Source organism: Streptomyces roseirectus (assembly GCF_014489635.1).
In the GTDB taxonomy this organism is placed as follows: domain Bacteria; phylum Actinomycetota; class Actinomycetes; order Streptomycetales; family Streptomycetaceae; genus Streptomyces; species Streptomyces roseirectus.
Window position 1 is genome coordinate 2924921 of record NZ_CP060828.1, and the last position, 461373, is coordinate 3386293.

Below are 461373 nucleotides of genomic sequence, written 5' to 3' on the forward strand. Positions count from 1 at the left end.
GTCAACTAGTGACAGCGTTGGTCACAGGCGTGTGAACAGGGCGGCACCCGGGACGAAGGCATCCCCGGGTGCCGCTCTACGCTTGCGCCCATGTCCGAACGGCCTTTCTCGTACGACGACGTGGGCGCGACCCGCGACCCCCACTTCTGCCCTCCGGGCTTCCACCACCTGCGCGAGCGCACCCGGCTCGGCGAGGGCGAGGCCGTCTTCCGGCGGGCCGCCGAGGCGGTGCTCACCTGGGAGATGCACCGCGCCCTCGGCGTCGGCATCCACGCCTCCGCCGAACGCGCCGCCGTCGACGTCGACGTCACCGTCACGCTCGCCGGGATCATCAAGGCGCCCTGCCGGATCGTGTGGACCGCCGAGGAACCCCGGCGCGCGGGCTGGGCGTACGGCACGCTGGCCGGCCATCCCGAGTGCGGCGAGGAGTCCTTCCTCGTGGAGCGCACCGGGGACGGCACGGTGTGGCTGACCGTGACGGCCTTCAGCCGCGCCGCCAAGTGGTACGCGAAGGCGGGCGGTCCGGCCGTCCGGGGCATGCAGCACGCGTACGCGCGGCGGTGCGGGAAGGTGCTCAAGACGCTGTGCGGACCGGTGTCCGAATAGAGCCCAGCACGGCATGGGGGTTCAGCGCATCAACACCCCGCCCGCTTCGACCAGTTCGTCCGACGGCACCGCGACGAGCCCCAACTCGGCGCCGGACGCGAGGAGCCGGTGCGACGGCAGCACCCGGACCGTGTACCCGAAGGGCCCCGTGCGGTCCAGGGAGAGCGGCCCCTCGTACGACCAACCCCCTTCGCCGTCGGGCCCGTTGACCGGTTTGAGGGGGACGGGTGTCGCGTCGGTGATGCGGTCCTCGGGGTCGACGCGGCCGGACAGCGCCTGGACCTGGACGTCGTCGGGACGCAGGTCGCCGAGGCGGACGCGGACGCGCAGGGCGAGGGTGGAGCCCAGCTCGGGGGTGGCGGAGGTGGTGGAGGTCTCGACGTGGTCGACGGCGACCCGGTGCCAGGACGCGCGCAACCTCCCCTTCCAGTCGGCGAGTTCACGGGCCTCGTCCCGGGTGAGCGCGCGGTGGGCGAGGGCGGCGGGGGTGTAGAGGCGGTCGACGTACTCGCGGACCATCCGGTCGGCGAGGAGCTTCGGGCCGAGTTTCGTGAGCGTGCGGCGGACCATCTCCGTCCAGCGGTCCGGGAGTCCGGCGGGGCCGCGCTCGTAGAAGCGGGGCGCGATGCGCTGTTCGAGGAGGTCGTAGAGGGCCGCCGCCTCGATGTCGTCGCGCCGGTCCTGCTCCATGGCATCACCGTCGGCCGTCGGGATCGCCCAGCCGAAGTCGGGCTCGAACCATTCGTCCCACCAGCCGTCCAGGACCGACAGGTTGAGGCAGCCGTTCAGCGCGGCCTTCATGCCGCTGGTGCCGCACGCCTCCAGTGGGCGCAGCGGGTTGTTGAGCCAGATGTCACAGCCGGGGTAGAGCTTGCGGGCCATCGCCATGCCGTAGTCGGGCAGGAACACGATGCGGTGGCGCACGCGCGGGTCGTCGGCGAACCGCACCAGCTCCTGGACGAGGCGTTTCCCGCCGTCGTCCGCCGGGTGCGCCTTGCCCGCGACGACGATCTGCACCGGGTGCTCGGGGTGCAGCAGGAGTTCCATCAGGCGGTCGCGGTCGCGCAGCATCAGTGTGAGGCGCTTGTAGGAGGGGACGCGGCGGGCGAACCCGATGGTCAGGACGTCGGGGTCCAACACCTTGTCGACCCAGCCGAGTTCGGCGTCGCCGGCGCCGCGCTGGCGCCAGGACGCGCGCAGCCTGGTCCGGACCTCGGTGACCAGTTGGCCGCGCAACTCGCGGCGCAGGGCCCAGAGTTGTTCGTCCGAGGCACCGGCGGCGTCGCCCAGTTCCAGGACCTCCGGCGCCACCCAGGTCGGCGCGTGGACGCCGTTGGTGACGGACGTGATCGGCACCTCGTCCGCGTCGAAGCCCGGCCACAGACCGGCGAACATCTCCCGGCTGACGTTGCCGTGCAGCAGGGACACCCCGTTGGCCCGCCCGGCCAGCCTCAGCCCCATCACGGCCATGTTGAAGAGGTTGGGTTCGCCGCCGGGGTAGGTCTCCATGCCCAGGCTCAGCACGTCCTGCACGTCGATCGCGGGCAACTCGGCGCCGGGGCCGAAGTGGTGGGCGACCAGCTCCCGGTCGAACCGGTCGATGCCGGCCGGGACCGGCGTGTGGGTCGTGAACACCGTGCCCGCCCGGACGGCTTCAAGGCCGGCGGCGAACTCAAGGCCCTCGGCGCGCAGTTCGGCGATGCGTTCCAGGCCGAGGAACCCGGCGTGCCCCTCGTTGGTGTGGAACACCTCCGGCTCGGGGTGCCCGGTGATCCGGCAGTAGGCGCGCACCGCGCGCACCCCGCCGATGCCGAGCAGCATCTCCTGGAGCAGCCGGTGTTCGCTGCCGCCCCCGTAGAGCCGGTCGGTGACGCCGCGTTCGCCGGGGTCGTTCTCCTCGACGTCGGAGTCGAGCAGCAGCAGCGGGACGCGGCCGACCCGCGCGACCCAGACCCTCGCGCGCAGCAGCCGTCCGCCGGGCAGGGCGAGGCTGACGTGCGCCGGGGTGCCGTCGTCCTCCTGGAGCGGGGCGAGCGGGAGTTCGTGCGGGTCGAGGACCGGGTAGTGCTCCTGCTGCCAGCCGTCCCGGGAGAGGGTCTGCCTGAAGTAGCCGTGCCGGTACAGGAGTCCGACCCCGATCAGCGGGACGCCGAGGTCGCTGGCCGCCTTGAGGTGGTCGCCGGCGAGGATGCCGAGGCCGCCGGAGTACTGCGGGAGTGCGGCGGTGATCCCGAACTCGGGTGAGAAGTAGGCGACGGCGGACGGGAGTTCACCGGCCGTCCGCTGTTGCTGGTACCAACGCCCGTCGCTGACATAGGCGTCGAGGTCGCGGGCGGCCTCGTCGAGGCGGCGCACGAACTCTTCGTCGCCGGCGAGTTCGGTGAAGCGTTCGGCGCGCACTCCGCCGAGCAGGCGCACGGGGTCGGCCGTCGCGTCCCAGCGTCCGGGGTCCACCGACCGGAACAGTTCGCGTGTCCCGGGGTGCCACGACCACCTGAGGTTTCTCGCCAGCTCGGTCAACGGACGCAGGGTTTCGGGGAGTACGGGCCGGACGGTGAACCGACGGATCGCCTTCACAATTCCACCTCGTCGCGCGTACGGAGGGGGACACACCGCGATGTGCGTCTCTTCGTCATGCTCTTCCTCGACGGTAATGGCTCCCCGGCGGCACGTCCGAAAAACACCGCGATCGTTCACCGGAACCGCTCCGACCGATATGGCCGATTCCCTCACCGCAGGCCACCTTGTGACTCCTCGCGGCGCACGAGAGGGTGCGGGCAAGGAGGCGCGTCCGGGCGCCGGGCTTGGAGGGGGCGGGAGTTGACGGGACTCAGAGCCTGTGTCACATCCCTGGTCGGATCAGCGCGCGTCGTCTGGTGCGTGCGATCGCAAGGCGCCGGACCGCCCGCGATGGGGGTGCCCCCTGGTCGAGCGAAGTCGAGAGCTTGGGGGAGGAGTCACGTGGGCGGTCCGGCAACGCCGCGAGCGTGCGTGCCAGGCGGCGGGCGCCCGGCCGGGGATGTGACACAGGCTCTGAGGCGGGGCGGGGTCCTCGCGGCGGCGGTGCTGGCGGTGACGGTGGCGACGGCGGTCCCCGCGCACGCCGGGCCGGCCGTGCCGGAGGGCGTCGTCATGGGCGCCGGTGACGCCGGTGCGGTGGACGGGAGTTATCTGGTCCAGCTCAGACCGGGCACCACCGTCGAGGCGGGCCGCGCGATCGCCGCCCGGTACGGCGCGCGCGTGACCCACGCGTACGGCACGGTCCTCGACGGCTTCGCCGTGCACGCCGACGCCCGCGCGGCCCGGCGGCTCGCGGCCGATCCGGGGGTCGCGTCGGTCGTCCAGGACACCCGCGTCAGAGCCGAGGGCTCGACGTCGAGTTGGGGGCTCGACCGCGTCGACCAGCCGTCGCTCCCGCTGGACGGCACCTACCGCGCGCCCGCGTCGCAGGGGGCGGGGGTCACGGTGTACGTGCTCGACACGGGCGTCCGGATCAGCCACCAGGAGTTCGCGGGGCGCGCGCGGCACGGCTGGGACTTCGTCGGGGGCGACGGGGACGCGGGGGACGGCAACGGGCACGGGACGCATGTCGCCGCGACGGTCGCGGGGTCCTCGCTCGGGGTCGCGCGCAGGGCGCGGGTCGTCTCGGTGCGCGTCCTGGACGACTCCGGCGGCGGGACCATCGCGCGGACGATCGCCGGGATCGACTGGGTGACCCGGCACGCGAGGAAGCCCGCCGTCGCCAACCTGAGCCTGGGCGGGCCGGCGAACGCGGCGCTCGACGCGGCCGTCCGCACCTCGATCCGGGCCGGGGTGACGTACACGGTCGCGGCGGGCAACGAGGGGCGGCCGGCCGGGGCGTACTCGCCGGGGCGGGTGCGGGAGGCGGTGACGGTCGGGGCGACCGACCGCGGGGACACGCGGCTCGCCCGGTCGAACCACGGGCCGCCGCTCGACCTGTTCGCGCCGGGCGGTTCGATCGTGTCCGCGTCGCACGCGAGCGACACCGGGCGGGCGGTGTACTCGGGCACGTCGATGGCGGCGCCGTACGCGGCGGGCGCGGCGGCGCTGTATCTGGCGGATCACCCGGAAGCCGCGCCCGCCGAGGTCGCCGGGGAACTCGCGCGGAACGCGGTGAACGGGAAGGTTTCCGGCCGTGGAGCGGGTTCGCCGGACAAACTCCTCCAGGTTCCGGCGCCTTGATGAAGGAGTGACGCGGCCGTCGCCGTTCCCCCGAACGGCGGCACTCCGGGGTATCGAAGTACGCGCGAGTAGTTAGCTGCGCGCCGGATTGCTCACCCGAATAGGGTGGGAAGGCTCCTTCGGTATTACCCCGGTCATCCTCAGGTACCCGACTCGCATCACCCCGCAGGCTCACCTCCCCACACACTTCCGCCCACCCTTCGTTGACGCGGACAGGAGCGGTCATGCCCGCCACACAACGCCCGTCGGCACCCCCGACACCCCGTCCCGCGCCGGAGCGATCCTCCGGCTCCGAAACAGCCCCCCGGTCACCGGGCACACCGCCCCCGGTGACCGGCCGGATACCCGTGCTGGACGTCCGTCCGGTCGTCCAGCGGGGCCGCAGGCCCGCCAAGGCGGTCGCCGGCGAGACCTTCGAGGTCTCGGCGACCGTCTTCCGCGAGGGCCACGACGCCGTGGCCGCCAATGTCGTACTCAAGGACCAGGAGGGCAATCCCGGTCCCTTCACCCCGATGCGGGAACTCGCCCCCGGCACCGACCGGTGGGGCGCCGAGGTCACCCCGGACGCGCCCGGCCTGTGGAGCTACGCCGTCGAGGCGTGGAGCGACCCGGTGTCGACCTGGCGGCACCACGCCCGGATCAAGATCCCGGCCGGGATGGACGTCGACCTGGTCCTTGAGGAGGGGGCGCGCCTGTACGAGCGCGCGCCGGTCTCCTCGGCCGTCCTGGACGCCGCCGTCGTGGCTCTCAGGGACGACACCCTCACCCCCGCCGAACGACTGCGCGCCGCCCTCACCCCCGAGGTCGACGCGGTCCTCGCCGCCCATCCCCTGCGCGAACTGGTCACCTCCTCCGAGGAGTTGCCGCTGCTCGTGGAGCGGGAGCGGGCCCTGTTCGGCTCCTGGTACGAGTTCTTCCCGCGCTCGGAGGGCACGCCCGAGGAACCGCACGGCACGTTCCGCACGGCGGCACGCAGGCTCCCGGCCATCGCCGCGATGGGCTTCGACGTCGTCTACCTGCCCCCGGTCCACCCCATCGGGACGACGTTCCGCAAGGGCCGCAACAACTCCCTCACGCCCACACCGGACGACGTCGGCGTGCCGTGGGCGATCGGTTCCCCGGAGGGCGGCCACGACGCCGTGCACCCGGCGCTGGGCACGCTCGACGACTTCGCGTGGTTCGTGAACAGGGCCGGTGAGCTGGGCCTTGAGGTCGCGCTCGACTTCGCGCTCCAGTGCTCGCCGGACCATCCGTGGGTCCAGAAGCACCCGGAGTGGTTCCACCACCGCCCTGACGGCACGATCGCGTACGCCGAGAACCCGCCGAAGAAGTACCAGGACATCTACCCCATCGCGTTCGACGCGGACATGGACGGCCTGGTCGCGGAGACCCTGCGGATACTGCGGCACTGGATGGGGTACGGCGTGCGGATCTTCCGCGTCGACAACCCCCACACGAAACCGGTGGTGTTCTGGGAGCGGGTGCTCGGCGAGATCGCCCGCACCGACCCGGACGTGATCTTCCTCGCGGAGGCGTTCACCCGGCCCGCGATGATGCGCACGCTCGGCGAGATCGGCTTCCAGCAGTCGTACACCTATTTCACCTGGCGCAACACGAAGGCCGAACTCACCGACTATCTCACCGAGTTGTCGCGGGAGACGGCGGCCTCGATGCGGCCGAACTTCTTCGTCAACACCCCGGACATCCTGCACGAATACCTCCAGCACGGCGGGCGTCCGGCGTTCGAGGCGCGGGCGGTGCTGGCGGCGACGCTCTCGCCGTCGTGGGGCGTCTACAGCGGCTACGAACTGTGCGAGAACACACCGGTGCGGCCGGGCAGCGAGGAGTACCTGGACTCGGAGAAGTACCAACTCAGGCCGCGTGACTGGGAGTCGGCGCCGAGCATCGCGCCGCTGCTCACCCGCCTGAACGAGATCCGGCGGGCGAGCCCGGCCCTGCGGCAGCTGCGGAACCTGCGCTTCCACCACGCCGACCAGGACGCGGTGATCGCCTACTCGAAGACGTCGGGCCCGAACACGGTGGTGACGGTCGTCAACCTCGACCCCCACCACACCCAGGAGGCCACGGTCTCGTTGGACATGCCGGCCCTCGGCCTGGACTGGCACGAGCCGGTGCCGGTGCGCGACGAGCTGACCGGCGAGACCTATCACTGGGGCAGGGCCAACTACGTACGCCTGGAACCGGGTTCCCGGCCGGCGCATGTGCTGACGGTCCTGCGACCGTCCCACCCGCAGAACGGAGGGTCAGCCACCCGATGATCGTCAACGAGCCCGTACAGGACACCTTCGAGGACACCCCCGCGAAGGACCGCGACCCCGAGTGGTTCAAACGCGCCGTGTTCTACGAGGTACTGGTCCGCTCCTTCCAGGACTCCAACGGCGACGGCGTCGGCGACCTGAAGGGGCTGACCTCCAGACTGGACTACCTCCAGTGGCTCGGCGTGGACTGCCTGTGGCTGCCGCCGTTCTTCAAGTCGCCGCTGAAGGACGGCGGTTACGACGTCTCCGACTACACCTCGGTGCTCCCGGAGTTCGGTGACCTCGCCGACTTCGTGGAGTTCGTGGACGCCGCCCACCAGCGCGGGATGCGCGTCATCATCGACGTCGTCATGAACCACACGAGCGACCAGCACCCGTGGTTCCAGGAGTCCCGCAAGGACCCCGAAGGCCCCTACGGCGACTACTACATGTGGGCCGACGACGACAAGCAGTACGGTGACGCGCGGATCATCTTCGTCGACACCGAGGTCTCCAACTGGACCTTCGACCCGGTCCGCAAGCAGTACTTCTTCCACCGGTTCTTCTCCCACCAGCCGGACCTCAACTACGAGAACCCGGCCGTGCAGGACGAGATGATCTCGGCGCTGAAGTTCTGGCTCGACCTCGGCATCGACGGGTTCCGCCTCGACGCCGTGCCGTATCTGTACGCGGCCGAGGGAACGAACTGCGAAAACCTTCCTGCGACCCACGAGTTCCTGAAGCGGGTCCGCAAGGAGATCGACGCGCAGTACCCGGACACCGTGCTGCTCGCCGAGGCCAACCAGTGGCCCGAGGACGTCGTCGACTACTTCGGCGACTACTCCTCCGGCGGCGACGAGTGCCACATGGCGTTCCACTTCCCCGTCATGCCGCGCATCTTCATGGCCGTGCGCCGCGAGTCGCGCTACCCCGTCTCGGAGATCCTGTCCAAGACCCCGGCGATCCCCTCGCACTGCCAGTGGGGCATCTTCCTGCGCAACCACGACGAGTTGACGCTGGAGATGGTCACCGACGAGGAACGCGACTACATGTACGCGGAGTACGCGAAGGACCCGCGGATGCGCGCCAACATCGGTATCCGGCGCAGGCTTTCGCCCCTCCTCGACAACGACCGCAACCAGATCGAGCTGTTCACCGCCCTGTTGCTCTCCCTGCCGGGCTCGCCGATCCTCTACTACGGCGACGAGATCGGCATGGGCGACAACATCTGGCTCGGCGACCGGGACGCCGTCCGGACGCCGATGCAGTGGACACCGGACCGCAACGCCGGTTTCTCGTCCTGCGATCCGGGGCGGCTGTACCTGCCCACGATCATGGATCCCGTCTACGGCTACCAGGTCACCAACGTCGAGGCGTCCATGTCGACGCCGTCGTCGCTGCTGCACTGGACGCGCCGGATGATCGAGATCCGCAAGCAGAACCCGGCGTTCGGGCTCGGCTCGTTCACGGAACTCCCGTCCAGCAACGCGGCGGTGCTCGCGTTCCTACGCGAGTACGAGGACGATCTCGTGCTGTGCGTCCACAACTTCTCGCGGTTCGCGCAGCCCACCGAGTTGGACCTCAGCCGCTTCAACGGACGCCATCCGGTGGAGCTGTTCGGCGGGGTGCGGTTCCCCGCGGTCGGTGAACTGCCCTACCTGCTCACCCTCGCGGGCCACGGCTTCTACTGGTTCCGGCTGCGCCAGAACGCCGGTTAGAGCCTGTGGCCGAGAGGCCCCGGAACTCCGGGCGGGGCGGTTTCCGCCGTCCCGCCCGGGGCACGCATCAGTAACACCCCTACCCCCTGGGCCCGTTCGGTTCCCCGTCCGGTTCTCCGGGGAAAGGACGACGTCATGGCGGACACGGCTCTGCGTCCCGGCCCCGACCTGCTCACGTCGCTGGGCCCCCTCCTACGCGAATGGCTGCCCCGGCAGCGGTGGTTCGCCGGGAAGGGCCTCCCGGTGACCGGTTTCACGCCGGTCTCGGTGACCGAACTCCTGCCCGCGGGCGGCCGGTTGTCCCTCCACCACGTCCTCGCCCGCGCGCAGCAGGGCGACGGGCCCGGCGACTGCTACCAACTCCTCATCGCCGCGCGCGAGACGCTGCCGCCGCACCTCGGGCCCGCCCGGATCGGCGAGGTCGACGGCCGCACCTACTACGACGCCCTCCACGACCCCTGGCCCGCCGAGATCCTGCTCGAAGCGGTCCGCGCCGACGCCCGGGTGGGCGCGCTGCGGTTCTCCCGGGTGCCGGGCGCCCAGATCCGCCCGGGGCTCGTCCCCCGCGTGGTCACCGCCGAGCAGTCCAACTCCTCGGTGATCTACGGAGATACGTTCATCCTCAAGGTCCTGCGGCGCGTCGTCCCCGGCGTCAACCCCGACCTCGAGCTCCCCCTCGCGCTGGCCCGCGAGAACTGCGACCGGGTACCGGGCCCCGTCGGCTGGCTCGGCGCCGAGGTGTCCGGGGAGGGGTGGGTGCTGGGGGTCGTCCAGCAGTACGTGGCGGGGGCCGTGGACGGGTGGGAACTGGCACTCCAAGGGGTGGGGAAGGAGTCGGGGGAGAACGGGGAGTGGGAGAGCGAGGGGTGGGCGGCCGAGGAGTGGGGGTTCGACGAGGGACCAGAGGCCGACGGGTTCGGCGAACCCGGCGCGTTCAGCGAACCCGGTGCGTTCAGCGGACGCCAAGACCCCGCCCACCGCCACGAGTTCAGCCCCCGCCGCCCCCGTCACCCCCGTCCCGTCCCCTTCGTCGAGGACGCCCGCGCCCTCGGGCGGGCCACGGCCGAGGTGCACCGAGCACTTGCCCGTGCCCTCCCGACCGTCACCCTCGGGCACGTCCAACTGGAGCCGCTGGTCGCGGGGATGACCGCGCGGCTGGCGGCGGCCGTGCAGGCGGTGCCGTCGCTGCGGCCGTACGAGGAGGGCCTGCGCACGGCGTTCGCGGCGCTCGGGGAACTCGCCGCCGAGGGCCACACCTGGACCGCCCAGCGCATCCACGGCGACCTGCACCTCGGCCAGTGCCTGCGCACGCCCGCCGGGAAGTGGCTGCTGATCGACTTCGAGGGCGAGCCCGCACGCCCGCTCGCGGAACGCCGGATGCCCCAGCCGGCGGTCCGGGACGTCGCCGGGATGCTCCGGTCGTTCGACTACGCCGCGTACACGGCGGAACCCCCCGCCCCGGACTGGGCGGCGGCCTGCCGGGCGGCCTACTGCTCCGGGTACGCGGAGGCGGGCGGCGCCGACCCGCGCACCGATCCCGTCCTGCTGCGCGCGTACGAGACCGACAAGGCCGTCTACGAGGTGGTGTACGAGGCCCGTAACCGCCCCGACTGGCTCCCGGTCCCCCTCTCGGCGATCCGCAGGCTCGCCGCCCACGATTCCCCGCTCACCCCCAGGAGGCCCCGCCCGTGACGTCCGGCGCGCCGAACCCCGTACCGAACCCGAAGAAGAAGGCGGTCGCGAAGAAGACGGCGACGGCGAAGAAGGCGGCCACGGAGCAGCCCCGCGCGAAGAAGACCGCCGCGAAGAAGAGCACGGCGGAGAAGAGCACGCCGTCGCGGAAGCAGCCCGCCCAGCAGCCCCCCGCCACACCGGCCGCCCCAACCCCAGCCCCGCCCCAACCCCCCTTCGACCCCGCCGCCCCCTCCCCCGACCGCGATCGTCTCCTCACCGGCACCCACCACGACCCCCACTCGGTCCTGGGCCCGCACCCCACCCCCACCGGCGAGACGGCCCTGCGCGCCTTCCGCCCCTTCGCCCGCGCGGTCACGGCCGTCACGGACGACGGCCTGCGCCACCCCCTGAAGGACGACGGCGACGGCTTCTTCTCGGTGCTCCTGCCGAGCGCGACACCGCCACCGGCGACGACCGCGTACCGCCTGACGGTCGAGTACGAGGGGACGACGCACGAGACGCACGACGCGTACCGTTTCCCGCCCACGCTGGGCGAGTTGGACCTGCACCTGATCGGCGAGGGCCGGCACGAGCAGTTGTGGACGGCGCTCGGCGCGCACCCGGTGACCAGGGACGGCGTCACCGGCACCCGCTTCGCGGTGTGGGCCCCGAACGCGCGGGGCGTCCGCGTCGCCGGCACCTTCAACTTCTGGGACGGCACCGGCTTCCCGATGCGCTCACTGGGCTCGACCGGCGTGTGGGAGCTGTTCGTGCCCGGCATCGGCGAGGGCGAGCTGTACAAGTTCGAGATCACCCGCCCCGACGGTTCGAGGACGCTGCGCGCCGACCCGATGGCCCGCCGCACCCAGACCCCGCCGGACACGGCGTCGGTCGTCACGGCGTCCACCTACGCCTGGGGCGACGACGACTGGATGGCGCACCGCGCGGACACCCCCGTCCACGAGGCCCCGTTCTCGGTGTACGAGGTCCATCTCCCGTCCTGGCGACCGGGGTTGACGTACCGTCAACTCGCCGACCAGCTTCCGGGGTACGTGAAGGACCTGGGCTTCACGCACGTCGAGTTCCTGCCCGTCGCCGAGCACCCGTTCGGCGGCTCGTGGGGCTACCAGGTCACCGGCTTCTACGCGCCCACGGCCCGCCTGGGCACCCCGGACGACTTCCGGCACCTGGTGGACGCCCTGCACCGGTCCGGCATCGGCGTCCTCATGGACTGGGTCCCGGCCCATTTCCCGCGCGACGACTGGGCGTTGGCCGAGTTTGACGGGCGTCCGCTGTACGAGCACGAGGACCCGCAGCGCGCGGCGCATCCCGACTGGGGGACGCTGGAGTTCGACTACGGCCGCCGCGAGGTGCGCAACTTCCTGGTGGCGAACGCCGTCTACTGGTGCGAGGAGTTCCACATCGACGGGCTGCGCGTGGACGCGGTCGCCTCGATGCTGTACCTGGACTACTCGCGCGAGCCGGGCCAGTGGTCGCCGAACGCGTACGGCGGCCGGGAGAACCTGGACGCGGTGGCGTTCCTCCAGGAGATGAACGCGACGGTGTACCGGCGGTGTCCGGGGGTCGTGACGGTCGCCGAGGAGTCGACCGCGTGGGACGGCGTGACGCGGGCGACGGACTCCGGGGGCCTGGGTTTCGGCCTGAAGTGGAACATGGGCTGGATGCACGACTCGCTGGGCTACATGGCCCACGACCCGGTCCACCGCTCCTACCACCACGGCGAGATGACGTTCTCGATGGTGTACGCGTACAGCGAGAACTACGTGTTGCCGATCTCGCACGACGAAGTGGTGCACGGCAAGCGGTCGTTGGTGTCGAAGATGCCGGGCGACTGGTGGCAGCAGCGGGCCAACCTGCGCGCCTACCTCGCCTTCATGTGGGCCCACCCCGGCAAGCAACTCCTGTTCATGGGGCAGGAGTTCGCGCAGGGCGCGGAGTGGTCGGAGGCGCACGGCCCGGACTGGTGGCTGCTGGATCCGGCGTACGGCGCGGAGTCGGACCACCGGGGTGTGCGGGACCTGGTCCGCGACCTCAACGCGCTGTACCGGTCGAGTCCGGCGCTGTGGCAGCGCGACACGACCCCGGACGGCTTCGAGTGGATCGTGGGCGACGCGGCCGACGACAACGTCTTCGCCTTCCTGCGCAGGGCCGCCGACGGCACCCCGCTCCTCGCGGTCACCCACCTCTCCCCCGCCGTCCGCCACGACTACCGCCTCGGCGTCCCCGACTCGGTCCCGGCCTGGCAGGAGGTCCTGAACACCGACGCGCCCGGGTACGGCGGCAGCGGCGTCACCCACGCCGACGCGGTGAAGCCGGAGGCGACACCGTGGCACGGCCGCCCGGCGTCCCTGACCCTGACGCTGCCCCCGCTGGGGACGGTGTGGCTGCGCCCGGCGTGACCGAAGGCCGGCGTGACCGAAGCCGGCGCATCTGAGCGAGCGTCAACTCTCCTTCTTCGTCCCGAACATCACCCTCCGCAACACCGCCAGCAGCCCCTTCCCCTCGGTCCCCGCCTCCCGCACCGGCTCCGCCCGCCGCACTGCCACCCCGGGCGCCAGCTCGTACCGCACGGGCAGCACCCGCAGCCCCCGCACGACCGGCCCCGCCCGCCAGGGCAACCGGTCGTCCGGGAGGGTGAGTTCGACCTGCGAGAAGTGGTCGAAGAGCTTGCCCACCGCCGTCGTGACGATCAGCATGCCCAACTCGCGGGCGGCGGTGGGGCATTGGTGGGGACCGGCGCCCCACCCGAGGTGCGCCCGGGTCGAGACGGTCGAGCCGTCCATGTGCGAGGCGCTGAGCGCCAGCAGGTCCTGGTGCGCGGCGGCGGCCGAGGCGCACACCACGTCACCGGCCCGGATCAGGTAGTTCCCGAGCTGTGCGTCGCGCGCCGCGAACCGGAAGCACATGTTGGCGACCGGCGGGTTGGCGAGCGCGGCACGGTTCACGGTCTCGCCCAACTGCCCGGCGGACAGGCTGCGTCGGACGGTCGCGTTGCCCCGGAGCACTTCGAGGAGCGTGTTGAGGACCATGTTGCCGGTGATGTCGTTGAGGTAGACGGCGTGCATGAACAGCTCACGTCCGAGCTGTTCGTCGCTCAACTCCGGGTCGGCGAGCAGGAGATAGGAGGTGAGGTCGTCCCCGGGCCGGGCCCGGCGGTGCGCGGCGAGCCGGGTGAAGGCGCCGAGGGCCCGCGCGGTGGCGACCCCCGCGTCGGGGCCGCCGTCGAGCATCCGCCACAGGTCCATGACGAGTTCGTCGCCGAGGTCGACCGGGCAGCCGAAGAGCTTGGTGGTGACCATGAGCAGCAGTGGCCGGGTGTACTGGGCGCCGAGGTCCGCGTGTCCGGCCTGGCCGGACTCGGCGGCGAGCAACGACACCAGTTCGTCGGCGTACTTGGCGACGGCCGAGCGCAGTTCCCAGCCCTCGGGGCCGCGCGCGTTCTGGAAGGGGCCGAGGGCGGTGTGCAGGACGGTCCGGGCGCGCTGGTGCTCCTCGCCGTCCATGAACATCGTCTGGCGGACCTCGTACCCGGCCAGCAGGGGCCAGTCGTGCGGGAGTTCGCCGTGCGCGCGGGCACGCCAGTAGCGGACGTCGCGGCGCCACTGGTTCTCGTCGCGCAGGACTTCGAGGACGTCCCGGTAGTCGAGGACCAGCCACACCGCACCCCCATGAGCCCGACGGGCGCGACGGAGCCGTGCGCGGCGCGCAGCCGGGTGTAGACGGCGGCCGGGTCGGCGTCGAACCCGGGGGTGAGCAACGGCTCCACGGGCAGGGCGCCGAGGGCGGGATTGTCGGCCGGTGGGGTGGGGTGTGCGGGGTTGTCCATACTGCACACGCTTACCGCACCGGCCGTGCACGCGCGGTGACGCTCACGGGAACTGTTACGCCGGTGTGATCCCACGCGGCGCGAGCGTCCCCGCGAGCGCTTCCGACAGCGCCTTGGTATGGACCACACCGAGCCGCTGGGTGGCCCGCGTGAGCGCCACGTACAGGTCGCTCGTGCCGTACTCGCCGGGTTCGACGACGAGGACGGAGTCGAACTCCAGCCCCTTGGACTGCCGGGGGTCGAGCAGGACGACGCGCTGGGTGAGGTCGGGTTCCGTACCGGCCGTGACCCCGTCGAGGCGCGCGGCGACCGCCCGGTGCAGGGCGCGCGGCGCGATGACCGCCAACCTGCCTTCGTCCGGGGTGAGTTCGGCGACCGCCTTCTCCACCACGGCCGTCAGGTCGTCGGCGAGCCACGACCAGGGCCGGACTCCCGTCGTCCGTACGGACTTCGGGGGTTCGAAGTCGGGCCGTTCGGCGCGGACGACGGCGGCGGCGACGTCCATGATCTCGGCGGGTGTGCGGTAGTTGACGCCGAGGCGGGTGTGTTCCCAGCGGTCCTCGACGTACGGGCCGAGGATGCCCTGCCAGGAGCCGACCCCGGCCGCCTCGGCGGTCTGCGCGGGGTCGCCGACCAGGGTCATCGACCGGGTGGGGCTGCGCCGCATGAGCAACCGCCAGGCCATCGGCGAGAGTTCCTGCGCCTCGTCGACGATGATGTGTCCGAACGCCCAGGTCCGGTCGGCCGCCGCCCGCTCGGCCGCGCTGCGGGCGTCCCCCTCCTCCTGCCGCTCGGCGAACCGCTCGGCGTCGATGATGTCGTGCGCCGACAGCACCTCGGAGTCCTCGTCGTCCTTGTCGTCGAACTCGTAGGTACGCGAGGCGTACGAGACGTCCAACACGCCCTGTGCGTACGCGACTTGCTCGTCGCGTTCCTGTTCGGCCCGTTCCCTGGCCCGGCGTTCGTCCACGCCCAGGATCTCGGCGAGTTCGTCGAGGAGGGGCACGTCGGCGACGGTCCAGGCGCGGGTGACCGGGCGGCGGATCGCGGCGGCGTCCTCGTCGCCGACGTACGCGTCGGGCTCGGCGAGGAAGTCGGCCAGCACCCGGCGGGGGGTGAGGTGCGGCCACAACCGGTCGACGGCGGACCAGACTTCGGGGTTCTCGGCGAGTTCGTCGCGGATCTGGGTGATGTCGCTGGCGTCGAGGAGGCTGCCGCCGTCGTAGGGGTCGGTGCCGACGCGTTCGGCGTACAGCTCGGTCAGGGTGTTGAGGATGTGGCCCTCGAAGTGCTCGCGGGCCACGTTGTGCTGGAGCCGGGCGGCCCGGGTGCGCTCGCGCGCGACCTTCACCAGTCCGTCGTCCAGCATCAGGACCTCGCGGTCGTGCTCGATCGTGAGCACCGGGTCGGGCAGCGCCTGGCGGTCGCGGACGACGGCGGCGAGGACGTCGGCCATGGCGGCGCTCCCCTTCACGGCCGCCGCCTCGGGGGTGTCGGTGGCCGTCGCCCGCACGCCCGGGTACAGCTCGCCGACCGTCGCGAGGAGCACGCCGGTCTCGCCGAGCGCCGGAAGGACCTCCCCGATGTAGCCGAGGAAGGCGGGGTTGGGGCCGACGATGAGGACAGCCCGCTTCGCCAGCAACTCCCGGTGCTCGTACAGGAGATAGGCCGCACGGTGCAGTGCCACGGCCGTCTTGCCGGTACCGGGACCGCCCTCGACGACCAGGACCCCCTTGTGCGGGGCGCGGATGATCTCGTCCTGCTCGGCCTGGATGGTCTGCACGATGTCGTTCATCCGGCCCGTGCGCGCGGAGTTGAGGGCGGCGAGGAGGACGGCGTCGCCGGTCGGGTCCTCGTGGCCGGTGCGCTCGTGGTCGCCGAGGTCCAGGATCTCGTCGTGCAGGGCGGTGACGGTCCGGCCGTCGGTCGTGATGTGCCGCCGTCGGCGCAGGCCCATCGGGGTGTGGCCGGTGGCGAGGTAGAAGGGGCGGGCGACGTCCGCACGCCAGTCGATGAGGACGGGGGTGCGCTCGGCGTCGTCCAGGCGCAGCCCGATGCGGCCGATGTGGTGGACGTCGCCCTTCGCGAGGTCGATCCGGCCGAAGCAGAGCGAGCCGTCCACCGCGTTCAGCGCGGCCAGCAGGCCCGAGCGCTCGGCGACCAGGATGTCCCGCTCCAGGCGTGCCTGCATCGGGGTGTTGCCCTGGGCGAGGGCGGCGGTGACGGAGGTCTCGGTGTCGCCGCGCAGGGCGTCGACGCGTGCGTACAGGTCGTCGATGAATTCCTGCTCCGTGCGCATTTCACCGTCTTGAAAGTCGGTGTTTGACAATTCCACTCCCGGCCGGATATACTGTGCTCATCGAACTTCTCATGCGACCCCTCTGAGGAAGTCGCGAATCAATGAATATACGCGAGAAAAGCCCCCGAGCACAAACGCTCGGGGGCTTTTCTCGTTACCGGTGACACCCGGCGATCCGGGTCGGATCAGTCGTCGGCGTGCTTCGGGGTGGCGGTCAGGTCTGCGCCCTGCGTGGTGGCCTCCGCCGGAGCCGGCTCGATGTCGTCCGCCGGGCCGTTCGGGCAGAACGAGGCCCGCTCGGAGCGGGACACCGGGCGGGTGTGGATGGTGACGGTCGAGTACTCCGTCTGATCCGGTTCCGCGCTCGCGCTCTGCACGCCGGTCAGCTTCACTTTATGACCTTAACCGAGTGGGGGGTAAAAAGGGGTAAAGGAAAACCCGAAATCAGACGGCATTCGATTCCGGCGCCGCGTAATGGAGCGGCTACTTTTCAGTAGCATTTCAGTGGAGGGAGGAAAATTCCCCGGCCACCTCTTCCAGTTCTGCAACAAGGCGCCTCTTCGGGCGCGCCCCCACCATCGCCTTCACCGGCTCGCCGCCCCGGAACACGAGGAACGTCGGCATCGAGCGGACCTGGTACGCGTTCGTCGTCAACGGGTTGCTGTCCACGTCCAGTCGGACGACCTTCAGCCGGTCGCCCGCCTCCGCCGCCAGCGCCTTCAGCACCGGCTTCATCTGGCGGCACGGCGGACACCAGTCGGCCGTGAACTCCACCAGCACCGGCACGTCGGCCCCGATCACCTGTTCCGCGAAATTCACGTCCGTCACATCGGCTACGTCCGTCACCATTGCTTTCCTCCCAGTTCGCATTCCGGTGGTGCCGTCTCCACGGCGAGGGCGTCCCTGGCCCGCTCGGCGCGGTCGAGCTGTCCGGCGACCTTCTGCCGGACCGCCCCCAATTCCTCGATCAGCGCGTCGAGTTCGGCGAGCTTGCGCCGGTACACCGCGAGCGAGGCCGGACACGAGTCCCCTTCGGGGTGGCCCGCCCGCAGGCACTCCACGAACGGCCGCGTCTCCTCCAGCCCGAACCCGAAGTCCCGCAGCGTGCGGATCTGTTCGAGCAGGCGGACGTCGTCCTCGTCGTAGGCGCGGTGACCGTGCGGGTCCCGGCGCGCGGAGAGCAGACCGCGCGCCTCGTAGTACCGGAGTGTCCGTGTCGTGGTGCCCGTGCGGGCGGCCAGCTCACCGATGCGCATGTCCACGAACGTAGGGGTTGACGCGGGCGTCAAGGCAAGAGCGGCGATGGAGGCTCATAGGATCACCGGCATGTCCCTGCGCCCCGCACACGTGAACATCAAGGCCCTCGACGCACCGGCGGTGGGCCGGTTCTGGGCGGAGGCCCTGGGGTGGGAGGCGTACCGCGCCGGCGAAAGCGTGTACGTCGGCCCCGCCGGAGGGCTCGTGTGGCCGGACCCCGTCCTCCTCGGCATCGACGTCGTCCCCGTACCGGACCGCAAGGGGACGGCGAAGAACCGGGTCCACCTCGACCTCGCCACCAACTCCCCCGCGCACCAACGGGAGTTGACCGACCGCCTCCGTCGACTCGGCGCGACGCCCGTCGACGTCGGGCAGGGGGACGACGTCCCGTGGACCGTCCTCGCCGACCCCGAGGACAACGAACTGTGCGTGCTGGAGCCCCGGGAGGTGTACCGGGACGCCGGGCCGGTCGCCGCGGTCGTCGTCGACTGCGCCGATCCGCGCGCCATGGCCCGCTTCTGGGGCGGGGCCCTGGACTGGACCCTCCTCGAACTCACCGACGCCCAGGCGACGTTGCGCTCCCCGGAGGGCACGGGCCCCTTCCTGGAGTTCCTGCGCGTCCCCGGCACGCGGCCCACCCCGGACCGCGTCCACCTCGACCTGCTCCCCGACGACCAGCAGGCGGAGGTCGCCCGCGTGCTCGCCCTGGGCGCCGTCCCCCTCGACACCGGCCAGGGCGACGCCCCCTGGACCTGCCTGACGGACCCGGAGGGCCACGCGTTCTGCGTCCTCGCCCCCTGAAGCCCCCAGCCCTAGACGGCCACCCCCGCCGACTCCCCCACCTCCATCAGCGACGCGCTGCGCCGCTCCTCCTCAAACGCCGGGCGCCCGCCGCGCAGCCCGAACAGCCGCTTGGTGACGGCGATGTAGAGCACGGCGAGGAGGTTGAGGACGAGGGTGGCGATCTTCAACCAGCTGACTCGCTCGGTGAGTTCGTAGATCTCCAGTGGGAGGAACGCGGCGGTGGCGACGACCGTCAGGTACTCGGCCCAGCGTTTGGCGTACCAGAGGCCGGCCGCCTCGACGAGTTCGATCAGCGCGTAGGCGAGGAGGAGGGCGGCGACGAGGACGAGCGTGCTGTGCTGGTACCCGAAGACCTTCTGCACCGAGCCGACGACCGGTGAGTGGTCCAGGTCGTAGTGGAAGTGCCGGAACACGGGCCGGAAGACGTCCAGATACTCGTCGAAGAGCCTGCGCACCGAGTCCTGGCTGTTGCTGAACTTCCACACGGCGACGGCTACGAGGACGATGAACACGCCCCGCACAGCCCGTTCCACCGCCAGGAACCGCAGGACGAACAGGTCCCGCAGCACCTTCCCCCGCGCCACGAGCGGCGCCCCCGCCGCCGGCCCCGCCCCATGCGGCTCCCCCAACGCGAAGTCCCCGCACCGCAGACACCGCCAGGCGTCCCCCAACGCGGTCACCGCACGCAGCCGCTCCGCGAACCGCGTCTCGTCGGGCGCGTAGGTCACATGCCCCTTCCGCGCACACGTCCGCCGATCCCAGTCGATCTTCATACCCGTCCCCCGTGCCTTCGTCCGCTTCAGGAACTTCCGGTTGCGGACGCTAACGGGGTCAGGTGAGAAGAAGACATGAATGCCGGCCGCCATGTATGGCGGGATTCGACGCATGGCGCGACCGAGCCGAACTGCCAATGCACAGCCGGGGCCGGGCAGGGAGTCCGGCGGCGTGCCTCGTGAGGGTTTCGGGTCGGTCGCCGCCGAGGCACTGGGTCTTGCGCCCGGCTCGTCCCGGCGGCGAAGAGCGGTGACCTTGCTGGGGGCAGTGGTGATCGCGTTCACGGCCGTCTTCCGGGACACGCTGGTCGACTACCTCATGATCAGTACCAGCGTGGCCGAGGAGAACGACTCCGACGCGGAAGCTGGTGGCCCGCGAGAACGACCGCTCGGGGGCGTTCGCCTACCTCAAGGAACTGGGCGCCCGCCCACTCGTGCCCACGGCCACGATGGAGTACGCCCCCGAGCGGTACAGGGAACAGATGCGGTCGAGCGGCGGCGGGGACCTCGCCGGTGTGTTCCAGATGAACATCATGAGCACCCGCTCGGCCTCGGTCGTCCTCCACGAGTGGCAGGTCACCGACATCACGTGCCGGAAGAGCACCGTGCGGGCCACGGTCTCGATCCCCCCGCAGGGTGGCGCCGCCTACGAAGGTCTCCAGCTCCACATCCCGCCGCTCGCCGGCGAGCCCGTGCTGGCCGACGACACCGAGGGACAGGGCGAGCCGTACTTCGACACCCGCTACGTCGAGATAGGCGGCGGTCAGCCCTCGGCCGGCTTCCGGGTGCAGGCGATCGGGCGGCCGGGGATGTCCTGCACGTGGGGTGTCAAGGTCAGGTACACCGACGCCTACCAGAAGGAGGGGTGGGTCCAGCTGAAGAACGCCGAGGGCGAACCCCTGCGCCTCCACACCGAGTCCCCGCCTCGGGACACCGCCCAGGACTGGGTCTTCATCGTCGCCCCGTGGAGGCTGTGCGATCGGGCGTCCCCGGACTTCGGACGGGACGAGGCATGCGTCCGCCGGCGGGCCGGGGCATAGCGCGACGCCACGCGCATGCGGAAACCCCGGACCACAGGTGGTCCGGGGTTTCCGTCTTCTCTCTGCCGGATGTCCGGCCCCGGTTCAGGCGGGGCCGGACATCCGGAGTCCGTGGGGACGGGCTCAGTGGGCGGCGCTCACGCCTTCGCCAGCTCCTTCTCGCCGTCCGCGCGCCGCTCGGCCGCCTCATCGTCGTCGTCCTCATAGACCGCGCCGTGGTCGTCCACCAGCGTCTTCTCGTCGAACGGGAACTCGCCCGCGAGGACTCGCTGGACGCGCTCCTTGTCGACCTCCTTGGTCCAGGTGCCGATGAGGAGGGTGGCGACGGCGTTGCCCGCGAAGTTGGTGAGGGCGCGGGCCTCGCTCATGAATCGGTCGATGCCGACGATCAGGCCCATGCCGTCGACCAGCGCCGGCTTGTGGGACTGGAGGCCGCCCGCGAGGGTGGCGAGACCGGCGCCGGTGACGCCCGCGGCGCCCTTGGAGGCGACCAGCAGGAAGAGCAGCAACGGGATCTGCTCGCTGACGGCCATCGGCGTGCCCATGGCGTCGGCGATGAACAGGGACGCCATGGTCATGTAGATCATGGTGCCGTCGAGGTTGAAGGAGTAACCGGTCGGGACGGTGATGCCGACGACAGGCTTGCTGACACCCAGGTGCTCCATCTTCGCGATGAGCCGCGGCAGCGCGGACTCGGAGGAGGAGGTCGACAGGATCAGCAGGAACTCACGGCCCAGGTACTTGAAGAAGGTGAAGATGTTGAGCCCGGTGACGATCTTCAGCATCGCGCCGAGGACGATGAAGACGAAGAGGAAGCAGGTGATGTAGAAGCCGATCATCAGGACGGCGAGGCTCTTCAGCGCGTCGACACCGGCCGAACCGGTGACGGCGGCCATCGCGCCGAACGCGCCGACCGGAGCCGCCCACATGATCATCGCGAGGACGCGGAACACGAGCCGCTGGATGTGCTCGATACCGCGCAGCACCGGCCGTCCGGCCTTGCCCATGGCCTGGAGCGCGAAGCCGCACAGCAGGGCGACGAACAGGGTCTGCAGGACCTCACCCTCGGTGAACGCCGAGACGATCGTGTGCGGGATGATCCCGAGCAGGAACTCCGTGGTGTCCTTGGCCTCGGCCGAGACCTGCGCCTGACCGGACTCCTTGACCGCCTCGGTGATGTGCAGGCCGCTGCCGGGCTCCAGGATGTTGCCGACGACCAGACCGATGGCCAGCGCGACGAACGACATGACGACGAAGTAGCCGAGCGCGATACCGCCGACGGCGCCGACCTTCGCGGCCTTCCTGACGGAGCCGATGCCGAGCACGATCGTGCAGAAGATGATCGGCGAGATCATCATCTTGATCAGGTTGACGAAGCCGGTGCCGATGGGCTTGAGCTCGACGGCGAAGTCGGGGGCGACCAGGCCGACCGTGATACCGAGGGCGACCGCGGCGATCACGGCGATGTAGAGATAGTGGGTGCGGTCCCGCTTCACAGCGGGAGCGGCAGGTGCCGTATCGGGGGTGCTGGCGGCCACGGCTGCCCTCCTTGACGTCTTCGTCGGCATCTCACCGGCGTGCGGCTCACGTCCGGGGGATAAGGGGAATGCGGTGACTATCTCCCGCCCTGTGAGGGCGGTCACCCTTCCGTTCATTTAGTTCACGCCATGGACGGAAGGCAGACTGGCCATATGCACCTCCGTGTCCCCCGTCCCCGCAGCCTCGCCGGCCAGCTCTTCGGCATGCAGGCGGTGCTGATAGCGGTGGTCGTGGCGGGGTACGCGCTGTTCAGCTACATCAGCGACGAGCGCCAGGCCGAGGACGCGGCACGCCGCCAGGCCATGGCCGTCGCCCGTTCGGTGGCCGATTCACCGTCGGTGCGGGAGGCGATCGGGACGAGCGATCCGACGGCCACGCTCCAGCCGTACGCGGTCAAGGTCATGCGGGACACCGAGGTCGACTTCGTCACGATCATGAATCCCCGGGGGATCCGGTGGACGCACCCGGACCGGACGCAGATCGGGCAGCGGTTCCTCGGGCACATCGAGCGGGCGCTGCGGGGGGAGTCGTTCACGGAGAAGTACACGGGGACGCTCGGGGAGTCGGTGCGGGCGGTGACACCGATCTGGGCGAGCGACGCGGCGGAGGCTTCCCGGTCCGACGATCAGATCATCGGACTGGTGAGTGCCGGCATCAAGATCGAGGTGATCAGCCGGCGCGTGCAGGAGCAGGTCACCGCCCTCCTCGGCGTCGCCGGCGGCGCCCTCGCGCTCGGCGGCATCGGCACGTACGTCATCAACGCCCGGCTGCGCCGCCACACCCACGGCATGAACGCCGGCGAGCTGAGCCGGATGCACGACTACCACCAGGCCGCCCTGCACGCCGTGCGCGAGGGGCTGCTCATGCTCGACGGGCAGTACAGGGTGGCGCTGATCAACGACGGGGCGCGGGAACTGCTGGGCGTCGGGCCGTCCGGGATCGTCGGCGACTCGGTGGCCGGCCTCGGTCTGCCCGCCCCGCTGACCGGCGCGCTCCTCGCCTCCGAGCCGCGCGTCGACGAGGTGCATCTGACGGCGGACCGGGTCCTCGTCGTCAACACCTCCCCCGTCTCCGGGGGCGAGCGCCGGGGGACGGTCGTCACGCTCCGGGACGTCACCGAACTCCAGTCCCTCATGGGCGAGTTGAACTCCGAGCGCGGCTTCACGCAGGCGCTGCGCTCGCAGGCCCACGAAGCGGCGAACCGGCTCCACACGGTCGTTTCCCTGATCGAGCTGGGCCGCGCCGAGGAGGCCGTCGAATTCGCCACCGCCGAACTGGAGTTGGCCCAGGCGCTGACCGACCAGGTGGTGGCCGCCGTCAGCGAACCCGTCCTCGCCGCCCTGCTGTTGGGCAAGACGGCCCAGGCGAACGAGCGGGGCGTCGAACTGGAGGTCTCCGCCGCGAGCCGCCTCGACGACGGCGTCCTGCCCGACTCCCTCCCCGCGCGCGACCTCGTCACGATCCTCGGCAACCTCATCGACAACGCGGTCGACGCGGCGCAGGGCAGCGTCGGCGCGCGCGTCTCGGTGACGGCGTACACCACGGACGCCGAGCTGACCCTCTCCGTCTCCGACACCGGCACCGGCGTCGCCCCCTCCGACACGGAACGCGTCTTCGAACGCGGCTTCACCACCAAGCCCGCCGGTCCCGGGGGGCGCGGACTCGGCCTCGCTCTGGTACGACAAGCCGTACACCGACACGACGGGACCCTGTCGGTGTCCGCCGCCGAGGGGGGCGGCGCGGAGTTCGTGGCACGCCTGCCCTTGCGGACGAGCGCGCCGGTTTCTGGAGGCGGAGCATGAACACGGGCACGGGAGCCGGCACGGGCGGGGGGCCGGGGTCCGGATCGGAGTCCGGCTCGGGTGTGGGCCCGAGGGCGGGCGCGGGCGAAGGGCCGGGGGCCGGTTCGGGGCCGGAGGCTGGTTCGCGTGCGGGCGGAGGGCCGGGGACGAGGGTCGGCGCGGGCTCGGGGTCGGGGGTCGGTCTGGGTACGGGCGGAGGGCCGGGAGTCGGTTCGGGGCCGGAGGCTGGTTCGCGTGCGGGCGGAGGGCCGGGGACGAGGGTCGGCGCGGGCTCGGGGTCGGGGGTCGGTCTGGGTACGGGCGGAGGGCCGGGAGTCGGTTCGGGGCCGGAGGCCGGTCCGCGTGCAGGCGGAGGGCCGGGGACGAGGGTCGGCGCGGGCGGGGGGTCCGGGCTGGGTGCGGGCACGGGTTCCAGTGCGGCGGGCGGATCGGGCGGGGGGTCAGGCGTGCGCGTCAACACAGGCACCGGCGCGGGCACGGTCGCCGGTACGGGCACAGGTACTGGCTCCGGTGCCGGACTGGGTGCGGGTGCGGGATCCGGGTCAGGCGGGGGAACAGGCATGCGTACCGGCGCGGGCACCAGCCCTGGCACCGGCGCGGGTACTGGCTCCGGTGCCGGACTGGGTGCGGGTGCGGGATCCGGGTCAGGCGGGGGAACAGGCATGCGTACCGGCGCGGGCACCAGCCCTGGCACCGGCGCGGGTACTGGCTCCGGTGCCGGCCCGGGGACAGGCACGGGCCCCGGTGCGGGAACCGGGTCAGGCGGGGGAACAGGCATGCGTACCAGCGCGGGCACCAGCCCTGGCACCGGCGCGGGTACTGGCTCCAGCGCCGGCCCGGGGACAGGCACGGGCCCCGGTACAGGAACCGGGTCAGGCGGGGGAACAGGCATGCGTACCGGCGCGGGCACCAGCTCTGGCGCGGGCGCGGGTGCTGGCACAGGTACTGGCTCCGGTGCCGGTCCGGGGGTGGGCGCGGGTGCGGGTGCGGGTGCGGGTGCTGCGCCGATCCGGGTTCTCGTCGTCGAGGACGACCCCGTCGCGGCGGACGCGCATGTCCTGTACGTCGGGCGGGTGCCGGGGTTCGTCGCCGTCGGCAAGGCGCACACCGGTGCGGAGGCGCGGCGGCAGTTGGACCGTACGCCGGTGGACCTGCTGCTGCTCGACCTGCATCTGCCCGACGGGCACGGGTTGCAGCTCGCCCGTTCCCTGCGCGCCGCCGGGTACCACGCCGACGTCATCGCGGTGACCTCCGCGCGGGACCTCACGGTCGTCCGCGAAGGGGTGTCGCTGGGGGTCGTCCAGTACGTGCTGAAGCCGTTCACGTTCGCGACCCTGCGGGACCGGCTGGTGCGGTACGCCGAGTTCCGGGGGGCCGCCGGGGAGGCGAGCGGGCAGGACGAGGTGGACCGCGCGCTCGCGGCCCTGCGCGCGCCGAGCCCGGCCGCGCTGCCCAAGGGGCTGAGCGGTCCGACGCTGGAACGGGTGACGGGCGCCCTGCGCGACGCCGCGGAGGGGCTGACCGCCGCCGGGCTCGCCGAGGCGGTGGGCATCTCGCGCATCACCGCCCGGCGGTACCTGGAGCACCTGGTGGAGGCGGGGCGGGCGGAACGTCAACCGCTGTACGGGCAGGTGGGGCGGCCGGAGTTGGTGTACCGGTGGGTGCGGGGAGGCAGGTGAGCCGGGCGTCGACGCGGACGAAGTCACCCTGAACGTAAGGGAGTTCCGCACCCCTCACCGCGCGTACGCCACGATCTGCGCCCCCAGCCCCACGACCGTCAACGCCTCCACCCCCGAGAGCACCACGAGGGCCACCTGGCCGCCCGGGTCCGCCCAGAAGACGGCGAGGGCGGCGAGGGGGACGACGCAGAACGCGAGGAGGTCGACGGCGAGTTGGAGGCGTTTGCGGGAGGTGCGGCGGGCGTCGCCGCGATGGGCCGTCTCCCAGCCGAACGCGGTCAACCCGCCCCCGGGTGAAGCGAGTTCGGCGAGGCGGGGTCCCAACTCCTCGCGGACGTACCGTCCGATCGCGGAGATCTTCTCGTCGTTGACGAGATAGGTCCACCCCAGCACCACGCACACCGGCGGCAGCGCGAGCAGCATCTCCGCACGCTTGGCCTGCGCCGCCGCGGCGATGACGGCGGCGACGACGGTGAGCGTGACGTACAGCAGGTTGTCCCGGAACCCGATCCGCGCCTTCTGCTCGTCCTTGACGCTCTCGTACTCCGCGAGCAGCAACTGCCCCACGGTGACGTCTTGTTCCGGCATTCCCGTCCTGCCCTCTCCCCCCGGCGACTTGGCAGTACCTTAAGGGGGTGTCGCCCGTCGCCGTGATCCTCACCGCCCTGCCCGTCGAGTACGACGCCGTGCGGCCGTACCTCACCGCCCCCGAGGAGATCACCCTCTCCGACGGAACACGCCTGGAACGGGGGCCACTTGAGGGCACGCCCTGGACGGTCGCCCTCGCGGAACTCGGCGAGGGCGCGCTGACGACGGCGATCCTGGCGAAGCAGATCATCAACGAACTCGCCCCCGAGGCCCTGCTGTTCGTGGGCGTCGCGGGCGGCCTCAAGGACGACCTCCAGCTCGGGGACGTCGTCGTCGCCACCAAGGTGTACGCCGTCCAGGGCGGCAAGCTCACCCCCGAGGGCCACCAGGAACGCCCGGAGTCCTGGCACGGTTCCCACCGCCTCGTCCAGGCGGCCCGCTCCGCCCTGCGCGAGCTGCGCCCCGACGTACGCGGCCACCGCAAGCCCATCGCCTGCGGCGACGTCGTCCTCACCGACCCGGACTCCGACTTCGCCGCCCGCCTGAAGCGCTCCTACAACGACGCCCACGCCATCGAGATGGAAGGCTCCGGCGTCGCCCACGCGGCCCACCTCAGCAGGCAGTTGGACGCCCTGGTCATCCGCGGCATCAGCGACTTCGCCGACCCCGGCAAGTCCGCCGCCGACTCCTCCGGCTCCCAGGAACTCGCGGCCGGCCAGGCGGCGAAGGTCGCCATCGCCGTCCTACGCAAACACCAGCCCGCCCCTGAGGAAACCCCCGGCCCCATCTACACCGGCGACCACATCGACTTCAGCGGCGGCACCTTCCACGGCCCGGTCATCGGCAAACAGAGCAGGCCCTAGCCTCCCGCCCCCGGAAACGGCTCCACCCCCACGACCCGCCGCACCCGCACGGGCTCGATGAACAGCATCACCCGCCGCTCCCCCTCCATCAGCCACGGATACCGCTCCACCCCCAGATACTTCTGGGTCAGCCGGTCCATCCCCCGCTCCGCCTCCTCCCCCTCCACGAACCGCACCACCCGCCCCCGGATCTCGACCCGGTCGTAGGGGTTCTGGGGGTCGTGGTGGGAGAGCGAAACCCAGGGATTGCGGCGGAGGTTGCGTTCCTTCACCCGTCCGACGGACGTGTTGACGACCACCTGGTCCCCCTCCAAGTCCGCCCACATCGGCGAGACTTGAGGCGCGCCCTCCGGCCCGACCGTGGCGAGGTGCCAGAAGTTGGGGGCCAGAAGGCGCGCGCGGGCGTGGGCATCGAGGGTGGCGCCGGTTTCGTACAGAGCGTCCATGGACGGAGTCTGCCCGGAAACCGCCCTCAGAAGACCGACTCGGCCTCGTCCATGCGGTCGACGGGCACGCGCTTCAGTTCGGTGACCGCCTCGGCCAGCGGGACCATGACGACGTCCGTGCCGCGCAGTGCGGTCATGCGGCCGAACTCGCCCTGGTGGGCGGCCTCGACGGCGTGCCAGCCGAAGCGGGTGGCGAGGACGCGGTCGTACGCGGTGGGGGTGCCGCCGCGCTGGACGTGGCCGAGGATGACCGGGCGGGCCTCCTTGCCGAGGCGGCGTTCCAGCTCGCGCGCGAGCGCCGTCCCGATGCCCTGGAAGCGCTCGTGGCCGAACTGGTCGATGGCGCCCTTGCCGTAGTCCATGGTGTTGTCGGCGGGGTGCGCGCCCTCGGCGACGCAGATGACGGCGAACTTCTTGCCGCGCGCGAAACGCTCCTCGACCATCTTGACCAGGTCGGCGGGGTCGAAGGGGCGTTCGGGCAGGCAGATGCCGTGCGCGCCGGCGGCCATGCCGGACTCCAGGGCGATCCACCCGGCGTGCCGCCCCATGACCTCGACGACCATGACGCGCTGGTGGGACTCGGCGGTGGTCTTGAGCCGGTCCATCGCCTCGGTGGCGACGCCGACGGCCGTGTCGAAGCCGAAGGTGCGGTCGGTGGAGGAGATGTCGTTGTCGATCGTCTTGGGGACGCCGACGACGGGCAGCCCGGCGTCGCTGAGCATCCGCGCGGCGGTGAGGGTGCCCTCGCCGCCGATCGGGATGAGGGCGTCGATGCCGAACTCGTGGATCATGTCGGAGGCGTTCTCGCACGCCTCGCGCAGCCGGTCGCGCTCCAGGCGGGAGGAGCCGAGGATGGTGCCGCCGAGGGCGAGGATGCCGCTGACGGACTCCAGGTCGAGAGGGCGGTAACGGCCGTCGAGGAGGCCGGAGTAGCCGTCCTCGAAGCCGATGACCTCGTCGCCGTAGTTGTCGATCGCCCGGTGCACGACCGACCGGATCACTGCGTTCAGGCCGGGGCAGTCGCCGCCCGCTGTGAGAACTCCGATGCGCATCGTGCTGTGTCTCCTGCTCGCTGTCGGTGTTTGTGAGCTTTCCTTCGATTCTTTCATGCCTCTGTGAGCCTCCCGCATGCCACCGCGCACCGGGACTGACGGGCGCCTTATCCAGGCCCGGAGGTATTGTCAAGAGGGTTCTGCCAGGTTGACGAAATGGAGACGACGGGTGACGCGCAGCGTGTACGTGACCGGGATCGACCGCGGCGACGGCCGCCAGGTCGTCGAGCTGGGGGTCATGGAGCTGCTGACCCGCCAGGTCGACCGCGTGGGCGTCTTCCGCCCCCTGGTCCACGACGGCCCGGACCGCCTCTTCGAGCTCCTGCGCGCCCGCTACCGCCTGGCCCAGGAACCGTCGTCGGTGTACGGCATGGACTACCACGAGGCGTCGACGCTCCAGGCGGAACGGGGCACGGACGAGCTGGTGTCGACGCTGGTCGACCGCTTCCACCGGGTCGCCCGGGAGTACGACGTCGTCCTGGTCCTCGGCACGGACTACGCGGACACCCAGTTCCCGGACGAGCTGTCGCTCAACGCCCGCCTGGCCAACGAGTTCGGGGCGTCGGTGATCCCAGTGGTCGGGGGCCGCAGGCAGACGGCGGAGTCGGTCCGCGCGGAGACCCACAACGCGTTCCGCGCCTACGACGGCCTGGGGTGCGACGTGCTGGCGATGGTCGTCAACCGGGTCGCCCGCGAGGACCGCGACGAGATAGCCGGCCGCCTCGCGAACCGGCTCCCGGTGCCCTGCTTCGTCGTCCCGGACGAGCCGGCCCTCTCGGCGCCGACGGTCGCGCAGGTGCGGCACGCGCTGGGGGCGCGCGTCCTGCTGGGCGACGACTCGGGGCTCGCCCGGGACGCGCTGGGGTTCGTGTTCGGCGGGGCGATGCTGCCGAACTTCCTGTCGGCGCTGACGCCGGGGTGCCTGGTGGTGACGCCGGGGGACCGCGCGGACCTGGTGGTGGGCGCGCTGGCCGCGCACAGCGCCGGGACCCCGCCGATCGCGGGCGTGCTGCTGACGCTGGACGAGGTGCCGGGCGACAACGTCCTGACGCTGGCCGCGCGCCTCGCGCCGGGGACGCCGGTGCTGTCGGTGCCGGGGACCAGCTTCCCGACCGCCGAGCAGCTGTTCTCCCTGGAGGGCAAGCTGGGCGCGGCGACCCCGCGCAAGGCGGAGACGGCGCTGGGCCTGTTCGAGCGGTACGTCGACACGGCGGACCTGCTGACCCGGGTGAGCGCCCCGAGCAGCGACCGGGTCACGCCGATGATGTTCGAGCACAAGCTCCTGGAGCAGGCCCGCTCGGACCGCCGCCGCGTCGTCCTCCCGGAGGGCACGGAGGAGCGCGTGCTGCACGCGGCGGAGGTCCTGCTGCGCCGCGCGGTGTGCGACCTGACCCTGCTGGGCCCGGTCGACCAGATCCGCAAGAAGGCCGCCGACCTGGGCATCGACCTGGGCGACGCCCAGCTGATCGACCCGGCGACGAGCGAGCTGCGCGACACCTTCGCCGAGACGTACGCGTCCCTGCGCGCCCACAAGGGCGTCACGGTGGAGCTGGCCCACGACGTCGTCTCGGACGTCAACTACTTCGGCACGCTGATGGTGAAGGAGGGCCTGGCCGACGGCATGGTGTCGGGCTCGGTGCACTCCACGGCGGCGACGATCCGCCCGTCCTTCGAGATCATCAAGACCAGGCCGGACTCCTCGATCGTCTCCTCGGTGTTCTTCATGTGCCTCGCGGACAAGGTCCTGGTGTACGGCGACTGCGCGGTCAACCCCGACCCGGACGCCGAGCAGCTGGCGGACATCGCGGTCCAGTCGGCGGCGACGGCGGCGCGGTTCGGTGTGGAGCCGAGGATCGCGATGCTGTCGTACTCGACGGGGACGTCGGGTTCGGGCGCGGACGTCGACAAGGTGCGCGAGGCGACCGAGCTGGTGCGCGCGCGCCGTCCGGACCTGAAGATCGAGGGGCCGATCCAGTACGACGCGGCGGTGGAGCCGTCGGTCGCGGCGACCAAGCTGCCGGGCTCGGAGGTGGCCGGGCAGGCGACGGTGCTGATCTTCCCGGACCTCAACACCGGCAACAACACGTACAAGGCGGTGCAGCGGTCGGCCGGCGCGATCGCGGTGGGCCCGGTCCTGCAGGGTCTGCGCAAGCCGGTGAACGACCTGTCGCGGGGCGCGCTGGTGCAGGACATCGTCAACACCGTCGCCATCACCGCGATCCAGGCGCAGACGCCGGCGCCCGCCGAGCAAGTCCCCGTCCCCTCCGAGAAGAAGGCTCCCGTCCAGTGACCGCGTCCCGTGTCCTCGTCCTCAACTCCGGCTCGTCGTCGGTGAAGTACCAGCTCCTCGACATGGCCGACGGCAGCCGGCTGGCGACGGGCCTCGTCGAGCGGATCGGGGAGGAGACGTCCCGGCTGAAGCACACGGACCTGGTGAGCGGCGCCACCCGCGAGCGCACGGCGCCGATCGCCGACCACGGGGCCGCCCTGAAGTCCGTCGCGGAGGAACTGGCGCTCGACGGCCGGGGCCTGGACTCCCCCGAGCTGGCGGCGATAGGCCACCGCGTGGTGCACGGCGGCCAGACCTTCACCCGCCCCACGGTGATCGACGACGCGGTCCTCGCGGAGATCGAGCGCCTGGTGCCGCTCGCCCCGCTGCACAACCCGGCGAACCTGACGGGCATCCGCACGGCCCAGGCGCTGCGCCCCGACCTCCCCCAGGTCGCCGTCTTCGACACGGCGTTCCACACGACGATGCCGGAGTCGGCGGCGCGCTACGCGATCGACGTCGCGACGGCCGACGAGCACAGCATCCGCCGCTACGGCTTCCACGGCACCTCGCACGCGTACGTGTCCCGGGCGACGGCCGAGCTGCTGGGCCGGGCGCCGGAGGAGGTCAACGTGATCGTGCTGCACCTGGGCAACGGCGCGTCGGCGTCGGCGGTGCGCGCGGGGCGGTGTGTGGACACCTCGATGGGGCTGACGCCTTTGGAGGGGCTGGTGATGGGTACGCGTTCCGGTGACCTGGACCCGGCCGTCATCTTCCATTTGGCGCGGGTTGGCGGGATGTCCACGGACGACGTCGACACTCTCCTCAACAAGCGGAGCGGGCTGATCGGTCTCTGCGGCGACAACGACATGCGGGAGATCCGGCGGCGTATCGACGCGGGGGACGGGGCGGCGGAACTCGCCTTCGAGATCTATGTCCACCGGCTGCGGAAATACGTCGGGGCGTATTACGCGGTGCTCGGAAAGGTCGACGCGGTCGCGTTCACGGCCGGGGTCGGGGAGAACGCGGCGGAGGTGCGGGCGGCGGCGCTGGCCGGCCTGGAGGGGATGGGCCTCGCCGTGGACCCGGCGCTGAACGCCGTGCGGGGCGACGGGGCGCGGCTGATCTCGCCGGCGGGGTCGCGGGTCGCGGTGGCGGTCGTCCCGACGGACGAGGAGCTGGAAATCGCGAGGCAGGCATATGCCCTGGTCGGCAACTGAGCGCTAACCCGCCCATTTGTAGATTCCGCCAGACGGAATATTCCGAAGCGAAACAAACCGATAGGATCGACTCATGCGCCGTTCGAAAATCGTCTGTACTCTCGGCCCCGCGGTCGACTCCCACGACCAGCTGGTGTCGCTGATCGAGGCCGGCATGAACGTGGCCCGTTTCAACTTCAGCCACGGTTCGCACGCCGAGCACCAGGGCCGGTACGACCGGGTCCGGGCCGCCGCCAAGGTGGCCGGCCGGGCGATCGGCGTCCTCGCCGACCTCCAGGGCCCCAAGATCCGCCTGGAGACCTTCGCCGAGGGCCCCGTCGAGCTGGTGCGCGGTGACGAGTTCACCATCACCGCCGAGGACGTCCCGGGCGACAAGACGATCTGCGGCACGACGTACAAGGGCCTCCCGGGTGACGTCGCCCCGGGCGACCAGATCCTCATCAACGACGGCAACGTCGAGCTGCGGGTCCTCTCGGTGGACGGGCCCGCGGTCCGTACGACCGTCGTCGAGGGCGGCGTCATCTCCGACCACAAGGGCATCAACCTGCCGGGCGCGGCGGTGAACGTCCCCGCGCTGTCCGAGAAGGACATCGAGGACCTGCGGTTCGCGCTCCGCATGGGCTGCGACATGGTCGCCCTGTCCTTCGTCCGCGACGCCAAGGACGTGGCCGACGTCCACCGCGTGATGGACGAGGAGGGCCGCCGGGTCCCCGTCATCGCCAAGGTGGAGAAGCCGCAGGCGGTGGAGAACATGGAGGACGTCGTGATGGCGTTCGACGGTGTGATGGTCGCCCGTGGTGACCTCGCCGTCGAGTACCCGCTCGAAAAGGTCCCCATGGTGCAGAAGCGGCTCATCGAGCTGTGCCGCCGCAACGCCAAGCCGGTGATCGTCGCGACCCAGATGATGGAGTCCATGATCACCAACTCCCGCCCGACCCGCGCCGAGGCGTCTGACGTCGCGAACGCGATCCTCGACGGGGCGGACGCGGTGATGCTGTCGGCGGAGTCGAGCGTCGGCGCCTATCCGATCGAGACGGTCAAGACGATGTCGAAGATCGTCTCGGCGGCCGAGCAGGAACTCCTCTCCAAGGGACTTCAGCCCCTCGTCCCCGGCAAGAAGCCCCGCACGCAGGGCGGCTCCGTCGCCCGTGCGGCCTGCGAGATCGCCGACTTCCTCGGCGGGCGCGGCCTCGTCGCCTTCACGCAGTCCGGCGACACGGCCCGCCGTCTCTCCCGCTACCGGGCCCAGCAGCCGATCATCGCCTTCACCACCGACGAGAACACCCGCAACCAGCTCACCCTGAGCTGGGGCGTCGAGTCCCACGTCGTCCCCTTCGTCAACACCACCGACGAAATGGTCGAGATGGTCGACCAGGAGATCGCCAAGATCAACCGCTTCACCCCCGGCGACACGGTCATCATCACCGCCGGCTCCCCGCCCGGCGTCCCCGGCACCACCAACATGCTCCGCGTCCACCACATCGCGGGCGACACGACGGACTGACGTCCGGCACGCACAGCAGTGGGGGCACCCCCGGGTCACCGGGGGTGCCCCCACTGTCACTCAGGGAAGATCCGGCAGGAGCCGTTCCCACATCCGGCACTCGTCCCTACGTGGATGCTCGGCCGGCAAGCCGCCGAGAAAGGTCACCGGACCCAGAAGCCGTCGGATCATCCGGAGCGAAAGAATCTGCTCGCGCTCCAACTCGCGCCAGCGCGGCGCGCGGGAGGCGGCCTCCCGCAGGCTCATCGGCATGGCGGCCAAGGCTCGCTCGACCACTTCCCCCGGATCGTGCAACGGCCGATCCAGCCGCGGGCCCGCCGTACGCACCAGTGAGGCCCTGAGCCACAGATCCCGCAGCAGCCACTCGTTGCGCTGCTCCCCCGTCGCCTGTCGGGCGCCCTCCAGCAACTGTCCCCAGGCGCGCGCGACTTCGGGCCATTCCTCCTCCGGAACCCGCACCGCGTCCTCTTGAAGCCGCGCCGCGAACTGCTGAGCAGCGGCCAGCCACTCGTTCATCTCGCCCCCCGCCCCCTCCGGCTCCAGCGCCGACCAGCGCAGTACCTGGCCCCGCAGATCCAGTCGGTCGAGACCGTGGAACAGCTCACTCATCAGAACAGCACCCCCGCTGCGGCGAAGGCTTCCTTGCCCACATGCTCCGCCCCACCACCGGGCGCCCAGAACGGGTCGCCCTCGACGAAGTAGTGGCCGGTGTGGCTGTCGATACGCAAGCCGAAGTACTGGCCACCGCCGCCCGCGATCTCAGCCTCCCCCGCCGCTCGAACGGGCCCACCGCCACTGAGTACAGGGTGGGAGAGCTCCCGACCGTTGACCGTCTTGGGCATGATGAGCAATTGTCCGTCCTCCAGCACAGCCCATTTCACGGGCTCACCGTCGAAATCGATGTACCTCTCCCAGTCTGCCGATCCCGGCTTCGCAGGACGGACGCCCAGCCGCTCCGCCAGCGAAAGTTCCTCAGAAAGCGTCGCAGGCATCCGGTTCGGGAAGATCCGGCAAGTGTTGTGCACCAGCACCCGCGTATCGCCCACAAAGTAGGTGTGGTCTCCCTCTACTTCGAAGTTGAACACCTGCGTCCGGGCAACGGTCGTCCGCACCGCGCTCACCCGCGTGTCCGCACCGTCCAGGGTGCGCAGTCGGTCTCCGGGACGCAGCGACTGGGCGCTGGTCCACCCCTTCCCCAGCACCCAGAACGGATGCTCGGGCGTTGCTCGAACGGTCTCCTGTCCGATGCCGACCGACACGAGCGAGTCAGCCGTGCGCCGCATCACGCCGGTGACCTTGCGCAGGTGCCGTTTTCCCGTCACCGGGTCCTCGGCCCAGACCCGGTCACCCGGGCCGATCTCCTCGATCGGTCTGGTCCCGTGTTCCGTCGCGATTTTGGTACCGGCCGGGAAACACATGGCGTTCAGGGCCTGTCGGCCGATGCGCTCCAGATTCGCCATGGCCGACGCGCTGAGGCCGGAGCCGCGCAGACCCCAGATGGCCGCGCCGATCCCGCTGCCGGAGCGAATCGCGACCCTCATGGTGAACGCCGCTTGCGCGGCCTTCACCAGCACCCCCGGCAGAACGATGCTCCCCGCCAGCCACAAGCAGCTGCTGAGCTTGCGGTTCCAGCAGCCGACGATGTCGGCGACGGCGCCGGTGGCGATGGCCTTGAGGACGGAGGCGGTGAGTTCGAGACCGTCGACGTGGACGTCGTTCTCACGGAAGGTGACGTCCAGCGGGGAACTCATCAGGTAGTCGCGCTGGATCGCCTTGCCGCACTTGGCCCGCTCCACTCCCGGCAGCGGGCAGGACTCCAGGTAGAAGTCCATCTCGCCGTAGATGTGGAATTCGAGGTCGATCTCGCAGCCGATGCCGGAGCCGGAGTGCGTACCGACACAGTCGCTCTTGGGATCGATGTCGACCCGGGTCTCGTCACTGGGTTTCATGACGACGCCGTCGACCCCGGTACCGCCACCGCCACCGGTGCGCCGCTGCTCCTGCGCGGCCTCGAAGTCCACCTGCTGCGCGCGGACGGCGGCATGGGCGGCCTCGGCGGCAGTCGCGTCCCGCTCCGCCTGATCGGCGACACCCCGTGCGGTGGAGGCGTCCCGCTCGGCCGCGTCGGCGGCGCTCCGGGCACTCGACGCGTCCCGTTCGGCCTCCGTGGCGGACGCATCGGCCTGAAAGGCGTGGTCCCCGGCCGAATCCGCCGCCTGCTGCGCGGCCGCGGCGTCCGCGGTGGCCCGCTCGTGATAGCCGACGGTGGCTGCCTCGGCCTTCTTGGCGGCCTTCGCGGAAGCGTCCGCCGCACCGGCCGAAGCCTGCGCCGAGGTGGCCGACCTGGCCGCGTTCGCGGCGTACTCGGCCGCGCCCGCCGCTGCCTGGGCCGCCGCCTTGGCATCGGCGTCGGCCTTGGCGGCGAGCGCCTTGGCGTCGGCCGCGGCCCTGGCCGCCTGGGCGGCTTTCGCCTGGGCCAGCGCCTGCTGCTGCTCGGCGGCCGTCTTCGCGGCCTGCCCGGTCAGCACGGCGAGCCCCGCCGAGGGATCGGTCTCCGCGTAGGGGGAGCCGAGTTCGACGGCGTCGTTGGCCGGTTTCACGACCTGCGCCGCCGAGTCGCGCGCGGCCGACGCGGCCTGCGCGGTGGCGTACGCGTGACCGGCCGCGCGTACGGCGTCGGCGCCCGCGAGCAGCGCCTCGGAACGGGCCACGACGGCATCGGCCCTGGCCTTCTCGGCCGCCTTCTGCGCGGTCTGCGCCTGTGCCCGCGCGGCGGTCGCGTTCCACTTGGCGGCCTCGGCGGCGTCGATGGCGTCGGCTGCGGCAGCGTGCGCCTTGCCCACGGCGGCCTCAGTGACAGCGACGTCGGCCTTCGCCCCGTCGGCCGCGGACTGAGCCCGCCGGTGCGCGCCCTCGGCCCGGGTCGCGGCGGCCCGCGCCTCGGTGGCGGCCTCGGTGGCGTCGTCCGCCGCACCGCGAGCGGCGGTGGCGGCAGCGGTCGCCTGATCGGCGGCGGTCCGGGCCTTGGTCGCCGCCTGCCGGGCCTCGATGGCGTCGGCGGTGCCGTCGACGGCGGCGAGCAGCGCCTCGGCGGCCTCGGCCTTCGCGGCCAGGGTGTCGCGACGGTTCTCGGCGGTCAGCGCGGCGTCCCGGGCCTGCTTGGCCCTGGTCTCCTGGGTGAGGGCGGCGTTCTTCTTGTCGGCCGCGGTCCGGCCCGCGCTCTGCGCGTCGGCGAGCCTGTCGCCCGCGACGGCACGCTGAGACTGGGCGCGGGCCTCCGCGTCACCCGCCTTCTTCCGCTCGGCGGCCGCCAGATCCTTCTGCGCCTGTGCGTAATCCCGCTCCGCCTCGGCCTTGTGCCGCTTCGCCTTCGCGTCATCGGCGGCGGACTTGGCGGTCTGCTCGGCGGCCTTCGCCCTGTTCTCCGCGGCCTTGGCCTCGGAGGCGCGCTGCGCGGCCGCGGCGGCCTGGGCGGCGGCGCCCTCCGCGGCGGCCTTCGACTGGGCCTGGGCCTCCTCGGCGGCCTTGCGGCGGAACTCGGCCTTGGCGGCGTGGGCCTGGGTGTTGGCGAGGGCGTTGAGGGTCTTGCTGTCGGCGACGGAGGCGCGGGTGGCGTGGTAAGCGGTCTCCGTCGCCTTCGTCGCCGCCTGGGCCGCGGCGGCCGTCGCCTTGGTGACCTGCGCGGCCTGCTGGCCGTGGAGGAGGCCCCGGCCGCGCGGCAGCCCGGCCCGGTCGGCGACGGCGTACGCCTCGTTCTGCGCCTCGGTGACGAGGTCCGCCTGGGTCTTCGCGGACATCGCCGCGCGGGAAGCGACGAAGAGACGACCCGAGGCGCGGCCTCGGGCATCCGCGATCCACGTCTTGACCTTGGTGAACTCGGCCGCCTCCGGATAGGAGGTGGGGTGGTCGGCCGGCTTCTGCCTGGTCCAGTACGCCTGCCAGTCGGTGAGCCGCGCGGCGATGAGCGACTGGGCCAGGGCCTCGCCAAGCGCCTGGGAGGCCACGGCGAGGTCGGCATTCGCCTGCGATTCGGCCCTCAAGATGGTGTCCCGCTGGGTCCTCTGACCCGCCAGTTCGTTCTGCCACTCGGTGGCGGCCACAGCGAGTTCGGTGCTCAGCGCCTTGTACGGGTCCGGCGGGTTGGGGTAGGCGCAGGACGCGAACCGCGCCTTGAGGTTCTCGACGTCGATCCGGAACTCCATCGAATCCGGCTCCGGCGCGCTGGTGGGGAAGCCTCCGTACTGGAGAAAGAGGCGCGCGTCGTCGGCGTAGACGGCATGCATGAACTGCATGTCCTTCCACGCCGAGTTGGCCTCGTGGTCGTTCTCGTCGTAGCGGGCGTGGTGGATCGCGGTCGCCGCGTCGACCGACTCCTTGTTCGCAGTGGGGTGCGGGTCCTCGTAGAAGTCGCTCTCGGACTGCCAGAACCGATCGGCGACCCAACTGCTCAGCTTGATGGCGGAGAAGGGATTGGCGTCGTCCTCCACCCACTGGAAACCGGTGTAGCTGTATCCGTCGGGCGGAGTCTCGACGCGCAGGGATTCCTGCCACACGGGGCGGCGGTTCCACAGCTCGTCCATCTTGGTGTCGGCGGCGGCCTTGTCCTTGTCGAAGGCCGTGGAGAGCGGGGTGTCGGTCCAGTAGTCGTCGTTGGCGGCCGTGTGCAGTTGCTCCACGGTGCCGCCGAGGCCCGCACGGGCAACCCCTTTCATCTCCGGTCCGCCCTTGCGGAGCACTCTGCCGAGCAGGCACTGCTCCTGGCGGATCCGCGCGGCACCCGCGAGATCGAAGGGGGCGGTGGGGACGTCGGCGGCGGTGGCCATGGTCTTCTGGCGTGCGGTGTCGGGAAGTTGACCGCTCGTCACAGCGACAGCAGTGGCGGTCGCCAGGGCGATCGTGGTCGCGAGACGCGACCATCTGCGCGTACGCATCGGTGGGTGTCAGCCGATCTGCCGATGAGAAGGAAGGTGGAGGCGGCTCAGAAGAGCAGGTTGTACGACGTCCAGCCGCTCGCGGCGAGTCGCGCGTACGCGACGAAGGGTGCCGTGGGTTCACCGGTGCCCTTGAAGAGCTGAAGTGCGCCCGCTCTGTTGACGCCGAGGAGGTCCGGTTTGCCGTCGCCGGTGTTGTCGCCGACGGAGACGAGCGCGGAGTAGTCCTTCCACCCCGAGCCGGGAACGGTGATGCGGGCACCGACGACGGCGTCGGCCGTGGCACTGCCGGTACCTGGGTAGATGGAGAGCACGCCGGTGGTGGAGCGGGCGACGAGGTCGGCCTTGCCGTCACCCGTGAAGTCGCCGCGTCCGGTCAGCTCGTCCATGCCGTGCCAGCCGGTGCCGACCCGGATCCGGGGCAGGAACGTGCCGTCGGCCTTGCCCTGGTGGAGCCAGAGCTGGCCGTCCTTGCCCCGGCCCAGCAGGTCGGGGTGGGTGGTGCCGGCCATGTTGCCGACAGACACGATCAGGTCGTAGGCGCCCCAGCCGGAGCCGACGACTCGGGTGTCGGTGCCGCGCTCGGCGGTGTAGTACAGGCGGTCGTCGAGTACGGCGTAGAGGTCGGTGCCGGTGCCGTTCCGCGAGATGCGGGCCTGGGCCATGGCGGTCGCCTCGGCGTAGCCGCCGCCGAGATCGACGCGGGCGGCGAAACCTCCGGTTCCGGTGGGTTCGAAGTCCCACAGGCGACCGTCCCTGTCCCGCGCGAACAGCGGGGACAGTCCGCCTGTCTCTCCGGCGGCCTGCTGGAGCAGTGGTGCGCCGACCGTGCCTTCGGCGGGCCCTGTCCGGGCGGTGGTGGTGAGTGCGATGGTCGCGGTCACGGCAAGAACGGCCATGACTCCGGCCGCCTTGCGTAACGGCCGGTCGAAAAACGTGAACATGACGTGCGAGGCCCCCCTCGTCGCTATGGCGGGGGTTCGCGCGTGCGCTCAGCACAAGGCTGGTCACGCCCCGTGCTCTCCCCGCACCGCAGAGTAGTCATGTCCGCGACAAGAGTGAGCATATGGATGAGACGTGAAGGATGTAAACAGAATTAGGAGAGCGACGTCTCGCCCGGCAGGCGGAACCTCGGGGCGCCGCCCGTAAGGTGAACAGTCCTCTACATAATGATCATGAGCCCGACAAAGAGTGATGGCCCGGTTCCCTCGGGAAAATCGAGGGGAACCGGGCCATCACTTGTGTGCGGCTCCCGGAAGGGTTCAGGGGATCAGGTGATCGACTGGGACATGCCCGGGATGTGCAGGGTGCCGCCGAACTGGCCGGCCTGGACGACCTTGACGTTGCTGAAGTAGATCCAGGGGATGTTCAGGGGCGGCGGGCTCTTGGGGCTGAAGGTGACGGGGATCAGCCCGAGGAGGTTGCCGGAGATGCTCTCGGTGTACATGACCGTCTTGCCGCCGGTGATGGTGGACTTGGAGCCCTTGGCGCCTTTGACGTGGTACGTCTTGCCGGCCTGCTTGTCGATGACCGTCTGGTGCAGGTCGTCGATGTCGGTCCCGTCGGAGATGACGTACTTCAGCACCTCCTTGACGGTCCCGTTGGCCGTCTTGACCTTGACGATGCCCTGGTAGTCGGCGCCCTTGAGGGTGAGCCCGCTCGCGTTCAGGTACCAGGGGTCGTCGGGCAGCCGCATCTTGTTGTCGATGCCGCCCTCCTCATCGGTCGCGGCCTCCGGGCAGTCGTCCACGTCCGTGCTCGCACTGGGCGAGGGGGACGGGGACGCGTCGGCCTCCTTGTCGTCGCCGGAGTCGTCGGAGGAGTCCGAGGACGGGGACGGCGAAGGGGACGGGGACGTCTCGGCCGCGGGGGTGTCGTCCGCCGCCGGAGTCTCCTTCGCGGCGTCCTTCCCGGCCGTCTCCTTCTTCGCGTCCGCCGAGTCCCCGGCGGGCGACGGAGCCGACGGGCTCGGGCTCGCGGACGGCGTCGAGGCGTCCTTGTCCCCGCCGCCCGTGAACACGTCCGTGAGCGTGTCCCCGATGGTCTCCAGCAGCCCCTTGGACTCCTCGGACGGCGACGGCGACGGGCTCGGCGAAGCGCCGGTGCCCCCGCCGGACCCGCCCGACTCCTCGGTCTTGCCGTCGTCGGCGGACGGCGATGGCGACGGTGCCGGCGAGGTGACCTTGCCCCCGGAACCCGAGCCCGTGTCGCCGCCCTTCTCGTCGGAACCTGAATCCGACGAGGAACCGTCCTTGGCACCGGACGCCGCGTCCTTCTTCGCGTCGTCCTTCTTCGCGTCATCCTTGCCGGACTCGGCGGAGTCCTCCGACGCGGACGGCGACGGCGACGCGGACGGCCCCTTCGCCATGGCCTCGACGCACGCCTGGTACTCCTCGGCCGTCATGCTCTTCGCGACCTGCTGCTGCCCCTCGGCACGGGCGAGCGTGGCCGACAGCCCCATCCCCACGAGGACCGTCGGCATCGCGGCCAGGGCTATCGCCTTGCCCGCCGGCACGTGCAGCCGCGCGAGCAACGGCTTCCTGGGGGCCGCGTGACGCGGTCCGGTTCTCTCCCGGGACGCGTCGGCGTCCACCCCGTGGGTGCCCTCGTCAGTCGGCACTGCGCCTCCCGTTCGCCCCGTTGGACGGGCTCGTTCCTGACAGGTCCTTCGGCTCGTCCTCGGCGACCGCCCCCTCCGGCGGCTTGCCCGGCGCCCACGAGACGGCCATCGCGCCACCGAACAGCGCGAACAGGAACCCGACGACGAAGCCGCCGAAGTTCGAGACCGGCAGGGAGACCAGGGCCAGCAGGATCGCGGCGACGCCCGCGAAGGTACGAATGTGCTGCTGGAACCAGAGACTGATCCCCAGGGTGATGAGCAGCACCCCGATGATCAGGGAGCCGGCGCCCGCGGTGGTGGCCATCGCGAATGTCAGATGACCGATCTGCACGTGCGCGTACGGGAAGTACATGATCGGGAAACCGCTGATCATGACGTACAGGCCGGCCCAGAACGGCCTCGTGCCCCGCCATGCCTTGAACCGCGACCTCCCTCGGGCGAAAAGGCCGGGGTCGGCAGAGATGGCGCTCATGGAAAACAGCTCCCTGGTGCGGCTTTGCTGTGGTGAACGTGGTGTCGCGTTTGCGAGGGGAGTGTGAATTCGGCGGGAGAGCGAGACAGGCGGGAGGCCAGATGGCACTCCCGCCCGTCACCTCGTGCCTAGTAGCACTCCTTGCTGCCCGCGGACAGCTTCATCTTCAGGTGGGGCAGCGTGAAGGTGCCGGCGGTGGTCGCCCACGCCGTCTGCTTCACGCCCGTCAGCGTGGCCTTCTTGGCCTGCTGAGCGAAGCCGTACGGGTTGGCCTGTTCCTTGCCACCCTTCATGCCGATGCCCTTGCCACCCTTGTCAGGGTTGCCGGTGTCACCGGCGGCAACACCGATGTCGATGTCCTCGAAGGTCGCGCCGCCCTTCTCGCCCGTGGTCTCCAGGTCGGCGATGTCGATGTACAGGTTGTCGGCAGAGACCTGCTGACTCTTGTCATCGCTGTTGCCGGCCGTGAGCGTCAGGGTGACCGACCCGATGATCGGGATGTTCGGGGTCACGACCGACTGGCACAGGTTCTTGATCGTCGCAGTGTCGAACGACGAGACCGCCACCGGGTGGTTGACCTTCTCACCAGCGAGGGTGTAGCCCGAGTCGAGCGCACCGTACTGGGTGAAACCGTAGCCCTCCAGCTGGTCAGCCGTGACCTTGAACGACTGCCCCGAAACGCTGAACGACGCCGCGAGCGCGCCCTGTGCGAGGGCCACGCCTATGCACGCCGTCGCGGCGACGCTGGGCACCATGACCACAGCGAACCGCTTCCATCTGGTCCCGCCACGCACCTGGGACTCCATCATTTCCTCCTTCTCGGACGTACATCGCCCGCCGTGACTCGCCCCTGGAACGGCGGCCCGAGCCATGCGGGGATGGGAGAAGTGCTACGTCCTCGGGAAGGGGAGCGCCTGTGCTCGGAAGCGCGAACCGCGCCTGAAATCACCGACGATCACCCCCGAGCGACTACCACTGGCCGTGCCTGACACGCATCACGCACAACCTTGTCGGACAGGCTCCGCCCTCGGGCGAAGACCCCCCTGTCCTGAAGAGCCGGCGACACCGCCGTCGGCTCTGCCCGGTGGGGACCCATCAGACCCGTCGCCCGACCGGCTGCCGGGGAACGGGAATGGACCGAGCGTCGCCGATCGTGGTGCATTCTGGCCGCCCGCACAAGGGGGTTCGTTACTGGCTAGTAACGGCCGGATAACCGTCCGACGACCCACAGGTCTCGACCGGCGACTGAGGGCGACATCCCTGCCCAGGACAAATCACTGGACACCGGGACAGAATCCGGCAGACCCACAGCCTCGACTTACTTGAAGTAACAGCGGCCACGTTTACCAAGATTTGGCAAAGCGTGGCCGCAAAAGCGTTCAGGCGGCCGAACTTTCACTCCGGTCCCGTGGCACCGGAAGGTTTAACGACTGGTCAGAACAACGCCCGCGCCAGCGCCCGCCGCGCCGCCGCCACCCGGGGATCGTCCGGCCCGATCACCTCGAACAGGTCGAGCAGCCGGACGCGGACGGCGTCCCGGTCGTCACCCACCGTGCGACGGACCGTCTCGATCAGACGCCCGAACGCGTCCTCGACGTGACCGCCCACCAAGTCCAGGTCGGCGGCGGCGAGTTGCGCCTCGACGTCGGCCGGCTTGTCGGCGGCGTCCCGGCGCACGGCCTGCGGGTCGAGCCCCTGGACACGCTGAAGCAACTCGGCCTGCGCGAGCCCGAGTTTGGCCTCCTCGTTGGCCGGGTCGTCGGCCAGCACGTTCTGGTACGCCCGCACCGCGCCGCCCAGGTCCCCGGCGTCCAGGGCCTCCACGGCGGCGGCGAGCAGCGCGTCGTGCGGGCCCGCCGGCACGGCCTCCTGCGCGGCGGCCTGCCCGGCGCCGGGCTCGGCCTCCGGGTCGACCGCCAGGCCGGTGATGCCGAAGCGCTCCTCGGCGACCTGGACGAGCTGGTCGAGGGTCTGACGGATCTGGGACTCGGGAGCGGCGCCCTGGAAGAGGGGCAGCGCCTGCCCGGCGACGACCGCGAAGACGGCCGGGATGCCCTGGATGCCGAACTGCTGCATCAGCATCTGGTTGGCGTCGACGTCGATCTTGGCGAGCAGGACGCGTCCGCCGTACTCGACCGTCAGCCGCTCCAGGACCGGGCTCAGCTGCTTGCAGGGCTGGCACCACTCCGCCCAGAAGTCGATGACGACGGCCACCTCGGCGGACCGCTGGAGGACCTGGGTCTCGAACCCGGCCTCGTCGACGTCGATCACGAGGTCGGCCGGGGAGATCGCCCCCGTGCCGCCCTGGCGGGCCGCTTCCGCGCGCGCCTGCTCCGCCTTCGCCTTGGCCTCCTGGGCCGCCTTCACCGCGGCGAGGTCGACGACTCCGCTCATGGACATGTTCCGTGGCTGCATGCGTCTATCCTCCCCCGATCCCGCGCGTCCGCGAAAAGCGGTCCGTGAGCCTGTCTGCGAGCCTGTTCGTAAGCCCGTCCGTGCGCCTGTCCGTGGGCCTCGCTGCGGGCCTCGCTGCGGGGCCGCCGGGGTTATCACCCCCGCTGTCCCCCGTCGTCGCCCCGTCCCACCCGTCCTGCTCGCTCCGAAAGCCCGCACGGCCGCCCTCACGGCGCCGGGTCCCCACCCCACGCCCCCGCGTCACGTCCTGAGCGGGTCGTGACGGCCGCGTGCCGAGCTTTCGCTACGACCCGTAGCGTAATGCCTGCCCCGGGTCCCCCGGGAGTCCTTCCCGGTGATCTCCCTCACGACTCCACAATCTTCGCGGCCGTACTCACAGGGCTCCACCGAATATCCGTACGGACGGGGCGGCGCCCCCAGGACCGGCCGCTATGGTCGTCCGATGCAGAGTCGCACCCCCGGCACCTCCGGCACCCCAGCCCCCCGTCCGGGCCGTCCGCGCAGCGCCGCCGCGGACGCCGCGATCCTGGCGGCGACACGGCAGGCGCTGGTGGAGCTGGGCTGGTCGAAACTGAGCATGGGGGACGTCGCGAGCCGGGCGGGCGTCGCCAAGACGACCCTCTACCGCCGCTGGACCGGCAAGAACGAACTCGTCGTGGACGCCGTCGCCGAGCTCTTCGACGAGCTGCGGCTGCCCGACCGGGGCAGCCTCACCGCCGACATCGAGGGCGTCGTCCTCCAGTTCGCCGCGATCCTCGCCCGCCCCGAGGCGCGCAGCGGTCTCATGGCCGTCGTCGCCGAGTCCACCCGCGACGACGCGCTGCGCGAGCGCATCCGGGACTCCATCGTGGACCGGCAGAAACGCCTCGTCCTGGAGGGGCGCTCCCGTGCCCAGTCGCGGGGCGAACTCCCCCCGGAGTCCGACCCCGCCGAGTCCGCCCGCACCGTCGACCTCATCTTCGACGTCGTCGCCGGCGCGGTCGTCCACCGCACGCTCGTCAGCGCGGAACCGGCGGACGAGGTGTGGGTGCGCGACTTCACCCGCCTCCTGTTGGGCGGGCTGCCGGCGGCCGCGACGCCGTGATCCTTCAGGCCCTGGTCGGCACCTTCGCAGTGTCCGTGAGCTGCGACTCCAGCTCGCGAGAGATCTTCCGCTCGACCACGAAGGCCGCCGTCGGGATCGTCCCCGCCAGCAGCACCCAGAGCTGCTTCTTGACCGGCCACTTCGCCTTGGAGCCCAGGTCGAAGGCGAACACCAGGTAGACGATGTAGAGCCAGCCGTGCGCGATCCCGACGACCGACGTGAAGCCGTCGGCGCCGTCCATGTCGAGCAGGTACTTGCCGATCACACCGAGGGTCAGCAGGACCAGCAGGACACCGGTGACGTAGGCCATGACGCGGTAGCGGGTCAGCACAGACTTTTTCATGAGGTCGAGCGTAACCAGCCGGACCGCCCGGCCTCGTCCCGGGTCACTCCTCCTCGAAGTCCCCCGCCGCCACCCGCAGGGGCCTGAGCATCGCGAAGATCTCCGCGCACTCCTCCGCGTCGTAGACGCCGAGGCCGAAGTCCATGGACATGAGGTCGCGGGTGGCGGCCTCGACGACCTCGCGGCCCTTGGCGGTGATGGAGGCGAGGGTGCCGCGTCCGTCGTTGGGGTTGGGACGCTTGGCGACGAGGCCGGATCTGACGAGGCGGTCGACGGTGTTGGTGACCGAGGTCGGGTGGACCATCAGCCGCTCACCGATCTTCGACATGGGCAGCTCGCCGGACTTGGCGAAGTTGAGCAGCACGAGCGCCTCGTACCGGGCGAACGTCAGCCCGTACGGCTTGACGGCCGCGTCGACCTCGGCGAGCAGGATCTGCTGGGCCCGCATGATCGAGGTGATCGCGGCCATGGACGGCACGTTTCCCCAGCGCTGCTTCCAGAGCTCGTCCGCGCGGGCGATGGGGTCGAAGGGGAGACTGAGGGGCTTCGGCACGCCACCAGACCCTACCCGCCGGTCACATCCCCCTCACCCACGTCTCGCCCATCGGGCCACAACCGGCCACCTCGAAGCACTGCCCCGCTTCTCCTGCCGGGGGCACCCGCCGCCGTCACCGCTTCCCCGGCCGGGGGCGCCCACCGCCGTTCTCCCTTCCCTACCCGGGCCCTCACCGCCGTTCCCCCTTCCCCACCCGGGCCCTCACCGCCGTTCCCACTCCCCCGCCCAAGCCCCCACCACCTGCCCCACCTCTCCGGCCGGGCCCCGCCGCCATTCCCACTCCCGGTGGCGCCCCGCCGGGTGGTGTGACCATGCGGGGCCGTCGGTCTCCACCCGGAGCCGAGGCGGCTGCCGCAGGCCCGCCTGCCCAGCCGCAACGCGTACCGCACACGGGCGCCAGCGCGCCGAGCCACCGGCTCCGCGCCGGTACACCACCCAGCGGGACATCACCCCACTTCCCCGCCCGAGGACCGTGTCCCGCGGCGTGGTGGAGGAGCCCGGGGTGCGGCACCCCTGCGGCCGGCGCTGTGATGAATGCCGTCAGGGGTTTCGCGACCGCCGCCGCGCGGTTCGGCACGGTGCGGCGAGCCTCTGCCGAGACACGCTCTCGGGACGAGCCGTGACCTGCGGTGCCCGTCCACACCTGCCCCCTCCACCACGTCGCGGGGGGCCCGCCCGAACCCCCACCACCTGCCCCGCCTCTCCGACCCAGCCCCCACCTCCGGTCCCGCGCCTCTGCCCGGGCCCTCAGCGCCGGTCTCGCTTCCCCGCCCGGGAAAGTGACCCAGCCTCCCCCGTTTCGCCCCGCTTCCTGAGCGATTTCCTGTGCGTTGTTTTCCCGCCGGGCGGCGATTTGGCTTGGTGCGCCGCTTCGTACGGGTTATGCACGAGTCGCCCCGGTTCCCCCCTCCGTCACAGGGAGCGGCATGCCTCGCCCAGTTCACGTCCTCACCGCACTGCTCGCCCTGGCGCTCGGCGCCGCCTGCTCGGCCCCTTCCAGCGAGACAGGGGAGGCGGCGGTCGTGAAACCGCCGAAGGCGGCCGCGCGGGCGGTCTCGTTCTGGGTCGACCCGGACAGCAATGCCGCGCGTCAGATGCAGCTGTGGCAGCGGGAGGGCCGCAACTCGGACGCCGAACTGCTGCGCCGGATCGCGGAGCAGCCCGTGGCGCTGTGGCCGGCGGGTGAGATCGACCCGGGCCCGGCGGTGTCGGCGGCGGCGACGGCCGCGAGCAGGGCGGGCCGGACCGCGCTGTTCGTCGCCTACGACATCCCGCACCGCGACTGTGGCCAGCACTCGGCGGGCGGTGCGGCGGACGGCGCCGCCTACCTCGCCTGGATCGGCCAGTTCGCCTCGGCGATCGGGACGGCGAAGGCGCTGGTGGTCCTGGAGCCGGACGCGGTCGCGCACATCGTGGACGGTTGTACGCCGGGTGAATATCACGGCGAGCGTGAGCAGTTGCTGAGCGCGGCGATCACCCGGCTGAAGCAGCAGCCCGGCACGACGGTGTACCTGGACGCGGGCAACCCGTCCTGGATCCGCGAGCCGTCGAAGCTGGTCGGCCCGCTGAAGCGCTCCGGCATCGACGCGGCCGACGGCTTCGCCCTGAACGTCTCCAACTTCCAGCCGGACGACGCGGTGAAGCGCTACGGCCTCGCCCTGTCGGGCCAGTTGGGCGGCAAGCACTTCGTCGTCGACACCAGCCGCAACGGCAATGGCCCGCTCCCGGGGGTGTGGTGCAACCCTCCGGGGCGGGCCCTGGGCACCCGGCCGACCACCGAAACCGGGGAACCCGCTCTGGATGCCTACCTGTGGATCAAGCGCCCCGGCGAGTCGGACGGCACCTGTGAGGGCGGTCCCGACGCGGGCCGGTGGTGGCCCGCGTACGCGCTGGAGCTGGCGCGCAACTCGAAGTGAGCGGCGCTCATGTGACCTGGATCCACTTCGCCTCCGACGGTGTCCCCGCCGCGTCCGTCGCGAAGAGCATGTACCAGCCGGGCGGCACGAGCGCGGGGTCGTCCGGCACGGTGAACGTGACGGCCCGTCCCTCCTTCGTCAGCTCCAGCGCGATGGAGCGCTGTTCGACGTCGGTGGTGTGGGTGACGGCGCTGGGCCGCATCAGCCGGGCGGCGGCGATCCGCTCGGGGTGGTCGGTGCGGTAGGTGATGCGGCGGTCGTCGGGCAGGAGCCCGGGACCGTCGTCGAGGACCGGCCGGTCGTCGCGGTTCTTGTGCAGCGCGGGCGGGGTGAAGATCTCCATGCGCTGCTCGAAGCGGCCGAGTTTGGTGTTCTGCTGGTCGTCGTAGAGGGGGTCGGAGCCGAAGGTGGCGACGCGTCCGTCGGGCAGCAGCAGCGCCTCGGAGTGGTAGTTGCGGCCGACGACGGGTTCGGCGGCCTCGCGGAAGACATTGCCCTTGGGGTCGTAGAACTGCGCCTTGAGGATGTTGCTGGCGCTGCGGCCCCGGTAGTCGGAGGAGCCGTTGGAGGTGAAGACGGTGTCGTCCGGCATGATCACGGAGTTCAGGTACCGGGTGCCCTGGGGGAGGTCGGGCCCGTCCTTGAAGGAGGGGTTGGCCTCCTTGAGGTCGACGACGGCCGTGCGCGGCGTGGACTTCCTCGACTCGCCCACTCCCCCGCCGCCGAGGATCATCACCTTCTGGTCCTGCGCGGGCGGCAGCAGCACGGACGCCGAGGTCTCGGTGGCGTCCGCGTCCTTGAGGCCGGGCACCTTCTGGAACGTGTTGGTCTTGAGGTCCCAGAGGCCGGGTTCGCGCCCCTGGTCGGCGGGCCCGTACCCGGCGTTGGAGGCGGGGTAGAAGAGTTTGCCGCCCTTGGTGAGGAACAGCGCCGGGTAGGTGGGGAAGTAGCGTTTGGGGCCCGGCGTCCACTTCTTGGTGCGCGGGTCGTAGATCTCGTTGTCGCCGGGGTCGACGACGCCGACGTCGTCGAGTCCGGAGACGGCGAGGACGCGGCCGTCGTCGAGGCCGACGAGGGTCGGGTACCAGCGGGCCTTCGCCATCGGGTCGACGGGGATGTAGCGCTCGGCGAGGGGGTCGAACTCGTAGGCGGCGCGGATGCCCTGGAAGTCCTGCTTGTCGAGGGTGATCTTCTCGCTGAGGCCGTAGGTGTTGTCGGCGTCCTTGCCGGTGAGCCCGACGATCTCGTACTGGGCCTGCTTCTCGGTGGCGGACATGGGTCCGCTCTCGGCGGCCTCGACGAAGACGCGGACCTCGCTGGCGGTGACCTGGGTCTGCCAGGGCTGCATGACGCCGCGCCGGTTGTAGGTGACCTTGAAGCTGCGTTTGGCCTTGGGGACGGTGACGTCGAACTTGCTGACGTACTCGACGCCGGCGGGTGAGCGGAACCGGGTGCCCTTCTTGAGGACCATGGGTTTGTCGGGGTTCTCGTTCTTGACGCGCATGCCGCCTGCGGCCCGTTCGACCTCGCCGTCGAGGAGTTCGTAGCGGGCGGTGCCGCCGGCCACCAGGAGCCGTCCGTCGGGGAGTTGGGCGTGTCCGGAGCAGAAGAAGTCCTCGGGGGTGGGGATCTTCTTGAAGGTGTTGTCCTTCGGGTTCCACAGGACGGTGTCGAAGGAGCCGGCGTCGAATTTCTTCTGTTCGTTGCCGGAGCCGGCGACGATGAGGACCTTCCCGGTGTGCAGCAGCGCGGCGTGGATGGCGTTGGTGCGGTACTGCTCGGGGATGTCGACCTGGTCCCAACTGCCGTACTTCGCCTTGTACTCGGGCTGGGCGATCTTGTAGGCGTGGTACTGCTCGCCGGCGAAGTCCAGCGCGGCGGGGGCGTTGAGGCTCGCGAGGATGGCGATGCCGCCGATGCCGAGGACGGTCTTCTTGGTCTTCTGAGCGCTCTTCTGTGTGCTCTTCTGCTGGAAGGCCACGGCTAGTTGCCTCCTGTCGGGGTGCCGGAGACGGGGGCGAGGGCGGGTTCGACGGCGGCCGGGTGCGGGGCGCTCTTGACGAGCGCGCGCCGCTCGCGCCGTTCCCTGACGAGGGTGCCGAGCCAGACGGCGAGCGGCGCGAGCGAGATCGCCGTGGCGAGGACGGCCCAGGTGCGCATCGCGGCGTGGGTGTGGTCGAGGACGACGGAGGCGGCGAGGGACGCGATGAGGACGGCGGCCCAGAAGACATGGACGCGGAAGGTCATGAGCCGGTCGGCGCTGGCGTCGCCGCCCTTGGGGGTGACGATGAACCGGCTGGGCCGGCGCAGCAGGGCCGCGCCGAACGACTTGAGGTAGATCGGCGCGGACAGCGCGGACATCCCCATGCCGGCCAGCCCTCCGGAGCCCTCGGGCTCGTGCGGGGAGACGTTGTGGCGCCGGTTCCAGAGGTAGAGGCCGATCTGGAGGGCGGCGGCGTCGCTGTAGAGCATGAGCCAGACGGAGGCGGCGACCTGGGTGCCGGAGGCCCCGAACCAGAGGAACAGGACGCAGCTGACGATGCCGAGGAACCAGTTGACGGCCGTCATCGGGTAGTAGACGAGCATCATCGTGTACGAGAACAGCCGTCCGGGAGGCATCGTGAACGGCGCCTTCCAGTACTGCTTGAACAGGGTCTCGTAGGTGCCGCGCGACCATCTGAGCTGCTGGGTGAAGAAGTCCGTCCAGGAGGCGGGCCCCTCGCCGACGGCGAGCACGTCCGGCGTGTACACCGACCGCCACTTCCGCCCGGTCACGGGGTTCTTGCGCCGGTGCAGTTCGAAGCCGGTGGCCATGTCCTCGGTGATCGAGTCGTACAGCCCGCCGATCTGTTTGACGGCGGCGATGCGGACGACGTTGTTGGTGCCGACGAACATGGGGGCGCGGTAGCGGTTGCCGGCGCGCTGGATCAGGGCGTGGAAGAGGAACTGCTGCGACTCGGCGGCCTTGGTCACCGGATTGTGGTAGTTCCCGTACACCTGGGGTCCTACGACGAAGGCGACGTCCGGGTCCCTGAAGTACCCGGTCATCCGCTCCAGGAAGTCGGGGTGGGGCACGTGGTCGGTGTCGACGGAGGCGAAGAGGTCGTAGTCGTCGCCATGCGCGGCGATCCAGGCGTTGTAGTTGCCGTGCTTGGTGCGGGCCTTGTGCGGGCCCTTGGGGCGGTTCCACTCCGGGACGCCGTGCCGGGTGAAGTGCCGGACGCCGAGTTCCGCGCAGAGCGCCTTGGCCTGTTCGTCGTCGCCCTCGTCGAGGAGCCAGACGTCCAGGTGGCCCCGGTGGTGGATGCGGACGGCGCCTTCGAGGGTCGCGCGGACCATCGCGAGGGGTTCCCGGCCGGGGACGTACGTCGTGAGGAACGCGACGCGGGTGCCGCTCTCGGGTACTACGGGTACGGGGTCGCGGGCGACCAGGGTCGCGTGCGCCACGGAGGCGACGTTGACGACCATGAACAGTTCGATCAGGCCGATGGCTATGAGCATCGCGATGTCGAGGCCGACCATCCACTCGTCGCCGCCCTCGCGCTCCACCCAGTGGCTGGGCCACACGAGATACACCAGCAGCAGCCCCGTCAGCACCGGCGCGAGGCTCATCAGCAGGACGGCGCGTATTCGGTGGGGCTCGCGGGAGAGCAGCGATATGTACTGCACCCGGTACGACGCTCCGGCCGGCTCCGTGAGCGGCCCGGCCAATCTTGCGTGGGTGTCGTAGTCGTAGCCCTCAGGCCGCACAACGCCCTCCAGTGAGTGAGGAGTGATACCCACACAAAAATGGACATATCGGACACTGTCGAACGGGGAGCACCCAGGAGGGTGGCGGGTTGACCCGACGGAGGGGTTATGGGGCGAGGGACCGCTTTCCGGCGGGGGACCCTGATGCGCCGCAGGCGCATTCAGGGGCGCGGGGCTGTATCGATTTGCGGCTACCGCCGCGTGGGCGCGACCAGCCACCGACAAGCCGCACCCGCCGACCGGCAGATCCCGGCACCCCGTCAGGCGCCCCTCACCGATACAGGGCCCGCAGCCCGAGAACATCCCCCCGCCCCAACGTCCGCGCCCGCGAGGAACACGCGAACGAGTTCGTGTACATGGTCAGATTCTCGTGCCCAGCCCCCACGTGCCCGAGCCCGAACACGTGCCCGGCCTCATGCGTCCCCACGGCCCGCACGTCATACGCGTCAGCGCACCGCCCCGACCCCGGCGCGTCCGTGAACCGGTGATGCCGCGTGTTGAACCGGACGTCCGCCTCGATGAGGTCGTTCGGCCCCCCGTCCGGCATCGTCACGGCCCACGAACAGGTCACGGCGACGACGTCCCGGGGCAGCTCCCCGGCGTCCCACACACTCACCCCGTCCCGCCCCGCGCAGCGCCCCGCACGGTCGATCCCGGCCTCCCGGTCCGTCACGGACAGGAACCGCGCCCGGGGCCCGCCCCCGGAGGCGATCCCGCAGTCGTTGCGCACCGCCGTGATCGCACTGATCGCCTCCTCGAACACCTTGCGCGCCTCGTCCCGCGACAACCCGCCCGGCATCGCCCCGTCACCGACATGCCAGAGATACGTCCCGTACTCCTTGTGCCCGGCAGTGGAGTACGCGGTGTCGACGCAGGCCGCGCGCGCGGGACTGCCGGCGGCCGGGGCCGCACCCCCACTCAGCCCGTCGGCCTCGGCGACCACCTCTCCGTACGGCGCCGGCCGGCTCGCCACCAGCGATCCCAGCAGCACGACAACCGCCCCCACCCTGCCCAGCAGCCCCAGCACCGCGCGCCTCCCCTGATACCGCCCTTGCGTGAACGCGCAGAGCCTAACGGCGCTCATAGCTATGCCAGTTCACCCGGAACCCGGCGTTGAGCGATCGCTCAAACACGTGTACCGTCACGGACAGAGTCTTTGAGCGATCGCTCAAGTACCGCCTCTACCTGGGGGAATGACCATGGGGCTCTACATAGAGGCGCGGATCCGCGCCGAGTTGGACGAGCTGTGGGCCCGCACACAGGACCCGGCGCGGCATCAGCGCTGGGACCTCCGGTTCACCACAATCGACTACCTCCCGCGCGCGCAGGGCGAGCCGCAGCGCTTCCGGTACGCCACCCGCGTCCTGCCGTTCCTGACCGTCTCCGGCACGGGGACCGCCGTCGGCGAGGCCGAACGCCCGGACGGGACACGGACGTCCGCGCTGCGGTTCGCCTCGCCGCATCCGCTGTCGCTCATCGAGGAGGGCAGCGGGTACTGGCGTTACGTCCCGGAGGAGGACGGCGTCCGGTTCCTCACGGGGTACGACTACCGGCCGCGCTGGGGCGCGTTCGGCAGGGCCGTCGACCGCGCGCTGGTGCGTCCGCTGATGGTGTGGGCGACGGCGTGGTCGTTCGACCGGCTGCGGCTGTGGCTGGAGCGGGGGATCACGCCGGAGCGGGCGCTGTGGAACTGGCTGGCGGAACTCGCCGTCAGGGCCGTCGTGTTGACGGTCGCCTGCGTCGGCATCGGCACGGGGCCCGAACTCGGGGGCCACTCGGCGCCCTTGATGTTCGTGATCCCCCAACTCCTGCTGGTCGCCGCCTGCCTGGCCCTGTTCAAGGCGCCCCTGCCGTGCGTGCCGGCCGCGCGCCGCTGCGTCCGCCGGGCGCCCGCGCGGGCGCGTGCGCCGCGTGTCCTGCGAGCTCTGGAGAGTCCGCGATGAGCTCCATCTTCCGTACGGCGATGGGCGACGACGCCTTCGGCCGGCTCCATCCCGCGCTGCGCCGGCGGTTCTCCGTGGGGCTCGCGAGCGGGGAGGCGTGCGTCGGACGGGGCGTCATGTCCCGTATCTGGCACGGACCTTGCTTCGTGAAGCCGTTCCTCGCGCTGGGCTCCACCCGCAACATCCTCGTGCCCCAAGCCGGGCGCGATGTGCCGTTCGTGATCGAGAACGTCCCCTATCTCGACTCCTACGGGCGGGAGACCGTCAGTTTCGTGCGGACGTTCGACTTTCCCGGGCGGCAGCGGCGGTTCGACGCGCAGATGGTGCTCGGGCCCGGCGGGACCGTCCTCGACTACCTCGGCACGCACCAGCACCTCGCCACCGACCTCACCTTCCACGCCGAGCCCGACGGGTCGTTGCTCGTCCGGTCCGGTGAACACCGGTTCCGCGAGGGGCCGTTGGACGTGCGGGTGCCCGAACTGATCGGCGCGAGCGCCGAGGTGCGGGAGTCGTACTGCGAGTCGTCCGCGCGGTTCCGGATCCAGGTCCGGGTCGTCAACCGGTGGTTCGGGCCGCTCTTCGGGTACGAGGGGGCGTTCCGCGCGGAGTACGCCGACGTACGACACTGCGGGGTACGGGCCGGGCTGCGGCCGGTGAGAGAGGAAGCGCGCGCATGAGTCCTTCGCAGGAGACCCGGACCAAGCTGCTTGAGGGGGCGCTGCGCACCCTCACCGAGCAGGGCATAGCCAAGACCTCGGCCCGCTCGGTCGCCGCCGCCGCCGGCGTCAACCAGGCCCTGGTCTTCTACCACTTCGGCTCCGTGGACGAACTCCTCGCGGCGGCCTGCCGCTACGGCGCCGAGCAGTCCGTCTCCCGCTACCGGGAACGGTTCGATGAGGTGCGCTCGCTCTCCGGACTCCTCGCCCTGGGGCGGGAGATCCACGCCGCCGAGCAGGGCTTCGGCCACGTCGCCCGGCTGGGCCAGCTCCTGGCCGGCGCCCAGACCCACCCCGCCCTCGGCCCCGCCACCGCCGCCGGCCTCGACCTGTGGATCACCGAGATCGAGAAGGTGCTGCGCCGGGTCCTGGGCACCACCCCCTTCGGCGAGTTCACCGACCCCGCCGGCCTCGCCCGCGCCGTCGCCGCCTCCTTCGTGGGCATCGAGCTGTACGAGGGCGTCGACGCCGAGGGGGCCACCTCCGCGCTGGCCGCCCTCGAACAACTGGGGCTGCTGGTGGGGGCGCTGGAGGAACTGGGGCCGATCTCCCAGCGGGCGGTGCGCCAGTACCTGCGGCGCTCGTCGCGACAGGAACGGCCAGAGCGGTGAGTGCGGCTTGAGTACGGCTACTGGGCCAGGTACCGCTCGACCGTCTCCACCTTGGACGTCAGCCCGTCGGTGACGCCAGGGCGGATGTCGGCCTTGAGGACGAGGGAGACGCGAGGGGCGCGCTCCTCGACGGCGGCGACGGCGCGCTTGACGACGTCCATGACCTCGTCCCACTCGCCTTCGATGGACGTGAACATGGCGTCGGTGCGGTGGGGGAGGCCGGACTCGCGGACGACGCGGACGGCGTCGGCGACGTACTCGCCGACCTCCTCGCCCACACCGAGGGGCGTGACGGAGAAGGCGACGATCATGCGCTCACGGCACCTTCCTGGCGGGCGCGGGAGGCGATGACGGCGTCCTCGGCCTCACGGCGCAGCTTGCGCTCGGCGAAGAAGCCGCCGAGGGGCAGGACGGAGAGGACGAAGTAGAGGGCGGCGGTCTTGAGGGACCACTTCGTGCGGTTCCAGGCGTCCGCCCAGAAGACCACGTAGAGGATGAACAGCACGCCGTGGACCATGCCCATGACCGGTACCGCGTTGAAGTCCGTGGTGCGCTTGAGGACGGAGCACACGAGCAGGAGCAGGAACGAGATCGCCTCGGGCGCGGAGACCAGGCGCAGGCGGCGGAGGGCGGAGGCTGTCTTCAGGTCCACGGGGGTCACCTTCACGGAGGGGGTCGTCACGGGTGCTGAGCTGGCGGTTTGCGGCGCACACCTGCCGCGCGCCTTGTGAACGCACGCACAAGCGTTCGTCCATTGTGACAAACGCGTCCCCTAGGGGTCCCTTCAGGGTAGGTATCCACCCGTGGGTGCTGTTCTCTCCACCCCCTGAGCGGATACCTTCGGCGACGTGGCGATGTTCCGACTGCAAGACAGCAAGGTGCTGGCCGTCGACATGACCGGTGACGCCGTGAAGGCCAAGAACGGCTCGATGGTCGCGTACGACGGACAGGTGGCGTTCAAGAAGCTCAGCGGCGGCGGTGAGGGCCTGCGCGGGATGGTGACGCGCCGGCTGACCGGCGAACAGATGACGGTGATGGAGGTGAAGGGGCACGGCACGTGCTGGTTCGCGGACCGCGCCTCGGAGATCAACCTCGTGGCACTCCAGGGCGACAAGCTGTACGTCGAGTCGAGCAACCTGCTCGCGACGGACGCCGGCCTCAGGACCGGGACGACGTTCACCGGTCTGCGCGGCGCCTCGCAGGGCAACGGCCTGTTCACGACGACCGTCGAGGGACACGGCCAGGCGGCCATCATGTCCGACGGCCCCGCGGTCGTCCTGCGGGTCACCCCGCAGTACCCGCTGACCGTCGACCCGGGCGCGTACGTCGCCCACCAGGGGAACCTCCGTCAGTCCTTCCAGGCCGGTGTGACGTTCCGCACGTTCATAGGAGAGGGCGGCGGCGAGGCGTTCCAGATCCGCTTCGAGGGGGACGGCCTGGTCTACATCCAGCCCAGTGAGCGCAACACGATCGCGGGGGACGTGTGAAATGACCTTCCGTGAGATCAACTCCAAGATGGTCGAGGCGACGGTCGCGCCCGGCCAGCGCCTGTTCAGCCAGCGCGGCGCGATGCTCGCCTACAAGGGCGAGGTGTCGTTCACGCCGAACATCCAGGGCGGCCAGGGCGGTGTGATGTCGATGATCGGCCGCAGGATGGCCAATGAGGACACCCCGCTGATGACGGTCGAGGGCAGCGGCACGGTCCTGTTCGGGCACGGCGGCCACCACGTCCAGGTGATCAACCTCGCCGGCGACACCCTGTACGTGGAGGCGGACCGCCTCCTCGCCTTCGAGGGCACGCTCCAGCAGGGGACGATGTTCATGGGCTCGCAGGGCGGCGTCATGGGCATGGTCCGCGGGCAGATCAGCGGCCAGGGCCTGTTCACGACGACGCTGAAGGGGCACGGCGCGGTGGCGGTCATGGCCCACGGCGGCGTCTTCGAGGTCCCCATCACCCCGGGCCACTCGGTCCACGTCGACCCGCAGGCGTACGTCGCCCACCACGGCGACGTCCGCAACAAGCTCTCGACCGCCCTCGGCTGGCGCGACATGGTGGGCCGCGGCTCCGGCGAGGCGTTCCAACTCGAACTGAGCGGCAACGGCGCGGTGTACGTCCAGGCATCGGAGGAGAAGCTGTGAACCACTACGCGGGCGCGGGCCCGGTGGTCTACGACCCGATGACGTTGCCGTCGGACGACAACGTGAACAGCTACACCTTCTGTGTGGAGCTGAAGGGCAGCCAGTGGTTCCTGCAGAAGGGGAAGATGGTCGCCTACTACGGGTCGATCGACTTCAACGGCATCGGGCACGGCAGGCTGGACCGGCTGGTGCGGACGTCGTTCCATTCGCCTCTGCACGCGAGCGACTGGGTGGTGGCGGAGGGCTCGGGCAAGATGCTCCTCGCCGACCGGGCCTTCGACGTCAACTCGTTCGACCTGGAGGACGGCAACCTCACCATTCGCTCCGGCAACCTCCTCGCGTTTCAGCCAAGTTTGGCGCTCAAGCAGTCGATCGTGCCGGGGTTCCTGACGCTGATCGGGACGGGGAAGTTCGTCGCCGCGTCCAACGGTCCGGTGGTGTTCATGGAGCCGCCGATCCGGGTGGACCCGCAGGCGCTGGTCGGCTGGGCGGACTGTCCGTCGCCGTGCCACCACTACGACCACGGCTACATGACGGGCCTGTTGGGCGGTCTACGTGCGATGACGGGCCTGGGCGGCGCCTCGGGCGAGGAGCACCAGTTCGAGTTCGTGGGCGCGGGGACGGTCCTGTTGCAGTCGTCGGAAGCGCTCATGGCCGAGCAGGCGACGGGCGTGGTGCCGGGTGAGCCGGGCGTTCCGGGCGGCGGGGCGCACGGGCACGGGGGGCCGCAGGGGTCGCAGCGCCTTCCCGGCCAGCTCGGCGATCTCCAGCGGCGCTTCGGGCTGTGAGCGGTAGTCTGCGGAGTGTGACGTCGAACGGGTGCGCGCCGTTACACTCTTCTCATTAACATTTCAACTTTTTAGGTAGACTTCTTCTATGGAGACCGAGACGGCCACTCGTTGGCTGACCGAAGCGGAGCAGTGCGCCTGGCGCACCCAGCTGGAGGTCAACCGGCTGCTGATGCACCAGTTGGAGAAGGATCTCCAGCCGTTCGGGCTGACGATGAACGACTACGAGATCCTGGTCAATCTCTCCGAGTCCCCGGACGTCCGCCTGCGGATGAGCGACCTCGCCGCCGCCACTCTCCAGTCCAAGAGCAGACTCTCCCACCAGATCACCCGCATGGAGAACGCGGACCTGGTCCGCCGGGAGAACTGCGAGTCCGACCGGCGCGGCCTGTACGCGGTCCTCACCGACCACGGGCTCGACGTGATGCGCCAGGTCGCCCCGCACCACGTCGCCTCCGTCCGCCGCCACTTCATCGACCTCCTCTCCCCCGAGGCGATGGAACAGCTCAGCAAGGCGCTGGGCCCGGTCTCCACGCACCTCCGCGAGAGCCGGGGCCGCGTCTAGTCTCCGGCCGCCGGAGCCGCAGTTCGAACGCCGCACCGCCCTTCGGCCCCTCGCCGGCCGTGAGGCTCCCGCCGTGCCGGACGGCGATGTCACGGGCGATCGCGAGGCCGAGCCCGGCGCCGCCGTCGTCACGGCCGCGGGCGTCGTCGAGCCGCACGAACCGCTCGAAGATCCGCTCCCGCTCGGCCACCGGCACCCCCGGCCCGTCGTCCGCGACGGTGAGGACGGCCTCGGCGCCGGAGCGGCGGACGGTCACCTCCACCGACGTCCGGGTGTGCCGGGCCGCGTTGTCCAGGAGGTTGGCCAGCACGCGCGCCAACTGGCCCCGGGAACCGGCGACTTCGACGCCGGGCGGCGCTTCGACACGGACGCCCGCCCGGCCCGCCGCCGTCTCGCGGGCCAGCGCCGCGAGGTCGACCGGCGCGGACCGGGGCTTCTCACCGGCGTCCAGGCGGGCCAGTAACAGCAGGTCGGCGGCGAGGTGCTGGAGGCGGACGGTGTCCTCGACGGCGCCGTCCAGGTCAAGCAACTCCGGGTGCGCGGCGGCCACTTCGAGCTGGGTGCGCAACGAGGCGATGGGGCTGCGCAGTTCGTGCGAGGCGTCGGCGACGAACCGCCGCTGGCGCTCGACGGACGCCTCCAGCGCGGCCAGCGTCTCGTTCGTGGTCCGCGCGAGCCGGGCCACCTCGTCCCGGGCGTCCGGCTCCGGGACCCGGCGCGCCAGGTCCTGCGACGCGGTGATCGCCGCCATCTCCCGCCGGATGCCCTCGACGGGGCGCAGCGCACGCCGGGTGACCAGCCAGGTGACCGCCGCGACGACCGCGAGCAGCAGCGGCAGGACGATCAGCAGGACCGTCAACGCCGTGCGGACGGCGGACTGTTCGGCGGAGAGGGAGGCGCCCGCGTGGACGGTGAGCGTGCCCCGGTCGGCGGTGCCGACGGCCAGGCTCGCGAACCGGTAGTCCTCGGTGTCGCCGTCGAGCGTGGCCGTGCCGGTGGAGTAGTCGACGTCGCCGATCTCCCCGGCGTCGACGTCGTCCTCCGGGGCGCCGAACACCGAGGTGACGTACCCGAGTTCGTCGCTGCGCGCGACCGTCGCGCCGTCCGCCGTCTGAACCAGGATCGGGACGTCGTCGTCCAGGTCCAGCTTCGCGTACGCCGTTCCGGCGGCGAGCCTCGTGGCGACCGTGCGGGCCGTGTTCTGCGCCTCGTCGTCGGCCTGGCCGCGCAGGCTGGTCCACAGGGACAGGACGACGACGGCGCCGGCCGCCGCCAGGGCCACGGCGACGACGAGGGTCGCGGCGAGGGTGGTGCGGGCGCGGACGGAACGGGGTCTCATCGGCCGGCCTCCAGACGGTAACCGGCGCCGCGTACCGTCCTGATGAGCGCCGGGTCGAGCTTGCGGCGCAGTGAACTGACGTACACCTCCACGATGTTGGGGTCGCCGTCGTAGGCGAAGTCCCACACGTGCTCCAGGATGTCGGCCTTGGAGACGACCTCGCCGGGGCGCAGCACGAGGTGTTCCAGGACGGCGAACTCCTTCGCGGTCAGGGTGACTTCGGTGTCCCGCAGGTGGACGCGCCGGGCGGCCGTGTCGACCCTCAGGTCCCCGAGGACGTGCACCGGCGAGGGGCCCGCCTGGCCCCTGCGGCGCAGCAGCGCCTTCACGCGGGCGACCAGGACGACATAGCTGAACGGCTTCGTCAGGTAGTCGTCCGCGCCCGTGTCCAGGCCCTCCGCCTCGTCGTACTCGCCGTCCTTCGCGGTCAGCATCAGGATCGGGACGTCGTGGCCCGCCGCGCGCAGCGCCGCGCAGACGCGGTAGCCGTTCATGCCGGGCAGCATGATGTCGAGGATCACCAGGTCGTACGTGCCCTCCGTGGCCCGGTGCAGGCCGTCCCGGCCGTCGTGCACGACGTCCACGGCGTAGCCCTCGGCGGTGAGTCCCTTCGCGAGGGACAGGGCGAGGCGTTTCTCGTCCTCGACGATCAGCAGGCGCATGTCTCCAGGGTGACAAACCGAACCTGAAGATCCCTTCAGGTGACTTCAGCTTGCGTTCAGGGTCTCTCCGCCACTGTGGATCACGTCGCAACGAACCCGTCGCAACGCACCCCAGGAGGAACCCATGAAGCGCAGCATCGCCATCGCCGCCGTCGCCGTGAGCGCGGTCCTCGCGGGCGGCACGGCCCTCGCCTTCGCGGACGACGAGCCCCGCACCGGCGAGGCGAAGCAGGTTCAGATCGCGAACCGGGCGGACGACACGGACCTGGACGACCGTGCGGACGAGCCCAAGGTCACCGCCTCCCACCTCACCGTCGCCCAGGCCATCGACGCGGCCCTCAAGTCCCGCCCCGGCACGGTCCTCTCCGCCGACCTCGACACCGACGACGATGACGGCGACCGGGGCTGGGAGGTCGAGATCCTCGCCTCGGACACCAAGACCTACGAGATCCGCCTCGACCCCGCCACCGGCAAGATCCTCACCACCCACACCGACCCCGACACCCACCGCGCCCCCCACGGCCTCACCGCCCAACAGGCCGCCGAATCCGCCGCCCCCAAGGGCACGGTCGTCTCCGTCGACTTCGACGAGGACCACGGCGGCGTCTGGGAGGTCGAGACCCGCGACACCCAGGGCAAGGAGCACGACTGGGACGTCGACACGAAGACCGGCAAGGTCACGGCGGACCGGGAGGACTGAGGACAGGCCGCGAGGTGGGGGCACTGAACGCCGAGGGGCGGGCCGGCGCCGGAGGCGGGGCGCGCCTCGACTCCGTCGGCCGCGATGCCGGCCGCCCACCCCGACGCCGGGCGTCTCCGCGAAAGGCGTCCACATCCACCACGTCAGCCGATGCCGATGCCGGTACCGCCCAGAGCTGATCGTCCGCCCCCGAGCCCCCGGCGCCTCACCTCACCGCCGCTCCCCCCACACCCCTCCCGCCCCCGTCACCAGCGCCACCAGTCCCGCCACCGCGAAGCACACGCCCAGCGGGGCCCTGGCGAGGAGGAGGCCCGCTCCCGCCGCGCCTGCTGAACTGCCCGCGTTCACGGCCGTGTTGATCCACGCGCCCGCGCGTGTGCGGTTGGCCGGGGTGGCGGTCTCCTCGGCGATCAGGTAGGCCGTGGTGATGACGGGCGTGATGAAGGCGCCCGCGAGGGTCAGCAGGGCGGCGAGGGTGAGGATGCCGGGGGACGCGCCCGCCACGATCAGGAGGAGGCCCAGCGCTGCCGCGAAGCGGGGGAGGCGGGTGCGGGCCGGGGTGCGCCAGTTGACCGCGCCGTTCAGGAGGCCGCCCGCCGCGCTGCCCACCGAGAGCGCTGCCAGGGTCCAGGCCGCCGCGCCGGTGGTGTACCCGTGCTGGTCCGCGAACGCGGTGACCAGGAGGTCGGCCGCGCTGAGGGCCAACCCGGTCGCGGCGGTGACGGCGAGGGGGATGAGCAACACCCGGCGCTGCGCGGACCGTCCGCCCGGCGAGCACGCCCCGGCCCCGGCACCGGAGTCCGCCCCAGCGACAGAGTCCGCCCCGGCAGCACAGCCCGCCCCGGCATCACGCCCCACATCCCCTCCCCCGACCTCGACCTCGACCCCGCCCTCGGCCCCAGCCCCAGCCCCGAACTCCCGCACCCCCGGCGACCGTACGAACCCCCACGTCCCCACCACCATCACCCCGGCACTCACCAGCACCGCAGTCACCGGCGGGGCAACCCCCACCAACACCCCCACCACCACAGGCCCCGTGACGAACAGCAGTTCCTCCGCGACCCCGTCGAGACTGTACGCGCGCTGCAACAGCCGTTTGTCGGGCGCCAGTTCGGACCACACCGCGCGCATGGTGGGCCCAAGTGGCGGCGCACAGGCACCGGTCAGGCCGATCAGACCGCACAGGACCAGCGGGGACGGCCCGGACCGGACGGCCGTCAAGGCGAACGCGCAGAGGAACACCGCGTACGCCAGCGCCATCGGCGGCAACGCGCGGCGCGGCCCGTACCGGTCGACGAGGGTCGCGCGGAAGGGCGTCAGGACGACCATCGTCCCGCCGAAGACCGCCATGACGACACCGGACACCGCGTAGGAGCCGGTCGCGTCGACGGTCGTGAGGAGGACGGCGAGGGGGACGAGCCCGTAGGACAGCCGGGCGAACAGCGCCGAGCCGAACGTGCGGAGGGCGTGGGGGAGTTGCAGCACAGCCCGATAGGACGGCCGCGAAACGGACGTGGACACGCGGAAGTTCCTCACGAGGAGAGGTGGAAGAGGGGTCGTCGAAGCCACGGTCCACAGGGACCGTGGGGACGCCGCTCTACACACAGGGGAGGAACATGAACGCCAACCTAGCAGCGAACACCGGGAGTTGCTGAACACCTACTCCCGAGTGACGCCCGCCACCAGCTCGTCCGCCGCCCGGTACACGTCCAGCTCCCCCGCCACCACCCGCTCCGCCAGCACCCCCACCCGCCGGTCCCCCCGCAGATCCCCGATCCGCTCCCGCAGCGCCGTCACCGCGATCGTCTCGATCTCGTGGGCGGCCCGCTCCCGCCGCCGCTCGGCCAGCACGCCCCGCTCCGCCATCCACCCCCGGTGTTTCTCCAGCGCGGCGACGACCTCGTCGACCCCCTCGCCCCGGGAGGCGACGGTCTTGACGATCGGGGGCCGCCAGTCGCCCGGCGCGCGGGACTCCCCGAGCCCGAGCATGTGGTTCAGCTCGCGCGCGGTCGCGTCGGCGCCGTCGCGGTCGGCCTTGTTGACGACGTAGACGTCACCGATCTCCAGGATCCCGGCCTTGGCGGCCTGGATGCCGTCGCCCATGCCGGGCGCGAGCAGCACGACGGACGTGTCGGCCTGCGCCGCGATCTCCACCTCGGACTGCCCGACCCCGACGGTCTCGACGAGGACGACGTCGCAGCCGGCCGCGTCGAGCACCCGGATCGCCTGCGGCGCGGCCCAGGCGAGCCCGCCGAGGTGCCCGCGCGTCGCCATGGACCGGATGTAGACGCCGGGGTCGGAGGCGTGGTCGGACATCCGGACCCGGTCCCCGAGGAGCGCGCCGCCGGAGAACGGGGACGACGGGTCGACGGCGAGGACACCGACCCGTTTCCCCTCCCGCCGGTACGCGCTGACCAGTGCGGACGTCGACGTCGACTTGCCGACCCCCGGCGATCCGGTGAGCCCGACGACGTACGCGCCCCCGGTCAGCGGGGCGAGCGCCGCCATCACCTCTCTGAGCTGCGGGGACGCCCCCTCGACCAGCGAGATCAGCCGGGCCACGGCACGCGGCCGGCCCTCTCGCGCCTGGGCGATCAGGGAGGGGACGTCCTGCATCACAGCTCCGCTCAGCCGATCCGGTGACCTGATGATCTGACGATCAGATCATCACCTCAGATGAACTCACGCCTTCGGCACGCGCACGATCAGCGCGTCCCCCTGCCCGCCGCCCCCGCACAGCGCCGCCGCCCCGACCCCGCCGCCGCGCCGCTTCAGCTCCAGCGCCAGGTGCAGCACCAGCCGCGCCCCGGACATCCCGATCGGGTGCCCCAGCGCGATCGCCCCGCCGTTGACGTTCACCTTTTCCGGCGACACGCCCAGGTCCTTCATGGACTGCACGGCGACGGCCGCGAACGCCTCGTTGATCTCGATGAGATCGAGGTCGTCCACCCCCAGCCCCTCCTTGCCCAGCGCGTGCCGGATCGCGTTGGACGGCTGCGACTGGAGGCTGTTGTCCGGCCCGGCGACGTTCCCGTGCGCCCCGATCTCCGCGATCCAGTCGAGCCCCAGCTCCCGCGCCTTCGCCTTGCTCATGACGACGACGGCGGCGGCACCGTCGGAGATCTGGGAGGAGGACCCGGCGGTGATCGTGCCGTCCTTGGTGAACGCCGGGCGCAGCCTGGCCAGGGACTCGGTGGTCGTCTCGGCGCGGATGCCCTCGTCCTGGCTGAACAGGACGGGGTCGCCCTTGCGCTGCGGGATCTCGACCGGGGTGATCTCGGCCTCGAACAGCCCGTTCTTCTGGGCGGCGGCGGCCCGCTGGTGGGAGAGCGCGGCGATCTCGTCCTGCTCCTCGCGCTTCAGGCCGAGCCGGGTGTTGTGCTTCTCGGTCGACTCCCCCATCGCGATGTTCTCGAAGGAGTCGGTGAGCCCGTCGAAGGCCATCGCGTCCAGCATCTCGATCGCGCCGTACTTGTGGCCCTCGCGGGACTTGGGCAGCAGGTGGGGCGCGTTGGTCATGGACTCCTGGCCGCCGGCGACGACGACGTCGAACTCACCGGCGCGGATCAGCTGGTCGGCGAGGGCGATCGCGTCGAGCCCGGAGAGACAGACCTTGTTGATCGTCAGGGCCGGGACGTTCATGGGGATGCCGGCCTTGACGGCGGCCTGGCGGGCGGGGATCTGGCCCGCGCCGGCCTGGAGGACCTGGCCCATGATCACGTACTGGACCTGGTCGCCGGAGATCCCGGCCCGGTCGAGCGCGGCCTTGATCGCGAAGCCGCCGAGGTCGGCCCCGGAGAACGACTTGAGGGAGCCGAGGAGGCGTCCCATGGGAGTGCGCGCGCCTGCGACGATCACCGATGTGGTCATGAGCTGCGATCCCCTTACCGGCCCCGCACGGGCCCGAGGAAGTGAACGAGGGTTTACTCACAAAGTACTGAGGAGTAGGTCATGACGTCACCCGGCCGTCGGTGTGATCGCCCGCACGTTGCGCCACCACCCTTTCAGCGCTGCACTGAATCCATGCTGACGCGAATCGACCACATCGGGATCGCCTGTCATGACCTCGACGCGACCGTCGAGTTCTACCGCGCGACCTACGGTTTCGAGGTCTTCCACACCGAGGTCAACGAGGAGCAGGGCGTACGCGAGGCCATGCTCAAGATCAACGATACGTCGGACGGGGGTTCTTCCTACCTCCAGCTCCTCCAGCCGATCCGCGAGGACTCCGCGGTGGGCAAGTGGATGGCCAAGAACGGCGAGGGCGTCCACCACATCGCCTTCGGCACCGCCGACGTCGACGCGGACTCGGAGGCCATCAGGGACAAGGGCGTCCGGGTGCTCTACGAAGAGCCCCGGCGCGGTTCCATGGGGTCACGGATCACCTTTCTGCACCCCAAGGATTGCCACGGTGTCCTCACAGAACTGGTCACATCGGCCCCTGTTGAGTCCGACGAGCACTGACCCACGTACATAAGGGCCGGTAGGGTTGGGGGCGGTTGCCCGCCGCAGGGTGGGGCAACCGCTATGCCGGGGTCCGGGTTTCGGGGGTAGGAGCGGCGGGCGCAGCCCGTGTTCCGCCGACGATCTGACACCATTCCCCGGGGGCCCCGTCCGGCGAATGGACGGGAGCTCGTTGGAAAAGCTTGCGACCAGGGGACGGATGGGACCGCGCAGTGCGGGGCTACGAGAGCCAGGAGCGAGAGCCGGCGGCTGACGTCGACCACCTCACTCGGTTCGAAGCCGAGATGAAACGGCTGAAGACCGAGCGGGAAAAGGCGATCCAGCACGCCGAGGACCTCGGCTACCAGGTCGAGGTGCTGCGCGCCAAGCTGCACGAGGCGCGGCGCACCATCATGACCCGGCCCGCCTTCGACGGCGGCGACCTCAACTACCAGGCCGAGCAACTGCTGCGGAACGCGCAGATGCAGGCCGACCAGTTGCGCCAGGACGCCGAGCGCGAGCTGAGCCAGGCCCGTGCGCAGACCCAGCGCATCCTCCAGGAGCACGCGGAGCAGGCGGCCCGGCTCCAGGCGGAGCTGCACCAGGAGGCGGTCACCCGGCGCCAGCAGCTCGACCAGGAGCTGGCGGAGCGCCGTCAGACCGTCGAGTCGCACGTCAACGAGAACGTCGCGTGGGCCGAGCAGTTGCGGGCCCGCTCCGAGGCGCAGGCGCGCCGGCTCCTCGACGAGTCGCGCGCGGAGGCCGAGCAGGCGCTGGCGACGGCCCGCGCCGAGGCGGAGCGGCTGACCAACGAGGCCCGGCAGCGGCTCACCAGCGACGCGGAGACGGCCCGGACCGAGGCCGAGCAGATCATGCTGCGGGCCCGCGCGGACGCGGAGCGCCTGCTGAACGCGGCGGGCGCGCAGGCCCAGGAGGCCACGGACCACGCGGAGCAGTTGCGCACCTCGACGGCGTCCGAGTCGGACGCGGCGCGCCGGCAGGCGGCCGAGCTGTCGCGGGCGGCCGAGCAGCGGATGACGGAGGCCGAGGAGGCGCTGCGCAAGGCGCAGGCCGAGGCGGAGAAGCTGGTCGCGGAGGCGCAGACGGCCGCCGAGAAGGCGCTGTCCACCGCCGAGTCGGCCAACGAGCAGCGCACGCGCACCGCGAAGGAGCAGGTGGCGCGGCTGGTCAGCGAGGCGACGAAGGAGGCCGAGGCCACCAGGTCGGACGCCGAGCAGATCGTCGCGGACGCCCGTGCCGAGGCCGAGAAGATCGTCGCGGAGGCGGCCGAGAAGGCCCGCACGATCACCGCCGAGGAGAGCGCGACCCAGCTGTCGAAGGCGGCCAAGACCGCCGAGGACGTCCTCAACAAGGCGCAGGAGGACGCCCGTTCCACGCTGAAGGCGGCGTCCGAGGAGGCCGAGCGGGTCCGGGGTGAGGCGGAGGCCGAGGCGGACCGGCTGCGCTCCGAGGCGCACGACATCGCCGAGCAGCTGAAGGGCTCCGCGAAGGACGACACGAAGGAGTACCGCGCCAAGACCGTCGAACTCCAGGAGGAGGCGCGGCGGCTGCGCGGCGAGGCCGAGCAGTTGCGCTCGGACGCGGTCGCCGAGGGCGAGAAGATCCGCGCGGAGGCCCGCAAGGAGGCCGTCCAGCAGATCGAGGAGGCCGCGAAGAGCGCCGAGGAGCTGCTGGCCAAGGCGAAGGCCGACGCGGACGAGCTGCGCCAGAAGGCGACGGCGGACAGCGAGAAGGTCCGCACCGAGGCGATCGAGCGGGCGACGTCGCTGCGCCGGCAGGCCGAGGAGACGCTGGAGCGCACCCGCGCGGAGGCGGAGCGCCAGCGGGACGAGGCGGTCGGGCTCGCCGAGACGATCACCGCGAACGCGGAGGACGCGGCGCGCGAGCTGCGCGAGGACGCCGAGCGCGCCATAGCGGCCCGGCAGTCGGAGGCCGCCGAGGAGCTGGCCCGGCTGCACGCGGAGGCCGAGACGCGGCTCGCGTCGGCCGAGCAGGCGCTGACGCAGGCCCGCGAGGAGGCGGCGCAGTTGCGCCGCGAGACCGCCGAGGAGACGGACCGGCTGCGCGCGGAGTCCGCCGAGCGGATCCGTGCGCTCCAGCAGCAGGCCGCCGACGAGGCGGACCGGCTGCGCACCGAGGCCGCGGCCGACGCGTCCGCGTCCCGCGCCGAGGGCGAGGCCCTGGCGGTGCGGCTGCGGTCGGACGCCGCGGCGGAGGCCGAGCGGCTGAAGACGGAGGCCCAGGAGACCGCGAACCGGGTCCGCGCGGAGGCGCAGGCCGCGGCCGAGCGGCTGGCCGAGGAGGCGTCGGACGCGCTGGCGGCGGCCCAGGAGGAGGCCGTCCGGCGTCGGCGCGAGGCCGAGGAGACGCTGGGCGCGGCGCGCGCGGAGGCCGACCAGGAGCGGGAGCGGGCCCGCGAGCAGAGCGAGGAACTGCTCGCGTCGGCGCGCAAGCGGGTCGAGGACGCGCAGGCCGAGGCCGTCCGGCTGGTCGAGGAGGCGGACCGGCGGGCCTCGGAGATGGTCGCGGCGGCCGAGCAGCACGCGCAGCAGGTGCGGGACTCTGTGGCCGGGCTGCACGAGCAGGCGCAGGAGGAGATCACCGGGCTGCGGTCGGCCGCCGAGCACGCGGCGGAGCGTACGCGCCGGGAGGCCGAGGAGGAGGCGGACCGGGTCCGCGCCGACGCCTACGCCGAGCGGGAGCGCGCGGCGGAGGACGCCGCGCGGGTGCGTCAGCAGTCGCGGGACGAGTCGGAGGCCGCGCAGGCGCTGGCCGAGCGGACGGTCGGCGACGCGATCGCGGAGGCGGAGCGGCTGCGCTCGGAGTCCTCGGCGCACGCCCAGCGGGTGCGTACGGAGGCGTCGGACACGATCGCGCAGGCCGAGCAGGACGCGGCGCGCACGCGGGCGGACGCCCGGGAGGACGCGAACCGGATCCGCTCGGACGCGGCGACGCAGGCCGACACCCTGATCACCGAGGCGCGCAGCGAGGCGGAACGGCTGCAGAGCGAGACCCTGGCGGAGGCCGAGCGCCTTCAGATGGAGACGGCGGCCGAGGTCGACCGGGTGCGCGGCGACGCGCACGCGGACGCGGAGCGGATGCGGGCCGAGGCGTCGGAGACGGTCGGCTCCGCCCAGCAGCACGCGGAGCGGATGCGTGCGGAGTCGGCGCGGCAGCGGGCCGAGGCGGAGGCGGAGGCCGAACGGCTCGTCAGCTCGGCGCGCGAGGAGGCCGACCGGACGCTGGACGAGGTGCGCCGGGAGGCCAACAAGCGGCGCTCCGAGGCGGCCGAGCAGGTCGACACGCTCATCACGGAGACGACGGCCGAGGTCGACAAGCTTTTGTCGGAGGCGCAGGAGCAGGCGCTGAAGACGACGGCGGACGCGGAGGAGCGGGCCGACTCGATGGTCGGCGCGGCCCGCGCGGAGGCCGAGCGGCTGATCGGCGAGGCGACGGTCGAGGGCAACTCCCGGGTGGAGAAGGCCCGGACGGACGCGGACGAGCTGCTGGTCGGCGCGCGCCGGGACGCGACGGCGATAAGGGAGCGCGCGGAGGAGCTGCGCGACCGGATCACGTCCGAGATCGAGGAGTTGCACGAGCGGGCGCGGCGTGAGGCCGCCGAGACGATGAAGGCGACGGGCGACCGCTGCGACGCGCTCATCACGGCGGCCGAGGAGCAGCTGAACAAGGCGCAGGCCAAGGCGAAGGAGCTGGTGTCGGAGGCCAACTCCGAGGCGGGCAAGGTCCGGATCGCCGCGGTCAAGAAGGCGGAGGGGCTGCTCAAGGAGGCCGAGCAGAAGAAGGCCCAGCTGGTGCGCGAGGCCGAGGAGTTGAAGGCCGAGGCGATCCGCGAGGCGATGCGCAGTGTCGAGGAGGGCAAGCGCGAGCTGGAGGTGCTGGTCCGGCGGCGCGAGGACATCCAGGCGGAGATCTCCCGTGTCCAGGACGTCCTCGAAGCGTTGGAGTCTTTCGAGGCCCCGTCGTCCGCGAAGGACGGGGGCGTCAAAGCGGGAGCGGCGGTAGGGTCCCCTCGTTCGGGTGGTAAGTCCACGGAGAGCTGATGAAGTGTGCAGCTTCGGAGAACATCCGGTGGATTTGACCGGTTGATGGCAGGAGGTTGGAGAACTTTGCCCCGCTCTCTGATATTCCGGTCTCCGACCGGCCACTCAAAACGGGTGTCATTCTCCAGATCAAACACGCATCCGCTCGATGACACACCGCCTCGGCCCCTAGGATTCCACCTATCACCTCACCGGTCTCATTCGACAGGAACCCCATGAGCGACACTTCCCCCTACGGCTTCGAGCTTGTGCGGCGTGGGTACGACCGCGCTCAGGTGGACGAACGCATCTCGAAGCTCGTCTCCGACCGTGACAGCGCTCTGGCCCGGATCACCGCCCTCGAGAAGCGCATCGAGGAACTGCACCTCGAGACGCAGAACGCGCAGGCGCAGGTCTCCGACGCCGAGCCGTCGTACGCCGGTCTCGGCGCGCGGGTCGAGAAGATCCTGCGCCTCGCCGAGGAAGAGGCCAAGGATCTGCGCGAGGAGGCCCGCCGGGCGGCCGAGCAGCACCGCGAGCTCGCGGAGTCGGCGGCGCAGCAGGTCCGCAACGACGCCGAGTCGTTCGCCGCGGAGCGCAAGGCCAAGTCCGAGGACGAGGGCGTCCGGATCGTCGAGAAGGCCAAGAGCGACGCCTCCCAGCTGCGCTCCGAGGCCCAGAAGGACGCGCAGTCCAAGCGTGAGGAGGCCGACGCGCTCTTCGAGGAGACCCGTGCGAAGGCCGCGCAGGCCGCCGCCGACTTCGAGACGAACCTCGCGAAGCGGCGTGAGCAGTCGGAGCGTGACCTCGCGGCGCGTCAGCAGAAGGCGGAGAAGCGGCTCGCGGAGATCGAGCACCGCGCCGAGCAGCTGCGTCTCGAGGCCGAGAAGCTGCGCACCGACGCCGAGCGCCGGGCCCGCCAGACCGTCGAGACGGCCCAGCGGCAGTCCGAGGACATCGTCGCGGACGCCAACGCCAAGGCGGACCGCATCCGTTCCGAGTCCGAGCGCGAGCTGGCGGCCCTCACCAACCGCCGCGACTCGATCAACGCCCAGCTCACCAACGTCCGCGAGATGCTGGCCACCCTCACGGGTGCCGCCGTCGCCGCCGCGGGCGCGCCGGTCGTCGACGACGAGCCGATCTCCCGCGGGGTCCCGGCCCAGCAGTCCCGGTAACCCCGGGTTGGCACACCTCACCTGAGAGGCGGTAGGACTCGTGGTCCTACCGCCTCTTCGGCGTGCGCTGGGAGGGCCGACGACCATGAGAACAATGAGCCGTGTCAGCTAACCTGACAGCGTTCGCGCGGCCCGAAGCCCCTGATCTTTGGAGGAAGGCATGACCGCAGAACTCCCCGACTGGATGATGGCGCCTCGGCCGAGCGGCTGGGAGGCGGACGATCTCGACCACCTGCCGCAGGCCCCACGGCACACCGAACTCATCGACGGAGCCTTGATCTTCATGATGTCACCGCAACGTTCCTGGCACGCCAGGGTCATTCGAAGGCTGACTCTCGCTCTGGAGCAAGCCGCTCCCACCGGCTTCAATGCCGATCAAGAGATGACCGTGCGTATCGACAAGAAGAACCGGCCCGAGCCCGACGTCCTCATCTACACCGCGCCCTACGAACCCGATCGCACCTGGTACGCCCCCGAGGACCTTGCCCTGGTTGTCGAGGTCGTCTCGGAGGAGTCAGCAGATCGGGATCGTTTCATGAAGCCGCCGAAGTATTCACACGCTGGAATCCCTCATTTCTGGCGTATCGAGGACGAGGACGGCGGCCTCGTCGTCCACGTCTACGAACTCGACACCGCGACCGGCACCTACGTCCCCACAGGCATCCACCGCGACCGGCTGAAGCTCTCCGTTCCCTTCACCCTGGACATCGACCTCGCGGCCCTCGCGGCCTGAACCGGTCTCCGCGTCAGGACCGTTTGAAGAACTCCACCTCCGCCAGGGCGAGTTGGCGGCCCTGGGTGAGGCCGGCCGGGGAGTTCAGGGTGAGGCGGACCGTTTTCACGTCGCTGAAGGCGGTGACGATGGTATGTGTGCCCGCCTTGTCGGCGAGGGTGATTTTCTTGGTCTTCTTCTCGCCGGAGGACGTGGTGACTTCGAGGTCCATCTCCAGGGCCCGGCCCTGGGTCGCGTACTCCTTCGGGGTGAAGCCGGCGCCGTTGGTGATGATGACGTCCACCAGGCGGAAGGGCGTGCGGAAGGTGTAGGTGACGGACGCGCCGGGGCTGGTGCCCCAGTAGCTGTTGCGGACGCCGTCCGTGGTGTTCGTCGCGGGATGGCGGGCGCTCTCGGTCGTCGCCGTCGTCGTCACCGGAGTGATCGGCACCGGCTTGCCCAGCTTGTCCCTCGTGTCCTCGAACAGGGCCCGGCCCGCGGGCAGCAGGAAGAACCCGGCGGCGCACAGGGCGAGGATCACGGCCAGGATCACCAGCAGCCGCGTCAGCCGCCCCGAACTCGCCCGCACCTTGCGGCGGAACGGCCACACCGTGCGCCACCAGGGCAGCGGCGCCGGGGCCTCCGTCGCGGTCAGCGGAGCGGCACAGCGCCGGCAGAAACGGCGGCCCGGGGGGTTGGGGGTGCCGCAGACCGGGCACGGGGGGCCGGTGATGTCGTCCGGGGGTGGCGTGGGGCGTGCGGTGGGGCGGGGGGTGGCGGCCTTCGCGGGGAGGACGGGCTGGATGGGGGCGGGGGAATCGGGCGCGGGGGCCGTGGGGGTGCGGGGAGCTGGGGACGGGGGGACGGGCGGGGGCGTGCGCGGGGCGGCGGGCCTCGGGGCGGGGGTGGTCGGGGGCGGGGTGCTCGGCGCCGGGGTGGGTTCAGCGGGGGGCGGGGTGGGAGTGGGGGTGCTCGGCGCGGACGGGGGTGGAGGCGGCGTGCGCTTCCAGGGCGGTGTGCGTTTCGAGGCCGGCCTGCCGGTAGCCGGCGTCTCTTCCCGGGCCGGGGCGTCTGAAACCGGCGTCGCCTCCCGGGGCGGCGTGCCGGCGGCCGGCGTCTCCGCCTGGACCGGCGTGCTCGAAGCCGGGGTCGCCCTCGGCGCCGGGGATTCCGGAACCGGCGGGGTCGCCGAGGCCGGCGGGGTCGCCGGAGCTGCCGGTGTCTCCGGGACTGATCGCGTCTCCGGGGCTGCCGGGGTCTCCGGAGCTGACCGCGTCACCGAAGCCGGCCGCGTCTCCGCAGACGCCGGTGTCTCCGCAGGCGTCGGCTCCGGCTCCGGCGTCACCGGATCCGGCCTCGACTCCCTCCCCCCGCCGTCCGACCACCCCAGATACGTCCCACAGTTGCCGCAGAAATCATCCGTCGGCCCATTGGACGCCCCGCAGGCAGGACACGCGCGCACGGCGTCACCTCCCTTCGTCGGTGGGCGGGCCGGGGACGAGTTCGACCCGGCAGGGGGTGTGTGCCGGGCACATGGCCCGGACGATGGAGTGGACGCGGCCGGCGTCGACGTGGGGGTCCCGGTCGGGACGGACGCGGATCAGCGGCCCGGCGTCGGAGGCGGGCGGCAGGTCGGCGCCCGGGGTGGACGACCAGATCGCGGCACCGTCGTCGACGATCTCGACGTGGACACCGAGCGCGAGGCGCAGCGCGTCGGTGAGGCCGCGCCGGGTGCCGCGCCAGCGGTGGAGCTCGACCGCGCGGGCCACCGCCTCGCGGCGGAGTTCGACCGTCCAGCGGGGGTCGGCCGACGCGCCCACCCAGCCCGCGAGCCAGTCCACGAAGTCGCTGGGGGCGACCCGGGGGTCGAGGTAGGAGGGCAGGTTGTCGAGCGTCGCGAAGACCGGCGCGAGGACGGTGTCGAGCCCGGCGGTGAAGCGCTGCGCGAGGTCGTCGTCGGCGTAGAGGGCGGGGAGTTGCCCGCCGATCGGGTAGCGGCTGGGCAGACCGGGGACGGCGGCACGGCTCATGCCGGCACCTCCCCGTGACGGGCGGCGTCAACTCGCTGATGCGTCACCGCACTTCACCGCCGTCCGAGACCACCACCTGGTGCTGGTACGAGAACACCAGCGCCCCCTCCCCCACGTCGATGCGCTCGGTCGGTGTCCCGCGCCGGCCGGTGATGGGGTCGGCCGCGAAGAGGCGGACGTCCTCCACGAGGGCGTTGCCGGTGGCCCGTTGGAGGAGGCCGAAGATCTCGCCGTACTGGACGGGACGCCCGAACGGCCAGCCGGTGCCGTCGGGGCCGCCGGTGAGGGGGTTGAGGTAGCGGAAGAGCGCGGCGAGCGCGGACTCGCGCACGCGGTCCGCGTCGGCGCCCGGCGCGGTGAAGCGCGCGACGACGGTGACGCCCTGGTAGACCGGCGGTTCGACGACCAACCGGGTCCCGATCAGGCGGCGTTCGTCGAGCCGGGCGGTGATGGCCGTCAACACCTGGTCGGACGGGATGAGTTGTTCGAACCGCAGCCGGTCGTCGCCTTCGTCGGCGACGGCGTCGGGGACGACGAGGACGCGCACGGCGCCGGCCTCGACCGGCAGGCACCGCACCCGCCGCACGGAGGGCGCCGCTTCCCGCGCGATGATCTCGTGGTCCTCGGCGGTGACGGCCCGCTCCTGGAGCCGAAGTGCCTGCGGGGCCCGCAACTTGGCGTTGTCGAGGGTTTCGCCGGCGACCCCGCCGAGCGCGGCCTCGCGGTTGACGACCCGGGCGACGTACGGAACGGAGCTGCGCAGCACGGAGATCGCGCCCCGCGCGACGTTGCCCGCGGGGCCGCCGCCCGTCCGGTACCGGGCCACCCTGATCTGCGCCCCCTTGGGCGGCACTGCGCCGCACTGCCGCAGCGTCCCGTCCGGTTCCCTGAGGACCGGCGGGAAGGTGAACTCCCCTGTGGTGGCGTCGACTCGGACATGCCGGTCGGCGGGGCCGGACCGGCCGAAGTGCTCGACGACCTCCCAGCGCTCCCACCCGTCCGCCGACGACACCTCGACCACGGGCGGCTCCCCGTCGAGCAGCACGGGCGGGCGGGCGAGCCGGAACGACTGCCCGGCGACGCCTTCGGATTCCCCGAGCGGCACGTCGAGAACGGTCTCGGCGTGCTCGACGGACATGGTCCCGCCGACGGTGATCACCTCGGCCTCGCGGACGGTCGGCGACTCGGAGTAGAACGGCTGCCCCGGCTCGGGTTCGGTGACCCGGCACCGCAGCCACCCCGCCCGCGTCCCCCCGATGACGGACGCGGTGTGCCCGGCCGGCACGTACAGCACGACCTCACCGGGCCTGTTCAGCCCGCCAGTTGTGTCGGAGCCGGTCTCGCACTCCTGCCAACGCGCCCCGTCCCACGCCTCCCAGACCAGCGGCGGCTGCCGCGGGTCGACACCGATGCCTTCGACGCGGCTGTCCAGATTGACGGCGACGATGCAGCGCGGCACGGCGGTCGGCAGCCCGAAGAGGAGCGCGTCACCGGGTTCCGGCGCCGCCTGGAACGCGGGGACGTCGCCGCCCTCGGCGAGGGTACGGGTCCGGTCGGTCTGCTCACCGCCCCGGGGCGCGGCGACGAGCCGCACCAACTCACTGGGGATGACGCGGAGTTCGTCGACGGTGGCGAAGACGACGGCGTCGTCGCCCTCGCCGCCGGCCGTGCTCACCTCGGTGCCCGGCGGCAGGGTCACCGTGTCGGGCTGCGGGGCGGAGAGCCAGAAGTCGACCTCGGCGCCGGCCGCCGTCGGCGGGAAGAGCTGGATGCCCAACAGGTCGAGGAACGCCGTGTAGTTCTTGTCCGGGACCCGGTTCAGCCGGTACAGCAACTGGTCCACGAGGTAGGCGAACGTCTCGATGAGGGTGACGCCCGGGTCGGAGACGTTGTGGTCCGTCCACTCGGGTGCGCGCTGCTGGACGTACCGCTTCGCCTCGTCGACGAGTTGCTGGAAGCGGCGGTCGTCCAGGTTCGGGGAGGGCAGGGCCATCAGTCCGCGACCATTTCCTCGACCCCGTCCTCGGAGGGGATCGTGTAGAAGGGAAAGACCAGGTTGCGCCGGTCGTTGGTGGAGCGCACGGTGTAGTGCACGTCGATGTAGAGGGTCCCGGCGTCGACGGAGTCGAAGGCGACGACGACCTCGTCGACGGCGATCCTCGGCTCCCACCGCTCCAGCGCCTCGCGCACCTGCTGCGCGACGCGGCCGGCGGTGGCGCCGTCGCCGGGGGCGAAGACGTAGTCGTGGATGCCGCAGCCGAACTCGGGGCGCATGGGGCGTTCGCCGGGCGCGGTGCCGAGGACGAGGCGGATGGCCTCCTCGATCTCCCGCTCCTTCTCGACCATGCCGATGCCACCGGTGGGCCCGACCCGCAGGGGGAAGGCCCAACCCCGGCCTATGAAACGCTCGTTCATCACACGCCCCCGATCAGCACGTTCATCGCCCCCGTCAGGATCGTCGCCCCGCACGCCGTCTTGTCGCGGGCCTTCGCGGCGGGCAGTCCGCCGATCAGGACGGTGCCGGAGGCGAGGCCCGCCGGGTTCGGTATGACCACGTTGGCGGGGCCGAGGGCCAGGTGCGGGGGCATCGCGCAGGTGTGGAGGCTGCCGACGACGGCCGCCGGACGGCCGCCGATGAGGACGGTCACGACGGCGCGCGCGGCGGCGGGCGGGGGCGTGGCGATCACCCCGCCGTGGTCGGTGGGGTCACCGGTGCGGGCTGCGGCCGGCATGGAACTCTCCTTCGTGCGGGGTCAGTTGATCCGGATCAGCTTGGCCTTGAGGACGCCGAGCAGTCCGCCGTCGATGGTGACGCCCGTGGTGCCGTCGACGCTCACGTTCCGGCCGCCGATCTTCACGCCGAGCTGCCCTTGGATGTCCACGTTCCGCCCGGACACGTTCACGTCGCCGCGCCCGGCGTCGAGGGTGATGCCCTCGCGGTCGAGGACGACGGACGTCAGCGCCTGCTTCCCCCGTGCGTAGACGGTGAGTTCGATGCGGCCGCGCCGTTCGTCGAGGAAGACTTCGAGCCGTTCGTCGGCGGTCCGCAGCCGCACGCCGGACGGCCCCGGGGCCCGTGCGTCGAGGAGTTCGACGCGGTGTCCCGAACGGGACACCACGGAACGCCGGTTGACCTTCCCGGTCGTCTTGTCGATGAGCGGGACGTCGTGCTGGGAGGGCTGGTCGACCCCGTTGTAGAGGCCGCCGATGACGTACGGGCTGTCCAGCAGGCCCTGTTCGAAGCCGACGAGCACTTCGTCGTTGACCTCGGGACTGACCACGCCTCCGCCGCCCTTGCCGCCCCACTGCACGGTCCGGACCCAGTCGGTGACGTACGTGTCGTCCAGCCAGGGGAACTTGAGGCGGACGGCACCTCGCTCACCGCCGGCCGGGTCGCGCACGTCGGTGACGACACCGATGGCGAGCCCCGGCATCCGGGGGCCCCGCGAGGGCGCGTTGGCGCCGGTGACCAGGCCGGTGACGGAACGGTCGGGGCTGGCGCTGACCCAGACGCGGGTGCGGTAGCCGCCCTGGGGTTCCAGGACGTGCTGCACGGCGGTGGCCGTGTACTTGCCGGAGAACGCCTTGCCGACGTTGCCGAGCGCGACGGGTTTGCCCGCCCGCAGCAGCGGGTTGCCCTCGGCCAGGATCTCCAACTCGGCGAATCCGGCGCTGACATGGTCGGCGACGGCATCGGCGACGGCGTTCGTCTCGGCGAGCGTGCGGTAGGGGGTGTCGGTGACGGTCAGCTTGGACTTGCCGAACCGGGCGGCGGCCTGCGGCGCGAGGCCCGGGACCACGGTGTCGCTGACGACCGAGGGCTTCGGCGACTTGAGGGGCTTCTTGTTGGCGACGTCCCACCCCCGCACCTCCACCTGGGAAGCGCCGTCGGCGGCCGACAGGGAGGCGTTCAGCGCGATCAGGTTGCGCCCGTACTCCAGGACCAGCGGGCTGCGGACGGCCGAGGTCGAGGGTGCGGGCGCGCCGGACGCCTTCTTCGGCTTGACGAACTGGAGCAACCCCTTGTCATCCACCCGGACTTGGGCCCCGCTCTCGCCGGCCAGGAACTGGAGGAAGTCCCAGTCGGAGACGTTCGCCTGGGAGAGCTGCTTGTAGGTGATCGGCGCGGCCTCGACCTTCCCGACGGCGAGTCCCGCCCCTGCGGCGACCTTCCGGACGATCGCGGAGGCGGTCATGTTCCGGTAGGCGACGACCTTGCGGCCCCGCTGGAGGCGGTGCGCCTTGGAGTAGGCGCGCACGACGGTGAACGACCCCGTGCGGTCCCGGTCGATCTCCAGGGCCGTCACCTCGCCGCTGAACAGCCGCTCGCGGGACTGCCCGGAGGCGGTCACGACGGACACCTTCAGCGGGGTGCCGATGGTGATGCCGGTCGCGGCAAGGAACTCGTGGTCGGGATCGCGGAAGGTGACGACGGCGGCGTCCGGAAGACCCACGTTCTCGTCGACGACACAACTCACCACCTGCGCGGCCCAGCTGGGCGGCAGTTCACCGGGCGCCTCGATGACGGGGTCGGCGGCGAAGGCCCGTCCGCCCCGTTCGCTCACTGATCCCACCGCTCCTCCTCCGCACCCGCGTCCCGCAGCCCCGGCACCACGAGTTCGGTGCCGGGGACGAGCGCCATCGGGTCGTCGATCCCGTTCGCCTCCGCGATGACCCGCCAGGCCGTCGCGTCGCCGTACTCCCGCCACGCCAGCATCGCGAGGCTGTCACCCGCGACGACGGTGTGCGTGCTGCGGGCGGTGCGCGCGCCGGACGTCGGGTTCTGGCCCGCCGGGTCGACGGTCGCCTCCTCGATGGTGAGGGAGCACGTCGCCCGCAGGGGCGTGCCGTCGACGTCGAACAGCGTGTACGTCACCGACAGGCTGGACAGCACCCCGTCGAACGACGTCGTGCGCGCCGTCCCCCACTCGAACCGCACCCACGGGCTCGCGGGTTTCTTGCGGCCCAGGCTCGTCGGGGTCGGTACGCACGCCTTCATCAGCTTCTCCACCGCCTGCTCCACGGACTTGTCGTGGGTGGCGGTGGCGTCCAGGAACACTTCGAGGCTGAGCGTGCGGGGGCCGCTGCCCACGAACTCGGGCAGCGCGGACTGGCCGGCCATCCGTGAAGGGGTTCGCCGCCATTCCGTGGACTTGCTCAGTTGCAGTGTCGAGGGGTTGAACTGGAGGTTGAGGCGCGCGATCGTCCCGCCGGGTTTCGCGCCGACGGACGGTGGCGGTTCCTTCAGGGTCAACTGGGCTCTCACCCGGCTCGATCGGGACGGTGACATGCCGAACCTCCTTTCTTTCTACGGTTGTTGCTGGTCGGTCTCGGTTGTTGCTGGTTGTGTCAGGACGGGCGCAGGCCCTGGTGGGCGATTTCCAGGGTTTCCACCGCCGCCGCCGAGTTGGCCGGGTCGAAGGACGGGCCCTGCCAGCGGACGGGGACGATGCCGAAGACCTGCCAGCTGATGATCGGGCTGAAGTCCGGGCGCAGGGCCACGATCTCGCCGTCCTTCGGTTCCACCCTGCGGAGGGTTTCGTCGAGCCAGCGTGAGATCTTCGCCGTGTCCTCCGTGACCGGCCTGGTCAGGGTGATGTTCGTCCATGTGACCCGGCCCGGCAGTTGCCACGTGAAGTCGTTGTTGCCGCCCTCGGCGTACGTTTCCATCTCCACCTCGGCGCCCATGCCTGAGCAGGTGTGGAACGCGCCCAGGTCGTTGCCGCCGATCGCCAGCCTGAAGTGCACGCTGGTCGCGAAAATGTTGTCCGTCATTCGTCCGTCATCCGTTCCGTGCCGTCGTCCTTGCCGCGCCTCGCTGTCAGCGGCGGCCGTCGTAGGGGCGGCCTGTTCTGTCCCGGCCTCGCCGCAGTTCCGTTCGCAGCAGCCGGGCGACGGGGTCGATCAGGCGGCGGGCGAGGTCGTCCAGGTCGGAGTCCTGGGGGGTGGGGGGCGAGGGCGGGGTGTCGGGCGTTTTGCGGGCGGCCGGGGTTGCCGGGTTCGCCGAGGTCGCCTGGGGCGCCGGGTTCCGTTGAACGGCCGTGTGGTGTGCGGGGGTTCGCGGGGCGGGGGTTCGTTGCACGGGGGGTTGCTGGGGGGTGGTCCGCTGGATCTGGGGGGTGGGTGCCTGGGGCGGTGGGGGTTGATTCAGCGGGGCGGCTTGGGAGTTGGTCACGGGGAGGGGGCGGGCGGGGACTACCCGTGGGGGGTGCGGGTGGTGGGGTGGGGTGGGGCGGACCACGGGGACTCGTTGAACTGTGGGGGTGGGAGCGGGGGTTGAGGCGGGGGTTGGGGTGCTTCGGGGGTGGGGGTGTGCGGGGGTGGCGGGTGTGGGTGCCGGGGGGTTTTGGGCGTGGCGTTGCACGGGGGTGTTGTGCTGGGTGAGCCGTTGCGTGGGCGCCGGGTCGGTGTTCGGTGGGGGTGGTGCGGTGGTTTGGGTGCCGGGCCAGCGGGGTGTCACCACCGGGGGGCGGGCGGAGACGGGGGCGGCGGAGGGGGCCATGCCCTGTGCTGTGTGGGTGTTGAGGGTGAGGGGGCGGGCGGGGAGGAGGGGGAGGGCGCGGTGAGTTGGGTGGGGTGGGGTGGGGGTGGTGCGGGTGGTGCCAGTGGTGGTCAGGGCTCGGGCGATGACCAGGGGGGTGGTGCCGGTGGTGGTTCGAGGGGTGCCCTTGGTTTCTTCGGCCGAGGAGCGGACTACGACGACTGGAGGCTTGTCGGAGTTGGCTGCCTGCGTTCGAACAGGAAAAGCGTGAGCATCAAGGGGTCCCCGGGAGGGCGGAGTTGGTGAGTTCGCCGGGGTTGGGGGAGCTGTGGGTGGTGTCGGTCGCGTCGGTGTCGGGTGGGCCGTCGGTGCGGTTGAGGTTGTTGGGGGCGTGGGTGTTGTCCGGGGGGCCCGGAGTACCGGAGTTGGTGGTGTCGTGGGGGTTGAGGGGCTTGCCTTGGTTCCGGGGGTTGCCGGAGTTGTCGGAGTTGTCGGGGGCGTTGATGCCAGGGGGGTCGGCGGAGTTGTAGGCGTCGCCGGGGCTGCCGGAGTCGTGAGGGGCGCCGGGGGTGAAGGGGGTGTCGGAGTTGTCGGAGCTGCCGGAGTTCTCTGGGCTGCCGGAGTTGCAGAAGTCGCCGGGGCTGAAGGGGCCGCCGGAGTTGCCGAGGTCGATGGGGATGCTGGAGTCGCCGAGGCCGACGGGGCGGTCCGAGTCGCCGAGGTCGATGGGGCTACCCGAGTCGCCGAGGGCGAAGGCATTGCCGGAGTCGCCGATGCCGACGGGGTTGCCAAAGTCGCCGGGGTCGAAGGCGTTGCCGGAGTCGCCGATGCCGACGAGGGTGCCGTAGTCGCCGCCCGCTGTACCTGCGGTCGGCCCGCCTCGCCCGCTCCCGCGCTACCCCCCTCGCTCACCGACCTCCGCAACGGAGCCACCAACGGCCCCTTCTCCCCCGTCACTTGCCCAGACCCGACCTCGCCGCCCCCCTCCACGAGACGCCTCTGCACCGCACCCGCCGTCCCCAGCACCGGCGCACTCGGCCCCGTTCGCCCCTCGCGAGCCCCCGGCACCTGGGCGCTCGCGGGCAGCGCGGCCATCGGTGCGCCCAGTCCACCCCGCGCCCGCGCGCGCGAACTCTCCCGCGACGCGGGCGAGCCCGACGCAGGCGAAGCAGACGCGGACGCCCCAGCCGCAGGTGAGCCAGACGCGACGGAGCCAGACCCAGGGGAGCCACCGGAGACACCGGCCCCCTCCCCCTCCCGATGCACAACAGGCAACGCGGGCCCACCCGAAATCACGCCCCCAGCACCGGACGTCACCCCGTCCGAGGCCAACATCCGCGCAGTGGACGGCAGTTCCGTCATCGGCGCCCCGAGCGGGCTCCCCTCACGACTCCCGGCCACCCGCCGCACAGGAGCACCAGACCCCGGCACCTCACCCGTCCCACCCGCACTCCGCACCACGGCAACTCGCCGCACCGGCACGGCAGTCCGCCGAGCCACAGTCAACTTCCCCCGCACAGAACGCGGCTGGACGACAGGCCGCGCCCCCTCCCCAACACCAACACCAACACCGGCACCGGCACCGGCACCGGCAGCCTCCACCCGCTGAACAGCCGTCCCCGGAACACCCGCCCCTGGAACACCCGCCCCCGCAACAGGAGTCCGCGCCCCAGAAGCCTTCCCCCCGGAACCAGAAGCCGGTCCCCCAGAAGCCTTCGCTCCAGAAGCAGCAGCCCGCCCCTCGAAGCCTCGCTCACCAGAAACCCGTCCCCCGGAACCCCGCTCACCAGAACCTCTCCCGCCAGCAGCCCGCCCCCCGGAGCCTCGCTCACCAGAAACCCGTCCCCCGGAACCCCGCTCACCAGAAGCCTGTCCCTCAGAAGCCCGCTCCCCGGAACCCCGCTCACGAGAACCCCGTCCCCGAGACCCACTCCCCCCAGCCTCCACCACCCGCTGAACCACATCCCCCTCAACCTCCTCCGCACCCCCCTCCCTCCGCACAGCCCGAAGCAGCAACGGCCCCCCGTCCACAGCCCCGGCCCGAGCCACACCAGCACGGGCAACCCCCCGCACCACCCCCGCCGGCGCCGAAGGCAACACCGCATGCCCCAGCCCGGATTCGAAGGACGGGTTCTGCCAGGCGGCCAGCCCGGCGCGGAACGTCAGCCCGTCGCTGACGCCGAGAGGCGCCCGGGACACGGTCAGCGGAGGCGGCGAGGTACGACGCCAGCCGCCGTCCCAGTCAGCGGGAACGGCGGAACCGGCAACGCCGGAGGGAGCAGCGGCGGACGCGTCGCCGTCAGCCCCGGCGGACGACGAACCCTCGTCCGGCCGACCGGCGGAGCCACCGGCCTCGCCCGGGGAGCCGACTCCCCCGCGGAACACCCGCCCCCACCACCCCATCCCTCAACCCCCTTCGTTCACACGGGTGTTGATCCGTGCGATCTCAGCCACCCACTGCCGCCGCTCCTCGTGCGTGAGGTCAAGGATCTCCTCGCGCTGCCAGTGGAAGTGATAGGCGACGTACGCGACCTCCTCCCGCAGCCGGGCGGGCGCGTACGTCACGATTCCCCCAGGCGCCCACCGGAGAGGTCGACCTCGAAGCCGCCTTCGCAGTGCGGACAGGTGACCGCCGCGCGGGTGTGCCCCTCGCTGTTGATGCGGCGGTAGAAGTCCTGGAGGAAGGCGACGTCGGTGGCGTACATCCGCTCGACGACCCCCGCGTGGACGTCGCTGATGCTGCCCAGCCGGGTGATGACCTGGCTGAGCAGCACGACGCTGAGGTACGCGGGGTTCTCCTTGACCCGCAGGTCGATCTGCGGGCGCAGTTCGTCGCGGGCGGTGGCGAGGCGCATGACGCCGTGCCGGTGGACCGTGCCGTTCTCGTCGACGTACCCGCGCGGCAGTTCGAACTCGAACTCGGTGCGCAGGCCGTTGTCCTGGACGGGCGCGGCGGCGGGCGCCGCGGGTGCGGCGGCCCGTTCCTGCGTCGGCTCGGTCGCCTGGAGGATCTCCTCCAGGTTGCCCGCCGTGACCGTGCGTCGCCTCATTCGACGATGATCTCCTCGAACACGATCGTCACCGTCTCCGTGGCCGCGGCCGACTCGCCCGCCTTGAGGGAGGGGCCCTCCCACTTGGAGGCCCAGCCCTGCATGAGCTGGATGCGGCGCACGGTGTTGCCCTCGGTGTCCTTGATCTCGATGGTGAGGTTCTGCCGGGCGGAGTTGACGGCCCCGTTGTTCAGGGTCTCCTTGATCCACTCGGTGAACTCGCTGCTCTGGTCGAGTCCTCGGGTGATCGTGATCTCGCCGGCCTGCCGGGCACCCGGCTGCTTGCGGATGATCTGCTTGCCCTCGGCGCTGACCTGGCGGACCTCGACGACCTCTTCCTCGACGGTCAGCCCGCTGATCTCCTGGATCGACTCCACGAGGTAGCCGCCGAGCTGTACGCCGAAGACGTGGGTGGAAAGCGCGTCCCCTGTTGCCATGACTGTCTTTCAACCTTCCTGTTCAACCCGCGAGTTACTCGTCGACGAGGCTGGTGCTGTCGGAGAACTGGGCCAGCCGGAACACCACGAACTCCGCGGGCTTGACCGGCGAGACGCCGATCTCGCAGACGACCCGGCCCTGGTCGATGGACTCCTGCGGGTTGTTGTCGCGGTCGCACTTCACGTAGAACGCCTCTTCGGCGGTCCGGCCGAACAGGGCGCCCCGGCGCCACTCCTCGGTGAGGAACGCGGTGACGTTGCGCCGGATGCTGGACCACAGGCGGTCGTCGTTCGGCTCGAAGACGACCCACTGGGTGCCCAACAGGATGGACTCTTCGAGGTAGTTGAAGAGGCGGCGGACGTTCAGGTAGCGCCACGCCGGGTCCGAGGAGAGGGTGCGGGCGCCCCAGATCCGGATGCCCCGGCCCGGGAAGGCGCGGACGCAGTTGACGCCGATCGGGTTCAGCAGGTCCTGTTCGCCCTTGCTGAGCCGCAGTTCGAGGTCGACCGCGCCCCGGATCACCTCGTTCGCGGGCGCCTTGTGCACCCCGCGCTCGGCGTCGCTGCGCGCCCACACGCCGGCGACGTGGCCGCTCGGCGGGACGGTCGTGTTGTGCCCGGCCGCCGGGTCGAAGACCCGCACCCAGGGGTAGTACAGGGTCGCGTACCGGGAGTCGTACCCGGCCTCGTCGTTGCGCCAGGCCCGCACCTGCTGGGCGTTCAGTCCGGGCGGGGTGTCCAGGACGGCGACCCGGTCGCCCATCTGCTCACAGTGCGAGATCACCGCGAGCTGCACGGTCCGTACGCCCTCGGCGTCGATGTCCCCGCGCTGGAACGCGCTCATCAGGTCCGGGACGGCGACCATCGTGATCTCGTCGATCGTCTCCAGGCCGCCGAAGCCGGTCCGCGCGCCCGCGTCGCCGACGTACTCCGCCGCGTCGATGCGGACGACCTCGCCGGCGCCGTTCGCCGCGGGCGTGGCCGGGGCGTCCGGGACCGCCAACGTCTGGCTCGCCGGGCGGGTCTGCTGGGCGCCGCGCTGCTCGGTGACCTCGATCAGCTTCGAGGCGCGGGTCTGCGTGACCACGTACCCCTTGACGTTCTTCCGCGACGACGTCTCGTACGTCTCCACGACCTGGTCGCCCCGCTTGACCAGCAGCTTGAACCGGTCCTCCGGCGGGTTCTCCCCGTCGGCGTCCGCGATCTCCACGGAGATTCCGCTGACGCCGGGCCGCGCGGCGACCAGGAACCCGCCGAGTTCGACGGGCTCAACGGCCTTGGGCGGAGCGGACGTCGTCCCGGCGGGCTCGTCCGCGGAGCCGCCGATCCGCACGATGTACGCGGCCCCGCCCCCGTTGGAGAAGTAGCCGTAGACAGCGTGCGCGAGGTACGTCCCCTCGACGAACCCGCCGAACACCCGCGTGTACTGGTCCCAGCTGGTCACCAACGTGGGCGCGTGAAAAGGCCCTTGCCCGGCGAACCCGACAAACGCGGCAACCGCGGTCCCGACCCCCTCGATCGGCCGAGCACCGGACTGCACCTCCTCCACATACACACCTGGTGTGAGGTACGTCGGCATGCTCGCTCCTTCACGTTCCTGACAGGCACCTGTGTCCAGGCCGAGTCTCCGCACCCCCCACTCTTCACACCAGGCCCCATCAGCCACCCCCAGGGGCAACCCCCCCTGCCCACCCGCCCCCCACACTTGCCCTCCCGGTGCCCACCCCACTCCCGAACACCCCTCACCCAAACGACCTGGTGGGAACGGGGACGGGGAGGGAGGGAGAGACGGAAGGGGCGACGCGCACACCCCCAGGCGCTCGGCGGAGAACCGGCCAACCGAAAGCCACGTCGGGGGAGGCGCCACGAAATCCGTGAACCGGGAGGAGTGGCGTCCCGTCAGACGGCGGAACCATGCGGGGCCGCCGCCCTTCGCCCCGAGCCGAAGCGGCGGCCACCGACCAGCCCACCCGCCCGCAGCGTGGTCCGCCCGCAAACACCGGTACCCGACGCGCTGGCCAGCCGACCCACTCGCTCCACGCCGGTACACCCCCGGCGAGACGTGGCCCTCAGCGGGGCAGCCGACGGCTGCGGACACACCGGGTCACATCGGGGTGCCGCCGAGCCGAGGTACCGCCGGCCCGCGTGGCCCGCGTCGGGGTACTTCCGCTCGCAAGCTGCACGCGCCACACCCCGGCGAGCAAGCCGGCCGCCGCCCAGCCCCCGGCCGGGGACGAACGTCCCGCACGATCACGCCACTTGGCAGGACGCCACCCCCCACTCGCCCCGGCGCCGCCCCACTCCGCGCACCCCGGGCAGCACAGCCCCGCCCAACCACCCGGCACGAGCCCTCGCCCGCCGACGCCCGTCCGCCCTCAAGCCAGTTCCCGCGCCCCGGCGGGCAAGCCGGCCGCCGCCTCGACTCCGGCCGGGGACGAACGGTCCGGGCGATCACGCCGCTTGACGGCCACGCCCCTTGGCGGGACACCGCCTCACCCCGCCGCCCCACCGCTATCGCTCACCGCCCAACTCCAGGCACCCCGGGCAGCACAGCCCCGCCCAGCCGCACCGGCACGAGCCCTCGCCCGCCGACGCCTACCCGCCCGCAGGCCAGTTCCCGCGCCCCCGATCCCGCCGCCCCCTCAGGCCCCCAACGCCTCCCCCAAATACGGTCCGAACTCCCCCGCCAGTACCAACCGCCCCAGCTTCCGGTACTCCTGGGCGATCGCGGTGATGAGGAGGGTCATGGTGAGGGGCCCGCCCGACTCCGCCGCGAGGTATGCCGCGGTCACCACGCAGGCCCGGATGGAACCCCCCGCGAGTTCGAAGTGGTCCGCGCAGAAGGGGAGGTCGAGGTCGGCGGCACGCGGAAGGTGGGGGCCGAGGGAGCGGTCCCAGAGGGCGAGGCGGTGGGGCGCGTCGGGGACGGGGAAGTCGGCGATGACGTCGAGGCGTCGGGTGAACGCCTCGTCGAGGTTGGCACGGAGGTTGGTGGTGAGGACGGCGATCCCGTCGAAGGACTCCATCCGCTGGAGGAGGTACGCGGACTCGATGTTGGCGTGCCGGTCGTGCGCGTCCTTCACCTCCGACCGCTTCCCGAAGATCGCGTCGGCCTCGTCGAACAGCAGCACCGCGTTCACGGCGGACGCCTCCGTGAAGATCCGCTCCAGGTTCTTCTCGGTCTCCCCGATGTATTTGTCGACGACGGTCGACAGGTCGACGACGTACAGATCCATCCCCAGATCCGCCGCGACCACCTCCGCCGACATCGTCTTCCCGGTCCCCGACTCCCCCGCGAACAGGGCGATCACGCCCCGCCCCCGCCCGCCCCCGGGCCGCATCCCCCACTCCCCCAGCACCTGTTCCCGGTGCCGCGCCCGCAACGCCAGCTCCCGCAGCCGCCGGTGCGTGGCCGGCGGCAGCACGAGGTCGTCCCACCCCACCCCCGGCTCGATGCGCCGCGCCAGCCGTTCGAGCCCGGCCCCGTTCTGCGCCCGCACGGCGGCCCGCAGATCGTCCACCCCGACGGCCCGCCCCTCCAACGCCGCCGTCCGCACGGCCACTTCGGCCGCCCGCCGCACCTGCCCGGAGTCGAGCCGGTGCGCGGCCACTGCACGCGCAAGGCTCTCGACGTCGGCCGCCCCCGCTCCCCCGGCCTCCTTGAGCGCGTACCGCCACCGCTCGGCCTGCCGCTCCCCCGACAGCACCGGCACCCCCAGCACCACCGGCGCCCGCTCCCCCCACCCCGGATCCCACCCCCCGCTCCCGTGCACCACCACCGGCACCCCCCGCAGCGTCCCCGTCAACTCCCGCAGCACCCGCGCCCGTTCACCGGGCTCCCCCGGCAACGCCTCGACCGGCCCCACCACCACTCCCGCCCCGACGAGCCGAGCCTCCCGGGCAGCCAGCCCCGCGAGCGCCCCGACTTCCGTTCCCCGCCGCCCGATCACTCCCGCGTCCAGCACGACCGGCCGCACCCCACCGCCCCGCAGGGCAGCCACCGCCACCCCCTCCGCGTCCCCGCCCCGACTCCGCAGATACACCAGCCCACCCCGAGCGGCGTCCGCCACCCGCCGCACCAACTCCCCCTCGGCGACGACGTCTTCGGGCACAACTCCCAGCACCCCACCCAGCCGCGCATCAGGCCGCGCGGACCCGAGCAGATGCCCGGCGACCCGGTCCGGCACCACCAACACCCGTGACAGCGGCGGCCGTTCCCCCTCCCCGACCTCGACGAGCCCCCCGTCGACCAGCGGTGCCCCCGGCGCCAGCCGGAACCGCGCCGCCGACGCCCCCGCGAGCCCGCACAGTTCGAGCGCTAGCCCGACGGTCGGCCGGCGCCGCGTCAGATCGTCGTTGAGGTAGCCGTACAGCCGCTCGAACCGCGCGTCCAGATCGGGCGCGACGGCGACCAGCAGCAGGTCGAGATCCAGCGCCGTCAGCCCGAACCGCCCGGCGAGCGCCCCGAGTACGGACCCCTCGCCGGGCCGCCAGGGCGCGTGCGGCGGCACGTCGAGCCCGCCGGTGTCGTCGAGGATCCGCACGACGGCGTCGTCCGTGAGGTACTGGCCCCGGTACGGGTCGTCGGGTTCGGGGTCGACGGCCCGCCGCGCGGCGACGGCGGCCCGCACCCGCTGCTCGACGACCTCCAGCCGCTCCCACAACTCCCGTTCCCCGGCGCCGATTTCGCCACCCGTCACGGCTGCCGTTCCCCTCTCTTGCGCCGAGCCGGCGCCGTCCTACGGTCCCGGGGCCCCGAGAACCCCTCGCTTCCCGGATCGTCCACTTCCCGGTACCGCAGCCGCCGCGAGGCGGAGTCCGAGTCCGAAAAAGAAGCCGGGTCCTCTCCAACTCCCTTGGCCCGTACGACCAGTCCCTCAGTCACCGGCGGCGCGGAAGCCTTCGTCGCCCCCGCCAGCGGTGCCCGGACCCGCAGCCCCAGCGACGCCTTCAGCTCACCGCCGAGCGCCGACCAGACGTCGGATGCGGCGGGCCCGTCCAGCCCCGTCCCGGCCGTGTCCAGCCCTACGGTCAGGCCGAGTTCGGCGAGCGACCCGGTCAACAGCCGTGCGGGCAGCACGTCCGTCGCCACCAGGGTCGTCAACACCTGGGAGAGCAGCCGGTGTTCGTCCTGCGGCCGGTTCGCCCACGCGGTGACCAGGTACGTCAGGTCGAACCAGCGGGGCGGCGACCGCCGGGCGACGAGGTGTCCGTCCTCGTCGTAGACCTCGCCCGCCCCGCTGCCCCGCCGGGTCGCGTCCTCACGGATGTCGTAGAGGAACACGCACACGGTCGGGGCGCTGCGGCGGGCGGCCCAGTCCCGGGTGGGCGCGTCGAACACGACCTCCACGCCGGACGCTTCGAGCCCGGACTCCGCGAGCAACCGCCGTAGTCCTTCGTCGACTTCGTGGATCACCGGCGCGTCACCTCGTCCGGCGGCTGGACCGTTCCGAGGACGACGAGGAAGTCGGTGGTGACCGGCGAGAACCCGGGCCCGCTGGCGGTGATGATCCGGGGTCCGGTCTGGTCCTTGGCGAGGATCAGCAACTGCCCGATGAACGTCCCGTTCGCGAGCGGCACGGTCGGCGCGGCGGCGGCCGTGATCCCCGGCTTCCAGGTGAACTTCACCGGCACCCCCGGCGGGAAGTCCCTGCCCCGCACGGACGTCACGAACCCCGGCTTCCCGATCTCCGGCACCGCCACGATCCGCGGCTGCAGGATCCGCAGCCGCTGCCGCGCGGTGTTGTCCCGCAGGTTCGCATCGGTCCCGGTGGTCGTCAGCGTCCCCGTCACCTGCGCGGTGAGCGCCCGGTTCGGGCTGAGCACGACGCGGACGACGGTGCTGGCGCCCGGCGTCAGATCGGGCAGCGCGCACACCCAGTTCGCGTCGCACCCGGCCGGCGGCCCGTTGTTGGGGATCCCGGCGGGCAGTCCGATCCGCAGCCTGAGCCCGGTGGCGAGGGCGTTGCGCCCGTTGCGCACGGTGTAGGTCACGACGACCCGCCCGCCGACGTACCCGGGGTTGGGCTGGGCGGTGAGCGTCAGTCCGGGTCCGGCCTGAGGCGCGGGCGGCGCGGGCGGCACCGGCGGCGCGCTGGGCGGCGGGGTCGGCCGGGGCGTGGGCCGGGGGGTGGGCGATGTCGGCGGGGTCGGCGTCGGTGTGGGCGACGGCGGCACCTCGCCGACCGGCACCACGGTCCGTCCCGTGTTGTCGGTGGGCCGGGGGTCGAGGACGGTCCCGGTGACCGACCAGTCGATGGGCGCGTCCCCGACGGTGACCCCGGTGACGGTGACGGTCACGGTCACGGTCTCTCCGGGCTGCACGACCCCTACGTCGCACTGGAGCGAGGACGCGGTGCAGCTCCCGCCCGGGAACGTAAGTCCCGTGATCTGTACGCCCGTCGGCGGTGTCACGGTCAGTGTCGTGCCCGGTGAGGCGGCGGGGCCGTTGTTCACGAGGTCGACCCGCACGGTCGTCGACTCCCCGACGGTCACCGTCGGCACGCTGCCCGGTGCCCGCACCGTGAGGTCCACGGACTGCTGGACGCTGGGCTCCTTCTGCCGCCCGTCCAACTGCGCGGTGAGCGGCGTGACGTCACCGGTCGCGATGTCGAACATGCGCAGTTTCTCGGGGCTGTTGGCGTCGACCTTCTCCCGCGAGGAGAACACCAGGCCCTTTCCGTCGGCGGTCCAGGCGGCGTCCCTCGGCTGGTGCGGGCCGCTGAGCGTCGTGTCGGGCAGCCGCGTACGGCAGTTGCCGGCCCCGGCGGGCATCAGCACCCGGCAGGTCCCGCCGTCGAGGGAGGTCAGCAGGATGCCGTTGCGCTCGTCGACGTCGCCGCCGCCGCTCTTGCGGTTGAAGGCGATCGAGAGCCCGTCCGGTGAGAACGCGGGGCTGTCGTCGATGACCTCGCAGCTCCCGGGGCAGATGGCCTCGCTCAGGTCCTTCTGCTCGCCGAGGCTGCCGACCGGCACCGTCCAGATGTGCTTGTTGCCGCCGGCCCCGTCGATCTCCTCGTTGCGGGTGAAGGCGAGGATCTTTCCGTCGGACGACCAGGTCGGCTGGGCGTCCCCGCCGGTCTCCTCCCCTTCCGGGGGCGTGATCTCGCCGGTGATCGTCCCGTCCGTGGCGTTCGCGATGAGGATGCGGCTGGGCTGTCCGACCCCGCCGGGGGAGGTCCGCGTGAACGCGAGGAACCGGCCGTCCGGCGAGAACGTCGGGTCGGTGTCCCAGTCGCCGGGTTGGCGCCCGCCGAGGTTCATGGGCTGCGGCTTGCTGCCGTCCGCCTCGGCCGTCCAGATCCGCTCGACGCGTCCGGCGTCGGTGTTCTCGAAGCGGGTGACGACGATCCGGCGGCCGTCCGGGGTGTAGTTCTGCCGCTCGGTCCAGGGGTCGGCGTTGGGGCCGGGCTGGAAGAGGGGGTCCTTGGTGGGGTCGGTGTTGGTGTCGGCGGCCGGGTCCTCGTTGAGGATGCTCAGCCCGAGGTCGCGGGGGTCGGCGCCGTCCGAGCGGATGTCCTGGAGGGTCACGACGTGCGGGCCGGCCGCCGAGGTGCGCTCGACGATGACGCCGCCGCCGGTCAGGGAGCCGGACCAGGTCGGCGAGCGGACCTCGCGGTCCTCGTTCAGCACCAGGGAGGGCACCTGGCTGGAGTGCGCCTCGGAGGTGAAGACGTGGTCCCAGTCGCCCTCGCACTCGCAGGTGATCTCGGGGCTGAGGAACACCACACCGTCCCCGTCGGGCTTCCAGGCCACGGAGTGCGCCCGCCACTGCGCCGGGCCCCCGGCGAGCAGCGTCTCGTCGCCGCCGCCGTTCGCGTTGACGACCCGCAGCCGGGGCCCGGCGTACGTGTTCGCCGTGTACGCGATCCAGTCCCGGTTCGCGTCGTCGTCCACGGGGTTCCACGCGGGCTCGCCCGCCGTCCCGTTCACCGGCGACGTCACCCGCCTCGCCTCGCCGCCGTTCAGGCCACGGACGTAGATCTGCGCGCCGACGGCGCCCGCGTCGCTGACGTACGCGATGCGCGTGCCGTCCGGGGAGACCGTCGGGGACGTCTCGTTCGCGGGCGTGTCGGTCAGCTGCTTCAGTCCGGTGCCGTCCGTGCGGATGCTCCACAGGTCGCGCTGCGTCGTCCCCGCGTCGAACACGACCCTCTTGCCGTCCGGGGTGAGTCTGGGATGGGCGGCGTCCATGCCGTTGGTGAGACGGCTGACGCTGCCGTCGGCGGCCCGCAGATAGATCTGCGGCGTCTTCTCGTCCCGCAGGCTCGCGAACACCAACTGGTCGTCCAGCGCGAAAGGCTGGGTGTCGTAATGAACAGCCCCCGCCCCGGACAACGGCACACTGGACGTCGTACTGACAACCCGCCCAAGACTCCGATGCCGCGTCCCCGCGAAGGCGATCCGCGTGTCCCCCGCATCCGTGACCCTCACCCGAGGCTCCGCCGTCCCCTCCCCCGACCCCGCCGTCACGGCAAGCAGCGACGCCAACAACAGCAACGCCACCCCCAGCCCACCCAGCCGATACCGCCCCAACCCAGCGGCACGCCCCACAGTCCACCTCACAGTTCGCTACCTCCCCCCACCACCCTCCCTCCCCTCCCCCTCGATCCACCAGTCCCCCCAGACCGTACCCAAGGGAAACCGGGGCTGCGCTTTAGGGCAGCGGAGGGTACCGGGGGACCGAACGGAGGGATCCGGGGGCAGGACGAGCGGTTCCCGGGGCAGGGCCGGCATCTTCGCGGGCCGGGCAAAGTCGACGGAGAGCCGAGCGGACGCATCCGAGAGCCGAGCGAGCGGATCCCGGGGCCGGACAGACGTCTTCGCGAGCCGGGCAGAGTCGACGGAGAGCCGAGCGGACGGATCCGAGAGCCGAGCGAGCGGATCCCGGGGCAGGACAGACGTCTTCGCGAGCCGGGCGGGGTCGACGGGGGTCCGGGCGGGCGGATCCGAAGGGCGGCGCGGAGTCGCCTGAAGGCCGAGCGGACGCATCCGAAGGCCCCACGGGCAAGTCCGGTGAGCCGGTGTGGAGCTGGCCGAGGTCCCGGGCAGGGTCTGCGGAGAGCCGGACAGAGACGACCGAAGACCATGCGCCGTCGAGCGCATCCAAGGGCCGAGGCCGGGCCAAGTGACCGCCAGGGCGGGCGAATCCCGGGGCCGGACGGACGTCTTCGCGGGCCAGGCAGGGTCGACGGAGAGCCGAGCAAGGGCGACCGAAGACCAGGCGCCGTCGAGCGCATCCAAGGGCCGAGCCCGAGCCAAGTGACCGCCAGGGCAGGCGAATCCCGGGGCCGGACGGACGTCTTCGCGGGCCAGGCAGGGTCGACGGAGAGCCGAGCAAGGGCGACCGAAGACCAGGCGCCGTCGAGCGGAGCCAAGAGCCGAGCCCGAGCCAAGTGACCGCCAGGGCAGGCGGGTCTCGGGGCCGGTCGGGGCTGGCATAGGGCCGGGCGGATCCGCAGGCCGGCGCGGAGCCGGTTGAAGGCCGGGCGGGCAAGTCCGAAGGCCGGGGCGGGATCGGCGTAGGGCCGGACGGGCGGATCTCGATGGCGTCCCGCCGAGTGGTGTAGCCGATCAAGCTGGCGGAATCCGCAGGTCGCGGCCCGAATCGCCCTCGCCGGCGGCCCTGTTGAGGGCTCACCGAGCCGGGACCAGTGGTGATCGCACGACGGACCGCAGCGGCACGTACCGGCCGGCTCCCAAGCGGAAGCGACGGACCGTGATCGGCTACACCACGACGGAGGACACGACCCGGATCTCAGGGCCGGGCAGGCGCATCCAAGGGGCCGGCTCGGGGTCAGCGCAGGGTCGCCGGAGAGTCGAGCGGACGCGTCCAGCCGAGCGGCGGTGGCGGTCCCGCCCAGTGGTGCAGCCGCTCGACTGTCGCGGCTTCGCAGCTCGCGGCCGAGTTCCGCCCGTCGGTCCAGGGCCGGACGGCCCCCGCCGCGCCGACCGGCTCACGCGGCGGCGCGGGCTTCGGCCGAGCCGGCGATCGCGGGGCGCTCGGACGAGCCCGGTCCGGAGCGCTCCACACCACCCGGCGAGACGCCACCCGAGCGGGCGCGTCCAAGGGCCGAGGCCGGGCCGGCTAAGGGTCGGCGCGAGGCCAACTGCCGGACGGGCGGGGCGTATCCGCAGGCCGGCGCAGGGGCCGAAGGCCGGGGCCCGGCAAGCTGAGGGCCTGGCGTGCGTGTCCGAGGGCCTGCACGACCCACGACATCGGCTGAGCACCGGACAGGAGTCGCCGGAGGCCGGTGCGAGGTCGCCGGAGGGCCGGGCGGAGGTGGTGGCGCGCCGGGTGGTGTGGCCCTGTGGTGCCGTCGGGCTCCGTCCGGAGTCGGCGTGGCTGCCGCGAGCCCTGCCCGTCCGGCCGCGACGCGTGCCGCTCATGGATGCCGGCGCCCCGATGCGATTCGCTGCTCAGGGCCGAGGGTGGATCCCCCCGGCCCTGAGCGTCGTGTGGGGCCTCAGATCAGGCCGTTGCGTAGGGCGTAGCCCACCGCGTGGGCGCGGTTGCGGAGTTGGAGGCGGGTTGTCACCTCGTGGAGGACGTTTTTGACGGTGCGTTCGGAGTACGAGGTCTTGCGGGCTATCTCGGCGGTGTCCAGGCCCTCCGAGACGAGGCGGAGCATGTCCGCCTCGCGGGTGGTGAGGGTGGAGAGGGAGACCCCCCGGGGATCGAGCGCGGCACGCTGGAGGCTGCCGACGTGGGTGAGGAGTTCGCCGAGGAGGTCACCGGGCAGCACGCCCTCCCCCTTGGCGAGCGCGAGGACGAGGTGGACGAGCCGGTCCTGGTCGGCCTCGGTGCGGCGCAGCACCGCCGTGACCCCGCACTCGACGACACGCTGGAGCGCGCCCGAGCCGAGGGTGCCGACGACGAGGCCGGTCCGGGTGGCGGTGTTGTGGCGCAGCCGCTGGAGCAGCGCGGCGACATCGTCGTCGACGTTGTCCACGACGACCAGGGAGACATGCGCGCGGTCGGCGTCCGCGTCGTCGAGGACCGCCGCCTCGGGCCGTTGGCGCAACTGCTGGACGACGCCGACGCGCAGGACGGGGTCGGCGGCGTAGACGGCCACCGTCACCGGCTCGGGGCGACCTGCCCGCGAGACCGGTTCGTTGGGTGTAGCTGCAGGCATGACAGTGCTGATCTCCTTAGCACCGAGCGAATTGCAGGGACGCGTTCACCGGTTCCGTGGGGGGAAGAGTGCTGCGTGGGGTAAGTGGTGCCGTGCGGCGTACGGGGATCGGCGGGAGACGTCGGCACCTCCCGCCGGCAGGAGCGTCGGCGGTCACTTCGCGGGCACCACGACTGCCCGGACACTGCCCTCGTGCCCCTCGCGGCTCTCGCGTACACGTCTCTAGCGTGCTGGTGTGACCCCTTCCCCAGCCTCTTCCGGTCCCGGCGCGCCGGGCCTCGACATCCCGGTCGTCACGGTGGCTCCCGGCTCCGTCGCCACGACCACCCTGACCGTCCGCAACGACAGCGACATCGTCGAGGCGTACAGCCTGGAGGTCGTCGGGGAGTGCGCGGCCTGGAGCTCCGTGGAGCCGGCCCGGGTCTCCCTGTATCCGGGGACGTCCGAGACGGTGACGATCACCCTGTCGCCGCCGCGTTCCCCGGAGGTCCGGGCGGGTGAACGGCCGTTCGCGGTACGGGTGTTGCCCGCCGAGCACCCCGAGTCGGTGCGGGTGCCCGAGGGCACCGTGCGGATCGAGGCGTTCCACGAGCTGGAGACCGAGCTGGCGCCCAGGCGCCGCCGGGGCTGGCTGCGGGGACGGTACCGGCTGGCCGTGCGCAACCTCGGCAACACGCCCGTGCAGGTGGAGTTCACGCCGGGCCAGCCGGGCGAGGAGCTGGGCTTCGCGTTCACCCAGGAGCGGCCCAAGCTGGAGCCGGGCGAGTCGACCGAGGTCGGCCTGCGGGTCCGCACCGGCAAGCCGGTGTGGTTCGGGACGCCGGTGGTGTGGCCGTTCACCCTCACGACGACGGAGGTCGCGCCGGAGGAGGGTGCGGAGCAGCCCCGTCCCGAGGAGAGCGCGCCCCGGGCGCCGCTGGACGCCGAGTTCGTGCAGATCCCGATCTTCCCCCGGTGGCTGCTGATCCTGCTCGCCATCCTGCTCGCGCTGCTGCTGGCCTGGTTCGCACTGGTCCGTCCCGCGGTGCGCAGCGCGGCCAAGGACGCCGCGAAGGAGGCCGTCCAGCCGCGTCCCGCGCCGTCCGGGGCACAGACGCCGGGCGGTACGGGCACCGGGAGTTCCCCGACGGGCCCCGGTGGCGCCGGGCAGGGCGGGACGACGACCGGACAGGGCAACGAGAGCGGCCAGGGCACCGGCGTCGGTCCCGGGACCGTCGGCGGCAGCGGGGGCGGACAGCAGAGTTCGCAGACCATCGAGGTGAAGGCGGCGGCCGGCCAGCCCGCGCGCGGCGTCTACACCGTCCCGGCGGGCATGGTGTTCGGCGTCACGGACGTCGTCCTCGCGAACTTCCAGGGGGACGAGGGGACGCTGACCTTCTCCTTCGGCGACCGGAAGATCACCACGATCGCGCTGGAGACCTTCCGCAACCAGGACTACCACTGGGTCACCCCCATCCAGATCCCCGCGAACGACACCGTGACGATCGAGGTGACCTGCGCGAAGCCCGGCACACCGGCCAGCGGCCAGCGTGCCTCGGGGTGCTACGAAGTCCTGAATGTCAGTGGTGTGCTCACCCGTACGACGCCGTAACCGGAGCCCCTACCTCCGACCATTCTCGATCGGTCCGGACCAATTCCGTAACCCGGACCCCGTATTTCGTCCGGAAATCAACAATCCCGGTCCGAAAAGTTGCTCCTGACGGCCATGAGGTTCCTGACGACCGCCGAGACGAGAGCCGCCCCGGCAAGGCACCCTCCCCCCACCATCAACACCCCCACCATGAACAACCCACTGGCATCGTCGGACCAGTCCCAGTAAGCGGCCAGGACCATCCCCCCACTGACCCCCACCACCGCTTCCCTCCCCCACCCCCGGACCACCGCCCCCACCACAACCCCCACCAAACAGCCCACCAGCCCCACCACCTGCCACGCCTCATAAGGCCCCGTACTGCTCCCATCCGGATGCACATCCCGCTCCTGATCCCACCCGAGCCACCCGGCCCACAGACCAAGAGCGATCCCACCCAGCACCACATACGCGAGCCCTCGCCGCACCGCACTCCCCGTAACCATGTCCATCCCCCCAGCCTCCACCCCACCCCACCCCCACACCTCCGCTCCCCTACTCACCCCGCACTGAGTACCCCACCACGATCAAGCCGTTTCCCGGACCGATGCGGGGAGGGTGGCGTCCCGCCGAGCGGTGTAGAGCCCTCCGGACCGCGCTCGCCGAGCGCCCCGCGATCGCCGGCTCAGCCGAAGCCCGCGCCGCCGCGTGAGCCGGTCGGCGCAGCGGGGGCCGCCCGGCCCTGGACCGACGGGCGGAACTCGGCCGCGACCTGCGAAGCCGCGACAGTCGAGCGGCTGCACCACTTGGCGGGACGCCACCCAGTCGGGTCGTGTCCTCCGTCGTGGTGTAGCCGATCACGGTCCGTCGCTTCCGCTTGGGAGCCGTCCGGTACGTGCCGCTGCGGTCCGTCGTGCGATCACCACTGGTCCCGGCTCGGTGAGCCCTCAACAGGGCCGCCGGCGAGGGCGATTCGGGCCGCGACCTGCGGATTCCGCCAGCTTGATCGGCTACACCACTCGGCGGGACGCCATCGCGTGCGGTGAGGGCTGAGGCGTGCGACGGGGGCTGAGGCGTGTGGTGCGGGGGGCCGAGGCGTGCAGCGCGGGGGCTGGGGCATGACGGCGCGGAGGCCGAGGCATGCAGCGCAGGGGCCGAGGCGTATGGCGGAGGCTGAGGCATGACGGCGCGGGGCGGCGTCCCGCCGAGTGGTGCAGAGCCGCCCGGACCGCGCGCCCGTCCGAGCACCGCGATCGCCTGCTCGACCGAAGCCTCGCCGCTGCGTGAGCCGGTCAGCGCGGCGAGACCGCCCAGCCCCGGGGCTGACCGGCGGAACTCGGCCGCGTCCTGCGGAGCCGCGACGGCCGAGCGGCACACCACTGGACGGGACGCCACACGGCGCGGAGACGGCGACATGCGGCGGCGGGGAGAAAACGGAGGCATCCAGCGGGACCCGAGGCGCGCCACGAAGGCCGAGACGTCGGCGGAAGCCGAAGCGTGCGGCAGGGGCCGAGGCGCGTGGCAGAGGCCGAGATGCCGACAGGCCCCCCCGCAGGGGCGTTCAGCGGCTCCCGCAGCCGACCGCCGGCCCGCCCCCAACCCCCTTGGCACAAGCGCAACTTGTCGGCCTCGATGCCCCGCAGGTCGCGGCCGAGTGCCACCCGCCGGTCACGTCCCGCTGGGTGGTGCACCGGCGTGAAGCCGACGACTCGACAGGTCGGCCCGCTGGGCCAACGCCGGTGAGCAGCCCACGCCGTGGCCGGGCGGGCCGGCAGGCGTCGCTTCGACTCCGGGCGAAGACCGACGTCCCCGCATCGCCACACCACCCGGCGGGACACCCTCCACCCGTCAGCCCAGAGCCGACCGGCTCACGCGGCAGCACGGGCTTCGGCCGAACCGGCGATCACAGGGCGCCCGGACGGGCCCGGCCCGGATGGCGCTGCACCACCGGGCGGGACGCCACCGAGGCGTGCGGCGAGGGACCGAGGGCCGACGAGGGGTCGAGGGCCGGCGGGCGGCCGAGGCAGCGGGGCGGCCGACGTGTCGACAGGCCCCCACGGCCCCCGCAGAGACGCACAGCAGCCCTCGCAGAGACGCACAGCAATCCCCGCAGAGGCGCGCAACGGCCCCCGTAACCGGCCGCCGCCACGCCCCGCCTCACCCCTCCCCCAACTCCCCTAGAACAAGCGCAGCTTGTCGTCCTCGATGCCCCGCAGCGCGTCGTAGTCGAGGACCTGGCACCCGATGCCGCGATCCGTGGCCAGCACGCGCGCCTGGGGCTTGATCTCCTGGGCCGCGAAGATGCCGCGGACCGGGGCGAGGTGGGGATCGCGGTTGAGGAGTTCCAGGTAGCGGGTCAGTTGCTCGACGCCGTCGATCTCTCCCCGGCGTTTGATCTCGATGGCGACGGTCTGCCCGGAGGCATCGCGGCAGAGGATGTCGACGGGCCCGATGGCGGTCATGTACTCACGCCGGATGAGCGTGTACCCCTCGCCCAGCGTCTCGATCCGGTCGGCGAGGAGTTCCTGGAGGTGCGCTTCCACGCCGTCCTTGATCAGCCCGGGATCGACGCCGAGTTCGTGCGAGGAGTCGTGCAGGACCTCCTCCATCGTGATGATGAGCTTCTCGCCCGCTTTGTTGACGACGGTCCAGACACCTTCGTCGTCCCCGGCTCCCTCTTTCAACGTACACGGCGGAGACATCCAGTTGAGCGGCTTGTACGCCCGGTCGTCCGCGTGGATCGAGACGCTGCCGTCGGCCTTGACCAGGATCAGACGGGGCGCGGAGGGCAGGTGGGCGGTGAGGCGGCCCGCGTAGTCGACGGAGCAGCGGGCGATGACGAGACGCATGGGCAGCAACGCTACTCGACACTCAGGCGCCGGTGTGAATCGCCCGTCACAAGCGGACCGGAACACGGACACCTCCGGTCACGAACCGTCCAGGCACCGATCAGCCGTCGCCCTTTCCTCCCGAATCCCTCGGGATTCCGGTCATTCGCGCCCTGGCTGATTGTCTCCCTGTCTGCGGGGCCCTAAGTGGCCATTCTCCTGGTGCGGCCACCACCGGTTGCCTACGGTAGTGACCGGGAGGTCGTCGTGCGTGTACTCAGTGTTGCGGGAGACCGGCGCGGCGGGCTCCCCTTTCCCTGCCCGGCAACCCCTGCCGCAATCGGGGGTGCGAGAGGAGTACTCATGTCGCTCGACGTCTCACCGGCCCTGTTGGAACAGGCCGAGCGAGGCGAGGTCGACGAAGCCGAATTCGTCGACTGCGTCCGGACCTCCCTGCCTTACGCGTGGGAGATGATCAGCTCCCTGGTGGCTCAACTGAAGGTGGACGGCGGAGAGTTCGCCGACAACCAGACGCCGCCGCCGAACGAACAGGCCCGCGGACAACTGCTCCGCGCGCTCGCCAGTGACGCGATACGCGGTGCGCTGCAACGGCACTTCGGAGTACGGCTGGCCTTCCAGAACTGCCACCGGGTCGCGGTCTTCCCCCTCGACCCCTCGGCAGACGACCGTCTGGCCCGCTTCACCTCCATCCGAGGCCAACTCCTGAACCAGTCCCCCGAACTCCGGGACTGCTGACCCCAACCCCGTTCGCCTGCCGCTCCACTCGCGGGAGCACAACCAAAATCCAGGACCGGCAGGCGACCGGCACACCAACCACGCTCACGGCTGATGCCCCGCAGACCGGCGTACGACACGAAGCCGGCAGACCGCATCGAAACGCCGACACCTCGAACAGCACACATCGCACCTGAACGACCAGCCCGACACCCCCGCACGGCCACGCCCCCAGCGGAACACCACCACGCGCACACCCCCGTCCGGTCGCGGGCAGTCGCCCCACCCCCTATCCGCACCCGACACCCCTCCCCGCCCCAGCTGCGGGCAGTCGTGCCTCCCCCAAGCTCTTCGAGCAGGGGGTACCCCCAGGCGGCACGGGTGGGCGCAGCGGCCCCCCGCCGGCGCGGGCGAGCGAAACACCCCCCACCCCAGCCCTCACCAAGCCGCACCGACCCACACCCCAGCCCCCACCGACACCCCCACCCCCTCACCCCAACCGCCCCACCACCTCCGCCCCCAGCCGCCGGACGTTCTCCTCCGTGGCCGCCAGGTCCCCCGAGCCCTCGACGAGCAGGGCGAAGCGGGTGATGCCGGTGCGTTCGGAGGTGGCGGAGAGGCGGTCCGCGCAGAGCCGGGGCGTGCCCACCGGGTGCAGCCCGCAGAGGAGTTCCGTGTAGGCGACGGGATCCCGCATGGCCCGCTCCCGCCCGTCGACGGTGACATGCGCACCGAGCCCCTGCCGCAACCACCCCGGCATGGACTTCACCAGCGTCTCGACGGCGTCACTGCGCCGGTCGGCGATCTGGCACACCCCGGCGGACACGTGCGCGGCGAGCGCGATCTCCTCCCGCCCCCGACCGGACTCACGGGCGTGCCGCCGCCAGAGGGCCACCATCTCGGCCTTCTCCTCGTCCCCGATGTGCATCCCGAGCAGCATGGGCAACCCCCGCTCCGCGGCGAGCCGCACACTCGCCGGCGAGGTACAGGCGACCACGACCTCGGGCCCCTCCGCGTCGCACAGCGACTCGGCCGGCCGGGGCACGACCGCGACGTCCCGGAACCGGTACCGCTCCCCCGCCGCCCCCACAGCCGGCTCCCGGAGCCACCGCAGCAACAGGTCGAGCGACTCCGGGAACCCCTTCTCGTACGCCTCGATCCCGCCCCCGAACACTTCGAGGTCGACCCAGGGACCGCCCCGCCCGACCCCGAGCGAGAACCGCCCCCCGCTCGTGAGGTGCAGCAGCGCCGCCTGCTCCCCGAGCGCGACGGGATGCACGGTCGGCAGCACACTGACCGCCGTCCCGACCCGGATCCGCCGCGTCCGCCCGAGCAGCAGCGCCGCGAGGGTGACGGCCGACGGGCACGTCCCGTACGGCACGAAGTGGTGCTCGGCCAGCCAGACGGAGTCGAGCCCGGCCTCCTCGGCGACCTCGGCGGAGCGGACCGCCCGGTGCAGCGCCTCACCCTGACCCTGACCCGGGAACTGGGCCGCCAACACGAAACTTCCAACGCGCATGGCACTTTCCTGCTTCCTTGGCTCCGACGCGGAGCTCCCCCACCCGGCATAACCGTCTGACACGTGCCGAGGACACGGCCTGGCGAAGAGATTTGCGGATTGTCTGGAGAACGGCTCGGAGCCGCCGACCGACCCACCCGCCCCGGGGGGACTTGTGGGCATTGGCCGTTCTTCGCCTACCCCGCATCCCGCCGCGTAGGCTGGACGGAAGCCACGCTTCCCGTCCCGCCCCGTGAGGTGTCCCGTGTCCCCGCGCCGCAACCGCCCCAAGGGCACCGACCTGTCCGGCCCCAGCGCCGGGGACGACCGCGCGAGCCGCTACGGCGGCTGGCAGTCGTCCACCGACTGGGCCGGCGAGGAGTGGAGCGTGCGGCACGTCGCGGGGTCCAGCAGCCAGGGCAAGTCGTACCGCTGCCCCGGCTGCGACCAGCTCATCCCGGACGGCGTCCCGCACGTCGTCGCCTGGCCCGAGTACGCCGGCGTCGACGATCGCCGCCACTGGCACAAGTCCTGCTGGAACGCGCGGGACCGCCGCACCCCAGGGGTCCGACGGTCCCGCAACGCGCCCCGCTTCTGACGGCTCACACGTCCCGCTTCTCCAACAACGCGAACGCCATGCCGAACGCCGCGCCCGTGACGAGGACGGCGACCAGGACCGCGTCCCACGCGGAGGGGCCGGCCTCGGTCAGGGTCTCGGCGTAGAACGTGCTCAGCAGGTTGGGGATCGAGTACTCGATCAGGAAGTCACGCAGGCCCGACAGGGCGTCCGTGAACATGAACAGCGCCAGCACCAGCGGCGCCAGCACGAGCCCGATCATGATGGTGATGGCGCCCGCGGAGTGCCGGACGATCGAGCCGACGGCCAGCGACAGCAGGCCGAGCAGCGCGATGAACAGCGACACCCCGAACGTGCCCTTCACCCAGTCGCCGGTCGTCGGCGTCTTCGCCCCGTCCAGCAGCGCGACGTCCGCGAGGGCCACGATCAGCGTCGCCACGAACGTGAACGCGAACGCGACGGCGAAGAACACCAACGCCTTCGCCGCCAGCACCCGCCCCCGCGAGGGGCACGCCACCATCGTCGTCCGGATCATGCCCGTGCCGTACTCGGACGCCGTCGTCAGCACGCCCAGCGTGATCACGCACATGCTCCCGAGCAACAGCCCGAACACCCCGTACGACAACGGATTGTCGCCCTCCAGGTCATAGGGCCCGGCATTGGCCGACACCAACACCGCCGTCAACAACCCCACCCCCATCACCAGCACCACAAACACCCCGAGCGTCCACATCGTCGACCGCACGGACCGGATCTTCGTCCACTCCGACGCCACGGCATGCCCAAAATGCGTACGCACCACCGGAATCGGCGACGTGTATCCACCACTCATCGAACGTCCTCGGAATCGATCTTCTTGTCGGAGACGGGGGCAGCGGCCCCGGCGTCCCCCTCAGCAGCCGCCGCCAACAACAACGTGCTCGGCTCCCCTTCGGCCCGCACACCCGAACCTGGGGAAGCAGCCGAAGCCGGAGACGCACCCGGAGCGGGGGAAGACACCGGAGCCGGAGACGCCACCGGAGCCGGAGACACCGCCGGAGCCGAGGAAGCCACCGGAGCAGCGGGAGCCGCCGGAGCCTTCGTGAGCGTCCGCGTGCCCGCCTCCCCCGGCGCGGAGCCGGCCCCCGAAGCCCCGGCCCCAGCCGGACCGCCCACCCCGGCCTCCGCCTGACCACCCGCCCCGGCAGCCTGAGCCGCGGCCTCGGCAGGAACCACCGGCGCGGGCCCGAACCCACCCCCGGTCACGCCTTCCTGCTCACTCCCCGCCCGAGCCGAAGCCCCGGGCACCGCAGTCGCAGCCGCAGCGGCCCCCGGTGCACCGCCCTCGGGCCGCGCACCCGGCCCCCCGTCCTGCGCCACAGCCCCGAAACCCTGCCCGGCCGCCGATGCCTGCCCGACGGAACCCCCCGACCCCGCCGCACCCTGCCCACTCCGCGCACCCGACACCCCGCCCTGCGCCACCGGCGGCAGCCCGAAGCCCCCGCCGGTCGCCGGAGCCTGCCCCGCAGGGGCTCCCGGACCCGGCGGACTCACCTGCGGCGCCGGTCCGAAGGTGCCCTGCGCTGCCGGGCCGCCCGGGGCCTGCTGGGGTGGCGGCGGGGCGTACCAGCCCGGCTGGCCCTGGCCGGCTACCGGCATCGGGGGGAGGGCGCCCGGGGGGAGGGGCTGTTGGAGGCCGGACTTCTGGTCGGTGGTGGAGCGGTAGTCGACGGCGGCCTGGGTCATCCGCATGTACGCCTCCTCCAGGGACGCCTGGTGGGGCGAGAGTTCCCAGAGGCGGACGTCCGCGCTGTGGGCGAGGTCGCTGATGCGGGGCAGGGGCAGCCCGGTGACGCGGAGGGCGCCGTCGGACTCCGGGAGGACGTGGCCGCCCGCCTCCGTCAGCGCGGACGTCAGTTTCTCGCGGAGCTGCGGCTGCGCGTCCGGCGTCCGGATCCGCGCGAACCCGGCGGAGTTCGCCTCGATGAAGTCACGCACGCTCATGTCCGCGAGGAGCTGCCCGCGCCCGATGACGATGAGGTGATCGGCGGTGAGCGCCATCTCGCTCATGAGGTGGGAGGAGACGAACACCGTCCGCCCCTCGGCGGCCAGCGACTTCATCAAGTTGCGCACCCAGAGGATCCCCTCGGGGTCGAGCCCGTTGACGGGTTCGTCGAAGAGCAGCACCTGGGGGTCACCGAGCAGCGCCGCCGCGATCCCGAGCCGCTGCCCCATGCCGAGCGAGAACCCCTTGGACCGCTTCCCGGCGACGCCTTGGAGCCCGACGACGCCCAGCACCTCGTCCACCCGCCGCGCGGGGATCCCGGAGAGCTGCGCGAGGCACAGGAGGTGATTGCGCGCCGACCGCCCCCCGTGCACGGCCTTCGCGTCGAGCAGCGCCCCCACGTGCCGCGCGGCGTTCGGCAGCTGCCGGTACGGGTGCCCGCTGATCGTGACCGAACCGGCCGTCGGATTGTCGAGCCCGAGGATCATCCGCATCGTCGTCGACTTGCCGGAGCCGTTCGGCCCGAGGAACCCGGTGACGGCGCCCGGACGCACCCGGAAGGACAGATTGTGCACAGCGGTCTTGTCGCCGTAGCGCTTGGTCAGGCCGACTGCCTCGATCATGCTCCGCACCCATCGCAAGGTTCAGGACAGCGGGGCGCACGCCCCCCGTAAGAGTTAGGAGCTTATCGGGGAGCTGACGGTTCCGGCCAAGACCGAGTAAAGCCCCCCGCCCGGCCCGCGCAGCGCTACGCGTCCCGCCGCTTGAGCAGCAGATACCCCCCGAGCAGTGCCACGACCACCCACACCACCATGATCGCGAGCCCGCCCCACGGCCCGTACGGGGTGTCGTCGTCGATCGGCGTCACCACCCGCATGATCTTGCTCCCCGCCTGGTCCGGCAGGTACTGCCCGACCTTCTTCGTCGCGGAGACGTTCCCGAGGATGCCCGAGACGAGGAAGAAGAACGGCATGAGGATGCCGAGGGAGAGCATCGGCGAGCGCAGCATCGTCGCGATGCCCATCGAGAACAGCGTGATCAGCGCCATGTAGAGCCCACCGCCGATGACGGCCCGCAGCACCCCGGGGTCCCCGATGTCCGCGCGCAGCGAGCCGAGCAGCGACTGCCCGAGGAAGAACGCGGCGAAGCTGGTGACCATCCCGACGGCCAGCGCGAGCCCGGCGGCGACGGCGATCTTGCTCAGGTAGAAGGTGCCCCGCTGCGGTACGGCCGCGAGCGAGGTGCGGATCATGCCGGTGCTGTACTCGTTCGACACCACCAGCACCCCGAACACGATCATCGCGAGCTGCCCGAGCGACATCCCGACGAAGCTGATGTTCGTGGGGTCGAAGGAGAGCTTGTCGTCGCGGCTGAGGTCGTCGAACTGGCTCTTCGACAGGGCCGAGAACGTCATGCCGAGCCCGATCGAGACGACGGCCGCGAGCGAGAGCGTCCAGACGGTCGACGCGACGGACCGGATCTTCGTCCACTCCGACTGCACGACCTGCGTGACCTGGGTGACGGCCATCTCAGTCCTTCCTCCAGCCGTCGCCCCACTCCTGCGGCGCGGGCTCGTCCGTGTGCGCGTGGTATTCGACCGACTCGGCGGTCAGCTGCATGAACGCCTCTTCCAGCGACGCCTGCTGCGGGCTCAGTTCGTGCAGCACGAGCTGGTGCTGGGCGGCCAGCTCACCGATCTGCTCGGCCTTGCTGCCGTCGACCTCCAGGACGCCGCTGCCGCTCTCGACGACCGTCACGCCCGCCTGGTGCAGCACGTCGAGCATCCGCTCGCGCTGCGGGGTGCGGATGCGGACGTAGGAGCGGGAGTTGCGGGCGATGAAGTCCGCCATGGAGGTGTCCGCGAGGAGGCGGCCCTGGCCGATGACGACCAGGTGGTCCGCCGTCAGCGCCATCTCGCTCATCAGGTGCGAGGAGACGAACACCGTGCGGCCCTGGGCCGCGAGGGATTTCATCAGGTTGCGGATCCAGTGGATGCCCTCGGGGTCGAGGCCGTTCACCGGCTCGTCGAACATCAGGATGCGGGGGTCGCCGAGCAGCGCCGCCGCGATGCCGAGCCGCTGGCCCATGCCCAGCGAGAACCCCTTCGCCTTCTTCTTCGCGACGGACGTCAGGCCGACGGTGTCCAGAACCTCGTCCACCCTGCGGCGCGGGATGCCGTTGCTCTGCGCGAGGAACAGGAGGTGGTTGAAGGCGCTCCGGCCGCCGTGCGTCGCCTTCGCGTCGAGGAGCGCGCCGATGTACTTGAGGGGTTCCTTGAGCGCGTCGTAATGCTGCCCGTCGATCCGCACGTCCCCCGACGTGGGCCGGTCGAGACCCAGCATCATCCGCATGGTCGTGGACTTCCCGGCCCCGTTGGGCCCCAGAAACCCCGTCACGATCCCCGGCCGGACGGCGAAGGTGAGGTTGTTCACCGCCACCTTCTCCCCGTACCGCTTGGTCAGCCCCTCAAGCTCGATCATGCGCCCCACGCTAGGGGGCCGACCACGCCGTTGCCACCGGAAAAGACGAACGCCCGATAACAGCTGAGCGAAGCCCCCACCGCCCACCGCCCGGCACACCCTGCCCCCGGCCCAGCCCCACGCCCCGACAGCCGCGCGGGGCACACGGCTCACCCAGCCGTCCCGGCGCGGGGACGCGGACCGCCGTAGCAGCTCGGACTGCCATGGCGGCGCGGAATTTCGTGGCAGCGCGACTCGGTACGGCGGCGCAGACCGCCGTGGCGACGCGACTCGGCGCGGCAGCGCAGACCGCCGTGGCAGCGCGACTCGGCGCGGCAGCGCGGAATGCCGTGGCAACGCGACTCGGCGCGGCAGCGCAGACCGCCGTGGCGACGCGACTCGGCGCGGCAGCGCAGACCGCCGTAGCAGCGCGACTCGGCGAGGCAGCGCGCCCCCGGTACGGCTGCCGCGGTACGGCTGCCCGCCCTGGTACGGCCGCGTGCCGCATACGGCTGCGCGGCCCGCGCCCCGGCCCGTGGGCACCGGGCGCGCCGCTGCTCAGATCACCGACGCCGACGCCGAGTCGGCCGCGCTCGGGGACCCCGGCGCGCTGGGCGCGGGGCCGCTCGCCGAGGTCGACGTGGACGGGGTGCCGTCGGGGGTGGTGGGACTGCTGGACGGGGACTCCGACGCCGGGGGCGGGGAGTCGGACGGGGTCGGCGACGGCGACTGGCTCGGCGTGGGCGACGGTGGTGTCGTGCTCGGCGTCGGCTTCGGCGACGTACCCCCCGTGGTCCCGCCCGTCGACCCCGGCGAGCCACCGGTCGTACCGCCGTTCGTCGTGGGCGCCGACTCGGTGGGGGTCGGGTCGTCGGAGGTGCCCATGGTCCCGTCGGGGCCGGGGTCGGTGGGGCTGGGCCTGCTGGTGGGGTCGCCGACACCGCCGGTCCCGGCACCGGAGCCGGCCCCGCCGGCCCCCGAGCCACCGCCGGACGCGCCGGGGTTGCCGTCGTCGAGCCCCCCGTCGTCGAGCCCGGCGCTGGTGGAGGGCGTGACCTGCCGCGACGGGTCGTCCGCCCCCTTGTCAGACGTCGCCCCGAGCCCGACGACCGTCCCGAGCACGGCGACGAGAAGCGCACCCGCGCCGGCCGCGACGAGGTTGCGGCGGGCGATACCGCGCAGGGTGCGCCGGTGCTGGGCGGGCGCCGCCCCCACGGCCCGCTGCTGCTGCGTCGCCGCAGTCCCGGTGAACCCCCGGCCCGAACCGGCCGCGAATCCAGCCGTGGCCCCCGACGCGTACCCGGCACCGGAAGCAGCCGTGGATCCTGACCCGTACCCGGCACCAGAAGCCGCCGTGGCCCCTGCCCCGAACCCGGATGCGGCCGTAGCTCCCGGCACAAAGCCGGTTCCGGCAGCGGGCGTGCCCCCCGCCGGAGTCCCGGCCGGGAACCCCCCGGCGGAACCCACCGGTGAGCCGGCCCCGCTCGCCGCGCCGAACCCCGCCCCCGACATCCCCGTCCCCGACATCCCCGCCCCCGGCAGCCCCGCCCCCGGCGATCCGGCCCCCGGCAACACCACCCCCGGCACATCCCCCGACCGGTCCGCGACCAGCGCCAGCGCGCGGCGCCCCGCGACCGTCCCCCGCTTGTCCGCGAGAGCCCCCCGCAGCCCGATGGACGTCTCCAGCTCGGAGCGGGCCCGGTCGAGCTGCCCGGCGAGGATCGCGTACACGCCGAGTTCGTGGTGGAAGTACGCCTGGTCGGCGACCTCGCCGGACAGCCGCGCGGCCTCGGCGCCGGCGCGCAGGGCGCGTTCCCAGGCGGCGAAGTGCAGCCCGGCGGCGAGCGCGGGGACGGCGGTGCGGGCGAGCTGGACGGCCGTGGACTGCTCGCCCTCGGCGGGCGGCGTGGCGAGCGGCGCGACGACGGTCAGCGCGGCGAGGATCGCGTCGGCCTCGGCGCGGACCCGCTCCGGCGTGACGGAGGGGTGCCCGGTCCACCAGGCGTAGTGCGCGGCGGCGGCCTGCGCGAGGGCGCGCGGCTCGTCGGCGTACCCGGCGGCTTCGAGCTGGCCCTGGATGCCGGCGGCGAGCCGGTAGCGGGGGCCGACGGGGGTGACGAGACCGCAGGTGACGAGTTCACCGAGGGCCGCGTCCGCGTGGGTGTCACCGACCAGCGCGGGCAGATGAGCCTGGTGCGGGACCTCGCCGCCGAGGGCGATGGCGAAGCGCAGGGCGGCGCGGGCGGCGGGGCTGAGCCGGGCGGCGAGCAGCGCGGCGGGGCCTGCGGCCTGGCCGAGGGAGGGGAGCGGTATCTCCTCCTCGGGTTCGGTGTCCTGCGGGCCGGCCGGGCGGGCGTCCTCGAAGACGCCGTACTCGTCGACGGCGTCGGCGGTGGCCCGGACCTGGTCGCGCTGCTGGAGCAGGGCGCCGGCCTGCACGAACCTGAGGGGCAGCCCCTCGGACTCGAACCACAGGTCGCCGGCCCAGTTGGCCTCCTCCTCGGTGAGGACACGGCCGACGGCGCGTTCGATGAGGTCGATGCCGCCCGCCCGGTCGAGCCCGCCGAGCGTGACCTCCTCGACGGCCGAGCCCGCCGACGGCAGCGGCGTCTCGCCGGTCGCGCCGAACAGGAACGCGCACTCGGGGGTCGCCGCGAGCAGCCCGTCCAGCTCGGCGCCGCCGAACTCCAGGTCGTCCACGACGACGACGGCGCCGATCTCACGCACCAGCACGAGGAGTTCGCCGTGCAGCGGGCGGTGCAAGGGGGCGTCGTACACGGCGTGGAACAGCTCGTGCAGCAGCTCGTCCGCGCCGCGCCCGTACCCGCTGAGGCGGACGACGCCGTCGGGGGCGAGGTCCGCGCAGTCCTCGGCGACGAGGTCGAGGAGGCGGGTGCGGCCGGAGCCGGCGGGGCCGGTGAGGCGTACGGAGCGGCCGCGCGCGATGAGCCGGACCAGTTGCTCGCGCTCCTCCTGGCGGCCGAGCAGCGGGGGCGGCGCCGGGACGTGCCCCGCGGGCACCGGGGGTCTGGCGGCGCGGTCCGCCTCGGCGCGGGCCTCGGCGGTGCGGCGGACGGGGGTGTCGGGGCGCTCGGTCGGCGGGCACAGCTCTATCTCGCTGCCGTCGACCGGGTTGACGGTGAGCAGGTGCTCGCCGGCGACGATCTCGACGGTGCGCGCCGGGGTCGGCGCGTGCTGGCCGAAGTCCGGCGCGAGGGGGTCCCTGGTGGGACGCGGGCGCGGCGCGCGGCCGTCCTGTCCGGTGTCCTCGGGCTCCCGGGTGTTCGGGTCCATCGGTCAAGCCCCCCAAAAGCGTCGTGTGGTGGTGTGGCCCTTCCCGGCCTTGTCGCACACTGCGCTGTCGCTTCTGGTCCGGTGCCCGCCAGAGGGCTGAGGGCGGCGGGCAGACGAACCGTAAACCTTCGCACAGTATCTCCGACAGCCCGGGGGTACCGCGCCGCCCGAGACGTCACGGTCCGGTGAGGATTGCGCGGGTGACCTGCCGGTGTCAGAACCCGCTGGTGTCAGGCCCGACGCTGGTGCCGGGCCCCGCCGGTGTCAGACCCTGGGCAGGGACTCGGCCGCGAGGCCGCCCTCGATGGCGAGGATGCGGTGGAGGCGGGTGGCGACCAGCAGGCGTTGCAGTTGCGGGGGGACGCCGCGCAGGACCAGGCGCCGGCCCTCCCGGCCCGCCCTGCGGTGCACGCCCATGATCACGCCGAGTCCGGTGGCGTCCCAGAAGTCCAGTTCGGACAGGTCCAGCACCAGATCGCCGACTCCGTCGTCGACGGCGGCGTGCAGGACCGTACGGGCGTCCGCCGCGCTGTGCACGTCCAGCCGACCCCCGACGACCACCTCGGTGTGGTCGCCCCTGATGTGCATATGCGCTCCCCTGCGTCGGTATCGCATCGTCTGACTGCCCCGGGTGGCCGGAGGTTGCCGTCTGTGAGCGAACCGATACCGAATTCACTCGCAGGGGTGAGGCTGGTGGGACGTGTGCGGTTCGCGTTCCCTGCCGCCACTGACCACCCCGACACGGCGAACCCACCCCGGTCCGCCGACCCTTGGCCCGGACCTTAGCGGGATCGGGGCGCTCTGTGACGGCTTAGTAACGCGCGTCACGTGTGTTCTGGCGGACATCACACAAACAGCCCCCGCCCGGTCACAACTACCCTGGCCCCATGGTCAATCTGACGCGCATCTACACCCGCACCGGCGACCAGGGCACCACCAACCTCGGCGACCTGAGCCGCGTCCCCAAAACCGACCTCCGCATCGCGGCCTACGCCGACGCGAACGAGGCCAACGCGACACTGGGCACCGCGATCGCCCTGGGCGCCCTCCCCGACGACGTGGTGAAGGTCCTCACCCGCGTCCAGAACGACCTCTTCGACGTGGGCGCGGACCTCTCCTGCCCCGTAGTGGAGAACCCCGAATTCCCCCCACTCCGCGTGGAACAGTCCTACATCGACCGCCTGGAACAGGACTGCGACCACTACAACGCCCGCCTCGAAAAACTCCGCTCCTTCATCCTCCCGGGCGGAACCCCCGGCGCCGCCCTCCTCCACCACTCCTGCACCGTCGTCCGCCGAGCCGAACGCTCCACCTGGGCCGCCCTCGAAGCCCACGCCCCCACCATGAACCCCCTCACCGCCACCTACCTCAACCGCCTCTCCGACCTCCTCTTCATCCTGGCCCGCACGGCCAACAAGGAGACCGGCGACGTCCTGTGGGTCCCGGGCGGCGAACGCTGAGCGGAGTCAGGGGCGCCGATAGACATCCCTGCGGTGACCGACCCGGACGACGAGGATGATGAGCTTGCCGTCGTCGATCCGATAGGCGATCCGGTACATCCCGACACGCAGCCGGTAGAGGTCGTCGGCCCCGGACAGCTTCTTCACGTCCGCGTCGTCACGATAAGGGTCGTCCCCCAGGCGACTCAGCGCATGCAAGACGCGCAGTGCGGTCGTCTGGTCCAGAGTTCTCAACTGACGCCGGGCGGCAGCCGTGAACTCGAAGGCGTACTTCACGCGGCGCCTTCCTCTGAGACGTTCGCCGGGGGTCCGAAGATGTCCGCCAGTACGTCCGCCAGCGTGGCGCGCGGAGCGTCGCCTTCTTCCGCGAGCGTCTGAAGGGCCTCACGTGCCAGCAATTCGTCAGCCGCTTCCTCCAGCGCGCTGTACTCCTCTATCGGAACAAGGGCCGCCACAGGCGTGCCGCCCCGCGTGATGACCGTCGGCTCCCCTTCCTCCGCCTGATCAAGCAGCCGCGCAAGGTTGGCTCGAAGCTCGCGTACAGAGATGGAGTCGTCCATGACTCCAGTGTACCCACTTTCGTGTACACCCCGGCTCGACGCACCCCACCGCTTCCCGCACGCCCCCGCGTCGGGCATCACCACTGCGCCTTCTCCTTCGCTCGCTCCTCCACCCCCTCCGGTGCCCGCTTCGGGAACACCGTGTAGGCCGCCGCGATGATCACGTTGATGCCGATGACGAAGAACATGCGGGACTGCCAGCCGCGCAGGGAGCCGGTGTCGCCGGTGTCGCCGACGTACCAGATGGCGGCCTGGAGGAGGCCGGCGGCGACGGAGGCGGCGGTGATCCAGCGGGCGGCGACCTTCCACTCGTGGAGGGCGCGGGCGCGGCCGTACTTGGGGGGCTTCACGGGCGGGGGGCCGCCGAAGTAGCGGTGGGAGACCTTCGCGTCGGCCCACTTGATCGTGGAGTGCCCGAGCCCGACGGTGAAGCCGATGTAGACCGCGGCGACGCCGTGATGCCAGCTCGGCTCGGCCCCGTCGCGCAGATCCATGGCCGTCACCAGGAAGAGCACGACCTCCAGCAGGGGCTCGCACAGCAGGAAGGCCAGCCCGGTGCGCGGCATCTTGAGGGCGTACCGGAAGGTGAGGCCCGCCGCCAGCAGCACCCAGAACGCCACTTCACAGGCGATGATCAGTCCGACGACCATGTCGGCACGCTCCTTTCGAGAGTTCCCGCATCCAGCCTCCCGGCCCGCCCGCCCGCTCACCTCGTCGCCCGAGACGAGATCGGCGTACATCGAAAGATGCAGCCACGGACCCACCCCGGGAATCAGGCGCGGCCCCCGTCCCCCCTGTTGGATGGACCCATGCGCCCCCACCGCGACGACGTCCGCATCGCAGCCGCAGGCATGGCCGGCGGCCTGCTCCTATGGACGGCCGGCCTGTTCGCCCGCCCGGGAGGCGACAACACCATCGTCCTGTGGGACGGCGTCTGGGCCCCCCTCCTCCCGCTCGCGGCGATGTCGTCCTGCGCCCTCCTGCGCCGGAACCACCCGGGAACGGCCGTCCTGACCGGCACGGCGATGCTGATCCTGGACACGGTCACCAGGGGCAGCGTCGTCACGGTCCTGCTCTACACGGACCTGGTCTACGCGTCCGTCCTGTACGGCACCCCCGCCGCCGCCCGCCGCATCCCCCCGCTCACCGCGTACCTGACGCTCCTGGCGACGATCGTCCCGCTCGCCCTGCTGCGCCGCCCCGAAGCCCTCCTGATCGGCTTCGCGATCGGCCTGGTCACCCTGACCCCGGCGACGACCGGAGCCATCGTCCGCAACCACCGCGCGGCGGCGGAGACGGCCCGCCTGCGTGCCGAACAGACCGCGCTGCTGGCCGAGTTCGACCGCACGCAGGCGGTGACGGCCGAACGCGCCCGCATGGCACGGGAGTTGCACGACCTGGTCGCCAACCACCTCTCGGCGATCGCGATCCACTCGACGGCCGCCCTGTCGATCGACGACCCGGACACCTCGAAACAGGCCCTGTCGGTGATCAGGGAGAACAGCGTGGAGGGCCTGTCCGAGATGCGCCGCCTGATCGGCATCCTCCGCAAGGACACCGACGACGTCGAACCGGCCCCCACCCTGGACTCCCTGACGTCCCTGATCGACACCGCGAAGGCGAACGGCCTCGACGTCGCCCTCACCGCGCCCCCGCCCGCGACCCTCCCCGCCCCCATCGGCCTGGCCGCCTACCGCATCGTCCAGGAGTCCCTGACCAACGCCCTGAAGCACGCCGCCCCGGGCCCGGTCACCGTCACCCTGCACCACCGCGACGCCCACCTGGAGGTCACGGTGACCAGCCCCTACGGCGCCCCCGAACCCCCGCGCGCCCCGGGCTCCGGCGCCGGCCTGATCGGCATGCGCGAACGCGCCACCCTGGTCGGCGGCACCTTCGACGCGGGCCCCGCCCACGGCAGTTGGACGGTACGCGCCGTCCTCCCCCTCACCGAAGGAGAATCTCAATGATCGTGTCAAGCCGCCTGCGTGACCGGCGGGGCGGAGGTGAACAGCCTCTTGTCGCGCAGCATTGCCCACAGGACGTCGACCCGGCGCCGAGCGAGGGCGAGCAGGGCCTGGGTGTGCAGCAGGCCCTCGGATCGCTTCTTGAGGCAGTAGTCCCGGGAGGGGCCGGGGCGCATCATCGCGGTCCGGGCCGACATGTAGGAGATGTGCCGCAGGCGGCGGTTGTAGCGTTTGGGCCGGTGGTAGTTGCCGGTGCGGCGTCCCGGAGGACCGGGCGGCCATTCTCCTTGAGCCATCAACAGCAACACCGCATCAGCCACACCCGGTCCTCCCGGACCGCCGACATTCTTAGGGACTCCGCATGATCCGCGTCCTGGTCGCCGAGGACCAGTCGGCCGTCCGCTCGGGCCTCGTCCTGATCCTGCGCAGCGCGCCGGACATCGAGGTCGTGGGCGAGGCCGCGGACGGGGAGCAAGCGGTGGCGCTGGCCCGGGAGTTGAGGCCGGATCTGGTCCTGATGGACGTTCAGATGCCGCGCCTGGACGGCGTGTCGGCGACGCGGAGGGTCGTCGCGGAGGGCCTGGCGGACGTCCTCGTGCTGACGACGTTCGACCTGGACGAGTACGTCTTCGGTGCCCTCAGGGCGGGCGCGTCCGGTTTCCTGCTGAAGAACGCGGAGGCGGGCCAACTCCTGGACGCCGTACGGACGGTGGCCCGGGGTGAGGGGCTGATCGCCCCGGCCGTCACCCGCCGTCTGATCGCCGAGTTCGCCGTCGCCGGCCCCCGCGAGCCCAGGGCCGATCCCGCCGTCCTGGACACCCTCACCCGGCGTGAGCGCGAGGTGCTGGCCTGTGTCGGCGAGGGTCTGTCCAACGCGGCGATCGCGGAGCGGCTGGACATGGCCGAGGCCACGGTGAAGACCCACGTGAGTCGGCTGCTGGCCAAGCTCGAGCTGCGCAGCAGGGTCCAAGCGGCGGTGCTGGCGCAGGAGTTGGGGATCTAGGCTGATCACGGAGGAGCGGATCACGAAGGAGCGGAACGGTATTGGTACAGACCTATTGACGGTTGGTCCAGACCACTCCTACGCTCCCCGCACCGGTCAACCCACCCCCACATCGAGGAGGCGCCCCATGCGCTTCGCACTCGGCAGACACCCCGTCCGCGGGCTGGCGTCCCTGGTCGCGGCGGCGCTGCTTCCCCTGGCCGCTCTCGCGACCCCGGCGTCCGCGTACTCCCCCGCCCCCATCGCCGCGCACCACCGGGCCGAACCCCCGGTGAAACTCGGCTACTTCGCCCAGTGGGGCATCTACGGCCGGGGCTACAACGTCAAGAACCTGGTCACCTCCGGCACCGCCGCGAAGATCACCCACATCAACTACGCCTTCGGCAACGTCACCGGCGGCAAGTGCGCGCTCACCGACGCCTGGGCCGACCACGACAAGGCGTTCACCGCCGAGCAGTCCGTCAGCGGCGTCGCCGACACCTGGGACCAGCCGCTGCGCGGCAACTTCAACCAGCTCCGCCAGCTGAAGGCGAAGTACCCGCACATCAAGGTCCTCTGGTCGTTCGGCGGCTGGACCCTGTCCGGCGGCTTCGGCGAGGCCGCGAAGAACCCGGCCGCGTTCGCCCGCTCCTGCCACGACCTCGTCGAGGACCCGCGCTGGGCCGACGTCTTCGACGGCATCGACATGGACTGGGAGTACCCGAACGCCTGCGGTGACTCCTGCGACGCCTCGGGCCCGGCCGCGTTCAAGAACCTGATGTCCGCGCTGCGCGCCGAGTTCGGCCCCAAGTACCTCGTCACGGCCGCCACCACCGCCGACGCCACCCCCGGCGGCAAGATCGACGCCACCGACTACGCGGGCGCCGCCCCGTACCTCGACTGGTTCAACATCATGACGTACGACTTCTTCGGCGCCTTCACCGCCCAGGGCCCCACGGCCCCCCACTCCCCCCTGTACCCCTACCCCGGCATCCCCCAGCAGGGCTTCACCACGGCCGACGCCATCGCCAAGTACCGCGCGAAGGGCGTCCCCGCGAACAAACTCCTTGTCGGCGTCGGCTTCTACGGCCGGGGCTGGACCGGCGTCACCCAGCCCACCCCCGGCGGCACGGCAACCGGCCCCGCCCCCGGCACCTACGACGCCGGCGTCGAGGACTACAAGGTCCTCAAAACAACCTGCCCGCCCACCGGCCTCGTCGGCGGCACCGCCTACGCCCACTGCGGCACCACCTGGTGGTCCTACGACACCCCCCAGACCATCGCCGGAAAAATGGCCTGGGCCAAGCTCCAGGGCCTGAGGGGCGCCTTCTTCTGGGAGTTCAGCGGCGACACCGCAGGCGGCGAACTGGTCACCGCGATCAGCAACGGCCTCGCGTAACCCCCGCCCCGACGCGGGCCGTTCGGCCCATCCCCCATGGACCGAACGGCCCGTGAGAAGTGCCCGCCACCGGGCAGAAAGTGATTCTCCGCAACGAAGCGGAACGCACCACTCAGGGGGAACCATGAAGCGCCGCACCGGCACCAAGCGCACCGGTCTCAAGCCCTCGGCAACGCAGCTCGCCGCCTTCGGCGCGACCACTTCGGCGGCCCTGCTCGCGGTCCTCGGCCCGGTCACCGTGACGGTGGACCTCTCCGCCCACGCGCCGGCGCAGCGGCACCCGGCCGCGCAGGAGCAGCAGACGCCGGTGAACCCGATCTGCCCGCTGACGATATGACCGCGCGAACCGCCTGAAGCCTCAGGCCACGTTGACGCGCTGACCTGGAGGCGCCGCCTCCAGCCACGCCAGGAACCCGGTCAGCGCGTCCTCGCTCATCGCCAGTTCCAGCCGTGTCCCGCGATGTGTGCAGGCGAGGACGACCGCGTCCGACAGGAGTGCCAGTTCCTCCTCGCCCTCGGGGAGGCGGCGGCCGGAGACCTCGATGGAGGAGCGCTCCAGGACGCGGCGGGGACGGTAGGCGTAGGAGAAGACGCGGTACCACTCGACGGTGTCACCGCTGTAGCGGGCGACGCCGTAGGACCAGCCCTTGCCGCTGGGGTCGGGTTTCTCGGGAACGTCCCAGCGCAGGGAGCAGTCGAACGTGCCCCCCGAACGCTGGATCAGTCTGCGGCGCAGGCCGAAGACGAACAGGCCCAGCACCACGAGGGCCACGACGATTCCGCACACAGTCAGAGCGAGGACCATCGACACCGACCTCCTCGTCTCCTACGTACCGAAATGGGGTTCGGCAATTGGTAACGGAACGGAAAAAACATCCAGATCTGCCACAGCCGCGACCGGCACCGGATCGCTCCGGGCCGGCCGCGGCTGAGTGATAGGCATCACATGGGCGCTGCGATCAATGCGCGGCCGCCGCCCGCAGTCGGACGTCGGCACGCCGCTCGGCGGCGGCGTCACCCTCGGCCTTCGCCTTCTCCAGCTCGCGCTCGACGCGCTGGACGTCGATCTCGTCCGACAGCTCGGCGATCTCGGCCAGCAGCGACAGCTTGTTGTCGGCGAACGAGATGAATCCGCCGTGCACCGCGGCGACGACGGTCCCGCCGTCACTCGTACGGATGGTCACCGGGCCCGACTCCAGCACACCGAGCAGCGGCTGGTGACCGGGCATGACGCCGATGTCGCCGGACGTGGTGCGCGCGACGACGAGAGTCGCGTCGCCCGACCAGACCTCTCGGTCGGCCGCGACCAGCGCGACGTGCAGCTCAGCAGCCAAGGTTGGCTCCTCGGGTCACCACCCGGCGGTCCTGCCGGGTGTTGGTTACAAGTCTAGTGGGCGTACGAAGAGGGGCGGGACACACCCGCCCCTCCTCAGAGCGTCAGGCTCAGGAGACGCCCAGCTCCTTGGCGTTGTTCTTGAGGTCCTCAAGCCCACCGCACATGAAGAACGCCTGCTCGGGGAAGTGGTCGTAGTCGCCGTCGCAGATCGCGTTGAAGGCCGCGATCGACTCGTCCAGCGGAACGTCCGACCCGTCGACGCCGGTGAACTGCTTGGCGGCGTGGGTGTTCTGGGACAGGAAGCGCTCCACGCGACGGGCACGGTGGACGACGAGCTTGTCCTCCTCGCCGAGTTCGTCGATACCGAGGATCGCGATGATGTCCTGGAGGTCCTTGTACTTCTGCAGGATCGTCTTGACGCGCATGGCGGCGTCGTAGTGGTCCTGCTCGATGTAGCGCGGGTCCAGGATCCGGGACGTGGAGTCCAGCGGGTCCACGGCCGGGTAGATGCCCTTCTCGGAGATCGGACGGGAGAGCACCGTCGTCGCGTCGAGGTGGGCGAAGGTGGTGGCCGGGGCCGGGTCGGTCAGGTCGTCCGCGGGGACGTAGATCGCCTGCATCGAGGTGATCGAGTGACCGCGGGTCGAGGTGATGCGCTCCTGGAGGAGACCCATCTCGTCGGCCAGGTTCGGCTGGTAACCCACCGCGGACGGCATACGGCCGAGCAGCGTGGAGACCTCGGAACCGGCCTGCGTGAAGCGGAAGATGTTGTCGATGAAGAACAGCACGTCCTGCTTCTGGACGTCACGGAAGTACTCGGCCATGGTGAGGCCGGCCAGCGCGACGCGCAGACGGGTGCCCGGGGGCTCGTCCATCTGACCGAAGACGAGGGCGGTCTTGTCGAGAACGCCGCTCTCTTCCATCTCCTGGATGAGGTCGTTGCCCTCACGGGTGCGCTCGCCGACGCCCGCGAAGACGGAGACGCCCTCGTGGAGGTTGGCGACACGCATGATCATTTCCTGGATCAGCACGGTCTTGCCGACACCGGCACCACCGAACAGACCGATCTTGCCGCCCTTGACGTACGGGGTGAGGAGGTCGACGACCTTCAGACCCGTCTCGAACATCTCGGTCTTGGACTCGAGCTGGTCGAACGCCGGCGCCTTGCGGTGGATGGACCAGCGCTCGCCGTCGTAGGACTCGTCGACGTTCAGGACCTCGCCGAGGGTGTTGAACACCTTGCCCTTGGTGAAGTCACCGACGGGGACGGAGATGCCCGTGCCCGTGTCGGTCACCGCGGCCTGGCGGACCAGACCGTCGGTGGGCTGCATCGAGATGGTGCGGACCAGGCCGTCACCCAGGTGCTGGGCGACCTCCAGGGTCAGCGTCTTCTTCTCGCCCTCGTTCGCCGGGTCGGAGACCTCGACGTGCAGAGCGTTGTAGATCTCCGGCATCGCGTCGACGGGGAACTCCACGTCGACGACCGGGCCGATGACCCGGGCGACGCGGCCCGTGGCAACGGCCGTCTCAACTGTCGTCGTCATTACCTGTCACTCCCCGCGGTCGCGTCGGCCAGGGCTGCGGTGCCACCGACGATCTCGCTGATTTCCTGGGTGATTTCGGCCTGGCGGGCCGCGTTGGCAAGTCGGGAGAGCGTGGTGATCAGCTCTCCCGCGTTGTCGGTCGCCGACTTCATCGCGCGACGCGTGGCGGCGTGCTTGGAGGCCGCCGACTGGAGCAGCGCGTTGTAGACGCGGCTCTCCACATAGCGCGGCAGCAGGGCGTCGAGGACGTCCTCCGCCGAGGGCTCGAAGTCGTACAGGGGAAGGATCTCGCCCTGCTTGGACTCCTTGGCCGCCACCTCGTCGAGGCTCAGCGGCAGCAGCCGGTCGCCGATGGCGGTCTGCGTCATCATCGAGACGAACTCGGTGAACACGATGTGGAGTTCGTCCACCCCGCCGTCCGCCGTGTCCTTCTCGATCGCCTCGATCAGCGGCGCCGCGACCTGCTTGGCGTCCGCGTACGACGGCTCGTCCGTGAAGCCCGCCCACGAGTCCGCGATCTTCCGCTCGCGGAAGTTGTAGTGCGCGACACCACGCCGGCCGACGATGTACGTGTCGACCTGCTTGCCCTCGGCCTCGAGGCGCGCCGTCAGCTGCTCGGCGGCCTTGATGGCGTTGGAGTTGAAGGCGCCCGCGAGACCGCGGTCGCTCGTCAGGAGCAGGACCGCGGACCGCGTGACCGTCTCGGCCTGCGTGGTCAGCGGGTGCTTGGTGTTCGAGCCGGTGCCGACCGCCGTGACCGCGCGGGTCAGTTCCTGCGCGTACGGCGTGGAGGCCGCCACCTTGCGCTGCGCCTTGACGACGCGCGAGGCGGCGATCATCTCCATCGCCTTGGTGATCTTCTTGGTCGCGGTGACGGATCGGATGCGACGCTTGTAGACCCGGAGCTGGGCTCCCATGAGTCAGGTCCCTTCCTTACGTCACTTGGCGGCGGAGTCTTCGCCGAGCAGCTTGCCGTCCGAGGTCTCGAACTGCTTCTTGAACTCCGCGACCGCGTCGGACATCGCCTGGATGGTGTCGTCCGACATCTTGCCGCCCTCCTTGATGGAGGTCATGAGGCCCTGCTCCTTGCGGTGCAGGTACTCCAGGAGCTCCTTCTCGAAGCGGCGGATGTCGGCGACCGGCACCTCGTCCATACGGCCGGTGGTACCGGTCCAGATGGAGACGACCTGGTCCTCGGTGGCCATCGGCTGGTACTGGGCCTGCTTCAGCAGCTCGACGAGGCGCGAACCACGCTCCAGCTGCGACTTCGACGCGGCGTCCAGGTCGGAACCGAAGGCGGCGAACGCCTCCAGCTCACGGAACTGGGCGAGGTCGACGCGGAGTCGGCCGGAGACCTGGCGGATCGCCTTGTGCTGCGCGGAACCACCGACTCGGGAGACGGAGATACCGACGTTCAGCGCGGGGCGCTGACCGGCGTTGAACAGGTCCGACTCCAGGAAGCACTGGCCGTCGGTGATGGAGATGACGTTGGTCGGGATGAACGCCGAGACGTCGTTGGCCTTGGTCTCGACGATCGGCAGACCGGTCATCGAGCCGGCGCCCAGCTCGTCGGAGAGCTTGGCGCAGCGCTCCAGGAGCCGGGAGTGCAGGTAGAAGACGTCGCCCGGGTACGCCTCGCGGCCCGGCGGGCGGCGCAGCAGGAGGGAGACGGCACGGTAGGCGTCGGCCTGCTTCGACAGGTCGTCGAAGACGATGAGGACGTGCTTGCCCTCGTACATCCACTGCTGGCCGATGGCGGAACCGGTGTACGGCGCGAGGTACTTGAAGCCGGCCGGGTCGGACGCGGGGGCGGCGACGATGGTCGTGTACTCCAGCGCGCCGGCCTCTTCGAGGGCGCCACGCACGGAGGCGATGGTCGAGCCCTTCTGGCCGATGGCGACGTACACGCAGCGGACCTGCTTGTTCGGGTCGCCGGTGCGCCAGTTGTCGCGCTGGTTGATGATCGTGTCGACGGCCAGGGCGGTCTTGCCGGTCTGGCGGTCGCCGATGATCAGCTGGCGCTGGCCGCGGCCGATCGGGGTCATGGTGTCGACGGCCTTGTAGCCGGTCTCCATCGGCTCGTGGACCGACTTACGGGCCATGACGCCGGGAGCCTGGAGCTCCAGGGCGCGGCGGCCGGACGTCTCGATCTCGCCGAGGCCGTCGATCGGGTTGCCGAGGGGGTCGACGACGCGGCCGAGGTAGCCCTCGCCGACCGCGACGGAAAGGACCTCACCGGTGCGCTGCACCGGCTGACCCTCCTCGATGCCGCTGAACTCACCGAGGACGATGGCGCCGATCTCGCGCTCTTCCAGGTTCAGCGCGAGGCCGAGAGTGCCGTCCTCGAACTTCAGCAGTTCGTTGGCCATGGCCGAGGGAAGACCCTCGACCTTCGCGATGCCGTCGCCGGCAAGGGTGACCGTACCGACCTCCTCGCGCGAGGCCGCGTCCGGCTGGTACGACTGGACGAAGTTCTCCAGCGCGTCCCGGATCTCCTCCGGCCGGATCGTGAGCTCCGCCATCTGGGTTCCCTGCTCTCCTTGTTGGGCCCGAAGTTTCACTTTGGGGGGATGTCTAGCACTCCGGACTCCCCCCTGAACGAGGTGAATCCTCTGCACGGCCCAACTCGGGCCGTATCTCTACGTCTTGTGTACTGCTTAGCTCGCCAGGCGGCGGGCGGCGTCCTCGATGCGGTCCGCGATGGAGCCGTTGATGACCTCGTCGCCGACCTGCACCCGGATCCCGCCCAGGACCTCGGGGTCCACGTCGAGGTTGAGGTGCATGGTGTGGCCGTAGAGCTTGCCGAGGGCGGCGCCGAGGCGCTGCTTCTGGACGTCGCTCAGCGGCACCGCCGAGGTGACCGTGGCCACCACCCGGTCGCGGCGGTCGGCGGCGAGCTTGGACAGGGCCTCAAGGCCCGATTCCAGGCTACGTCCACGCGGCGCGGTCACCAGGCGGGTCACCAGCCGTTCGGTGGCCGCGTCCGCACGGCCCGCGAGCAGGCTGCGCAGCAGCTCGCCCTTGGCCGAGGCGGTGGCCTTCCGATCGGTCAGCGCGGCGCGCAGCTCGGTGGAGGAGGAGACGATCCGTCCGAAGCGGAACAGCTCGTCCTCGACGCTGTCGAGCGTGCCGGCCTTCTGGGCGCTGGTGAGGTCGGCGATGTCCGCCAGCTCCTCCAGCGCGTCCACCAGGTCACGGGACCGGGACCAGCGGGCGCGGACGAGTCCGGCCACCAGGTCGGCGGCGGGGCCGCTGATCCGGTCACCGAGGACGCGCGCGGCGAGCTGGGCCTTGGCCTCGCCGGACTGCGCCGGGTCGGTCAGGACCCGACGCAGGCTGACCTCGCGGTCGAGCAGTGCGGTCACGGACGCCAGCTCACCGGCGAGCGCACCGGCGTCGACCGACGTGGCGTCGGTCAGCGCGTCCAGGCGCTCCCGTGCGGCGGCCAGGGCCTCGCGGCTGGCTCCGTTCATCGCGTGGCCTCGGCCTTCTCCTCAAGGTCGTCGAGGAAGCGGTCGATGACGCGGCTCTGCCGGGCGTGGTCCTCGAGGGACTCGCCGACGAGCTTGCCGGCCAGGTCGGTGGCGAGCTTGCCGACGTCCTGGCGCAGCGCGGAGGAGGCGGCCTTGCGGTCGGCCTCGATCTGCGCGTGACCGGCGGCGACGATCTCCTCGCGCTGCCGCTGGCCTTCCGCACGCATCTCGGCGATCAGCGTGGCGCCCTGCTCCTGCGCCTCCTGGCGCAGACGGGCGGCCTCGTGCCGGGCCTCGGCGAGCTGGGCCTTGTACTGCTCCAGGACGCTCTGGGCCTCCTGCTGCATGGCCTGCGCGTCTTCGATACCGCCCTCGATGGCCTCGCGACGCTCTTCCAGAACCTTGTTGATGTTCGGGAGGAGCTTCTTGGCGAGGAAGCCGAAGACGATGACGAAGGCGATGAGGCCGATGACGAGCTCGGGGATCGGCGGGATGAGGGGGTTTTCCGCCTCCTCAGCCGCCAACTGAACCAGGGGGCTCATATCAGTGCCTTTCGTCGAAAGGGGCGGTCCGACGGATCAGGTCAGGAGGCCGGGTAAACGAACGGCATGACCAGACCGATGAGGGCCAGCGCCTCACAGAAGGCGAAGCCGAGGATCTGGTTGGCGCGGATCAGACCGGCAGCTTCGGGCTGACGGGCGAGCGCCTGGGTGCCGTTACCGAAGATGATGCCGACGCCGACGCCGGGGCCGATCGCGGCGAGACCGTAACCGATGGAGCCGAGGTTGCCCTGGATCTTGACTTCGGCGAGGGTCTGGAGAGCGGACATGTCCGGTTCTTCCTTCTCTTTCAATGACCGGTGGGGGTTGGCCACCGGATGCAGGGGGGTTGGTCTGGCGGGCGTGTGCTCAGTGGTGCTCGGCGAGCGCGCCCTGGATGAAGGTGCAGGTCAGCAGGACGAACACGTACGCCTGGACCGCCTGGATGAAGAGCTCGAAGGCCGTCATCACGATGACCATCACGAACGACACGCCGGAGTAGGCGATACCGATGCCGTTGAGCATGTACCAGCTGGCGATCGTGAAGAGGAGCAGCAGCGTGTGGCCGGCGAACATGTTCGCGAAGAGCCGGACCGCGTGCGTGAAGGGGCGGACGATCAAGTTCGAGAGGAGCTCGATGGACATCGACAGCGGCAGGACCGCGCCGAGGGACTTGTCGTAGCCGCTGAAGTTCTTGAAGGCGCCGACGAAGCCGTGCCGCTTGAAGGTCAGCGAGACCCAGAGGACGTAGACGATCCCGGCGAGGATCGCGGGGTACGAGATGATCGCGGTGACCGGGAACTGGGCGACCGGGATGATCGACCACAGGTTCATGATCCAGATGAAGAAGAAGAGGGAGACGATGAGAGGTACGTACTTCTCGCCCTCCTTCTTGCCGATCGTCTCGTAGACGACGCCGCGCCGGATGAAGTCGTAACCGGCCTCGGCAACCATCTGCAGCTTGCCGGGGACGACCTTCGGCTTGGCGAAGGCGGCCCAGAAGAAGCCGACGACGATGATCGAGCCGAGGAGCGCCAGCAGCATCGTCTTGTTGAAGTACAGGTTGCTGTCCGCGTCGCCGAAGAGCGGCTGGAACAGGAACGAGTGCAGGCCCGGAGCGACCGTGTCGAAGCCACACCCGTCGAACAGGTGACAGCTCGTGTCGAAAGCGAGCGTCTGCGTCGGGTCAGCACTCACCGCGGGCTCCTTCGTCGTGGCGCATAGGTACGGCAACCTCGTTGTGTCGGCGCGGCACGGGGCCGCCGTTCGGCACGGGACTGGTGTTACGGATGTGGGGGCGGCTCAGGGGCATCTCGCCTCGCGATGGGACAGGCGTCAGCTCGAATGCCCGCGCCCGCGATGCCGCAGTTGGCACCGGACGATAGCAGGATCTGTCGTGCGTCCTTATCCCGCCCCTACCTCTCACGACGAGTGCCCCGATTTTTCGGGCTCGACGTAGAGGATCTTGGCCTTCATGTGGGCACGCGTCTGAGCCGCGATCCACGCGAGCGTGGCGACGACGAGCGTGATGGCGAAGGCCCGGGGGTTGAACAGGGTGGTGTTCTTGAACACGGCCATGAAGATGAAGAGCAGCAGGATCTGCGCCGCGTAGAGCATCAGTCCCATGGACTGGAAGAGATGCGGAAGCGTTTTGGCCGTGCGCTGGAGCACGTAGAGCCCGATCCCCATGAACAGGGTGACGACGACCGTCGCGACGACCGCACCGATGGCACCCTTGCCGCCCGCGACCACACCGCTCACGACGGCGGCGATCGCGCCGGCGGCGAGTGTGGGTACGGCGGCCTGGGCCAAGATCCGGACGTCGTTGGACGGCATGGCGGCAACTCCGCGTTTCAAGGGGGCAGGGGTGTCGTCATGGACGAGCGTAGTCCCGGTTCGAGGGGGGTGAGACCTCAGACCTTCGGACCGTCGTAGCGCGGTCCTTCGGCTCTGTCCGGGGTTCTCGTGAACCGTATCACAAACTATTTGATGAGGTCTTTACCTCGAAGGTGTGCCAGCTGTCACACATGAGAGTGAACGTGCGCGTCTGAGCGAAAACCGAGGGGGCTTGTCTGGTATTGCACCCTTCGCCCCCTCTAGCTTCCCCAATGAGTTGGCAATGCTCTAGTCAGATTCTTACCTTGAAGCTCCGGCGCCCCGGAACGTTCTCACCTTCGGGGGAACCGCGTACGACCCCCCACAGCGGTCGCCCCGTTGACGCCCGCCCCCGCCCCCACGGGCGTGCGCTCCTCGGTCTCCTGGGGTGCCGCCACCGGCGAGGCCGGCGCCGTCAGGGCCTTGCGGCGGCGGTAGCGCGGCGGGAGGAACGACTGGGCCCACCTCGGGGCGCGCGGGGTGAAGCGGGGCAGCAACAGCAGGACCAGGCCGACCGCGCTGAGCGCCGCGACGCCGAGGACGATCCACATCGACGCCGAGTTGACCGAGTACGCCAGCGCCCCGAACCCGATCAGCGCCGACCAGAAGTACATGATCAGCACCGCCCGGCTGTGCGAGTGGCCGACCTCCAGGAGCCGGTGGTGCAGATGACCCCGGTCCGCCGCGAACGGCGACTGCCCGCGCCAGGTGCGCCGCACGATCGCCAGGATCAGGTCCGCCGCCGGGATCGCGATGATGGTCAGCGGCATCAGCAGCGGGATGTAGACGGGCACCATCTGGTGGACGGCGTCGCGCTCGGAGCCGACGTACAGCTTCATCGCGTCCGGGTCGACCTGCCCCGTGATCGAGATCGCCCCGGCCGCCAGGATCAGCCCGATCAGCATCGACCCCGAGTCGCCCATGAAGATCCGCGCCGGGTGCATGTTGTGCGGCAGGAACCCGAGGCACATCCCCATCAGGATCGCCGAGAACAGCGTCGCCGGGGCGGCGGCCTCGATGCCGTACGAGTACCAGATCCGGTAGGCGTACATGAAGAACGCGGCGGCGGCGATGCACACCATGCCGGCCGCGAGCCCGTCCAGCCCGTCCACGAAGTTGACGGCGTTGATGGTGATGACGACCAGCGCGACCGTCAGCAGGGTCCCCTGCCACTGCGTCAACGCGACGGTTCCCACGAACGGGATCGGCAGCCACAGGATCGTCAGCCCCTGAACGACCATGACGCCCGCGGCGATCATCTGCGCGCCCAGCTTGATCAGCGCGTCGATCTCGAACTTGTCGTCGAGCACCCCGATCAGCCAGATCAGCGCGGCCCCCGACAGCAGCGCCCGGGGCTCGTTCGACTTCTCGAAGACCTCGTTGAGGTTGGTCAGGTGGTCCGCGACCAGCAGCCCCGCGCACAGCCCGAAGAACATCGCGATCCCACCGAGCCGCGGAGTCGGTTCCCGGTGCACGTCACGCGCCCGGATCTCCGGCATCGCCCCGGCCACGATCGCGAACTTCCGCACCGGCCCGGTCAGCAGATACGTCACCGCGGCCGTGATGCAGAGCGTCAGCAGGTATTCACGCACGGGCTTCCCCACAGGTCTCGCTGGCCATCTCAGCCCCACACCCTAGCGACGGGCGCATACGTGTGGAGACATCCGGGTAGCCACGATGGTTGCACGTCCGGCTGTGCGTCTTCCTGTACGGATGCCCCGCACGGCCCGTTCAGTCGGGATACGGCGGACAATCCCGGACCAGCTCCTCGACTTCCTCACGACCTCTCCTCGCCGTCACCTCACCCCTCATCACCCCCGCGAGCAGCACGGCGACCCGTGCCATCGCGGCCTCGTCCATCCCCTGCGTGGTCACCGCGGCCGTCCCGAGCCGCAGCCCGCGCCCGCCGGTGCCGGGCAGCACACAGCAGTCGAGAACCACTCCAACAGCCGCCAGCCGGCCCCGCGCGACCCTCGCGTCGACCCCCGCCGGCGCCGTGTCGACGACGATCAGATGCGTGTCCGTCCCCCCGGTCACCACCCGCAGCCCCTCCGCCGCGAGCCCCGCCGCCAGCACCCGCGCGTTGGCGACCACCTGGTGCGCGTACACCGCGAACCCGGGCGTCGCCGCCTCCCCGAAGGCGACCGCCTTGGCCGCCACGGTGTGCATCTGCGCCCCGCCCTGCGTGAACGGGAAAACAGCCCGGTCGACCCGTTCCGCCAGCTCCTCCCCGCACAGCACCATCCCGCCCCGCGGCCCCCGCAGCACCTTGTGCGTCGTCGCGCACACCACGTCCGCGTACGGCACCGGACTAGGCGCCGCACCCCCCGCCACGAGCCCGATCGGATGCGAGGCATCAGCGATCAAGTACGCCCCCACCTCATCGGCGACCTCCCGAAAGAACCCGTAGTCGAGATGACGCGGATAAGCGATCGACCCACACACGATCGCCTTGGGCCGCCGCGCCCGCGCCAACTCCCGCACAGCGTCGTAATCGACCAACCCACTCTCCGCGTCCACCCCGTACGACACGAACTCGAACCACCGCCCCGAGAAATTCGCCGGCGACCCATGCGTCAGATGCCCCCCGTCCGGCAACCCCAACGCCAACACCGTGTCCCCCGGCCTCAACAACGCCGCATACGCCGCCAACACCGCCGACGACCCCGAATGCGGCTGCACATTCGCATGCCCCGCCCCGAACAACCCCTTGGCCCGCTCCACAGCAACCCGCTCAGCGACATCAACAATCTCGCACCCCCCGTGATGCCGAGCCCCCGGATACCCCTCCGCGTACTTGTTGGCCAGCACCGACCCCAGCGCCGCCAACACCGCGGGCGAACAAAAATTCTCAGCCGCCACCAACTGAAGCCCGGAAGCCTGCCGCCGCCCCTCCCCGGCCAGCACCTCGGCCATCTCAGGGTCCTGTCGCAACAGAACCTCAGCCACCGGCAAGGACAAGGAGGAGACGCGCATAACAGGCTCCGGGCACTCGAAGCGGGCGTATCCCCAATGTAGGCCGCACAGCGGAAACCCACACGGCGGGAAAGCCGCGAACGGCGGGGAGCGGGGGCCGGGGGGTGCGGCGCAGCCCGTCGCTTACCCACACCGAAGGCACCGCGTCGGTCAAAAACCCTGGGGAGACAGGCCCGCGACGGGCTCGCCGCACCCCCCGGCCCCCCGACCCACCCCCTACATCCGCGCAGGCACCCCGGTAAGAGCGGTCACCACAGGATCGAGCGCCTGATGTATCTCGTCCCCGATGGACCGGAAGAACGGCAACGGCGCCCCGTACGGATCATGCACCTCGTCCGCCTCGGCGGTAGGCGCGAGAAGCCACCCCCGAAGCGCAGCGGCAGCCCGCACAAGCGCCCGAGCCCGCATGACGACCCCTTCGTCGAGGGGCGGCAGCGTGGCGGGGTCGATGGCCTTGACGAGCCGCGTGAACTCCTTGAGCGTGAAGGTCCGCAGCCCGGCGGAGTGCCCCATCGAGATGACCTGCGCCCGGTGATCCCGGGTGGCGGTCAGCACGAGGTCCGCCCGGATGACGTGCTCGTCCAGCAGCTCACGCCCGGTGAACCCGGAGAAGTCCGCCCCGAAGTCGGCGAGCACGGCCTCCGCGTTCGCCTCCATCGGCGCCCCTTCGTGCCCCCACGTCCCCGCGCTCTCGACGATCAGCCCGCCCCCGAGCAGCCCGAGCCGCTGCGCGACGAAGTGCCGGGTCAGCCGCTCGGTGATGGGCGAGCGGCACACGTTCCCGGTACTGACGTGCAGGATCCGAAAGCTGTCGCGCGGAAACCCGAACGTCGTCGTGATCTCGGCGGCCGACTCCACGCCGCCTATGCCGGGCATGGGGTGACCCCCCGCCCGGCGCCGACGACGTACCCGGGGCCCGTCAATTCGCCACCTCGAGATCGGGTACGACCTTCCGCAGCTCCTCCGCCGAGATCGCGCCCTCACGCAGCAGCACGGGCACCTCACGCGTGACGTCGACGATGGAGGAGGGCACGTTCCCGGGCGTGGGCCCGCCGTCGAGGTAGACGGAGACGGAGTCGCCGAGCATGCCCTGCGCCTCGTCACAGTTCTCCGGCGCGGGGTGCCCGGTCAGGTTCGCGGAGGACACGGCCATCGGCCCGACCTCGGTGAGCAGCTCGATGGCGACGGGGTGCAGGGGCATCCGGATGGCGACGGTGCCCCGCGTGTCACCGAGGTCCCACTGGAGCGACGGCTGGTGCTTGGCGACCAGCGTCAGCGCGCCCGGCCAGAACGCGTCGACGAGTTCCCAGGCCAGCTCGGAGAAGTCGGTGACGAGCCCGTGCAGGGTGTTGGGCGAGCCGATGAGGACGGGCGTGGGCATGTTGCGGCCCCGCCCCTTCGCGTCGAGGAGATCCGACACGGCCTCCGAGGAGAACGCGTCGGCGCCGATGCCGTACACCGTGTCCGTGGGCAGCACGACCAGCTCACCCCGGCGGACGGCGGACGCGGCCTCACGCAGACCGGTCGTACGGTCGGTCGCGTCGTTGGTGTCGTAGCGCCGTGCCATCTAGCAAGCCTCCAGCTCGAATGCGTCAGAAACAGTCATCACGGCAGGAACAGTCATCACGGCATCGCCCTGCGGGCCGTGGCGAACCTGGGCCGGTTGTTCAGGTCCGGATGATCCGCCGCGTCCGCCCAGCCGCGTTCCTCGGTGAAGATCCACGGCACCTGCCCGCCCTGCGTGTCCGCGTGCTCGACGACGACGACGCCACCGGGCCGCAGCAGCCGGTGCGCGGTGCGTTCCAGGCCCCGGATCAGCGTGAGGCCGTCCTCGCCGGAGAACAGGGCGAGCTCGGGGTCGTAGTCACGGGCCTCGGGGGCGACGTACTCCCACTCGGTGAGCGGGATGTACGGCGGGTTGGTGATGACGAGGTCGACCTGCCCGTCGAGGTCGGGGAACGCGTCGAGCGCGTTGCCCTGCCGCAGGTCCACCCGGGAGCCGGCCATGTTCTTGCGGGTCCACACGAGCGCGTCCTCGGACAGCTCCACGGCGTGCACCTTGGAGCGCGGGACCTCCTGCGCGAGGGCGAGGGCGATCGCGCCGGAGCCGGTGCACAGGTCGACGATGGTCGGCTCGACGACGTCCATCGCGCGCACGGCGTCTATCGCCCACCCGACGACCGACTCGGTCTCGGGGCGGGGCACGAACACCCCGGGCCCGACCTGGAGCTCCAGGTACCGGAAGTAGGCGCGCCCGGTGATGTGCTGCAGCGGCTCCCGCTGCTCGCGCCGGGCGATGGCCTCCCAGTAGCGGGCGTCGAAGTCGGAGTCCTTCACGGAGTGCAGTTCGCCGCGCTTGACCCCGTGCACGAACGCGGCCAGCTCCTCCGCGTCGGTGCGCGGCGAGGGCACGCCGGCGTCGGCCAGCCGCTGGGTGGCCTGGGCCACCTCGGCGAGCAGCAAGTTCACGCGAGTCCTCCGATGTTCGTCAGGGTCTTACGCGGCCGCGAGCTTCGCCGCCGAGTCCGCGTCGACGCACGCCTGGATCACCGCGTCGAGGTCGCCGTCCAGGACCTGGTCCAGGTTGTACGACTTGAAGCCGACGCGGTGGTCGGAGATGCGGTTCTCCGGGAAGTTGTACGTACGGATCTTCTCGGAGCGGTCGACGGTCCGCACCTGGCTGCGCCGGGCGTCCGCGGCCTCCCGCTCCGCCTCTTCCTGAGCCGCCGCGAGGAGCCTGGAGCGCAGGATACGCATCGCCTGCTCCTTGTTCTGCAACTGGCTCTTCTCGTTCTGGCAGGAGGCCACGACGCCGGTCGGGATGTGCGTGATGCGCACGGCGGAGTCGGTGGTGTTGACGGACTGCCCGCCGGGGCCCGAGGAGCGGTAGACGTCGATGCGCAGGTCGTTCGGGTTGATCTCGACGTCGACCTCCTCGGCCTCGGGCGTCACCAGCACGCCGGCCGCGGAGGTGTGGATACGGCCCTGCGACTCGGTGGCCGGCACGCGCTGCACGCGGTGCACACCGCCCTCGTACTTCAGCCGCGCCCACACGCCCTGTCCGGGCTCGGTGGCGCCGTTGCCGCCCTTGGTCTTCACCGCGACCTGGACGTCCTTGTAGCCGCCCAGCTCCGACTCGGTGGCGTCGATGATCTCGGTCTTCCAGCCGACGCGCTCCGCGTACCGCAGGTACATGCGCAGCAGGTCGCCGGCGAACAGCGCGGACTCGTCGCCGCCCGCGCCCGCCTTGATCTCCAGGATGACGTCCTTGTCGTCGGACGGGTCCCGGGGGACGAGCAGCAGGCGCAGCTTCTCGGTCAGCTCCTCGCGCTGCTTCTCCAGCTCCTTGACCTCGGCCGCGAAGTCGGGGTCGTCGGCGGCCAGCTCCTTCGCGGTGCCGATGTCGTCGCCCGTCTGCTTCCAGGAGCGGTACGTCGCGACGATCGGGGTCAGTTCGGCGTAGCGCTTGTTCAGCTTGCGCGCGTTCGCCTGGTCGGCGAAGACCGCCGGGTCGGCGAGCGTCTTCTCCAGATCGGCGTGTTCCGTGACCAGTTCCTCGACGGCCTCGAACATCTCGGTGCTCCTGTGTTTTACGACGGTGAAGTGGGCGGCGACCAAAAACGCCGGTCCCGGCATGTCCCTGGTCGGGGACACGGCCGTGGACCGGCGGAAAGGGGCTCGCTACTTCTTGGAGCCGGCGGCCTTGCCGAAGCGGGCCTCGAAGCGGGCCACGCGGCCACCGGTGTCGAGGATCTTCTGCTTGCCCGTGTAGAACGGGTGGCACTCGGAGCAGACGTCGGCACGGATGGCTCCGGACTCGATCGTGCTGCGAGTCGTGAACGACGCGCCGCAGGTGCAGCTGACCTGCGTCTCGACGTACGCGGGGTGGATGTCGCGCTTCAAGGTGTCTCCTAGAGGTACGGAGGGCACCGGGTCGCTTCCGCGGGATGCGAAGCGTGAACCGGGGCCGACGAACCAGTCTGCCAGGACTGGTGCCATACGCCCAAACCGGGGGTGGGGGTGAACTATTCCCGGTGGGCGACCGCGGGCACGTCGTGGCTTGTCGCGCAGTTCCCCGCGCCCCTGGAAAAGCCGGCCGCTACGAGGGAGTCACCACCCCATTGGCCTCCCCCGTCGCCGTGCCCTCGGTAGCCGTCCTGGGGATCGGCTGGTCGGTCTTGAGGGCTGTCCAGACCTGCTGGGCCTGGGTCTCGGCGATCACCACCCGGTTGGGGTTCGCGGGGTCGTACTGGACGGGCATGGTGACCATCGTCATGTCGGCGGAGCTGATGCCCTTGAGGCCACCCGCGAAGGACATGAGGGAGTTGACGGAGCCGAGGTCGGAGTCGGTCGTCACGGCTTTCGTCGCGGTGTCGGCGAGCCCGTACAGCTTGGTGGGGCTGGTGAAGAGCCCGATGGACTTGACCTGGTTGACGAGGGCCTTGACGAACGCCTGCTGGAGCTGGATCCGCCCGAGATCGGAACCGTCACCGACACCGTGCCGGGTACGGACGAGCCCGAGGGCCTGCTGCCCGTTCAGCGTGTGGGTGCCGGCGGCGAGATCGAGGTGACTGTCCTTGTCGTCGATGGCCTTGGTCGTCGTGATCCGCACGCCCCCCAGCTCGTCGATCAGCTTCTGGAACCCGGAGAAGTCGACTTCGAGGTAGTGGTCCATCCGCAGATTCGTGATCGCCTCGACCGTCTTGACCGCACACGCCGCCCCACCGGTGGTGTACGCGGAGTTGAACATCACCCCGCGCGCGGGATCGTGCACGACCCCGCCCGCGTCCGTGCAGGACGGCCGGTCGACGAGGGTGTCACGGGGTATGGAGACGACGCTCGCCTTCTTGTGCCCCTCGTAGACGTGGACGATCATCGCCGTGTCCGACCGCGCGCTGCCGTCGTCGGCCCCTCCGCCGAGCCGTTTGTTGGCCCCGGACCGCGAGTCCGACCCGAGGACGAGGATGTTCTCGGAGCCGTTGTCGACCTTGGCGGGCCGGTCCGTGCCGAGCGCCTGGTCGATGTCGACGCTCTTGATGTTGCCGTTGAGCTTGACGTACAGGTACCCCGCCCCGGTCCCGCCGAGGACGAGGATCCCGCCCGCCACCCAGGCCGCGACCAGCAGCCCGCGCCGCTTCTTCGGCCTGCGGTGACCCTTCCCCGTGCCCGGTATGCCGGGTGTGCTCTCGGCGGACATGCTTCCCTCGTCTCTGCGTCCCCGGTCTCATCGTCACTCCGCCAGGTCAGACGGGGAAACTCCGGACAGGGTTGCACAAGTCGCCAGAGCCGATCAAAAACACAGAAAAACGGTCACCCCCCGTGAACGAGGGATGACCGTTTCAGGCTGAGCCCGTGACGTCAGTCGCCGTTGCCGGACGTCGGCGTCGTCTTCTGGATCTGCATCAGGAACTCGGCGTTCGACTTCGTCTGCTTCATCTTGTCGAGCAGCAGCTCGATCGCCTGCTGCTGGTCGAGCGCGTGCAGCACCCGGCGCAGCTTCCAGACGATGGCCAGCTCCTCGCTGCCGAGCAGGATCTCCTCCTTGCGGGTACCGGACGCGTCGACGTCGACGGCCGGGAAGATCCGCTTGTCGGCGAGCTTCCGGTCGAGCTTGAGCTCCATGTTGCCGGTGCCCTTGAACTCCTCGAAGATCACCTCGTCCATCCGGGACCCGGTGTCGACGAGCGCCGTCGCGAGGATGGTCAGCGAGCCGCCGTCCTCGATGTTGCGCGCGGCGCCGAAGAAGCGCTTCGGGGGGTAGAGGGCCGTCGAGTCGACACCACCGGACAGGATGCGGCCGGAGGCCGGGGCGGCGAGGTTGTACGCGCGGCCCAGACGGGTGATCGAGTCGAGCAGGACGACGACGTCGTGGCCCAGCTCCACGAGCCGCTTGGCGCGCTCGATGGCGAGCTCGGCGACCGTGGTGTGGTCCTCGGCGGGCCGGTCGAAGGTCGAGGAGATGACCTCGCCCTTCACCGACCGCTGCATGTCGGTGACCTCTTCCGGACGCTCGTCGACGAGGACGACCATCAGGTGGCACTCGGGGTTGTTGTGCGTGATCGCGTTGGCGATGGCCTGCATGATCATGGTCTTGCCGGTCTTCGGCGGGGCCACGATCAGACCGCGCTGGCCCTTGCCGATCGGCGACACGAGGTCGATGATCCGCGTGGTCAGCACACCCGGGTCGGTCTCCAGGCGGAGCCGGTCCTGCGGGTACAGCGGGGTCAGCTTGTTGAACTCCGGGCGGCCGCGGCCGTGTTCGGGCGCCATGCCGTTGGTGGAGTCGAGCCGCACGAGCGCGTTGAACTTCTCGCGCCGCTCGCCTTCCTTGGGCTGGCGGACCGCGCCGGTGACGTGGTCACCCTTGCGCAGGCCGTTCTTGCGGACCTGGGCGAGGGAGACGTACACGTCGTTCGGACCGGGCAGGTAGCCCGAGGTCCGGATGAACGCGTAGTTGTCGAGGATGTCGAGGATGCCCGCGACGGGGATCAGGACGTCGTCGTCGGCGAGCTGCGGCTCGGGGGAGCCCAGTTCGTCACGGCCACGGCGGCCACGGCGGTCCCGGTAGCGGCCACGGCGGCCACGGCGGCCGTCGCCGAACTCGTCGTCCTCGTCACGCGGGCCGTTGTCGCGCTGCTGGCGGTCCTGGCGGCCGCCCTGCTGCTCCTGGCGGTCCTGGCGCTGCTGGCGGCCCTGGCCCTGCTGGTCGTCGCTCTTGCCGCGACGGTCACCGCGCTCGCCGCGCTCACCGCGGTCGCGGTCCCGGCCGCGCTCGCGGCGGCCCTGACGGCGGCCCTCGCCCTCGCCCGCGTCGGCCTGCGGCTGCGCGGTCTGGACGGCCTGCTCGGCCTTGGGCTCGGTCTTCGCCTCGGCGGCGACCGTCTCGACGACGGTGGCGGCGGGGGCGCCGGCCTCGGCGGTGGCGCGGCGGCGGCCACGGCGCTCGACGGGGGCGTCACCGGCCGGCTGGCCGGGGATCTCGATCTGCTGCTGGGCCGTGGCCTGTTCGGCGGCGGCCGGCGCCTCGGCCTTGGGGGCCTCGTCGGCGGTGCGGGCGCGCGAGGTGGCGCGGCGCTTGGGCTTGGTCTCGGCGGCCTCCGCCTGCGGGGCGGCACCGCCCCCGGCCTGCGCCTCCTTGATGACCTCGATCAGCTGGCTCTTGCGCATACGCGCGGTGCCCCTGATGCCGAGGCCGGATGCGACCTGCTGCAGCTCGGCCAGCACCATGCCCTCGAGGCCGGTACCGCGGCGCCGCCGGGAGCCGGCACCGGCGGCAGGCGCGGAGGCGTCCGTGGCGGGCGCGGCAGCGGTCTCCTCGACACGTGCGCCCATCAGATCGGTGGTGTCGCTCACGAAGGGTCCTTCCCTGGAGCGGACGTCGGCCTGTCTGGCTCGGCGACCGGTTGTGCTGTCCGGTTCCTGTCCCTTTGGTGTGGACGGACCCGGGGCGGTAATCCGCCTGTGCGGCGGATGAGATTTCTGGTGATGGCGCTCCCCCGACCACCCGTGGCACCCGGTGTCAGTGTCACGTGGCGGAATCGCACCGGTTCCGGAGCGTGCCCCGTGGGCCACTCAGCGTCGGCGTACAGCGCAGTGCCCAGATGCGTCGTACGGAACGCGGTGCGGCTTGGGGAGCTCCCGGAAGAATGTCTGTCCCGGACGGGGACGTGAAGCACCTCGCCATGGTGGGGTCGGGTGCAGACTTGAGGTTAACACTACCGGATCCAACAAACATTCCCCCTCTCGAAATCCGGCGTCGATTCACGCGCTGCCTTACGCGTGGAGGTCGCCGGCGGGCGCGAGCGGCAGGACGCTCGCCCCCTGAAGGTCCAGGTCCAGCCGGTTGGCGGCCCAGTCCACGCCGGCCGACGCCTCGACCTTGTCGGCCGATTCCGCGTCGGCGAGCGCCATCACGGTGGGTCCGGCGCCGGAGATCACCGCGGGGATCCCGTCGGCGCGCAGCCGTTCCACGAGGGCCGCGCTCTCCGGCATGGCGGGGGCGCGGTACTCCTGGTGCAGCCGGTCCTCGGTGGCGGGCAGCAGCAGCTCGGGGCGCCGGGTCAGGGCCTCGACGAGCAGGGCGGCACGGCCCGCGTTGGCGGCGGCGTCGACGTGCGGGACGGTGCGCGGGAGCAGGCCGCGCGCGGTCTCGGTGAGGACCGGCTTCCCGGGCACGAAAACCACCGGAACGATGGAATCGGCGGGCTTCATCCTGATCGCGCGGGCGGCGCCGCCGTCCATCCAGGAGAGCGTGAAGCCGCCGAGCAGGCAGGCCGCGACGTTGTCGGGGTGGCCCTCGATCTCGGTGGCGAGTTCGAGGAGCGCGGCCGTGTCGAGCCGGGATTCGCCGCCTATGGTGACGGCGCGCGCGGCGACGATGCCGGCGCAGATCGCGGCGGACGAGGAGCCGAGGCCGCGGCCGTGCGGGATGCGGTTGGCGCAGACGATCTCCAGGCCGCGCGGCTGTCCGCCCAGGGCGTCGAAGGCGGTGCGCATCGCCCGTACGAGGAGGTGGCTCTCGTCGCGCGGGAGGGTTTCGCTGCCCTCGCCGGCGATGTCGATGTGCAGCCCGGAGTCGGCGACCCGGACGACGACGTCGTCGTAGAGCCCCAGCGCGAGGCCGAAGGCGTCGAAGCCCGGCCCGAGGTTGGCGCTGGTGGCGGGGACGCGCACCCGGACGGCGGCGGCGCGGAAGGCTGGACCGGCCATCGCTCGATGAACTCCTTGAGCTGCGGAACTGTCGAATGACATTCGATGACTGACGTACGTGAGACCCCCCGGGGCTGCGGCGACGGCGCGGCAGCCCGGCATCTGCGGTGCATATGCAGCAGGCGGGTTCGAGACAGCTTATCGAAGGAAGGTTCTGTGGCGACATAGGGCGCACAGGAGGCGCACGATGCGTGTCGTAAGCCCCCTGTGCACCCCTGATGGGGTTGTCCCTAGGCGAGACCCAGCTTCTCCGCCGCCGCCACCGCGTCGACCGGGACCGTGACCGGCTGCGGTGCTCCGGCGACCGCCCAGTCCGGGTCCTTGAGGCCGTTGCCGGTGACGGTGCAGACGATGCGCTGGCCGGGGTCGACCTTGCCCTGCTCGGCCGCCTTCAGGAGACCTGCGACGGACGCGGCGGAGGCGGGCTCGACGAAGACGCCCTCCTGTGCGGCCAACAGCCGGTAGGCGCGCAGGATCTCACGGTCCGTCACCTCGTCGATGAACCCGCCGGACTCGTCGCGCGCGGCGATCGCGTGGTCCCAGGAGGCCGGGTTGCCGATGCGGATGGCCGTCGCGATGGTCGACGGGTCCTTGACGACCTCGCCGCGCACCAGCGGCGCGGAGCCGGACGCCTGGAAGCCCCACATGCGGGGCGTCCGCGCGGCGATGCCGTCGGCGGCGTACTCCTGGTAGCCCTTCCAGTAGGCGGTGATGTTGCCCGCGTTGCCGACCGGGAGGACGTGGATGTCGGGGGCGTCGCCGAGCATGTCGACGATCTCGAAGGCGGCCGTCTTCTGGCCCTCGATACGCACCGGGTTGACCGAATTGACCAGCGCGACGGGGTAGTTGTCGCTCAGGCCGCGGGCGAGCGTGAGGCAGTCGTCGAAGTTGCCGTCGACCTGGAGGATCTTCGCGCCGTGCACGAGGGCCTGGCCCATCTTGCCGAGCGCGATCTTGCCGCGCGGCACGAGGACGGCGCAGACCATCCCGGCGCGCACGGCGTAGGCGGCGGCGGAGGCGGAGGTGTTGCCGGTGGAGGCGCAGATGACGGCCTGCGCGCCCTCCTCCTTGGCCTTGGAGATGGCCATGGTCATGCCGCGGTCCTTGAAGGACCCGGTCGGGTTCGCGCCCTCGACCTTGAGGTGGACCTCGCAGCCGGTGCGCTCGGAGAGCACCTGCGCGGGAACGAGGGGCGTGCCGCCCTCGCGGAGCGTCACGACCGGCGTGCTGTCGGAGACGGGCAGCCGGTCCCGGTACTCCTCGATGATTCCGCGCCACTGGTGGGTCATTGCTGGTTACTCTCCTTCAACCCGCATGATGCTGGCGACACCGCGGACGGTGTCGAGCTTGCGCAGCGCCTCGACGGTCCCGGAAAGGGCGGCGTCGGACGCGCGATGGGTGACGACGACGAGGGATGCCTCCCCGTCCTTGCCCTGCTGGCGCACGGTATCGATAGAAACCCCGTGCTCGGCGAACACCGTGGCAACCTGGGCGAGAACACCCGGTTTGTCCGCCACGTCGAGGCTGATGTGGTACCGCGTCACGACATCGCCCATCGGCGACACCGGCAGGGCCGCGTACGCCGACTCGCCGGGCCCCGTCGCCCCGCTGAGCCGGTTGCGGCACACGGCGACGAGGTCGCCGAGCACGGCCGAGGCGGTGGGCGCGCCGCCCGCGCCGGGGCCGTAGAACATGAGCTGGCCGGCCGCGTCGGACTCGACGAAGACGGCGTTGTAGGCGCCGCGCACGGAGGCGAGCGGGTGGCTGAGCGGGATCATCGCGGGGTGGACGCGCGCGGTGACCGAACCGCCGTCCGCGGCGCGCTCGCAGATCGCGAGCAGCTTGATCGTGCAGCCCATGTTCTTCGCCGACGCGAAGTCCGCGGCCGTCACCTCGGACATGCCCTCGCGGTAGACGTCGTCGAGGCGCACGCGGGTGTGGAAGGCGATGCCGGCGAGGATCGCGGCCTTGGCGGCGGCGTCGAAGCCCTCGACGTCGGCGGTCGGGTCGGCCTCGGCGTAGCCGAGGGCGGTGGCCTCGTCGAGCGCTTCCTGGTAGCCGGCGCCGGTCGAGTCCATCTTGTCGAGGATGAAGTTCGTCGTGCCGTTGACGATCCCGAGCACGCGGTTGACCTTGTCGCCGGCCAGCGACTCGCGCAGCGGGCGGATCAGGGGGATCGCGCCGGCGACGGCGGCCTCGTAGTAGAGGTCCCGGCCGTGCTCGTGCGCCGCCGCGTGCAGCGCCGCGCCGTCCTGCGCGAGCAGCGCCTTGTTCGCGGAGACGACGGAGGCGCCGTGCTCGAACGCGGTGGTGATCAGCGTGCGGGCGGGCTCGATACCGCCGATGACCTCGACGACGACGTCGATGTCCCCGCGTTTGACCAGCGCGGTCGCGTCGGTGGTGACGAGGCTCGGGTCGATGCCGTCGCGGACCCTGCTCGGGCGGCGGACGGCGACGCCGGCCAGTTCGACCGGGGCGCCGATCCTCGCGGCGAGGTCGTCGGCGTGCGTCGTCATGATGCGCGCCACCTCTGAGCCGACAACCCCACAGCCCAGCAGCGCCACCTTCAGCGGACGCGTACGCATCATCCGACCTCGTTTCCTCATACGGTCTACGGTTTGACCAGTCTCACCCACCGGACCGCGGTTTCTGCCCCGAGGTCCGGATCGTGAGACGTTTATTTCATTTGCGCGGGGGTCGGGTACAGGAAATCCTCCGGTCAGCCGACGTCGAGCCGGAGCAGGTCCTCCTCGGTCTCCCGGCGCACGATCAGCCGCGCCTCGCCGTCGCGCACGGCGACCACCGGGGGCCTCGGGACGTGGTTGTAGTTGCTCGCCATCGACCGGCAGTAGGCGCCCGTCGCGGGGACACCGAGGAGGTCACCCGGTGCCAGGTCGGCCGGCAGGAACGCGTCCCTGACCACGATGTCCCCGCTCTCACAGTGCTTGCCGACCACGCGGCAGAGCATCGGCTCGGCGTCGGAGGTGCGCGAGACGAGGGAAACGCTGTACTCGGCGTCGTACAGCGCGGTGCGGATGTTGTCCGACATGCCGCCGTCGACGGAGACGTAGGTGCGCAGGCCCTCCAGGGGCTTGAGCGTGCCGACCTCGTACAGCGTGAACGCGGTCGGGCCGACGATCGCGCGGCCCGGCTCGACGGAGATGCGCGGGGTGCGCAGCCGGGCGGCCTCGCACTCGCGGGTGACGATCTCGTTCAGCGCCTTCGCGATCTCGTGGGGCTCGCGGGGGTCGTCGTCGCTGGTGTAGGCGATGCCGAGGCCGCCGCCGAGGTCGATCTCGGGGAGTTCGACGCCGTGCTCGTCGCGGATGCTCTTCAGCAGGCCGACGACCCGGCGGGCGGCGACCTCGAAGCCGGACATGTCGAAGATCTGCGAGCCGATGTGGGAGTGGACGCCGATCAGTTCCAGGCTGTCGAGCTGGAGCGCGCGGCGGACGGCCTCGGCGGCCTGGCCGCCGGCCAGCGGGATGCCGAACTTCTGGTCCTCGTGGGCCGTCGCGATGAACTCGTGCGTGTGGGCCTCGACGCCGACCGTGATCCTGATCTGCACCTTCTGGCGCGTGCCGAGTTCGCGCGCGATGTGGGCGACGCGGACGATCTCCTGGAAGGAGTCCAGCACGATCCGGCCGACGCCGGCCTCGATCGCCCTGCGGATCTCCCGCGGGGACTTGTTGTTGCCGTGCAGGGCGATGCGGTCGGCGGGCATGCCGGCGGAGAGGGCGGTGGCCAGCTCACCGCCGGAGCAGACGTCGAGGTTCAGGCCCTCCTCGTGCAGCCAGCGCACGACCGCCCTCGACAGGAACGCCTTGCCGGCGTAGAAGACGTCCGCGTCGGGGCCGAACGCCGTGCGCCAGGCGCGGGCGCGGGCGCGGAAGTCGGTCTCGTCCATGACGTACACCGGGGTGCCGAACTCCTCGGCGATGCGGGTCGCCGGGATGCCGCCGACGGTCAGCGTGCCCGTCTCGTCCCTGGTGACCGTCTCGGACCACACCTTCTTGTCCAGGACGTTCAGGTCGGCGGGCGGGGCGCTGTAGTGGCCCTCCGGCAGGACATCGGCGTGACGGGGCCCGGCGGGGTGTGCGGAACGGCTCATGTCTCTTCGGGGCTTTCTAGAGGTGTTCTGGTGCGTCGATGCCGAGCAGGGTCAGGCCACCGGCCAGCACCGCCCCGGCGGCTTCGGCGAGCGCGAGCCGGGTGCGGTGGGTGGCCTCGGGTTTCTCCTCCCCTGTCGGGAGGGTGTACGGGAGGAGGGGGAGGAGGGTGTCCGCGATCGCCAGGAGGTGGTGGGTGAGGCGGTGGGGGGTGTGGTGGGTGGCGGTGGTGGTGAGGATGCGGGGGTGGTCGGCGAGGAGGGTTTCGAGGGGGTGGGGGGTTGGGGGGGTGGGGGTGCCGGGAGGGCCGGCGGGGTGGGCTTCGGCGCCGGGGGCGCTGGCTGCGAGGGGGGTGGCGAGCGCGGCCTCGGGGGCGCTGGCGGCGAGCGGGGCCCCGGGGATGGAGGTGGCGGGGGCGCCAGGGCGCGGGCCTTCGACGCCGGGGGCCTTGGGGGCGAGGGGGGCGGCGAGCGGGGACCCGAGGGCGGAGGTGGCGAGGGCGCCGGGGGGCGGGCCTTCGACGCCGGGGGCGTGGGTAGCGAGGGGGGCGGCGAGCGGGGCCTCGGGGGCGGGAGTCGCGGGGACGCCGGGGGGCGGGCCTTCGACGCCGGGGGGCCGTGGGTCGGGGTGGGCCGGGGACGACGTGAAGCCCAGGGCCGCCGCGTTGCGGGTCAGGGCTCGGGTGCGGGCGTGGGCGTAGCGGACGCGGAAGAGGGGGTTCGTCTCGCGTTGGGCCAGGTGGTCGGGGGTGAGGCGGGGGTGGTCGTGGAGGGCCGGGTGGAGGAGGGCCCAGCGGGTGGCGTCACGGCCGAGGTCCAGGTGCGGGAGCGGCGCGGGGACCGGGCGGACGTTCACCTCGCCGACTGCTCCGTACTCGTCGATCTCCACGCCGAGGGACGTCCACTCGGGGGCGGGGCGGGACTCGCACGACGTGCGGACCCGGGCACCCTGGGAACGCAGGACGCGGGCGAGGGCGTCCATCACGACGACCGCGCGGAGTTCGTGGGGGGCGTGGAGGTGGACCGTCTCGCCGGTGGGGGCGTCCGCGTGGCCGTACCGGGGGCCCGTCCGCAGGATCTCCGCGACCGGGGAGGTGTCCGCGAGGGTGATGTTCAGGAATCCGGGGGGCGTGACGGCGACGTCCCTGACGCCGGGCGCCTGTGCGAGGTGCGTGCGCAGGATCTCGGCCACGCTCATCGGGGGGCGGCCCGCGGGGCGCGCGAGCTTCAGGGCGATGGGCGTCGCGTAGTCCCCCACGCCGCCCGGCCCCGGCGGCGTCACCACCGCCCTCGCCGGGACCTCCACCCTCAGCTCACCACCGTCGACCGCACGCCGGACGGCGCGCAGGACGGTGCGGGAGAGCTCGGCGGGGGTCACGGGGCAAGCGTAGGGGAGGAGGGGGGTGGGGAGGCGAGTCGGAATACGCGGGGTTCCGGGATGTGGACAGGTGGGGCGGGTGAGAGGGGGGCGGAGCTGGGGAAGTGGGGCGGGTAAGAAGGGGGTCGGAGCTGGGGAGGTGAGGCGGGGGGAAGGGGGCCGGAGCTGGGGGTGAGGCTGCGATGGGGACGCCGGGCGGCCTGTGCTCTGGGCTCACGGGGGGGGGCGAGGTGTGCTCCGGGCTCGCGGAGGCGGGGATGTGCTCGACGCCGGTCGGCCGGTCGGCTGGTGGGCCGGGGCTCGCGGGGTGTGGTCTCCTGAGCGCCGGGCGCGCTGTGCCCTGCTGCTCTTGGCGTTCAGCTTCCGCTCTGGGCCGTGCGTTTCTCGTCCTGTTCCTCTTCCTCGCCGGTGCCGCTCGTGGCGGGCGGGGGCGGGGGGACGTCGTCGCGTTGCCGTCGGCCCTGTCGCACCAGCCTGCGGACGACGTCGACCAGCTCGACGGGCTCGAACGGCTTGGGCACGAACGCGTCGACGCCGGCGTCGAGCCCGGCCTCGACCTCGTACGGGGTGCACGCGCTGACGATCGCCAGCGGCAGCTCCCGCGTCCGCGGATCCGCACGGAGCTGCGCGGCCGTCCGGAAGCCGTCGAGACGGGGCATCACGACGTCGAGGGTGATCGCGTCGGGCCGTACCTCATGCACGACTTCCAGACACTCGGCACCGTCGCACGCGGTCACGACCTCGAAACCCTCAAGTTCGAGATTGACCCTGATCAGCTGCCGGATGACCTTGTTGTCGTCCACAACAAGCACCCGCCCCGACGCGCCTGGCACACCTCGAGAGTAGGTCCGCACCGGCCACCGCGTCCGGCTTTTCCCCACTTCCACCCCCTACGTGCGACCCCCGCCCCTCAAACCCGTTCGGGACCACCCCAACCGAGCTGGTAGTGTTCTACCCGTCGCCGCGAGCAACACCTCGCCGACAAAGCCCCCGTAGCTCAGGGGATAGAGCAACGGCCTCCGGAGCCGTGTGCGCAGGTTCGAATCCTGCCGGGGGCACTCGCCGGTCAGAGACCTGAAGCCAGGGTCTGACCAGGGCGGATGCCGCGAGCAAAGGGCGGGAGTCAGTCTCACTGACTCCCGCCCTTTCTCACTGTCTCTCAGTGTTCGCGACACACCTCCGACACAGTTTTCAGGCTGCGTCGCAGTCCACTTCTCCTACCTCCATGCTTCTCTCGATCTTCTGGTTGTCCTCTTCCTCGCTGTTGTCGACCAGGCCCGCATAGTGGCGGTTGATGACCTCTGGGGAGGTGCCCGCGCGGCGCGCTACTTCGGCGACCGCGACGCCTGCCCTGAGCCACATGGTGATGGCGAACGCACGGCCGTCGTACGGCTTCTTTGCCAGCGGGGTGTGCTGCTTGGGTTCGGGGAAGGCGTACAGCCTCGCCTCCCTCCAGACCCGGTAGTAGGACGTCGAACCCACCAACCCACCGCGCTCGTTGTGGAAGACGCGGCCGTCCTTGGCCGCGCCGAACTCCTTCAGGTGAGCGCGGAGCAGTGCGACCAGAACCGGCGGGATCGGGACCGGGCGGTCCTCTTCGGGGTCGCGCATCTTCAGTCCCCGCCTGTCGTGCCGCTCCCCCGTGTCAGTCCACTTCTTCCCTGAGAGGTCGTTTTCAGCTATTTTGCGTCGCTTCATGCGCCACAGATGGTTACTCACGCCTCTCGTGTATCGGGTTCCTGTACAGGGCGGCGGGAGTAATCGGGGATATCAACTCCCCTTGGAACGAGACGGACTTCCTAGGATGAGACGGGTAATGCGGGCCTCCCTCGGGCCCCGTCGATCGCGCCAACTCCTCAAGGCTCTCAAGGGTCGCTCCGCCACGAGCACTTGTTGGGATGAAACAGGCTTTACTGACGAAAACGACCTCTGAGCAGCCCTTGGATGCGAACTCACTACGCAGACCGCCCCTCCCTTTGGTGGGGAAGAGGCGGTATCGAAGGCGCGGAGGTTCAGGACGGGATCACACGGTCCACGAGGTGCTGGAGCCGGGCATCGAACTTCTCCGGCCAGTCGGGATTGAGCGTCGCGAGTGCGACGAACGCCGTGACCACGACGTCCACGAGTTCCTTCTCGACGTCTCCCCAGTCGTGTGACCGCCCCTTCCTGGGGTTGCCGCCGAGCGCGCCGTGCAGGGCTTCGGAGACCTCTCCGAACTCCTCGCCGATCTTGAGTACGCGCAGGAGACGGCGCTCCGTCTCGTTCTGGTCCTCAGCATTGTCGTCCAGCCACTCCTTGAGTTGGGTGATCTGCTTCGAGGTCTTCGCGTCCATCAGGTCTCTCTCCAGGTCAGGGCATCAGAACAGGGCGAGGGCGGGCTCTTGGCCCTGTGTAGGGTCGGTCACGGGGAGCGGCGCCGCAGGAGCGACGGCAAGGTGCACGGACAGCGCCGAGTGGTCGGTCAGCCGGTCGTCGCCGGTGCGGGGTTCATGGATGTAGAAGCAGCCGTCCAGCACGGTGGCCAGGCCCACCGAGACGTGTGCGTGGTCGTACCGGTAGCCGTCGCCGGTCTTGCCGACCCACGAGTACTCCAGCGCGTCCGGGTGCAGTGCGCGGAACGCGTCCTCGTACCCGGTCTTGCCGAACGATTCGTAGAAGGCGTACTCGAAGGGGGCGAAGAACCGGTAGCGCGGGGAGTGCGACGGCTCCAGGACATTGAAGTCGCCCAACACGATCCGGGCCCCGGCCTGGCCATCGGGGAGCGCCGCGGCGCACTCCGCGAGCCAGCGCTGCTTCCGCTCCTTCTTCGCCGGTGAGGCGTCGCGCGACGGTACGTGGAGGCCGATCACGTCGAGTGGCCCTTCGGTGGTGTCGACGGTGATCGCGACCGCCCGGTGCGGCAGGTAGGCGAGCGTGAACGGAGCCGGGCGGGCGGCGAGGCGGCTGACGATCATCACGCCCCGCGCGGCTCGGGCCGGGGGAAGGTCACCGCGTACCCGGCGGCGGTGAAGCGCTCGGCCAGGAAGACGCAGCCGGCGCTGTCCGCCGTCTCCGTGAGGACCAGGACCTGCTCGGGGCGTGCCGCGAGGTAGGCGAGCTGTCGCTCGGCTCGTTCCCGGCTCGGGTTGTTGAGGTTGAACGTCAGCACGTCCGTGCGGCCGGTCATGCGCTACCCCTTGTCCACAGTTCCTGGATGGCCACCGCGACGGCTCGGGCGATCTCGTCCGGGCTCGCGGCGGACGCGTCGAGCTGGAGGACGCGGACGCCGGCGGCCATCAGGAACCTAGCGGTCTCGCGGTAGGCCGTGCATTCCCGGGCGGCGTTGCCTGGTTCGCGCTCGTAGCGGCTGTGCGCTCCCCTGCTGGTGAGCCGCTTCTCGATCACCTCGGTACGGGCGTTGACGATGACCGCGAGGTCGGGCATGTCGGCATGCCGGTTCAGCTCCCACACCACGTCGCGGTCGACGCCGTCGAGGACCTGGAGCACGAGGGACGAGGCGATGTAGCGGTCGCACACGACCGTCGTGCCCTGGGCGAGGGCCGGGCGGATCACCTCGTCCAGGTGCACGTACCGGTCGGCGGCGATCAGGCACGCCATCGCCATGCCCCGGTAGGTCTCCGTACCTTGGCGGGCGAGCCTGCCGAGCGGCGTGTCGCTGGGCTCCCGCGTCTGGCACACCGCTACACCGGCGGAGCGCAGTTCGGCGGCGACCGCTGTGGTGACGGTCGACTTGCCGACGCCGCCGGGGCCGTCGATCGTGACGAACAGTCCGGTCACGACATCCCCACCACCGGGAGCATGCGGGAGTGCTCGGGCACCACGGGGCACTGCTCGGTGTCGACGGCGCCGATCCGTTCGCCGGACGCGATGACGGCCGCCGGGCAGCCCTTCCCGCACGCGTCCGACATCGTGCAGCTGCCGCAGGTCGGGTTCGCTCCGAGGTCCCACCGGTCGCTGAACCGGCCGTAGGCGTCGAGGCGTTCGGCGATGTCCGGGTGCTCCTAGACGTTGCCGACGAGGAAGTCCGTGTCCGGGTGCGGGGAGACCTTCGTCCGGGCGGCGAATACCAGGTACGGGCAGATCGCGACGCCGCCGTCGGTGAAGACGTAGATGATGGTTCCGGCCTCGCAGCCCGCGAGCGGCTTGTCGTCGTTGGGGAAGCGGATGAGCGTGAGGTCCAGGCCGTCGTCGGCGAACGGCAGCGCCAGGTCGCGGATGTGCCGCATGTGGTCGTCGGGCCGACGGAGCTTCTGGGAGCTGCGCGAGGCGCCGCGGCCCATCGAGCCGAGCGGGTTCATCAGTACGTACGTCGCGCCCTGCTCCTTGGCGAACGCGCAGAGCTGCCCGTACTCCTCGTCCTGGGCGAGGTTGTTCGGCGTGCACAGCAGCCCTTGCAGGATGCCCGCCTTCGCGAACAGCTTCACGTTGTCGACCGTCTCCTGGAAGCCTTCGCGGCGGCCCCGGAACACGCCGTGCGAGTCGGGCGAGAAGCCGTCGAGCGAGACGTTCATGTGGGCACCGAGTCCGGCCAGGCGCTCGATCTGGTGGGGCGTGACCATCGTCGCGTTCGTGCAGACGCCGACGCCCATCCCGACCGACCGGAACTCCTCGACGATCGGGATGAGGTCGGCGTGCATGAACGGCTCGCCGCCGGTCAGCGTCACCCGGTTCACGCGGGCCGCCGCGAGCTGGGGACGAGCTGCGTCCGGATCGCGTCGAGCGGCATGTACGCGCCGCGTTTCGTCGCCGAGACGAAGCAGTGCTTGCACGTCTCGTTGCACGGCTCGCAGATTTGGATCAGGGCCTTGCGGTGAGGGTAGTCGACGGTCGTGCGGAAGTAGCACGATGCCGCCTGTTCACCGGTGATGATCGGTCGTGCGGTCACAAAGACCTCCACGGGTAGACGGGTACGGTTGACCAGTCCTGACGGCACACACAGGGCCGCCAGGACGAGGGTTCGATCAGGAGCGGCGGTCAGCCGCTTTTGACGCCGAGGAACAGGGCTCCGAGCAGGGCGGCGACGGACAGCACGTAGAGGATCTGGTGAGCGCGCTCACTCATCGGGCACGTCCTTCAGGGCGCACTCGGCCCAGACCCGCTTGCCCCAGGGCAGCGGGTCGACGCCCCAGTTCCCGCCGCTCAGCTTCTCCACGCTCTCCAGACCTCGCCCGGACTCCTCGTCCGCGGCGGCGGGCCGGGTCTGAGGGCTCTTCCGTGCCAGGTCCACCACCGCGATGTGGACCCGTTCGCTGCCGAGCCGCGTCACGGTCACCCGGACCGCATCCCGCCGCGCGTGCAGGACGGCGTTCGTCATCAGCTCGCTGACGACGACTTCAACGGCGTCCCGGAGTCCGTCCAGATCCCAGGCGGCCAAGGCCAGACGTACCAAGTGGCGTGCCCTGCGCACGGATTCCGGGATTCTCGGCAGCGTCTGGGCGTAGGAGGGCAGTGTGCCCGTTCCGGTCTCGACCATGACGTGCAAGCCAATCCTTACGAACCGGGTAGGGGTGCCGACGGCCCTCGGCCGGGTCGCCGACGGAGTGAGACAGGAGGTTTCAGGCACCTCAGATCCCCTCCGGACCGGAGAGGACGTCGCGGCCGAGTACCGCCAGGGTGGCGACGAGTTCCGGGGGACACAGCCAGGACGGGCCGTCGCACGGCAACACCCACCAGGGACCGCCTCCGCCAACGGGCCTGGTGGCGTACGGCGCCGGGACCAGCAGGAGCGCGTCCTGCGGGTGCGTCACCACGGCGGGAAGCGGCTCCAGTCGGGCGACTCGCGCCGGGAGCAGGGCGGTGTACGAGCCCTCGTCGCCGAAGCCCTGGGGGCTGTAGAACAGCGGGCCGTGCCGCAACACCTCGCCAAGGGGCCCGGCGCACTCCTGCGGGGTGTGCAGCCCCACAGCCGCGTGAAAGACGCCGGCCGGGATCACCACCGCCGTGAACAGGACTCCAGGCCTCAGCCAGGCAGCCCCGTTCTCCCCCACTCCATCCGCGCCTGCGCCGGTACCGGTGCCGCCGAGAGCAGCCAGCGCCCGGAGTACAGGAACGGGTCGCCGCGCTGCGACCCGACCGGCTCTTCCTCCTGCGCGCCCTCCGAGGCGATGATTCCGGCACCGTCGTCTTGTGTCATCGCGCCACCTCCACAGCGGCGCACGGCACGTCCACCCTGAACTCGCCTTTGAGGAAGGCGAGTTGGGTACGCTCAAGCATGGCGACTCCTCATCAGTCGTCCATGCCTCGGGGGTTGGCGGGCAGTGCCGAGCCCCGGGGCTTTGGCGTATCAGGGTGCTGTTCCCGCGAAAGCCCCGCCTCCCTGCGCGGGGTATACCCATCATGGGTACACCCCGCGGACACCCCGAGCGGACTCGGGCAAGCAGGAAGAGCGCCGGATGGCATACCAGCCACCCACAGCCCTGCCCCGTGATCTCCTCGACGACGAGGACCTGCGACACGCGCTGGACAGCCACGACTTCGGGACCGTTTTCCGGCTCGCACGCGACCGGGCCGGGATCAGTTACTCGAAGATCGCCGCCGAGTGCGACATCAAGCCGGACCGAGTGGGAACACTCGCACGGGGGCAGGGGCGCATCACTACCTTCGAGAAGATCGTGGAGATCGCGGATGCCCTGCGCATCCCCGGGCACCTGCTCGGCCTCGCTCCCCGGTCCTGGGAAGCCAGCGATTCTCCTGCCCGAATCGCCAGCGCAGAGAACGGATCACCGCACATGCGTCGCCGAACCGTCTTCCAGGCCGTCACCAGCACAGGCCTCGCTGTCGCCCTGCCCGCCCTCCACCGCCCCGACCCGCCACGCCGCATCACCGACACCTACGTCGACTCGCTCCGCACACGCACCGCCCGACTGCGACGCCTGGACGAAGTCCTCGGCGGAGGCAACACCTACCGCGTGTACCTCGGCGAGGTCCAGTTCACCAAGGGCCTCCTACGACGCGGCTCCTTCACCGACCGCTCCCGCCGCCGCCTCACCGCGCTCCTCGCAGAGCAGGCCCAGCAGGCAGGATGGGCCGCCTTCGGCTGCGGGCGCACCCAGGACGCCGAATCCCTCTATACAGAGAGCCGCGACTACGCACGCGACGCCCAGGACACCGACCTCTACGGCAACAGCCTGGCGTTCCTCGCCTACAAGACCCTCACGGACGACCGGCGCACCGCCGTCGCGTTCGCCGAAAGCTCCTGCGCCACGATCACCGCCCGGACGCCGTCCTCCGTCCGCGCACTGCCCTACGAACGGCTCGCCTGGGCCTGCGCCGTCGACAACCAGCCCGAAGCCACGGAAAGAGCCCTCGCCGCCGCCCGCGAGGCACTGGCCGGCGCACAGGACGAGAACCGCAACCCAACTGGTCCGCCTGGGTCGACGCCACCGAACTCGACATCATGACCGGCCGCTGCTGGACCGAACTCCACCGCCCCCTGCGCGCCGTACCTGCTCTCACCGACGCGCTCAGCCGGTACTCCGACGACCACGCCCGCGACAAAGCCCTCTACCTCTCCTGGCTCGCCGACGCCTACCTCACCGCCGGCGAGATCGAACAGACCGCCGCGACGACAGGGCGTGCGCTCACCCTCGCCACAGGCGTCGCCTCGATCCGGCCCCGACAACGCATCGCCCCACTGCTCGACCGGCTACGCCCCCACGCCGACCTCGGCGCCGTCCGGGACATACTGGAACACGGAGCCGGTTAGGACGGCTCCACCGAGTCGGCGATCCACTGCTTGCACCTCTCGGCACCCATGACGATCAGCACGGCACACACCTCCGGGTTGTCCCACGGATGATGTTCCAGAAGGTGCGCCTCCAGCTCGGGGTAACGGTCCGCCGTCGTCTTGAGGAGGAGCTGCCACTCCTCACCCGTGCCGTACTCGCCCAAGTGCCAGAACACACTGGTCACAGGCCCGACGACCTGGGCGCCCGCGGCGAGCCGCCGCTGAACTGCCCTCCCCGCAAGGTCGATCGCCTGCTGACGCGTCTCGGTTGCCGTGGACACCTGCACGTAGTCAGTCATGGTCGGGAGCCTATTCTCGGCGTTCAGCCCCAACAAGATCGTTTCTTGTTGGGGCTGAACGCCGAGCCGAGATGCCCCAAGAAGCGCGATCACCTATGCCAGGTGCCACGCGTCTTCGGTAGATGCACCGACATGGCGGCAAGGCGTAAATCCCTACCGGTCACAGCAGGTGTGACATGACCAGCCTTTTCCTGTGGCTCCTGCCATTGGCGCACTCCACGTTGCACGGACAGTGGAACGACCTCGACCAGTGGCCGACCAGAGGCCACAGCACCTACTACGTCGTACGCGACTTCCTCAATTTCAAATCGTGAGACGGTCACGGAGATGATCGTACAGAATCACGATTCAAAAATAGAGACTTGATCGCTTTTCGTATCCACACCCCAAAGAACCAAATCTCCATCAACTTCCCCCACCCAGAGCGAAGCGGAACATCCATCCAGAAAACGCAAATCAACCCTCGTAGCATCACGCCCATCCCCCACCTCCCAAGAACCAGAACCAGTCTTTCTGGAAAATCCATCCAGAGAACATTCAAAATACTGAAGATTTAGCCTTTCGGCAGAAAATGAACCATCCAAGTTAAGTTCGAGACCCCCCTCCCCCCTCCACCGCTTGACAATAGACTCACCCGACACCTTCCTCCCCTTAGGATACCCCCCATGCCCACCATCTACATAGCACCCGGAGACACTAAAAGCAATCACGAAAGCGCTCGCAATGGTGCGAAGTGCACGAGAATTCATCCCCACACCCCCATCTTAAACTTTCCGAGTTTCACACAAATCTCCAATTAAGTGAACTGGTTAAAGAATTTTACGACGGCCACGAAAGGGAATCCCGAATGCTAGATCAGTCCATATCTGCACGGAACTCGAGAGATTCGAGTAAAGATATTCAGAATAAGAGTATCAGCATTTACGCAAGGGTGGGTCGCGGGCCCCCTTCACGGCACTCGCGACCCACCTGCCAGGTCAACCCTTTCAAATCAGAAGGGGATCATGACACGGAACGTAATGTTCATGTTGTGCGAAACGCCCGCATTTCCAGCCGCCACCAGGCCGTCATGATCGAACCTCTGGACGAACCTATCCCTTGAAGTCCCATATCCAGTCGCATAGTGCATGAAGGAGGATATGGTCATGTTGTTATCTATGGTAATTCGAGCCTGCACCCCTGTGCTGTTAGCCCGAATAATTTTATAGTCGGCCGTATAGGAACCAAGAACGCCCGTTGCCGCATTCTCATTCCCTGTCAAAATAGCCCACTGATCGGAGGCGTATTGCCGCACCTTTCCAGTGAAAGACTTACCTCCGATTGAGTACGGTTCAAGAGATCCTTCAAGCTTCCCTTGGCGCCACAGTTGAACTATTTCTTCTCGCTGGGCAGCCGATATGTCAGTCTTCATTACCTGCTCGGCCACACGACTATCTTCCCCGTAAGTGGCACTTCCCTCCAAGAGTCCAGCCGCCCACTTAAATCCGATCACTCGAAGATCGTCACTCCCTCCTCCGAGAATCGCATCACCCGGATTACATTCCAGCAGCACGGGCTGTCCGGCACACTTGCGAGCCTGTAGATAATCAGGATGCGCAACACCCGGCGGAATATAGGGAAGATACATGGGAGCTGGTCCAACGACAGGTCCGGGCGACGTCACACCGCACTGGATTCTCGGAACGCAGCTCGTCCCGCTTGGTGCGTTACTCCCGGAGGAAGTTCTTGAACCACTGCTGGCTGTACCGCCCTGGCCTCCGCCGCCTGTTCCAATCTTTCCCCTTCCGTTGCCCTTGGCGGGGGTTGGTCGGGGCGGGTGGTTCTGCTTGACCTCGTCGATATTGCCGCCGTTGGCAGTGCAGTCGATGTAGTAGGAGCAGTTGTCGATCTTCAGGCCGGTGGGGTCGCTGAAGGTGACGGGGTTGTTGCCTGCGTAGCTGTAGCCGTTGAGGGTCTGGGGGTTGGCCGGGTCGAGGACGGGGTCGACGCTGAGGAACTGGCCGGTGATCGGGTCGTATTGGCGGGCGCCGATGTGGGTCAGGCCCGTCGTCACATCGCGGGTTTTGCCGAGGAAGCCCTTGTCGTTGGGCCAGGGGCCGAAGACGGGAGTGCCGCGGTCAGCGCCGAAGGGGTTGGTGTACCGCTTGGTGAAGGTCTGGGCAGTGTCGGGGTTGAGGACGAGGGACGAGGTGCCGTGGTGGTCGGCGGTGAGGTAGGTGAGTTTGTCGGTGCCGGACTCGTTCGAGCGCAGGGCCGCGGTCACCGAGCCCGCGGAGTAGGTGCGCTGGGCCCAGACGGTGCCGTCGGCGCGGAGGTGGAGTTCCGTGGCGCCGGTGTAGAGGACGCGTTCGCCGTTCTGGGTGGCGCGGATGAGGAGGGTGTTGTCGGCGGAGTAGAGGTAGTCCGTCGAGACGCCGTTCTCGGTGAGCTTGTTGAGCTTGCCCTCGGGGGTCCAGGTCAGGTCCTGGGGCTTGCTCACGCCGGGACGCTTGAGGGTGTTGCCCGCCGCGTCGTACGTGTACGTCTTCTGCGGGGTGGCGCAGTCGGTGCCCGTCGTGGTGCCGGTGAGGGTGTGGGGCTGGGCCGTCTTGGTGTAGCAGTAGGTGGTTTTGGTGTCGCCGGTGCTCTTGTGGACGGTCTCGCTGGTGCGCTGGCCGGCGGTGTTGTAGGTGTAGCTCGACCAGTACGGGGCCGGGCCCGACAGGTTGGCGGCGCTGCGGGTGTCCGCGCAGTTCTGCGAGGTCGGGGTCCATGCCTCGGTGAGGCGCTGGTAGCCGTCGTAGGCGAAGCACTGGGTGTCGGCGGTGCTGGAGCCGCCCAGGAGGGTCGGGTCGCTGATCTTGGTGACGTTGCCGGTCTGGTCGTAGGTGTAGTTGAGGTCCTGCAGCATGTACGGGTGGGTCTGGTCCGTAACGTTGCTGCGGGTCAGGCGACCGGTGCCTTCCTCGTAGACGTTGGTGACGTAGGTGTTCTTCAGGTCGGGGGAGCCGGTGCCCAGGGTGACCTGCTGGGGCTGGGCGGTCGCCGAGTAGGAGACGTCCCGGAGGTAGCCGGTGGCGCCGCCGACGGACTTGACGTTGCCCAGGTCGTCGTAGCCGTAGCCGATGATCTCGGACGGCAGGCCGCCGAGGGCGGGTTCCCGGGTCTGCTGGAGGGTGCCGTCGAGGTTGTAGTACGACTCGAAGGTCAGCTTGGCAGGCTGCTTCGCCGTCACAAACGGGTCCGTGGCCGGGAGTTGGAGATCTGTGCTGGTGGCGCGGCCGAGGGTGTCGTAGGCCGTGACCGTCTGGCTGTACGCGGCGCCCGTCTTGCCGCCGACGTAGCGGGTGGAGGAGGTGGGCTGGCCCTTGAGGAGGGTGTCGTAGGTGTAGCCGGTGAGCTGGTTGGCGTCGGTCCGGGTGCCCTTCCAGGTGCCGGTGACGCGGCCCAGTTCGTCGTAGCCCGTGAGGATCGACGTGTTCGTGGAGTCCGTCGCCTTCGTGGGGCGGTCGAGGACGTCGAACTCGACGCTGGATGTGCCCTTGTCCGGGTCGGATGCCTTGGCCTGGCGGCCGAACAGGTCGTAGGTGTACGTCCAGGTCGTGTTGTCGGGACCAGTGAGTGTCTTCTGCTTGCCGTCGAGTTCGTAGGTCGACTTCGTCGTGGTGAACGCGGCTCCCGGGCCGGATCCGTACGCCGCGTCGGCCGGGCTCGTGCCGGCGTACGTGCGGGTCTCCGTCGTCTGACCGCGTACGTCGGTGATCACACGCTTGGCGGAGCCGCCTTCGAGCGCGGTCGTGGCGACCGAGTCACCGGTGTAGCTCGTCGCGGTGGACCACTTCTGGACGCCGAAGACGTACAGCGTGCTGGTGGTGGCACGGCCCGCGCCGTCGAAGACGGTTCGGGTCTGGACGGGCGACCCGCCGTACTCGACCCGCTTGTAGATGCCGTCGGGTGTGGCGGTGGATTCGAAGGCTTCCGCGTACGACTCGTAGGCGAGGCCGCGTGTGTCGTAGCGCGTGTCCGTCAGCATCCGGCCGCCCTGCGGGGTGGGCGACTGGGTCTGCAGGGGGCGCAGGAGGGCGTCGTAGAGGGCGTAGCTGGTGTTGTAGGTGTCGCCGTCCCGCTTCAGGGTCGACGTGGAGACCCAGGAGGGGGTGCCGGTGTTGAGCTTGTAGTCGAACTTGTAGCTCGGGACCTGGCTGCTGCTGACCCGGTTGGGCAGCCACACCTGGGTAAGGCGGCCGAGAGCGTCGTAAGAGCTCTCCGTCTTCTTCGAGTTGGGGTCGTACACGCGCAGGGTGAGGCCGCGGCGCGGGTCGAGGAAGCTGGTGGTCTTGTACTGCTTCGCGTTGGCCGTGACCGTCCGGGTCAGCGGGCCCGCGTCGGCGGGGGTGTACGTGGTGGTGTTGGCCACGGTGCCGGATGCATCGCTGACGGTGAGGGGGCGGCCCAGGGTGTCGTACGTGGTGGTGGAGAGCTTCTGCCAGCCGGAGGGGGCACGGTCGCCCGTTGCGGCGTAGCCGGTGGCGCGGCCGGTCCAGGTCGGCAGGCCCTTGGTCGGGGTCTGGTCGGCGGACCAGGTGGCCGCGTTCGCCGTGTCGTAGACGGTGGCGACGTCCGACAGGACGTCACCGCGCGCGGGGGCGGTCGGGCTCATGGACGTCGGGAGGCTCAACGCGCTGTCCGCCGTCGCGCAGGTACGGCCGACCGTGCGCGCCCGGGAGACGAGGGACGTGAAGCTCCCGCCGCGTGCGTACCAGGTGCGGGTGCAGGTCTCGTCGCCGTCCTTGGCGGCGTCGCCGGAGTCCTCGGCGGTGACCGGCATGCCGTAGCTGTCGAACGTCGTGGTCGTCTGGCGCTTCCGCCACGTCTGGGGGACCGTCAAGTACGTGTAGGAGTACGCCTTTTCGGTACGGACATAGCGGGCGACGTGGGCCGTCGCGTCGGGGGCGGTCTGGGTGGCGGTCTGCTTCGACCACGGGTCGTTCGCCGATGCGGAGACGGCGGTGTTGCCGTCGTAGGTGACCTGCTGGCGCAGCTGGCCGGCGAACTCGTTCGTGTCGGTGACCGTGGGCACGCCCAGGGCGGGTGCCGGCAGCGGGGCGAGGGAGACGGACTTGGTTGTGCCGTCCTTGTTCTTGTCTCCGTCCATGCCCTGGAAGTAGAGGGAGACGGTGCGGGAGCGGGTGACGTCGGTCGCGCCGGTCCAGGCGGTGACCTGGCGGTAGCCGCGCCAGTCCGACCAGGTCCGCTCGTCCTTCGGGGTGAACGGGTCGTCGCTGTGGTGCCAGGCGGCGCCGCTGTAGGAGTAGGCGTGCTCGACGGCCTCGTTGTTGGCGGCCGGGTCAGAGACCGTGACGGCCAGGACCCGGTACTTGTGGAACCAGTCGATCGAGGCGTTCTCGGCTCCGTTGATGTGCCAGAACTGGGGGTAGCAGGAGCGGGTGTTGGTGTCCGGGGCGGCGTTCAGGACCTCGCTGCGGACGCACTCCTGGCCCGAGAGGGTGACGCGGGTGATCGCGCCGGTCTCCGAGGTGATGGTGGAGATGCGCGGCAGGGACAGCGGCAGGATGTTGTCGGTGGCGTCGACCCGGTTGGGCAGCATTCCGTACGTGAAGCTGATCGGGTTGAGCCCGATGGCGCTGTCGCCTGCCCTACCGGTCCGCTTCAGGGACGTCAGGGTGAGGACCCGGTCGGAGGGGTCGGCCAGGTCGCCGGACTGCAGGTACTTGCCGGTGAAGGCCCAGGAGTCCACGGCGTCGTAGCCGGCCGAGGTGGCGTTGTACGAGAACGTGTTGATGCCGGTGAGGCGCTTGCGGGAGAAGAAGGACGGACCGGCGGAGTTGCACTCGTCGTCGTCCTTCGAGCAGATCGCGTCGAAGGGGACGTCCGGCCACCTGTCGGCGGTGTCCTTGGTCAGGCTGGAGCAGTCCGCGTCCGTGCAGCGCTCGGCGTAGTCGAAGTCGACCTTGGCGTCGGCCTTGTCGGTGAACAGCGCGTCGGCGCGCAGGCCGTACTCGATGCGGTCGAGGTAACCGCCGCGGGTGTAGAGGGAGTTGGCCGTCGTCGACTTGTTCTTCTTGTAGTAGTTCGACTCCTTCGTGTACCAGTACGTGGCCGCGTTGCCGCGCGGGTCCTCGACGTAGTCGAGGTTCCAGCGCCACGCCTGCGTCAGCGCCCGGTCCGCGAAGGCGCTCCCCTGGTCGTAGCCGGGCTCCTTCTCGTCGTCACCGAACACCGCGACCGTGGCGACCGAGTTGGTGCGCTGGGCGCCGGCACCGGACAGCTTGTTGAGGCCGAACTCGTAGGTGGTGCCGTCGCCGGTGACGACGGTCCAGTGCTCGCCGTCGTTGTCGTCGTTGTCCGCGCCAAGGGTGCGCGTCACCTTGGAGGCGTCGTCGTCCTCCAGGCGCCAGACGCTGGTCTTGTCGTCGTCGGAGACCTTGACCAGCCGGCTGGACTTGCCGTTCAGGACCAGGCGGGCGTTGTCGTACTTCCAGCACAGGTCGTGGACGTCGTCGTGGCCGTCTTCGTCGCAGGAGCCGTAGGTGCGCTCGATGTAGGACTCGGTGAGGTTGAAGCCCTCACCGACCGAGGTGCCCTGGTTGTTGGTGGTCGCCGTGCGGCCGTCCACACTCCCCGAGTCGTACGACAGCGACAGCGGAGGCACCGGGCCCGCGGCGGCGGGCGGCAAGGTGAAGCCGTACGACCAGGTGAAGGCCCCCGAGTTGCCGCCGGCCTGCCAGGACGAGGACTCCGACAGCGGGGTGGCCGAGTAGTCGCCGCCGCCCTTGGGCGACTCGCCGGCCCCGGCCGAGGCGGCGGTGACCGCGAGGACGGTGGCGGTGGAACCACTCGCCAGCTGGGTGGACGTCCCACCCGGAGCAGCGGCGAGGCGTACCTTCGCCGAGACCGTCCGGTCGGCGGTGTCGTTGTCGGAGGGGAGCGGAGTCTGGGTGCGGCACTCGGGCTTCAGCGGCGTCGTCAGGACACAGGCCGGCAGCTGCACCATGCGCAGGCGCTGCGACCAGTTGCCGCCGACGGCCGAGGCGAAGTCGCCGTAGTCGACGCTGACCTCGGTGTTCGAGGCGGTGTCGGACTCGGCGGTCAGCACAACGCCGATGATCCCCGCGTCACGGGCGGCCTTCTGGTCGAGGACCGTCACACGGGCCTTGCCGTCGGCCGACGGGGCCAGGGTGACCGGGAGACCGCTCGGCTCGACGGCGGTCTCCTTGCCCCGGGTAAGGGTGAGCGTCGACTCTCCCTCACCCGGCCAGGTGGCCTTGTGACCGGAGCGGGCACGCTCCGCCTGCGCGGCGTTGGCCTTGACGTCCTCCGCGACCTTGCGGCGGGCCTCCTTCGCACCGGGGCCGTCGAAGTCCTTGAACTTGCCCTGCCTGGTCTTGGGCACGTCCGGGCGCCCCAGACCCTGCGGACCGGCCGCCTGCGCGACCTGCGCCACACCCAGGGGCACGACGAGCGCCAGAGCCAGCGACTGCCCGAGCAGCCGGCCGGTGCGGCGTCTCCCCCCACCCCGTCTTCTTGAAGTGCCTATGCCAAAGCTCATAGTTCTTGTCCCCACCCAGTTGTGCTGAAAAGTCGTCAACGTGGTTGTGTCTGCCGCGTCCGCCGGTGGGGGCAGCCTCAGAAGGGCTGTCCCCACCGGCATACGGTCAGTCGCCCACGGTCTCTTCGATCTGTTCGAAGCCGCCCATCGCCCCGGCCCACAGCCTCACCTCGGCGATGTGACCGGGCACGTAGTGCTGCCACGTGCCGCCCGTGAACCCCTTGCCGACCGCGAAGTCGCCGGAGCCGACCTGGGCGGTGAACGCCTTGGCGTCGTCGTTCTGGACAGCGCCGAGGTAGAGGCTGATCGTGCCGTCGGAGGCGTTGTGGACGCCGGTCAGCCGGACCCTGCTGTCCAGGACGGCGCTCTCCGTCGAGTCGACCGTGGTGAACGTCTTGCCGTCCGCGCCGAGGCGGCCGAAGCGCCAGAAGCCGACGGGGACGGTCTTCTCCGCCGCCGCTTCCTCGTTCCACACGGTTTCCTTGCCGGTCAGCTCGTACCAGAAGCCCCAGGACGATCCGTCCGCGGTGCGCTGTCCGAGCACCTGGCCCTTGTAACCGACGCCCTTCGCCAGGAGTGCGTCGCCGTCCAGCGCGACCAGGGTCGTCGCGGTGAACGAACCGGAGTCGTCGACCACCGGACCGGCCGTCGTCGCCGCCGCGTCGGTGCCGTTGAGGACGACGGACTCGCCTTCCAGCTTCGCGCCGCCGCTCAGCGTCAGCGACCTGCCGTAGCCCGACGTCGTGTCCGCGACGGTCGTGCCGCTGCCCCGCTCCGCCGACCAGTCCGCCACCAGCTCGGCCCCGTTGAAGTCCGCGCTGGTCTTCAGCAGCGCCTCGTCCGCGATCTGCTCGTCCGTCAGCGCGGACTGCCAGGTCGCGGCCTCGTCGACGGAACCGGGGAAGTAGTCGGTGTAGGTGTCACGCCACAGCGCCCGGCCGATCTGCAGCGGCCCGCTCGCGGCCCAGGACGGTGCCACCGGATCGCTGCCCTGCAGCTTGCCGTTGACGTACAGCCTGATCTCCTTGACCGACGCGTCGTAGACCATCGCCAGATGGGTCCACGCCCCGGCGACCGCCGGCTGCTTGGCCACCACCGTCTGCTGGCTGATGTTGCCGTTCGCGTCGTCGGTCGGCGACGTACGGACCGTCCACGTGCCCACCGCGCTCTGGTAGGAGAGGTAGAAACCGCTGTAGTAGGCGCCTTCCTGCGCGAGCACGGTCTTGTTGCCGTCAGGCAGACCGTTCAGCCGCGCCCAGGCCGACACCGTGTACGAGGCACGCGTGTCGACGACCGGGGCACTGGTCGCCGCGTGACCCGCGGAACCGTCCAGGGCCAGGCCCTTGTCGGTCACCGGAGCCGTCAGCGCAGTACCCGATGCGTCACGCGTCAGAGTCCCGCGCCGCCCCCGGTCGTCCCGCGCCGCGCCTCCGGCGAGCGTCGCGTTCTGGGCACCGCCGTCCGCGGTGACCGCGTCGACCGCCGCCCCGCTCGCCTCGCCGAAGTTCCAGCGGCCCGTCCGCTGGTCGTCGTTGCTGACCAGGAAGTCGACCTGGTTGGTCGCGCCGATGCGCCCGCTGCCCACGTTGTCCTTGGCCCGCACCTGAAAGGTGAACGTCCCCGAACGCTTCGGCACCAGGCTCACCTTGGCCGTCGAACCGCTCACCGCGGACCACGTGCTCGCCGTGGAGAGCTTGTACTCGTAGGAGACGACGTTCGTGTCCGCCGTGTTCGGCGCCAGCGAGAACGTCACCGCCTGGTCCGGACGGCCGGCGGCCACACAGGAGTTGGGCAGGCACTCGGAGTACGGACTGCCGATCGTGATCCGCGGGGCCTTCGGCGCCGTCGAATCGACCTTGAAGTAGCAGTACGCGGTCGTCTCGGGGCTCATCAGGTAGCTGGCGCCGTTGTTGTAGTACGACCAGCTCCAGGCGTGGTAGCGGTACAGCGTGCCGTCGGTCAGCTTCGACCACTTCAGCGCGACGGCGGCGTTGTCGGCCGCGTAGCCCGTCGAGGGGCGCAGCGAACCGTTGCCCGCCGTGGTGTCCGACCAGGTGCCGTCGGTGTTGCGGTGGTCCAGGTCGAAGTAGATCCGCAGCTGCGCGTCCTTCTCGCCGCCCGGTTTGGTCTGTGCCACGGCCCGCAGCGTCGGTTCGGGGTCGGAGACGACCGCCGGCTTCGTGATGTCCTTCTCGCACGCCGTGCCCGACCCCGTGGCCAGGCCCACGCCGGTCGGCCGGTCCGGGAGTCCCACGAAGTCGACGGCGAGCGTCGCGTCGTTCTTGAACCGCTTCCACGCCGACGGGTCCGACTCGTCGTGCGCCCGGACCTCCAGCGTCAGCCGGGAGAACTTCCCCGCCGCGAAGTCCGCGACCGTGGGCGTCAGGTTCTCCCACGACTGCTTCGGATCGTCGTTGAACTCGATCTGGGCGTTGGGAGAATCCGGATCGCACAGGGAACCGCGCCCGGCGGACACGTTCACGTCCACCATCCAGTCCCGTTCCTTGGGACGCGTCGCCCAGGTGGTGGCGGACGAGATGTTGTCGGTACGAACCAGGTCCACCACGCGCGGGGAGCACTGGAACGCCCACGGCTCGGTGATCCGGAACGTGGCGTCCAGGACCTTCTTGCCCTTCAGGCTGTCCGGCGCGAACTCGAAGTACAGCTTCTGCACATACCCCGGGCCGCAGTAGTACCCGCTCCAGGTACCGCACTTGCCGGCACCCTTGCCCTGGTTGTCGTCGCCGTTGTCCCACCCGTACGACTCGTAGCCGTCGCTGCGCAGGAGCGTGCGCTCCGACTCGCCCCAGGAGACGACCGGGTCGATGAAGACCGGGAACGACGCTTTGTCGGTCCTGGTCAGCATGTCGCCGTCCGGGATGACCGAGAGGGAATCCTCGGTCACCTCGACGTTCATGCGGGCAACGGCATCGCCCTGGGCGGGCTCCAGACTCTTGCTGGAGAGGGCCTTGGCTGCAGGGGCGTCGAGTTCGGTGGCGTCGGCTGACGCCTCGGTCTCGGCGGCTGTCGTCCTCACCAACTGCGTCCGGGTCTCGGTCGTCGAGCCCGCGGAGTCCCACATGCGGGCGGGCGGCGCCTTGAACACGGTCTGGCCGTTGCCGTCCACGGCTATCAGGTTCTCGGCCGGGCCCTCGTGTACGTCCAGTCCCTCGGCCTTGAGCCCGAAGGTGAGCTTCTTCAGCTCCTCGGCCGCCGCGGCTTCGGGCGTCTTGACGACGAACACCGGCTGGAAGCTCTCGGGGGTCGCGGTCACCTTCAGGTCGATACCCGGCAGCACCTCGGCATACAGGGCGCTGGGGCCGTCCAGCGTGGGCGTCGGAAGCGTGCCGGGCCAGCTGAGCTCCAGCGATCTGCCCTGATCCTCGATCCGGGCCAGGGGTGTCGTGTCCCCGCCCGCTGAAAGGTCGATCCGCACCGCCGCCGCTTTGGGTGACAGCGTGCCGTCCGACGCCTTCACCAACGTCGCGTCGGGTGCCTGCCAGCCGCCGCCCGGCTTGGCCACCCGGACCGGGACGATCGACTGTTCCAGCGTGAACGTGTATCCGTCCGGGTTCGCGAAGACCGTCGTCTGCTCGGTGCGTTCACCGGTGACCTCGACACGTCGGCCGGACTCCTGCGCCTTGGCCAGCGCCTCCTGCCCCTCGCTCAGCGGAGCCGGCTCGGAGTCCGTGCCGGACGCGGACGCCTGCGGCACAGGAAACGCCACGACAGTCAGGGCCATGCCAAGGACGACCGCAGCACCCGCCCCCCTTCGCCGCCCACGTCTCAGACGTCCGACCGTACCTCTGTCTCCCCACCCGAACCGCATGAAGCTCCGCCCCCCAGAATCAACAAGATTCACAAAAAGTAAGCACATTCAAACCACACCCTTACTTGCAGTCAAGGAATCTCTACCGTCCGCAAGGGCGGTCGACCGCCACGCCTTGGGAAGCGCGACGCGGCGACACTCCACAAGAGGAGGCGACAGCAAGAGCCACTCGGGCACCCCGGGCGGCCTTGACCTCATCGAACTCGCGTGCGAATCAAGACAGTTCGGAAGGGCGGGACGGGAGGAGAGGCGCCCAAGCCTCAGAAGCTGTGGGTCGCTCCCGGAAAATCCCCCGCCCAGATCCATGGACCGAACCCCGGTCCAGTGATGAAGGTCACGTCAGATGGCGGATCGCTCTCGGGCGGGACGCGACCCCGCCGGGGAAACGATCAAGCCCAGGACACCCGGCCCAGACCGGACCTCCTTGCCGTCAACCCTCGGGCACCGAGTCGACGACACGAACGAGTTCGGCGCGAGACAGCGGACATCCCACAGGGCCAACGTCCACTGCCACGTACTGCCCTCCCAGTAGTGCACGAACGCCCGAGGGTCCGCGGCCCAGGGTGGCGTCCCGCCGAGTGATGTAGCCATGCCAGCCGTGTGGCTCCGCCCAGGGGCGAGACGGCGCCGACCGGCCGGCTCATGCGGCCGCAACGCGTGCTGCTCGCGTGCGTAAGCACCCGATCCGGCGCCGAGGCGAACACGTCGGCCAATTGACCTGCGGAGTCAAGAACCCTGCGCCGCTACACCACTCGGCGGGACACCACCCGGCCCAGCGTGGTTCAAACGGTGGGGTGCCCGAGGGCCGTCTGATGAACACCGCCATGACAGCGCTCCTTCGGGTGCCCCGTCGTCGTACACGACAGCCCCCTCAGCCGACCCGCGCCTTTGGAAGGTGCCCAACCGCAGTCACGACAAGGAAGACAGCACAGGTCACACCCGATGTGCCACACTCAGACCCTTCCCCCGGCTCCTGTCGAGAGCTCGGACCTGCGGCCAAGGGGCAAGCGCCTACCTCTTGAGCCCCACGACCGTCTCAATCGCAAGATCACCACCCCCGACCGCCGGTTCCCCCCGCCCCCATGTTCCGGGTCCCCCGCCGGGGGCACTCGCTGATCGCAGCGGATGCCGTTCTTGAAGAGGCCGGGAGTCACTGACTCCCGGCCTCTTCTTTTGGTTTCCGGGCCGCGGCGGTAGCGGAACGGGAACGGATCGGAAACGGGGGTTCTTAGGGTCGGGGGAATTGCTGGGACGGCGTGAGGGAGGGCGACGTGAGCGGGATCGTGCTGATGTCGGGGAGCGTGCGGGGCGGGTCGTACAACTCGGCGGTCGTCGCGACGGTGCGGCGGATCGTGGCGGAGCGGTTCGGCGGGGTGTGGACTGAGGTCTTGGACGCCGGGGAACTGCCGTTCTACGACGAGGACTTGGACGCCGTGGACGGGTCCGAGGCGGTCGTGCGCATGCGGGAGCGGGTGCGGGCGGCGGACGTCGTGCTGCTCAGTACGCCGTCCTACAACGGGGCCGCTTCCGGGGTGCTCAAGAACGCCGTGGACTGGCTGTCGCGGCCGTACGGTGAGAGTGCACTCGACGACAGGATCACCGTCGTGACCAGCGCATCTCCCGGGCCCCGTGGGGCCGTTGACGCTCAGGCGGGGCTCGTGGAAGTGCTCGGGCACGCGGGGGCGCTGGTCGTCGAGCATCCGCCGGTGGCCGTCGCCCACGCGGAGGAACTGATCACCACGCAGGGGGAGTTCGAGGACCCTCGGGTGCTGGCCGAGTTGGAGAGTCTGGTGCGGGCCGCGCTGGACGCGGCCGGGTGGGGGGCGGCTGGGCAGGACGCGGCCGGGCAGGGCTCGGCAGAGCAAGGCTCGGCCTCGCTCGCCGTCTGACACACGCCGGGGCACCCCCGGAACACCCCGGAACACCCCGGGACGCCCCTCGGCACGCCCCAGCCCCTACACCCCGTACACACCAACACCCCCACGCGCACCGAGAACACCGCCCCACCCCTCCCCCACCGGTCCACCGCCGGGCACGGACGGCCCCCCGTCGTCCGCGCCCGGCTTTGCCGTCGTTGCGGACTTCTCCCGTCCCCTTCCGGAAAGCGTTCGTCGCCATGAGTGAACTGTCCCGGCAGCCCCGGATCCTGCTGGTCGGACCGTCCGTGGAGGTCGTGCGGGCGGCCGGCGCGGCGGGGTTCGGGGTGTGGTCGTTGTGGGATGCGCGCCGCTGTCCGGACGCTCGACTCGCGGTCGTGTCCGAGCGGTTACTGCTCGCGGACTTCGCGGACGAGGCGGGGCTCGCGGACGCGACCGGCGCCGCCGCGGAGGCCGGGTTGTGCGTCAACCCCCCTGGCGCGGTGCGGCTGTTGGCGGACAAGGAGGCGGTGCGGCGGGTCGGTGAGGTCAACGGGCTTGTGGCAACGGGGAGTTCGGGGGCGGTCGGCGGGGCGCGGTTCCGAGTGGACACGTTGAGCGTGCACGGCATGCACCACACCGTGGGGATCACCGTCGAGACGCCGTACGGGGTGTTGTACCCGGCGCCGGTGACCGCGGGGGTCGCGGCGGCGCTGCGGTCCGCCGTCGCCTCGCTGCTGGATCTCGCCGGGTACCAGTACGGGCCGGCGTGCACGTCCGTCGTGCTGACGGCGCGCGGGCCGGTGACGACGGGGTGCCGGACCGTCGTCGCGGAGGAGCCGGTGGCGGGGCTGGTGCGGGTGGCGGCGGGGCGGGACGTGGTGGGGGACGCGTTCGGGGCGCTGGCCGGGCGGGACGTGGTGCCGGTGCGGGCGCGGGGGTTCGCGGTGGCGATCGCGGTCGGGGGGCTACTCGGGGAGCGGGTGCGGGAGTTGCCGTACGTGCGGGAGGTCGTGGGCGGATACGCCGTGGTGGGTGCGGAGTCGGTGGATCTGGTGGTCGAACTCGCGGGGTTTATCAGGGAGTTGGCGGGCAGCGGCGTGTGCTGAGGGCGTCGCCTCCCTGTCGGCGGGAACGCATCGGGATCCGTTCGGGAAGGGTGGGCGGCAGTCTTCGGGGTGTCGCCGGGAGACGGCGGCGGGGACGACTTGGCGGGAGGAGGTACTGCCATGATCCGCAAGCCCGTTCGTCGGGGCGTCAGCGCCCGGAAGTCCGCGTTCTGAGGAACGTCCTCCGTTTCTTCGAGGCAGGGAAGGAGGAACAGCCATGATCCGCAAGCCGGTTCGCCGTGGTGTGAGCGCCCGTAAGGCCGTGTCCGCCTGAGGTCGCACTCCCCCGTCCCTACGAGCTGCGTGAAGGAGGTACTGCCATGATCCGCAAGCCGGTTCGCCGGGGCGTCAGCTCCCGCAAGGCCGTCGCCGCCTAAGGCGAGGCCCCTTCCGCGTGGCGGGCACGGCGCCTTGGCGCGGTGCCCGCCACCGCTGTTCCGGGCCCCCCGGCCTCCTCCCGTACTGCCGAACACCCTTTGAAGGAGCCTGAGATGGAGTTGACCGACCGCGTCGTACGGATCGTGCACGTGCCGGGAGCCGGACTGCTGGCGGCCGATGTGACGGGCCGTCTCCACCTGTTGGACGACGATCTGCGCATCCTGCGCTCCTCCCCCGCGCCGACGGGCAGCGTCGCCGCCGGGCACGCGCCCGTGTACACGGTGACCGCGTCCGGCGACTGGGTGGTGGGCCGCGACAAGCGGGGCACGCTGCTGCGGTGGCGACTTGACACGCTGGAGCTCGTCGACGTGCTCGACGCCGACCGGACCGCCAATCGTGGGGAGTTGCTGGACGGCGAGGAGCCGTCGCCGGTGATGAGCCGGGGCATCACGGTGCACAAGGGCAAGGTCTACATGAACAACGGGTACCGCCAGATGGCCGTGCTCGACCTGGAGACGTTCGCGGTCGACCGGATCGAGCCGAACTTCGCCGGGCATGTGCCGCTGGAGTGGTTCTGCCAGGACCACCCGAGCATCGACGCCGCCTCGGACAAGGCCGGCCGGGTCTTCCTCGGCGACCTGGAGACCCTGGACTTCCCGACGGTCGTGCAGGCGGACGGCGGCAACATCCACCGCATCCTGTACGACCCGCTGCACGACCGGTTCTGGGCGACGCAGGACGACGGCGTCGACGAGAACAACAACATCGCCAACGGCGTCCTCACCCTGGACGCGCGGGGCAACGTCACCGGTCAACTCCTGCTGGCCCGCGACGACGTGGAGTTCCTGGCGTTCTCGCCGGACCACCGGACGGTGTACGTCGGCGGCTTCGACGGCGTCCTGCACCTGCTGGACAACAGCACGCCGGAGCTGAAGGTCGGCTCGACGGTCACCGGGTTCGCGCACCAGCTCACGGACTTCGCGGTGCACGACGACGGTTCGATCTACACGCTGACCCAGGACGGCGACCTGCGCCGGCTCACCGCCGACGGCACGACGACGCTGGCCCGCGCCCCGTTCCGCCGCCAGTGCGTGTGGGACATCCAACCGGCCCTGGAGTCCGAGGAGTTGTACGTCGCGACGGACGACGGTGTCGCCGTCATGGCCGTCCTCGCCGACAACCTGGGCGAGCCCTACCTCGTGACCCGCGACCACCACGTCCACGGCATGGGCTTCACCCGGCGGGTCGTGCCGCTGCCGGGCGGGTACGCCGGCGTCACCCGTGACCAGTGGGTGCTGCGGACAGACCGCGACGGCACGCAGGTGTGGCGTCACCAGGTGCCCGCGCTCGCGCACACCGTGTCGGGCTCGCCGGATCACGCGCGGCTGCTGGCCTGCCACAACGACGGTGTCGACGAACTCGACGCGGCGACCGGCGAGTTGATCGCCCGGATCGACATCGGCCGGGCCTCCGCGTGGGCGGGCTGCTATCTGCCCGGCGGTGAGCGGGTGATCGCCTCCAGCACCGGCCTCGTCACCGTGTACGCGGCCGAAGGCGACGCCGTGCTGCGGGAGTTCGACACCGAGGAGTACCCGAAGCGGATGTGGGCCGAGGACGCCGACCACCTGATCATCACCGGCGAGAACGGCGTGAAGCGCCTGTCGCTGCTGACGGGTGAAGTGACGCACCGCTGGACGGAGTTGCTGGACAACACCGTCGAGAACGGGGCGTTCCTCGGCGACACGGTGTACGCGGTGTCCTACGGTGCCCAACTCTCCGCGTACGAGCGGGAGTCGACGGAGATCACGGCGCTGGTGGAGGATCTGCCGGACTTCGCGAAGGCGCTCGCGGCGGTGCCGTTCGGCGAGCAGGGGCGGCATGTCCTGCTGGCCGGGGGGCGCGGTGGCTGGATCCGGATCTTCCTGACGGCCGCCGAGGACCGCAAGGCTCCTCTGACGCGCGTACGCGATCTGATCGTGCCCCGGCAGAAGACGATGCCGTGAGCGAACCGGAACCACAGGAGGCCAGGCCGTGAGCAAGACCGATGCGGGTGGGGGCGAGGGCGTGGACACGCCGCAGGACGGGCCCGCGCCCTTGAGCGACCCGGACGAGGCCAAGCCGTCGCCCTGGCTGGACCGGCGGTTCCAGATCTTCGCCACCGGGAACGTCGTCAACAACATCGGTGAGGCCGTCTACACCGTCGCCCTCCCGCTGTTCGTGTACGAGCGCACCGGCTCGCTCGCGATCATGTCGCTGCTCGCGGTGCTGACGCCGGCGACGCTGCTGCTGGCGCCGGTGCTCGGCGCGGTCGTGGACCGGTACGGGGCACGGGTGTTGGTGGTGCCGGGGCTGCTGGTGCAGGCCGCGGCGGCGATCGCGCTGAACCTGACGGGGCTCGCCGACGACGCGCCGGTGTGGCCGCTGTTCGTGTTCGGCGCGCTGGTGCAGATCGGCGGGGCCGGGTACCGGATGGGGTGGATGACCGGGGTCGCGCACATGTTCCCGGACAACCCGGTGCGTTCGCGGGCGAGCCTCGGGAGCCTCTACACGGTGACCAACGTGGTGGGGCCGCTGCTGGTCAGCGCCGCGCTGCTGTGGGTCGGGTACACGGGGCTCCTCTGGTTCAACGTGCTGACGTTCTTCGCGCCGATCGTGGTGTGGCTGGTCGGCGTCCACCCGCCGCGGGTGGAGCCCGGCGGGAAGGGTCAAGTCGGGCTGGTCAAGGGGCTGTTGGACGGGGTGCGGGTGATGCGGCGGGCGCCGGTGCTGCTGCACGCCATCCTCGTCTTCGTCCCGATGCTGGTCGTCGGCACGACCGGCACGATGACGCTGTCGCTGTTCCGGCTCCAGCACGACTGGGATCTGTCGCCGCGCGCGGTGGGTCTGGTGCTGGTGGCCGTCCGGATCGCCGGGGTGCTCGGGACGATCGTCGTCTCGGAGCGCAAGACGTTCCCGTTCCGCGCGATCACGCTGGTCGGGACGGTCGGCATGGGCGCGGCGCTGCTGCTGATGGCGTCCGGGTCGGTGCACGTGTTCGTGGCCGCGATGGTCGTGATGTTCGGTTTCCAGGCGGCGCTCAGCGTGGCGAGCGACCTGATGGTGTTCAAGTTCGTCCCGGCGGACGCGCTGGGCCGGGTCGGCGGGATCGTCGACCTGGTGCTGGGGCTGCCGATCCTGGCCGGGCCGCTGGTCGTGCCCGCGCTCGCCGATCTGCTCGGCTCGTCCGCCGTCTTCCTCGCCTTCGGCGCCGTACAGCTCGCCGGCCTGCTGTGGCTGTGGCGGACCTGGCGGCAGTGGGCGCCTTCCCCGCACACCTCGTCCCGAGAGGAGGCCGTCCCGGCATGAGCGACGGCAATGGCGTGAGCGACGGCACGAGTTCCGGTCCTGGCACAGGTGTTCGCGCCCGGGTGCCCGTCACCCTCAACAGGGCGGGCGCGGCGGCCGAGTTGGTCACCTTCCACGGCCTGACGGACCGTCAGGAGCATGTGGCCGTGGTGGTGGCGGCCGAGCAGCAGGCCGTCCCGCTGGTGCGGCTGCACAGCGAGTGCCTGACCGGTGACGTGTTCGGCTCTGAACGCTGCGACTGCGGACCGCAGTTGGAGGAGTCGCTGCGGCTCGTCGCGCGCGACGGCGGGGCCGTGCTGTACCTGCGCCAGGAGGGGCGCGGGATCGGGCTCTACAACAAGCTCGACGCGTACGTCCTCCAGGACGGCGGCAGCGACACCTTCGAGGCGAACCGGCTGCTGGGCCGGGGCGAGGACGAGCGCGACTACACGTCGGCGGCCGAGATGCTGCGCGCGCTGGGCCTGACCCGGATCCGGCTTCTGTCCAACAACCCTGACAAAGCTGAGCAGTTGACGGAGCTGGGCATCGAGGTCGTGGAGCGGGTGCCGACCGGGGTCTTCCTGACCGGGGAGAACGGCCGCTACCTCGACGCGAAGGCGCGGCACGCCGGCCACACCCTGCCCGTACCGAACCCCGACTCCCTGGAGGTGTCTGTCCTGTGATCCGCCACCACGGTCCGATCAGCGGAATCGCGGCCCACGACGGGAGGTTCGTGGCGACCGCCGGCTACGACAACCAGCTCGTGCTGTGGGACGTCTCGACGCGCCGGGCGCTGGCCCGCGCCTTCCACGACCACCTCGCCAACCAGGTCGCGTTCAGCCCCGACGGCCGGCACCTGGTGTCGTCGTCGAGCGACTACACGGCCCGCCTGTGGTCGGTTCCCGACCTGAAGCTCCTCGCGGTCCTCTCCGACCAGGAGGACGACGTCGAGATGTCGGCGTTCCACCCGGTCAAGCCGCTCATCGCGACGGCGTCGCGCGATCACCGGGTGCGCGTGTACGACTTCTCGGGCGCCCTGCTGCACACCTTCACCGGGCACACCGCCGACGTCATCTCGGTCGAATGGGTCGCCGGGAGCGACGAGTTGGTGTCCTCCAGCGACGACGGGACGATCAAGCGCTGGTCGGCGGAGACCGGCGCGCTGGTGTCCGACACGGACCTCGGGGAGGTCGAGACGGACACGCTCGCGGTCACGCCCGGCGGCACGGTCTTCGCGGGCAACGACGAGGGCGAGATCGTCGTCCTCGGCGCGGACGGCACGGCCACGCACCACGCGCACGAGGCCGGTATCAAGCGGCTCGTCCTGGACGCCGCGCACGGCCGTATGGTGAGCCTGAGTTACGACCGCACGATGCGCGTGTGGGACGTCACCGACGGGCTGCGGCCGGTCGCCGCCTCGACGTTCCCGGCGGACGTGTGGCCGCGATCGTGCGCGTTCCTCGACGAAGACACCCTGGTCTTCGCGACGTTCGGGTCCTCGTACGCCATCCACCGCATCGGCAGCGGGAGTTGGGACCTCGACCACGTCGAGCCGACGCACGGCGTGAACGCGGTCGCCGTCCACGAGGGTCACCAACTGACCATAGGTGACGCGGGAATTCTGCGGACGGACGGGGTGGTGACGGCCGAGACCGGCAGCCTCTGCAACTTCCTCACGCCGGCCGGCGGGCGGGTGTTCAGCGGCGGCCAGATGGGGACCGTCTTCGACGCGCTGACCGGCGAGGTGCTGCACCAGCACCGCTCGCCGCTCAACTGCGGCGCGGCGTTCGAGCGGGACGGTGTGCCGCACGTCGTCCTCGGCGCCTACACCGGCGAGGGCCTGGTCTTCTCGGTGGCGGCCGACGGGGCCGTCAAGCACGAGGCGACGCTGCCGCTGCACACGGGCGCGGTGAAGGGGGTCGCGGTCTCCGGCGGGCGGATCTTCTCGGTGTGCGCCGACGCCGCCGCGTCCTGGTTCTCCGTCGACGACTTCACCGAGACCGGGCGAGCCGACGCGGCGCACGACCGGATCGCCAACGGGTGCGCGGGGTTGCCGGGCGGGCGGTTCGCGAGTGTCAGCCGGGATCTGAAACTCCGGCTGTGGGACGGGAGTTCGGCGGTCGCGCACGACACTCCGCACGATCACTCCATCAAGTGCGTGACGGCTTCGGAGGACGGGCGGTATGTCGCAACCGGGTCGTACAACGGGGTGGTCGCGGTGTTCGACGTGGTGGGCGGGGTGTGGTCGGCGGTCCGGCGGCCCACCACCTCGGGGATCTCGTCGCTGACGTTCGACGCCGGGCGGGATGTGTTCCTGGCGGGGGCGTACGACGGACGGGTGTACGAGGTGCCGGGGGCGGAGGCGTGAACTCCCTTTGTGGAGCGGGGAGTTCGCCGTGAGCGCGGTCGTGGTGAATCCGAACGAGGTCGGGGACCGGGCGGCGATGGGGCTTCCGGAGTCCTTCGTGCGGCGCGGTCCCGAGCCGGAGTTCGACGCGGAGTTGCTGGGGGCGTCGCCGCAGGTGCTGGCCTCGGTGGCGTCGTCCGCGCACGAGCCGTTCGGGCGCAGGCTCGCCGCCGGGACCCTGCTCGCGCTCCTCGGTGACCCCCGGATCCGGGTGTTCGAACCGGAGTTGGTGGCGGTGCCGGCGGCGAAGGTGACCATCGGGATCCCGTCGGAGCGGGTCGCCGAGGTGGCCCGGCGGTGGTCGCACGTCGGCGTGCTGGAGGAGTGGATCGCGAAGGAGGCTCCCCAACACGACGTCGACATCGCGGAGTTCAGGATCGGCCGGTACCCGGTGACCAACGCCGAGTACCGGGTGTTCCTGGAGGAGACGCGGGCGACCTGGCTGCCCACCTCGTGGCGATTCGGCGTGTTTCCACGGGAGTTGGCCAACCATCCCGTGTGGGGTGTGCCGGCCGAGGCCGGGGACGCGTACGCCGCCTGGCTGGCGCGGCGCACCGGGCGGCTGTTCCGGCTGCCGACGGAGGCCGAGTGGGAGTACGCGGCGTCCGGCGGGGACGGGCGGGAGTATCCGTGGGGCGAGGGGTTCCGGGCGGAGTGCGCCAACACCGTCGAGGCGGGGCCGCTGACGACCACGCCGGTCGGGATCCACCCGGCGGGGCGCAGTCCGTTCGGGCTGGACGATGTCGCCGGGAACGTCGAGGAGTTCGTCGCGGACGACTACCGGGCGTATCCGGGGGGTGCTCCGGAGCCGGACGACCTGCTGCTGACGCGGGGGTCGTACCGGGTCGCGCGGGGCGGGAGCTTCACGCGGTACGGGGATCTCACGCGGTGTGCGCGGCGGCACGGGTGGTACGACAAGGCCATCTACGCGATCGGGTTCCGGCTGGCGGAGACGCCGTGAGGCCGGGTCACCGAATCTGATTCGGTCCGCATTTGATTCGGTGACCCGGGAAAATGTTTCGGGTCCGAACCTCGCAAAGTATTCGCCTCGTTGAACGCACCAGCCCCGCCCTGCCCCACAATCGCTCGAAACAGCGGTGCGGAACCACGCTGATTCGGTCATCCCCGCTCGCACTCGGAGCGGGGCACGGGGGCTGGGAGAGGGTACGTGGCGTATGGGAAACCAGCAGACGTCCGCTTCAACATCCTTGGTTCGCTCGAAGGCTGGCACGGTGACCGGCGGCTGAAACTCGGCAGTCCCACCCAGGAGCGGGTGCTCGTCACCCTGCTCCTGGAACCCGGCCGGATGATCCCGGTCTCCCGGCTGGTGGCCGCCGCCTGGGACGACGAGCCACCGCAGACGGCGGCTCACCAGGTCCGCAAGGCGGTCGCGGCCCTGCGCACCCGGATCCCGGGCGGCGCGGGCCTGATCGCCACCGACGGCACCGGCTACCGTGCCGTCCTCGCCGACGACCAGCTCGACCTGCACGAGTTCAACCGGCACACCCGGCTGGCCCGCGAGGCGTCGGCGGCCGGGCAACTCCAGGTGGCCGTCGAGGAGTTGCGGGCTGCCGTCGGACTGTGGCGGGGCCCGGTCCTCGCGGGCGCGGGCGGGCCGGTGCTCGCCGCCGCGTCCGCCGCCCTGGAGGAGCGGCACATGGCCGCCGCCGAGCAGTACCACGGGCTGCGCCTCGAACTCGGCGAGGCCGCCGAACTCGTCGGCCCGCTCCGCGAGTTGATCGCCTCGCATCCGCTACGGGAGGCGCTGCGCGGCCAGTTGATGCTGGCCCTGTACCGGTCGGGGCGCCAGGCCGAGGCGTTGGAGGAGTTCACCCGGGTCCGTGAACTGCTCGTCGAGGAGCTGGGGATCGACCCGGGCACCGAACTGACCCGCCTGTACGAGGCGATCCTGCGCGACGGCCCCGAGGTCGCCCCGCGTCCGGCGGCCGTCCACCCGGCGCCGGAGCCCAAACCGGCCGAGCCGCCCCGGACGTTGCCCTATGACCTGCCCGACTTCACCGGCAGGCAGGGCGAGTTGGCGCGGATCGTCGCCGCCGGACGGACGCCGGGCCGGGGAGCGGCGCGGATCGTCGGGGTGGACGGCATGGGCGGCAGCGGCAAGACCGCGCTCGCCGTGCACACCGCGCACCGGCTCGCCGAGGAGTATCCGGACGGCCAACTCTTCGTGGACCTTCGGGGGTTCAGCCCCGGCGAGAAGCCGCAGGAGGCGGGCCCTGTCGTCGACTCGCTGCTGCGCAGCCTGGGTGTGACGGACGACCGGATGCCCGAGGGGCCGGAGCGCAGGCTCGCCCTCTGGCAGCGGCTGTGCGCCGGGCGGCGGCTGCTGCTGGTCCTGGACAACGCCGTGGACGCCGCGCAGATACGGCCGTTGCTGCCGGCGGCGGACTCGTCGGGCGGCTGCCTGGTGCTGCTCACGAGCCGGATCCGGATGCTCGACCTCGACGGCGCGGAGTGGCTGTCCCTCGAACTCCTCTCCCCCGCCGACAGTTTCGCCCTCCTGGAACGCACGCTGGGCGCCGAGCGGGTGGCCGCCGAGCCTCAAGCGGCCCAGCGGCTCGTCCAGTTGTGCGGGGGGCTCCCGCTGGCACTGCGGATCACCGCCGCGCGGCTGCGCAACCGGCCCCGCTGGACCCTCCAGTACCTCGTCGACCGGCTCGCGGACGAGACGCGCCGGCTGTCCGAACTCAGCGCCGGGCAGCGGAGTGTGGAGGCGACGCTGCGGCTGTCGTACCAGGCGATGGAGGAGCCCCGGCGGGCCGCGTTCCGGCTGCTCGCCGAGCATCCCGGGTCCACGCTCGACGTGTACTCCGTCGCCGCGCTGCTCGGCGGCGACGTCCGCACGGCCGAGGACACGCTGGAACACCTCCTCGACAGCCACCTCCTGGACCAGCCGGAGATGGGGCTCTACAGCTTCCACGACCTCGTGCGCACCTACGCGTTGGGGCTGCGCGGCGCCGAGGACGATCCGCTCGGCGCGATGCGCCGGCTCGTGTCGTACTACGTGCGCGCGACGGAGGCGGCCTGCGACGCGCTGTTCCCCGGGCGGACGCGGTATGCGGCCGACTCGGGTCAACAGGCTTGGCCGGTACCGGAGTTCGCGTGTGGGGAGCGGGCGTTGGAGTGGCTGCGGCGGGAGCACGACGCGTTGCGGGCGGTCACCGAGCGGGCGGCCGCGGCGGGGTTGCACCGTGACACCGTCGTCCTCGCCCGGAATCTCATGTTCTACCTCAACCTCCTTGGCCGGCATGAGGAGTTCGGGGCGGGGGCGCGGCTCGCGGTGGCGTCGGCGCGGGCGCTCGGGGATCCGCTGCTGCTGCGGGTCAGCCTCGGGAACCTGGGGATCGCGCACTGGTGGCTCGGGGCGTTCCAGGAGGGGATCGACGCCGCCGAGGAAGCGCTCGCGGTGGACGCCGGGGACCCGTCGACCGAGGCGTTCTGTCTCGACGTCCTCGGGCTGCTGCACGGCGCGTTCGGGAACTTCGAGCGGGCGCGGGCCCATCTGGAGCAGGGGATCGCGCTGCACCGCTCGCTCGGGGCGGCGCGGATGGAGGCGGAGGCGCTGGCCAACCTCAGCTCCGTGCTGACCTGGAGCGGGCGGCACGCGCAGGCCGCCGGGCACGCCGCGCGGGCCGTCGAACTGAACCGGCGGCTCGGGGAGCGGGGCAACGAGATCACCTCGCTGACCTGGCTGGCACTCGCCCATCTCGGGCTCGGTGAGGACGAGCGGGCGCGGGTGTGTCTCGCGCAGGCGCTCGAACTGTGCGACGAGGGGCTGCGGCCGGGGAACGTGGCGCTGGTGCACGCGTACTGGGCGTTGCTGTGCCAGCGGCGGGGACGGGAGCGGGAGGCCGCCGAATTCGCCGAGCAGGCGCTGGAGTTGGTGTCATCGCGGGGAACGTCCGTGCGGCAGGCCGCCGTTGGGAACGTGGTGGGGGTGGTGCGGCGGCTCCAGGGTGATGCTTCGGGGGCGTTGGAGCTGCATCGGCGGGCGCATCAGCTGGCCTCGACGGTGGGGTATCAGATCGAGGCGGCGCGGGCGTTGTGGGGGATGGGGGAGGCGGTGGGGGTGTTGGGGGACGCGGAGGCTGCCGCGGGGTATCGGGGGGCGGCTGAGGTGTTGTTCGAGGGGATGGGGGTGGGGAGTTCGGGGCGGGGGCGTTTGGGGGTGTGGTGAACGCCGGGGCGGTGAGGGGGCGTTCGTGGTGAAGGCGGGCCGCCTTGGTGAGGGGGCCCGCCTTCGTTTCCGTCCGTGTGGGCGTTCAGGACTCCACGTTGCCGGGGCCCCGGTCGTCCGTGTGGGTCGGCTTGGTGCGCTGCGTGGTCGTCCGCATCGGGGTCCCCCTGTGTCGCGATGTCGCTGTGTCGCCGTGTTCCTGTGTCACCGATGGTCGGGGGCGGCGTTCCCCGTCGCTTCCCGGGTCGTTCCCGTTGTGGCGGGGGCGGTCAGAGGGCCGTCCAGGTGAACGCCACCGAGTCGCCCGCGTTCAGCTTGAACTGGCAGCCGCCCACGGGGGTTTGGACGCCGTTGACCGAGATGCTCCAGTAGGCGGTGGTGCTCGCGGGGACGCCCTTGACGGACTCCACGAGGTAGTCGTCGAACGACGGGTACCAAGTGCCGTCCCAGGTGAAGCCGTTGAGCTTCGCGGCGTCGTCCAGGGCGGCCGTGGGGGTGGGGACGGGCGAGGGGTTGGCGCCGGCGTTCGTGCCGTCGCAGGTGTGGGTGCCGCCGGTCGCGGGGGTGACGTCGTGACCCTTCGTCTTCACCTTGCCCTTGAACAGGGTGCCGTCCGGGCCCCGCACGGTCAGCTTGACCTTGACCGGGGCGTTGGTGTCCGTCCGGGCGGCCGACGGCCACTCCGTGTTGGCCTGGGCTGTCACCGGGGCGGCGAAGAGGGCGAGGGTGAGGACGGTCGTGGTGATCGCGGTGCGGCGCATCTGCGGTGCCTTCCTGTACGGAACTCGGATCAACGGCCGTAAGGAGTCTACGGGTTGATGGGGGGCCTACCGTTTCTGGGAGGCGAGTATCAGCTCGGCCGCGCGTGCCTTGAGCGCGGCGTCCGCCTTGGTCGCGTCACCGGCGTCGAAGGGCGGCTGGGGGTCGTACTCGATGCCCAACTGGATGGCGCGCGCGGTGTGTTCGTCGGTGAGGCGGGCGGCGAGGTACAGGGCCATGTCGATGCCGGCCGAGACGCCGGCGGCGGTGATGATGCGGCCCGACTCGACGTACCGCCGGGGCAGGTACGTGACGTCGTAGTGCGTCTCCAGGTACTCCGCCGCCGACCAGTGCGTCGTCGCCTCACGGCCGTCGAGGATGCCCGTCGCCGCGAGGATGACGCTGCCGGTGCAGACGGATGTCGTCCAGCGGGTGCGGCGGTGGATCGCGCGGATCCAGTTCTGGAGGGCGGGGTCGGTCATCGCGCCGATCGTGCCGCGTTCGTCTCCGCCGGGGATCAGGAGGACGTCGAGGTGGTCGACCTCGGTGAACGCGCGGTCCGCGAGGACGGTGGTGGCGAGGGTGTCCGTGCTGATGGGGCGGCGGCGGTCGGCGATCATCGTGACCTCGGCGCCGGGGAGGCGGGACAGGACCTCGGTGGGGCCGGTGGGGTCGAGGAGGCTGAAGCCGTCGTAGAGGTAGACGCCGATGCGGAGGGTGGGGGTGGCGCGGGTGGTAGAGGTGGTGGGGGTCGTACGGGTATGAGGGGTTGTACGGGTACTAGGGGTTGCCTGGGCTCGGCCGACGGTGGTGGCGGTGAGGGCTGCGGCGGCGGTCGCGCCGAAGAGGGTGCGGCGGGCGAAGGTGCTCTGGGCGGGGTGCGCGTTCGTGGCGTGATCGTTTGTCATGGGGCCGGAGTCTGGCGTGGTGGGGCCGGGAGCGGGGCCGGCATGTCCGGGATCCTGCGAAGGGTGTCCCCCGTGACCCCGTAGTGGTCGAGGAACGCCTGCCTCAGGGTCTCCGGCGTGCGGAATCCGCAGCGCAGGGCGATCGCCGCGAGCGGGAGGGAGCTGGTGCGGGCGAGGTGCGCGGCGGCCTCGGCGCGGGCCCGGCGGACCGCTCGCGCGGGGGTCGTGCCGAGGTGCGCGGCGAACAGGCGGGTGAGGTGGCGGGTGCTGACGCCGGCTCGGGCCGCGAGGGCGGGCGGGGTGAGGTCGTCCGCGAGGTGCGCGTTGATGTGGGCGGCGAGGTCGCGCACGAGGCGGTCCTCCGGGGGCGGGGCCGCCAGGAACGTCGATATCTGCGCCTGGTCCGCCGGGCGGTGCAGGTGGGTGACCAGTTCGCGGGCGACCTGGCGGGCGAGGGTGGGGCCGTGGTCGTCCTCGATGAGGGAGAGGGTCAGGTCGAGCGCGCTGGTGACGCCGGCCGAGGTGTAGACGTCGCCGTCGCGGATGTAGAGCGGGCGGGCGTCCACGGCGACCTCCGGGTGTCTGCGGGCCAGCCGCTCGCCCCACGCCCAGTGGGTCGTCGCCCGTCTGCCGTCCAGGAGGCCCGCCGCCGCGAGGACGTAGGCGCCGGTGCAGACCGAGGCGAGGCGGCGGGTGTGCGGGGCGAGCCTGCGTAACTGGGCGAGGAGACGGTCGTCCGCCGCCGCTTCCTCGCAGCCCGCGCCCCCTACGACCATCAGGGTGTCCACGGGGCCGGTGACCGTCGTCAGGTTGTGCGCGGCGGTGAGGAGGATGCCGGCGGAGGTGCGGGTCACGGGTGGGCCGGTGGTGGCGAGTTCGATCGTGTACGGGGGTTCGGCGCCGAAGCGGTTGGCCAGGTCGAGGGCGCCGCTGGGGCAGGCGATGTCGAGGATCTGGGCGTCGTCGTAGGCGATGAGGAGGACTCGGCGGGGGGTTGGGGGCATGGGGGTGGGGTCCTGGGTGGGTGGGGTGAGAGGGGTGGGAACGCTGGGTGGGAGGGCGGGGGTATTACGGGGTGTACGGGGTGGTGGGCCGTAGCTCTGGAGTACTACGGGGTGTACGGGTGCCCCGGCTCACGGGCGGTACGGTGCCGTGCTCGCGCGGACGATCAGGTCGACCGGGATGACCGTCGGGGGCGTCTCGGGGTCGGGGCCCGTTTCGATGCGGTGGAGGAGGGCGTGCAGGGAGCGCGTGCCGATCTCCTGGAAGTCCGTGCGGATCGTGGTGAGCGGCGGGAGGTAGTGCGCGGCCTCGGGGACGTCGTCGTACCCGACGATGCTGACGTCCTCCGGCACCCGGCGGCCCGCCTCGTGCAGGGCGCGCAGCACGCCGAGGGCCATCTGGTCGTTGGACGCGAAGACGGCCGTGACCTCGGGGTTCTCGGCGAGCCGTCGGCCGAGGTCGTACCCGGAGTCCGCGCTCCAGTCGCCGACGAGGGGTTCGGGGACCGGCGCGCCGGCCGCCTTCAGGGTCTGTGCCCAGCTCTCGGCGCGGCGGCTGGCGGAGGTCCAGCCGGTGGGGCCGGCGACGTGGTGGACGGTGGGGTGGCCGAGGGAGAGCAGGTACTCGGTGGCCTTGCGGGCGCCGGTGTGCGCGTCGGCGGTGACCATGGGGGTGCCGTCGCCGAGGTCGTTGTCCATCATGACGAGCGGCAGGTCGAGGTGGGCCTCGGCGAGGGCGGCGGCCATCCACAGCTGGGGGGCGATCGCGATGATGCCGTCCGCGCCCTCGGCCGACAGCCGCTCGACCGCTTCGACGACGGTGTCGGGGTCGGCGGTGTCCAGCGCGATCGAGCTGACGAGGTAACCGGCTTCCTGCGCGGCCGTGTTGACGGCGGTGAGGGTGGAGGCGGGGCCGTAGCGGGCGGCGTCGAAGGAGATGGCGCCGAGCATCCGGGTCCGGCCGCTGGCCAGCGAGCGCGCGCTGCGGCTGGGCCGGTAGCCGAGGGTCCGCATCGCCGCGCGCACCGCTTCGCGGGTCTCCGCCCTGACCGCCGGGTTCTCGTTCAGCACGCGGGACACGGTCTGCTTGCTGACCCCCGCCAGCCGGGCCACGTCCTCCATCACCGGCCGGTTCCCCGCGAAGTTCCGCCGACTACGCCCGGCTCCCTTCGTCCCCGGGTTCCCGGCAGCGCCTCTCGTCATGGTGGGTGCTTCTTCCCTCGGCCGTCCCCCGGCCCCGTCCGTCCCGGGACCCCTGGGCCGCCGGCGCTGGGGTGGCCGACGGATTCACAGGATAGGACGGGGGTGGGTGGCTCTGAGGGGGTACGGGGCGTACGGGTGGGGTGGGGCGGGGGTCGGGGGTGCTACGGGGTGTAGGGGGCGGTCGGGGGAGCTCCGGGGGGCTACGGGTCGTACGGGACGGTGGGGAGTAGTCCCGGGGGACTACGGGTCGTACGGGGCGACGGGCCGTAGCTCTGGAGTACTACGGGGTGTACGGGCCGGCGGGCCCTGGCTCCGAAGTACTACGGGTCGTACGGGGAAGCGGGCCGTGGCTCCGAAGTATTACGGGGCGTACGGGTCGGCGAGCCTCGGCCCTGAAGTACTACGGGTCGTACGGGTCGGCCAAGGGCACCCCGGAGTACTACGGGTCGTAGGAGTCAGGCGCGGCCTCGGCCCTGGCCACCGCGCGCCCCACCTCACCCCGGCCCACAACCTCACCCCCACCCCAACCCGCCCCGCCTCGCCCCCGGACAGGTCAGGGGCGAGGCGGGGGCTGGGTCGGTCGGTCAGCGGAGAGTCCAGACCCTGGACGTGACGATCTCCGCGTCGTGGATCTCGGCCGTCTCCGCGCGCTCGACCGGCAGGGACACCCGGGCGGACGGGTCCGCGGGCAGTATCCGTACCGTCAGCGGCTCGTCCTCGGGGAGCAGGTCGAGGCCGATGTCCCAGGGTCGGCCGGAGTAGAACTGGTCGGCGATCAGCCGCTCCCCCGCGTACGCCCGTGCCACGTCGCCGCGCCAGTGGAGGCGCAGGACGCCGGGCCGGCCGGTGGGCGGGACGTGGACGCGGTGGACGGCGGCCGAGTCGGCGTACGCGTGGTCGCCGGGCGCGCTGGCCCGTCGGAGGACGCCGGTCTCGGGCCGGGGCGCGTCCCCCGCGGGTCGTACGGGTTCGACGACCGGCAGGGGTACGGGTACGGGGTCAGTGGTGCCGGTCAGGGTGTACCGCGTGAGGACCCCGTCCGGCGCCGCCGTGACCCCGTGTCCCTCGGGCGTCCGCTCCGGCGCGGGGAAGACGGCGAGGGAGACGGTCTCGGCGCTGTGCGGGGTGCGCCCGTGCAGCCGCACCTCGTCGCGGTGTGCGTCGAGGACGACGCCCTCGGCGGAGAGGATCAGGCGTTCGGCGCCCCAGGCGTGCCCCTTGTAGGCGGTGCGGGCGGTGGCGGCGTCGAGGACGAGGACGGCGACGCGCTCCTCGTCGGGGTTCTCCGCCTCGATCCAGGCGTCGGTGCCGGGGCGGATGCCGGTGATCAGTACGCCGTTCCCGTCCTCGTGCGCCGGTCCGGCCTCGGCGCCTTCCGGCGCGGCGAGCAGCCCGGCGCCGCCTCCGAGGGCGACCTCGACCGGCACGCCGTCGGTCGCGGCGAGCACGAGGACCGTGCGGCCGCCGTCCTGAACGGTGCACACCGGCTGGGCAGTTGCCCAGTCGATCCGCAGTCCGGCGAACGGCATTCTCAACGGCCAGCAGAAGTAGGCGCCTTGGGGGATGGTGACGGGCCGGCTGGGGAGGGTCAGCCCGTCGACGGTGAACGTCGTGTCGGGGTGGGCGGTCAACTCCTCGTGCGGTTGGTGGTTGTTGACGAACAGGAACCCGGCCTCCCCGTCGGTCCGCACGGCCCACCGGAGTGTGGTCAGGTCGTGCTGTCCCGTCGGCGCCGCGTCCGGCAGGACGGAGTCCATCGGTGCGAGGCGGTCTCCGAAGTCGGCCAACATCAGGTGTTGGAGCCGGAGTTCGTCGTAGGAGTCGCGGTACTGGCCGTACTCGCCGAGCGGTGCCTGGAAGTCGTAGGTGAGGGCGGGGAGGTCGTTGGGGTAGCCGGTGGCGTGGGACTCCTGGAGGCCGGGGCCCGGGTTGGTGCCGCCGTGGAACATGTAGTAGCCCTGCCACACGGATCCGCAGCCGATCTTCGTGAGCCCGAGCGCCCCGACGTCGGCGGCGTCGACGCGCGGCCTGCGGTGGTAGGCGACGGCCATGCCACCGCCCAACTCGCAGGTGGCCCAGGGGAATCGCTCGGCGTAGGCGGCGGAGTCGACGCCGCGCACGGTGGTGGGGCGGAGGTCGGCGCCGATGCCTTCGTCGTCGCGCTGGTGGGTGAAGAAGAAGTGCTTGCGGCAGGTGTCGGGCCAGCCGCCGTCGGCCTCGGTCCAGAAGGTCTCGGGGTAGCCGCCGTAGAGCGGCATGAGTTCGTCGCCGGGAAGCTGAACGCCGCCCCAGGCGGTGGAGGTCCACAACGGGGCGTCCAGGCCCGCCTGTTGGGCCGTCCGCTTGAGAGTGAGCAGGTGGTCCGGCTGGTCGTACAGCTCGTTCTCGATCTGGATCGCGACGATCGGTCCGCCCGACGCCCGGTCGAGTCCGGCGAGTTGGGTGGCGATGGCCTCGAACCAGGGCTGGACGGCGGCGAGATAGGCGGGGTCGTCGGTGCGGGTGGCGTCGGTGCGGGCGAGGACCCAGTCGGGCAGGCCGCCGTTGCGTACCTCGGCGTGGGACCAGGGGCCGATGCGGGGGATGAAGTCGAGGCCGTGGCGGGCGCAGAGTTCGGCGAAGCGGCGCAGGTCGAGGTCGCCGTCGAAGCGGGGCTCGGCCTCGGTCCGCTGGTGGTGGATCCAGATGACGTACGAGGCGACGGCGGTGACTCCCGCCGCCTTCATCTTGAGGAGTTCTTCCTCCCAACTCCCGTTCGGGTAGCGGGAGTAGTGGAACTCGCCGGATACGGGGAACCAGGGCCGCCCGCCCCGTGTGAGCCAGCGGCTGGTGACCTCGACGGGGTCGGGGACGCCGGGGGCGTCACGGAAGGGGAGGTGTCCGGTGCGGGGTGGGGCGGGCGGGGCGGGGAGGCGCAGGTGGTGCTTCAACGGTCACTGGCCTTTCGGGCCCAGGTCGGGGGTGTCGACGAGGCGGGCGTGGTTGCCGGTGGTCGCCTGGAGTTCCAGGACGATCAGGGTGTTGGTGCCGGGGCGCAGGACCGGGGCCGGGACGTAGAGGGTGTGCTGCGGGCCCCGGTTCCAGTACCGGCCGAGCGAGAAGCCGTTGATCCACGCCTGTCCCTTCGTCCAGCCGGGCAGGGAGAGGAAGGTGTCGGCGGGGTCGGTGACCTCGAACGTCCCCCGGTGGAAGGCGGGTTCGGCGCAGGCGGCGCCGTCCGACTCGGCGAACAGGGCGGCGCCGAGGGGTTCTTCCAGCGGGAGGGGGCGGCACTCCCAGCCGGTGACGGGTGTCCCGTCGAAGGTGACCGGGCCGAGCAGGCCCTTGGGTGCGCCGATGCGGGGGCCGTAGTTGACCCGTCCCATGTTCTCGACGAGCACTTCCAACACGGCGCCCCTGCGGAGGACTTGGACGGGCAGGCTGGTCTCCTGCCGTTCGTTCTCCAGGACGCCGACCGGTGCTCCGTCGATATACACCTGGGCCCGGTCCCCGACGCCGCCCGAGAAGTGCAGGACGCCGAGACCGACGTTCGACAGGCTGGTCCGGTAGAGCACGTATCCGGCGCGTGTCCCCAACTCGTCGGCGGTGACGGGGTCTTCGGACCGTACGGTGCGCCCGGACAGTTCGGAGACGTACGGGAGCAGCAGGGCGCGCTCGGTCAACTCGACGTCGGTGGCCGGGAGTTTGGAGGACGGGGCGGGCAACTCGTCCGGGACGGGTGCGTACTTGGCGATGACCTCGCGGAAGGCGTGGTACTTGGGTCCCGGGTCGCCGTTCTCGGTGAGGGGGGCGTCGTAGTCGTACGAGGTGACGGTGGGGGCGTAGGTGTGGTGGTGGTTGGCGCCGTTGGTGAGGCCGAAGTTGGTGCCGCCGTGGAACATGTAGATGTTGACGGAGGCGCCGGCGGCGAGGAGTTTGTCGAGGTCGGCGGCGACGTCGGCGGTGTCGCGGGTGTGGTGCGGGCCGCCCCAGTGGTCGAACCAGCCGATCCAGAACTCGGCGCACATCAGGGGGCCTTCGGGCTGGTGGGCGCGGAGTGTGGCGAGCGCGGTGTCGATCTTTCCGCCGAAGGTGCCGGTGGCGAGGACGCCGGGGATGCCGCCGGCCTCCTGGTGTTCGGGGTTGACCTGGTCGCAGGTGAAGAGGAGTTCTTCGATGCCGCGCGAGCGGAACGCCTCGACGAGGTGCTTGAGGTAGGCGGTGTCGTTGCCGTACGCGCCGTACTCGTTCTCGACCTGCACGGCGATGACCGGGCCGCCGGACGCGGCCATGTGCGGCAGGAGCGGGGGCAGGAGCAGGTCGAGGTAGCGGTCGATGATCGCCGTGAACTTCGGGTCGCTGCTGCGGAGTTGGACGTCCGACTCCGACATGAGCCAGTGCGGGAGGCCGCCGCCGTCCCACTCCGCGCAGATGTAGGGGCCCGGCCGCAGCAGCACCTTCAGGCCCTCGGCCTGCGCCAGCCGCAGGAACCTCGGCAGGTCGAGCAGGCCGTCCAGCACCAGCGTCCCCGGTTCCGGCTGGTGCAGGTTCCAGGGGACGTACGTCTCGACGGTGTTGAGCCCCATCAGCCTCGCCTTGCGCAGGCGGTCCGCCCACAGGTCCGGGTGCACCCGGAAGTAGTGCAGCGCCCCGGAGATGATCCGGAAGGGCTCGCCGTCTAGCTCGAAAGATGTACGGGTAGTGGTCAGGGCGGACATGGGGGTCCTTTCGGAGCTGAGGGGGATGCTTGAGCGAGGGGAACGGCCGTCCACGAGGGCACACCGCCGGCAGCACTCCGCACCGCGACACGATCGGGCACACAGCCTCCAACGACGGCCCACATCGGCGTGGGGACGGGTCTCACAACCTCCGACGCGGCCGATGTTACCGGTAACATCTCTGACGTCAACAGGGTTTATACGGGGGTTTTCGGAAGGGGTGGACGGAGGGGCTGGACGGAGGGGGTCCCGCCTCAGGTCATACCTGGGAGTGACGGCGAAACCGCTGTCGCCGCGCTTGCCCGCAGCCCGGCGGGGGATCCGGCTCCGCCGGTTCGCGCGTCCTGGTACTGCGGGGTTAGGCCGCCGTCGTCAGATGCTCGGGCGGGTGCCGTACAGGCTGAGGCCGGCCGTTCGCAGGTCGCCGCCGAGCTGGGCGGGCAAGGGCACGTCCTCGCCGTACTTGCCATGGGTGACGCTGTTGTACTGGCCCTCCGCCGGTCTGCCGAACAGGGACCATGTGCCCGTGCGGGGGTCGATCTGCAGCAGCAGGGGGACGCCCGCTGCCGCGTACCAGGCGGTCTTCTCGTTGATCCCCTTCAGGCGTTCGTTCGGGGAGATGACCTCTACGGCCAGCTCGACCGCGTCGGCGTCCAGGAGCCAGCCGTCGTCGTCGCGGAACGCGCGAGGGCCGATGGTGAGGTCGAGGGTCGCGTAGTCGTCGGGGTCGCCGGGCATGGGGACGGACACGTTCTCGAACGCCTCGTTCTGGCGCGGGAGTTGAGGGCGGTTGGCGTCGCGCAGGCCGATGACGATCCCGGCGTGCCTGCCGCTCGGGTTCGGGGGGATCACGAGCGTCCCGCCGATGATCTCCACGCTCACACCTGCGAGTTGTTCGATACGCCCCGCCGCCTCCCTCAGGCGTCCACGACGTACGGGAATGAGGGGACTCACAGTGCACCTCTCACTGTCTGGCCGGAGACGTCGCGCGAACGGGCCCCGTTTTACCGTCCGTCGGCCAGTTCCTTCAGCTCGATGACCTCGAAGGAGTGCAACCGGCGGACCATCTGGGAGGCGAGGTACCAGCGCAGGAAGGGGTGGCCGTACGGGAGGGAGCCGAGGTCGACCGGGGCAGGGCGGATTCGGGGGCCGGCGGGTTCGTAGAGGGCGCCGACCACTCCGTGTAGGCGGGGTGCGGGGACGAGGAGGACGGTCGGGTCCTCGCGGAGGTAGGGGCAGAGGGCAGCGGCGGTGCGGGTGTGCCTGCGGCAGACCGGGGGTTGGGCGGTGAGGAGGGTGGTCTCTCCTGGCTTCAGCTCGCCGGGGGCGATCAGGAAGACGAATCCCTTTGGCGTGCGCGCCGGTTGGGCGCACACCTGGCACAACAGGCGTTGCATGCACTCGCGTTGGCGGGCCGGGTGGACGTCGCGCCACTGGGGGTCACCGGTGGGGAGGCCGTCGGGGCCGCGCCGCTGGGGGCAGCGGGCCCAGAGGACGTCCTGGAGGTCTCTGTCGCCGGGGAGTTCGGTGCGGTAGGCGAGCCGGGGACGTCCGTCCGGGCCCCAACTGGCGCGCAGTTCCCTCTGTTTGACGGGCACCTCGCCTTCACGGCAAGTGATGTACGGGACGATCACGACGCCGTCCCCTCGGCGTTCGGGACGCGCAGCCCGCAGCGCACGTCCTTGCCTGTCTCCGTCGGCTCTGCCCGCCACCACTCCGTCAACCCGGCGACCAGTTGCATGCCGCGTCCCGACTGCGCCTCCCAGTCCGGCTCCCGCACGGTCGGGAGGGCGCGGGAGCGGTCGCTGACGGTGATGCGCAACTCGTGTGCGGTGACGCGCAGTACGAGGAGAGCGAGGCCGCCGGCGTACCGGTGGACGTTGGTCAGCAGCTCGGTGACGACTTCGAGGACGTCGTCCAGAACGGCGTCAATCCCCCACGCCCGAACGTGAGTTCCGACGACCCTCCGCACCCAGCGCAGCTCCTCCGGTTCGACTAACAGGGGCAACCGGAACTCGTGGTGCACCTGTTGGGCTTGTTGGGCCATATCGCCTCCAGCTGGGGAGATGGCAGCCAAGGTCGGCCCAGGTCAGGGCAGTTGATGCCGCCGAGTTGGGCCGGGCTGCCGGGGCACCAGAGTGGGGTAGCTCGAAGCCGCTCCGCAACATACTTCGCGGAATAAGTCCCAACGGGTGAAGTCCCATGAGACTCTGGCATATGTCGAGACGAGAGAAAGCCTCCCCACGGCTTACGCCGTACGACAGACTTGGTCCCGATCAAGGAGGGAAAGTGGCAAGTCGGCAAGGTCCAACGCTCAGGCAGCGCAAACTCGGAGCCGATCTCAAGCGACTGCGCGAGGCCGCAGGCATCGGACAGAAGGAAGCCGCCGCCGAACTCGACGCCCAGCAGAGCAAGATGTCCAAGATCGAGACCGGCAGACTCCGTCTCCGCCGACTGGAGCTCCAAGCACTGCTCGACCTGTACGGCGTGAAGGACGAACGGGTTCGCACGGACCTGATCACACTGCTACGGGAGAGCGGGCAGCGGCAGTACTTCCCCGAGTACAACCTCGGTGTGAACCTGCGCGAGATCGTGGAGCTGGAAGCCGAGTGCACACGCATCGAGGCGTTCTCGGCCATGCACCTGACGGGACTGCTCCAGATACCGGAGTACGCGCACGCCATGATCTACGGGTTCGATCCATGGCGCACCCCGGAGAATGTGCAGCACTACGTCGACCTCCGCATGGCCCGGCAGAAGATCTTCAAGCAGGAGAAGCCGCCGCAGGTGGTGTGTGTCCTCGACGAAGGCGCCATCCGCAGGCCGGTAGGCGGTCCCGCCGTCATGAGGAAGCAACTCGGCCACCTCCTTGAGCTGACCAACGAGTCCTACCTCACCATCCAGGTCGTCCCGTTCGAACAGGCGGTCTACGCCGGACTCCACGGAGCCTTCCGGACGATCATCAACGATGACGCCACCACCCTCGACGTCGTGGAAGTCAGCACCAGAGCCAAGGCCCTCTACATGCAGGACGCCGCTGATGTGGAGGTCTACCGGAAGCTCTTTGACGACATTCGAGCATCCGCCCTATCGTCACGACAGACCGCCGACTTGATCAGGCGGGTGATGAAGGACTTCGAGGGAGCTGACGAGAGCCGATGATGCGCAAGGACCTCCCGGCAGGTGGCTGGACGAAGAGCAGCTACAGCGACGGAGCCGACGCCGACTGCGTCGAATACCTCCCCCTCCCCGCCGGCGAGGTCGCCATCCGCGACTCGAAGGCCCCCTCCCACGGGGCCTTCATCTTCCCCGTCCCCGCCTGGCTGACCTTCGTGAACGCCGTCAAGTCGGAGCACGTCCAAGGCATCTGACCGGCAGCGGACAGGAACGAGCATCACCATCGACCCCACTGCCCCCTGGACCGTCGTCGATGTCCTGGATCTGCCCGAAGACCGCACCGCCCGTTACGAGTTGCTGGCGGATTCCCTCATCGTCTCCCCCACGCCCGGCGTCCGCCACCAGCGGGCCTCGTTCCGTCTCCACGTCGCCCTTGACACGGCCGCCCGGGCCGACGGCGCGCCGGTGGAGATCCTGGAGGGTGTCAACGTCGTCCTACCGTCCGGGCTGGTCGTGCCCGACCTGGTCGTAGCCGACGCGGGCGCGACCGCCGACGACCCCGTCACCGTCGACATCGACGCGGTCCAGCTCGTCGTCGAACTCGTCTCCCCCGGCAACCGCACCATGGACCGCAAGATCAAGCCCCTGCTGTACGCGGAGGCCGCGGTCCCGCACTTCTGGCGTCTGGAGTTCGATCCGGCCCCGATGCTCGCGGTCTACGAACTCGAAGGCGGTCGGTACGTAGAGCGAACGACAGCCCTGGCAGGCGCAACGACCCGCCTGGACACCCCGTTCCCCATCGAGATCGACCCCGCCACACTCTCCCGCCAGTAGCTCCGGAGATGATCGGCAGCCAGGGCTGTCGTAGTAGCCGGGGTGGTCAGGCGATACCAAGCTGAAGTGGTGATTCAACAGAAAGGAAGCCGGCGCCCCGCTGGTCCGCCACACCGAAGCCTTTCCGTCAGACACCCTAGAAGACCCACCGAAAGCACCCCGACGAATCCCTTGAGTTTATAAGAGGTTGCCTCATGTGGTGATGGTGCGAGCTGCGGCATGGTGTCTCTTCGTGAGTGCCGATCTGTCGCAGCGGCTGGTTCCTAGCGGTCTGTGGGAACTGGTCGCCCCGTTGCTGCCGTCGTTCAACTCCCGTCCGCAGGGAGGCGGTACCGCTCCCCTGGACGAGCGTGCCGTGTTCACGGCGGTGGTGTACGTGCTGACCAGCGGGTGTGCCTGGAGGCATCTGCCGGAGACGTTCGGGGTATCGCCCGCGACGGCGCACCGCCGGTTCACCGCGTGGACGGAGGCGGGGCTGTGGCGGCGACTGCACCGGGCAGTGCTGGACGAACTCGGCGCCCGGGGTGAGATCGACTGGACCTCGGCGATCGTGGATGCCGCGTCGGTGCGGGCGAAAAGGGGGGTTCGCTGACCGGGCCGAACCCGGTCGACCGCGGGAAGAAGGGCAGCAAGCTGCACGTGCTGTCCGAGGCCCAGGGCCTCCCGCTCGCCGTCGCCGTGTCCGGCGCGAACATGCACGACAGCCTCGCCCTCAAGCCGCTGGTCCGCGGCATCCCCGCCATCCGCTCCCGGCGCGGGCCCTGTCGGCGCCGGCCGGTCAAACTCCGTGCCGACAAGGCGTACTTCTCCACCGACCATCTCTCCTGGCTGCGGGAACGGGGACTGGTCCCGCACATCGCCCGGCCCGGCATCGAGTCCGGCGAACGGCTCGGCCGGCACCGCTGGAAGATCGAGCGGTCCATCGCCTGACTCTTCGGCTACCGACGTCTCACCGTCCGATACGAGCGAAAGGGCTCCCACTTCCTCGCCTTCCTCGGCCTGGCCGCCGCCCTGACCTGCTACAAGAAACTCACGAAGATCACCACGCGAGACAACCTCTAAAGGCGTATCATTCATCACTCACCAGAACTTCGGAAGCCACGTCAAGGGCCTTCTTCAGAGATTCCGGAAAAGCCGAGTCAAGCAACCGAAGATTCTCTACACGATAAGAGCCTCCAGAAAGTGGAGTGACACTCACTTCCCTGGCCTTTTGCTGTAGCCCCACCGATCTAAGCCGCAGCGCCCCATGGCTGAGAATTGGGAAGAAGCGGTTAAATCGACCATCTGCATAGAATGCCTCCACCAGCGAACGCTCATCGTGAAACTCCTCAGCAGTCCGCAACCAATTCCACTGAGCGGGTACCGGGTCTCCCGACTCGCGGATCCTCGCCAGCCGCCCCGGCGTCATAAAATGGAATTTTTCGACAAAGTCACCAATCGAAATACCATCCCGCCAGGCAGCCAATGCTTCGATCAGATCTCCTAGATCATCAGTGGCACCCTCGGCCCACGTGAATCCATCTCCCCGAATAGCCACGTAGAAGGTCCTGCTTTGACTACCGAGCTGAACAGAAGCCCTTCCGCGACTCGAATCCAGTCCAGCCGTGACTAGCCGACCGGGTTCCGATGCGTAGTGACTGTAGAGCCGACCTAGATCGAGATTCTTCTTCTCCGAAGCTAGCTCCATCGCCGCGATAAGACCGCCTGCGGCGAATAGGTCTGGGTAGAGAGCAGAGTCGAGCGCATTCATGCTCGCGAATCCCTTTCGATTCTTTTGCTAGCAACCACAGAACCTTGTCGAATCTGATATGAAGGGTCGAAGTCGACCAAAGCTCGCCCAATCCGGTTCCGCGACATCGACTCTTTCAAGAACCCCCTTCGCGTTCGGACGATAGAAGTGGACAGAAGACCATGATCGTTCGCCATTAGCGACAGCTCTGGCGATCCAGCCCATCTCCATATCAGTGGCGTACGCTCCAGGCTGGAGCCCATCCCTTGCCGAATCGGTGAAGTTTCCCAGCCCTCGGAGATTTACGTGAAGCGTCACCGATGAATCCCGGATCGCATTCTCCACTGGGCCCTGCCACGCGTCGGGGGCGTAGTCACCAAAGTGCTTGAACCCATTGTTGTCCGCCCATGAATAGGTTCCTTCTGCTTTCTGCCCCAATGCCACGTCGCAGTTGTGAACGAGGACCGGCGTAGCCCCCGCCAGCACATAGTACGTATGAACGTCACTGACCGTCAGGTTGTGAACAGCCGACGCCCGTGCCGTCCACCGCTCAACCCTCGCAACCTGGACCAACGTCCCCGCACTGGTCCGCAGCCACTCCCCGCCCCGCAGGTCGGTAGCGTCCACCCACTCCCGCAGCTCGGGAACCCAGAAGGGGTGCCCGTCGGTGGCGGTGACCGAGGCGGTCTTGGTGCCCCTCTTGCCGTCGACGTCGACCGTCACCTTGACGAGGTGCTTGAGCCCCCGCCCCTTGATCTCGGCTGTGACGGTCTGAGCGCGGGTCTCGCCGGACTGTTCGTCGGTGGCGAGGACCTTGTCGCCGGCCTTGACCTTCTCGATCGGCTTGGTGGAGCCGTCGGCCATCAGGACCTTGGTGCCGGGGACGAAGCTGTTGCAGGTGCCACCGCTCTCGGCCTTCCCGGAACCCCCGCCCCCGCTCGACCCGCCGCCGGAGCGTGAGGACCCCCCGGAGTTGCCGCCCGGCTTGGAGCCGCCGCTCTTGCCGGAACCCCCGCCCCCGCCGGCGCTCTTCGCCGTGGAAACCTTGGGCGCGGCCTTCGCCTGGGCCTGCTTCTGAACCGGATTCCCGGTCTTCCGCTTCTGCGCCGCAGCCGCGTCAGCAGTACGTTTCGCCTGTTCCGCAGCCTTCTTCTTCGCCCGCTGAGCAGCCTCCCGTTTCGCCTTCTCGATCGCCGCCTTCTTGGCGTTCAGCGCGGCCGTCTCGGCAGCCTTCGCCGCCTTCAGCACCAGCTCCGCCGCCTTCTTCGCCGCACGGAACGACTCGATCGCCTTGATCGTGCGGTTGACGGCCTTCAGGACCCCCGGGATCTTGTGAGCCTTGAGCCAGGGGATCGCGCCGATGATCAAGCTGCCGCAGGACCACATGTCCCCGCCGAAACAGGCCATCGCGTCGTTGATGCCGACGAAGTCCTTCAGCGTGTCCCAGGCGACCGAAAGGATCACCGACGTCAGCGACTTCCCCATCGTCGCCTGCGCCTGCGCGACCTGTGCCGCCGAGAGGCCCGCCCCCGCCAGCGCAGCCGCCCGCTCAGACGCCGTCAGCGAGATCGCCAACCCCGTCGGATCGGACATCGTCACCGGGTTGTTGTGGGCGTAGGAGTAACCGTTGGACTGCAACACGTCGTTCAGGTCCAGGACCGGGTCCGCCGACAGGAAACGCCCCACCACCGGGTCGTACAACCGCGCCCCCAACGGCTGGAACCCCGACGCGTCGTCCCGAGTCGCCCCCAGGAACCCCTTGTTGGACTGGAAGTCGACACCGACGGTCCCGGTACCCCGCTGGTTCCCGAAGGGATCCTGCTTACGCATCCGCACCGGCATCGCATCGCCGAGCCCGACCTCGACGTACGTACTGCCCTGATGGTCACCGGCGAGCGCGACAAGGTACTCCGTGCCCGCGCCCTGCGCGTACCGCATCACCGCGCCACCCGGAACGGCGTACGTACGCTGGGAGTTGATCAGCGCACCACCAGCGGCGACCGTCACCTCCGTGTCACCCAGGAACAGCGTCGCCTGCTTGCCCTTGAGCGCCAGCAACTGCGAACCGTCGGGCCCGTACACATACCGCGTGTCGTTCTGCGGCGCCCACAACTGCTCGACCTTCGACGCGTCACACGCGGCCAGCACGATCGCCGTGGAGTTCACCGACGACGCGTCCCTCACCGCGAAGCACAACCCCGAGGCGGCGTGCACCAGTTGACCTGCCGCCGTCCGCTTCAGCTGCTGCCCCGCCGCGCCGGACGCGCACTTCTGGAGCTGGACGGCGGAACCCGCCGTACCGGAAGCCGGCTGGGCGCACCAGTCGTCGTAGATGGTCAGCGTGCCCGCGTCGGCGTCCGCCTGCCCGGGAGTGACGGCGAAGCTCCAGCGCTGGGCCGGGGTGCCGTTGCAGGAGTACAGCTGGAGCGGCTGGCCCGGAGCCGTGACGCTGCTCCTGAGGTCGACGCACTTGTCCGCGAGGCCCACGTACGGGGTCCTGCCGCGCGTCCCCTGGCCGGTGATCCGCTCGACCTTGCCGTCGTACGTCCAGGACAGCTCCTGCTTGTCGCCGTTCTGGACGGACGTGATCGACTTCGTCTCGCCGGTCAGCTCGTACAGGCGCGTCGCCTCGGCCGTGACCTCCGGCCCGGACAACGACGTCCGGTACTTCTTCGCGACCGTCGTGAGGGTGTGCGGCTGGCTGCCGTCGGCCTTGCCGTACGCGTACGAGGTGACCGCGTCCAGCTCCGAGGTGCCCGCGAGGTTCTTCTCCGTGAGCTTGGTGCGGTTGCCGACGAGGTCGTACTCGTACTCCTGCCAGTAGCCCGAACTGTCCGCGCCGGCGGCCACGTTGAGGGAGCCGTCGGGCTTCTTGGGGCCGACGCAGGAGTCGTGATCCGCTGCCGTCCACGCCGTCTTCAGCTGGCCCAGCGGGTCGTACGTGAAGCACTGCCGCTCGGCCGCCTTGCCCACGGCGTTCTCGCGGATGGCCGTGACGTTGCCCGAGGGGTCGTAGGCGTACGTCCGGCGGGAGACCAGGGTGCCGCCGACGATCGCCTTGTCGTCCGACTTCTCGCGGTGGACCGACTGCTCGGTCAGCTCGCCGCTGCCCTCGTCGTACAGGGCGCTCGTCCAGACCCGGTAGGGCTGGGCGCCGAGGGTGGAGCGCAGGACCTGGCCGTGGACGTCGTAGACGGTCTCCGCGCCGTACCAGTCCTTGCCGCTGACGGAGAGCGGCTTGCCGTTCTCGTTGTAGCGGACGACCAGCGTCTCGGCGTCGAAGCGGCCCGCCTTGGGGAGGGTGGACTGCTCCAGCGCGCCGGTGTCGGTGTACGTGTAGTCGTACTTGTACGTGGTGTCCAGGCCCCAGGCGTCCTTGAGGGACTGTGGGAGGGTCAGCGTCGTGGCCGTCGGCTGGTAGTCCTTGGTGTAGCCCTCGACCTTCTGCGTGTACGCCTCACCGCCGGTGTACCGGGTCGCCGAGTACGGCATGCCCTTGCCGCCGGGCGCCTTGTCATAGTCGAAGGACGCCAGGAGCGTGCCCTTGTCGTCGTTCAGGCGCTGTTCGGTGGGGCGGGAGAGGACGTCGTAGCCGTTCCAGACGGTGGCCCGCTGGGTGATCGTCTTCAGCGGCCGGTCGAGGTGGTCGTACTCGGTCCGCGTGGTACCCGTGTCGGGGTCGGTCGCCGTGATCCGGCGGCCCCGGTGGTCGTACGTCCAGGTCCAAGCCTGCGTGGATTCCGCCGAGTTGGACGCACTCGACAGGCGGCCGTGGCGGTCATACGTGTACTTCGTGGACGTGAAGCCCTGCGGCGCCTGGGGGTTGAAGGTGTCGAGGCGGGACGTACGGCCCAGCGCGTCGGTGAAGACGCGGTAGGACGAGGTGCCCTGCGGGTTGACGACCTCCGACCAGTCCTCGCCGTACTTGTAGCGGGTGGCCCGCTCCGGCACCGGCTCCGAAGTCGCCTCGCCCGACTTGGACTTCACCTTCAGGACCGGCGTCTCCGCGAGGACGCGGCCGAGGCCGTCGTACGTGTAGCGGGTGATGTTGGGGACGACGGTGTCGGCGAGCGGGGTGAAGAGTTCGCCGGGCTTGGCTTCGAGCGTGAAGTAGGCGTTGTTGGTCTGCCAGATCTCACCGGAGGAGTTGTAGAGCGTGTCGGTGATCAAGTGGCCGCCGCCGTCGGCCTCTTCCTGCGTCTGGCGTTCGCGGCCGAGGCCGTCGTAGAGGGTGACGGACTTCTCGACGCGGTTCTCGTGGCCGCGCGTGTAGGCGGTGACGTACGGCGGCTTGGTCTCCTCGCGCTGCGCGTTGGGCACGGGGATCGTGTAGACGGCCCTGAAGTCGGGGACGGCCGACGCGGACGGGGTGCGGCCGGCGCCCCACGCCTCGACGAGGCGGCCGAGCGCGTCGTACTTCGCCTCGCTGGTATGGCCGTTGGCGTCGGTGGTGCGCAGGGAGGTGCCCCGGCCCGGCTCCAACTCCTGTACCTGGGTGTGCCCCACGGCGTTGGTCTCGGTGACCTTGAAGACCTGGCCGGTGGGCGGCTCGTAGCGGATCGTGCCCGCATTGCCGTCCGGATCCGTCTGCTTGACGACGCGGCCGATCGCGTCGAACTCGGTGCGGCCGTTCGGCTGGAAGCCGGTGCCGTCGCCCTTGAGGGACCAGGTCTGGCTCGCCTCGCCGAGGGTGTCCGCGAGGAGGGCGGCGCCGTAGGACTGGCCGTCGTAGGCGGTGCGGGTGGCGCCGCTGAGGGTGGAGAGGTCGGCGAAGTCCGCCGCGGCACAGGTCGTTGGGGAGATCAGGACCTGTTTGGTGAGGCCGATCAGGTTCTTGCCGGTCTGGTGGACGTACTCCAGCTTGGTGCAGGACTCGTCGTCCGGCTTGCCGGTGTCTCCGAGGGATTCGACGAGGGTGGGCAGACCGTGCGTCGGCTCGTACGTCGTCGTGGACCTGACGACGCGCAGCGTGCGCTTGTCGTCGCCGGTGCCGGAGGAGCGGGTGTAGGCGATCTCCTCGGGCTCGGTGACCCGCCAGGCCCTCAACGGGCTGAGGCCGTCGTCGCGTTGACGGGTGGCGAGGACGGTGGCCTCGGGGACGGTGACGCTGCGCGAGAGCCAGTCGGTGTCCGCGTCGGTGGCCTCGGAGTACGTCAGCTCCTCGGCGATGCGGCCCGCGAACGGCTCGCGGTCCTTGGCTATTTCGGCACCGGTGATGTCCTTCACCGGGACGTCGTCGCCCAAGCCCCGGAAGAAGCGGGTGACGGCCTTGGAGCGCTTGCTGCCGATGGACGGGGCGTCGGTGCCGGTGATGACGGTGGTCTGCTCGAAGCCCGCGAACTGGGAGTACGTGCGCGTGGCCTTCTTCGTGAACTCCGCCTCGGCCAGGCGCCAGCCCGCGTTCTTGTACGCGTAGGCCGTCCGCGTGGCGAACGCGCCGTCCACGTTGGGCAGTTCCTCGATGGTGTCCACGACGTACTTGTGGAACCAGTCGATGTCCTCGACCTCGGGGTCCGGGTGCCAGTAAGTCGGGTAGCAGAGACGGGTGTTGGCCTTCAGCGCGGCCTTGTCGTCCTTGCCGGGCAGGCCGGTGCCGGTCTTGCAGTCGCCCTCGGGCGTCTTGTAGGTGACGACAGTCTCGCCGCCGTACTCGTTGATGACACGGCCGATGCGCAGACGGGAGAAGCCGGGGGCGGCGTCCGTCTTCACGCGGTTCGGCATGTCCTCCTGGTTGTGCTCGAAGCGGACCGCGTTGAGGGTGATGCTCGCGCCGCCCGGTTCGTAGCCGGTGCGCTGTACCGACTCCAGCCACAGGGCCGTGTTCGGGCCGGTCAGGAGGGTCGGGAAGTCGTGGGTGAGCGTGTACTTGTCGACCGGCCGGCGGTCGGTGGAGCCCGCGACGCGCTGGGTCTCGGTGGTGATCGTCGTCAGGCGCTTGCGGGTCCAGAAGGACGGGCCCGCGTTCCAGCACTTCTTGCCGGACGCGCAGCGCAGATCGGCCGGGGTGTCGTACCAGATGCGGTACTTGCCGGGGTCCTTGTCGGTGAAGTCGGCCTCGGAGCAGACGCCGTACTTCGGGAGACAGCGCTCCTCGACGTGGAACAGGACGCGGGAGGTCGCGGGGGTGCGGAAGATGCTCTTCTCGACGTTGCGCTGGCCGTACTCGATGCGGTCGAGCCAGGCGCCGCGGTCGTACTCGACCGGGGCCTTGAAGTTGAAGTTGCGGGCGTAGAAGTTCTGTTCCTTCTTCCACCACAGGGACATGGCGTTGCCGTGGACGTCCTCGACGTAGTCGAGGTTCCAGCGCCAGCCCTGGGTGCAGGCGGAGTTCTTCCACTCGGACTGGTAGCAGTCCTCGCCGTCGTGGTTGCCGTACACCGGGACCGTCAGGACGGAGTCGGTGACCGTGCCGCTCGGGGCGCCCGGCAGCTTGTGCAGGCCGAAGTGGTACTTGGTGCCGTCGCGGGTGGTGACGATCCAGTACTCGCCCTTGTGGGCGCCGTTGCCGGTGGAGTCGTCGCGGATCTGCTGGACGACGGCGCCGTCACCGTTGGCGGTCGTCCACTTGCCCTGGTCCCACACGAGTTCGGTGGTCGTGCCGCCGAGGGAGAGGGTGGCGTTGTTCGAGCCCCAGCACAGGTCGGAGGTGCGGTGGGTCTTGTTGTTCGACCCCGCCTTCTTGGAGTCCTCGCGGCAGGTGGCGTACGAGCGGGTGATGGAGCCGGGGTTGTAGTCCCAGCCGTCGCCGATCCAGGACGCCTGGTTGTTGGTCGCGGAGGTGCGGCCGTCGACCGACTGGGAGGAGTAGCCGAGGCTGACCTTCGGTGTGAGGCCGCCCGCAGACTCCGGGACCTGGACCTGGTAGCCGTAGGTGAAGGCGCCCGAGGAGGAGCCCGCCGACCAGGAGCCGGAGGAGAGCAGCGGGGTCGCGGTGAAGTCGCCGGAGGTGGAGGAGCCGGTGTCGAGGGCGCCGACCACGCGGGAGCCGGCGGCGGCGACGGCGGGGAGGACGGCGGTGGCGGCGGCCGTGCGCACCGAGGCACCGGAGGTGACCGGGGCTCCGGCGTCGTCGGCCAGCAGGGCTGCGACCGGCACGGAACCCGTCAGGATCGTGCGGGTCTTCTCCTGCTTCGCGGCGGTGATCCTGGCCGGGGCGTCGGCCGCCGGGACCTCCTCGACCGAGCTGGACAGCCGCTCGGGCCGCGCCTCGGCCGTGCCCGACATGGTCGTCACGCCGCTCTCGGCCGCGCAGTCGCCCGTGCCCGGGGAGTCCAGCACGCAGTCGGGGAGCAGCAGGAGGCCGAAGCGCTCGGCGGCCTGCGGTCCGTAGAGGTCGGCGAAGGCGGTGGTGTCGACGGCGATGGCGACCTGGGCGGCGGGGTCGGCCGTCGCGGGCGGGGTGACGCGCATGATCAGGCCCGCGGCGCCGGCCTCCTGGGAGGCGGCCGGTGAGGCGAGGTCGACCTTCCAGTCACCGGCGACGGCCGCCGGTGCGGTGCCCTCGGGTACGCCGACCGCGATCGGCAGGTCCTCGACGGGGACGGTGGTGCCGGGCGCGGTGTCCGTCTTGAGCGTCGCGACGCCGCTGTCCTCGGTCCACGGGGTGACGGCCTTCGGCACGTACGGCTCGACGGGGACCTCGGGGGCGGTGGTGAGGTTCTTCTCCGCCTCCTCGTCGCCGTCGAGCGGGGCGGTCTTCGGCAGCTCGGGCAGGTCGATCGTCCGCGTCATGCCGGGCGCCGGTATCGCCCACGCCTGGGAGTTCAGGCTGGTCACGGTGAGTACCGAGGACAGCAGCAGGACGGTCGCCACGCGGCCGTGGCGGCGCCGCAGCCATGTCACAGGACCTTGAGCACGCATACGCGTCGAACCCCACCCAGGCGATGCAGACAACAGAGATGACCAGCACCCTGTGGCATGTCCACCGCAGGGTTCAAGTGTCTTGATCTGGAAGGGAATCGTCCTTTTGAGATGTGCACCACAGGCAAATTCATCACGGAAGGTCATCGATCGGACACAAAACCGTTCCGTAAAGCCATCACCAAGCCTCCATCACGGATTTATAAAACTTTCATTTGTGGACGAGCCGTGAGAACCGTGTGATCGTGTCCGCGCCCATGTCTCCATCCGCCTGGTTCCTACGGGGAGTAGACCGCCGTGCCCGCGCCGCCTCGCTTTCTCAGCCCCTTCGTGCGCACCCGCACCCGGCTGACCCTTGCCCTCGGCCTGGTCCTGGCCGCCGTGATCGCCGCTCTGCTGCCCTGGTGGAGTGGTGACGATGCGTCAACTCCCGTCGCACGCAAGCCGGTCGACGCCCGAAAGGCCGAGGTCGGCCCGCGGGACGAGCCCGCTGCCGTGGCCGAGTCGCGGCGGACCGGCAAGGCGGTGACCGTCGACACCGCGACCACGGGCACCGAGATGACGTGGGCCCTGCCTGACGGGCGGATGCGCACGGAGATCGCGGCGCTGCCCCGGCGCGCGAAGAACGCCGAGGGACGCTGGGCGCCGATCGACAACCGGCTCCACCGGACCGCCGACGGCATACGCCCCGCCAACCCGGTGGTGCCGCTGACGTTCTCCGCCGGGACGCGGCAGGACCGGGCCGACCGTTCCTACGCGCGCGGCATTCTGACGGCAGATCAGGACACGCCCACGGAGAGCGTGTTGGCCCAGACGGTCATCCGTGGCCACGTCATCTCCTACACCTGGCCGGGCGAGTTGCCCGAGCCGGTGCTGAGCGGTCAGCGCGCCCTGTACTCCGAGGCGCTGCCCGGCGTCGACCTCCTGCTGGTCGCCCGCGCGGAAGGCGGGTTCGCCCAGCTCCTCATCGTCAAGACCCGCGAGGCGGCGGCGAATCCGGCGCTGGCGACGCTGTCGTACGGACTGAAGTCGTCCACAGCCGTCTTCCGGTACGACGCGACGGCGCAGCGGGTGCTGATCGCGGACGGCTCCGGCGCGGAGATCGGATCCGTGCCGACGCCGTTCGCGTGGGACTCCAGCGGGCGCGACCCCGAGCTGCCCGAGGACCCGGACGCGCCGGCCGACTCGGTCGCGACCCCGGAGGAGGTGCTGGCCCTGTCCGGGCTGAACGGCATCGAGCCGGGTTCGCGGCAGGCCCCCGCGCCCATGACACTGACCGGGGAGGGCACGGGGACGGCGCGGATCGAGGTGAAGGCCGGTCGGACGGGGCTGCTCAGCGACCCGGAGGCCCGCTTCCCCGTGTTCGTCGACCCGACGATCAATCCGGGCACATCGGGCTGGGCCGTGGCCTACGAGCCGCACCCCAACGCCAGTTTCTGGAACGGCACCAACTACAACGACGGCACGCCCGAGGCGCGGGTGGGCCACGAGAAGGACACCGGCGGCACCGCCCGTTCCTTCTGGCGGATGAACTACAGCAGCGGTCTGAAGGGCGCGACGATCAGCGCCGCGAGCTTCAAGGTCCTCAACAACCACTCCTGGTCGTGCGACAAACGGGAGTTCCAGTTCTGGATGACGGGCGCGATCTCGTCGGGCACGACATGGCGGAAACAGCCGGCCTGGACGACCGAACTCGACCGGAAGTCGTTCGCGCACGGCTGGAAGTCCGGCAACTGCCCCGACGCGTACGAGGAGTTCGACATCAAGGCCGCCGCGCAGAAGGGCGCGGACGCCGGCTGGTCGAGCATCACCCTCGGGATGCGCGCGACCAGCGAGCGCGACACCCAGACCTGGCGCAAGTTCAAGGCGGACACGGCGGTCCTGCGGGTCGACTACAACCGCCCGCCGGCCACCCCGAGCGGCGTGACGAGCGCCCCCGGCGGCACCTGCAACACCGCCACGGCGGGGACGACGATCGGCAAGACCAACGTCATCCTGTCGGCGAAGTCCTCCGACCCGGACGGCAACCTCCGGGGCCTGCGCTTCCGGATGTGGAAGTCGGGCGCCGCCGTCCCTGCGGGCACCCTCGTCACCAGCCTGTCCAGCGGCAAGGCGACGATCACCATCGCCGCCGCCAACCTCGTCGACAAGGGCGTCTACCACTGGGACGTCCGCGCGGAGGACTCCGGCGGGCGGGTGTCCGCGTACTACCCGACCAGCGGGAACCGGTGCACGGTGACCATCGACGGGTCGGCCCCGCCGCCGCCGACGGTCGAGAGCGAGGTGTTCCCCGAGATCACCGACGACGGGCAGACCTGGGCGAAGAAGAAGTTCGGGGAATCCGGGGCCGTCACCTTCACCTCGCCGGGCGCGGCGAGGTTCCGGTACGGCATCGAGGGCCTGTGGTGGAAGACGGTGGACGCGGTCGGCGGCTCGTTCACCGACCAGGCGCTGAACCCCCAGCACACCGGCCCCAACTGGCTGAACGTGTACGCCCTCGACACCGCGGGCAACCAGAGCGTGGTCACGAACTACGGCTTCTACGTGCCACCCCGTGACTCGGGGGACCTGCCCGGTGACGTCAGCGGCGACAAGCTGGCCGACGTCCTCCACGTGAACGGCGACGGCCAGCTCTTCACCTGCGTCGGCCTGCCGGCCGGCGAACTCCAGGGCTGCATGCCCGCCTCGTACACCTCGGACGGGACGCTGCACCCCGCCGGCCACTGGTACGACCCGGCGACGAACCGGGCCGCGCTGATCACCCACCACACGGACGCCTACCCCGGCGACGGCATCACCGACCTGTTCGCCGTCTCCCCCGACGGCACGTTCTGGCTCTACCCCGGCGACGGGTACGGCAGCTTCGGCGTGGACGACCGGATCCGGATCATCCTGCCCGCGGACGCCCCCGCGCCCTCGACCTGGACCCAGATCAAGGCCGTCGGCGACATCACCGGCGACCGGCTGCCCGACCTCTTCCTGCGCTCCGGCACCTCCTTCTGGGTCCTCTCCGGCTACACCGGCGGGAAGTTCCGGACGGCCACGATGATGAACCCCGACTCCTGGGCGCGCCGCGACATCGTCAACGTCGCCGACGTCAACGGCGACAAGACCCCCGACATGCTCTGGCGCAACCTCGACAACGGCTCCATGTCCGTCCGCCACGGCAAGCCCGGCCCCGTCGCCGGCAGCGCCGACCTCGATTCCCTCAAGCTCGGCTCCAGCTCCCTCAGCGGCCAGGACGTCGCCTACGGCACCGGCTGGGCCGAGTCCGCCGTCTCCACCGCCATCGGCATCCCCGACGTCAACGACGACGGCGTCCCCGACATCTGGGCACGCTCCGCCACCGACGGGCAGATACGGCTCTACCTTCCGTCCCGCACCAACACGAACTCCGCGGTCAAGGTGGTGCTGTCGGCGGACTGGAGATCGGTACGCGCGATCGGCTGACGCCGGCCACACACGAACCGGGCCCGGCTGCTTCCTGGGAGGGAGACGCAGCCGGGCCCTTTCCATTTCCGCGAACTCCATTCCAGGGGCGCGTAGTTCATGCACCCGCGCTCGCTCGTCACGGTGATTCCCCGATCACCCGGTAACCCTCTTCCGCCCGGTCGGGTTGTCCTGGACGACCGGGCGGGAAACGCGTCATGCGTGCCGTCGCCGGGATCGCGATGGGAGGCGTGGGTGCGGCGGGTCGGAGTCGGCGGGTTCGTGGCGGGAGTTGTGGGTGGGCTCGCGTTTTTTGGGTTTTTTCCGGGGCTGCCTCATGTCATCGACTGGGGTGCGGTGGTTGTGTCGTTGGGGGTGGGGGCGGTGGTGCGGTGGGGGTGTGTGGTGTGGGGGCGGAAGAAGGTGCGGGGGCGGGTGTAAGGGTCGGTGGTCAGGCTGTTCGTTTGCGGGGGGTTGTTTTCTTTGCCGTGGTCTTTTTCTTCGGGGGTGTCTTCTTCGGCCCCCGGTCGGGGAGTTGGCGGACTTCCGCTTCCTCGCCGCGGGACGCCTTCGCGGCGTTGACGCTTTTCTCCAGGGCGGCCATGAGGTCGAGGACCTTGCCGGAGGGGGACGGGGGTGCGGTGTCGGAGGGGGGCTCGCCGGAGGACTTCGTGGCGATCAACTCCTCCAGGGCTTCCCGGTATTCGTCGTGGAGGTCGGCGAGGTCGACTTCGCCGAGGGTGTCCATGAGGACGTCCGCGAGGTCCAACTCCTCTTTGCGGATGGTGACTTCGGTCTCGGGGGCGACGCCCTCGGGGACGCGGACCTCGTCGGGCCACAGCAGGCCGTGCATGGCGATGGCGTCGCCGACCACGCGGAGCATGCCGAGGCGTTCGCGGCCCCGCAGGGCGTACTTGGCGACGGCGACCCGGTTGCTGCGCTTCAGCGCCTCGCGCAGCAGCGTGTACGGCTTCGCCGCGGGAACGCCGGACGCGGCGAGGTAGTACGCCGTGTCCATCTGGAGGGGGTCGATGCGGTCGGCGGGGACGAACGCGACGATCTCGATCGTGCGCGCGGTGGGGATGGGGAGGTGGGCGAGGTCGTCGTCGGTGATCGGGACGATCGTGCCGTCGGCCTCCTCGTACCCCTTGCCGATCTCGGCCGTCGTCACCTCGCGGTCCTCCAGTTCGCAGACCTTGCGGTAGCGAATGCGGCCGCCGTCCTCGGTGTGGATCTGGCGGAACGAGACGGAATGGCTCTCGGTGGCGTTCACGAGCTTGATCGGGATGCTCACCAGACCGAAGGAGATGGCGCCGTTCCAGATGGATCGCACGGTTGGCATCCTTTCCGCCCGTTACACACCGGTTTGCGTGATGCTTATCGTATGACGCCTCTCACCTCCGTGGACGGCCGGCGGCTCGCGCTCAGCAATCTGGAGAAGGTGCTGTACCCGGCGGACGGGTTCACCAAGGGCGAGGTGCTGCACTACTACGCGACCGTCGCGGACGCTTTGCTGCCGCACCTGCGCGACCGCGCCGTGTCGTTCCTGCGGTACCCGGACGGGGCTGCGGGCCAGGTGTTCTTCACCAAGAACGTGCCGCCGGGGACGCCCGAGTGGGTCGCGACGGCCGAGGTCGCGCGGGCGGAGGGCCCGGCGCGGATGGTGCTCGTGCAGGATCTGGCGAGCCTGATGTGGGCGGCGAACCTCGTCGCCGAGTTCCACACGCATCAGTGGACGGTCGTCCGGCCCGCCCTCGCCGACCGGCTCGTCCTCGACCTCGATCCCGGCCCGCCCGCCGGCGTCGCCGAGTGCTGCCGGGTCGCGCTGTGGCTGCGCGAGCGGCTTGCGGCGGACGGGATCGAGGCGCACGTCAAGACGTCCGGCGCGAAGGGGCTGCACCTCCTCGCCGCCGTCCGCGACGCGTCGCCCGGACGGGTGAGCGCGTACGCCAAGCGGCTCGCCGTCGCGGCGGAGGCGGCGCTGCCCGGTCTCGTCGTCCACCGCATGAACCGGGGCCTGCGGCCCGGCAAGGTCTTCGTCGACTGGAGTCAGAACGCCGCCCGCAAGACGACCGCCGCCCCCTACACCCTCCGCGCCCGTCCCGAGGCGACGGTCTCGACGCCGGTGAGCTGGGAGGAGGTGGCGGGGGCGGCCGAGGGCCAGGGTGATCTCTCGTTCCGGGCGGGGGAGGTCGTGCGGCGGGTCGCGGAGCACGGGGACCTGCTGGCGCCGCTGTTCGAGACGGGGCGAGCGGGGCGGGTTCCCTAGGGGGTGTACGGGGGTGACGTGGACGGGGGGTGAGGGGGCCAGGGTAGGGACCCGTACCCCTCAGGTACCCCGCCCCTCACACCCTCCCCCACGTCCCCCGGTCCCGTGCCATCGCGTGCAGCGCCTCCACGTCCGCCGGTTTCAGCACCCCGCCCTGCCGCCCCAGCTCGGGCACCGCGTCGTCCCCTAGTACCCGCACCTCCCGTAAGGGTGCCGTGACGCGGACGTCCGTGGCGCCGACGACCGCGAGGACCGGGCGTACCTCTGCGGTCAGGGCGTACGTCGCCCGCGCGGCGTCGGCGCGGACCCGGCGCAGCAGGGGCTGGGGGTCCCGGCGCCCCAGGGTGACCTGGGGATCGGCGACGAGGACGCGCTGCCTGCGGGCGTACAGGGTGTGGACAGCGAACAGCCCGCCGGGCCCGATCGCGAGGTGGTGGATGCGGTCGCCGCCGGGGAGGGGGACCGAGTGCAGGGTGTGCCAGCCGGCGCCGTCGAGGGCGTCGAGCGCGTCACCGACCGCCTGCTCGGCGGCGAGCGCCTTGCGGCGGGGGTCGGGGCGCAGCCGGGGGCCGGCCGGCGGGGTGCGGTCGAGGGCGACGAGCAGGGCCTCGCCGGGGCGGTTGGGGGCCAGGTCGTCGTCGGGGTGGAGGGAGAGGAGCGCCAGTTCGGCGGGGGTGGGGACGGGGGGCGGGCCGATCGTCACCGGGCCGGTGAGGAAGGGGGCCAGCGCGGTCATGACGTCGGCTCTGGTGTCGTCGCTCAGCAGGTTGACCCTGGCCGCCTCGCGGTCGTACCAGGCGATGTTCCGTCCGTCGGTCATACAGACGTAGAGCCGTTCCTGGCCGTGGCGCCAGGTCGGTACGACGCGCAGTCCCGTCATGCACCATCACCCCTCGGACCATGGGAACAGGAGGGGTACGCCAGGGGCAAGAAGGCGGTTACCTTTGGCGCGAGTTGGGCAGGCCACTGGCAGATCCCTTGCACACGTCCCGTAGTACTTCCGAGGTAGATCCCGGTGAGCGCGCGTTGGGGAGGCGTCGTTGCGGAGCCGCAGGAAACAGCCCGACGTACCCGCCCCCGACAGTCCGTGGAACGAGGTCGTGCCCGGACTGTGGATGGGCGGCCACGAGTTCCGGGGCCGTTCCGGGCATGTGGAACGGGCCGTCGTACGCGATCAGTTCGACCTGGTGCAGACGTTGCTGAGGCTGCCGGGGTACGGTCCCGACGCCGGTGTCGAGCACCATGTCTGGGACATCCCCGACGGGCCGCTGGACGGGACCCAGCTCGCCGGTGTCATCCGGCTCGCGCGGGCCGCGAGCGACGCGCTCGACGGGGGGCGGCGGGTGCTCGTCCGCTGCTACCACGGCTACAACCGGTCCGGGCTCGTCGTCGCCCACGCGCTGGAGCGGCGGGGGTACGGGGCGGAGGAGGCGATCCGGCTGATCCGGTCCCGGCGGTCGCCGTGGGCGCTGCACAACGAGCTGTTCGTCGAGTACCTGCGGGCGGGGTTGTCGACCGCCCGATTGCTGGAGGAGCTGACGGAATGACGAGGTGAGTAATCGTTTCGCCTCTCGGCAGCCGGGACCTTCGGGAGGGCAGCGGCCCGGAGTGTTGTTCCGGGGACTCCTGGAATCGCCGGGCGGTGGCGTGGCAAGCGTGTACGGGGCTTCGCCGGGTGCAGGGGCTTCGCCGGGCGCCGGGACTTCGCCGGGCGCCGGGGCGCGGAAGGCGTTCGATCCGGCGTCGGCGATCGAGCCGTGCCCGGCTTCGGCGATGTCCCGCGGCACGGTGACCGGGTATGCGCCACCCCCGCCTGCCCCCGCCTGCCCCGCCGCTCGCCCCTCTCACCTCAGCCTCTTGCCCAACCCTTGGTCCACTCCGGTACGCAAAAAGGACTTCCGGCCGAATAAGGTGAACGGCGTCAGTGTTCAGTGCGGCATGCAGGAGTCCCTTGAGTCTCGCCCGGCGTCTTCGTCTCGCGGCTGTCGTCGCCCTGGTGGCGGCGGCCGGCGTGGGGTGCGGTGACGCCGGTGGGCTGCGGGGCGCGGGGCCGACGTCGACCGCGAACAGCCCGGAGCGGCTGTGGCCGCAGATCAAGCCCGCGTCGAGCCCGGCGTGGGATCTGGACGAGGCGGAGACCGAGGTCGTACGCGGGGTCTTCGTACCCGGGGGTGACATACGCAAGGTGGACCCGGTGGCCGTCGTCCGCGCCGAGATCGCCACCGACGCGAGCAGCTACGCGGGCACGCGGGCGCCGTACCGGGACACCAACCGGCTGATGGACACGTGCGGGACGGCCGGGAAGGGCACGTGCCCCGTACTCCAGCCGTACTACCGGGACCTCACGGGGGACGGGCGGCCCGAGCTGACACTCGGGTTCCGGCTGCGCCCCGGCGACCTCACCGCCGTCCGCGTCTACACCGTCGAGTCGGACCGGCTCGTGCAGGTCATGGCCTGGGAGGACGCGGTGAGCGCGGTGGAGCTGGCCGGGCGGTCGGTGATCATCCGTTCGCCCTCGGACCTCGCGGACTACGAGTACCGCCTCCAGTGGACCTGGGACCCGGAGCAGAAGGCGATGCTCCTCACGCACGACGAGATGCTGCGCACCGACGGCAAACGCGAGCCGAGCGGGAAGCACCGCTCGATGTCGCCCGTCCGCCCGTCCACGACCCCGCAGCCGTTGCCGTCCGCGACGGGGACGCCGCCGCCCGTCACCGGGTCCGCGTACGGGATACCCGAGGCGTACGGGATACCTGAGAGGTACGGGATACCTGAGAGGTACGCCGCTGGGGCGGTCCCCGCATGAGCCGCCCCTCGCGCCTCATCCGCAACCCCCGCTGGACCCGCACCCTCGCCTTCAAGGCCGCGGCGTTCATCACGGTGATGTGCTGCGCGCTCGCGACGATGCTCGGCGTCCTCGTGCACGTCCAGGTCACCAACCAGACGGTCGGCCAGTCGAGGGACGTCGCCCTGTCGAAGCTCGCGGAGGCGACGGACGCGTACGAGGCCGGCGACGCGCTCGCGCCGAACGCGAGTGTGGACCCGGACGGCCTGCCCAGGGAGCTGAAGGCGCTGGCGGCGGCGGGCGAGCGGGGCACGATGGTCGCGGACTACCGGGGCCGCCCGCTGATGTGGGCGGCGGGCCCGGCGGCCGGCGGACGGGCGCTGGCCGTCGCCGTCGAGTACGGCCAGCAGGCGCGGACGATCGAGGCGCTGGACAACGCGATCCTGTGGTCGTCGGGCCTCGCGATCGGCGTGACGCTGCTGGTCGGCGCGGTGGCGGTGGCCAGGGTGACCCGGCGGCTCCAGGCGACGGCGCAGGTCGCCCGGCGGATCAGCGCGGGCGACCTGGACGCGCGCGTGGACGACCCGCTGGCCAGGAAGTCGCGCGAGGACGAGGTCGCGGCGGTGGCGGCGGCGCTGGACCGGATGGCGACGTCGCTCCAGGGCAAGCTGCTGAGCGAGCAGCGCTTCACTGCGGACGTCGCGCACGAGCTGCGCACCCCCCTGACGGGTCTGCACGCGGCGGCGGAACTACTGCCCCCGGGGCGTCCGACGGAGCTGGTCCGCGACCGGGTGGCGGCCCTGCGGACGCTCACGGAGGACCTGCTGGAGATCTCCCGCCTGGACACCGGCAAGGAACAACTCGACATCGGTGCCGTGGAGTTGGGCGCGCTGGCGCACCGGGTCGTGGCGGCGTCGGGCGCGGCGGCGGACGTCGTCGTCGTGCGGGACCGGGTCGTCGAGACGGACCGGCGGCGGCTGGAGCGGGTGCTCGGGAACCTGGTGTCGAACGCGCACCGGCACGGTGCGGAGCCGGTGATCGTGACGGTGGACGGGCCAGTGGTGACCGTCCGGGACCACGGTGGGGGATACCCGGAGTACCTGGTGCTGCACGGGCCGCAGCGGTTCCGTACCGAGGGCGGGGCGCGGGGGCACGGGCTGGGGCTGACGATCGCGGTGGGGCAGGCGGAGGTGCTGGGCGCGCGGCTGGCGTTCGGCAACGCGGACGGCGGCGGGGCGGTGGCGACCCTGACGCTGCCGTCGGGGGCGTCTCCGCTTGGCGCAGTCTGACGCGCACCCACCCCGTACGACCCCTAATGTGACGATTGCCCAGCTTCACTCCCTTCCCGGAGGAACCGTCATGCGCTCCACTCTCACCCGTCTCTGCATATCCGGGGCCGGCGCCGCCCTCGCCCTCGCCGCGGCCACCGTGCCCGCCACCGCGAACGACGACTGGGGACACCACCACCATCACCACGACAACCCCCGCCTCTACAAGGGCGTGGTGACGGCGAACGGCGGGCTGGTGCTGCGCAGCGCGCCGAACCGGGGCAGCCAGGTCATCCGGGTGGCTCCCCAGGGTGAGGTCGTGACGATCTTCTGCAAGACCGCGGGCCAGACCGTCCAGGGCAACCCGCTGTGGTACCTGCTGACCGACGGCACCTGGGCCTGGGGAGCCGCGCGGTACATCGACAACATCGGTCCGGCGCCGCGCTGGTGCTAGCGCCGGGCTCACGAGGAGCGACTTTTGGGTAGGTTCCGGACATGACGAGCGCCGGTATCGGGATCGCCGCGACCGTACGGCTCCCCCGGCGCCGTGGCGTCGAACTCGCCCTGCTCGTCGTCGCCGTCCTGCTCTGCGTGTCCGGCTACTGCGCCGTCGGGCTCGCGAGGAACGGCGGTGTCCCGCCCGGTGCCGCCGGTTACGGTGCCGGGCTCGGGGCGCTCGCGCTGTGCGCGCACCTCGCGGTGCGGCTGCGCGCCCCGTACGCCGATCCGCTGCTGCTGCCGATCGGCGTCCTGCTCAACGGCGTCGGCCTGGTCCTCATCCACCGGCTCGACCTGGAGACCCCGGGCGAGCGCGCGGCGCCGGCCCAACTCGTCTGGTCCGCCTTGGGAGTCGGGCTGTTCACGTGCGTGGTCCTGGCGCTGCGCGACCACCGGGTCCTGAAGCGGTACGCGTACGTCAGCGTCGCCGCCGCCCTCGCGCTACTGACGCTGCCGGTGCTGTTCCCGGCCGTCAACGGGGCCCGGATCTGGATCAGGATCGCCGGATTCTCCATCCAGCCGGGGGAGTTCGCGAAGGTGCTGCTGGCGGTGTTCTTCGCGGCCTACCTCGCGGACAACCGCACCGCGCTCGCGTACGCGGGCCGCCGGATCTGGTTCATGCAGCTCCCAACAGGCCGTGTCCTGGGGCCCATTGTCGCCGTCTGGCTGATCAGCGTCGGGGTGCTGGTGCTCGAACGCGACCTGGGTACCTCGCTGTTGTTCTTCGGGCTGTTCGTCGTGATGCTGTACGTCGCCACCGGACGCACCGGGTGGATCGCCGTCGGGCTGCTGCTCGCGATGCTGGGCGCGGTGGCCGTCAGCGCGCTGGAGCCGCACGTGCACAGCCGGGTCGAGGACTGGCTGCACCCGTTCGCGTCGATCGACGCGGGCCTCGGTCCGGGCCAACTCGCCCAGTCCCTCTTCGCGTTCTCGGCCGGCGGCGTCCTCGGCACGGGGCTCGGGCTCGGCCACTCCGTCCTCATCGGCTTCGCCGCGAAGTCCGACTTCATCCTCGCGACGGCCGGCGAGGAACTGGGCCTCGCGGGGCTGTCGGCGCTGTTCATCCTCTACGGCCTGCTGGTGGAGCGGGGTTACCGCGCCGGCCTCGCCCTGCGCGACCCGTTCGGGCGGCTGCTCGCGGTCGGGCTCGCGTCGATCGTCGCGCTCCAGGTGTTCGTCATCTCGGGCGGTGTGACCGGGCTGATTCCGCTGACGGGCATGGCGATGCCGTTCCTCGCGCAGGGCGGCTCCTCGGTGGTGACCAACTGGGCGATCGTCGCGCTGCTGATCCGGCTGAGCCACGCGGCACGGACGGGGGAACGGTGAACAGGCCATCAGGACAAGGGAGTTCGGCGTCCGGCGACCTCCGGATGACCCGGCACATCCGGCACGCCGCCGTCTTCTCCTGCCTCCTGCTGCTCGCCCTCCTCGTCAACGCGGCCCGCGTCCAGGTCGTCCAGTCCCCCGCGTACGACGACAACCCCGCCAACCGCCGTGCGGACATCGCCCGTTACGGGGCGCCGCGCGGCGACATCCTGGTCGACGGCGCCCCGGTCACCGGCTCGCGCGACACCGGGGAGCAGTTGCGCTACGAACGGACGTACCGGGACGGGCCGTTGTACGCGCCGGTGACGGGGTTCTCCTCGCAGCGGTACGGGACGACGCTGCTGGAGCACAGCGAGGACGGCGTCCTGTCCGGCGCCGACCCGGCGCTGTCGGCGTTCCCGCTCATCGACGGGGTGACGCGGGCCCGGCCGCCCGGCGGGCAGGTCGTGACGACCGTCAACCGCCGGGCGCAGCGGGCGGCTTACGAAGGGCTCGGTGGGCGCAAGGGGGCGGTCGCGGCCGTCGAGCCGTCCACGGGGCGGGTGTTGGCGCTGGTGTCGACTCCCTCGTACGACCCGGCCGCGCTGTCGGGGAACGGGGGCGCTGTGCGGCGGGCGTGGGCGCGGCTCAACACGGACCCCGATCAGCCGATGCTCAACAGGGCTGTGCGGCAGACGTATCCGCCGGGGTCGACCTTCAAAGTGGTGACCGCCGCCGCCGCGTTGGACGCCGGGATCGTCAACGACCTTGACGCGCCCACGGATTCGCCCGCGCCGTACACGCTGCCGGGGACGACGACGAGTCTCACCAACGAGGGGTCCGGGTGCGAGGACGCGCCGCTGCGGGCCGCGTTCGAGTGGTCGTGCAACACCGTGTTCGCGAAGCTCGGGGTGCGGGTGGGGGTGCGGAACATGGTGGCGAGCGCGGAGGCGTTCGGGTTCAACGACCCCGGTGTGCGGATCCCGTTCGCGGTGGTGCCGAGCACCTTCGACAAGGCCGTGGACCAGGCGCAGTTGGCGCTGTCCGCCATCGGGCAGTACAACACGCGGGCCACGCCGCTCCAGATGGCCATGGTCGCGGCGGCCGTCGCGAACGGGGGGCAGGTGCGGACGCCGTACCTGGTCGAGCGGACGACGCGGCGGGGCGGCATGACCGTCTCGACCGCCGGGTCCCGACCGGCCCGGCAGGCCATGCACCCCTCAACTGCCCTGCGCCTCAAGGAACTCATGCGGGACGTCGTCCGCGAGGGCACCGGGACCAACGCCGCCATCCCCGGCGCCGTCGTCGGCGGCAAGACCGGCACCGCGCAGCACGGCGTCGGCAACTCCGGTACCCCGTACGCCTGGTTCATCTCCTGGGCGCAGGGCGAACGCGACATCGAACCACGCGTCGCCGTCGCGGTCGTCGTCGAGGACAGCTCCCTCGACCGCGGCGACATCACCGGCGGCGACGTCGCGGCCCCGATCGCGCGCGGCGTGATGGAGGCGGTGCTCACTTCGTGAGACGGGGGGGTGGTCCGGTCGCGGATGCCCGCCTAACGTCCCGTCATGACCTCCTACCAACTCGCCCAGGTGAACATCTCCCGCCTCAAGTTCCCGCTCGACTCACCGGAGTTGAAGGACTTCATCGACGCCCTCGAACCGGTCAACGCGGACGCCGACTCGGCGCGGGGGTTCGTGTGGCGGCTAGGGCGGCACCGGGAGTTGTCGCAGCGGCGCCCTGGGGGTCCCCCCTGCTCGAAGAGCTTGGGGGAGGTGCCGGAGGGGTTGGGGTGCGGGGTGTGAGGGGGCGTGCTCGGGTCGGTCAGATCGGTTGCCGGGTCTCCTCGCGGACCTGGAGGGTCGCCTTGGCCGCGGCCTCCATGTCGACGTCCTCGGGGGACTGGGTCGCCGTCGCCGCCGACACCTCGGCGACCGTCGCGCCGGTGTTGCCGTCGACCCAGGCGCAGACGGGGTAGGTCAGCTTGGTGCCGAGCTGGTTCTGGACGATGACCTCGCAGGTCACGGTGGTGTCGGCGCCGGCGAGGTCGTAGTCCTTGGGAGGGACGGCGACGGTCGCGCTGTCGGCCTCGCCGGCACCCTTCATCATGCTCCGCCGGGAACTCGCGGTGTCCTTGAAACGCCCGTACATCCCGGAGAGGACGAGGGTGCCCTTGGTCTGGTCGCCGTCGACGTCGTACTGGCCGACGACCGCCGTGATGTCGCGCGCGTTCCAGGCGCCGCTCTCGGCCTCGATGCGCTGCCCGAGGGTGTCGGACATGTCCTTGGTGAACCGGTACTTGCCGTCGAGCAGCGTCTTCGGCAGCGTCAGCCGGTACTTGGCCTCGGGGAACCCCTTGTCGGAGCCGGTGACGACGACCAGGGAGACGACGGCCACGGCGAGCAGGGCCAGCACGGATCCGATGATCGCGAGGATCAGGCCGAGTCGCCGCTTGGGCGGGGCCGGCGGCGGGGCCGGCGCACCCCAGGGGGCCTGCCCGTAGGGGGCTTGTCCGTAAGGGGCCTGCCCGTAGGGGGCCTGCGGGGGCTGCCCGTAGGGGGTGCCGTACGCGGGCTGTCCGTACGGCCCCGGCGCGGACGGCCCCGGCGCGGCGGGCGGCGGCTGCCCGTAGGGGTTGTGCTGGGGCGGACCGTAGGGGCCTTGGGGCGGCGGAGGCGTGGACACGCCAGAACCGTACTCCAGCCGGGGGACGCCCCCATACCGGGCGTAGGGGACAGCCCCGTCCGGGCTGAGCGGACAACCCCGTCCGGGCTAGGGGGCGCCCCTGTCATACCTGAGCGCCAACAAGTGCCGTACGAGGGATTGACGCCCTTGCTGACAGGCAGTCTCATAAGTGCCATGACGACCCTCACTGAGACCGACGCCGTCGACGGTCTGCGGGACGCGCTCGGGCTGCTCAAGGACCGGGAGCAGGTGGCCGAGCGGCTGCTCGCCTCCTCCGCGAAGCATTCGTTCGACCCGGACAAGGAACTCGACTGGGACGCGCCCTTCGAGGAGGGCAAGTGGTTCTGGCCGCCGGAGCTGGTGTCGCTGTACGACACCCCGATGTGGCGGCGGATGAGCGAGGAGCAGCGCATCCTGCTCTCCCGGCACGAGGCCGCCGCGCTCGCCTCGCTCGGCATCTGGTTCGAGCTGATCCTCATGCAGCTGCTGGTCCGGCACATCTACGACAAGGCCGCGACCAGCGCGCACGTGCGGTACGCGCTCACCGAGATCGAGGACGAGTGCCGGCACTCGAAGATGTTCGCCCGCCTCATCACGCGCGGCGACACCCCCTACTACCCGGTCAGCCGCGCCCACCACACCCTGGGCCGGGTCTTCAAGACCATCTCGACGACGCCGGGTTCGTTCACGGCGACGCTGCTCGGCGAGGAAGTCCTCGACTGGATGCAGCGCCTCACCTTCCCGGACGAGCGCGTCCAGCCGCTGATCCGGGGCGTGACGCGGATCCACGTGGTCGAGGAGGCCCGCCATGTCCGGTACGCCCGCGAGGAGTTGCGCCGGCAGATGCTCACCGCGCCCCGCTGGTCGCAGGAGTTCACACGGGTGACGTCCGGGGAGTTCGCGCGGGTGTTCTCCGTCGCCTTCATCAACCCCGAGGTCTACACGAACGTCGGGCTCGACCGGCGTGCGGCGATGGAGCAGGTCCGGCTGAGCGGGCACCGCCGGGAGGTCATGCAGAACGGCGCGCGCCGGCTCACCGACTTCCTCGACGACATCGGGGTACTACGGGGCGTAGGGCGCCGGCTGTGGCGCTCCTCCGGGCTGCTGGCCTGAGGGTTTCCCCGTAGTACCGGCTACGCTGCGAGACATGCCGCCCCCCGCAGTGCCCGCCTACCGCCGTCTCAGTGTCGAGGAGCGCCGCAGCCAGCTCCTCGACTCCGCGCTCACCCTGTTCGCGCACCGCGCCCCCGAGGACGTCTCGCTCGACGACGTCGCGGAGGCGGCGGGGGTCTCCCGGCCGCTCGTGTACCGGTACTTCCCGGGCGGGAAGCAGCAACTGTACGAGGCGGCGCTGCGCTCGGCCGCCGAGGAGCTGCGGCACTGCTTCGACGAACCCCACGACGGCCCCCTCCTCACCCGCCTCGGCCGGGCCCTGGACCGCTACCTCGGCTTCGTCGACGAGCACGCCACCGGTTTCAGCGCGCTGCTCCAGGGCGGCAGTGTCGTCGAGACGTCCCGGACGACGGCCATCGTCGACGGGGTCCGGCGGGCCGCCGCCGACCACATCTACAGCCACCTCGGGGTCACCGACCCCGGCCCGCGCCTGCGGATGACGGTCCGGATGTGGATCACGGCCGTCGAGGCGTCGTCGCTGATCTGGCTGGACGAGGAGAAGCAGCCTCCCTCCGGAGAGCTACGGGACTGGCTGGTCGAGCAGTTCGTGGCCGTCCTCACGGTCACCGCGGGCCGCGACCCCCAGACGGCCGCCCTCCTCGCGGCGTTCACCCCTGGTACCTGAGACTGATCCCGTGAAGAGCCAGCAGACCCCCTTCGAGGGCGGCCCCATGGACGGCCGTAGCCTCCCTGTCCTCCTCGGCCCCACCGGGCACCCCCCGAAGACGTACCGCATCCCGGTCCCCGACGCGGCAGGCGGCCCCCCGACGGTCCTGGTCTACCGCCGCGTCCCCCGGGGCCACAGCAAGCGCCTCGGCGTCCCGACGGGCTGGAAGTACACGTACGACCCGGACGGCAGGGGTGGACCGTCGAAGCCGCGCTGGCCCTGGTCGAAGCCGGAGAAGCAGGGCCGCGAGGAGGAGAGCTGAGGAGAGCTGGGGCCACCCCCTAGGGGCCGCTCCTTGGAAGCCGCTCCCTGGAGGCCGACCCCTGAGGGCCGGCCCTGTCAGGGGTCAGGCCGGCCCTGTCAAGGCTCAGCGTTTCAGCGTGAACGTGAAGTCGTCCGAGAGCCGGCCGCTCAGCCGGACCGTCGAGACGATCTTCCCCTCCTCGATCAGCCGCTCGACCTCACCCCGGGTGAGCCCGAACCCCTCGGCGATCAGCCGGACGGGCCGGACCGGGATGCGGGCGGCGAACCGGACCTCGACGTCGGCCGTCTCCTGGCCGAGGTGGTCCGAGCCCCCGGTGTCGAGACGCCAGGCGCCCGCCCAGTCGAGAGCGACGCGGTTGCGCCGCCGGACGACCGGGTCGCACAGCAACTCGGCTGCCAGGCCAGGGTCGTTGGCGTGCGCCCGGTCCAGCAGCTCGGGCGGTACGGAGCGCACGTTCGTCCGCTCCAGGACCGTCAGCTTCGCGGTGTCGCCGCAGCCGTCGCACAGCAGGAGGAGCCAGACGTCGAGGAGTTTGTGGTTGGCGTTGACGCGAAAACGGCCGTCCGCGTGGAAGCGTTCGCCCGCGCAGGCGTGGCATCGGCGAAGGACGGCGGGAAGGCAGGTGGGCATGACCGCCCAGCTGGTGAGCACAGAAGTACACCGGTTCCGTGAGAAATCCGCAGCAAGAAGGAGCGCGGCGCACAGGTGCGACGCGCGACAGATCAGCGCTCGGGGTGTCTCACGCGGTGTACAACGGCCCGCCTTTCAGCAGACGACTCGGTCAGGCGGCACGGTAACGGCGCACGGCAACACCGCTCCACCGATTTTTTGGGCTCCGGTTCAACGACGCGGCCGGTCAGCCGGCCTGCCCCCGCTTCGCCGTGTCCCGGCGCGAGATCGCCTCGGCGACCTCCTCGATCGCGGTCCGCAGCAGGTCGCCGTAGGCGTCCTCGGCCAGTTCGCGGACGTGTGCCCTGGCCGCGTCGATGTGTTCGGCGGCGGCGTCGAAGGAGCCCAGGCGGCGGTGGTCGTCGGCGAGGTTCAGGTGCAGGGACGGCTGGAACGCGGCGAGGCGCAGGCCGGCGTGGTGGTCCTGGAGGCGCCGGTCGGTCAGGTCCGCCGCCGCGTCCAGGGCGCGGATGTCCCAGGTCAGGGCCTGTGCGGGGTCCTCGTACAGGTCGGCCAGGTGGTGGGCGAGGGTGCAGCGGTGCAGGGGGTCGGTGAGCGTCGGCCACAGGGTCAGGAGGGTGCGGCGGGCGGCCTCGGTGTCGCCGGCGCGGCCCTCGGTCACGGCTCGGCCGATGGCCTCCATGGTCGGGTCGGGGGTGGTCACGGGGTGCTCCTCAGGGTCGTACGGGCATGGCGAGGGTGGTGAGGTCGCCCCGGTCGGCCGACCGGATCGTGACGGGCAGGTCTGGTCCCCGCAGGTCGAGCAGCACATCCGGGCCGATCGCGGTGCTGACGGCCGGGTAGAGGGTGGTGACGTCGAAGGTGATTCGCAGGGCCGGGCCCGTCACGTGTGCCGGGAGCGGTACGCCGGACCCGTAGTCCCCGGGCGGGAGGACCCGTAGGACGTGCGGGGTAACTCCCACGTCCCCCACCCCCGGCTCCCCCACGCCCCGCGAACCGACCCCCAGCACCACCCGCTCCCCCGCCTGCTCCCCCAACGCCCCCAGCAGCTCCCCCTTCGCCACCGTCACCCGCGTCACCACCTCCGGCAGCGACGCGAGCATCAGCCTGTGGTCGGGAAACTCCGCCGCCAGCACGGCGCAGTACCGGTCCTCCCGCCCGGCCATCCGCAGCCGCACCCCGTGGGGCCCCGCCTCCACCCGGACGACGGCACTGCGCCGGATCTCCGCGACGACGGCCCGCAGCTCGTCCCCGTCGACCGTGGCCGCCCAGTCCGTGGCCGCCCCCTCGGTGGGGGCCAGGGTCCGGGTGGCGAGCCGGTACCGGTCGGTGGCGGTCAGGATGAACGCCTCCGCCGTCGCCTCGACGCGCACCCCGCCGAGCACCGGCAGCCCAGGCTCCCGCACGGTCGCCGTCAGCACCTGCTCGACGGCGTCGGCCAGCACCGGCCCCTTCAGCACGGCGACCGGCAGACTCGGCACCCCCGCGCTCGGCACCCCCGCGCTCAGTGCCCCCGCGAGCGACGCCTTGACCGAGACGGCCCTGCGCCGCACCTCCGCCGCGTCCCCGAGGACCCGCGCCACGTGCTCGTCGATCAGCCGGACGCCGTCCCCCTCACCCGCGTCGAGCACCGCCGCGACCTCCGTCAGCGGCATCCCCAGCTCCCGCAGCCGGCGCACCGCTCTCGCCCGCTCCACCTGGTCCGCCCCGTAGTACCGGTAGCCGGTGTCAGGGGCTACCTCGGAGGGAGTCAGCACCCCGGAGTCGTCGTAAAAACGCAGGGCACTCGGTGTCAGCCCGGTACGGCGGGCGAACACCCCGATCGGCATCAGTTCACTGTCCGGCACCCCGCCATCGTGACCCTTCGACCGACTCGAAGGTCAACACGGACCCCCTGGCCACCCGCCACGCCGCCCCCACCCCCCCGATGACGCGCACGAGTGACCCCGTTCCGCCGAACCGCGCACGCTCGGCGCGCGCCGTCCCGCCGCACCGCCGATGCTCGGCCTGCGGGACGGACGCGCCGTCCCCGGCGGAGGTGATGAGATGTCAGGACGCGTGCTGCGCCTGGTGTGCACGACGGTGCTGGCGACGCAGGTCGTCCTCACCCCGTCGGCCGCGGTGGGTGTGCCGGAGCCCGCCGAGCGGCCCGTCGCCGAGTTGCTGACGGAGCTTCAGCGGCTGTACCGGGAAGCGGAGTCGGCGACGGAGGCGTACAACGCGACGGAGGTGCGGCTCAAGGCGAGACAGACGGAGCTGAGCCGCCTCGACGGCGAACTCGTGCGCGCCCGCCTCGCGTTGGACGACAGCCGGGACACCGCCGGCCGTCTCGCCCGCCAGCAGTACCAGTCCCGCACGGACATCTCCCCGTACGTCCGCCTCCTGCTCGCCAAGGACCCCCAACACGCCCTGGACGAGGGCCACATCATCGGCCAGCTGGCCCGCGACCGCGCCTCGGCGACCACCCGTCTCGCCCAGGACGAACACCGCCGCGCCGCCCTCTCCCGCGCCGCCCGCACCGCCCTGGACGCCCAACTCGCCCTCACCGCGGCCAAGAAGAAGGCCCGCGACGACGTCCGCAAGCGCCTGGACGACGTCCAGAAGCTCCTCGTCTCCCTCACCCCCGAACAGCTCACCCGCCTGGCCCGGCTGGAACAAACCCAAGTCGACCAGCGGCAAAAGGAGTTCATGTCCGCCACCGGGCTCCCCGAGACCGACACACCCGCTCCCCCCAGGGCCCGGCAGGCGGTGCGCCACGCGCTGGACCAGGTGGGCAAGCCCTACGAGACGGGTTCGGCGGGGCCGGACTCGTACGACAACTCCGGTCTGGCGGCGGGGAGCTGGAGCCGCGCGGGCGCCCGGATCCCGCGCACGGCGAAGGAGCAGTGGACGAGACTGCCGAGGGTCCCCCTGAAGGAACTGCGCCCGGGAGACCTCGTGGTGTACCACCCGGAGGCGACGCACGTCGCGGTGTACGTCGGCAAGGGCAGGGTCGTCCAGGCACCGGGCCCGGGAGGCCGGGTGAGGATCACCCCCATCGCCACGGACCCGGTACTGGGAGCAGTACGTCCGACCTGACCCCCTGCACCCGGCCCAGCCGCCTGCACCCGCTCCGATCCCTCATCCCCCCTCACCCCCTCACTCCCCCGAAGCCGCCCCGATCGCCTCGTCCAACACCTCACGCGACAGGGCGAGTTCAGCGATCAGCCGATCGATCCGCGCCCGCTCGGCGACCAGTTCCTCCACCAGTTTCCCGTCCGCCGCCGCACTGGGCCCCCCGTCCGCGTCCCGCATACAGGGCAGCAGCCGCGCGATGGTGGCACTGTTCAACCCGGCCGCGTACAGCGCCTGCACCCGGATCACCCGGTCCACGGCCCACTCGCCGAACTCCCGGTGCCCGCCCGGCGTCCGCGCGGCGACCAGCAGTCCCTGCTGCTCGTAGTACCGCAACGACCGCTCGCTCACCCCGCTGCGCCGAGCCAACTCCCCGATCCGCACCCGACGTTCACCTCCCCGCGCCAGAACAGGAACCCATGAACCGGCACGCTTGAATCTGACACCAGTGTCAACTTCTACGGTACCGGCATGACGCCGACCACCCCACTCCTCGCCCCCACCCACCTCGGTCAACTCCCCCTCCCTCACCGCCTGGTGATGGCCCCTCTGACCCGCAACAGAGCCCAACCAGACGGCGTCCCCTCGAAGTTGATGGAGACGTACTACACGCAGCGCGCCTCCGCCGGCCTGATCATCGCGGAGGCGACGACCCCGAACACGGTGGGCCAGACGTACCCGAACATCCCCGGCATCCACACCCGCCCCCAGATCGAGGGCTGGCGGCGGATCACGGACGCGGTCCACGCGGCCGGCGGACACATGTTCCTCCAGCTCCAGCACGGCGGAAGGGTGGGCCACCCGGCGAACAGCGGGCACGTCCCCGTGGCCCCGTCCCCGGTCCCCCTCCCGGAGTCGATCCACACCTCCACCGGCCGCCAACCCTCGGTCACCCCACGGGAGTTGACGAAGGCCGGCATCAGGGCGACGGTCGCCGACTTCGCTCAGGCCGCCCGCAACGCGCGACAAGCCGGCTTCGACGGCGTCGAGGTGCACTCCGCCAACGGCCACCTCCTGCACCAGTTCCTCGCCGCGAACACCAACCACCGCACGGACGAGTACGGCGGCCCGGCCGAGCGCCGCGTCCGCTTCACCGTGGAGGTCACGCGCGCGGTCGCCGAGGCGATCGGCCCCGAGCGGGTGGGCCTGCGCGTCTCACCGGGCAACACCGTCAACGGCATCGAGGAGACCGACACCGACACCCTCTACCCGGCCCTGCTCGCGACGCTCGCCGGTGACGGCCTCGCCTATCTGCACCTGGTCACGATGAACCACGACCACCCCCTCTTCCCACGCCTGCGTGCCCTGTGGCCAGGCACCCTCGTCGGGAACCCGGCGCTCGGGCCGGCGCTCCCCGCCGACGGCGGCCGGGCGGCGGCCGAACAACTCCTCGCGCACGGCGCCGACTTGGTGGCCCTCGGCCGCGCGTTCCTCGCCAACCCGGACCTCGTCGCCCGCCTGCGCACGGGCGCCCCGCTCAACGAGGTGCAAGGCGCCCTGATGATGTACACGGGCGGCGAGCGGGGCTACCTCGACTACCCGACGCTGGCTCAGGCCAGCGACGCGAGGTACGCCGCCGTCAGCTCCGGCTCGTAGAAGAAGTCCTCGAAGTCGGCGGGGTTGTCGAAGGCGTTGGCGAACCGGTCGGCGGCCGGCTGCAACTGCCCTGCCGCGCCGAGGAGGTCGACGACGTGCTCCGGCGGCGGCGCGAGCATCGCGTTGGTCCACTTGGTGACGTGCCGGGCGGTGTCCCAGTACCGCTCGAACGTCGCCCGCATCCACTCCTCGTCGAACTCCTTCTCCCCGTGGTCGAGGATCGCGGAGAGGTACGAAGCGGCGCATTTCGAGGCGGAGTTGGAGCCCTGGCCGGTGATGGGGTCGTTCGCGACGACGACGTCGGCGACACCCAGGACCAGCCCGCCGCCGGGCAGGTGTCCGACGGGGTTGCGGACGGTGGGGGCGTAGCGGCCGGCCAACGTGGCGCCCGCGTCGGTGAGTTCGGCGTCCTTGGCCCGGTCGTACTCCCAGGGCAGGAACGTCTTCATCAACTCCAGGGTGAGGTTGAGGTGTTCGGCGGGGTCCTGGACGCCGGTGAAGACGTCGAGGGGGCCGCCGGGCACGCCCTCCCAGAAGAGGATGTCCGCGCGGCCGGAGGTCGTCAGCGTCGGCATGACGAACAACTCCCCCACTCCCGGTACCAGGTTGCAGCGCACGGCCTCGGTGTCCGGGTGCTCGGGGCGCGGGCCCAGGCCGTGGACGTAGGCGACGGCGAGGGCGCGCTGCGGGGTGTCGTACGGGGAGCGCTCGGGGTCGCGGGCGAACATCGACACCAACTCGCCCTTGCCGGCGGCGACGAGGACGAGGTCGTAGGTGCGGGAGAAGTAGTCGAGGTCCCCGACCGCCGCGCCGTGGATGACGAGTTGGCCGCCGCGCTGGGCGAACGTCTCCATCCAGCCCGCCATCTTGAGGCGCTGGTCGACGGACTGGGCGTGGCCGTCGAGGTGGCCGAGCCAGTCGATCAGGCGCTCGCCGGACGGGCCCGCGACGGAGACTCCGAGCCCTTCGATCCTGGGTGCCTGGCTCTCCCAGAAGTTGATCCCGAGGTCGCGTTCGTGCTGGAGGGCCGTGTGGAACATGCACTGCGTGGACATCACGCGGCCCGAACGGATCTCGTCCGCCGTCCGGTTGGACATCAGGGTGACCTCGTAGCCGTGCTTCTGCAGGCCGAGGGCGAGCTGGAGGCCGGACTGGCCGGCCCCCACGACGAGTATCTTCCGCATGCTGAACTCGGGCTCCTATTCGGGTGTTTCGTCGAGCGCGTGGGCCACCAGGGTGAGCAGGGTCTCGATGACCGTGTTCCGGCGGCGGGCGTCCATGACGACGACCGGGACCTTCTGAGGGATCGTCAGAGCCTCGCGGACGTCCTCGGGTTCGTAGCGTTCGGTGCCGTCGAAGTGGTTCACGGCGACGACGTACGGCAGTCCGTAGCTCTCGAAGTAGTCCAGCGCGGGGAAGCAGTCCTTCAGGCGGCGGGTGTCGGCGAGGACGACGGCGCCGATCGCGCCGCGCACCAGGTCGTCCCACATGAACCAGAACCGCTGCTGGCCGGGGGTGCCGAAGAGGTACAGCACCAGGTCGTCGTCCAGCGTGAGGCGGCCGAAGTCCATGGCGACCGTGGTCGTGAGCTTGTCCGGGGTGGCGCTCAGGTCGTCGGTGGCGGCGGACGCCTGGGTCATCAGCGCCTCCGTCTGGAGGGGCGTGATCTCCGAGACGGCGGTGACGAGGGTCGTCTTGCCGACGCCGAAGCCGCCGGCCACCACGATCTTCGTCGCGACGGGGGCGCGGGTGCGGTCCGTCTGCCAGGATTTCAGGTTCTCGTCGGGATCAACTCCCCAGGTTTCCCCGGCGGATATGTGATCAGAGACGACGGAGTCCACTCAGCACCCTTTCCAGCAGAGCGCGGTCGGGACGGCCCGTACCGTGAGCGGTACCGGTGCCGTGCACACGGATCTTTCCCTGGTCGGCGAGGTCGCTGAGCAGGACGCGGACCACACCGAGCGGCATGCGCAGCAGCGCGGCGATCTCGGCCACGGTGCGCATGCGGCGGCACAGTTCGACGATGGCCGCCAACTCCGGGAGGACCCTGGGGTCTTGACGGCTCGTCAACTCCTTGTGTTCCTCGGGTGCTTCGAGGGCGGCGACGAAGGTCTCGACGAGCAGGACGTGGCCGAAGCGGGTGCGTCCGCCGGTCAGGGAGTAGGGGCGGACCCGGGCGGGATGGGGGTACCTCCCTGTTCGAGCGGAGCCGAGAACTTGGGGGAGCCCTGCGCCGCGCACCGGGAGCTGGTTCCTGGTCACCGGACGCTCCCTTCCGCCTCCAGCGACTTCCGTAGTTCCGTGCGGAGTTCGGGCGTCAGGACGTGGCCGACGCGCCCCACGAACAGGGCCATGTGGTACGCGACGATACTCATGTCGCACTCCGCGTTGCCGTGGACGCCGAGCAGGGAGCCGTCGCTGATCGACATCACGCACAGGCTGCCGTCGTCCATCGCGACCATGGTGTTCTTCACGCCGCCGAAGTCCATCAGGCGGGCGGCGCCCAGGGTCAGGCTGCCGATGCCGGACACGATCGTCGCGAGGTCGGCGGCGGAGCCTCTGGGGCCGCCGGGTTTGCGTGAACTCTCCTGTTTCGCCTGGGCGTTGAGGCCGGGATCGGAGGAGAGCAGCAGCAGGCCGTCGGAGGAGACGACGGCCACCGACTGGATGCCGGGCACCTCCTCCACCAGGTTGTTCAACAGCCAGTGCAGGTTACGGGCCTCACTGCTCAGTCCGAAGGTACTGGGCGCGGTCAACTACTTGCCTCCTCGGCTGGGCCCCCCGTGGCTTCCCCGGCAACGCCATGACTGTGACGCCGAACTGCCTCGCGCTGCCTGGGCACTTCACCCTCGGCCGGTCCCCCGCCGGACTCCGTCTCGGCGTCCCGGTATCCGGCCGCGACCCCCCGCCTAAACCCCCCGAGCTTCTTCCGCAGCGCCTCGGCGTCGACACCGCCCACCTTCGGCCGCACGGTCTCCTCCGGAGCCGTCACCTTCGGCGTCCGCTTGGGCAGCCCCTTCGAGGTGACCTGCTCAGCGGGCTCGGACTCGGGCTCGGGCTCCGGTTCGGGGTCGACTTCGCCGCGCGGCGCCGACGGCAGCAGGAGGGCCATGGTCGTCTCGGAGGAGACGGGAGACTCGGCGACGACGGGAGCTTCAGCGACGACGGAAGGTTCGGCCACGGGACGTTCGGCGACGACATCGGACTCGTCCCCGTCGGCCTCCGCGGACGCGGCGTGTTCATCGACGCCCTCGTCAACACCCCCGACGACGTCCTCGACTTCGACAGCACCGGCGTCCTCACCGGCGTCAGCCGGAACCCCGCCCCCCGCCGCACGGATCGCCCGCTCCGCCAGCTCGACCGCGAGATCCCCACCCCGCGAACGCACCCCGATGACATGGGAGTTGACCTCGGCATCGGCCCCCGGCAGAGAAACGGCCTTCGCGGCGACAGCCCCCGGCGAGGAAGCCGTCCCACCCCCCGACGGCGCCGGCGACAGCACCCCCGTCGGCACGACGACGACGGCCGCGGTCCCGGCGGACTTCTTCCGCACCCTCAACCGGACGCGCACGGCGTGCCGCCCGGCGAGCCGGGAGACGACGAAGAGACCGAGCCCTTCCTCGCCCTCGAAGGGCACCTCGGGGTCGGACTCGGCGAGCCGCGCGTTGAGCGCGTCGAGACGGCCGGCCTCGATACCGTCACCCTCGTCCTGGACGGAGAGCATGACGTCGCCGTTCTCCAGGAGCCAGCCGGAGACCTCGACGGGCAGCTCGGCCGGCGAGAAGGACGTCGCGTTCTCCATCAACTCCGCGAGCAGATGCGAGAGATCGTCGGCGGCGAACCCGGCGATGTGGGCGTGCGCCGGGAGGGACGAGATCCGCACCCGGTCGTAGCGCTCGATCTCGGAGACGGCGGCCCGCACGACGTCCACCAGCGGTACCGGGCCGGGGTGTTGCTGCTCGTGCTCGGCCCCGGCGAGGACGAGCAGGTTCTCGCTGTGGCGCCGCATGACGGTGGCGAAGTGGTCGAGCTTGAAGAGCGTGGCCAGCCGCTCGGGGTCCTGCTCGCGCTCCTCCAGCCCCTCGATGACGGCGAGTTGACGCTCGACGAGGGCGAGCGTGCGCAGCGAGAGGTTGACGAAGGTCGATCCGATGGACGCCCGCAGCCGCTCCAACTGCCCGGTGACGGCGTCGAGTTCGGCCCGCAGCTCCTCGCGCGCGTCGGCCATCTTCTGCCGCTGCCCGACGAGGTGTTTGCGGTCGGCCTCCAGGGTCCCGATCCGCTCGTACAGCCCGGCGGCGTGCGCGTGGAGGGCGTTGACGGACCGGACGACCTGCGCGAACTCGTCGTTGCGGCCGGTGAACTTGACGGGTTCCTCGGCGCCGGGGTCGTCCGCGTCGGCGAGCCGTGCGGCGCCCCGGCGGACGGCGGACAGCGGGCGGGTGAGGCTGCGGGCCATGCCGGTGGCGACGCCGACGGCGACCAGCATCAGCGCGCCGAGCAGCGCGACGCGCAGTTCGAGCGAGGTGACGTCGTCGTCGCGGAGGGCGGCCAATTCCTTGGTGCGCCGGTCGAAGAGGGACGCCTCGACGCCGCGCATCAGTTCGATGCGGGCGGACAGGGCGGCGTCCACCTCGTCGGGAGCGGCCGTCAAGTCCCGTTCACTGAGGGAGGGTTGGTCGGTGAGCTGGGCCAAGTACCGCTCGGCGGTGTCCGCTTCGCCCCCGGTGACCGTCGACTCGTACGCGTCGACCATCCGCTCGGGTGCCGTCTCCCGGAAGTCGGCGAGCGCCGAGTCCGAGCGGACGCGGGCCTGTTGGGCGGCGGCGCTGAGGGCGTCGCGCAACTCGACGGAGCCGGAGGTGTCGTAGCCGTCGCCGGCCGGGACGTCGAGCGCGGCGACCAGCAACCCCCGTGCGGCGGCGGCCTGCTGGACGGCGGAGTCGAGTTCGGCGAGGGCGTAGGCACCCTCACCCGCGCGCGGCGGGGTCTGCTGGGCGAGCCGTTCGGCGAGGCGGTGCAGTTCGGTGACGGTCTCGCTGTAGGCGTCGTGGGCCTGGAGCGGGGTGCTCTTCCCGTCGAGCGCGTTCTTGCGGACGGCCGCGATGCCGGCGACGGCGGGCGGGAGGTTGCCGGCGGCGCGCAGGTCGGTGATCTGGCGGTCGACGCGCGCGGTGATCTGGGTGTCCGGGGCGTGTTCCTTGTCGCGTCCGGTGGCGAGGTAGGCGGTGACCTGGTCGCGTTCGTCGGCGAGGGAGTGCGCGAGGACCAGCGCGTCCTGGGTCCGCTCGGCGAGCGTCACCAGGTCCTGGGAGTCCTTGAGTTCGGCGGAGAGCGCGAGCACGGACGGCGTACCGGCCGCGCCGATCGCGGCGGCGACCACGGCGACGGCGATGATCAGCCGGTTGCGCACATGGGTCGGACGGCCCTTGCCGACGGGCGGCTGCGGCTGCACGCCCGAAGCACCTGAAGTGCCCGCCGCACCCGAGGCCCCGGAGGCCGACTGTTCTGTGCGCCGAGGCCGCGTCTTCTGCACCGGTGCTCGCATTCCTGACTCGTGTACCCATGGGACCGGATGACGCTCGGTCAACAACAGCGCACAACCGGTACGGTCCCCGACCCTCCCAGTGCCGGTGGGCGGGAAGCGCTCATCACCTGACCCGCCACCCGAAGGAGTGAACATCGGAGGGGAGTTGGCGGGCAAGTTCCGCCGTCGCGCGCGGGCGCGTCGCGCAGCGGGCCGGTTGGACGCGGGCGCCGGGCTTTGACACCATTCGCCGCCACGCCTTCCCCGAGCACCCGATTCCCACCCAAATCACCCCGCTGACCTGCAAAGAAGCGCCAACGGGACGATCACGGCGAGCCGTTCACCCGCTGTATGCGCGCGCATGTGCAGACTGGCGGGATGCGTACGGAACTTGTGTCCGAGCCGGGCGATCCGGCCCGCCCCAACGAGGACTTCGCCGCGCTCGCCGTTCCCGCAGCCGGACAGGGGGGCGTGCTCGTCGTGCTGGACGGCGTGACGCCGCCACGCGGCCCGACCGGCTGCGTGCACACGGTCCCCTGGTACACCGCGCGGCTCGGCGGAGCGCTGACCGAACTGACCGCTTCTCGCCGGGATGTTCCGCTGGCCGAGGCGCTGTCCCTGGCGATCGACCGAACCGCGACCTCCCATTCACAAACCTGTGACCTTTCTCACCCACGCACACCGCAGGCGACGGTCGCCCTGGCCCGGTGGGACGAGCGGCACGTGGACCATCTCGTCCTCTCCGACGCGGCGCTCCTCCTGGAGTCCCCCGACGGCACGGTCACCCCGGTCCTCGACGACCGCCTCGCCCGCCTGCCCCGCGCACTGCTCGTCTCCGACGAGGTCGCCGACGCGCGCGCCCGCAACAAGGAGGGCGGCTTCTTCACCGCCGCCGCCGACCCGTCCGTGGCCGCCCGCGCGGTGACGGGGCGCGTGGCGCGCGCGGACGTCCACTCCCTGCTCGGGCTGACGGACGGGGCCGGCCGGTGGGTCGAGACGTTCCACGAGGGCGACTGGGCCGACCTGCCCGCGTACGTCCGCAAGGCGGGCCCCGGCGGACTCGTGCGCCGGGTGCGGGAGTTGGAGACGTCCGACGCCGAGGCGCGGATGTTCCTGGGCCGCGCCAAGACGCACGACGACGCGACGGCCGTCTACGTGGAGCCGTAACCCCCGTCCACCGCGCCCTACTTCTCCATCACCTGGTTCAACTCGGCCAGCAGCCGCGCCAGTTCGGCGACCTCCTTGCGGTCCCAGTGGGCGAGCTGGCTGACGTAGATCGCGCGGCGCGCCTCGCGGACCCGGCTCACCCTGCGCCGCCCCTCCTCGGTCAGCTCGACGAGCCAGGCCCGGCCGTCGGCGGGGTCGGGCTCGCGGCCGATCAGCCCCAGCTCCTCCAGCGCCCGCAACTGCCGGGACATCGTCGCCTTGCCGACGCCGATGTACGCGGCGAGTTCGGTGGCCCGGCGCCGCCCGCTCTCCTCCAGCCGCACGAGCAGCCCGTACGCGGCCGGCTCCAGGTCCGGGTGCACCTCGCGGGCCATCTCGCCCTGGTTCGCGCGAGCCCGCCGCAGCAACACGGTCAGCTCCCGCTCCAGCGAGAGGAACTCCCGGTCGGCCCCTCCCACCACGCCGCCGTTCCCGTCGTCACTCACTTCGGTGCTCCCTGTCGTCCACCGGCACATCGCCGCAGTTCGGACAGTATTTCGCAGGTCGGCGTAGGGGGCTTGTCAGAGGACGGCCCCAGTTGTTCCGAGGGGACGGCGACGGCGTGCAGATTCCGCGAAGACCCTCAAGACGGACACGGAGGCCGGGCTTCCTCGAGGGAAACCCGAGCCTCCGCCCATCCGACAGCGCCCTCCCCCAGTGCTTAACGCCTGGGAGGTGCCCCCACCGCCGCCATCGGAACCTCTACCGTCACCGGCGTCAGCGCCAGCTCCAGCACCTGCCGGACGTCCGTGACGGCGTGGACGTCGAGCTTGTCCAGCACCTCCGCCGGGACGTCGTCCAGGTCGGCCTCGTTGCGCTTGGGGATGATGACGGTCCGCACCCCGGCCCGGTGCGCGGCGAGCAGCTTCTGCTTGACGCCGCCGATGGGCAGGACGCGCCCGGTCAGGGACACCTCGCCGGTCATCGCGACGTCCGTGCGGACCAGCCGCCCGGAGAGCAGCGAGGCCAGCGCGGTCGTCATGGTGATGCCGGCGCTCGGGCCGTCCTTGGGGACCGCGCCCGCCGGGAAGTGGATGTGCACGCCCCGGTCCTTGAGGTCACCGACCGGCAGTTCCAGCTCGGCGCCGCGCGAGCGCAGGAAGCTGAGCGCGATCTGCGCGGACTCCTTCATGACGTCGCCGAGCTGCCCGGTCAGGGTGAGCCCCGCCGCGCCCGTCTCCGGGTCGGCCAGGGACGCCTCGACGAACAGGACGTCGCCGCCCGCGCCGGTCACCGCGAGGCCGGTCGCGACGCCCGGGACGGCCGTGCGGCGCTCGGCGGGGTCCTGGGCGGACTCGGGCACGTGGTGCGGGCGCCCGATGAGGCCGCGCAGCTCCTCGTCGGTGACGGTGAACGGCAGTTCCCGCTCGCCCAGTTCGTGCTGGGCGGCGACCTTGCGCAGCAGGCGCGCGATGGACCGCTCCAGGGTGCGTACGCCCGCCTCGCGCGTGTACTCCCCGGCGAGCTTGCGCAGGGCGCTCTCGTCGAGGGTGACCTCGTCCGCGCTCAGGCCCGCGCGCTCCAGTTGGCGCGGGAGCAGGTGGTCGCGGGCGATGACGACCTTCTCGTCCTCGGTGTAGCCGTCGAGGCGGACCAGCTCCATGCGGTCGAGCAGGGCCTCCGGGATGGCCTCCAGGACGTTGGCCGTGGCGAGGAACACCACGTCCGACAGGTCGAGTTCGACCTCCAGGTAGTGGTCGCGGAAGGTGTGGTTCTGCGCCGGGTCGAGGACTTCGAGGAGGGCGGCGGCCGGGTCGCCCCGGAAGTCGGAGCCGACCTTGTCGATCTCGTCGAGCAGGACGACCGGGTTCATCGAGCCGGCCTCCTTGATCGCCCGCACGATCCGGCCGGGCAGCGCGCCGACGTACGTGCGCCGGTGGCCCCTGATCTCGGCCTCGTCGCGGACGCCGCCGAGGGCGACGCGGACGAACTTACGGCCCATCGCGTGCGCGACGCTCTCGCCGAGGCTCGTCTTGCCGACGCCGGGCGGGCCGACGAGGGCGAGGACGGCGCCCCCGCGCCGGCCGCCGATGACACCGAGGCCGCGGTCGCCGCGCCGCTTGCGCACGGCCAGGTACTCGGTGATGCGCTCCTTCACGTCCTCCAGGCCCGCGTGCTCGGCGTCCAGGACGGACTTGGCGCCCTGGATGTCGTAGGCGTCCTCGGTGCGTTCGTTCCACGGGAGTTCGAGGACCGTGTCGAGCCAGGTGCGGATCCAGGAGCCCTCCGGGGACTGGTCGCTGGACCGCTCCAGCTTGTCGACCTCCTTGAGGGCCGCCTCGCGGACCTTCTCGGGCAGGTCGGCGGCCTCCACGCGGGCGCGGTAGTCGTCGGACTCCTCGGCCGAGTCCTTGCCGGTCTCGCCGTTCAGCTCACGCAGCTCCTTGCGGACGGCGTCGAGCTGGCGCCTGAGCAGGAACTCGCGCTGCTGCTTGTCGACGCCCTCCTGGACGTCCTTGGCGATCGTCTCGGCGACGTCCTGCTCGGCGAGGTGGTCGCGGAGCTGGGCGGTGGCCAGCTTCAGGCGGGCGATCGGGTCGGCCGTCTCCAGCAGCTCGATCTTCTGGTCGAGGGTCAGGAACGGGGAGTAGCCGGAGTTGTCGGCCAGCGCGGAGACGTCGTCGATGGCCTGGACGCGGTCGACGACCTGCCAGGCGCCGCGCTTGCGCAGCCACGCGGTGGCCAGCGCCTTGTACTCCTTGACGAGTTCGCCGACGCTGCCCGGCAGCGGGTCGGGCAGCGTCTCGTCGACCCTGTTGCCCTCGACCCACAGCGCGGCGCCCGGTCCGGTGGTCCCGGCGCCGATCTTCACACGCGCCCGCGCACGAATGAGCGCCCCCGGATCCCCGTCCGCGAGCCGCCCGACCTGCTCCACGGTCCCGAGCACACCCGTCCCGGCGTAATTCCCGTCCACCCGCGGCACCAACAGCACCCTCGGCTTGCCCGGTTCACTCCGCGCCGCGGCCTGCGCCGCCTCCACCGCGGCCCGCACATCGGCGTCATTCAGATCCAGCGGAACCACCATGCCCGGCAGAACGACCTCGCCGTCGAGCGGCAGCACGGGCAGAGTGAGCGTTGAGGACGACGAAGCCATGATCTCCCCTTCGGCAGTCAAGTTGAGCTATGCCGACTCAATGCACCTGAGCCCCCAAATGTTCCCCACCCCGTGTTCGCCGTGAGCGATCACCAAGAACACGCAGGCCAGAGCCGTTGTCAGTGCCGGATGCGACGGTGGAGACCAGCGAGACGAGGGGGAGGCGCGGATGGGATCACGGACAACCGACACCTACGACAACAACACGACGACCGATTTCGGTGGCGCCCAGCGGGGAGATTCCGGTGAACCCGCCAACACGGCGGGGAGCGGCGCCCCGCCGGGTGGTGCAGAGCCCTCCGGACCGCACCCGTCCGAGCGCTGCGATCGTCGGCGAGGGCCGCCCGACCCTGGGTCGGCAGGCGGAACTCGGCCGCGACCCGCGGGGCCGCGACGGCCGAGCGGCGCACCACCGGGCGGGACGCCACTGGAGCCGAGGCCGCTACCGCGGCCGGTCGCGTCCCGTTGGGTGGTGCACCGGCGTGGGCCCCGCGACTCCGCGGGTCGGCCCGTTACGCCGTCGCCGGCGACAGCCCAGGCGGACCGAACCTCAGCCGGCCCCGGTGGGCCAACCCGCCCCGTAAACCCCGGCTCAGCGGCGGCGGAACAAGCAGACCAGTGCCGCTCGCTCACCCGTGAGGGTCTTGCTCTCGGTCGCCGACATGTCCGAGAGGGTCCAGCCCTGGCTCTCGATGGCTTCGATCTGTTCGCCGACGCCGGCCATGAGGCCGGTGGAGCGGGAGGAGGTGCCGGCTTCGATGATTTTGAAGACGAGGACTTGGCGGCCTTCGGCGTATGCCTGTGCGGCGACGCGGACCGCCTCGTTGGCCTTGGCGTTGTTGATGAAACCCATGGTTCCCCCTGAGGTGGGCGTGATGGAGGGGACATCATGCTTGACCTGGGGATCACGATCCATCAAGGTAAGGGTTCACAGCCGGTGGAGAGCCTTACGGAGTTGCCGTGAACGACATTGTGGGGGCCTGGGTCGAGGGCTGGACCGTCTCGCGGGGCGCTGCCCCTCCCGTGCGGGAGACCTGGGGGTTCACGATCGACGTGGGGAGGCCCGACCACGTCCACCGGCACGTGTTCGGGGAGGCCGCCGACGAGGCCACCGTGCGGAAGGTCGCGGGCGAGGTGACCGGCAGCGGGGTGTGGCTGAAGGTCTTCCGGGACCCCTCGGTCGTGGAGCCCTGGCTGGGCCCGGGATGGTGGGTGGACCCCGAACCCGGCTGGCTGATGACCACGCCCCTCACCCCGACCGTGCCCACATCCCTCGCCCCGGCGCCGGAAGCCGCCGCCCCGGAGGGGTACACCCTGCGGAGTTGGACCCGCGCGGGCGTCACCCGTGTCCTCGTCGCCGCGCCGGACGGCTCCTTCGCGGCCGGCGGACAGACCGCCGTCACCGGCGAGGAGGCCGTCTTCGACCAGATAGAGACCAGCCCCGCCCACCGCCGCCGGGGACTCGGCACGACCGTCATGCGCGCGCTCCAGTCCGCCGCCGCGACCCAGGGCGCCCGCACCGGCGTCCTCGTGGGAACCCCCGTCGGCCGGGCCCTGTACGAGACGCTGGGCTGGCGGACCACGGCGACCCTGACGAGCGCGAAGAAGACCTGAGGCGCCACCCCTCACCCCAACACCCCGCCGCTCACCCCAACGCCCCGCCCCTCACCCCAACACTCCGCCCTCGACCCGACGCCCCCGCCCGGCAATCCAACCCCGCCGGACGTTGCCTCCCACTTTCCCCATTCCCCCCGAACCGCCGCCCGATCCTGACCACAATGCGCTCATGACCGATGACTGGAAGCGACGTATCGACGAACTGCACGCGGAGCTGGTCCGGCGGGACGACCCCGTGGCGTGGGTGATGGAGGCGGACGCGGTCGAGGCGTCGCGGCGGTACCCCCGGATGGCGCTGAGGGGCCCGGTGTTCGGGGTGGCGATGTCGGACGCCGAGGGCGGCTGGCGGATCCAGACGGCACTGGTGAACGGCATGCCGCAGATGGCCAGGGACGAACTCCACTCGCACCTGTGGTTCACCGCGAAGGACCGCACGGACGACCCCCTGGAGCGCCGCGCGCTGCTGGCCGCCGTCGCCGTCCTGGAGAAGGAGCCCGCGAACGAGGTCGAAGCGCTCGGCGTCCGCTACCGGATCGTGCGGGGCGACGAGTACGCGTGGAGCGGCGAGTACGGCCTGGAACCCCCGAGGCCGACCGACCCGGACCTCGCCGAGCTGGACTGGGACGGCTGGGACCACTCCTCCCCCGACCTCGGCTTCGCACTGGACCCGACCCGCGACGACGGCCCGATGGCGGGCGCGCTGCGGCTGGGCATGCGCGAGTTCACCTACGTCGGCACCCGGTTCGCCGCCGCCGCGCAGGAGGACTCCCGCCGCGCCGTGCGCACGCACCCCGACCTCGTCCGCCTCCCCGTCGGCTTCGCGGTCGTCGAGCGCGACGACAAGGGCTGGCTGTCGTGCAGTTCGCCCCAGGCGACCCCGCACGGGGCGCGGCGCTGGCTCTACCAGTCGATGACCCAGGACTTCCCGCTCCTCCTCGGCGAGAACGAGGCGCTGCGGTCCGACTACCGCGAGGCCGCCGAGGAGTTCCGCGCGGCGGGCCGGGCCGACGAGGCGACCGTCGCCGGCCGGCACTTCCGGATCTGCCGCGTCGAGAGGGTCGTCCGCATGGGCCCGGACGGCCCCGAGCCCCCACGCCCCTCGGACGTCGACCAGTACGGCCCGTCGAAGATGCACCCGACCCTGCTGGAGGACGGCACGGTCGTCCACGACGACTGACCGCACCCCTCAAGAACGCCGCCCCTCAAAAACGCCCGTCAAGCACGCCCCGGCGCCACCTTCTCCATCCCCTCCGCGTCCCACCGCCGCACCCAGTGCCACATCCCCACCCCCACGGCCAACGCGATCAGATGCCCCCAGTTGCTGATCGGATCCGTCATGTTCACGAGGTCCTGGAGGAGCAGCCCCCCGAACACCACCAGCACCGGCCACCGCGCCCACGGCCGCAACAACCCGGCGAGCGCCCCCACACTCGCGGCGACCCCGAAGCTGATCCCGTAGTCGAGCCGGTGCAGCGAACTGTCGGGCAGCCGGTCGAAGAGGACGGCGAACCCGACCGGCACCTCGGTCGCGAGCGTCGCGACGACGTGCCCGACGAGGAAGACGACGACGGTCCGCACGCCCCCGATCCGCCGCTCCAGCGCGGTCAGCACCAGCAGGAAGACGGCGACGAAGGGCGACGCGAGCCCGCCCGCGACCCACAGCGCGCTCGCGACGAGCACCAGCGCCGGCGCCTGAGCCAGATGGGTGACGTCGGTGCTGGACGCCTGAAGCACCTCGTCCACCCAGGAGGGGTCCGCGGTGTCGGCGACGTACGAGGTGACGCCGAGCAGGACGGCGTACCAGAAGGTGAACGGCGTCCCGGTGGGCGTCGGCAGCAGCCGCCACACGCGGGGGATCGGCCGGAAGAGCTCACCGGCCGGCTCGGCGGCCACCTGGACCGGCGTCACCGCGGCAACGGGCGTCCGCTGTCTCGGCATCCCGTCCAGCAGCACCCCGTCCGACAGCGCCCCGTCCGACAGCGCCCCGTCCAGCAGCGCGCCAGGCTCCACCGCTCCACCGGCCTCAGCCGTCTCGGTACGTTCCACCGTGACGTGCTCCTTCCGTTCCGGCCCCACCTTTCGCGCCTCGCACCCGCGCTGTCTGTGATCCAGGCCACGTCTGAGCGGATTCTCAGCAACCTCTCAATCTCACGCACACCCCGAACGCGACCGCGACCGGTGAAATTCCGTCCCCGCCGTGGCCCCGGGGTGCCAGGATGACGAGATGCCCTCCGTGCACGACGCTCCCTACGACACCCCGGAAGTCCTCGACCGCCGCGACGGCCCGTACGGAGAGGTCGTCCTGCGCAGACACGGCCCCCTCCTCCAGATCATCGCGAACGGCTGCTTCCTGATGGACACCTCGGACGGCCGCTCGGAACGCCTGTTGATCGACGCGGCCCGGCAGGCGCTCGACGAGAGCGCCCAGGGCACCCCCCGCCCGGCCCCCGCCCTGCTCATCGGCGGTCTGGGCGTCGGATTCTCGCTCGCACACGCCGCCGCCGACCCGGCCTGGTCGCGGATCACGGTCGTGGAGCGCGAGCGCGCGGTCGTCGACTGGCACACGGACGGCCCGCTGGGCGCCGTGTCGGGGGCGGCGCTGGAGGATCCGCGCGCCGGCGTCGTCGTCACCGATCTCCTCGATTTCCTGCGTGAGACATCGGACACGTTCGACGCGCTGTGTCTGGACATCGACAACGGCCCCGGCTGGACCGTCACCGAGGGCAACGACGGGCTGTACGGGCCGGCCGGACTCGCAAGCTGCGCGCGGGTGTTGAGACCGGGCGGGGTGCTCGCCGTGTGGTCCGCGCAACCCTCGCCCGACTTCGAGGGATCCCTACGGAATGCCGGTTTCCAGCGGGTGCGTACCGAAGAGGTACCGGTTGCCCGAGGCGTTCCGGACGTGGTGCATCTCGCCGTCCGGCCTGGATAGCAAAGCGATGGTGACTCCCCGTACGCTGCTCACCTGGCGCCGATCATTCGAGCGCCGGTCGCAGTCATGCGCAGACATGGGATCACCCCACTGATTCCGGAAAGCACCCCAGGGGCGGGCGATGGACCAGACACACACCTCGCAGAGCGGCACGACGACAGCTACCCCGGGCGCGCAGCGCCGCGTCCTGGTCGTCGAGGACGACCCGACGATCGTCGACGCCATCGCTGCCCGCCTGCGCGCCGAGGGATTCCTCGTGCAAACGGCGGGCGACGGCCCGGCCGCGGTCGACACGGCCGAGGCATGGCAGCCGGACCTGCTGATCCTCGACATCATGCTGCCGGGCTTCGACGGCCTGGAGGTCTGCCGCCGCGTGCAGGCCCAGCGGCCCGTCCCGGTGCTGATGCTCACCGCGCGCGACGACGAGACCGACATGCTGGTCGGGCTCGGCGTGGGCGCCGACGACTACATGACCAAGCCGTTCTCCATGCGGGAGCTGGCGGCGCGCGTGCACGTCCTGCTGCGCCGGGTCGAGCGGGCCGCCATCGCCGCCGCGACCCCGCGCTCGGGCATCCTGCGCCTGGGCGAACTGGAGATCGACCACGCGCAGCGCCGGGTGCGGGTCCGCTCGGAGGACGTGCACCTGACGCCCACCGAGTTCGACCTCCTGGTGTGCCTGGCGAACACGCCGCGCGCGGTCCTCTCCCGCGAGCAGTTGCTCGCCGAGGTCTGGGACTGGGCGGACGCCTCCGGCACCCGTACCGTCGACAGTCACATCAAGGCGCTGCGCCGGAAGATCGGCGCCGAACGCATCCGCACCGTGCACGGTGTCGGGTACGCGCTGGAGACCCCGACGCCATGAGCGCCGGGCCGGACGGCGGGCCGAGAGGGGAGCCCTGGGCGGGTATGCGGCCGTTCTCGATCAAGACCAAGCTCGGGGCCCTGGTCGTCATCTCGGTGCTGATCACGACCGGGCTGTCGATGATCGCCGTGCACACGAAGACCGAGCTGCGGTTCATCATGGTCTTCTCGATGATCGCGACGCTGCTGATCACCCAGTTCGTGGCCCACTCGCTGACCGCCCCGCTGGACGAGATGAACCTGGTCGCCCGGTCCATCTCGCACGGCGACTACACGCGCCGGGTCCGCGAGAACCGGCGCGACGAGCTGGGCGACCTGGCCGAGACGATCAACGTCATGGCCGACGAGCTGGAGGCGCAGGACCAGCACCGCAAGGAGCTGGTCGCGAACGTCTCACACGAGCTGCGCACCCCGATCGCGGGCCTGCGCGCCGTCCTGGAGAACGTCGTGGACGGCATCGCCGAGGCCGACACCGAGACCATGCGGACGGCGCTGAAACAGACCGAGCGCCTGGGCCGGCTGGTGGAGACGCTGCTCGACCTGTCCCGGCTGGACAACGGCGTCGTCCCGCTGCGCAAGCGGCGGTTCGAGGTGTGGCCGTATCTGTCGGGCGTGCTGAAGGAGGCCAACATGGTCGCCTCGGCGCGCGCGGGCATGGCGTCGGGCTCCGGCAGCCACACCCGCTCCGACGTCCATCTGCACCTCGACGTCTCACCGCCCGAGCTGACCGCGCACGCGGACCCCGAACGCATCCACCAGGTCGTCGCCAACCTGATCGACAACGCCGTCAAGCACAGCCCGCCGCACGGCCGGGTCACGCTGAAGGCGCGGCCGGGCGCGTATCCGGACTCGCTGGAGCTTGAGGTGCTTGACGAGGGTCCGGGCATCCCGCGCTCCGAGTGGCACCGCGTCTTCGAGCGCTTCAACCGGGGTTCCGTGCGCCGTCCGCACGGTCCGGGGAGCGACGGCGGGACGGGGCTCGGGCTCGCGATCGCGCGCTGGGCGGTGGATCTGCACGGCGGCCGGATCGGGGTGGCCGAATCGGAGCGCGGATGCCGAATTCTCGTCACCCTTCCGGGGGAGTCTCCGGTCAGCGGTTGACGTAGAGTTCGATCATCGTCGGGCAGTAAAGGTGCCGGACCTGCATCGTCGTGGGCGAAGTGCAGCCGTTTCGGGCGGAACCCCGCTTGTTTCCCGCCAATTCCGGCAGCGAAACACGGCGTCAGATGTGACTTACACGACGATGCGGCGGCCTGGCCTCTCCTTCTCGGTCTTGGAGGCGTAGCCTTTATTCCCGCTGTCCATCACCTTGTGAAGCGGAAGAGGGCGGTTGCCGCCGTGTCGTCACAGTCCCCCAGTAACGGATCGAGCACCTCGACCGAAGCGGACCAAACGGGTACCAATCCCGCGGCCGCGTTCGGACCGAACGAGTGGCTTGTCGACGAGATCTATCAGCAGTACCTCCAGGACCCGAATTCCGTGGACCGGGCCTGGTGGGACTTCTTCGCCGACTACAAGCCGGGGGCTGCCGAGCCGGCCGCTCCGGCTGCGGCGGGTACTGCGGCCGCGGGGGCCGCAGCGACCACCCCCACGGCGCCTGCCACACCCGCTCCCGTTCCCGCGGCTCCCGCGGCCCCGGCGGCGACCCCGGCTCCCCAGCCGGCCGCCGCCGCGCCCGCCCCCGCACCCGCACCCAAGCCGAAGGCCGCTCCCGTGTCGACGCCCGCCCCCTCGAAGGAAGCCCCCGAGGGCCCCGAGCTGGTCACCCTGCGCGGTCCGGCCGCCGCCGTCGCGAAGAACATGAACGCCTCCATCGAGGTCCCCACGGCGACGTCCGTGCGCGCGGTCCCGGTGAAGCTGCTCTTCGACAACCGCATCGTCATCAACAACCACCTCAAGCGCGCCCGGGGCGGGAAGATCTCCTTCACGCACCTCATCGGGTACGCGATGGTGCAGGCCATCAAGGCCATGCCGTCGATGAACTACTCCTTCGCGGAGAAGGACGGCAAGCCGACGCTGGTCAAGCCGGCCCACGTGAACTTCGGTCTCGCGATCGACCTGGTGAAGGCCAACGGCGACCGCCAGCTCGTCGTCGCCGGCATCAAGAAGGCCGAGACGCTCGGCTTCTTCGAGTTCTGGCAGGCGTACGAGGACATCGTCCGCCGCGCCCGCGACGGCAAGCTGACGATGGACGACTTCACCGGCGTCACCGTCTCCCTCACCAACCCCGGCGGGCTCGGCACCGTCCACTCCGTGCCGCGGCTGATGCCCGGTCAGTCGGTCATCATGGGCGTCGGCTCCATGGACTACCCGGCGGAGTTCCAGGGCACCTCGCAGGACACCCTGAACAAGCTCGGCATCTCGAAGGTCATGACGCTCACGTCGACCTACGACCACCGGGTCATCCAGGGCGCCGCCTCCGGCGAGTTCCTGCGGATCGTCGCGAACCTGCTGCTCGGCGAGAACGGCTTCTACGACGACGTCTTCAAGTCGCTGCGGATCCCCTACGAGCCGATCCGCTGGCTCAAGGACATCGACGCCTCGCACGACAATGACGTCACGAAGGCCGCCCGCGTCTTCGAGCTGATCCACTCCTACCGGGTGCGCGGTCACGTGATGGCCGACACCGACCCGCTGGAGTACCAGCAGCGCAAGCACCCCGACCTGGACATCACCGAGCACGGCCTCACCCTGTGGGACCTGGAGCGGGAGTTCGCGGTCGGCGGGTTCGCCGGCAAGTCCCTGATGAAGCTGCGCGACATCCTCGGCGTGCTGCGCGACTCGTACTGCCGCACCACCGGCGTCGAGTTCATGCACATCCAGGACCCGAAGCAGCGCAAGTGGATCCAGGACCGCATCGAGCGCCCGCACTCCAAGCCGGAGCGCGAGGAGCAGCTGCGGATCCTGCGCCGCCTGAACGCGGCGGAAGCCTTCGAGACGTTCCTGCAGACCAAGTACGTCGGCCAGAAGCGGTTCTCGCTGGAGGGCGGCGAGTCCGTCATCCCGCTGCTCGACGCGGTCATCGACTCCGCCGCCGAATCCCGGCTCGACGAGGTCGTCATCGGCATGGCCCACCGCGGCCGGCTCAACGTGCTGGCGAACATCGTCGGCAAGTCGTACGCGCAGATCTTCCGCGAGTTCGAGGGCAACCTCGACCCGAAGTCGATGCACGGCTCCGGCGACGTCAAGTACCACCTGGGCGCGCAGGGCACGTTCACCGGTCTGGACGGCGAGGAGATCACCGTCAGCCTGGTCGCGAACCCCTCGCACCTGGAGGCCGTCGACCCGGTCCTCGAAGGTGTCGCGCGCGCCAAGCAGGACATCATCAACAAGGGCGGCACGGACTTCACCGTCCTGCCCGTCGCGATCCACGGCGACGCGGCCTTCGCGGGCCAGGGCGTGGTCGCCGAGACGCTGAACATGTCGCAGCTGCGCGGCTACCGCACCGGCGGCACGGTCCACGTCGTCATCAACAACCAGGTCGGCTTCACCGCCGCGCCGGAGTCCTCGCGCTCCTCGATGTACGCCACCGACGTGGCCCGCATGATCGAGGCGCCGATCTTCCACGTGAACGGCGACGACCCCGAGGCCGTCGTGCGCGTCGCGCGGCTCGCGTTCGAGTTCCGGCAGGCGTTCAACAAGGACGTCGTCATCGACCTGCTGTGCTACCGCCGCCGCGGCCACAACGAGTCGGACAACCCGGCGTTCACGCAGCCGCTGATGTACGATCTGATCGACAAGAAGCGCTCGGTGCGCAAGCTCTACACCGAGTCGCTGATCGGGCGCGGCGACATCACGCTGGAAGAGGCCGAGCAGGCGCTCCAGGACTACCAGGGGCAGCTGGAGAAGGTCTTCACGGAGGTCCGCGAGGCCACCGCGCAGGGCCCCGCCGGCGCGTCCGCCGACCCGCAGGACGGGTTCCCGGTCGCCACGCCGACCGCGATCTCCACCGAGGCGGTCAAGCGGATCGCCGAGTCGCAGGTCAACATCCCGGACCACATCACGGCCCACCCCCGCCTGCTGCCGCAGCTCCAGCGCCGGGCGGCCATGGTCGAGGACGGGACGATCGACTGGGGCATGGGCGAGACCCTTGCCATCGGGTCGCTGCTGCTCGAAGGCGTGCCGGTGCGGCTCGCCGGGCAGGACTCGCAGCGCGGTACGTTCGGCCAGCGCCACGCGGTCATCATCGACCGTGAGACCGCCGAGGAGTTCACGCCGCTGAACTACCTCTCGGAGGACCAGGCCCGGCTCAACGTCTACAACTCGCTGCTCTCCGAGTACGCGGCCATGGGCTTCGAGTACGGCTACTCGCTGGCCCGCCCGGACGCGCTCGTCATGTGGGAGGCGCAGTTCGGTGACTTCGTCAACGGCGCGCAGACCGTCGTCGACGAGTTCATCTCCTCCGCCGAGCAGAAGTGGGCGCAGACGTCCGGCGTCACGCTGCTGCTGCCGCACGGCTACGAGGGCCAGGGCCCGGACCACTCGTCCGCGCGCCCGGAGCGGTTCCTCCAGATGTGCGCGCAGAACAACATGACGGTCGCCATGCCGACGCTGCCGTCGAACTACTTCCACCTCCTGCGGTGGCAGGTGCACAACCCGCACCACAAGCCGCTGGTCGTCTTCACGCCGAAGTCGATGCTGCGCCTCAAGGCGGCGGCGTCGAAGGCGGAGGAGTTCACGTCCGGGCAGTTCCGTCCGGTCATCGGGGACACCTCGGTCGACCCGAACGCCGTCCGCAAGGTCGTCTTCACCGCCGGCAAGGTCTACTACGACCTCGACGCCGAGCGGCAGAAGCGCGGCATCACGGACACGGCGATCATCCGGATCGAGCGGCTGTACCCGCTGGCGGGTGCCGAGCTCCAGGCGGAGATCGCCAAGTACCCCAACGCCGAGAAGTACCTCTGGGCCCAGGAAGAGCCGGCGAACCAGGGCGCCTGGCCCTTCATCGCCCTCAACCTCATCGACCACCTGGACCTGGCGGTCGGCGCGGACGTCCCGCACGGGGAGCGGCTGCGGCGGATCTCGCGTCCGCACAGCTCGTCGCCTGCCGTCGGCTCGGCGAAGCGCCACCAGGCGGAGCAGGAGCAGCTGGTCCGCGAGGTCTTCGAGGCGTGACGTGACCACCGCGTCCCGGTGACAGCCTGAAAGAGCCCGGCCCCGAGAGAGCGAATCTCTCGGGGCCGGGCTCTTTGACGCGTACGGGGGGGGTGAGAGGCCCGCAGTTACCGGAGCAGGGGCCCAGAATCGCCAGAGCCGGGAGACGACCGACGCCACTTCAGCGGCCGGGACCGCCTGGCAGACGCCCCCGCAGCTCGGATCGCCCCCCGCATCCGAAGCTCTCGCTTCCGCCGGCCTGCCACCCGAGCCCGGGGACACCTGGCTGCCGGGCCGAGGAAACGCCTCGGACCCAAGCCGGGGTGCCTGTCCGGCGGCCCCGATCCCGTCCCGGCGCCGGAGCCGCTGGCTCCCGTGCCGGCGAACAGTCACCCGGGCCCCGCCGGAAAGACCGGCCCCGGGGCAGGCGCGTCGCCTGCACGACCCTCCGGCCCCTGAAGCCGCCGCCCCCGCTGCCCGAGCGGCCCTCAGCGCCGGGCCGGGCCACACCGGGCCGTCCGGGGCCGTGCCGTGCCGGTCCGCCTCAACTCCGAGGCAGCCGGCTTCGGTTCGCCCTCGGACGGCCTCTTCGTCCTCGGGCGGCCTCCTCGCCCTCAGGCGGCCCCTTCGCCCTCTGGCGGGCTCTTAGCCCTCTGGCGGGCTCTTACGTCAGCAAGGGCTCGAAGTCCCAGTACGGGCGGATGCGGGAGCGGGCGGAGATGGTGTGGGGGTGTTGGCGGCCGAGGGTGGATTCGAAGTCGGAGAGGGCTTCTTGTTCGACCTTCTCCGCCTGGCGGCGGTCGCGGAGGTTGCGGAGGTCGGCGGCGTGGGCGATGCGGGTGGAGAGGGTGAGGGGGTGGGTGCGGCCGAGGGATTCGGTGGCGTTGACGACGGTGGCCCGGCTCAGGAGTTCCGCCGACTCCGGGTCACCCGTGAGGTTGCGCAGGGCCGCCGCGTTCAGGGCCGTGCCCACCGTCCAGGGGTGGGTGGGGCCGAGGGCCGCGGTCATGTCGGTGAGGGCCTGCTCCAGGAGGGCGTGCGCGTGCTCGCGTTCGCCCACGTTGCGCAGGATGAGCGCCTGGTTGGCGCGGGCACCGGCGAGGAAGGGGTGGTTGTCGGCGCGGGCGACCTCGTAGCGGGCGACGACGGACTCGCTGAGTTCCCGCGCGAGGTCGATGTCGCCGTGCTCGCGGATGAAGCAGCTCTGGGACGTCGCGAAGACGAGGGTCGTCGGGGAGACCTCGCCGAGGACCCGCTCGCCGCGTTCGAGGATGCTCGCGAACATCGGCCCGGCGGCGTCCCGGTTCCCGGACCGGTACAGGCACATCGCGTAGTTGTGCTCGGCGTACAGGGTCTGCGGGTTGTCGGCGCCCATGACGATCCGGTGCTCGTCGACGTTGCGCGCCTGCACGGACTCCGCCTCGGTGTACCGGCCGAGCAGCCGCAGGTCGAGCGCGTACGCGAACTCTGTCGTCAGCGTCCAGGGATGGCGGGCGCGCAGCAGGTTGCGCCGTGCCTCCCACGTCCTGCGGTCGGTGTCCAGCGCCTCCTCGTACCGGCCGAGCAGCCGCAGCGACACGGCGAGGTTGTTGAGGGCGTTGAGGGTGCGCGAGTCCTGGTCGCCGAGCTGGTCGCGGTAGGCGACGAGCACCCACTGGGACAGTTCCAGCGCCTCCTCGTACCGGGCGAGCCCGCGCAGGTCCCCGCCGAGGCCGTTGGCGGCCCGCAGGTGTTCGAGGTCCTGCGTTCCGCGCTCCTCGCGCAGGTAGTCGGTGGCGTGCCGGTTCAGCCGCTCGCTGCCCGCGTAGTCGCCGTTCGCCCGCAGCAGGTTGCAGTAGTGGTACGTCAGGTCCCAGATCCGCGGATGGGTCTCGCCGAGCAGTTCGCGCCACGCTTCGAGCGCCCGCTGCCCGAGCTTGGTGCCCGCCCGGTACTCCCCGGAGAGGAACATGTAGCGCAGGCAGTTGAGGACGAGCTGCTGCACCTCGGCGCTCGGGGTGTGCAGGACGTCCGCGTACTTGAGGTGCGGCACGATCTCCGCGTACGTCGGCCACAGCCGTGTGTCGGTGGGCCGGCGCGGGTCGGCGGCCGCGAGGGCGCGCCGGACGACGTCGATGAACTCCGTGCGCTCCGGCTCGGGCATGTCCTTGTGGACGATCTGGTGGACCATCCGGTGCAGGTAGAGGGAGTCGCCGGTGGCGGCCTCGTCGAGGCTGGCCTCGTGGGACTCCAGCCGGACGACGGAGTACTGCCGGAGCTGGTTGATCGCCTTGTTCCACAGCAGCGGGTCGTTGACCAGACCGGCGACCTGCTCGGGCAGCTCGTCCCCGGGCAGGTCCCGCAGGAGCCGGACGGGGATGAAGCCGGGCGCGAAGAACGTGCACAGCCGCAGCAGGTCGACGGACTCGGGGACGGTCTCGCGGAGTTTGTTCAGCAGTATCGACCACGCGGTCTGGAAGGCGACGGGGAAGTCCGCGGACACCTTCACCACGTCGGAGTCGATCCCGCCCTCCAGGAGCGCGATGTACTCGCGCACGGAGAGGTCGGAGTCGTTGAGCCAGCCCGCGGTCTGGTCGAGAAGCAGCGGCAGGTCCTCCAGCGCCTCGGCGAGCTGGTCGGCCTCGGTCTCGGTGAGCCGGGGCGCGCGCCGCCGCACGAACGCGACGGACTCGTCCCGCGAGTAGACGGGGATCTCCAGGAGCCGGCTGTTGTGCTCGGACCACTCGGGGTTGCGGGAGGTGATCAGCACGTGTCCGGGGCCGGTCGGCACGAGGTCCCAGATCTGCTCGGGCTCGTCGGCGCCGTCGAGGACCAGCAGCCAGCGCGAGAACGGCTCGCCCCGGCGCAGCGCGTCACGCACCGCGCGCAGCCGCTCGCCGTACTCCTGGCCGGTCTGGAGCCCGAGTTTCGGGGCGAGTTCGGCGAGGAAGCGCCGGTAGGTGACGCGTTTCTCGGCGTTGACCCACCAGACGACGTCGTACTCGGAGCCGAAGCGGTACACGTACTCGGTGGCGAGCTGCGTCTTGCCGACCCCGGACATGCCGTGCAGGCTGACGACGCCCGCGCCGGGCTCGGCGCTCTGCAGGACGTGGTGGATGTCGCTGAGGATCGGCTCGCGGCCGGTGAAGCGGGTGTTGCGGCGCGGCACCCCGCCCCACACCTCGGGCATCGAGGCGGGGAAGCGCGGCCCGCGCCGCCCGTCGACGCCGTTCGCGTGCGGGTCGTAGGGCAGGTCGAGCCGGTCGAAGAGCCGCCGTTCGGCCTCGTCGGCGCCGAGGTTGGTGAGGTTCGCCGGGGACAGCACGCTGACGGCCTGCGGGAGCGGGGCGTTGGTGACGGAGACGGCGGCGAAGCGGGTCGGGTCGGGCGCGACGACCTCGCGCAGCGCGGCGTTCCACTCCTCGTGGCTGCGCGGGCCGAGCTGGAAGTACCACTCGCTGACCAGGATCAGGACGCGGCCCTCGGAGAGCATGAGGTCGCGCAGGAGCCGGGGCAGTGATACCTCGGGCGGGGCGTCCCAGCGGAGGTAGACGACCCGGACGCCGTTACGTTCCAGACGGTCGCCCATCCAGGCGGCCCAGGCCCGGTTGAAGCCCGCGAAGCTGATCGTGACGGTCGGCCGTGCGGTCCCCCTCTCGGCGGACCTGACCGGTGTGCGGGCTCCAGACAAGGCGGCCTCCAACGCGTCGTTCCGGAAAAAATCGTAGGACCTCGGCGCGCCGCCCGTAAGGCCCCGGGAAGGGGGGAGCAGGTGTCGAGGCACGCCGATCTTCGCTCAGGGGCCGGTGCTCACGCGGGCCTTTCCTCAAGCTTGTCCCCTCCCCTCACTCGTTCGGGTGCGCGCCGGCGTGCCGCTGGTTCCACAGGGTGCGTGCGGCGCGCACGTACGCCTGGGCGCGGGCCCGCTGGCCGCGGGGGGCGGGGTGGTCACGCATGCGCTCCCAGGCGCCGGCCATCGCGTCGGCGAACAGCCGTCCCGCGACGGTGAGATCGGGTGAGCCGACGAGGGCGGGGAGGGTGGCGCCGACCATCGCGTGGCAGCGGGCGTGCTCGGTCCAGGCGCGTTCGGCGTGCGCGGGGTCGGCGAGGGCGAGGCGCTGGTGGTAGTCGGCGAGCGCGAGGTGGGAGTAGGCGCCCTGGAGGAGGCCGTCGAAGGGGCGGGGGTCCTGGCGCCAGGGCGCGAAGTACCGTTCCTCGGGGCCTGCTTGATGGAGTGTCAGGAGGGTGGAGAGTGCGGCGAGTTTGGCGTGGTGCAGTTCGTGGACGAGGGTCGAGGCGAACGCGACCGGGTCCGTGGGCCTGCTGGACAGGAGCGCGCCGAACGCCTCGCGGCGGGTCGCGCTGCACCCTCCCTGCCCCGCCGGGACGCCGGGCGGCAGGGCGAGCGGCACGAGGCAGCGCAGCAGGGCCGGCGTCTCGCGCACCCTGCCCTCGCCGCCCGCCCGCAGCGCCGCCGCCGTCCCCGACCACACCTGCGCCCACTGCTTGCGCCCGGCGTCGTCCAGCACCACCGGCTCCCCCAACCCCCCGCCCCTGCGCGGCGACCGCGCCGTCCGGTACGGGTCCAGGTCCTCCAACGGGACGATCGGCGCGCCCGCCACGAGACCGGGCAACGCGTGCGCGGGTAGCCACGCCGGCGACGCGGACCAGGCCCCGACGCCGGGTTCCGGATGGACGACGACGTCCAGCTCGCCATCCGCCGCGAGCACCAACGCGCCCCGGCGGTACCTGACTTCAACACCCCCCTCGGACCTCAAAGCCCCCAGCGAGGGCAGCACGAGCAGCCCGTCGGACGCCGCGAGCCTGAGGGAGAAATCAACGCCGGCCCGCGCGGCCCCGGCGGCGGCCAGCGCCCCGAGATACCCGAGATCACGCCGACTTCCGTTTCCCTGCGGCGAGTTGAGAGCCCGGAGGGTGTGCCAGGCCCAGGATCCGGTGAGGGGGTGGAGGAGGAGGGCACGGGTGGGGGTGAGGGGGGTTGGGGGGTGCGGGGTGTGAAGAGGGCTGGGTTCTTGGGGGACTTGGCGAGGCAGATCGCGTATGTCCCCGGCGTCTGAGGTGACTTGGCCGCGTAGATCGTGCGCGTCCCCGCCGCCCGGGGGGACTTGGCGGGCCGGCTCGCCGACGTCGTCGCGGCGGCCGTGAGTTCGGTGGGCCTGCCCCGGCCATGCGGCCCCCGGCTCCGCCAATCCGGCACCCCGGCCGCCACGCGCCGCGTCCCACTCTCCGGGTCCGCCTGGCGACCGCACGGCCCCGCCCGTCCCTCCGCCGGCCCCGCCCGTCCTGCCCCCGGCCACCCCGCCTCCGGCCCCGGCGCCCGCCCTGTCCGCATCCGTCAGCAGCCCCCACGCCTCCCGTACCGCTGGGTCGTCCCCCGCCGCCTCCAAGACCGCGCGGACGACCGCGAGTTGGCGGGTGTGCTGGTCGTGGGTGAGGGTGCGGAGGGTGGCGGGGTCGGACTCGGTACGGCCGAGGGACGTGATCGCGGGGGCGGGGAGGGTCATGGTGTCCTCCCGGCGGTGGTGGTGAGGCGGTGGGCGGCGTGGCGGATGAGGTGCTGGAGGTCGGCGCAGTAGACGGAGGGGTTGCGGAAGCCGTGGCCGGCGCGGTAGCGGTGCGCGTAGTGGCCGCCGCCGCAGACGCGCAGGAGGGGGCAGGCCCGGCAGGTGGCCGACAGGGCCGCGGCCCCGGCCTGCCGGTCGGCGACCGCGGGGTGGCGCAGGGCGTCGTCGAAGGGGTGCCGGAAGACGTCGAGCCCGGTGCGCGCGGCCCCGTCGTACGCGGACTTGAGCGCGTCGACCTGCTCGATGCTGCCGTCGGTCTCGACGACGACGGCGTCGAAGGGGGCGAGGCCCAGCGACTCGGTGCGGGCACCGTGCCCGAGCAGCAGCGCGAGGCACGCCTCGAAGAGCCGGACGCGGGTCTCGCGCCGCCCGGCGTCCCACCAGCGGTCGAAGACGGCCGCGAGCCAGCCCCCGTACCGGCCGAGGTGGTCCGGCGGTGAGGTCCAGTTGCCGTGCGGGAGGAGCAGGTCGAGGGCGGGCGGCCCGAGGGCGACGAGGGATTCGTACGTGCGGACCGGGTCGAGCGTCGGATCGACGACCGTCAGGATCCCCCCGTACGTCTGCGGGAAGCGCCCGGCGAGGAGCCGGGTGCCGCGGACGGCGGCGGGCCAGGAGGGCCGTCCGGCGTGGTCGACACGGCGCGCGTTGTGCGCGGCGGTGCCGCCGTCGAGGCTGACGCCGACGCGGATCCCGGCGTCGGCGAGGACGGTGAGCCGGGGCGCGGTGAGGAGGGTCGCGTTGGTCTGGACGACGGCGCGCACCGCGCAGCCGTCCGGCACGCGCGCGCGGACGAGGCCGGTGAACCGCGCGAGGGTGTCCACGCCGGCGAGGAGGGGTTCGCCGCCGTGCAGCACCAGGGAGAGTTCGGGGAGTCGATGGCTGCGGGCGTGTTCGGCGATGCGGGACGCGGTGCGGTCCAGGACGGCGTCGGAGGCGCGCGCGGGCCGCTCGCGCCAGGTCGCGTCGGGGCCCGCGTACAGGTAGCAGTACGTGCAGGCGAGGTTGCAGCGGCCGTGCAGTTTGACGATGAACTGCCGGAAGGGGGCCGCGAGTCGCGGCGGGGCAGCCGTGCGTCCGGTCACTCGCCACCCCCCATGCGTGCGCGGCAGCACACCACTTCGTGTTCCCGCGATCCGGCCACGCACACCGCGGGCCGTGCGGATGTGGCCGATTCGCGCGGGCGGATCGACCGAAAGGTTCACGTCACGGCGCGCCGGTGCGGCCGGACGCGGTCACAGCGCGCTGTTGAACACCCACAGCAGTTCGCTGGGCCGCTTCGCGCGGTCCGTGAGGTCGTCCACCAGTTCGCGCAGCACCGGGTGGTCGACGTTCCTCAGCTCCTCCAGGTCGAGGGTGAGCAGATCGGGCAGTTCCTCGCGTGTCTCGTGTGTGACGTCCATGTCCGTCCCTCGGTCACTCCAGCGCGGCCAGCCGTTCGGCCGTCTCCTGCGGTGTCGGCCTGTCCGGGACGACGCTGTCCTCGGGCAGTCGCGCCCACTCGCCCCGCGCCGCGCGGTACGCCTCGCGGGCGGCCCGGGGCCGGGTGGCCGCTTCATAGGACATACCCCGCCAGTGGTGCGCCTGCGCATGGGTCCTGACGGCTTCCTGGCGGCGGCGCCCGGTGGCGGCGGCGTCCTCCGCCTCGCGGGCCGCCCGCGCCGCGTCGCGGAAGGCGTCCACGGCGAGGTCGAGGCGGGCGGGGCGGCGCAGGCTGCGGTACGCCTCGTACTGGACCTGTCCGAGGTCGAGCAGGCAGTGCGCGGCGAGCAGCGGGTCGTCGGCCTCGTCGGCGGCGAGCCCGAGCAGGTGCTCGGCCTCGCGCAGGTCGACGCGGTCGCCGCGCGCGTGGTAGCGCAGCATCAGGGCGCGGCCCAGCAGCAGAAGCCGGCCGGCGAGGCGGTGGCTGCCCGCCGAGGTCTCCATGCGGCAGTCGCGCAGCACGCGGATGGCGCGCGAGAGCGCGTACCGCTCGCCGGTGGCGGCCAGCCGCAGCAGGGTCTCGCCCCATTCGGCGAGGACATCGGCGTACGCGGGCGCGTCGCGGGGCACGCGCCGCGCGGCCCGCTCGAAGTGCCCGGCGGCCCGCTCCAGGTCCCCGGGCTGCCCGGACTCCCCGTACCGCGCGACCGCGACCCGCCCCGCGCGCACGGAGAGCGCGGCGCGCTGCGCCTGTTCGCGGGCGACGCCCAGCGCGTCGTCGATGCGGGTCTGGACGTCGTCCAGGGGGCCGTGCGCGCCGAGCAGCGCGTCGATCAGGTCGAGCAGGACGCGCACCCGCGCGCGGACCTCGTCCGGGGTGTCCGGGTCGGGGGCGGTCTCCAGGGCGGCGGTCAGGGAGTGGGCGGCCTGGTCGGCGTAGCGGCGGGCCTGGTCGGGGTCGGGCGTGGCGCCGGACAGCAGGAGGAGGATCCGGCCGTGCACGAGGGGCAGTTCGGGCGGGCGGGTGCGCCGGTCGGGCCAGACGTCGGCGAACGCCTCCAGCATGCCGACGGAGACCTGGAGGAGGGCGCTGTCGCCGCCGAGGCGCCACTGCTCCTCCAGGGCGCGGACGCGCTCCAGGGTGAGGGCGAGGGCTTCGTTCTCGTCGAGGCCGGGGGCGGCGCAGGCGACGGCGTACTCGCGGTCGGCGCGGCTGAGCAGGCCGAGGGCGCCGGTGAGGTCGCCGCGCCGCCTGCGGTCGCCGGCGGCGGCGTGCAGGACCCGGGCGAGGACGGCGCGTTCGTGCAGGGCGCGCGGGTGGGCGACGGCGCGTTCGGCGGCCGCCTCGGCCTCGCGCAGCAGGTCGTCGCCGCCCTGCACCTCCCACAGGCGCAGCGTGCAGTGCGCGTACTCGGCCCACAGCTCGGGGTCGTTCGCGGCCTGTTCGTCGCGTTCGGCGGCGCCGCGCAGCAACTGCACGGCGTCGATGGCGTCCTGGATCATGCCCTCGCGGCCGAAGCGTCCGATGAGCTGGCGGGCGCGCACCACCACCGGGTGCGTGTGGCGCTCCACGACGGCGGCCGTGGCGCCCAGTTGCTCGTAGTGGGGCGGCAGCGGCATGAACCTTCGCAGGACGCGCGCGGCGACCTCGGCGAACGGCTGGGGCACGGGCGGGGCGGCGCCGTCGTCGCCGCCGCGCGCGTACGGACGTCCGGCGCCGCCGTCGCCGAGCTGGGCGAGCGCGAGGGCCGGGAAGTTGGGGCCGCCCTTGCCGAAGCGCTGCTCGATGTACTCGGAGGTGTGCTTGAGGACGAGCATCGCCTCGTCGCGGCCGAGCCGGGACAGCAGGGCGTCTCGGACGTCCGGCTCCATCTCGTACCACTGGGCGCCGTCGCCGTCGTGGTCCTCGCCGGCCTTGCCGACCAGGCCGCCGACCAGCACTTCCGCGAGGTCGGCGGGGCCGGAGCCGGGGAGCATCGTGCGCTGCACGAGCTGCATCACCGGCAGGCACAGGGGGGCGGCGGCGAGGTAGACGGCCAGGCGTCCGGCCGTCTGCGACGCGCTCGCGCTGAAGCGGCTGACCCGCTCCAGCGCCGTGCGCGTCCGGCCGGCGCGCGCGGGCGGGGCGGGCGGCTGGTCGGCGCGCACCCAGCCGACGGCGCCGGGGACGGGGCCGGCTCCCGCGCCGGACAGCAGCCGCGCCCACGCGCCGAGCGCGACCGGTTCCGGCGGCAGCACCGGCACCGGCAGCGCGCCGGTCTTGCGGACCTCGCCGGAGGTGCGGATGCGCAGGGCGCCGCCGAAGGTCTCCGCGCGGCTCAGCTCGCCGAAGGTGACCGGGAGCCGGGTGCGGGCCCACATGCGCTGCGGCAGCGGCTGGAGCACCGCGACCGGGCCCTGTTTCGACAGGTGGTGCAGGAGCCGGTGGGCCTGTCCGCTGTGCCACAGGGGGCCCGCGCAGTCGCTCACCAGGACCACGATCCGCCGTCCCGTCGGGTCGCTCAGCCGGTCCGCCGAGTGCAGCGGCGCCGCGCGCTCCTCGGGGCTGCGGCTGACCACCGGTTCCCCGTCGGGGCCCTGGTGCAGGAAGCTCACCTGGATGTCGGCGAACGCCCCCAACTGGCCGAAGACCTGCTCCAGTTCGTCGAACATCCGGTGCCACACGCGCATCGACGACGAAGCGTCCAGCACGAGCTGCAGGCGCGCGTCCCGCCGGGTCACCGCCCGGTACACCGGCAGGATCAACCCGCCCGCCTGCGCGCTGAGTTCGGCCGTCCCCGGCTCGTCCAGCCGGGTCCGCAGCGGCGGCGCCGGGCTGCGGTACCCCTGCAACCTCCGCAAGGCCCGCTGAAGTTCCAACGGCGCGGGCAGCACCGGCGCGGCAGGCACCCCGATCGGCAACGCCCCGCCCCGACCACTCCCGGCCTGCGGCAGAGGGTACAAACTCACCTGCCCATCCAGCACAGGCCGCTTGGGCGGCGGCTGAGGCGCCTCGGCGGGCCCGGCCACCTCCTCCCGCGGCGCCTCCGGCCGCACCTCCCCCACCGGCCCCGGAACCTCGCCCCCGGTCTCCTCCACAACCTCCGGCCCGGCCCTACGCGTCCACTGCGCCAGCCACAGGGCGTCGCTCAACTGCCGGTGATCGGGGTCGAGTCCGGCGACACGCAGACGGGAGATCAGCTCGGCGAGGGGGTCGGGGGCGGGGGCTTCGGGGGTGAGGGCAGGCGGGGGCGGTGCTTCGACCGGAACCGGCTGAGGGCCGGACGCGGTCCGGAAGGGCGAGGTCGAGTCCTCGCGGCCGTCGCCGGGGGCGGGTCCGGAGCCGGGCGCGGCGGAGCCGCCGCCGGAGGCAGACCCCGGCGCGGCAGGGCCGGCCGGGGGCGATGCTTCAGCCCGGACCGGCCGGGGGCCGGGGGCGGGCCGGGGGGTGCCAGGGAACGGCGGGGGCGAGGCGTCGCCGGGGGCGGGCGGGGGCGAGTCCTCGCGGCCGTCGCCGGGGGCGGGCCCGGAGCCGGGCGCGGTAGAGCCGCCGCCGGAGGCGGACCCCGGCGCGGCAGGGCCGGGCGGGGGCGATGCTTCAGCCCGGACCGGCCGAGGGCCGGAGGCGGGCCGGGGGGTGCCAGGGAACGGCGGGAGCGAGGCGTCGCCGGGGGCGGGCGGGGGCGAGTCCTCGCGGCCGTCGCCGGGGGCGGGCCCGGAGCCGGGCGCGGCGGAGCCGCCGCCGGAGGCGGACCCCGGCGCGGCAGGGCCGGGCGGGGGCGATGCTTCAGCCCGGACCGGCCGGGGGCCAGAGGCGGGCCGGGGGGTGCCAGGGAAGGGAGGGAGCGAGGCGTCGCCGGGGGCGGGCGGGGTCAGGTGCTCGCGGCTGTCGCCGGGGCCCGGTGTGGCGGAGTTGGGCGGGTGAGGGGTGTCCGGGGTGGGGGCTTCGTCGGGGCCGGGGCGGGGGCGCGCGTCTGGCATCGGCGGGTCACCTCGGGCGGTCGAGGCGTTGGATGAGCAGGTCGGCGAGGCGGTCGCGGCTGGGTGGGGCGGCGGCGTCGGTGAGGTAGATCGCGTTGAGCAGTTGGTCGGCGGCCAGGAGTTCGCTGCGGGAGCGTTCCAGGAAGCGGGTGATCAGGTCGTCGCCCGCGCGCGCCGCCTCGTCGCCGAGGTGGGCGCGGACGAAGGTGGCGAGCCGGTTGTGGTCGGGTCGGCCCAGCTCCAGGTGGATGCAGCGGCGCATCAGCGGGGCCGGGAAGTCCCGCTCGCCGTTGCTGGTCAGCACCACGAACGGGAACGCCCGGCAGCGCACGCGCCCGTCCTTGACGCGGACCTTCACCCCGTCCGCCGTCAGCACCTCGGCCTCCCCGTCGGGCAGCCGGTCGGCGATCCGCTCCAGCTCGGGGATCGCGAACTCGCCTTCCTCCAGGACGTTCAGGAGGTCGTTGGGGAGGTCGATGTCGCTCTTGTCGAGCTCGTCGATGAGCAGCACGCGCGGGGTGTCGGACGGCAGCAGCGCCGTCCCGAGCGGCCCGAGCCGGATGTAGGACCCGATCCCCTCGACGGCCCCCGGCGACCCGGCCGCCGCCCCGAACCCGCCTTGCGCGGCGATCTGCACGTCCTGGAGGCGCGCGATGGCGTCGTAGTGGTACAGCCCGTCCTGGAGGGCGGAACGGCTGACGATGGACCAGCGCAGCACGCCGCCGAGGCCGAGTTCGTAGGCGACCGAGTGCGCGAGCGTGCTCTTGCCCGCGCCGGGGCTGCCGGTGACCAGCAGCGGGCGGCGCAGGTACAGCGCCGCGTTGATCATCTCCAGCTCCTCGGCGCCGGGCCGGTGCAGCTCCGCGAGGTGCCGGTGCGCGCCCAGCCTGCGGTCCTCGGAGCCCTCGCCCGGTGTGTCCCGGCCCGCGAAGTCGCGCCACGGGGGCGGCGCGGGCAGCCGCTCGACGCCGTCGTGCGGTTCGCCGGCGCCCCGGTAGATGAGCCACTCACTGGATTCGGTCATGATCCGGTCCTCGTCACTCGTCCACTCACCGCGCGCGCACGAACGTGCTCACGGTATCGATGCCTGGGGGGCGCTGGTAGGGGGCGCGTCACGGCGCCTCCAGCAAGTCGCCGCTCCCCGGCAGGGGGTGGTGCGGGTCGTCGTACAGCAGCGCCACGCCGTCCGCCCAGAACGTCTCCGCCCGGCCCTCGCGCAGCCCGGCCCTGAGGTCGTGGACGGCCTGCGGGAGCCGGGCGGCGCTGCGCGGGCGGGCGATCTCCTCGACGCTGCCCCGGTGGAACTCGCCGCACACCGACTCCGGCCGGGCCTTCCCGCGCCGCCACAGGGCGACGCCGTACCCGCCGTGCACGATCCGCGCGAGCGCCGCCGCGTCGTCCTCGTACCGCTGGTCGCCGTAGCGGCACAGGACGGGGACGGTGGCGTGCGCGAGGGAGCGCAGCCTTTCCACCGTCGGGACCGGTACCCGCAATCCGTCGGCGCAGTCCAGGAGTTCGGCCCGCGCGCGGTGCGTGTGCAGCCACTTCCAGCGCGCCCTGCGCTCCTCGTCCGCGTCGAACCACTCCTCGTCGGCCGCGTCGTCCGCGAGCTGGTCGCGGTCCGTGACGCGTACGACGACCGGGCGCAGCGCCCCCAGCGGCTCGGTGTCCGTCCCGATCCGCCACGTGTCGACGTCCACGCCCAGCAGCGCGTGCGGCACGGCCACCTGCAGCACCGCGGGCCGTCCCGGCTCGTCGCACCGCCGGAACGCCTCCCCCAGCGGCTCCGCCAGCCGTCCCGCCAGCTCCGCCATCCGCACCCGCTCCTCGCCCGGCAGCGGTTCGGCCCCTCCGCCCGCGTGCAGCACGGACACGGACCAGTCGCAGCGGTCGGGTTCCCAGGGGCGGGGGAGGATTTCCAGGAGGACGGCGGGGGTCGCGGCGTGCTCGCCCTGAACGCCGGGAGTCTTCACGGGACTTGAGAGGTGCGCGCCCGGGGTGTCGGGGTGGCCGCCGTTCCTGCGCGAGGGCTCGGCGACGGTGTCCGGGGCCGGGAAGACCACCGCTTCTCCGAGTCCGCCGAGGACGGTCTCGGCGCTGGTCCCGTTGAGCGCGCGGGGGTCGATACCGGGCACGTCCGGCGCCCGGGGGACCACTCCGACACCGCCTTCACCCGTCGCGGCCCAGGCGTCCGGGTCCGCGGCGGCTCCCGTGCCGCCGAGCGCCCCGACGGCGTCGGGCCCGGTCTCCGGCGCGGTGCCGAACACGGTGCCGGCTCCTTCGCCGGTGACCGTCGGGCCGTTCGTGTCGCGGGGCGGCGGGGGCCAGGGGCCGGGGCTCGGCGGGGTGGGGGCGGCCTTGTCGCGCAGGCGGGCCATGCGGCGTTCGGTGAGGGCCACGCGGTAGCGGGCGGGGAGGGGGTCGGCGGTCTGCCAGACCCAGTGCCAGAGGGCTTCCTCGGCCTCGGGGGTGGTCGCCGAGGTGAAGGGCCGGTCGGCGGCGAGCACGTGCATCACGTAGTCGAGGACGAGTTCGAGCGCGCCGTCGTCGCGGGCGCTCTCGTACAGCGTGCCGAGTCCGTCGCGCCAGCCGCGCGGCGCGGGCAGCGGCGTCGGCCCCTGGAGGCCCGGCAGCGAGTCGAGGATGTCGAGCAGCGCGCGTGTGCTGGCGGGCGGCGGCAGGTCGGCGAGCCGGCCGAGGAGCTTCACGCGCTCGTCGGGGCCGAGCGTGCGGCCGGGGCGCGCGCCGAGGAGGCTCTGCACCTCCGTCCAGGTCTGCGCGCGGGCGGCGGGGCGCCGCTGCCGGTCCCGGTGGTAGCGGTCGTGCGCGTGGAACACCGCCTGGTACAGGTCGTCGTGCTCGGCGGTGATCTCCCCGGCCGGCACCCGCAGCGTCCGCAGTTGCTCGATGCCGGTGGAGGTCCCGCCGGGACGGTGGTCCGAGCGGGCCTTGAGGACGCCGATGACCTCCCCGCGCGCGAGGTCGATCACGGGCCCGCCGGACACCCCGTACGGGAGGTCGTTGTCGCCGAGCCGCATCTGCACGTCGGACGACCAGCCGCCGATCGTGCCCTGGACGGACAGCGTGCCGTCGAGCACCTGGAGGCGGTCCTCGCTGAACGTCCACCCGGCGTACAGCACCCGGCCCTCGCCGAAGTAGGCGGCGGGGCGTTCGGAGACGTACACGCACTCGTGGTCGTCGGCGGGCTCGGTGAGCTGCACGAGCGCGAGGTCCGGGGCGGGCCAGTTCCCCGAGGCGGGCATCCGCCCGGGGCGCTCCGGGACGGTCGCGACGACCCGGCCGCGTACCGTGCGGACGTCGTCGCCGGGCGAGTTCCGATAGACCACCGCGACCTCGCCCCCCTCCCCGCCGCAGGCAACGTGTGCGCAGGTCAGAACCCAGTTGGGAGCGACGAAGAACCCACTCCCGAGGAAGGTGTCGACCTCATCCAGGGCATACCCTCCCCCACCCCGGTGAATGCGCACGGTCGCCGCCACAACGAGCCCACGCAGTGCACGCCGGGCCGCATCCCCCACGTTCGACGCGCCCCCGGCGCGCCCCCCGTTCACATCCACCCCTCACCACCCCCGTCCCCACCGCCCCCATGCCCCGGAGCGCCGCCCCGTGCACCACCCTCCGGGGGTGAGCCCCCGCGCCGCCGGGCATCCTGCACTCCCACGGAGAACAGCCGACCGGGGAGGACGGGCGACGGGCCGCCCGGCGCGGATCCCGGGAGTCCGGAAGGAGCGGGCGCCGGGGCTGTGCCGACGGGTACCGGGAAGACGAGGGCCGGGAAACCGGCGAGCACGGACGCGGGTCCCGCCGCCGAGCGGGCGGCACCCCCACGCGCGAGCCCCTGCCACCCCTCCACCACGGAAAGAACGCGCCCCTGTGCCACCCCCGTTCGCCCCAGCCCCTCCCGTCCCCTGCCCCCACGCCCGCCCCTGGACGAGCCACCCCGCACGCCCCCTGCCCGAGCCACGACCTCCGGCCCGGAAACCCGCCGCACCCCGGCCGCGGCCCCCGCCACCCCGCCCCGGCCCGGTGCCCCTGAGCGCCCTGCGGATCCCGGCGGCACCACCACGAGCCTCCGTCCGGCACGCCTGCCGCCCCGCTCCGAGGCAGTGTTCCCGCCTCCCGAGGCCCGCCCCCGCGCGAGCGCGCGCTCCTCCCGGCCCCCAGTTCCACCGCGCGCGTGCAGAGCGGAAACGCCGCCTCCGCTCGCGGAGCCCCGGCTGGAAGGAGCGGCCGAAGCCGACGGCGAGGGCGTGCCGGCGAATCGCCCCGCAGGCGGGGACGACCCGCCCTCCGGCGAGGGCGACGAGCCGTCACCCGGCGTCGGGGGCGCCCCGCCACCGGGGCCGGCCCCTCGGCCGGGGGGAGCGCCACCGGCAGGCGCATGCCCAACCGGTGAGCCATCGGCGGGCGCATGCCCAGCGGGTAAGGCACCGACAGGCGCGCCCCCAGCCGACGTCCCACCCTCCGGCGGGCTACCCTCCGGCAGGCCACCAACAGGCGCGCCACCGCCCGGTGAACCCCCGGCCGGCGAGCCACCAGCAGGCGCGTCCCCAGCCGACCTACCGCCCTCCGGCGAGCCACCCGCAGGCGCACCACCGCCCGCTGAGCCCCCACCCAGCGAGCCACCAGCAGGCGCGTCCCCCGCAGGCGCGCCCCCGCCCGGCGCACCCCCCTCAGCCTCCGCACCCGCAAGATCCGGCGGCCCCCCATGGCTCCACGTGAGCGTGACGTTGATCGCCGCCTTGGCCTCGCCGTCGGCGAGGAGGCCGACGACCTTGCCGGCCTTGGCGGTGAGCTCGATGCCGAATTCGACGCTGACCTCGTCGGGACGGACCGCGCGCAGCGGCTCCGCGAGGGAGCGGGCGACGCCGGTGACGAGGGCGTGCAGACTCTCGACGCCCGCTTCGATCCGCTCGGTGAACCCCGTGTCGCTGTACGAGAGTTGCCCCGCGGGCGCGCGCAACTCCCCGGTGCCCGAGATACGTGCCCACACGGGCGTGCCGTCCGGCAGGGCGACGCGTGCGACGCGCGTCACGTCCTGTGCCGCCCGTTCGGTCTCCTGACTCATGGCGCTCCCCCCGCTGCCGTGTTCCCCCTGCTCATGCCCGCCCGGCGCCCGGCCCGGCGGCCTATCCTTGCCCTGTGCCCCCACGGCTCCCTCGCGGGCCGCACGTGGGAAACAAGCTCATTCCCACGGTGGCACTTCCCAACCCCGACGAACCACCCACGGAGCACGATCCATGTACTTCACCGACCGCGGCATCGAGGAACTGGAGAAGCGGCGCGGCGAGGAGGAAGTCACCTTCGAGTGGCTCGCCGAACAGCTCCGCACCTTCGTCGACCTCAACCCGGACTTCGAGGTGCCGGTGGAACGTCTCGCGACGTGGCTGGCCCGCCTCGACGACGAGGACGACGAGTAGTCCGCCTCGCCCGGTTCCCCTCGTAACGACCGGCTCCTCCCACCGGTTCCCGCATCTCGCGAAACACCTCAGTCCCGGACTCCGCCCGCGTCGTGGACGAGTCCCAGGGCCCCGTGCCCGAGCAGCAGCCCTCCGGCGAGGGCCCATCCGGCGCTGCGGTGCCGTACGCCCCACAGGGCGAGCGGCAGCCCCACGCCCACCTGGGCGAGCGCGAGGGCACGCGCGCGTGGACTGCCGGTCCAGGGGAGCCAGGGCCCGAGGGGACTGCGCTCGACGGCGTCGATCTCCGCGCGCACGGTCTCCCGCCAGCCGCCCCACTCGACGCGCTGGACGTCGGCCCGGTCGAGGGCGGCACGGCGCAGCCGGTCCGCGCTCTCGCCGGGGACGATGCCGGCGGGCAGCGCGACGCCCGCGCGGGTGAGGACGGCGAGCAGCCCCCGCAGCCGCCCGCGTGCGTCGGCCTCGGGATCGGCCCGGGTCAGCTCCTCCAGGGACTGCGTGTCGAAGACGGGGTCGAGCCCGAGCCGCGAGGCGAACGTCCGCATCGCCTCGTCCTCCCCGGCCGGGGTGCCGTCGGCGAGCCAGTCGTAGCCGACGGGCCGCCGGAACCCCGAGGCGAGCGCGCAGCCGGAGCGGTCGGCGTCCCACCACAGCGCGAGGACGGGCCAGGGCGCGCCGACGGCGAGGGCGGTGGCCCAGCCGGTGAGGACGCGGTCGACCGGTTCGCCCCCGTCCTGCCAGGGCTTCCCCTCGGGCACCAGCACGCTCCACTCGACCCCGGCGCGGGTCAGCAGCATGCGTTCGCGCAGCAGGTGGGCGGCGGGGGCGACGGCGTCGGGGGCGGCCCGGCACAGCAGCAGCGCGCCGGGCTGTTCGGTCGGCGACATGCTCACACGGTAGGACAATTCGTCACCTTTGGGCGGTGTGGGTCACCGGAAAGAGTGTCGTGATGTGTCTTGACTCCTCGGAAGCGCGATATATCGTGAAGAGGAGAAGACGCGATATGGCGTGTCGTCGAAGGAGGAGGTCCAGCGTCATGCCCGAGTGGTCCGTGTCCGAAGCCAGGAAGTTCTCCTTCGACGAGCCGGTGCGCGAGCTGAACGTACGCATCGTCTCCGGAGCGGTGAACGTGGTGGGGACCGACGAAGGTTCCGCCCGCCTGGAGATCTCCGAGATCGACGGCCCGCCCCTGATCGTCACCCATCGGGACGGCGTCCTGACGGTGACCTACGAGGACCTGCCCTGGAAGGGCTTCCTCAAGTGGCTCGACCGCAAGGGCTGGCGGCGCCACGCGGTGGTGACGCTCGCAGTCCCGGCCGACGCCCGCGTCTCGGTCGGCGCGGTGAACGCGTCCGCGATGGTCTCCGGCATCGAGGGCCACGCGAGCGTGCAGGGCGTCTCCGGGGAGACGACGCTGGTGGGGCTCTCGGGCCGGGTCCGCGCGGAGACGGTCTCCGGTGACGTCGAGGCCCAGGCCCTCACGGGCGACCTGCGCTTCACCTCGGTCTCCGGCGACCTCACGGTCGTGGAGGCCGGCTCCTCCGTCAAGGCGGAGTCCGTGAGCGGATCGATGATCGTCGACCTGGACCCGACGGCGGGCCCGACGGACATCGCCCTCAGCAACGTCTCGGGCGAGATCGCCATCCGCCTCCCCCACCCGGCCGACACCGTGGTGGAGGCCAACACCACCAGCGGCACCCTCTCCAACGCCTTCGAGGACCTGCGCGTCAGCGGCCAGTGGGGCACCAAACGCATCACCGGCCGCCTCGGCCCCGGCAACGGCCGCCTCAAGGCCACGACGCTCTCCGGCGCCATCGCCCTCCTGCGCCGCCCCCCGACGCAGGACGACGACACCCCATGGACACCGGCGCCCCCGACCCCCGAGAACACCGACGCCCCCACAGACACCGCAGCCGACCCCGGCGACTCCCCCGACGGCCCGACCCCCAAGAAGGTGCTCTGACATGCCCCCCGTCTTCGCCCACGGCCGCCTGCGCCTCTACCTGCTCAAGCTGCTGGACGAGGCCCCGCGCCACGGCTACGAGGTGATCCGCCTCCTGGAGGAGCGCTTCCAGGGTCTGTACGCCCCCTCGGCGGGCACGGTCTACCCCCGCCTGTCGAAGCTGGAGGCCGAGGGACTGGTCACGCACACCACCGAGGGCGGCCGCAAGGTGTACGCGATCACCGACGCGGGCCGCGCCGAACTCGCCGACCGCAGCGGCGAGTTGGCCGACCTCGAACTGGAGATCCGGGAGTCGGTGGCGGAACTGGCGGCGGAGATCCAGGCCGACGTCAGGGGCGCGGCCGGCGACCTGCGCCGCGAGATGCGCGCGGCGGCGAACCAGGCCCGCGAGGGCACCGGCGCCGACGCGTACGACGCGGCCGGCGCCGACAGCGAGTCGTGGCAGGCCGCGAAGGAGGAGATGCGCCGGGTCAAGCAGGGCTGGAAGGAGCAGGCCCGCCGCGCGAAGGACGAGAGCCGCCGCGCCCGCGAGGAGGCCCAGCGCGCCCGCCGCCTCGCCAAGGAGGCCCAGGAGCACGCCCGCGCCCAGGCCCAGGAGGAGGTGCAGCGCATCGCGCGGCGCGTCCAGGAACAGGTCCAGGACCACTTCTCACGCGGCGACTGGCCGACCGGCGTCCGCGAGGGCCTGACCGAACTGGCCAAGGAGTTCGGCGACTTCGGCAAGGACTTCGGGAAGGAGTTCGGCAAGGACCTGGGCTTCTCCTTCGGCACGACCACCCGCTCCCCCAAGAGCACGGCCCCCGACACCCCCGAGGACTTCCTGACCTACGAACCCTCCTGGTCCCACGAACCCCCCACCGACAACCCCGCCCGCGACCTCGACCGCCTCCTCGACCGCTTCCGCGACGACATCCGCGACGCCGCCCGCGACCACGGCATCACCCCCGACCAACTCCGCGACACCCGCCTCCACCTCTCCACAGCGGCGGCCCACATCGCGGCGATCCTGAAACAGCCGAAGCCATGAGCAGAGGGGGCCCACACCCCGAACGGGCCCCCGCCACGGCCCCGGTGAACCCGGCATCACCCACCCCCAGCCCTCGACAAGGGGGCCGCGCGGATTCGTCGCGGCTTGTCACGCCCGCGCGGCGGAGCCGCAGATCCGCTCCGGCCCCGTACCCCAGCAGGCGGCCGCACCACCTCCCGCCGGCCCTCCACCACACCCTCGCCCGCTCCCGGCCCCCGCAGCCCCCGACACCGACCCCCACCAACCCCGGCCCGCGCACACCTGGGGCCGGGCTCCCCCGCAACCCGGCCCCAACGCGGCGAGCAGCCGCCCCCGATCCCCACCCCTCACCCCGCCCGCAACTCACCCCCGCCGTACAGCACCCGCGTCACCGTCTCGAACGTCACCCCGTGATCCGCCAGGACCTCCGCCGGCACCCCCGGCAGGACGGTCACGGCGAGGAGGATGTGCTCGTCCCCGATGTGCCGTTCGCGGCGGTCGAGGGCGATGCGGAGGGACCGTTCCAGCGCCCCCTTGGCCTCGCGGCTGAAGGAGCGCCGACCGCCCCACCGCTCCCGGTCCTTCACGTCCCCCGACAGCGCCCCCACTCCGTGCGCCTCCTCCACCCGGGAGACGATCTCGGTGACGTCGATGCCGAGCCCGGCGAGGGCGTCGGCTTCGGCGCGGGAGAGACCGGCCCGGCGTCGCGCGGCGGCCAGTTCCTCACGGACGGACTCCCGCCACCGGTCCGCCCCCAGCGCGGCGAGCGCGAAGGCGCCCCGGCTCGCCTCCCGCTCCAGCAGCGCGAGCAGCAGATGCTCGACGCCGACGACGCGCGCGCCACTGCCCTCGCAGTGTGTGACGGCCCCCCGGACCACGTCCCGGGCGTCCTTGGTGAAGCGTTCGAACATCACTGCCTCCCGTACTTCTTGTGCACGGCCTGCCTGCTGACTCCGAGTTCCGTGGCGATCTCCTGCCACGACCACCCCTGCACCCGCGCGCTGCGCACCTGCACCGCCTCCAGCTGTTCGAGGAGCCTGCGCAGGGCGGCGACGGCGCGCAGTCCGACCCTGGGATCACGATCCCCGGCCCGCGCCGCGAGATCCGTAGCTTCGGTCATGCGTGTCAACCTACATTGACACCCTCCCGACGTCAACCAGAGTTGACACAACCGGCCGCGAAAAAGGGCGGGCCCACCGGACCCGCCCTCCCACTCCCGCCCCTCAGCCCCCGCCCCTCAGCCCCGAGTCAGCACGATCTTCCCGAACTGCTCCCCCGACGCCAGCCGCTCGAACCCCTCCCGAGCCCGGTCCAACGGCAACTCCTCGTCGATCACCGGCCGCACCCCCGTCGCCGCACAGAACGCCAGTAGATCCTCCAGCTCGTCCTTCGTCCCCATCGTCGACCCGACGACCCTCAGCTCCAGGAAGAAGATCCGCGTGAGTTCGGCGTGCGAGGGCCGGTCCCCGCTCGTGGCACCCGAGATGACCAGCGTCCCCCCGGGCTTCAGCGACTTCACCGAGTGCGACCAGGTGGCCGCTCCCACCGTCTCGATCACGGCGTCCACCCGCTGCGACAGCCGGGCACCCGGCTCCACCGCCTCCACGGCCCCCAGCTCCACCGCCCGCTTGCGCTTCGCCTCGTCCCGGCTGGTCGCGAACACCCGCAGCCCGGCGGCCTTCCCGAGCACGATCGCCGCGGTGGCGACCCCGCCACCGGCGCCCTGCACGAGCACCGAATCCCCGGGCCGCACACCGGCGTTGGTGAACAGCATCCGGTACGCGGTCAGCCACGCGGTGGGCAGACAGGCGGCCTCCGCGAACGACAGTTCCTTCGGCTTCGGCAGCAGATTCCAGGTGGGCACGGCGACCCGCTCCGCGAACGTCCCCTGATACCGCTCGGTCAGGATCGACCGGGGCTCCCGGGGCCCCACCCCGTGCCCGCTCTGCCCGATGACGGAATGCAGGACCACCTCGTTCCCGTCCTCGTCGACCCCCGCGGCGTCGCACCCGAGAATCATCGGCAGCTTGTCCTCGGTCAGCCCGACCCCCCGCAGGGACCACAGGTCGTGATGGTTCAACGAGGCGGCCCGCACCTCGACCACACTCCACCCCGGCGGCGCCACAGGAGCCGGCCGCTCCCCCAACTCCAGCCCGTCGAGCGGCTGATCACGGTCGATGCGGGCGGCGTAGGCAGCAAACATGAGTCAGACGATAACGGCGCGAGACCAACGCCGCCCAGGGGCCCGGAACAGAACCCTCCACGACAAACCCGCACCCGGCCCTGAACAGAACCCCCCACGACGGACAGCACACCCACCGCGGACAGCACGCCCGCAACGAACAGCACCCACCACAACGAACCCGGCCCGACGCCCACCCCTCAACAAACCCGCACGGGCGGGCGGGAAAGAAATGGCCCCGCCAAAGCGACGGGGCCATCACAACTCACCGGCGAGCAACACCCTCGGCCCGAGCGGCCGCGGCCACCGCCGCGGTCACCGCCGGCGCCACCCGCTCGTCGAACGGCGACGGAATCACATAGTCGGCGGCGAGATCGTCACCCACCACCCCGGCCAGCGCCTCGGCCGCCGCGATCTTCATCCCCTCGGTGATCCGGGAGGCCCGCACCTGCAACGCCCCCGCGAAAATCCCCGGAAACGCCAGCACATTGTTGATCTGGTTGGGGAAATCCGACCGCCCGGTCGCGACGACGGCCGCGTATTTGTGGGCGACCTCGGGATGCACCTCGGGATTCGGATTGGCCATCGCGAACACGAAAGCCCCGGACGCCATGGACGCGACGGCCTCCTCCGGCACGGTCCCCCCGGAGACCCCGATGAAGACGTCGGCCCCGGCGAGCGCGCTCTCGAGCGACCCGGTCAGCCCCGCCTTGTTGGTGAACCCCGCCAACTCGCGCTTGACGTCCGTGAGGTCACCCCGGTCCGCGGAGACGACCCCCTTGCGGTCGGTGACGGCGACGTCCCCGATCCCGGCCTCGACGAGCATCTTGGCGATCGCGACGCCCGCGGCCCCGGCGCCGGAGATGACGGCCCGCAGCTCCGCGAGCCCCCGCCCGCTGAGCCGCGCCGCGTTGCGCAACGCCGCCAGCGTGACGACGGCCGTCCCGTGCTGGTCGTCGTGGAAGACGGGGATGTCGAGCGCGTCCTGCAGCCGCCGCTCGATCTCGAAGCAGCGCGGCGCCGAGATGTCCTCCAGGTTGACGCCCCCGAAGGAGGGCGCGAGCCGCACCACGGTCTCGACGATCTCGTCGACGTCCGTGCAGGCCAGCGCGATCGGCACCGCGTCGACCCCGCCGAACTGCTTGAAGAGGATGGCCTTGCCCTCCATCACGGGGAGGGACGCCTCGGGCCCGATGTCACCGAGCCCGAGGACGGCGGTGCCGTCGGTGACGACGGCGACGACGGACGACTTCCAGGTGTAGTCGTCGACGAGTTCTGGCTGCTCGGCGATGGCGGTGCACACCCGCGCGACGCCGGGCGTGTAGGCCAGGGACAGGTCGTCCTTGTCACGGATCGGAACGGTGGCCTGCACAGCCATTTTCCCGCCCCGGTGCAGCGCGAACACCGGATCGAACGCGTCGTCCGTGCTGTCACTGCGAGGATTGACGATCTCCGCTGCCACTGTGTCGTACCCCTTACTCGTTCATGGTTGAGGGTGGCCGCCCCTGATTGAGGAGCGGGCGGGACCGCGCACCGCCCACGCGGTGACGCCTGCTGATGAGGCGGATGCGCGACGAGCGCGCCGCACACGCGCTCTTGAGCCCCGGATGAGGGGTGTTGAACAACCTTTTTACTCGACGGACCGCGCCGTGCACGAGTCAGATCCGTGCAAGGTCACATCCCCCGATCTGTCGACGCCCTACATCCCGTCCCGGACGTCATATCCCAGTGACATGACTCATGCACCGATATACGGACAAGCTCAAGGGCGACTCTTGACAACCTCGAACAACGACCCCGCGCGAGAAGATCTTCCGGGCGGAACGGGCGATTCCCGCAGATGATCCGGCCGGGACTGCCTCAAGCCCCTCGGACCCGTACTTCTTACCGGGCGCCCGTTATCCGATTTTGACATCGGATCCCGCGTACACGCGCTGGTCCGAATGGCAAGATGCCGTAATCACACAAGGTCGCGACACTCGATGGTGTGTGTAGACGCGACCAGGCTCCGCCGAACCCATCGGCAGCGCCCACCGTCCTGGAGTACGGCCGACGCCGTCGGCCGTGCCCGCACGATCGGCAACTCCATCCATCCGCCGGAGGAACCCACGATGACCGCACGCTCCACCCGCCGTACGACCGCCGCGCGCTCCCGCCTGGCCGCGGTCGGCTCCCTCGCGGTCGCGGGCGCCCTGATCCTCACCGGCTGCGGTGACCAGACCAAGGACAAGGACAAGGACGCCGGCGCGTCCTCGGCCGGCGCCTCCGTCGCGGACGCCCCGCTCGCCGCCAAGCTCCCCGCGGACATCCGCTCCAAGGGCGTCATCAAGGTCGGCTCGGACATCGCGTACCCGCCGGTCGAGTTCAAGGACGCCTCCGGCAAGACCGTCGGCATCGACCCCGACCTCGCGGACGCGCTGGGCAAGCAGCTCGGCGTGAAGTTCGAGTTCGAGAACGGCACGTTCGACACCCTGATCACGGGCCTGCGCTCGAAGCGGTACGACATCGCGATGTCCGCGATGACCGACACGAAGAACCGCCAGAACGGCATCGACTCCGACACCGGCAAGAAGGTCGGCGAGGGCGTCGACTTCGTCGACTACTTCACCGCCGGCGTCTCGATCTACACCCCCAAGGGCAAGGACCAGGGCATCAAGACCTGGGCGGACCTGTGCGGCAAGAAGATCGTCGTCCAGCGCGGCACCGTCTCCGAGGACCTGGCGAAGTCCGAGGCGAAGAAGTGTCCCAAGGGCAAGACGATCGCCATGGAGTCCTTCGACAACGACCAGCTGGCCCAGACCCGCCTGCGCGCGGGCGGCGCGGACGCCGGCTCCTCGGACTTCCCCGTCGCCGCGTACGCCGTGAAGACCTCGGGCGGCGGCAACGACTTCCAGCTCGTCGGCGAGCAGGTCGAGGCGGCCCCGTACGGCATCGCCGTCGCCAAGACGAACACCCAGCTGCGCGACGCCCTCCAGGCGGCGATGGACGCGATCATCAAGAACGGCGAGTACACCAAGGTCCTCACGAAGTGGGGCGTCACGGCCGGCGCCGTCACCCAGGCGGCCGTCAACGGCGGCAAGTGACCCGGCGGAACGGGCACTGAGAGGCAACACCCGTGACTGTTGACATCGACAAGACGGACGGCGGCCCGGCGGACACCCCGCCGGCCGGCCCCGAGGCCATCAAGGCCGTCCCGGTCCGTCACTACGGCCGCTACGTGGCGGCCGTGGTCGCCCTGGGGCTGCTGGGCAGCATCGTCTACGCCTTCTCCCAGGGCAAGATCAACTGGGGCGCGATCCCGGACTACTTCTTCGACGACCGGATCCTCAAGGGCGTCGGGCAGACCCTGCTGCTGACGCTGCTGTCCATGGCGATCGGCATCGTGGGCGGGATCACGCTGGCCGTGATGCGGCTGTCGCGCAACCCGGTGACGTCGTCGATCGCCTGGTTCTACATCTGGTTCTTCCGGGGCACCCCGGTCCTGGTCCAGCTGTTCGTCTGGTTCAACCTGGGTCTGGTCTTCGAGTACATCAACCTCGGGCCGATCTACAAGGACTACTGGTCCGACTTCATGACGCCGTTCCTGACGGCGCTGCTCGGCCTGGGCCTCAACGAGGCCGCCTACATGGCGGAGATCTGCCGCGCGGGCCTCCTCGCGGTCGACGAGGGCCAGACCGAGGCGGCCCACGCGCTCGGCATCAGCCACGGCAAGACGCTGCGCCGGATCGTGATCCCGCAGGCGATGCGCGTGATCGTGCCCCCCACGGGCAACGAGGTCATCAACATGCTGAAGACGACCTCGCTGGTGTCGGCCGTGCAGTTCTACGAACTGTTCCGGTACGCCCAGGACATCGGGCAGACCTCGGGCGCGCCGGTGGAGATGTACTTCCTCGCCGCCGCCTGGTACCTGGTCATGACGTCGGTCCTGAGCGTCGGCCAGTACTACATCGAGCGGTACTACGCGCGTGGCTCCTCCCGCACCCTGCCGCCCACCCCGTGGCAGCGGGTCAGGACCAATCTGGCGCCCGTGTTCAACCGGAAGGGGGTCACGGCATGACCGCCATGGTCAAGTCCGAGGGCGTGCACAAGTCGTACGGCCCCGTCGAGGTCCTGAAGGGCATCGACCTGGAGGTGAAGTCCGGCGAGGTGTTCTGCCTCATCGGCCCCTCCGGCTCCGGCAAGTCGACCTTCCTGCGGTGCATCAACCACCTGGAGAAGATCAACGCCGGGCGGCTGTACGTCGACGGCGAGCTGGTCGGCTACCGCCAGAAGGGCGACAAGCTGTACGAGCTGAAGGACAGCGAGGTCGCGCTGAAGCGGCGGGACATCGGCATGGTGTTCCAGCGCTTCAACCTGTTCCCGCACATGACGGCCGTCGAGAACATCATCGAGGCGCCGGTGCAGGTCAGGGGCGTCGCCAAGTCGGAGGCGCGCGAGCGCGCGATGCAGCTGCTTGAGCGGGTCGGGCTCGCCGACAAGGCCGGCAACTACCCCTCCCAGCTCTCCGGCGGCCAGCAGCAGCGTGTCGCCATCGCCCGCGCGCTGGCGATGGAGCCGAAGCTGATGCTCTTCGACGAGCCCACCTCGGCTCTCGACCCCGAGCTGGTCGGCGACGTCCTCGACGTCATGCGCGACCTCGCGGAGTCCGGCATGACGATGGTCGTCGTCACCCACGAGATGGGCTTCGCCCGGGAGGTCGGCGACAGCCTGGTCTTCATGGACGGCGGCGTGGTGGTCGAGTCGGGCGACCCGCGGGAGGTCCTGACGAACCCGCGGCACGAACGCACGCAGGCGTTCCTGTCGAAGGTCCTGTAAGGGGCGGACGACGGCGAAGGGCGGTACGGGGTCCCCGTGCCGCCCTTCCTCACCCGCCCCCTACTTGAGAGCCAGCAGCAGTGTGTCGGCCGGGGAGCACCACACCGGCCGCACCTCCTCGAACCCGCCCGCCCTGAGCGCGTCCGCGTGCCACCGCACGGACGGCGTGTCCCCCTCCGCGTGCTCCCCGTAGATCTCGAACCGCCGGGCGGTGGGCCCCGCCAGCACCGGGTCGGCGGCGGCGAGCTGCCACCACTCGGCCCAGTCGAGGGCCCCGGCCGCTTTCCCCGCCTCCTGCCGGGCGTGCCGCCGCACCCGCTCGGCGGCGTTGATGCGGGGCGTCGACTCGTCGATCATGTGGTCGGCGTTGAGGAAGACCCCGCCGTCGCGGACGAGCCCGGCGAGCTGCCCGTACAGCGTCTCCAGCGGCCCCTTGCGCAGCCAGTGCAGCGCGGTCGCGGTGAGGACGGCGTCGTAGCCGCCGTGGGGCAGCAGCGCGGGCCAGGCGGGGTCGGTGAGGTCGGCCTCGACGAGGGTGACGCGGTCGTCGCCGTCGAAGGTGCCGTGCGCGATGGCGAGCAGGGCGGGGTCGAGGTCGACGCCGGTGGAGACGGCGTCCGGGAAGCGGTCGAGGAGGCGGGCGGTGATGGAGCCGGTGCCGCAGGCGAGGTCGAGGACGCGGGGAGCGGTCCCGGCGAACGCCTCCACCATGTCGAGCATGACGCGGAAACGTTCCTCGCGGTCCGGCATGTACCACTCCTGCTGCCGGTCCCAGCTCTGCTGCCACCCGGCCCAGTCCGTGATGTCGACGGTACTCATGAACCCTCCCAGCGCGCGTAATACCCTGTAGGGGCACCCGGCCATTACCGACCGAGCCCACGACGACGATAGAACGCCCCCGTAAGGACTACAAGTGGAACTGGCCTATTACTCGGACTACGCCGTGCGCCTCGTCAACACCGAGGAACCGGCGCGCAACAAGGACACGCTGACCTCGGTCGACGCGGTACGCGACCTGTTCGGAGGCAGCCAGGAGGCCGCGCGCCGGGTCACCGACGCGGACGTCACCCGCTTCCGCGCCGTCCGCGCCCGCCTGCGCGCGGTGTTCGACGCGGCGGACGGCGGCGACGAAACCCTCGCGGTGAACCTGCTGAACTCGCTCCTGCTGGAGTTCCCGGTCAGCCCCCAGATCTCGGGCCACGACTTCCGCGACGACGACGGCAACCCGCTGTGGCACATGCACCTCGCGGACCACCCGTCCAACGCCACCGCCGGCTACGCGGCGATCGCGGCGATGGGCCTGGCCTTCCACCTCACCGAGCACGGCGTGGACCGCCTGGGCCTGTGCGAGGCGGCGCCCTGCCGCAACGCCTACCTGGACACCTCGACGAACCGCTCCCGGCGCTACTGCTCCGACCGCTGCGCCACCCGCGCCAACGTCGCCGCCTACCGCGCCCGCAAGCGCCTGGAGGCCGACCGGTCCGACAGCACCGGCCGCACGGCCGTCAGCGCCCAGCGCACGACCGCCAGCGGCGACCGCTGACCCGCCTCGCGCGCCCGGTACCGCAGCAGGACCTTCCCGAGCACGAGTTCGTCCGGGACGGTGCCGTAGTCGGTGGAGTCGCCGCCCGCGAACGCGTTGTCCCCGAGCACCCACCACCCCCCGTCCCGGCGCTCGGCAGCCCGTTTCACGACGAGCAGATCCTGCTGGAAGGGATGGCGCAGGACGACGACGTCCCCGGCCCGCAATCGCGCGCCGTACCGCACGACCAACTGGTCCCCGTGGCGCAGCGTGGGCACCATGGACGGCCCCGTGACCTCGGCCAGCCCGAACGGCGTCACCGCCCTGCCCCTCTCACGGTCCGCCTCCTGCGACAGCTCCGGCATCGCCGGCACCTCCCCTGGATAAGTCCTCCGCGGGTCCAGTGTCACCCCGTACTTTGGTCCTAAGCCCCCGGGGGCGCCCGCGAAAACCCGTCGCTCAGGGAGTAATGTCCCACCTGAGAAGACGATCACGAGGAAGGAACGCTCCATGCTTTCCCGCCTGTTTGCCCCCAAGGTCAAGGTCAGCGCCCACTGCGACCTGCCCTGCGGCGTGTACGACCCGGCCCAGGCCCGCATCGAGGCGGAGTCGGTGAAGGCCGTGCAGGAGAAGATGGCCGCCAACGACGACCCGCACTTCCAGGCCCGCGCCGTTGTCATCAAGGAGCAGCGCGCCGAACTGGCCAAGCACCACGTGTCGGTCCTCTGGAGCGACTACTTCAAGCCCCCGCACTTCGAGAAGTACCCCGAGCTGCACGTCCTGGTCAACGACACCCTCAAGGCCCTCTCCGCCGCCAAGGCGTCCACGGACCCCAAGACCGGCGAAAAGGCCCTCGAACTCATCGCCGAGATCGACCGGATCTTCTGGGAGACGAAGAAGGGCTGAACCAGCCTTCTGCTTTCTCTCCACAGCCCGCACCCGGCCCCTGAGCGGCCGGGTGCGGTCTTCTGTGCGCGACCACAGTGGGGCGCAGATGCGCGGCGTGCTCCGAGACGCAACGGTGCCCGAGTTCGTCAGGCGGTGCGGGCACCGGGCAACCGCGAGGCCCACGTCATGACCTCGGTCAGATGCTCGGGGTGCAGCCCGAGGCGCGGGGCGGGCTGCACGAGGATGGTTCCCGCTCCCTTGGCGGTGCGCGCTGCGGCCCAGTCGTGGTCGAGCCTGGTGAAGTCGTCGTCGATCCAGACGGCGGGGGCGTCGCCCAGCCAGGCGTCGACGTGGTCGCGCTTCCAAAGGTAGCCGTTGGGGTGGCTGGTGGTGATCTGCGGACGTGGCAGGTCGATGTACGGCAGGTCTGGGAGGCCGAGGAGCGGTCCGATCAGGGTGGTCGCGTCCTGGCGCCAACTGGTGCACCAGATGGGGGTGATCAGGCCGGTGCGGATGACGTCCATGAGCATGGGTCCGTGGTCGGAGTTGAGCCAGACGGTGACCGGATTGTCGGCGCTGCGACCGGCGGGGACGACATCGTGGCGGGTGTGGGTGGCCGGGGTCGAGCCGTCCGCGTCGGGGAAGGGTATGAGGACGCCGTCGATGTCGAGGAGCAGGTAGGGCGGGCGCATCGGGTCCTCCAGCGGCCGGATGGATGTCAGAGCTTGCGGGCGCGGATCAGCAGGGTGGTGGGCCAGTGGCCCGTGCGGGGGTCGTTGAACTCCTGGGCAGAGGTGAGCCGGAAGCCGGCCCGGCTGAGGTGCCTTTCCCAGCGGCCGGTGTCGAACTCCCAGCGGGCGAGGGGGAGCCGGGTGCGGTCGGGGAGGGTGACGTGATCGCGGCGGGGCCGGTCGTCGCCGGAGGGGCTGCTGCCGCCGCGCTGTGGGTGGGGGACGGAGAAGGCCAGCACTCGGCCGGGCGTGAGGCGTTGGGCGATGGCCGGGAGCAGAAGCTCGGGGGCGACGAGCCCGACGGCGCCGAAGACGGAGTAGATCGCGTCGAACTGCTCGTCGGAGGCGTGCAGTTGGTGCAGGGCGTGGCCGGTGACGAAGGTGAGGTTGTTCAGCCGTCCGTAGTGGGAGCGAGCACGGCGGACCTGAAGGCCGATCAGGTCGACGCCGGTGACGTGGGCGCCGTGACAGGCGGCGAGGTGGGCGGCGTTGTGGCCGGGGCCGCAGCCTAGTTCCAGGAGTCGCTTGCCGCGCAGGTCGGGGCCGAGGGCGTCGGCGCCGGGACCTTGGCCGGGTCTCGTGGTCCATTCCATCCGTGCAGGTACGGACAAGGGACCGGTGAGTCCGGCGGCGGTGCGCTGAACGGCGTGGGCGTGCCAGGGGGATGCCTGGGCGAGCACGTCAGATGTCCAGGAGGCGGAGGACATCGGTGAGGTGGCGGCGGACGGTCTTGAGGTAGGCGGGGTCGGTGGCCGGGTCGTTGATCCAGCGGACGGCCTGCTCCATGAACCACTCGACGGCCCACATGCGATGCCAGCCCAGGGCCCAGTTCTCGGCGGTGAGTCCGCCGCGTGGGGCGAGGGCATCCGGGGTGCCGCCGGCGGTGACGTACTGCTCCAGGAAGACACGCAGGCGTACGGGGTGCGGGGGCTCGATGGTGCCGTGCCAGCTGGCGAGGTCGAGCAGGCCGGGGCCCGTGAAGGCGCGGGCGAAGTCGAGCAGCCTCCAGCCGCGCTCGCCGATGTGGAGGCTGGTGGGGTGGAACTCGGAGTGCACCCAGCCGAACGGCTCCAGCGTCGCTCCGGCCGAGCGGGCCTCGGCGGCCCGGGCGATCCGGCCGAGGGCGTCCTCGACGTCGTCGGCGTCCTGCCACCGGTCGGCCTTGCGTAGCCGTTCGAAGTGTTCCAGCGCCCGGGCCGGGAGCGCCCGCAGTCGCTCCTGGTCGAGGACGGGCAAGGGCGGAGCCGTACGGGTTCCGTGCAGGACCACGGCCGCGGCGACGCCGTCGAGGTCGTCGGCCTCGCGGACGGACGGTCCGAGGTCCTCCATGAGCATGCCGAGCCAGCCGTCCAGGACGGCGGAGGCGTGGACCTGGGGGACGGGTACACCGAGGGTATGGGCCAGGCGGAGGGCCTGGTCCTCGCTGTCGAAGGGCTTCTTGGCGTACTTGAAGACGGCCGTGGTGCCGTCGGGGAAGGTCACGCGCTCGACGCCGGACATGGACCACACGCGCACCTCCTCCCGTACGGCGGTGGTCTGGCCGGTCGCGGTGAGCAGGTTGTCGAGGAGTTCGGCGCTGGGGTTCGTGGTCACGGGAGGGCTCCGGGGAGATGGTGGCGTCCGGGGCGGGCGAGGGATGCCGGCCCGCCCCGGAGCCTGATCGGGTGGGTTACGCGGCGGGGTTCACGCGGTGGGCGTAGACCTGCTCGATCCAGCCCGCCTTGAACGCGGCGAGGTCGTCGCGGAAGTTCGCCATCGAGGCACCGTAGGGCGCGACCACGCCGCCGGACTGGTCCGGCACGGACTGGCAGCCGTGCACGAGCCGGCCGCCGAGCGCGGCGTGGGCCTTGATGGACTCGATCCGGCGGTGCTCGTTGAACCAGCCGCCGTGGTAGACCTCGTCGAGCATCCCGCCCGTCTCGTCGTCCAGGTCGAAGACGACGGAGGTGGCGGCGGGGAAGAACCAGCACGGGCCGACGTTGGAGATGTGCCCGTCCAGCTCGACCTTGTTGAGCGCCATGAGCGTGGCGGCCTCGCGGAGCATCCGCAGGTGGTCGGCGGTGATCTGCGGCAGGCCGAGGCCGGCCAGATGCTCCTCGCGGAAGAGGTACGCGTACACCTCGTACGCGGTGGCCAGGACACGGGCGGCGTCGGAGGTCGACTCGCTGTGCCGCTTGATGAAGTCGAGAGCGAGCTGTTCGACCGCGCTCTCGGTCGTCTCGTCCGCGTCCAGGAGCTGGGACTTGACCAGCTCCCAGTCGGCGACGAGCCAGGTGTTCGACTCGAAGCGGAAGAAGTACTCGGCCGGGTCGATCGTGATGCGCGGGCCGTCGACCTGGATGCCGGGCAGGCGGCTCCAGCGCGGGTCGAACGCCTCGGGCAGCTCGACCGTGATGGCCTTGGTGTCGATGGTGGTCACCGTGCCTCCGTCTCTGATCGGCCGGGTTCGGGCACAGGAATGCCCGAACCCGGTGTGGGCGTACGGAACTTCGGGGGCCGCTCGGACATCACGGTCGCGCCGTTCCGGGCGGTTGCTGATAAGTGAACCGGTGGTCACGCTCAGTGGGTACGGTGGAAGGCGGTTGAAGCGGTATACGCGGTTTACAGCTCCGGGGTGGAGGCGATCGTGGCGGCGCAGCGAGAACCCAACTCCCGTCTGCGCGACGTCATCGACGCGGCCGGCTGCACCTACGAGGCCCTTGCCCGAGACGTGCGGCGCGCCGCCGCCGAGAACGGCGAGATCCTCCAGACCAACAAGTCGGCCGTCTCGCACTGGGTGAACGGCACCCGCGCCCCGTCGGGCCGGGTGGGCCAGTACCTGGCCGAGGCGCTGTCCCGCCGAGCGGGGCACACGGTCACCCAGGCCGAGATCGGCCTCCAGGTCGGTGATGACGAAGAACCGGCGGAGTCCGACCCCGTCCTCGCGGTCACCGACCTGGGCCGCGCCGACGTCGAGCGCCGCCGCTTCCTCGCCATCGCGGCCTTCACCACCGCCGGCGTCGCCATGCCGCTCGGCTACGACCACGAAGCCACAGCCCGCATGCTCCGCGCCCGCACCGGCAAATCCCTGGTAGGCGCGGAGGACGTGGACGTCGTACGGCAGATCACCGCGGCCTTCAGTGCGGCCGACGAGCGCCTCGGCGGCGGGCACGGCCTGACCACCGTCACCGCGTACCTCGCCGACACAGCCGCCCCCATGCTGCGCGGACGCTTCCCCAGCGAAGCCTTACGTCGGGCCGCCTTCGGTGCCGTCGCCGAACTCGCCTACCTCGCAGGATGGAAGCACCACGACCTCGGTCAGGAAGGCGCCGCCCAGCGCTACTACCAGGTCGGCTACAAGCTCGCCTGCGAAGCCGACCCCCACGGCCACGCCGCCTGGATGATGCGCGCCCTCGCCCACCAGGCCCTCAGCCTCAAACAGCCCCACCACTGCGTCGACCTCGTCGAAGGCGCCCTCCGCACAGGGCTCGGCCACGTCGACGGCCAGACCGAAGCGCTCCTCCACATCACCCACGCCCGCGCCTACGCCGCCACTGATGAGAACCCGTCGGCCGCACGCGCCCTACTCGCCGCCGAAGACGCCCTCCTCCGCGACGACGCTCCCCAGCCCAGCTACTCCCGCGTCAGCGGCCCCGCCGCCGGCACCGTGGCCAGCCACACCGCCCGCACCCTGACCGACCTCGCCGACCACATCGGCACCGAACAACAGCACCGCGATGCTCTGGTGCGCTGGGATCCCGAGAAGTACAAGCGCGTCCACGCCCTCACCCACGCCGACCTCGGCGACAGCCTCGCCGCCCAGGCCCGCGCAGACGAGGCCGTCGCCGCCTGGAGCCAGGCCCTGGTCCTCATGGAGGGCATGACCTCCGACCGCACCCACAAGGCGATCACCTCGATCCGCTCAACCCTCGCGGTCTACCAGCGCCGCCGTGTCCCCGGCGCCGCCGATCTCGCCCGCCGCGCCCGCGAAGCCCTCACCTAACATGCCCGACAACCCACCCGACGAAGGGAACACCGTGATCCAGCAGACCGACGACCAGCCGAAGGCCCTCAAGCCGGCGCTCGAATCGATGACCCTGCTGGTCGCCGCCGTCATCGTCCACGACATGGCCACCAACCGCGTGCTCCTTCTCCAACGCGGCGAGAACGCCAAGTTCGCCCAGGGCATGTGGGACCTCCCCGTCGGCAAGAGCGAACCGGGCGAACCCATCACCGAAACCGCGGTCCGCGAGCTCTACGAGGAGACCGGCCTCACCGTGAAACCCAATTCCCTCAAGGTCGCCCACATCATCCACGGCGCCTGGGGCGTCGAAGCCCCCAACGGATTCCTCACGGTCGTCTTCACCGCCGCCGAATGGACCGGTGAGCCCGAGAACCGTGAGCCACGCAAGCACTCCCAGGTCCGGTGGGTCGACGCCGACGCCATCCCTGAGCCCTTCGTGGATACCACTTCAAGCGCCCTCCACCAGTACCTCGCGGGAGGCCCGGAGATTTCCCTCAACGGCTGGAGGTAAGGGAGAGTCCGTACCCCGTAGGGGCTGAAGGGATCGGTGTTGAATCTCCTCATTCATTTCTATGCAGTCATGTCGGCTCTGACCACTGTCTTGCCCCCCCATCGCAGTTCTGTCCGGTTTCGTTTTTGTCGCCCGCCCCGTCAGAAAGCCAGGACGCGTACTCAACCGAGCTTCCTTCCTGCGGGGCCGGACGCACACACGGGTGCGGGCTCTGATTCACGAAGCCGAAGGCGCGCTGGACGGCCTGGGGATCCAACACCCAGAGCAGTGGGGCGAGGCCGAACTGAAGATCTGGGACCTGGCTGGGCGAGGGCGCCAAATGGTTTCCGTTTCTCTCCTTCTCCTGTGCCTCATCACCATCAGCACCGGCGCGTTGCTCACCATGCTCGTGGAGCACCGGCGGGCCATGGCCATGGAAATGTGGCTGCCGTCGTATGCGTTCCTCCTACTCACAGCGTTCTTCGTCCAACTCGACCTGATAGCCGTCAAACGAGGACGATCCCCTGCCTACGTCCAGTGGGCTGCCGTGAGCACTCTTGTGGCCTGCCAGACCCAGGCAGACGAGAACCAAGCAACCTCCGTGACCACGGCACAGCTCAGTAGGAACGTAGACAGACTCAACGACGCACTCATCACGTACGCCCAGTTCGGTGTCTCCCGCAAGTCAGGACCTCGCGCAGCCTTGCTGACGCAGTGCGTCGCCATGTCCCAGCGACTGGAAAACGCATTCGAGACCAGCCTTCGTGATCGTTCCCAGGTAAGGGTGCTCGCCGAACACATCGTGTACCTGATCGACGCCCTTGGGCGTCAGGAGCCCCTGAACATGGTCCCTGCGGCAGAATCTGCTCCTCCAGAGTCCGTGCCCGTAGGAGGGTCACTCCCGTGGCGTATGGTTCTGGGCCACCTCCTGGCCTTCCTGACCGGAGTCGGGCTAATCGCGGGATTCAAGGCCCTTGGGCTCAGCGCCGAGTACCTACTTCTCCTCGCTCCGCTGATCTACCTCGTAGTGCAGATTCCCTACTTGGCAACAGGCAGAATCCCCACCGCCTTGCGGCACCTTCCACGCCTCGAAGCGCCCATCCCCGAGCCCGCGCCGGACAGTGAGGTCCGCACGTCCGGTTCCGACGCTTCAGCCGATGTTCCACGCCTACTCGTGCCGACGCCTCAGAGGCACAACTGAGCCAGCGGATCGCCTCCCAAGGAAGCCTGCTTCGGATCAACCACCCCTCGAGTTCATAGGCGACCGCCTGACAGCCGCACCGTCCTCCAGGAGCGTTTCCTCCTGATGACCGAGCCCACACCCCGCCTCCGCGAGCTCAGCCTCTACCGCCAGCACTTCGAGCTCGTCGCCGCAGGCACCAGAACCGTCGAGGTGCGGGTCAACTACCCACCTCGCCGGCCTCACCGCCGGCGACCAAGGCGCACCGAGCAGGAGGGCGCAAGGGCTTCTTCGCCAGCCAGCCGTAGTGCCCTCCTTCCGTCTGACGGGCTCTGTCAGTGAAGGCCGGTAACGTCACCCATGCGGCCTCGGCAACAGGAGCGTGCCGGGCACTGGAAGAGGAGCGGCCGTGACAAAGTTCGTTTCTGACGCAAAGCCGTGGAATACGGTGGACGGTCCTTCCCTGGTGCGATCGGCCGCCGCGTTGCAGCTGATTCCCGAGAACATCCCTTGCCTGGTCAGGCTGCAGCGGCTTGCTGCTGTCGGCGCCTGCCTGCCAAGCCGTCCTGAAGCCCCTCGCCTGTCGCCGAGCAGGATACGGTCACTGCTGAAGGATCCGGTGATCGGCAGTGCAGCGGTCCGATCTCAGGAAGATCCATACAACGACCTGTACACAGCAGAAGTGCCATTCCACGGCGGTCCCTACCTAGTCGCCCAGGGGCTGACCGAAAGGTCGGCGTACACACTCGGCCTGATCCTGCGCAGCGCCTTCGGGCCGGAGGGCAAGACGCTTCCCGCCACCTTCCGGCGCGAGGCAAGCCGGCTGGTCCAGGTGGTACTGCGCCTGAGCCACACGGCGCTTCTCCGTGCAGGGCTCGCTCGTGGTGTCATCCCACCTACAGCGACCAGGGAGGAGGTATTCGTACCAGGAGAGCATGCGCTGAGCGCGCTATGCGAAGCCGTCACCTTCGACGCGGCCTCCTTGTCCCGGATCACGTCGCCGCAGACGTTGCAGGTTTTGGACAGCCTGAGTGTCCGACCAGGCACGCACACTTTCACAGCGGAGCTCGGCCCTGACGACGGAATGATTCTCACCCCGCTGCTGACCGTCGGTCCGACCGTGATCATCGCAAATCCAGGTGAACTGTCCGCAACCCTGCGCCATCGTCTCCTCGTTCTCGCCACAGAACATGGCTGCGGCCACCAACTCGTCCAGCTCGTACGCGCATGCGTCCTGAACGAAGCCACCGAAATCCTGATCGACTGCGGGGCAACGCCGCTACCCCCGGCGGCACAATTCGATAATGATCCGCAGATCAGCCGCCGCCAGTTCGCCTTCGCCGATGACAAGCGCCTCGACCTGGCAGTCGTGACCGATGACCTGTCTGACTACGATGCCCAGACCCCCTACGGGCACTGGCATGCTGCCGGAGTCATGCAACAGCTGCATAAACTGCACGAAACACCAGCCCATCCGCTACAGGATGACGCGCATTGCCTGCGGCTCATCATCAACCAAGGCCTGGGGCGCTCTTCGTTCTTCGGCCTTCGCAAATCGTCACGAGTCGGCCCTCGTCTCGCCACCACCGTCGACGACCTCCGCGTTATGGCGGAGCTCGACGGCACGGACCCACTGTTTCTGTGGCGCTTCGCCCAAGCAGACGAGAAGCTGCACGCCGACGCCATGGTCCAGTCCTTCGGTACACTCGACAACTACGGCATGTACCGTGACCACGAGTACAGCTATTACCTGACGGATGGGCGCAGGCCGAACGCCGTTATGGTCAACTCCGACTTCAGCCAGGCGCTGCGAGTCGAGGCCCACCGTCGGTACGACCACCACGTGGTCGCCAGCCCTCACCGCCCTACTCTAATTCCGGTTCTCGCCCTCTACGGAGTGGACACCGCACCGATCTACCGGACACATCCCACTGTCCCGGAAGACGAAATGCTTGTGGAATCCGCTGGCCTTCAGGTCTGGATCGGACCTAGTCAGGACACAGCAGGTGCCCTGGAATCCTTCCAAGAGATGGTCATTGAAGCTGTCGCCTACTGGGTCTGGCAGGTCTCGCTCGCGGCGCCCAACGAGCTAATCGAAATGGCTGATGACCTGGGTCGTGTGCGGATCACGGTGTCCTTCGACGACGCGGACGCCTGGTTGAAGGCTCTGACAGGACATGTCACCCAGCCCAGGAAGGGAACCTCCTGGATCGCGTGGAAAGCGCGTAGCGCAGGACTCATTCACCTTGAGCTGCTGGCCGCAGGCGTAGCTTCCCTCCTGATGGAGGACAACAGCGCCGACCGCGTGATCGTCCAGGCCCTGGCTGAAGCCATGGTTGGCAACGGCAGCGACCTCGTAGTCAGCGACCTTGTCGAACGTCTCGCTCCTGTCGGTCGCAAGAAGATGCTGCACGCACAAGCCCGACCGATGCTGTTGCGCCCAGGGCGGCTGCCTGCCGCCCGACTTGTGCAGCCAGCTGTCTCCGCAGTCGTGTTGGACAAACTGGGTGAATGGCTCACCGCTGAAGGAATCCCGCAGGGGATCGTCTCAGAAGACAAACGCCTTGATGTGCTCAACAAGGCAGTCCAGCACTACTTCCAGAGCATTCAGGACCTAATCGCTAACTTGGCCCCCGAGGGGCTGATGAACCAGCTCATGGCACGACACGAAGCGCTCATCCGCGCAGAGGCTCACAATGATCAGGTCCTGCGGTCCAGACTCGCCTGTTTCGGAAATTCCAGCCAGCCTGCCACGCAGATCGCCAAGGCCAGCAGAAAACGAGTGGCCGCCTCACAGGCAAGCCGTTTCCTCATCGAGTACGCGGCCGCTACCCCACCTTCGGGCGACCAGCCCCTGACCCTGGACACCTACGACACACTCTTGGCGATCGCCGCTGACCTGATCTCTCGAGCCACGCTGTCCGATGCCATCCGGCACGACTTCTCCACCGCACAGCTGTCCCTACTGGAGTCGGGCCGGCTCGGTGTCTCTCGCGGTGATCAGTACGAAACAGGAACCGATGCCTTGGCATTGGACCGAGCCCGCGCAGCCATGACAACAGCTGACCAGATTTCCACCCCTTCGGCGCCCCGCACGGCCGCAGCACCTTCTACGAAGGTTGAAGAAGCCATGGTTGCCGAATTCGGGTTCACCCTGACCGAACTCGCTCACGGCATGGGCGAGATCATCACTTTGGGCGACGAAGCATGCGAGAGCGAACCATTCACCCTCCCTATCACCCGCGTCCAACAGCACCTTAGCTCTGCCCTCGGTTGGGCCGACGACAAAGCACATGACTTCCTCGATCGCCTCAGTCTGCGCCCACGCGCCAAGTTCCTGTCCGTGGGCGCCGACGCGTGGCCCTGGCGCTATAACCGTGAATGGTCCTACACACGACGTCCGCTGGTCCGCTTGACTGGCGTGGACGGCGATGTGCTGACGTGGGCGCCCAGGCACGTTGGGAGCGCGGGCCCCTACTGGATCGACCTCGTGTATTCCGGCAGGCTCAAAGCCACCTCGGCGACGATGAAGAAGCTCATGGGGTCCATCCGGCAGGACCACAACAAGGAGTTTGAGAAGGAATCCGAAAGAGCCCTGGCTGACGCAGGCTGTTCCATCACGGCCCACAGCGTGGGCAAGATCTCAGGGCGGCGCCTCATGTCACCCCAGGGAGACGACCTCGGCGACATCGACGCCCTGGGAATCAACCTCGATCAGAGGATCATCTTCATCGTGGAATCCAAGGACTTCGAGATGGCCCGGAACCCCTCTGAGCTGGCCAACGAAGCTGATGCACTCTTGCGAGGAGGCAAGAGCGCCGTCTTCAAGATCGCAAGACGAGCCCAATGGGTCCGCACCCACCTGGCCCCCACGCTGAACCACTTCATCGACAGCACCGACACGCGAGGTTGGACTGTCGCCCCCGTCGTGGTCACCAGTCGCGACCTGATTTCGTCACGCGTCCTGGCATCGGACGTACCAGTCGTGACCATCCACCAGCTGACAGCATGGGCTGCAGCACAAACTCGGCACGGCAAGAGATCTAAGCGCCGCGCTCGCTAGTGCCCCAGCAGGACTTCGCTTTCTGGCCTCTCAGCGTCCGGCGACAGGAAGCCTCATCCGGAGCGGATCTTCGACTGTCCGAGCAGTCCGCACACAGTCCGCAGGACACCCGATCGAGACCATCGCACCCCATCGCCACTCAACACCAAAAGGCCAGGTCAGCGACCTGCGGCACTCATCGCCGCAGGTCACCGACCCGGCCCATTACTAGGAGACCAAGAAGGCCTGACCCGGTCTTCTGCTTTCTCCGCAGCCCGCACCCGGCCCCTGAGTGGTCGGGGGCGGGCTGTTTCACTTCAACTTCGGGTTCTGCGCGGGGACTTGACGGACTTCGCGTGGAGTCGCCGATCTCACACACCCCCGGCCAGCTCCTCCAGCCGTTCCCCCGTCAGCCGGCAGATGCGCCACTCGTCCAGGAACTCCGCCCCCAGCGACTCGTAGACACCGATCGCGGGCGTGTTCCAGTCGAGCACCCACCACTCGAACCGCTCGTACCCCTCGCGGACGCAGACCGCGGCGAGGGCGGAGAGCAGTTGTTTGCCGTGTCCGGCGCCGCGGGCGGTGGGGCGGACGTAGAGGTCTTCGAGGTGCAGCCCCCGAGTCCCGGTCCAGGTGGAGAACGTCGGGAACCAGAGTGCGTACCCGACGGCCTGCCCGTCCTCCTCGGCGATCAGCGCGTGCGCGGCGGCGGGGGTGCCGAACAGGGCCTCCCGCAACTGCTCCTCGGTGGCCTTGACCTGCTCAAGTGCCTTCTCGTAGGCGGCGAGTTCACGGACCATCGCGAGAATCCCGGCGACGTCCTCCGGACGGGCGTTCCTGATCATGCCCTGATCATCCGCACGCCCCGGCCCCCTGTCCACCGGCGATGAGTGAGGCCGGCGGCGACCGGGAACGCCCGGACGGCCACCGGCCCGTGAACACCGCTCAGTGGAACTGCGGCACGATCAGATAGATCCCGTACACCACCACCGCCGCGCAGGCGAGGAAGCAGACGCCCGCCTGCACACGGCCCACAGCCGTCACCGGCCCGCTGTCGGGGACGTCGTCGTCGCCTCCCCGCGCAAGCCCCAGAACGCCGAGGCTGAAGACGACGACCACGGCGACGGTGACGCCGAGGCTGACCGCGGCGACCTGCCCGAGGGCACTCCAGTCGAGATGCATAGCTCGTTCTCCTGACGGGGTTCAGGCGGCCGTGCCGACACGCGCCGGCGGCTCGGTCCGGAGGGTGACCTCGTGGCCTTCGTTGACGTTGCTCGCGTGAACGGGATTGCGCCGGGAGACGAAGAAGACGCCGCCCGCGACGGCGACGCCGATCAGCGCGACGACCGTCGTCCCGGTGTTCCCCCCGTGCTTGACCGCGTACGCCGCGACGGCCCCGACGAGCGCGGCGGCCGGCAGTGTGACCAGCCACGCCACGACCATCTTGCCCGCGACGCTCCAGCGGACCTCCGCGAGCCGGCGGCCGAGCCCCGCGCCGAGGATGGACCCGGAGGCGACCTGCGTGGTGGACAGCGCGAAGCCGAGGTGCGCGGAGGTGAGGATGACGGTCGTGGAGGCGGTCTCCGCCGCGAAGCCCTGCGGCGACTGGATCTCCGTGAGCCCCTTGCCCATCGTCCGGATGATCCGCCAGCCGCCGAGGTACGTGCCGAGCCCGATCGCGAGCCCGGCGGAGGCGACGACCCACACCGGCGGGCCGGCGTCGTGCCCGAGCGCGCCCGCCGAGATCAGCGTCAGCGTGATCACGCCCATCGTCTTCTGCGCGTCGTTGGTGCCGTGCGCGAGGGAGACCAGCGAGGCGGACGCGATCTGCCCGTACCTGAACCCCTTCTCCACGGGCTTCTTCCGGGCCCGCTCGGTGAGCTTGTACGCGAGGTAGGTCGCCGCGAGCGCCGCGACCCCGGCGACGACCGGCGAGGCCACCGCGGGAATGAGCACCTTCTCGACGACCTTGTCGAAGTGCACCCCGTGCTCCCCGGCCCCTACCCACACGGCGCCGATCAGCCCGCCGAACAGGGCGTGCGAGGAGCTGGACGGCAGCCCGACCAGCCAGGTCATGAGGTTCCAGAGGATGGCCCCGACCAGCCCCGCGAAGATCATCCCCGGGGTGACGAGCGTGTCGTCGACGATCCCCCCGGAGATCGTCTTCGCGACCTCGGTCGAGAGGAACGCCCCGACGACGTTCAGCACCCCGCTGATGAGTACGGCCGTGCGCGGCGCGAGCGCGCCCGTCGCGATGGACGTCGCCATCGCGTTGGCCGTGTCATGAAATCCGTTGGTGAAGTCGAAGGCCAGCGCCGTGACGATGACCACCGCCACCAGGAACGTGATGTGATCCATTCCCCCATGCAAACAAGCGTGGGCCAATCCCGGGCGAACCCCAGGCAAAGGGCGGGCCAGGAGAGTGAACGGAATACCTGGCATGCTGGCAGGCATGGTGAGCGTCGAGGACGTGGTGCGACTGCGGCAGGCCCGGGACCGGATGGACCGCGAGTACGCCGAACCCCTCGACATCGCCGCGCTCGCCGCGACCGCGCTGATGTCGCCGGGCCACTTCCAGCGCAGCTTTCGCGCGGAGTACGGGGAGACGCCGTACGCCTATCTGATGACCCGGCGGGTCGAGCGCGCGAAGGCGCTGCTGCGGCGCGGGGACCTGTCGGTGACCGAGGTCTGCATGGCCGTCGGCTGCACCTCCCTCGGCTCGTTCAGCTCCCGGTTCACCGAACTCGTCGGGGAGACGCCGAGCGCCTACCGGGCGCGGTCGCACGAGGAGAGCGCGGTGATCCCGCCGTGCGTGCTGCGCACGTACACCCGGCCGAAACGCCGCCGCCCTACCTAAGCTGACCGGCATGGACCTCACACTCCACCAGTGCTTCATCGCCGTGGACGACCACGACAAGGCCCTGCACTTCTACGTCGACGTCCTCGGTCTGGAAGTCCGGAACGACGTCAGCTACGAGGACATGCGCTGGGTGACCGTCGGCTCGCCGCTCCAGCCGGGCGTCTCCGTCGTCCTGGAGCCGCCGGACGCGAGCCCCGACGCGTCCCCGGCCGACCGCGAGGCCCTGAACCGGCTGCTGGCCAAGGGCCTGCTGCGCGGGGCGATCTTCGCGACGCCCGACTGCGACGCCCTCGCGGAGCGCGTCCGTGAGGCCGGGTACGACCTTCTCCAGGAACCCACCGACCAGCCGTACGGCGTCCGCGACTGCGCGCTGCGCGACCCCGCCGGCAACCTCATCCGCTTCATGGAGCGCCCCCTGTGACGGACGTCCGCTGGACCTACGCCTTCATCGACCGCCCCTCCCCCGCTTCCGCCCCCTTCTGGGCGACGGTCACGGGCACGACCCTGTCCGAACCCCGGGGCGAGCGGGCCGAGTTCCGGACGCTCCTGCCGTCCGACGGCCACGCCCCCTGCGTGAAGTTCCAGACCGTCGCCGAGGGACCCGGCGGCGCCCACATCGACTTCTCGGTGACGGACGTGCCCGGTTTCGTGGCACGGGCGCTGAAGCTGGGCGCGCGGCTCGTCGCCGACCACACCGACTGGGCCGTCCTCGCCTCCCCCGCGGGCCAGCCCTTCTGCGCGGTGCCCTGGCAGGGCGAGTCGGTCCGCCCGCCCGTCCACGCCGGCGCCCGCCTGGACCAGGTGTGCATAGACCTCCCTCCTTCCGCCTACTCGGCCGACATCTCCTTCTTCACCGCACTGCTCCCCACATGGACCTCAACGCCCAGCCCCCTCCCCGAGTTCCACGTCCTCACCCCACCCCCCGGCCTCCCCACCCGTCTCCTCCTCCAACGCACGACCCAGGAACAACCGACCTCCGCCCACATCGACCTGGCGACAGCCCCGAACCTCCCCGAAGTCCGCGCCCGACACGAGCAGTCGGGCGCCCGCCTGATCGCCGAGTTCCCCCACTGGACCGTCATGAAGGACCCCGACGACGGCCTCTACTGCCTCACAGGCCGCGACGCGGAAACAGGCACCCGCCCGCAGAGCTAGCGGCCCGCGTAAACGGCGTAGGGACACATCGCGCCGGGCGGGCACGAGTACGACGCCGTCGGGGGCGTCGGCAGGGAGGACGGCGCCTCGTACCAGCCGCGCGGCGCGGGCGGCCGGGCGGAGTCCTGCAGCCAGAGGGTCACCCCGCCGCCGACGACGACGAGGGCGGCCCACACCGCGACGACCCACCGCCGCACCCGCGCGCCGCGACCTCCACCATCAGACATGCGCTCACGATATGACAGGCCCCGCACACCGTGGGGATGTGCGGGACCTGGCCTGGATGGGGCGCGAAGCGCCCGTATTCCAGGGGCGCGGGGCTGTGTCGATCTGCGACCACCACCGCGCGGGTGCGAGCAACCACAACGCCGCCGCCCCCGAACACCCGCCGCCCCCAATCTCAGTTGCTCCGCCGAGTGACGAACTCCGCCAGCGCCAGCAGCCCCCCGCCCCTCTCCGGATCCGGCACGGCACGGGCCAGTTCGGCGACGGCGTCCCCCATCCGGTCGGCGGCCTCGGCCTGGGCCCAGTCCCGCCCCCCGGCCCGCTCCACGGCGAGGGCCGTCCGCTCCAACTCCCCCTCGACGTACGGCCCGGAGTACAGCGCCGCGAGTTCATCGGCCGCCGAACCGCCGGAGGTCAACGCGGCGACGACCGGCAACGACTTCTTGCGGGCGGCGAGATCCGCCCCCGCCGGCTTGCCGGTGTGGAGGGGATCTCCCCATATCCCGATGACGTCGTCGATGAGCTGGAACGCGAGCCCGGCCTGCCGCCCGAACAGATCGAGCGCGTCGACCTCGTCGGCGGACCCCCCGGCGTAGAGCCCCCCGATGGCGCAGGCGCACCCGAGCAGCGCCCCGGTCTTGGCCTCGGCCATCCGCAGCACCTCGGCGAGCCCGACCTCGCGGGGTTCCCGCCGCTCCAGCGCGGTGTCGATCTGCTGTCCCTCGCACAGCTCGACGACACAGGAGGCGAGCCGCCCGAGCGCGGGCACGGCGGCGGGGTGGGAGTCCCCGGCGAGCAGCCGGAACGCGAGCGCCTGGAGCGCGTCCCCCGCGAGGATCGCGTCGGGATCCCCGAACACGGCCCAGGCGGTGGCCCGGTGACGCCGGGTGGGGTCGCGGTCCATGACGTCGTCGTGCAGGAGCGTGAAGTTGTGGACGAGTTCGACGGCGGCGGCGGCCCGGACCGCGGCCGTACGCGCCCGCGCGCCCCCCAGCGCGTCCGCCGCGGTCAGCACGAGGGCGGGCCTGATCGCCTTGCCCGCGTGGGCGGTGGTGGCGAGCCCGTCCGCGTCCTGCCACCCGAAGTGGTACCGCGCGACGCGCCGCATCTCGGGCGGGAGCGTGTCGACGGCGGACCGCAGTTCGGGGTCGACGTCGGCCCGCGCCCGTTCGAGGATCGCCGGCGCCTCCTGGCCGTTGTCGATGGCCGCCCCCCAGGCCCAGGTGGTCATGTGCGCACCCGCCCCGGAGGGCGGGCGCGCACGGCACGGCGGACGGTCACCAACGACCGACCTCCACGTTCTCCAGGACGCCGAGGGCGTCCGGGACGAGCACGGCGGCCGAGTAGTAGGCGGTGACGAGGTACTTGATGATGGCCTGCTCGTTGATGCCCATGAACCGCACGGACAGGCTGGGCTCGATCTCGTCGGGCAGCCCGGACTGGCGCAGCCCGATGACGCCCTGGTCCTTCTCGCCGAGACGCATCGCGATGATGGAGCTGGTGCGCGCCTCGGTGACGGGGATCTTGTTGCACGGGTAGATCGGCACCCCGCGCCAGGTGGGGATGCGGTTGCCGTCGATGTCGATGGTCTCGGGGACGAGCCCGCGCTTGTTCAGCTCGCGCCCGAACGCGGCGATGGCGCGCGGGTGGGCGAGGAACAGCTTGGTCCCGCGCCGGCGGCTCAGCAGCTCGTCCATGTCGTCCGGGGACGGCACGCCGTCGTGCGGCTGGATGCGCTGGTCGTACTCGCAGTTGTTGAGGAGGCCGAACTCGCGGTTGTTGACGAGTTCGTGCTCCTGGCGCTCCTTCAGCGCCTCGACCGTGAGCCGCAGCTGCTGCTCGGTCTGGTTCATGGGCTGGTTGTAGAGGTCGGCGACGCGCGAATGGATGCGCAGCACGGTCTGGGCGATGCTGAGTTCGTACTCGCGGGGCTTGGCGTCGTAGTCGACGAACGTGTGCGGGATGTCCGGCTCACCGGAGTGGCCGGCCGCGAGGTCGACGGCCTTCTCGCCGTACTTGTTGGTGTTCTGCGCGGGGATCGCGCGCAGTTCCTGGAGGTGCCCGCGCAGGCTGTCGGCGCGCTCGGTGACCTGCTCGAAGTCCTGCCGGGAGAGGGTGAGGACGGTGCAGGCGGTGGCCGCGCGGGCGGTGTACTCCCAGATCGCGTCGGCGTCGAGGAGGGCCTGGTCGCCGAAGTGGGCGCCGTCGGCGAGGACGCCGAGGACCTGGTCGTCGCCGTAGGGGCCGGTGCCGATCTTCTCGACGCGGCCGTGCGCCAGCATGAACACTTCGTCGTTCTGGCTGCCGAAGGAGGCGATGACCTCGCCGGCGCCGATCTCGCGCTGGCGGGCGCGCGAGGCGAGTTCGGTGAGGACGTCCTCGTCCTCGAAGCCGCGCAGCGCGGGCAGTTCGCCCAGTTCGACGGGGATGACCTCGACGCGGTCGCCGGTCTTGACGAACGTGATGCGGCCGTCACCGACGGCGTAGGTGAGCCGCCGGTTCACCCGGTACGTGCCGCCCTGGACGTCGACCCACGGCAGCGTGCGCAGCAGCCAGCGCGAGCTGATCTCCTGCATCTGCGGCACGGACTTGGTGGTGGTGGCCAGGTTCCGCGCGGCGGCGGTGCCGAGGCTCTGCTGCGGCGTGCCGTCTTCGGTGCGGATCTCTTCGCCTACCGACATGGTGGATTGCCCTCCCGCTCATGCGCTGGTCACAAGGTGCGCCAGGCATTCATCTCGCGGGCAAGCTTTCCGCAGTACGGCCGATAGTGGTATTACCCGAAAGAGGGGGAATGGATCATCGCGAGAGTGGGAAGAGGGACGTTTCCCCGAACGCCGTTCGACAATGGTTCCCGTGCCCCTGCCCTCCCCGCTGCAAGAGACCGAGGACGAACGTTTCACCAAGCATGGCGTCCGACTCCTCCTGAAACGCGACGATCTCATCGACCCGACCCTGATCGGCAACAAGTACCGCAAACTCACCCCCAACCTGCGCGCCGCGGCCGGCCGCCCGATCCTGACCTTCGGCGGCGCCTACTCCAACCACCTGCGCGCCACCGCCTCCGCCGGCCACGCCCTGTCCGTCCCGACGATCGGCGTGGTCCGGGGCGACGAGCTGGCCGCGCGCCCCCTCAACCCCTCCCTCGCCCACTGCGCGGCGCACGGCATGCGCCTGCACTTCACCGACCGCGCGACCTACCGCCGCAAGGCGGACCCGGACACCCTCGCCCGCATCCTCCGCGAGGCACACGCCGAGGACGCGTACGTCGTCCCCGAGGGCGGCAGCAACGCGGCGGCGGTACGCGGCTGCCGGGCACTCGGCGAGGAACTTCCCGAGGACGTCGACGTCGCCGTCCTCGCCTGCGGCACCGGCGGCACCCTCGCGGGCCTGGCGGCGGGCCTGCGCCAGGGTCAACAGGCCCTGGGCATCCCGGTGTTGAAGGGCGACTTCCTGACGGCCGACATCCGCGCCCTGCACCAGGCCGCGTTCGGCGGGCAGTTCGCCAACTGGCGGCTCGACCCCCGTTTCCACTTCGGCGGCTACGCCCGCACCACGCCCGAACTGGAGGCGTTCGCGCGGGACTTCGAGAACCGCCACGGCCTCCCCGTCGAACGTCTCTATGTCGCCAAAATGCTCTACGGACTTGTCGCCCTGACGGCGGAGGGCGCCTTCGCGCGCGGGACGACGGTCGCGGCGGTGATCACCGGAACCCCGTTCCCCGCGTGATCCCGCGCCCGTACAGTGAGGCGGCTGCCCGGAGGGGCAGCGGACGAGACAGGGGGGAACCTGTGGCGGACGAGATCGGCGTGGGCGAAGCCGTCCAGGCGCTGCGCGACGAGCTGCTGGCCGCGGCGGCCGCGGGCGCGGACAGCGGCGTGCGGTTCGAAGTGGGGCCCATCGAGCTGGAGTTCGCGTTCACGCTGACCAAGGAGGTCTCCGCGAAGGTGGGCGTGAGCCGGATCCTGAGCGCGGTGGTCTCGGCGGACGTGAACGGCAAGGCCGCCAAGGAGGACGTGCACCGCGTGAAGTTCGTCCTCACGCCCAGGGACGCCGCCGGGAACCCGCTGCTGATCAGCAACGAACGGCCGCCCGAGGTGGGCCCGCTGGACTCGTCCTTCGGCCGCTGAGCCATGCCGGACCGGCTGCGGGCCGCCCTGGTGGAGGCGGCGGGACAGGGCTCGGGCCTGGTCCTCGCACCCCGCCTGGTCCTCACGGCGGCCCACGTCCTGGGCGACCACGCGCACGCGACGGTCCACACGCCCCGCGGCGCGCCCGTCCGCTGCGAGGTCGTCTGGTCCCGCTTCGACCGGCACTACGACGCCGCGCTGCTGCTCGCGGAGGAGGACGTCCTCCCGGACGTCGAGCCGGTGCGGTGGGGGACGCTGGTCACGTCGGAGCCGGCCGGCGTCACCCTCCTGGGCTTCGCGGCGGGGCCCGGCGACCACGTCGGGTCGCGTCCCTTCCGGGGCGAGCTGGACCCGCTGGACGCCGTGGAGCGCGACCGGTACGTCCTGAGCCTCGCCGGTACCCCGCCGGAGGGCGCCTCCCCCTGGGCGGGTCTGTCCGGCGGCGCCGTCTGGTGCCGGGACCTCCTGGTCGGCGTGGCCGTCGCGGACCTCCCGGGCTGGCGGCACAGCCGCCTGGAGGCGGTCCCGGCGTACGTCCTGCTGGCCGACCCCGGCTTCCGGGACCTCCTGCGCCGGCACACCGGGCAGGACGCCCAGCTGGAACCCGCCGAGTTCGCGGACCGGGCCCAGCCGGCGACGCCCCTGGTCCCGGCCTCCGTCGCCCTGCTGCTGCACCCGCGCGCGGAGACCGTCCGCTTCACGGGCCGCACCGAGCTGCTGGACGCGCTGACGTCCTGGTGCGCGGACGGCGACGGGGTCCGCCTGGCCCTGCTGACGGGCGCGGGCGGCGCCGGGAAGTCGCGGGTGGCGCGCGAGCTGGGCCACCGTCTCGCGGCCCGCCGGCACGCCGTCGTCCACCTGGCGCGCGGGGCCGTCCCGGACGGTCTGTTCGCCGCGACGACCGCGCCCGTGCTCGTGGTCGTCGACTACGCGGAGAGCCGGGTGGAGCAGACCGGCGCGCTCCTGGACGTCCTCGCGCGCCGCAGGCCCGGCGTGGCGCTGCGGGTGCTGCTCATCGCCCGCGCGCGGGGCCGCTGGTGGGACGAGCTGCGCGCGGCGGGACCGGAGGCCGCCGACCTCGCCGAGAACGCGCGCCACTGGTCGATCACCGGCACGGAATCCCTCGGCGTGGACGCGCGCGACGCGTTCCGTACGGCGGTGGAGGACCTGGCGCGCGGTGTGGCCGCCCTGGGGCTGCCGGTGCCGGCCAGGGCCGGGGCGGAGCCCGCCAGGCCGCCCAGGACCGTCCTGGAGATCCACATGGCCGCCCTGGCGAGCCTCCTGGCCCCCTCGGCGGGCACGGCCGCCCAGGACACGCTGCTGCGCCACGAGGCGGCGTACTGGCGGAGCGCGTCCCAGGAGGCGCCGCTGCACCTCCTGGGCGAGGCGGCCCTGCGCAACGCGGTCGTGACGGCCACCCTCGTCGGCCCGGTCCCCCGCGCCCGCGCGCACGCGCTCCTCGCGCGCGTGCCCCGCGTCGGGGACCAGCCGGAGGCCGTGCGCCTGGCGGTCGCCGACTGGCTGCGCGACCTGTACCCGAGGCCTGAGGGCGGCGACGCCCACTGGGGCAGCCTGGAGCCCGACCCGCTGGGCGAGTACCTGGTGGGCACGCGCGTGGCCGACGAGCCGGAGATCTTCCTGCGGCTCGTCGACGCCCTGGACAACGAGGAGATGGTCAACGCCCTGCTGGTCCTCAGCCGCGCCGCCACGCGCGCGCAGGGCCTGCCGGACGTCCTGCGCGCCGCCGTCCGGACCGCTCCGGGCCTGCTGGCGCCCCGGCTGCTCGGTGCCGTGCGCCGCAGCGCCGAACCGGGGCTCCTGGTCGACGCGTTGGAGGTGATCCTGGAGGAAGGGCTGCTGCCGGACCGGCGGTTGAGGGAGCTGGCCGGCCGGATGCCGCTGCTGAGCCAGGCGCTGGTGTCCTGGAGCGTGCGGCTCCAGCAGATGCTGGTGGACCAGAGGGAGGAAGGCTCGCCCCAGTCGCGCGCCGGCTCGCTGCACAACCTCGCCGGGCGCCTGGTGGCCGCCGGGCGCCACGAGGAGGCGCTGGCCACCACGGCGTCGGCGCTGGCCCTCCTGGACGGCGTCCCGGACGCGCCCGCGTGGCTGCGGGGGCTGCTGCTGGGCCAGCGGTCCCGGCTGCTCAACTCGCTCGGCCGCCCCCAGGAGGCCGTCACCGAGGGCGAGCGGGCGCTGCGGGAGCTGTCCGGGTGGCCCCGGGAGGAGGACCCCGATACCGGGACGGAGGCCGTCGCCGCGACGCTCAACAACCTCTCCTACGGCCTCGCCGGCTGCGGCCGGCTCGACGAGGCGCTGGCGCGGGCGCGCGAGTCCGTCGCCCTGCGCCGGGAGCTGTCCGGCCGCCACCCGGAGCTGCTGCCGAGCCTCGCCCGCTCGCTCAGCACGCTGTCGCGCCACCAGCACCGCGCGGGCGACCTCCGCGCGGCCCTGGGGACGGCCGAGGAGTCGCTGTCGGTGCGCCGGACGGCCGCCGACCAGGAGCCGGACGCCTACCTCGTGGAGCTGGCCTCCACGCTGGACCACCTGGTGCAGATCCTGGCCGGCCTGGACGACGTGCCCGCCCTGCTGGAGGCCGCGCGGGAGGCCCGGTCCGTCCGGCGCACGCTCGCGCGCGTACGCCCGGAGGCGCATCTGGCGGACCACGTGGAGATCCTGCTCGTCGTGGCCGAACTCACCGAGGGCGCCGAGAGTCTGGAGGCCGCCGACGAGGCCGTCACGGCGGCCCGCGCGCTCGTCCGCGACCAGGGCCGCGCGCACCTGGGTCTGCTCGGCGCGGCCTTCCGCGCGCAGGCGCGGGCGCTGGTGCCCCTCGGCAGCCCGCCGGTCGCGTTCCGCGTCTACACCAAGGCCGCGCAGGTGCTGCGCAGGGTGTTCCGCGAGACCGGCGAGGGCGCGGACGACCTGCTGAAGGCCCTGAACGCCCAGGCCCGCTTCTACCTGACGTTCACGCGGAGCGTGGCGGCGGCCGAACACCTCTCCGCCGAAGCCCTCGCCGTCCTGGCCGCGCTCCCCGAGGACGCCTTCCCCGAGGAGCGCGCCGAGGCCCTGGACACCCACGCGCGCGTGCAAGAGGCGCTGGAGGGCATCACTCCGCCTCCCGGTACGCCGCCGCCTCCTCCAGGTCGAGCCTCCTGAGCAGCGTCCGCAGCATCTCGTCGTCGATGTGCCGGCCGTCCCGCAGCCGTACGAACACCTCGCGCTCGGCGCTGATCATCTCCCTGGCCAGCCGCCGGTAGGTGTCGTCGACGCTCTCCCCGGTGACCGGGTTCGGCTGTCCCAGGCGCTCCCAGACGGCGTTGCGGCGCCGTTCCAGGACCGCCCGGAGCCGGTCGGCGAGCGGTGGCGGCAGGGCGTTGCGTTCGTCGGACAGCAGCTCGTCGAGGCGCTGTTCGGCGATCCGGGACGCCTGCGCCTGCGCGTTGGCCTCCGCGAGGGTCGCCGCGCGCGTGTCGGTCCCCGGGAACTTCAGGAGCCGGATCAGCGGGGGCAGCGTCAGCCCCTGGAGGACCAGCGTCCCGATGACCGTCGTGAACGTCAGGAAGAGCACCAGGTCCCGTTCGGGGAACGCCTCGGAGCTGTCGTGGAGGGTGAGCGGGATCGAGAAGGCGATGGCGAGCGACACGACGCCCCGCATGCCGGCCCACCCGATGACCACCGGCCCCCGCCAGGTCGGGTCCTCCTCACGCTCCCTGATCCGCGCGGACAGCATCCGGGGCAGGTAGGTCGCCGGGAACACCCACAGGAAGCGCGCTGCGACGACGACCAGGAACAGGGCGACGGCGTACCAGGCGGCGTCGAGCCCGTCGTACGCGCCGAGGCCGCGCAGGACGACAGGGAGCTGGAGCCCGATGAGCGCGAAGACGGCGGACTCCAGGACGAAGGCGACCATCTTCCAGACGGCGTCCTCCTGGAGGCGGGTGGCGAAGTCGACCTCCCACGCGCGGTGGCCGAGGTAGAGCGCGACCACGACGACGGCGATCACCCCGGACGCGTGGAACTGCTCGGCGGTGGAGTAGGCGACGAACGGGATCAGCAGGGACAGCGTGTTCTGCAGGAGGGGTTCCTTCACGCGCGTGCGCAACCAGTGCAGCGGCGCCATGAGGACGAGCCCGACGACGGTCCCGCCGACCGCCGCGATCAGGAACTCCTCGATCCCGCCCGCCCAGGAGGCACCCTCCCCGACGGCCGCCGCGACGGCGACCTTGTACGCGGTGATCGCGGTCGCGTCGTTCAGCAGCGACTCGCCCTGGAGGATCGTCGTGATCCTGGACGGCAGCCCGACCCGGCGCGCGACGGCGGTGGCGGCGACGGCGTCCGGAGGGGCGACGACGGCCCCGAGGACGAGGGCGGCGGTCAGCGGCATGCCGGGGACGAGCGCGTAGACGGCCCACCCGACGGCCAGCGTCGCGAACAGCACGTACCCGACGGACAGCAGGGCGACCGGGCGCACCTGCGCGCGCAGGTCGAGGTAGGAGCTGTCGGCGGCGGAGGTGTGGAGCAGGGGCGGCAGCAGCAGCGGGAGGACGACCTCCGGGTCGAGCGTGTAGTCGGGCACCCCGGGGAGGTAGCTGACCACCAGGCCGACGGCGACGAGCAGCAGGGGCGCGGGCACCGGCGTGCGGCGGGCCGCCGCCGCGATCGCGGCACTGCCCGCCACCAGCAGGAGCAGCGGCATCACATCCATGTCGGGCCCACCCGTCTCGTTCCTCGGCTTTTTCCGCGCGGCCGTCCATGCGGCCGTCGTAACCTGGCAATCATGAAACAGTGCACGCACGCCGAGGCGCTGCCGCACCCGGATCCCGTCCCGCTGAGCGAGACGTGTCCGGAGTGTCTGCGGGCCGGTACCCACCCGGTGCAGTTGCGCCTGTGCCTGACGTGCGGGCATGTCGGCTGCTGCGACACCTCGCCCGGCCGGCACGCCACCGGGCACCACGAGGAGACGGGGCATCCGGTGATGCGGACGTTCGAGCCCGGCGAGGACTGGCGGTGGTGCTTCGTGGATCACGTCCTGGTGTGATCGGGAGCGGGTACGGTTCGAGAGTCTGATGCCGGGGTACGTCAACCCGGCGCGCGCTCTTCCGATTTGGGCCCGCAGACCCCCTAGACACGGAGCGTATTCAGAGTTTTACTGTGAGTGACGCCATGGGGTCGGGGTCCCGGGACAGGACGCTGGTGAGCGCGATAGCGTCACCGCTGCACCACACTTCGCGTTACCCCGGGGGGCGACGACCCTCGGCCCGAACAGCTTGTACCACCTTGGAGGTGAGGGTGTCCCAGATCGCAGGCGAGCCCGCGACCCAGGACTTCGTGGAAGTCCGGCTGCCGGCCGCGGGTGCCTACCTGTCGGTGCTGCGGACGGCCACGGCCGGCCTCGCGGCCCGTTTGGACTTCACCCTGGACGAGATCGAGGACCTGCGCATCGCGGTGGACGAGGCCTGCGCGATCCTGCTCCAGCAGGCCGTGCCCGGCTCGGTGCTCGGCTGCGTGTTCCGCCTCGTCGACGACTCGCTGGAGGTGACCGTCTCCGCGCCGACGACGGACGGCCACGCGCCCGCGCGGGACACGTTCGCGTGGACCGTGCTGTCCGCGCTCGCGGGCAAGGTGTCCTCCGCCGTCGACGACGACAAGACCGTCTCGATCAGCCTCTACAAACAGCGCGGCGCGGGCCCCGGGCCGGCGTGAGGGACGGGGACGGGCCGGTGCACAGCGATGAGCGCGGCGCGCGGCTGCCGACCGAGGAGGGCTTCCTCCCGGACGGCGCCCGCCGCATGGCGGACGGCATCGACGGCATTCCCGAGCAGGCCCGCCCGCATCCGCAGGACGACGGGCGGGATCTGGACGGGGCGCAGGACACCCCTGGCCGGGCCAGGACGGCTCGACAAAGGGCAACGGGCGGGACGATGAGCGAGCACGAGCGAGACGATCAACAGGGCGGCGTGGCCGCCGTGCCACACGGTCATCAGGACCGCAGCGAGGCGCGGGCGCTCTTCGTCGAGCTGCGGGGCCTGGCGGACGGCAGCCCCGAGTACGCGGAGCTGCGCAACCGGCTGGTCCGGATGCACCTCCCGCTCGTCGAGCACCTCGCGCGGCGGTTCCGCAACCGGGGCGAGCCGCTGGACGACCTGACGCAGGTCGCCACCATCGGGCTCATCAAGTCCGTGGACCGCTTCGACCCGGACCGCGGCGTCGAGTTCTCCACGTACGCGACACCCACCGTCGTCGGGGAGATCAAGCGGCACTTCCGGGACAAGGGGTGGGCCGTACGCGTCCCGCGCCGGCTCCAGGAACTGCGCCTCTCCCTCACCACCGCCACCGCCGAGCTCTCCCAGCAGCACGGGCGCTCCCCGACCGTCCACGAGCTCGCCGAGAAGCTGGCGATCTCCGAGGAGGAGGTCCTGGAGGGGCTGGAGTCCGCCAACGCGTACTCGACGCTCTCGCTGGACGTCCCCGACACGGACGACGAGTCGCCGGCCGTCGCCGACACGCTCGGCGCGGAGGACGAGGCGCTGGAGGGCGTCGAGTACCGCGAATCCCTCAAGCCGCTCCTCGAAGACCTCCCACCGCGCGAGAAGCGGATCCTCCTCCTGCGGTTCTTCGGCAACATGACGCAGTCGCAGATCGCCCAGGAGGTCGGCATCTCCCAGATGCACGTCTCCCGCCTGCTGGCCCGCACACTGGCCCAGCTCCGGGAGAAGCTGCTGGTGGAGGAGTGAGGGCCGCGGCGACCGCCACGGCGTGAGCGTCACTCCTGAGCGCCGGGCCCGCGGATCCCGAGGGCCCGGGTCGTCTCCCCGTTGACCAGCAGCACCAGCGCCACCACGGCGACGACGCCCAGCGCGATGCCCGCCGGGATGGCCACGCTGTCCGCCTGCACCAGGCTGTAGGCCACCGGCAACGCCATCACCTGCGTGACGATCGCGGGCCCTCGGCTCCAGCTCCGCTGTCCCAGCAGCCCCTTCGCGGCGAGCAGCGGCAGCAGCGCGAGCACCACCAGCGTGATCCCCCCGGTCACCGCGCCCTGCCGGTCGCCCGCGTCCCCGCCGATCCCCGCGACCAGCATCCACACACCCCCCACCACCAGCGCGGCCCCCTCCACCCCGGCCAGCACCGCCGCATACGTCACCCGCCGAGGCCGCACCCCCTGCCCCCCACCGGACGCCCGCACCGACTCAGAACCCTTCTCACTGCTCACCCCTGAAGCGTAACGGTCACCCCAGCCGGGGAAGGAGACCCCAGCCCCTCCCCGGCCGGGGCCAGAACCAGCAGCACTTCGCACCGAAGCCGACAGCCCGGCCGGGGAGTCGACCACCGGAACCGCGCGAGGGCGAGGGCAGCGGGGCAGCGGGGCAGCGGGGCAGCGGGGCAGCGGGGCAGCGGGGCAGCGGGGCAGCGGGGCAGCGGGGCAGCGGGGCAGCGGGGCAGCGGGGCAGCGGGGCAGCGGGGCAAGGCTGACATGGGGGCGATGGCCACAGAGCGAGGCGGGTACGGGGCCGGGGAGACGAGCCGGGGCCGGGCGGCCCGACATCTGCGCGGGGCCGACGAAGAGAGAGCGGCCAGCCGCCTCACCGGACAGCGCCGGCCCGCACAGGGAGCCCGCGACTGACACATGGGCCGCCGGACCGGGGAGCGCGGCCAGCCGGCACAGGGCACCGCCGATTCCCCTGCCCGCTTCCAGCCGCCCCCTCACCCAACCTCACCACCCGCTGCCTCGCCCCTCCCCCCCTCTCGCACCCCTCCCATCCCGCCCCGCGCACGCCCCCCGCGCTCACCCCCTCCCCCGCTCTCCCTCCCCACCCCACCCCGAAGCACTCCCGATCTCGCGCGCCCCCCCGACAACCCCCACGCGCCCCCGCGCCCTCTCCCCGGAGCCCTCGGCCTGATGAGGGTGTTCGTGGTGAGGGTCACCGTGGGATCTCTTACCGGTTCCCTACCTCGACCTGTGCCCGGTACCACCCAGTAGGTACGCTGCGATCCATGCGTGCACTTCTTGTGGTCAATCCGGCGGCGACGACGACGAGCGCGCGCAGGCGTGACGTGCTGATCCACGCGCTGGCGAGCGAGATGAAGCTGGAAGCGGTCACGACGGAGTACCGGGGGCACGCGAGGGACCTGGGCCGGCAGGCGGCACAGAGCAGCGACATCGACCTGGTCGTGGCGCTGGGCGGCGACGGCACGATCAACGAGGTCGTGAACGGCCTGCTGCACGCGGGCCCGGACCTGGAGAGGCTGCCGGGCCTGGCCGTGGTCCCCGGCGGCTCCACGAACGTGTTCGCGCGGGCCCTGGGCCTGCCCAACGACCCGGTGGAGGCGACCGGCGCCCTGCTGGACGCCCTGCGCCAGGGCAGCGAACGCACGGTCGGCCTGGGCATCGCGGCCGGCACCCCCGGCACCCCCGACGAGGCCGTCCCCGGCCGCTGGTTCACCTTTAACGCGGGCCTGGGATTCGACGCGAAAGTCATCGGCCGGGTCGAGCAACAGCGGGAACGTGGAAGGAAATCCACACACGCTCTTTACCTTCAGCAGGCACTGCGTCAGTTTCTCGGAGAACCCCACCGCAGGCACGGAACGATCACCCTGGAACGCGCCGGGGAAGAACCCGTGACCGATTTGGTGATGTCCATAGTCTGCAACACGGCTCCGTGGACCTATCTGGGCAATCGCCCGGTGTACGCGTCACCTAAGGCTTCGTTCGATACCGGCCTCGACGTGCTCGGTCTGAGCCGCCTCTCGACCCCCGCGCTCGCCCGGTATGCCACACAATTGCTCCTTTCGTCCCCCGAGAGGGGCCCCCAGGGCAAGCACGCGACCTCCCTCCACGATCTGGACCAGTTCACCTTGCATTCGAAGGTGCCGCTCCCGCTCCAGATGGACGGAGACCACCTCGGACTGCGCACCAGCGTGACGTTCACAGGCGTACGCCGTGCACTGCGTGTGATTGTGTGAGCAGAAAGGGCGGAAGTCCTTTCACTCGAACGTTTAGGCCAGGGTCCACCCCTTGGAAGTACGGCTGTGACCCAGTCGACACCGAGGAATCAAAAAAAACTTTCCAGAAGGGGTTGTATCCGCCGCTGAGGTTTGCGAGTCTCTACGTGGCGATCGGGACAGCCCGCAACACCGGCATCCACTGATCACCGGAACCCCTCTTCACGACACCAGGACCTCGCCAGGCACAGCTGGCTGGCGACCCTTCCCTTGTTGAGGGATTCGTGAAAGCGTTCACATTCACAAGCAACCCGCACGTAACACCCAAGGAGAGGTAGCAGCCATGGACTGGCGTCACAACGCCGTTTGCCGCGAGGAAGACCCCGAGCTCTTCTTCCCCATCGGCAACACCGGTCCTGCGCTGCTGCAGATCGAGGAAGCCAAGGCCGTCTGCCGGCGCTGCCCCGTCATGGATCAGTGTCTGCAGTGGGCGCTCGAGTCCGGTCAGGACTCGGGTGTCTGGGGTGGTCTCAGCGAGGACGAGCGCCGCGCCATGAAGCGCCGCGCCGCCCGCAACCGGGCCCGTCAGGCGTCTGCCTGACCTGTCCGCCCCGCTAAAACAGCCTGAGGTTGGCGGCGCGTACAGCAGGTACGCAGCTCCCGCCCCCGAACCGCAGCGCGCAGTACCCCCAAGCGCTCAGTACGACTTGCACAACTTGCACGAGTACCGCAGCAGGGAGCGATAGCCCCGGCCCACACGGACCGGGGCTCTTTGCTGCCCTGCGACAGCTCACTTCTGCGACTGCACCGGCACGTCCAGGATCACCTGGGTCCCGCCCTCCGGCCCCGGCACCATGTCGAAGCTGCCCCCCAACTCCCCCTCCACCAGCGTCCGGACGATCTGCAGCCCGAGGTTGCCCGAGGTGTGCGGGTCGAACCCGTCCGGCAGCCCGACGCCGTCGTCCTGGACGGTGACGAGGAGTCGCGCGTCCTTGGACGTCCCGCCGCGCACGGCCGTCACCTCCACGGTCCCGCTCTCACCCTCACGGAACCCGTGCTCCAGGGCGTTCTGCAAAATCTCGGTCAGGACCATCGAGAGCGGGGTGGCCACCTCGGCGTCGAGAATCCCGAACCGCCCGGTGCGCCGCCCGGTCACCTTGCCCGGCGAGATCTCGGCGACCATCGCGAGCACCCGGTCGGCGATCTCGTCGAACTCCACCCGCTCGTCCAGGTTCTGAGACAGCGTCTCATGGACGATGGCGATCGAGCCGACCCGGCGGACGGCCTCCTCCAGCGCCTCCCGCCCGCGTTCGGACTCGATGCGCCGGGCCTGGAGCCTGAGCAGGGCGGCGACCGTCTGGAGGTTGTTCTTCACCCGGTGGTGGATCTCCCGGATGGTCGCGTCCTTGGTGATCAACTCCCGCTCGCGGCGGCGCAGTTCGGTGACGTCCCGCAGGAGCACCAGCGAACCGATGCGGGTGCCCTTGGGCTTGAGGGGGATCGCCCGGAACTGGATCACCCCGTCGTTCGCCTCGATCTCGAACTCGCGCGGCGCCCAGCCGCTGGCGACCTTGGCCAGCGCCTCGTCCACCGGCCCACGTGTGGGGGCGAGTTCGGCCGTCGTCTGCCCGAGGTGGTGGCCGACGAGGTCGGAGGCGAGGCCCATGCGGTGGTACGCGGAGAGCGCGTTCGGGGAGGCGTACTGGACGATGCCGTCCGCGTCCAGGCGGATCAGGCCGTCGCCGACGCGCGGGGCGGCGTCCATGTCCATCTGCTGGCCGGCGAAGGGGAACGCGCCCGCCGCGATCATCTGGGCGAGGTCGGACGCGCTCTGGAGGTAGGTCAGCTCCAGGCGGCTCGGGGTGCGGACGGTCAGCAGGTTGGTGTTGCGGGCGATGACGCCGAGGACGCGGCCCTCGCGGCGCACGGGGATCGACTCGACCCGGACGGGGACCTCCTCGCGCCACTCCGGGTCGCCCTCGCGGACGATGCGGCCCTCGTCGAGGGCGACGTCCAGGAGCGGGCGGCGGCCCCGGGGAACCAGGTGGCCGACCATGTCGTCCTGATAGGAGGTGGGGCCCGTGTTGGGGCGCATCTGCGCCACCGAGACGTACCGCGTGCCGTCGCTCGTCGGGACCCACAGCACCAGGTCGGCGAAGGAGAGGTCGGAGAGCAGCTGCCACTCCGAGACCAGCAGGTGCAGCCACTCCAGGTCGGAGTCACCGAGAGCGGTGTGCTGGCGTACGAGTTCGTTCATGGAGGGCACATGAGCGAGCGTACCCGCCGGTTTGTTGCTGGCCGAAACGTGACGTCCGTACGAGGTGCTGGATCCCATCGTGACGACATACCCGGGGCGTGGGGCGGTGTACGCCTGTGAAAACACCCGCGGGCCGCGGCGCCTGAAGGGACCCTCAACCCTCGCGGCACCGCAGCCCGGAGCAATCTCGGCCGCGGGGTGTGCGGTCCCGGGCCGAAAGGTGAGGAGCCGGGGCAGTCAGGGCAGAGAGCACCGGTTCCTCGGTCCGCCCTCCTGTGCGGGGAGAACGGAAGTCACGCTGGTGTGGACGCTCTGTGCGTCTCAACGAAGCCTAGCCTGTGCGGGTTCCCTTGGGGGGCCTGAGGAGTGAGGGATTTCCCGCGCGATCGCCGCCGCGATGTTCAGCGGACGGACAACCGGCCGTCGACCGGCCGCAACCCGGCGGGCCGGGACATGTCGGCTAGATTAGAGTGGTCTAAACCACATGTCCATTTCGGCTTCTCCCAGAACGGCAGGCCAGCGTGGAAGTTGTGATCGTCCCGGACGCCGCCGCGGGCGGCGAACTCGTCGCCGAGGCCATCGTGCGGCTCCTGAACCGCAAGCCCGACGCGCTGCTCGGCGTGGCCACCGGCTCGACGCCCCTGCCGGTCTACCAGGCCCTCACGGCGCGCGTGCGCGCGGGCGACGCGGACGTCTCCCGGGTGCGGATAGCCCAGCTCGACGAGTACGTCGGCCTCCCCGCCGACCATCCCGAGTCCTACCGCTCGGTCCTCCACCGCGAAGTCCTCACGCCGCTCGGCATCCCCCTGAGCGCCTTCCTCGGTCCCGACGGCACCGCCTCCGACGTCCCCGCCGCCTGCGCCGCCTACGACCGCGCGCTCACCGAGTCCGGCGGCGTCGACCTCCAGATCCTCGGCATCGGCACGGACGGGCACATCGGCTTCAACGAGCCCTGCTCCTCCCTCGCGTCCCGCACCCGCATCAAGACCCTCACCGAGCAGACCCGCGTCGACAACGCCCGCTTCTTCGACGGCGACATCACCCAGGTCCCCCACCACGTCATCACCCAGGGCATCGGCACCATCCTCGAAGCCCGCCACCTCGTCCTCCTCGCCACCGGCGAAGGCAAGGCCGACGCGGTCGCCTCCACGGTCGAGGGCCCGATCTCCGCCTTCTGCCCCGCCTCCGCCCTCCAACTCCACCCCCACACCACGATCATCACCGACGAAGCCGCCGCCTCAAAGCTGAAGCTCGCCGACTACTTCCGCCACACCTACGCCAACAAACCGGCCTGGCAGGGCATCTGAGCAGCTAGCACGAGCGGGGGCGACGCTGGGAACAGCTCCCGGCACCACCCCGGCGAGGGGCAACACGCGACCGGGGCCTTCGCCATCGGCACGACCGAGAGCGACCGGCACGGACGAGGGCCGACAGGGATCAGCGACGGGCGGCTAACACGGGCGACGGGGACGGGCAGGGGACGACGGGACGGGGACGGGACGAGCAGGGGGCGACGGAGACGGGGACGGGACGGGCCGGGGGCGGCGGAGACGGGACGGGCAAGGAGCGACGGGCGACGGTCGACGGGTAAGAGGCGACGGGCACAGCCACCCGCACTCACCACCCCACGCTCACCCCCACCCACCCCAGGGGCGCGGGGAACTGCGCGACCAGCCACAACGAACCCGCACCCGGCCAACCACCCCCGCGCCCCGCCCCCTCACCGCACCCCCGCCAACACCTCCGCCGCCGCGACCCCACACACCCTCGCCGCCCCGTGCGTAGCGAGGTGGACGGCGCCCCGAGGAGGTGCGTGGGGGACGCCCATTTCGACGATGACCGTGTCGGGCCGGGCCCGGAGGAGGGTCGTCACGGCGGCGGACATCCAGCTGTGGCGATGCTCGTCGCGGACGACGGCGACGATGCGCCGGCCGCCCGCGGCGGCGAGGGCGGATGTACCCGCGTCGGCCCCGGCGAAGGTGCCGGTGAGGGTGCCGGGGAGGAGCCCGGCCAGAGCAGGCCCTAGCCCCCAGGGCGTCTCGTCGCCGACGGCGATGTTGGCGACGGGCGTGAACCCGGCGACGTACGGCGCGGCCGTGAGCGGGGTGAGCTGACCGGTGACCCGAAGGGCCCGGTGTGCCGCCTCCAGCCCGATGCCGGGGTTCGCCACGAGGCCGCCCGGCGTACGGGAGGCCGTCCAGCGGGCCAGCGCCCGCACCCGCCCCGCCGCGTCCGCGAGCCGTTCCTCGGCGAGTTCACCGGCGCGCACCGCAGCGACGAGGGCGTCCCGCAGCCGGCACACCGTGGCATCGTCGGCCAGCCCCCCGCCCACACAGATCGCGTCGGCCCCCGCGGCGATCGCGAGAACGGCCCCCCGCTCGACGCCGTACGTGGCGGCGACGGCCCGCATCTCCATCCCGTCGGTGATGATCAGCCCGTCGTAGCCGAGGTCACCCCGCAGGAGATCGGTGAGGACGGCACGGGAGAGCGTCGCGGGCCGGCCGGCGTCGAGGGCGGGCGTGAGGATGTGGGCCGTCATGATCGCGCGCACCCCGGCGTCGATGGCCGCGCGGAACGGCGGAAGATCCCGGCCGGCGAGGACGTCGTACGGCACGTCGATCCGCGGCAGCGACTCGTGCGAGTCGACGGACGTGTCCCCGTGCCCCGGGAAGTGCTTCGCGCAGGCCGCGACCCCCGCGGACTGGAGCCCGGTGACGTACGCGGCGGTGTGGCGGGCGGCCAGCGCGGGATCGGCGCCGAAGGAGCGCACGCCGATGACGGGGTTGCCGGGGTCGGTGTTGACGTCCGCGGACGGCGCCCAGTCGAGGTTGACGCCGCACGCGGCGAGTCGGCGCCCCAGTTCGGCGGCGACGCCGGACGTGAGGACGGTGTCGTCCACGACCCCCAGCGCGAGGTTCCCGGGGAACGAGGAACCCTGGCGCGCTTCGAGCCGGGTGACGTCGCCGCCCTCCTCGTCGACGGCGACCAGCACATCGGGCCGGACCTTGCGCAACTCGGCGGTGAGGTCGGCGAGTTGGCGGGGCCCGGTGATGTTGCGGCCGAACAGGCCGACGGCCGCGAGCCCTTCGTCGAGGCGGCGCAGCAGCCAGTCGGGGGCGGTCGTCCCGGTGAAGCCGGGCTGGAGGACGGCGAGCGCGTCCCGGTCCACGGTCGTCTCTGCCAACGCCACCCTCCGAATGGTGTAGACCAGCACCGCGAGCTTGGACCGGACCAAGGGGCGTGTCAAGGGCTCGGACGCCCTGGGCAGGGAGTTCTTACCGGACGGCGGAGCGGGACCGACCTGCCCGTACGGGCACCCGTACACACGATCCCGTGCCACGATGGGGTGCCGCGGCCGACGGGAGGTCGGCCCGTGCGAGCCGGGAAGGCAGGCCATGAGCACCGACGTCAGCAGTGCGGAGCACGAGGGTGGAGCGACCGTCCGTACCGCGCGTGTGCCCAAGTACTACCGTCTGAAGAAGCATCTGCTGGACATGACGGAGACCCAGGCACCGGGCACCGCCGTCCCGCCGGAACGCACGCTCGCGGCCGAGTTCGACACCTCCCGCACGACCGTCCGCCAGGCCCTCCAGGAGCTGGTCGTCGAGGGCCGCCTCGAACGGATCCAGGGCAAGGGCACGTTCGTCGCGAAGCCGAAGGTCTCCCAGGCGCTCCAACTCACCTCGTACACCGAGGACATGCACGCGCAGGGCCTGGAGCCGACCTCGCAGCTCCTGGACATCGGGTACGTCACCGCGGACGACCGGCTCGCCGGGCTCCTCGACATCGCCTCCGGCGGACGCGTGCTGCGCATCGAGCGGCTGCGCATGGCCAACGGCGAGCCGATGGCCATAGAGACGGCCCATCTCAGCGCCAAGCGCTTCCCGGCCCTGCGCCGCTCCCTCGTCAAGTACGCGTCCCTCTACACCGCCCTCGCCGAGGTGTACGACGTCCGGCTGGCGGAGGCCGAGGAGACGATCGAGACGTCGCTGGCGACACCGCGTGAGGCGGGGCTGCTCGGGACGGACGTCGGGCTGCCGATGCTCATGCTGTCCCGGCACTCGCTGGACCTGCGCGGGGAGCCCGTGGAGTGGGTGCGGTCGGTGTGGCGGGGCGACCGGTACAAGTTCGTGGCGCGGCTGAAGCGGCCGGTGGAATAACACAGGTCAAGGACGATATGCGGACAGGGCTTCCGCTGCGCTTTATCCGTCACTTAGATTGCCTGCGCATTGCAGTGGTGATCACAGCGAGGGGACGGAGCCGCCCGATGTCAGACACCCCACCCGAACGCGGGGAACCGGTGGTGACGCCCGTGCGCGTCGTCATCGCCCTGTGCCTGTTCGCGCCGTTCGTGGCGCTGCTCTGGGTCGGCTCGTACTCGAAGGTGGACCCGACGTTCATCGGCATCCCGTTCTTCTACTGGTACCAGATGCTGTGGGTGCTGATCTCGACCGCGCTCACCATGACCGCGTACCAGCTGTGGCAGCGTGACCAGCGCGCCCGCAAGGGGGGTGCGTCGAAGTGAAGGACGGCGTGAACGGCGTCGCGCTCGGCGTCTTCGTCTTCTTCTTCGTGGCCGTCACGGTCATGGGGTTCCTCGCGGCGCGCTGGCGCAAGGCCGAGAACGAGCAGTCGCTGGACGAGTGGGGGCTCGGCGGGCGGTCGTTCGGGACCTGGGTGACCTGGTTCCTGCTCGGCGGCGACCTCTACACGGCGTACACGTTCGTCGCCGTGCCCGCGGCGATCTACGCGGCCGGCGCCGCCGGGTTCTTCGCGGTGCCGTACACGATCCTGGTGTACCCGCTGATCTTCACGTTCCTGCCACGGCTGTGGTCGGTCTCGCACAAGCACGGGTACGTCACGACGTCCGACTTCGTGCGCGGGCGGTTCGGGTCCAAGGGGCTGTCCCTGGCGGTCGCGCTCACCGGGATCCTCGCGACGATGCCGTACATCGCGCTGCAACTCGTCGGGATCCAGGCCGTGCTGGACGTCATGGGCGTCGGGGGCGGCGAGGACACGAACTGGTTCGTGAAGGACCTGCCGCTGCTGATCGCGTTCGGTGTGCTGGCCGCGTACACGTACTCCTCGGGGCTGCGGGCGCCGGCGCTCATCGCGTTCGTCAAGGACACGCTGATCTACCTCGTCATCGCCGTCGCGATCATCTACATCCCGATCAAGCTGGGCGGGTTCGACGAGATCTTCGCCTCGGCGGGCGAGAAGTACACGGCGGCGAAGGCGGGCGGGCTCGTGCCGGCCGAGGCGGGGCAGTGGACGTACGCCACGCTGGCGCTCGGCTCCGCGCTGGCCCTGTTCATGTATCCGCACTCCATCACCGCGACGCTCTCCTCCAAGAACCGTGACGTGATCCGTCGCAACACCACGATCCTCCCGCTGTATTCCCTGATGCTCGGGCTGCTGGCGCTGCTCGGGTTCATGGCGATCGCGGCGAACGTGAACACGCACGGGAACAATCAGCTGGCCATCCCGCAGCTGTTCGAGGACATGTTCCCGGACTGGTTCGCGGGGGTCGCCTTCGCGGCGATCGGGATCGGGGCGCTGGTGCCGGCCGCGATCATGTCCATCGCCGCGGCCAACCTCTTCACGCGCAACATCTACAAGGACTTCCTCAAGCCCGAGGCGACGCCGGAGCAGGAGACGAAGATCTCCAAGCTGGTGTCGCTGCTCGTGAAGGTCGGCGCGCTGGTCTTCGTCCTGACGATGGACAAGACGGCCGCGATCAACTTCCAGTTGCTGGGCGGCATCTGGATCCTCCAGACGTTCCCGGCGCTCGTCGGTGGCCTCTTCACGCGCTGGTTCCACCGCTGGGCCCTGCTGGGCGGGTGGGCGGTCGGCATGGTCTACGGCACGATCACCGCGTACAACGTCGCCTCGCCGACCCAGAAGCACTTCGGCGGCTCCAACGACACGATCCCCGGCATCGGTGAGATGGGCTACATCGGCCTCACGGCGTTCGTCCTCAACGTCGCGGTGACGGTCGTCCTGACGTTCGTCCTCCGCGCGGCGAAGGCCCCCGACGGCATCGACGAGACCAGCCCCGCCGACTACACGGCCGACGCGGGCGACCCGGGCGTCCAGACGGAACTTCCCCCGGCGACTTCGGGAGCGGCCCACTAGCTCGATCGGCGAGGCTGTTCGGGCGGCTGCGGCACCGTCGTGGCTTGTCGCGCAGTTCCCCGCGCCCCTGAAGGATGCGCTGTCGCGCACCTTCAGGGGCGCGTTGCTATGGGCGCTGTAGAACTTCGTAATTTCCAACGCACTTAAGGGGCGCGGGGAACTGCGCGAACGGCCACAACGCACCCGCAGCCCGCCACGAACCGCACCCCCCACCCCCTCCCCGGCATCACAGTTCCCACCCACAAGTTGACGCTCCGAAGCCGATGCGACACAACATCTGGGGGTGCCACCACGGCCCGGCACTAGATGTATGCTCATGCTCGCTGTCGCCGCAGGGGAATCCGGTGCGAATCCGGAACTGTCCCGCAACGGTGTACTTGTGCGCGTATGCGCAGAGCGTCAGTCCGAGGACCTGCCGACGGCATACGCCCGGCCGTACCCAGGAACGGCCCGGCGTGCCCTGACGTCCGGGCCTCGCGGAGTGGGCCGGGGTGCAAACGCGCCGTGTGTTTGTGCTGCCCCCTGCCCGCAAGGCCCCTTGCCGAGCGAGGGAGAGCCTCACGTGACCATCGCGCCAGCCGAACCGGCTTCAGAGGTCCAGGCGGTCGAGACCGAGAACGACGGCCCCGGAGCCGCGTTGCTGCGGACCCTGACGGAGCTGACCGCCGACCTCCCCGACGCCGACCCCGGCCGGGTCGCCGCCGCGGCCCTGCGCGGCCGGTCCGCCCGCGCGGACGAGGCCGAGCTGCGTGAGCTGGCCACGGAGGCCGCCGCGGGCCTGATCTCGGAGGACCCGGCGTACTCCCGTCTCGCCGCCCGCCTACTGACGATCAGCATCCGCGCCGAGGCCGCCTCCCAGAGTGTGACGACGTTCACGGAGTCGATCTCGGTCGGCCACCGCGAGGGCCTGATCGCCGACCGCACCGCCGAGTTCGCCCGCGTCCACGCCACGCACCTCGACGGCCTGATCGACCCCGCCGCCGACGACCGCTTCGGCTACTTCGGCCTGCGCACCCTGCACAGCCGTTACCTGCTGCGTCACCCGATCACCCGCAAGGTGATCGAGACGCCCCAGCACTTCCTGCTCCGGGTCGCCTCGGGACTGGCCGAGGACGACACCGTCCGCGCCCTGGACGAAGTCGCCGCCCTGTACGGCCTGATGAGCCGCCTGGACTATCTCCCGTCCTCCCCCACGCTCTTCAACTCCGGCACCCGGCACCCCCAGATGTCGTCCTGCTACCTCCTGGACTCCCCCAAGGACGAGCTGGACTCCATCTACGACCGCTACCACCAGGTCGCGCGCCTGTCGAAGCACGCCGGCGGCATCGGCCTGTCGTACTCCCGCATCCGCTCCCGGGGTTCGCTGATCCGCGGCACCAACGGGCACTCCAACGGCATCGTGCCGTTCCTGAAGACGCTGGACGCGAGTGTCGCGGCCGTGAACCAGGGCGGGCGGCGCAAGGGCGCGGCGGCGGTGTACCTGGAGACCTGGCACTCCGACATCGAGGAGTTCCTGGAGCTGCGGGACAACACCGGCGAGGACGCCCGCCGCACGCACAACCTGAACCTCGCGCACTGGATCCCGGACGAGTTCATGCGCCGCGTGAACGCCGACCAGGAGTGGTCGCTGTTCTCCCCCTCGGACGTCCCCGAGCTGGTCGACCTGTGGGGCGACGAGTTCGACGCGGCGTACCGCAAGGCGGAGGCCGCCGGGCTCGCCAAGAAGACGATCCCGGCGCGTGACCTGTACGGCCGCATGATGCGCACGCTCGCGCAGACCGGCAACGGCTGGATGACGTTCAAGGACGCCGCGAACCGCACGGCGAACCAGACCGCCGAGCCGGGTCACGTCGTCCACTCGTCCAACCTGTGCACGGAGATCCTGGAGGTCACGGACGACGGTGAGACGGCCGTCTGCAACCTGGGTTCGGTGAACCTGGGCGCGTTCGTGACCGGCTCCGACATCGACTGGGAGCGGCTGGACGAGACCGTCCGCACCGCCGTGACCTTCCTCGACCGCGTCGTCGACATCAACTTCTACCCGACCGAGCAGGCGGGGCGTTCCAACGCGAAGTGGCGTCCGGTGGGCCTGGGGGCGATGGGCCTTCAGGACGTGTTCTTCAAGCTGCGGCTGCCGTTCGACTCGGCCGAGGCGAAGGCGCTGTCGACGCGGATCGCCGAGCGGATCATGCTGGCCGCGTACGAGGCGTCGGCCGACCTCGCCGAGCGCAGCGGGCCACTGCCCGCGTGGGACAAGACCCGGACGGCCCGTGGTGTGCTGCACCCCGACCACTTCGGCGTCGAGTTCACCTGGCCGGAGCGCTGGGCCGCCCTGCGGGAGCGGATCGCGTCGACGGGGCTGCGCAACTCGCTGCTCCTGGCGATCGCGCCGACCGCGACGATCGCGTCCATCGCGGGCGTCTACGAGTGCATCGAGCCGCAGGTGTCCAACCTGTTCAAGCGCGAGACACTGTCCGGGGAGTTCCTTCAAGTCAACTCGTACCTGGTGCAGGACCTCAAGGACCTCGGCGTGTGGGACGCCCGGACCCGGGAGGCGCTGCGCGAGGCCAACGGCTCGGTGCAGGACTTCGTGTGGATCCCGGAGGAGGTGCGGGCGCTGTACCGCACGGCGTGGGAGATCCCGCAGCGCGGTCTGATCGACATGGCCGCCGCGCGCACGCCGTACCTGGACCAGGCGCAGTCCCTGAACCTGTTCCTGGAGACGCCGACCATCGGCAAGCTCTCCTCGATGTACGCGTACGCCTGGAAGTCCGGGCTGAAGACGACGTACTACCTGCGTTCGCGCCCGGCGACCCGCATCGCCCGCGCGGCCCAGGCGTCCGTCCCCGTCCAGCAGGCCGCCGACCCCGACGCGGTCGCCTGCTCCCTCGAAAACCCCGAGTCCTGCGAGGCATGCCAGTAATGACCACCGAAGCCAAGAAGAACCTGCTCGACCCCGGCTTCGAGCTGACGCTTCGTCCGATGCGCTACCCGGACTTCTACGAGCGCTACCGGGACGCGATCAAGAACACGTGGACGGTCGAGGAGGTGGACCTCCACTCGGACGTCGCGGACCTCGCGAAGCTGTCGCCGGAGGAGCAGCACCTGATCGGGCGGCTGGTGGCGTTCTTCGCGACGGGTGACTCGATCGTCGCGAACAACCTCGTGCTGACGCTGTACAAGCACATCAACTCCCCCGAGGCGCGGCTGTATCTGAGCCGTCAGCTGTTCGAGGAGGCCGTGCACGTCCAGTTCTATCTGACGCTGCTGGACACGTACCTTCCCGACCCGGAGGACCGTGCCGCCGCGTTCGCGGCCGTGGAGAACATCCCCTCGATCCGCGAGAAGGCCGAGTTCTGCTTCAAGTGGATCAACGAGGTCGAGAAGCTGGACAGCCTGCGGACGCAGGCCGACCGGCGCCGCTTCCTGCTGAACCTGATCTGCTTCGCCGCGTGCATCGAGGGCCTGTTCTTCTACGGCGCCTTCGCGTACGTCTACTGGTTCCGCAGCCGGGGTCTCCTGCACGGCCTCGCGACCGGCACGAACTGGGTCTTCCGCGACGAGACGATGCACATGAGCTTCGCGTTCGACGTGGTCGACACGGTCCGCAAGGAGGAGCCGGAGCTGTTCGACGACGCCCTCCAGCAGCAGGTCACCGACATGCTGAAGGAGGCCGTCGAGGCGGAGCTCCAGTTCGCCCGCGACCTCTGCGGCGAGGGCCTGCCCGGCATGAACACCGAGTCGATGCGCCAGTACCTCGAATGCGTCGCCGACCAGCGCCTCACCCGCCTCGGCTTCGCCCCCGTCTACGGCTCCGAGAACCCCTTCTCCTTCATGGAACTCCAGGGCGTCCAGGAGCTCACCAACTTCTTCGAACGCCGCCCGTCCGCGTACCAGGTCGCCGTGGAGGGCACGGTCGACCTGGACGAGGACTTCTGAGCTACTTCAGGGTCACGGCCGCCCCGGCCGACGCGGTGGAAGCGACCGCGTTCGTGCCGGGGTAGTACCACCGCCAGCTCCCCGAGGCCGTCACCGCGACCTTGGCACCGGCCTTCCCGGCGCCGTCCGTCTTCACGGTCTTCACCGTGCTGTACCGGGCGGCGCCGTTCTTCCTGAACTGGAGCTGCGCCGTCTGCCGCGCGTACCCCTGATACTTCCGGCTCTCCCAGTTGGCCTGCGTGAGCTGCCCGGAGACCGTGATCAGGGCCCCCTTGGCAGCCTTGGCAGGAGCGGCGACGGTGAACTTGGCCGCGCGCCGGACCTGGTAGGCGGCGATGCTGTCGGAGATCCAGTAGTCCCCGTCGTTCGCGTTGACGGTGGCGTTGACCGTCCACACGCCCGCTGTCCGGTTGGTGTCGATGTCGTCGGTGTACCTGATCGAGGCCGCGTCGATGCTCATCGTCGCGGTGCAGACGGACGTGGTCCTCGACTTCTTGACGCAGGTAACCCCGGTCCAGTCCGCGAAACCGTAGCCGCTGAGCTGCTTGTAGGTGCTGACCCGGCTGACCTTCTTCACCCCCGAGTCGTCCTTGACGGTGATGGCGATCGAGTAGGTGACCTTGCCGGCCGTCCCGACGGTCACGCTCTTCCCGCCGTTGACGACGGCCGACACCACCCGGATGTCGCCCCTGCCCTCGGCATGTGCTCCCGTCGCCGTCACCAGCGTCAGGGCCGCGGCGGCGCCTACCGCGGCCCAGAGTCTGGCGCTTCTTCCGCGCATGAACCCCCCTTTGTCCTAGGTGCCGTGAGGGTACCCGCCCGCTACCGGGACACCGGGCGCAGTCTCAGGTTCTTGGGGCGGAGGGTGATGCCGATGCGGTGGCGGGGGTCGGAGTCCCGGGTCTCCTCGAAGGTGAACGCCGAGGCCATCGTGGCGGTGAGGAGGGTCATCTCGGCCATGGAGAAGTGGTCGCTCGGGCACTTGCGGTTGCCGACGCTGAAGGGGCTCATCGCGTATTTGGGGACCTCCTCGGAGGCGCCGGGGAGCCAGCGGTCGGGGTCGAACACCTCGGCCCTGCGGTAGGAGCGGGGATCCCGCTGGAGCGCGTAGGGGCTGTAGACGATGTCGGCGCCGGCGGGAATGCGGTATCCGCCGAGGACCGTGTCGGTGACCGCGCGCCGGGTCAATATCCATACGGCCGGATAGAGCCGCAATGTCTCGACGACCACATTCCCGGTGTACGCCAGACTGCGGACGTCGTCGAATCCCACGGGCCGGTCGCCCACCACGTTTTTCACCTCCGCCCGGATCTTGTCGGCGTGTTCGGGGTACTCGGTGAGCACCAGCAGCAGCGACATGATCATGGACCCCACGGTTTCGCTGCCCGGCGTGAGTATCGCGATGACCTGGTCGTGGATCTCCTGCTCTCCGATGGGTTCGCCATTCTCGTCCGTCGCCTCCAGCAAAGCCGTCAGCAAATCGTCGGGCTTTTGCCCGGACGCGCGCCGGTCGGCGACGATCTCGTCGACGAGGAGGTGCAAATCGGCCAGCGCGCGGTTGAATTCGCGGTTGGCCGGAAGCGGCACGCGATAAAGCGGTCCGAGGGGTACGACCATGCGTTGGTACATACCGCTGAACAGCGCCGCGAGGTCGGCGCAGATCCGTTCGGCCCGCTCGTCCATGTAGCTGCCGCGCATGAGGCAGCGCGCGGCGATCCGGGTGGCGACGCGGAACGACTCGGTGGTGACGTCGAGGACGTCCAGGCCGCGCCACCGCTCGACCAGGGCCCGCGCCTCCTCCTCCATGACGGGCCCGTAGCCGGGTATCGCGTCGAGCCTGAACGCGGGCTGTATGGTGCGCCGTTGGCGCCGGTGCAGGGGCCCGTTGGCGGTGGCGACGCCCTCCTTGCCGAGCAGGCTCTCCAGGGACTCCCAGAGGGGCCCGGCGATGATGTAGTCGGGGCTGAGGGCGACCTCGCCGACGAGTTCGGGCGCGGTGACGGCGTACACCGTCTTGGGCCCGAGCCCGAGGCGGACGACGTCCCCGTGGTCGCGCAGCCCGGTGAGGAAGTCCAGCGGGGTGCGGGCCAGTTTCCAGCCGTGGCCGAGCAGCGGGAGTCCGCCGCCGGCGAGGGGCGGCTCGGCCGTGGCCGTCCGTACCGATTCGAGGGTCATCTACATTTCTCCCGACAGCGCGTTGTCGACATAGGGGGGCGTGGACCGGTCGTCCCAGCTGTCGACCATGTACCGGCCGGACTCGTGGTGGAACCAGTAGACGGAACTGAACCAGTTCCGCATATTGCCGAGGCAGCCGAGGACGGCGTCGCGGATTTCCTTGTCGCCGAGGCCGTCCGCGAAAAGGCGTGTCTCCTTCTCGGCGTCGAGGAAATCGGCGATGCTGCCCAGGACGCGCCGCCTCAGTTCCTCGACGGATTCCTCCAGAGTCAGCCCTTCATGGACGATGAGGCTGATTCCGAGATTGTGGACCTCGTCGCCCGCGATTTCCTTGGGCAGGGAACAGAGGTCGTTGTACCAGGCGGCGAATTCCTGGCTGAGCAGGGCGGCCCGCCGGAATGCGCGGTGTTTCCGCACGGCGTCCGGGAGTTCACGTCCCGCGGCCGCCTCCAGGAGGTCCGTCCATATCCAGTGCGCGAAGGTGAGCCGCCTCAGGGCGAGGTATTCGCCGACCGGCGGGACCCGGGCCTCGACGCGGTTGCGGAACTCGCGGTCGTAGGCGTCGATCACCTCGTGGAAGTGCCGGGCGAAGCGGGCGTTCCAGGTGGCGGGCAGGAAGCCGTAGAGCCGCAGCACGCTGTCGGCGAGGCCCGCGACCAGCGGGTCCTGGTGGTGCAGATGGGCCGCGGGGGCGTCGAGGGCCTGGTGGAGCAGGGCTTTGAGGCGCCGCCAGGCTCCGGTGCGGCCGTGCACGATGTGGCGGTCGTGGCGGTCGTCCCAGACGAAGAACCAGGCGCTGTAGTCGGCGATGGCCTGGAGCACCGCGTCGGGTGCGCCGAGGTAGTAGCCGGCCATCAGGTCCGTGTAGCACAAGCCATCGGCATATTCCGCGACCTTGTCGGGGGGCATCAGCCGCTTTTCCAGCAGCCAGTGCCGCGTGTTCTGCTGCAACCGTGGCCAATACGGGTGCAGTCGCCGGGGAAACTCCGCCTCGATGACCGGCAGGGAGAGCGACGGCGGAACCGCGCCGCGTGCGCCGCCGGTCCTGCTGCTGTGTTTGGTGCTCGGTGGGAAAGCTGGCACGAACAACCCCTCTCGGCCGCCTGTCGCGCACGCTCCTCCCGCTGTGCCGGGCGTGCGCCGTTGCGTATCCCCGCTCTTCCCATTCAGCACCACAACTGACCGTTCTGGGAACGGATTTGCTTCATTCACCACCCCAGAATGCTGAGATTCCACCCCACGATGACTGGTTATGGATCAGAACATGCGCTTAAGCGATCGACCGTGCGACGGACATACGAACGACGCCCGGCCGGAGGGGTTCCGGGCCGGGCGTCGGAGGGGGTCAGCCTGGGGCGTCAGTCGTTGGCGACGACGGGGTAGCGGGGCTCGTTCTCGGCCATCTGCCGCAGCGCTTCCTTGCGTTCGCGCTTGGAGAGCCGGTCGATGTAGAGGTAGCCGTACAGGTGGTCGGTCTCGTGCTGCAAACACCGTGCGAAGAAGCCGGTGCCGCGGACCTTGATGGGGTTGCCGCGCTCGTCCTGGCCGGTGACCTCGGCGTAGTCGGGGCGGGCCAGTGGGGCATATGCGGTCGGCACGGACAGGCAGCCCTCGTTGCCGTCGTCCAGGCGCCGCTTGTCGGCGGGGAGTTCGACGAGCTTCGGGTTGCAGACGACGCCGGTGTGGCGCACCCCGTCGTCGTCCGGGCAGTCGTAGACGAACACCTTCAGGTCGACGCCGACCTGGTTGGCGGCGAGGCCGACGCCCTCGGCGGTGCGCTGCGAGGCGAACATGTCGTCGACGAGCTTCAGCAGGGCGTCGTCGAACTCGGTGACGTCCTTGCACTCCTTGTGCAGGACCGGGTTCCCCACGACGGTGATGGGCAGCGAGGTGCCGCGCTCGCGGTAGGCGGCCTCGCGCTCCTCGGTGTCCTCGGTGTCGATGACGAAGCCCTCGTCGTCCACGGGGAGCACGCCCGCGTGCTGCTGATCGGTGTCCTGCTGGGCCATGACGAGGTGAGCCTTCCTGCAACGCGAAGAAATTCTGCGGGTACAGCCTAAGGGGCCCGGTGCGCGGGGGTCGGCCTCAGCGGGAGCACCGAAACGGTTCAGCAGACCTCTTCCAGGTCCCGCCAGTCCCGCGAGTCCGGGCTGTCCGCGACCCACCCGTCCAGCAACCCCCTGACCAGCGCGGCCGGCGCGGCCACCCCGCACTCCCGCTCCGGCACCCACAGCTGCCCGTCCGTCCGGTGCCCGAGCGGTCCCGGCTGGCCCGGCTCGCTGTGGTCGTGCGGATCGAGGTGTTCCCCGTCGCCCTCGTCGGACGGCATCCGCGACTCGGAGCACATCCGGCACAGCAGCCGCACGGACGACGACCAGTCCTCGGCGGCGAACCCGGCGTCGGCGGCGAGCTGTTCCAGCGCGTCCCGGTCGGCCTCGGTCGCGGCCTCCAGGAGGACGACCCAGGTCGGCACGGGCGAGGGCGCCCACAGCTCGATCTCGTCGAAGACGGGGTAGGAGTGCCCGGCGGAGGTGGTCCGCTCGCCGTGCGGCACCCCGTCGTGCAGGACGACCTCGCCCCAGCGCCGCCCGGACGACGGCAGCGGGATCGACAGCACCTCCACGCGCGCGGGGTCGAGCCGCCGTCCCCACACCACCTCGGCCTCGCCCTCGGGCGACAGGCGGACGGCCGCGCTGCCGAGGTCCATGCCGACGGGTTCGGCGGACGAGGAGGCGCCGGCGCCGCCCGGCACGTTCAGCCCGTACGCCTGCCAGGCGCGGCGGGCCAGCGGCCAGTCCTGGAGGGCGGTCGCGGCGATGCCGACGTTCCACCAGTCGGGGGCGCCCGCGTCCCGGTCCAGGAGGGCGACGGCCCTGAGGCCCGCGGCGCGCGCCTGTTCCCAGTCGTGCCGGAACTTGTGCAGGAGGGCCAGGTTGAACCAGGACTCCGACAGCCAGGGCTCCAGGTCGGCGGCGCGGGTCAGCAGCGCGCCCGCGTCCTCGTAGCGGCCGTCGCCGATCAGCGTGAACGCGCGATCCGTGGCCTGCCGCCAGGAGGCGGAGGGCCGGTGCCGTCCCTTGCCGAAGATCCTCACATCACCACCCGCCAGTTCCCCGGACACCCTCTGTTCCTCGCATCAAACCACGTGCGGCCGGGAGGGCGCTCCCTACCCATGGGTTACCCAGGGGCGCGCGGGGCAATACGGCTCGCCGGACAGAACCCGCGCGAGCGCCGAGACGACCTCGGGCGCGTACTGGCCGCCGGTGCCGAGCCGCAGTTCCTCCAGCGCGCTGAGCGGCCCGCACGCGCGCGCCTTCTCCTCGTACGCGTTCACCACCCGCACGATCCGCGCGGCCCGCGGCTGTCCCGGCCCCGGGTCGGCCTGCCGTTCGACGACGGCGGCGACCTGCGCGCCCGCGCCGGTCTGGCGGACGACGGCCCCGCCGAGGAGGGCGATCCGGCGCTGTTCCTCGGGCGGGAGCGGGGAGGTGGCGCCCTCGGGGACCGGGTCGACGAGGCTGAGCTGGCCGATGTCGTGCATCAGCGCCGCGTACTCCAGGACCGTCAACTCCGGCTCGGTGAGCCCCAGTTCCCGGCCGACGGCCTGGCAGAGCGCGGCGACGCGGTGGGCGTGCCCGGCGGGGGTGTACCCGGCGATCTCGGTGGCGCGCGCGAGGGAGGCGATCGTCTGCCGGTAGGTCGCCCGCACGGCCGCGTACCGCCTGAGCGCGACCTGCGTCAGCAGCAGCGGCACCGAGAACAGCGGCAGCGCCCACAGTCCGACGACGGCCACCGCGAGCGCCGTCACCGCGCCGGTCGCGCACATCGCCGACCCGATGCCGGGGACGGCCCGCAGTTCGTCGCGCAGCAGCGGGCCGTACGGCCATCCCGTGCGCGCGTGCGCGAGGGCCGCCGCCACGACCGCGTCACACAACGCCGTCAGCACGAGCAGCGTCAGCAGCAGCGCCGCGTACCCCGGCCCGTCCGCGACGAACCCCCGGTTGAACAGCGGCTGGAAGCACAACGCGGCGAACCCGACGGCGAGCACGCGCCGCACCAGGTGATCGACGACGCCGCACCGCCCGCGCGCGATGTGCGGCACGTTGCCCAGCAGCGACGCGACGGCGACCACCGCGACGACCTGCGCGGCCCCGTGCCGGGTCGGCGCCCCGGCGTCGTCCCCCAGCAGCGCGTACGCCAACGACCCGGCGGCCCCCAGCGGCGCCATGTCCCGCACGCCGGGGCCGCTCCACCGCATGACCTCCCCGACCGCGATCAGCGTCCCGAACGCGAGCGCGGTGCCCCCGTCCCGGACGCCCTGCACGCCGGTGAGGAGGAGACAGAGGACGACGGCGAGGGCGGCGGAGGCGTGGAGGGCGGCGAGGGAAAGGGAACGCGCGTTCATCGGCGTACCCCGTCCTCGGGCACGGGGTCCTGCTGGGCGGCGTCCCCAGGCACCCCCGGCTCCTCCGCCGTGACCACCGGATGCCATCCCCACCGGCCCAGGGCCCGTGCCAGCGCCTCCACCATCCGTGGGTCGAACTGGGTTCCGGCGCAGCGGCGAAGTTCCTCGAGGGCGACGGGGACCGGGCGGGCGCGGCTGTAGGAGCGGGTGGAGGTCATGGCGTCGAAGGCGTCCGCGACGGCGACCACGCGGGCCGGTTCGGGGATGCGGTCGCCGGCGAGGCCGTAGGGGTAGCCGGTGCCGTCGAGGCGTTCGTGGTGGTGGAGGATCGCCGAGCGGGCCTCGCCGAGGAAGGCGATGCCGCGGGTGATCTCGTGCCCGTACTCGGGGTGCAGTTCGATGACGCGCCGCTCCTCGGCCGTCAGCGGCCCGTCCTTGCGCAGCAGCCGCGTCGGCACGCCGAGTTTGCCGACGTCGTGGAGGATCCCGGCGAAGCGGATCAGCTCGACGCGCTCGTCGTCCATGCCCAGCTCGCGGGCGATCATCACGGACGCCTGCCCGACCCGTTCGCTGTGCCCGCGCGTGTACTCGTCCTTGATGTCGACGGCCTGCACGAGCGCCCGGATGGTCGCGCTGTGCGCGGCGCGTTCCCGCTGCACCTGGGCGAACACCCACCAGGCCACCCACATCGGCAGCAGCACGAGCAGCGCGGCGAGCGGCCCGTAGGGACTGCGCCACAGCACCGCCATCATCAGCCCGGCCAGCCCGTGCACGGCCAGCGGAGCCAGCGCCCGCCCCAGCACCGGCCGCCGCACGGGCCCCTCGGCGAGCGTCCGCACGGCGCTGTCGAGCAGCCCGAGGACGGCCCAGTACACGAGGACGGCGGCACACGCGGGCGCCAGCGCGTACGGGAACTCGGGCGTGACGACGGCGTCCCGCCCGCCGAACCCCCAGTGCACCCGCCCCGCGCACCACACGGCGACGGCGGCCGAGGCCCCCCGCCACACCTTCCGCACCCACCCCACGGACGCGCACAGCGCCCCCGGCAGCGGGACGAGCGCGGCGGCGGGCGGCGGCAGCAGGAACGCGGCGGCGAGCAGCACGGGGTGGAACGTCCCCCGGACGGCCCGCTCCCCGGCCGCGTGCACCAGGGCGAGCAGCGCGACGGCGGCCCAGGGCGTACGGCTGGACGGCACGCACATCAAGACGGCGACGGCCGCCACACACCCCACGAAAACCCGCGCCCGCCCCGGAATAGCCTCCACGGACGGGAAGCCTAGGGACGGGCGTACGGGACGCACGGGGTAACCAGAGGTAGTACCCCGTTCGAGTGAAGGGTGGTGCCTCAGGTCTCCTGAGGTGCGCTCGTGACGTCGTGGTCGGGCACGGCCTGTCCGGAGCGGATCAGCTCGATGCGGCCCATCACCTTCGCGCGCAGGTCGGCCGGCACGTCGTCCTGCCCGCAGCAGCGCTTGACCAGCTTCTTCACGGCCTGTTCGAGGCCGTACTTCTCCAGGCAGGGAGAGCACTCGTCGAAGTGGTGCTGGAACTTGTCCCGGTCGATGACGGGCATCTCGCTGTCAAGGTACTCGTACAGATGGTCGAGGACCTCGGAGCAGTCCGTCTCGTGGGGATCTCCGCAGCTCATGAGCCCGAGCCTTTCGCTTCGTTCGACTCCCCCGCGCCGGCCGGGACGAGTCCGCGCTCACGCGCGTAGTCCTCCAGCATGCCGCGCAGTTGGCGCCGGCCCCGGTGCAGCCGGGACATCACCGTACCGATGGGTGTCCCCATGATGTCGGCGATCTCCTTGTACGCAAAGCCCTCGACGTCGGCAAGATAGACGGCGATCCGGAACTCCTCGGGGATCGCCTGGAGCGCTTCCTTGACGTCCGAGTCGGGCAGGTGGTCCAGCGCCTGCGACTCGGCGGAGCGCAGTCCCGTCGACATGTGGGACTCGGCGCGCGCGAGCTGCCAGTCCTCGATCTCCTCGGCCGCGCTGCGCTGGGGCTCGCGCTGCTTCTTGCGGTACGAGTTGATGAACGTGTTGGTGAGGATCCGGTACAGCCACGCCTTCAGGTTGGTGCCCTCGCGGAACTGGTGGAAGGACGCGTACGCCTTCGCGTACGTCTCCTGCACGAGGTCTTCCGCGTCGGCGGGGTTGCGTGTCATACGCAGCGCCGCCGAGTACATCTGGTCGAGGAATTCGAGCGCGTCCCGCTCGAAGCGCGCGCTGCGCTCCGCGGTCGACTCGTTCACGCCCCGGCCCTCGGGCTGCTCCGCCTGGCCGTGTTCGGTCCCTGCGTCGGTACCGGTGACCGGACCCACCTCCTCAAGATTCCAGGCGGCGTCGAGGCCGATGCCACCAGAATCGGAGGATAGACGACGATCCGGTCCGCCCGCCGCCCGAATAGGGCCGGTCTTCGCCGCGTGCAGCACCGTCCAGTCCAGGTCGGAGCGGCTGGAGCGGTTCGGGCAGATGGTCGAACCCATGCGGCGGACTTCCTCTCTTACAGCCTTCTCGCGTTCTCTGTCCGCCTCAACAGTCTTGGGCCGTGCGGCATTCCCCGATCCCCTCGATCCATGCGGCCACGGCGTCCGTGATGACCGTCACTGTCATCTCCTGCGTGACGCCGCACCGCTTCGGCACCGCGAACCCGTGATCCCCGAACGGCACCTCCACCATCCCGAACTCCCCCTCCGGAAACTCCCCCGGCTTCCCGAAGGGATCGTTGGCGCCCTGCACAACAAGCGTCGGCACCCCGGCCCCCAGCAGTTCGGCCGCGCGGGACTTCTCGGGCTTCCCCGGCGGATGCAGCGGAAAACTCAACGCCAGCACCCCCACCGCCCCCAACTCCCGAGCCGTCCGACAAGCAACCCGCGCCCCCGCGGACCTCCCCCCGGCCACCACCGGAACCCCCTTCGCGGCCACCACCCCCCAAACCCCCCGCCACCCCACATCCAACGTCCTCGGCGCCGGCGCCACCTTCTTCCCCGCCACCCGCCACGGCTGCTCCACCAACGCAACAGTCACCCCCTCCCCGGGCAACGTCTCAGCCAGCCCTTGAAGATCCCTGGCCTCGATCCCCCCACCCGCCCCATGCCCAACAGCCAACACAAGCCGCGCCTTCTTCGCCGCCCGCCAGGTGATCCGCGCATCCCCGGCCTCCGTGGAAACAATCTCGCTGGTCATGCGGAGAGCGTGCCAGAGCCCGACGCCGACCCACGCCCCGGCACGCGCCTGCGCCCGGGGGGACGCCGCGAGGTCCGGGCCCGGGAACGCGGCGGGACCGAAGCACACCGGGCCCACGACGGGAGGTGTCCCGCCCGGCGGTGCAGCCGCTCGGCCGTCGCGGCTTCGCGGGTCGCGGCCGAGTTCCGCCCGTCAGCCCGAGGCCGGGTGGCCCCGCCGCGCCGACCGGCTCACGCGGCGACGCGGGCTTCGGCGGAGCCGGCGATCGCAGCGCTCGGACGGGCACGGTCCGGACGGCTCCACACCACTCGGCGGGACGCCACCCCGGTCACACCGGCCCCTTCCCGACACCGACCCGCCTCAGAAGCCGATGCGCTTCAGCGGCCCACACCTGTCAGCCCCACAACCCCACTCCCCTCAGAAAAGGGTCCCCTCCTCCGGTCCCTCCAGTTCTGTCAGTAGTTCCGGCCCGTTGTTGCGGACGTTGCTGACGGCTGTGGGGACGGGGTAGGCACGCATCAGGCCGGGTGGGGGTGGGGTCAGTAGGGGGGCGAGGTCGTCGAAGGTGGTGGTTGTGGGGTCCAGCCAGGCGTCCCAGCGGTCGGGGGTGAGCATGAGGGGCATGCGGGGGTGGATCTCGGACAGGGTGCGGGGGCCTTCGGCGGGGGCGGCGGCGAGGGGGGTTGTCTCGGCCTCGGTCGTGATGACTGAGCAGGTCACCCACCAGGCGAGCGGATGCTCGTCGGGGAGGGTGCGGTCGCGCCAGAACTCGTAGAGGCCGGCCATGGCGAAGACGGAGCCGTCGGCGGGCCGGACGAAGTAGGGCTGTTTGCGGGGCCGTTTCTTCTTGCCCTCGACCTCGAGGGCCCGCTCATCCTTGGCGGTGACCCACTCGTAGTACCCGTCGGCGGGAACGATGCAGCGCCGGGCGGCGAAGGCGCGACGGAAGGACGGCTTCTCGTGGACCGTCTCGGCGCGCGCGTTGATCATCCGGGCCGCGCCCTCGGGCGACTTGGCCCAGGACGGCACGAGCCCCCACTTCACGGTACGGAGCTGCCGAACCGGCCGGCGCTCGTCCGCGTCTTTCAAGGGACGGTCGAGAACGACGTACACCTGTTTCGTGGGGGCCACGTTGTAGTCCGGAGCCAGGGTCTCCTCCGGCGCGATCTTCTCGATCTCGAAGATTCCCGCGAGATCCTCGGGGCCACGACTGGCCGCATACCGTCCGCACATACGTGCCACACTGCCAGACCCCGTACGCCATCAGGGAGCCACCGCCGAACATGGACAGCACCGCCGACCTCTGGGACCGCGTCACCGGCCTCCAGCCCGATCCCGACCTCTGGGTCGTCCTCGCGACGGCGCTGGCCGCCCTCGCGATAGTCGTCCCGCACAACCTGTGGCGTCTGTCCCGCAACGCCATCACGATCGCCCACGAAGGCGGCCACGGCCTGATCGCGCTGCTGACCGGCCGCACCTTGACGGGCATCCGCCTCCACTCGGACACCAGCGGCCTCACCCTGAGCCGGGGCAAGCCGCACGGCATCGGCATGATCCTGACGGCCGCGGCGGGCTACACGGCCCCCTCGCTCCTGGGCCTCGGCGGCGCGGCCCTGCTCGGCGCGGGCCGGATCACCCTGCTGCTCTGGGCCGCCACCGCCTTGCTGGTCGCGATGCTGGTGATGATCCGCAACGCGTACGGCGTCCTGACGGTGGTGGTGTCGGGCGGCGCGTTCCTGCTGGTGTCCTGGCTCGCGGGGCCCCAGGTGCAGGCGGCGTTCGCGTACGCGGTGGTGTGGTTCCTGCTGCTGGGCGGCGTCCGGCCCCCGTTCGAACTGCAGGCGAAGCGGAGAAGGGGAGGCGCGGCGGAGTCGGACGCGGACCAGTTGTCGCGCCTGACCCACGTCCCGGCGGGATTGTGGCTGTTCCTGTTCCACACGGTGTCGCTCTGCTCCCTGCTGGGCGGCGGCAGATGGCTGCTGGGGCTGTGACCGGACGACGCCCCCCGGACGGCACCGCACCCGCCCGCCGCACACCGCGCCCGCACCCGAAACACCACGGCCCATTAAAGTGAACGCATGCCGCAGAACCCCGACCACACCGCCCACTGGCCCGCCCCCACCGCGAGCGGAGCCGTCGACGCGACGGTCCACGTCCCGGGGTCGAAATCGGTCACCAACCGAGCCCTGGTCCTCGCGGCCCTCGCCTCGGAACCGGGCTGGCTCCGCCGCCCCCTCCGTTCCCGGGACACCCTCCTGATGGCAGCCGCGCTGCGCGCGATGGGCGTGGGCATCGAGGAGGGCGTGGGCCCGGACGGCACGGGCGAGGCGTGGCGCGTCCTGCCGACGGACCTGCGCGGCCCGGCGACGGTGGACGTCGGCAACGCCGGCACGGTCATGCGCTTCCTCCCCCCGGTCGCCACCCTCGCGGACGGTCCGATCAGGTTCGACGGCGACAAGCGCTCGTACGAGCGCCCCCTGCACGGCGTGATCGACGCCCTGCGCGCCCTCGGCGCCCGCATCGACGACGACGGCAGGGGAGCGCTCCCCCTGACGGTCCAGGGCGGCGGCGCGCTGGACGGCGGCCCGGTGGAGATCGACGCGTCCTCGTCGTCCCAGTTCGTGAGCGCGCTCCTCCTCTCCGGCCCCCGTTTCAACCAGGGCGTCGAGGTGCGGCACACCGGCGCCACCCTCCCCTCGCTCCCCCACATCCGGATGACCGTCGACATGCTCCGCGCGGCCGGCGCCCAGGTCGACACCCCCGAGGCGGGCGGCGAGCGCAACGTCTGGCGGGTCACCCCGGGCGCCCTGCTGGGCCGGGACCTGACGATCGAGCCGGACCTGTCCAACGCGCAGCCGTTCCTCGCGGCGGCCCTGGTGACCGGCGGCCGGGTGACGGTCCCGGACTGGCCGAGCCGCACGACCCAGCCGGGCGACGCCCTGCGGGAGATCTTCACGGCGATGGGCGGCTCCTGCGAACTCACGGACCGGGGCCTGACGTTCACCGGCTCGGGCAAGATCCACGGCATCGACGTCGACCTGGGCGACGTCGGCGAGCTGACCCCCGGCATCGCGGCGGTCGCCGCCCTCGCGGACTCCCCGTCGACCCTGCGCGGCGTCGCGCACCTGCGCCTGCACGAGACGGACCGGCTGGCCGCGCTGACGAAGGAGATCAACGAGCTGGGCGGCGACGTCACGGAGACGGCGGACGGCCTGCACATCCGCCCCCGCCCGCTGCACGGCGGCACCTTCCACACGTACGACGACCACCGCATGGCGACGGCCGGCGCGATCATCGGGCTGGCGGTGAAGGGCGTGGAGATCGAGAACGTCGGCACGACCGCCAAGACCCTCCCGGACTTCCCGGAGATGTGGACCGGGATGCTCGGGAACTGACGATCATGCGTCGCTACGGCAAGCACACCGACGAGGACGACATCCGCTCGCGCCCCAACCGCAAGGGCAACCGTCCCCGTACGAACATCCGCCCCAAGCACGAGGACGCCGCCGAGGGCATGGTCCTCACGGTCGACCGGGGCCGCCTCACCTGTCTCGTCGAGGACCGTACGGTCCTCGCGATGAAGGCCCGTGAACTGGGCCGCAAGGCCGCCGTCGTCGGCGACCGGGTCGCCCTCGTCGGTGACCTCTCCGGCGCGAAGGACACCCTCGCGCGCATCGTCCGCATCGAGGAGCGCACGTCCGTCCTGCGCCGCACGGCCGACGACGACGATCCCTACGAGCGGGTCGTGGTCGCCAACGCGGACCAGCTGGCCATCGTCACCGCCCTCGCGGACCCCGAGCCCCGGCCCCGGCTGATCGACCGCTGTCTCGTCGCCGCGTACGACGGCGGTCTGGAGCCGCTGCTGGTCATGACGAAGTCCGACCTGGCGCCGCCGGACAAGCTCCTTGAGCTGTACGGCGACCTCGACATCCCGTACGTGGTCACCAACCGCGCGGAGCTGGAGAACGGGGACGCGGCGGACCGGGTGCGGGAGTACCTGACGGGCCGGACGACCGCGTTCGTCGGGCACTCCGGCGTCGGCAAGACGACCCTGGTCAACGCGCTGGTCCCGAAGGACCGCCGGCGCCTGACGGGCCACGTCAACGCGGTGACCGGACGGGGGCGGCACACGACGACGTCGGCCCTGGCGCTGCCGCTGCACGGCGTCGACGACTGGGTGATCGACACCCCCGGCGTCCGCTCCTTCGGGCTCGCCCACATCGACCCGTCCCGGGTCATCCACGCGTTCCCCGACCTGGAGGAGGGGACGGCGGGCTGTCCGCGCGCGTGCAGTCACGACGAGCCCGACTGCGCGCTGGACTCATGGGTGGCCGAGGGACACGCCGACCCCGCCCGCCTCTACTCGCTGCGCCGGCTACTGGCGACCCGCGAGCGTACGGAAGGCGACTGACACCCCGTCACCTCGCTTCTCTGACCTGGGTGTTGTTTGTGCGCACCTGAGTCCGGTAAGTGCACAATCGCACCGACCCTGACCCAACGGGAGGACAGCTACATGGCATGGCTGCTGGTCGTCGTGGCCGGACTGCTCGAAACAGGCTTCGCGGTGTGCCTCAAGCTCTCCCACGGCTTCACCCGCCTCTGGCCCACCATCGCCTTCGCCGCCTTCGCCCTGGGCAGCTTCGGCCTCCTGACTCTCGCCCTGCGCAAACTGGACGTCGGCCCCGCGTACGCCGTCTGGACCGGCATCGGCGCGGCCGGCACGGCGATCTACGGCATGGTCTTCCTGGGCGACCTCGTCTCGACGCTGAAGATCGTCTCGATCAGCTTCGTCATCATCGGCGTGATCGGCCTGCAGCTGTCGGGGTCGGCGCACTGAGGGGGCGCGTTCAGCTGAGAGCGCCCCGGACCAGCTCCCCCACCCCGCCCTCTGCTGCGGGCGCGGCGACGCAGGACAGGGCCAGCCTGAGGGTGAGTTCGGCGGCGCGGGCGACGTCCGGGGCGGCGCCCTTGGGCAGGACGAGGGCGGCGCGTTCACGGACGTGGCTCACGAAGTCGGCCGGCGCCGGCAGCGCGCCGTCCGCGCGGCGCTGCGCCGGGACGGCCGTGGCGGAGAGCACGGCATCCAGCGGCGGTGCGGGCAGGCGTTCGCTCCAGCAGCCGGTGAGCATGGCCTTGACGAGGGGGTTCTCCTCGGCGGACGTCACCGTCCACTCGGCCAGCAGCACGAGCCGTTCGCGCACGCCGTCGTCCCCGGAGCCCTCGTCCACCGCGCCGGCGAAGGCACGCTCGACCCCGGCGAGATAGCCGTCCGCCTCTCTGCGCACCAGGGCCCTGGCCAGCCCGTCCTTGCTGCCGAACTCGTTGTAGAGCGTCTGGCGCGACACCCCGGCCGCCGCCGCCACGTCCACCATCCGCACCGTCGACCACGCCCGGCGCGCCACCGCCGCGAAAGCGGCGTCCAGCAAAGCTTCCCGCGCAGATGCCACCGTCGCCTCCCTGGGCCAAGCGACTCTCAGCCCAGATTTGACGCCCACGATTCCACTGTCAAGGCCCCCCGCACCCCACATCTCCACCCCTCCCGTACCCGACCCCCATGGCCCCACCCTCACCTCGCCGGATACCGTTCCCCCATGCCGGACTACCTCGACGACCTCCGCCTCGCCCATGTCCTCGCGGACGCGGCCGACGCGGCCACCACGGCCCGTTTCAAGGCCCTCGACCTGAAGGTCGAGACGAAGCCGGACATGACGCCGGTCAGCGAGGCCGACAAGGCGGCGGAGGAGCTGATCCGGGGCCATTTGCAGCGGGCGCGGCCCAGGGACGCGATCCTCGGCGAGGAGTACGGCGTCGAGGGCACGGGCCCGCGCCGCTGGGTCATCGACCCGATCGACGGAACGAAGAACTACGTACGCGGTGTACCCGTCTGGGCGACATTGATCGCGCTCACCGAAGCCGGCGAGGGCGGTTATCAGCCGGTCGTCGGTCTGGTCTCCGCGCCCGCGCTGGGCCGCCGCTGGTGGGCGGCGAAGGGCCACGGCGCGTACACGGGGCGCAGCCTCTCGACGGCGACCCGGATGCACGTCTCGAAGGTCGCCTCCCTCTCGGACGCGTCGTTCGCGTACTCCTCCCTCTCCGGCTGGGAGGAACGCGGCACCCTGAACGGCTTCCTGGACCTGACGCGCGAGGTCTGGCGCACCCGCGCGTACGGCGACTTCTGGTCGTACATGATGGTCGCCGAGGGCACGGTCGACCTGTGCGCGGAGCCGGAGCTGTCGCTGTGGGACATGGCGGCGACGGCGATCGTCGTGACGGAGGCCGGCGGCACGTTCACCGGCCTGGACGGCCGTCCGGGCCCGCACAGCGGGAACGCCGCCGCGTCCAACGGGCTGCTGCACGAGGAACTGCTGGGCTACTTGAACGAACGCTACTGACCCGGCGCTACTGGTCGAGGGCCGGCCAAGGGTCGCCAACCGGCGCTCGTTCGCGGCACATATGAGCGCACACGCCCTCAATCGGCCCCGCACGCCCCCTTGTTGACCCCCGCTTTGCCTGCGACGCTGAGGACGCCCCCACTTGTGCATTTGTGAATCCCCGCACGTTCCGGGGATCACAGGAGGAGGTCACCCTCGATGCTCGTCCACGAAGCCATGACCCGGACGGTCCTCACCATCGGCCCCGCCCACACCCTCCGCCAGGCCGCCGCCCTGATGTCCGCCCGCCGCGTGGGCGCGGCCGTCGTCCTCGACCCCGACGCCGGCGGCATCGGCATCCTCACGGAGCGCGACATCCTCGACTCCGTGGGCCTCGGCCAGAACCCCGACCGCGAGCACGCGTACGACCACACCACGACGGACGTCGTCTTCGCGACCCCCGCGATGCCCCTGGAGGAGGCGGCCCGCGCGATGACCGACGGCGGCTTCCGCCACCTCGTCGTCCTGGACGGCGGCGAGCCCGCCGGCATCGTCTCGGTCCGCGACATCGTCCGCTGCTGGGTCCCGGCGGGGCTCGGGATACCGGCCTAGGCCGGACATGCGAGGTGGGCCGCCCCCAAGGGAACCGGCCCACCGTCTCGACGAGCGGTCCAGTGCCGGAGCAGCCGTGAAGGGCCTGGACCACGGCCTCCAGCCACCCGTCGAACTCACCCCGGATCCTACATTGGACTCATTCCAAGTCAAGCTAGCATCCAAATTCACACCCGTTCGGAAAACCGCGTCCGGCTGTTAATCTGGACGGCATGAGTGACCTTCTGGAGCGGCTGCGCGGGCGCGGATGGCGCATGACCGCACAGCGGCGCGTCGTGGCCGAAGTCCTCGACGGCGAACACGTCCACCTCACGGCCGACGAAGTCCACTCACGGGCGGTGGCCAAGCTCCCCGAGATCTCCCGGGCGACGGTCTACAACACCCTGGGCGAACTGGTGACGCTGGGCGAGGTCCTGGAGGTGACGACGGACAACCGGGCCAAGCGCTACGACCCGAACGCCCATCACCCCCACCACCACCTCGTCTGCGCCCACTGCGGCACCATCCGCGACGTCCACCCCACCGGCAACCCCCTCACCGACCTCCCCACGACGGAGCGCTTCGGCTTCACGATCGAGGCGGTCGAGGTCACGTACAAGGGCGTCTGCCCGAACTGCGCGCGGGCGTGAATGCACTGAGGGCCCGGATCCTGTTCCCAGGATCCGGGCCCTCATTCAGTAGCGGGGACAGGATTTGAACCTGCGACCTCTGGGTTATGAGCCCAGCGAGCTACCGAGCTGCTCCACCCCGCGTCGGTGAACACAACGTTACGCGAGGGGCGAGCGGCAGGCAAATCGATTACCCGCCCACCCCTCACCGCACCTCACGCGCTCAGTTCCTCCCGCAGCGCGTCCCGCAGCCGGGCCGCCCGCTCCCCCACCTCCGCAGGGCCCAGCTCCACGGCCCGGGAGGCCCAGCGCTGCCCCTCGGCCAGGTCCCCCCGCCGCGCGCACACCAGGGCGAGCCTGAGCGCCGCGCGCCCGTGCCCGGCGGAGGCCGCCCGCTGCCACCAGACGACGGCCTCGGGCTCGCTCCCCTCGCGGGCCAGCAGCAGCCCGAGGTTGAAGGCGCCGTTGCGGGACCCGGCCTCGGCGGCGGCCCGGTACCAGCGGGCGGCCTCGACGACGTCACCGCGTCCGGCGGCGAGCATGCCCACGCGCACCTGGGCGCGCCGGTGTCCTTGGGAGGCGGCGCGCTCGTACCACTCCTCGCACTCGGTCTTCTCCCGCACCGGCTCCCCCAGCTCGTGCGCGGACGCGGCCGGCCGGCGGGCGTCGAGCAGCGTGGCCAGCCGGTAGGCGGCCTCGGCGCTGCCCCCGCCCGCCGCGCACCGCAGGTGCCGTTCGGCGGCCTGCTCGTCGCCGTCCCGCAGCCGTGCGATGCCCACCTGGAGCGCGGCCTCGGTGTGCCCGGCGGCGGCGGCCCGCTCGTACCAGCGCAGCGCGGCCCCCTCCTCCCCGCGCCCGGCGTGCAGGATCCCGAGGTTGAAGGCGGCGTCGACGCTGCCGAGTTCGGCGGCCTTGGAGAACCAGGGCTCGGCCCCGCTCGCGTCCCCGCCCTGCAGCAGCAGGATCGCGAGCGCGTTGGCGGCCTCGCGGTGTCCGACGTAGGCAGCGCGCCGGTACCACTGCTCGGCCTGCGCGGTGCGCCCCTGTTCGGCGCAGAGGAGGCCGAGGTTGTAGGCACCGTTGATGTCGCCGGCGTCCATGGCGGCCCGGTACCAGCGTTCGGCGGTCTGGTGCTGGCCGCGTTCGGCGTGCAGGGCGCCGAGCGCGTTCGCGGCGTTGCCGTCGCCGTCCTGGGCGCCGCGCAGCCACCAGATCGCGGCGTTCTCGACGTCCCCGGCGTCGCGCAGGAGGAAGCCGAGGGCGCAGGCGGCGCGGGCGTCGCCGTCCTTGGCGGCCACGAGGTACCAGCGGCCGGCCTCCTTGACCTCGCCGCGGCGCTCCAGGATCCCGCCGAGGTGGAGGGCGGCGCGCAGGTGACCGCGGGCGGCGGCCTGCCGGTACCACTGCTCGGCCTCGCCGGAGGACGCCCCGGTGTCGGCCCGCTCGCCGAGGAGTCCCCCGCTGCCGGGCCGGTCGAGTCCGCGCGCGAGGCGGTAGGCGGCTTCGCGGTGTCCGCGTTCGGCGGCGGCCCGCAGCCACTTCTCGGCCCCGGCGTCGCCGCGGTGCTCCAGGAGGTCGGCGAGGGCGTAGGCGCCGAGGGTGTGGCCCTGTTCGGCGGACTGGCGCAGCCAGTACTCGGCGGCCGGTTCGTCGCCGCGCTCGCGGTGGTGCCGGCCGAGCGCGTGGGCGGCGGCCGAGGATCCGGCGACGGCGGCGACGCGCCACCAGCCGGCGGCCTCGTCGGCGTAGCCGCGCTGGTGGAGGAGGACGCCGAGGTTGTTGGCGGCGGCGCGGTCGCCGGCGGCCGTCGCGGCGCGCAGGTGGGGCTCCGCACCGTCCAGGTCGCCCCTGCGCAGCAGCCGGGCGCCGAGGACGCTGGCCGCCTCGGTGTCGCCGCGTTCGGCGGCGAGCCACAGGCGCGCCTCCTCGGCGGCCTCCCCCGTCTCGTCCGGGGCCGCTTCCTCTGCCTCACCCGAAGGCCGCGCAATTCGCCCTGTCTCGTACAGAGTTCCCTTGTCCCCCATAACGTCCATCGTCGCACCACCTGCAACCGAGTTACATCCGGTATACCGCAGTCAGTGAGGTCACTTCAGCGTTTTGTCGACATGCCCACAGAGAGACACATCAAACCCCATCCCTTCTCCGCACGCGCCGAAGGCCCGGATCCTCGTTGGATCCGGGCCTTCGACTTCAGTAGCGGGGACAGGATTTGAACCTGCGACCTCTGGGTTATGAGCCCAGCGAGCTACCGAGCTGCTCCACCCCGCGCCGTGTGGAACAACCGTACCACGGCGCGGAGATGAGCAGATGATCTACCCATCGCCTAAGACGACGAGGGCTTCGGCGTCGGACTCGGACTCGCCCCCGGTGTGGGCTTGTTCGCGTCCTTCTGCGCCGCGGCCTGCGCGTCCTCGGCCCGCTTCAGCGCGGCCTGCAGGTCCTTCTGAGCCTGCCCGTACGCCCCCCAGTCGCCCTTCTTCAGGGCTTCCTGGCCGGCGGTGAACGCCTTCTGGGCGTCCTGGAGCGCCTGCTGGACCGTCGGGTTGCCGGACGGCGGCGGTGTCGTGCCCCCGCCCCCGCCGGTGTCCCCGCCGTCGTCGCCCGGTGGCGGCGGCGTCGAGGTCTGGGTGCCGAAGACCTTGTCGAGGGCCGCCTCAAGGGTGTCCTCGAACGCGGTGCTGCCGTTGTAGGTCACCAGCACCTTGCGCAGCAACGGGTACTTGAGTCCACCACCGCGTACGTAGACCGGCTCCACGTAGAGCAGTCCGCCGTCGAGCGGCACCGTCAGCAGGTTGCCGTACTCGACCTCGGAGTCGCCGCCGCGCAGCAGCCTGATCGACTCGGCGATGTCCTGTTCGGAGTTGAACTGGCTCTGGACCTGTTTGGGTCCGTCGACCGTGGTGCTCGTCGGCAGCTTCAGGACTCTGATCTTGCCGTAGTCCGAGGTGCCCGCCTCCGCGTCGACCGCCATGAACGCGCTCAGGTTGTCCCGGCCGTTGGGCGTGAACGTCGTCGTCAGCGAGAACGCCTGCTGCTTCTGGTCGGGCATCTTCATGCTCAGGTAGTACGGCGGGACCGCGTCGCCCGACTTGTTGGTCGGGTCGTCCGGGACCTGCCAGACCTCGCTGCCGCTGAGGAACGTCGTCGCGTCCTTCACGTGGTAGCGGGTGAGCAGTTCGCGCTGGACCTTGAAGAGGTCCTGCGGGTACCGCAGGTGGTCCATCAGGTCCTTGGAGATCGCGCTACGCGGCTCGACCGTGTCCGGGAACGCCTTCATCCAGGTCTTGAGGACCGGGTCCTTGGTGTCCCACTGGTAGAGCTTGACCTGGCCGGTGTACGCGTCGACGGTCGCCTTCACCGAGTTGCGGATGTAGTTGACCTGGTTCTGCTGGGCCACCACCGCGCGGGAGTTGTTGGCCGCCGTCAGCGAGTCGGCCGTCGTGTCGCCCAGCGTGGTGCGCGAGGCGTACGGGTAGCCGTTGGTGGTGGTGTACGCGTCGACGATCCACTGGATCTTGCCGCCGACCACCGCAGGGTAGGCGTCGCCGTCGATCGTCAGCCAGGGGGCGACGGCCTCGACGCGCTCCTTCGGCGTGCGGTTGTAGAGGATCCGCGAACCCTCGCCGATCGCGCCGGAGTAGAGGATCTGCGGCTCGCCGAACGCCACCGCGTACGCCGCCCGGTTGACCGGGTTGGAGAGGTTGACGCCGCTGTCGCCGGTGTAGCTGGTGGTCTTCTCGCCGCTGTCGTCGGAGTAGTCGATCTCCTTCTGCGGGCCGCCGACGATCGAGTACGTCGTCGTGCGCTCGCCGTAGTAGATCCGCTGCTGGTACTTGCCCAGCTCACCCTTGGACGGCAGGTCGGACTCGGTGAACACCGGCCGCCCCTCGGAGTCGACCGAGGTGCCCTGCGCCGCGACCACGCCGTAGCCGTGGGTGTAGCGGAAGTGGTTGTTGATCCAGTTCTTCTTCGGGATGCCGGCGAGGTTGATCTCGCGCAGACCGATGACCGTGTCCTGGTCCTTGCCGTCCTTGCCGTAACGGTCGACGTCCAGGTTGGTCGGGAAGGCGTAGTAGTTGCGGATCTGCTGGAGCTGCTGGAACGTCGGCGAGATGATGTTCGGGTCCATGATCCGGACGCTGGCCGTCGCGTCGGCGCTCGCCCGCAGCTTGGTCTTGTCCGTCTGCGCCGGCTTGCCCGAGTACTCGGTGACCTGGGCGTCGTCGATGCCGTACGCCTCGCGCGTCGCCTTCAGGTTCTTCGCGACGTACGGGGCTTCCTTGGCCTGCTCGTTGGGCTGGACCTGGAACTTCTGGACGATCGCCGGGTACAGGCCGCCGATGAGGATCGCGGAGAGCACCATCAGGCCGAAGCCGATGACCGGGAGCTGCCAGGTGCGCCGCCACAGGGTGGCGAAGAACAGCAGCGCGCAGATGACGGCGATGCAGAACAGGATGGTCTTCGCCGGGAGGTAGGCGTTGGCGTCGACGTACCTGAGGCCCGTCCAGCTGTCGGTGGCCTTGAAGTCGCTGGACTTGACGGCCAGTCCGTACCGGTCGAGCCAGTAGGCGACCGCCTTCAGCGCGACGAACACGCCGAGCAGCACCGACAGGTGGCCGGTCGCGGCGGCCGTGGCGCGCGCGCCGGGGCTGGTGACGCGCAGCCCGCCGTACAGGTAGTGGGTGAGCGCGGCGGCGATCAGGGAGATGATCGTCGCGGCGAAGCCGAAGCCGAGCAGGAAGCGGTACCAGGGCAGGTCGAAGGCGTAGAACGCCACGTCCAGGTGGAACTGGGGGTCCTTCGTGCCGAAGGACACGCCGTTGACCCACATGAGCCAGGTCCGCCACTGCCCGGAGGCGGAGGCGCCCGCGATCAGGCCCACGAGGGCGGTGATCCCGAGCAGCAGCCACTTCTTGTACGGCGCGATGCCCATGCGGTAGCGGTCCAGGCTCTGCTGCTCGACCGACATGGCCGCGAGCGGCGGGCGCAGCCGGTGCGCGAGCCAGATGTTGAAGCCGACCGCCAGGGCCATGAGCAGGCCGAAGACGAAGAAGAGCCCGACCTTGGTCCACAGGGTGGTGGTGAAGACGGACGAGTAGTTGACGGACCGGTACCAGAGCCAGTCGGTCCAGAACCCGGCGAACATGGTGAACGCCATGCCCAGCACGGCCAGCACGCCCAGTGTCAGGAGCAGGGTCCGGGCTCGCCTGGACGGGCGGCCCACTCTGATCCGTGGCCCCGTCGGGCCTCCGCCGCGGTCCGGCATCTGGAAAGCCAAGGTGGCACCTCGAAGTTCGCTGTCGATCCCTCAGGCCCGCGTTTTCGCCGGCCCCTCGTGGCCCGTTGTGATCGCGGGTCCACACCTATGCAACTTACTCACCGTTTACTCGGTTCCCGATTCAGGTCACGAACGAGGCAGGATTGTGACCATGTCCAACACTCCCATGGCGGCGAGTCCGCTCACCCGGGCCGTACTGGAGATCGACGAGTACGTCTCCGGTCTCGGCTGGGACCAGCCCGCCCGCCTCTTCGCCCTCGTAGACACCGCCCGGCTGCGCCGCGAGGAACCCCGCCTCGCGGCCCAGCTCGGCCTTGAGGGCGAGTCCGAGACCACCGGTCTCACCCCGATCGAGCAGGACGAGGTGCCCGCCGCCCAGCCGCTCGACGAGTTCCTGGCCACGATCGCCTGGCCGCCCGCGGTCACCGGCTGCGCCCTGACCGTCGAACGCCTCATGCTGCCCCCGTCCGCCGAGGCGCAGGTCCCCTCGAACCTGAACGAGAAGAAGCTCGCGCAGTGGGTCGCCGCGCACCCCGACCGCCAGGAGGTCCGCATGACGGTCGCCGTCCTGCGCGACGGCACCCGCGACTCGGCCGTCCGCCTGCGCGAGAAGGACACGCCGACGGAGGTCCTGACGGGCGGCGCGCTGGTCCCGGGCCTCGCGGAGGCCCTGGCGGCGACGTTCGAGGACTGAATCTTTTCGGAACGACATCTTTTCGGAACGACGGTGAGGGCGCCCTTCGTGTCACGAGGGCGCCCTCCGTCGTCGTCACCGGGGACCCGGCCTCAGCCCTTCGTCGTGCACGTCGGCAGGGCGTCCGTCTTGCCCTCCCGGATGTCGGCCAGCGCGCCGAGCGCGTCCTTGATGGTGCCGACCTTGATCAGCGTCAGGCCGCTCGGGGTGTCCTTGGCCGCCGCCGCGCAGTTGTCGGCCGGGGTGAGGAAGTACTGGGCGCCCTTCTCGCGCGCGCCGACCGTCTTCATCTCGATGCCGCCGATGGGGCCGACCTTGCCGTCGTCGTCGATCGTCCCGGTCCCGGCGACGAACTTCCCGCCCGTCAGGCTGCCCGGGGTGAGCTTGTCGTAGATGCCGAGGGCGAACATCAGACCGGCGCTGGGGCCGCCGACGTCCGCGAGCTTGATGTCGACCGTGAACGGGAACGTGTGGTCGGTACCGGCCGAGATGCCGACGATGGCCCGCTTCGCGCCGCTGTCGTCCGAGGCCGCCGTCCTGATCCGGACGTCCTCGGTGGCCGTCGCCGTCCTGCCGGCCTTCTCCGCGGCCGCCTGCTCCTTCGCCGGGACGATCGTGAAGACGACGTTCTCACCGGGCTTGTGCTTCGTCACCAGCTTCGCGACGTCACCGGGTTCCTCGACGGCCGTCCCGTCCACGGACTTGATGACGTCGCCGGCGTGCAGCCTGCCCTCCGCGGGGGAGCCCTTCACCACGGTCGACACGATCACCCACGACCGCACCGGGATGCCCAGCTCCTTCAGCGCCGCCACCTTCGCGCTCTCCTGGGACTGGCTGAACTCCTCGGCGTTCTCCTGGGTGGACTGCTCCTCCGTCTTGCCGTCCGGGTACAGCGTGTCGTGCGGGACGACCTTGTTGTCGTGCGCGAGCCAGCCGTACACCGCCTCGACGAGGTTCATCCGGTAGTCGGCGCCGGTGACCCGCACGGTCGTCATGTTCAGGTGCCCCGACGCCGGATACGTCTTGCGCCCCGAGATCTGCAGCACCGGTTCCCCGCCGTGCTCCCCCAGCGTGTTCACCGTCGGTCCCGGCGACATCTCCGAGTACGGCGCCTTGATCGTCACCCCCAGGCACAGGAGGGCGATCAGCATCAGGGTCGAGGCGAGCATCGTCGCGGTGCGGCGTGGCATGTCTCGACAGTACGGGACGGGGGTGAGCGGGGTCGGGGATGGGGGACCATGGGCGTATGGCTGAAGTTTCCTTTGATCATCCCGGGGAAGCCGGGGCGGACGATCCCGTCAGGCTGATCGCCGTCCGGGACGAGGCGTTGTCGCTGGACGAGGTGTTCCGGGCCGTGGGGGACGAGGCGGCCGGGGGGATCGCCCTGTTCGTCGGGACGGTGCGCAACCATGACGGCGGGGCGGACGTGGAGGCGTTGGGGTACTCCTGCCATCCCAGCGCCGAGGACGAGATGCGCCGGGTCGCGGAGAAGGTCGTCGCGGAGTTCCCGGTGCGGGCGCTGGCCGCCGTGCACCGGGTGGGGGAGCTGAGGGTGGGGGATCTCGCCGTCGTCGTCGCCGTGTCCTGCGCGCACCGGGCCGAGGCGTTCGCCGCCTGCCGCAAGCTCATCGACGACCTCAAGCACGAGGTGCCGATCTGGAAGCGGCAGAAGTTCTCCGACGGGACCGAGGAATGGGTCGGCGCCTGCTGAGGGCTCCGGTTGCGTAACCGGCGGCCCGGCGTGAGCGTTGTCACTGCGGATGGTTAATCTGCTGATCAGTCAGTTCGCGGTGGCCCGTCTGGGGTCGGGAGGTCGGACATGGGGGCGCTCGCCTGGTTGGGGATCCCGCTGCTCGCGGCGATCGGCGCCGGCGTATGGGGCAGCTGGGCCAACCGCACCCGCAGGACCCGCGGCGACGGCCCCGAACTCGACGGCTACGCGAAATTCCGGGCAGCCATGGAACGCCCCCTCCCCCACGAACCCGCGCCCCCCATGCCCGACACCCCCCTCCTGAACGTGGACTTCACCGCCCCCAAACCCCCGGCCCACACCTGACCCCGCCCACCGAATCCCGCTCAGCAGCCCCCGGCCCCGGGCCGCCGCCCCCTCGCACACGCGAGCGCGGGGGGCCTGACACGGTCGTGCCACCCCGGATCGCACACACGAGCGCGTGGGGAGCCTGCCGGGCCGCGTCGGTCAGCCACACGCGCGAGCGCGCGAGAAGCCTGCGCTGAAGGACTGCGGAATCACTCCACCGGGGCTCGCGCACACGAGCGCGCTGGGCGCCTTACCGGCCGCACCGGGGCCCCTCACCCCTCGTGCAGGTCCGCCGTCACTCGTCGACGCCCAGACACCCCGCCCTCGCCTCAGCCCCGGCGCGCTGCCGGTCTCGTCCCGGCCCGTCCCACAGCTCGCTGACCCGCTCCCACTCACACCCCGCCTCACCCCCGGACCGGCATCGCCCCACCCCCTCGCAACTCCCCGCCGGACGACGGCCGCGCTGCAGCACACGCACACCTGGACCTCCCGCCCGAGGCCCTGCCCCCCGCTCGCGGGCCGCACCCAACCCCCGTACCGTCCCCACGCAGCTCCCCCCGGATCGCTTGCCCCACCCACCCCGCCCCTAGCTCCGCCCACCCCGGGGTCCAGGGGCGGAGCCCCTGGTGGGGTTGAAGGGGCGGAGCCCCTGGGGGGGTTGAAGGGGCGGAGCCCCTGGGGGATGGGAAGGGTAGGGGCGGCGGGGGCGAGGAACCCCCGGCGCTCCGCTCCGCCGCAGCCACCCCCAGCGCACCCCGCCGCGACTACCCCCTCCGCCGCACCTTCCGAGCCCTGCGCACCACAGCCGCCGCCCCCAGCAATGCGACCGTCGCCCCCGCGGCGCCCGCCGCGGTCGCGTCCTTCCGTCCCAGCCGCCGCCCGGCGACCGTGTGCCGCCCGTCGACCTCGGCCAGGAGTTCGGCCAGCACCTCCTCGTTGGTCCACCGGGGCCGCCACCCGGCGGCGTGGAGCCGGCTCCCGCTGACCACCCAGGGGTACATGGTGTAGGCGAGGTCCCCGGCGGGCGACGGCGTGAGCCCGATCCGGTGCAGCCGGGCGGCGGCGCCGAGTGCGACGGCGGACGGCAGCTCCATCCGCCGGATCCCGCTCAGCTCCTCGACCTCCTCCTGCTCCAGCCACCCGTCACACCCGACGGCCAGCTCCCCCTCGACCTTCTCCAGCACGGCGTACTCCAGGGCCCCGCACAGATCGTCGACGTGACAGAACTGCCAGGCCGGCCGGGACCCGGCGACGACGAGCAGCCGGGGTGACTCGAAGTACCGGGTGAGCGCGGTGTCGGTGCCCCCGACGAGCGTGGCCGGCCGCACGACGGTGACATTCAGCCCGGGATGAGCACGGGGCGCCCGCCGAGCGAGCCGTTCGATCTCCAGCAGGTCCCCCACCCCGGTCGCCTCGGCGGTGGCCCGCAGCTCCGCGTCCTCGGCGAGCGGCAGCTCGTTGTCGGGCAGCGCCCCGTACACCATCGCGGACGTGCAGAGCACGACCCGCCGCACCCCGGCGGCCGCGGCGGCCGTCAGCACCGTCTGCGTCCCCCGCACGTTGTACGCGGTCCGCGCCGCCGCCTCGGACCCGAGATCGAGGTCCAGCGCGAGATGGACGACGACGTCGGCCCCGCGCAGCTTCTCCGCGATCGCCGGATCACGCACGTCGAGGATGTGCCACGTCGCGTCGTCGCACTCCCCCCGCCGCTCGTCGATGGCGACGACCTGCTTGATCTCGTCGGACGCGGCGAGCCGCGCGGTCAGCAGCGCGCCCACGCCCTGCGCCGCGCCGGTCACGGCGACGACGGGCCCGCGCGCGGCGGCACCGGTTGAGCGGTTTCGCGCTGCGCGAACCTGCGGATCTGGGGAACTCACCAGGTGTCTCCAGCGGTTGTCATGGCATACGGGCGCGGATGACGCGTACGTACCAGGTGGCTCCATCCTGCCGCAGGCCGCGAGTCGGCGAAGCACCGAGGCCCGATCGACCCCGGGTGTCTACGCTGGGTGGTGTTGCAGGGCAGCCGCGCCGCCGGTCGAGTGACCGGTGGCCTTACCAGCCGAGGAACCCCGTGAGTGACACCCCATTCGGATTCGGCCTTCCGCCGGAGGAGCCGGAGGACGGCGACGGCAAGAAGAAGGACCAGCAGAGCGGCGGTGGTCAGGGACCGGCCAACCCGTTCGGCTTCGGCGGGCTGCCCGGAGGCTTCGGCGCCCCCGGCGCGGACAACCCGTTCGCGGCGATGTTCGGCTCCATGAACCCCACCGACCTCGGTGCCGCGTTCCAGCAGCTCGGCCAGATGCTGTCGTACGAGGGCGGCCCGGTGAACTGGGACATGGCCAAGCAGATCGCCCGCCAGACGGTCGCGCAGGGCACGCCGGACGGCGTGAAGGACGCGAGCGTGGGCCCCACCGAGCGCACCGCGGTCGAGGAGGCCGTCCGCCTGGCGGACCTGTGGCTCGACGACGCGACGTCACTGCCGTCCGGCGCGGGCACCGCCGTCGCGTGGTCGCGCGCGGAGTGGGTGGAGGCGACGCTCCCGGCGTGGAAGGAGCTGGTCGACCCGGTCGCCGAGCGCGTGGGCGCGGCGATGGGGGACGTCCTGCCGGAGGAGATGCAGGCCATGGCGGGCCCGCTGATCGGCATGATGCGCTCCATGGGCGGCGCGATGTTCGGCACGCAGATCGGGCAGGCCGTCGGTGTCCTCGCGGGCGAGGTCGTCGGCTCGACCGACGTCGGCCTGCCGCTGGGCCCGGCCGGAAAGGCCGCGCTGCTGCCGGTGAACATCGAGACGTTCGGCAAGGACCTGGGCGTCGCGAAGGACGAGGTGCGGCTGTACCTGGCGCTGCGCGAGGCGGCCCACCAGCGCCTGTTCGCACACGTGCCGTGGCTGCGGGCGCACCTGTTCGGCGCGGTCGACGGCTACGCGCGCGGGATCAAGGTCGACACCGCCAAGCTGGAGGACGTCGTCGGCCAGTTCGACCCGCAGAACCCCGAGCAGCTTCAGGACGCGCTCCAGCAGGGCATGTTCCAGCCGGAGGACACCCCGGAGCAGAAGGCGGCGCTGGCCCGGCTGGAGACGGCGCTGGCGCTGGTCGAGGGCTGGGTCGACGCGGTGGTCCACGCGGCCGCCAAGCCCCGTCTGACGTCCGCCGACGCCCTGCGCGAGACGCTGCGCCGCCGCCGGGCGACGGGCGGCCCCGCCGAGCAGACGTTCGCCACGCTGATCGGCCTGGAGCTGCGCCCGCGCCGCCTGCGCGACGCGTCCCGCCTGTGGGCGTCCCTCACGGACGCGCGCGGTGTCGACGGCCGCGACGCCCTGTGGGCCCACCCGGACATGCTCCCCACGGCCACCGACCTCGACGACCCGGACGGCTTCGTCCACCGCGAACAGCTCGACTTCTCCGAGCTGGACAAGCTCCTCGGCGAGGCCGCGGAGGGCCCGGACCTGAAGAAGAAGCCCACCGACGGCAAGGACGACGACACCGAGTGAGCCTGCACGACGACGCGGCCTCGGTCCTCAAGGGGTACGAGGCCCAGCCGGACCTGCGCGAGACCTACCTCACCCACCTCGCGTCCCACCCCGACGGCATGTGGAAGTCCTGCGCGGACGGCCACATCACCGCCAGCGCCCTGGTCATCGACCCCACCCGGGGCCGCGTCCTGCTGACCCTGCACAAAAAGCTCCGCATGTGGCTCCAGATGGGCGGCCACTGCGAACCCGGCGACGACAGCCTGGCCGCCTCTGCCCTCCGCGAGGGTGTGGAGGAGTCGGGCATCGAGGACCTGACGCTCGTACCGGGCGGCCCGATCCGCCTGGACCGCCACTTGACGCCGTGCGCCTGGCACCTGGACGTGCAGTACGCGGCGCTGGCTGCCCCGAACGCGGTGGAGGCGATCAGCGACGAGTCACTGGACCTGCGGTGGTTCGCATACGACGAGGTGGCCGAAGTGGCGGACGACTCGGTGGTACGCCTGCTGGAGGAAACGAAGAAGAGGCTGGCCCTTTAAGAGGGGGTGCGTTGTGTTTGTCAGGGGCGCGGGGCTGTATCGATTTGCGGCTCCGCCGCGTGGGCGCGAACAACCACAACGCACCCGCACCCGCCCGACTGCATCACAGCGCACCCCCGTAGGCGCTAATTCCTCCCACTCCCCAGCGAATTCCCGCTGAGCCCCCCACTCCCCATCCCGAACTGCCCGAGCACCCCGGACGCCCTCAAGTGCTGCGGCGGCAACAACTCACTCGGCTGCACCAGCACATGCCCGGTCCCGGAGAACTGCATCTCCCACCCCTCCCCCGTGGACCCCCGCCTCCGCCACACGGCAGACGTGGACGTCGGCGCCTGCAACTGCGTCCGCAACGACGTCGACCAGGCGATCACCGCGTCGGAGTCGCAGCAGACGTTGTTCCCGGGCCCGACCTCCAGCACCAACGGCTCCCCGGACGTCATCACGACGACCTGCCCGTTCCCGGACAGTTCGAGGTTGTACGCCCCGGCGGAGGCGACCTCGACGGCACTGTCGATGGCGACGATCCCGACGTTGAGGGACCCGTCGAAGGCGAGCACGGACGACGAGTCGACGGTGATCCCCCGGCCGACGTCCATGATGTGCAGGTGCTGCGCGAAGTTCGCGAGGTACACGACCCCGCTCCCCTTGCACCGCATGAGTTCGAGCCGTTCCCCGGTCATCCGCTCGACGTTGCGCCACCCCCGGTCGCGGTACTGGCTGTCGAACTGGACGTCGCCCTCGAAGGCGACCATGGCCCCCTGGCGCGCGAGGATCGCCCCGCGCCCGCGCGAGACGTCCGTCTTGAGAAGCTGCGGGTTCTGGAGGGTGTAGCGCTCGGTGGACTCCACCGGGATGTGCGCGAAGAGTGTGCTGTGCATGTCGTGGCTCCCCTCAGCCCCGGATCTTGAATCGGTCGCCGGTGTCCTCGCTGGGCTGGACGACGACGAACCCCTGTCCCTTGAAGCCGACCTGGAAGGCTTCCCCGCTGCCCCGCCCGATCAGCGCGCCCGCCTTGATGGTCCGCTTGGCCTTCATGTCGAGCCCGTCGGTCCACGCGATGAGCGCGTCGGGGTCGACGTAGGTCTCACGCTCGGCGCAGTCGAGGGAGATCGGCACGCCCCGGCTGACCAGCGCGACCCATCCGGTGCCCCGCACGACGAGGTTGGTGAGCCCGGACCCGGAGAGCTTGGCGAGCCCCTTGACGGGCTCGATCCTCAGCTCCAGGGAGGCGTCGCAGGCGAGCAGCGTGGGCCCGTTGACGGAGATCGCCTCGTTGTTCAGGTGGACGACGAGGACGTCGCCGCCGTAGTCCGCGAGGTACAGGTCGCCGTCGCCCCGGCACAGCATCAGCCGTCCGCCCTCGCCCGTGACCATCTCCTCGGCGTGGCGCCGCAGGGTGCCCGGTGCCCCGTCGAACTGGACGTAGCCGTCGTAGGCGATCATCGAGCCGGCCTTGGCGTACAGGTCCTGCCCACTGACCATGGTGACCTTGAGCGTCTTGGAGCTGTGCACGCTCATCCGGACGCCGGTCGCCGTGTGCTGCTGCGCGTTGAGTGTCTGGAGGTCCATGTGCTGCCTCACACCTCGAAGGGCTGGACGACGACGAAGTTGCCGGGGGCGCCCCGGAACTGGAGGTTGACGGCCTCCGCGCTCTGCCGGGCGTACCCGGAGCGGCGCAGGCGCAGCGAGGTCGTGGTGACCGCCTGCGCGCCCGCGGACCAGGCGATGACGGCGTTGCCGTCGACGTAGGTGGCGGGGCCGACGGGCAGGACGACGGGGATGCCGCGCGTCTTGACGACGATCGCGCCGGTGCCGGAGAACAGCATGCTGAACAGGCCGCCGCCGGGCAGTCCCGCGCCCTCGATGCGGCGGACCTCGGTGTCCAGGGCCTCGTCGAAGGCGAGCACCCCGCGCGCGGAGGTGTAGAGCTGTTCGCCCTGGAGGCGGATCACGAACAGGCGGCTGGCCTCGTCCGCGAGGAAGACCTCGCCGTCGCCGGAGCAGCGCATCAGGGACATGCCCTGGCCGGTGAGCTGTCCCGTCAGCTTGCCGAGGAGCCCTGAGCCCTTGTGGGCGAAGTCGATGTCGCCCTGGTAGGCGACCATGCTGCCCTGCTTGGCGAGGATGTTCGCGCCCTTGCTGAGCGTCGCCCGCACCAGCTCCGGGTTCTGCTCCGTCCAGCGGTCACCGACAGGGGCCTCGGCGTACTTCGTGAGCACGGCGCGGAGGCCGGCTTCGGGGGGTACGGGCGCGAGGGGGGCGACGGCGCCGAAGGGGGCGCCGGGCGGGGTCATGCCGGGGGGTGTCATGCCGGGCGGGGTGGTGCCGGGCGGGCCGAAGGGGGCGCCGGGCGGGGGCGTGCCCGGGGTGCCGAAAGGTGCGCCGGGAGGTGTCGTGCCGGGGGGCATCGTGCCGGGCGGGCCGAAAGGTGCGCCGGGCGGAGTCGTGCCCGGGGTGCCGAAGGGGGCTCCCGGGGGTGTCGTGCCCGGGGGCGTGTACGGGCCGGTCTGTGGTGCGGGGGCCGGTGGGGGCGGGACCGTGCCGGCGGGCGGGGTGTGGAGGCCGGCGGCGATGGTCGGGGCGGCGTGGGGCGCGAAGGCCGGGGCGGGGGCGGGAGGGGGTGTGGTGGGGGCGGGGGCGCCGAAGGAGGGCGCGGGGGCGGGCGCGGGCGCCTGGGGCGGGACGGCGGCGGGGGCCGGGGCCGGGGAGGCTGCCGGGGACGCCGGTGCCGTCGGGGGCGCGAAGGCGGGCGGGGCGAAGCCGGGGGCCTCGGCGGGCGCGGGCGCGGGCGGGGGTTCCTCCTCCGCGACCTCGCCGCCGAAGTTCTTCAGCAGGGCCTCCAAGCCGCCGTCGAAGCCCTGGCCGACCGCGGCGAACCGCCAGACGTCCTTGAGGTAGAAGTCGCCGAGCATGACCGCGCGCTCGGTGGTGAACTCCGAGCCGTCGAAGGAGTAGCGGGCGACCTCCTCGCCGCCGGCGACGATCCGCAGGTAGCCGGGGGCGATCCGCGACATCTGGCCGTCGCCGTCGATCGTCGCGGTGAACGACAGCTTCTGGATCTGCGGCGGGATGCGGTCCAGGGTCACCCGGAACGACTCCGTGTCCCCGGCCTGCTCACCGAGGAGCTGGATGGACTCCTCGGGCGACTTCGGCTGGTTGAAGAAGACGAAGTACCGGTCGTCCGAGAGCCGTTCGTCGGCGTCCAGGCCGAAGCAGCTGATGTCGAAGGCCAGTCCCGGCCCGGAGATCCGCACGCCGACGTACAGATCCGTCCCGGCCGTGAGATCGCCGACCTTGGCCTTGTGGCCGCGTTGGAATTCCCTGGGCATGTGCAACGACCGTCCCCCACTCCCGACTGCGAGTTCGTTCGCGCCAGGCTAACCGCTGGCTCTGACATCCCACGAAGTCGGTACGGACCCGGTACACAACGCGCGCTTCGGTCACTCCTCGCGCGCGCCCGGCAGGTGCGGGAGCCGGTCGGCGGAGACGACGCCCTCCAGGTACCCGCGCGCGCGTTCCGTGCGCGGGTAGGCGTCCAGCAGGCGCCAGAAGTCGGGGCCGTGCCCGGGGACCAGGAGGTGCGCCAGCTCGTGCAGGAGGACGTAGTCGATGACGTACTCCGGCATGCCCTTCAGCCGGTGCGAAAGCCGGATGCTGCCCTCGGCGGGCGTGCAGGAGCCCCAGCGCGTGTTCTGGTTGGTCACCCACCGCACCGAACTGGGCCGGGCGCGGCCGTCGAAGTACTGCGCGGACAGCCGCTGCGCGCGGTCGGCCAGCTCGGCGTCGCCGGGGACCCGTTTGCTCTCCTGGGCGGCCAGCTTGGCGAGCATGACGCTCACCCAGCGCTTCTCCTCGGCCTCGGACATCCGGGCAGGGATGAGCACGACGGTGCGGTCGCCCTCGCGGTACGCGGAGACGGTCCGGCGGCGCCGGGCGCTCCTGCGGACCTCGATCGCGCTCGCCCCCAGGCCGCTCGGCGGCTGGTTCGTCGTGCTGCGCGGTGATGTTCCGGCGTGCAGTGGGTCGGCGGACACGCCCCGACGTTACCCGCTGCACACGGCAGAAGTCTTGACTCCGGGACGGTTCGGTGTCGTTCCCGTGCCGCACGGCTGACTTGTACGACTGATCGCGGCGCCTGTGGATAACTTTCGGCACGTCCGTCCCGAGCTGGGCATGCTGAGCGTGACCGGAGGGGGCGACGCCGCCGCCGGGGCCAGTTCTGTGACGACGACGGGGGTTGGTGGCCGTGCATCCGAGGGTGAAACCGGCGCTGCGGCGCGGCTGGCGGGACCTGCGCACGGTGCAGTTCGGCATGACACCGGCGCACGCACTGACGCTGGGCCCGCTGGACAGCGCGACGGAGGGCTTCCTGGAGCTGCTGGACGGCACGCGCGGCCTGCCGCTCCTGCGCGAGGAGGCCCGCCGCCGCGACCTGTCGGAGGGTCACGTGGACGGGCTGGTGCGCGGCCTGGCCGGCGCGGGCCTGCTGGACGACGCGCGCGGGGGCGGCCCGGACGCGGACGCGCTGCGGCACCGGGGCGAGGTGCTGGAGCGGCTGGCGCCCGACCTCGCGGCGCTGTCGCTGCTCACCCCGGAGCCCGGCGAGGCGATGCGGCTGCTGGCCGCCCGGCGCCGGGCGCGGGTACGCGTGCGGGGCGCGGGCCGGGTCGGCGCGGTGCTCGCGGCGCTGCTGTCGGGGGCGGGCGTGGGCACGGTCGAGGTGTCCGACGAGGGCCGGGTCGAGCCGGGTGACGTGTCGCCGGGCGGCCTGCCCGCCGCCGCGGTCGGCGAGCCCCGCCGCGAGGCGGCCCGGCGCGCGGTGCGTGCGGCGTCCCCGGACCGTCCGCCGTCCCGCGAGTCGGGCCCCGACCCGGGGTTCACCCTGGTGATCCTGGCGCCGCGTGACGACGTCGGCGTGTACGCCCCCGATCCGGCCGTCGCCGAGCCCCTGATCGCCTCGGGCACCCCGCACCTGTACGCCGGTGTGGTGGAGGCCACCGGGATCGTCGGCCCGCTGGTCCTCCCCGGCGAGACGGCCTGTGCGGGCTGTCTCCAGCACGCCCGCTCGGACGCCGACCCGGCCTGGCCGCGCCTGCTCGCGCAGTGGCGTTCGGGGCACCGCCGCCGTGTCCCGCCGTGCGACCTCGCGCTGGCCGCCACGGTCGCGGGCCTGGCCGCCGCCCACGCCCTCGCCTTCCTCGACGGCCACACCCCGCCCGCGCGCGGCACCCGCTGGGAGGTCTCCGCGCCGGCCCTCCAGTGGCAGGCACGCCCGCTCACCCCGCATCCGGCGTGCGCGTGCGGGGCGGCGTCTGTGCCGGACGCACTTGCCGAACCTTCTCCGACTGTTGAAGAACACCCCGAGGACAACGCGAGGCCGCACGAGACAATGGCAGGGCAACGGCATTCGAACGAGTCACGCAGTCCGGCGAACGCGGCGCGGCCGGTGGGTACTTGGAGGGCGCATGTCTGATCTTCCCCGCAAGGCGGTCACCCGGACCGCCAAGCTCGCCGCGCTCCCGCTCGGCATCGCCGGCCGGGCCACCTGGGGCCTGGGCAAGCGGATCGTGGGCGAGTCGGCGGAGATCGTCGGCCGTGAGCTCCAGCAGCGCACCGCCGACCAGCTCTTCAAGGTCCTCGGGGAGCTGAAGGGCGGCGCGATGAAGGTCGGCCAGGCCCTGTCGGTGTTCGAGTCGGCGCTCCCGGAGGACGTCGCGGGCCCCTACCGCGCGGCGCTGACGAAGCTCCAGGAGGCGGCCCCGCCGATGCCGACGCGCACGGTGCACGCGGTGCTCGCGGACCGCCTCGGCGAGGACTGGCAGGAGCTGTTCCTGGAGTTCGCGGAGAAACCGGCGGCGGCCGCGTCGATCGGCCAGGTCCACCGCGCGGTGTGGCACGACGGCCGCGAGGTCGCCGTCAAGGTCCAGTACCCGGGCGCCGGGGAGGCCCTGCTCTCCGACCTGAACCAGCTCGGCCGCTTCGCCCGCCTCCTCGGCCCCCTGGTGCCGGGCATGGACGTCAAGCCGCTGATCACCGAGTTGCGCGACCGGGTCTCCGAGGAACTGGACTACGCCCTGGAGGCGGCGGCGCAGCAGGCGCACGCGCGGGAGTTCGCGGACGATCCGGACGTCCTCGTCCCTGCCGTGGTCCACCAGTCCGAACAGATCCTGGTCACCGAGTGGATCGAGGGCGTCCCGCTGTCCGAGGTGATCTCCGACGGCACCGAGGAGCAGCGCGACCGGGCCGGCCAGCTCCTCGCCCGTTTCCTCTTCTCCGGCCCGGCGCGCACGGGCCTGCTGCACGCCGACCCGCACCCCGGCAACTTCCGGCTCGTCGCGGACGGCGACGGCGGCTGGCGGCTGGGCGTCCTGGACTTCGGCACCGTGGACCGCCTGCCCGGGGGCCTGCCCCGGCCGATCGGCGAGGCGCTGCGCATGACGCTGGCGGGCGAGGCGGGCGCGGTGTACGAGCACCTGCGCGCGGAGGGCTTCGTCAAGGACACGATCGACCTGGACCCGGACGCGATCCTCGACTACCTGCTCCCGATCATCGAGCCGGTGCGGGCCGGGGAGTTCACCTTCACCCGCTCCTGGATCCGCACCCAGGCCGCCCGCATAGCCGACCCCCGCTCCCCCGCCCACCAGCTGGGCAAGCAGCTCAACCTGCCGCCGTCCTACCTCCTGATCCACCGCGTCACCCTGAGCACCATCGGCGTCCTGTGCCAGCTGAACGCCACGGTCCGGCTGCGCGACGAGCTGGAGGAGTGGCTGCCCGGCTTCACCACCACGCCGAATCCAGCCGCCCCTCGATAGCCCGCAGGTTCTCCCGGGCGCACCCTTCGCAGAAGTACCGCCGCTCCCGGTTCTCCACGGAACAGGTCCAGGTCAGGGGCGGTGGAGCGGCGGCGGAGACTCCGCAGCGGGCGCAGGTGACGTCGGGTTCCCCGGCGGGGGCGGCGCTGTTCATCGGCCGACGATAACGGCGCGAAACCCAAGGGGCCGGTCCGAAAACCGGACCGGCCCCGCGAACTACCTCGGTCGGACGACGCGTCGTCGGACGACCTACTGCATGACGGCCATGGCGAGCGCCCGCCGAGCCCGGCGCGAGGCGCGCTCGGCGCGCCTCTGCATCCGGCGGGCCGCGACCACACGGGCCGCCTGCCGCTCCTGCTCGGCCTCCTGCATGCGCTCGTGCATATGCGCACGGGCCAGGGCTTCTGGGATGAGTTGCATCTCTCGGGTCCTGTTCTGACGCGAGTCGTTCGCGCCGCTGGTGGTGATGTCTGAGATCGCGGAGCCCACGGGCTCACTGGCGGACGGCTTCATCGGGGCCTGCTTCTGGGGGTCGTACGTGAAGGGACTGTCGATCACTGCGGTGATGTTCATGCCGAGACCGGGTTCTTGCGCGGGCGGCCACGCGGCCGCTTGCGGGCGACGACGACGCCCTGCACGAACAGCTCTCCACCCCAGACGCCCCAGGGCTCACGCCGCTCCTTCGCCCCGGCGAGGCACGCCTCGACGAGGGGGCAGGTGCGGCACAGGGACTTGGCGTACTCCACGTCCGCGGGCGACTCGGCGAAGAAGACCTCCGGATCGTAGGAGCGGCAGGGGACGGGTACGCCGAGGTTCTCGATGGCGTCGTCGAGCGCGGTGAGCGCGGTGAGGGGGATCAAGGCGGGGTCCTCCGTGAGGCCGGGCGGGGGGATCGTTTCGGAAGGCGGTACGGACGTTTCGTGCGCTTCGAGTTGCACGGTTTCGTCTTCCTCGTCTGTCGGACCGGCCCTGTTGGGCCGGTGTCGGCGTTGTCGTCCCGAGGCTCCTTCTGCTGTCTGCCCCCGGTGCGGGGACAAACAGAAGGGCCGCGGATCCCGGATGGGGTTCCGCGGCCCTGAAGGCGCCGGCCTGATCGTCGATCAGGCTGGATCACTCCAGGGATCTGGCCCACGGAAGGCCCACATCTGGTGGTGCTGCGTCGTCTGCTTCGGGTTTCCGGCACCGGCTGCCGTAAAGACATAGGTCAGACCCTTTGCCTCTACTGCTTCCAGTGCCTTCATCGGTCGCTCGTCGCGGGCGGGAACGCCTGCGGGGGCGACGGAAAGGGACTCGGGCCGGCCGGCACGGATGCCGGACAGACCGGTGCCCAGGATCGAGGCGCCGAGCATGCACGTGGAGACGACCGAGGGATCGGTCAGTTTGACGGTGCTGATGGAGCGGGTCTTGTTGATGATCACTGGAATCGCCTCCTCTCGGCGTCTCGTGGACCGGGGGTGAACCCGATCCGGACGGATATGCAAGTACAACACGGAACCCGGGCCTCGGAGAAGGCCGCTGTTCTCGTGTCTAAGAACCTATGGGGATTGCCGGGGCATGCGCAAACTATTTTTTCGACGAGTTCGGATCAGTCCCGCCCTTCCGCCTCCGCAAGGTCCTGACCTGCGCAGATGGCCAGGACATCGGTGCCGTACCGGTTGAGCTTGCGCTGGCCGACGCCGGGGATGCGCGCCAGCTCGCCCGGTTCCTCGGGGGCGGTCTCCGCGATGGCCACCAGCGTCCTGTCGGTGAAGACGCAGAAAGCGGGCTGTCCGGCGTGCTTGGCCTGGACCTCTCGCCAGGCGCGCAGCCGCTCGTACAGGCCCTCGTCCATGTCGGAGGGGCAGTCGTCGCACCGCAGGAGCTTCAGTTCGCCCCCGTCGGTCAACGTGCGCCCGCAGATCCGGCAGCGCGCCGGCGTGCGCTGTCTGCGGGCGGCCACGGCGGGGGCGCCCGCCCTGCCCGCCGTGGTGCCGAAGGTGCCGGAGATGCCTGAGGTGCCGCGTTCCACGCCCCCGGTGGCGCCCTGGCCCGTGGTGCGGCCCGCCGCGCCGCCCGAGCCGGGGCGCAGGCCGTCGAGGAAGCGGGAGGGGCGGCGGCTGGGCCTGCCGCCGGGCGAGCGGGCCAGCGCCCAGGAGACGTGCAGCCGCTCGCGCGCGCGGGTCACGCCGACGTAGAGCAGCCGCCGTTCCTCCTCGACCTGCTCGTCGGTGCGGGCGTAGCTGATCGGCATCATGCCCTCGGCGACGCCCACCAGGAAGACGGCGTCCCACTCCAGGCCCTTGGCGGAGTGCAGGGAGGCGAGGGTGACGCCCTGGACGGTCGGGGCGTGCTGGGCGTTCGTCCGCTCGTCGAGCTCGGCGATCAGGTCGGCGAGGGTGGCGTCCGGCCGGGCGGCGGTGAAGTCGCGGGCGAGGTGCACCAGCGCGGCCAGGGACTCCCAGCGCTCTCTGACGGCCCCGGAGCCCGCCGGGGGCGCGGAGGTCCAGCCCTCGCCGGAGAGGACGGCACGCACCTGCGAGGGCAGGTCCACGGCGTCGTCCAGCGCGGAGTCGTTGCCGCCGAAGCGGGCCGCCGCGCGCAGGGACGCGATGGCCTTACGGACCTCGGGCCGGTCGAAGAACCGCTCCGCGCCGCGCAGCTGGTAGGGGATGCCGGCGTCGGCGAGGGCCTGCTCGTAGGTCTCGGACTGGGCGTTGGTGCGGAACAGGACGGCGATCTCGGCCGCCGGGACGCCGGCGGCGAGCAGGTCGCGGATGCGGCGGGCGGCGCCCTCGGCCTCCTCGGGTTCGTCCGCGTACTCGGTGTAGGCCGGTTCGGGGCCCGGGGCGCGCTGGGAGACGAGTTCGAGGCGGTGGTCGGCGGCACGGCCGCCGGCCTGGGAGAGGAGGCCGTTGGCGAGGTGGACGACCTGGGGGGTGGAGCGGTAGTCGCGGACCAGCTTGACGACGGTCGCGCCGGGGTGGCGGACGCGGAAGTCGAGGAGGTGGTCGGGGGTGGCGCCGGTGAAGGAGTAGATGGTCTGGCTGGCGTCGCCGACCACGCACAGGTCGTCCCGCTCGCCGAGCCACAGCTCCAGGAGGCGCTGCTGAAGGGGGCTGACGTCCTGGTACTCGTCGACCACGAAGTGCTGGTACTGGGCTCGGACCTGGTCGGCGATGTCCCGGCGGTCCTGGAGAACGGCGACGGTCAGCAGCAGGACGTCCTCGAAGTCGATGACGCCGCGCTCGCGCTTGGTGTTCTCGTAGGCGGCGTAGATCTGGGCGAGTTCGGCGGGGTCGCGGGGGGCGTCGCGGGTCGCCTTGGCGACGGCGAGCGCGTAGTCGGCGGGGACGGTCTGGGTGACCTTGCACCATTCGATCTCGGCCGTCGCGTCGCGCAGTTCGCCCCGGTCCAGGCGCAGGCCGCAGGAGAGCGCGGCGTCGGCGACGAGCTGGAACTTGCGGTCGACGAGGCGGGGCAGGGCGCCGCCGATCGCCTTCGGCCAGAAGTACTGGAGCTGGCGCAGCGCGGCCGAGTGGAACGTACGCGCCTGGACGCCCTGGGCGCCGAGCTGGCGCAGCCGGCCGCGCATCTCTCCGGCCGCGCGGTTGGTGAACGTGACGGCGAGCACGCTGGAGGGCTGGAGGATGCCCGCGCGGACCCCGTAGGCGATGCGGTGGGTGATCGCCCTGGTCTTGCCCGTACCGGCGCCGGCCAGCACGCACACCGGGCCGCGCAGGGTGGTCGCCACCTCGCGCTGCTCGGGGTCCAGCCCTTCGAGCACCGCGTCGGCCGAGTCAGGTGCCTGCGGGAAGAGAGGGGAAGGCGTTGCTGCTGTCACACCGCCATGCTGCCAGGTCCCCGGAGACGGGCGGGAAAGTTGTCCACAGGCGGCGTCCGATTGTCGTACCGCTGCGGCGGGCGTCACGTCCGGGTGACTCCGGAGTCGGGAATGGTGGCGGATTCAAGTACGTTTCCCCTTCTGCGAGGACGCATCCCCGACCCGCCGAAGGAGCGCGAGAGACATGCCGGGCACTGTGACGATGTACAGCACCACGTGGTGCGGCTACTGCCAGCGGCTGAAGAAGCAGCTGGACCGTGAGGGCATCGGATACACCGAGATCAACATCGAGCACGACCCGGAGTCCGCGGCCTTCGTGGAGAAGGCGAACGGGGGCAACCAGACGGTGCCGACCGTGCTGTTCCCGGACGGCTCGACGCTGACGAACCCGTCGCTGGCGCAGGTCAAGCAGAAGATCGGCGCGTAGGCGCGTACGTGAGAGGGGCGGTCCGGTGAGCCGGGGCCGCCCCTCTCGCTGTCGTCCGCGTCGTCGCGTGCCGCGCGCTCAGATGAAGCTGCGGGTCGGCAGTGGCTTGCCGTACCAGAGTTCGATGAGGCGGGCCGCGATGGAGATGCCGAAGGGCGGCAGGACCTCGCCGGAGTCGAAGGCGGCGCCCAGCTCGTCGCGGGAGAACCAGCGGGCCTCGTGGATCTCGTCGCCGTCGACGTCGATGTCGGTGGACGTGGCGTGCGCGAGGAAGCCGAGCATCAGGCTGGACGGGAAGGGCCAGGGCTGGCTGGCGACGTACTCGACGCGGCCGACGGTGACGCCGACCTCCTCGAAGACCTCGCGGCGCACGGACTGCTCGATGGCCTCGCCGGGCTCGACGAAGCCGGCGAGCGTCGAGAAGCGCCCCTCGGGCCAGTGGACCTGGCGGCCCAGCAGGAGGCGGTCCTCGTCGTCCGTGACGGCCATGATGACGGCCGGGTCGGTGCGCGGGTAGTGCTCCGCGCCGCAGGCCGGGCAGCGGCGGATGTGGCCCGCGGCGGCGATGACGGTGCGTTCGCCGCAGCGGGAGCAGAAACGGTGGGTGCGCTGCCAGTTCTCCAGGCCGACGGCGTGGACCATCAGGCCGACGTCGCGCGCGGACAGCAGCAGGCCCGCCTCGCGCAGGCCCGCGGGGCGCGCGGACTGGTCGATGCGGCCGGGCAGGGCGTCCTTCTGGAGGGCGAAGTAGCTGACGCCGTCCTCGTCGGTGCCCAGGAAGTAGCGGTGCGCCTCGGTGAGGGGCGCTTCGAAGGAGGGCGTCATGACGAGTTCGGTCCGGCCGTCGGACGTCTCGTCGATGAGGACCTGGCCGCCGGAGACCACGAAGCAGCGCGTGGTGGGGTGGCTCCACGCCGCGGCGAGCCACGCCTCGTCGAGCCGGTGGTGGGCGGCGCGGTCGATTCCGCTGGGCGCGGTGAGCGACACGGGCCGTTCGGCGTTCGGGTCGGTCCAGGTGGTCACGGGTACTTCCAACTCCCCCGGTGCGGCGGTTGGTTCGGCGGGACGTACGGCAGGGGCGGGTGCGGTCTGTGTGGCGGGCCCGCGCGGGTGGCGGGCGCCGGGCGGGTGTCAGGGCGCATGGCGCCAGGTCCGGGCGAGGTCGCCCCACAGGTGCGCGGTGGTCTCGACGCCCTTGAGGAGGAGGTCGAGTTCGACCTTCTCGTTGGGCGCGTGCCAGCCGTCGGAGGGGACGGAGATGCCGAGGAACAGCACCGGGGCGTCCAGGACCTCCTGGAGGTCGGCGGCGGGCCCCGAGCCGCCCTCGCGCGTGAAGCGGACGGGCACCTCGAAGGCGAGCCCCATCGCGCGGACGACGGACTGCAGGGCCGGGTGGTCGAGCGGGGTCAGGCACGGGCGCGTGGCGGGGCTGAAGTCGATCTCGCAGCGGATCCCGGCGGGCACCTGTGCGGCCACCCACGCGCGGACGGCCTTCTCGACGGTGTCGGGGTCCTGTCCGGCGACGAGCCTAAACGACAGCTTCACGAAGGCGGAGGCGGGGACGATGGTCTTGCTGCCGGCGCCCTGGTAGCCGCCGCCGATGCCGTTGACCTCGGCGGTGGGCCGCGCCCAGACGCGCTCCAGGGTGCTGTAGTCGGCCTCGCCCCGGGCGGCGTGCGAGTGCGCGGTGCGCAGCCAGCGGTCCTCGTCGAAGGGCAGCTCGGCGAAGAGTTCGCGTTCGCGGTCGGTGAGTTCGACGACGCCGTCGTAGAAGCCGGGGATCGCCACGCGCGCGTGGTCGTCGTGCAAGGCGGCGACCAGGCGGGCGACCTCGGTGGCCGGATTGGGCACGGCGCCGCCGAAGGAGCCGGAGTGGATGTCCTGGTCGGGGCCGTGCAGGCGGATCTCGCAGTCGGTGAGGCCGCGCATACCGGTGCAGACCGTGGGAGTGTCCTCGGCCCACATGCCGGTGTCGGAGACGATCACGGCGTCGGCGGCGAGCCGGCCGGCGTTGGCCTCCACCAGGGCGCGGAAGTTCGGGGAGCTGGACTCCTCCTCGCCCTCGATCAGCAGCTTGAGGTGGACGGCGGGGGTGGTGCGGCCGGTGACGGCGAGGTGGGCGCGTACGCCGAGGGTGTGGAAGAAGACCTGGCCCTTGTCGTCGGCCGCCCCGCGCGCGTAGAGGCGGTTGCCGCGCACGACGGGGTCGAAGGGGTCGGTGTCCCAGCCGTCCTCGCGGGCGGCGGGCTGTACGTCGTGGTGGCCGTAGACGAGGACCGTGGGGGCGTCGGGGTCGGCGGAGGGCCACTCCGCGTAGACGGCCGGGGCGCCGGGCGTGGGCCAGACCTCGACGACCGGGAAGCCGGTGTCGGTGAGTTTCGCGGCGAGCCAGTCGGCGCTGCGGGAGACGTCGGCCGCGTGCTCGGGCTGGGCCGACACGGAGGGGATGCGCAGCCACTCGGCGAGGTCAGCGAGGAAGGCGGTCCGGTGTTCCCCGATGTACGCGCGGACGGCGCTGACGTCACTGACGACGCTGTCAATGGGCTGGCTCATGCTCTTGAGCCTATCCGCCCGCACCGACATCGTCGCCGGGCGCCCGTACCGGTCCGGGCCGCTCCTCCAGGGCTTCCTCGCCCCGCAGAATCCGCTCCAGTGCGGCTCTTCCGGGCAGTTCCGGGGGCCGGACGACGTCTCCGGTCCTCACGTAGAGGAACGCCGCTGTGACGGATTCCACGGGCACGCCCTCCTGCTCGGCCCACGCCAGCCGGTACAGCGCGAGCTGGAGAGGGTCGGCGGTCGGGCCCCTGTGGGTCTTCCAGTCGACGATCTCGTACGTCGCCGTCGCTCCGTCGCCCTCCTTGTAGACGGCGTCGATACGGCCCCGTACGACGCGGCCGGCGAGGGTGATCTGGAAGGGGGCCTCCGCGCGGTAGGGCGTGCGGCGGGCGTACTCGGTGCGCTCGAACGCCTCCTTCAGGGCCGCCAGGTCGGCTTCGTCGTCGATCTCCGCGTCCTCGGTGCCCGGCAGGTCCTCCGGCTCCAGGAGGGGCAGCGTAAGTGCCTCCCAGCGGGCCTCCACCCAGGCGTGGAACCGGGTTCCCCGGCGCGCGGCCGGTTTCGGCGGCTGGGGCATGGGGCGGGCGAGTTCCTGCGCGAGGCCGTCCGGGTCGTCGGCGAGGCGCATGACCTGCGTGGCGGTGAGGACCGGCGGCAGGGGGACGTCGGTGACGGTCCGGCGCGCGCGCAGCAGTTCGCCGGTGAGGGCGTCGAGGTCGCGGTCCCAGGAGGCGATGGTGCGGATCTCCTCGGGGGTGAGGGGGTCGGCCTGGTGCGGGACGGTCGGGTTGCCGCGGTGCGCGGGGGCGCGTGGGGGGTCGTCGTACGGGTCCGGTACGTCGTACGGAGGTGTTTCGTCGTACGGGTCCGTCTCGTCGTACCGGGGGTCGTACGGGTCGTCGTCGTCCGGTGGCGGGGGCCAGTCGGGGTCCTCGTGCGCGTGGGGGGTGTGGACGGCTGTGGGGTTGGTGAGGTGGGCGAGGACCGTGTCGGCGGCGGCGCGGCGGCGGCGCAGGGCGGTGTCGTCGAGGGGGAGCGGCCAGGCGTGGTCGGCGGTGGTGTCCTGGAGGGTGGGGTTCTCCTCGCCCTCCTCTGGTTCGTCGGCCCACGCCTCGATCTCGCCGTGTCCGGCGGCGCAGTGCTCGTAGAGGGCCGTCAGGAAGCCGGAGGGGCCGCGGGGCTTCTTCTGGGTGGGGCCCCACCAGTGGCCGGAGCCGAGCAGGAGGCCGCGGGGGCGGGTGAAGGTGACGTAGCCGAGGCGTAGTTCCTCGGTGTGCTGATGGTCCTTCATGTCCTCGTGGAACGCCTTCATGCCCTTGGCGTCCCAGTCGGTGACGTCCGGAAGGGTGTCGGCGTCGCCGCGCAGGGCGTGCGGGAGGACCTTGGCCTGCGCGGTCCACTTCTCGCGCCCCTTGGCGCTGGGGAAGGTGCCGTCGACGAGCCCGGGGACGGCGACGACGTCCCACTCCAGGCCCTTGGACTTGTGGGCGGTGAGCACCTTGACGGTGTTCTCGCCGCCCGGGAGGGCGTTGTCGAGGCCCTTCTCGTACTGGGCGGCGGTGCGCAGGTAGGCGAGGAAGGCGAGGAGGGTGGCCTGGCCGTCGTGCGCGGTGAACGCGGCGGCGACGTCGAGGAAGTTCGACAGGGTCTCGCGGCGGCGGGCGGCCAGCGCGTGCGGGGACGCCGAGAGTTCGACCTCCAGGCCGGTGACGGCGAGGACGCGGTGCAGAACGTCCATGAGCGGGTCGGACAGGGAGCGGCGCAGGTCGCGCAGTTCGGTGGCGAGGTAGGCGAACCGCACGCGCGCGTCCGACGAGAACGGCAGCCCGTCGTCGTCCCCGGTGCCGTCCAGGAACGTGTCCAGGGCGTCCGCGAGCGATATCACCTCGGCCGGGTCGGTGCCCTCGACGGCGGCGGCGAGGCGCCGGTCGGGGTCATTGTCGTCGTCCACGCGCGCGTACGTCACGAGGAGGCGGGCGCGGCGGCCCAGGAGGGCGAGGTCGCGGGCGCCGATGCGCCAGCGCGGGCCGGTGAGGAGACGGACCAGGGAGGCGTTGGCGCCGGGGTCCTGGAGCACTTCGCAGACGGCGACGAGGTCGGCGACCTCGGGGAGGTGCAGCAGCCCGGACAGGCCGACGACCTCCACGGGCACGTCGCGTGCGACGAGGGCGCCCTGGATCTCGGCGAAGTCGGTGGCGGTGCGGCACAGGACGGCGATCTCGCCGGGGGCCGTGCCGGTGTTCACCAGGTGGGCGATGGAGTCGGCGATCCAGTCGATCTCCTCGGCGTGGGTGCGCAGGAGGGCGCAGCGGACCGTGCCGTCGCGTTCGGCGCCGGGGGCCGGGCGCAGGGCCTCCACGCCCGCGTGCATGGCGCGCAGGGGTTCGGCGAGGCCGTTGGCGAGGTCGAGGAGGCGTCCGCCGCTGCGGCGGTTCTCGCTGAGCGCCTGGCGGGTGGCGGGGCGGCCGTCGGCGTGTGCGAAGTGCTCGGGGAAGTCGTCCAGGTTGGCGACGGAGGCGCCGCGCCAGCCGTAGATGGCCTGGCAGGGGTCGCCGACGGCGGTGACGGGGTGGCCGGTGCCGCCGCCGAAGAGGCCCGCGAGGAGGATGCGCTGGGCGACGGAGGTGTCCTGGTACTCGTCCAGGAGGACGACCTTGAACTCCTCGCGCAGGATCCGGCCGACGTCGGGGATGCCGGCGAGCCGCGCGGAGAGGGCGATCTGGTCGCCGAAGTCGAGGAGGTCGCGGTCGCGTTTGGCGGTGCGGTAGCGGCGTACCAGGCTCGTGAGTTCGCGGCGGGCGGCGGCCGTCTCGGGGACCTTGCGCAGGTCGGCGTTGGTGAGCTTCGCGCCCTCCAGGAGGGTCAGCAGGTCGGCGTCCCACGCGCGCAGGTCGTCGGGGTCCACCAGGTGTTCGGCGAGTTCGGCGTCGAGCGCGAGGAGGTCGGCGGTGAGGTCGGCGAAGGAGCGGGTGAGCGCCGGGTAGGAGCCGGGAGCCTCGCGCAGTACGCGCGCGGCGAGCTGGTAGCGGGTGGCGTCGGCGAGGAGCCTGGACGTCGGTTCCAGGCCGAGGCGCAGGCCGTGGTCGGTCAGGAGGCGGCCCGCGAAGGAGTGGTAGGTCGAGATGACCGGTTCGCCCGGGGGGTTGTCCGGGTCGGCGGGGTCGGGGTCGGTGACGCCCGCCTTGACGAGGGCTTTGCGGACGCGTTCGGCGAGTTCTCCGGCCGCCTTGTTGGTGAACGTCAGGCCGAGGACCTGTTCGGGGGCGACCTGGCCGGTGCCGACCAGCCAGACCACGCGCGCGGCCATCACGGTCGTCTTGCCCGAGCCCGCTCCGGCCACGATCACCTGCGGGGCGGGCGGCGCGGTGATGCAGGCCGTCTGCTCCGGGGTGAAGGGGATACCCAGGAGCTCTTTGAGCTGCTCGGGGTCGGTGATGCGGGAGGACATGCGGGAGAGGCTAGTGGGCGGCACTGACAACGGAGGACAAATCGGCGGGTGGTGCGGGAGATACGCAGGTGGGAGGGGTGGTGGGGTCTGTCACACGGGTTCTGGGAGGCGGCGGTGGGCACGGCCGCGCCTCACTCCACGACGTGCCGTCCCTCCGGCCGCGCGCTGCACGACGCGCGGAAGGCGCAGTGGGCGCAGTGCTGGCCGGCGTCGGGGGTGAAGCGTTCGTCGAGGACCTTGCCGGCGGCCGTGGCGAGCAGGTCGCCGACCCACTCGCCGGACAGCGGCTCCTGGGCCTGCACCTTGGGGAGGGTGTCGCCGCCGTCGCGCTTGGCCGCGCCCTGGCGGAGCTGGACGAGTTCCGCGCCGCCCGCCTCGGGCCGCACACCGCCGAACGCCTCGTCGACGGCGCCCTCGCGCACGGCGAGCTGGTAGACGGCGAGCTGGGGGTGGCGGGCGACCTCGGCGGACGTGGGCGCCTGTTTGCCGGTCTTGAAGTCGACGACGTAGGCGCGGCCGTCGGTGTCGGTCTCGACGCGGTCCATCTGGCCGCGGATGCGCACCTCGTAGTCGCCCGCTTCGAGGGTGACGTCGAAGTCGTGCTCGCTCGCCAGCGGCGTGCGGCCCGCGCGGTCGAGCACGTGCCACTTCAGGAAGCGTTCGAGGGCCACGCGCGCGTTGTGCTTCTCCTGCTCGGACTTCCAGGGCGCGTCGAAGGCGAGCGCGTTCCACACGGAGTCCAGGCGCTCCATGAGGACGTCGAGGTCGGCCGGGGTCTGCCCGGAGGCGACCTCGTCGGCGAGGACGTGGACGACGTTGCCGAAGCCCTGGGCGGCGGTCGCGGGCGCGTCGGCCTTCACCTCGCGGCCCAGGAACCACTGGAGGGCGCAGGTGTTGGCGAGCTGGTCGAGGGCGCTGCCGGACAGCACGACGGGCTGGTCGCGGTCGCGCAGGGGGACCTTGCTCTCGGTGCGGTCCCACATGCCCCACCAGCGGTAGGGGTGGGCGGCGGGCACCAGTGGGCGGCCGTCCTCGTCGGCGAGCGCGGCCAGGCGGGCGAGGCGGCGCGCAGCGGCTTCCCTGAGGGCGTCGGAGGCGCGCGGGTCGACGGTCGTGGCGCGTAGTTCGGCGACGAGCGCCGGGACCGACAGGGGGCGGCGGGGGCGGCCGGTGACGTCCTTGGGTTCGACGCCGAGTTCGGTGAGGAAGCGGGACGGCTGGTCGCCGTCGTCGGCGGGCGCCTTCACGGCGGTGACGACAAGGCGCTCGCGCGCACGCGTGGCGGCGACGTAGAACAGGCGGCGCTCCTCGGCGAGCAGCGCGCCCGGGGTGAGCGGTTCGGCGAGTCCGTCGCGGCCGATGCGGTCGGCCTCCAGGAGGGAGCCGCGCCGGCGCAGGTCGGGCCACAGCCCTTCCTGGACCTCGGCGACGACCACCAGGCGCCACTGGAGGCCCTTGGAGCGGTGCGCGGTCATCAGGCGCACCGCGTCCGGCCGTACGGCCCGGCGTGCGAGGGTGTCGGCCGCGATGTCCTCGGCCTCCAGTTCCTCCAGGAAGTTCAGGGCGCCCCGGCCGCCGGTGCGGGCCTCCGCGCGGGCGGCCGTCGCGAACAGCGCGCACACGGCGTCGAGGTCCCGGTCGGCGTTGCGGCCTGCCGCGCCGCCGCGCAGGGCCGTCTTGGCGAGCCGTCCGGGCCAGGGGGTGCGGGCCCACAGTTCCCACAGCGCCTCTTCTGCGGTGCCGCCGCCGGCGAGGCACGCGCGTGCCGTGGCGAGGAGTATCCCGAGCCGCTGCGCGCCCTGCGCGTACGCGGGGTCGTGCGCGGCCAGCCGCTGCGGTTCGGCGACCGCGCGCGCGAGGAGTTCGTCCGAGGGCGGCGGCAGGGGGTTGCCGCCGGCGCGTTCCTCGTCGCGCAGGGCGCGGCCCAGGCGGCGGACGTCGGCGGCGTCCACGGCGGCGAGGGGGGAGGCGAGGAGGGTGAGGGCGGTCTCGGTGTCGAGCCAGACGGGGGGCGCCTGGTCCGGGGCGTCCGCGTCGTCCGTGGCGTCCGGGGGGGCCGTGCGGCTCGTCGCCTCCGCCGTGGCGACCGCGCGCAGGGCCGTCAGCAGGGGGGCCACCGCCGGTTCGTGGCGCAGGGGCACGTCGGCGCCGTCGGTGTGCAGGGGCACGCCCGCGGTGGTGAGGGCGCGGCGCAGGGCGGGCACGGAGCGGGAGCCCGCGCGGACGAGGACGGCCATGTCGCGCCAGGGGACGCCGTCCTCGAGGTGGGCGCGGCGCAGGATGTCGGCGATGTTGTCCAGCTCGGTGCCGGACGTCGGGTACGTGTAGACCTCGACGCTGCCGCCGTCGCGCGCGGGTGCAAGGGCGCGGTGGGCGCGGACCTTGTCGGCCGGGAGGCGGGTGAGGGGCATCCGCTGGGCGAGGAGGCGGGTGGCGGTCAGCAGGTTCGCGGCGGAGCGGCGCGAGGTGCGCAGGACCTCGACGGGGGCCGGGGTGCCGTCCGCGCGCGGGAAGGCGTCGGGGAAGTCGAGGATGCCGTTCACGTCGGCGCCCCGGAAGGCGTAGATCGACTGGTCGGGGTCGCCGAGGGCGACCAGGGTGCGGCCGTCGCCGGCGAGCGCGCGCAGCAGCCGCACCTGGGCCGGGTCGGTGTCCTGGTACTCGTCGACGTAGACGGCGTCGTACCGCGCGGCGAGTCGTCCGGCCGCCTCGGGGCGCTGGGCGAGGAGCACCGCGCGGTGGACGAGTTCGGCGTAGTCGAGGACGCCTTGGAGGTCCAGGACGTCGAGGTATTCGGCGAGGAAGACGGCGGCGGCGCGCCAGTCGGGGCGGCCGATGCGGTCGGCGAAGGCGTGCAGGGCCTCGGGGCCGAGACCGAGTTCGCGGCTGCGGGCGAGGACCGCGCGGACCTCGTCGGCGAACCCGCGTGTGGTGAGGCAGGCGCGCAGTTCGTCGGGCCAGCGCACGTGCGCGAGGCCGAGGCGCTGGAGGTCGAGCTGGCCGGCGAGCAGTTCGCGGACGGTGACGTCCTGCTCGGGGCCCGAGAGCAGCCGCAGGGGTTCCACGAACAGGTCGCTGTCCTGGTGGGCGCGGACCAGGGCGTAGCAGAACGAGTGGAACGTGGTCGCCTGGGGGGCGCGGGAGGCGCCCATGCGCAGGGCCATGCGGTCGCGCAGGTCGACGGCGGCCTTGCGGCTGAACGTCAGCACGAGGATCCGCGCGGGGTCGCCGCCTCGGGCGACGCGGGCGGCGACGGACTCGACGAGGGTGGTGGTCTTGCCGGTGCCGGGGCCCGCGAGAACCAGCAGGGGGCCGGTGGTGTGGTCAACCACGGCGCGCTGCGCGGCGTCCAGACGAGGGGGGACCTCGCGGGCCGGAGGGGTACGCACCAGCCGGTAGGCGCCACGGGTCCCCTGCCGTACCTGGGGGTGCGGCAGGCGCCCGGTGGAGGAAGAGGAGCTCACGTGGTTCGCCGGTCCTGGTGGGTGTGCTGGTTCGTCGTCGGCCGTCCGTGCCGGGCGGTGGTCTCGGGATGAGGGGGCCGTGTGGGGCCGACGCTACGCCGGGAGCCGGTCCGGAGGCGGGCCTTCCGGTCGGTCCCGTGCGCCTCGTCCGCCTCGCACGTCCCTTGCCCCTCGAACGTACGTCATGTCCCGGGTGTGCCCCGGTTCACCCGAACGGCGCACGGGTCCTCCGTGGGTCCGCGCGATGGCGGAAGCTGTCAGGTGTGACCCTCCGCGCCGCCGTCCCAGCGCGCCCGCTTCATGTCGAGGCGCGGCAGATGCCCCTGGGCGGCGGCGCTCGCGCCCTTGAGGGGCGTGCCCTCCGCGCGGTAGTGCTCCAGGGCCCGCAGCTCGTGTCCGGGCAGCAGCGCGCCGTCCGCGCGCACGACGCGCCACCAGGGGACGGCGCCCCCGTAGAGCGCCATGACCCGTCCCACCTGCCGGGGGCCGCCCTCCTGGAGCCATTCGGCGACGTCGCCGTAGGTCATGACCCGGCCCGGCGGGATCAGCTCGGCGACGTCGAGGACCCGCTCGGCGTACGCGGGCAGCTCGTCGGTGTACTCCGCGCGGGCGTCGTCGGGAAGGCTCTGCTCGCTCATCCGCCCCATCCTGCCGCACCGCACCGACAATGCGACGGGCCCGTGGCGCTGTGTGACCCTCGCTCCCGGAGGACGCTTCAGGCAGACTGTGCGCCCCGCGTTCGCACCCTGACATCACCGGATGTCGGTCGGGCATGCCACCATCGTGCGGGCGGTGACCGGTGATACGAGATCAAGAAGAGACGATGAAGCAGCAGGGTGTGCATTCCGACGACGCGGAGGGCACCTCTGACGGCGCGTCGCGCCCGGACCCGGCCGAACCGCCCGCGCGCGACGGCTCGGCGGCGTACGAGGAGTACGCGCACGTGGACGAGGTGGAGGGCGACGAACCGCTGCTCCCCGCGCGCGTGCACCGCCCCTCCGACCTCATGCGGCTCCTGGTGGGCGTGCTCGCGGTCGTGGTGCTCCTGGCGATCGCCGCGTTCGCGCACGGCACCACCTCGGGCCTGGAACAGGACATCAACAAGGGCACCGGGCAGGCGCCCGACCTGCTCATCAAGATCGCGGGGCTGGCGTCCAGCATCGCGATCCTCCTGGTGCCGGTCGCGTTCGCGATCGAGCGGCTGATCAAGCGCGACGGGCTGCGCATCGCCGACGGCGTCCTGGCGGCCGTCCTCGCGCACGGCGTGACGCTCGCCACGGACCTGTGGGTCGCCAAGGCGGCCCCGGACTCCATCCGGGAGGCGCTGACCCAGCCCTCCCCCGGTGACATCCACGCCCTCACCGACCCGGTGCACGGCTACCTCGCGCCCGTGATCGCGTACATGTCGGCCGTCGGGATGTCCCGGCGTCCGCGCTGGCGCGCGGTGCTGTGGATCGTGCTGCTGCTCGACGCGCTGTCGATGCTGGTCACCGGCTACACGACGCCCTTCTCGATCATCCTGACGGTGCTGATCGGCTGGAGCGTCGCCTACGGCACGCTGTACGCGGTCGGCTCCCCGAACGTCCGGCCCACCGGGCGCACGCTGATGGCGGGCCTGCGGACGGTCGGTTTCCGCCCGGTGAGTGCGGCGCGCGTGGAGGCGTCGGAGTCCGGCTACAGCGACCGGGGGCGGCGCTACTTCGTCACCCTGGAGGACGGCGCGCCGCTGGACGTCACCGTGGTCGACCGGGAGCAGCAGGCGCAGGGGTTCTTCTACCGCGCGTGGCGCAACCTCGCGCTGCGCGGCTTCGCGACCCGCTCCAGCCTCCAGTCGCTGCGGCAGGCGCTGGAGCAGGAGGCGCTGCTGGCGTACGCGGCGATCGCGGCCGGCGCCAACGCGCCCAAGCTGATCGCGACGTCCGAGCTGGGTCCGGACGCCGTGATGCTCGTCTACGAGCACACCGGCGGACGCACGCTGGACTCACTGGCGGACGCGGACATCACCGACGAGGTCCTGCACAACGCCTGGCACCAGGTGCGCGCGCTCCAGTCGCGGCGGATCGCGCACCGCAGGCTGGCGGGAGACGCGATCCTGGTGGATCGTTCCGGCACGGTGATCCTCACCGACCTGCGGGGCGGCGAGATCGCGGCGAGTTCCCTGCTGCTGCTCATGGACGTCGCCCAGTTGGTGACGACCCTGGGGCTGCGCGTGGGCGCCGAGCGGGCGGTCGCCTCGGCGGTGAGCGTGCTCGGTCCGGACGCGGTCGCCGACTGTCTGCCGATGCTCCAGCCGATCGCGCTGACGCGCTCCACGCGCGCGACGCTGCGCAGGCTCGCCCGGGAACGGGCGCAGCGCGAGCGGGACGCGGTGCTGGAGGCGTCCAGGCAGGCCAAGCAGGCCCGTCCGGAGGCCGCGGAGGAGCCGGAGGCGGTCTCGTCCGGGAAGGCCGCCAAAAAGACGCTCAAGGCCGAGGCACGGGCCGAGAAGCGGGCGATCGACGAGGCGCTGGACGAGGCCCGCGAGGACGACCTGCTCACCCAGATCCGGCACGAGGTGCTGCTCATCCGCCCGCAGGCGCCGGTCGAACCGGCCCGCCTGGAACGCGTGCGCCCGCGCACGTTGCTGAGTTTCATGGCCGGCGCCCTGGGCGCCTACTTCCTGCTGACGCAGCTCACCCACATCGAGTTCGGCCCGCTGATCTCCAACGCGGAGTGGGGCTGGGTGGCCGCCGCGGTGGCGTTCTCGGCGCTCAGCTACGTCGCGGCGGCCATGAGCCTGCTGGGGTTCGTGCCGGAGCGCGTGCCGTTCCCGCGGACCGTCGCGGCGCAGGTCGCCGGGTCCTTCGTGAAGATCGTCGCGCCGGCCGCGGTCGGCGGGGTCGCCCTCAACACGCGGTTCCTGCAGCGCCAGGGGGTGCGGCCGGGGCTCGCGGTGGCCAGCGTGGGCGCCTCGCAGCTCTTCGGGCTCGGCTGCCACATCGTGATGCTGCTGTCCTTCGGCTACCTCACCGGCATCGAGAAGACGCCGTCCCTGACACCGTCCCGGACAGTCATCGCCGGGCTCCTCACGGTCGCCGTGCTCGTCCTGGTGGTCACGTCGGTGCCGTTCCTGCGGAAGTTCGTCGCCACGCGCGTGCGGTCGCTGTTCGCCGGGGTCGTGCCGCGCATGCTGGACATCCTCCAGCGGCCCCAGAAGCTCGTCACCGGCATCGGCGGCATGCTGCTGCTCACCGCCTGCTTCGTGATGTGCCTGGACGCCTCCATCCGCGCGTTCGGCGACGAGACGACCTCCATCAGCCTCGCCAGCGTCGCCGTCGTCTTCCTGGCGGGCAACGCGCTGGGCTCCGCCGCGCCCACGCCGGGCGGTGTCGGCGCCGTGGAGGCCACCCTGACCGTCGGCCTCATCGCCGTCGGCCTCCCCAAGGAGGTCGCCGCCCCGGCCGTCCTCCTCTTCCGCCTCCTCACCCTCTGGCTCCCCGTTCTCCCGGGCTGGCTGGCCTTCAACCACCTGAGCCGGAAGGGCGCGCTCTAGGAGCGAGGGCGGAGACGACGGGGCTCCGAGCCGGCGGTACGGCCTGACGCGTCATGGCGCACGCGCCCGCGGGGGCATCGCCCAGACCGCTACGCGTGCGCGCCGGTCGGTGCTCCCTCGTACGGCTCGCGCCACGCGCGCGTAAGGGTGGGCGGCTTCAGGATGGGGCGTATGGCGAAACGTTCCGTCGTGATGGTCTCCGTCTCCGCTGCCGTGCTGCTGTCGTCGCTGGCGACGGGATGCGGGGGCGGTTCCGGGGAGGAGGAGCCGGCGGGGCAGAAGCTGGGGTGGAAGGAGTGTCCGGCGCCGTCGGAGGCGGAGGGCGGCGGGAGCGCGCCGTCGCCGTTGCCGAACGACGGGACATGGCAGTGCGCGACGATGAAGGCGCCCCTGGACTGGTCGAAGCCCGACGGGGACACGATCGGCATCGCGTTGATCCGCGCGCGGGCGAGCGGTGACGAGGGGAAGCGGATCGGGTCCCTGGTGTTCAACTTCGGCGGCCCCGGCGGCTCGGGCGTCACCGCCCTGCCGTCGTTCGGCGCGGACTACGAGAAGCTGCGCACCCGGTACGACCTGGTCAGCTTCGACCCGCGCGGGGTGGGCCGCAGCGCCGGGGTGAGGTGCGAGAACGACCAGCAACTGGACGCGTACTTCCAGCAGGACACGACCCCGGACGACGCGACGGAGCGCGCGGCGCTGCTGGCGAACACCAGGGAGTTCAACGCGGCCTGCGCGAAGAACTCCGGGAAGACGCTGCCGTACGTGCGCACCACCGACGCGGCCCGGGACATGGACCTGATGCGGCAGGTCCTGGGCGACGACAAGCTGTACTACTTCGGCATCTCCTACAGCACCGAACTGGGCGGCGTGTACGCGCACCTGTTCCCGAAGAACGTGGGCCGCGCTGTCTTCGACGCGGTCGTCGACCCGACGCAGACGTCCGAACAGGGCTCCCTGGGCCAGGCGAAGGGCTTCCAGCTCGCCCTGGACAACTACGCCGACAACTGCGTCTCCCAGACGGAGGACTGCCCCGTCGGAGACAGCGCGCGGGACGTGAAGGACCGGATCACAAAGCTCCTGAAGGACCTGGACGCGAAGCCGCTGCCGGGCAGTTTCCCGCGCGTGCTGACGCAGACCGCCGCGACCAACGGCATCGCGCAGGCGCTGTACTCGAAGGACTTCTGGGAGTACCTGACGGAGGGCCTGGAGCAGGCGTACGACGGCGACGGCAGGACACTGATGCTGCTGTCCGACCTGATGAACGGCCGCAGCGCGAACGGCGAGTACAGCAACATGGCCGCCGCCAACACGGCCGTCAACTGCGCCGACGACAAGCCCCGCTACACCCCGGCCGACGTCGAGCGCAGGCTCCCGGAGTTCCGCGCCGCCTCTCCCGTCTTCGGGGACTTCCTCGCCTGGGGCATGGTCAGCTGCACCGGCTGGGCCGTCCCCGGCGCCGCCGACCACCCCGACGTGCGCGCGCCCGATGCGGCCCCGATCCTCGTCGTCGGCAACACCGGCGACCCGGCGACGCCGTACGAGGGAGCCCACAGGATGGCGGAGGCGCTGGGCGAGGGCGTCGGGGTCGAGCTGACGTACAAGGGCCAGGGCCACGGCGCCTACGACAGCAAGGACAAGTGCGTGCAGGAAGCGGTGAACGGCTACCTGCTGGACGGGAAGGCGCCGGCGACCAAAACCGTCTGCCCCCGCTGAAACCGCTGGTCACAGGGTTATCCACAGGCCCTCACGGGGTTCTTCCCCGCCACCTACCATGGCCTGACAGCCGTTCGACGCACGGTGCGGACGGCAGGGACGGGGGGTGCGCGATGGCGCGATTCGTACGGTGGGCCGCGTGGGGAGCGGTCGTGGCGCTGGTGGTGGCGGGGTGCTCTTCGGGGTCGTCGAAGGGCGGTTCGGACGGCGGCGGGAAGGCCGCCGGGCAGTCGCTGACGGACCAGAAGCTCGACTGGAAGCGCTGCGCGGGAGGTTCGGCGCCGGGGGCCGTGTGGCAGTGCGCGACGATGAAGGCGCCGCTGGACTGGTCGAAGCCCGAGGGGCGGACGATCGATGTGGGGCTCGTGCGCGCCAGATCGAGCGGGGCGGCGAGCGAGCGGATCGGGTCGCTGCTGTTCAACTTCGGCGGTCCGGGCGCCTCCGGCGTCGACACCTTGCCGTCGTTCGGCTCCACGATGGCCTCGCTGCGCGAGCGCTACGACCTGGTGAGTTTCGATCCGCGCGGGGTCGGCCGCAGCGAAGGCGTGCGCTGCCGGAGCGACCGGGAGATCGCCGCCGCCGAGACCGTGGACTCCACTCCGGACACCCCTCAGGAGGAGCGGGCGTACTTCCAGGACGCCGCCGGTTTCGGCCGGGGCTGCGCGAAAGCGGCCGGTGACCTGTTGTCCCACGTGTCGACGACCGACACGGCCCGCGACATGGACCTGATGCGCCAGGTGCTGGGCGACACGAAGACGCACTACTTCGGCATCTCGTACGGCACCGAACTGGGCGGCGTCTACGCCCACCTGTTCCCGGGGAACGTGGGGCGGCTGGTCCTGGACGCGGTGGTGGACCCGACCGCCGACGCGGTGGGCCACGCCCGCAACCAGGCGCGGGGCTTCCAACTGGCGCTCGACAACTACCTGAGGTCGACCGGCCAGGACCCGGAGGCGGGCACCCGGAGGATCGCGGACCTGCTGGCGCGCCTGGACGCGGACGCGCTGCCGGCGTCGTCCGGCCGCAGGCTCACGCAGACGCTCGCGGTCACCGGCATCGTCACGCCGCTCTACAGCGAGTCGAGCTGGCCGAGCCTCACCCGCGCCCTGGAGGAGGCCGAGGGCGGCGACGGCTCGGGGCTGCTGGCGCTGGCCGACGCCTACAACGAGCGTGACTCCTCGGGGCGTTACGGCACGACGACGCACTCCCAGCGGGTCATATCGTGCCTGGACGACAAGCAGCGCCCGACGGCGGACGAGATCCGCGAGACGCTTCCGGAGTTCGAGCGGATCTCCCCGGTCTTCGGCCCCTACCTCGCCTGGGACACGGCCGGCTGGTGCCACGACTGGCCCGTGTCCGGCCAGCACGACACTCCGGAGGTGAGCGCCCCGGGGGCGGCCCCGATCCTGCTGGTCGGCAACACGGGCGACCCGGCGACGCCGTACGAGGGCGCGCGCAGGATGGCCGACGAGCTGGGCAAGGGCGTCGGGGTGCTCCTCACGTGGCGGGGCGAGGGCCATGGCGCGTACGGCAGCGGCAGCGACTGCGTCGACTCGGTGGTGGACGCCTACCTGCTGGACGGCACGGTCCCGGACGACGGAAAGGTCTGCTCATGACGGCGGCGGGGGCCCCGCCCACGCGTGGTGGTCGGGGCCCCCGCCGTCCGGGAGCGGTCTCAGTAGACCGGCTTGTCCGGTTCGATCTGGTTGACCCAGCCGATGACGCCGCCGCCGACGTGGACGGCGTCGGAGAAGCCCGCGGACTTCAGGACGGCGAGGACTTCCGCACTGCGGACACCCGTCTTGCAATGCAGGACGATCTTCTTGTCCTGGGGCAGGGACTCCAGGGCGGTGCCGAGCAGGAACTCGTTCTTCGGGATCAGCTTGGCGCCCGGGATGGAGACGATCTCGTACTCGTTCTGCTCGCGGACGTCGATGATCTCGATGTTCTCGCCGTCGTCGATCCACTCCTTGAGCTGCTTCGCGGTGATCGTCGAGCCGAGGGCGGCCTCCTGGGCCTCCTCGGAGACGACACCGCAGAACGCCTCGTAGTCGATGAGCTCGGTGACCGTCGGGTTCTCGCCGCACACCGCGCAGTTCGGGTCCTTGCGGACCTTGACCTGGCGGTACTGCATCTCCAGGGCGTCGTAGATCATCAGGCGGCCGACCAGGGGCTCACCGGTGCCGGTGAGGACCTTGATGGCCTCGGTGACCTGGATGGAGCCGATGGACGCGCACAGCACGCCCAGGACGCCGCCCTCGGCGCAGGAGGGGACCATGCCGGGGGGCGGGGGCTCCGGGTAGAGGCAGCGGTAGCAGGGGCCGTGCTCGGACCAGAAGACCGACGCCTGGCCGTCGAAGCGGTAGATGGAGCCCCACACGTACGGCTTGTTGAGCAGCACGCACGCGTCGTTGACCAGGTAGCGGGTCGCGAAGTTGTCGGTGCCGTCGACGATCAGGTCGTACTGGCTGAAGATGTCCATCACGTTCTCGGCTTCGAGCCGTTCCTCGTGCAGGATCACGTTCACGTACGGGTTGATGCCGAGGACGGAGTCGCGCGCGGACTCGGCCTTGGAGCGGCCGATGTCGGCCTGGCTGTGGATGATCTGCCGCTGGAGGTTGGACTCGTCGACCTCGTCGAACTCCACGATGCCCAGGGTACCGACGCCGGCCGCGGCCAGGTACATCAGCGCCGGCGAGCCCAGGCCGCCGGCGCCGACACAGAGCACCTTCGCGTTCTTCAGCCGCTTCTGCCCGGCCATGCCCACGTCGGGGATGATCAGGTGGCGGGAGTACCTGCGGACCTCGTCTACGGTGAGCTCGGCAGCCGGCTCGACCAGGGGTGGCAGCGACACGGGGACTCCGTTGGTCGGTCAATCACTACAGTTGTTCTCCCTGTAACACTGCCACGCACTTCTTCATTCCGAGACACCCGTTCCGATCCGCGAGACGATCTCGTCCCAGTAGCCGGGCAGGGTCGCCCAGGGGTCGTCCAGGCCCCCGCGCGCGGAACGGTCGGTGAACCAGATGGTCGCCGCGCCCTGCCAGCGGGCGATGCGCAGGGCCTCCTCCAGGTGCGTGCGGGGCACTCCGTGCACGAAGTGGCAGAAGCGCTCCGCGGGATGCTCCGCCGTCCACTCCGCCACCTGCGACCAGCGGTAGTCGCTCCAGGAGCCGCGGAAGGTCACCAACTGGTCGCCGTGTTCGGCGTATCCGGGGTGCGGGTGGGTGCCGTGGCCGAGGACCAGGTGGGCGTCGTCGGCGAACTCCCGCAGGGCGTCGGCCGTGCGCCCCGTGGCGGCGAGTCCGGCGCGTTCGGCGGGGCAGCGGTCCAGGAGGAAGCCGTCGACCCGGTACCAGCTCGCGTAGCGGCCCGCGTCGTCCAGGAGTTCGCCCCGCGCGCGTGCGCCGTGCGCGGCGTCGAGCCGGCCCAGGACGCGTACGCCCGCGTTGCGCAGCCGTCCGGCGGCCTCCAGACAGTGCGGGTCGGGGCGGACACCGGGGCCGTCGGAGACGTCCAGGACGGCCCAGTGCAACGGCGTGCCCGGGCGGGCGAGTTCGCCCCACTCGCCCGGGGCCAGCAGCGGGTGCGCGAACCCGGGGACGCCGAAGCCGGTGCGTACCCCGGTGCTCGCCCCGGTCACATGCGGCACGCCGCCTCCATCCAGATGTCCGCCAGGGACTCCTCCAGGTTGATCCGGGGCCGCCAGCCGAGCCGGTCGCGCGCGGTGCGCACGTCGGCCTGCTGCCAGCTCCCGCAGCCGTCCGGGTACGGGTACGCGACGGGCGCCGCGTGGTCGTGCTCGTGCCGGGGGTGGCCGATGGCCGCCCGCATCGGCCCCGGGGGGACGTCGAGTTCGTGCAGCGCGCCCGCGTACCCGGCCACGCGCGCGAGGGTCGCGGCGGCGTCCCGCAGGCGCACCGCGCGGCCCGAGCCGATGTTGATGACGCCCTGGGCGGCCGACAGCGCGGCGGCGTGCACCGCGCGGGCGACGTCCCGGACGTCGACGAAGTCGCGCTGCGCGCCGAGCCCCGCGAGCTTCAGCTCGCCGTCGCCGGCCTGCATCGCGCGGCGCATGGCCTCCGCGAGGCGGCCCAGCGGGCTGCCCGCCGGGGTGCCGGGGCCGGCCGGGGAGAACACCCGCAGCACGACCGCGTCCAGGCCGGAGCCGAGGACGAGTTCCGTCGCGGCGAGCTTGCTGACGCCGTACGGGCCGCCGGGGCGCGGGACGGCGTCCTCGGCCGTCGAGGAGCCCGGCTGGCTCGGGCCGTACTCGGCGCCGCAGCCGATCTGCACCAGGCGCGCGCCGCAGCCGCTGCGCCGCAGCGCCTCGCAGACCGTGGCGACGGCGACCGTGTTGTGCCGGATCAGGTCCTTCGCGCCGCCGCGCGTGGCGCCGGCGCAGTTGATGACGACCTGCGGGTGGACCGCGTCCAGGAAGCGCGTCAGCGCCCCCGGGCTGCCGGTCGCGAGGTCGAACCGGACGTCGGCGTCGTCGCCCCGCCCGAGCGCGGTGAGCTGGGCCGCCGGGTCGGCGAGCAGGCGGTCGGCGACGAACCGGCCGAGGTATCCGTTGGCTCCGATCAGCAGAACCCTCATCGCGCCGCCCCCCGCATGTGAAGGGCGCCGCGGGTCGCTCCGGGTCGAGGCGTGGTCATCTGGTCTCTCCTTCAGGGGTGGTGCGGTTGCCCGCGACGGGGTGCTGCGACGCGCTCGCCGCGCGCGTGGGGGACGGCCGGCGGGGGCCGTACGCGAGGGCGGCGCGCCGCCCGGCCGCCAGGACACGGCCGACACCGGCGCGGCCGTACGAGGGGCTGGGGTGCCCGTGCGGAGGGCGGGGAAGTGTCTTCCGCCCGGTGGCGCGGACGGGGCCGTGCGCAACGCCGGGGCGGGGTGCGGCCGGCAGCGCGGGGCGCGCGTACGGCCGACGGGTCGGTGCGGGTGCGCGGTCCGCGCGGGCGGGTGCCGGGGCTCCGCCGGGGATCGCCGCGCGGCACGCGTGCGTGCGGGTGGCCGGTGTGTTCGGGCGGGCGCTCAGCACCGGTGGTCCTCTCGCGCGTGGGCCGACGCTTTGGTGAGGGTCCGGGCCGCGTGGGCGAGGAGGGTGAGGGCGGCGGCGCCCGCGGCGAGGGCGGGGAGCGCGGCGGGGCCCCAGGCGCTCACCAGGGCGTCGGCCGGGGCGGACAGGGCACCGCAGCCGGGGAGGCGGCCCGCGAGGACGGTGGCCGGGGCGAGGGCTTCGACGGCGGCTGCGGCGGACAGGACGACCGCGGGGGCGTGGGTGAAGCCGTGGACGGTGAGGAGGCGGGCGAGGAACAGCAGCAGGCCGAGAGGGAGCACGCGTGCGTACGCGGCGGGTTCGCCCAGGACCACGCCGCACAGCGCCGTCAGGCCCGCGAGCGCGGCGGTGAACAGCGCGACCGTGCCCAGGAGGAGTGGCCGGACGGCCCGGGCGAACTCCGCCAGCCCCCGGCTGACGTGCAGCCTGCGGCCCGCGTGGACGGCGAGGAGGTGCGCGCAGACCGCGGCGGGCGCGCAGGCGAGGGCCAGGGTCAGCAAGGGCGCGGCGGTGAGCGGCCAGGGGGCGTCCGGCGTGAGGCCGGGCGGTCTGTCGGGGCCTCCGGCGACGGCGCCCGCGAGGAGTCCGTCGCCGACGGCGGCGTACAGCAGGAGCCAGCAGGTCGCCGAGACGGCGCGGTGCGGGACCGGGCGGGGCCGGCGCAGCGGGCTCAGCGGGCCGTGGCGCAGGACGGCGCGCACCGCGACGGCGACGGCGAGGACGCCCGCGCCGAGGACGGCCTGCCGTCCGGTGCCGTGGGTGAGGCGCAGCCCGGCGACCGTCGCGGCGCACAGGGCGCCGGGGAGGAGGCTCAGCAGCACCCACGCCGGGCGGACGGAGGAGGCCGGGCGCTCGGCAGGCGCCTGCCCCGGCGTCGCCTCCTGCCTCGGTACACGCGCGTACATCTCCTCAGCGAGCGAGAAGACGTCCCGGTGGCGGTACTGCGCGGCGGCCCGGTCGGTGAGCCCGTGGGCCTCCAGACCGGCCGCGATCTCCAGGGGGTCCACGGCCCGTTCGCACAGTTCGCGGTGGCGGTGCATCAGGGCCTTCACCGGGTCGACGCCACCGCGCCGGGGCCCTGTGACGGCGTCCTGGGACTCCGCACGCTCCGTACGGGCCGCACGATCCGTGCCGTCGGCGTGTTCCGTGCCGTCGGTGTGCTCCGCCGCGGCCGTACCCGGCCGTGTGATCCACTCAGGCGGCACCCACTCCCCCGCCGGCGCACCGGGTCGGTCGAGCCCTTCCAGCCCGCTCACCGGGCCACCTCCGCCACCGGAACCGAAGGCGCGCCCGCGCCTACCCCGACGGGCACCGAGTCGGCAGCCCATCCCGGCACCCGGCGCCCCGTCCACCGCCCCGCCAGATGCGCCTCGGCGGGCATCCCGAACGGCAGCGGCTCGCCCTCCTCGTCGACCAGGACGCGCCGGACGGGACACCGCGAGACGACGTCCAGGTAGATCGCGTCGAAGGAGGCGATGTTCTGTTCGGCCGTGAACAGTTCCAGCGCACGGGCGCGCGCCGCCGCTCCGAGGCGTGCACGGCGCTCGGGGTCGCGCAGGAGCGCGACGCACGCCTCGGCGAGCGCCCTCGGGTTGCGCGGCGGCACGACGAGCCCGGTGCCGCCTATCGCCTCGACGACGGCGCCGACGTCGGTGGAGACGGTGGCGCGTCCGCAGAGCATGGCCTCGACGAGCCCGTCGGGAAACCCTTCGACGACGCTGGACAGGACGACGACCGCGCCTGCCGCGTACGCGTCGGCGGCGCCCGGGAGTTCGGGTCCGCCCAGTTCCTCGAAGGAGACCGGGTTGTCGCCGACGGCATAGGAGCCGGGGGCCTCGTCGGGGAAGAGCTGGGCGGCGAGCGCGCGGCAGTGGCCGAGGTAGGCCGCGCCCTCGGCGTCGGCGGGCGCGCCGACGACGCGCAGCCGGGTGCCGGGCTCCTGCCGGCGGACCTCGGCGAAGGCGTGCAGGAGGGCGACGAGGTCCTTGGCGGGCTCGATCCGGCCGACCCAGACGAGCGTGCGCGGATCGGCGCGGTCGGGGCCCTCGCCGACCTCGGCGAAGGGGGCGGCGTCCAGGCCGGGGTGGACGGTGCGCAGCTTGGCCGGCGCGGCGCCGCACCGCTCCTGCCAGCGGCGCGCGTGCGCGTTGCCGGGCGTGATCCGGGCGGCCCGCCGGTACACCTCGGTGGCCAGCCGCCCGTGGAAGGCCGCCAGGAGGGCGCGTACGGGCGTCGCGGCCCCACCCCCGCCGGCCCCACCCCCGCCAGGCACAGCCCCGCCCGGCACGCCGGCCTCGCTGTCCCCGGCGCCCTGACCGGCGCTCCCGGCCCCGCCCGCGCTCCCCGAGCTTTCGAGGTAGTGCGTACGCAGCCGCACCCCGTACTCGGTGACCACGAGCGGCACCCCGAAGAAGTGCCGCGCGAGGAGCCCTGGAAGGGCCGCAGGGCCCCCGGAGGTGGCGTGGCACAGGTCCACCGCGCCGAGCGCGTGCTCCTCGTACCAGGGCAGCGACAGGGGGCGCAGGGCGCGCTCCAGGTGGTCCGCGACGGCGAGCAGTTCGGGGACGCGCGCCTCGCGCGCCTCCGGCCGGGCTCCCGGCGCGCGACAGGCGCGTTCCAGGGCGCGCACGGCCCGCTCCGAGCGGAGCGCGCCGGCCAGTCCGCCGTCGTCGCGGGCGAGTTCGGCGAGGGAGTACAGCGCGTTGCCGAAACGGTCCGCCTCAGTGGTGGAGGGGGTCGCCGCGCAGAGGGTGGCGACCAGGTCGCCGTACGCCTGCGTGAAGCGCCCGCGGGCGCGGCGGCCGTGGACGACGCCGTCGTCCCGCGCGGGCTCCAGGGGGGCCGTACGGACGCCCACGACCTGCGGGGGGAGCGCGGCCCAGCCGGTGTCGTGCGGGCGGCCGGAGCGGCGCAGCGCGTAGACGTCGAACTCGTGCTGCCCGAGCCCGCGCACGAGCCGGTCGCACCAGAGTCCGGCGTCACCGCTCACGTACGGATAGCCACCCTCCGTCAGCAGTCCGATGCGCACGAGCGCACCCCCGATCTCCCGTTCAGGGAGCCGTCGTTGACCCGACGGCTCGCAGCGGGAAGAACGTATGCGGACAAGGCGGTGGTGCGGCGGACGGTTGTCCGTCGCACCACCAAAAGGGGTGAACGGTCGTAACTTTCCCGTGCGGGTCGCGTTCTGTCGCGCTAAGGGATCACACGGTCACCGGACGACGGGCCGAAAATCACACAAAAGCGCCCTGGGGCGTGCGCGTGGCACACCCCAGGGCGCTGGCCGGCTCACGCGGCGGCGAGTTCCCTCCGCTCGGCGCGCCTGCGGGCGGCGACGCCCGGATCGAGCGCCGGGACGGCCGCCAGGAGCTGCTTGGTGTAGTCCTCGCGCGGGGAGTCGTACACCTCGTCGGCGGGCCCCTCCTCGACGATCCGGCCGCCCCGCATGACGGCGACCCGGTCGCTGACCTGGCGGACGACGGCGAGGTCGTGGGCGACGAACACGAGGGCCAGGCCGAGTTCGCGCTGGAGCTCGCCCAGGAGGGCGACGACCTGCGCCTGGGTGGTGACGTCGAGCGCCGACACGGGTTCGTCGCAGACGATCACGCGCGGGTCCGCCGCGAGCGCGCGGGCGATGCCGACGCGCTGGCGCTGGCCGCCGCTGAACTCGTGCGGGTAGCGGTCGTAGTGGGCCGCCTCCAGGCCGACGCGTTCCAGGAGTTCCCGCACGCGCGCGTGGATGCGCTTCTCGTCCTTCTCGCCTCGCGCGCGCAGCGGGTCGGCGATCGACTCGCCCACGCTGCGGCGGGGGTTGAGGGAGGAGACGGGGTCCTGGAAGACCATCTGGACGGCGGGGTTCACACGCGTGTGCGCGCGCCCGTCGTAGCGGATCTCGCCCGCCGTGGGCTTCAGGAGGCCCACCAGCATCCGCCCCAGGGTCGTCTTGCCGCTGCCGCTCTCGCCGACGACGCCCAGGGTCTCGCCCCGGCGGACGGTCAGGGAGACCCCGTCGACGGCCGCGAACGCCCGCTTGCCGCGCCCGAACTCGCGCCGCAGACCGGTCGCTTCGAGGACGACGTCGTCGGTCGCCTCGGAGGCCGTGCGGCGCACCTCCACACGCGGGACCGCGCCGAGCAGTTCGCGCGTGTAGGCGTCCTTGGGGGCGCCCAGGACGTCCGCGACGGGGCCGTGCTCGACGAGCCTGCCGTGCCGCATGACGAGGACGTCGTCGACGCTCTCGGCGGCCACGCCGACGTCGTGGGTGACCAGCAGCAGGCCCATGCCGGTCTCCTCGCGCAGGGTGTGCAGGAGGTCGAGGATCTGGGCCTGGACGGTGACGTCGAGGGCCGTGGTGGGCTCGTCGGCGATCAGGAGGTCCGGCGCGCACGCGAGGGCCATCGCGATGAGCGCGCGCTGGCGCATGCCGCCGCTGAACTCGTGCGGACGCGAGCGCGCGCGGCGGGCCGCGTCCGGGATGCCGACCCGGTCGAGCACGTCGACGGCACGCGCGCGTGCGGCACGGCGCGTCGCGCGCGTGTGCACGCGGTACACCTCGGCGATCTGGTCGCCGATCGCGTAGTACGGGTCGAGGGAGGACAGCGGGTCCTGGAAGACCATCGCCGCCGTCCCGCCGCGCAGGCGCCGCAGTTCGTCGTCCGAGGCGTCCTGGACGGCCGTCCCGGCGACGGTGACCGTGCCGCCCACGCGCGCGCCCGTGCCCCGGTGCAGGCCCAGGAGGGCCGAGGCGACGGTGGACTTGCCGGAGCCGGACTCGCCGACCAGGGCGAGCGCGCCGCCCTCCCGGAGGGTGAAGGAGAGGCCGTCGACGGCCTTCAGAGCGCCGAACTCGACCGTCAGGCCGCTGACTTCCACGAGGCTCACGCGAGCACCACCCGTCGGTCTGCCACCGCGTACAGGACGTCCGCGAGGGCGTTGGCGAGGACCACGAAGAAACCGATCACCAGGACCATGCCGACGACGACCGGGAGGTCGACGACGCTGACCGCGTGGACCAGCTCCTGGCCGATGCCGGGCAGTCCGAACAGCGTCTCGACGAGGACCGCGCCGCCCATCATGGCGCCGAAGTCGTTGGCGTTGAGGGCGATGACCGGCGCGAGCGCGCCGCGCAGGGCGTGCCGTCCGATGATCGCCCGCTCGCCCACGCCGTACGCGCGGAAGGTGCGGATGTGGTCCTCGGCGAGCGTCTCCAGCATCGACGTGCGCGTGAGCCGGGCGAAGTACGCCGCTTCGGCCAGGGCGATCGTCAGCCAGGGCAGCACGAGGTTCCACGCCCACTGTTCGGGGTCGTCGGAGAAGGCGACGTACTGCGGGAACGGCAGCAGTTCGAGCTGCCCGCAGACGACGATCATCAGGACGAGGCCGATGACGAAGACCGGCATGGCGATCCCGGCGAGCGTGACGCCGGTCAGCAGGCGCTCGGAGAGCCGTCCGCGCCGCCAGACCGACAGGACGCCGGTGCCGACGCCCAGGATCAGCCACAGGACCATCCCGCCGAGCACCAGGGACAGGCTGACCGGGAGCTTGGTCAGGATCATGTCGGTGACCTGCTGGTCGCTCTGGTACGACAGCCCGAGGCAGGGCGCCGAGCAGTGCTCGACGGAGGTGCCGGTCGAGTAGTCGTGGCCGACGACGATGCCCTGGAGGAAGTCCCAGTAGCGCAGGTAGAGCGGGTCGTCGAGCCTGAGCTGTTCGGCGACCTGGCGGACCTGTTCCGGCGAGCAGCGCGGGCCGCAGGTGATCTGGGCGACGTTGCCCGGAGTGGCGTAGAAGACCACGTAGATGATCACCGAGAGGGCGAGCAGCGTGAGGACGACGCCGACCGCGCGGCGCAGGAGGAACCCGGTGAAGCCGTTCACGCGGCGCCCTCCTCGTCGTTCTTCGTCTCCTGCTTGCGGCCCGTCCCCACGCGCAGGCGCGAGGCCGCGCGCGGGTCGAGGGCGGTGCGCACGCCGTCGGCGAGGACGGTGAGGGCGAGCACGGTGACGAACAGGGCGCCCGCGGGCAGCAGGAGGTACTGCGGGGCCGTCTGGTACCAGACGTTCGCCGAGGTCAGCATCTGTCCCCAGGAGGGCGTGGGCGGCTTGACGCCGACACCGAGGAACGACAGGGACGCCTCGATGGCGATGTTGGTGGGCGCCATGAGCGCGGCGTACGTGATGACCGGCGCGGCGAGCCCGGGGAGGAGTTCGCGGTGCGCGATGCGCCAGGTGCTCCAGCCGCTCAGGCGCGCGGCGGACACGTAGTCGCGCTCCTTGAGGGTGAGCGTCTGCGCGCGGGCGATCTTCCCGATCGTGCCCCAGGCGACGAACCCGATGACGAACGCGACGAGCACCGGGCGCGGGAAGCTGTCCGGGACGACGGCCAGCAGCGCGAGCGCCATGATGATCAGCGGCATCGCGACGATGATGTCCGTGATCCGGCTCAACAGTTGATCAACCCATCGGTTGCCGAGCGCGGCCGTGACGCCGACGACGACACCGAGGACGACCTGCACGACGGTCGCCGCCAGCGCGACGCCCAGGGAGACGCGGGCGCCGTAGGCGAGCCGTGCGAACAGGTCGCGTCCGGTCTGCGGTTCGACGCCGAGCCAGTGGTCGCCGCTGATGCCGCCGAAGGAGCCGACGGGTACGCCGCCGCGCGCCGAGTCGACCAGGTCGGGGTGGTAGGTGGTGGGGTCCTGGCCCTCCAGGGCGGTGAGGAGGGGCGCGGCGAGCGCGACCAGGACGAGGAGGGCGACGACGGCCGCCGCGACCATGGTGGCGCGCTGCGCACGCAGCCGCCGCCAGAACTGACGGGCACCCGAAACCCCCGGGACGGCGGTGTCCGTCCCGGGGGCCTGGGTGGCGTGGAGTGCCTGACTCATGTTGATTGCTTGATCGTCATTGAGTGTGTGTATCGACTACTTGACCGCGACCTGCGAGATGTCCAGGACACCCGTCCAGTCGCTGATCACGACGTTGCGGATGTCCTTGCCGACCAGCCGCTTGTAGACGGGGTGGAACAGCGGGACGGTCAGCGCCTGCTCGCCGATCTTCTTGTCGAGGGCGCCCCAGCGCTTGGCGGCGGCGTCCAGGTCGGTCAGCTTGTTGATCGCGTCGATCTCGTCGTTGACGGACTTGTCGTTCAGCTGGGCCGAGTTGAAGTTCGCGCCGTCCTGGACGATCTGGCGGCCGTCGAAGATCGGGGCGAGGAAGGGGCCGCCGGAGGGCCAGTCGGCACCCCAGTGGGCGAGGAAGAAGCCCGGCTCGGTCTTCACGCTCTGGACCGTGTCGGAGTAGTCGTTGTCCTCCAGGCCCTGGAGCTTGACGGTGATGCCGGCCTTCTTGAGCGCGTCCTGGAGCGCGGTCGCGATCTCGGGGCCGGTCTCGAAGTTCTTGTCGTTGGAATGCGTCAGCGTGACGGTCAGCCCGTTCGGGTGGCCCGCCTCCTTCAGCAGCTCCTTGGCCTTGGCCGCGTCACCCGTCGCGCCGGCCGGGAAGTGGTCGTAGGGCGTGTAGCCGAAGGACTTCTGGTTCGGCAGGTAGGTGGTGGCGGGCTCGGCGAGCGCGGAGCCGCCGGCCGCGTTGACCACGGAGGAGCGGTCGACGGCGTAGGAGATCGCCTGGCGCACCTTCGGGTTGTCGAACGGCTTCACCTTCGGGTTGAAGGCGATGTAGTTCGTGTAGCCGAAGTGACCGGTGCCGACGCGCGCGGCGAGGCTCTTGTCGCCGGTCACCTTGGCGAGTTCGGCCGGGCCGAGGTTGGTGTCCGTGGTGACCGCGGCGGCGTCCGCGCCCTGGGACGCCGACAGCCGCTGGTTGATCACGGCGGAGTCGAGGCCGGAGCGGACGTCGATCTTGTCCGGGTACGCCTTGCGCTCGGTGTCCGTGGCGGCCGACCAGTTGGGGTTGCGGTCCAGGACGACGTGCTCGCCGTTGTTCTGGTTCGTGACGACCTTGTAGGGGCCGGACGAGACGGGGTGCTCGACGTACTTGGTGCCGGTGTCCTTGGCCTTCGGGACGGGCGCGAACTGCGTCTGCGTGGCCAGGAAGGGGAACTCGCCCTCGGGCTTGTTCAGGTGGAAGACGATGGTCCGCGCGTCCGGCGTCTCGATCGCGGCGAGGCCCTTGGGGTCCTTGTAGGGGCCCTGGTAGGCGGCGGCGCCGACCAGCCAGTCCCGCAGGTAGGGGGCGCCGCCGGACAGCTCGGGCGCGAAGGAGCGCTCGATGCCGTACTTGATGTCGGCGGTCGTGATCGGCGTGCCGTCCTCGTACTTGAGCCCTTCCTTGAGGGTGTACGTCCACACGGTCGCGTCCTTGTTGGGGCGGCCGGTGTCGGTGGCGAGGTCGGGGACGACCTTCGCGCCCTCGGCGCCGTTCTCGCGGTTGCGGGTGGTGAGCGTGCGGAAGAGGAGGGACGGCACGTTGCCGCCGCCGGAGGTGTAGAGCCGGGCCGGGTCGAGGTTTTTCTGCGGGTTGGAGTTCAACACCGACAGGGTGCCGCCCTTGTGGGGCGTGGAGTCGCCGCCGGAGTCCTTGGCGCCGTTGTCCTCCGGCCCGCAGGCGGCGACACCCGCTGCCACGACCAGGCTGACGGACGCCGCGGCCACGCGGCGGGCTATGACGGACGGTTGACGCATCGGTGGGGGCCTCTCGATTGACCTGACCGGTTGGGTTGACCGGGCTGATTGCCTTGACTATGGGGTTGATTCACTTGACCGACTTGATCCGATCGCCGCACATCTCGACGCTTGTCCCGGCATTCGAGACGGGTTGACGAGGAATGAGACGATCGCGGACAGACGTCTGCCCCGGCGGCGGACAGTCGAAAACCCGTGACCCTGGTCACGGCCTGAGGCGGGTGATCCGACGCTCGCACGCATGGGGCGATGGCGTCAGCAACAGTGGATGTCGGCTACACAGAGCGCGGTCACGCCAATGAGGGCGAGCTTGATGGCTGCGCCGGCGACGACATGACTAGACCACATGGGCAGAAATATGAACGAAAATCGGTGCGCATGTCAACGTGACTTACGAGTCGTTTGTCAACTCGCCGGGTAAGCCCACGGGTTGGGACGGCACCGGATCCCGCCGTGGTCCAGGAACTTCGTCTGCTGCTGCATGACGGGCGCGAGTTCGCCGTCCTTGTCACATGTCACATGCCCGTAGCCGAGCCGGTGCCCGACCTCGTGGTTGATGAGCATCTGCCGGTAGGCGTGCATCTGGTCGCCGTAGGTCGACGAACCCTGCGCCCAGCGGTAGGCGTTGATCATCACGCGCTGGGTGGCCGTGGAGTTGCAGGAGACGTTGTCCTGGGTGGTGTCGAGGCCGGATTTCGCGCACCAGAAGGCGGTGGTGCCGGGGCTCGCGAGCGTGATGACGAAATCCGGTGTGCCGCTGAAGATCCGCTCGAAGGTCCGGCCGCCGTTGTGGGCCCAGCTGCGGTCGTCGTTGAGGGTCTTCTGCACGGCCTGCGCGAACAGCCCGGCGTCCAGGCCGATCCCCTGCTCGACGTCCACCCGGTAGGTGTACTTCCGGCCCTTCCCGGGCGCCTTGTCGATGCCCGGGACCGCGTCGAACTTCCCCGAGCCCTTGAGGTCGGCGGCCAGCGGGTACTTCGCGGCCATCCGCTCGTCGTACGACAGCGGCTTCACGTCCGCCGGGGCGGACGGGCTCGGCACGACGCCGGCCGCCGCGCCACCCTGCGGTGCCCGCTCGCTCTGCGGCCGGGTGCGCGCGGTGTCCTCGCCACGGCCGTCGGTGACCTGTCCGGCGACGACGACGGCAAGGACGGTGGTGACGGCCGCGGCGGCGATGCCGGTGAAGGTGCGGCCCTTGGCGCTCTTCGACGGGGCCGGGTTGTCGCCGGCGTCTTGATCACCTCGATCGTGTTGATCGCCTTGATCACCGGGGTTGACCGAGTTGACGGAGTGCGCCGGGTTGATCCGTGTCGACGGATGGTCGATGCCACGATCAACATCGTCGCGTCGGTCAAGACGGTCAATGAGATCGACGTCCATGTGGACGGCCGTGTTCACAAGGACGCCCCTGTCCATATGAACGTCCACGTGAGCAACCTGATCGCCGAACGCGTCCAGATACTCCTGCCGAGGTCCGCCCCCCACCCGGGGCCTCGGCACGACGGACGGCCGCGCCCCGGACTCACCGCCCAGCGTGCCCCAGCCGCCCCCGGCCTCCCGCTGCTCGGGATGTCCCCCGCGCACCGGCGGGAAGCCGTGCGCGGGCGTGCCGCCGAGCGGAGGGAAACCGTGCGGAGGCGTCGCCCCCTGGGGGATCCCGCCGCGCGGCGCCCCGTTGCCCCGGTAGGGCCCGGTGACGGGCGCCCCGCTCTCGTGCCAGGTCGCCTCGGTGTTGCGCGTGGGCAGCGGAGGCCGCTCACCGGAGACCGGCGCACCCCCGGTACCGCCCTGCGGGGCCGCCCCCTGCGGAGGAACCGCGCCCTTCTTCGCCGGTTTCGGCGCCGGCCCGCGTCGACTGTGCCGTCCCACGCGCCTCAGCTCCCCGCGTCGGCGGTGACCGTCGAGGCGAGGAGGTCGCGGAAGGCCGCGGCGACGGCCTCCGGGTACTCCATCATCGCGACGTGACCGGCGTCGGGGAGGGTGATCAGGCGGGAGTCGCGGAAGGTGCGCTCCGCCTTGCGGGCCATGCGGTGGCCGACGAGCTGGTCGCGGGCGCCGTAGACCAGGAGGGTCGGGGCGAGGACGCGGGCGGCCTGGCGCCACATGTTGTGCTGGCCGCCGAGGGTGTACGAGTTGACGAGCCCGCGCGCGGAGCGCGTCATCGCGTCCCAGAAGTACGGGAGCCGCAGCCGCCGCTCCATCTCCTCGACGGCGGCCTGGAAGCCCTCCGGGGTGACCCGCGCGGGGTCGCCGTAGCAGAGCCCCATGACGCCGCGCACGCGGTCTTCCGGGGTCCAGTCGCGGCTGATGCGGGTGAACAGCGCGGTCACGCCGGGGACGGCGAGCAGGCCCGTCGGGACGGCGGTGCGCTGGACGCGGATCTCGGGCAGGGCCGGCGAGACCAGGGTGAGCGTGCGGACCAGGTCGGGGCGGACGGCCGCGACGCGCGTGGACACCGCGCCGCCCAGGGAGTTGCCGAACAGGTGGACCGGGCCGCGCCCCGAGGAGTCGAGGAGGTGGATCACCGCGCGCGCGTGCGCGGAGACCGAGTAGTTGCCGTCGTCCGGGGGCGGGGAGTCGCCGAAGCCCGGGAGGTCGACCGCCTCTCCGTCGACGTCGTCCTCCAGGCGCAGCATCAGTTCCGACCAGTTCTGCGAGGAACCGCCCAGGCCGTGCACGAACAGGGCCGGAGGCAGCCCCTCGCGCGCGGGCGGGCGGGAACGGACCGAGAGCGTCGCCCCGGACAGCCGCACCGACCTCAGCCGCTCGCCCTCCGCGACCCGGACGGGCAACACCTTCGGAAAGACGTTGGCGGTCGGCGGAGTTGGCACCTCGGTCGAAGACATGCGGCAATGTTACGAGACGATCACACACGCGTTCACGCGATCGGCATCACAGAAGGCGTGACAGAACGCACAACGGGGAATCGGAACCGACCAGGCGTGGACACGACCGGTCGGCGGACGTCACGCGCACCCGCGCGACATGGCATCCCCGAAGGTCGTCTCCTAGGCTCGGTAGACGACTCGGACCCCAGTGGAAGGAGCCCTGTCATGGCCATCGATCCCACCGATCCCGACAGCTTCGAGCACGGCGGGCAGGTCGACGTCGAGGCGCCCGAGAACGACACGGCCGAGCAGCGCGCGGACCTCTCGCCGGACGGCGACGACCCTCTGGAGGACGTCGACCCGGCGCGCGCGGACGAGGCGGCCGAGGCCGATCTGCTGGAGCAGTCGCGGGTGGTCTCGCTGGACGAGGACGACTACCGCTGACGACGAGGAAGCGCCTCGTATGCCCGGAACGTGCCGGGCCGAAACCACTCACGTCACTTCTGTGCGGCTTTTCCCGCCGGGCCGGTCCGTGAAATTCTGCGCTCGCACCGCGCACACCACGGTTACCGAAAAGTACGATGGCCGCGCGGCCAGCACGGCACACCGCATGTGGACGACCTTTGGAGGCGGCGTGAGCGCCATCGAGCAGACTGAGGCTACGCGCCCGCGAGGCACGCGCCTGCCGCGCCGTGCCCGACGGAACCAGCTGCTGGGCGCCGCCCAGGAAGTGTTCGTGGCGCAGGGCTACCACTCGGCCGCGATGGACGACATCGCCGAGCGCGCGGGCGTCAGCAAGCCGGTGCTCTACCAGCACTTCCCGGGCAAGCTCGACCTCTACCTCGCGCTCCTCGACCAGCACTGCGAGGCGCTGATCCAGGCCGTCCGCACGGCGCTGGCGTCGACGACCGACAACAAGCAGCGCGTGCGCGCGACGATCGACGCCTACTTCGCGTACGTCCAGGACGAGGGCGGCGCGTTCCGCCTGGTCTTCGAGTCGGACCTGACGAACGAGCCGGCCGTGCGCGAGCGCGTCGACAAGGTCACCAACGAGTGCGCCGAGGCGATCTGCGACGTCATCGCCGAGGACACGGGCCTCCCGCGCGCGGAGTCGATGCTGCTGGCCTCCGGGCTCGGCGGGCTCGCCCAGGTCGTCGCCCGCTCCTGGCTGCACAGCGACCGCAGCGTCCCGCGCGACCAGGCCGTCCAGTTGCTGACGTCGCTCGCCTGGCGCGGCATCGCCGGGTTCCCGCTGCACGGCGCCGACCCGCAGGCGGCCGAGCAGCACGGCACGGAAGCGCGCTGACGCCACAGCTCGCGTTTTTGTTCCCGGACGGTGTTCGCTCCTGGCGTGGGTGCCCGCGCCGTGTCCATCGCCTCACCGGGCTAATGTGTGCAGCGTACGGCGCGGACGCCCGCGCACCTCGTGACCGTCGGAGGGACATAGCCGTGGAGGTCAAGATCGGCGTGCAGCACGCGCCCCGCGAGATCGTTCTGGAGAGCGGTCAGAGTGCCGAGGAGGTCGAGCGGGCGGTGGCCGAGGCACTGGCGGGCCAGTCGTCGCTGCTCAGCCTCGTGGACGACCACGGGCGCAAGGTCCTGGTCCCGGCGGACCGGCTGGCTTACGTGGAGCTCGGCGAGCCGGCCCCGCGCAAGGTGGGCTTCGGCGCGTAAGGCACACGACGAGGGCCCGGCGACTTCACGTCGCCGGGCCCTTGATCGTTTCTTCACGGACGGAGCACATCCCACGCACAGGGGAGGATTGCATTCCGCAGGTCACGGGTAGGACGGCTGTAACCCTGGTGCACGGGACGGCCGTACGGGAGGGACCCACAATGATCTTCGAAGCGCTCGCCTCCGCGGTGCTCGGCCTCGCGCTCGCGTGGGCGGCTCTCCGCCGCCTCCCGCACCGCCTTCCCGCCCCCACGCTGGTCCTGCCGACCGGCGTCGCCGGTGCCCTCTTCGGCGACTTCCTGACCCACACGGCCCTCGCCTCCGGCCTCCTGCTCAGCCTGCTGGGCGCGGCCGTCATGAGCACGGCCTCGCTCTCCCTGCTGCTGCGCCCGTCGGCGGGAAGACTCCGGGAGCGATCGATCCCGGCGTGAGCCGCCGGGCGTGAGCGCGAACGCCCCCACGCCGACGAGCCCCATGCCGACGAGCCGTACGCCGGCGCCCCCGTACGCCGACGAACCCCGTACCGCCCTTACGCCGCCAGCCCCAGCGCGGCCATCCGCTTCGTGTGCGCCTCGGTGATCCGCGAGAACATCCGCCCCACCTCCGCGAGGTCGAACCCGTCGGCCACGCCGCCGACCAGCATGGTCGACAGGGCGTCGCGCTCGGCCACCACGCGCTGGGACTGCGACAGGGCCTCCCCCATCAGCCGCCGCGCCCACAGGGCGAGCCGCCCGCCCACGCGCGGGTCGGCCTCGATGGCGGCCCGCACCCGCTCGACGGCGAACCCGGCGTGCCCGGTGTCGTCGAGGACGGCGAGGACCAGCGCGCGCGTGTCGGAGTCCAGGCGGGCCGCGACCTCCCGGTAGAAGTCGCTGGCGATCGAGTCGCCCACGTACGCCTTGACCAGGCCCTCCAGCCAGTCGGAGGGCGCGGTCTGCCGGTGGAAGCCGTCGAGCGCGGCGACGAAGGGGTCCATCGCCTCGGTCGGCTCCGCGCCGATCTCGGTGAGCCGGTCCCGCAGCCGCTCGAAGTGGTGGAACTCGGCCGACGCCATCTTCGCCAGCTCCGCCTTGTCGGCCAGCGTCGGCGCGAGCTTCGCGTCCTCCGCGAGTCGTTCGAACGCCGCGAGTTCGCCGTAGGCCAGCGCTCCGAGGAGGTCCACGACGGCGGCCCGGTACTGCGGTTCACCGACCGCCTGGTCCCAGTTCTGGGCGGCGATGCCGGTGTGCTCGGGGGTTTCGGCGGACTCGTTGGCGTGGTCAGACGTCGTCATGAAACGCACAATAGTCCGCCGACCGGACGCCGTGATCCCCGACGGTTCTCGGGGTCGTGGCCCTTACAGGAACCGGCGGTTGTCGGGGTCGTTCCCCAGGAGAACCATGACGTGACCGAATCGGCCATCACATGTGCACGATTCCGGGGTATGGTGGTAATGCGCCTGCTGGTACCTCCCCGTACCTCGCAGGCCCATGTATGAGGATGCCCGGTCGCTGGCCCGATCGGCTCCGACCCGACAGCCCTCCTGTTCCGTGCGGCACATCGCGTACGGACCGTCCGGAGGGACCCTCAGCGGTACGAGCGCTAGAGCGTCGGCAGAGGTCCCGTGCCCTACGGCTGGTCCGTAAGGCAGCCGACGTCCCCGGCACGGTCCGTCAAAGACCCCCGCGCTCGCCTCGCACCGCGTACACAGAAGAGGCAGCACCCTGACTACGACGTTCAGAGATCTCGGAATCCTTTCCGAGACCGCCGAGGCCCTGGAAGCCGTCGGCATCACCAACCCCTTCCCCATCCAGGAGATGACCCTCCCCGTCGCCCTCAGCGGCACGGACATCATCGGCCAGGCCAAGACGGGCACCGGCAAGACGCTGGGCTTCGGTCTGCCGCTCCTGGAGCGCGTCACCGTCCCCGTCGACGTCGAGGCCGGCCGCGCCGCCCCCGAGGCGCTGACGGACGCTCCGCAGGCCCTCGTCGTCGTCCCCACGCGCGAGCTGTGCACGCAGGTGACGAACGACCTGCTGACGGCCGGCAAGGTGCGTAACGTGCGCGTGACCGCGATCTACGGCGGGCGCGCGTACGAACCGCAGGTCGAGGCCCTGAAGAAGGGCGTCGACGTCGTCGTCGGCACCCCCGGGCGGCTGCTGGACCTCGCGGGGCAGAAGAAGCTCGACCTCAAGCACGTCAAGTGCCTGGTCCTCGACGAGGCCGACGAGATGCTCGACCTGGGCTTCCTGCCCGACGTCGAGAAGATCATCGGCATGCTGCCGGCGCGGCGTCAGACGATGCTGTTCTCGGCGACCATGCCGGGCGCGGTCATCGGCCTCGCGCGCCGGTACATGTCGCAGCCCACGCACATCCGCGCGACCGCGCCGGACGACGAGGGCGCGACCGTCGCGAACATCGCGCAGCACGTCTACCGCGCGCACTCGATGGACAAGCCCGAGATGGTCGCCCGCATCCTCCAGGCCGAGGGCCGGGCGCTGGCGATGATCTTCTGCCGCACGAAGCGGACGGCCGCCGACATCGCCGAGCAGCTGGAGCGGCGCGGGTTCGCCTCCGGCGCGGTCCACGGCGACCTCGGCCAGGGGGCACGTGAGCAGGCGCTGCGCGCGTTCCGCAACGGCAAGGTCGACGTCCTCGTCTGCACCGACGTCGCCGCGCGCGGCATCGACGTCGAGAACGTGACCCACGTCATCAACTACCAGTCCCCCGAGGACGAGAAGACGTACCTGCACCGCATCGGCCGCACCGGTCGCGCGGGCGCCTCGGGTACGGCGATCACGCTCGTCGACTGGGACGACATCCCGCGCTGGCAGCTCATCAACAAGGCGCTGGAGCTGGGCTTCAACGACCCGCCGGAGACGTACTCCACGTCCCCGCACCTCTTCGAGGACCTGAACATCCCGGCCGGCACGAAGGGTGTCCTGCCGCGTTCCGAGCGCACGCGCGCGGGCCTCGACGCCGAGGAGCTTGAGGACCTGGGCGAGCCGGGCGGCCGCAGCCGTGGCCGGGGCGGCCGCGGGGACCGGGACCGCCGTGGCGGCGACCGGGACCGTGGCGGTGACCGGGACCGTCGTGGCGGGCGGGGCGAGTCCGCGCCCGCCGAGGCCGGTGCCGAGCGTCCGTCGCGCACGCCGCGCCGCCGTCGCCGTACGCGGGGCGGGTCGCCGCTGGAGCAGGGTGCCGCCGCGCCCGCGCAGCAGCAGCAGCCGAGTGTCGCCGAGGAGGCGGCGCCTGGTGCGCGTACGCCGCGCCGTCGCCGTCGCACGCGGGGCGGGTCGGGTCAGGACGCGGTCGTGACGGCGCCGTCGACGCCGTCCGTCTCCGTCGAGCCGGTGGCGCCTGCCGCCGAGGCCGCCGTCGCGACCGCCGAGGGCACGGCTCCGGCCGGTTCCCGCCGCCGTACACGGACGCGCCGGGGTGCCGAGCAGGCGCAGGCCGTGCCGGAGACGACGGTCGTGGAGACCGCGCCGGTGGCCGAGCCCGCGCCGGTCGTCGAGACCGCGCCCGAGGTGACGGCGCCCGCGCCGCGCCGGACCCGCAAGACGGCTGCCGCCAAGGCCGCCGAAGCGGTGGACGCCGTCGAGGCCGCGCCCGTCGCGGAGGCACCGGCCGAGGTTGAGGCCAAGCCGCGTCGGACCCGCAAGACCGCCGCCGCCCCGGCGGAGGCTGTCGCGGACGCCGTCGAGGCGGTCGAGACGAAGCCGCGTCGCACGCGCAAGACAGCCGCCGCCAAGGCTGCCGAAGCCGTGGACGCCGTCGAGGCCGCGCCGGTCGCAGAGGCACCGGCCGAGGCCGAGGCCAAGCCCCGGCGGACGCGGAAGACCGCTGCCGCCAAGGCCACGGAAGCCGTCGACACGGCCGAGGGCACCGAGGAGGCCCCCAAGCCGCGCCGCACGCGCAAGACGGCCGCCACCAAGGCCGCCGAGACCGCGCCCGCCGCCGAAGCCCCGGCCGAAGCTGAGGCCGAGGCCAAGCCGCGCCGGACCCGCAAGACCGCCGCCCCGGCGGAGGCTGCCGAGGCCGTCGCGGACGTAGTCGAGGCGAAGCCCCGGCGCACGCGCAAGACAGCCGCCGCGAAGACGGCGGAGGCGGCGCCCGTCGCCGAAGCCGCGCCGGTCGCCGAGGCCGAGGCCGAGGCCAAGCCGCGTCGCACGCGGAAGACCGCCGCCACCAAGGCCGCCGAAGCCGTCGCCGAGACGGTCGAGGCCACGGAGGCGAAGCCCCGACGGACGCGGAAGACCGCTGCCGCCAAGGCCGCCGAAGCGGTCGTCGACACGGCCGAGGGCACCGAAGAGGCCCCCAAGCCGCGCCGCACGCGCAAGACAGCCGCCACCAAGACGGCCGAAACCGCGCCCGCCGCCGAGGCACCGGCCGAAGCTGAGGCCGAGGTCAAGCCGCGCCGCACCCGCAAGACCGCCGCCGCCAAGACCACTGCCGCCAAGGCGACGGAAGCCGTCGACACGGCCGAGGGCACCGAAGAGGCCCCCAAGCCGCGCCGCACGCGCAAGACAGCCGCCACCAAGGCCGCCGAAACCGCGCCCGCAGCGGAAGCCATGGCCGATGCCCCGGTCGAGGCCGTGACGCCCGCGCCCCGCCGCCGCACGACCCGGAAAGCCGCCGCCACGGCGGAGATCCCGGCGCAGGCGACGGAGGAGCCGGTGGTGAAGCCGCGTCGGACGCGGAAGACGGCCGCCGTGGAGCCCACGGACGGCTGAGCGCCAGCAGCAACGCAGTACCGCCGACGGCCCGGCCCCCGCGCAACAGGGGGCCGGGCCGTCGGCGTACGCCGGGCCGTCGGCATACGCAGGGCCGTCGCCATACGCGAGACAGCCGAACCATCGGCGTACGCGGAGCCGCCAGACCATCGGCGTACGCGAGGCCGCCGGGCCCATCGGCGTGCGCGAGGCCGCCAGGCCATCGCCGTACCCAGGCCCCTGCTCGCCCCCTCCCGAACCCCCTGGATACGCTCCCCTCGTGAGCTTCCCCCTTCCTCGCACGGCCCGAGCCGTCACCCTTCACACGCAGCGCGGCGACTTCGCGGCGGTCGACACGCCGGCCGGGGAGTCCGTGCCGTTCCGAGGGGTGGCCCTGTTGTTGCCCGGGTTCACCGGCAGCAAGGAGGACTTCCACTTCCTGCAAGGCCCGTTGGCGGCGCGGGGGTACCGGACGATCGCCGTGGACGGCCGGGGACAGTACGAGTCGGACGGCCCCGAGGCGGACGAATCCCCTTACGCGCAGGGCGAGTTGGCCAAGGACGTACTCGCGCAGGCCCAGTTGGCGGGCGGGCCGGTGCATCTGCTCGGGCACTCCATGGGCGGGCAGGTCGCGCGGGCGGCGGTGCTGCTGGACCACACCCCGTTCCGCAGCCTGACGTTGATGTCGTCGGGCCCGGCGGAGATCTCGGACTCGCAGAAGGAGCGCGTCGGCCTGCTGCACGCGGCGCTCGCCGCCGGGATGACCATGGCGCAGGTGTGGGAGGTGATCGTCGCGATGGGGCCGCCGGAGGACGTCGGCGGACCCGCGAAGGGGTTCGGGACACCGGAGTTGATGCGCGAACGCTGGACGAGTCACAAGCCGGCGCAACTACTCGTCACGGGACGTCAGTTGTGCGCCGAACCGGACCGCGTCGCCGAACTTGCCGCACTGGGGCTGCCGTTGCACGTCCTGTCGGGGTCCAGCGACGACACCTGGCCGGTGCCCCTGCTGGACGAGATGGCCGCACGCCTGTCCGCCCGGCGCACGGTCGTCGAGGGCGCCGAACACTCACCGAACCAGGACCAACCACTCGCCACGGCCGAGGCGTTGGCGGATTTCTGGGACGCACAGGACACACAGGACACACAGGACACACAGGAAGGGTAGGCGCACCGCAGACCGCCGAGGGCCAGCCTCATAGCCGGAGGAGCATGCCAGGAGCCCTCACCCGCGAGCCGTCGGCCTCCGCGCGCCAACAACCCTCGCAGCCACCCAAACGCATCCCCGCCGAATCAACCCCGTCAATACTGCGTCCGCACATGGTCCCAGAACCCGTCCCGCAGAGCCCGCCTCAGATCCGCCTGCCCCCGCAGCGAGTACTGAAGAATCCCCTCGGCCTCGACGAGAAGGTCCTGGTCGACGGAGCCGGGCAGATAGGGATGGCCCGGCAGGAGATCGGCGACGCTCGCACGCCCCCGTTCGACCAGCCACTTCGCCGCGATCTGGGCACCGGCGAAGCGGACGTCCTCCCGGGTGGGCCGAGCCGCGCCCTGCGCCTCGTGGGGGATGGCGGTCCGGCGGGCGACATACGGCTTGAAGAATTCGAGGTCGAGGGTGCGCTGGCTGTCGACCTCCCACAGCAGCGGCTCGGCCTGGTTGCGGCCGTCCGGCGCCTCGATGCCCCACAGGTGGACGCGCGCCCCGTACCCCTGGGCGGCCTCGACCGCCGAGACCAGGTCCTCGTCGCCGCCGAGGAGGACCGCGTCGCTGATCGCGCGGTGGCGGGCGAGGGATTCGAGGTCCGTGCGGATCAGGGAGTCGACGCCCTTCTGCTGGTTGTTGGCGTTGAGGTTGCCCAAGCGAACCTTGACGTCGGGAAGCTCCGCGATCGACTGCTGTTCGGCGGTGTGGATGCGGCGCCGCGCGCCGTCGTACCAGTAGACCCGGAGGAGCCTGCTGTCCGCGAAGACCGTGCGAGCTCGGTCGATCAGCGCCTCCAGTAGCCCCTCGGCGTCGAGCTCGAAGGCTCTTCGGTCCTCGGTCCCGGCGACCAGGCGGCCGGCGGCGGCGTAGAGGTAGCCCGCGTCGACGAAGATCGCGTGCGTCGAGGGCGTCTTCGCCACCTCGGCGAGTACCCGTCTGAGCAGGTCGTTCGTCCGGTCGATGCGGGCTGCGAGGGCCCCGAGGTCGTCACTCATCCCGCCCATTGTCCCGTCGGTCACGCAGCGAACACAACCGATCCCGTTCAGTCTCCCCCACTCCTTTCCCTACTCCTTAGTAGTTAGTTGTTCGAAAAATTTCCTTAGCGTAGGGAATGTTCGTAACACGAGCCACGTTGACTCCTCGTGTAACAGCGATTCTCCTCAGGAGGATGACCAGACGAAGGGAGAAGCCGTGCGCTTCGAAATCCTGCGACTCGACGACATCGACGGCACGCCCGTGGATAGCACTGTCGTGGACGCCGCCTCCGTCAACCGGATCGTTCAGGACGCCGCCGCGATCGGACAGCGCCTGTGGATCCGCCCGGCAGACAGCCCCGCTTCGTGACGTCGTAGCGTCTCGCGGGCGTACACACTTCAGAGCCCCCGCGCGGTCCTCGTACCGCGCGGGGGCTCTGTGCGTGCCCGGGCGCCTCAGGACGCGCGGATCACCTGGGTCACGCCGTTGATGATCTGCTGGACCGCGATCGCCGAGAGCATCATGCCCGCGAGCCTGGTCACCAGGACGACGCCGCCGTCCTTGATCAGCCTGATGATGAGCAGCGAGTACCGCATCACCAGCCACAGGACCAGGTGGATCGCGAGGATCGCCAGCCACACCGACGTCTGGGTCGCCACACCGTCCGCCTTCTGGACCGCGAGGATCACGGAGACGATCGCCCCGGGGCCGGCCAGCAGGGGCATGCCCAGCGGGACCAGGGCCACGTTGACGTCCTTGGTCTGCTTCGGTTCGTCGCTCTTGCCCGTCAGCAGGTCCAGGGCGATGAGCAGGAGCAGCAGTCCGCCCGCGATCATCAGCGCCGGGACCGAGACGTGCAGGTAGTTCAGGATCTGGTGGCCCAGCAGCCCGAACACCGTGATCACACCGCCGGCCACGCAGACCGCCTGGAACGCCATGCGCTTCTGGATCTTGGCGGGGCGGCCGGAGGTGAGGGCCAGGAAGATCGGGGTGATTCCCGGGGGATCCATGATGACGAAGAGGGTGAGGAAGAGGGAGCCGAAGACGGCGGGGTCGAACATGGGGGTGCCTTGGGGTGTGGTGCGGGTGAGTGGATGGGGGCGCGGACGATCGTCGAAGCCGCGGGAAAACCGGGGGCCGGCCGCAGTGAAGCCGCGGGCCCGCCGTAGTGAAGCCGAGGCCCGCCGCAGAATCCGCCGCACGCCCCGGCCGAGCACACGGGGCCGTCAGCGGCCCCGCGTCATGATCAGGCTCCGCCCGCCCCGGGGATCGGGAACGCGCCCCACGCCCGGCGCGTGATCTCGCCGTACACCTCGGGATCGGTCGTGTACTCGCCGAGCACGCAGGTCTTGCGGCTGCCGTGGTAGTCGCTGGACCCCGTCACCAGCAGCCCCAGCTCCCGGGCCAGCCCCCGCAGCCGCGCACGCGTCTCCGGCGTGTGGTCCATGTGGTCGACCTCGATGCCGTCGAGACCGGCGGAGGCCAGTTCCGCGATGGTGGCGTCGGGGACGGTGAGGCCGCGTTTGGCGGCGCCGGGGTGGGCGAAGACGGTGACGCCGCCGGCCGCCTTGACCAGCCGGACCGCTTCGAAGGGGTCCGTCTCGTGCTTGGCGACGTGCGCGCGTCCGCCGTCGGCCAGCCACTCCTCCGTGAAGGCGTCACCCACCGTCGCCACCACCCCGGCCTCGACGAGGGCCGCCGCGACATGGGGACGGCCGACCGAGCCGTCACCGGCGATGCGGGCGACCTGGTCCCAGGTGACGTCGACGCCGAGTCCCTGAAGCCGGGCGACCATCGCCTGGGCGCGCGGGACGCGGTCGTCGCGGACGAGTTCGCGTTCGGCGAGGAGGGCCGGCTCGTCGGGGTCGAAGAGGTAGGCCAGCATGTGCAGGGAGACGCCGTCGACGCGGCAGGACAGCTCGGCGCCGGTGACCAGGGTCAGCCCCTCGGGCAGCGCGGCGACGGCCTCGGCGTACCCGCGGGTCGTGTCGTGGTCGGTGAGGGCGACGACGTCGAGCCCCGCGGCAGCGGCGTTGCGGACCAGCTCGGCGGGGGTGTCCGTGCCGTCGGACGCGGTGGAGTGGCTGTGCAGGTCGATGCGCACGATGCGTACTCCAGACGGGTGACGGACGGGACGGGGGTGACCTAAGAATAACCGTCCCGGCGCATACGATTGTCACACCCCACCCTCCAGGTCACCCCTTACCGCAAACTCACGGCCCCAGCAGCCGCGGCGACAACGCCCCGCACGGCACCATCTCCACCTCCGCCCCCGCGTCCCGCAGATCCGTCAGCACCAGCTCGTCGTACATCAGCAACCCCGACTGCTCGGGCCACACCACGGCCCACAGCCACATCCCCAGCGCCTCCCCCGCGAACACGGCCCGGTCGTCCGGCGCCTTGGCGACGTGCCACAGCGGGGTCGGCCGCCCGGCGGCGAGCACCTTGACCTGCGGGGGTTTCTCGACGTCGAGGTGCGGCCCGGGGTCGGGCCCGTCGATGCCGGCGTAGCGGGCGCCGAGGCCGACCCCCAGCTCCTCGGCGACGAGGATCAGCTCGCCCATGCCGCCGAGCGGACCGGGACCGGTGCAGGCGACGGCCGTCGCGCGCCCGCCGGTGCGGTCGTCACCGGCGCACGCGACGCCGGTGAACAGCCACCCCACGGGCAGCGGCCACGGCATCCACACGGGTACCTGGGTGCGGTGCACCACCACGCCTAGGCCCTCGACGCTGGGCGGGATCACGGGCTGGACCGGGTGCACCGTGCCATGGGCAGCGCACTGCCAGGTATCGGCGAAGAGACCGGGAGCCCTGACCCGGCCACCACACTTCGGGCAACTGGGTTCGCCCCTCATAGAGCCCCACGGTCCTACCCTCCCTGGCCCGCGTCAAGCGGAGATCACCCATCCGAAGCCCCACCCCGGACGAAAGTAGATGCAGCTTGCATTAATTAGCAGAGCTAACATAGTATATGTAAACACCAACCTTCTCGTCCGACGGAGGGACACCCGAGATGAAGGACGACAGCAAGGACCCGTTCGACGAGGGAGACGACGGACCGGGGAGCCTGCTGAGGCAGCCGAAGGCCGTGTGGGCGACGGCCGGCGCCTCGGTCGTCGCGTTCATGGGCATCGGCCTGGTCGACCCGATCCTCCCGTCGATCGCCAAGGGCCTGGAGGCGACGCCCAGTCAGGTCTCCCTGCTGTTCACGTCGTACTTCCTGATCACCGCGTTCGCGATGCTGATCACCGGCTTCGTCTCCAGCCGCATCGGCGGCAGGAAGACCCTGCTGGCCGGCCTCGCCCTCGTCGTCCTGTTCGCGGCGCTCGCCGGCACCTCCGGCTCGGTCGCCGAACTCGTCGGCTTCCGCGCGGGCTGGGGCCTCGGCAACGCCCTGTTCGTCTCGACGGCCCTCGCGGTCATCGTCGGCGCGGCGGCGGGCGGCAGCGCGGCGGCGATCCTGCTGTACGAGTCGGCGCTCGGCCTCGGCATGGCCTGCGGCCCGCTGCTCGGCGCGCTCCTGGGCGACGCGAGCTGGCGCTACCCGTTCTTCGGGACGGCGTTCCTGATGGCCGTCGGCTTCCTGTGCATCGCGGTGTTCCTGAAGGAGCAGCCGAAGCCGGCGAGGAAGACCTCGGTCCTGGACCCGCTGAAGGCGCTCGGCCACGGCGGGCTCGCCTCGGCCGCGGTCTCGGCGTTCTTCTACAACTACACGTTCTTCACAGTGCTGGCCTTCACCCCGTTCGTCCTCGACATGACGCCCTACAAATCGGGCGCCGTCTTCTTCGCCTGGGGTCTGCTGCTCGCCCTGTTCTCCGTCGTCGTCGCCCCGCGCCTGCAGGCCCGGTTCGGTTCGCTGAAGGTGCTCGGCGGCTCCCTGGTCCTGCTCGCGGCCGACGTCCTGGTCCTCGGGTACGGCGACCACGTGACGGCGGTCGTCTGCACCGTCCTGTCCGGCGCGTTCATCGGCGTCAACAACACCGTCTACACCGAGTTGGCGCTCGGCGTCTCCGACGCGCCGCGCCCGGTGGCGAGCGCGGGCTACAACTTCGTCCGCTGGTTCGCGGCAGCGGCGGCGCCGTACTTCGCGCCGAAGATCGAGGAGTGGTCCGACCTCCACATGCCGTTCGTGGTGGCGGCGGTGACGGCGGTCATCGGCGCGGCCGTGGTCGTCGTCCGCCGCAAGGCGCTCACTCACGAGGCCGAGGACCACCGCACCGAGCACGCGACGCGGGATTCGGTCACCGTCTTCGCGAACTGACGGTGAGTTCGATCACCTGACGGTCACGTCAGCGGGACGGACGTCCGGGCCGGGTCCCGGAGGTCCGTCCCGTTCGTCAGCCAGCGCTCCTGGAGCGCCTGCGCGCCGTGGACGCGTTTCCAGGCGGCCTCGTTGGGGGTCATCGGCAGCAGGGGGAGGAAGTGGACGGGGTCGAGGGGGGCGTCGAGTTCCAGGTCCTCGACGAGACCGCCGGGCTCGGCGACGAGGACGGAGGTGAAGGGGGCGCCCGGCCACAGGGGCTCGCCGACGTCCAGCGAGGCGCCGGGGGCGACGACGACGCCCTCGACCTGCGGGGACGCGGCGAGGACCGCGAGGGGGCGCAGGACCTTGTCCGTGTCGGCGACTCCCGCGCGCACCGACAGGACCAGCTCGGCGCGCGGCCCCTTGACGGGGTCGGCGGCAAAGGAGTTGGGGTCGTTCATGGGGCTCGCGGACATGCCGAGAGTGGCGTAGCGGACGACGCCGTCCCGCTGGAAACGGAGGACCTCGACGCGGTCGGTGCCGAGGAAGGTGACCGCCGCGCGGGCGTCCGGTTCGCCCAGCGCCGTGAGCAACCGGGCCTCGACCAGGGGAAGAACTTCTGCCATGCCGCGAGCATAGAACTCGTCAGTACGGGGCAAAGCAGCACCTTGACACTTCTGTCTGCTGATACTCTTGCCGAGTCGTTCTGGGCCGCCGTGTTCACGCGTATCAGGCCCGTACGACCAGGATCTCCCTTACGAGGGACCGGCCGGAGGAGGTGGGGCTGTCATGGATCGAAGTCACCCGTGCAGTACCACTCGCTCTTCCCGCCACTGACGCGACCGCGTCCTTCTCTTCACTTTCCCTCTGTGGAAATCCCCTCTGCGGAAGAGCACTTCGTTTCAACTCGCTGAAGTTCGACTCGCTGAAGCCTGAAGCAAGCCGCCGCGACGGTGCGGTGCTCCCCGCTTTGTGGACGTGCCAAACATCCTCACGCTCAGGACGTCCTCATTCCGGGCAGTTCCACCCGTCGGCGTGGCCATTCGTCACCGGATGCGCCACCGATGCGAAGGAGCCCTGCCATGTCCATGATCCACAGCCTGCGGGCCGCGACCTCCCTGCGCAAGGACCGCAAGGCCGACCCCCAGAGCGGCACGTACGACACGACCCGCGACCCCGCGACGCCGTCGGCCGTCGTCGACTGTGCGATCTACCGGGACGGCGCGCGCGTCCCGCACGACGGGACGCTCACCCCGCACGAGGCGATGCGTCAGGTGCGCCGCTCCAACGGGTTCGTGTGGATCGGGCTGCACGAGCCGACCGAGGCCGAATTCGCCGGTATCGCCAGCGAGTTCGGGCTGCACCCGCTCGCCGTCGAGGACGCCGTGCAGGCGCACCAGCGGCCGAAGCTGGAGCGGTACGACGACTCCCTGTTCACGGTGTTCAAGACCATCCACTACGTCGAGCACGCGCAGCTCGACGCGAACAGCGAGGTCGTGGAGACCGGTGAGGTCATGTGCTTCACCGGCAAGGACTTCGTCATCACCGTGCGGCACGGCGGGCAGGGCTCGCTGCGGGCCCTGCGCCACCGGCTCCAGGACGACCCCGAGCTGCTCGCGAAGGGCCCCTCGGCCGTGCTGCACGCCATCGCCGACCACGTCGTCGACGGGTACATCGCCGTCGCGGACGCCGTCCAGGACGACATCGACGAGGTGGAGACGGAGGTGTTCTCGCCGGGGCGCAACGGGTCGCCGCGCGGGACCGACCCCAGCCGGATCTACCAACTCAAGCGTGAGGTGCTGGAGTTCAAGCGGGCGGTGTCGCCGCTGCTGCGTCCGATGCAGTTGCTGAGCGAGCGGCCGATGCGGCTCGTCGACCCCGACATCCAGAAGTACTTCCGGGACGTCGCCGACCACCTCGCGCGCGTCCAGGAGCAGGTGCTCGGGTTCGACGAACTCCTCAACTCCATCCTCCAGGCCAACCTCGCGCAGGCGTCCGTCGCGCAGAACGAGGACATGCGCAAGATCACGTCGTGGGCCGCGATCATCGCCGTCCCGACGATGGTCTGCGGGGTCTACGGCATGAACTTCGACCACATGCCCGAGCTGCGCTGGAAGTACGGCTACCCGATGGTCATGGCCGTCATCGTGACCATGTGCTTCGGCATCCACCGCACTCTCAAGCGCAACGGCTGGCTCTAGGCTGACGCCATGACGTCCCCCCTGAACCGGGCCCTCGTCGAAGAGGCCACGAAGAAGTCCGGCCTCGTCTGGGTCAAGGGCTCCGACGCCCCCGCCCGCCCGCTGTGGCACGCCTGGCACGAGGGCGCGGCCCACGTCCTGGGCGACGGCCCCGGCGAACAGCCTCTGACCGGGCTCTCGGAGGGGGGCACGGCGGAGGTGACGGTCCGCAGCAAGGACAAGGGGGGCCGCCTGGTGACGTGGACGGCCCAGGTCGCGCGCGTCGAGCCGGGCACCCCCGAATGGGACGCGGCCGTAGCGGAGTTGAAGACCAAGCGCCTCAACGCCCCCGACGGCGAGGCGATGGTGGGGAGATGGGCGAGGGAGTGCCGGCTGCTGCGCCTGGAGCCGACGGGCGAGACCCTGCCCGCGCCGGAAGGGGACTTGGCGGCGCGGCCGGTGCCCACCCCGGCGACGACCAGGGAACCGATCCCGGCGGCGGTCCCCCGCCTGCTGTTCAAGAAACGCCGGTGACGTCCCTGAACCCCCCTCGATCCCTGCCCCCCGATCCCTGAATCCCCTTCAGGACGCCGGTAGTTGCTTCCCGTAGTCGACGGTCTCGTCCTTCGGCGGTTCGGTGAGCGTGAAGTCCTGCCCCCACGACGAGAACGCCAACGAGCCCGCGCTGCCCGCGCGTTGGAGGAGCAGGGGGTACGGCTCCCCCTTCAGGGAGACGTCCAGCGTGCCGCCGGCGCCCTTGTCACCCGTAATTCTGATCGTGCGGGTACCCGCCTGTTCGTGATGACCGTCTTTGGAGAGGGACCCGTGAAGGGCCAGGAGCGCGTCGAGGAGGAGGTCCTTGTCCGTGAAGCCGCTGAACTTCGTGTACGAGGGATCGCCGGAGGGGATCTTGACGTACTTGCCGTCGAGCTTGCCGGCGGCGGCGGTCGCGTCGCCGTCCTGCTTCCAGAACTCGGCGTCGGCCTTGAGGTACAGCTCCTCGCCGACGCGCAGGAGCTGGAAGGTCGTGCCCTGGGAGGAGACGGTCCCGGTGCCGCCGTCCTCCTTGAGCCGCATGTCGAGACGGTACGTCCGCCCGCTGGTCAGGACGGTCCCGGACAGCCGCACGGCGCCGGCCGAGGAGGCCGCCGTCCGCGCCCGCTCGTGGATCTTGTCCGCCCCGAGCTTGCCGACCCCGTTGGTGCCCGCGTCGGGATCCTCGCCGCAGCCGCTGACCCCGAGGGCGAGCGCGCACACCGCCCCCAGCAGCGCGGTGCGGGTACGGGCCGGGGCGGAAACGGTCACGGAGGACGCTCACTTTCAGCGCGGTCTGAGCAGAAGCGGGGGGCGGCGTACGGCAGCGTACCGGGGTCGCGAAGACCCGGCGGACGCGGTCCTTCCACCCCACTCACCAGCGCGTATCCGATCGGGACGGGCTAGCCTTAAGCCCTCCCGAGCCGACATTCCGGACCATTGCAAAGGAACCCCAGTCATGGCAGCCGGCGCCCCCCGGATCTTCGTCTCGCACCTCTCCGGCATCGCCGTCTTCGATCCGAACGGCGACCAGGTCGGCCGCGTCCGCGACCTGGTCGTCATGCTGCGTCCCGCCCGCAGAGCGCCCCGGCTGCTCGGCCTGGTCGTCGAGCTGTCCACCCGCCGCCGGATCTTCCTGCCGATGACGCGGGTGACCGGCGTGCAGTCGGGCCAGGTCCTGACGACCGGCGTCCTGAACGTCCGCCGCTTCGAGCAGCGTCCGACCGAGCGCCTGGTCTTCGGTGAACTCCTCGACCGCCGCGTCACCCTCGCGGAGTCCGGCGAGGAGGCGACCGTCCTCGACCTGTCGGTGCAGCAGCTGCCGTCCCGCAGGGAGTGGGAGGTGGACCGCGTCTTCCTGCGCAAGGGACGCAGGGCGAGCGCGTTCCGCAGGGCGAAGGGCGAGGCGGTGACCGTGGAGTGGGCCGCCGTCGACGGCATCTCCTTGGAGGAGGAGGGGCAGGGCGCCGAGAACCTGCTCGCGACGTTCGAGCAACTGCGCCCGGCGGACCTGGCGAACGTCCTGCACCACCTCTCCGCCAAGCGGCGCGGCGAGGTCGCGGCGGCCCTCGACGACGACCGCCTCGCCGACGTCCTCGAAGAGCTCCCGGAGGACGACCAGATCGAGATCCTGGGCAAGCTGAAGGAGGAGCGCGCGGCGGACGTCCTGGAGGCGATGGACCCGGACGACGCGGCCGACCTGCTCGCCGAGCTGCCCGAGGCCGACCAGGAGCGGCTGCTGTCGCTGATGGAGCCGGACGACGCGGCGGACATGCGGCGCCTGCTGACCTACGAGGAGCACACGGCGGGCGGTCTGATGACGACCGAGCCGATCATCCTGCGCCCGGACGCGACCGTCGCCGACGCGCTCGCCCGCATCCGCGAACCCGACCTCTCCCCCGCGCTGGCCGCGCAGATCTACGTCTGCCGCCCGCCCGACGAGACGCCGACCGGCAAGTACCTCGGCACGGTCCACTTCCAGCGCCTGCTGCGCGACCCCCCGTACACGCTGGTCGGCTCGATCATCGACGACGACCTGCGGCCCCTCGACCCGGACGCCGCGCTGCCCGAGGTCGCCGGGTTCTTCGCGACGTACGACATGGTCGCGGCGCCGGTCGTCGACGAGTCGGGGTCGCTGCTGGGCGCGGTGACGGTGGACGACGTGCTGGACCACATGCTGCCGCAGGACTGGCGCGAGACGGAGTTCCACTTCGGGGAGGAGACGGTGACCGATGGCGTCTGACACCACGGGACGGAAGCGGGCCGGGGCGACGCCGGAGGCCAAGAACCGGGTGCGGGTGAGGCTCGACCAGCCGAAATCGCCCCGGCGGCGGCTGGTGCCCGAGTGGGACCCGGAGGCGTTCGGGCGGCTGTCGGAGCGGATCGCGCGGTTCCTGGGGACGGGGCGGTTCATCGTCTGGATGACCGTCGTCATCGTCGCCTGGGTGCTGTGGAACATCTTCGCGCCGGCGGGCCTGCGGTTCGACAACTACCCGTTCATCTTCCTCACGCTGATGCTCTCCCTCCAGGCGTCCTACGCCGCCCCGCTGATCCTGCTCGCGCAGAACCGGCAGGACGACCGGGACCGGGTCAACCTCGAACAGGACCGCAAGCAGAACGAGCGGTCGATCGCGGACACCGAGTACCTGACGCGGGAGATCGCCGCGCTGCGGATCGGGCTCGGGGAGGTGGCGACCCGGGACTGGATCAGGTCCGAGCTGCAGGACCTCGTCAAGGAGCTGGAGGAGCGCAGGGACGGGCACGTCGTATTCCCGGCGGAACGGTCATCTCTGCGTGACGTAGACGACCGCTGAGGGGCGTGTGGGGGACCACCGCGGCCGCCGTACCATCGTCTGTATGGCTAGCGAAGACGCGGTGCGCGAGGCACTGGCGACGGTGAACGACCCCGAGATCAACCGGCCCATCACCGAGCTGGGGATGGTCAAATCGGTGGAGATCGGCGCGGACGGCGTGGTCGCGGTGGCGGTGTATCTGACCGTCTCCGGCTGCCCGATGCGCGACACGATCACGCAGCGCGTGACGGACGCGGTCGCCGCGCTGGACGGCGTCAGCCGGGTCGACGTCACGCTCGACGTGATGAGCGACGAGCAGCGCAAGGAGCTGGCGAACGCGCTGCGCGGCGGCCAGGCCGAGCGCGAGGTGCCCTTCGCGAAGCCGGGCTCCCTCACCCGCGTCTACGCGGTCGCCTCCGGCAAGGGGGGCGTCGGCAAGTCGTCCGTGACGGTCAACCTCGCCGCCGCGATGGCCGCCGACGGCCTCAAGGTAGGTGTCGTCGACGCCGACATCTACGGCCACTCGGTGCCCCGGATGCTTGGCGCGGACGGTCTGCCGACCCAGGTCGAGAACATGATCATGCCGCCGTCCGCGAACGGCGTGAAGGTCATCTCCATCGGGATGTTCACGCCGGGCAACACGCCCGTCGTCTGGCGTGGGCCGATGCTCCACCGGGCGCTCCAGCAGTTCCTCTCGGACGTCTACTGGGGCGACCTGGACGTCCTGCTGCTGGACCTCCCGCCCGGCACCGGTGACATCGCGATCTCCGTCGCGCAGTTGGTCCCCAACGCCGAGATCCTGGTGGTGACGACGCCTCAGCAGGCCGCCGCCGAGGTCGCCGAGCGCGCCGGGTCCATCGCCGTCCAGACCCACCAGAAGATCGTCGGCGTCGTCGAGAACATGTCCGGCCTGCCCTGCCCGCACTGCGGCGAGATGCTGGACGTCTTCGGCACGGGCGGCGGCCAGTTGGTCGCGGACGGCCTGACCCGCACGACCGGCGCCACGGTCCCGGTCCTCGGCTCGATCCCGATCGACGTCCGTCTCCGCGAGGGCGGCGACGACGGCAGGCCGGTCGTCCTGACGGACCCGGAGAGCCCGGCGGGCGCCGCGCTGCGGGGCATCGCGGGGAAGCTGGGCGGCAGGCAGCGGGGGCTTTCGGGGCTGTCCTTGGGGATCACGCCGAAGAACAAGTTCTGAAAGAGCCTTTGGCTTTCAGGGGCGCGGGGCTGTACCGATGTGCGGCTCCGCGCCCCGGCGAGCAGGCGCTACGCGTACTCGCCGATGTCCTTGATGGTCGAGAACCCCAGCCCGTACGCGCTCATCCCGCGCCCGTAGGCCCCGAGGTGCACCCCTTGCTGGGTGGACCCGGCGAGCACCCAGCCGAACTCGGACTCCCGGTAGTGGAACGGGGTGGGCACCCCGTCGACCGGGAGGGTCAGGGTCGACCAGTCCTCCCCGTCGAGGTCGTCCGCGAGGACCCAGGCCGTCTCGGTCTGCTGGTCCAGCCAGTCGTCGCGCAGGCTGTGGTCCATCTGGCCGGGCCAGGTGAACGACAGCAGCCCGACCCCGGCGAGCCACGCGGCGGACGACACGGACGTCGCCTCCAGCAGGCCCGTGCCGTCGGCGCTGCGGCGGGACGGATTCGCCGCGACGGTCACGACGACCGCGAACTTGCCCCGGTCCTCACCGGCGGTCTCGTGCCGGACGGACGGCTCGTCGCCGTGTCCGACGGACCCGTGCTCGACGGCGCCGTCAGCCGCCGTGCCGACCTGCATCAGCCAGCGGCGCCCCGTGAACGCCTCGTCGAGGCCGTACCAGGGGAAGGGCGCCTCCAGGAAGCCGTCGACGGTGCGCCGGGCGGAGGGGACGGGTTGTCCGCCCTCCGTGACCGGCGCCTGCGCGACCGCTCGACTCGTCGTCTCCATCTGCCCGGACGCCTCCTCGCTCTCGGCGGACCCGTCCGGCCCGCCCCCCTTCGGGCGCACGCGTCAGGTCCGCACAACAACTCGGCAGCATATCCACCCGGGTGAGCGCCCCGGGCGCACGGCTCAGGTGGCGTCGTAGTCGAAGGGGGGCCGGCCGTCGTCGGTCGGCTTCTTCGTGAGGTCGGTCCTGGGGGCGTCCGGGGTGGTGTCGGGCTTGGTCATGTCGACCTTGCCGGGGGGAAGGGGCGTGGCGGCGGACTCGGCGGTCGTGTGGACCGCGTCGGCGACCTCCGCCATCTCCTTCTTCAGGTCGAACCCGTTGCGGATCTCCTTGAGCCCCAGGTCGTCGTTCTCCAGCTGCTTGCGGATGAACGTCTTGGGGTTCAGGTCCTCGAACTCGAAGTCCTTGAACTCGGGGCCCAGCTCGGTCCGGATGTCCTGCTTGGCGCTCTCCGAGAACTCGCGGATCTTACGGATCGTCCGCGACACGTCCTGGATGACCTTGGGGAGCTTGTCCGGACCGAAGATGAGCACGGCCAGGACAGCGAGGGTCACCAGCTCAAGCGGTCCTATGTCATTGAACACCTGAAGCTCCTTGCGATGTCCGCGGTCCTCGGCCCTCCGCGGTGCCGGCGGGTTCTTCCGTGGTCCGGGCCGCGTCCACGGTACCTGTCACACCTGTCGGACCGGTACCGCCCGGACCCTTCCAAACCGTCCCGGACGGGGGGTTTTCCTGGATGTTTGCCCAGGGCGAAGGGCCTGTGCGGGCCCTCTGTGAGGTTTCCGTCAGTTCCCACGCCCACCGTTTTCTCACCCGCCCGCCGTCCCCAGCACCAGCGACAACGTCATCGGCTTCCCCTTGCGGACGACGGTCAGCTCCAGCTTGTCGCCCGGCCGGTGCGCCCTGACCTTGACGATGAGTTCGTCGCTGGAGGCGACCGGCTTGCCGTCCACCTCGGTGATGACGTCCCCCGGCTCGATCCCCGCGAGGTCGCCGGGCCCGCCGACGCTCACCGGCGGACCGGCCTCCCCGCTGTCCGTCCGCACCCGCGCGCCCTCGCCCTCGTACGCGAGGTCCAGGGTGATCCCGATCACCGGATGCGTGGCCTTGCCGTTGGCGATCAGCTCCTCGGCGATGCGTTTTCCCTGGTTGACGGGGATGGCGAAACCGAGTCCGACGGATCCCGCCTGGCCGGTCCCCTCGTCGGTGCCGCCCGCCGAGCGGATCGCGGAGTTGATGCCGATGACCTGGCCGCGGGCGTCCAGGAGGGGGCCGCCGGAGTTTCCCGGGTTTATCGGCGCGTCCGTCTGGAGCGCGTCCACGTACGACACGTCGCTGCCGTCGCCGCCCGCGGTGATCGGACGTTCCTTCGCGCTGATGATGCCGGAGGTGACGGTGCCGGAGAGGTCGAAGGGGGCGCCGATCGCGACGACCGGGTCACCCACCTGCACGCCGTCGGAGTTGCCGAGGGGAAGGGGGGTGAGGTTCCGCACGCCCCTCACCTTGACGACCGCGAGGTCGTAGCCGGCGTCCCGGCCGACGATCTCGCCCTCGACCGCCTGTCCGCCGTTGAAGACGACCGTTATCTCGCCGCCGCTGCCCGCCGGCTTCACGACGTGGTTGTTGGTCAGGATGTAGCCCCGGTCGTCGAGCACGAAGCCCGTGCCGGTGCCCGACTCGCCGCCGCCCTTCACATGCAGCGTCACGACGCTCGGCAGCGCCCTCGCCGCGATCCCGGCGACGCTGTCGGCGTCCCGTCCGCTCGGCGCGGGCGGTGCCTGCGGCAGCTCGATCCCGCCGATGCCGTTCCGCTCCAACTGGACGCCTACGATGCCGCCCAGGCCGCCGGAGACCAGCGCCAGCAGCAGCGCGCCCGCGATCAGCCCCTTCCGCCGCTCCCGCTTCCGCTGCGCCTCACTGGGCACACTCCCGCCGGTCTGCTGCAACGGGGACGCCGCCCAGGGGTCGTAGCGGGCCCAGGGGTCACCGCCGCTCGTGGCACCGGGGTGCTGGACCGGCGGAGCGGGGGCCCAGGGGCCCGGGTGACCGTAGGGGGGCGTGCTGTAGGCGTCGGCGGTGTGGAGGGGGTGTGGGGAGGGGTCGGGGATGTGGGAGGGGGTGTGAGGGCTAGGGCTGGGGTGGTCGGGGGCAGGGGTGGAGGCGTGGGCGTGGGGCTGGTCGAGCGCGGAGGGCTCCGGGAGGCGGGTGAGGGGTGGTTGGGGGGCGGGGGTGTCCGGTGCCGCCCCTGCGGCGGGGGGCTGGACGGGGGCTGCGGGGACGCCGGGTGCCTCCTCGGCGGAGGGCTGGGCGAGGGCTGGGGCGTGGGCGGCCGGGGCTTCCCCGGCAGAGGGCCGGGCGGAGGCCACAGGGACGGCCGGGGCTTCCCCGGCGAGGGCCTGCGCGGGAGCTGCGGGGACGCCGGGTGCCTCCTCGGCGGAGGGCTGGGCGAGGGCTGGGGCGTGGACGTCCGGGGCTTCCCCGGCAGAGGGCCGGGCGGAGGCCACAGGGACGGCCGGGGCTTCCCCGGCGAGGGCCTGCGCGGGAGCTGCGGGGACGCCGGGTGCCTCCTCGGCAGAGGGCCGGGCGAGGGCTGGGGCGTGGGCGGCCGGGGCTTCCCCGGCGAGGGCCTGCGCGGGAGCTGCGAGGGCGCCGGGTGCCTCCTCGGCAGAGGGCTGGGCGAGGACTGGGGAGTGGACGTCCGGGGCTTGCCCAGCGAGGGCCTGCGCGGGAGCTGCGGGGACGCCGGGTGCCTCCCCGGCGGAGGGCTGGGCGAGGACTGGGGAGTGGACGTCCGGGGCTTGCCCAGCGAGGGCCTGCGCGGGAGCTGCGAGGACGCCGGGTGCCTCCCCGGCAGAGGGCCGGGCGGAGGCCGCGTGGGCGGCCGGGGCTTGCCCAGCGAGGGCCTGCGCGGGAGCTGCGAGGGCGCCGGGTGCCTCCCCGGCAGAGGGCTGGGCGGAGGCCGCGTGGGCGGCCGGGGCTTGCCCGGCGAGGGACTGTGCGGGAGCTGCGGGGGTGTCCGGTGCCTCCCCGGCGAGGGGTCGTGCGGGGGTTTCAGGGGTGGCCGGTGTCCTCGTGGGTCCGGGCTCCTCCTTCATCAGCGACACCGTCGGCTCCTCCTGGCTCTCCGGACGGCTCGGCTCGTGGTGCGTGCCGCCCTCCTCGGGGCGGGCCTCTTCGGGGCGGGCCAGCTCGAAGTCGCCGTCGGTCTCGTCCGTCTGCCCAGCCCTCAAATCCGCCGCTCCTTCGACAACTTCGGGTTCCCCGGCCCCATGGCCCACAGCTTCTCCGCCCCTCCGCGACGCTCCCGTGCCGTCCGGTGTCCTCGGCTCCTCGTCCATGCTCTCCCCACCAGCCGACCGGAGCCGGACACCTGGACGGCTGGTCGGACGTCGTCTGCGCGTCCGGCCGGGTAGGCGTGGACGCGGGTTCTCGCTGGATTCAACCAGGTCGGGTCACCGTGCGCAGGGGTGGCGTCCCGCAGGGTGGTGCGGCCGTGCGGGGCGCCGGAGGCGGGGCGGGGGCGGGGCGGGGGTCGTCCGGCCGTCTTACCTGCTGCTCGCGGGCGTCGGTGTGCCGATGCGGTGCGGTGACGCTCGTGTGCGTCGGCGCCCGCCGCCCAGGGCTCGGCCGACGGATCCGACGACTCGGGCCGAGGCGCGGGGCCCGGTGTGCGCTCCCCCACGCCGTTTCGAGCGGGACGGGTCGGGGGGATCGCCGTCGACCAGACCGGCGGGCTACCTGTCGCCCCTTCACCCCGGCTCACGGCCACACGCCCCGGACGCCCCTCTACCCCGGCCCACGGCCCACGCGCCCCGAACGCCGGGGCTGCGTCGGCGTCAGCGTTCAGCGGGCCTCGGGCGCGGAGGCCGTGCCGGGGGACAGGAGCCCGGGGGTCGTGGGCCAGGTCGCGGAGAGGGGGCGTATCAGCGGGGACATGGCGGCGGCGCCCGCGACGACGGGTGCCGTCAGCGCGCGTAGCGTCTGCTCGTGGCGTGCGGACACCGGCGTCGGGATCCCCGGCAGCAGCGGTGCGGACACCTCGACGGGCGCGGCCGGGGTGTCACGCAGGACGCCCTGGCCCCCTTGGGAGAGCAGCGGCCCGGCCGACCGGCGCCGGGAGTCGGGGGCAGCCGCCCCCGCGCCCGGTGCCCTGGACGGCGTCACGTTGCTGCCCGTGCCACCCCTCGCCTCGGTCGTCTGGTCGACCGGCGCCGAACCGGTCACCCCGCCCAGCGCGATCGCCGCGAGCGACACCGCGCCGGCGGCGACGAACGCGAACCGCATGCTGCGGGACCGCTCCTCGCCCCGCCCGACGGCGTGCACCCGGAAGCCCTTCTCGGCGACGGAGGCGGAGAAGGCGACGGCATTGGCACTGGCGTTGACATCGGCGTCGGCCTGGACCCGCGCGGACCGGGCCGAAGCCCCGGCACCGGCCCTGGTACCGGCACGGTTCCGGGCACCGGCGTCCGCGCCGGCCCGGGACCGCGCGGACGGAGCCGAAGCCCCGCCAGCCGAACCGGCCGCACCCGCACCCGGCGAACGCCCCTCGCCCTCGGCAGCCCCGTTCACACCGGCCGCCGACGAGACACCCTCGCCCGCCCTCCCGTGCTCCTCCCCCGCCAGGTACCCGAACTCGAAGACGGACCCGGAGGCCCCGCCCCCGAGCACACCGGGCCCGGCGAGTGCCCCGGACTCCCCGAAGACACCGCCACCACCGGCTCCGCCGAAGCCCCCGGCGCCCCGGCCTCCGCCGAGCACTCCGGAGTCGCCGGACCCGGCGAGCGCGCCGGAGTCCCCGGCGCCGCCGAACCCGCCCGAGTTCCCGGCCCCGCCGAACCCGCCGGAGCCCCTGTTCCCGCCGAATCCACCGAGCCCCGCGAACCCCCGGGAGCCGAATCTGGAGCCGCGTTCACCGGGGAGCCCGCCCGGACCGAGCGGCCCGCTTCCCTCGGCCGTGTCGTCACCCCCGGGCAGCCCCTGAAGGCGGGCGAGGAAACTCGCGGAGGGGGCGGGCGGGGCGACCTCGGAGAAGACGCTCTTCAGCCGACGCTGCGCGTCGACCTCCGCCTTGCACTTGGAGCAGGTCGCGACGTGCGCGAGGACACGCTCGCGCGCGTCATGGCCCAGCTCCCCGTCCACCAGGGCGGAGAGCCGGTCACCGAGATGCTGTTCCGCGAGATGCCGTCCCGCGGGAGGTTTGGGCCTGGAGCCACCGAGTCCACTCACGCGGTCGCGCCCCCTCCTCCCAGCACGGGGACACGGGCCATGAACGTGCGCCGCCGCTCGGCCTCCCGCGCCTGGGGAGAGCGGTGTGCGAGGGCCTTGCGCAGCTGGGAGCGGCCCCGGTGGATCCGGGAGCGGACGGTGCCGAGCTTGACGCCGAGGGTCGCCGCGATCTCCTCGTAGGAGAGCCCTTCGATGTCGCACAGGACGACGGCCGCGCGGAACTCGGGCGCGAGGGTGTCCAGCGCCTGCTGGACGTCCGCGTCGAAGTGGGCGTCGTTGAAGAGCTGCTGGGGGGTCGGCTCCTTGCTGGCCAGGCGCTCCGCTGCGTCCTCGCCGAGGGAGTCGAAGCGGATGCGCTGCTTGCGGCGGACCATGTCGAGGAAGAGGTTGGTGGTGATGCGGTGCAGCCAGCCCTCGAACGTGCCGGGCGTGTAGGTCGACAGGGAGCGGAAGACGCGGACGAAGACTTCCTGCGTCAGGTCCTCGGCGTCGTGCTGGTTGCCCGTCAGGCGGTAGGCCAGGCGGTAGACGCGGCCGCTGTGCGTGCTGACGATCTCCTCCCACGTGGGCGGAGTCCACGCCTGCCCGTCCGCGTCGGTGGAGAAGGTCGCGGTCTGGGCGTAGTCGCCGGCGTGGCTGTGGTCAGCGGTGTCGTTCACGGATTTCGGCCTGCCCGCCGATCCGAGAAAGCGCCGGAGCACTCCTCCCCGATCCACAGACTGGGCCGCACCTCCCCTGTCGGCTCTGGTGGTGTCCAGTGGAGCCCCTACCATAGCCACCTCGCCCGTTAGCTCCGGATAAGCGGTTTTACCTGAATTTGATCTGGGCTGATACGGCTCATACGGCTGCGTCCGCCCGGCGCCGCCGCCCCGCCCGCCGTCGTGATCCAACTGTGTCCCCCCATCACCGTTCCCACCCCTTCAAACGCGCGGTCCCATCTGCGGGTTCCCGCCCGCAGCGGATACAGTCACGCCGAAGCACATCGTGGGGATGAGGAGAGGGTCATTACCGGCAACCGGCAGGCAAGCTGGGCGTTCGCCGACGCCTACGCCGCCGAGGACGACGCACTGCGCTGGGCCCGTGACCGGGCCCGTGAGGCAGGGCTGCGCTCGGTGTCGCCCAGCACGGGCGCCGCGCTGCGGTTGCTCGCCGCCACGGTCGACGCGAAGGCGGTCGCCGAGATCGGCACCGGCACCGGCGTCTCCGGTCTGCACCTCCTGCACGGCATGCGTCCCGACGGGGTCCTGACGACCGTCGACCCCGAGCCGGAGCACCAGCAGTTCGCGCGGCAGGCGTTTCGCGCGTGCGGGTTCGCCAGCAACCGGGCGCGGTTCATCCCCGGGCGCGCGCTGGACGTGCTGCCGCGGCTCGCCGACTCCGGCTACGACCTCGTGTTCTGCGACGGTGACCGGCTGGAGCTGCTCGACTATCTAGCTGAATCGTTGCGCCTGCTGCGGCCCGGCGGGCTGGTCGTCTTCGAGGGCGTCTTCGCCAACGGCCGCACCGTCGACTCCGGTCCCCAGCCGACGGAGGTGGCGCGCGTGCGCGAGCTGCTGCGCGCGGTGCGCGAGAGCACGGAGCTGGTGGTGTCGCTGCTGCCGGTGGGCGACGGGCTGCTGTGCGCGGTCAAGCGCTGAGCCGGCCGCGAAAACGACAGCCCCGGCACCGCGTGCGATGCCGGGGCTGCCGTAGGGGCACTGTCGCGTCAGCTGACGACCTTGTTGAGGGCCTCACCGAGCGCCAGGGCCTCGTCAGGGGTCAGCTCGACGACGAGCCGCCCGCCGCCTTCGAGGGGAACGCGCATGACGATGCCCCGCCCCTCTTTGGTCACCTCAAGCGGGCCGTCGCCCGTCCGCGGCTTCATGGCCGCCATGCTCGTTCCCCTTCCTGAAACCAGCTTCACCGTCAAAGCCGACGGCCCCTGGGAGGGCACGCGCGGTCCTGCGTGGGACACGCGACACCGGCATCGAACACATTGCTTCCAAGCCATTATCCCGCATCTCAGGACCCGATGACCAACTTCGGACGGCATCGCTTGCGCAACGCGCGCGAGCAAAACCACCCAATTCGGCGGTGTGGCTGCGATACTGCTCCGCCTCGTCGCGTTAGGCCGTCCGTGAACGGGCCCGCTTTCTTTGACGCAGGTCACACGTCCCGTCCGGTCCGTGGACCAAGATCTCCGCCATGCTGAGTCCGTAGCGACGTTCTGACACACGTTCTTGATGCGGAGGGGCACTCCATGGCCGACACGGTGCTGTACGAGGTGAGCGACGGGCTCGCGACGATCACCCTGAACCGTCCGGAGGCGATGAACGCGCTCGACGTCGCGACGAAGGTGGCCCTGCGGGAGGCCGCCGAGTCCGCCGCCGGTGACCCCGCGGTGCGCGCGATCCTGCTGACCGCCGCCGGGGAGCGGGCGTTCTGCGTCGGCCAGGACCTCAAGGAGCACATCGGGCTGCTGGCCGCGGGGTCGGACGCCGTGATGAGCACCGTCAGCGAGCACTACAACCCCATCGCTCGCGCGCTGACCGGGGCCGCGAAGCCGGTCGTGGCCGCCGTCAACGGGGTCGCGGCGGGCGCCGGGTTCGGGTTCGCCCTCGCCGCGGACTACCGGGTCGTCGCCGACACGGCGTCCTTCAACACGTCGTTCGCCGGGGTCGCGCTCACCGCGGACTCCGGGATCTCCTGGACGCTCCCGCGCGTGGTGGGGCCGTCCCGGGCGACCGACCTGCTTCTCTTCCCGCGCAGCATCAGCGCGCGGGACGCGCTGGAGCTGGGTATCGCCAACCGGGTCGTCCCGGCCGCCGAGCTGCGCGAGGAGGCCCTGAAGGTGGCCCGCTCCCTCGCCGAGGGGCCGACCGTCGCGTACGCGGCGCTCAAGGAGTCGGTCGCCTTCGGGTTGACGCACTCGTTGACGGAGACGCTGGACAAGGAGGACGAGCTTCAGACCCGCGCGGGCGCGGCGGAGGACCACCGGATCGCGGTGACGGCGTTCGTCAACAAGGAGAAGCCGAAGTACGTGGGGCGTTAGCCGCGCGCGCCGCAGTCCGCGAGGTGGTCGTCGACCAGTCCGCACGCCTGCATCAGCGCGTACGCCGTCGTGGGGCCGACGAACCTGAGGCCCCGTTTCTTCAGCGCCTTGGCCAGGGCCTTCGACTCGTCGGTGACGGCGGGGACGTCGGCCAGGGCCTTCGGGGTCGGGTGGTCGTCCGGCGCGTAGGACCAGATCAGGGCGTCGAGTTCGCCCGGCGCCCAGTCCGCGAGCACGCGCGCGTTGGCGAGCGTCGCGTCGACCTTCGCGCGGTTGCGGATGATGCCGGGGTCGGCGAGGAGGCGGGTGCGGTCGGCGTCGGTGAAGGCGGCCACCTTGGTGATCTCGAAGCCGCTGAAGGCCGTCCGGAAGGTGGGGCGGCGGCGCAGGATCGTGATCCAGGAGAGGCCGGACTGGAAGGCTTCCAGGCTGAGGCGTTCGAAGAGGGCGTCGTCGCCGTGGACCGGGCGGCCCCACTCGTCGTCGTGGTAGGCGACGTAGTCCGGCGTGGACAGGGCCCAGGGGCAGCGCAGGACGCCGTCGGGGCCGGCGAGGGCGTCGGTCACCGGGGGTCGTCCTCCGGCTTCTCGACGGAGACGCGGGGGGCCGTCAGCGCGGCCTCCAGGTCGGCGATGCGGGCGTCCCGTTCGGCGAGTTCGGCGGCGAGGCGGCCGAGCGCGTCGTCCACGTCGGACATGCGGTAGCCGCGCGCGGCGAGCGGGAAGCGGAGGCTGTCGACGTCCGCGCGGGTGACCGGGCGGTCCCAGGGCAGCGGGTCGTGCAGCCGCTGCGGGGCCTCCTCCGGCAGCGGTCCTGTGCCCTCGCCGCCGCCCACGACGGCCAGCGTCACCGCGGCGACCACCACGGCGAGCGCGATGACCAGGAACAAGAACATAACCATCGGCGGGCCCCCGCTCGGAGTCGGACGTGTCTGGCTCCGATCGTGCCATGCGGGTCCGACAGTTAGGGTCTCAGGCGGCGGATGTCCCGCACGCACTAGGAGAGGTCACAGGGGATGCTCAGGCTGGGCAGGCGTGAATTCGGTACGCACGAGCCGGTGATCATGGCGATCGTCAACCGGACCCCCGACTCCTTCTACGACCAGGGCGCGACCTACGACGACGCCCCGGCGCTCGCGCGCGTGGAGCGGGCGATCGCCGAGGGCGCCGCGATCGTCGACATCGGCGGCGTCAAGGCGGGGCCCGGCGAGGAGGTCACCGCCGACGAGGAGGCCCGCCGGACGGTCGGGTTCGTCGCCGAGGTCCGCCGCCGCTTCCCCGAGGTGATCATCAGCGTCGACACCTGGCGCGCGTCCGTCGGCGAGGCCGTCTGCGAGGCCGGCGCGGACCTCCTGAACGACGCCTGGGGCGGCGTGGACCCGGGTTTGGCGGAGGTCGCGGCGCGGTACGGCGTCGGCCTGGTCTGCACGCACGCGGGCGGCTCCGAGCCGCGCACCCGCCCTCACCGGGTGACGTACGACGACGTCATGACGGACATCCTGGACGTCACCGTCGGCCTCGCGGAGCGCGCGGCGGCCCTCGGCGTCCCCCGCGAGTCGATCCTCATCGACCCCGGCCACGACTTCGGCAAGAACACCCGGCACAGCCTGGAGGCGACGCGGCGCCTCGGTGAGATGGCCGAGACGGGTTGGCCGGTGCTGGTGTCGCTCTCCAACAAGGACTTCGTCGGGGAGACGCTGGACCGCCCGGTGAAGGAGCGGTTGATCGGAACGCTGGCGACGACGGCCGTGTCCGCGTGGCTGGGGGCGCGGGTGTACCGCGTCCACGAAGTCGCCGAGACGCGGCAGGTGCTGGACATGGTCGCGTCGATCGCGGGGCACCGGCCCCCGGCGGTGGCGCGGCGGGGGCTGGCGTAGGCCGCGTCCGAGGAATGACGGGCCGCGGCACCCTACCCCAGCGGGCGCCGCGTCGCCGCCCCTTCCCGACGCGTCCAGCCGGACGAAGGCATCCACCCTGGTTTCCCTGCCGCGCGCGGCTCGCGCGTGGTGCCATCCGGGTGCCCAATTCCTTCTGGTTCCACGGGAAACCCATGAAGATCCGGATCACGATGGACGGCGCTCGGGACGACGTCGAGCAGCGGTCCCTCTACACCTGGCTGCGCGACGACCAGGAGGTGCGCGCCACGGCCCAGGTCACGTTGCAGAGCCTCGCCCCGGCGGAGGAGGCGGAGGAATCCGACGCCGACACCATGGGCACCGCCCTCGAAGCCATCGGCATCGTCGTCGACACGGTGCTCCAGCTCGGCGGCCTCGCCGTCGCGATCGCGGCTTGGCGGCAGGCCCACACGCCCCGTTCCACGATGGTCATCGAGCGGGACGGCGTGAAGATCACGCTGCCCGCCGACCGCCTCGACGACGCCCAGGCCCTCCTGCGCGCGCTGACGGAGGAAGGCCGGTGACCGGCACGGGCGGCGCCAACTCCCGGATCGACGCCGCGCATTCGGCCTGCGTCCTCATCGGCGTCGACGCGTACACGCAGCTCGCTCCCCTGCGGGCCGTGAAGAACAACCTCACCCGGCTCAAGGAGACGCTGACCGACCCCGACGTCTGGGGCGTGCCCGGGGAGCTGTGCCAGGTCGTGTCGAACCCCGGGAGCCAGCAGGAGCTGATCGCGCCGATCCGCAAGGCGGCCTCGGCCGCGCGGGGCACGCTGATCGTGTACTACGCGGGCCACGGGTTCATCGACCCCTCGGACGGCGCCCTCTACCTGACCCTCCCCGACACCGAACCCGGGGAGATCGACGGGGCCGTGCCCTACGAGTGGCTGCGCCGCGCCATCCGTGACAACGGCTCCGCCCGGCGCCGCATCGTGGTGCTGGACTGCTGCTACAGCGGCAAGGCGCTGGACGGCGGCATGTCCGCCGTCGAGAACCTTCAGGCGGCGGCCCTCATGGAGGACGTCGAGGGGTCGTACGTGGCGACGTCCTGTGCCAAGACCCGGCTGGCCCTGTCCCCCAGGGGAGAGGAGTGCACGGCCTTCACCGGTGAACTCGTGAAGGTCCTCGCCGAGGGCGACCCGGACGGTCCGGAGGAACTGACGCTGGACATGGTCTTCGGCCGGGTCCGCGCCCGTCTCAAGGAGAAGCGGCGGCCACTGCCGCAGGTGCAGAACCAGAACGGCGTCGGCTCGCTGCCCTTCGTGAAGAACCGGCAGTGGTCCGCCTCCGCCGCCACACCACCGCCACCCGCGTCGGGGCCGACCCCTGCCGGCCGGAAGCGGTGGTCGTGTCTGCTGGCCGTCGCGGCGGTGACGGCCGTCGCGGCGACCGTCGCGGTGCAGGCCGATCCGCTGGCGTGGTGGAAGGACCGGAAGGCGGCGGGGCCCTGTTCGAAGGGGGCGTCGCTGCTCAGCGTCTCCGACGCGCTCAACCGGGCGACCGAGCTGGAGAACCTGGGGGCGAACGTGGACGGGCTCTCGGCGATCTCCTTGAACGCGCAGGGCGAGGCATGGGTGCTGGCGGACAACAAACCCGGCCGCCTGTTCCGTGTGCGCCTCGGCAGCCCCGAACACCTCGCCCCCGAGGTGCTGAAGATCCAGACGTTGAAGCGCGGGAACGGCGTCCCGTACTCCGAAGGCTTCGACGGCGAGGGCCTGGTCGTCGAGAAGGGCGGCAAGACCGTGCTGATCAGTTCCGAGGCGGACTCGACGATCCGCCGGTTCCGTCTCTCCGACGGCAGGGAGCTGGGCACCCTGCCCGTCCCGGCGGAGTGGGCGAGCGTGTCGGCGGGCGGGCGTGCGGGCGGCAACCGCAACCTCGAGTCGCTGACCACCACCACGGACGGCCGTTACCTCTACACGGGGCTGGAGGGGCCGTTGGTCGGTGACGGTGACCGTGCCGGGCGCAATCGGCTGCGCATCCAGCGGTACAAGGGCACGCCGGGCGGGGCGTACGCCCTGGACGGTCAGTTCGCGTACGAGGCCGACGCCGGCGCCTACCTGGTGGACCTCGTCGCGCTGGGGCCCGACCGGTTGCTGGCCCTGGAGCGGTCCTACGCCAGTGGCCTCGGGAACAGCATCCGCGTCTACGAGGTGTCGCTGGCCGGCGCGAAGAACGTCACGGACGTCAGGTACCTCGCCGGCGAGCCGCCGGACAGCTTCGTCACCGAGCACCGGCCGCTCGTCCTCGACCTGGCCGACTGTCCCGCCGGGGACATCGAGGTTCCGGAGGGGCAGACACAGCCGAATCCGCTGCTCGACAACGTGGAGGGGATGGCTCTGGACAACCGGCCGACCGGGGGCGGGGGGCATCGCGTCCTGTACCTGGTCAGCGACAACAACAGCAAGAAGGACCAGGTCACCAGGGTGTACGCGGTGAAGGTGAAGACTTCCGTGCGGTGAGGGCGCCGGGCCCCCACCGCACCGGAGTTCTTCACAAGGCCGTCAGCGCGCCGCTTCCTTCGACACCAGCGCGACCGCCTCGTCCACGTCGTCCGTGACGTGGAACAGCATCAGGTCCTTCTCGGACGCCTTGCCCTGGGCGACGAGGGTGTTCTTGATCCAGTCGACGAGGCCGCCCCAGTACTCCGTGCCGAAGAGGACGATGGGGAAGCTGGTGACCTTCTGGGTCTGGACGAGGGTCAGGGCCTCGAAGAGTTCGTCGAGGGTGCCGAGGCCGCCGGGGAGGACCACGAAGCCCTGGGCGTACTTGACGAACATCATCTTGCGGACGAAGAAGTAGCGGAAGTTGAGGCCGATGTCGACGTAGGGGTTGAGGCCCTGCTCGAAGGGCAGCTCGATGCCGAGGCCGACGGAGATGCCGCCGGCCTCGCAGGCGCCCTTGTTGGCGGCCTCCATGGCGCCGGGGCCGCCGCCGGTGATGACGGCCCAGCCGGCGTCGACGAGCGCGTGGCCGAGGCGGACGCCCGCCTCGTACTCCGGGGAGTCGGGCTTGGTCCGGGCGGAGCCGAACACGCTGATCGCGGGCGGGAGTTCGGCGAGCGTGCCGAAGCCCTCGATGAACTCCGACTGGATGCGCAGGACGCGCCAGGGGTCCGTGTGGACCCAGTCGGAGGGGCCGCCGGCGTCGAGGAGGCGCTGGTCCGTCGTACCGGCCGTGACTTGGGAGCGCCTTCGCAGGACCGGGCCCAGACGCTGTTCTTCCGGCTTGGGGGTTCCCTCGACCGTCATGTTGCGCTCCCTCCACGTGCGGGTGTTTCCGTATCTCAGCCTAGATCCGCCGGGGTTACAGGCGGGGGACGTCGGCGTGTCCTCAGCCGGTCAGCCAGGTCCGCAGGCGTTCCTCGGCGTGCAGGATCTTCGCCGTCTCGACGCGTTCGTCCCGCTTGTGGGCCAACAGGGGGTTGCCGGGGCCGTAGTTGACGGCCGGTACGCCGAGCGAGGAGAAGCGGCTGACGTCCGTCCAGCCGAACTTGGGCATGGGGGCGCCGCCGACCGCCTTGACGAAGGCCGCCGCCGCGGGGTGGGAGAGGCCGGGGAGGGCGCCGGGGCTGTGGTCGGTGACGACGAACTCCTCGTAGCAGCCCTCGAACACCTCACGGACGTGCGCGATCGCCTCGTCCTCGCTCCGGTCGGGCGCGTAGCGGAAGTTGACGGTCACCACGCACTCGTCGGGGATGACGTTGCCCGCCACTCCCCCGGTGATCCCGACGGCGTTCAGGCCCTCGCGGTACTCCAGGCCGTCGATGACGGGACGGCGCGGCTCGTAGGCGGCGAGGCGGGCCAGGATCGGGGCGGCGGCGTGGATGGCGTTGGCGCCCATCCAGGAGCGGGCGGAGTGGGCGCGCTCGCCCCGGGTCGTCAGCTGGACCCGCAGGGTGCCCTGGCAGCCGCCCTCGACCTGGCCGTCGGACGGTTCCAGGAGGACCGCGAAGTCGCCGGCCAGCCACTCGGGGTGGGCGCGGGCGACGTGGCCGAGGCCGTTGCGGGTGGCCTCGACCTCCTCGTTGTCGTAGAAGATGAAGGTGAGGTCGCGGTTGGGCACCGGCACCGTCGCCGCGATACGCAGCTGGACCGCCACCCCGGACTTCATGTCGCAGGTGCCGCAGCCCCACAGGATCCCGTCGTCGTCGAGGCGCGAGGGGACGTTGCCGGCGATCGGGACGGTGTCGATGTGGCCGGCGAGGATCACCCGCTCCGGCAGGCCGAGTTCCGTGCGGGCGATCACGTTGTTGCCGTGGCGGTCGACCGTCAGGTGCGGCAGCTCGCGCAGGGCGGCCTCGATCGCGTCGGCGAGGGGTCCTTCGGTGCCGCTCTCCGAGGGGAAGTCGACGAGACGCGCGGTGAGCGCGGCGGCATCCAGAGTGAGGTCAAGTGGGGTGTCGGCCATGGCGTCGACCCTAACGCGCCAAGCCGTCCGGCCCGTCTCCCCGCCTGGCCCGAACGCGACCGTACTCTCCAGTACCTTGTACGCGTGTCAGCGCCGTCCCCCTCCCCCAAACGCCGTGGCCGCCTGCTCCGTTCGCTGGCGGCGGCCGTCGTCCTGCTCGCCGTGGCGGGCTATGTGGTGGTGCAGTACATCACCGGGGGCACGGGTGACCCGGGGTGCAGAGTCGTCGCCGCCCGGCCGGGCGGGAAGACGTACGAGTTCACGCCGGAGCAGGCCGTCAACGCGGCGACGATCGCGGCCGTCGGCACGAACCGGGGCATGCCCGAGCGGGCGGTGACGATCGCGCTGGCGACGGCGCTCCAGGAGTCGGGGCTGCGCAACCTCGCGCACGGCGACCGGGACTCGCTCGGCCTCTTCCAGCAGCGGCCCTCGCAGGGCTGGGGCACCGAGGCGCAGGTCCAGGACCCGTCGTACGCGGCGAACCGGTTCTACGAGCACCTGGCCAAGGTGCGCGGGTACGCCGACCTCCCGCTGACCGTCGCCGCGCAGCGCGTCCAGCGGAGTGGTTACCCCGACGCGTACGCCAAGCACGAGCCGGACGCGACGGTCCTCGCCGCCGCGCTCACCGGGCGCTCGGCCGCGACCCTGACGTGTACGGGGCGGCCCGACGCGACGTCCGTCCAGGCCGGTCCCGATGCCGTGCGGGCCGCGCTGGTGCGGGACTTCGGGCGGGACGCCGTCCAGGCGGCGGGGACGGCGTCCTCGGCCGCCGACCAGAACGACGAGGGGCCGACGGCCGTGAGCGGGGGGCGGACCGTCGCGCTGCCGGTCGTCCGCGACACGTCGTCCGCCGGGCGGTCGGTGCCCGAGCGGGGGTGGCAGCTCGCGCACTGGGCCGTCGCCAACTCCTCGGCGCTGCACATCCAGCGGGTGACGTACGCGGGGCGGACGTGGGTCGCGGGGAACAGCGACAGCGAGTGGCGGGCGGCCGGTACGACGCGGGCGGACATGGAGAAGTCGGTGCGGATCACCACCGAGCAGTAGTACGAGGGGTCAGCCTCACGGGGTACGCGGGGTACTCCGGCGGTGCGGGAGCGCGCGGCGCCGGGGGCGTCGGGCCCGTACCGCTCAAATCCCTTGCGAACACAGGGGATCAGCGGGGTCGCGGGGTTTCGGCCGTGACGGTCTTTGCCCGTTTTTATCCACAGCCGATAATGCGACGCATTGCCAAGTCTTTACGTTATTGGTCCGCAACCTTCCTGGGGCTTCGGGCGGTTCTCACGGCGTCATCGTCCGAACCACCTCGTAGGAGCGACATGTCCTCCCTTCCCCTGACCCGCCGGATCGCCCGTGCCGCGCTGCTCGTCGCCGCGGGGGCCGCCGCCGGTGTCGGCGCGGCCGGTGCGGCCAGCGCGGCGCCCTCCAGCCCCGTGCCGAGCCTCGGCGGGCTGACCTCCCTCGACACGGCCACCGTGTCCAACACCCTCGACACGACCGCCGAGGGCGCGACCCAGACCGTGGGGCAGAACGGGGGCAAGGTCGCCGAGCAGGCGGTGCCCGGGGTGGGCAAGAGCGGCGGGCAGGCCGTGAAGAAGGTGACGCCTCCGGCGTCCAAGACCGCGGGCGCCACCGCCGGGGCCTCCGGGGACCTGGTCGGCGAGACCGCCAAGTCCGCGACGAAGGGCGGGCTGCCGACGGACTCCCTCACCAAGGGCGCGCAGACGCTGCCGCTGAAGGGGCTGCCGCTCGGTGGCTGACGCCGCGTGAGCCACGGGGCCCGGAGAGCTTCCCTCCGGGCCCCGTTCCGTTGCCTAGGTGTCCGCTGTCCTGGCGAGCCGCGTCAGGCCAGCCTGCGGACGGCCGCCTCGACGCGTTCGTCCGTCGCGGTCAGCGCCACGCGGACGTGGCGGGCGCCCGCCTCGCCGTAGAAGTCGCCCGGCGCCACCAGGATGCCGAGCCCGGCCAGGTGCGCGACCGTGTCCCAGCAGGACTCGTCGCGCGTGGCCCACAGGTAGAGGCTCGCCTCGCTGTGCTCGATGCGGAAACCGTGGCCGAGCAGCGCCGCGCGCAGGGCCGTGCGGCGGGCCGCGTAGCGCTCGCGCTGGGCCTGGACGTGCTTGTCGTCGCCCAGCGCCGCGACGACCGCCGCCTGCGTGGGGGCCGACGTCATCATGCCGCCGTGCTTGCGGATCTCCAGCAGCGGGCCGAGGACGGCGGGGTCACCGGCGAGGAACGCCGCCCGGTAGCCGGCCAGGTTGGACCGCTTGGAGAGTGAGTGGACGGAGACGATGCCGTCGTACGAACCGCCGTTGACGTCCGGGTGCAGCACCGAGACCGGGTCGGCCTCCCAGCCCAGCTCCAGGTAGCACTCGTCCGAGAAGACCAGGACGCCGTGCTCGCGGGCCCAGGCGACCGTGCGGGTCAGCTCCTCCTTCGTGAGGACCCGACCGGTCGGGTTGGAGGGGGAGTTGAGCCACAGGAGCTTGAGGTTGGTGGGGTCCAGGGCCGTCGGGTCGTCGTAGACCTCGTACTCCGCGCGGGCCAGCCGGGCCCCTACCTCGTAGGTGGGGTAGGCCAGGCGCGGGTAGGCGACCTTGTCGCCGGGGCCGAGGCCGAGCTGGGTGGGGAGCCAGGCGACGAGTTCCTTGGAGCCGACGATCGGCAGGACGTGGTGGTGGGTGACGCCACGCGCGCCCAGACGGTGTCCGAGCCAGGCGGTGATGGCGTCGCGCAGGGCGGGGGTGCCCCAGACGGTGGGGTAGCCCGGGGAGTCGGCGGCGGCGACCAGGGCCTGCTGGATCAGGTCCGGGACCGGGTCGACCGGGGTGCCCACCGAGAGGTCGACGACGCCGTCGGGGTGCGCGGTTGCCGTCTGCTGGTAGGGGGCCAGCTTGTCCCAGGGGAAGGTGGGCAGCAGACCGGAGAGAGGGGAGGTCACAGGGCGCTCGCTTTCTGATACGGCGAACGCCTCGGCCCCTGTGCGGGACCGAGGCGGTGGGACGTGCTCGCCAGGTACTACTCGGCGGCGGCCTGCGGCGGCAGGGCGGCGACGAACGGGTGGTCCCGCTCGATCAGGCCCAGCTTGCTGGCGCCGCCCGGGGAGCCCAGCTCGTCGAAGAACTCGACGTTCGCCTTGTAGTAGTCCTTCCACTCCTCCGGAGTGTCGTCCTCGTAGAAGATCGCCTCGACCGGGCAGACCGGTTCACAGGCACCGCAGTCGACGCATTCGTCCGGGTGGATGTACAAGGACCGCTGGCCCTCGTAGATGCAGTCGACCGGGCACTCCTCGATGCACGCCTTGTCCTTCACGTCGACACAAGGCTGCGCGATGACGTAGGTCACGCTGTCATTCCTCCTCGATAGGGCGCTGGCGGGCCTCCTCAGGCTCCGCCGCCTGGCGCGCGGGAGCGCGGCGTCGTCGATGCCCGCCCCTAGTATCTCCGTTCTTGGGCATGATCCGAACAGGAGGGGTGAACGGACTGGTGGAAATCATGGGCGCCGGGCGGCTCGTAGTCCGCATTACCGCTGCTGACGTGGGCAAACGCGTTTCCGTACGGCGGATTTCCGCATCCTCTGTGACGGAGGGGAAATTCACCGACACGGTGGGTGTTCTCACATCATGGGACGACGATGTGGTGGTGATCACTCGACGGGACGGGGAAGTTGTGCGGATCCCCGCACGTTCCGTCGTCGCCGGGAAGGTCGTTCCCGACGCGCCCGCCCGGCGCCGGGGGCCCTCCGCCACGTACGCGGAGCTGACCCGGGTCGCCGCGCGGGCCTGGGTGCCGGTCGAGAGTTCTCCGCTCGGTGAGTGGGAGTTGCGGGCCGCCTCGGGGTTCACCCGGCGGGCGAACTCCGTGCTGGCGCTGGGGGATCCGGGGGTGGGGCTGGACTCCGCGCTGGACGTGGTGCGGAGTTGGTACCGGGAGCGGGGGTTGCCGGCTTATGTGCAGGTCGGGGATATGGACGCGTTGTGCGGGGAGTTGGAGCGGCGGGGGTGGGTCCGGGAGGTGACCGCTCGGGTGATGGTCGGGGGGTTGGCTCGGGTGGGGGATCTGCGGGGGTCTGAGGTGGGTGAGGTGTCTGTCGGGCTTTCCGCCGGGCTTTCCGCCGGTGGGGCTGAGGAGGATGGTGGGCCGTCCTCGTCGCGGGACGGTCGGGGTTCGGTCGTGTTGTCGCGGGAGGCGGACGCGGCGTGGCTGGGGCGGTATCAGCGCAAGGGGGTGGGCGAGGTCGCGCTGCGGGTGCTGGGGAGCGGGGCTTCGGTGTGGTTCGCGTCTGTGGGGGGCGGGGCGAGTGGCGGGGGCGAGGGGGACGGGCGTGGGGTGGCCGGGGTTGAGGGTGGCGGGCGTGGGGTGGCCGAGGCCGGGGGCGGCGGGCGTGAGGTGGCCGAGGCCGGGGGCGGCGGGCGTGAGGCGACCGAGGCCGGGGGCAGCGGGCGTGAGGCGACCGGAGCCGGGGGCAGCAGGCGTGAGGCGACCGAGGCCGGGGGCAGCGGGCGCGGGGTGGCCTGGGCTGAGGGCAGCAGGCGTGAAGTGACCGGAGCCGGGGGCAGCGGGCGCGGGGTGGCCTGGGCTGAGGGCAGCAGGCGTGAAGTGACCGAGGCCGGGGGCAGCGGGCGCGGGGTGGCCTGGGCTGAGGGCAGCAGGCGTGAGGCGACCGGAGCCGGGGGCAGCAGGCGCGGGGTGGCCGAGGCCGGCTCCGGCTCCGGCTCCGGCTCCGGCTCCGGCTCCGGCTCCGGTGAAGTGGGCTTGTCCGGCAGTGGAGTCGGGGGGCTTGCCGCTATCGGGCGGTGTGTGGTGGACGGGCGGTGGGCCGGGTTCTCGGCTGTCGAGGTGGATCCGGCGTGGCGGCGGCGGGGGCTGGCGACGACCGTGATGGCGGCGCTGGCTCAGCGGGCGCTGGCGGAGGGGGCCTCGGCGGCGTGGCTCCAGGTGGAGGCCGACAACGCGGGCGCGCTCGCGCTGTACGAACGGCTGGGGTTCACCGTCCATCACTCCTACCACCACTACCGGGAGCCGGCGTGAGCTACGAGCCCGGTGCGAGCTACGAGCCCGGCGAGGTGCGCCGGCTGTTCGCCGAGGAGGCGCGTGCCGAGCGGCCCGACCTCGCGACGCTGTGTTTCCTGATCGGCGCGGAGGCGGATCCGTCGCTGGGGCCGGGTGACCTGGACGCGCTTCAGGTCGAACTCGACCGGTTCGCGGGCGAGTTGCCGTACCGGCCCGGCGGGGCGCGTGAGTGGGCCGAGGCGGTACGGGGGTTGCTGGGCGAGCGGTACGGGTTCCGGGGCGACGCCTCCGACTACCAGCGTCTCGACTCCTCCCTCCTCCCTCAAGTCCTCGAACGGCGACGGGGGTTGCCGATCCTCCTGTCCGTCGTCTGGATCGAGGTCGCCCGGCGTGCGGGGGCTCCCGTGTACGGGATCGCCGCGCCCGGCCACTTCGTCGTGGGGTTCGGCAGCCGTGCGGAACGCGTTGTCGCCGACCCCTTCGACGGGGGCCGCGTCATCGAGGCCGGCCCCCGCTCCCCCGCCCAGGAGGTGGGCGCCGCCGACCCGCTCGCCGTCGTCTCCCGCATCCTCAACAACATCCGCGCGTGGGCCTCCGGCCAACTGGACCGCAGCGAGGCCGCGTTGTGGGCTGTCGACCTCAGCCTCCTCCTCCCCTCCCACCCCGCCCAACTCCGCTACGAACGCGGCAAGCTGCTCATCCAACGGGGCGACTACCTCGGCGGCGCCGCCGAGTTGGAGGCGTACGCGGAGATCGTGGAGCCGGTCGACGAGAGCGCGGCGGAGAAGGTACGGGGGGAGGCGCTGGGGGCTCGGTCGCTGCTGAACTGAGGACGGGGGTGGGGGTGTCGGAGGGGCGGGCGGCGCTGAACTGGGGGCGGGGCCCGGCGGAAGGCGGAGGCCCGGCGGAGGGCACGGGCCGACGGGGGGCGCGGGAGCGGCGGAGGTCGCGGGGCCGACAGGGGCGCGGGGCCGACAGGGGCGCGGGGCCGACAGGGGCGCGGGAGCGGCGGAGGTCGCGGGGCCGACGGGGGCGCAAGGTCGACGGAGGGCGCGGGGCTGGCGGGGGCGCAAGGTCGACGGAGGGCGCGGGGCTGGCGGGGGCGCAGGGCCGACAGGGGCGCAAGGTCGACGGAGGGCGCGGGGCCGGCGGGTGTCTCGGGGCCGGCAACGGCTTCAGCAGGGCCGGCGCACGGCGCGTGGCGCCACCCCCTCCCGCACCTCACCGCCCTCGCTCCGCCCACCCCGTCTGGACAGCCCCGCCCGCACAGCCCTTCACCCAGCACCTTCGCCCCACCCCCACAACCCGCCCAACCACCCCTTCCGCACCCCTCCCGCACCACCCCTCACAACCACCCCTTCTCCCGAGCGATCCGCACCGCCTCTCCCCGGTTCCGCGCCGCCAACTTCTGGATCGCCGTGGAGAGATAGTTCCGCACGGTCCCCTGGGACAACCGCAACCCCTCGGCGAGCTCGGCGTTGGTGGCCCCGTCCGCGGCGGCCCGAAGGACCTCGCGTTCACGTTCCGTCAGCGGGTTCGCCCCGTCCGCGAGGGCCGCTGCCGCGAGCGTGGGATCGATGACGCGTTCGCCCGCGAGGACCTTGCGGATGGCCTGCGCGAGCTGCGCGGCGGGCGCGTCCTTGACGAGGAACGCGTCGGCGCCGGCCTCCATGGCGCTGCGGAGGTACCCGGGGCGGCCGAAGGTCGTGAGGATGACCAGCTTCAACGCCGGGAACTCGGCGTGGAGTCGGGCCGCCGCGTCGATCCCGGTCGCGCCCGGCATCTCGATGTCGAGGAGGGCGACGTCGAGGTCGGGGTGGGCGCGGGCCGTCGTCAGCACCTCGTCGCCGCGCGCCGCTTGGGCGATCACCTCGATGTCGTCCTCAAGGCCGAGGAGCGCGGCGAGGGCTTCGCGGACCATCGACTGGTCCTCGGCGAGGAGGACCTTGATCGTGCGGGTCATGGGGCGGATCCTACGGGGACGCGGGCGACGAGCCGGAAGCCGTGTTTCGTGCCGGTCGCCTCCAGGGTGCCGCCCGTTTTCTCCAGGCGTTCGGCGAGCCCCGTGAGCCCGTTCCCGGGGGCAGCGCCCGCGTCGCCGACGCCGTTGTCCTCGACGGAGAGTTCGAGGGTGGCCCCGTCGAGGGTCTGGCGCCGGACCAGGTCGACGGCGCACCGGCTCGCCCCGCTGTGCCGGACGACGTTGGTGACCGCCTCGCGCAGCGCCCACGCGAGGGCGGCCTCGCTGTCCTCGGGGACCCCGTCCAGCACGACGTCCTCCGGGAGCCGTGCCACCACCCCCGCCGCCGTCAACGCGACCCGCGCGCCCGCGAGTTCGTCGACGAGCCGGGGCCTGCGGTACCCGGCGACGGCCTCCCGGACGTCGACGAGGGCCTGCCGGCTGACCCGCTCGATGTCGGCGACCTGCTGGGCCGCCTTCTCGGGCTGCGCGGGCAGCATCCGCCCGGCCAGCTCGCTCTTGAGGGTGATCAGGGAGAGGGAGTGGCCCAGCAGGTCGTGCAGGTCGCGGGCGAGGCGCAGGCGTTCCTCGTTGGCGGCGAGGCGTGCGACCGTCGCACGGGCCTGGCGCAGTTCGATCGACGTCCGGATCAACTGGCGCACACCGGTCATGGAGAAGCCGCCGAGGAGGGCCGGGATCAGCAGGCTCGCCAGGTAGGCGGTGCCGCCGGGGACGGCGAGCGCGACTGCGCTGAGGAGCGCGGAGGCCGCCGGGACGCTCCAGCGGGCGTAGGCGTAGGGCAGGGCGGCGCCGGAGGAGATCGACACGTACACGAAGAGGACGAGCCATTCGCGGCCCAGCGAGAGGGACAGGACCGTCGCCTGCGTGACCAGGACGGCCAGCGAGCCCAGGACCAGGCCGTTGGCCTCGCCCCGGCCGGTGCGGAAGACCAGCACGAAGTACCAGGCGACGAAGGCCACCAGACCGACCCAGCCCAGACCCCGGACGCCGACGCCGTGCCCGCCGTGCAGCAGATCACTCACCGGCGCGCTCAGATAGGCGAGCCAGATGCCGATCCAGAGGAACTTGACGACCTTCTGCACCGGGGTCCTCGGGCGCTCTCCCACACCGACGCTGCTCACGCCTTCGCCGTGTCCTTCCGGTACAGCCAGGCCGCGCCGCCCGTGAAGAGGGCGAAGGACACGACGAGGACGGCGACGTCCGACGCGTGCGGTACCTGGCTCTGCTCGATGGCCCGCCCGAGCGCGGCGTACGCGTGCGTGGGCACCCACTTCGCGATGTCCTGGAGCCAGCCCGGGAACGTCGTCGTCGGCATCCACAGGCCGCCCAGGATGGACAGGCCGAAGTAGGTGATCATCGTGATCGGTCGGACGGCGTCGCCGGTCGCCACATAGCCGAGGGCCACTCCGAGGGCGGCGAAGACGAGGCTGCCGGCCCAGATCGCGGCGGTGAGCAGGAGCCACTGCCAGGCGTCCAGCCGGACGTCCTTGACGAGGGCGGCGACGGCGAAGACGACCAGGATCGACGGGAGGCTCACCACGGCCGCGCTCGCGGTTTTCGCGAGGACGTAGCCCCGGCCGGGCAGTGTCGTCAGCCTCAGTTGCCGTGTCCAGCCGTTCTCGCGTTCCTTCGCGATGCGTTCGCTGTTGCCGGTGAGGGCGGCGGTGAGGGCGCCGAAGGAGGCCATGGAGACCATCATGTAGGTCGGGAGGGTCAGGCCCGTGCCGTCGACCTTGTCGGTGTTGCTCGCGCTGCCCGCGATCAGGAGGAACAGGGCGGCGGGGTAGATCACCGAGAAGAACAGGAACTTGCGGTTGCGCAGGGCGCGGGTCAGTTCGAGCCGGATCAGACTGCTCATCGGGTGCGTGCCTCCTCGGCCTCGGTGATCGCCACGAACGCCTGCTCCAGGCCGAGCCCGGTGACTTCGAGGTTCCTGGGGTAGACGCCGGTGCCGTACAGGGCGTGGACGGTCGCGTCGGCGTCGGTGGACTGGATGCGGACCGTGCGCCCCGACACGTCGAGTGCGGTCAGGAAGGGCAGGTCGCGCAGGGTGGGCGGGATCTTCCCGTCCAGGTCGAAGGAGATGCGGCGGGCGCCCGCCTTGGCCTTGATCTCGGCGGCGGTGCCGTCGGCGAGGAGGCGGCCCCGGTGCAGGACGAGGACGCGGTCGGCGATCGCGTCCGCCTCTTCCAGGTAGTGCGTGGCGAAGAGGACCGTGCGGCCCTGGTCGGCCTGTTCGCGCATGGTGGCCCAGAAGCCCTGCCTGGTCGTGACGTCCATACCGGTCGTCGGTTCGTCCAGGACGATCAGGTCGCTGTCGCCGGCGGTGGCGAAGGCGAAGCGGACGCGCTGGGCCTGTCCGCCGGAGAGCTTGTTCACCTTGCGGTCGGCGATCTGGGTGATGCCCGCGCGGGTCATCACGTCGGCGGGGCGGTAGGGCCTGGGGTGCAGGTCGCAGGCGAGGCGGACGAGTTCGGCGACCGTCACCTCGTCCATCAGGCCGCCGCTCTGGAGCATCGCGCCGACCTTGCCGGCGACGATCGCCTCGCGCGGGGTCGTCCCGAACAGGCGCACGCTGCCCGTGTCCGGCGTCTTCAGGCCAAGCAGCAGGTCGAGCGTCGTGGACTTGCCCGCGCCGTTGGGCCCGAGCAGCGCCACGGTCTCCCCCGGACGCAGGGCCAGCGACAGCCCGTCCACGGCGCGGACCTCGCCGTATCCCTTGCTGACCTGGTCGAACGCGACCACCGAAGCTGTCGTTGTCATGCGTTCATGGTCGCGTCCCGGCCATGGTCACGCCCAGTGTCGAACGTACGGAATGCCGCATGACAGAAGTCATGCGGCATCCCGTGACGGATCAACTGGGGTTGGTCTCGATGACGACCGTGCGCTCCGCCGTCGTCTTGCCGACCAGGGCCTTGCGCAGGGCGTTCACCACGTCCTGCGGAAGGATGTCGCGCTTGCCGGTGGCCGTGGTGACCTGGACGCCGTCGAAGGTCGAGCCGTAGATCTCCTTGAGCGCTTCGAGGTCGTAGGTGTCGACGAGCTTCCCGTTGACGGCCTTGAAGCTGATGATCTTCGGCAGGGACCTCGCGCCGAACTGGAGGCCCTTGCCGTTCGGCGCCTCGATCGTGACCCGCTCGGACATCGCCGGTTCGGCGAACTCCTTCATCATCCGGTCGACCTCCGCGTTGGAGACCGTCGGCTGCTTGGTCGTCGTCGGGACGGTGACGGGGGCCGGGATGCCGGTCTCGACCTGCTTGCGGTACGCCTCCTCGACGGCGGGCAGGGCCTTGGCGGTGTCGATGCCCGCGCCGGGCTTGCCGTAGACGGCGACGGCCTTGCCGTCCTCGAACTTGATGGTGCCGTCGGAGGAGGAGGCCGAGCCGCCGGAGGCGTTTTCCAGGGCCGCCTGGAGCTTCTCCTCGTCGACCGGCATGTCGGGTTCGACGACGCGCTTCTGGCCGAAGAGGGCGCCGACCACGGTGACGGGGTTGTAGTCGCTCTTGGCGACGGAGTCGACGGTCGCCGGGATGTCGAACTGGAGCCCGGCCTGGTCGGGTTGGAGCGTGACCTGCTTGCCGCCGACGGTCAGCTTGAGCTTGGCGTTCAGCGCGCGCGGGCCGAAGACGTCGTCGAGCTTCTTGACGGCCTCGTCGCGGGTGGAGCCGCCGATGTCGACGCCGAGGACGGTGGTGCCCTTGGGGACGTCGGAGTGGTTCATCAGCAGGCCCGCGCCGTACACGCCCGCGCCCGCGACGACGACCAGGCCGACGAGGAGGGTCAGCTTGCCGCGGCCCTTCTTCTGCTTCTTGCCCTTCGCGGGCGCCGACTGCTGCGGCGGGGTGCTCTGGGTGACCGGGGGGACGACGGGGATGCCGCTGGTGAGTGTCTGTCCGGAGACACCGGGAGAGCCGGGGCCACCGGGGGCGCCAAGGCCGCCATGGGCGCCGGGACCGCCGGGGCGCAGTCCGTTCGGGCCCGGGTTCGGGGCGAGCTTCTGCGGCGTCAGGATCGCCGTGTCGTCGCTGAGTCCGCCGCCGGGCAGGCGCCCGGCGGCGGGGTTCGCGCCGGAGTTCGCGCCGGGCGCGGTCAGACCGTGGGTGAGGCCGGGGCCGCCGGGGCCGGGGGCCGTGCCGGGCGCGCCGAGGCCCGCCTGGGGCACGGCGGTGCCGCCGGTGACCGGTCCCGCGGTGGGGCCGTTGGGGCGCGCGGGCTTGCCGTTGCCGGCCGCCGGGTCGGGGTAACCGGTGTTCGGGGCCGCGAAGTTGTGCTGGTCGGAGAAGTCGTGCTGGGCCGTCGTGCTGCTCTCGGGCTCGGAGAAGTACGGCAGCTCGTCGCGGGTGGGCTCCGGCGCGTTCGCGCGCGGGGAGGTGGCCGCGAGGACTTCGGTCACGTCGAAGGAGCCGGTGCCGCCGCCGTGGCCGGGGGCGACCGGGCCGCCGGTCGCGCCGCCGGGCAGACCGGCGCCGTTGGTGCCACCGGGGCGCTTGCCCGGGGCGGGCATCGAGCCGACCACGCCGCCGGGGCGTGCGCCGCCTATGGCACCCCCCGCGGGTCGTGCGGGCGCCGTACCGGAACCCGTACCCGGCGCGGACGCCTGTGCGCCGATCGTCCCGGTCGAGGCGCCGGGGATGCCCGCGCCGTTGGACTTCGGACCGGACGGTCTGCGGGGCGCGAACCAGTCGTTCTTCTCGGCCGCGGGTTCGGCGGCGGGCGCCTCGGGGGCGGGCTGGGGCGCGGCGGACTGCGGCTCGGCGGCCGTGTCGTCGCCCTCTCCCTCGCCGACGGGCTTGCGCACGACGACCGGGGGAATGGGCCGGGATCCGGGGATGTTGATGCGGACCCGGGTCGTCACCGTGGTCTCGGTCTTGCGTTCCTCCGGCTGGGCGGCCGAACGGCCCGCGTCCGCACCGCCGTCGGACACCATCGGCGTCCCGTACGGGGGCGTGCCCGAAGGGTACGCGGCACCTCCACCGCGCCCGTTGGGCCCGGGGGACGGAGTGTCAGTTTCACGACTCAAGGCAGGCTTCTCCAGGTTGGCTCCGCCGCCCGCCACGACCTCACGGGCAGCTCGGCGGCGCGCACCACCATACTGGCCACTTCTGCCCCGGATCCCACGACCGCCGGGGAAACCCACACGGGATACGCACGCTCACGCCACGGCGAAGTGGTACGTCACTTCCCAAGTCGGGCGTCGGCGCCGATCGGTTGCCGTCCCGCGCCAAGGGTGGCGCAGATCACAGCTGTTGCCATGCCGCCGAGCAGGAACAGGTACGAGCCGCCGCCCGCCGCGAACAGGAAGTCACCTTCCGGGCGGCCCGCCGTCAACAGGACGACGGCGATCATCCACCCGGCGGCCGGGGCGACGGCCCCCGCGCGCGTGCCGACGGCCCTGGCGCCGCCCAGGAACAGCCCGGCCGACCCTGCGAGCGCCAGCAGGAGTCCGCCGGGGAACCAGCCCGCCTGGACGAGCGATCCGGCGACGCCGGTGACGGCGCCGAGCACCAGGAGGCCGGCGTAGGCGGCGGCCCGGAGCGCGGAGGGGGGCTTGAGGGGCTGGGTGAGGTCGATCGACATCAGTCGGTCTCCAGTCCGGCGAAGAGGTCGCGCTCCAGCCCGTCGGAGGTCTCGCCGCGCTCCCCGCGCACGAGTTGGTAGTACTCCGTCGTGAACAGCGGCTGGGCGAGGTGGTTGGAGAGGACGAAGTAGCGTCCTCCGGGGGCCACTTCGAGCTGCGTCGCGTGCGCGCGCATGGCGGTCGCCTTTGCGTCCGCGTACGGTCCGCCGTCGATCGCCGTGGTGATCAGCGCGCCGTCGACGACTCCGGGGACGTCGGCGATCTCGGCCGCCTTGTCGAACGGCAGCGCGGGAAGGTCTTCTTCCAGCCGCGCGAACGCGTCCTCGGCGACCGCGCGCGGGACGCGGTTGAAGTAGACCTTCGCGACGGGTACGCCCTCGGCGTCGGCGAGTTCGGCGGCACGCAGGGCGACGCGGTGGGCCTGGATGTGGTCGGGATGGCCGTAGCCGCCGTTCTCGTCGTACGTGACGAGCACCTGGGGCCGTACCTCGCGGATGACCTCCAGAAGCTGCCTGGCGGCCGTCTCGACGTCCGCCTGCCAGAAGCAGCCCGGGTCGTCGTTGTCGGCGGTGTCCATCATCCCGGAGTCGCCGTAGCGGCCCGCGCCGCCGAGCAGGCGGACGTCACTCACGCCGAGGGCGCGCATGGCGGCGGCCAGCTCCTCGCGCCGGTGCGCGCCCAGGGCCGCGCCGGAGAGGTGGGCGAGGCCGGGCGGGATGACCTCGCCGCGCTCCCCGAGCGTGCAGGTGACCAGGGTCACCCGCGCGCCGTCGGCCGCGTACCTGGCCATGGTCGCGCCGTTGTTGATCGACTCGTCGTCGGGGTGCGCGTGCACCAGGAGGAGCCGCCGGGGAGGGAGATCCGTCATGGGGCCAGCCTACGAGGCACCGGGACGGACAGGACTGATCGGCCCCGATCGGGGAAGCCGGACAGGGATAGGAGGCTCCGGTCGTGGCCGGACCGGAGCCTTGGCTGGAAGGGGGGTCAGAACTTGAGGCTGCCGATCATGTCGGCCACGCTGGTCGTCAGATCGCTGATCGTCGGGGCGATGGTGGAGGACGCCAGATAGAAGCCGAGCAGGACGCAGATGAGGGCGTGACCGCCCTTCAGTCCCGACTTCTTGATCAGCAAGAAGACGACGATCGCCAGCAGCACCACCGCCGATATCGAGAGTGCCACGGCGGCTCACCTCCAAGAACCCGGGTACCAGGGGAACAGAGCGGGAGAACGTGTAAATCCATACAACAGCCAGCAGGTTCATACCCACACAGCGGTAGTGATCATAGCTACGGATATGCGCGCATCCTTCGGCGCACGGACGCGCAAGGGGGCGCGCGGCCAACATGCCTCGTAGGGTCGGACCATGACCATCGAGAGCGGTTCTCCCGCCGACTCCTTCCCCCGACGACACGCCCGTACCCAGCGGTTCACCCTCGGCGCGCCGCGTTCGTTCACCGTCGCGCCGGGCGGAGAGCGTGTCGCGTTCCTGCGTTCGCCCTCCGGCACGGATCGCGCGAACGCCCTGTGGATCCTCGACCCGGCGGACGGCTCCGAGCGCCTTGCGGCCGATCCCGTCGCCCTCCTCGGCGGCGCCGGCGAGGACCTGCCGCCCGAGGAGCGCGCCCGGCGCGAGCGCACGCGCGAGGGCGGCGCCGGCATCGTCGGCTACGCCACCGACGCGGCCGTCGAGTTGGCCTCTTTCGCCTTGTCAGGGCGGCTTTTCACGGCCGAGCTGCGGGCCGGTACGGCACGCGAACTCCCCGTGCGCGGGCCGGTGATCGACCCTCGTCCGGCACCCGACGGGCGGCACATCGCGTACGTCGCGGGGGGCGCCCTGCGGGTCGTCGGTGCGGAGGGCGACGGCGATCGGGCGCTCGCCGAACCAGAATCCGCGTCCGTCACGTACGGATTGGCCGAATTCATCGCCGCCGAGGAGATGGACCGGCACCGCGGCTTCTGGTGGTCGCCGGAGTCGGACCGGCTGCTCGTGGCGTGCGTGGACGACACGCCGGTGAAGCGGTGGTGGATCTCGGACCCGGCCCACCCGGAACGTGAGCCACAGCACATTCCGTACGCGCAGGCGGGCACCGAGAACGCGATCGTACGCCTGTTCGCGCTGGGCCTCGACGGGACCCGGACCGAGATCGTCTGGGACCGTGCGCGCTTCCCGTACCTGGCGCGTGTGCACTGGTCAGCAGCGGGTGCGCCCCTGCTGCTCGTACAGGCGCGCGACCAGCGGAGCCAGCTCTATCTGGCGGTGGACCCGGACACCGGGACGACCCGGATGGTGCACGCGGACGAAGATCGGATTTGGCTGGATCTTTTCGCCGGTGTGCCCTCCTGGAGCCCTTCCGGACAGCTCGTCCGGATCGCCGACGAGGGCGGCGCGCGCGTCCTCGCGGTCGGCGAGCGTCCGCTGACGACGGCCCAGTTGCATGTGCGAGCGGTCCTGGACGTCGGTTCCGACGACGTCCTGGTGTCGGCCTCCGCCGGGGAGGAGGCGGCCGATCCCGAGACCGGCGAGGTGCACGTCTACCGCGTCAACGAGCTGGGCGTGCAGCGCCTCTCGCAGGAGCCCGGCGTCCACACGGCGGTGCGTTCCGGGGACGTCACCGTCCTCGTCTCGGCGTCCCTGGAGCGGGCGGGCGCCCGCGCGCGTGTGCTGCGGGACGGCAAGGTGGTCGCGACGGTCGCCTCGTACGCCGAAGATCCCGGCCTGTCCCCGCGCGTTCGGCTCACGCAGGGGGGCGCACGCCGGATTCCGTGCGCCGTGCTGCTGCCTCGGGACCACGACGGTGTCACCCCCCTGCCGGTCCTCCTCGACCCCTACGGGGGTCCGCACGGGCAGCGTGTCGTCGCCGCGCACAATCCCCACCTCACCTCGCAGTGGTTCGCCGACCAGGGGTTCGCGGTCGTCGTCGCCGACGGGCGCGGGACGCCGGGGCGGTCACCGGCCTGGGAGAAGGCCGTGCGCGACGAACTCGCCGCCGTCGTCCTGGAGGACCAGGTCGACGCGCTCCAGGCGCTCGCCGCCGAGTTCCCGCTCGACCTCAGCCGGGTCGCCATCCGGGGCTGGTCCTTCGGCGGCTACCTCGCCGCCCTCGCGGTCCTGCGCCGGCCGGACGTCTTCCACGCGGCCGTCGTCGGCGCGCCCGTCACCGACCTGCGCCTCTACGACACCCACTACCAGGAGCGCTACCTCGGCCACCCCGCCGAGCAGCCGGACGTCTACCGGCGCAACTCCCTCGTGGACGACGCGGGGCTGGTCGACGCGGCACCCGAACACCGGCCGATGATGATCATCCACGGCCTGGCGGACGACAACGTGGTCGTCGCGCACTCCCTGCGCCTGTCCTCGGCCCTCCTCGCCGCCGGCCGCCCGCACGAGGTGCTGCCGCTGTCGGGCGTCACGCACATGACCCCGCAGGAGGAGGTCGCGGAGAACCTGCTGCGGCTGCAACTGGACTTCCTGCGGCGGTCGTTGGGGCTCGACCAGGGCTGACGCACGGCAACGGGCCGGAGCGACATGGCGCGCTCCGGCCCGTTTACGGCACCCGCACGGCCGTACGTTGTTCAGCTTGGGGCGTCCGTATATCGGAACCGGGTCGGGAAAGTTGCCTGCGTGTTAACGCGGTTACTGTGCGTTTGGGGCGTTATCGGGGGGCATTTCCTTGATCGTCTTCCGGGGGCACCACTTGCTTCTCCTCCGCGAAGTGGCAGGCCGAGTCGTGTGCGGCGGGCCCCTCGACGCCCCTGAACTCCGCCGGGACCGCGAGCAGCGGGACCTCCCGCGCGCACCGCTCCCTCGCCTTCCAGCAGCGCGTGCGGAAGCGGCAGCCGGAGGGGACGTTCGTGGGGGACGGGACGTCGCCGGCCAGGATGATCCGCTCCCGGTGCTCCCTCGCGGCCGGGTCGGGGACCGGGACGGCCGACAGGAGCGCCTGCGTGTACGGGTGCGTGGGGTGGTCGTAGATCTCCGCGTCCTTGCCGATCTCCACGATCCGGCCCAGGTACATCACGCCGACCCGGTCCGAGATGTGCCGGACGATCGACAGGTCGTGCGCGATGAACACGTACGACAGGTCGAACTCGCTCTGCAGGCGCTCCAGCAGGTTGATCACCTGCGCCTGCACGGAGACGTCCAGGGCCGACACCGGTTCGTCCGCGACGATCACCTCGGGGCGCAGCGCGAGTCCGCGCGCGATGCCGATGCGCTGGCGCTGGCCGCCGGAGAACTGGTGGGGGTAGCGGTTGATGTACTCCGGGTTCAGGCCGACGACGTCCAGGAGGTCCTGGACGCGCTTGCGCCGGTCGCCCTTCGGGGCCACCTCGGGGTGGATCTCGTACGGTTCGCCGATGATGTCGCCGACGGTCATGCGGGGGTTGAGCGAGGTGTACGGGTCCTGGAACACCATCTGGATGTTCCGGCGGACCGACTTGAGGGCCCGCCCGGACAGCTTGGTGATGTCCTCGCCCTTGTACTTGATCGAGCCCTCGGTGGGGCGTTCGAGGTTGACCAGCATCTTGGCGACTGTTGATTTGCCGCAGCCGGACTCCCCCACGATGCCCAGGGTCTCTCCACTGTTGAGGGTGAAATCAACACCGTCCACGGCTTTGACCGCGCCGACCTGCTTCTTGAACAGGATGCCTTGAGTGAGCGGGTAGTGCTTGACCAGTCCGGTCACTTCGAGGATCGGCTCAACTGTTGAATCAACCATTGAGGCATTCCCTCCAGAAGTGGCACGCACTTGACCGGCTGCCGCCGCCGTCAACCTGATCAACCTGGTGCAGTGGTGGTACATCTGTCCGGCAGACGTCTTGAGCCATCGGGCAGCGGGGGTTGAACGCGCAACCCATCGGGATGTTCATCAAGTTGGGTGGCAGCCCCTTGATCGCGTACAGCTCCTGGCCCTTCTGATCAAGACGGGGGATGGAATCAAGCAGTCCGCGTGTATAGGGATGAGCCGGTGCTTTGTAGATGTCGTGCACCGGTGCCTGCTCGACGATCCGGCCCGCGTACATGACGGCGATGCGGTCGGCGACGTCGGCGACGACGCCGAGGTCGTGGGTGATGAGGATCAGGCCCATGTTGTACTCGCGCTGCAACTCCGCGAGCAGGTCCATGACCTGGGCCTGGACGGTGACGTCGAGGGCGGTGGTCGGCTCGTCGGCGATGATCAGCGCCGGCTCAAGCGCCAGCGCCATGGCGATCATGATGCGTTGACGCATGCCGCCGGAGAACTGGTGGGGGTACTGGCGGACGCGTTCCTTCGCGGCGGGGATGCGGACGCGGTCCATCAGCTCGACGGCCTTGGCGCGGGCGTCCTTGCGGGACATGCCCCGGTGCACCTCGAACATCTCGCCCAGCTGATCCCCCACGGTCAGCACGGGGTTCAGCGAGGACAGCGCGTCCTGGAAGATCATCGCCATCTGGGCGCCCCTGATCTTCCGCCGCTCCTCCTCCTTGAGCTTCAGCAGATCCTGCCCCTGGAACAGGATCTCGCCCCCGCCGATCCGCCCCGGCGGCACATCCAGAATCCCCATGATCGCCTGCGCGGTGACGGACTTCCCCGACCCCGACTCCCCCAGCACCGCCAGCGTCTCCCCCGCCTCCACCCCGTACGACACCCCGTTCACAGCCTTGGCGACCCCGTCCCGCGTACGGAACTCCACATGCAGATCACGCACTTCGAGCAGCATGACGACGGCTCACCTCACTTCCGGACGGACCGAACAGGACACGAACGACACACGGCACCGCGCGACGCGCGGAACACCGGAACACCGGAACACCGGGACACCGGGACAGCGAGACCGGGCACGACAACGCACACCCCACCGACGCTCCCCGGCACGGGTCGGGCCCCCACCCCAGGACCGGCGCACAAGGGCTCGGCAGCTCGCCGGACCGGTGAACAGGAGCCGCCGAGCACCGGCCGCCGAAGCCGCGAGCACGTCGCCGCGTGTACCGTCGGCGAGACCCACGTCCCACACCCCCGCACACCGCCCTCGGCACCCCGGCGCACCGAGCACACCCGCGAGCCCTCGCACACCGGCCGTCCCGAGGCGGCACCCCACCCCGCCGCACCGACAATCGCCGGGCGCGCCGACCTCGTCCACGTCGCCCCACACGAGCGCGGCGTTCCGGCGCCTCGCCCGCCCGCTCGTACCGGCCCGGGTACGCGGCAGCAGCGCGGGATGACGTCGGGCGCCGGGCTGACCGACGGCGTGCCGGCCGCCGGATCCGGGCAGGGTCCAGTGTCTCCGGGCTCCGGGGCACGCGTCCTCGACCGTCCGGACCGGTTCCGGTCACGGCTGACCCGTACGCCTGGCGTCCCGGGGGACCCACCGCACCGGTAACCGCCGGGCGCGCCGGCGTCGTCCGCGTCCATGGCCGCGTACACACCGCCCCCGGAACCCACCCGTGCCCATGCCGTCCTCACCCCCTCACCTCAGCTTCGGGTCGAGGGCGTCGCGGACGGCGTCGCCGAGCATGATGAAGGCGAGGACGGTGATGGCGAGGGCGCCGGAGGGCCAGAGGAGGGCGTGGGGGGCGTTGCGGATGTAGGGGGAGGCGGCGGAGATGTCGATGCCCCAGGAGACGGTGGGGGGTTTGAGGCCGACGCCGAGGTAGGAGAGGGTCGCTTCCAGGGCGATGTAGGTGCCCAGGGCGATGGTGGCGACGACGATCACCGGGGCCACCGCGTTGGGGGCGATGTGGCGCAGGAGCATGCGGGAGTTGGAGGCGCCGAGGGCGCGCGCGGCCTGGACGTAGTCGTTCTGTTTGGCCGTGATGACGGAGCCGCGCGCGATGCGGGAGATCTGGGGCCACCCCAGGAGGACCATGAAGCCGATCACCGGCCAGATCGTGTTGCTGGTGACGACCGAGAGGAGGACGAGGCCGCCCAGCACCACCGGGATCGCGAAGAAGATGTCGGTGATGCGGGAGAGGACCGAGTCCCAGACGCCGCCGAAGAAGCCCGCGAGCCCGCCGAGGACGCTGCCGAAGACGGCGACGCCGAGGGTGGCGAGCACGCCGACGGCGACGGAGGTGCGCGCGCCGTAGACCGTGCGGGTGTAGACGTCGCAGCCCTGCCCGTCGTAGCCGAAGGGGTGCCCGGCGGAGGAGCCCTGCTGGGCCTTGCCGAGGTCGCACTTGAGCGGCGAGCCGGAGGCGATGGCCGAGGGCCACAGGGAGATGAAGATCAGGAAGAGGATGACGAGGGCGGAGACGAGGAAGACGGGGTTGCGGCGCAGGTCGCGCCAGGCGTCGGACCACAGCGAGCGGGGTTTCTCCGACGGCCCGCCGGGACCGGGCTCCAGGCTGGCCCCCTCGCTGACCGCGAGGTCCATCGCCGCGCCCATCCCGGTACCGGCGATCGCGACCTCGGGTTCCTGGGGTTCAGGCATAGCGGATCCTCGGGTCGAGTACGGCGTACAGGAGGTCGACGAGCAGGTTCGCCACGAGGAACACGAGGACCAGCACGGTCACGAAACCGACGACGGTCTGTGTGTTCTGGCGCAGGATCCCCTGGTAGAGCTGGTATCCGACGCCGTGGATGTTGAAGATCCGCTCGGTGACGATCGCCCCGCCCATGAGCGCGCCGACGTCCGTCCCGATGAACGTGACGACGGGGATGAGGGAGTTGCGCAGCAGGTGCCGGGTGACGACGCGCCGCCTGGGCAGCCCCTTGGCGATCGCCGTGCGGACGTAGTCGGCGCGCCGGTTCTCCGCGATGGACGTCCGGGTCAGCCGGGTGACGTACGCCAGTGACACGGACGCCAGCACGAGCCCGGGGACGAAGAGTTCACCGAACTCGGCGTCCGAGGAGACCGACGGTTTGATCCAGCCCCACTCGACGCCGAGCAGCAGCTGGAGCAGCAGGCCGGTGACGAAGGTGGGGATGGAGATGACGACGAGGGTGACGAGGAGGACGACCGTGTCGACGGGCTTGCCGCGCCGCAGGCCGGTGATCACGCCCAGCGAGATGCCGAGGACGATCTCGATGAGGATCGCGACGATCGTCAGCCGGATCGTGACGGGGAACGCCGTCGACATCAGCTCGGTGACCTTCTGGCCGTTGAACGCCGTACCGAAGTCGCCGGTGAAGACGTTCCCCATGTAGGTCAGGTACTGCTGCCAGACGGGCTTGTCGAGGCCGAACTCCTTCTTGAGCTGGGCGGCCGTGGCGGGGTCGCACTGCCGCTGGCCGCACAGGCCCGCGACGGGGTCGCCCATCACGTTGACCATGAGGAAGATGAGCAGGGTGGCGCCGACGAAGACGGGGACCATCTGGAGCAGGCGCCGGACGACGTAGCGTCCCATGGCGGCTCAGCCGACCTTGATCTCGTTGTAGACCGGGACGGAGAACGGGTTGAGCTTGACGTCGGAGAGGCGGTCCGAGTAGCCGGCGCTGCCGTTCTGGTACCAGAGGGGGATGGCGCCCATGTTGTCGCGCAGGACCTCCTCGGCCTTCTGGAAGTCCTCGACGGCCTTGGCGGTGTCGGTCGAGGCGTTGGCCTGGTCGACGAGCTTGTCGAAGTCCTTGTTGGACCACTGGCCGTCGTTGGAGGAGGCGTCGGTGTAGTAGAGCGGCTGGAGGAAGTTCTGGATGAGGGGGTAGTCCATCTGCCAGCCGGCGCGGAAGGGGCCGCTCATCTTGTGCTGGGTGATCTGGTTGCGGAAGTCGGCGAAGGTGCCGATGGGGTTGCCGACGCACGCCTTCTCGTTGCCGAGGGCGTTGTTGACGGAGTTGCAGACGGCGTCGACCCAGTCCTTGTGGGAGCCGGTGTCGGCGTTGTAGCTGATCTTGACCTGGCCGCCCGGCAGGCCGCCGGCCTCCTGGATCAGCTTCTTCGCCTCGGTGGGGTTGTACTGGCAGGCGTCGCCGCACAGGCCCGCCTTGTAGCCGCCGTCCGCGCCGAGGACGGGTGAGGTCCAGTCGGTGGCGGGGGTGCGGGTCTTCTGGAAGATCGTGTCGGTGATCTGCTGCCGGTTGATGGCCATCGACAGGCCCTTGCGGAGCTTTTCGGAGCCCGCCTTGTTCCAGTTCTGGTCGTAGAACGGGAACGCGAGGGTCTGGATGATGCCGGCGGGGGTGTTCAGGTAGCGGTCGCCGAGGTCGTTCTTGACGTTCTTGAGCTGGGTGGCGGGGACGTCGTCGACGAGGTCGAGGTTGCCGGCCATCAGGTCCGTGTACGCCGTGTTGTTGTCGGTGTAGACCTTGAGGGTGACGCCGCCGTTCTGGGCCTTGTCGGTGCCGGGGTAGGCGTCCCACTTCTTCAGGCTCATCTGGGAGCCCTTGGTGTACGAGTCGATCGTGTACGGGCCGTTGCCGACCGGCTTCTTCAGCCAGCCGGCGTGGTCGGTGAAGAACGCCTGCGGCAGCGGGACGAAGGCGTTGTAGCCGAGGGTGTCGGGGAACGTGGAGAACTTCTGGGAGAGCCTGATGGTGAAGGTCAGCGGGCCGGTGACCTTCAACCCCGAGAGGGTGTCGGCGGTCTGGGCGCTGCCGTCCTCGGGGTGCGTCTTGGTGAAGCCGTCGATGTACGAGAAGAAGTACGCGTTCTTCTGGTTGTTCTTCAGGCTCGCCGCGTAGTTCCAGGCGTCCACGAACGACTTCGCGGTGACCTTCTCGCCGTTGCTGAACGTCCAGCCGTCCTTCACGGTCACCGTGAAGTTCTGCGAGTCCGTCGTCTCGATCTTCTCGGCGAGCATGTCGTTCGCCTTGCCGGTCTCGGGGTCGTACCGCTTGAGCCCCCGGAAGGTCATGTCCAGCACCTTCCCGCCCTGCACCTCATTGGTGTTGGCCGGCTCCAGGGGGTTCTGCGGATCCCCCCACGACGCCGTCAACACCCCATCCCCACCACTCCCGCCCCCGCCGTCATCCCCACCACACCCCGACGCCACCAACGCGACCGCCGCCGCCCCCACAACCCACCTCACACCCATGACTCCACGCATGAACGCCTCCCTCTCACTCCCACACCGCGCCTTGTTCAGAGACGGCGGTCACCGATCGTTATGGGGCCACTATCACCGGGGGACGGACATAGAGCACATTTGGGGCGTCCGTTCGTGTGTGGGTGGGAGGGGGCGGCGGGGGGCGCGGGGCGGGCGGGGACGCTCGGACGGGGTCGGGGGACGAGGACGGGGTCGGGGCCGGGGGGACGCGTCCGCCGGCCACCCGGAGCCGCCGCACCGAACGCTCACGGCGCGCCCGGCGCACGCGAGCGCTTGCGCCGCCAGGCGGGACGCGGCCCCCTGGGGTGGCGTCCCGCCGAGTGGTGTGGAGCCCTCCGGACCGCGCTCGTCCGAGCGCCCCGCGATCGCCGGCTCAGCCGAAGCCCGCGCCGCCGCGTGAGCCGGTCGGCGCAGCGGGGGCCGCCCGGCCCTGGACCGACGGGCGGAACTCGGCCGCGACCTGCGAAGCCGCGACAGTCGAGCGGATACACCACTGGGCGGGACGCCACCGGCATCCAAGCCGTCCACCGAACCCGCGCCGCGCGGGCCAGGGGCTCAACCCCCGCTCCGCGCGGCTCAGTCGGTCAGCGTGCGCTCGCCATGCGGGGCGGGTTCGGGCGGTGGGGCAAGGGGCCGGGGACGCGGAAGGTCACGTGGACTGTGCCGGTCGGGGAGAGGGCGATGAGGAGGTTGGCGGTCATGGCGGCGGCGAGGCGTTCGAGGAGGGGCAGGGTGGGGACGGCTTTGCCTCGTTCAAGGCGGGAGAGGGCGCCTTGGCTCATGCCGGCCTGGGCGGCGAGGCGTTCCTGGGTGAGGCCGAGTTCGACGCGGCGGGCTTTGACTGCCGCGCCCAGCGGGGTGCCGAGGTAGGCCCAGCCCCCGTTCGTGCGTGAGGTGTGTGGAATTCGTGATTCGGTCTGCACGACCATGTTCTTCATCTCCCCGTGGTGACGGCGCGGAGGAAAGCGCCGATGCCCAGGGGACACCTCCGACGGGAGTGACGGTTCCTCACTTGGGCAACTTTTGAGGTTCCTTGGGGAGGTGTTTATGCCGGGGAATACATATTCCCACGAGATGTGACCCAGGTCACATTATTCGCTCTGGACATAGGGGCAAACCGCCCATCGCGCAGCCAATTCCGGCACCCAGGGAACCGCTTTGGGCGTTTTGGCGTCCGCCCCTGATGCCACGTCAATCCCTTTCCCGAGCCCCCAGGACCGCATCCCGGTTGCCACCCCGACCACCCCGCCGCCAATCTTCACCTCGCCGCGGCGCCGGGAATTACCCACCGGAATACGACCGACGGCGATCCGCTCACCGAAGGGAATTGAACTCGTGCGGAAAATCGCCAGCTCCGTGATCGCGTCCGCCGTCCTGGCCGGCGGTGTGGTGGCCGTCTCGGCGGGCCCCGCCTCCGCCGCCTGCCCGCCCGACCCGGGCACCAAGTACACGATCACCAACAAGTCCACCGTCCGTCAGTCGACGAACCTGCACAGCGACTGGATGTACGACGACCTCGGCGGCACCCTCACCTACAACAAGACGACGACGGCGGCGGTCAACGCCAGCGGCACCGCGACCCTCGGCACCGAGGCCGGCGTCATCTTCGCGAAGGCGAGCGCGTCGTTCAGCGTCACCGTCGGCAAGACGTGGACCAAGTCGAGCAGCTGGTCGTACACGATCCCGGCGAAGAACAAGGCGGGCAAGACCAAGGTCCGCATGACGATGTTCCACGAGTCGAAGAAGTTCCTCGCGACGAAGTACCGCTACCACTACGACGCGCGCTGCAAGTACGTCCAGAGCAAGGTCTGGTCGAAGTGGATCACCGCCCCCGTGAAGAAGGACAGCAACGTGTGGGGCCTGGAGTGGAAGTGACCCTGACCGCGGGGTGATGTGACGGCCCGCCGGCGACCGACGCCGGCGGGCCGTCAGCGTCTCACCAGCCACGCTTCACCGGTCCAGACCACTGCCGTACGACGATCTGATGATCGGCACGTTTCCGCAGGCCACACAGGGTGTCCGCATCGTTGACGGCGGCTTCGACGCCCTGGTACACCGTCCGTCAACCGGTCCCTGTGCGAGTGCTGTGAAGCGAGGTCATGTGCGATGAACCGACCCGGGCGCCTCCTGACGGCCGCAGCCCTGACCGCGTCCCTCCTGCTCCCCGTAGTACCCGTAGTCTCCGTAGCACCTCAGGCGTACGCGAAGGACGAGCCCAAGGTCCTCACCGTGGCCGTCGCCCAGAGCGTCGACTCCCTGAGCCCCTTCCTCGCCACCCGCCTCCTCAGCACCAGCGTCCTACGCCTGACGTACGAGTACCTGACGGACTACGACCCCGCCGACGCCCACGTCGTCCCCGGCCTCGCGACGAAGTGGTCCCCCTCCCCCGACAAGCTGACGTGGACGTACACGATCCGCCCGGACGCCACCTGGTCCGACGGGAGGAAGGTCACCGCCGAGGACGCGGCGTGGACGTTCACGAAGATGATGACGGACCCCGACGCGGCGACCGCGAACGGCAGTTACGTCACCAACTTCGCCCAGGTCACCGCGCCCACGCCGACCCAGCTGGTGATCCGGCTGAAGAGCCCGCAGGCCACCATGACCGCCCTGGACATGCCGATCGTCCCCAAGCACGTGTGGGAGAAGGTCGGCGACCTCGGCTCGTTCAACAACGACAAGACGTTCCCGGTCGTCGGCGACGGCCCCTTCCTCCTCACGGACTACAAGGCCGACGCCTACGTCCGCCTGACGGCCAACAAGAAGTTCTGGCGCGGCGCCCCGAAGTTCGACGAACTGCTCTTCAAGTACTACAAGGACGGTGACGCGGCCGTCGCGGCGCTCCAGAAGGGCGAGGTGTCCTTCGTCCACAACCTCACCCCCGCCCAGGCCAACGCCCTCGCCGACCACGAGGACATCAAGGTGAACGACGCCCCGGGCCGCCGCTTCTACGCCCTCGCCGTCAACCCGGGCGCCCGCGCGAAGGACGGCACCCGCTTCGGCGACGGCCACCCCTCCCTCCTCGACCAGCGCGTCCGCCAGGCCCTGTTCCACGCCGTCGACCGGACCGCCCTGGTGGACCGGGTGTTCCAGGGGCACGCCGTGGAGGGCGAGGGCTACATCCCGCCCCGGTTCGCGGACTACTTCTGGAAACCCTCGCCGCAGCAGAAACTCGCCTACGACCCGCAGCGCGCGGCCCAACTCCTCGACCAGGCCGGCTACCGGACCAACACGGACGGCCGCCGCCTCGGCAAGGACGGCAGGCCGATCACGTACCGCGTCCTGTGCCACGCGACCGACCCCAACGACAAGGCCGTCGGCCAGTACCTCAAGGAGTGGTGGGACAAGCTCGGCATCGGGGTCCGCCTCGACTGCCTCGACAACGTCACCGACCCCTGGCTGGCCGGCAACTACGACCTCGCCTTCGACGGCTGGTCGGTCAACCCGGACCCGGACTACGTCCTGTCGATCCACACCTGCGGGGCCCTGCCCGCGACCCCCAAGGACACCGGCGCGACGGACAATTTCATCTGCGACAAACAGTACGACGCCCTGTACGCACGGCAGTTGGCCGAGTACGACCCGGCGAAACGCGCCGCGCTGGTGAAGCAGATGCAGTCCCGCCTGTACGACCTCGCGTACATGAACGTCATGGCGTACCCGAACTCCGTGGAGGCGTACCGCACCGACCAGATCGCGTCCATCACGACGATGCCGAAGGCCGCCGGGAACATCTACGGGCAGGACGGCTACTGGAGTTGGTGGTCGGCGGAGCCGGCCGAGGCGTCCGGTGACTCCTCCTCGGGCCTGTCGGGCGGGGTGATCGCCGGGATCGTCGCCGGGGCCGCCCTGCTCGCCGGCGCCGGGGTGTTCCTCGGGCTGCGGCGGCGCGCGGGGGCGGAGGACCGGGAGTGAGCGAGGCGGTCGCCGGGGACGTCGGGAAGGCCGCGCGGACGTCGGACGGCTCGCCTGGGGCCGGCTATCTCCCGTACGTCGCGGGGAAGTTGGGCGGGGCCGTCGTCTCCCTGCTGGCGGTGCTGGTCACCGCGTTCTTCCTGTTCCGGCTGATCCCCGGCGACCCGGTGAAGACGATGACCGGGGGCCGGCAGGTGTCGGCGGAGCAACTGGCGCGCTACCGGGAGGAGTTCGGGCTCGACCTGCCGGTGTGGCGGCAGTTCACGGACTACTGCGGCAAGGCGCTCACCGGTGACCTCGGGACCTCGTACCAGTTCCGCGCGCCCGTCGTCGACAAGATCACCGAGGCGCTGCCGAACACGCTGCTGCTGACGGGCACCGCGTTCGTCCTCTACACGGTGCTCGGCGTCGCGCTTGGCACCCGCTCCGCGTGGCGGCACGGCGGGCTCGGCGACCGCTTCCACACCGGGCTCGCGCTGCTCCTCTACTCGGTCCCGTCGTTCTGGCTGGGGCTGCTGCTGATCATCGTGTTCGCGGTGGGCGCCGGCCCGATCCCGGGGCTGTTCCCAACCGGTGGCATGGAGACGGGTGGTGAGGAGGGGTTCGCGTATGTCCTGGACGTCGCCCACCACTTGGTGCTGCCGGTCGTCACCCTCGTCGCCGTCGAGTACGGGCAGACGCTGCTCGTGACACGGTCCGCGCTGCTCGACGAGATGGGCAGCGACTATCTGACGACCGCGCGGGCCAAGGGACTTCGGGACGCGGTGGTGCGGCGCCGGCACGCCGTGCCGAACGCGCTGCTGCCGACGGTGACGCTGGTCTTCGTGAACCTGGGCCGGACCGTCGCCGGGGTGATCCTCGTCGAGACGGTGTTCTCCTGGCCGGGGCTCGGCGGGCTCTTCTACCAGGCGCTCAGCGTGCCCGATCTGCCGCTCGTGCAGGGCCTGTTCCTGTTCTTCGCGTCGGCGGTGATCGTCATGAACACCCTCGCCGACCTCGTCTATCCGCTGCTCGACCCGAGGGTGGCCGCCCGATGACGACCCTGGCGTGGCAGCGCCGGCGCCTGAGCGCCGTCCGCTTCTGGCACACCTACCGCACACACCGCGCGGGCCTGCTGGGGCTCGCCGCGCTGGCCGCGTTCGCGCTGGTCGCCCTCACGGCACCGCTCACGATCGGCGCGGACGTCACCGGCGTGACCGACGCGCCCGGCCGTCCGATGGAGAGCCCGAGCGGCGAGTTCTGGCTCGGCACCGACGTGTACGGGCGTGACCTGCTGGGGCTCGTGATCTGGGGCTCGCGGGTGTCGCTGCTGGTCGGGCTGCTCGCGGCGGTCCTGTCGGTGGCGATCGGCGCGGTCGTCGGCATCACCGCCGGGCACTTCAAGGGCGTGTACGCGACCGTCGCGATGCGCGTCACGGACTGGTTCCTCGTCATGCCGACGCTGGTCCTCGCCATCGCCCTCGCGACCGTCATGTCCCGCTCCCTCGGGACGGTCGTCCTCGCGATCGGCGTCACGACCTGGCCGACGACGGCCCGGCTGGTGCGGGCGCAGACGCTGGCCGTCGAGTCGCGGCCGTACATCGAACGCGCGACGGCGCTGGGGGGCGGGCACGGGCACATCATGCTCCGGCACGTCCTGCCCAACGTGATGCCGCTGGTGCTCGCGCAGACGACGCTCATGGTGTCGTCGTCGATCCTCACGGAGGCGACGCTCGCGTTCCTAGGGCTCGGGGATCCGACGGTCGTGTCCTGGGGCGGACTTCTCCAGGAGGCCAGGGAGGCGGGCGCGGTGAGTTCCGGTGACTGGTGGTACCTGGTGCCACCGGGGATCGCGATCGCGGGGGTCGCGCTGGCGTTCACGCTGTGCGGGCGCGCCGTCGAGTCGGTGCTCAACCCCCGGCTGGGGGTGCGGAGTTGAGCGTCCTTGAGGTACGGGATCTGCGGGTGACGTACGCGGGCGGGTTCGCGGCGGTCCGGGGTGTGGACCTGGAGTTGACGGCCGGTCAGAAGCTGGGGGTGGCGGGCGAGTCGGGGTGCGGGAAGTCGACGCTGGCACTCACGCTGCTGCGGTTGCTGCCCGCCGGGGCCCAGGTGTCGGGGCAGGTCCTGCTGGACGGGGAGGATGTGTTGACGATGCGCTGGGGGCGGCTGCGGGCCGTCCGCTGGGCCGGGGCCTCGCTCGTCTTCCAGGGGGCCATGCACTCCCTCAACCCCGTCCACCGCGTGGCCGACCAGATCGCCGAGCCGATCGTCCTGCACGGACGGGCGACGCCGGGCGCCGCTCGGCGGCGGGCCGGGGAACTGCTGGAGCAGGTCGGCCTCCCCGCCGCGCGCGGGCGCGCCTACCCCCACGAACTCTCCGGCGGCCAGCGCCAACGCGTCATGATCGCCATGGCCCTGGCCTGCGAGCCCGGCCTGATCATCGCCGACGAACCCACCACCGCCCTCGACGTCATGGTGCAGGCCCAGATCCTCCGCCTCATCGAAGGGCTGGTCGCGGACGAGGAACTGAGCCTGATCATGATCAGCCACGACCTGGCAGTCCTGGCCGACACCTGCGACCGTCTGGCGATCATGTACGCGGGCCGCATCGTGGAGAAAGGCCCGGCCCACAAGGTCTTCACTTCACCCCACCACCCCTACGCCCAAGCCCTCGCCTCAGCCTTCCCCCGCATCGGCGACCCCACAGCCCGCTTCGCCCCCCACGGCCTCCCCGGCGACCCCCCAGACCCCTCCGCCCTACCCCCCGGCTGCGCCTTCCACCCTCGCTGCGGAGTCGCGCTGGACACCTGCGCCTCGGAGGACCAGACCCTACGGGCAGCGGGGGTTGGCCGGGCGGCGGCGTGCGTGCACGTGGGCGAGGGACGGTGAGGGGGGTGAGGTCGGTGAGAGTAGCGAGGGCGGTGAGGGCAGCGAGGGCAATGGAAAGCCGGGCCCGGCGGCCGACGGACCGGGAGGGGCACCCGGCAAGCCGGAAGGAGCGGCTGACAAGCCGGGTCGGCGGGTCGGGAGGGTTGGCCGGCAACGATGGCCCGCACCCGCCACCAGGGGCTCCTCCGAGAAGCCGACCCCGCCCCGCGAACCACGCGCGAAACCCCGCCGCCCGCCACCAGGAACCTGTCAGGGGAACCCGGCGCGACCCGTCGCCCGGGACCCATGTCTGCGCCTCGGAGGACCAGGCCCTGCGGGCAGCCGGGGCCGGCCGGGCGGCGGCGTGCGTGCATGTGGGCGAGAGGCGGTGAGGGCAGTGAGGGCGATGGAAAGCCGGACCCAGAGGCCGACGGACCGGGAGAGGCGCCCGGCAAGCCGGCAGGAGCAGCCGGCGAACCGGGAGGAGCGGCTGGCGAACCGGGAGGGCCGGTCGGTAACGATGGCCCGCGCCCGCTGCCAGGGGCTCCCGCGAGAAGCCGGCCCAGCCCCGCGAACCACGAACGAAACGCCCGCCGCCCGCCGCCCGGGGAACGCGGCGCGGCCCGTCGCCGGGAACCCGTGCCCGGGGAACGCAGCCCGACCCGTCGCCAGGGACCCATGTCCGGGAAACCCGGCCCGACCCGTCGCCAAGGCGGTGTCGTCCCACGGGTTGGCTCGACGGCGCCGAGCCAGAAACCCGGCAGGCAGCCCGCCGAGGCGGTGGTCGGCGCGTCGCATCGGCGTGCCGGTGCCGACGAGTGGCGCGCGCTGCGGCAGGTCGGACAGACCGGCAGCAGCCGCCCCGGCGCCGGCCGTTGGGCCGGCGGCCCACACCGTCGCGCCACCCGGCGGAACGCCAGTCTCGCCTCCCGACGGGACGCCCCCCGTGGCCCGCGCAGACACCCGGCACTCCCCCGAGCACCCCGCACCCGTCACCCCCACTCGCACCCCCACCCCCACTCGCACCCGCACCCGCACCCGCACCCGCACCCGCACCCAAGGAGCCCCCGGTGACCCTTCTGACCGCTGACTCCCTGCACGTCACCTTCCCCGGCCGCCGGGGTGGGGCCCCCGTGCGGGCTGTGGACGGGGTGGAGTTGGTGGTCGGGGCGGGGGAAGTCGTCGCGCTGGTGGGCGAGTCGGGGTGTGGGAAGACGACGTTGGCGCGGGCGTTGCTCGGGCTTGTGCGGCCCAGTGCGGGTGAAGTCACGTTCTCCGGCGCGCCGTTGGCGTACAGCTCGCGGGCGTTGAAGGCGTACCGGCGCAAGGCGCAGCTCGTGTTGCAGGATCCGAGTGGGTCGTTGAATCCCCGGCACACGGTGTACGACGCGGTGGCGGAGGGGCCGCGGATCCACGGGTACGGGGGTGACGAACGCGCGGCGGTGGCGGGGGCGTTGGCGCGGGCGGGGCTGCGTCCCCCGGAGCGGTTCTTCCTGCGCTACCCGCACGAACTGTCCGGCGGCCAGCGTCAACGCGTCGTCATCGCCGGGGCGTTGGTGCTGGAGCCGGAGCTGCTGGTGGCGGACGAGCCGGTGGCGTCCCTCGACGCGTCGGTGCGCGGCGAGATCCTGGCGCTGCTGCTGCGGCTGCGCACGGAGTTGGGGCTCGCGGCCCTCGTCGTCACCCATGACCTCGGTCTCGCGTGGAACATCGCGGACCGGGTCGCGGTGATGTACCTGGGCCGGATCGTCGAGACGGGCACGGTCGACCAGGTCCTGACGGCGCCTCAGCACCCGTACACCCAGGCCCTGTTGTCGGTCCTCCCGGACGCCCCCGGCACCCCCGTCGTCCTCACCGGCGAGCCCCCCGACCCCTCCCGCATCCCCACCGGCTGCCGCTTCCGCGCCCGCTGCCCGGTACTGGCGAGCGGGGAGGCCGAGCGGGCGGGGGTGGCGGAGAGGTGCCGGACGGAGGATCCGGGCGTCCTGGCGGCGACGGGGACCGGGGTGGCCTGTCACTACGCCCGTGAGACCCACGCCCGTGAAACGCCGGTTCCCGGCACCTGAGACCTCCAGGTGCCGGGAACCGGGTGAGCCGGTGACCTACGCCGCGTGGACGATGTCCTTCTCCTCGGCGAAGTGGCACGCCGAGTCGTGTGCGGCCGGGGTGTCCTCGCCGCGGAACCGCTCGGGGATCGCGAGGACCGGGATCTCCTCGGCGCACTTGTCCTGGGCCTTCCAGCACCGGGTGCGGAAGCGGCACCCGGAGGGCGGGTTGGCCGGGGACGGCACGTCGCCGGTGAGGATGATCCGCTCGCGGGTCTCCCGCGCGTCGGGGTCCGGAACGGGGACGGCCGACAGGAGCGCCTGCGTGTACGGGTGCGTCGGGTGCTCGTAGATCTGCTCGTCGGTGCCGATCTCGGCGAGCTTGCCGAGGTACATGACGCCGACGCGGTCCGAGATGTGCCGGACGATCGACAGGTCGTGCGCGATGAAGATGTAGGACAGGTCGAACTCGTCCTGCAGCCCCTCCATCAGGTTGATGACCTGCGCCTGCACGGAGACGTCCAGCGCGGAGACCGGCTCGTCGCAGATGATGACCTCGGGGTTGAGGGCGAGTCCGCGGGCGATGCCGATGCGCTGCCGCTGGCCACCGGAGAACTGGTGGGGGTAGCGGTTGATGTACTCCGGGTTCAGGCCGACGACGTCGAGGAGTTCCTTCACCCGCGCCCGCCGGTCGCCCTTGGGCGCCACCTCGGGGTGGATGTCGAAGGGCTCCCCGATGATGTCGCCGACGGTCATGCGCGGGTTCAGCGAGGTGTACGGGTCCTGGAAGATCATCTGGATGTTCCGGCGGACGGCCTTGAGGGCCTTGCCGGACAGCCGGGTGATGTCCTCGCCCTTGTAGAAGACCTCGCCGGACGTTGCCCGCTCCAGGTTCATCAGGAGCTTGGCGACGGTCGACTTGCCGCAGCCGGACTCGCCCACGATGCCCAGGGTCTCGCCCTTGTAGAGGTCGAAGGTGACCCCGTCGACGGCCTTGACGGCGCCGACCTGGCGCTTGATGACGATGCCCTGCGTCAGCGGGAAGTGCTTGACGAGGTTGCGCACCTGGAGGATCGGCTCCCCCCGGTCGGCGGGGGCCGGCTTCGCGGACTCGGAGACGTCCGGCGTGACGTCCTCGGGCTCGGCGGCCTTGGTCGTCTCAGCCATGGATCGTCTCCTTCCAGAAGTGGCACGCGCTGGTGCGGCCGGGCAGTTCGGCCCCGTCCCGCTCGGTCACCGGGACAAGCGGGGGAAGCTCGGTACGGCAGATGTCCTGCGCGCGGTCGCAGCGCGGGTTGAAGGCGCAGCCCTGCGGGACCTTGAGCAGGTTGGGCGGCAGGCCCTTGATCGCGTACAGCTCCTGGCCCTTCTGGTCCAGGCGCGGGATCGAGTCGAGCAGGCCGCGGGTGTAGGGGTGGGCGGGGCGCTTGTAGAGCTCGTGCACCGGCGCCGTCTCCACGATCCGGCCCGCGTACATCACCGCGATCTTGTCGGCGACGTCCGCGACGACCCCGAGGTCGTGGGTGATGAGGATGAGCCCCATCTGGTACTCGCGCTGGAGCTCCGCGAGCAGGTCCATGACCTGGGCCTGGACGGTCACGTCGAGGGCCGTGGTCGGCTCGTCGGCGATGATCAGGTCCGGTTCCAGGGCGAGCGCCATCGCGATCATGATGCGCTGGCGCATACCGCCGGAGAACTGGTGGGGGAAGTCGCCCACGCGCGCCGCGGCGGCCGGGATCTTCACCCGGTCCATCAGCTCGATGGCCTTCGCCTTGGCGTCCTTCTTGGACATCCCCTGGTGGACGCGGAACATCTCACCGAGCTGGAACCCCACGCTGAGCACGGGGTTGAGCGAGGAGAGCGCGTCCTGGAAGATCATCGCGATGCGGGCACCGCGCAGCTTGCGCCGCTCCTCCTCGGGCATGGCGAGCATGTCCTGGCCGTGGAAGAGGATCTGTCCCTTGGGGATGCTGGCCGGCGGCATGTCGAGGATGCCCATGATCGCCTGAGCCGTCACGGACTTCCCGGAGCCGGACTCGCCGAGCACGGCCAGCGTCTCCCCGGACCTGACCGAGTAGTTGACGCCGTTGACGGCGCGGACGACGCCCTCGCGGGTCTTGAACTCGACGTGCAGGTCACGCACTTCGAGGAGCGGGCTGTCGCCGCCCTTGCCGTCGCCCGGAGCCGGGACGGCGTCTGTTGTGTCGATGGTGGTCACGTACGCCTCCCTAGCGCATCTTGGGGTCGAAGGCGTCGCGCACCACGTCGCCGAGCATGATGAACGCCAGCACGGTGATGCTGAGGAAACCGGCCGGGAACAGCAGCGCGTGCGGCGAGGTGAGGAACCGGTCCTGCGCGTCGGAGATCATCAGGCCCCAGGAGATGTTGGGGGGCAGGATGCCGATGCCGAGGTAGGACAGGGCGGCCTCGGCGGCGATGTAGACGCCGAGGTTCATCGTCGTGATGACGATGACGGGGGCCAGCGTGTTGGGCAGGATGTGCCGGAACGCGATCCGCTTGGAGTCGGCGCCGAGGGCGCGGGCCGCCGCGACGTAGTCGTGGTACTTGTTCGCGATGACCTCGCCGCGCATGATCCGGAAGACCTGTGGCCAGCCGAGGATCGCCATGATGAACGAGACGCCCCAGACGTTGCCCGCGTTGAAGATCGACATGATCAGCAGACCGCCGATGATCAGCGGCAGGGAGGCGAAGACCTCGGTGATGCGGGAGACGAGCGAGTCGACCCAGCCGCCGATCAGACCGGCGAGCATGCCGAGGAGGCCGCCGATGAGCGTGGTGGCGAGCGTGGTGAGGACGCCGACCACGATCGAGTTGCGGGTGCCCCAGACGGTGCGGGTGTAGATGTCGCAGCCCTGGACGTCGTAGCCGAACAGGTGCCCGGACGACGGCCCGTTCATGGAGTTCTCCAGCTGGCAGAAGCCAGGGGTGAACGGCGAGCGGGAGGTGAAGAGACCGGGCGCGATCGCCAGCGCGAGCAGCGCCACGATGATGATCATCGTAATGATGAACATGGGCCGCTTGCGCAGGTCCGCCCAGCCGTCGCGCAGCAGGCTGGCCTGGCGGGCGGCCGCCTTCTCCTCGGCCTCCAGCTCCTTGGCCAGCGCGGCCTCGTCGGGGACAGAGGGCTTCTCTATCGTCTTCTCACTCATAGCGGATCCTCGGGTCGAGCACGGCGTACAGCAGGTCTACGAGGAGGTTGGCCACCAGGTAGATCAGGACGAGCAGGGTCACCAGACCGACCACGATGGGCCGTTCGCGCAGGTACACGGACTGGGCGATCTGACCGCCGAGACCGGGCAGGTTGAAGACGCGCTCGGTGATGATGGCGCCGCCCATGAGGGCGCCGAGGTCCATGCCCAGGAAGGTGACGACCGGGATCAGGGAGTTGCGCAGCGCGTGCACGCCGATGACGCGGCGCCGGGGCAGGCCCTTGGCGACGGCGGTGCGCACGTAGTCGGCGCGGATCGACTCGCCCATGCTCGTCCGGGTCAGACGGGCGATGTACGCCATCGAGGTCGAGGCGAGGACGATGGCGGGCAGGATGTAGCTCTGCGGCCAGCCCTGCTCGATGCCGGCGACCGGTGTGATCTTGAGGTTCACACCGAATTCCAGCTGGAAGACGCTGCCGAGGACGAAGACGGGGATGGAGATCAGGATCAGCGTGGACACGAGCACCACGTTGTCGATGAACTTGCCCTTCTTCAGCGCGGCGAAGATACCGGCGACGATGCCGATGGCCGCCTCGATGCCGAACGCGGTGAGGGCGAGCTTCAGCGTCACCGGGAACCGCTCGGAGACGAGTTCCGAGATCTCGCGCCCGTTGTACGTCTGGCCGAGGTCACCGGTGAAGACACCGCTGATGTAGTGCCAGTACTGCTGGTACAGCGGGTCGTTGAGGTGGTACTGCTCGCGCAGCATCGCCGCGATGTTGGGGTCGGCGCGCTTCTCGCCGGCCAGTGCCTGGATCGGGTCGCCGGGCAAAGCGAAGACCAGGCAAAAGATGATGAACGTGACGCCTATCAGTACAGGGATTGCCTGTAGCAGGCGTCGCGCCGCATATCGGCCCATGGGTACTCCAGAAGGGGGGGTTGCTGAGTCCGTCCGCGGCCGGGGGGCTGGGCTCGTACGGACGGGAGACGGCAGACGGGGTGAGCAGGGGAAGGACCCGCCTCCCCCTGCTCACCCTCGGTCCGCTGTTGTCGGATGCCGCTCAGTTACGTACTAGCTGAGCTTGACCGTGTCCCACAGGACGTTGTGACCGGCGACCTTGACCGACTTGATCTTGTCGCTGAAGCCGCCGTTCATCTTGTAGAAGTACACCGGGATGTACGGCATCTCGTTGAGCAGGATGTCGTCCGCGGCCTGGTACTTCTTGATGGCGTCGGCGGGCACCGGAGCCTGGTCGCCCTCGACGAGGAGCTTGTCGAAGGCCGGGTTCGAGTAGCCGGCGTAGTTGGAGCCGTTGGCGATGGCGTCCGTGGAGAAGATCGGGCGCAGGTAGTTCTCCGCGTCCGGGTAGTCCATGTTCCACGCCATGCGGAAGGCGCCGCCGTACTTCTTCGCGTCCAGGTCGTTGAGGATCGTCTGGAACTGCTCGAACGGCTTGACCGTGACCTTGATGCCCAGGTTCTGCTGGATCTGGTTGGCGACGGCGGTGATCCACGCCTTGTGGTCGCCGTCGGCGTTGTAGCCGAGCTCCAGCGCGTTGCCGGGCAGGCCGCCGCTGGTCTTGTAGAGCTCCTTGGCCTTGGCCGGGTTCAGCGTGCACGCCTCGCCGCAGGCGCCCTGGCGGTAGCCGTCGATGATCGGGTTGATGAAGTCGTCGGCGGGCATGCGCGAGCCGAGGAAGATCTTGTCGGCGATCGCCTTCCGGTCGATCGACATCGAGATCGCCTTGCGCAGGTCCTTGTTCTGGAAGGACTTGTTGTACTTCAGCGGGAAGCCGATGTAGCCGACGCCGGAGTCGGCCTCGTCGATCGTGCGGCCCGGGAGGTCCTTCTTGTACGTCGGCAGACCCGAGTTCGGGACCGTGATGTCGAGGTCGAGGTTGCCGGCGACCAGGTCCTTGTAGGCGGTGTCCTGGTTCGAGTAGATCTTGAAGTTGATGCCCTTGACCTCGATCTTCGAGGCGTCCGGGAACTTGTCGTACTTCTTCAGGCTGATCGACTCGTTGTGCTTGACCGAGCCGTCCATCTCGAACGGGCCGTTGCCGATCGGCTTCTCGCCGAACGCCTTCGGGTCCTGGAAGAACGCCTTGGGCAGCGGGGAGAACGCGGTGAAGGAGAGCTGCGCGCGGAACGCGGAGAACGGGCCGGTCAGGGTGACCTGGAGCGTGCTCTCGTCGACGGCCTTGAGGCCGGACATCTTGTCGGTCGTGGGCTTCTTGCCCTCGCCCGGGTTGAGGTCGGTCCAACCCTGGATGTGGTTGAACAGCGCGTTGGTCTGCTGCTTGTTCTCCTGGTTGGCGCCGTAGTTCCAGGCGTCGACGAAGGACTGGGCCGTGACCTTCTCACCGTTGTGGAAGGTGTAGCCCGGCTTCAGCTTGATCGTCCAGACCTTGCTGTCCTTGGTGTCGATCGAGGCAGCGAGGTCGTCGACGACCTTGTTCTCGGCGTTGAGCTTGGTCAGACCCGCGAAGAGGGCCGAGATGACCTGGCCGCCCTCGGTCTCGTACGTGTTGCTCGGAATCAGGCCGTTCTGCGGCTCACCGATCTCCATCGAGACGATGCCGTCGTTCTTGCCCGAGCCGCCGGTGTCACCGCCGCCGCCACAGGCCGTCGCGCCGAGTACCACCACCGTGGCTATGGCCACCCACTTGGCGCTCTTGGCACCGCGCATGGGTTCCTCCTCATGAGTCCCTAGGTTCACCGCATAGAAGAGCACACGCCATCGCACCGTCACCGATGTCGGTAAGAGTCGAGTGCCCCCCAGCGCTCGCGAGCCGACGCCACCTGAAGACGTGGGCCCGTGGTTCCGAGCTCTACGCGCCTAACTATCTGCCATCACAGATGGCCGAACCACACCCTCAAGGTCTCGGTTCGATCACACCTGTCGCCTACTTCTTCCAAAATCCGGACAAAGCGTTAGGCGAAAGATCCCTGCGAAACGGACTTGTTACACAACTATCGGCGATAGGTGTCCGGATAGCGGACATCGGAGCAAAGAAATCATTTGCCAACAAGTGCGGAGGTAGTTCTCGACGCACCGGGCGGAACAAAACGTGACGGAAGCCGACAGGTAACCCGTCGTCAGCGCCACGATAGCGCCGCGCCACCCCCGGCGCGATCGCTCCGCGTGACCCCGCCGAGGTCGTAGGGAAAACCCTGCATGCGCGAGGGGCCGGACCCCCCGAAAGGAATCCGGCCCCCGTCACTCCCCTATATGGCGCGTCAGCAGTACCCGTCCTTCGCGGCCCGCTTCGCCGAGCCCGCGGCCGGCCGCTCGCTGCACTTGACGGCGCCCTCGGCCTCGACGCTCCAGCTCTGCCCCTTGCCGTAGCCGGCGTTCACCCAGCCCGTACCCCGGGAGTTGCAGGTCTTGGCCGAGTAGTACCCGGTGACCTTCTTGACCCCGCTGAAGATGGCGTACGTCCCCGGCTGGTTGAAGTTGAACGTGATCGTCTCGCTGGTCTCCTTGGTCTTCTCCCCCGCCCGCGTCAGCGTCCCGGAGACATTGGCGTCCAGGCTGGAGATCACCCAGTTCGCCGAGTAATTGACCCCGGCGGTGACCTCACGCCCGGAGGACACGGTCGTGCGGTACGTCGCGGTCTTGGAGTGCGTACCGGTCGAGCCCGACGCGATGCTGATCTGCTTGGCGTGTGTGATGACCCACTTCTGGCTGACGTTCGTCCACTTCGCGCTCTTGTAACCCGGCTCACACACCAGCGGAGCCGCGTTCGCGGCGGTCACCGGACCGAGCACGGCCGTCGCGGCGAGCAGTCCGGTGACACCGGCGGCGGACAGCAGTTTCCTGGTCATGCGAATTCCCCGTTTCCCCGTTCGTACGGCCCCTGCGAGGGGCCGGGGACGAAAGTAACAGTGTGGTGAGAGAAACCTCCCGTGACTTGAGTGAAATCTGAGAGTCGGGAAGACGGCGGGGAATTCCGAAACCCCGCGAAGGGCCCCCGCACCCGTGCCCCACCCCACCGCGGGCACCCCCGCCCCGAGCCCCGTACCATGGGGTGAGGCCGTGGCATGTTCCGCCCGGCAGGGCCCGCGTCACACAGATGTCGCGCAGCAGGGGCCCTCCCTGACCACTCCAGGAGTACGCCACACATGGCCACGCGCCACGACATCCGCAACGTCGCCATCGTCGCCCACGTCGACCACGGCAAGACGACCATCGTCGACGGAATGCTGAAGCAGGCGGGCGCGTTCGCCGCGCACCAGCTCGACTCGGTCGACGACCGCATGATGGACTCGAACGACCTGGAGCGTGAGAAGGGCATCACGATCCTGGCGAAGAACACGGCGGTGAAGTACCACCCCAAGGATGGCGGCGACGTCATCACCATCAACATCATCGACACCCCCGGCCACGCCGACTTCGGCGGCGAGGTCGAGCGCGGTCTGTCGATGGTGGACGGCGTGGTCCTCCTCGTCGACGCCTCCGAGGGCCCCCTCCCGCAGACCCGCTTCGTGCTGCGCAAGGCGCTCCAGCAGCGGCTGCCCGTCATCCTGTGCATCAACAAGACGGACCGTCCGGACTCCCGGATCGACGAGGTCGTCAACGAGACCTACGACCTCTTCCTCGACCTGGACGCCGACGAGGAGCAGATCGAGTTCCCGATCGTCTACGCCTGTGGCCGTGACGGCATCGCCTCGCTGACCAAGCCGGAGAACGGCACGGTCCCGGCCGACTCGACCAGCCTGGAGCCGTTCTTCTCGACGATCCTCCAGCACATCCCGGCCCCGACGTACGACGAGGAGGCCCCGCTCCAGGCGCACGTCACCAACCTGGACGCCGACAACTTCCTCGGCCGTATCGCGCTGCTCCGCGTCGAGCAGGGCGAGCTGCGCAAGGGCCAGACCGTCACGTGGATCAAGCGCGACGGCTCCATGTCCAACGTGCGCATCACCGAGCTGCTGATGACCGAGGCGCTCACCCGCAAGCCCGCCGAGGTGGCCGGCCCCGGTGACATCTGCGCCGTCGCCGGTATCTCGGACATCATGATCGGTGAGACCCTCGCCGACCCCGAGAACCCGGTCGCGCTGCCGCTGATCACGGTCGACGAGCCCGCGATCTCGATGACCATCGGCACCAACACCTCGCCGCTGGTCGGCCGGGGCGGCACCGGCAAGGGCGCCGACAACAAGGCGGCCGTCAAGGACCGCAAGGTCACCGCCCGCCAGGTCAAGGACCGCCTCGACCGCGAGCTGATCGGTAACGTCTCGCTGCGGGTCATCGACACCGAGCGTCCCGACGCCTGGGAGGTCCAGGGCCGCGGTGAGCTGGCGCTCGCCATCCTGGTCGAGCAGATGCGCCGCGAGGGCTTCGAGCTGACCATCGGCAAGCCGCAGGTCGTCACCAAGGAGGTCGACGGCAAGACGTACGAGCCCGTCGAGCGCATGACGATCGACGTCCCCGAGGAGCACATGGGCGCGGTCACGCAGCTCATGGGCGTCCGCAAGGGCCGGATGGACAACATGTCCAACCACGGCTCCGGCTGGGTGCGCATGGAGTTCGTCGTGCCGTCGCGCGGTCTGATCGGCTTCCGGACCGAGTTCCTGACCCAGACCCGCGGTACGGGCATCGGTCACTCCATCCACGAGGGCTTCGAGCCCTGGTTCGGCACCCTGCAGACCCGTAACAACGGTTCGCTGGTCGCCGACCGCTCCGGTGCCGTCACCGCCTTCGCGATGACGAACCTCCAGGAGCGCGGTGTGCTGTTCACCGAGCCCGGCACCGAGGTGTACGAGGGCATGATCGTCGGCGAGAACTCGCGCTCCGACGACATGGACGTGAACATCACCAAGGAGAAGAAGCTCACCAACATGCGGTCGTCCTCGGCCGACTCGTTCGAGGCGATCGTCCCGCCGCGCAAGCTCTCCCTGGAGCAGTCCCTGGAGTTCTGCCGCGACGACGAGTGCGTCGAGGTGACCCCGGAGGCGATCCGCATCCGCAAGGTCGTGCTGGACGCCCGTGAGCGCGCCCGCACGGCGAGCCGGGCGAAGCACGGCTGAACCTCCTGAGGCGCAGCCTCAGCCTCAGCCGAAAAGGCCGGTGTCCCTGCGGGGGCACCGGCCTTTCGCGTGCGCGGGGTTACTCGGCCGTCGGGGACGGGGAGACGCGCGCGCCCTTCTTCAGGAAGCCCATGTCCTCGAAGACCGGGGTCTGGAAGCCGAAGGCGCCGGCGTTCACCAGGTTCTTGACGGCGGCGGTGAGCTGGGGGCGCTGGTAGAGGGGGATGGAGCCGGCGGCGGCCCAGATGCGGGAGTCGGCCTTGCGCAGGAGGGCGCGGGACTCGTCGGCGTCGAGGGTGGAGAGGGCCTGGTCGAAGAGCTGGTCGACCTGGTCGGTGCCGACGCGGGTGTAGTTCTGCTCGACGCTGAGGGAGCCGTCGGCCGCGGGGACCGGCTTGGAGTAGATGGGGCGGGCGTCGGTCGCGGGGAACGCGGACGCGGGCCAGGAGTAGAGGGCGAGGTCGTACTGGCCCGAGGCGACGTGGTCCTTGAAGTAGCTCTCGTCGGGGACCTTGGTGACGTCGGTGCGGATGCCGACCTTCGCAAGCATGCGGGTGACGCGGTCGGCGACGACGCGCAGCGACTCGGAGCCGGGGCCCGAGGGGACGACGAAGCGCAGGGACAGGGCCTTGCCGTCCTTGGCGAGGGGGCCCGCGGCGCCGCCGGGGGCGGGGGTGCCCTTGGGTGCGTACGCGCCGGGGGCGCCGCCCTGTCTGGCGTACTGCTTGCCGTCCTGGGCGTGGGCGGAGGCGTCGTCCGAGGGGGTTTTACCGGCCGGTGCGGCGCCGGGTGCCTTGTCGTCGTCGCCCACGATGTACGTGCCGTCGTCGCCGCCCTCCGACTCGCTCTCACGCTGCGGGCCCGCGCCCTTCTCGCCGGGTTTCTTCTCGACGACGGGGCCGCCGGCCACCCAGCCCGCGTCGGCGAGGAGGGCCTGGGACTCGGCGGTGTCCTGGCCGCCGAGGGCGCCGCTGCCGTCGGCGTAGGCGTCCTGGCCGGCGAGGGCGAGGTGGGAGCCGACGGGGTCGGCGGGCAGACCGAGGGGGGTGAGGACGGCGCCGGCGAGCGCGGTGCGGTCGAGGGCGCGGGCGACGGCGCGGCGGACGCGTTCGTCGGCGAGGGGGCCGCTCTCGCCGTTCATGGCGAGCTGGGTGTAGGCGGGCTCCAGGGACTTGCGGACCTCGAAGCCCTTGAGGGTCTGCTGCTGTTTCTCCCAGGTGGCGACGGCCTTGCGGAGCTTCTTGGCGGCGCGGGCCCTGCGGTCGGCGCCGTCCTCCTCGTACTCGTCGCTCTCCTCCCGGGCGGCGGTGGACGCCTTGGCCAGCGCGGCCTTCAGGGAGTTCGCCGCCGGTCCCGGGCGGCCGGCGCGGGGTCCCGCGGTGCCCTTGGCGGCCTCGGTGACGCGGGCGGCGTCGGCGGGGTCGATGTCGGCGAGGTCGACGGTGCCGGCGGCGAGGGCGGCGGCGCGCTTCGCGCGGGGCACGGCCGTCAGCACGATCTCGGAGAGTTTCGCGGGGCGGCCCCACCAGCGGGCGTTGCGGGTGAGGCGGATCCGGTCATTCTTGCGGTCGACCTCGGCGAGGGTGAAGACGCCGGCGGTCGTCCTCAGCTTGCGGCGGGCGCCCTCGTTGAAGGCGTCGGGGGTGCCCATGACGTCCTTCGGGTACAGCGGGGAGAACAGGGACTGCCAGTCGGCGTAGGGGCGGCTGAAGGTGACGCGGACCTCCAGGTCGTTCGCGCCGCGCTCGACCTTCTCGATGCGGTCGTAGCCGGCGTTGCGGGCGGTCCAGTAGGCGCTGTCCTTGCCGGACAGGGCGCGCCACTGGGCGGCGAAGTCGGCGGCGCCGATCTCGCGGCCGTCGCTCCACACGGCCTGCTGGTTCAGCCGGTACAGGACGACCTGCTGGGGTTCCGTCTCGACGACCTTCGCGGACTCCAGGTAGTCGGCGTCGCGCTCGGGGCGGCCGTTCGCGTCGAGGCGGTACATCGCCGGGAGGACGGCCTGGGCGACGCGGGTGGTGGCGGCGTCGGCGTCGGCCTGGAAGGTGTTGAACGTGTCGGGCACATCGTCGACGGCCCACCGCAGGCTGCCCCCGTCGGCGACGAGGTCCCTCGCTGCCGGAGAGATCTGCTGCACGGCAAGCGGCTTGCCGGCCTCGTCCTCCCCTCCCCCACAGGCCGCGAGCAACGGGACCGCGAGCGCGCCCGCGGTGAGGAACGCGACCGAGCGCATGACCGCACGTGTGCTGACGCCGTCGTAAGACATCGCTGTTACCTCCGACTCCGCGGGCGGGAATTCGCGGATCGACATAAAGTCCGATCAACCCCTGATCGGATGACACGCGAACGTACGCCGCCACTGAAGAGGAACGACTCCACCGGGAAGCGCCGACACGACGGGGCGACCTGGAAGGCCACTCGCACGGCGCAATGGGGGTGGTTGGGGGTGAGTGAGGCGTTGAGGAGGGGGTGGCGGATGGAGGGGTAAGGAGCGGGTGGACGGGGTGTGGGGCGAGGAGCGGCGGCGCGCGACGGTTGTGGCAGGACGCCGGGGACGCACGGGCACGGCGATCGGCCGGGGCGGGGTTCGTGCCGTCGCGGCGCGGGCTGGGACCCCGTCGCGCGGCGGCACCGGGTCACGTCCCGCTGGGTGGTGTACCGGCATGGGGCCGGCTACTCCGCGGGGCGGGCACGCTGGGCCGGCCCGGTGGCGTCCCGCCAAGTGGTGAAGCCGCTCGGCTGTCGCGGCTTCGCAGGTCGCGGCCGGGTTCCGCCCGTCGATCCAGGGTCGGGCGGCCCCCGCTGCGCCGACCGGCTCACGCAGCGGCGCGGGCTTCGGCCGAGCCGGCGATCGCAGGGCGCTCGGACAAGCGCGGTCCGGAGGGCTCTGCACCACTCGGCGGGACGCCACCGCCGGCCCGGCGCGGCACGTTGGGATGCCTGCGCCGGTGAGCAGCCCACGCCGTGACCGGGCGGGCCGGCAGGCGCCGGTTCGGCTCCGGGTGGAGACCGACGGCCCCGCATCGCCCCCGGCGGGACACCACCGCCGGGGGTCCGCGACGGCGCGGCGGCACCGGGGCGTCGCCCGTGACCGGCGCCTCTCGGCGGCGCGGCGGGCCGTCCCGCGCTGCGGCGGGTGGCGTCCCGCCGAGTGGTGCGGCCATGCCCGCCGTGTGGCTCCGCTCAGGGTCGAGACGGCGCCGGCCGACCGGCTCGTGCGGCCGCAACGCGCGCTGCTCTCGGGCGTAAGCACTCCGATCCGGTGCCGAGGCGAACGCGTCGGCCAATCGACCTGCGGAGTCAAGAGCCCTGCGGCGTGCGGGGCCTCGGCACCCGCCTCAGCCACCCGTGCGCGGTTCACGCCCTCCGGCGTACGCTCCACCCGCCCCATGCACGGCTCACGCCCCCTACGCTCCCGCCCACCCCCGCGCGGCGCTTCACGCCTCCTGAACCGGCGCAAACATGACCCCGTGCGTCTCAGGTGTCTCTCAATCCGTGCAGGGCGCTTCACAGGGGGTGGTGTGACGCGCGACACTCGCAGGCGCATGAAACGTCATGTCCGCTCACGGAAGTGAGGTCGCGTCATGTCCGCGCACGACGAGTTGGCGTCGGTCCAGCGGTGTCTGGACGATCTGCTGCGCGCGTTCGGGCGGCTGGAGAAGCAGGTCGATCCGGGGTCGCTGGAGCTGCGCCGGGCCCGTTCCGACGTGAACCATCTGCGCGAGAGCCTGGCGCTGCTGCGTGAGGCGACGCCCGGCCCGGCCGCCCGCCGCCCCGACCTGGTCCCCATCCCCGACACCCCGTACGACAGCTCCCTGTGGACGGACTCGGACGACGAGGGAGTAGGCAACCGCCACCGACCCTGAACACCGACGGGAGTCATCCTTGGCAACCGACACGGAACCCGGTACGGACCCCCATTCCGGCCGGGGCGGCGTCCGCGCCCCGGCCCGCGCCGCGATCGAGGCGCCCCATCTGCGTACGGACCGCTGGTGGCTGGCCCCCGCCGCCACGGCCGCCGGCCTGCTCGCGTTCATCGTGTACTCGACGTGGCGGGCGTTCGCGAACGCCGACTACTACGCGGCCCCGTACGTCTCCCCGTTCTACTCGCCGTGCCTCGCGGAGAACTGCGCCCCGATGCGCGCGGGCCCCAACGCCGAGCTGTTCGGGGGCTGGTGGGGCCTGTCCCCGGCGATCCTGATCCTGATCTTCCCGCTCGGCTTCCGGCTGACCTGCTACTACTACCGCAAGGCGTACTACCGGGGCTTCTGGGCCTCGCCCCCCGCCTGCGCGGTCGCCGAACCGCACAAGACGTACTCCGGCGAGACCCGCTTCCCGCTCATCCTCCAGAACCTGCACCGCTACTTCTTCTACGCGGCATTGGTGGTCGCGGGCATCCTCACCTACGACACGGTCCTCGCCTTCCGCGACGAGCACTACGACTGGGGCCACATGGGCCTGGGTTCGCTGGTGTTCCTCGTCAACATCGCGCTGATCTGGGCCTACACGCTCTCCTGTCACTCCTGCCGGCACATCGTCGGCGGCAAGCTGAAGCACTTCTCCAAACATCCGGTGCGCTACCGGGCGTGGCAGTTCGTGGGCCGGCTGAACAACCGTCACATGTTGCTGGCCTGGGCCTCGTTGGTGAGTGTGGCCGCCGCCGACTTCTACGTGTACCTGGTCTCGTCCGGCGTCTTCGAGGATCCGAGGTTTTTCTGATGTCCGTGGTCGACCGCCAGGAGTGGGACGTCGTCGTGATCGGAGCCGGCGGCGCCGGCCTGCGCGCCGCGATCGAGGCGCGCGAACGCGGCGCCCGGACGGCCGTGATCTGCAAGTCCCTGTTCGGCAAGGCGCATACGGTGATGGCCGAGGGCGGCATCGCGGCGGCGATGGGCAACGTCAACTCGGGCGACAACTGGCAGGTCCACTTCCGCGACACCATGCGCGGCGGCAAGTTCCTCAACCAGTGGCGCATGGCCGAGCTGCACGCACGTGAATCCCCGGACCGCGTCTGGGAGTTGGAGACCTGGGGCGCCCTCTTCGACCGGACGAGGGACGGCCGGATCTCGCAGCGCAACTTCGGCGGCCACGAGTACCCGCGCCTCGCCCACGTCGGCGACCGCACCGGCCTCGAACTGATCCGCACGCTCCAGCAGAAGGTCGTCGCCCTCCAGCAGGACGACCACAAGGAGACCGGCGACTACGAGTCGGGCCTGAAGGTCTTTCAGGAACACACCGTCACCCGGCTGTTGAAGTCGGCGGACGGCCGGATCTCGGGCGTCTTCGCCTACGACCGCGAGTCGGGCCGCTTCCTCGTCCTGGAGGCCCCGGCCGTGGTGATCGCGACCGGCGGTATCGGCAAGTCGTTCAAGGTGACGTCCAACTCCTGGGAGTACACCGGCGACGGCCACGCGCTGGCCCTGCTCGCCGGGGCGCCGCTGCTCAACATGGAGTTCGTGCAGTTCCACCCGACGGGCATGGTCTGGCCGCCGTCCGTGAAGGGGATCCTCGTCACGGAGTCGGTGCGCGGCGACGGCGGGGTGCTGCGCAACTCCGAGGGCAAGCGGTTCATGTTCGACTACATCCCGGACGTCTTCAAGGAGAAGTACGCCGAGTCCGAGGCCGAGGGCGACCGCTGGTACGACGACCCCGACCACAACCGCCGCCCGCCCGAACTCCTCCCCCGCGACGAGGTGGCCCGCGCCATCAACGCCGAGGTCAAGGCGGGCCGGGGCTCCCCGCACGGCGGGGTCTTCCTGGACGTGTCGACGCGGATGCCGGCCGACGTGATCCGGCGCCGGCTGCCGTCGATGTACCACCAGTTCAAGGAGCTGGCGGACGTCGACATCACCGCCGAGGCGATGGAGGTCGGGCCGACCTGCCACTACGTCATGGGCGGTATCGCCGTCGACTCGGACACGGCCGCCGCGCGCGGGGTGCCGGGCCTGTTCGCGGCGGGCGAGGTCGCCGGCGGCATGCACGGCTCGAACCGGCTCGGCGGCAACTCCCTCTCCGACCTCCTGGTGTTCGGCCGCCGCGCGGGCTGGCACGCGGCGAACTACGTGGACGACCTGGAGACGCGCCCGGTGACCGGCCAGGCGACGGTGGACGCGGCGGCGGCCGAGGCGCTGCGCCCGTTCTCGGCGGAGGAGCACAAGGGCGCCGTCCCCGAGAACCCCTACACCCTCCACCAGGAGCTCCAGCAGGCCATGAACGACCTCGTCGGCATCATCCGCCGCGAGGGCGAGATGGCCCAAGCGCTGGAGAAACTGGCCGAGTTGCGGGTGAGGGCGCGCCGCGCCGGCGTCGAGGGGCACCGGCAGTTCAACCCGGGCTGGCACCTCGCCCTGGACCTGCGGAACATGCTGCTGGTCAGTGAGTGCGTGGCGCGGGCGGCGCTGGAGCGCACGGAGTCGCGGGGCGGCCACACCCGCGAGGACCACCCGACGATGGAACGCTCGTGGCGCAACGTCAACCTGCTCTGCCAACTCAAGGACACCGAGGGCGAGTTGACGGAACGTGACCAGATCGCCCTGACCCGGGAGACCACCACCCCGATCCGCCCGGACCTGCTCGCCCTCTTCGACAAGGAGGAGCTGGTCAAGTACCTCGCCGAGGAGGAGCTGTACGAATGAGCGGCTACGAGGCCCGTTTCCGGGTGTGGCGGGGCGACGTCGGGGGCGGCGGTCTGGAGGACTTCCGCGTCGAGGTCAACGAGGGCGAGGTGGTGCTGGACATCATCCACCGGCTCCAGGCCACCCAGGCGCCCGACCTGGCCGTCCGCTGGAACTGCAAGGCGGGCAAGTGCGGTTCGTGCTCGGCGGAGATCAACGGCCGCCCACGGCTGATGTGCATGACGCGGATGTCGGTGTTCGAGCGGACGGAGACGATCACCGTCACCCCGCTGCGCGCCTTCCCGGTCGTCCGCGACCTGGTGACCGACGTCGGCTTCAACTACCAGAAG

At 71.4% G+C, this 461373-nt stretch carries 389 protein-coding genes, 3 tRNA genes, 4 pseudogenes and 1 riboswitch (2 of these 397 only partly in view); of the genes and pseudogenes, 156 read left to right on the plus strand and 240 right to left on the minus strand.

The window, feature by feature from the left end:
* Nucleotides 1-9 carry the end of a M4 family metallopeptidase gene (locus tag IAG44_RS11915; protein ID WP_187747106.1) on the plus strand. The gene continues 1659 nt to the left of window position 1, outside the view, so the window shows 9 of its 1668 coding nt (coding positions 1660-1668); its start codon lies off the left edge, out of view; the stop codon is at nt 7-9.
* An 81-nt stretch (nt 10-90) separates the two neighbouring features.
* Nucleotides 91-606: a DUF1990 domain-containing protein gene (locus IAG44_RS11920; RefSeq protein WP_187747107.1), complete on the plus strand. Its 516-nt coding sequence runs from the start codon at nt 91-93 to the stop codon at nt 604-606.
* Nucleotides 607-627: 21 nt separating this feature from the next.
* Here the strand turns inward: IAG44_RS11920 and glgP are convergent, their stop codons facing one another.
* Nucleotides 628-3183 carry an alpha-glucan family phosphorylase gene (glgP, locus tag IAG44_RS11925; protein ID WP_187747108.1) on the minus strand — a complete coding sequence of 852 codons (2556 nt, stop codon included), beginning with the start codon at nt 3181-3183 and terminating at the stop codon, nt 628-630.
* Nucleotides 3184-3627: 444 nt separating this feature from the next.
* Between glgP and IAG44_RS11930 the strand changes: the two genes are divergently transcribed.
* The 5 genes from IAG44_RS11930 (at nt 3628) to glgB (ending at nt 12879) form a co-directional block, all read left to right on the plus strand.
* On the plus strand, nt 3628-4809 hold the full coding sequence (locus IAG44_RS11930) for a S8 family peptidase (RefSeq protein ID WP_246561656.1): 1182 nt from the start codon (nt 3628-3630) through the stop codon (nt 4807-4809).
* 224 nt (nt 4810-5033) lie between these two features.
* On the plus strand, nt 5034-7088 hold the full coding sequence (locus IAG44_RS11935; protein ID WP_281404285.1) for an alpha-1,4-glucan--maltose-1-phosphate maltosyltransferase: 2055 nt from the start codon (nt 5034-5036) through the stop codon (nt 7086-7088).
* Nucleotides 7085-8785 (plus strand): maltose alpha-D-glucosyltransferase, encoded by a 1701-nt coding sequence (gene treS, locus IAG44_RS11940; protein WP_187747110.1) that lies wholly within the window; start codon nt 7085-7087, stop codon nt 8783-8785. The genes IAG44_RS11935 and treS overlap by 4 nt, the downstream gene beginning before the upstream one ends.
* 135 nt (nt 8786-8920) lie before the next feature.
* Entirely contained in the window at nt 8921-10477 is a 1557-nt protein-coding gene (locus IAG44_RS11945; protein ID WP_187747111.1) for a maltokinase N-terminal cap-like domain-containing protein, read from the plus strand.
* Entirely contained in the window at nt 10474-12879 is a 2406-nt protein-coding gene (gene glgB, locus IAG44_RS11950) for a 1,4-alpha-glucan branching enzyme (RefSeq protein WP_187747112.1), read from the plus strand. The genes IAG44_RS11945 and glgB overlap by 4 nt, the downstream gene beginning before the upstream one ends.
* A 42-nt stretch (nt 12880-12921) precedes the next feature.
* Here glgB and IAG44_RS11955 read toward each other — a convergent pair whose 3' ends face one another.
* The 5 genes from IAG44_RS11955 to IAG44_RS11975 form a co-directional block, all read right to left on the minus strand.
* Entirely contained in the window at nt 12922-14139 is a 1218-nt protein-coding gene (locus IAG44_RS11955) for a cytochrome P450 (RefSeq protein ID WP_246561658.1), read from the minus strand.
* A gap of 222 nt (nt 14140-14361) precedes the next feature.
* Entirely contained in the window at nt 14362-16605 is a 2244-nt protein-coding gene (locus IAG44_RS11960; protein ID WP_187747113.1) for a HelD family protein, read from the minus strand.
* A 185-nt stretch (nt 16606-16790) separates the two neighbouring features.
* On the minus strand, nt 16791-16997 hold the full coding sequence (locus IAG44_RS11965; RefSeq protein WP_187747114.1) for a hypothetical protein: 207 nt from the start codon (nt 16995-16997) through the stop codon (nt 16791-16793).
* Nucleotides 16998-17106: 109 nt separating this feature from the next.
* Complete coding sequence (locus IAG44_RS11970; protein WP_187747115.1) at nt 17107-17454, minus strand: thioredoxin family protein; 348 nt, start codon at nt 17452-17454, stop codon at nt 17107-17109.
* Nucleotides 17448-17861 carry a MerR family transcriptional regulator gene (locus tag IAG44_RS11975; protein ID WP_187747116.1) on the minus strand — a complete coding sequence of 138 codons (414 nt, stop codon included), beginning with the start codon at nt 17859-17861 and terminating at the stop codon, nt 17448-17450. The genes IAG44_RS11970 and IAG44_RS11975 overlap by 7 nt, the downstream gene beginning before the upstream one ends.
* 70 nt (nt 17862-17931) lie before the next feature.
* Between IAG44_RS11975 and IAG44_RS11980 the strand changes: the two genes are divergently transcribed.
* Nucleotides 17932-18663, plus strand: a complete 732-nt coding sequence (locus IAG44_RS11980; protein ID WP_187752633.1) for a VOC family protein — start codon at nt 17932-17934, stop codon at nt 18661-18663.
* A gap of 11 nt (nt 18664-18674) precedes the next feature.
* Here IAG44_RS11980 and IAG44_RS11985 read toward each other — a convergent pair whose 3' ends face one another.
* The gene (locus tag IAG44_RS11985) at nt 18675-19439 is read right to left on the minus strand and encodes a DUF2127 domain-containing protein (protein ID WP_187747117.1); all 765 of its coding nucleotides are present in this window, start codon (nt 19437-19439) and stop codon (nt 18675-18677) included.
* 368 nt (nt 19440-19807) lie between these two features.
* Between IAG44_RS11985 and IAG44_RS11990 the strand changes: the two genes are divergently transcribed.
* Nucleotides 19808-20479 (plus strand): hypothetical protein, encoded by a 672-nt coding sequence (locus IAG44_RS11990; RefSeq protein ID WP_187747118.1) that lies wholly within the window; start codon nt 19808-19810, stop codon nt 20477-20479.
* A 137-nt stretch (nt 20480-20616) separates the two neighbouring features.
* Here the strand turns inward: IAG44_RS11990 and IAG44_RS11995 are convergent, their stop codons facing one another.
* The gene (locus tag IAG44_RS11995; protein ID WP_187747119.1) at nt 20617-22047 is read right to left on the minus strand and encodes a cation:dicarboxylate symporter family transporter; all 1431 of its coding nucleotides are present in this window, start codon (nt 22045-22047) and stop codon (nt 20617-20619) included.
* 123 nt (nt 22048-22170) lie between these two features.
* On the opposite strand from IAG44_RS11995, the gene IAG44_RS12000 reads away from it, so the two are divergent.
* Together IAG44_RS12000 and IAG44_RS12005 are read left to right on the plus strand one after the other, a co-directional pair.
* Entirely contained in the window at nt 22171-23820 is a 1650-nt protein-coding gene (locus IAG44_RS12000) for a sensor histidine kinase (protein ID WP_187747120.1), read from the plus strand.
* An 890-nt stretch (nt 23821-24710) separates the two neighbouring features.
* Nucleotides 24711-25499, plus strand: a complete 789-nt coding sequence (locus tag IAG44_RS12005; protein ID WP_246561660.1) for a response regulator — start codon at nt 24711-24713, stop codon at nt 25497-25499.
* Between the two features lie 54 nt (nt 25500-25553).
* On the opposite strand, the gene IAG44_RS12010 is transcribed toward IAG44_RS12005, so the two are convergent.
* Nucleotides 25554-26087: a hypothetical protein gene (locus IAG44_RS12010; RefSeq protein WP_187747121.1), complete on the minus strand. Its 534-nt coding sequence runs from the start codon at nt 26085-26087 to the stop codon at nt 25554-25556.
* Between the two features lie 47 nt (nt 26088-26134).
* Here IAG44_RS12010 and IAG44_RS12015 point away from each other — a divergent pair, with 47 nt between their 5' ends.
* Nucleotides 26135-26950: a 5'-methylthioadenosine/S-adenosylhomocysteine nucleosidase gene (locus tag IAG44_RS12015; RefSeq protein WP_187747122.1), complete on the plus strand. Its 816-nt coding sequence runs from the start codon at nt 26135-26137 to the stop codon at nt 26948-26950.
* On the opposite strand, the gene IAG44_RS12020 is transcribed toward IAG44_RS12015, so the two are convergent.
* Nucleotides 26947-27396: a PPOX class F420-dependent oxidoreductase gene (locus tag IAG44_RS12020; RefSeq protein WP_187747123.1), complete on the minus strand. Its 450-nt coding sequence runs from the start codon at nt 27394-27396 to the stop codon at nt 26947-26949. The two genes, IAG44_RS12015 and IAG44_RS12020, sit on opposite strands and share 4 nt — an antisense overlap.
* 26 nt (nt 27397-27422) lie before the next feature.
* The gene (locus tag IAG44_RS12025) at nt 27423-28448 is read right to left on the minus strand and encodes an ATP-dependent 6-phosphofructokinase (protein ID WP_187747124.1); all 1026 of its coding nucleotides are present in this window, start codon (nt 28446-28448) and stop codon (nt 27423-27425) included.
* A gap of 169 nt (nt 28449-28617) precedes the next feature.
* On the opposite strand from IAG44_RS12025, the gene pta reads away from it, so the two are divergent.
* The 3 genes from pta to pyk all read left to right on the plus strand — a co-directional run bounded on the left by pta (nt 28618) and on the right by pyk (nt 33441).
* Nucleotides 28618-30738 (plus strand): phosphate acetyltransferase, encoded by a 2121-nt coding sequence (pta, locus tag IAG44_RS12030; RefSeq protein ID WP_187747125.1) that lies wholly within the window; start codon nt 28618-28620, stop codon nt 30736-30738.
* Nucleotides 30735-31937 (plus strand): acetate kinase, encoded by a 1203-nt coding sequence (locus IAG44_RS12035; RefSeq protein ID WP_187747126.1) that lies wholly within the window; start codon nt 30735-30737, stop codon nt 31935-31937. The genes pta and IAG44_RS12035 overlap by 4 nt, the downstream gene beginning before the upstream one ends.
* 73 nt (nt 31938-32010) lie before the next feature.
* A complete protein-coding gene (pyk, locus tag IAG44_RS12040) occupies nt 32011-33441 on the plus strand; it encodes a pyruvate kinase (RefSeq protein WP_187747127.1) in 1431 nt (476 codons plus the stop codon).
* Nucleotides 33442-33501: 60 nt separating this feature from the next.
* Here pyk and IAG44_RS12045 read toward each other — a convergent pair whose 3' ends face one another.
* From IAG44_RS12045 to IAG44_RS12075, 7 genes are all read right to left on the minus strand, one after another.
* The gene (locus IAG44_RS12045; RefSeq protein WP_187747128.1) at nt 33502-34050 is read right to left on the minus strand and encodes a hypothetical protein; all 549 of its coding nucleotides are present in this window, start codon (nt 34048-34050) and stop codon (nt 33502-33504) included.
* Nucleotides 34050-38372, minus strand: a complete 4323-nt coding sequence (locus IAG44_RS44260; RefSeq protein ID WP_187747129.1) for a polymorphic toxin-type HINT domain-containing protein — start codon at nt 38370-38372, stop codon at nt 34050-34052. The genes IAG44_RS12045 and IAG44_RS44260 overlap by 1 nt, the downstream gene beginning before the upstream one ends.
* A gap of 47 nt (nt 38373-38419) precedes the next feature.
* Complete coding sequence (locus IAG44_RS12055) at nt 38420-39271, minus strand: FG-GAP repeat domain-containing protein (protein WP_246561661.1); 852 nt, start codon at nt 39269-39271, stop codon at nt 38420-38422.
* A gap of 371 nt (nt 39272-39642) precedes the next feature.
* Nucleotides 39643-40992, minus strand: coding sequence for a hypothetical protein (locus tag IAG44_RS12060; protein WP_187747131.1), 1350 nt, complete (start codon nt 40990-40992; stop codon nt 39643-39645).
* Nucleotides 40982-41464 carry a DUF6114 domain-containing protein gene (locus IAG44_RS12065; protein ID WP_187747132.1) on the minus strand — a complete coding sequence of 161 codons (483 nt, stop codon included), beginning with the start codon at nt 41462-41464 and terminating at the stop codon, nt 40982-40984. The genes IAG44_RS12060 and IAG44_RS12065 overlap by 11 nt, the downstream gene beginning before the upstream one ends.
* Before the next feature lie 128 nt (nt 41465-41592).
* The gene (locus IAG44_RS12070) at nt 41593-42270 is read right to left on the minus strand and encodes a DUF6230 family protein (RefSeq protein WP_187747133.1); all 678 of its coding nucleotides are present in this window, start codon (nt 42268-42270) and stop codon (nt 41593-41595) included.
* A gap of 628 nt (nt 42271-42898) precedes the next feature.
* Nucleotides 42899-43879, minus strand: a complete 981-nt coding sequence (locus tag IAG44_RS12075; protein WP_187747134.1) for a tetratricopeptide repeat protein — start codon at nt 43877-43879, stop codon at nt 42899-42901.
* A 442-nt stretch (nt 43880-44321) separates the two neighbouring features.
* Here IAG44_RS12075 and IAG44_RS12080 point away from each other — a divergent pair, with 442 nt between their 5' ends.
* The gene (locus IAG44_RS12080) at nt 44322-44963 is read left to right on the plus strand and encodes a TetR/AcrR family transcriptional regulator (RefSeq protein ID WP_187747135.1); all 642 of its coding nucleotides are present in this window, start codon (nt 44322-44324) and stop codon (nt 44961-44963) included.
* Between the two features lie 4 nt (nt 44964-44967).
* Here IAG44_RS12080 and IAG44_RS12085 read toward each other — a convergent pair whose 3' ends face one another.
* Both IAG44_RS12085 and IAG44_RS12090 read right to left on the minus strand, forming a co-directional pair.
* Nucleotides 44968-45306 (minus strand): DUF3817 domain-containing protein, encoded by a 339-nt coding sequence (locus IAG44_RS12085; RefSeq protein WP_187747136.1) that lies wholly within the window; start codon nt 45304-45306, stop codon nt 44968-44970.
* A 43-nt stretch (nt 45307-45349) separates the two neighbouring features.
* Nucleotides 45350-45859, minus strand: a complete 510-nt coding sequence (locus IAG44_RS12090; protein WP_187747137.1) for a MarR family winged helix-turn-helix transcriptional regulator — start codon at nt 45857-45859, stop codon at nt 45350-45352.
* Nucleotides 45860-46788: 929 nt separating this feature from the next.
* Between IAG44_RS12090 and IAG44_RS12095 the strand changes: the two genes are divergently transcribed.
* Nucleotides 46789-47778: a glycoside hydrolase family 6 protein gene (locus IAG44_RS12095; RefSeq protein ID WP_187747138.1), complete on the plus strand. Its 990-nt coding sequence runs from the start codon at nt 46789-46791 to the stop codon at nt 47776-47778.
* A 7-nt stretch (nt 47779-47785) separates the two neighbouring features.
* Here the strand turns inward: IAG44_RS12095 and glxA are convergent, their stop codons facing one another.
* From glxA to IAG44_RS43460, 3 genes are all read right to left on the minus strand, one after another.
* Nucleotides 47786-49759 (minus strand): radical copper oxidase GlxA, encoded by a 1974-nt coding sequence (gene glxA, locus IAG44_RS12100; protein ID WP_187747139.1) that lies wholly within the window; start codon nt 49757-49759, stop codon nt 47786-47788.
* A 2-nt stretch (nt 49760-49761) separates the two neighbouring features.
* The gene (locus IAG44_RS12105) at nt 49762-51528 is read right to left on the minus strand and encodes a glycosyltransferase family 2 protein (RefSeq protein ID WP_187752635.1); all 1767 of its coding nucleotides are present in this window, start codon (nt 51526-51528) and stop codon (nt 49762-49764) included.
* A gap of 271 nt (nt 51529-51799) precedes the next feature.
* Complete coding sequence (locus IAG44_RS43460) at nt 51800-52555, minus strand: zinc metalloprotease (RefSeq protein ID WP_246561662.1); 756 nt, start codon at nt 52553-52555, stop codon at nt 51800-51802.
* Nucleotides 52556-52727: 172 nt separating this feature from the next.
* On the opposite strand from IAG44_RS43460, the gene IAG44_RS12115 reads away from it, so the two are divergent.
* From IAG44_RS12115 to IAG44_RS12125, 3 genes are read left to right on the plus strand one after another with little or no spacing between them, the layout of a single operon-like run.
* A complete protein-coding gene (locus IAG44_RS12115; protein ID WP_187747140.1) occupies nt 52728-53471 on the plus strand; it encodes a hypothetical protein in 744 nt (247 codons plus the stop codon).
* On the plus strand, nt 53468-54148 hold the full coding sequence (locus IAG44_RS12120) for a DUF4166 domain-containing protein (RefSeq protein ID WP_187747141.1): 681 nt from the start codon (nt 53468-53470) through the stop codon (nt 54146-54148). Before IAG44_RS12115 ends, IAG44_RS12120 begins: the two co-directional genes overlap by 4 nt.
* Entirely contained in the window at nt 54145-54798 is a 654-nt protein-coding gene (locus IAG44_RS12125) for a TetR/AcrR family transcriptional regulator (protein WP_187747142.1), read from the plus strand. Before IAG44_RS12120 ends, IAG44_RS12125 begins: the two co-directional genes overlap by 4 nt.
* Nucleotides 54799-54815: 17 nt before the next feature.
* Here IAG44_RS12125 and IAG44_RS12130 read toward each other — a convergent pair whose 3' ends face one another.
* Both IAG44_RS12130 and IAG44_RS12135 read right to left on the minus strand, forming a co-directional pair.
* Entirely contained in the window at nt 54816-55109 is a 294-nt protein-coding gene (locus tag IAG44_RS12130) for an MTH1187 family thiamine-binding protein (RefSeq protein WP_187747143.1), read from the minus strand.
* Entirely contained in the window at nt 55106-55450 is a 345-nt protein-coding gene (locus IAG44_RS12135; protein WP_187747144.1) for a DUF3817 domain-containing protein, read from the minus strand. Before IAG44_RS12135 ends, IAG44_RS12130 begins: the two co-directional genes overlap by 4 nt.
* Before the next feature lie 202 nt (nt 55451-55652).
* Here IAG44_RS12135 and IAG44_RS12140 point away from each other — a divergent pair, with 202 nt between their 5' ends.
* The 4 genes from IAG44_RS12140 (at nt 55653) to IAG44_RS12155 (ending at nt 58290) form a co-directional block, all read left to right on the plus strand.
* Nucleotides 55653-56285: an AIM24 family protein gene (locus IAG44_RS12140; protein WP_187752637.1), complete on the plus strand. Its 633-nt coding sequence runs from the start codon at nt 55653-55655 to the stop codon at nt 56283-56285.
* Between the two features lies 1 nt (nt 56286).
* On the plus strand, nt 56287-56937 hold the full coding sequence (locus tag IAG44_RS12145) for an AIM24 family protein (RefSeq protein WP_187747145.1): 651 nt from the start codon (nt 56287-56289) through the stop codon (nt 56935-56937).
* Nucleotides 56934-57725 (plus strand): AIM24 family protein, encoded by a 792-nt coding sequence (locus tag IAG44_RS12150; protein WP_187747146.1) that lies wholly within the window; start codon nt 56934-56936, stop codon nt 57723-57725. Before IAG44_RS12145 ends, IAG44_RS12150 begins: the two co-directional genes overlap by 4 nt.
* A gap of 88 nt (nt 57726-57813) precedes the next feature.
* Nucleotides 57814-58290, plus strand: a complete 477-nt coding sequence (locus IAG44_RS12155; protein WP_187747147.1) for a MarR family winged helix-turn-helix transcriptional regulator — start codon at nt 57814-57816, stop codon at nt 58288-58290.
* Here IAG44_RS12155 and IAG44_RS12160 read toward each other — a convergent pair.
* Nucleotides 58232-59629, minus strand: a complete 1398-nt coding sequence (locus IAG44_RS12160; RefSeq protein WP_187747148.1) for a sensor histidine kinase — start codon at nt 59627-59629, stop codon at nt 58232-58234. The two genes, IAG44_RS12155 and IAG44_RS12160, sit on opposite strands and share 59 nt — an antisense overlap.
* The gene (locus tag IAG44_RS12165; RefSeq protein WP_187747149.1) at nt 59626-60291 is read right to left on the minus strand and encodes a response regulator transcription factor; all 666 of its coding nucleotides are present in this window, start codon (nt 60289-60291) and stop codon (nt 59626-59628) included. Before IAG44_RS12165 ends, IAG44_RS12160 begins: the two co-directional genes overlap by 4 nt.
* A gap of 124 nt (nt 60292-60415) precedes the next feature.
* Here IAG44_RS12165 and IAG44_RS12170 point away from each other — a divergent pair, with 124 nt between their 5' ends.
* Nucleotides 60416-60991, plus strand: a complete 576-nt coding sequence (locus IAG44_RS12170; protein ID WP_187747150.1) for a PepSY domain-containing protein — start codon at nt 60416-60418, stop codon at nt 60989-60991.
* 210 nt (nt 60992-61201) lie between these two features.
* Here the strand turns inward: IAG44_RS12170 and IAG44_RS12175 are convergent, their stop codons facing one another.
* The 3 genes from IAG44_RS12175 to IAG44_RS12185 all read right to left on the minus strand — a co-directional run bounded on the left by IAG44_RS12175 (nt 61202) and on the right by IAG44_RS12185 (nt 64861).
* The gene (locus tag IAG44_RS12175; protein WP_187747151.1) at nt 61202-62512 is read right to left on the minus strand and encodes an MFS transporter; all 1311 of its coding nucleotides are present in this window, start codon (nt 62510-62512) and stop codon (nt 61202-61204) included.
* A gap of 138 nt (nt 62513-62650) precedes the next feature.
* Nucleotides 62651-63607 (minus strand): methylmalonyl Co-A mutase-associated GTPase MeaB, encoded by a 957-nt coding sequence (meaB, locus tag IAG44_RS12180; protein WP_187747152.1) that lies wholly within the window; start codon nt 63605-63607, stop codon nt 62651-62653.
* Nucleotides 63608-63673: 66 nt separating this feature from the next.
* Nucleotides 63674-64861: an acetyl-CoA C-acetyltransferase gene (locus tag IAG44_RS12185; protein WP_187747153.1), complete on the minus strand. Its 1188-nt coding sequence runs from the start codon at nt 64859-64861 to the stop codon at nt 63674-63676.
* 153 nt (nt 64862-65014) lie between these two features.
* Here IAG44_RS12185 and mce point away from each other — a divergent pair, with 153 nt between their 5' ends.
* The 4 genes from mce to IAG44_RS12205 all read left to right on the plus strand — a co-directional run bounded on the left by mce (nt 65015) and on the right by IAG44_RS12205 (nt 71403).
* Nucleotides 65015-65455 carry a methylmalonyl-CoA epimerase gene (gene mce / locus IAG44_RS12190; protein WP_187747154.1) on the plus strand — a complete coding sequence of 147 codons (441 nt, stop codon included), beginning with the start codon at nt 65015-65017 and terminating at the stop codon, nt 65453-65455.
* 212 nt (nt 65456-65667) lie between these two features.
* Complete coding sequence (scy, locus tag IAG44_RS12195) at nt 65668-69516, plus strand: polarized growth protein Scy (RefSeq protein ID WP_187747155.1); 3849 nt, start codon at nt 65668-65670, stop codon at nt 69514-69516.
* Between the two features lie 215 nt (nt 69517-69731).
* Entirely contained in the window at nt 69732-70670 is a 939-nt protein-coding gene (locus IAG44_RS12200) for a coiled-coil domain-containing protein (protein ID WP_187747156.1), read from the plus strand.
* A 160-nt stretch (nt 70671-70830) separates the two neighbouring features.
* Nucleotides 70831-71403: a Uma2 family endonuclease gene (locus tag IAG44_RS12205; RefSeq protein ID WP_187747157.1), complete on the plus strand. Its 573-nt coding sequence runs from the start codon at nt 70831-70833 to the stop codon at nt 71401-71403.
* A 13-nt stretch (nt 71404-71416) separates the two neighbouring features.
* Here IAG44_RS12205 and IAG44_RS12210 read toward each other — a convergent pair whose 3' ends face one another.
* The 10 genes from IAG44_RS12210 to IAG44_RS12255 form a co-directional block, all read right to left on the minus strand.
* Complete coding sequence (locus tag IAG44_RS12210; RefSeq protein WP_187747158.1) at nt 71417-71992, minus strand: NADase-type glycan-binding domain-containing protein; 576 nt, start codon at nt 71990-71992, stop codon at nt 71417-71419.
* 331 nt (nt 71993-72323) lie between these two features.
* Nucleotides 72324-72767, minus strand: coding sequence for a hypothetical protein (locus IAG44_RS12215; protein ID WP_187747159.1), 444 nt, complete (start codon nt 72765-72767; stop codon nt 72324-72326).
* Between the two features lie 81 nt (nt 72768-72848).
* Complete coding sequence (locus tag IAG44_RS12220) at nt 72849-73412, minus strand: phage tail protein (RefSeq protein ID WP_187747160.1); 564 nt, start codon at nt 73410-73412, stop codon at nt 72849-72851.
* A gap of 43 nt (nt 73413-73455) precedes the next feature.
* Nucleotides 73456-75405, minus strand: a complete 1950-nt coding sequence (locus IAG44_RS12225) for a putative baseplate assembly protein (RefSeq protein ID WP_187747161.1) — start codon at nt 75403-75405, stop codon at nt 73456-73458.
* Nucleotides 75405-75827, minus strand: a complete 423-nt coding sequence (locus IAG44_RS12230) for a GPW/gp25 family protein (RefSeq protein ID WP_187747162.1) — start codon at nt 75825-75827, stop codon at nt 75405-75407. The genes IAG44_RS12225 and IAG44_RS12230 overlap by 1 nt, the downstream gene beginning before the upstream one ends.
* Complete coding sequence (locus IAG44_RS12235; RefSeq protein WP_187747163.1) at nt 75827-76144, minus strand: PAAR domain-containing protein; 318 nt, start codon at nt 76142-76144, stop codon at nt 75827-75829. The genes IAG44_RS12230 and IAG44_RS12235 overlap by 1 nt, the downstream gene beginning before the upstream one ends.
* Nucleotides 76145-76165: 21 nt before the next feature.
* Complete coding sequence (locus IAG44_RS12240; RefSeq protein WP_425508437.1) at nt 76166-77986, minus strand: VgrG-related protein; 1821 nt, start codon at nt 77984-77986, stop codon at nt 76166-76168.
* Nucleotides 77974-78702: a CIS tube protein gene (locus IAG44_RS12245; protein WP_187747164.1), complete on the minus strand. Its 729-nt coding sequence runs from the start codon at nt 78700-78702 to the stop codon at nt 77974-77976. Before IAG44_RS12245 ends, IAG44_RS12240 begins: the two co-directional genes overlap by 13 nt.
* A 59-nt stretch (nt 78703-78761) precedes the next feature.
* Nucleotides 78762-79187: a phage tail protein gene (locus IAG44_RS12250; RefSeq protein WP_187747165.1), complete on the minus strand. Its 426-nt coding sequence runs from the start codon at nt 79185-79187 to the stop codon at nt 78762-78764.
* 46 nt (nt 79188-79233) lie between these two features.
* Nucleotides 79234-79494 (minus strand): hypothetical protein, encoded by a 261-nt coding sequence (locus IAG44_RS12255; protein WP_187747166.1) that lies wholly within the window; start codon nt 79492-79494, stop codon nt 79234-79236.
* Between the two features lie 977 nt (nt 79495-80471).
* Here IAG44_RS12255 and IAG44_RS12260 point away from each other — a divergent pair.
* A complete protein-coding gene (locus IAG44_RS12260; RefSeq protein ID WP_187747167.1) occupies nt 80472-80741 on the plus strand; it encodes a hypothetical protein in 270 nt (89 codons plus the stop codon).
* A 1558-nt stretch (nt 80742-82299) separates the two neighbouring features.
* Here IAG44_RS12260 and IAG44_RS12265 read toward each other — a convergent pair.
* From IAG44_RS12265 to IAG44_RS12300, 8 genes are all read right to left on the minus strand, one after another.
* Entirely contained in the window at nt 82300-82458 is a 159-nt protein-coding gene (locus tag IAG44_RS12265; RefSeq protein ID WP_187747168.1) for a DUF6760 family protein, read from the minus strand.
* Nucleotides 82455-82943 (minus strand): hypothetical protein, encoded by a 489-nt coding sequence (locus tag IAG44_RS12270; RefSeq protein ID WP_187747169.1) that lies wholly within the window; start codon nt 82941-82943, stop codon nt 82455-82457. Before IAG44_RS12270 ends, IAG44_RS12265 begins: the two co-directional genes overlap by 4 nt.
* Nucleotides 82940-83380, minus strand: a complete 441-nt coding sequence (locus IAG44_RS12275; protein WP_187747170.1) for a phage tail protein — start codon at nt 83378-83380, stop codon at nt 82940-82942. Before IAG44_RS12275 ends, IAG44_RS12270 begins: the two co-directional genes overlap by 4 nt.
* Before the next feature lie 34 nt (nt 83381-83414).
* Entirely contained in the window at nt 83415-84959 is a 1545-nt protein-coding gene (locus IAG44_RS12280) for a phage tail sheath family protein (RefSeq protein ID WP_187747171.1), read from the minus strand.
* Nucleotides 84960-86022: 1063 nt separating this feature from the next.
* The gene (locus IAG44_RS12285; protein ID WP_187747172.1) at nt 86023-88080 is read right to left on the minus strand and encodes an ATP-binding protein; all 2058 of its coding nucleotides are present in this window, start codon (nt 88078-88080) and stop codon (nt 86023-86025) included.
* The gene (locus IAG44_RS12290) at nt 88077-88796 is read right to left on the minus strand and encodes a Pvc16 family protein (protein ID WP_187747173.1); all 720 of its coding nucleotides are present in this window, start codon (nt 88794-88796) and stop codon (nt 88077-88079) included. The genes IAG44_RS12285 and IAG44_RS12290 overlap by 4 nt, the downstream gene beginning before the upstream one ends.
* On the minus strand, nt 88793-91879 hold the full coding sequence (locus IAG44_RS12295; protein ID WP_187752639.1) for a DUF11 domain-containing protein: 3087 nt from the start codon (nt 91877-91879) through the stop codon (nt 88793-88795). The genes IAG44_RS12290 and IAG44_RS12295 overlap by 4 nt, the downstream gene beginning before the upstream one ends.
* Before the next feature lie 1967 nt (nt 91880-93846).
* The gene (locus IAG44_RS12300) at nt 93847-94515 is read right to left on the minus strand and encodes a helix-turn-helix transcriptional regulator (protein ID WP_246561663.1); all 669 of its coding nucleotides are present in this window, start codon (nt 94513-94515) and stop codon (nt 93847-93849) included.
* 235 nt (nt 94516-94750) lie between these two features.
* Between IAG44_RS12300 and IAG44_RS12305 the strand changes: the two genes are divergently transcribed.
* On the plus strand, nt 94751-96106 hold the full coding sequence (locus IAG44_RS12305) for a COG1470 family protein (RefSeq protein ID WP_246561664.1): 1356 nt from the start codon (nt 94751-94753) through the stop codon (nt 96104-96106).
* 2156 nt (nt 96107-98262) lie between these two features.
* On the opposite strand, the gene nucS is transcribed toward IAG44_RS12305, so the two are convergent.
* Nucleotides 98263-98934 (minus strand): endonuclease NucS, encoded by a 672-nt coding sequence (nucS, locus tag IAG44_RS12310; RefSeq protein ID WP_187747174.1) that lies wholly within the window; start codon nt 98932-98934, stop codon nt 98263-98265.
* 342 nt (nt 98935-99276) lie between these two features.
* Here nucS and IAG44_RS12315 point away from each other — a divergent pair, with 342 nt between their 5' ends.
* The gene (locus tag IAG44_RS12315) at nt 99277-99669 is read left to right on the plus strand and encodes an SCO5389 family protein (RefSeq protein WP_187747175.1); all 393 of its coding nucleotides are present in this window, start codon (nt 99277-99279) and stop codon (nt 99667-99669) included.
* Between the two features lie 469 nt (nt 99670-100138).
* Here the strand turns inward: IAG44_RS12315 and IAG44_RS12320 are convergent, their stop codons facing one another.
* The gene (locus IAG44_RS12320) at nt 100139-101167 is read right to left on the minus strand and encodes an LLM class flavin-dependent oxidoreductase (protein ID WP_187747176.1); all 1029 of its coding nucleotides are present in this window, start codon (nt 101165-101167) and stop codon (nt 100139-100141) included.
* A 244-nt stretch (nt 101168-101411) separates the two neighbouring features.
* Between IAG44_RS12320 and IAG44_RS12325 the strand changes: the two genes are divergently transcribed.
* Nucleotides 101412-101744: an ATP/GTP-binding protein gene (locus IAG44_RS12325; RefSeq protein ID WP_187747177.1), complete on the plus strand. Its 333-nt coding sequence runs from the start codon at nt 101412-101414 to the stop codon at nt 101742-101744.
* A 4-nt stretch (nt 101745-101748) separates the two neighbouring features.
* Here IAG44_RS12325 and IAG44_RS12330 read toward each other — a convergent pair whose 3' ends face one another.
* From IAG44_RS12330 to IAG44_RS12355, 6 genes and pseudogenes are all read right to left on the minus strand, one after another.
* A complete protein-coding gene (locus IAG44_RS12330; protein ID WP_187747178.1) occupies nt 101749-102555 on the minus strand; it encodes an ABC transporter permease subunit in 807 nt (268 codons plus the stop codon).
* Nucleotides 102556-103184: 629 nt separating this feature from the next.
* Nucleotides 103185-104330, minus strand: a pseudogene (locus tag IAG44_RS12335) (ABC transporter ATP-binding protein); the annotation flags it as partial.
* 125 nt (nt 104331-104455) lie between these two features.
* Entirely contained in the window at nt 104456-105235 is a 780-nt protein-coding gene (locus tag IAG44_RS12340) for an ABC transporter permease (RefSeq protein ID WP_187747179.1), read from the minus strand.
* 1 nt (nt 105236) lies between these two features.
* Nucleotides 105237-106187: an ABC transporter ATP-binding protein gene (locus tag IAG44_RS12345; protein ID WP_187747180.1), complete on the minus strand. Its 951-nt coding sequence runs from the start codon at nt 106185-106187 to the stop codon at nt 105237-105239.
* Between the two features lie 537 nt (nt 106188-106724).
* Nucleotides 106725-109460 (minus strand): ATP-binding protein, encoded by a 2736-nt coding sequence (locus IAG44_RS12350; RefSeq protein WP_187747181.1) that lies wholly within the window; start codon nt 109458-109460, stop codon nt 106725-106727.
* A gap of 264 nt (nt 109461-109724) precedes the next feature.
* On the minus strand, nt 109725-110048 hold the full coding sequence (locus tag IAG44_RS12355) for an STAS domain-containing protein (protein ID WP_187747182.1): 324 nt from the start codon (nt 110046-110048) through the stop codon (nt 109725-109727).
* Between the two features lie 299 nt (nt 110049-110347).
* Between IAG44_RS12355 and IAG44_RS12360 the strand changes: the two genes are divergently transcribed.
* Nucleotides 110348-110920: a cob(I)yrinic acid a,c-diamide adenosyltransferase gene (locus tag IAG44_RS12360; protein WP_187747183.1), complete on the plus strand. Its 573-nt coding sequence runs from the start codon at nt 110348-110350 to the stop codon at nt 110918-110920.
* Between the two features lie 6 nt (nt 110921-110926).
* Here the strand turns inward: IAG44_RS12360 and IAG44_RS12365 are convergent, their stop codons facing one another.
* The 3 genes from IAG44_RS12365 to IAG44_RS12375 form a co-directional block, all read right to left on the minus strand.
* Entirely contained in the window at nt 110927-111196 is a 270-nt protein-coding gene (locus IAG44_RS12365; protein ID WP_187747184.1) for a type II toxin-antitoxin system RelE family toxin, read from the minus strand.
* Nucleotides 111193-111480, minus strand: coding sequence for a type II toxin-antitoxin system Phd/YefM family antitoxin (locus tag IAG44_RS12370; RefSeq protein WP_187747185.1), 288 nt, complete (start codon nt 111478-111480; stop codon nt 111193-111195). The genes IAG44_RS12365 and IAG44_RS12370 overlap by 4 nt, the downstream gene beginning before the upstream one ends.
* Nucleotides 111481-111557: 77 nt before the next feature.
* Nucleotides 111558-112130: a hypothetical protein gene (locus IAG44_RS12375; RefSeq protein ID WP_187747186.1), complete on the minus strand. Its 573-nt coding sequence runs from the start codon at nt 112128-112130 to the stop codon at nt 111558-111560.
* A gap of 159 nt (nt 112131-112289) precedes the next feature.
* Between IAG44_RS12375 and IAG44_RS12380 the strand changes: the two genes are divergently transcribed.
* Nucleotides 112290-113447, plus strand: a complete 1158-nt coding sequence (locus IAG44_RS12380) for a sensor histidine kinase (protein ID WP_343075728.1) — start codon at nt 112290-112292, stop codon at nt 113445-113447.
* Between the two features lie 5 nt (nt 113448-113452).
* On the opposite strand, the pseudogene IAG44_RS12385 reads toward IAG44_RS12380, so the two are convergent.
* Nucleotides 113453-113767: pseudogene (locus IAG44_RS12385) on the minus strand (IS110 family transposase); the annotation flags it as partial.
* A gap of 38 nt (nt 113768-113805) precedes the next feature.
* Between IAG44_RS12385 and IAG44_RS12390 the strand changes: the two are divergent.
* From IAG44_RS12390 to IAG44_RS12400, 3 genes and pseudogenes are all read left to right on the plus strand, one after another.
* The gene (locus IAG44_RS12390; protein WP_187747188.1) at nt 113806-114447 is read left to right on the plus strand and encodes a response regulator; all 642 of its coding nucleotides are present in this window, start codon (nt 113806-113808) and stop codon (nt 114445-114447) included.
* A 271-nt stretch (nt 114448-114718) separates the two neighbouring features.
* A pseudogene (locus IAG44_RS12395) lies at nt 114719-115825 on the plus strand (glycoside hydrolase family 18 protein); the annotation flags it as partial.
* Between the two features lie 124 nt (nt 115826-115949).
* Nucleotides 115950-116162, plus strand: a complete 213-nt coding sequence (locus IAG44_RS12400; protein ID WP_187747190.1) for a hypothetical protein — start codon at nt 115950-115952, stop codon at nt 116160-116162.
* 21 nt (nt 116163-116183) lie between these two features.
* On the opposite strand, the gene IAG44_RS12405 is transcribed toward IAG44_RS12400, so the two are convergent.
* The 25 genes from IAG44_RS12405 to IAG44_RS12525 form a co-directional block, all read right to left on the minus strand.
* The gene (locus IAG44_RS12405) at nt 116184-116630 is read right to left on the minus strand and encodes a DUF2550 domain-containing protein (RefSeq protein WP_187747191.1); all 447 of its coding nucleotides are present in this window, start codon (nt 116628-116630) and stop codon (nt 116184-116186) included.
* Nucleotides 116631-116784: 154 nt separating this feature from the next.
* Entirely contained in the window at nt 116785-117159 is a 375-nt protein-coding gene (locus tag IAG44_RS12410; RefSeq protein WP_187747192.1) for a F0F1 ATP synthase subunit epsilon, read from the minus strand.
* Between the two features lie 109 nt (nt 117160-117268).
* Complete coding sequence (gene atpD / locus IAG44_RS12415; protein ID WP_187747193.1) at nt 117269-118705, minus strand: F0F1 ATP synthase subunit beta; 1437 nt, start codon at nt 118703-118705, stop codon at nt 117269-117271.
* The gene (locus IAG44_RS12420; protein WP_187747194.1) at nt 118705-119622 is read right to left on the minus strand and encodes a F0F1 ATP synthase subunit gamma; all 918 of its coding nucleotides are present in this window, start codon (nt 119620-119622) and stop codon (nt 118705-118707) included. Before IAG44_RS12420 ends, atpD begins: the two co-directional genes overlap by 1 nt.
* A gap of 21 nt (nt 119623-119643) precedes the next feature.
* Nucleotides 119644-121227, minus strand: coding sequence for a F0F1 ATP synthase subunit alpha (gene atpA, locus IAG44_RS12425; RefSeq protein ID WP_187747195.1), 1584 nt, complete (start codon nt 121225-121227; stop codon nt 119644-119646).
* A gap of 135 nt (nt 121228-121362) precedes the next feature.
* Entirely contained in the window at nt 121363-122178 is an 816-nt protein-coding gene (locus IAG44_RS12430; protein ID WP_187747196.1) for a F0F1 ATP synthase subunit delta, read from the minus strand.
* Nucleotides 122175-122720, minus strand: coding sequence for a F0F1 ATP synthase subunit B (locus IAG44_RS12435; protein ID WP_187747197.1), 546 nt, complete (start codon nt 122718-122720; stop codon nt 122175-122177). The genes IAG44_RS12430 and IAG44_RS12435 overlap by 4 nt, the downstream gene beginning before the upstream one ends.
* Before the next feature lie 41 nt (nt 122721-122761).
* A complete protein-coding gene (locus IAG44_RS12440) occupies nt 122762-123007 on the minus strand; it encodes an ATP synthase subunit c family protein (RefSeq protein WP_055720591.1) in 246 nt (81 codons plus the stop codon).
* A gap of 79 nt (nt 123008-123086) precedes the next feature.
* Nucleotides 123087-123914: a F0F1 ATP synthase subunit A gene (gene atpB / locus IAG44_RS12445; protein ID WP_187747198.1), complete on the minus strand. Its 828-nt coding sequence runs from the start codon at nt 123912-123914 to the stop codon at nt 123087-123089.
* Between the two features lie 225 nt (nt 123915-124139).
* Nucleotides 124140-124553: a Cg1360 family ATP-synthase-associated protein gene (locus tag IAG44_RS12450; RefSeq protein WP_187747199.1), complete on the minus strand. Its 414-nt coding sequence runs from the start codon at nt 124551-124553 to the stop codon at nt 124140-124142.
* Between the two features lie 332 nt (nt 124554-124885).
* On the minus strand, nt 124886-126184 hold the full coding sequence (locus IAG44_RS12455) for an MraY family glycosyltransferase (protein ID WP_187747200.1): 1299 nt from the start codon (nt 126182-126184) through the stop codon (nt 124886-124888).
* A 139-nt stretch (nt 126185-126323) separates the two neighbouring features.
* Nucleotides 126324-127568: a serine hydroxymethyltransferase gene (locus IAG44_RS12460; RefSeq protein ID WP_187747201.1), complete on the minus strand. Its 1245-nt coding sequence runs from the start codon at nt 127566-127568 to the stop codon at nt 126324-126326.
* Between the two features lie 216 nt (nt 127569-127784).
* On the minus strand, nt 127785-128444 hold the full coding sequence (locus IAG44_RS12465; protein WP_187747202.1) for an arsenate reductase/protein-tyrosine-phosphatase family protein: 660 nt from the start codon (nt 128442-128444) through the stop codon (nt 127785-127787).
* Nucleotides 128445-128487: 43 nt separating this feature from the next.
* Nucleotides 128488-129135 carry an L-threonylcarbamoyladenylate synthase gene (locus tag IAG44_RS12470; RefSeq protein ID WP_187747203.1) on the minus strand — a complete coding sequence of 216 codons (648 nt, stop codon included), beginning with the start codon at nt 129133-129135 and terminating at the stop codon, nt 128488-128490.
* 56 nt (nt 129136-129191) lie between these two features.
* A complete protein-coding gene (prmC, locus tag IAG44_RS12475) occupies nt 129192-130037 on the minus strand; it encodes a peptide chain release factor N(5)-glutamine methyltransferase (protein ID WP_187747204.1) in 846 nt (281 codons plus the stop codon).
* A 27-nt stretch (nt 130038-130064) separates the two neighbouring features.
* On the minus strand, nt 130065-131141 hold the full coding sequence (gene prfA / locus IAG44_RS12480) for a peptide chain release factor 1 (protein WP_187747205.1): 1077 nt from the start codon (nt 131139-131141) through the stop codon (nt 130065-130067).
* A 108-nt stretch (nt 131142-131249) separates the two neighbouring features.
* Nucleotides 131250-131471 carry a 50S ribosomal protein L31 gene (rpmE, locus tag IAG44_RS12485; protein WP_010040182.1) on the minus strand — a complete coding sequence of 74 codons (222 nt, stop codon included), beginning with the start codon at nt 131469-131471 and terminating at the stop codon, nt 131250-131252.
* Nucleotides 131472-131667: 196 nt separating this feature from the next.
* Nucleotides 131668-132765 carry an LCP family protein gene (locus tag IAG44_RS12490; RefSeq protein WP_187747206.1) on the minus strand — a complete coding sequence of 366 codons (1098 nt, stop codon included), beginning with the start codon at nt 132763-132765 and terminating at the stop codon, nt 131668-131670.
* Between the two features lie 161 nt (nt 132766-132926).
* A complete protein-coding gene (gene rho, locus IAG44_RS12495; protein ID WP_187747207.1) occupies nt 132927-134921 on the minus strand; it encodes a transcription termination factor Rho in 1995 nt (664 codons plus the stop codon).
* Nucleotides 134922-135341: 420 nt separating this feature from the next.
* The gene (gene thrB / locus IAG44_RS12500; protein WP_187747208.1) at nt 135342-136277 is read right to left on the minus strand and encodes a homoserine kinase; all 936 of its coding nucleotides are present in this window, start codon (nt 136275-136277) and stop codon (nt 135342-135344) included.
* Nucleotides 136278-136507: 230 nt separating this feature from the next.
* Nucleotides 136508-137566, minus strand: a complete 1059-nt coding sequence (gene thrC, locus IAG44_RS12505) for a threonine synthase (RefSeq protein WP_187747209.1) — start codon at nt 137564-137566, stop codon at nt 136508-136510.
* 6 nt (nt 137567-137572) lie between these two features.
* Complete coding sequence (locus IAG44_RS12510; RefSeq protein ID WP_187752642.1) at nt 137573-138865, minus strand: homoserine dehydrogenase; 1293 nt, start codon at nt 138863-138865, stop codon at nt 137573-137575.
* 131 nt (nt 138866-138996) lie between these two features.
* The gene (gene lysA / locus IAG44_RS12515) at nt 138997-140388 is read right to left on the minus strand and encodes a diaminopimelate decarboxylase (protein ID WP_187747210.1); all 1392 of its coding nucleotides are present in this window, start codon (nt 140386-140388) and stop codon (nt 138997-138999) included.
* Between the two features lie 16 nt (nt 140389-140404).
* A complete protein-coding gene (nrtL, locus tag IAG44_RS12520; protein WP_187747211.1) occupies nt 140405-141763 on the minus strand; it encodes an ArgS-related anticodon-binding protein NrtL in 1359 nt (452 codons plus the stop codon).
* A 356-nt stretch (nt 141764-142119) separates the two neighbouring features.
* Nucleotides 142120-142596 (minus strand): response regulator, encoded by a 477-nt coding sequence (locus tag IAG44_RS12525; RefSeq protein ID WP_246561665.1) that lies wholly within the window; start codon nt 142594-142596, stop codon nt 142120-142122.
* Between the two features lie 153 nt (nt 142597-142749).
* On the opposite strand from IAG44_RS12525, the gene IAG44_RS12530 reads away from it, so the two are divergent.
* Nucleotides 142750-142821: transfer RNA gene (locus tag IAG44_RS12530), tRNA-Arg, on the plus strand.
* A 133-nt stretch (nt 142822-142954) separates the two neighbouring features.
* Here the strand turns inward: IAG44_RS12530 and IAG44_RS12535 are convergent.
* From IAG44_RS12535 to IAG44_RS12570, 11 genes are all read right to left on the minus strand, one after another.
* Nucleotides 142955-143461: a hypothetical protein gene (locus IAG44_RS12535; RefSeq protein WP_343075729.1), complete on the minus strand. Its 507-nt coding sequence runs from the start codon at nt 143459-143461 to the stop codon at nt 142955-142957.
* A 314-nt stretch (nt 143462-143775) separates the two neighbouring features.
* Nucleotides 143776-144096: a MazG-like family protein gene (locus IAG44_RS12540; RefSeq protein ID WP_187747213.1), complete on the minus strand. Its 321-nt coding sequence runs from the start codon at nt 144094-144096 to the stop codon at nt 143776-143778.
* Nucleotides 144097-144120: 24 nt separating this feature from the next.
* The gene (locus IAG44_RS12545; RefSeq protein WP_246561666.1) at nt 144121-144717 is read right to left on the minus strand and encodes an endonuclease/exonuclease/phosphatase; all 597 of its coding nucleotides are present in this window, start codon (nt 144715-144717) and stop codon (nt 144121-144123) included.
* Entirely contained in the window at nt 144717-144929 is a 213-nt protein-coding gene (locus IAG44_RS43465; RefSeq protein ID WP_246561667.1) for a hypothetical protein, read from the minus strand. The genes IAG44_RS12545 and IAG44_RS43465 overlap by 1 nt, the downstream gene beginning before the upstream one ends.
* Nucleotides 144926-145540, minus strand: coding sequence for a dTMP kinase (gene tmk / locus IAG44_RS12550; RefSeq protein ID WP_246561668.1), 615 nt, complete (start codon nt 145538-145540; stop codon nt 144926-144928). Before tmk ends, IAG44_RS43465 begins: the two co-directional genes overlap by 4 nt.
* The gene (locus IAG44_RS44265; protein ID WP_281404286.1) at nt 145537-145671 is read right to left on the minus strand and encodes a hypothetical protein; all 135 of its coding nucleotides are present in this window, start codon (nt 145669-145671) and stop codon (nt 145537-145539) included. The genes tmk and IAG44_RS44265 overlap by 4 nt, the downstream gene beginning before the upstream one ends.
* Nucleotides 145672-145764: 93 nt before the next feature.
* Complete coding sequence (locus tag IAG44_RS12555) at nt 145765-146436, minus strand: radical SAM protein (RefSeq protein ID WP_425508438.1); 672 nt, start codon at nt 146434-146436, stop codon at nt 145765-145767.
* On the minus strand, nt 146433-146648 hold the full coding sequence (locus IAG44_RS42940) for a hypothetical protein (RefSeq protein WP_223006898.1): 216 nt from the start codon (nt 146646-146648) through the stop codon (nt 146433-146435). Before IAG44_RS42940 ends, IAG44_RS12555 begins: the two co-directional genes overlap by 4 nt.
* 168 nt (nt 146649-146816) lie before the next feature.
* A complete protein-coding gene (locus IAG44_RS12560) occupies nt 146817-147236 on the minus strand; it encodes an ATP-binding protein (RefSeq protein ID WP_187747215.1) in 420 nt (139 codons plus the stop codon).
* 91 nt (nt 147237-147327) lie between these two features.
* On the minus strand, nt 147328-147666 hold the full coding sequence (locus IAG44_RS12565; RefSeq protein WP_187747216.1) for a hypothetical protein: 339 nt from the start codon (nt 147664-147666) through the stop codon (nt 147328-147330).
* A 56-nt stretch (nt 147667-147722) separates the two neighbouring features.
* Nucleotides 147723-147896, minus strand: a complete 174-nt coding sequence (locus IAG44_RS12570) for a hypothetical protein (protein ID WP_187747217.1) — start codon at nt 147894-147896, stop codon at nt 147723-147725.
* A gap of 259 nt (nt 147897-148155) precedes the next feature.
* Here IAG44_RS12570 and IAG44_RS12575 point away from each other — a divergent pair, with 259 nt between their 5' ends.
* The gene (locus tag IAG44_RS12575) at nt 148156-149163 is read left to right on the plus strand and encodes a helix-turn-helix domain-containing protein (protein WP_246561669.1); all 1008 of its coding nucleotides are present in this window, start codon (nt 148156-148158) and stop codon (nt 149161-149163) included.
* Nucleotides 149160-149468 carry an NsdA family TPR-like regulatory protein gene (locus tag IAG44_RS43470; RefSeq protein WP_246561670.1) on the plus strand — a complete coding sequence of 103 codons (309 nt, stop codon included), beginning with the start codon at nt 149160-149162 and terminating at the stop codon, nt 149466-149468. Before IAG44_RS12575 ends, IAG44_RS43470 begins: the two co-directional genes overlap by 4 nt.
* On the opposite strand, the gene cutA is transcribed toward IAG44_RS43470, so the two are convergent.
* Entirely contained in the window at nt 149465-149788 is a 324-nt protein-coding gene (cutA, locus tag IAG44_RS12580) for a divalent-cation tolerance protein CutA (protein ID WP_187747218.1), read from the minus strand. The genes IAG44_RS43470 and cutA overlap by 4 nt on opposite strands.
* 176 nt (nt 149789-149964) lie before the next feature.
* Between cutA and IAG44_RS12585 the strand changes: the two genes are divergently transcribed.
* Nucleotides 149965-150102, plus strand: a complete 138-nt coding sequence (locus IAG44_RS12585) for a hypothetical protein (protein ID WP_187747219.1) — start codon at nt 149965-149967, stop codon at nt 150100-150102.
* A gap of 677 nt (nt 150103-150779) precedes the next feature.
* Here IAG44_RS12585 and IAG44_RS12590 read toward each other — a convergent pair.
* Nucleotides 150780-157337: an RHS repeat-associated core domain-containing protein gene (locus IAG44_RS12590; protein ID WP_187747220.1), complete on the minus strand. Its 6558-nt coding sequence runs from the start codon at nt 157335-157337 to the stop codon at nt 150780-150782.
* Nucleotides 157338-157443: 106 nt separating this feature from the next.
* Nucleotides 157444-161079, minus strand: coding sequence for a laminin G domain-containing protein (locus IAG44_RS12595; RefSeq protein ID WP_187747221.1), 3636 nt, complete (start codon nt 161077-161079; stop codon nt 157444-157446).
* Between the two features lie 1358 nt (nt 161080-162437).
* On the opposite strand from IAG44_RS12595, the gene IAG44_RS44270 reads away from it, so the two are divergent.
* The 8 genes from IAG44_RS44270 (at nt 162438) to IAG44_RS12635 (ending at nt 174435) form a co-directional block, all read left to right on the plus strand.
* Entirely contained in the window at nt 162438-163055 is a 618-nt protein-coding gene (locus IAG44_RS44270) for an NADPH-dependent FMN reductase (RefSeq protein ID WP_187747222.1), read from the plus strand.
* Nucleotides 163056-163282: 227 nt separating this feature from the next.
* The gene (locus IAG44_RS12605; protein ID WP_187747223.1) at nt 163283-164131 is read left to right on the plus strand and encodes an ATP-grasp domain-containing protein; all 849 of its coding nucleotides are present in this window, start codon (nt 163283-163285) and stop codon (nt 164129-164131) included.
* A 491-nt stretch (nt 164132-164622) separates the two neighbouring features.
* The gene (locus IAG44_RS12610; protein ID WP_187747224.1) at nt 164623-166512 is read left to right on the plus strand and encodes a WD40 repeat domain-containing protein; all 1890 of its coding nucleotides are present in this window, start codon (nt 164623-164625) and stop codon (nt 166510-166512) included.
* A gap of 28 nt (nt 166513-166540) precedes the next feature.
* Complete coding sequence (locus IAG44_RS12615; RefSeq protein ID WP_187747225.1) at nt 166541-167854, plus strand: MFS transporter; 1314 nt, start codon at nt 166541-166543, stop codon at nt 167852-167854.
* On the plus strand, nt 167851-168516 hold the full coding sequence (locus tag IAG44_RS12620; protein WP_187747226.1) for a GTP cyclohydrolase II: 666 nt from the start codon (nt 167851-167853) through the stop codon (nt 168514-168516). The genes IAG44_RS12615 and IAG44_RS12620 overlap by 4 nt, the downstream gene beginning before the upstream one ends.
* Nucleotides 168513-170201 (plus strand): WD40 repeat domain-containing protein, encoded by a 1689-nt coding sequence (locus IAG44_RS12625; RefSeq protein ID WP_187747227.1) that lies wholly within the window; start codon nt 168513-168515, stop codon nt 170199-170201. The genes IAG44_RS12620 and IAG44_RS12625 overlap by 4 nt, the downstream gene beginning before the upstream one ends.
* Nucleotides 170202-170277: 76 nt before the next feature.
* The gene (locus tag IAG44_RS12630; RefSeq protein WP_246563986.1) at nt 170278-171201 is read left to right on the plus strand and encodes a formylglycine-generating enzyme family protein; all 924 of its coding nucleotides are present in this window, start codon (nt 170278-170280) and stop codon (nt 171199-171201) included.
* A 207-nt stretch (nt 171202-171408) separates the two neighbouring features.
* The gene (locus tag IAG44_RS12635; protein WP_343075730.1) at nt 171409-174435 is read left to right on the plus strand and encodes an AfsR/SARP family transcriptional regulator; all 3027 of its coding nucleotides are present in this window, start codon (nt 171409-171411) and stop codon (nt 174433-174435) included.
* Between the two features lie 269 nt (nt 174436-174704).
* On the opposite strand, the gene IAG44_RS12640 is transcribed toward IAG44_RS12635, so the two are convergent.
* From IAG44_RS12640 to IAG44_RS12680, 9 genes are all read right to left on the minus strand, one after another.
* A complete protein-coding gene (locus tag IAG44_RS12640; RefSeq protein WP_187747229.1) occupies nt 174705-175196 on the minus strand; it encodes a DUF4430 domain-containing protein in 492 nt (163 codons plus the stop codon).
* 66 nt (nt 175197-175262) lie between these two features.
* On the minus strand, nt 175263-176102 hold the full coding sequence (locus tag IAG44_RS12645; protein ID WP_187747230.1) for a DJ-1/PfpI family protein: 840 nt from the start codon (nt 176100-176102) through the stop codon (nt 175263-175265).
* Nucleotides 176099-177106 (minus strand): GlxA family transcriptional regulator, encoded by a 1008-nt coding sequence (locus IAG44_RS12650; protein WP_187747231.1) that lies wholly within the window; start codon nt 177104-177106, stop codon nt 176099-176101. The genes IAG44_RS12645 and IAG44_RS12650 overlap by 4 nt, the downstream gene beginning before the upstream one ends.
* Nucleotides 177107-177235: 129 nt before the next feature.
* On the minus strand, nt 177236-178306 hold the full coding sequence (locus tag IAG44_RS12655; RefSeq protein ID WP_187747232.1) for a LacI family DNA-binding transcriptional regulator: 1071 nt from the start codon (nt 178304-178306) through the stop codon (nt 177236-177238).
* Nucleotides 178307-178890: 584 nt separating this feature from the next.
* Entirely contained in the window at nt 178891-181236 is a 2346-nt protein-coding gene (locus IAG44_RS12660) for a beta-galactosidase (RefSeq protein ID WP_187747233.1), read from the minus strand.
* Nucleotides 181237-181239: 3 nt separating this feature from the next.
* On the minus strand, nt 181240-183003 hold the full coding sequence (locus IAG44_RS12665; RefSeq protein ID WP_187747234.1) for a glycoside hydrolase family 35 protein: 1764 nt from the start codon (nt 183001-183003) through the stop codon (nt 181240-181242).
* 372 nt (nt 183004-183375) lie between these two features.
* Complete coding sequence (locus IAG44_RS12670; RefSeq protein ID WP_246561671.1) at nt 183376-183885, minus strand: Uma2 family endonuclease; 510 nt, start codon at nt 183883-183885, stop codon at nt 183376-183378.
* A 122-nt stretch (nt 183886-184007) separates the two neighbouring features.
* The gene (locus IAG44_RS12675; protein WP_187747236.1) at nt 184008-184601 is read right to left on the minus strand and encodes a hypothetical protein; all 594 of its coding nucleotides are present in this window, start codon (nt 184599-184601) and stop codon (nt 184008-184010) included.
* A gap of 32 nt (nt 184602-184633) precedes the next feature.
* Complete coding sequence (locus IAG44_RS12680) at nt 184634-185050, minus strand: ATP-binding protein (protein ID WP_187747237.1); 417 nt, start codon at nt 185048-185050, stop codon at nt 184634-184636.
* Nucleotides 185051-185292: 242 nt separating this feature from the next.
* On the opposite strand from IAG44_RS12680, the gene IAG44_RS12685 reads away from it, so the two are divergent.
* The 4 genes and pseudogenes from IAG44_RS12685 (at nt 185293) to IAG44_RS12700 (ending at nt 188016) form a co-directional block, all read left to right on the plus strand.
* Nucleotides 185293-186165, plus strand: coding sequence for a helix-turn-helix domain-containing protein (locus IAG44_RS12685; RefSeq protein WP_187747238.1), 873 nt, complete (start codon nt 185293-185295; stop codon nt 186163-186165).
* Nucleotides 186162-186374, plus strand: a complete 213-nt coding sequence (locus IAG44_RS12690) for a DUF397 domain-containing protein (RefSeq protein ID WP_187747239.1) — start codon at nt 186162-186164, stop codon at nt 186372-186374. Before IAG44_RS12685 ends, IAG44_RS12690 begins: the two co-directional genes overlap by 4 nt.
* A 70-nt stretch (nt 186375-186444) precedes the next feature.
* A complete protein-coding gene (locus IAG44_RS12695) occupies nt 186445-186954 on the plus strand; it encodes a Uma2 family endonuclease (protein WP_425508519.1) in 510 nt (169 codons plus the stop codon).
* Between the two features lie 232 nt (nt 186955-187186).
* Nucleotides 187187-188016 (plus strand): annotated as a pseudogene (locus IAG44_RS12700) (IS5 family transposase).
* Between the two features lie 7 nt (nt 188017-188023).
* Here the strand turns inward: IAG44_RS12700 and IAG44_RS12705 are convergent.
* The gene (locus tag IAG44_RS12705; protein ID WP_187747240.1) at nt 188024-188704 is read right to left on the minus strand and encodes a DUF6193 family natural product biosynthesis protein; all 681 of its coding nucleotides are present in this window, start codon (nt 188702-188704) and stop codon (nt 188024-188026) included.
* Nucleotides 188705-188731: 27 nt separating this feature from the next.
* Nucleotides 188732-196495 (minus strand): polymorphic toxin-type HINT domain-containing protein, encoded by a 7764-nt coding sequence (locus IAG44_RS12710; protein ID WP_246563988.1) that lies wholly within the window; start codon nt 196493-196495, stop codon nt 188732-188734.
* A gap of 345 nt (nt 196496-196840) precedes the next feature.
* Between IAG44_RS12710 and IAG44_RS12715 the strand changes: the two genes are divergently transcribed.
* Complete coding sequence (locus tag IAG44_RS12715; RefSeq protein WP_246561673.1) at nt 196841-199993, plus strand: FG-GAP-like repeat-containing protein; 3153 nt, start codon at nt 196841-196843, stop codon at nt 199991-199993.
* Between the two features lie 430 nt (nt 199994-200423).
* On the opposite strand, the gene ku is transcribed toward IAG44_RS12715, so the two are convergent.
* Nucleotides 200424-201305: a non-homologous end joining protein Ku gene (gene ku, locus IAG44_RS12720; RefSeq protein ID WP_484602587.1), complete on the minus strand. Its 882-nt coding sequence runs from the start codon at nt 201303-201305 to the stop codon at nt 200424-200426.
* Between the two features lie 51 nt (nt 201306-201356).
* Here ku and ligD point away from each other — a divergent pair, with 51 nt between their 5' ends.
* Nucleotides 201357-202241 (plus strand): non-homologous end-joining DNA ligase, encoded by an 885-nt coding sequence (gene ligD / locus IAG44_RS12725; RefSeq protein ID WP_187747243.1) that lies wholly within the window; start codon nt 201357-201359, stop codon nt 202239-202241.
* A 76-nt stretch (nt 202242-202317) separates the two neighbouring features.
* Here the strand turns inward: ligD and IAG44_RS12730 are convergent, their stop codons facing one another.
* Entirely contained in the window at nt 202318-203121 is an 804-nt protein-coding gene (locus IAG44_RS12730; protein WP_187747244.1) for a nuclease-related domain-containing protein, read from the minus strand.
* A gap of 160 nt (nt 203122-203281) precedes the next feature.
* On the opposite strand from IAG44_RS12730, the gene IAG44_RS12735 reads away from it, so the two are divergent.
* From IAG44_RS12735 to IAG44_RS44735, 7 genes are all read left to right on the plus strand, one after another.
* Complete coding sequence (locus IAG44_RS12735) at nt 203282-203788, plus strand: protein-tyrosine phosphatase family protein (RefSeq protein ID WP_187747245.1); 507 nt, start codon at nt 203282-203284, stop codon at nt 203786-203788.
* Nucleotides 203789-204192: 404 nt separating this feature from the next.
* Nucleotides 204193-205047, plus strand: coding sequence for a hypothetical protein (locus tag IAG44_RS12740; RefSeq protein WP_246561677.1), 855 nt, complete (start codon nt 204193-204195; stop codon nt 205045-205047).
* Entirely contained in the window at nt 205044-206315 is a 1272-nt protein-coding gene (locus IAG44_RS12745; protein WP_187747246.1) for a sensor histidine kinase, read from the plus strand. Before IAG44_RS12740 ends, IAG44_RS12745 begins: the two co-directional genes overlap by 4 nt.
* A 70-nt stretch (nt 206316-206385) precedes the next feature.
* A complete protein-coding gene (locus IAG44_RS12750) occupies nt 206386-206748 on the plus strand; it encodes an SH3 domain-containing protein (RefSeq protein WP_187747247.1) in 363 nt (120 codons plus the stop codon).
* A gap of 41 nt (nt 206749-206789) precedes the next feature.
* Nucleotides 206790-208118 (plus strand): FtsW/RodA/SpoVE family cell cycle protein, encoded by a 1329-nt coding sequence (locus IAG44_RS12755; RefSeq protein ID WP_187747248.1) that lies wholly within the window; start codon nt 206790-206792, stop codon nt 208116-208118.
* Between the two features lie 44 nt (nt 208119-208162).
* A complete protein-coding gene (locus tag IAG44_RS12760; protein ID WP_187747249.1) occupies nt 208163-209620 on the plus strand; it encodes a penicillin-binding transpeptidase domain-containing protein in 1458 nt (485 codons plus the stop codon).
* 45 nt (nt 209621-209665) lie between these two features.
* On the plus strand, nt 209666-209902 hold the full coding sequence (locus tag IAG44_RS44735) for a DUF3291 domain-containing protein (protein ID WP_425508439.1): 237 nt from the start codon (nt 209666-209668) through the stop codon (nt 209900-209902).
* A gap of 19 nt (nt 209903-209921) precedes the next feature.
* On the opposite strand, the gene IAG44_RS12770 is transcribed toward IAG44_RS44735, so the two are convergent.
* A complete protein-coding gene (locus IAG44_RS12770; RefSeq protein ID WP_187747250.1) occupies nt 209922-210782 on the minus strand; it encodes a hypothetical protein in 861 nt (286 codons plus the stop codon).
* Nucleotides 210783-210956: 174 nt separating this feature from the next.
* On the opposite strand from IAG44_RS12770, the gene IAG44_RS12775 reads away from it, so the two are divergent.
* Genes IAG44_RS12775 through IAG44_RS12785 form a run of 3 tightly spaced genes read left to right on the plus strand, consistent with a single transcriptional unit; the run spans nt 210957 to nt 212884 of the window.
* Complete coding sequence (locus tag IAG44_RS12775; protein WP_187747251.1) at nt 210957-211895, plus strand: AurF N-oxygenase family protein; 939 nt, start codon at nt 210957-210959, stop codon at nt 211893-211895.
* 34 nt (nt 211896-211929) lie between these two features.
* The gene (locus IAG44_RS12780; protein ID WP_187747252.1) at nt 211930-212580 is read left to right on the plus strand and encodes a TetR/AcrR family transcriptional regulator; all 651 of its coding nucleotides are present in this window, start codon (nt 211930-211932) and stop codon (nt 212578-212580) included.
* 10 nt (nt 212581-212590) lie between these two features.
* The gene (locus tag IAG44_RS12785) at nt 212591-212884 is read left to right on the plus strand and encodes a hypothetical protein (protein ID WP_187747253.1); all 294 of its coding nucleotides are present in this window, start codon (nt 212591-212593) and stop codon (nt 212882-212884) included.
* Nucleotides 212885-212989: 105 nt separating this feature from the next.
* On the opposite strand, the gene IAG44_RS12790 is transcribed toward IAG44_RS12785, so the two are convergent.
* The 3 genes from IAG44_RS12790 to IAG44_RS12800 form a co-directional block, all read right to left on the minus strand.
* Entirely contained in the window at nt 212990-213538 is a 549-nt protein-coding gene (locus IAG44_RS12790; protein WP_187747254.1) for a DUF1062 domain-containing protein, read from the minus strand.
* A 205-nt stretch (nt 213539-213743) separates the two neighbouring features.
* A complete protein-coding gene (locus IAG44_RS12795) occupies nt 213744-214199 on the minus strand; it encodes a hypothetical protein (RefSeq protein WP_187752646.1) in 456 nt (151 codons plus the stop codon).
* A gap of 31 nt (nt 214200-214230) precedes the next feature.
* Nucleotides 214231-215364, minus strand: a complete 1134-nt coding sequence (locus IAG44_RS12800; protein WP_187747255.1) for a DNA polymerase III subunit beta family protein — start codon at nt 215362-215364, stop codon at nt 214231-214233.
* A 199-nt stretch (nt 215365-215563) separates the two neighbouring features.
* Here IAG44_RS12800 and IAG44_RS12805 point away from each other — a divergent pair, with 199 nt between their 5' ends.
* The gene (locus tag IAG44_RS12805; RefSeq protein WP_187747256.1) at nt 215564-216595 is read left to right on the plus strand and encodes a C40 family peptidase; all 1032 of its coding nucleotides are present in this window, start codon (nt 215564-215566) and stop codon (nt 216593-216595) included.
* 60 nt (nt 216596-216655) lie between these two features.
* Here the strand turns inward: IAG44_RS12805 and IAG44_RS12810 are convergent, their stop codons facing one another.
* Complete coding sequence (locus IAG44_RS12810) at nt 216656-217015, minus strand: MerR family transcriptional regulator (RefSeq protein WP_187747257.1); 360 nt, start codon at nt 217013-217015, stop codon at nt 216656-216658.
* A gap of 87 nt (nt 217016-217102) precedes the next feature.
* Between IAG44_RS12810 and IAG44_RS12815 the strand changes: the two genes are divergently transcribed.
* On the plus strand, nt 217103-218227 hold the full coding sequence (locus IAG44_RS12815) for an alkene reductase (RefSeq protein ID WP_187747258.1): 1125 nt from the start codon (nt 217103-217105) through the stop codon (nt 218225-218227).
* Here IAG44_RS12815 and IAG44_RS12820 read toward each other — a convergent pair.
* Genes IAG44_RS12820 through IAG44_RS12840 form a run of 5 tightly spaced genes read right to left on the minus strand, consistent with a single transcriptional unit; the run spans nt 218182 to nt 223775 of the window.
* Nucleotides 218182-219411, minus strand: a complete 1230-nt coding sequence (locus IAG44_RS12820; RefSeq protein WP_187747259.1) for a styrene monooxygenase/indole monooxygenase family protein — start codon at nt 219409-219411, stop codon at nt 218182-218184. The two genes, IAG44_RS12815 and IAG44_RS12820, sit on opposite strands and share 46 nt — an antisense overlap.
* 15 nt (nt 219412-219426) lie before the next feature.
* On the minus strand, nt 219427-220068 hold the full coding sequence (locus IAG44_RS12825; protein ID WP_187747260.1) for a GTP-binding protein: 642 nt from the start codon (nt 220066-220068) through the stop codon (nt 219427-219429).
* Nucleotides 220049-220489, minus strand: coding sequence for a DUF742 domain-containing protein (locus tag IAG44_RS12830; RefSeq protein ID WP_425508440.1), 441 nt, complete (start codon nt 220487-220489; stop codon nt 220049-220051). Before IAG44_RS12830 ends, IAG44_RS12825 begins: the two co-directional genes overlap by 20 nt.
* Nucleotides 220486-220983: a roadblock/LC7 domain-containing protein gene (locus tag IAG44_RS12835; RefSeq protein ID WP_187747261.1), complete on the minus strand. Its 498-nt coding sequence runs from the start codon at nt 220981-220983 to the stop codon at nt 220486-220488. Before IAG44_RS12835 ends, IAG44_RS12830 begins: the two co-directional genes overlap by 4 nt.
* Nucleotides 220980-223775, minus strand: a complete 2796-nt coding sequence (locus tag IAG44_RS12840) for a sensor histidine kinase (RefSeq protein ID WP_187747262.1) — start codon at nt 223773-223775, stop codon at nt 220980-220982. The genes IAG44_RS12835 and IAG44_RS12840 overlap by 4 nt, the downstream gene beginning before the upstream one ends.
* Nucleotides 223776-224132: 357 nt before the next feature.
* On the opposite strand from IAG44_RS12840, the gene IAG44_RS12845 reads away from it, so the two are divergent.
* Nucleotides 224133-224921: a protein phosphatase 2C domain-containing protein gene (locus tag IAG44_RS12845; protein ID WP_187747263.1), complete on the plus strand. Its 789-nt coding sequence runs from the start codon at nt 224133-224135 to the stop codon at nt 224919-224921.
* A gap of 17 nt (nt 224922-224938) precedes the next feature.
* On the opposite strand, the gene IAG44_RS12850 is transcribed toward IAG44_RS12845, so the two are convergent.
* The 3 genes from IAG44_RS12850 to IAG44_RS12860 form a co-directional block, all read right to left on the minus strand.
* Nucleotides 224939-225406: a MarR family winged helix-turn-helix transcriptional regulator gene (locus IAG44_RS12850; protein WP_187747264.1), complete on the minus strand. Its 468-nt coding sequence runs from the start codon at nt 225404-225406 to the stop codon at nt 224939-224941.
* Nucleotides 225407-225621: 215 nt separating this feature from the next.
* The gene (lon, locus tag IAG44_RS12855; protein WP_187747265.1) at nt 225622-228054 is read right to left on the minus strand and encodes an endopeptidase La; all 2433 of its coding nucleotides are present in this window, start codon (nt 228052-228054) and stop codon (nt 225622-225624) included.
* 592 nt (nt 228055-228646) lie between these two features.
* On the minus strand, nt 228647-228907 hold the full coding sequence (locus IAG44_RS12860; protein ID WP_187747266.1) for a hypothetical protein: 261 nt from the start codon (nt 228905-228907) through the stop codon (nt 228647-228649).
* 107 nt (nt 228908-229014) lie between these two features.
* On the opposite strand from IAG44_RS12860, the gene IAG44_RS12865 reads away from it, so the two are divergent.
* Complete coding sequence (locus IAG44_RS12865) at nt 229015-229668, plus strand: GNAT family N-acetyltransferase (protein ID WP_187747267.1); 654 nt, start codon at nt 229015-229017, stop codon at nt 229666-229668.
* 172 nt (nt 229669-229840) lie between these two features.
* Nucleotides 229841-230848, plus strand: coding sequence for a DUF5954 family protein (locus IAG44_RS12870; protein ID WP_187747268.1), 1008 nt, complete (start codon nt 229841-229843; stop codon nt 230846-230848).
* Between the two features lie 38 nt (nt 230849-230886).
* Here IAG44_RS12870 and IAG44_RS12875 read toward each other — a convergent pair whose 3' ends face one another.
* Nucleotides 230887-231717 carry a rhomboid-like protein gene (locus tag IAG44_RS12875; RefSeq protein ID WP_425508441.1) on the minus strand — a complete coding sequence of 277 codons (831 nt, stop codon included), beginning with the start codon at nt 231715-231717 and terminating at the stop codon, nt 230887-230889.
* Between the two features lie 178 nt (nt 231718-231895).
* Here IAG44_RS12875 and IAG44_RS12880 point away from each other — a divergent pair, with 178 nt between their 5' ends.
* From IAG44_RS12880 to IAG44_RS12895, 4 genes are all read left to right on the plus strand, one after another.
* Nucleotides 231896-232603, plus strand: coding sequence for a spermine/spermidine synthase domain-containing protein (locus IAG44_RS12880; protein ID WP_187747269.1), 708 nt, complete (start codon nt 231896-231898; stop codon nt 232601-232603).
* Nucleotides 232604-232724: 121 nt separating this feature from the next.
* Entirely contained in the window at nt 232725-233465 is a 741-nt protein-coding gene (locus IAG44_RS12885) for a response regulator transcription factor (protein WP_187747270.1), read from the plus strand.
* Entirely contained in the window at nt 233462-234565 is a 1104-nt protein-coding gene (locus IAG44_RS12890; protein ID WP_187747271.1) for a sensor histidine kinase, read from the plus strand. Before IAG44_RS12885 ends, IAG44_RS12890 begins: the two co-directional genes overlap by 4 nt.
* Nucleotides 234566-234802: 237 nt before the next feature.
* Nucleotides 234803-238579 (plus strand): multifunctional oxoglutarate decarboxylase/oxoglutarate dehydrogenase thiamine pyrophosphate-binding subunit/dihydrolipoyllysine-residue succinyltransferase subunit, encoded by a 3777-nt coding sequence (locus IAG44_RS12895; protein WP_187747272.1) that lies wholly within the window; start codon nt 234803-234805, stop codon nt 238577-238579.
* A gap of 643 nt (nt 238580-239222) precedes the next feature.
* Here IAG44_RS12895 and fxsT read toward each other — a convergent pair.
* From fxsT to IAG44_RS44740, 8 genes are all read right to left on the minus strand, one after another.
* On the minus strand, nt 239223-242228 hold the full coding sequence (gene fxsT / locus IAG44_RS12900; protein WP_187747273.1) for an FxSxx-COOH system tetratricopeptide repeat protein: 3006 nt from the start codon (nt 242226-242228) through the stop codon (nt 239223-239225).
* A 154-nt stretch (nt 242229-242382) separates the two neighbouring features.
* Nucleotides 242383-244062 carry an aKG-HExxH-type peptide beta-hydroxylase gene (locus IAG44_RS12905; protein ID WP_246561678.1) on the minus strand — a complete coding sequence of 560 codons (1680 nt, stop codon included), beginning with the start codon at nt 244060-244062 and terminating at the stop codon, nt 242383-242385.
* The gene (locus IAG44_RS12910) at nt 244059-245204 is read right to left on the minus strand and encodes an FxsB family cyclophane-forming radical SAM/SPASM peptide maturase (protein WP_187747274.1); all 1146 of its coding nucleotides are present in this window, start codon (nt 245202-245204) and stop codon (nt 244059-244061) included. Before IAG44_RS12910 ends, IAG44_RS12905 begins: the two co-directional genes overlap by 4 nt.
* A 150-nt stretch (nt 245205-245354) precedes the next feature.
* A complete protein-coding gene (gene fxsA / locus IAG44_RS12915; protein ID WP_187747275.1) occupies nt 245355-245522 on the minus strand; it encodes an FxSxx-COOH cyclophane-containing RiPP peptide in 168 nt (55 codons plus the stop codon).
* Nucleotides 245523-245535: 13 nt separating this feature from the next.
* The gene (locus IAG44_RS12920; protein WP_246561679.1) at nt 245536-249501 is read right to left on the minus strand and encodes an SAV_2336 N-terminal domain-related protein; all 3966 of its coding nucleotides are present in this window, start codon (nt 249499-249501) and stop codon (nt 245536-245538) included.
* Between the two features lie 7 nt (nt 249502-249508).
* Complete coding sequence (locus tag IAG44_RS12925; RefSeq protein WP_187747276.1) at nt 249509-250525, minus strand: AAA family ATPase; 1017 nt, start codon at nt 250523-250525, stop codon at nt 249509-249511.
* Nucleotides 250526-250613: 88 nt separating this feature from the next.
* Nucleotides 250614-252986, minus strand: a complete 2373-nt coding sequence (locus IAG44_RS12930) for a VMAP-C domain-containing protein (protein WP_425508442.1) — start codon at nt 252984-252986, stop codon at nt 250614-250616.
* Nucleotides 252987-253066: 80 nt separating this feature from the next.
* Entirely contained in the window at nt 253067-254587 is a 1521-nt protein-coding gene (locus tag IAG44_RS44740) for a CU044_2847 family protein (RefSeq protein WP_425508443.1), read from the minus strand.
* A gap of 172 nt (nt 254588-254759) precedes the next feature.
* On the opposite strand from IAG44_RS44740, the gene IAG44_RS12935 reads away from it, so the two are divergent.
* The gene (locus IAG44_RS12935; RefSeq protein ID WP_003992906.1) at nt 254760-254939 is read left to right on the plus strand and encodes a DUF6104 family protein; all 180 of its coding nucleotides are present in this window, start codon (nt 254760-254762) and stop codon (nt 254937-254939) included.
* A gap of 68 nt (nt 254940-255007) precedes the next feature.
* Here IAG44_RS12935 and IAG44_RS12940 read toward each other — a convergent pair whose 3' ends face one another.
* On the minus strand, nt 255008-255826 hold the full coding sequence (locus IAG44_RS12940) for a hypothetical protein (RefSeq protein WP_187747278.1): 819 nt from the start codon (nt 255824-255826) through the stop codon (nt 255008-255010).
* A 149-nt stretch (nt 255827-255975) separates the two neighbouring features.
* Between IAG44_RS12940 and IAG44_RS12945 the strand changes: the two genes are divergently transcribed.
* Nucleotides 255976-256902 (plus strand): DUF4097 family beta strand repeat-containing protein, encoded by a 927-nt coding sequence (locus tag IAG44_RS12945; protein ID WP_187747279.1) that lies wholly within the window; start codon nt 255976-255978, stop codon nt 256900-256902.
* Nucleotide 256903: 1 nt separating this feature from the next.
* Nucleotides 256904-257929, plus strand: coding sequence for a PadR family transcriptional regulator (locus tag IAG44_RS12950; RefSeq protein ID WP_187747280.1), 1026 nt, complete (start codon nt 256904-256906; stop codon nt 257927-257929).
* Between the two features lie 326 nt (nt 257930-258255).
* On the opposite strand, the gene IAG44_RS12955 is transcribed toward IAG44_RS12950, so the two are convergent.
* From IAG44_RS12955 to IAG44_RS12970, 4 genes are all read right to left on the minus strand, one after another.
* Entirely contained in the window at nt 258256-258819 is a 564-nt protein-coding gene (locus IAG44_RS12955; protein WP_187747281.1) for a Clp protease N-terminal domain-containing protein, read from the minus strand.
* Nucleotides 258819-259028, minus strand: coding sequence for an RNA polymerase sigma factor sigma-70 region 4 domain-containing protein (locus tag IAG44_RS12960; RefSeq protein WP_055724333.1), 210 nt, complete (start codon nt 259026-259028; stop codon nt 258819-258821). Before IAG44_RS12960 ends, IAG44_RS12955 begins: the two co-directional genes overlap by 1 nt.
* Nucleotides 259029-259145: 117 nt before the next feature.
* Complete coding sequence (locus IAG44_RS12965) at nt 259146-260111, minus strand: zinc-binding dehydrogenase (RefSeq protein ID WP_187747282.1); 966 nt, start codon at nt 260109-260111, stop codon at nt 259146-259148.
* A gap of 244 nt (nt 260112-260355) precedes the next feature.
* Nucleotides 260356-261552 carry an NAD(P)-dependent malic enzyme gene (locus IAG44_RS12970; RefSeq protein WP_187747283.1) on the minus strand — a complete coding sequence of 399 codons (1197 nt, stop codon included), beginning with the start codon at nt 261550-261552 and terminating at the stop codon, nt 260356-260358.
* A 649-nt stretch (nt 261553-262201) separates the two neighbouring features.
* On the opposite strand from IAG44_RS12970, the gene IAG44_RS12975 reads away from it, so the two are divergent.
* The 3 genes from IAG44_RS12975 to IAG44_RS12985 are packed head-to-tail and all read left to right on the plus strand — an operon-like array spanning nt 262202 to nt 264905.
* On the plus strand, nt 262202-263173 hold the full coding sequence (locus IAG44_RS12975) for an ABC transporter substrate-binding protein (RefSeq protein WP_187747284.1): 972 nt from the start codon (nt 262202-262204) through the stop codon (nt 263171-263173).
* 32 nt (nt 263174-263205) lie between these two features.
* On the plus strand, nt 263206-264147 hold the full coding sequence (locus IAG44_RS12980) for an amino acid ABC transporter permease (protein ID WP_187747285.1): 942 nt from the start codon (nt 263206-263208) through the stop codon (nt 264145-264147).
* A complete protein-coding gene (locus IAG44_RS12985) occupies nt 264144-264905 on the plus strand; it encodes an amino acid ABC transporter ATP-binding protein (protein WP_281404287.1) in 762 nt (253 codons plus the stop codon). Before IAG44_RS12980 ends, IAG44_RS12985 begins: the two co-directional genes overlap by 4 nt.
* 60 nt (nt 264906-264965) lie before the next feature.
* Here the strand turns inward: IAG44_RS12985 and IAG44_RS12990 are convergent, their stop codons facing one another.
* Nucleotides 264966-265724 (minus strand): class I SAM-dependent methyltransferase, encoded by a 759-nt coding sequence (locus IAG44_RS12990; protein WP_187747286.1) that lies wholly within the window; start codon nt 265722-265724, stop codon nt 264966-264968.
* A gap of 94 nt (nt 265725-265818) precedes the next feature.
* On the opposite strand from IAG44_RS12990, the gene IAG44_RS12995 reads away from it, so the two are divergent.
* Nucleotides 265819-266448 (plus strand): CGNR zinc finger domain-containing protein, encoded by a 630-nt coding sequence (locus IAG44_RS12995; RefSeq protein WP_187747287.1) that lies wholly within the window; start codon nt 265819-265821, stop codon nt 266446-266448.
* On the opposite strand, the gene sodX is transcribed toward IAG44_RS12995, so the two are convergent.
* Nucleotides 266352-266792 carry a nickel-type superoxide dismutase maturation protease gene (gene sodX / locus IAG44_RS13000; RefSeq protein ID WP_187747288.1) on the minus strand — a complete coding sequence of 147 codons (441 nt, stop codon included), beginning with the start codon at nt 266790-266792 and terminating at the stop codon, nt 266352-266354. The genes IAG44_RS12995 and sodX overlap by 97 nt on opposite strands.
* Before the next feature lie 145 nt (nt 266793-266937).
* On the opposite strand from sodX, the gene sodN reads away from it, so the two are divergent.
* Nucleotides 266938-267333, plus strand: a complete 396-nt coding sequence (sodN, locus tag IAG44_RS13005) for a superoxide dismutase, Ni (protein WP_187747289.1) — start codon at nt 266938-266940, stop codon at nt 267331-267333.
* Nucleotides 267334-267461: 128 nt separating this feature from the next.
* On the opposite strand, the gene IAG44_RS13010 is transcribed toward sodN, so the two are convergent.
* From IAG44_RS13010 to IAG44_RS13025, 4 genes are all read right to left on the minus strand, one after another.
* Complete coding sequence (locus tag IAG44_RS13010; protein ID WP_187747290.1) at nt 267462-268007, minus strand: HAD domain-containing protein; 546 nt, start codon at nt 268005-268007, stop codon at nt 267462-267464.
* Between the two features lie 26 nt (nt 268008-268033).
* Nucleotides 268034-268726: a class I SAM-dependent methyltransferase gene (locus IAG44_RS13015; protein ID WP_187747291.1), complete on the minus strand. Its 693-nt coding sequence runs from the start codon at nt 268724-268726 to the stop codon at nt 268034-268036.
* A gap of 1 nt (nt 268727) precedes the next feature.
* Nucleotides 268728-269639 carry a phosphotransferase family protein gene (locus tag IAG44_RS13020; RefSeq protein ID WP_187747292.1) on the minus strand — a complete coding sequence of 304 codons (912 nt, stop codon included), beginning with the start codon at nt 269637-269639 and terminating at the stop codon, nt 268728-268730.
* Nucleotides 269640-269715: 76 nt separating this feature from the next.
* Nucleotides 269716-270465, minus strand: coding sequence for a hypothetical protein (locus IAG44_RS13025; RefSeq protein ID WP_187747293.1), 750 nt, complete (start codon nt 270463-270465; stop codon nt 269716-269718).
* 207 nt (nt 270466-270672) lie between these two features.
* Here IAG44_RS13025 and IAG44_RS13030 point away from each other — a divergent pair, with 207 nt between their 5' ends.
* The 4 genes from IAG44_RS13030 to IAG44_RS13045 all read left to right on the plus strand — a co-directional run bounded on the left by IAG44_RS13030 (nt 270673) and on the right by IAG44_RS13045 (nt 277782).
* Nucleotides 270673-272028, plus strand: a complete 1356-nt coding sequence (locus IAG44_RS13030) for an NsdA family TPR-like regulatory protein (protein ID WP_187747294.1) — start codon at nt 270673-270675, stop codon at nt 272026-272028.
* A 1-nt stretch (nt 272029) separates the two neighbouring features.
* Complete coding sequence (locus IAG44_RS13035; RefSeq protein ID WP_187747295.1) at nt 272030-272560, plus strand: NUDIX domain-containing protein; 531 nt, start codon at nt 272030-272032, stop codon at nt 272558-272560.
* Nucleotides 272561-272879: 319 nt separating this feature from the next.
* On the plus strand, nt 272880-273740 hold the full coding sequence (locus IAG44_RS13040; protein ID WP_246561680.1) for a hypothetical protein: 861 nt from the start codon (nt 272880-272882) through the stop codon (nt 273738-273740).
* Between the two features lie 388 nt (nt 273741-274128).
* Nucleotides 274129-277782 carry a hypothetical protein gene (locus tag IAG44_RS13045; protein WP_187747296.1) on the plus strand — a complete coding sequence of 1218 codons (3654 nt, stop codon included), beginning with the start codon at nt 274129-274131 and terminating at the stop codon, nt 277780-277782.
* 350 nt (nt 277783-278132) lie between these two features.
* Here the strand turns inward: IAG44_RS13045 and IAG44_RS13050 are convergent, their stop codons facing one another.
* The 3 genes from IAG44_RS13050 to IAG44_RS13060 form a co-directional block, all read right to left on the minus strand.
* Complete coding sequence (locus tag IAG44_RS13050; protein WP_187747297.1) at nt 278133-278606, minus strand: GNAT family N-acetyltransferase; 474 nt, start codon at nt 278604-278606, stop codon at nt 278133-278135.
* 100 nt (nt 278607-278706) lie between these two features.
* Nucleotides 278707-278943 (minus strand): hypothetical protein, encoded by a 237-nt coding sequence (locus tag IAG44_RS13055; RefSeq protein ID WP_187747298.1) that lies wholly within the window; start codon nt 278941-278943, stop codon nt 278707-278709.
* Nucleotides 278944-278964: 21 nt separating this feature from the next.
* A complete protein-coding gene (locus IAG44_RS13060) occupies nt 278965-280119 on the minus strand; it encodes an inorganic phosphate transporter (protein WP_187747299.1) in 1155 nt (384 codons plus the stop codon).
* A gap of 94 nt (nt 280120-280213) precedes the next feature.
* On the opposite strand from IAG44_RS13060, the gene IAG44_RS13065 reads away from it, so the two are divergent.
* Genes IAG44_RS13065 through IAG44_RS13075 form a run of 3 tightly spaced genes read left to right on the plus strand, consistent with a single transcriptional unit; the run spans nt 280214 to nt 281776 of the window.
* Nucleotides 280214-280618: a helix-turn-helix transcriptional regulator gene (locus IAG44_RS13065; protein WP_187752652.1), complete on the plus strand. Its 405-nt coding sequence runs from the start codon at nt 280214-280216 to the stop codon at nt 280616-280618.
* A 10-nt stretch (nt 280619-280628) separates the two neighbouring features.
* Nucleotides 280629-281042 carry a VOC family protein gene (locus tag IAG44_RS13070; protein ID WP_187747300.1) on the plus strand — a complete coding sequence of 138 codons (414 nt, stop codon included), beginning with the start codon at nt 280629-280631 and terminating at the stop codon, nt 281040-281042.
* Nucleotides 281039-281776, plus strand: a complete 738-nt coding sequence (locus IAG44_RS13075) for a VOC family protein (protein ID WP_187747301.1) — start codon at nt 281039-281041, stop codon at nt 281774-281776. The genes IAG44_RS13070 and IAG44_RS13075 overlap by 4 nt, the downstream gene beginning before the upstream one ends.
* Here the strand turns inward: IAG44_RS13075 and IAG44_RS13080 are convergent.
* From IAG44_RS13080 to IAG44_RS13090, 3 genes are all read right to left on the minus strand, one after another.
* Nucleotides 281773-282003 carry a hypothetical protein gene (locus IAG44_RS13080; protein WP_187747302.1) on the minus strand — a complete coding sequence of 77 codons (231 nt, stop codon included), beginning with the start codon at nt 282001-282003 and terminating at the stop codon, nt 281773-281775. The two genes, IAG44_RS13075 and IAG44_RS13080, sit on opposite strands and share 4 nt — an antisense overlap.
* A 173-nt stretch (nt 282004-282176) precedes the next feature.
* Nucleotides 282177-283232: a family 2 encapsulin nanocompartment cargo protein polyprenyl transferase gene (locus tag IAG44_RS13085; protein WP_187747303.1), complete on the minus strand. Its 1056-nt coding sequence runs from the start codon at nt 283230-283232 to the stop codon at nt 282177-282179.
* Nucleotides 283233-283278: 46 nt separating this feature from the next.
* The gene (locus tag IAG44_RS13090) at nt 283279-284682 is read right to left on the minus strand and encodes a family 2B encapsulin nanocompartment shell protein (protein WP_187747304.1); all 1404 of its coding nucleotides are present in this window, start codon (nt 284680-284682) and stop codon (nt 283279-283281) included.
* Between the two features lie 172 nt (nt 284683-284854).
* Here IAG44_RS13090 and IAG44_RS13095 point away from each other — a divergent pair, with 172 nt between their 5' ends.
* The 3 genes from IAG44_RS13095 to IAG44_RS13105 all read left to right on the plus strand — a co-directional run bounded on the left by IAG44_RS13095 (nt 284855) and on the right by IAG44_RS13105 (nt 289284).
* Nucleotides 284855-285727: a 1-aminocyclopropane-1-carboxylate deaminase/D-cysteine desulfhydrase gene (locus IAG44_RS13095; RefSeq protein ID WP_425508444.1), complete on the plus strand. Its 873-nt coding sequence runs from the start codon at nt 284855-284857 to the stop codon at nt 285725-285727.
* A 62-nt stretch (nt 285728-285789) separates the two neighbouring features.
* On the plus strand, nt 285790-286128 hold the full coding sequence (locus tag IAG44_RS13100) for a trypco2 family protein (protein ID WP_187747306.1): 339 nt from the start codon (nt 285790-285792) through the stop codon (nt 286126-286128).
* Between the two features lie 3 nt (nt 286129-286131).
* Nucleotides 286132-289284 (plus strand): trypsin-like peptidase domain-containing protein, encoded by a 3153-nt coding sequence (locus IAG44_RS13105; RefSeq protein WP_187747307.1) that lies wholly within the window; start codon nt 286132-286134, stop codon nt 289282-289284.
* Here the strand turns inward: IAG44_RS13105 and IAG44_RS13110 are convergent.
* Nucleotides 289235-290833 (minus strand): Na+/H+ antiporter, encoded by a 1599-nt coding sequence (locus tag IAG44_RS13110; protein ID WP_187747308.1) that lies wholly within the window; start codon nt 290831-290833, stop codon nt 289235-289237. The genes IAG44_RS13105 and IAG44_RS13110 overlap by 50 nt on opposite strands.
* A 72-nt stretch (nt 290834-290905) precedes the next feature.
* On the opposite strand from IAG44_RS13110, the gene IAG44_RS13115 reads away from it, so the two are divergent.
* The 3 genes from IAG44_RS13115 to IAG44_RS13125 all read left to right on the plus strand — a co-directional run bounded on the left by IAG44_RS13115 (nt 290906) and on the right by IAG44_RS13125 (nt 292862).
* Nucleotides 290906-291166 carry a UBP-type zinc finger domain-containing protein gene (locus IAG44_RS13115; RefSeq protein ID WP_187747309.1) on the plus strand — a complete coding sequence of 87 codons (261 nt, stop codon included), beginning with the start codon at nt 290906-290908 and terminating at the stop codon, nt 291164-291166.
* 251 nt (nt 291167-291417) lie between these two features.
* Nucleotides 291418-291831, plus strand: coding sequence for an ATP-binding protein (locus tag IAG44_RS13120; RefSeq protein WP_010353612.1), 414 nt, complete (start codon nt 291418-291420; stop codon nt 291829-291831).
* Between the two features lie 17 nt (nt 291832-291848).
* Complete coding sequence (locus IAG44_RS13125; RefSeq protein WP_246561681.1) at nt 291849-292862, plus strand: RNA polymerase sigma factor SigF; 1014 nt, start codon at nt 291849-291851, stop codon at nt 292860-292862.
* A gap of 29 nt (nt 292863-292891) precedes the next feature.
* On the opposite strand, the gene IAG44_RS13130 is transcribed toward IAG44_RS13125, so the two are convergent.
* Nucleotides 292892-293341 carry a hypothetical protein gene (locus IAG44_RS13130; RefSeq protein ID WP_187747311.1) on the minus strand — a complete coding sequence of 150 codons (450 nt, stop codon included), beginning with the start codon at nt 293339-293341 and terminating at the stop codon, nt 292892-292894.
* 782 nt (nt 293342-294123) lie between these two features.
* Between IAG44_RS13130 and IAG44_RS13135 the strand changes: the two genes are divergently transcribed.
* Both IAG44_RS13135 and IAG44_RS13140 read left to right on the plus strand, forming a co-directional pair.
* Nucleotides 294124-295092, plus strand: coding sequence for a diacylglycerol/lipid kinase family protein (locus IAG44_RS13135; protein ID WP_187747312.1), 969 nt, complete (start codon nt 294124-294126; stop codon nt 295090-295092).
* A gap of 322 nt (nt 295093-295414) precedes the next feature.
* Complete coding sequence (locus IAG44_RS13140; protein ID WP_006142322.1) at nt 295415-295672, plus strand: WhiB family transcriptional regulator; 258 nt, start codon at nt 295415-295417, stop codon at nt 295670-295672.
* A 189-nt stretch (nt 295673-295861) separates the two neighbouring features.
* On the opposite strand, the gene IAG44_RS13145 is transcribed toward IAG44_RS13140, so the two are convergent.
* On the minus strand, nt 295862-297328 hold the full coding sequence (locus IAG44_RS13145; protein WP_187752653.1) for a sensor histidine kinase: 1467 nt from the start codon (nt 297326-297328) through the stop codon (nt 295862-295864).
* A gap of 521 nt (nt 297329-297849) precedes the next feature.
* Between IAG44_RS13145 and nagB the strand changes: the two genes are divergently transcribed.
* Nucleotides 297850-298635, plus strand: coding sequence for a glucosamine-6-phosphate deaminase (gene nagB / locus IAG44_RS13150; protein ID WP_187747313.1), 786 nt, complete (start codon nt 297850-297852; stop codon nt 298633-298635).
* 413 nt (nt 298636-299048) lie between these two features.
* Here nagB and IAG44_RS13155 read toward each other — a convergent pair whose 3' ends face one another.
* The gene (locus IAG44_RS13155; RefSeq protein WP_425508445.1) at nt 299049-300518 is read right to left on the minus strand and encodes a glycoside hydrolase family 3 protein; all 1470 of its coding nucleotides are present in this window, start codon (nt 300516-300518) and stop codon (nt 299049-299051) included.
* 205 nt (nt 300519-300723) lie between these two features.
* On the opposite strand from IAG44_RS13155, the gene IAG44_RS13160 reads away from it, so the two are divergent.
* The 5 genes from IAG44_RS13160 (at nt 300724) to IAG44_RS13180 (ending at nt 307402) form a co-directional block, all read left to right on the plus strand.
* The gene (locus IAG44_RS13160) at nt 300724-301488 is read left to right on the plus strand and encodes a GntR family transcriptional regulator (RefSeq protein WP_187747314.1); all 765 of its coding nucleotides are present in this window, start codon (nt 300724-300726) and stop codon (nt 301486-301488) included.
* Between the two features lie 107 nt (nt 301489-301595).
* A complete protein-coding gene (locus tag IAG44_RS13165) occupies nt 301596-301853 on the plus strand; it encodes a DUF3311 domain-containing protein (protein WP_187747315.1) in 258 nt (85 codons plus the stop codon).
* Nucleotides 301850-303463 (plus strand): monocarboxylate uptake permease MctP, encoded by a 1614-nt coding sequence (gene mctP / locus IAG44_RS13170; protein ID WP_187747316.1) that lies wholly within the window; start codon nt 301850-301852, stop codon nt 303461-303463. Before IAG44_RS13165 ends, mctP begins: the two co-directional genes overlap by 4 nt.
* 300 nt (nt 303464-303763) lie before the next feature.
* Nucleotides 303764-303897, plus strand: a riboswitch (cobalamin riboswitch).
* A gap of 128 nt (nt 303898-304025) precedes the next feature.
* Entirely contained in the window at nt 304026-306386 is a 2361-nt protein-coding gene (locus tag IAG44_RS13175; protein ID WP_187747317.1) for a ribonucleoside-diphosphate reductase subunit alpha, read from the plus strand.
* Nucleotides 306386-307402: a ribonucleotide-diphosphate reductase subunit beta gene (locus IAG44_RS13180; protein WP_187747318.1), complete on the plus strand. Its 1017-nt coding sequence runs from the start codon at nt 306386-306388 to the stop codon at nt 307400-307402. The genes IAG44_RS13175 and IAG44_RS13180 overlap by 1 nt, the downstream gene beginning before the upstream one ends.
* 1 nt (nt 307403) lies before the next feature.
* Here IAG44_RS13180 and IAG44_RS13185 read toward each other — a convergent pair whose 3' ends face one another.
* The 11 genes from IAG44_RS13185 to IAG44_RS13235 all read right to left on the minus strand — a co-directional run bounded on the left by IAG44_RS13185 (nt 307404) and on the right by IAG44_RS13235 (nt 318405).
* The gene (locus IAG44_RS13185) at nt 307404-308183 is read right to left on the minus strand and encodes a hypothetical protein (protein WP_187747319.1); all 780 of its coding nucleotides are present in this window, start codon (nt 308181-308183) and stop codon (nt 307404-307406) included.
* Between the two features lie 41 nt (nt 308184-308224).
* A complete protein-coding gene (locus tag IAG44_RS13190; RefSeq protein WP_187747320.1) occupies nt 308225-309577 on the minus strand; it encodes a bifunctional albaflavenone monooxygenase/terpene synthase in 1353 nt (450 codons plus the stop codon).
* Nucleotides 309578-310660 carry a terpene synthase family protein gene (locus IAG44_RS13195; RefSeq protein WP_187747321.1) on the minus strand — a complete coding sequence of 361 codons (1083 nt, stop codon included), beginning with the start codon at nt 310658-310660 and terminating at the stop codon, nt 309578-309580. It lies immediately after the preceding gene.
* A 275-nt stretch (nt 310661-310935) separates the two neighbouring features.
* A complete protein-coding gene (def, locus tag IAG44_RS13200) occupies nt 310936-311586 on the minus strand; it encodes a peptide deformylase (RefSeq protein WP_187747322.1) in 651 nt (216 codons plus the stop codon).
* 98 nt (nt 311587-311684) lie between these two features.
* Nucleotides 311685-312671: a tetratricopeptide repeat protein gene (locus IAG44_RS13205; protein ID WP_187752655.1), complete on the minus strand. Its 987-nt coding sequence runs from the start codon at nt 312669-312671 to the stop codon at nt 311685-311687.
* A 72-nt stretch (nt 312672-312743) separates the two neighbouring features.
* Nucleotides 312744-313982: an HD-GYP domain-containing protein gene (locus IAG44_RS13210; RefSeq protein ID WP_187747323.1), complete on the minus strand. Its 1239-nt coding sequence runs from the start codon at nt 313980-313982 to the stop codon at nt 312744-312746.
* Nucleotides 313979-315247 carry an HD-GYP domain-containing protein gene (locus IAG44_RS13215; RefSeq protein ID WP_187747324.1) on the minus strand — a complete coding sequence of 423 codons (1269 nt, stop codon included), beginning with the start codon at nt 315245-315247 and terminating at the stop codon, nt 313979-313981. Before IAG44_RS13215 ends, IAG44_RS13210 begins: the two co-directional genes overlap by 4 nt.
* An 80-nt stretch (nt 315248-315327) precedes the next feature.
* Nucleotides 315328-315630, minus strand: coding sequence for a mycothiol system anti-sigma-R factor (gene rsrA / locus IAG44_RS13220; RefSeq protein ID WP_187747325.1), 303 nt, complete (start codon nt 315628-315630; stop codon nt 315328-315330).
* Complete coding sequence (sigR, locus tag IAG44_RS13225; RefSeq protein WP_187752656.1) at nt 315627-316307, minus strand: RNA polymerase sigma factor SigR; 681 nt, start codon at nt 316305-316307, stop codon at nt 315627-315629. The genes rsrA and sigR overlap by 4 nt, the downstream gene beginning before the upstream one ends.
* A 211-nt stretch (nt 316308-316518) precedes the next feature.
* On the minus strand, nt 316519-317172 hold the full coding sequence (locus IAG44_RS13230) for an alpha/beta hydrolase family protein (protein ID WP_187747326.1): 654 nt from the start codon (nt 317170-317172) through the stop codon (nt 316519-316521).
* A 417-nt stretch (nt 317173-317589) separates the two neighbouring features.
* Nucleotides 317590-318405 (minus strand): SOS response-associated peptidase, encoded by an 816-nt coding sequence (locus IAG44_RS13235; protein ID WP_187747327.1) that lies wholly within the window; start codon nt 318403-318405, stop codon nt 317590-317592.
* A gap of 50 nt (nt 318406-318455) precedes the next feature.
* Here IAG44_RS13235 and IAG44_RS13240 point away from each other — a divergent pair, with 50 nt between their 5' ends.
* From IAG44_RS13240 to IAG44_RS13255, 4 genes are all read left to right on the plus strand, one after another.
* On the plus strand, nt 318456-319163 hold the full coding sequence (locus tag IAG44_RS13240) for a M50 family metallopeptidase (protein WP_187747328.1): 708 nt from the start codon (nt 318456-318458) through the stop codon (nt 319161-319163).
* 87 nt (nt 319164-319250) lie between these two features.
* The gene (aroA, locus tag IAG44_RS13245) at nt 319251-320567 is read left to right on the plus strand and encodes a 3-phosphoshikimate 1-carboxyvinyltransferase (RefSeq protein ID WP_187747329.1); all 1317 of its coding nucleotides are present in this window, start codon (nt 319251-319253) and stop codon (nt 320565-320567) included.
* Between the two features lie 5 nt (nt 320568-320572).
* Nucleotides 320573-321583 (plus strand): ribosome small subunit-dependent GTPase A, encoded by a 1011-nt coding sequence (gene rsgA / locus IAG44_RS13250; RefSeq protein ID WP_187747330.1) that lies wholly within the window; start codon nt 320573-320575, stop codon nt 321581-321583.
* Nucleotides 321584-321685: 102 nt separating this feature from the next.
* On the plus strand, nt 321686-322009 hold the full coding sequence (locus IAG44_RS13255) for a DMT family transporter (protein WP_187747331.1): 324 nt from the start codon (nt 321686-321688) through the stop codon (nt 322007-322009).
* A 10-nt stretch (nt 322010-322019) separates the two neighbouring features.
* Here the strand turns inward: IAG44_RS13255 and IAG44_RS13260 are convergent, their stop codons facing one another.
* The gene (locus IAG44_RS13260; protein ID WP_246561683.1) at nt 322020-322619 is read right to left on the minus strand and encodes a TetR/AcrR family transcriptional regulator; all 600 of its coding nucleotides are present in this window, start codon (nt 322617-322619) and stop codon (nt 322020-322022) included.
* Between the two features lie 144 nt (nt 322620-322763).
* Here IAG44_RS13260 and hisN point away from each other — a divergent pair, with 144 nt between their 5' ends.
* The 3 genes from hisN to IAG44_RS13275 all read left to right on the plus strand — a co-directional run bounded on the left by hisN (nt 322764) and on the right by IAG44_RS13275 (nt 324784).
* Nucleotides 322764-323564 (plus strand): histidinol-phosphatase, encoded by an 801-nt coding sequence (gene hisN, locus IAG44_RS13265; RefSeq protein ID WP_187747333.1) that lies wholly within the window; start codon nt 322764-322766, stop codon nt 323562-323564.
* Between the two features lie 198 nt (nt 323565-323762).
* Entirely contained in the window at nt 323763-324155 is a 393-nt protein-coding gene (locus IAG44_RS13270) for a CBS domain-containing protein (protein ID WP_187747334.1), read from the plus strand.
* Between the two features lie 212 nt (nt 324156-324367).
* Nucleotides 324368-324784, plus strand: coding sequence for a Fur family transcriptional regulator (locus tag IAG44_RS13275; RefSeq protein ID WP_187747335.1), 417 nt, complete (start codon nt 324368-324370; stop codon nt 324782-324784).
* 49 nt (nt 324785-324833) lie between these two features.
* Here the strand turns inward: IAG44_RS13275 and IAG44_RS13280 are convergent.
* The 4 genes from IAG44_RS13280 to IAG44_RS13295 form a co-directional block, all read right to left on the minus strand.
* Nucleotides 324834-324907: transfer RNA gene (locus tag IAG44_RS13280), tRNA-Met, on the minus strand.
* A 71-nt stretch (nt 324908-324978) separates the two neighbouring features.
* Nucleotides 324979-326796 (minus strand): tetratricopeptide repeat protein, encoded by a 1818-nt coding sequence (locus IAG44_RS13285; RefSeq protein ID WP_187747336.1) that lies wholly within the window; start codon nt 326794-326796, stop codon nt 324979-324981.
* Between the two features lie 161 nt (nt 326797-326957).
* A tRNA-Met gene (locus IAG44_RS13290) sits at nt 326958-327031 on the minus strand.
* Nucleotides 327032-327086: 55 nt separating this feature from the next.
* Complete coding sequence (locus tag IAG44_RS13295; RefSeq protein ID WP_187752657.1) at nt 327087-330029, minus strand: UPF0182 family membrane protein; 2943 nt, start codon at nt 330027-330029, stop codon at nt 327087-327089.
* Nucleotides 330030-330192: 163 nt separating this feature from the next.
* Between IAG44_RS13295 and IAG44_RS13300 the strand changes: the two genes are divergently transcribed.
* Nucleotides 330193-330735: a PPA1309 family protein gene (locus tag IAG44_RS13300; RefSeq protein WP_187747337.1), complete on the plus strand. Its 543-nt coding sequence runs from the start codon at nt 330193-330195 to the stop codon at nt 330733-330735.
* A gap of 92 nt (nt 330736-330827) precedes the next feature.
* Here the strand turns inward: IAG44_RS13300 and IAG44_RS13305 are convergent, their stop codons facing one another.
* Nucleotides 330828-331925, minus strand: coding sequence for a YlbL family protein (locus IAG44_RS13305; protein ID WP_187747338.1), 1098 nt, complete (start codon nt 331923-331925; stop codon nt 330828-330830).
* Between the two features lie 38 nt (nt 331926-331963).
* Between IAG44_RS13305 and IAG44_RS13310 the strand changes: the two genes are divergently transcribed.
* Both IAG44_RS13310 and IAG44_RS13315 read left to right on the plus strand, forming a co-directional pair.
* Entirely contained in the window at nt 331964-332446 is a 483-nt protein-coding gene (locus IAG44_RS13310; RefSeq protein WP_425508446.1) for a molybdenum cofactor biosynthesis protein MoaE, read from the plus strand.
* A 108-nt stretch (nt 332447-332554) separates the two neighbouring features.
* Entirely contained in the window at nt 332555-332791 is a 237-nt protein-coding gene (locus IAG44_RS13315) for a hypothetical protein (RefSeq protein ID WP_187753140.1), read from the plus strand.
* Between the two features lie 746 nt (nt 332792-333537).
* Here the strand turns inward: IAG44_RS13315 and IAG44_RS13320 are convergent.
* Nucleotides 333538-334650, minus strand: coding sequence for an SDR family oxidoreductase (locus IAG44_RS13320; protein ID WP_187747340.1), 1113 nt, complete (start codon nt 334648-334650; stop codon nt 333538-333540).
* A gap of 194 nt (nt 334651-334844) precedes the next feature.
* Here IAG44_RS13320 and IAG44_RS13325 point away from each other — a divergent pair, with 194 nt between their 5' ends.
* Together IAG44_RS13325 and IAG44_RS13330 are read left to right on the plus strand one after the other, a co-directional pair.
* Complete coding sequence (locus IAG44_RS13325; RefSeq protein WP_187747341.1) at nt 334845-336266, plus strand: zinc-dependent metalloprotease; 1422 nt, start codon at nt 334845-334847, stop codon at nt 336264-336266.
* Complete coding sequence (locus IAG44_RS13330; RefSeq protein ID WP_187747342.1) at nt 336263-336784, plus strand: NUDIX hydrolase; 522 nt, start codon at nt 336263-336265, stop codon at nt 336782-336784. Before IAG44_RS13325 ends, IAG44_RS13330 begins: the two co-directional genes overlap by 4 nt.
* Nucleotides 336785-336909: 125 nt before the next feature.
* Here IAG44_RS13330 and IAG44_RS13335 read toward each other — a convergent pair whose 3' ends face one another.
* From IAG44_RS13335 to IAG44_RS13350, 4 genes are all read right to left on the minus strand, one after another.
* Nucleotides 336910-337662: an AIM24 family protein gene (locus tag IAG44_RS13335; protein ID WP_187747343.1), complete on the minus strand. Its 753-nt coding sequence runs from the start codon at nt 337660-337662 to the stop codon at nt 336910-336912.
* A 13-nt stretch (nt 337663-337675) separates the two neighbouring features.
* On the minus strand, nt 337676-338353 hold the full coding sequence (locus IAG44_RS13340) for an AIM24 family protein (protein WP_187747344.1): 678 nt from the start codon (nt 338351-338353) through the stop codon (nt 337676-337678).
* A gap of 8 nt (nt 338354-338361) precedes the next feature.
* Nucleotides 338362-340113 carry a TerD family protein gene (locus IAG44_RS13345; protein ID WP_187747345.1) on the minus strand — a complete coding sequence of 584 codons (1752 nt, stop codon included), beginning with the start codon at nt 340111-340113 and terminating at the stop codon, nt 338362-338364.
* Nucleotides 340114-340224: 111 nt separating this feature from the next.
* Nucleotides 340225-340818 (minus strand): M48 metallopeptidase family protein, encoded by a 594-nt coding sequence (locus IAG44_RS13350; protein ID WP_187747346.1) that lies wholly within the window; start codon nt 340816-340818, stop codon nt 340225-340227.
* 212 nt (nt 340819-341030) lie between these two features.
* Between IAG44_RS13350 and IAG44_RS13355 the strand changes: the two genes are divergently transcribed.
* Nucleotides 341031-342257, plus strand: coding sequence for a TOMM precursor leader peptide-binding protein (locus IAG44_RS13355; protein ID WP_187747347.1), 1227 nt, complete (start codon nt 341031-341033; stop codon nt 342255-342257).
* Nucleotides 342250-343596 carry an ABC1 kinase family protein gene (locus tag IAG44_RS13360; RefSeq protein ID WP_187747348.1) on the plus strand — a complete coding sequence of 449 codons (1347 nt, stop codon included), beginning with the start codon at nt 342250-342252 and terminating at the stop codon, nt 343594-343596. Before IAG44_RS13355 ends, IAG44_RS13360 begins: the two co-directional genes overlap by 8 nt.
* On the opposite strand, the gene IAG44_RS13365 is transcribed toward IAG44_RS13360, so the two are convergent.
* From IAG44_RS13365 to IAG44_RS13385, 5 genes are all read right to left on the minus strand, one after another.
* A complete protein-coding gene (locus IAG44_RS13365; RefSeq protein ID WP_187747349.1) occupies nt 343562-343750 on the minus strand; it encodes a hypothetical protein in 189 nt (62 codons plus the stop codon). The genes IAG44_RS13360 and IAG44_RS13365 overlap by 35 nt on opposite strands.
* Before the next feature lie 95 nt (nt 343751-343845).
* A complete protein-coding gene (locus IAG44_RS13370; protein WP_187747350.1) occupies nt 343846-344169 on the minus strand; it encodes a hypothetical protein in 324 nt (107 codons plus the stop codon).
* Nucleotides 344166-344534, minus strand: a complete 369-nt coding sequence (locus IAG44_RS13375) for a WhiB family transcriptional regulator (protein WP_187747351.1) — start codon at nt 344532-344534, stop codon at nt 344166-344168. Before IAG44_RS13375 ends, IAG44_RS13370 begins: the two co-directional genes overlap by 4 nt.
* Before the next feature lie 162 nt (nt 344535-344696).
* The gene (locus IAG44_RS13380; RefSeq protein ID WP_187747352.1) at nt 344697-345014 is read right to left on the minus strand and encodes a hypothetical protein; all 318 of its coding nucleotides are present in this window, start codon (nt 345012-345014) and stop codon (nt 344697-344699) included.
* 167 nt (nt 345015-345181) lie between these two features.
* Nucleotides 345182-347416, minus strand: coding sequence for an ATP-dependent DNA helicase UvrD2 (locus tag IAG44_RS13385; RefSeq protein ID WP_246561684.1), 2235 nt, complete (start codon nt 347414-347416; stop codon nt 345182-345184).
* 184 nt (nt 347417-347600) lie between these two features.
* Here IAG44_RS13385 and IAG44_RS13390 point away from each other — a divergent pair, with 184 nt between their 5' ends.
* The gene (locus IAG44_RS13390) at nt 347601-347843 is read left to right on the plus strand and encodes a mycoredoxin (RefSeq protein ID WP_187747354.1); all 243 of its coding nucleotides are present in this window, start codon (nt 347601-347603) and stop codon (nt 347841-347843) included.
* A 78-nt stretch (nt 347844-347921) separates the two neighbouring features.
* Here the strand turns inward: IAG44_RS13390 and nudC are convergent, their stop codons facing one another.
* From nudC to IAG44_RS13415, 5 genes are all read right to left on the minus strand, one after another.
* The gene (nudC, locus tag IAG44_RS13395) at nt 347922-348866 is read right to left on the minus strand and encodes an NAD(+) diphosphatase (RefSeq protein ID WP_187747355.1); all 945 of its coding nucleotides are present in this window, start codon (nt 348864-348866) and stop codon (nt 347922-347924) included.
* Nucleotides 348867-348974: 108 nt separating this feature from the next.
* Nucleotides 348975-350396, minus strand: coding sequence for a dipeptidase (locus IAG44_RS13400; RefSeq protein WP_187747356.1), 1422 nt, complete (start codon nt 350394-350396; stop codon nt 348975-348977).
* Nucleotides 350397-350406: 10 nt separating this feature from the next.
* Nucleotides 350407-353847 (minus strand): ATP-dependent helicase, encoded by a 3441-nt coding sequence (locus IAG44_RS13405; protein ID WP_187747357.1) that lies wholly within the window; start codon nt 353845-353847, stop codon nt 350407-350409.
* Nucleotides 353848-353978: 131 nt separating this feature from the next.
* Nucleotides 353979-357311: an ATP-dependent helicase gene (locus IAG44_RS13410; protein ID WP_187747358.1), complete on the minus strand. Its 3333-nt coding sequence runs from the start codon at nt 357309-357311 to the stop codon at nt 353979-353981.
* 257 nt (nt 357312-357568) lie between these two features.
* Nucleotides 357569-357949 carry an MGMT family protein gene (locus IAG44_RS13415; RefSeq protein WP_187747359.1) on the minus strand — a complete coding sequence of 127 codons (381 nt, stop codon included), beginning with the start codon at nt 357947-357949 and terminating at the stop codon, nt 357569-357571.
* Between the two features lie 185 nt (nt 357950-358134).
* Here IAG44_RS13415 and IAG44_RS13420 point away from each other — a divergent pair, with 185 nt between their 5' ends.
* The 3 genes from IAG44_RS13420 to IAG44_RS13430 all read left to right on the plus strand — a co-directional run bounded on the left by IAG44_RS13420 (nt 358135) and on the right by IAG44_RS13430 (nt 364172).
* Nucleotides 358135-360843: a lysylphosphatidylglycerol synthase domain-containing protein gene (locus IAG44_RS13420; protein WP_187747360.1), complete on the plus strand. Its 2709-nt coding sequence runs from the start codon at nt 358135-358137 to the stop codon at nt 360841-360843.
* Between the two features lie 162 nt (nt 360844-361005).
* Nucleotides 361006-362556 (plus strand): alpha/beta hydrolase, encoded by a 1551-nt coding sequence (locus tag IAG44_RS13425; RefSeq protein ID WP_187747361.1) that lies wholly within the window; start codon nt 361006-361008, stop codon nt 362554-362556.
* Between the two features lie 113 nt (nt 362557-362669).
* The gene (locus tag IAG44_RS13430; protein ID WP_187747362.1) at nt 362670-364172 is read left to right on the plus strand and encodes an alpha/beta hydrolase; all 1503 of its coding nucleotides are present in this window, start codon (nt 362670-362672) and stop codon (nt 364170-364172) included.
* Nucleotides 364173-364231: 59 nt separating this feature from the next.
* On the opposite strand, the gene moeZ is transcribed toward IAG44_RS13430, so the two are convergent.
* The 13 genes from moeZ to IAG44_RS13490 all read right to left on the minus strand — a co-directional run bounded on the left by moeZ (nt 364232) and on the right by IAG44_RS13490 (nt 379096).
* Nucleotides 364232-365410, minus strand: a complete 1179-nt coding sequence (moeZ, locus tag IAG44_RS13435) for an adenylyltransferase/sulfurtransferase MoeZ (RefSeq protein WP_187747363.1) — start codon at nt 365408-365410, stop codon at nt 364232-364234.
* 63 nt (nt 365411-365473) lie between these two features.
* Nucleotides 365474-366208 carry a spherulation-specific family 4 protein gene (locus IAG44_RS13440; protein ID WP_187747364.1) on the minus strand — a complete coding sequence of 245 codons (735 nt, stop codon included), beginning with the start codon at nt 366206-366208 and terminating at the stop codon, nt 365474-365476.
* Entirely contained in the window at nt 366196-367155 is a 960-nt protein-coding gene (locus tag IAG44_RS13445) for an NAD-dependent epimerase/dehydratase family protein (RefSeq protein ID WP_187747365.1), read from the minus strand. The genes IAG44_RS13440 and IAG44_RS13445 overlap by 13 nt, the downstream gene beginning before the upstream one ends.
* Nucleotides 367156-367210: 55 nt before the next feature.
* Nucleotides 367211-367597, minus strand: a complete 387-nt coding sequence (locus IAG44_RS13450) for a hypothetical protein (RefSeq protein WP_187747366.1) — start codon at nt 367595-367597, stop codon at nt 367211-367213.
* On the minus strand, nt 367591-368871 hold the full coding sequence (locus IAG44_RS13455) for a hypothetical protein (RefSeq protein WP_187747367.1): 1281 nt from the start codon (nt 368869-368871) through the stop codon (nt 367591-367593). Before IAG44_RS13455 ends, IAG44_RS13450 begins: the two co-directional genes overlap by 7 nt.
* Nucleotides 368868-370643 carry a DUF3492 domain-containing protein gene (locus IAG44_RS13460; RefSeq protein WP_187747368.1) on the minus strand — a complete coding sequence of 592 codons (1776 nt, stop codon included), beginning with the start codon at nt 370641-370643 and terminating at the stop codon, nt 368868-368870. The genes IAG44_RS13455 and IAG44_RS13460 overlap by 4 nt, the downstream gene beginning before the upstream one ends.
* Before the next feature lie 257 nt (nt 370644-370900).
* A complete protein-coding gene (locus IAG44_RS13465; RefSeq protein WP_187747369.1) occupies nt 370901-372493 on the minus strand; it encodes a dipeptide ABC transporter ATP-binding protein in 1593 nt (530 codons plus the stop codon).
* Nucleotides 372490-373488, minus strand: coding sequence for an ABC transporter permease (locus IAG44_RS13470; RefSeq protein ID WP_187747370.1), 999 nt, complete (start codon nt 373486-373488; stop codon nt 372490-372492). Before IAG44_RS13470 ends, IAG44_RS13465 begins: the two co-directional genes overlap by 4 nt.
* Entirely contained in the window at nt 373485-374495 is a 1011-nt protein-coding gene (locus tag IAG44_RS13475; RefSeq protein WP_187747371.1) for an ABC transporter permease, read from the minus strand. The genes IAG44_RS13470 and IAG44_RS13475 overlap by 4 nt, the downstream gene beginning before the upstream one ends.
* 36 nt (nt 374496-374531) lie before the next feature.
* Nucleotides 374532-376250, minus strand: coding sequence for an ABC transporter substrate-binding protein (locus tag IAG44_RS13480; RefSeq protein WP_187747372.1), 1719 nt, complete (start codon nt 376248-376250; stop codon nt 374532-374534).
* A gap of 255 nt (nt 376251-376505) precedes the next feature.
* Nucleotides 376506-376598, minus strand: coding sequence for an Ms4533A family Cys-rich leader peptide (locus IAG44_RS44525; RefSeq protein ID WP_343075731.1), 93 nt, complete (start codon nt 376596-376598; stop codon nt 376506-376508).
* Between the two features lie 57 nt (nt 376599-376655).
* Nucleotides 376656-378119 (minus strand): DUF3152 domain-containing protein, encoded by a 1464-nt coding sequence (locus IAG44_RS13485; RefSeq protein ID WP_246561685.1) that lies wholly within the window; start codon nt 378117-378119, stop codon nt 376656-376658.
* A 5-nt stretch (nt 378120-378124) separates the two neighbouring features.
* Nucleotides 378125-379096: an alpha/beta fold hydrolase gene (locus tag IAG44_RS13490; protein WP_187747373.1), complete on the minus strand. Its 972-nt coding sequence runs from the start codon at nt 379094-379096 to the stop codon at nt 378125-378127.
* Between the two features lie 207 nt (nt 379097-379303).
* Between IAG44_RS13490 and IAG44_RS13495 the strand changes: the two genes are divergently transcribed.
* The 4 genes from IAG44_RS13495 (at nt 379304) to IAG44_RS13510 (ending at nt 381183) form a co-directional block, all read left to right on the plus strand.
* Nucleotides 379304-379522, plus strand: coding sequence for a hypothetical protein (locus IAG44_RS13495; RefSeq protein ID WP_187747374.1), 219 nt, complete (start codon nt 379304-379306; stop codon nt 379520-379522).
* A 190-nt stretch (nt 379523-379712) separates the two neighbouring features.
* The gene (locus IAG44_RS13500) at nt 379713-380384 is read left to right on the plus strand and encodes a TetR/AcrR family transcriptional regulator (protein WP_187747375.1); all 672 of its coding nucleotides are present in this window, start codon (nt 379713-379715) and stop codon (nt 380382-380384) included.
* A gap of 143 nt (nt 380385-380527) precedes the next feature.
* The gene (locus IAG44_RS13505; protein ID WP_010350493.1) at nt 380528-380752 is read left to right on the plus strand and encodes a DUF3107 domain-containing protein; all 225 of its coding nucleotides are present in this window, start codon (nt 380528-380530) and stop codon (nt 380750-380752) included.
* A gap of 161 nt (nt 380753-380913) precedes the next feature.
* Nucleotides 380914-381183 carry a hypothetical protein gene (locus tag IAG44_RS13510; protein WP_187747376.1) on the plus strand — a complete coding sequence of 90 codons (270 nt, stop codon included), beginning with the start codon at nt 380914-380916 and terminating at the stop codon, nt 381181-381183.
* Between the two features lie 98 nt (nt 381184-381281).
* Here IAG44_RS13510 and IAG44_RS13515 read toward each other — a convergent pair whose 3' ends face one another.
* Nucleotides 381282-382034 carry a ferritin-like fold-containing protein gene (locus IAG44_RS13515; protein WP_187747377.1) on the minus strand — a complete coding sequence of 251 codons (753 nt, stop codon included), beginning with the start codon at nt 382032-382034 and terminating at the stop codon, nt 381282-381284.
* Between the two features lie 514 nt (nt 382035-382548).
* Here IAG44_RS13515 and IAG44_RS13520 point away from each other — a divergent pair.
* Nucleotides 382549-385467 (plus strand): DEAD/DEAH box helicase, encoded by a 2919-nt coding sequence (locus IAG44_RS13520; protein WP_187747378.1) that lies wholly within the window; start codon nt 382549-382551, stop codon nt 385465-385467.
* A 259-nt stretch (nt 385468-385726) separates the two neighbouring features.
* Nucleotides 385727-386614, plus strand: a complete 888-nt coding sequence (locus IAG44_RS13525; RefSeq protein ID WP_187747379.1) for an alpha/beta fold hydrolase — start codon at nt 385727-385729, stop codon at nt 386612-386614.
* Between the two features lie 134 nt (nt 386615-386748).
* Here IAG44_RS13525 and IAG44_RS13530 read toward each other — a convergent pair whose 3' ends face one another.
* Entirely contained in the window at nt 386749-387645 is an 897-nt protein-coding gene (locus IAG44_RS13530; RefSeq protein ID WP_187747380.1) for an NYN domain-containing protein, read from the minus strand.
* Between the two features lie 196 nt (nt 387646-387841).
* Between IAG44_RS13530 and IAG44_RS13535 the strand changes: the two genes are divergently transcribed.
* The gene (locus IAG44_RS13535) at nt 387842-387994 is read left to right on the plus strand and encodes a hypothetical protein (protein ID WP_187747381.1); all 153 of its coding nucleotides are present in this window, start codon (nt 387842-387844) and stop codon (nt 387992-387994) included.
* A gap of 86 nt (nt 387995-388080) precedes the next feature.
* Here IAG44_RS13535 and IAG44_RS13540 read toward each other — a convergent pair whose 3' ends face one another.
* The 3 genes from IAG44_RS13540 to IAG44_RS13550 all read right to left on the minus strand — a co-directional run bounded on the left by IAG44_RS13540 (nt 388081) and on the right by IAG44_RS13550 (nt 390480).
* A complete protein-coding gene (locus tag IAG44_RS13540; protein ID WP_187747382.1) occupies nt 388081-388686 on the minus strand; it encodes a MarC family protein in 606 nt (201 codons plus the stop codon).
* Nucleotides 388687-388871: 185 nt separating this feature from the next.
* Nucleotides 388872-389729, minus strand: a complete 858-nt coding sequence (locus IAG44_RS13545) for a PHP domain-containing protein (RefSeq protein WP_187747383.1) — start codon at nt 389727-389729, stop codon at nt 388872-388874.
* A 109-nt stretch (nt 389730-389838) separates the two neighbouring features.
* On the minus strand, nt 389839-390480 hold the full coding sequence (locus IAG44_RS13550) for a DUF6758 family protein (protein WP_187747384.1): 642 nt from the start codon (nt 390478-390480) through the stop codon (nt 389839-389841).
* A gap of 158 nt (nt 390481-390638) precedes the next feature.
* Here IAG44_RS13550 and IAG44_RS13555 point away from each other — a divergent pair, with 158 nt between their 5' ends.
* Nucleotides 390639-391886 (plus strand): MFS transporter, encoded by a 1248-nt coding sequence (locus tag IAG44_RS13555; RefSeq protein ID WP_187747385.1) that lies wholly within the window; start codon nt 390639-390641, stop codon nt 391884-391886.
* Nucleotides 391887-391909: 23 nt separating this feature from the next.
* Here IAG44_RS13555 and IAG44_RS13560 read toward each other — a convergent pair whose 3' ends face one another.
* Entirely contained in the window at nt 391910-392494 is a 585-nt protein-coding gene (locus tag IAG44_RS13560) for a suppressor of fused domain protein (RefSeq protein WP_187747386.1), read from the minus strand.
* A 456-nt stretch (nt 392495-392950) separates the two neighbouring features.
* Here IAG44_RS13560 and IAG44_RS13565 point away from each other — a divergent pair, with 456 nt between their 5' ends.
* Together IAG44_RS13565 and IAG44_RS13570 are read left to right on the plus strand one after the other, a co-directional pair.
* Complete coding sequence (locus IAG44_RS13565; RefSeq protein ID WP_187747387.1) at nt 392951-394069, plus strand: magnesium and cobalt transport protein CorA; 1119 nt, start codon at nt 392951-392953, stop codon at nt 394067-394069.
* Between the two features lie 9 nt (nt 394070-394078).
* Complete coding sequence (locus IAG44_RS13570; RefSeq protein WP_187747388.1) at nt 394079-394582, plus strand: hypothetical protein; 504 nt, start codon at nt 394079-394081, stop codon at nt 394580-394582.
* A 48-nt stretch (nt 394583-394630) separates the two neighbouring features.
* Here the strand turns inward: IAG44_RS13570 and IAG44_RS13575 are convergent, their stop codons facing one another.
* Nucleotides 394631-395353 carry a hypothetical protein gene (locus IAG44_RS13575; protein WP_187747389.1) on the minus strand — a complete coding sequence of 241 codons (723 nt, stop codon included), beginning with the start codon at nt 395351-395353 and terminating at the stop codon, nt 394631-394633.
* 187 nt (nt 395354-395540) lie between these two features.
* Between IAG44_RS13575 and IAG44_RS13580 the strand changes: the two genes are divergently transcribed.
* From IAG44_RS13580 to IAG44_RS13590, 3 genes are read left to right on the plus strand one after another with little or no spacing between them, the layout of a single operon-like run.
* Nucleotides 395541-396824 (plus strand): magnesium transporter MgtE N-terminal domain-containing protein, encoded by a 1284-nt coding sequence (locus tag IAG44_RS13580; protein ID WP_187747390.1) that lies wholly within the window; start codon nt 395541-395543, stop codon nt 396822-396824.
* Nucleotides 396814-397395, plus strand: coding sequence for a DUF1003 domain-containing protein (locus tag IAG44_RS13585; protein ID WP_187747391.1), 582 nt, complete (start codon nt 396814-396816; stop codon nt 397393-397395). Before IAG44_RS13580 ends, IAG44_RS13585 begins: the two co-directional genes overlap by 11 nt.
* A 43-nt stretch (nt 397396-397438) precedes the next feature.
* Entirely contained in the window at nt 397439-398572 is a 1134-nt protein-coding gene (locus IAG44_RS13590; protein ID WP_187747392.1) for an Mrp/NBP35 family ATP-binding protein, read from the plus strand.
* Nucleotides 398573-398640: 68 nt separating this feature from the next.
* Here IAG44_RS13590 and IAG44_RS13595 read toward each other — a convergent pair whose 3' ends face one another.
* The 5 genes from IAG44_RS13595 to sigE all read right to left on the minus strand — a co-directional run bounded on the left by IAG44_RS13595 (nt 398641) and on the right by sigE (nt 405228).
* Nucleotides 398641-399300 carry a hypothetical protein gene (locus IAG44_RS13595; RefSeq protein WP_187752659.1) on the minus strand — a complete coding sequence of 220 codons (660 nt, stop codon included), beginning with the start codon at nt 399298-399300 and terminating at the stop codon, nt 398641-398643.
* Between the two features lie 123 nt (nt 399301-399423).
* A complete protein-coding gene (locus IAG44_RS13600; RefSeq protein ID WP_187747393.1) occupies nt 399424-399885 on the minus strand; it encodes a sec-independent translocase in 462 nt (153 codons plus the stop codon).
* Nucleotides 399886-400110: 225 nt separating this feature from the next.
* Nucleotides 400111-402531: a S1C family serine protease gene (locus IAG44_RS43500; RefSeq protein ID WP_246561686.1), complete on the minus strand. Its 2421-nt coding sequence runs from the start codon at nt 402529-402531 to the stop codon at nt 400111-400113.
* A gap of 613 nt (nt 402532-403144) precedes the next feature.
* The gene (locus IAG44_RS44745; protein ID WP_425508447.1) at nt 403145-404527 is read right to left on the minus strand and encodes an anti-sigma factor family protein; all 1383 of its coding nucleotides are present in this window, start codon (nt 404525-404527) and stop codon (nt 403145-403147) included.
* Nucleotides 404524-405228 (minus strand): RNA polymerase sigma factor SigE, encoded by a 705-nt coding sequence (gene sigE / locus IAG44_RS13615; protein ID WP_187747394.1) that lies wholly within the window; start codon nt 405226-405228, stop codon nt 404524-404526. Before sigE ends, IAG44_RS44745 begins: the two co-directional genes overlap by 4 nt.
* 237 nt (nt 405229-405465) lie before the next feature.
* On the opposite strand from sigE, the gene IAG44_RS13620 reads away from it, so the two are divergent.
* Nucleotides 405466-406164 carry an O-methyltransferase gene (locus tag IAG44_RS13620; protein ID WP_281404336.1) on the plus strand — a complete coding sequence of 233 codons (699 nt, stop codon included), beginning with the start codon at nt 405466-405468 and terminating at the stop codon, nt 406162-406164.
* 68 nt (nt 406165-406232) lie between these two features.
* Here IAG44_RS13620 and IAG44_RS13625 read toward each other — a convergent pair whose 3' ends face one another.
* Nucleotides 406233-406400, minus strand: a complete 168-nt coding sequence (locus tag IAG44_RS13625) for a DUF3117 domain-containing protein (protein WP_187747395.1) — start codon at nt 406398-406400, stop codon at nt 406233-406235.
* 366 nt (nt 406401-406766) lie between these two features.
* Here IAG44_RS13625 and chcB point away from each other — a divergent pair, with 366 nt between their 5' ends.
* Entirely contained in the window at nt 406767-407558 is a 792-nt protein-coding gene (gene chcB / locus IAG44_RS13630; RefSeq protein ID WP_187747396.1) for a 2-cyclohexenylcarbonyl CoA isomerase, read from the plus strand.
* Here chcB and IAG44_RS13635 read toward each other — a convergent pair.
* Nucleotides 407555-408124: a DNA-3-methyladenine glycosylase I gene (locus tag IAG44_RS13635; protein ID WP_187747397.1), complete on the minus strand. Its 570-nt coding sequence runs from the start codon at nt 408122-408124 to the stop codon at nt 407555-407557. The two genes, chcB and IAG44_RS13635, sit on opposite strands and share 4 nt — an antisense overlap.
* Nucleotides 408121-408453, minus strand: a complete 333-nt coding sequence (locus IAG44_RS13640; RefSeq protein ID WP_187752662.1) for a DivIVA domain-containing protein — start codon at nt 408451-408453, stop codon at nt 408121-408123. Before IAG44_RS13640 ends, IAG44_RS13635 begins: the two co-directional genes overlap by 4 nt.
* A gap of 120 nt (nt 408454-408573) precedes the next feature.
* Between IAG44_RS13640 and folP the strand changes: the two genes are divergently transcribed.
* The 3 genes from folP to IAG44_RS13655 all read left to right on the plus strand — a co-directional run bounded on the left by folP (nt 408574) and on the right by IAG44_RS13655 (nt 411916).
* Nucleotides 408574-409434: a dihydropteroate synthase gene (gene folP, locus IAG44_RS13645; protein ID WP_187747398.1), complete on the plus strand. Its 861-nt coding sequence runs from the start codon at nt 408574-408576 to the stop codon at nt 409432-409434.
* Between the two features lie 173 nt (nt 409435-409607).
* The gene (locus IAG44_RS13650) at nt 409608-409976 is read left to right on the plus strand and encodes an effector-associated constant component EACC1 (protein ID WP_187747399.1); all 369 of its coding nucleotides are present in this window, start codon (nt 409608-409610) and stop codon (nt 409974-409976) included.
* The gene (locus IAG44_RS13655; protein WP_187747400.1) at nt 409973-411916 is read left to right on the plus strand and encodes a caspase, EACC1-associated type; all 1944 of its coding nucleotides are present in this window, start codon (nt 409973-409975) and stop codon (nt 411914-411916) included. The genes IAG44_RS13650 and IAG44_RS13655 overlap by 4 nt, the downstream gene beginning before the upstream one ends.
* A 42-nt stretch (nt 411917-411958) precedes the next feature.
* Here the strand turns inward: IAG44_RS13655 and IAG44_RS13660 are convergent, their stop codons facing one another.
* Entirely contained in the window at nt 411959-412705 is a 747-nt protein-coding gene (locus tag IAG44_RS13660) for an LOG family protein (RefSeq protein ID WP_187747401.1), read from the minus strand.
* An 82-nt stretch (nt 412706-412787) separates the two neighbouring features.
* Nucleotides 412788-413864, minus strand: a complete 1077-nt coding sequence (dapE, locus tag IAG44_RS13665; protein ID WP_187747402.1) for a succinyl-diaminopimelate desuccinylase — start codon at nt 413862-413864, stop codon at nt 412788-412790.
* 84 nt (nt 413865-413948) lie between these two features.
* Here dapE and IAG44_RS13670 point away from each other — a divergent pair, with 84 nt between their 5' ends.
* On the plus strand, nt 413949-414908 hold the full coding sequence (locus IAG44_RS13670) for a VldE C-terminal domain-containing protein (protein ID WP_187747403.1): 960 nt from the start codon (nt 413949-413951) through the stop codon (nt 414906-414908).
* A gap of 272 nt (nt 414909-415180) precedes the next feature.
* Nucleotides 415181-415621, plus strand: a complete 441-nt coding sequence (locus IAG44_RS13675) for an ATP-binding protein (RefSeq protein ID WP_187747404.1) — start codon at nt 415181-415183, stop codon at nt 415619-415621.
* A gap of 83 nt (nt 415622-415704) precedes the next feature.
* Here the strand turns inward: IAG44_RS13675 and IAG44_RS13680 are convergent, their stop codons facing one another.
* Nucleotides 415705-416802: a bifunctional succinyldiaminopimelate transaminase/glutamate-prephenate aminotransferase gene (locus IAG44_RS13680; RefSeq protein WP_281404288.1), complete on the minus strand. Its 1098-nt coding sequence runs from the start codon at nt 416800-416802 to the stop codon at nt 415705-415707.
* Between the two features lie 77 nt (nt 416803-416879).
* A complete protein-coding gene (gene fdxA, locus IAG44_RS13685; protein ID WP_187747405.1) occupies nt 416880-417206 on the minus strand; it encodes a ferredoxin in 327 nt (108 codons plus the stop codon).
* Between the two features lie 149 nt (nt 417207-417355).
* On the opposite strand from fdxA, the gene IAG44_RS43510 reads away from it, so the two are divergent.
* Both IAG44_RS43510 and IAG44_RS13700 read left to right on the plus strand, forming a co-directional pair.
* A complete protein-coding gene (locus IAG44_RS43510; protein ID WP_425508520.1) occupies nt 417356-418891 on the plus strand; it encodes a GNAT family N-acetyltransferase in 1536 nt (511 codons plus the stop codon).
* Nucleotides 418888-419703, plus strand: a complete 816-nt coding sequence (locus tag IAG44_RS13700; protein ID WP_246561688.1) for a transglutaminase family protein — start codon at nt 418888-418890, stop codon at nt 419701-419703. The genes IAG44_RS43510 and IAG44_RS13700 overlap by 4 nt, the downstream gene beginning before the upstream one ends.
* 515 nt (nt 419704-420218) lie before the next feature.
* Here the strand turns inward: IAG44_RS13700 and IAG44_RS13705 are convergent.
* The 8 genes from IAG44_RS13705 to IAG44_RS13740 form a co-directional block, all read right to left on the minus strand.
* Nucleotides 420219-420836 (minus strand): response regulator transcription factor, encoded by a 618-nt coding sequence (locus tag IAG44_RS13705; protein WP_187747407.1) that lies wholly within the window; start codon nt 420834-420836, stop codon nt 420219-420221.
* Nucleotides 420833-421975 (minus strand): sensor histidine kinase, encoded by a 1143-nt coding sequence (locus IAG44_RS13710; RefSeq protein WP_187747408.1) that lies wholly within the window; start codon nt 421973-421975, stop codon nt 420833-420835. Before IAG44_RS13710 ends, IAG44_RS13705 begins: the two co-directional genes overlap by 4 nt.
* Complete coding sequence (locus IAG44_RS13715; protein WP_187747409.1) at nt 421972-422712, minus strand: ABC transporter permease; 741 nt, start codon at nt 422710-422712, stop codon at nt 421972-421974. Before IAG44_RS13715 ends, IAG44_RS13710 begins: the two co-directional genes overlap by 4 nt.
* On the minus strand, nt 422709-423617 hold the full coding sequence (locus IAG44_RS13720) for an ABC transporter ATP-binding protein (RefSeq protein ID WP_187747410.1): 909 nt from the start codon (nt 423615-423617) through the stop codon (nt 422709-422711). Before IAG44_RS13720 ends, IAG44_RS13715 begins: the two co-directional genes overlap by 4 nt.
* A gap of 91 nt (nt 423618-423708) precedes the next feature.
* Nucleotides 423709-425874, minus strand: coding sequence for a peptidoglycan binding domain-containing protein (locus tag IAG44_RS13725; RefSeq protein WP_187747411.1), 2166 nt, complete (start codon nt 425872-425874; stop codon nt 423709-423711).
* A 155-nt stretch (nt 425875-426029) separates the two neighbouring features.
* Nucleotides 426030-426431 (minus strand): DUF6113 family protein, encoded by a 402-nt coding sequence (locus IAG44_RS13730; protein ID WP_187747412.1) that lies wholly within the window; start codon nt 426429-426431, stop codon nt 426030-426032.
* Nucleotides 426431-427300, minus strand: coding sequence for an N-acetyl-1-D-myo-inositol-2-amino-2-deoxy-alpha-D-glucopyranoside deacetylase (gene mshB / locus IAG44_RS13735; protein WP_187747413.1), 870 nt, complete (start codon nt 427298-427300; stop codon nt 426431-426433). Before mshB ends, IAG44_RS13730 begins: the two co-directional genes overlap by 1 nt.
* Nucleotides 427301-427416: 116 nt before the next feature.
* The gene (locus tag IAG44_RS13740; RefSeq protein WP_187747414.1) at nt 427417-427611 is read right to left on the minus strand and encodes a hypothetical protein; all 195 of its coding nucleotides are present in this window, start codon (nt 427609-427611) and stop codon (nt 427417-427419) included.
* Between the two features lie 184 nt (nt 427612-427795).
* On the opposite strand from IAG44_RS13740, the gene IAG44_RS13745 reads away from it, so the two are divergent.
* Nucleotides 427796-429934, plus strand: coding sequence for a S9 family peptidase (locus IAG44_RS13745; RefSeq protein ID WP_187747415.1), 2139 nt, complete (start codon nt 427796-427798; stop codon nt 429932-429934).
* A 151-nt stretch (nt 429935-430085) separates the two neighbouring features.
* Here IAG44_RS13745 and IAG44_RS13750 read toward each other — a convergent pair whose 3' ends face one another.
* From IAG44_RS13750 to IAG44_RS13775, 6 genes are all read right to left on the minus strand, one after another.
* Nucleotides 430086-431150, minus strand: a complete 1065-nt coding sequence (locus IAG44_RS13750; protein WP_187747416.1) for an ABC transporter ATP-binding protein — start codon at nt 431148-431150, stop codon at nt 430086-430088.
* Entirely contained in the window at nt 431143-432132 is a 990-nt protein-coding gene (locus tag IAG44_RS13755; RefSeq protein ID WP_187747417.1) for an ABC transporter ATP-binding protein, read from the minus strand. Before IAG44_RS13755 ends, IAG44_RS13750 begins: the two co-directional genes overlap by 8 nt.
* A 747-nt stretch (nt 432133-432879) precedes the next feature.
* Entirely contained in the window at nt 432880-433842 is a 963-nt protein-coding gene (locus IAG44_RS13760; RefSeq protein WP_187747418.1) for an ABC transporter permease, read from the minus strand.
* On the minus strand, nt 433835-434758 hold the full coding sequence (locus IAG44_RS13765; RefSeq protein ID WP_187747419.1) for an ABC transporter permease: 924 nt from the start codon (nt 434756-434758) through the stop codon (nt 433835-433837). The genes IAG44_RS13760 and IAG44_RS13765 overlap by 8 nt, the downstream gene beginning before the upstream one ends.
* 6 nt (nt 434759-434764) lie before the next feature.
* The gene (locus IAG44_RS13770; RefSeq protein WP_187747420.1) at nt 434765-436396 is read right to left on the minus strand and encodes a peptide ABC transporter substrate-binding protein; all 1632 of its coding nucleotides are present in this window, start codon (nt 436394-436396) and stop codon (nt 434765-434767) included.
* A gap of 584 nt (nt 436397-436980) precedes the next feature.
* Entirely contained in the window at nt 436981-437334 is a 354-nt protein-coding gene (locus IAG44_RS13775) for a helix-turn-helix domain-containing protein (RefSeq protein WP_246561689.1), read from the minus strand.
* A gap of 397 nt (nt 437335-437731) precedes the next feature.
* Between IAG44_RS13775 and IAG44_RS13780 the strand changes: the two genes are divergently transcribed.
* The 6 genes from IAG44_RS13780 (at nt 437732) to IAG44_RS13805 (ending at nt 445227) form a co-directional block, all read left to right on the plus strand.
* Entirely contained in the window at nt 437732-438271 is a 540-nt protein-coding gene (locus IAG44_RS13780) for a hypothetical protein (RefSeq protein ID WP_187747421.1), read from the plus strand.
* A 231-nt stretch (nt 438272-438502) separates the two neighbouring features.
* A complete protein-coding gene (locus IAG44_RS13785) occupies nt 438503-440311 on the plus strand; it encodes an ABC transporter substrate-binding protein (protein WP_187747422.1) in 1809 nt (602 codons plus the stop codon).
* Nucleotides 440308-441348, plus strand: coding sequence for an ABC transporter permease (locus IAG44_RS13790; RefSeq protein WP_187747423.1), 1041 nt, complete (start codon nt 440308-440310; stop codon nt 441346-441348). Before IAG44_RS13785 ends, IAG44_RS13790 begins: the two co-directional genes overlap by 4 nt.
* Entirely contained in the window at nt 441345-442229 is an 885-nt protein-coding gene (locus tag IAG44_RS13795) for an ABC transporter permease (RefSeq protein WP_187747424.1), read from the plus strand. The genes IAG44_RS13790 and IAG44_RS13795 overlap by 4 nt, the downstream gene beginning before the upstream one ends.
* The gene (locus IAG44_RS13800) at nt 442226-443182 is read left to right on the plus strand and encodes an ABC transporter ATP-binding protein (RefSeq protein WP_187747425.1); all 957 of its coding nucleotides are present in this window, start codon (nt 442226-442228) and stop codon (nt 443180-443182) included. Before IAG44_RS13795 ends, IAG44_RS13800 begins: the two co-directional genes overlap by 4 nt.
* 1049 nt (nt 443183-444231) lie before the next feature.
* The gene (locus IAG44_RS13805; protein WP_187747426.1) at nt 444232-445227 is read left to right on the plus strand and encodes an oligopeptide/dipeptide ABC transporter ATP-binding protein; all 996 of its coding nucleotides are present in this window, start codon (nt 444232-444234) and stop codon (nt 445225-445227) included.
* A 36-nt stretch (nt 445228-445263) separates the two neighbouring features.
* On the opposite strand, the gene IAG44_RS13810 is transcribed toward IAG44_RS13805, so the two are convergent.
* The 6 genes from IAG44_RS13810 to IAG44_RS13835 all read right to left on the minus strand — a co-directional run bounded on the left by IAG44_RS13810 (nt 445264) and on the right by IAG44_RS13835 (nt 452204).
* Nucleotides 445264-446373 (minus strand): ABC transporter ATP-binding protein, encoded by a 1110-nt coding sequence (locus tag IAG44_RS13810; RefSeq protein WP_187747427.1) that lies wholly within the window; start codon nt 446371-446373, stop codon nt 445264-445266.
* Complete coding sequence (locus IAG44_RS13815) at nt 446366-447424, minus strand: ABC transporter ATP-binding protein (RefSeq protein WP_187747428.1); 1059 nt, start codon at nt 447422-447424, stop codon at nt 446366-446368. The genes IAG44_RS13810 and IAG44_RS13815 overlap by 8 nt, the downstream gene beginning before the upstream one ends.
* 10 nt (nt 447425-447434) lie before the next feature.
* A complete protein-coding gene (locus IAG44_RS13820) occupies nt 447435-448376 on the minus strand; it encodes an ABC transporter permease (protein ID WP_187747429.1) in 942 nt (313 codons plus the stop codon).
* On the minus strand, nt 448369-449295 hold the full coding sequence (locus tag IAG44_RS13825; protein WP_187747430.1) for an ABC transporter permease: 927 nt from the start codon (nt 449293-449295) through the stop codon (nt 448369-448371). The genes IAG44_RS13820 and IAG44_RS13825 overlap by 8 nt, the downstream gene beginning before the upstream one ends.
* Nucleotides 449296-449448: 153 nt before the next feature.
* Nucleotides 449449-451065 (minus strand): peptide ABC transporter substrate-binding protein, encoded by a 1617-nt coding sequence (locus IAG44_RS13830; RefSeq protein WP_187747431.1) that lies wholly within the window; start codon nt 451063-451065, stop codon nt 449449-449451.
* Between the two features lie 551 nt (nt 451066-451616).
* Nucleotides 451617-452204, minus strand: a complete 588-nt coding sequence (locus IAG44_RS13835; RefSeq protein WP_187747432.1) for a hypothetical protein — start codon at nt 452202-452204, stop codon at nt 451617-451619.
* Nucleotides 452205-452501: 297 nt separating this feature from the next.
* Between IAG44_RS13835 and typA the strand changes: the two genes are divergently transcribed.
* A complete protein-coding gene (typA, locus tag IAG44_RS13840; protein WP_187747433.1) occupies nt 452502-454409 on the plus strand; it encodes a translational GTPase TypA in 1908 nt (635 codons plus the stop codon).
* A 79-nt stretch (nt 454410-454488) separates the two neighbouring features.
* Here typA and IAG44_RS13845 read toward each other — a convergent pair whose 3' ends face one another.
* Nucleotides 454489-456675, minus strand: coding sequence for an ABC transporter family substrate-binding protein (locus tag IAG44_RS13845; RefSeq protein WP_187747434.1), 2187 nt, complete (start codon nt 456673-456675; stop codon nt 454489-454491).
* A gap of 1318 nt (nt 456676-457993) precedes the next feature.
* On the opposite strand from IAG44_RS13845, the gene IAG44_RS13850 reads away from it, so the two are divergent.
* The 4 genes in view from IAG44_RS13850 to IAG44_RS13865 are tightly spaced (at most 19 nt apart) and all read left to right on the plus strand, a layout consistent with a single transcriptional unit that may run on beyond the window.
* Nucleotides 457994-458275 (plus strand): hypothetical protein, encoded by a 282-nt coding sequence (locus tag IAG44_RS13850; RefSeq protein WP_187747435.1) that lies wholly within the window; start codon nt 457994-457996, stop codon nt 458273-458275.
* Between the two features lie 19 nt (nt 458276-458294).
* Nucleotides 458295-459128: a hypothetical protein gene (locus tag IAG44_RS13855; RefSeq protein WP_187747436.1), complete on the plus strand. Its 834-nt coding sequence runs from the start codon at nt 458295-458297 to the stop codon at nt 459126-459128.
* Nucleotides 459128-461044, plus strand: coding sequence for a fumarate reductase/succinate dehydrogenase flavoprotein subunit (locus IAG44_RS13860; protein WP_187747437.1), 1917 nt, complete (start codon nt 459128-459130; stop codon nt 461042-461044). The genes IAG44_RS13855 and IAG44_RS13860 overlap by 1 nt, the downstream gene beginning before the upstream one ends.
* Nucleotides 461041-461373, plus strand: the start of a protein-coding gene (locus IAG44_RS13865; RefSeq protein WP_187747438.1) for a succinate dehydrogenase/fumarate reductase iron-sulfur subunit. The gene runs 435 nt beyond the window's last position; only the first 333 of its 768 coding nucleotides appear in the window; the start codon lies at nt 461041-461043; its stop codon lies off the right edge, out of view. Before IAG44_RS13860 ends, IAG44_RS13865 begins: the two co-directional genes overlap by 4 nt.

Excerpts from the sequence above, each read along its gene's own strand:
- IAG44_RS11920 (WP_187747107.1), top strand. The coding sequence starts at position 91 with ATGTCCGAACGGCCTTTCTCGTACGACGACGTGGGCGCGACCCGCGAC.
- IAG44_RS11935 (WP_281404285.1), top strand. The coding sequence starts at position 5,034 with ATGCCCGCCACACAACGCCCGTCGGCACCCCCGACACCCCGTCCCGCG.
- treS (WP_187747110.1), top strand. The coding sequence starts at position 7,085 with ATGATCGTCAACGAGCCCGTACAGGACACCTTCGAGGACACCCCCGCG.
- IAG44_RS11945 (WP_187747111.1), top strand. The coding sequence starts at position 8,921 with ATGGCGGACACGGCTCTGCGTCCCGGCCCCGACCTGCTCACGTCGCTG.
- IAG44_RS11960 (WP_187747113.1), bottom strand. The coding sequence starts at position 16,605 with ATGCGCACGGAGCAGGAATTCATCGACGACCTGTACGCACGCGTCGAC.
- IAG44_RS11970 (WP_187747115.1), bottom strand. The coding sequence starts at position 17,454 with ATGGTGACGGACGTAGCCGATGTGACGGACGTGAATTTCGCGGAACAG.
- IAG44_RS11975 (WP_187747116.1), bottom strand. The coding sequence starts at position 17,861 with ATGCGCATCGGTGAGCTGGCCGCCCGCACGGGCACCACGACACGGACA.
- IAG44_RS11980 (WP_187752633.1), top strand. The coding sequence starts at position 17,932 with ATGTCCCTGCGCCCCGCACACGTGAACATCAAGGCCCTCGACGCACCG.
- IAG44_RS11985 (WP_187747117.1), bottom strand. The coding sequence starts at position 19,439 with ATGAAGATCGACTGGGATCGGCGGACGTGTGCGCGGAAGGGGCATGTG.
- IAG44_RS11995 (WP_187747119.1), bottom strand. The coding sequence starts at position 22,047 with ATGCCGACGAAGACGTCAAGGAGGGCAGCCGTGGCCGCCAGCACCCCC.
- IAG44_RS12000 (WP_187747120.1), top strand. The coding sequence starts at position 22,171 with ATGCACCTCCGTGTCCCCCGTCCCCGCAGCCTCGCCGGCCAGCTCTTC.
- IAG44_RS12005 (WP_246561660.1), top strand. The coding sequence starts at position 24,711 with ATGCGTACCGGCGCGGGCACCAGCTCTGGCGCGGGCGCGGGTGCTGGC.
- IAG44_RS12010 (WP_187747121.1), bottom strand. The coding sequence starts at position 26,087 with ATGCCGGAACAAGACGTCACCGTGGGGCAGTTGCTGCTCGCGGAGTAC.
- IAG44_RS12020 (WP_187747123.1), bottom strand. The coding sequence starts at position 27,396 with ATGGACGCTCTGTACGAAACCGGCGCCACCCTCGATGCCCACGCCCGC.
- IAG44_RS12025 (WP_187747124.1), bottom strand. The coding sequence starts at position 28,448 with ATGCGCATCGGAGTTCTCACAGCGGGCGGCGACTGCCCCGGCCTGAAC.
- pyk (WP_187747127.1), top strand. The coding sequence starts at position 32,011 with ATGCGCCGTTCGAAAATCGTCTGTACTCTCGGCCCCGCGGTCGACTCC.
- IAG44_RS12045 (WP_187747128.1), bottom strand. The coding sequence starts at position 34,050 with ATGAGTGAGCTGTTCCACGGTCTCGACCGACTGGATCTGCGGGGCCAG.
- IAG44_RS44260 (WP_187747129.1), bottom strand. The coding sequence starts at position 38,372 with ATGCGTACGCGCAGATGGTCGCGTCTCGCGACCACGATCGCCCTGGCG.
- IAG44_RS12055 (WP_246561661.1), bottom strand. The coding sequence starts at position 39,271 with ATGGCCGTTCTTGCCGTGACCGCGACCATCGCACTCACCACCACCGCC.
- IAG44_RS12065 (WP_187747132.1), bottom strand. The coding sequence starts at position 41,464 with ATGAGCGCCATCTCTGCCGACCCCGGCCTTTTCGCCCGAGGGAGGTCG.
- IAG44_RS12070 (WP_187747133.1), bottom strand. The coding sequence starts at position 42,270 with ATGGAGTCCCAGGTGCGTGGCGGGACCAGATGGAAGCGGTTCGCTGTG.
- IAG44_RS12075 (WP_187747134.1), bottom strand. The coding sequence starts at position 43,879 with ATGCAGCCACGGAACATGTCCATGAGCGGAGTCGTCGACCTCGCCGCG.
- IAG44_RS12080 (WP_187747135.1), top strand. The coding sequence starts at position 44,322 with ATGCAGAGTCGCACCCCCGGCACCTCCGGCACCCCAGCCCCCCGTCCG.
- IAG44_RS12085 (WP_187747136.1), bottom strand. The coding sequence starts at position 45,306 with ATGAAAAAGTCTGTGCTGACCCGCTACCGCGTCATGGCCTACGTCACC.
- IAG44_RS12095 (WP_187747138.1), top strand. The coding sequence starts at position 46,789 with ATGCCTCGCCCAGTTCACGTCCTCACCGCACTGCTCGCCCTGGCGCTC.
- IAG44_RS12115 (WP_187747140.1), top strand. The coding sequence starts at position 52,728 with ATGGGGCTCTACATAGAGGCGCGGATCCGCGCCGAGTTGGACGAGCTG.
- IAG44_RS12120 (WP_187747141.1), top strand. The coding sequence starts at position 53,468 with ATGAGCTCCATCTTCCGTACGGCGATGGGCGACGACGCCTTCGGCCGG.
- IAG44_RS12125 (WP_187747142.1), top strand. The coding sequence starts at position 54,145 with ATGAGTCCTTCGCAGGAGACCCGGACCAAGCTGCTTGAGGGGGCGCTG.
- IAG44_RS12130 (WP_187747143.1), bottom strand. The coding sequence starts at position 55,109 with ATGATCGTCGCCTTCTCCGTCACGCCCCTCGGTGTGGGCGAGGAGGTC.
- IAG44_RS12140 (WP_187752637.1), top strand. The coding sequence starts at position 55,653 with ATGTTCCGACTGCAAGACAGCAAGGTGCTGGCCGTCGACATGACCGGT.
- IAG44_RS12145 (WP_187747145.1), top strand. The coding sequence starts at position 56,287 with ATGACCTTCCGTGAGATCAACTCCAAGATGGTCGAGGCGACGGTCGCG.
- IAG44_RS12155 (WP_187747147.1), top strand. The coding sequence starts at position 57,814 with ATGGAGACCGAGACGGCCACTCGTTGGCTGACCGAAGCGGAGCAGTGC.
- IAG44_RS12160 (WP_187747148.1), bottom strand. The coding sequence starts at position 59,629 with ATGAGACCCCGTTCCGTCCGCGCCCGCACCACCCTCGCCGCGACCCTC.
- IAG44_RS12165 (WP_187747149.1), bottom strand. The coding sequence starts at position 60,291 with ATGCGCCTGCTGATCGTCGAGGACGAGAAACGCCTCGCCCTGTCCCTC.
- IAG44_RS12170 (WP_187747150.1), top strand. The coding sequence starts at position 60,416 with ATGAAGCGCAGCATCGCCATCGCCGCCGTCGCCGTGAGCGCGGTCCTC.
- meaB (WP_187747152.1), bottom strand. The coding sequence starts at position 63,607 with ATGCAGGACGTCCCCTCCCTGATCGCCCAGGCGCGAGAGGGCCGGCCG.
- IAG44_RS12185 (WP_187747153.1), bottom strand. The coding sequence starts at position 64,861 with ATGACCACATCGGTGATCGTCGCAGGCGCGCGCACTCCCATGGGACGC.
- mce (WP_187747154.1), top strand. The coding sequence starts at position 65,015 with ATGCTGACGCGAATCGACCACATCGGGATCGCCTGTCATGACCTCGAC.
- IAG44_RS12200 (WP_187747156.1), top strand. The coding sequence starts at position 69,732 with ATGAGCGACACTTCCCCCTACGGCTTCGAGCTTGTGCGGCGTGGGTAC.
- IAG44_RS12205 (WP_187747157.1), top strand. The coding sequence starts at position 70,831 with ATGACCGCAGAACTCCCCGACTGGATGATGGCGCCTCGGCCGAGCGGC.
- IAG44_RS12220 (WP_187747160.1), bottom strand. The coding sequence starts at position 73,412 with ATGAGCCGTGCCGCCGTCCCCGGTCTGCCCAGCCGCTACCCGATCGGC.
- IAG44_RS12225 (WP_187747161.1), bottom strand. The coding sequence starts at position 75,405 with ATGGCCCTGCCCTCCCCGAACCTGGACGACCGCCGCTTCCAGCAACTC.
- IAG44_RS12230 (WP_187747162.1), bottom strand. The coding sequence starts at position 75,827 with ATGAACGAGCGTTTCATAGGCCGGGGTTGGGCCTTCCCCCTGCGGGTC.
- IAG44_RS12235 (WP_187747163.1), bottom strand. The coding sequence starts at position 76,144 with ATGCCGGCCGCAGCCCGCACCGGTGACCCCACCGACCACGGCGGGGTG.
- IAG44_RS12245 (WP_187747164.1), bottom strand. The coding sequence starts at position 78,702 with ATGTCACCGTCCCGATCGAGCCGGGTGAGAGCCCAGTTGACCCTGAAG.
- IAG44_RS12250 (WP_187747165.1), bottom strand. The coding sequence starts at position 79,187 with ATGACGGACAACATTTTCGCGACCAGCGTGCACTTCAGGCTGGCGATC.
- IAG44_RS12270 (WP_187747169.1), bottom strand. The coding sequence starts at position 82,943 with ATGAGGCGACGCACGGTCACGGCGGGCAACCTGGAGGAGATCCTCCAG.
- IAG44_RS12275 (WP_187747170.1), bottom strand. The coding sequence starts at position 83,380 with ATGGCAACAGGGGACGCGCTTTCCACCCACGTCTTCGGCGTACAGCTC.
- IAG44_RS12280 (WP_187747171.1), bottom strand. The coding sequence starts at position 84,959 with ATGCCGACGTACCTCACACCAGGTGTGTATGTGGAGGAGGTGCAGTCC.
- IAG44_RS12300 (WP_246561663.1), bottom strand. The coding sequence starts at position 94,515 with ATGCCTGCAGCTACACCCAACGAACCGGTCTCGCGGGCAGGTCGCCCC.
- nucS (WP_187747174.1), bottom strand. The coding sequence starts at position 98,934 with ATGCGTCTCGTCATCGCCCGCTGCTCCGTCGACTACGCGGGCCGCCTC.
- IAG44_RS12315 (WP_187747175.1), top strand. The coding sequence starts at position 99,277 with ATGTCGCTCGACGTCTCACCGGCCCTGTTGGAACAGGCCGAGCGAGGC.
- IAG44_RS12320 (WP_187747176.1), bottom strand. The coding sequence starts at position 101,167 with ATGCGCGTTGGAAGTTTCGTGTTGGCGGCCCAGTTCCCGGGTCAGGGT.
- IAG44_RS12330 (WP_187747178.1), bottom strand. The coding sequence starts at position 102,555 with ATGAGTGGTGGATACACGTCGCCGATTCCGGTGGTGCGTACGCATTTT.
- IAG44_RS12340 (WP_187747179.1), bottom strand. The coding sequence starts at position 105,235 with ATGGCCGTCACCCAGGTCACGCAGGTCGTGCAGTCGGAGTGGACGAAG.
- IAG44_RS12345 (WP_187747180.1), bottom strand. The coding sequence starts at position 106,187 with ATGATCGAGCTTGAGGGGCTGACCAAGCGGTACGGGGAGAAGGTGGCG.
- IAG44_RS12350 (WP_187747181.1), bottom strand. The coding sequence starts at position 109,460 with ATGGACCCGAACACCCGGGAGCCCGAGGACACCGGACAGGACGGCCGC.
- IAG44_RS12355 (WP_187747182.1), bottom strand. The coding sequence starts at position 110,048 with ATGCACATCAGGGGCGACCACACCGAGGTGGTCGTCGGGGGTCGGCTG.
- IAG44_RS12360 (WP_187747183.1), top strand. The coding sequence starts at position 110,348 with ATGGTCAATCTGACGCGCATCTACACCCGCACCGGCGACCAGGGCACC.
- IAG44_RS12370 (WP_187747185.1), bottom strand. The coding sequence starts at position 111,480 with ATGGACGACTCCATCTCTGTACGCGAGCTTCGAGCCAACCTTGCGCGG.
- IAG44_RS12375 (WP_187747186.1), bottom strand. The coding sequence starts at position 112,130 with ATGGTCGTCGGACTGATCATCGCCTGTGAAGTGGCGTTCTGGGTGCTG.
- IAG44_RS12380 (WP_343075728.1), top strand. The coding sequence starts at position 112,290 with ATGCGCCCCCACCGCGACGACGTCCGCATCGCAGCCGCAGGCATGGCC.
- IAG44_RS12390 (WP_187747188.1), top strand. The coding sequence starts at position 113,806 with ATGATCCGCGTCCTGGTCGCCGAGGACCAGTCGGCCGTCCGCTCGGGC.
- IAG44_RS12400 (WP_187747190.1), top strand. The coding sequence starts at position 115,950 with ATGAAGCGCCGCACCGGCACCAAGCGCACCGGTCTCAAGCCCTCGGCA.
- IAG44_RS12405 (WP_187747191.1), bottom strand. The coding sequence starts at position 116,630 with ATGGTCCTCGCTCTGACTGTGTGCGGAATCGTCGTGGCCCTCGTGGTG.
- atpD (WP_187747193.1), bottom strand. The coding sequence starts at position 118,705 with ATGACGACGACAGTTGAGACGGCCGTTGCCACGGGCCGCGTCGCCCGG.
- IAG44_RS12420 (WP_187747194.1), bottom strand. The coding sequence starts at position 119,622 with ATGGGAGCCCAGCTCCGGGTCTACAAGCGTCGCATCCGATCCGTCACC.
- atpA (WP_187747195.1), bottom strand. The coding sequence starts at position 121,227 with ATGGCGGAGCTCACGATCCGGCCGGAGGAGATCCGGGACGCGCTGGAG.
- IAG44_RS12430 (WP_187747196.1), bottom strand. The coding sequence starts at position 122,178 with ATGAACGGAGCCAGCCGCGAGGCCCTGGCCGCCGCACGGGAGCGCCTG.
- IAG44_RS12435 (WP_187747197.1), bottom strand. The coding sequence starts at position 122,720 with ATGAGCCCCCTGGTTCAGTTGGCGGCTGAGGAGGCGGAAAACCCCCTC.
- IAG44_RS12440 (WP_055720591.1), bottom strand. The coding sequence starts at position 123,007 with ATGTCCGCTCTCCAGACCCTCGCCGAAGTCAAGATCCAGGGCAACCTC.
- IAG44_RS12450 (WP_187747199.1), bottom strand. The coding sequence starts at position 124,553 with ATGCCGTCCAACGACGTCCGGATCTTGGCCCAGGCCGCCGTACCCACA.
- IAG44_RS12460 (WP_187747201.1), bottom strand. The coding sequence starts at position 127,568 with ATGCGCGTCTCCTCCTTGTCCTTGCCGGTGGCTGAGGTTCTGTTGCGA.
- IAG44_RS12465 (WP_187747202.1), bottom strand. The coding sequence starts at position 128,444 with ATGCCCGGCATAGGCGGCGTGGAGTCGGCCGCCGAGATCACGACGACG.
- IAG44_RS12470 (WP_187747203.1), bottom strand. The coding sequence starts at position 129,135 with ATGGCACGGCGCTACGACACCAACGACGCGACCGACCGTACGACCGGT.
- prfA (WP_187747205.1), bottom strand. The coding sequence starts at position 131,141 with ATGTTCGAGGCCGTCGAGGAACTGGTCACGGAACACGCCGATCTGGAG.
- IAG44_RS12490 (WP_187747206.1), bottom strand. The coding sequence starts at position 132,765 with ATGTCCGCCGAGAGCACACCCGGCATACCGGGCACGGGGAAGGGTCAC.
- thrB (WP_187747208.1), bottom strand. The coding sequence starts at position 136,277 with ATGGCCGGTCCAGCCTTCCGCGCCGCCGCCGTCCGGGTGCGCGTCCCC.
- thrC (WP_187747209.1), bottom strand. The coding sequence starts at position 137,566 with ATGACCCACCAGTGGCGCGGAATCATCGAGGAGTACCGGGACCGGCTG.
- IAG44_RS12510 (WP_187752642.1), bottom strand. The coding sequence starts at position 138,865 with ATGATGCGTACGCGTCCGCTGAAGGTGGCGCTGCTGGGCTGTGGGGTT.
- lysA (WP_187747210.1), bottom strand. The coding sequence starts at position 140,388 with ATGAGCCGTTCCGCACACCCCGCCGGGCCCCGTCACGCCGATGTCCTG.
- IAG44_RS12535 (WP_343075729.1), bottom strand. The coding sequence starts at position 143,461 with ATGAAGCGACGCAAAATAGCTGAAAACGACCTCTCAGGGAAGAAGTGG.
- IAG44_RS12540 (WP_187747213.1), bottom strand. The coding sequence starts at position 144,096 with ATGGACGCGAAGACCTCGAAGCAGATCACCCAACTCAAGGAGTGGCTG.
- IAG44_RS12545 (WP_246561666.1), bottom strand. The coding sequence starts at position 144,717 with ATGATCGTCAGCCGCCTCGCCGCCCGCCCGGCTCCGTTCACGCTCGCC.
- IAG44_RS43465 (WP_246561667.1), bottom strand. The coding sequence starts at position 144,929 with ATGACCGGCCGCACGGACGTGCTGACGTTCAACCTCAACAACCCGAGC.
- IAG44_RS44265 (WP_281404286.1), bottom strand. The coding sequence starts at position 145,671 with ATGTCGGACGCGTGCGGGAAGGGCTGCCCGGCGGCCGTCATCGCGTCC.
- IAG44_RS12560 (WP_187747215.1), bottom strand. The coding sequence starts at position 147,236 with ATGGTCGAGACCGGAACGGGCACACTGCCCTCCTACGCCCAGACGCTG.
- IAG44_RS12570 (WP_187747217.1), bottom strand. The coding sequence starts at position 147,896 with ATGACACAAGACGACGGTGCCGGAATCATCGCCTCGGAGGGCGCGCAG.
- IAG44_RS12575 (WP_246561669.1), top strand. The coding sequence starts at position 148,156 with ATGGCATACCAGCCACCCACAGCCCTGCCCCGTGATCTCCTCGACGAC.
- IAG44_RS43470 (WP_246561670.1), top strand. The coding sequence starts at position 149,160 with ATGACCGGCCGCTGCTGGACCGAACTCCACCGCCCCCTGCGCGCCGTA.
- cutA (WP_187747218.1), bottom strand. The coding sequence starts at position 149,788 with ATGACTGACTACGTGCAGGTGTCCACGGCAACCGAGACGCGTCAGCAG.
- IAG44_RS12585 (WP_187747219.1), top strand. The coding sequence starts at position 149,965 with ATGACCAGCCTTTTCCTGTGGCTCCTGCCATTGGCGCACTCCACGTTG.
- IAG44_RS12590 (WP_187747220.1), bottom strand. The coding sequence starts at position 157,337 with ATGAGCTTTGGCATAGGCACTTCAAGAAGACGGGGTGGGGGGAGACGC.
- IAG44_RS12595 (WP_187747221.1), bottom strand. The coding sequence starts at position 161,079 with ATGGCCCTGACTGTCGTGGCGTTTCCTGTGCCGCAGGCGTCCGCGTCC.
- IAG44_RS12605 (WP_187747223.1), top strand. The coding sequence starts at position 163,283 with ATGAGTGAACTGTCCCGGCAGCCCCGGATCCTGCTGGTCGGACCGTCC.
- IAG44_RS12610 (WP_187747224.1), top strand. The coding sequence starts at position 164,623 with ATGGAGTTGACCGACCGCGTCGTACGGATCGTGCACGTGCCGGGAGCC.
- IAG44_RS12620 (WP_187747226.1), top strand. The coding sequence starts at position 167,851 with ATGAGCGACGGCAATGGCGTGAGCGACGGCACGAGTTCCGGTCCTGGC.
- IAG44_RS12630 (WP_246563986.1), top strand. The coding sequence starts at position 170,278 with ATGGGGCTTCCGGAGTCCTTCGTGCGGCGCGGTCCCGAGCCGGAGTTC.
- IAG44_RS12640 (WP_187747229.1), bottom strand. The coding sequence starts at position 175,196 with ATGCGCCGCACCGCGATCACCACGACCGTCCTCACCCTCGCCCTCTTC.
- IAG44_RS12645 (WP_187747230.1), bottom strand. The coding sequence starts at position 176,102 with ATGACAAACGATCACGCCACGAACGCGCACCCCGCCCAGAGCACCTTC.
- IAG44_RS12650 (WP_187747231.1), bottom strand. The coding sequence starts at position 177,106 with ATGCCCCCAACCCCCCGCCGAGTCCTCCTCATCGCCTACGACGACGCC.
- IAG44_RS12655 (WP_187747232.1), bottom strand. The coding sequence starts at position 178,306 with ATGACGAGAGGCGCTGCCGGGAACCCGGGGACGAAGGGAGCCGGGCGT.
- IAG44_RS12665 (WP_187747234.1), bottom strand. The coding sequence starts at position 183,003 with ATGTCCGCCCTGACCACTACCCGTACATCTTTCGAGCTAGACGGCGAG.
- IAG44_RS12680 (WP_187747237.1), bottom strand. The coding sequence starts at position 185,050 with ATGGCCCAACAAGCCCAACAGGTGCACCACGAGTTCCGGTTGCCCCTG.
- IAG44_RS12690 (WP_187747239.1), top strand. The coding sequence starts at position 186,162 with ATGATGCGCAAGGACCTCCCGGCAGGTGGCTGGACGAAGAGCAGCTAC.
- IAG44_RS12705 (WP_187747240.1), bottom strand. The coding sequence starts at position 188,704 with ATGAATGCGCTCGACTCTGCTCTCTACCCAGACCTATTCGCCGCAGGC.
- ligD (WP_187747243.1), top strand. The coding sequence starts at position 201,357 with ATGACGCCTCTCACCTCCGTGGACGGCCGGCGGCTCGCGCTCAGCAAT.
- IAG44_RS12730 (WP_187747244.1), bottom strand. The coding sequence starts at position 203,121 with ATGACGGGACTGCGCGTCGTACCGACCTGGCGCCACGGCCAGGAACGG.
- IAG44_RS12745 (WP_187747246.1), top strand. The coding sequence starts at position 205,044 with ATGAGCCGCCCCTCGCGCCTCATCCGCAACCCCCGCTGGACCCGCACC.
- IAG44_RS12750 (WP_187747247.1), top strand. The coding sequence starts at position 206,386 with ATGCGCTCCACTCTCACCCGTCTCTGCATATCCGGGGCCGGCGCCGCC.
- IAG44_RS12755 (WP_187747248.1), top strand. The coding sequence starts at position 206,790 with ATGACGAGCGCCGGTATCGGGATCGCCGCGACCGTACGGCTCCCCCGG.
- IAG44_RS12760 (WP_187747249.1), top strand. The coding sequence starts at position 208,163 with ATGACCCGGCACATCCGGCACGCCGCCGTCTTCTCCTGCCTCCTGCTG.
- IAG44_RS44735 (WP_425508439.1), top strand. The coding sequence starts at position 209,666 with ATGACCTCCTACCAACTCGCCCAGGTGAACATCTCCCGCCTCAAGTTC.
- IAG44_RS12775 (WP_187747251.1), top strand. The coding sequence starts at position 210,957 with ATGACGACCCTCACTGAGACCGACGCCGTCGACGGTCTGCGGGACGCG.
- IAG44_RS12780 (WP_187747252.1), top strand. The coding sequence starts at position 211,930 with ATGCCGCCCCCCGCAGTGCCCGCCTACCGCCGTCTCAGTGTCGAGGAG.
- IAG44_RS12795 (WP_187752646.1), bottom strand. The coding sequence starts at position 214,199 with ATGGAGGCCATCGGCCGAGCCGTGACCGAGGGCCGCGCCGGCGACACC.
- IAG44_RS12805 (WP_187747256.1), top strand. The coding sequence starts at position 215,564 with ATGTCAGGACGCGTGCTGCGCCTGGTGTGCACGACGGTGCTGGCGACG.
- IAG44_RS12815 (WP_187747258.1), top strand. The coding sequence starts at position 217,103 with ATGACGCCGACCACCCCACTCCTCGCCCCCACCCACCTCGGTCAACTC.
- IAG44_RS12820 (WP_187747259.1), bottom strand. The coding sequence starts at position 219,411 with ATGCGGAAGATACTCGTCGTGGGGGCCGGCCAGTCCGGCCTCCAGCTC.
- IAG44_RS12840 (WP_187747262.1), bottom strand. The coding sequence starts at position 223,775 with ATGCGAGCACCGGTGCAGAAGACGCGGCCTCGGCGCACAGAACAGTCG.
- IAG44_RS12845 (WP_187747263.1), top strand. The coding sequence starts at position 224,133 with ATGCGTACGGAACTTGTGTCCGAGCCGGGCGATCCGGCCCGCCCCAAC.
- lon (WP_187747265.1), bottom strand. The coding sequence starts at position 228,054 with ATGGCTTCGTCGTCCTCAACGCTCACTCTGCCCGTGCTGCCGCTCGAC.
- IAG44_RS12860 (WP_187747266.1), bottom strand. The coding sequence starts at position 228,907 with ATGGGTTTCATCAACAACGCCAAGGCCAACGAGGCGGTCCGCGTCGCC.
- IAG44_RS12870 (WP_187747268.1), top strand. The coding sequence starts at position 229,841 with ATGACCGATGACTGGAAGCGACGTATCGACGAACTGCACGCGGAGCTG.
- IAG44_RS12880 (WP_187747269.1), top strand. The coding sequence starts at position 231,896 with ATGCCCTCCGTGCACGACGCTCCCTACGACACCCCGGAAGTCCTCGAC.
- IAG44_RS12885 (WP_187747270.1), top strand. The coding sequence starts at position 232,725 with ATGGACCAGACACACACCTCGCAGAGCGGCACGACGACAGCTACCCCG.
- IAG44_RS12890 (WP_187747271.1), top strand. The coding sequence starts at position 233,462 with ATGAGCGCCGGGCCGGACGGCGGGCCGAGAGGGGAGCCCTGGGCGGGT.
- IAG44_RS12905 (WP_246561678.1), bottom strand. The coding sequence starts at position 244,062 with ATGACCCTCCCCGCCCCCGCGATCACGTCCCTCGGCCGTACCGAGTCC.
- fxsA (WP_187747275.1), bottom strand. The coding sequence starts at position 245,522 with ATGGACGTCACACACGAGACACGCGAGGAACTGCCCGATCTGCTCACC.
- IAG44_RS12920 (WP_246561679.1), bottom strand. The coding sequence starts at position 249,501 with ATGCCAGACGCGCGCCCCCGCCCCGGCCCCGACGAAGCCCCCACCCCG.
- IAG44_RS12925 (WP_187747276.1), bottom strand. The coding sequence starts at position 250,525 with ATGACCGAATCCAGTGAGTGGCTCATCTACCGGGGCGCCGGCGAACCG.
- IAG44_RS44740 (WP_425508443.1), bottom strand. The coding sequence starts at position 254,587 with ATGAGTCAGGAGACCGAACGGGCGGCACAGGACGTGACGCGCGTCGCA.
- IAG44_RS12935 (WP_003992906.1), top strand. The coding sequence starts at position 254,760 with ATGTACTTCACCGACCGCGGCATCGAGGAACTGGAGAAGCGGCGCGGC.
- IAG44_RS12940 (WP_187747278.1), bottom strand. The coding sequence starts at position 255,826 with ATGTCGCCGACCGAACAGCCCGGCGCGCTGCTGCTGTGCCGGGCCGCC.
- IAG44_RS12945 (WP_187747279.1), top strand. The coding sequence starts at position 255,976 with ATGCCCGAGTGGTCCGTGTCCGAAGCCAGGAAGTTCTCCTTCGACGAG.
- IAG44_RS12950 (WP_187747280.1), top strand. The coding sequence starts at position 256,904 with ATGCCCCCCGTCTTCGCCCACGGCCGCCTGCGCCTCTACCTGCTCAAG.
- IAG44_RS12955 (WP_187747281.1), bottom strand. The coding sequence starts at position 258,819 with ATGTTCGAACGCTTCACCAAGGACGCCCGGGACGTGGTCCGGGGGGCC.
- IAG44_RS12960 (WP_055724333.1), bottom strand. The coding sequence starts at position 259,028 with ATGACCGAAGCTACGGATCTCGCGGCGCGGGCCGGGGATCGTGATCCC.
- IAG44_RS12965 (WP_187747282.1), bottom strand. The coding sequence starts at position 260,111 with ATGTTTGCTGCCTACGCCGCCCGCATCGACCGTGATCAGCCGCTCGAC.
- IAG44_RS12975 (WP_187747284.1), top strand. The coding sequence starts at position 262,202 with ATGACCGCACGCTCCACCCGCCGTACGACCGCCGCGCGCTCCCGCCTG.
- IAG44_RS12985 (WP_281404287.1), top strand. The coding sequence starts at position 264,144 with ATGACCGCCATGGTCAAGTCCGAGGGCGTGCACAAGTCGTACGGCCCC.
- IAG44_RS12990 (WP_187747286.1), bottom strand. The coding sequence starts at position 265,724 with ATGAGTACCGTCGACATCACGGACTGGGCCGGGTGGCAGCAGAGCTGG.
- sodX (WP_187747288.1), bottom strand. The coding sequence starts at position 266,792 with ATGCCGGAGCTGTCGCAGGAGGCGGACCGTGAGAGGGGCAGGGCGGTG.
- sodN (WP_187747289.1), top strand. The coding sequence starts at position 266,938 with ATGCTTTCCCGCCTGTTTGCCCCCAAGGTCAAGGTCAGCGCCCACTGC.
- IAG44_RS13010 (WP_187747290.1), bottom strand. The coding sequence starts at position 268,007 with ATGCGCCCGCCCTACCTGCTCCTCGACATCGACGGCGTCCTCATACCC.
- IAG44_RS13035 (WP_187747295.1), top strand. The coding sequence starts at position 272,030 with ATGCCCGACAACCCACCCGACGAAGGGAACACCGTGATCCAGCAGACC.
- IAG44_RS13040 (WP_246561680.1), top strand. The coding sequence starts at position 272,880 with ATGGTTTCCGTTTCTCTCCTTCTCCTGTGCCTCATCACCATCAGCACC.
- IAG44_RS13050 (WP_187747297.1), bottom strand. The coding sequence starts at position 278,606 with ATGATCAGGAACGCCCGTCCGGAGGACGTCGCCGGGATTCTCGCGATG.
- IAG44_RS13055 (WP_187747298.1), bottom strand. The coding sequence starts at position 278,943 with ATGCATCTCGACTGGAGTGCCCTCGGGCAGGTCGCCGCGGTCAGCCTC.
- IAG44_RS13060 (WP_187747299.1), bottom strand. The coding sequence starts at position 280,119 with ATGGATCACATCACGTTCCTGGTGGCGGTGGTCATCGTCACGGCGCTG.
- IAG44_RS13065 (WP_187752652.1), top strand. The coding sequence starts at position 280,214 with ATGGTGAGCGTCGAGGACGTGGTGCGACTGCGGCAGGCCCGGGACCGG.
- IAG44_RS13070 (WP_187747300.1), top strand. The coding sequence starts at position 280,629 with ATGGACCTCACACTCCACCAGTGCTTCATCGCCGTGGACGACCACGAC.
- IAG44_RS13080 (WP_187747302.1), bottom strand. The coding sequence starts at position 282,003 with ATGTCTGATGGTGGAGGTCGCGGCGCGCGGGTGCGGCGGTGGGTCGTC.
- IAG44_RS13085 (WP_187747303.1), bottom strand. The coding sequence starts at position 283,232 with ATGACCACCTGGGCCTGGGGGGCGGCCATCGACAACGGCCAGGAGGCG.
- IAG44_RS13090 (WP_187747304.1), bottom strand. The coding sequence starts at position 284,682 with ATGTCGGTAGGCGAAGAGATCCGCACCGAAGACGGCACGCCGCAGCAG.
- IAG44_RS13105 (WP_187747307.1), top strand. The coding sequence starts at position 286,132 with ATGCCGGACCGGCTGCGGGCCGCCCTGGTGGAGGCGGCGGGACAGGGC.
- IAG44_RS13110 (WP_187747308.1), bottom strand. The coding sequence starts at position 290,833 with ATGGATGTGATGCCGCTGCTCCTGCTGGTGGCGGGCAGTGCCGCGATC.
- IAG44_RS13115 (WP_187747309.1), top strand. The coding sequence starts at position 290,906 with ATGAAACAGTGCACGCACGCCGAGGCGCTGCCGCACCCGGATCCCGTC.
- IAG44_RS13135 (WP_187747312.1), top strand. The coding sequence starts at position 294,124 with ATGCGTGCACTTCTTGTGGTCAATCCGGCGGCGACGACGACGAGCGCG.
- IAG44_RS13140 (WP_006142322.1), top strand. The coding sequence starts at position 295,415 with ATGGACTGGCGTCACAACGCCGTTTGCCGCGAGGAAGACCCCGAGCTC.
- IAG44_RS13145 (WP_187752653.1), bottom strand. The coding sequence starts at position 297,328 with ATGAACGAACTCGTACGCCAGCACACCGCTCTCGGTGACTCCGACCTG.
- IAG44_RS13160 (WP_187747314.1), top strand. The coding sequence starts at position 300,724 with ATGAGCACCGACGTCAGCAGTGCGGAGCACGAGGGTGGAGCGACCGTC.
- IAG44_RS13165 (WP_187747315.1), top strand. The coding sequence starts at position 301,596 with ATGTCAGACACCCCACCCGAACGCGGGGAACCGGTGGTGACGCCCGTG.
- IAG44_RS13180 (WP_187747318.1), top strand. The coding sequence starts at position 306,386 with ATGACCACCGAAGCCAAGAAGAACCTGCTCGACCCCGGCTTCGAGCTG.
- IAG44_RS13185 (WP_187747319.1), bottom strand. The coding sequence starts at position 308,183 with ATGCGCGGAAGAAGCGCCAGACTCTGGGCCGCGGTAGGCGCCGCCGCG.
- IAG44_RS13190 (WP_187747320.1), bottom strand. The coding sequence starts at position 309,577 with ATGACCCTCGAATCGGTACGGACGGCCACGGCCGAGCCGCCCCTCGCC.
- def (WP_187747322.1), bottom strand. The coding sequence starts at position 311,586 with ATGGCCCAGCAGGACACCGATCAGCAGCACGCGGGCGTGCTCCCCGTG.
- IAG44_RS13210 (WP_187747323.1), bottom strand. The coding sequence starts at position 313,982 with ATGAACGCGCGTTCCCTTTCCCTCGCCGCCCTCCACGCCTCCGCCGCC.
- rsrA (WP_187747325.1), bottom strand. The coding sequence starts at position 315,630 with ATGAGCTGCGGAGATCCCCACGAGACGGACTGCTCCGAGGTCCTCGAC.
- IAG44_RS13230 (WP_187747326.1), bottom strand. The coding sequence starts at position 317,172 with ATGACCAGCGAGATTGTTTCCACGGAGGCCGGGGATGCGCGGATCACC.
- IAG44_RS13235 (WP_187747327.1), bottom strand. The coding sequence starts at position 318,405 with ATGTGCGGACGGTATGCGGCCAGTCGTGGCCCCGAGGATCTCGCGGGA.
- IAG44_RS13240 (WP_187747328.1), top strand. The coding sequence starts at position 318,456 with ATGGACAGCACCGCCGACCTCTGGGACCGCGTCACCGGCCTCCAGCCC.
- aroA (WP_187747329.1), top strand. The coding sequence starts at position 319,251 with ATGCCGCAGAACCCCGACCACACCGCCCACTGGCCCGCCCCCACCGCG.
- rsgA (WP_187747330.1), top strand. The coding sequence starts at position 320,573 with ATGCGTCGCTACGGCAAGCACACCGACGAGGACGACATCCGCTCGCGC.
- IAG44_RS13255 (WP_187747331.1), top strand. The coding sequence starts at position 321,686 with ATGGCATGGCTGCTGGTCGTCGTGGCCGGACTGCTCGAAACAGGCTTC.
- hisN (WP_187747333.1), top strand. The coding sequence starts at position 322,764 with ATGCCGGACTACCTCGACGACCTCCGCCTCGCCCATGTCCTCGCGGAC.
- IAG44_RS13270 (WP_187747334.1), top strand. The coding sequence starts at position 323,763 with ATGCTCGTCCACGAAGCCATGACCCGGACGGTCCTCACCATCGGCCCC.
- IAG44_RS13275 (WP_187747335.1), top strand. The coding sequence starts at position 324,368 with ATGAGTGACCTTCTGGAGCGGCTGCGCGGGCGCGGATGGCGCATGACC.
- IAG44_RS13285 (WP_187747336.1), bottom strand. The coding sequence starts at position 326,796 with ATGGACGTTATGGGGGACAAGGGAACTCTGTACGAGACAGGGCGAATT.
- IAG44_RS13295 (WP_187752657.1), bottom strand. The coding sequence starts at position 330,029 with ATGCCGGACCGCGGCGGAGGCCCGACGGGGCCACGGATCAGAGTGGGC.
- IAG44_RS13300 (WP_187747337.1), top strand. The coding sequence starts at position 330,193 with ATGTCCAACACTCCCATGGCGGCGAGTCCGCTCACCCGGGCCGTACTG.
- IAG44_RS13305 (WP_187747338.1), bottom strand. The coding sequence starts at position 331,925 with ATGCCACGCCGCACCGCGACGATGCTCGCCTCGACCCTGATGCTGATC.
- IAG44_RS13310 (WP_425508446.1), top strand. The coding sequence starts at position 331,964 with ATGGGGGACCATGGGCGTATGGCTGAAGTTTCCTTTGATCATCCCGGG.
- IAG44_RS13315 (WP_187753140.1), top strand. The coding sequence starts at position 332,555 with ATGGGGGCGCTCGCCTGGTTGGGGATCCCGCTGCTCGCGGCGATCGGC.
- IAG44_RS13335 (WP_187747343.1), bottom strand. The coding sequence starts at position 337,662 with ATGCACAGCACACTCTTCGCGCACATCCCGGTGGAGTCCACCGAGCGC.
- IAG44_RS13340 (WP_187747344.1), bottom strand. The coding sequence starts at position 338,353 with ATGGACCTCCAGACACTCAACGCGCAGCAGCACACGGCGACCGGCGTC.
- IAG44_RS13345 (WP_187747345.1), bottom strand. The coding sequence starts at position 340,113 with ATGCCCAGGGAATTCCAACGCGGCCACAAGGCCAAGGTCGGCGATCTC.
- IAG44_RS13360 (WP_187747348.1), top strand. The coding sequence starts at position 342,250 with ATGTCTGATCTTCCCCGCAAGGCGGTCACCCGGACCGCCAAGCTCGCC.
- IAG44_RS13365 (WP_187747349.1), bottom strand. The coding sequence starts at position 343,750 with ATGAACAGCGCCGCCCCCGCCGGGGAACCCGACGTCACCTGCGCCCGC.
- IAG44_RS13370 (WP_187747350.1), bottom strand. The coding sequence starts at position 344,169 with ATGAACATCACCGCAGTGATCGACAGTCCCTTCACGTACGACCCCCAG.
- IAG44_RS13390 (WP_187747354.1), top strand. The coding sequence starts at position 347,601 with ATGCCGGGCACTGTGACGATGTACAGCACCACGTGGTGCGGCTACTGC.
- IAG44_RS13400 (WP_187747356.1), bottom strand. The coding sequence starts at position 350,396 with ATGAGCCAGCCCATTGACAGCGTCGTCAGTGACGTCAGCGCCGTCCGC.
- IAG44_RS13405 (WP_187747357.1), bottom strand. The coding sequence starts at position 353,847 with ATGTCCTCCCGCATCACCGACCCCGAGCAGCTCAAAGAGCTCCTGGGT.
- IAG44_RS13415 (WP_187747359.1), bottom strand. The coding sequence starts at position 357,949 with ATGAGCGAGCAGAGCCTTCCCGACGACGCCCGCGCGGAGTACACCGAC.
- IAG44_RS13420 (WP_187747360.1), top strand. The coding sequence starts at position 358,135 with ATGAAGCAGCAGGGTGTGCATTCCGACGACGCGGAGGGCACCTCTGAC.
- IAG44_RS13425 (WP_187747361.1), top strand. The coding sequence starts at position 361,006 with ATGGGGCGTATGGCGAAACGTTCCGTCGTGATGGTCTCCGTCTCCGCT.
- IAG44_RS13430 (WP_187747362.1), top strand. The coding sequence starts at position 362,670 with ATGGCGCGATTCGTACGGTGGGCCGCGTGGGGAGCGGTCGTGGCGCTG.
- IAG44_RS13445 (WP_187747365.1), bottom strand. The coding sequence starts at position 367,155 with ATGAGGGTTCTGCTGATCGGAGCCAACGGATACCTCGGCCGGTTCGTC.
- IAG44_RS13475 (WP_187747371.1), bottom strand. The coding sequence starts at position 374,495 with ATGAGTCAGGCACTCCACGCCACCCAGGCCCCCGGGACGGACACCGCC.
- IAG44_RS13480 (WP_187747372.1), bottom strand. The coding sequence starts at position 376,250 with ATGCGTCAACCGTCCGTCATAGCCCGCCGCGTGGCCGCGGCGTCCGTC.
- IAG44_RS44525 (WP_343075731.1), bottom strand. The coding sequence starts at position 376,598 with ATGTGGTCTAGTCATGTCGTCGCCGGCGCAGCCATCAAGCTCGCCCTC.
- IAG44_RS13490 (WP_187747373.1), bottom strand. The coding sequence starts at position 379,096 with ATGTCTTCGACCGAGGTGCCAACTCCGCCGACCGCCAACGTCTTTCCG.
- IAG44_RS13495 (WP_187747374.1), top strand. The coding sequence starts at position 379,304 with ATGGCCATCGATCCCACCGATCCCGACAGCTTCGAGCACGGCGGGCAG.
- IAG44_RS13510 (WP_187747376.1), top strand. The coding sequence starts at position 380,914 with ATGATCTTCGAAGCGCTCGCCTCCGCGGTGCTCGGCCTCGCGCTCGCG.
- IAG44_RS13520 (WP_187747378.1), top strand. The coding sequence starts at position 382,549 with ATGACCCTCCCCGTCGCCCTCAGCGGCACGGACATCATCGGCCAGGCC.
- IAG44_RS13530 (WP_187747380.1), bottom strand. The coding sequence starts at position 387,645 with ATGAGTGACGACCTCGGGGCCCTCGCAGCCCGCATCGACCGGACGAAC.
- IAG44_RS13540 (WP_187747382.1), bottom strand. The coding sequence starts at position 388,686 with ATGTTCGACCCCGCCGTCTTCGGCTCCCTCTTCCTCACCCTCTTCGTC.
- IAG44_RS13550 (WP_187747384.1), bottom strand. The coding sequence starts at position 390,480 with ATGAGGGGCGAACCCAGTTGCCCGAAGTGTGGTGGCCGGGTCAGGGCT.
- IAG44_RS13555 (WP_187747385.1), top strand. The coding sequence starts at position 390,639 with ATGAAGGACGACAGCAAGGACCCGTTCGACGAGGGAGACGACGGACCG.
- IAG44_RS13560 (WP_187747386.1), bottom strand. The coding sequence starts at position 392,494 with ATGGCAGAAGTTCTTCCCCTGGTCGAGGCCCGGTTGCTCACGGCGCTG.
- IAG44_RS13565 (WP_187747387.1), top strand. The coding sequence starts at position 392,951 with ATGTCCATGATCCACAGCCTGCGGGCCGCGACCTCCCTGCGCAAGGAC.
- IAG44_RS13570 (WP_187747388.1), top strand. The coding sequence starts at position 394,079 with ATGACGTCCCCCCTGAACCGGGCCCTCGTCGAAGAGGCCACGAAGAAG.
- IAG44_RS13580 (WP_187747390.1), top strand. The coding sequence starts at position 395,541 with ATGGCAGCCGGCGCCCCCCGGATCTTCGTCTCGCACCTCTCCGGCATC.
- IAG44_RS13585 (WP_187747391.1), top strand. The coding sequence starts at position 396,814 with ATGGCGTCTGACACCACGGGACGGAAGCGGGCCGGGGCGACGCCGGAG.
- IAG44_RS13590 (WP_187747392.1), top strand. The coding sequence starts at position 397,439 with ATGGCTAGCGAAGACGCGGTGCGCGAGGCACTGGCGACGGTGAACGAC.
- IAG44_RS13595 (WP_187752659.1), bottom strand. The coding sequence starts at position 399,300 with ATGGAGACGACGAGTCGAGCGGTCGCGCAGGCGCCGGTCACGGAGGGC.
- IAG44_RS13625 (WP_187747395.1), bottom strand. The coding sequence starts at position 406,400 with ATGGCGGCCATGAAGCCGCGGACGGGCGACGGCCCGCTTGAGGTGACC.
- chcB (WP_187747396.1), top strand. The coding sequence starts at position 406,767 with ATGGCCGACACGGTGCTGTACGAGGTGAGCGACGGGCTCGCGACGATC.
- IAG44_RS13640 (WP_187752662.1), bottom strand. The coding sequence starts at position 408,453 with ATGTTCTTGTTCCTGGTCATCGCGCTCGCCGTGGTGGTCGCCGCGGTG.
- folP (WP_187747398.1), top strand. The coding sequence starts at position 408,574 with ATGCTCAGGCTGGGCAGGCGTGAATTCGGTACGCACGAGCCGGTGATC.
- IAG44_RS13650 (WP_187747399.1), top strand. The coding sequence starts at position 409,608 with ATGAAGATCCGGATCACGATGGACGGCGCTCGGGACGACGTCGAGCAG.
- IAG44_RS13660 (WP_187747401.1), bottom strand. The coding sequence starts at position 412,705 with ATGACGGTCGAGGGAACCCCCAAGCCGGAAGAACAGCGTCTGGGCCCG.
- dapE (WP_187747402.1), bottom strand. The coding sequence starts at position 413,864 with ATGGCCGACACCCCACTTGACCTCACTCTGGATGCCGCCGCGCTCACC.
- IAG44_RS13675 (WP_187747404.1), top strand. The coding sequence starts at position 415,181 with ATGTCCTCCCTTCCCCTGACCCGCCGGATCGCCCGTGCCGCGCTGCTC.
- IAG44_RS43510 (WP_425508520.1), top strand. The coding sequence starts at position 417,356 with ATGGGCGCCGGGCGGCTCGTAGTCCGCATTACCGCTGCTGACGTGGGC.
- IAG44_RS13705 (WP_187747407.1), bottom strand. The coding sequence starts at position 420,836 with ATGACCCGCACGATCAAGGTCCTCCTCGCCGAGGACCAGTCGATGGTC.
- IAG44_RS13715 (WP_187747409.1), bottom strand. The coding sequence starts at position 422,712 with ATGAGCAGTCTGATCCGGCTCGAACTGACCCGCGCCCTGCGCAACCGC.
- IAG44_RS13720 (WP_187747410.1), bottom strand. The coding sequence starts at position 423,617 with ATGACAACGACAGCTTCGGTGGTCGCGTTCGACCAGGTCAGCAAGGGA.
- IAG44_RS13730 (WP_187747412.1), bottom strand. The coding sequence starts at position 426,431 with ATGTCGATCGACCTCACCCAGCCCCTCAAGCCCCCCTCCGCGCTCCGG.
- mshB (WP_187747413.1), bottom strand. The coding sequence starts at position 427,300 with ATGACGGATCTCCCTCCCCGGCGGCTCCTCCTGGTGCACGCGCACCCC.
- IAG44_RS13745 (WP_187747415.1), top strand. The coding sequence starts at position 427,796 with ATGACCATCGAGAGCGGTTCTCCCGCCGACTCCTTCCCCCGACGACAC.
- IAG44_RS13750 (WP_187747416.1), bottom strand. The coding sequence starts at position 431,150 with ATGGTTGATTCAACAGTTGAGCCGATCCTCGAAGTGACCGGACTGGTC.
- IAG44_RS13755 (WP_187747417.1), bottom strand. The coding sequence starts at position 432,132 with ATGCTGCTCGAAGTGCGTGATCTGCATGTGGAGTTCCGTACGCGGGAC.
- IAG44_RS13760 (WP_187747418.1), bottom strand. The coding sequence starts at position 433,842 with ATGCCTGAACCCCAGGAACCCGAGGTCGCGATCGCCGGTACCGGGATG.
- IAG44_RS13765 (WP_187747419.1), bottom strand. The coding sequence starts at position 434,758 with ATGGGACGCTACGTCGTCCGGCGCCTGCTCCAGATGGTCCCCGTCTTC.
- IAG44_RS13770 (WP_187747420.1), bottom strand. The coding sequence starts at position 436,396 with ATGCGTGGAGTCATGGGTGTGAGGTGGGTTGTGGGGGCGGCGGCGGTC.
- IAG44_RS13775 (WP_246561689.1), bottom strand. The coding sequence starts at position 437,334 with ATGAAGAACATGGTCGTGCAGACCGAATCACGAATTCCACACACCTCA.
- IAG44_RS13785 (WP_187747422.1), top strand. The coding sequence starts at position 438,503 with ATGAACCGACCCGGGCGCCTCCTGACGGCCGCAGCCCTGACCGCGTCC.
- IAG44_RS13795 (WP_187747424.1), top strand. The coding sequence starts at position 441,345 with ATGACGACCCTGGCGTGGCAGCGCCGGCGCCTGAGCGCCGTCCGCTTC.
- IAG44_RS13810 (WP_187747427.1), bottom strand. The coding sequence starts at position 446,373 with ATGGCTGAGACGACCAAGGCCGCCGAGCCCGAGGACGTCACGCCGGAC.
- IAG44_RS13820 (WP_187747429.1), bottom strand. The coding sequence starts at position 448,376 with ATGAGTGAGAAGACGATAGAGAAGCCCTCTGTCCCCGACGAGGCCGCG.
- IAG44_RS13825 (WP_187747430.1), bottom strand. The coding sequence starts at position 449,295 with ATGGGCCGATATGCGGCGCGACGCCTGCTACAGGCAATCCCTGTACTG.
- IAG44_RS13830 (WP_187747431.1), bottom strand. The coding sequence starts at position 451,065 with ATGCGCGGTGCCAAGAGCGCCAAGTGGGTGGCCATAGCCACGGTGGTG.
- IAG44_RS13835 (WP_187747432.1), bottom strand. The coding sequence starts at position 452,204 with ATGACCAGGAAACTGCTGTCCGCCGCCGGTGTCACCGGACTGCTCGCC.
- typA (WP_187747433.1), top strand. The coding sequence starts at position 452,502 with ATGGCCACGCGCCACGACATCCGCAACGTCGCCATCGTCGCCCACGTC.
- IAG44_RS13845 (WP_187747434.1), bottom strand. The coding sequence starts at position 456,675 with ATGTCTTACGACGGCGTCAGCACACGTGCGGTCATGCGCTCGGTCGCG.
- IAG44_RS13850 (WP_187747435.1), top strand. The coding sequence starts at position 457,994 with ATGTCCGCGCACGACGAGTTGGCGTCGGTCCAGCGGTGTCTGGACGAT.
- IAG44_RS13860 (WP_187747437.1), top strand. The coding sequence starts at position 459,128 with ATGTCCGTGGTCGACCGCCAGGAGTGGGACGTCGTCGTGATCGGAGCC.